The following is a 461373-nucleotide window of genomic DNA, read 5'->3' on the forward strand; positions in this document are numbered from 1 at the left end:
CCCTTGTCTAGTTCCGCGAGAACGCCCTCAATATTTCCACGTTTGGCGTGAAGATGGATGATTTCCGCCAATGCCTTCTCAAACGAAAAGATGAACAGCGACAGAGTAACTATAATCAGTCGAAACATATGCGCCTCCGAATTCAACGGCTTAAGCCAACCATACGCAGATAGCGCCGTTGTACCAAACCCTACGGTAGAAATGAGTTCCTGCGCGACATTCGCGCCAGTTCGTCAGCTTTGTGGTCGCTCGCACAAGAAGCATTTCCGCCATCGCAACGCATGACGGCAAAGAGGGCAGCATCCGCAGCATTTGAGGCAGTTTATGGATGTCGGCTCGGAGCCAAATTCGTGGACCTACTGGTTCGAACTGAACGGCAGCTTTGTCCGCATAGCGGACGTCCCTCCCTATTGTGAACCTTCGAATGTCTGCGGTGAGCCCTTAGTGTCGAATTCTGTGTGGCCTAAGAATGGCTGCTCCTCCACTTCAATCTACAACACGACAATCCTATTCTCGGCTATACTGCAATTTTTCCCGTGACCTTGGCATTCATTGGTCCGACACCAATGGCACTCCAAAACCTAGAAATATTCTCATATGGGTTGAGCCAAATGGGAAACGTTGAAACTGTCAGATCAAGTCGTGTGCTTTAGATATTAATTTACTGGACACATCGAAACCGAACTTCGCGAGATCACCTTTCTTCTTGCAACTCTGAAACAACTGACAAGATTTTCTTCGCCCGCGCATCAAAAGAATGGTTTTCTTTTACTCTCTTAGCCAGTTCGATGCGCTTGTCTTTCATACTGGGGGGTTCGTTCTTTGCTCGACTTATGGCCTCTTCACAACTTTTCTGATCATGAAATACATAGACATAATCAGCGATATCCTCAGGAACCCAACCAACGTCCTCTGACACAGGAATGGCGCCGCAAGCGAGGGTGTCGAAAATTCGATTGGACACAAACCCTCTGTTCTTCATGACAGTCGTGTTGTCGTTCAAAACAATTTTTGCGCTTTGATACACATCCCATAGTTTGCTATTTTCTACGCCCTGCCCATGAACAAACCTATCATAGACCCCACCTTGCCATCCTGGTCCATATATCCGAGGATACTCGCCTGCAGCCACCGCGAATTTTACACTTATTCTTTCGTGATTTGCCTTTCGGCGCCCGACAAAAACAATTCCCTCCTGTTTTCGCTGCGCGTCAGCTCGCATAATATCGGCATCAAAAGCTTGTGGTAGGAGCGTAGAAATTCCTGCGCCTTGACCAACAATAGCTTCATCATACATCTTTTTTGATGCCCAAAATACATGATCCGCTTCACGGTAATTCATGCTGCGTAAGCCCTTGCTGATTGCCCAAATCAGACAGTATCGATCTGGGTGGCGTTTAAAGTTAGCCCGCCCTCGAAGCACTAAATCGATACCACCGGCTTTCGTGTCCCGAGACCATTCTTCCTGAGAACAAACCGTTGTTCTGTGTCCCAACCGAACAAACGCCCGAGCAAGCCCACGGGCGTAAAAGTAGTCTCCCCAACCCAACATTTTTTGGCGGGTTGGCGCGGCGGTCTTTATTGAAATATCCGCCTTCTCAGGCCACGAGTCCGGCAACTCAAACGGGAACTCTGACAACCACCGGCTTTCAGCCGTTTGCTTAATGTTGAGAGAAGAAAAGTACTCTTGGACCCCATACTCCTCAATTTCGACGTCCAAAAACTCTTTTAATATTTCGTCGTAGCTCTCCGACAGAGTGCAATTTTGCGGATCCAAGTTACTAACAATCACCAATCCTGTGGGTGCCGCATCAACTACTTCAATTTCCAGGTCAGGCCGATATTTTCTGAGCGTAGGTACAATTTTCCAAACGTCCCCGACCCAAGCGGTGGTTTCTCGATCCCTTTTGGTCATTTTACTACCCCAGGGAATGCAGTCATGCAAAACCACAACACTTTTGGTAGAGCAGTGTTTCTCCGTATTTATGAAATCTCTAAGCAAATATTCAAACAAGTGCATTCCGTCCAAAAAGGCCAGATCAACTTTAAACTCGTTGTTTTCTAAGAACCTGGAGGAAAAGAAACCATCGCTGGTATCTTGAAAACAAAATAGGCCCTTTTTTTTGCCTATAATATCATGCGCTATTTTGTACTCTGGATCGACGGAGATAGAAGTGCATTTACTCAGCTTCAGGCTCGCCCCCGTTTGTGTGCCGACTTCTAAGTACAGATTTGGCTGAACAGTACTGTGCATGATTTCAAGAAATTGAAGATAATGCAGCCCTTCGACCTTAGGAAACTTCTCCCCTCTTTCCTGGCGGTTCTTATCGATCATGCTTTCGCTTTCAACTTGGAGTTTCTTGAACTGCTTCGCCCAGAAGCATACGTTAGTCAACACGGTTGAAAACTGATTTTGACCCGAGCACCAAATTTCCCAAACGAGCATAAGCCGCAGGGATCAAGTCAAACTACTCCAAGGCAAACCACGAACCTAAAAAAACAGCCCAAATCAAGGGTCTACGCATGTGTCAATTGATCGCGCGTGTTGGTTGAGAAGCAGCAAAATGTAAAGCCACCTCTTGTATCTTGACCCTCCGCCATTCGCCTTTGTCCGGTCAGATCGGAGTGCCAATCATAGGTGCGGCTCGCTTCGTACAATGAGAAACCAAAGGCTTGGCCCCACAAGTTTTGTGGGGCCAGAGACACTCAGGCAAACAGAAAATCTGGTTCGGTGAAATCTGCTACGTTTGCATTCAGGATTGTAACCAAGTCTCCGGTCCCGTACGCAATTTCGACATCTGTCCCGTTTTGGGTCTCGTATCAGGCCGTTCTGTTCAAACCTAATTTGACGGAACCTGACCAACAGAAAGCATGATAGGAGGATGTGTGGTTCCATGCAGTGAAACGTGGATGGAAGCGCTGGCCTTGATTGCCTCGACTTCATCAGGCGTCGGCTGCCAAGCCGTTAGTATCCTTGGGGTGCCGGACCAAAAACAGGGCATTGGATCAACTCGTCGCGAATTGGCAGCCAGAGAAAACCCTGAGACTTCCCAATATAGCGCGTGGCGTTCTCAATGCGACCGATCAACATCGATGCTTTACTCCTTTGCCCCGGTTGATTTGTTTTCCAACTGGGTTTCATCCATCTTCTTTTCGTATGCGGGATTGGCCTTTGCCTTGGCGCCTTTGCTGGGCGCTTTCTGCAGCATTTTTTCCTTTGCCAGGCCCGGGATGAGGGCGGCGGGAATGTCCTCATATTCACCTTCAACGGCCTGTTCCATCGTGAAGCCGTCACGGGAAAACGGGAAGTCTTTCAGGATTTTGCAGCGCATGATTGCCTCCTATCGGGGTGAGAAAAAACGGGCATCCTGCAGACGCCCGCCAGAAGCCATTTCGCGTTAGACCGGAGGGTTCGCGGTTGGCGCGGAATTCGGATGCCCAAGAAGCGCGATCGCCGCCAACAGCGCTGCCGAAGTATTTGCCGATGGCGTAACCGTCAGGCGCACATAGCGCTTTCCACCTGAGTATCCGATCTTGCGGGTTTCATCGTCATCATCGAACTGGAAACCCGCCAGGGCTTCGGTTCCGATCAAATCGACGTCGGCAACAGCGGTCGCGTCACTCAAGGCCGGATCGTTCCCTTCTTCGATCAAGGTCGCGAAGGTTGCGTCCGCGTCGGCGATGGCACCGGTTAGAATGACGAAAGTCAGGGAATCATAGCCCTGAAGATCGATGATTTCGGAAACTTGTGCGGTATCGTCAGACACCGAAACCGGGCTGATGGCGCGGATCGGATGAATGTTGTTCATGAGATCTTGCATGGATCTGTTCCTTTGTGAGAATTTCAGGAAGGAACCGGCCCGAACGCCGGTTCAACGCTCATCAGGCTGCACATTTCAGCTTGCGGAAGGCCTCGGCCAGCGTGACCTTGCCACCAGTCCGCTTGCGGAAGATGAACCGCACCATGCCGCCCGTGGCTTGAGTATACGGATCGCGCAGCAGTTCCATGGTGATGCGATCGAGCATCGTATAGCCTATATCGATGCCCGCGACGTGATGGACCGGCTGGACGAAGTATGCGGGCCTGCAAACTGGCAGGACGAGTACACCGAAACTGCCAGAGGGCGCATTATTTGCCGCATAGGTATTTGCGTTGGCGATCATTGGGTATGGAAGTCTGACGGAGCCGGCGAAACCGCTGTGGAGGGCGAGAAAGGTGGCATCTCGGACGCCTTGAAACGCGCTGCAGTACACTGGGGTATTGGCCGCTATCTATACCGTTTGGATGCGCCGTGGGTGTCCTGTGACGTTAACCAGAAGAACGGAAAAACGTACTGGAAGAAGTGGACGGAAGATCCTTGGTCGAAGGTCAAGGTTGTCGGCTACCAGAAGCCGGAAAGCCCAGACAACAATGAAAACGAAACTACGGTTGAGACCGTAACCCTACGCGATCAACTCAAAAATGCGGTGGAAAGCCGGACAACGGCCCAAGACCTATCAGCAGTCACCAATGATCCGAGATTTCAGCGTGATCTGACAACGCTCAGGGGCATGGATGAAGCCAAGGCCAATGAAGTCTCTGCCCTGATTACACAGCACGAAAGCAACCTGAACAACAGGAGTGCTGCATGACACCTATCGAGCGGATGAAAACCTCGGCCGCAGAAAGCAACGCCGCCGTGCACCGGGCAACCGGTGCGGGCCAAAAGCGGCAGGTCCAGCCGGTCAAAAACGGCAAGACGGCTGCAGTGGCGCGTAGACAGGCTGCGGTGCGCGATCTGATGGGCCGCGGGCTGAGCCACTGGGAAATAGCCAAGCGATTGGACGTCAAGGTTTCGACCATCAAGGCCGACCTGATGACCATCAAAGCGGAGGATGCTCATACCAATTCCCCGCGCACTGTTGCCCCGTTTGAGCGGCAGATGGTGCCGAAGCTACGACGACGCGCCAGGCGAGATGAAACCCACTCTGCTGGCAATCGCCAAACTTGATCACGCGGTGAGAACTTCCGCGAAGGACGATTGAACGCACAGAAAGGGACCTCAAAATGGCTGAGACAACTTTCACTCAGGCACAGATTGTTCGGGCTGTAGCAGGCGCGAAGAAAGCAGGTTTGGAAGTCGCCTCACTCGAAATCACACCGGAGGGCGTGATCCGGATCATCCAGAAATTTGACGAATCTCCCAAACCCAAGAACGATGAAGCCCCGGAGACTTGGGATGATGAGTGAAATGGAAGTCAAACTGCCGTTTGTGTTTGCCGAGAGAATGCCCAGCGGGAACATCCGTTACAGGTTCCAGCGAAACGGGAAGAAGAAGACGATCAAGGGTGAACCAGGGACACCTGAATTTCTGGCCAGTTACGCCGCAATCCGCGATGGCCTGGACACTCCGAAAACACCCAAAACCGTCAAGGGATCGATTTCTTGGCTGGTCGGCCTGTTCCTGAAGGATCTTGAAACGCGAGTCGATGCAGGATTAGCCAGCCCAGCAACACTCAAAGGCCACCGCCACCACCTCGGGCGCTTGGTCGCAGAGTTCGGGCGAAAGGACTGCCGCATGCCACGTGGCAAGCTGGTTCAGTTTCTGGATAAATTTGCAGCCACTCCGGGCGCGCGTGACAATCTGCGAAAGTCCATATCATCGCTTTACGAATGGGCCCTCGATCGGGAGCACGTCGATCCCGACACGTTTCAGAACCCGGCGAAGAAGATCAAGCGAATCAACAAAGGATCGAAGGGGTTCTACACCTGCACGATCGATGATGTGCGCGCCTATATGAAGTATCACCCGCCTGGTTCACTGGCGCGTCGCGTGATGATCGTCGAACTATGCACTGCCGCCAGGCGCGAAGACCTGAGGCTATTGGGCAGGTTCAACGAGTTCAATCGAGACGGCGCGAAGTGGCTGCGCTGGACGCAATCCAAGAAACCTCACCGCACAGTGGAAATCCCGATGCTGCCCATGCTGCAGGAGGAGGTCGCGAATGTGAAGGATGGCGTCTATTGCAAGACCAGCAGAGGTAAGCCGCTAACCCACGGCACATTAGGCAACTATGTTCGCAAGTGGTTCGACGACGCCGGCGCAAAAGGATCCTTGCACGGGGTCCGGAAAGGCCTGTCGTCAATCCTCCCCCACCTGGGCGCCACAAGCTATGAAATTGACGTTCTGTTGGGCCATGAACTGGGCAGTGAAGAAAGCAAGGTTTACGTCGAAGAAGCCGAGCGCACGGCGATAGCAACCAACCTGGGAGAGAAGCTTTCGAAGGTCAAATGGTGAACAGAAATTACCCCACGCCGCGAAAATTATTACCCCACGTTGTGATTTTCTGTTCAATTACAATATCTTGCAAAATCGCTTGCAGTCCCTCCGGGCCTACCAAAATCCGCATTTTTTCCAGGTAACGATACCAGATCACCCGACTCGCCGGGTAGGTCAGCCTCCGAGCGCCGGTGACATCCTTGAATATTTAACACAATTTCAATGCGTTATGGTTCGACCAAATAAAAATCATAAACTTGTTTCGGACAGCATAAAAATCAAACCATCCGATCAGACCCTGTCCACGGCTGTAAGCTGGCTCGGGCGGTCGGGTTGAATCACGGCAACGCGCCTACCCTCCAACATAAACCCCATCTTTGGGTCGGTAAAAAATCTTCTGGTCATGCAGGCGCCCCAACAGATCGTGTATTCGTCTAATGGTATCCTGACGATCAGCATTCGCTTCGTCCGATTCACCCATCTGTTCCTGCGAGAAAGAGGCCGATGCCTGCCTCAGCGCCAGTTCGATCAAATCCATGTCTTCAACCGACAACTCGAACACGTCATTATACTGGGGCATCCTGGATCCTCTGCTCAGATGGGTTACACGAATGTTCATGCAGGCTCTCGGACTGCCTATGCATAATACAAAATTCTCAGGATAATCGAATAGTGCATTGGTAGAGGGTCCAATCGGTTGTTCCCAACCATTCCGAGGGTTACCCGGAAACATGTGCCTGCATAGTCACAGTCCAAAAATTCACACACCGGATTCTACCCTAACGCGCAGGATCGCGATACTGACAATCAACGCATCGCTCCTTGGAATGGGCGGTCGTAAAAAAGAAGACGGAGCAGGACATTGAAAAATCTTTTTGTATTCGGCGCATTGACCGCCGGAATTTACGCTGGTGCGGCACAGGCGGTAGAAGTTACCGGAGGTTACGTCGATCTTGGTTACTCGGGCCTGACCGACCAGACCGACTTTCAGCGATACAACCTGAACGGAGCGGGTGAAATTGCCTTTTCGCGCAGCGTCGGGCTGCAGCTGGACCTTGGCGCCTACCGTTTCAACTCCCTTGATGAAACCGTAACGAACGCCACCTTGCACGGTGTTTTTCACGTTAGCCCGAACGGCTCTTTGGGGGTTTTCTATGGTCAGGAAAATCTGCCAGCAACCAACGGTTTCATTTCCGAAGATTTCCGGTTCTTTGGTATCGAAGGCGGGTATGATGCCGGTCAGGTAGATATCGAAGGGTATCTTGGCCGACAGGATGTGGATGTCGTCAACAACGCCAATGGGACCATTTTCGGGATTTCTGTTAACAGCTACGTAACCGATAGCTGGGAACTTTCACTGAACTACGACTTGGTGGACAATATTGAGGGCGCGCTTGACATCAGCACGCTGTCGATTGGCGCCGACTACGATCTGAGCCCCAATGCCAAGGTCTATGGCGAAGTTGGCAATGCCCGCTACGCCATTGGAAACGGCAGCACCAACGAGACATATGTCGGTGTGGGCGTCCGTATCAATCTGGGCGCATCGCGCGGCACTACATTCGGAACCCGCGGCGTTGCCGCGAAAATTCCAGGTCTTTAAGTTCGGATTGCCCCGGCCCAAACAGGCCGGGGCATCTCAATCTCCTGCACTTTCTTTAGATAATGTTCAGATATAACCCATTGTTATCGCCCGATAACAATGTCTACGCACAGCCCTCCAAGCTCTTCGCTTACGCCAAGACGCAAGGCCCCTCCATGTGCGCGGGCGATATCTGCCACGATGGCAAGCCCCAGCCCCACTCCACTCCCTTGATTCTGGTTGCGTGCGGGATCAAGCCGAGAGAACGGTTTGACGGCTTCGGTTCTTTGCTCCGGTGGAATACCCGGCCCGTCATCCTCGACACGGATGCGCATTGATTTTGGTGTCATCACAAGACTGACCCGGGCCCGTGTCCCGTATCTCACGGCGTTTCCGATCAGGTTTTCGACTGCGCGCCGAATCGCCACAGGGCGTAGCATGACCTCCCCCTGTTCCTCGGTTGGCACCAGTTCTACAACCCGCCCTGCCCGCTTAGCATCCTCTGCGATCTGGCGCAGCAAAACGGCTGGTTTCACCGCTTCAGGCGCCCCTTCTGCGGCACCCCGCGAGAAATCGAGGAACGCATCCAGCAAAGACTGCATTTCATCCACGTCCTGCAGCAACGGCTTGGCGTCTTCCGCTGGCAGCATGGAAAGACCCAATTTTAACCGGGTGAGTGGCGTTCGCAGGTCATGACTGACACCGGACAGCATCAGCGTCCGCTGTTCGATTTGCCGCTCTATGCGCGCGCGCATGTTGAGAAAGGCGCTACCTGCGGCACGAACCTCAATCGCTCCGCCGGGAGAGTAAGGAACCACCCGGCCACGCCCAAAGGCCTGCGCCACTTCGGCCAGCTTTGTGATCGGTCGCAGCTGATTGCGCATATACAGGAAGGATATCGACGTCATGAGCACGGCAAAGAACACCATCGTGACGATCAATTGATGCGGAGCGGCAGGTGACAAACGCCTGCGATCAAACGTCAACTCAAGAACGCCAAGATCAGTGTTCAGATAAACTCGCGCCTCACGGCTGCTTGGCAACGATACCGCAGCAACATCAGGCAGCCACCCTTGCAATTGCGTAACAATCAGTGGCGCAATGAAGTCGTACCACCGGCGCGACGCAACGGTTGGCTTTTCATTTTGGTTGAGAAAAACCGCCCTCATTTCAAGCGCCGCCAGAATCGGCCGAGCTGCGGCCAACGCTTGCTGCTGAGTTTCGGCCGACTGCATGACTTGTGTCACAAATCCAATTTCACGCGATGCAGTCCGCGTCATCTGAGTGGTTACGTCTTCCAGATGACGTTGTAGAAACGCGACCGCAACGACCAGCAGAACAACAATCATAGGCAGTGCCAGAATGATCGCTGCGCGGGCATAAAGGCTGCGGGGCATATAAGGTTTGAGCCAACGGAAGGACATGCGCTAAGCCTAACCCTGCACCCCGGCAAGAGAAAGAGGCCAAGATGCTACCGCCCGATGAATTCGATCCGCCCGTTGGCATCCCGTTCCAGCTTGACGATGATCTGCTGAGGGTTGTTGCGCCAAACCCCTCACCCATGACCTATCGTGGTACAAACACGTACATTCTGGGTCGCCGCGATGTAGCGGTTATCGATCCCGGCCCGGCGGATGATCGTCATCTACAGGCGATTCTGGATGCGTTGAAGCCGGGGCAGAGAATCAGCCACATCATCGTTTCCCACAGCCATCTGGACCACTCACCGCTGGCTGCTCCTTTGTCGGCAAAAACCGGTGCCCCGGTCCTTGCCTTCGGAGGGCCGGAAGCGGGGCGTAGTGCGGTCATGACACGCTTGGCATCGCGAGGCCTCACCGGGGGTGGTGAAGGGATTGACCGGGCCTTTAACCCCGATATCGAAGTTGAGGATGGCCAGATGATCGACGGCGACGGCTGGAGCCTGGAAGTGATTCATACACCCGGGCATCTGGGGAACCATATCGCACTTGCGTGGAATGACATCTGTTTCACCGCAGACCATGTAATGGGCTGGGCCAGTTCGCTTGTATCGCCTCCTGACGGCGACCTGACCGACTTTATGTCGGCATGCCGTAAGCTGCGCGCTCGAAACTGGTCCGTGTTCCATCCCGGTCATGGAGCACCTGTCACAGATCCCGCTGGGCGTCTGGACTGGCTGATCCAACACCGCCAGAGCCGCGAGGCACAGATTCTGACCGCGTTAACCGATCAACCCGGCACCGCACGGAACCTGGCCGAGCGAATCTATACGGACACTCCGCCCCGCTTGCTGCCTGCCGCAGAGCGCAACGTGTTTGCGCATCTGGTTGATCTTGCCGAAAAATCCCACGTATCACCGGCCGGCGAGATTTCGATATCGGCTGAATTCAGCGTAGCTGACTGATGCTAAAAAAATTATTGTTTTCACGTCATTCCCCTCTGGACGGGAAAATGTCGGATTGTTATACGGCCCGCAGTTCCGGCGTAGCTCAGCGGTAGAGCAGTTGACTGTTAATCAATTGGTCGTAGGTTCGATCCCTACCGCCGGAGCCAATTTTCACTAACAAAATGACACAATGTAAGCGCCATTCTATGCCGCTACAGACGGGTGAGTTTTTTCGTCGAAAAAACTTTATCACCCCTCTGGACGACCGATATTCTGGTTGCTATACGGCGCGAACCGTTCCGGCGTAGCTCAGCGGTAGAGCAGTTGACTGTTAATCAATTGGTCGTAGGTTCGATCCCTACCGCCGGAGCCATATCTCCTTTTCCTCAAATCGGACCATTTGTGACGTCTGTTGCCGTTTTCTCAGTCGGAAAGCACGTCTGAGAACTCAGCCCGCAAATTGCGTTTCAGGACCTTGCCCGTGGCGTTCAGGGGCAGTGCATCCACAAACACGACCTTGTCAGGCACCTGCCAACTCGCGATTTTTCCATCGAAAAATGTTAAAAGCTCTTCTTGGGTCGGGTCCTCGCCTTCGGCTTTGACGGCGACAAGCAACGGCCGTTCATCCCATTTCGGATGAGGCACCCCAACGACGGCTGCAGTTGCCAGTTTGGGATGCGCCACGGCAATATTTTCCAGCTCAACCGAACTGATCCATTCACCCCCGGATTTGATGATGTCTTTGGAACGATCGCGGATGGTCATGTACCCATCCGGATCAAGGGTTGCGACATCGCCCGTGGCGAACCAGCCATCCTGCAACAAGGGCTGGTCCTCCATATGGAAATAGCTGTCCAGAACCCAATGCCCGCGCACCATCAGATCGCCTTGGGTCACACCGTCATTGGGCAAGTCCTTCCCATCGTCATCAACGATTTTCAGCTCGACACCATAAGGCGGTCTGCCCTGGTTTTCGCGCAACCTGTGCTGATCCTCGGTGGTCAGATTCCGATGCTTGGCCAAGGGAATGTTGGCTGTGCCAAGGGGGCTCATCTCGCTCATTCCCCAGGCGTGGACTGTATCGACACCATAGGTTTCACGGAAGGTTTCGATCATCGATGGCGGACATGCCGATCCGCCAATTACTGTGCGCTCAAGGCTTTCCAACTTACTGCCCGATTTTTCCGCATGGGCCAAAAGTCCCTGCCAGATCGTCGGAACACCCATCGCCAGCGTCACATGGTAGGTATCGATTAAATTGACCAGAGCTTCGCCATGCAGGTCCGGCCCGGGCAACACCATCCGGGCGCCTGACATGGCGCACCCATAGGGTGAACCCCATGCGTTGACGTGAAACATCGGAACAACCGGCAGCACGACATCCATCGCCGAGTAGCCGATCACGTCGCGCGTATTCGAAGCAAAACTGTGCAAAACCGTTGACCGGTGGGAATACAACACGCCTTTGGGATTGCCGGTCGTACCGGATGTGTAACACAAGCTGGACGCCGTGTTTTCATCCAAGACCGGCCATTCGAAACCGGGATCTCCTGTTTCGATCAGTTCATCATAGAACAACAGGCCAGGCACCTGAGACAACGCGGCCTCATCTCGCGGCCCCATCAGCACAAAATGGCGGACCGCGGTCAGCTTGTCTTTGAGCGCGGCGATCAGCGGAACAAAGGTCGCGTCAAAGAACAGCACCCTGTCTTCGGCATGATTGATGATGTAGGTGAGTTGTTCGGGGAAAAGACGCGGGTTGATCGTGTGGCAAACAAAGCCCGCACTGGAGGCCGCGTAATATATTTCAAGGTGGCGGCGATTATTCCATGCGATCGTTCCAATACGGTCCTGCGGTTCCAATCCAAGATTGGCCAGCGCAGACCCCATTCGCCGAGCATTCCGCGAGATTTCCGCCCAGTTGGTCTGGGTTATCGTGTTGTCGGTTTCAACCGACCATACCTCGGTCTGACCATGGTATTTTTCGGCATGTTCTATCAGTGACGAAATCAGCAAGGGCTGCGTCATCATCTGTCCCAGCATGGGTGTCCTCCCCTGTCGGCGCCGCGTTCGTTGAACAGCGCCGGTTGTTTCTGCATGAATGAACGTCGGCAAGGCTGTGCTTGTCGGATCACTCATGGCTCTTCCATGAGGAAGAACCTGCCAAGCAATTCACCCGCTGACAACAACGCGAATACGATATGCCGTAACGGCAGGCCTGATTTCAGAAGCCAAAGTCAGCTTCGGTAGCGCAACGCATAGGCAACAAGGGCGGCTGTTGAGCTGTCTTTTCCTTCGGTCCCGCGATCGCCATCCACAATGGGCCCCAGCGAGGTCGCAAGCTCCTTGCCTAGCTCCACACCCCATTGATCGAATGAATTGATCCCGAGGATCACGCCCTCGACAAAAACCCGGTGTTCGTACAAGGCGATGATCTGCCCCAGAACATAGGGCGTCAGTTTGGGATACATCAGCGTGGTCGATGGACGGTTGCCGGGGAAAACTCGATGCCGGGCCTGACGGTCCAGTTCCTCATCACCGAGCCCACGGTCCACCAAAAGCGCGCGCGCCTCGTCCAATGAGCGGCCTTGCATCAGTGCCTCGGACTGGGCCAGACAATTTGCCAGCAAAAGCCGGTGGTGATGTTCCAACTCGGGCTCATGACCCTCGGCTGCAACCATGAATTCGCAGGGGACAACATCCGTTCCCTGATGAATCAACTGATAGAATGCGTGCTGTCCATTGGTACCCGGTTCACCCCAGACAATCGGGCCAGACGGGCCGATCAAAGCAGAGCCGTCCATGGCAACGGATTTTCCGTTCGACTCCATCTCAAGCTGCTGCAGGTACGCCGGAAGGCGGTTCAATCGCTGGTCGTATGGCAAAACGGCGCGGCTGGAATAAGACAGAATCTGGCGGTGCCATATCCCGACCAAGGCCAGCATCACCGGCATGTTTTCAACCAAGTCGGCCGAGCGGAAATGCATGTCCATCGCCTGCCCGCCGCGCAGAAAGGCATCGAACGCATTTGAGCCTACGGCAATCATGACCGGCAAGCCAACTGGCCCCCAGATCGAATAACGCCCGCCAACCCAATTCGCAAAACCGAACACTCTCTCTTGCGGAATGCCGAATGCTTTGGTCTTGTCCAGATTGCTGGAAACTGCGGCGAACTGTTTGGCCGGATCACCGCCGCCATCCTGCATCCACGCACGAGCTGTGCGGGCGTTGGTCATTGTTTCGATGGTCGTAAACGTCTTGGAGGCAACAATGACCAGCGTGCGCGATGGATCCAGCGGACGCAGCGTATCCGCGATATACGCACCATCGACATTCGACACATAGTGCAGCCGGGGCCCGTCATGATATGGCGATAAAGCGCGTGTAGCCATGACCGGCCCAAGATCGGACCCGCCGATGCCGATGTTCACCACATCAGTGAACGGCCCACCTGCCCCCTCAATAGCCCCACCTCGGACCTCTTCCGCAAAAACCCTCATCCGCTGAAGGGTCTCCAGCACTCCGGGCATGACGTCTGCCCCATCAACCTCAACCGGATCACCGTCAAGATTGCGCAGAGCAGTGTGCAGAACAGCCCTATTTTCGGTTTCGTTGATCTTGCTCCCGGAAAACATGGCATCGCGCCTTGCGGCCAAATTAGCCGTTTCGCAAAGCTGCAGCAGCGACGCGCGAATTTGATCGTCAATCTGGGTCTTTGAATAATCGAATAACAAATCACCGGACGAAGCGGAAAAACCCTGTGCCCGGTCTGGATCGGATTCGAACAAGTCAGTTATCCTGCGGTCCCGCACGTGATCAGCTTGTTCCGCAAGTCTGCCGATATCCATCTTTTCTACTCCGCCCAATGGACTGTAATCCCACTCAGAACCGCAGCGATTGGCGCCTCTTCGGGTGGCAATGACATGGCACGCTCCAGTGCGTCGCGCTTGGCCGCGCCATAGATAATCAGGTGCTTGGACAAGGCACCGTCCAGAATAGGTGCGGTCAGCGTGATGCGGGGTTCGGGCTGCACCGCGGTTCGTGCGACGGCAAGTGTCGGCGCGTCGCCGTCAAGGGCCTGTGCCAACCCGTCCATCCCGGGATACAGCGAGGCAGTATGCATGTCTTCGCCCATTCCCAGTACCAGCACAGACAACGGCAACACCGGTGCGATCAGGGCCTCAATGTGTGCCAGCGCATCCTCGGGATGTTCCGAAGGAATATAAAGCGGAACGAATTCTGCCGCCGAAGCTCGACTGTCCAACAAGTGCTCGCGGATCAGCCGCTCGTTTGAACGCTCATGATCTGACGGTACACAACGTTCATCCGTTGGCAGAACACGCACACGATCCCATTCCAGATCAGCCGCGCACAGGCTATCAAACACCGGACCAGGCGTGGTTCCCCCCGGGACGGCAAACGCAATGGTATCATTGTGCAACAGAGAGGCTTCAAGTTCTCCAGCCAGTTTGTTGGCCACATCTATGGCCAGCAAATCCCTGTCAGCGTATTCTTGAATGTTCATGGCTTGATCCCTTGCCAGCGGCGACCATCGCGTTTCATCAGCAGCTCGGCGTCGCCCGGCCCGGTGCTGCCGCTGTCATATGGTTTTGGTACATCGCCGCGTGCCTGCCATCCAGCGATGATCGGATCGGTCCAGGCCCAGGCGGCTTCGACTTCGTCGTCGCGCATGAACAGGGTCTGGTTACCCCGGATCACATCCATCACAAGGCGCTCATAGGCGTCCGGCGGGTCTTGGTTTTCCGCCCCCAATGCCTCGGCAAAGCTCATGTCCAGTGGGACGTCGACCAGACGCATCCCCCCTGGGCCCGGCTCTTTGATCGTCACTTTCAGCGTAATTCCCTCGTTCGGTTGCAAGCGGATCGACAACACGTTTGCGTGTCGCCCTGCCCCCTCACCGAAAATCGAATGTGGCGCGTCCTTGAACATCACGTTGATCACGGATGAACGAGCAACCAGCCGCTTACCCGTACGCAGATAAAACGGTGTTCCGGCCCACCGCCAGTTGCTGATATGCGCGCGCAAAGCAATATAGCTTTCGGTTGAGGACCTCTCTTTGCCAACCACATCCCGATAGCCCGGCCCGTCAGCCCCGGCCACAAACTGACCGCGTACGATATGGTGCGGTTCAACGGGGTCCAGTGCGCGGATCACCTTGAGTTTTTCATCACGTACCGCATCGGGGTCGAACTTCGCCGGTGGCTCCATGGCGATCAAACACAAAAGCTGCATCAAATGGTTTTGTATCATATCACGCATGGCGCCGGCGCGATCATAGTAGTTCTCGCGCCCGTCCACACCTACGGTTTCGGCCACCGTTATCTGGATATGGTCGACATACTGGCTGTTCCACAACGGCTCGAACAGCATGTTTCCAAAGCGGACCGCCATGAGGTTCTGGACCGTCTCTTTGCCCAGATAGTGATCAATGCGGTAAATCTGCTTTTCATCGAAATACGCAGCCAGTGTCGCGTTCAGCCCACGGGCACTGGCGAGATCATGACCAAAGGGCTTTTCAACCACGACCCTCGTCTGATCCGTGACCATACCGAATGCTTCGATCCTCTCTGCAAGCGGTTCGAACAGACGGGGGCCCACGGAAAAGTAAAACGCCCTGACCCGCTGCGGATCAAGCCGTTTAGCAAGACTTTCCCACCCGTCGTTGGACAGCGCATCAACCCGGGAATAGACAATCCGCTGCAGGAACTCATTCAGGACGGCGTGCCGGGCTGACAACACCGGAACAAGCTGTCGCAGGGATTCGGCGACGAGAGCACGAAACGACTCGTCATCATGATCGCTTCGCGCCGCACCGACGATCAAAACGTCCTTGGGCCATTGTCCCGCGCAATATCTGCGAAACAGCGCCGGCAGAATCTTACGCTGGGCAAGATCGCCTGTTCCGCCGAATATGACCAGATCAAAAGGATCTACCGGTATGATACGAGAAACCATGGGTTTTCCTTAACTCCCAATCCGCCGCGTGTCCAATGTTAGCGCAATCATTTCGTTTTCGTTACCCACCATCAAAACTCTGTCAGATACGTCGCGTCCGTCTTTAATTCACCTGTGGCAATAAGCTAGATCAGTTGGACAGTTGCAAGGAACCGGATGCCGGAATGAAAGACAACGCGCCTCAGTTAGCCAATATCGGAAAGTTTCAGAACAAATTCGTGACAGCCGATGGCCAGCAGCGTGCAGCAGTACCGCTGAGCAATCCCGAGACGTTGTGGTTCAATACCGGTACGCTGTGCAACATCGAATGCCTGAACTGTTATATCAAAAGCAGCCCCACGAATGATGCGCTGGTGTACATTTCGGAATCCGAGGTCATCGAATTTCTGGATCAGATTAAAACGCGGAACTGGCCAGTGCGCGAGATCGGTTTTACCGGCGGTGAGCCTTTCATGAACCCCGAGATGATCGGAATCACAAAATCCGCCCTTGAACGCGGATATGAGGTTTTGATTCTGACCAACGCGATGCGCCCGATGATGCGCCGAAAGGTGCGCGAAGGACTACTAAAACTTCATCGCGACCACGGGGAAAAGCTTACACTTCGGATTTCGGTCGATCACTATCGCTCTGAACTGCACGACGCGGAAAGGGGCGCAGGCAGTTTTGAAAAAACCCTCGAAGGAATGAAATGGCTTCGGGACAACGGATTTCGGATGACTGTGGCAGGACGCACTGTCTGGGGAGAGTCCGATGCGGAAAGCCGCGCGGGCTATGCCGCGTTCTACGCCGAACATGGCTTTGACATTGATGCCAATAATCCCGGCCAAACGGTACTGTTCCCCGAAATGGACGAAACTTCGGAAGTACCTGAAATAACCACAGCCTGCTGGGGGATTCTTGACAAAGCGCCGAGTGCCGTGATGTGCGCCAGTTCCCGCATGGTGGTCAAACGCAAGGGCGCATCCAAGCCAGCCGTTCTGGCCTGTACCCTGCTGCCCTATTCACCGGAATTCGAAATGGGAACAACATTGGCCGAAGCCGAAGCGGATGTTCACCTGAACCACCCTCATTGCGCGAAATTCTGCGTTCTGGGCGGAGCAAGTTGTTCGGCTTGACGTCAGTTCAGTTCGGGTGATTTCCAATACTTGGTTCCGGACGCGTTCGCTGAAACGCGCCAACCCTTTTTGTCGAGCACGAATATGGACCGCCCATTGACGAACCTGGCGGTCTGGTCCGTCTTCTCATCGCCATACATGGCGCCTGTTTCTGCCGTCGCATCATAGCCTTCGGTGATGAACTTCTGGAAATCTGCCTGCGTTTCGAACATGATCACCAGCTGGGTTTCGAACCCGCCGATACCTATGGCCGCCCCAACGCCGCCTGTCCCCATATTCATGTAAGTACGGCTGCCGTCTTCCTTTGAAACAGCAACACCACGACCGTATCCGGCGGATACGGGAAACACTGTTATCTTGCGGGTATCAAAGGCGGCATAGCCAGCGCTATCCGGATAGAGCGCATCAGCATCCGAATTCTCTGTCAGAAGGCGCGTCAGAATTTCATCTGACATCGTGTCCAGCTTGGCGCGTGTTTCTTCGGGCGTCGCCTCATTGGTCACCAAATCAGCAGTGGATTCAAACGTATCACTGACGATGTCAGCGCCCTTGCCAACAGTCTTACCAGCGCTTTCAGCGCCGCGGCCAATAGCGTCTGCCGTACTTTCAGCGCCCTTTTTGACCTTATCGAGCAAATTTTCGGCTGAGACAGTTCCGCAAAGCAGAAGCCCCGCAACGATGGAAATTGGTAACTTCATCATGGAATGATCCAATGTCAGAACCTGCGTTCGACACTGACAATACCCATTGTTGTCAAAAATAAAATCCGGTTCGTCGCGAACATCGCGACCTAATACGAAATACAATCGTCAAACTAGCCCGGGAAACGCCAAATTCGCCGCTTAGGCCATCGGTCAATTCAGTCTGAATTCGCCCACTACATTACGCCACTCACCCGGCGCGATCATTTTGCGATGTGTGAAACGGACGGAATGAAGTGGCCCTTCGATTTCGCGCTGCCAGAACTCAATGAAATCAAACAGCCTCGGATGATCAGGCGCCAGATCATATTCCTGCCATGTGAAGGTATTCAAAACGTGAATGTAGTCGGGCATGTGATAATAGAACTCAGCCGTTGTCAGCCCGTACCCCTTAAGCATTAATTCTGTTTCGCTTTGCTCCATGCAGACCTCCAAATTATTGCAAGGTCTCTTCAGCATAGCACGAATTCAACCGAACTCTCATTAAAACAATGCGTTAACCTTGCGTGAGCAGTGAAATTCGCCCCAATTCCGTTGCTTGCTTGCACCTTATGTGCCGGGTCTGATAAGATGCATCCACAAGATATAGACCCTGCACAAAGAACGGGCCGTTACGTGAGCGATACGCCAGAAACTCCTGAAAACATGGACGAAACCCCACCGGAACGCCCCGTTTATGACGGCCCGACGGTGTCTATCGAATCCGAGATGCGAACGTCGTACCTCGATTATGCGATGTCGGTCATCGTCAGCCGCGCGATCCCCGATCTGCGCGACGGGTTGAAACCGGTGCACAGGCGCATCCTTTATGCGATGCACGAGACCGGGAATACCCATGACAAGGCTTATCGCAAATCGGCCCGTCCGGTTGGTGATGTGATGGGTAAATACCACCCGCACGGTGACAGCGCGATCTATGACGCGCTGGTGCGGATGGCTCAGGATTTCTCGATGTCGCTGCCGCTGTTGGATGGTCAGGGCAACTTTGGTTCGATGGACGGTGATAACCCGGCGGCCATGCGTTACACCGAGGTTCGCATGGACAAACCTGCCGCAGCCCTGCTGGCAGACATCGAGAAAGAAACTGTTGATTTTCAGGACAACTACGACGGCAAGGACAAAGAGCCGACCGTCCTGCCCGCCCGCTTCCCGAATATGCTGGTTAATGGTGCCGGCGGTATCGCCGTGGGTATGGCGACCAACATTCCGCCTCACAATCTGGGCGAAGTGGTAGACGCCACTCTGGCACTGATCGACGATCCGGATCTGACATCCGAGCAACTGATCGAATACGTCCCCGGTCCCGACTTCCCGACCGGAGGTGTGATGCTGGGCCGATCCGGTGCGCGCAAAGCCTATCTGGAAGGGCGCGGCAGCGTCATCATCCGCGCCAAGACCCGCGTCGAAGAGTTGCGCAAGGACCGCTACGCGATTGTGGTGGACGAGATCCCCTATCAGGTGAACAAGGCCGCGATGATCGAAAAGATCGCCGAGGCCGTGCGCGAGAAGCGGATCGAGGGCGTCGCCCACGTTCAGGATGAATCCGACCGCAACGGCGTGCGTGTCGTGGTCGAACTGAAACGGGATGCAACGCCCGAAGTGGTACTGAACCAACTCTACCGGTTTTCACCAATGCAGACCTATTTCGGCTGCAACATGCTGGCGTTGAACGGTGGCCGCCCCGAGCAGCTTACACTGCGCCGGTTCCTGACGTCGTTCATTGATTTCCGTGAAGACGTCGTTGCACGTCGTACAGCGCACCTGCTGCGCAAGGCGCGGGAACGCAGTCACATTTTGTGTGGCCTGGCCGTTGCCGTCACTAATATCGACGAAATCGTTACGACAATTCGGCAATCAGCGGACGCAGCGGAAGCTCGCGAAAAGCTGATGACCCGGCGCTGGCCTGCTCAGCCGATACTGGAATACATCGCGCTGATCGACGATCCGACCCATACGGCGAACGATGATGGCACTTACAATCTGTCTGAAACCCAAGCTCGGGCCATTCTTGAACTACGGCTACAGCGTCTGACCCAAATCGGCGTCAAAGAAGTCACCGACGAATTGGAAGAGCTGGCAGGCAAGATCAAGGAATACCTCGAAATTCTGTCCAGCCGAGAGCGCATTATGGGCATCATCGCCGATGAATTGCGCGAGGTGCGCGAACAGTTCGCCGTGCCACGTCGCACCGAGATCGTCGATTGGTCCGGCGATATGGATGATGAGGACCTGATCGAGCGCGAAGATATGGTCGTGACCGTAACTTCGGGCGGCTATATCAAGCGCACCCCTCTGGCTGACTTCCGCGCCCAAAAACGCGGAGGCAAAGGGTTGAGCGGCATGCAAACCAAAGAAGAGGACGTGGTTACCAACCTCTTCGTGGCGAATACGCATACGCAGTTGCTGTTCTTCACCACCGACGGGATGGTCTACAAGCTCAAGACCTGGCGTCTGCCGCAATCGGGGCGCACCGGTAAGGGCAAGGCTATCGTAAACATCCTGCCAATTCCGACTGGTGTTTCCATCGCGGCGATCATGCCTGTGGATGTCCCGGACGATGAATGGGAAAACCTGCAGATCGTCTTTGCAACCAGCGCCGGAGACGTCCGCCGTAACCGGCTGTCGGATTTCACCAACGTCCGCCGTAACGGCAAGATCGCCATGAAACTGCCCGAAGGGGTGGAGCTGGTGAATGCACGCATCTGTTCCGAGGATGAGGACGTGATGCTGGTGACCAATTCGGGTCGTGCCATCCGGTTCCGTACTACGGACGTTCGTGTCTTCAACTCACGCGAATCCACAGGCGTACGCGGTATCAAGCTGACCAATGGCGATCGGGTGGTCTCGATGTCCGTCATTCGTCACTTCGAAGCCGGACCGGACGAGCGCGCGGCCTACCTCAAGATGCGCCGCTTGATGGCTGGCGTTACGGATGAGACCGAAAGCGATGAAGACGAAGGTAACGCGGACAGTGTATTGCCGCAGGAACGCTATGCCGAAATGTCGGCGGCCGAAAACCTGATCCTGACTATCACCGCCGGGGGCGCCGGCAAGCTGAGCTCAAGCCACGACTACCCCGTGCGCGGACGTGGTGGCATGGGTGTTGCAGCGATGGACAAGGCGATGCGCGGCGGGGAATTGGTTGCGTCCTTCCCGGTCGAAATCGACGATCAGATTATGCTGGCGACATCCAAGGGCCAGTCGATCCGGGTTCCCGTCGATGGCATCTCGTTCCGTTCCCGTTCAGCTGGTGGTGTCAAAGTCTTTAACACCGGCAAGGGCGAAGAGGTGGTCAGCGTTGCCTGGATTGCCGATCAGGGCGACGACGACGCTCAGGACTAAAATACCCAATATCCAAAGCCCCGCCGCAATATTCGGCGGGGCTTTTTTTGTTAAAGCCCGTAAATCTGTCCGAACTTTTGTTCCAGATATTGCAGTAGCGGCTCGGGTCCCGGTTTCTGGCCGCTGGCGCGTTCGATCACGTCACGCGGCGCATAGAGCCCACCGTAGCGTTGCAAATTCTCGCGCAGCCAACTGGTCGCGCCAAACGTTTCGCCCCGGCCCAGCTGCTCGTTCAGATCGGGAACTGCGGCTTGTAGCGCCTCATACAGACATCCTGCATAGACATTGCCCAGAGAGTACGTTGGAAAGTATCCGAATAGGCCCACAGACCAGTGTACATCCTGCAAACATCCGTTCGAAGGCTTGTCCACGGCATACCCGAAATCGGACTTGAAGCGATCGTTCCACGCCGCCTCCAAATCATTGACTTCCAGATCACCAGCCATCAGTGCCCGCTCGAGATCAAAGCGCAGCATGATGTGCAGGTTGTATTGCACCTCATCAGCTTCAGTTCGGATATAGCCGTTCTGCACCCTGTTGACGGCGGCATAGAACTCATCGGCATCAGCGATACCAAAGTCACCAAAAACATCGGTCATCTGTCCATACAGCCACCCTGTGAACTCGCGAGAGCGCCCCAGCTGGTTCTCGTAAATTCGGCTTTGGCTTTCATGAACGCCCATCGAAACGCCCCTTCCCAGCGGAGTCAGGGCGTAGGCGGCGTCGATACCCTGTTCATATGCCGCGTGGCCGACCTCGTGAATCGTGGAATAAAAGCAGTTGAACGGGTCGGTTTCGCTGGTGCGCGTGGTAATTCGCACGTCTGATCCGCTGCCCGAACTGAACGGATGTACGGCCTTGTCTACGCGCCCCCGATTCAGATCATATCCGAACACGGTTGCCAGTTTCTGCGACAGACGCATCTGATCGCCTTCGGCGAATGATCCGACCACGCCCTTGGGCATCGGCCTCTCCAGAATCGCAGCCCGCAATGCGACCAGCCGCGGGCGCATTTCATCAAAAATCGCGGCAATCTGGCTGCCTGTTGTGTAGGGTTCGTAATCTTCGACCATGGCATCGTAGATATTACCGCCCTGAGCCAACGCAGCGCCTTCCTCGCGTTTAAGGGCGACCACTTCTTCCAGAACCGGCAGGAAGGCGGCCACATCCTCGTCCGCACGGGCTTGCGCCCACTTTCCCTGCGCTTGTGAGGTTACGCGCGCGATCGCCTTTGCTAGGTCCGCAGGTACTTTGGCCGTACGCTCGAACGCACGACGGATTTCACGAAGCTGAGCTTCACTCACTTCGCATGTCCCTTCGGCTTCTTCCAACCAATCTGCCACACGCGGGTCGGAACGACGGGCATGCAGAACAGCCTCGATCGCGGCCATCTCCTCGCCCCGTTGGGCAGCGGCACCGCGCGGCATCACCGTTTCCTGATCCCAGCCCAGACGGCCCGCGATCTGGCCCAGTGCAGATGTTTCGCGCTGAAAGGCCATCAATTCGTCAAATGCGGTCATAGGTTCAAGCTCCACGTAAAGAGGTTGGGATCGGATAGGCGGTCAGGAAGCGCGCACGCAATATCAGCGTCCAGACCACAACGGCCATTAATTGGTGCAATATGGCGATTTGCCAAGGTGCGGCGTAGACAACTGTTACGATACCAAGCACCACTTGCAGCGACAGCGCGGCAAATACCGCATTGAACGCAAACTGCGTTTGTGGATGCGCACTTGTCCGTCCGCGCAACCAGACGACAACTCCAAACGCAAACAGAAGATATCCTGCGCAGCGGTGTATGAATTGCACCAGCCCCGGGCTTTCAAAGAAATTCCGCCACATTGGTTCCAGCATTGTTGCATCGGGCGGCAGCAACTGCCCCCCGATCAATGGCCAATCGGTAAAGGAACGCCCGGCATCGATACCCGCTACCAGCGCACCGATCAGAATTTGTAGAAAGGTAAAATGCATGAGGCCGGTCGACAACGAAAACAACCGATCCTCCTTCGCGCGGCGCGCCTGCATAAGGTCCCGCTCCTCCCGGCCGAGCATAAAGATATACCACGCCAGAAAGCCGAGGATCACAAAGGCCAGTCCGAGGTGAACCGCCAGACGGTAGCTGGCGACGGCAATCATCCCCTCGCCCTGCGTCACGCCCGAGGCGACCATCCACCATCCAATTCCGCCCTGAATGCCTCCCAGGATTCCGGGCAGCAGCAGACGCCCTGTCCAGCCCGCCGGAATTTTCCGCGCGGCCAGAAATCCAAAAAAGCCTAGCGCCCAAACCAAACCGGTTACCCGGCCAAGCTGGCGGTGCCCCCATTCCCACCAGTAGATCGACTTGAAATCATCAAGCTCCATCCACTGGTTCTGAATGCGCCACTGATCAATTTGCTTGTACTTGTCGAACTCGGCCTGCCAGTCCGCCTCACTCATCGGGGGAATGGCTCCAGTGATCGGGCGCCATTCGGTGATGGACAGGCCGCTGTCGGTCAAACGAGTCAAACCGCCGACAACGATCATGGCCACGACCAAAGCGAACAGGATCATCAGCCAGGCCCGGATTGCGCGCCTTGCCCCACCCCTGCCACGATCAATCAAGCCGGGCTGAACCGCCTGTTGTTGTTGATTGTCCGAGACTTCCTCAAAGATGCTGCGCTTGCCGCTCATGCCATCCTCATGTCCTTGAATTTCACGCAGGCTAGGGCCATGGCCGACCGAGGTCCAGCCTCAGCCCTTGTCCTTCCACCGGACCATCTGACGCATGATCCCGTGCAACATTTGAACGTCTGCGCGCGTCATGCGCATCCGCGACCACAGATTGCGCAGGTTTACCTTCATCCCTTCGGCCTTTTCCGGCGGATAAAAGAACCCGGCCTCCTCCAACCGGTCCTCATAGTGCTCGACCAGCTTTTCGACCTCGATTCCCGTGGCCCAATCCCCCTTGCCCAGATCAGTCGTCTCGTGCACGACATCGGCAGATTGGCGCATCCACTCATATGCGGTCAGCAACACGCATTGTCCCAGATTCAGCGAGGCGTATTCGGGGTTCACCGGGACTGAGATAATGGCGTTGGCTTTAGCAATGTCTTCATTCTCAAGCCCCGCTCGTTCCGGACCAAACAGAACCGCCACCTGCTCGCCAGCCGCTACCTTTTCCGCAGCGATCTGCATCGCGCGCTCGGGGCTGTAAACCGGCTTGGTCAACCCCCGCTGGCGGGCCGTGGTAGCGAACACAAACGTCCGATCCGACAGACCCTCCGCCAGATCGTCAAACAACTGCGCCTCGTCCAGCAATCGGCCTGCCCCGCTGGACATGGCAACGGCTTTGGGGTTCGGCCAGCCATCGCGCGGCGCCACGATACGCATCCGGTCCAAACCGAAGTTCCACATCGCCCGTGCTGCGGCCCCGATATTTTCACCCATCTGGGGGCGCACAAGCACAAATGAAGGCTGGGATTTGTCGCTGGGCATGTCAAACTCCGAATGGCTGCGCCTGCTCTAGTCGCGCGGCCCCGGCAGAGCAACCCTCACCACTCTTCCTCTTGCCCCAAATATCCCCGCCGGAGGCATAAAAGTTTGCTTCCCGCCCACAATCCGCTAAACCGCGCGAAAGACAACGCGAAGGACCGCAACGATGGACGCCCCCGAGCAGCCGCAAATCTATCTGATCACTCCGCCGTCCATCCAACTGGACACCTATCCCGATCAACTCGCCCGCGTTCTGGACGGGGCCGAGATTGCCTGCATAAGGCTCGCGCTCGCAGGCAATGACGAGGACTCAATTGCCCGCATTGCGGATGCCTGCCGCGAAGTGGCCCACGCGCGCGACGTAGCACTTGTAATTTCGAACCACGTTCTTCTCGCTCAGCGTTTGGGCCTTGATGGTGTGCATCTGGACGACGCGGCACGTTCGGTACGTGCCGCCAGAAAAGAACTGGGACCTGATGCCATCGTCGGCAGTTTTTGCGGGGCATCACGTCACGACGGGATGAACGCAGGTGAGGCCGGTGCGGACTATGTCGCTTTCGGGCCGGTGGGCAATGCTTCGCTTGGTGATGGTACAGTGGCAGAGCCTGAGCTGTTTCAGTGGTGGTCTGATATGATCGAGGTTCCGGTCGTCGCCGAAGGCGGTCTGACCGAAGACAGCATTCGCGCCCTTACCCCCTGCACGGATTTCTTCGGATTGGGGGATGAAATCTGGTCGAACGATGATCCGCTGGCCACCCTCAAAAAGCTGACCGCGGCGATGGCCTAGAGGGCAAGGAATGGCGTGATACACCAGTACACGCCAACCAACGCTATCACCATCGAGGCCGGTATTCTGATCCGACTGCGAAATCGCTGTGAACCAAAAGAAAAAAGTGTAATGACGGCAAATCCGGCAATGCCAATGGCCAGAATTGCCAAACCGGCACCCACGCCATAGCCAATGATTGCGGACATGGCGTGATTTGGTGGAATTGCGCCTTTGATCAGATCCGATGCCGCGTCCGATCCATGCAGCACTCCAAATCCAAAAACAGCAATCATTCGCCACAGGTGCAACCGGCGGGCAAATATGTTCTCGACGGACAGCAAAACGATACCCGTTGGAACCAATAATGCGACCACAGCCTGCGGCACGGCGACAATCGCCAAAGTACCCAAGGCCAGCATCGTGGAAAACCCCAATGAAAAAGGGATGAGTTGCAAGATCAGCGGTCGGACCTTGACGGATAGAAACAACATAGCCAGAACAAACGCGATCTGCTCAGGGCCGTTGGGCAGAATACGACTGAACCCCAATGCAAAAAAGGTTTCCATCGTTTCGGTCGATCCCAGTGCTGATCCCCCGACCAACGGAATGGCGGGGCTGGTCTCACCACCCTGCAGAAAGCCAGTGTACGGGGCCTCAACGCCTTGTTGCCGCAGAACCAGAGAGCCGGCACCAACCGGCCAACTCACCTGCAGGTTATGGGCGTTTTCAGGGATATTTCCGGTTAACAGCAAAGTTGACGTGCGCGCGGCCTCCCGATTGCCGACAACAGGAATATTAACACCTTCATAGGACAGCTTGACCTGACCCTGAGCCTGAACATCCAGCTTGTCCATCCAGGGAATTGCGAACTCTCGCACCAATGGTTCCAGTTCGGAGGAAACCAAAGAACGAAGCTTCGAATAGTTTGCAGACTCGTCCGCTTCGGCTGTGTCTGAGAGATTATCCAGATTCATACCGGCAACAAACGCTTCGGCATTGAAGTGAAGCTCGATAAACAAATCGCCGTTTTTGACCTGAAAGTCTGCGACTGTCGGCGTGATCTCATGTGACGCGGATTGGTTCGGGGCAAAAAGCAAAACCGCAAGCAAACAAAGCGGCCCAAGCAGACCAGAGCGCAAAGCCCCTGAAACAGTCTTCATTTGCGTATCACCATAAAACTATTTGCAAATCACAAGTATCTGTCCACCAATAGTCCGACTGAATTCAGACGAGATCAAGCGCAAATCCAGCCCGTCGGTTGCTGAACGCCCGGACCTAATGTCCACCTTCCGACTTGCGCCTGCACCAGCGCTGCGGCATGACAGCGCCATGACTCAGAACACTGAAATCCTGTGCATCGGCTCGGTCCTTTGGGACATCATCGGCCGATCCGCCAGCCATATGCGTCAGGGATCGGACGTGCCGGGCCGAATTACGCGCCTGCCCGGCGGCGTCGCGATGAATATCGCCATGACCCTGGTCAGGTTCGGTATGACCCCGACCCTGCTGACGGCGATTGGCCGCGATCCCGAAGGTGATGAACTGGTCCATTCCTGCGCGCGTCTGGGTATGGTCACCGATCACGTCTATCGCTCGCAGGACCTGCCGACCGACCGATATATGGCGGTCGAGGGCGCGAACGGATTGATTGCAGCCATCGCCGATGCCCACTCGCTGGAGGCCGCAGGCGCCAAAATCCTGCGCCCCCTGCTTCACGGTCCGCTTGGGTATGAAAACACGCCGTTCGAAGGGCTGATCGCTCTGGACGGGAACCTGACGCTGGATCTGCTGGAAGATATCGCCCAAAGCCCGGCTTTCGCCCGAGCAGACCTGCGCGTTGCGCCAGCCTCGCCCGGCAAGGCCGAGCGGCTTCTGCCGTTTCTCAAACACGCGCGGGCAACCCTGTACGTAAACCTTGAAGAAGCTGGATTGCTTTGCCAGCGTGAGTTTTCCGATTCAGAAAGTGCCGCCAAGGGCTTGCTTGATCGCGGCGCCCTACGTGTTCTTGTGACAGATGGCGGCAACTCTGCCACCGAGGGCAGTACCCTGGGTGTGGTGACACAAACCCCTCCATCGGTTCTGGTAACCCGCGTTACCGGGGCTGGTGACACATTCATGGCGGCCCATATTGCCGCTGAAGCAAATGGCGCGAACAGGGACGAGGCACTGGCCCGCGCCCTACATGCCGCCGCAACTTACGTTTCCGGAGAAACCCCGCTGTGATCGACATCCAATACTCAACCGAAGTCCGCGCCGCCAAGGATGCAGGTCAACCCGTTGTCGCGCTGGAAAGCACGATCATTACACATGGCATGCCGCACCCGCAGAACGTCGAGGTCGCAGCCCGGGTTGAACAGGACATTCGCGATGCCGGTGCCGTTCCGGCAACCATTGCCGTGATCAAAGGCGTGCTGCACGTGGGGCTTGAACCAGAACAGCTGGCTGCACTGGGGCAGGCCCAGGGCGTTGCAAAACTGTCCCGCGCCGACATGGCCGCCTGTATCGCCACAGGTGGCACAGGGGCTACAACGGTTGCCGCCACCATGATCGCCGCGCATCTCGCCGGGATCGAAGTGTTTGCAACCGGCGGTATCGGTGGCGTGCATCAGGGGGCGGAGACTTCATTCGACATCTCCGCCGACCTGCAGGAACTAGCCCAAACCCCGGTTACAGTTGTTGCAGCTGGCGCAAAGGCGATCCTCGACCTCGCCAAAACTCTGGAAGTGCTGGAAACGCTGGGTGTGCCAGTTATTGCCCATGGTCAGGACGAGTTTCCGGCCTTCTGGTCCGCCAAATCGCAATTTGCTGCCCCCCTACGAATGGATAGCGCCAAAGAAATCGCCAAAGCGCATACAATTCGCCGGGCACTGGGCGTTCCGGGCGGCCAACTGGTCGCCAATCCCATTCCGAATGACGCACAGATTCCAGCCGAGGAACTGGCCCCCATCATCGCATCCGCACAGTCGGATGCCGTGGCGCACCGGATTACCGGAAAAGGCGTTACGCCCTATCTCCTCCAACGTATTTTCGAACAAACCGAGGGCCGGTCGTTGACCGCCAACATCGCGCTTGTGCGAAACAACGCTCGCCTTGCCGCCAAAATCGCCAAATCCCTGACGGACGGCACGTAATGAAAGCAACGCATTAAAGACTATTGTACCGGCGTTCCAAACTTCCTAACTAGTCTGGTAAACCACTCGGAAACGTAATGAATACACCGTTCGACGAAGAACCTCATCGCCGCCCAGGTCTGCTGGCCGGACTTCGCGCCTCTTTTTTGACGGGTATCGTGGTCATTGCGCCAGTCTGGCTGACCGGGTGGCTGATCTGGTCAGTCGTCGGCTGGATCGACAGTGCGGTCCTACCGTTGGTGCCACAGCGTTTCCAGCCCGAGGAATACGTGGGCATCAATGTTCACGGCGTCGGTGTCATCTTTTTTCTGTTCTTCACGATTATCGTCGGCTGGATTGCCAAAGGTATTCTGGGCCGTTCGCTGATACATTTCGCAGAAAGTCTGGTGAACCGGATGCCGGTTGTCCGGTCGATCTATTCCGGCATCAAACAGATATCTGAGACGGTTTTCGCACAGACCGAGCGGTCCTTTGAAAAAGCCTGTCTGATCCAGTATCCGCGCCGTGGAATTTGGGCCATCGGGTTCGTTTCGACAACAGCCAGAGGTGAAATCAGCCAAAGGGCGGAGACCGCTGGCGAGTTGTATAGCGTATTCGTTCCGACCACGCCCAACCCTACCTCGGGATTTCTGCTGTTCTTCCCTGCCGAAGATGTCATTCTTCTGGACATGACGATCGAGGATGCGGCGAAACTCGTGATCTCGGCCGGTCTTGTCTATCCAAACGAAAAAGACCCGACGCAGCCGCCGGAATGATCAACTGAACATCATCGGCAGGTCTACTGTACTGCGTTCACCGATATCCGATTTGTGATCCTGAAGGAATCGTTCAGCCGCTGCGCGCCCTGCATGTTTCAACTTGTGCAGAATGACAGGGGTCGGAACCGTTTTGGTCGCAACCGACAGGCTGTTCATTAATTCGTCATCCGCGATCATGTGAACCAGAACGCGGTTCATCTCGCCGGCCTTCAGCTTACCGTCTGCCAGCAGCCGTTGTACGAAATTGATCGCCCTCAGCTCGCGCAAGAGCGAAGAGTTAAAGCTGATCTCGTTGATCCGGTTCTGAATCTGCTGCGGTGTCTTGGGAACCTCGTCCCGCTCCAGCGGGTTGATGTTAACGATCACGACGTCGTCTGGCAGCACATCATTGAACAATGGGTAAAGGGCGGGGTTGCCGGTATACCCCCCGTCCCAATAGGCTTCGGTTCGATCCGATTTCGGGTCATAAATCTCGACCGCCTGAAACAGGTTTGGCAAACAAGCCGAGGCCAGAATGGCATCCGTCGATATTTCACCACCTGTGAAAACCCTGATCTTGCCGCTACGCACGCAGGTTGCGCAGACAAACAGGTCAGGACCTTCATCAGCGCAGATTTCATGGAAATCAAACCTGTCCACGACAGATGCAAGCGGATTGCGGTAAAACGGACCATACGCATAGGGCGACACCATACGTGACCAGGCATCTGCCACCGAAAAGGGAACCGAATATTCTATGGCCTGTGCGATCTGCGAAGGTTCCAGCCCGCGCATCCAATGCGCAATCCGCATATCGCCGACAGCACCCATACGCTTCCACAAATCATCCAGACATTCCCGTGCCCCGGCCCGGCCCGCCTTGACCATTCCGGACTTGAAGGCGGCGCCGTTCAACGCCCCGGCAGACGTGCCGGTGATTGCCGCCACCTCAATATCTTCTTCGTCCAGAAGCCTGTCCAACACGCCCCAAGTAAAGGCGCCGTGCGCCCCGCCACCCTGCAAAGCCAGATTGATCCGTTTCAAACCTCGCCCCTTCTTCTGCTTGGAAACACCTCGGGGATATGGGGGCACAGCCCCCACAAGAGATCAAAGAGCCGTCCAGCCCCCATCGACCGAGATCGTCGTACCAGTAATCTGCGCCGCCGCATCGGAACACAGAAACACTGCAGTGCCGCCCAACTGTTCCACCGTCGCGAACTCTTTCGATGGCTGCCGTTCAAGCATGACGTTCTTTATCACGTCCTCACGACTCATGTTGTATTCTTTCATGGTGTCGGGGATCTGCGCCTCGACCAGCGGGGTCAGAACGTAACCCGGACAGATCGCGTTACAGGTAATCGGCTCTTGTGCAGTCTCCAACGCGATGGTCTTTGACATACCTACAACGCCGTGTTTGGCGGCGACATACGCGGCTTTATAAGGCGACGCAGTAAGACCGTGTGCTGACGCGATATTGATGACACGACCCCAACCCGCCTTGCGCATCATCGGCAAAGCAACTGCGGTGGTGTGAAAAACCGAGTTCAGGTTGATCGCGATTATCGCATCCCATTTTTCTACCGGAAAAATATCTATGGGCGATACGTGCTGAATACCGGCGTTGTTGACCAGAATATCACAAGCACCCGCCTGCTCGATCAATGCACGGCATTCGTCGCCGCTGGACATGTCAGCCTTAATGTACCGGGCGTTTGTACCCGTTTCCTGAGAGATCTGCGCGGCAAGCGCATGGTCCTCGTCACGGTCCGTGAATGAATTCAGCACCACATCGGCCCCGGCCCTAGCCAGTTCCCACGCGACGCCCAAGCCAATCCCCGAATTAGATCCCGTGATGATCGCTGTTTTACCCGACAAGCTCATGGCGGCTCTCCCAATGAATGATTTAATTTGGGTCACACTGCCATGCTGCACTTGCAAATAAAACGGGGAAACGTCGTTTGCCTCACCTCATACTTTGTAACTGATATGATCACTTCCCCGTGATTACAGGGCCAAAAAAAACGCCCGCACGAAGCGGGCGTTAAGTTATTGAGGCAGGTTTCATACAGGCAAGAAACCTATCGAGCAGTGGAACCTTTATAAGCAATTCCGTGCCATCATCCAAGCTAAAAGTTTGAAAATATGAAAAATCATCGCTACGGTGAATCCCAAGAAAATAAGGCCAGAGCAGGATTGTTGCCAAAGTGCGACCAGTTTATCCACTCCCGATCCGTCATTTGATCGCGGGATTCACCACCCTTTTGTCTGTGTCAATCGCTCAGGCAGAATCGGTTCATGGCATAGCTATGTATGGAGACCCCGCACTGCCACCGGATTTTGTGTCCTTGCCCTACGCAAACCCGGATGCACCAAAAGGTGGCCGAGTCGTTTTTGGCAATACCGGCGGGTTCGACAGCCTCAACCCGTTCACGCAAAAAGGCACGTCGCCCTGGCAGTTGCGATTTTGGACTCACGAAAGCCTGATGGGCCGTTCCTGGGATGAACCTTTCACTCTTTACGGTCTCTTAGCCGAATCGGTTGAAACCGCACCGGACCGTTCCTGGGTCGAATTCACCCTGCGGGAAGATGCCCGGTTCTCGGATAACAGCCCCGTCACAGTCGATGATGTGATCTGGTCGTATGAGACCCTGGGAACCGAAGGCCATCTGCGGTACCGAGGGCTTTGGTCCAAGATCGACAGTATCGAACAAACAGGTCCCCGCTCTGTTCGCATCACGTTTTCCGAGGCCGATCGGGAACTGGCACTGATCGCCGGATTGCGCCCCATCCTGCAGAAGGCCCAGTGGGAAGGTAAGAATTTCGCCGATGCACAGCTTCACGATGTACCGGTCGGCTCTGGCCCGTATGTCGTCGAGGACTACGAAGCGGGGCGCGATGTGACCCTTCGAAGGAACCCTGAATATTGGGGAGCGGACATTCCCTTTCGCCGGGGCACAATGAATTTCGATGAAATGCGGATCGAATTCTACGGCGATCAGACTGTCCTGTTCGAAGCGTTCAAGGCCGGGGAATTGACGGCTGTGCGAGAGTTCAATGCCGAGAAGTGGGATAATCAGTACAACTTTCCCGCAGTCCAACGCGGTGACGTCCTAAAGACCGAGATACCGCACGCTAAACCCTCGGGCATGACGGGCATCGTCATGAATACACGAAAGCCCCCGCTTGATGATTGGCGCGTTCGTGAGGCGCTGATGCTTGCCTTCAACTTTGAGTACATCAACGACACCGTCACCGGCGGCGCGCAACCCCGGATCACCTCCTATTTCTCAGGCTCTGATCTGGCCATGCAACCCGGCCCTGCAACCGGGCGCGTCGAAGAACTGCTGAGGCCTTACACCCGGGATTTGCCTCCCGGTACACTGGAAGGTTACGGTCTGCCCGAAGGTGATGGCTCTGCCCGCAATCGCAGAAATCTGCGCAAGGCCGCCGGGCTGTTGTCTGACGCGGGGTGGTCAGTACAGGACGGGCAACTGAGAAATTCGCAGGGAAAAACGTTCAATTTGACCATCCTGTTGCAACAGGGCGATTCCGGAATGGAAACTGTTGTCGAAATCTATGCCCGTGCGCTGGAACGTCTTGGCATCGGATTAACCGCTGAAAAGGTCGACAGCGCACAATATGCGGGTCGGATTGCAGAGCTTGATTTTGACATGACGCCTTTCCGTCGGGCACTTTCCCTGTCTCCGGGCAACGAACAAAGGCTTTATTGGGGAAGCGACGGTGCGAATACTCCGGGCACCCGAAATCTGATGGGTGTCGCCTCTCCGGCTGTTGATGGCATGATCGACGCTATGCTGGCGTCGGAATCACACGAGGATTTCGTCGCCGCCACCCGCGCGCTGGACCGTGTTCTGACGGCTGGACGCTATGTCATTCCCATCTGGAGCTTCGATGTGGGCCGTATCGCCCATGCTGCCGAACTGAAGTATCCTGACACTCTGCCGATTTACGGCGACGGGCCGCAATATATGCCCGATGTCTGGTGGTATGAGGAGTGACCACTTCCATATTTCATTAGATATGGAAAAAATGTTGATGAGACACCCGGAACTCTGGCGCACTCCAAGCGGCTTGTTTTTTAGCTGTTGATGCGGCGATATCCGGATTTCGTTCCCGCAGGTCAGCTTACCGAAGTGTAGAAACTGCTGCCGCAAATGGGCTACGACGTCTTGATGCCGCGCTCGAAATCCGTCGATGAATTTGCAGCTGCGGAACGCGATCGCGACGGGATGCATCGTCTATGCGATTGTCACGACGCTCGGTCCGGTATCGGGTGTACATTTCGATCCAGTGATTACACTGGCTTTTGCCATGCGTTGAGAACACCCCTGAGACGGTGACGCCCCCTATGTGGCCTGCCAGATCGCAGGCTGCATTATCGGTTTATGGGCCACACATTACAAGTTTGATCTGTCGATTCTCCAAACCTCGACAACGATGCATCGTGCAGAGTCGCATCAGTGGTTTTCGGAAATCATTGCAACCTTGAGCCTGCTGTTCGTGATCTTCGGCGGAATTCGGCACAAGTCGTACGCGGTACCACCCCTTGTGGGCCTCTATATCACCGGCACCTATTAGTACACGCCCTCCACAAGTTTTGCGAACCCAACCGAGACAATCGCAAGAAGGCCCACCGATACCTTTGCGGGCATATACTCTGGCACATACCCATGTTCATCCTAATGCAGATTCTTGCAGTGTTCATCGGCCACATAGTGCTGAACTGGCTGTTCACAGACGGGGAACAACTGGACCGGGCGCCGCGCACTCAAATGCTGGTCAGATCACCCTGTTGCGGTCTTCCGCAGCGGGTTTTTTTCGACTTTCAGCGCTCAAGAGGGGTGCGACACTTTGCCCTGTCTATCAAACCGCCTGAAGGTCCGTAACCTATTCGGGGGAGAGCGATCCTGAAACCACAAAGAATGGAAAGCTCACATATGTTAAACTGGGCCGATCTCACGCAAGACTGGAGCGCTTCGTTTGCGCGTGCAAAAAAGCGATTTCCGAACCTGCGCGACAAAGACATGGCTTTTGTGAAACAAGATCGCAAACAGTTCGAGGCTTATCTGGCCGAACGCCATCATCTAACGGTTAACGAAGCTCACGAAGAACTTGAGGACTTTCTGTTTACCGAAGGTTTGAACAGGGAATTCGACCACTCGCTACGCGAGTGATGTTACCCAAAGGATCAATGCATCTTCATCACTGACGGAAATTACGTTGTGGCCCATGCTGCCATCGTAATAGGCGCTGTCACCACGTCGCATCTCAACCGGCTCGTAAAATTCGGTGTACAGCCGCACCACACCCGTCAGAACATACAGAAATTCTTCGCCATCGTGGCGCACCCATCCATCGAATTCGTCCATGGAACGCGCCCGGACCCGCGCACGATAAGGCAGCATCTGCTTTTTGGTCAAAGCTTCGGCCAATAACTCATGCTCGTATGTCACAGTGGCATGAGCGGTTCCGGCCCCGGATTTGGTAATCGCCATCCGCCCGATCACCTGTTCGCGCTGCGGTGCGGTAAACAACTGCGGTACAGAAATCTGCAACCCGGTCGCCAGCTTCTTGAGGGCATCATATGTCGGTGACATCTGACCGTTTTCAATCTTGCTCAACGTCGAACGGGCAAGACCTGCCTGTGTGGCAGCCTGTTCGAGGGTCCAGTTCCGGGCCTTGCGCAACTCGCGCACCCGGGCGCCCAGGTCAAGCGGTTCGACTTCGGTCTCGGCGCCATTGTCGCGGGCGATGCGGATGATGGACTTGGGGTCGCGATTGGTCATGGGCCTTTCTATAGGGCCAGCGCCCGGCGCTTGCAACGCGACAGACGGCGCGGTAGCCATCGATCATGTTGTCGATATTCGATCAAGGCCCACCGCCACCCTGCCCGGCCCCCTTCAACCTTGCAGCACATGTCATGCGCCGTACCGGGGATCTGGCAGACAAGACGGCGCTTTCCGTCCTATATGAAAACGGGTCCGAGGACTGGACCTATGGTCATCTTGAGGCCGCCATTCTGGGCACCGGTGCCGGATTATTGAAAGTGGGCTTAAAAGCCGGTGATATCGTCTTGATGCGGTTGGGTAATACGGTTGATTTTCCCATCGCCTATCTGGGTGCAATTTCTGCAGGAATTGTTCCGGTGCCGACGTCATCACAGCTGACCGAGCCGGAAACGGCCAAAATGATTGACGAACTGTCACCAGCAGCAGTTTTGCGGGACCCGCAAGTTACATGCGCGGCGCATCCTCTCCAGATCGAACTGAACGACCTTGCGTCCATGCGGAACCTGCCGCCAGCTGATTACGCTATGGGGGATCCGGATCGTCTGGCCTATGTCGTTTATACCTCCGGCACCTCGGGAAAACCGCGCGCCGTTGCACATGCACATCGGGCTATCTGGGCGCGTCAAATGATGGTGGATGGGTGGTACGGTCTGACCGAAGCTGACCGGCTGTGCCACGCCGGGGCGTTCAACTGGACCTACACACTGGGCACTGGGCTGATGGACCCGTGGACGGCAGGCGCAACCGCTCTGATCCCCGAAGCCGGAACGGACCCGTCATCCTTACCCGAGCTGTTGAAGACCCACGAGGCAACGATCTTCGCCGCCGCGCCCGGCGTGTACCGCAAGATGCTGCAAAGCATCGATGAGTTTGACCTGCCCCATCTTCGCCACGGCCTTTGTGCGGGCGAAAAACTGTCGCGTCACTTGCACGAACATTGGTCCAACGTCACCAAAACCGAACTGTACGAGGCCTACGGAATGTCCGAATGTTCGACCTTCATCTCGTCCAGCCCGAAACATCCCGCGCAGGGTGAGACATTGGGGCGACCGCAATCAGGCCGCCGTGTGGCCATCCTTGGCCCGGACGGCCCGGTTGCGGCAGGACAAGAGGGTACCATAGCCGTTCACCGCTCGGACCCCGGTCTGATGCTTACCTACCTGAATGCCCCGGACGAGGCAGAGGCGCGTATGCAGGATGAGTGGTTTCTGACCGGCGACCAGGGAGCAATGGCCGAGGACGGCCAGATCACTTATCTCGGCCGTGACGATGACATGATGAATGCGGGCGGATATCGCGTTTCACCCGTCGAAGTCGAATCCGTCCTGAGCAGATACCCCGGAATTACCCAAGTTGGCGCGGCCTCGGTCGGGGTGAAACAGGATACCTTTGTCATCGCAGCTTTCTATACCGGACCGGCAAGACTGGACGAGGCCGCGTTACAGTCCTATGTGGAGGCCAACCTGGCGCGCTACAAGCAACCGCGCGCCTTCGTCCACCTTCCCGCCCTGCCCGTCGGAGGCAACGGCAAACTTCTGCGCCGCGCTTTGCCGGCCTATTTCAAGGCTCAGTCCAAATGACACAAACCGTCAAGCTCGATATTCTGTCCGATCCGATTTGCCCGTGGTGCTATATCGGCAAGACACATCTGGACAAGGCATTGGCGGCGATACCCGATCATCCGTTCGTCATTGAGTGGCATCCCTTTCAACTCAACCCGGAAATGCCCGAGGGTGGGATGGATCGCCGCGAATATCTTGAGCGGAAATTCGGCGGCCAGAAAGGCGCCGTGCGCGCCTATACTCCGGTTGTCGAACATGCTGAAAAGGCTGGTCTGAACATCAATTTTGAAAGCATGCGGCGAACGCCCAACACGCTGGATGCACACCGTCTGATCCACTGGGCTGGGATCGAAGGTAAACAGAACGAGGTCGTCGATGCCCTGTTCACTGCGTATTTCGTGGAAGGTCGGGACATTGGTGAGCACGATGTTCTTGCCGACATAGCCGACGCCGCAGGCATGGACGCCTCAGTGGTGCGAAAGCTGCTGAAATCGGATGCCGACCGCGAGGATATTCGCAATCGTGACACCCACTCTCGGAAAATGGGCGTGAACTCGGTTCCGACCTATATCATCGCCAATCAACATGCCGTTCCTGGAGCTCAGGCGCCTGATCTTTGGGAAAAGGTGATTGGTGAAATTATGTCTCAATCCGAGCCTTCATCTGCATAATAGCACAGAGGTCTGTGCATTTTTCATCCCTAGCGCCGCCTGATCCCGCGTGATAGCGCGAACGGGTAAGGAGTCCCACATGGCTGATCGTATGTCCAAGGGCGAGTTCATCGCGCTTATCGCGATGATGTTCGCCACTATTGCGTTTTCGATAGACTCGATGCTGCCCGCCCTACCCGAAATCGGCATGCAGCTTAGCCCAGATGACGTGAACAAGGCACAATTGATCCTGACATCGTTTGTCCTGGGTATGGGGATTGGCACCTTTTTCACGGGTCCACTGTCTGACGCATTCGGGCGGAAACCAGTGATTTATGGCGGCGCCTGCCTTTATATCATTGCCTCTGCCGTCGCCTGGGCCAGTTCCTCGCTTGAACTTGTGCTGGCAGCGCGCGTGGCGCAGGGTCTGGGCGCGGCCGGGCCGCGTGTCGTTGCTATGGCGATTGTACGTGATCTTTACTCGGGCCGGGAAATGGCGCGGATTATTTCGATCGCCATGATGATATTCACCCTTGTACCCGCCATCGCGCCGATGCTGGGCGCAGGTGTCATCGCCATCACGGGCTGGCGCGGTATATTCATATCCTTCATCCTATTCTCGCTGATTACAATCATCTGGATGGGCCTGCGCCTGCCCGAGTCGCTCGCACGCGAAAATCGCCGCCCATTCCGGCTGCCACTGATGATCGCCGCGGCGCAGGAGATGTTCGCCCACCCTTCAGTGCGTCTGTCGATTTTGGTTCAGACACTGTGCATGGGTACGCTCTTTACCATGCTTACCATGGTGCAGCCGGTTTATGACATCATCCATGACCGGGGAGACAGCTTCCCATTCTGGTTCGGATTTGTCGCACTCATCTCAGGTTCGGCCAGCCTGCTGAACGCAGCCGTCGTAGTCCGTGTAGGAATGCGCAAGATGGTGACATGGACGTTGGGGGCGCAGATATTTCTGACATCGGGGGTCATCCTTCTGAGCAATCTTGACCTGTCACCCAATGCGTCATTTGCGCTGTTTGTCGCATGGCAAACATCCATCTTCTTTATGGCGGGAACCACCCTTGGCAACCTGAACGCCATCGCGATGGAGCCGATGGGCCATATCGCCGGGATGGCAGCGTCCGTTATCGGCGCAATCTCAACGGTTCTGGCCGCAGCAATCGCCGCGCCGATCGGGTTGCTTTTCAACGGCTCAATCACTCCGTTGACAACGGGTATCCTGACGATGTGCGTAGTCGCTTTCGGGTTGATGGTCCACATGGGCAGGATTGAGGAAAGACTGCCTGCCTGACCTGTGCAGAGCAAATGAAACGCGCTAACCTTTCCGCAAAGCGTGGGGAGGTTTTGATGAGCGACTACTATGATTTAGGCAGTTATTCCTGCCCTGTATCCACTTCGTCGGCTGAAGCACAGCTGTGGTTCGACCGGGGCTTGAACTGGACCTATGGATACAATCACGAAGAGGCCATCGTCTGCTTCGAACGTGCACTTGAACATGATCCCCACTGCGCAATGGCCCATTGGGGGGTCGCCTATGCTGCTGGCCCGAACTACAACCTGCCCTGGGCTTTACGCGACGACGCCGGACGCGCCAAGGCACTGGCCTGTGCCTATGATGCCACGCAAAAGGCACTGGAACTGTCCGAATACTGCACGCCTGTCGAGCAGGCGCTAATTGGCGCCCTGCCCGCCCGCTATCCGCAGCGTGATCCGATAGATGACATGCATATCTGGGACCATGATTTTGCCGATGCGATGCGCGCGGGTTTTGCAACCGCACCCGATAATCTGGAAGTGCGCACGATCTATGTCGAGGCGCTGCTAAACCTAACGCCTTGGAAAATGTGGGATCTTAACACGGGCCAACCAGCAAAAGGCGCAAAGACAGTCGAAGCTCAGGATGCCTTGGAAAGGGCCATGGCCGATAACCCTGCGGCCATGACGCATCCCGGCATTCTGCATCTTTATGTGCACCTGATGGAAATGTCTCCGACACCCGAAAAGGCGCTCAAAGCCGGTGACGAGTTGCGCTCACTGGTCCCCGATGCGGGCCATCTGGTGCATATGCCAACCCATATCGACGTTCTATGCGGTCACTATCAAAACGTTGTCCACTGGAACGAGCAAGCCAGTATCGCCGACCTCAAATATTACGAACGCGAAGGGGCGTTTAATATCTATACAGGCTATCGCCAACACAATTATCACTTTGCAATCTACGGCGCGTTGTTTCTGGGTCAGATGGAACCCGCCCTGCGCGCCAATCAGGGCCTTTGGGACACAACACCCGAGGACATGCTGCGCATAGAGAGCCCGCCCATGGCTGATTACTTTGAAAGTTATATGGCGATGGGGCCGCATATTCTGATCCGCTTTGGTCAGTGGGAAAAAGCAAAGGCATTAGAGCTGCCTTCTGACCCCGAACTCTATCGAACCCTGACAGCAACCACGCATTATGCACGCGCGATAGCATTCGCCGCGACGGATCAGGTCCCCGAAGCAGAAGCAGAAGAACAGGCGTTTCTTGAGGCCAAAGAGCGGGTTCCCGAGACGCGTCTTCTGCACAATAACCGCGTTGTTGACCTGCTTGAGATTGCTGGTGAAATGTTGCGTGGTGAGATTGAGTACCGAAAGGGAAACCACGAACTCGCCTATGCACATTTGCGCAGGTCTGTCGAACTGGACGACACTCTGCCCTATGATGAGCCGTGGGGTTGGATGCAGCCCACGCGACATGCTTTGGGGGCATTGCTGTTCGAACAGGGTCATGCGGCCGAAGCAGAAGCGGTCTATCGCGAGGATCTGGGTTTGGGGGGCAGTCTTAGCCGTGCATCGATACACCCGGACAATGTCTGGAGCCTCAAGGGACTGCACGATTGTCTGAAGGCACGCGGGGAAACTGTTGAAATCCTTCAGATCAAACAACGTCTGGACCTTGCTCTTGCCCGTGCCGACCGTGCGGTCGGCGCGTCCTGTTTCTGTGCGCAAGCTGCGATGAGGGCCGCTGAATGAAGTACTTTTCCATGCTGCTGTCCATTGCTTTCATTGGCAGCCCGGTACCTGCTGAACGCCTTTCCTTTCCTCCTGTCGATCAGGCCGCCGATGATAACACGCTGGTCGTGTTCCGGAACGAGCTGCTGGAAAAGATCGCGTCTCGTGACATTGAAGCGGTCGTTGATCTGGCCTGCCCGGATATTTACCTCAGTCACGGCGGAACCGGCGGACCGCTGGAGTTGCGCGCGAACCTGACCGAAACTTCGGATTCTTCGTCGGACGGCGCAGTTGGGCAAACCGACCTTTATTGGGACGCGTTACAGGAAACGCTTTCGCAACCGGGTTACTTCGACGATCTGGGCGAATTCTGGATGCCGCATCAATGGCAGATCACACTGCCCGCCGCACTTGATCCTTTCACCGCCTATTTCGTGACGGGCAACCGCGTGTCACTGCGCAAAGAGCCATCCCGAGACGCGCCGATCCTCGACGCAATCAGCCACGAGGTCGTAATCGTTCCTGATTTTCAGCCGGCCGCCGAATACCAACGGGTCCGCCTGACCGACGGCACCACCGGGTTTATGCACAGCGACTTCCTTTGGTCCATGGTTGGATATCGCGCAGCGCTGGTGAAATCCGACGCGGGCCAGTGGCAGTTGTGCACGTTTGTTGCCGGTGATTGACTCAGGCCCGGGCCTTTTTCTTTTCGGCGATCAGCTTCTCGGCCAGATCGCGCGCTATCGCAAAAGCACCCTTGATCTTGTCGCTGTCCTTCTTCCAATCGCGGCGCACAACGATCTTGTTGTCCTTGACCTTGGCCAGCCCACGCTGGTTCTGGATGAACTCGACCAACCCCTGAGGCGAGGCAAATTTGTCGTTGTGGAACTGAATCGTCGCGCCCTTGGGGCCACCGTCGAGCTTGGCAATGCCCGCCCGCTTGCACATCGCCTTGATGCGGACGACCAGCATCAGGGTATTCACCTCTTTCGGCAACGCCCCAAAACGGTCAATCAATTCGGCTGCAAATCCTTCCAGTTCAACCTTGGTCGACAGGGATGACAGGCGACGATACAGGCCCAGACGCACGTCCAGATCGGGTACGTAATCTTCGGGGATCAGGACCGGGACACCCAGATTGATCTGCGGCGCCCATTGGTCGTCGGCATCCGACAGCCCCTCCATCTCGCCTGCCTTGATCTTGGCAATCGCCTCTTCCAGCATCGACTGGTAGAGCTCGTAGCCCACGTCACGCATCTGACCCGACTGTTCCTCGCCCAGCAGGTTGCCCGCGCCGCGAATGTCGAGGTCTTGCGATGCCAGCGTGAACCCGGCCCCCAGCGTGTCGAGCGACCCCAGAACACGCAGCCTTTTCTCGGCAGTTGCGGTCAGTTTTTGGCGTGGTTTTGTCGTTAGATAGGCATAGGCGCGCGTTTTCGACCGCCCCACCCGGCCCCGGATCTGATAGAGCTGCGACAGGCCGAACATATCCGCCCGATGCACGACCATCGTGTTCGCGGTGGGAATGTCCAGTCCACTTTCCACAATCGTCGTGGCCAGCAGCACATCATACTTACCGTCGTAGAACGCGTTCATCCGATCGTCCAGTTCACCTGCCGCCATTTGCCCGTGGGCCACGACGTAGGTGAGTTCCGGCAGTTGATCCTTTAGGAATTGCTCGATGTCCGGCAGGTCCGATATGCGCGGCACCACGTAAAAGCTCTGCCCGCCGCGATAATGTTCGCGCAACAGCGCCTCGCGGATCGTGACCGCGTCGAACTCGCTGACATAGGTGCGAATGGCCAGACGGTCGATGGGCGGCGTGCCAATAATCGACAGGTCACGTACGCCTGTCAGAGACAGTTGCAGCGTTCGCGGAATAGGAGTCGCTGTCAGGGTCAGAACGTGGATGTCACTGCGCAGCTGTTTCAGGCGCTCTTTATGACCAACACCGAAATGCTGTTCTTCGTCGATTATCAACAGGCCCAGATTGTTGAACCGTATTCCCTTGGCCAAAAGGGCATGGGTACCGATCACAATATCAACAGTACCGCGCGCTAGCCCATCACGGGTCTGCTGTGCCTCTTTGGCCGAGACGAAGCGTGAAAGTTGCCGGACCTCCAGAGGGAACCCCCGGAAGCGTTCCTTGAAAGAGGCCGCGTGCTGCCGCGCCAACAAAGTGGTCGGGGCAACGACAGCCACCTGAACCCCTGACATCGCAGCCACAAAAGCTGCGCGCATGGCGACCTCGGTCTTGCCGAACCCGACATCACCGCAGATCAGACGATCCATCGGCGCGCCCGAGTGCATGTCCTCCATCACTTCCGATATGGCGCGCAGTTGGTCGTCGGTTTCCTGATACGGGAAGCGGGCGCTGAATTCCTCCCACGCGTGGGGTGGCGGATCCATTACCGGAGCTTTGCGTAAGGCGCGCTCGGCAGCTATGCGGATCAGCTTGTCCGCCATCTCGCGAATGCGCTCTTTCAGCTTGGCTTTCTTGGCCTGCCATGCGCCACCGCCAAGTCTGTCCAACAACCCCTCGTCATGGCCGTATTTCGACAACAATTCGATGTTTTCAACCGGCAGGTACAGCTTGGACTGTTCAGCATACTCCAGCAGCAGGCATTCATGCGCCGCGCCGGCTGCCGCCACGACCTCCATCCCCCTATAACGCCCAATCCCGTGATCCACATGCACCACCAGATCACCGGGGCTGAGTGACTGGGTTTCGGTCAGGAAATTCTCGGCCTTGCGGCGCTTTTTTGGCTGGCGGATCAGGCGATCACCCAACACGTCCTGTTCCGCGATAACCGTCAGACCAGGGGTTTCGAACCCATGCTCCAACGCCCAGACGGACAGATGCAAACCACGTTTGCCAATGCGGCTGCCGTCGGTCACCGGAATGGCTTCGGCCAGCCCCTCATCCTCGATCAACCCCGACAGACGCTCGCGCGCGCCTTCGGAATACGAAGCGATAAGAACCGGACCCTTGTCCAGTTTGTCTTTGATATGGCTTGCCAACGCGCCAAACAGACTAATGCTTTCCTGCTGGCGTTCAGGGGCAAAATTGCGCCCGATCCGCCCCCCGGCATCAATCACACCCGGTCCGCTGGCCTGCGGCAGCGGATTGAACTGCAACACGCGGCGATCGCCGATAGTCTGGTCCCATGCAGCGTCATCCAGATAAAGCAGGCCGGGTGGAGTGGGTTTGTACACCGTGTCCATGCGCGACCGGTTTTCCAGCGCCAGACGCCTTGTTTCATACTGGTCCTCGATACTCTCCCAACGCGCCAGCCGCGCAGGGGTGACCTGATCATCCAGTGTAACGGTTGCTTCGGGAAGGTAATCGAAAAGAGTCTCGAGCTTGTCGTGAAAAAACGGCAGCCAGTGTTCCATCCCCTGATGCTTGCGCCCTGCGCTAACCGCTTCGTATAGCGGGTCATCAGTTCCGGCGGCACCGAACTCGATCCGGTAATTCTGGCGGAACCGGGTTATTGCGGCATCGTCCAGTATGACTTCGGACACCGGAGAAAGTTCCACCACGTCCAGTTTTTCGGTCGTACGCTGCGACACCGGGTCGAACCGGCGGGCGCCATCCAGAACATCACCGAACAGATCCAGCCGCACCGGGCCGGTTTCTCCGGGTGGGAATATGTCGATAATGCCACCCCGAATGGCATAGTCACCGGGCTCCATTACCGTTGGGCTTTGCGTGAACCCCATACGAACCAGAAAGTTCCGCAACGCATTTTCGTCAATGCGGTTTCCGACCCGCGCTGTAAAGGCAGCCTCGCGTAACACCTCTCGTGCCGGAACCCGTTGGGTTGCGGCGTTCAGGGTCGTCAGCAGCACAAATTCCCGGGGCATCTGATGCACCAGCGCGGCCAGCGTCGCCACCCGAGCAGCGGCGATATCCGGGTTAGGTGATACCCGATCATATGGCAGGCAATCCCAGCCCGGAAAAAAGAAGACCGGCATGTTGGGGGCAAAAAAGGCCAGCGCCGCGCGCATAGCCTCCATCCGCTTGTCGTCACGGGCAACGTGACAGACCGGTCCACCCGAACGCGCGACCTCGTTCAGAACAAGTTGCGCGTCAAAGCCTTCGGGCGCGCCGCCAACTGTTACACAGTTCAGAGCCTTCATCGGTTGCCCTTGCATTGTTGTTAGTACAGAACACTGATCCCGATGTTCTGATACATCCCCCAAAGCGAAGTCACCAGTATCGCAACCATGCCAATTAGCTGAGAATACAACCGGCACCGCAGCAAACCTTTTGATACCAGTTCCAGAGTCATCTCCTGGCTGCCCAGTTTGCGGGCCAACCGAAAATTGAGCATTGCGACGAAGCTCATCGGGAAGATCAGCAGGAATACAGCCTGTGCAAATTCGACGCCATAATAAAATCCGAGCATTGCCAGTCCGGTAAACAGAAAACTTCCCATCAGGAAAATCATGAAACCGGACACTTCGACAATGTACAGGATCCTGTTCCTGTTGATCCTCACGATGTCCAGAAGGTCCGTTTCGGCCTGACCGCCGACGCGCCGGGCGCGCATGATCATGTCATACGGAACGCCCATGATCCAATGACTTGCAGAGGACCAGACCACGGCCAAAGCGATCCAGAACCACAGATTCGAGAAACTCCGCATGTCTATGAGTTCGAGAATCGTGGAATACCAGTCCAAGCCCCTGCCCTTTTCTTAAACGTCTTTAGGGGGTTCTATCGCGCAAACGCGGCCAATGGTACCCTTGAGAACTGGATGAATTCATGCCACCCAATGCGCGATAGTGCAAGGAGAGCGTGCCATGAAACCCACCGTCGCCCCGTATCCTCTCGCCCGGTTCCGCCGCGCGCGCCAATCCGAGGCGGTTCGGGGGCTGGTTCGCGAGACCCAATTGTCAGTGAACGATCTGATCTGGCCTGTTTTCGTGCGCGACGGCGAAGGGATCGAAGAACCCGTGCCTTCGATGCCGGGCGTTATGCGCCGCTCTGTTGATCTGATCGCGAAAGCCGCGATCGAGGCGCAGGCCCTTGGGATTCCTGCAATATGCCTGTTTCCCTACACCGATCCGTCCCTGAAAACCGAGGACTGTGCCGAGGCGTGGAGCCCCGACAACCTGTCAAATCGTGCCATTCGGGCGATCAAGGCTGTGGCACCCGATATTGCAATCATGACCGATGTCGCGCTGGACCCGTACAATATCAATGGTCACGACGGCTATGTTGTTGACGGGGAAATCGTGAACGATGCCACGATCGAGGCCTTGGTCAAAATGACATTGGCACAGGCCGAGGCAGGTGCGGACATCATTGGTCCCTCAGACATGATGGACGGGCGGATTGGTGAAATGCGCAAGGCGCTGGAAGGTGCGGGGCACCACAATGTCATGATCCTCAGCTATGCCGCGAAATACGCCAGTGCTTTTTACGGACCGTTTCGCGATGCCGTGGGCGCATCCGGCGCGCTGACGGGCGACAAGAAGACCTATCAGATGGACCCGGCCAATTCGAACGAAGCCCTGCGCCTTATTGAACGTGACCTGACCGAAGGCGCCGATATGGTGATGATCAAACCGGGGATGCCCTATCTCGATATCTGTCGCCGGGTTAAGGACACGTTCGGAGCCCCGACATACGCCTATCAGGTCTCGGGTGAATACGCGATGATCAAAGCTGCGGCGCAGAATGGCTGGATCGATGGTGAAAAGGCGATGTTCGAAAGCCTGCTTGCTTTCAAACGGGCTGGCTGTGACGGAGTTCTGACGTATTTCGCCCCCGCAGTTGCTCGTATGCTGAACGGCTAAAACTCCAATTTCACGCAATTTTTCGCCTATTTAGGAAAGATCACAGGCAGCTTTCCCGTGACAGCGCCACCTAATCGGCGTATTCTTGCGCCCAAGACCGGGCCAACCCGGCTTAATCAGGCGTATCGACAGAGAAAGAAAAATGAGCAGTTCCCAATCTCCACGACTGACCCGTCGCGGCTTTGCTTTTGGCATGGCCGGACTGACGCTGACGGCCGCCTGCGGCAACGGCGTTGGCAACTCGAACGCAGCCACGATCGACGCGCGCGTGGATGCGACACTGAACGAAATGTACAGCCGTTACCCGAACACGATCGAAATCTCTGAAAAGGCAACCGGCCTGCTGGTGATGCCGTTGGTCACCGAGGCGGGATTTGTGTTTGGCGCGGGCTACGGGCGCGGCGCACTACGCATTCAGGGTGTTACGGTAGACTACTACTCTGCCCTGAAAGGCAGCGCCGGATTGCAGATCGGTGCCCAGCAATATGCGCACGTCCTGTTCTTTATGACCCAGGATGCGCTGAACGATTTCCGCCGGTCCAGCGGTTGGACCGCCGGTGCGGATATCGGCTATGTCGTCAGCGATCAGGGCGATTCCCTGTCCACCGACACCACGACCCTGCGCTCGCCCGTTCTGGCGGCCATATTCGGTCAGGCCGGACTGCAGATCGGTGCGACATTGGACGGCACGAAATATACTCGCATCATCCCCTAAACCGTTATTCACCACCCCCCTCTCGGCAACCCCGCCAACGGTATCTCACCTTGGCGGGGTTTATGTTTTAAGGCAGTTTTCCCAAGGTTCCCGGCCTGTTTCCCTTTCGGTTTCCTGCGCCTTCAACTAATCTTTACAAAACAAATATCCTGATGACACCGGAGAGCAGATGGGTCTTATCTTTCGCTGGCTTGTGCGGTTAGCTGCAGGTCTGGTCGCACTGGTTGTCGCCGCTATTGTGCTGATCTATTTCCTCGCCGGCCAATCCCTGCCCGAGTACAACCAGACCCTCCAGGTCGAGGGGATATCCGCACCGGTCGAAGTCGTTCGGGACAACGCCAATGTGCCTCATATTTTTGGTGAAACCGATCCGGATGTCTTTTTCGGGTTGGGTTATGCCCACGCGCAGGACCGTCTTTGGCAAATGACGGTAATGCGGCGCACCGTACAGGGGCGTCTGTCCGAAGTGTTCGGAACCCGCACCGTTTCTGTCGACAAGCTGTTGCGCCGTCTGGATCTTTACGGCCTGGCCCGGCAATCAACAGAGGTTCAGGATGATTACACCCTTGCTGCGCTCGAAGGGTACGCGGCAGGCGTCAATGCACGGCTGACTGAAATCAATGAAAAAGCACTGGGACGCGGTGCCCCTGAAATGTTTCTGTTCAATGCACCGGTCGCCCCTTGGCAGCCTGCAGACAGCATCGCGATAATCAAACTGATGGGGCTACAGCTATCCGGACATCTTCAGGAAGAGGTGCTGCGCGCGCGTACATCGCTGATGCTTGACAACCCTGCCCGTCTGGCCGACGTTCTGCCCGATGTCCCCGGAGCCGGTATTGCCGCCCTTCCGGAATACTCGGCACTGTTTCCCAATTTGCCCCGCTATGCCCAAGGCACACATGCCGCAGACAGCCCAATTGCGCCCTTCCCCCAACGCGGTCTGGCCGGTGCTTCTAACGCATGGTCTGCTGCGCCGTCACGCTCCGCAAGCGGCGGCACACTTTTGGCAAATGACCCACACCTGGGTTTCACCGCCCCCGGCACCTGGTATCTGGCGCGGCTTGAATTGGACAAGGGTGGCGTGATCGGCGCGTCAATTCCTGGTATTCCGGTGATCCTGACAGGGCGCAGTGATCGGTTGGGCTGGGGCGTGACCTCATCTTATCTGGACGATCAGGACGTTCACATCGAACAGCTGAACCCGGATAACCCTGAAGAATATCTGTCTCCGGATGGTTTCAAAAAATTCAGGTCCCGCCCGTCGATTATCGAGATCAAGGATGCGCCGCCAATCACATTGACCCTGCGCTGGACCGAAAACGGGCCGGTTCTGCCCGGCAGCCACTACGATCTTGAAACCATAACGCCACCCGGCCACGTCGCTTCACTGTCATGGACTGCACTCAGCCCAAAGGACACATCCATGACTGCGGCTATGGCCCTGATGAATGCGGACAATGTTCGTCAGGCCATTCGCGGAGCCGAAGGTTTTCTGGCACCTTCCCAAAATCTGTCCCTCGTGGACAAGACAACCATCGGGATGAAGCTGATCGGCGCGATGCCCAGCCGAAACCCTCGCCATCAAAGCAAAGGCCGCATCCCCAGCCCCGGCTGGCTGCAGGAGAATCTGTGGCAGGGTCGCCTGCCTTATTCCAAAAACCCCGAGTTCGTGGCGCCAGTCGGAGGGCTGTTGGGCAATACCAACAACAAGATCGTCGATCGCCCATTCCCAGATCATGTCTCGTTTCATTGGGGCGATACTCAGCGCGTTGAGCGGTGGGAAAAACTGATGCAATCGCGCGAAGTTCACACCCGTGACAGCTTTATCGAAGCTCAATTGGATACGGTCAGCTTCACCGCCCGCTCCCTGCTGCCATTGGTGGGGGCAGACTTGTGGTTTACCGGCGAATCCGCACCAGAAGGTACCCCCGAACGTCAACGGCAGATTGCATTGGCGCTTTTGGCCGAGTGGAACGGCGAAATGAACGAGCATTTACCGGAACCACTGATCTACGCAGCGTGGCTTCGGGCATTGCAAAACCGACTGATTGTGGACGAACTGGGGCCGCTTGCCAGTGAATATAAGCATGTCGAACCGCTGTTCATCGAACGGGTCTACCGGGATATCGATGGTGCTTCGGTCTGGTGCGATGTCATTCAAAGCGCCCCGCAGGAAACCTGTACGGACATGGCCCGACTTGCACTGGACGATGCACTGATCTGGATCACCGAAAGATACGGAAGTGCACTGGAGTCGCTTCGCTGGGGCGATGCACATCAGGCCACGCATGACCATCCGGTTTTGGGTTCAGTGCCGCTGCTGCGGTACTTTGTGAATATCCGGCAATCGACCAGCGGCGGCGACAATACCCTGCTTCGCGGGCGCACATCGGGTGAAGGTCCGGATCCGTTCCAGAATGTGCATGGTGCAGGTTACCGCGGCGTTTATGACTTTGCCGATCCCGACAGTTCGGTGTTCATCACCGCTACCGGCCAATCCGGGCATTTCCTGTCCCGTTATTATGACGATCAGGCGCAACTTTGGCGGCGCGGCGAGTATCTGCCCATGTCGCTGGATGCAAATCTCGCAAGGGCGGCTGCCGTAGGAACGACCCATCTGGTTCCCCGCTGATACAGGTCTGCCGCTTTCGCCCGTTTAGGCAAATCCCCGCCCCTTTTGCGGCACGGCGTGGACCTTCCGCCCGATTTTCGCGTACCTTTCCGGGAACGGCGCACCAAGTTGGGGGAATAGATGGGGAGCGTTCGAGATACTCTTAACAATCTGGCGCGCGACTACGCAATCGCGTGGAGTACCGGGAACGGAGAGACCGTCTCTGAGTTTTTTGAGTTGAACGGAAGCGTTTCCGTCAACCGTGGTGCCTCGCTAGAAGGGCGTGCCGCCATAGCACAAATGGTGCGGGACGTTCATGCCGAAATTCCTGATCTTGAGCTTCGGTGTGATATGCTGCGATGGGCCGGCAACCATGCAATCTTTGTGTGGACCCTAGAGGGCCATCATTTCGAAACGAACAATCACATCGTGACCCGCGGCTGGGAGGATTGGGAGTTTGGCGCAGACAACAAAATTCTGTCCGCGCAAAATTGGTACGATGCTGAGGAATACCAACGCCAGATCGAAGGTCGCTGAGGCTAAAGCGCGTAATATTGCGCTTCCTGCTTGTTGGTCCAACGAACAGTGATTTCGAAACCGTCTTCTGTCTGGGCTTCGGATCGCACGACATCCTGACGATACAGCCAGGCCCGCTTGTTCCCTTCGGCGAACCCCAGATTCAAGGTGGCTTCGTGACGGGCACCCTGCAGTTGGGCCGCAATTTCCACCAACAAGGGGTCAACGCCGTCACCGGTGATCGCCGAAATCGCAAAGATCGACGGATCGCGATCAGCACGGGCCAGCGCGGCCTCGCGCTCTTCCGGGGCCAGCAGATCAGTCTTGTTCCATACCTCAAGGCGGGCGCGATCTTCTCCGACCCCCAATGACGTAAGGATTGCCTCGACATCCTGAGCTTGCGCTTCGGTTTCCTCGTGACTGATGTCTCTGACGTGAACGATGAGGTCGGCCCCCAGAACCTCTTCCAGTGTCGCGCGAAACGCTGCCACCAGTTCCGTCGGAAGGTTCGAGATAAACCCCACCGTGTCGGACAGGATCACTTCGGGTCCATCCGGCAGCTCAACGCGCCGCATTGTCGGGTCCAGCGTGGCAAAAAGCATGTCTTTTGCCATGACCTCTGCCCCGGTCAGGCGATTGAACAGCGTGGATTTACCGGCATTGGTGTAACCGACCAGCGCAACAATCGGATATGGGATTTTGGCCCGCGCCGCGCGATGCAGCGTCCGCGTCTTGACGACCTTTTGCAGTTGTCGCCTAAGGCGCACAAGCTGCTCGTCGATTGCGCGGCGGTCCGCCTCGATCTGGGTTTCACCGGGACCGCCGACAAACCCCAACCCGCCCCTTTGACGTTCCAGGTGCGTCCAAGCCCGAACCAGCCGCGTACGCTGATAGCTGAGCGCGGCCATCTCAACCTGCAACACACCCTCGCGTGTGCGGGCGCGATCCGAAAAAATCTCGAGGATCAATCCCGTGCGGTCAAGAATTTTGACCTGCCATGCCTTTTCCAGATTGCGCTGCTGGACCGGAGAAACCGGTCCGTCAATCAGAACCAATTCAACCTTGTGGTCATGGAACTTCTGTCGCAGTTCCTCGATTTTTCCGGTGCCGAACAAATGTCCCGGCTGCGCGCGTTGCAACCGCACAATCTCTGAACCGATCACATCCAGATCGGGCAGCGCCGCCGCAAGTGCGACGGCCTCCTCCAGCGCTGGTTCGGGAACACGGCGCGTATCGTCTGACTTGATTTCGGGATGCAGCACCCAGGCGCGGGTGCGCACCCTGTCATGTTCCATCAAGAGGCGTCTTCGCCCTCATACAGGTTGATCGGCTGTGACGGCATGATGGTTGAAATCGCGTGCTTATAGACCAGCTGCGACTGTCCGTCGCGGCGCAACAATACACAGAAATTGTCGAACCAGGTGATTACACCCTGCAATTTCACGCCGTTGATCAGGAATATCGTGACCGGGACTTTTGCTTTCCGTACATTGTTCAGGAATGCGTCCTGAAGATTCTGTCTGTCCGAAGCCATATTTTTATAATCTCGCCGTTGTTCTTGCTACGCGCTGCGGACCAACGCGCTCCCTCCTGACAAGTATGGAGTGGCGCGCCAAGATATTCCAGATGAAAAAACAGATGGATGAAAGCTGTTGTTTCCGGTGTCCTAGCCCCGCCACAACGCGGGCGTTGCCAAAGCGATGATTGCAAGGGTTTCAAGACGCCCGATTACCATCGCTGCGCACAGTGTCAGTTTTGTGCTGGCGCCAAGGTCGGCCAGCCGGATTGGAACGTCTGTTGCAAGTTCGATCAGCGGTCCTGTGGTGCTTAGGCTTGCAACGCTCAGCACCATCGCCTGTTCGAATCCGACACCCTGAGCAGACAAAACAATGTTGAACAGCGCTAGTGACAGGGCAAACAGCATGAAAAAAATCCACGCTATAAACGCACCGTTTTTCTGAATGCGTCGGTGCCCGCCAGAGCCACCAACTGATGACGGATGGATCAGGCGTCCGATCTCACGTGCGCCATTCAGGTATAGCGCAAAGACCCGCAAAAGCTTGACCCCGCCCGCAGTGGTGGCAACGCCACCGCCTATCAGCGCCAAACCCATCAGGATCAGGCCGGGCGTACCAAGGCCTGACAATTGCTGTGCATCATTCCAGTGCGCGCTTTCGAAACCTGTTGTCGTCAGAAAGGACATTGCGGTCAACAACATGCCCCAGAAAACGGAAAGCGCCTGTTCCGGCTCGGGGTCGACACCAATTTCGCTGGCTGCAAACAAAATCCTGAACGACAGAATTATCGCAACGACCAGAACGATCATCAGGCCAATGCGAAATTCGGGGTCTTTGTCCAACCGCGAATACCCTCTTGTTGCGGTGTCCGCCGAAAAGGTCAAACGGGACAAAGCAAAGAACAAAAACAGGAACAGAATTGCCTCACCCGTGAAACCGGCGGACGACCCCTCCAACCCGCCAACTGGCGAGATTCCCGAAGTGGCCATGACCGACATCGCGTGGCAAATGGCGGTCAACCCTTCTTCTCCGGCGATCAAAAGCAAGATCCAAATGACAACCGTCAGCCCGATATAAACCGGCGCCAGAGTTCGCGTTACCCGCAGCAAACGCCCCCTCGGATCTACCCTCTCGCTCTGGGCAACGCCCGAAACTGGGCGACCGGGTACGCCCTGAGCAGTTACCTCGAAACCACCCAGTGACAGAGGGGCAAGAATAGCCGAGGCCGCAACCCACATCAAAAGACCGCCCATCCAACCGACCTGGGCACGCCACAAATGCAAAGGCGAAGACAGTCGCGCGGGATCGTTGAACAAGTCGGCGCCTGTGGTGGTCAGGGCACTGACCATTTCGAAATATGCATTGATGAATGTCGTGGTTCCAAGCGCGTCATGCAACGGGATAGCCAGAAACAAGGGCAAGGCCAAAAACACGCCCAGCAATACCGCCAATTGGCCAAGTGTGCCCCGCTTTGGTTGCCGGTTCATGGACGCCAAAGCGATCATCGTCATGATAATCAGACCCAAAAGTCCGGAATAGAAAAACGAGCGTGATGTCGGATGATCGTCCAATGCCAGCGCGTAGATGGCGGGAATCCACATCGATACGGAAACGATCCCCCAAATCAACAGAAACAGCGGCAACCGCCGGAATACACTCAGGTCCTGTTGCCGCGTGTGTTTCATCAGAAAAAGTCGATCGAAACCTGCATCAAGCGCTCGACCTCGGGAACATCATCGGCCATCGCAAAGATCGCTACCACGTCCTTTTCGTCAATGCGCAGGCTACCGGTGGGGCGAACCACCTCGTCACCCTTGCGGACCGCGCCGACCAATACGCCCTCGGGAAAGTCGATGTCCCGCAGTTTCTGACCGGCCATGGGAGAGGTGGAAAGAACCTCGGCCTCGATAACCTCGGCCTCGGCGTCACCAATGGAATAGACCTGACGCACGCGACCGTGACGAATGTGCCGCAAAATCGAACTCACAGTCGTGGCGCGTGGATTGATATAGGCGTCAATGCCCAGCGGCCCCATCAGAGCAACCATGCTGGGATCATTTATCAGCGCAATCGCCAGCGCACAGCCGTCCGCCTTGGCCCGTACAGCCGCCAGCATGTTGGTGCGATCATCGTCCGTGACCGCCAGCATTGCATCCGCCCGCTCAATCCCCGCTTCGCTCAGCAACGCGGAATCCAGACCGTCACCGTTCAGCACAATTGTGCGTTCCAACGCTTCGGCGGCCACTTCCGCGCATCCGCGGTCGCGCTCGATGACCTTGGCGCGCACGCGGCTTTCGCGTTCCTCCAGCGTCTTTGCCACTTCAAGACCGACATTGCCGCCACCAACGACGACTACCCGATCCTGCTTTTTTTGCGCCTTTCCGAATACTTCCATGGTTCGGTCGACATCTTTGACGTTGGTGAACACGTAGCATTCGTCGCCGACAAACAACTGATCATCCGGTTCCGGGGCAAACAGAGACCCCTCGCGGCGCACACCCACAACGATGGAACTGAGGGTCGAAAACAGGTCCGTTAACTGCCTGAGGGGCGTGTTGACGATAGGGCATTCCTCATCAACGCGAATGCCAAGCAATTGCGCCTTCCCGTCCATGAAAATCTCGGTGTCAAAGGCAGACGGAGCGGAGAGGCGACGCATCGCAGCGGCGGCCACCTCGCGCTCGGGGCTGATCACTACATCAATCGGAAGATGGTCGCGGCGATACAGGTCCGAGTGAATGGCTTCGAGGTATGACTTTGAACGCAGACGCGCAATCTTGCGCTGAATCGAAAAGACCGAATGCGCCATCTGGCAGGTAACCATGTTCACTTCGTCAGAATGGGTCGCGGCAATGATCATATCCGCGTCTCGCGCCCCTGCCCGATCCAGAACATCCGGGTAACTGGCAAAACCTGCAATCCCCTGAACGTCCAGAGTCTCGGTCGCCCGGCGCACCAGGTCCGGATTGTTGTCGACCACAGTGACGTCGTTCAGCTCACCCGACAGGTGCCGCGCGATCTGCCAGCCAACCTGACCGGCGCCGCAAATGATGACCTTCATGCTTCTGGCCCTTCTGCCTGAGAGTTTTGAATGACAGATGCCCTAAGGACGGTCAATTGATTTGTCATGGCCAACCGCCTGAGGCAAGATAACTGTATGAAAACAATACTTCGTCTTATTCTGCCCGTTGTTTTGCTGTCATCCTGCGGCTCGCTTTCCCTCTATTACCGCGAGGGGCAAACAGTTTCGCGCATGCAAACCGAAACGACTGCCTGTCAGGTAAAGGCCTTGAAAGAGGCCCCGGTGGCGAACCAGATCCGCCAATCCGCACCGGTCTATTGGCCGGGGACGAGGCGTTGCGACAGTCAGGGGCGCTGCTATACGACACCCGGCTGGTGGCAACCCGGGCGAATTTATTCAGTCGATGTAAATCAGAGCCTTCGCAACCAGATCGAGGCACAATGTATGGTCGGCAAAGGCTATCGCTCGGTAACACTGCCACCGTGCAAACAAAGCGTGAAGGCACAGGTGGCACCAGCCCGAACCACCACCCTGCCGCCACTGAGTGGTGCGTCCTGTTTCAGGAAGTTCGACGATGGCTCATTCCAGATCGTCACCCCCGGACAGGCGGGGTGATGTCCGGCGGATTATTCCGCCGGCTCATGCTCGTCGACATGCGCAACACGTGCGCCAGATTTGTTTGATGTCACAACACCCAGCGACTTAAGCTTGCGATGCAGCGCGCTGCGCTCCATGCCGACAAAACTGGCGGTTCGACTGATGTTGCCCCCAAAGCGATTGATCTGAGTCAGCAGGTACTCGCGCTCAAAGGCTTCCCGCGCTTCGCGCAACGGCAGGGTCGCCAGCGCACCGGACAGGACAACGCGGCCATCCTCTTCGGCTTTGTCCTCTTCGTTCGGCAATTCGCGGGCCTCAATGGGACCCGTACTTTCACCAAGGATCAGAACGCGTTCGACCAGGTTCTTCAACTGACGCACGTTGCCGGGCCAGGCCATGGTCTGAAGGAGGGCCACCGCCTCCTCCGACAGTTCCCGCACTGGTAGCCCCTGAGCTTCGTTGTGCATTTCAATGAAGTGCTGAGCCAGAACCGGAATATCTTCGCGCCGCTCCTCCAGAGAGGGGATCGGGATCGGAACAACGTTCAAACGATGATACAGTTCCTCGCGGAACCGCTCGGCTGCAATTTCAGCATCAAGATCCTTGTTGGTCGAAGAAATGACGCGCAGGTCCACTCTGACCTTGTCAGTACCGCCAACCCTTTGGAACTGCTGGTCGACCAGCACCCGAAGGATTTTGGATTGCGTTCCAAGCGGCATGTCTGCAACTTCGTCAAAAAAGACAATGCCGCCGTGGGCCTCTTCCAAAAGGCCGGGTTCGACACCCCGTTCTGTTGTTTCCCTGCCGAACAGAACCTCTTCCATTCGCTCTGGCTCGACACCCGCACAGTTGACAGTAACAAAGGGCGCATTGGCCCTGTTGGAATGGGCGTGGATGTAACGCGCCGCAATTTCCTTGCCCGATCCGGCGGGACCGCGCAGCATGACGCGGCCATTGGATTTGGTAACCTTGTCCAACTGGCCCTGCATCGCACGGAAGGATGCAGATTTTCCGATCATGTCCGAGCTGCTGACCTCTTTGCGCTTGAGTGCAGCGTTCTCGCGGCGCAGGCGCGAGGTTTCCATCGCGCGCCTGATAACAACCATCAACTGGTCAATGTTGAACGGCTTTTCGATAAAGTCGTAGGCGCCCTGCTTGATGGCTGCCACGGCGATCTCGATATTGCCGTGACCAGAAATGATAACGACCGGAACGTCCGGATTGTCGCGTTTGACAGCCTTTAGAATATCGATGCCATCCATCCGGCTGTCCTTCAGCCAGATGTCCAGAATCAACAATCCCGGCGGCTCGGCGTTGATTGCGGCCATGCAATCGTCGGAATTTCCGGCCAGCCGGGTGGAAAAGCCTTCGTCCTTAAGAATGTCGGACACCAGTTCACGAATATCGCGCTCGTCATCTACGATCAGAATGTCGCTCATGTTGGGCCTGCTTTCATTTTGGTTTTAATTGCCTGCTTTGCTGGCGCTTCAGCGGCGGTCGAATTAACCCCCGGCAAACGGATCACGGCCATTGCGCCAAAATGGTTCTGTCCGTCAAATACCGGTGCGTCCTCCAACGTCAACGCACCGCCATGTTCTTCGATAATCTTCTTCACAATCGGCAACCCAAGTCCGGTGCCTTCGTCGCGTGTGGTGACATAAGGTTCAAACAGCCGGGCACGATCTTCCGGCAATCCGATCCCGTTATCTGCAATGGTGATCAGCGTATCACCGGATTCTTCCATTACCCGCACTTCGATCCGGGGCTTCAGATTTTCCGGCGCCCCTTTTTTCTTCAGTGTTTCAATTGCTTCACCAGCGTTCTTGATAAGGTTGGTCAGCGCTTGATTCAGCATCGTGGCATCCAGATCGCCCAGCATCGGCTGATCGGGCAGATATGCGTCAATCTGAACATCAGGCTGACCGGCCTGCTGCAATAGCACGGCCTCGCGTACCAACTCGACAACATCTTCTTCATGACGGTCGGGTTCGGGCATCCGTGCGAACTTGGAAAACTCGTCAACGATGCGGCGCAAATCATTCGTCTGGCGCACGATGACATCCGTCATCGATTCAAGGCTATCGCAATCCGCCTCATCCAGTTTCTTCGCAAACTTGCGCTTGATCCTCTCTGCGCTCAACTGGATAGGCGTAAGCGGGTTCTTGATCTCATGCGCAATACGCCGCGCTACATCCCCCCATGCCGCCATGCGCTGTGCACTGACAAGGTCGGTCACATCGTCGAAGGCCACCACGTACCCTTCAAGGCCGCCATCCTCACCGCGACGTGTGGCCATACGCACCAACAGATTTTCCAGCTGCCCCTTGCGCGTTACTTTAACCTCGCCCTGCACGGCCTCCTGATTGCTTCCCATCAGGCTGTCGAACAGGGGCAGGAATTCGGGTACGGCAATCCCAAGCGCCAGACTTTGCTCTCCTCCCGACCAGTCCAACAGGCGCTCGGCCGAGCGGTTCACAAACGTGACGCACCCATCGGGATCAACGCCGACGACGCCCGAAGTTACCGAGCTCAACACTGAATCAAAAAGACGGCGGCGGCGCTCGATCTGGCGTGTATTTTCCAGCAAAGTGTCCCTTTGACCTTTGAGTTGCCGGGTCATCTGGTTGAAATACCGGCCCAGCATCGCGATCTCGTCGTCACTGGCTTCTTCGATGACCTGAACATCCAGATCACCCGCGCCGACACGCTGCGCCGCGGTCGTTAGACGCCCGACTGGACGGGACAGACGCTCGGCAAACCACATTGCCAGCGACACGGCAGCCAGGATCAGAATGACCGCAAAACCCAGATATAGCAGGCCGAACTCGAACAGCACCCTGCCCCGTTCACTTTCCAGCTGCTGATAGAACTGAGCGGTTTCCTTGGTATCATCCAGCAGCGTCAGAAGCTCTCCGTCGACTTCACGGCTGACATACAGATAGCGGTCCAAATACGCCCTAAGCGGTACCAGCGCGCGAAATTCACTGTTCGCCCAGTCGTCAATGATCAGAATACCGGCGTCTTCGGCGTCCACGATCTGTTGTGGCGTGGGACGCTCAAAGTTGAACAAGTAGGACCGGTCGCCACGAGACTGAATCTCACCGCTGCCATCAATGACATATGCCTCTCTCAGACCGCGCTGAATCTGACCCTGTCCCTGCGCCAAAACCTCGCGCAGTTCCGCATCCGTGATGTAAAAATTCAACGACCGCGCATTGTCCAAAAAGCGCGCCAAAACCGTTGCATCCTGCATCAGCCCTTGGCGGTGCTCATGTTCATAAGCTTCAGCCGCGGTCAGTGAAGAGCCGACGACCTGCCTTACACGATCCGAAAACCACCCTTCGAGGCCAATATTCACCGTCAGCCCAGCGAAGATCGCGACCGTCACCGTCGGAACCAGCGCCAACAGCGTAAATGCGCCAATCAGGCGCAAATGCAGTCTTGAACCAGCCGATTTTGCCCGTCGCGCGGCAACCAGACTTGCCAACTGGCTGAGTACAAGCGCCGCAACAACCAGCACATAAACCAGATCTGCGAGAAGAATCAGCCTGAGTGTCGGAGCCGTAGCACCCAGATCGAAAGGCCCAATGATCAGATAGGTTGCCAGAGTTAAAATCGGCCCAAGAACAACAAGCCCTAAGGTGCCGAAATTCCTCAGCCTTCGGGACTTGCGCCACCGATTGATCGATAGGATCGGCCCGTTCTGTGCCCGGGTTGCCACCGTCTGCCCTCATCCTGATGTGTCGCCGCAACGACGTACCGCCATATATCGTGGTCCTTGCCGGGTGCGAACCCGGATGCCACGGTTTGTGTGGCGATATTACATCAGTTTGCGTCGGCGTGTCACCTGAATATCGAGATCGGTCACTTTTTTGCGCAACGTATTTCTGTTGATCCCGAGCAACTCGGCACATTTCGCCTGATTTCCGGCAGTTGCCTCAAGTGCAATCTCAATCAGGGGCGCCTCAACTTCGCGCAAAATCCTCTGATATAGCCCTGGCGGCGGTAGAATATTGCCATGCAGATCGAAATACCGCCTCAGATGGCGCGCAACAGACGCAGATAATTTCTCGCGTTCGCCACCGCCCAGAATCGGTTCGGCTTCGGGTTGGCTGCCCAACACAGCCTCAACCTCGGCCCGGCTGATTTCGTCTGCGCGGCTGGTAAGGCTCAGGCGGCGAATGGCATTTTCCAGTTGCCGTACATTTCCGGGCCACGAATATCGGCGCATCAATTCGACCGCTTCGGTGCTGAGCCGCCGTATGGTGCCAGTGTCGCGTTCTTCACGAACCAAAAAGTGCTCTGCCAGCAAGGGGATATCGTCCACTCTTTCACGTAGGGCCGGCACGTGAATCGTGGCGCCGCACAAACGGTAATACAGGTCCTGCCTAACCCGGCCGTCCTCCATTGCTTCGGTCAGATCCGACTGGCTTGTCGCCATGAAACGGGGGACATGATCGCCGGGCGCATCCATCATGCGCACAATCCGCGCCTGCATTTCCTCATCGATATCGCCGATCTCATCAATCAATAGAGTCCCGCCTCGTACCCGCGCCATGATCCGCGCGGGGCCCTCCAATTCCCTCAGGTCAGTGGCCGTGGCTGTCACGAAAGGCAAGGTGCGTCGGTCGGAGAAGTCATGGATTGCCCGTGCAATCAGGGACTTACCGGTGCCGCTTTCGCCAGAAATCATGACGGACAGATCGGTATTCATGACCCGCGCCACCAACCGATAAAGCGCCTGCATAACCGGGGTGCGACCGACCAGAGGCAGTTCTTCGGGGCGCTCGCTGCGTTCTTCTGCTGGCTCGGGTTGCGCGCGCAGTTTTTGCTCCAGCGCCCGCGCTGTGCGTTTCATCAGATCCGGCAGGTCGAACGGTTTGGGCAGATAATCATAGGCCTCGGCCTCGGCCGCCTGAATCGCCGTCATGATGGTGTTCTGGGCAGATATGACGATAACCGGTAGCCCGGGGCGATCCTCCGCAATCTTGGGTAGCATCTCCAAGCCGTTGCCGTCTGGCATGACCACATCCGAGATCACCACATCCCCCTTTCCCTCACCCACCCAGCGCATCAGCGTGGTAAGTGAGGATGTGGCGTGTACCTTGCACCCTGCGCGGGTCAACGCCTGTGTCAGTACGGTACGGATCGTACGATCATCGTCTGCAACCAGAACTGTGCCATCCATCAGGTGTTCTCCTTATCCAGTCTTTCCAGCGGCGCGCGACGTAGCGACAGGCGGAACACGGTGCGCCCGGGCACCGAATCCACCGAAATCCAGCCGTTGTGGTCCGAAACGATCTTGCTGACCAAGGCCAGACCCAGCCCTGTGCCATTCTCCCGTCCGGATACGAACGGATCGAAAATGTCACCGCGGATATCCTCCGGCAGTCCCGGCCCGTCATCTATGATCTCGATCTGCAAAGGCAGCGAATGCCCGGTTCCGTCACTGCGACGCAGGCGGAATGAATGTTCAAAGTAGGTGCGCAACCTGATCGTGCCGCCATCGGTTCCGGCGGCTTCGGATGCGTTTCTGAGCAGATTCAGCACCACCTGCAACAACTGATCCGGATCGCCGAAGGCCAACGGCAGCGACGGATCGTAATCCTCGACAATTGTCATATGCGCACCAAACCCCAGCAAAGCCGAGCGCCGCGCACGGTCCAGAACATCGTGAATATTGACGGGTTTGAAATCCGGCTCGCTCAGGTTTCCAAATTGTTCGACCTGCTCCAGCAGCTTAACGATACGGCGGCTTTCTTCGACAATAAGGTCTGTTAGTTCTAGGTCTTGCGGCGGTATATTCATGCTAAGCAACTGCGCCGCCCCGGTGATCCCCGCCAAGGGATTCTTGATCTCATGCGCCAGCATTTCGGCCATGCCGATAGCCGATTGCGCTGCGGATTTGACCGTGTGGCTTTGCGTCATGCGCCCTGCCAGTTCGCGCGGGGAAATGATCATGATCATTACACCGGGATGCCCGGCCAGCGGCGCGATCTGCAGCGCACATTGTAGCGGCGCACGGTTGCCTGAACCAACGTCCACATCATTGACGAACAATGGGGTCCCATGTTCTCTGGCGCGAAGAAAGGCCTCCTCCAGCGGCGCATCCACAGCAATCTGATCCCAGACCGGATGCCCAACAACGGACTTGCGTGAGGCATTCAAAAACCCTTCGCCCGCAGAGTTAACATCCGCAATGCGATCTTCGGCATCAATGATGAACGCCGGAACCGGTAGCGAGGCCCAGATATCCTGATCCGAAGTCATGCGGCCTGCCCTACATCCGGAACCAGCGCATCGCCCAGCAAGCGCATCACTTCGCCGGTATCACGCGAGGTCAGAACCGCGCGGCGCAAAGGCGCTGGCGTTTGCGCGCCATCCATGTACCAACCCAAATGCTTGCGGGCGACGCGCAAGCCAAGGTCCGGGCCGTAAAACTCAAGCATGGCCTGATAGTGAGCACGCACCATCTCAATGAAATCCGGGCCTTGCGGAATTTGTGGTGCACCGGCACCGTACAAATCATGGCATATCTGCGCCAACAGCCAGGGTTTGCCTTGTGCGCCGCGCCCCACCATGACCCCATCCGAACCAGAGTGATCCAGCGCCGTTCGCGCACTTTGGGTGTCAGTAATGTCACCGTTCGCGATGACCGGTATTGAAACCGCTTTTTTAACTGCCCTGATTGCCTGCCAGTCGGCGCGCCCTTTGTAAAACTGGCATCGCGTTCGGCCGTGGATCGTTACCATGCGAATACCCGCGTCCTGCGCACGGCGCGCAACCTCCGGCGCATTCAGCAGACTATCGTCCCATCCCAGCCGCGTTTTCAGCGTTACCGGAATGTCCACAGCGCTTACGACAGCCTCAATCAGGGTCAACGCATGATCAGGCGTTTTCAGCAGGGCCGAGCCCGAGTACCCATTCGTGACCTTTTTGGCCGGGCACCCCATGTTGATATCGATGACCCGGGCACCACGATCCGCCACCTGACGAGCGGCTTCCGCCATCCAATGCGCTTCACGCCCTGCCAGTTGCACTGCCGTGTTTTCAACATCAGCCGACAACTCTGCCCGCTCACGCACCCCGGGTTTGGCCTGAACCATCTCCTGACTGGCCACCATTTCACTGACAACCATGCCAGCTCCAAAGCGCATCACCAGATCGCGGAAGGGACGGTCGGTGATTCCAGCCATGGGCGCCAGCAAAACGGGCGGGTTCAGATCCTTGTCGGCGAGACGCAGTTTCAAAGTGCCTAATCCTTGAGCAGTTGCGGGTTTGATATCGAATTTGCCGCATATGAACAACAAAACGGCGGGTCACAAGCCCGCAAAATTGGCGAACGCCTATTTTTTAGGCAAGTTTACGCGGGTGATTGCCTCTGCTTTCACCGCCCCCTAAACAAGGACCATCAGCAGGAGAGCTTGGCCTATGACAACCGCCGCCATTATTGTCGCCGCCGGACGGGGGCAGCGCGCCGGAGGCGGCGTACCCAAACAATGGCGCCCTCTTGCGGGCAGACGTGTCGCGGACTGGACGCTAGACAAGTTCCGGGACATGGTCGATCTCATCGTGCTGGTTCTCTCGCCCCACGACGAATCTGCTTGGGCGGAGTTTCGCGATACAGACGTGATTCTTGCATCAGGCGGCGACGATCGCGCCGGATCCGTTTTCAATGGGCTACAGGCGCTAAAGGATCGGAAAGTAACAAAGGTGCTCATACACGATGTTGCGCGCCCCTGTGTCTCCGGCCGGATTATCCGGGACGTTCTGGCGGCGCTCGACACCAACTCTTGCGCCGCGCCGGGGATACCCGTCACCGATGCATTGTGGACGGGAGAAGGGTCGCAGGTCACCGGCACACAGGACCGAAGCGGGCTTTATGCTGCACAAACGCCCCAGGGGTTCCATTACGATATCATTACAAAGGCCCATGCCGCACATCCGGGCGGCGCGGCGGATGATGTCGAAATCGCCCGCGCTGCGGGGCTCGATGTCGCAATTGTGCCCGGCGATGCAGACAACTTGAAAATAACTCGACCCGAAGATTTTACCCGGGCGGAACGGATATTGGGAACGGACATGGATGTAAGGCTGGGTAACGGCTATGACGTACACCGGTTTGGCGACGGTGATCATGTGATCCTGTGCGGCGTAAAAGTACCGCACGACCGGGGCCTTCAGGGTCATTCGGACGCTGATGTCGGAATGCACGCTGTAACAGATGCGATCTATGGCGCATTGGCGCAGGGGGATATCGGACAGCACTTCCCCCCATCAGACCCGCAATGGAAAGGCGCGGCCAGCGAGATATTTTTACGCCACGCGGTCGAACTGGCGGGGCAGATGGGATATCGGATCTCGAACATCGACTGCACGCTGGTTTGCGAGTATCCAAAGATCGGCCCTCACTCCCAAAAAATGCGTGAGGAAATGGCCAAAATCCTGCGATTGCAAGCTGATCAGGTCTCTGTAAAAGCAACCACTTCCGAGCGTCTCGGCTTTACTGGCCGCAGCGAGGGCATTGCTTCGCTGGCCACGGCTTGTCTGGTGAAAGCATGAACGCTGCACGGCTGATTGGAACGGTTTGCGGCGTCGGCTATTTGCGTCCGGCACCGGGGACATGGGGATCGCTGGCGGCCTTGCCGATGGTCTGGGTGCTGCATGAACTTGGCGGCTTTCCCTTGCTTGTACTGGCGACATGCGTCGTTTTCATCGGAGGCATTTGGGCCACCCGGATCATGACAGCCGGACAAACGGATCACGACCCGTCCGAAATTGTGATCGATGAGGTTGCGGGCCAGTTCATCGCCCTTTGGGCCATTTCCTATCCCGCCTGGGCCCATGGTATCGAAATTACCGCTCTTTGGCCGGGTTGGTTGTCAGGTTTCATCCTGTTTCGGCTGTTCGACATCACCAAACCGGGTCCTGTAGGCTGGGCCGACCGGCGCGGTGATCCGCTGGGCGTCATGCTGGACGATGTGATCGCTGGTGTTTTCGCCGCCATCGGTGTGGTAATTCTGGCGGGTATATCACACGGGGTGCTGGGCCTGTGACTGTTGTCGAACTGCTTGAACACGCCAAATCTCAGAACGTTATGATCGCGACCGCAGAAAGCTGCACCGGTGGCATGGTTGTCGCCGCGCTGACGGACATTCCCGGAAGCTCTGCCGTGGTCGACCGGGGTTTCGTGACCTACACGAACAGCGCCAAACAGGACATGCTGGGTGTGCGTCGGAAGACATTGGAAACCTATGGCGCGGTGTCCGAACAGGTGGCCCTTGAAATGGCCGAAGGCGCGCTGAAACACTCACATGCGCAACTGGCTGTTTCGATCACTGGCATCGCCGGTCCCGGCGGATCAGAGTTCAAACCCGAGGGGCGCGTCTGTTTCGGCCTCGCAGCAAGCGATCAACCGACACGTTCTGAAACAGTCGAGTTCGGCGCGCTAGGTCGGGACGCGGTGCGCCTTGCCGCGCGGGATCACGCGCTTGGTTTGCTGGCTCAGGCGCTTTCACGCACCGCACAAAAATAAGGCACACCGCCCTTTAAGCTGCGAAATTAAGCGCCACTTGCAAAAAGGGCGCGTAAATTGGCGAAAAAATAGCGGGTTGCCTCTTTTTCCCGCACCCATCGTTCGCTTCAACACTCTCCACCACCACTCACTCAGCATCGATCCGCAATGAAATTAGGCGGATCGGCTCATCTGAAGCGGAAAAAGGAGAGCGGCCCATGAACGGAGCCGATACAGCCTGGATCATAGTCGCAACGGCACTGGTCCTGTTCATGACCCTTCCCGGCCTTGCCCTTTTTTATGGCGGCCTTGTGCGTGCGCGAAATGTGCTGAGCGTCTTCATGCACTGTTTCACCATCGCCTGTCTGATGAGCATTCTGTGGTTGATTGCTGGATACTCCATCGCATTTGGCGAAGGTACATCGGGGCTGTGGGGCGGAATGGGCAAGGCATTCCTGAACGGAGTAGACGCCGACAGCCTGTCGGGCACCCTGCCCGAGGTATTGTTCTTTGCCTTTCAGATGACATTCGCCATCATCACTCCGGCACTCATCGTCGGAGCCTATGTCGAGCGTGTCGGTTTCGGCTTTGTCGTGATCTTTTCCGGCCTGTGGATGCTGTTGTGTTATGCACCTGTAGTCCACTGGATCTGGGGTGGCGGCATCCTGACAGATGGCGGGATTCTGGGCGAAATCGGTGTTCGGGATTTTGCCGGTGGAATCGTGGTGCACGAAACCGCCGGACTGGCCGCACTGATCATTGCCGTATTTCTGGGACCGCGGCGCAATCGTACAACGCCGCCGCACAACCCCGGTTTTGTCATGATCGGCGCCGCGATGCTGTGGGTCGGTTGGTTCGGTTTCAACGGCGGTTCACAGCTGGCTGCCGATGGTGGTGCCGCAATGGCGATGACCGTCACACATATATCCGCTGCTACCGCCTCTCTGACCTGGGCGCTTTGGGAGCGGATTAAATACGGCAAAGCCTCGCTGGTCGGTCTGGTGACCGGTACAATCGCCGGATTGGCCTCGATCACTCCGGCCTCGGGTTACGTCGATCCTGTACAGGCACTGATCATCGGAGCCGTAGCCGGTGTCTTGTGTCAGGAAGCGGTCAACGTTGTTCGCAACATTCTCAAGATCGACGATACGTTGGACGTCTTTGCGGTTCACGGTGTTGGCGGTATTTTCGGCACCATCATGATTGCGGCATTTGGCCTGGGGAGCTGGACCGCGCAGTTGGGTGGGCTGGTGATCGTGGGTGTCTTTACGTCAGTTATTACAATTGCACTGGTCAAGGCGGTTGCACTGATCACTCCGCTTCGCGTAGATGCCGAGACGGAAACAAATGGGCTCGACCTTTCGGTACACGGAGAACGCGCCTATGACATGAGCAGCTGAGCCCACCTCAGCCAGCTCAGTGCCCGAAAGGGCCAAAGCGGGTCTCTTGGGGACCCGCTTTTTTCTTCAATCTTAAATTGGGCTCTCCCCCGGCGCCACAGGCGACCCGCACGGAGTATTTTCAGCCAGATGAAAAAAGGACCCGTTCTTCATCTGGCCCCAAATCCGCCTGCCGGAGGCATCGCGCGCGGCGCGATCACACTGTTTCAACCGGTACTAAGGTATTCGGCCAGATCAGAGGCCCGGCCACCCGTACGCAACATTGACCAGATTTCGTCCGCATTGCTGGCACCGATAAGCTTTTCGGCCTTGTCCCGAACCCGGCGCTCGCGTTCAGCAAGGGATTGAGGCTGCAACAAGTCATGAAAAGCTTCGCGCCGAATCCCGTCGCGGCGCAGAAGAGATAAGTGCGCCTGAGTTTCCGACAGGTCCGGATCTGCTTCGACAGAAATTCGATTGCGCAGCGAAATCAAACGAGGATCGGCGCACACAATATCCGAATAACTGTCCAGCCGCGCCGTATCATGCCCCAAAGCCTGCATGGCGATAACAGTACGGTATGAGAACTTGGCACCCAACCCGGTGGATGGCGCCGGTTCGTTGCATACGCTCATCCAGCGCGGATGTGTTCGGATCTTAATTTCCTGTACTTCGGGCTCGGCGATGTCCAGATCAAGTGCCGCTTCCAATGCCGCATGCAATCCGTGGCAGCAGGCGTGAAATTTATGACTGACCGTTTCAAACAGCCATTCAGCCCCCAGCCCTTCCAAAGCGGCACTGTCATCCATGGCGCCATGATGTGTGGCACCAAAGCCGAATTCACCTTCGAGCGCATACTCGTTCGGCTCAAAGCCGCGCTGAACCAGAAGCACGGCCTCAATACCCGATGCGGCGGCGATACCGGCATTGTAGGGTTTGCCCATCGTGCCGAACTGCGCCTTGAGCCCCGATGCCCGTGTAGCGGTCAGCCCCAGAACCTTCCGCATCTGGGTGGCATTCAGACCGGCCAGCCGCCCAGCAGCAGCTGCCGCACCGAATGCACCCGCCGTTGCTGTCTGGTGCAAGCCTGCCTGATAATGGCTGCGTCCCAGCCATAGACCAATTCGGATTGAAAGCTCCATACCCACAAGTGCAGCTTCGAGAAGGTCCACAAGCATGTGATCGCGCCAGACAGCCATTGCCAAGGCAGCCGGAAGCACCGCAACCGACGGATGCCCGATATGGGCGAAATGGGTGTCGTCATAGTCAAGCGCATGTGAAATCGTACCGTTGACCAGAGCCGCTCCGCGAAGTGGGGCGGCACCTCCACCAAAGAGCTTCGCTTGTTCGGCCCCTTTTTCGTCCAGAACCATGTCGCGAACGATTCTCGAAACAGGCTCGTCCGCCCCTGCCCGGCCCACGGCCAGCCAGTCCAGCGCCGAAAGGGATGTGACGATACGTGCCTGTGAACTGGTTGAGATGGGGCCAGTCGCAAACTCGGAAAGGGCAGTGGTCAGATTGGTCATGGGCGCAGTTTAGCGCGCCGCCCCGGCGGGTAAAGGCTCAGCCGTAGAGTTCCAAAGCCCGCTGTTCAAAAGCGCGTACGATCCTGTGCATGGCCTCGTTGAAGACAACCCCGATAATTCCCTGAAGGACGGCGTTTTTGAACTCAAAATCCACATGAAACGAGATGTTGCAGCCGCCATCAGGCGCTTCTTCAAAATGCCAGTCGGATTTCATGTATTTGAATGGTCCGTCCAGGTATTCCGTATCGATCTTTTTGTCTTTGGCAAACAACGTCACGCGGCTGCCGAACCGTTCCCTGAAAACTTTGAACGAGATCACAAGGTCGGCTTCCATAACCTCTGCCTCGCCAACCTCGAAAGTCCTGCGAATGCGCGCCGCAGCACACCACGGCAGAAACTGAGGGTACTTGGCCACGTCCGCGACCAGATCGTACATCTGTTGCGCGGTAAAAGGCAGGTGGCGTGTTTCCGAGTGGATAGGCATGGGGTCTGGTATTTGCTAGATGACAATGGCGCGTCATGTCGTATGTTGCGCGCCAAAGATCAAGGGGGCAGCGATGAGCGACCGCGCATATGTGATTGATGAGATGATCTCGGCCAAGGCGATTGCTGCCCGAATTGAGGAATTGTGCCGCAAAATCACCGAGGAATTCGGCGATACAGACAAGCTGGTTGTGGTCGGCTTGCTGCGCGGCAGTTTTGTTTTCATCGCCGATCTGGTGCGCGAACTGGACCTGCCGATCGAGGTGGACTTTCTGGAAGCCTCATCTTACGGGGACTCGATGGAAAGCAGCCGAGAAGTGCGTATTCTCAAAGACTTGCGGGGCGCAATTGAAGGACGCGACGTTCTGGTTGTCGAGGATATCGTGGATACTGGCCATACGCTGAACCACGTCACGCATCTGCTGCAAAGCCGTATGCCGAAGCGGTTGAAATCCATCGCACTACTGGACAAACCAAGCCGCCGCGAAGTGGATTTCCGGTCAGATTGGATTGGGTTCGAGATTCCCGACGAGTTTGTGGTCGGATATGGAATCGACTACGCACAGCGAAACAGGAACCTGCCGTTTATCGGAAAAGTCAGGTTTACCGGGGACTGATCGGATCGTCAGCGAAAACGCCTGATCACCCGCAGACGTCACGAATTGCAGCCAAAAATATGCCGGTGCCAGTTGGAACCAACTGATCGGGAAAGTCGTAGTCAGGGTTGTGCAACTGAGGATGATCCGTACCGGCACCCAACCAGAACATGGCTGATTTCGCGCCTTTACCGAATTGTCCGAAATCCTCGGAGAATTTTTGCGGCGCATCGCTCAGACGTGTCGGAACGCCCACCGACTGGCAGGCGCGTGTCAGACAATCGACCGCTTCGCTGTGATTGGTACAGGCTTCGAACACATCATCGTATGAAACCTCCGCTGACAAACCTTCGGCCGCGGCCTCTTGCCGGACCAAGGCTTCGGCGTCCCGGATGAGTTTCGCCATGCGCGCGTCCGAAACCGTGCGCAGCGTGACCCAAAGCTCTCCGTGCCCTGGTGCGACGCCGAATGTCGGCTCACCCAGATTCGCATGCGTCAACGTCGTCAGTGCAAACTCGGCATCCAAAGCTCCGCCCTGCCCCAGACCTGCAAGCGCAGGCATCAGGCGCGCCATGGCCGCGCCCGGGGAAAGACCGTCCTGCGGCGCGGCGGCATGCGATGTCTTTCCCATCAGAACGACGCGCATTCCGCGCGACGCGCAGTTTGCGGGGCCACGACACAACTCAACCGTTCCCAACGGAAGCCCCGGCAGATTGTGCAAAGAAAAGACAATATCCGGCGCGATCTGACCAAATGCCGGATCGGCCCGAAATGACTGCGCCCCTTTGCCGGTTTCTTCGGCGGGCTGGAAAATCAGAATGACCCGGCCACGCTTTGGGCGGTTTTTGGACATCTCCTCGGCCACACCCAGAACCATTGCCATGTGCCCGTCATGCCCGCAAAGATGCCCTTTGCCGGAAATCAACGAAGCATATGGAGCATCCGATATTTCCTGAATCGGCAACCCATCCAGCTCACATCGGACAGCAACATCGGGTCCTTTTATCTCGCTGTCAAAAATCGCAGCGACACCGTGCCCGCCGATCCCGGTCAACAGGTCATCCGGAGAGAACTTCTGGAGAACCTCGGCAATTCGCGCCGCGGTGTTTTGCTCTTCTCCAGAAATCTCCGGATGTTGGTGCAACTCATGCCTCAGCGCAGTCAGCTGCGCCTGCACCTCTGGCGTCATGCCTGACCCAGTTTTTTCTGACGCGCATCACGAAGGCGGGCAAAGTCGTCGCCAGCATGATACGAGGATCGCGTTAGTGGTGTCGCGGATACCATCAGGAATCCCTTGCCGTAGGCCGCCTTTTCGTAAGCCGCGAATTCTTCGGGAGTTACGAAACGATCCACGCCGTGGTGCTTGGGTGTCGGCTGCAGATACTGACCGATGGTCAGGAAATCGATATCTGCCGCTCGCATGTCGTCCATGACCTGTCTGACCTGCTGCTCATTCTCGCCCAGTCCAACCATGATGCCGGATTTGGTAAAGATCGACGGATCCAGTTCTTTGACCCGCTGCAACAGGCGCAGGGAATGGAAGTATCGCGCGCCCGGGCGAACCTCGAGATACAGGCCGGGAACCGTTTCCAGATTGTGGTTGAAAACGTCCGGCTTGGCCTCGACAACCGTTTCAAGTACTTCAGGGTCGCATTTCAGAAAGTCGGGCGTCAGAATTTCAATGGTCGTTTTTGGAGACCGGTGCCGGACCGCGCGAATGGTTTGGGCAAAATGCTCGGCCCCGCCATCCTGCAGGTCATCCCGGTCAACCGACGTAATAACGACGTGGTTCAGACCCAGTTTTTCCACCGCATGCGCAACACGCCCCGGTTCGAAAGCGTCCAGCGCATCGGGGCGACCTGTGGCGATATTGCAGAAGGTGCATCCGCGCGTGCAAATCTCGCCCATGATCATCATTGTTGCATGACCCTGACTCCAGCACTCGCCAACATTGGGACAACCTGCCTCTTCGCAGACAGTCACTAGGTTGTTGTCACGCATGATTTTGTGCGTGTCGGCATAGCCCTTGCCGCCGGGCGCTTTTACGCGAATCCAGCTGGGTTTTTTCGGCTGGGCATTGTCCTGACGATGGGCTTTTTCAGGATGTCTTTGCTCGGGGATTTTAAGATCACGCACCGGTGGTATTCCCTGACTTTGGGTCAATATGGCTACCCGTTAACATAAACTCACACGATCCGTTACACCAGCGACGCATGGCCGCTATGCAACGACACTCTGTCACAGCCGATATCGTGCGCGCGGGAGGGCAGATTTTCCGTTAAAGAGCAGACATTTCCACAACAATCACATCATTCACACATCACTGAATTTCAGTCGTTGAAGCGCGCTTAGAATCATTTTAAGGCAGGTGCCAAACACAGGTGAATCACAGGAGTTTGAATATGAAGTCTGGCGCAAATTTGCCAAACGTGACGTTCCACACACGGGTACGTGACGAGTCGATCGAAGGCCCGAACCCGTTCCGTTGGGAAGACAAGACCACTGCAGACTACTTTGCAGGCAAGCGCGTGATCCTGTTCTCGCTGCCCGGTGCATTCACCCCGACCTGCTCGACCTACCAATTGCCGGGTTTTGAGAAGGGATATGAGGACTTCAAGGCCAAAGGCGTCGACGAAATCTACTGCATGTCCGTAAATGACAGCTTTGTCATGAACAAGTGGGCACAGGATCAGAACTTGTCGAACGTAAAAGTCATTCCCGACGGTTCGGGCGAGTTCACCCGCAAAATGGGTATGCTGGTCGACAAGGACAATCTGGGCTTTGGCATGCGCTCGTGGCGCTATGCAGCCATCGTGAACAACGGTGTTGTTGAGGCATGGTTCGAAGAGCCCGGCCTGATGGATAACTGCCCCGAAGATCCATATGGCGTCTCTTCGCCGGAAAACCTGATGAAGCACCTTGATGAGGCGCTCGAGCCTGCACTGGCCTGAAGCGACCAGTCAGACTGATTCAAAGGCTCGCCAGTGGCGGGCCTTTTTCGTTTCGTGTCCCGTCCACGATCTGTCGACCGACTCGGCGGATAACCTCGGCAAGTTCATCAAACCATTCCTCGCCACTGGTCGAAGTTCGTCGCACCAGACCAACCGTACGCGCGGGTTGCGGTGTAGCAAAACGAAGCAATCGAAGGCCGGGGACCGCGCTGGTTTCGGCCTGCGCCGCCAGTTCGGGAATCAGAGTCATGCCAAACCCCTCGGCAACCAGTCTGGACAAGGTGGCAAGCGACGAGGCTCCCATATTTATCCGTGCACTAGTTCGATCCTGCCCGCACACCTCAAGGGCCTGATCGGTCAGACAATGACCATCCTCCAGCAACATCAAATGGGCCGATTTCAGATCGGTCGGTCGTAACGCTTCCGGTCCGGCAGTCAAAAGCCTGAGCCGTGCCTCGCACCCGGCCAACAGAAAACGATCTTCGAACAGCGGCTCGTCATGCATCCCGGCTACTGCTGACGGCAGCGCAAGAACTGCAGCGTCAATTTCCCCATCACGTAGCATGCCCAGCAGCCGTTCGGTTCTGGCCTCGCGAATCTGGACGCGCAATGAAACATCCCCTGCCCGAAGAGCTGCCAACACGCCGGGCAGCAAATAGGGCGCCATGGTTGGGATCAGCCCCAGCGACAGCGACCTGTGACCACCTGAATGATCCCGGGCAAATCGGTCCAGACGGTCCGCCTCGGCAAGCACGCGTCGGGCATAGTCCAGCACGTCGCGCCCCAGCGGCGTCAACAGGATGTCCCGGGCGCGCCGTTCGAAAAGCGGCCCGCCCATCAAATCCTCAAGTCCCTTGATCTGAACCGACAGAGCGGGCTGCGAAACGTGGCACACCTGCGCAGCCCTGCCAAAGTTGCGCTGTTCGGCAACAGCCCTGAAGTATTGCAGTTGTCTGAGCGTGAAATTCATAACCGCTGATTATCAAAAAACCGCACAACCACAACCTATTTCTATCCCCAGTATTGCGCTTCAGTCTATCCGATCATTCGATCCTGCATCGAGTTCGATTCATAATGGCGCTTGAGCCGCTGCAGCGCGATGCGCAGCACGATTTTACCCGACCGGGCCGACCAACCCATATGGCGTTCCGCCAGTTCCAAGCCCTCCAGATAACAACAACACCGCAGCGCAACATCGCTGAGGCCCGGGCCGAGGTCGGACAATACACGGGCCACCCGGTCGCGGGCCTCTGAGGAACCGCCGACACTGTGTGCACCCGCGCCAAAACTCTCACGGTTGCAACCGGTCAGGAACCTGTCCCAATTCTGGGTGACCTGCGGCCCGACCTGGGACAATTCGAAATCTTCGCGCAAACGCTCACCTGCGCGGACCAGGGTTTCATCAAGAAATGGGTTACCGTCCCTGTCCCTGCGCCTTGCCAGCGCAACAAGCGGACTTTCAGCAACGCTGTAACGAATGCGCCGCGGACGTTCAGACTGTTCCTCGCGGTCATGCGCAAAAGTCCCTTGAGTGTCCGAAAACCCCATTTCGTTCTTCGCGCGGGCCTTATTCTCAGCTTCGGCCAGCAAACTGCCCAGAGCACCCCGACCAGCGGCCGTAATACGATAGCGCGATATCCGGCCCGGATTCTCGCACGAAATCCAGTCCTTAAGCGCCAGACCCTGCGCAATCCTACAGTCAACGACAGCTGTTTTGGTCGTGCAATCCTGCCCAACGTTTCTAACGACCACCGCCTTGTCCATATCTTCCGCAACCGCAAGAACCGATCCCGTTTCACACAGACGGCGCAAAACGCGCAATGCCTCGCGATTGAACTCTTCTTCCTTGGCGGAAAGCGGGTTTTGATCGTTGGCAGCATCCGGAGCTTTTTCCGGAGCGATCAGGCCTCCGATCGAAGGAAAATGGATTTCTGCCAGAGATTGCAAAGCGGCATCAACCAACGGATCGTCGCGGCGCGTTTCGATACGTCTGATCTGACGAAGGATGGTCGAAGCGTGGCATCCGGCCGATCTTGCCAAATCCCGGATCGACCGCCCGGCCTCTGTATGAGCAAGGTAACGTTGCGCGCCTTCGGGGACCCATGCCGGAACGGTGATTGCCATGCTGTTGTTCATATTTGTGAGCCCTCGTCGACAAAGAGTAAATCCCAATCGCCATTGGCATCAGAGTTAACAAAATCTACCTAGAGTTGCTTTTCTTACTTACTCGTTAATGCCTGATGGCGCGAACTAGAATTGATTCAAAAAGATAAACAGACGTGAAACCATCGTTCGCAAGTTCTTAATCTCAGGCAACACCCGCTTGAGTTGTGTCAATCATGACGCAAAGCAACTCTCTCAGACAGGAATGAACATGCAGGACATCATGTCAAAACTCTCGACACTCCGCCGCCCCCGCCTGTTGATCAGGGCCGCAAAAATAGGCGCGCAAGACTATTGCCGGGAACAGCATCTGCAAAGAATTCTGGGATATGGCGCGATACCTGGTCCGGGTTCGGCGCTGATGCGTCTGATGGATCTGGAGCGTGAGGTCGACATGAATCGTCGTGACAACGATGCTGCCTACTCGCTGGTTCAGCATCTTGATCTATTGATCGCCCTGATGGGTGAGGCGCAGCTGTTTCAGGCCAGCCGCGCCTCACAATATCGATAATTTCGCCGATTACATGAAGGCGTCGGGCATCGACGCTTTCTTTTCCGCCACATATTCATTCAGTGCGGCGGTGGTATCGGGGTTCATCTGCGGCTGCTGATAGTTGGCCAGCAAGTGTTCCACCCGTGACGAAGCAAGCGTCCGCGTATCCCGCGCACCTTCCTCTTCCCAGGTTTCAAACGGCTTGTAGTCCAGCAAATCGGTTTTCCAGAACGCATCCTTGAAGTTCGCCTGCGTGTGGGCACAGCCAAGATAGTGGCCACCCGGTCCCACTTCGCGAATTGCATCCATCGCCTGCGCGTTGTCATCATAGGCAACGCCCTTGGCCAGACCGTGCAGTACACCCAGTTGGTCGGCATCCATGACGAATTTCTCGAAATCGGCGACCAGCCCGCCTTCGAGCCATCCACACGAATGCAGCATGAAGTTCACGCCGGCCATCAGACCCATGTTGAGCGAATTCGCAGTCTCATAGGCCGCCTGAGCATCGGGCAATTTCGACCCGCAGAACGATCCGGCTGAGCGATACGGAACGCCCAGACGACGGGCCAACTGACCCGCACCATATGTGATGTGCGCGGCCTCAGGGGTGCCGAATGTTGGCGCGCCCGAGTTCATGTCGATGGAAGTCACAAACGCACCAAAGATTACAGGCGCACCTGCGCGAACAAGCTGGCTGTAGGCGATACCGGCCAGAACCTCGGCCAGAACCTGTGTCAACGTTCCTGCGACCGAAACCGGCGCCATGGCACCGCCAACGATGAACGGCGAAACGATGCACGCCTGATTGTTCCGGGCATAGACTTCCAGCGAGCCCATCATCACGTCGTCGAAAGTCATCGGCGAGTTGATGTTGGTCAGCGATGTCATCACGGTATTCTGCTGGACAAACTCCTTGCCAAACAGAATCTCGCACATCTCAACCGAATCCTGCGCGCGACTGGGGTCGGTAACGGAACCCATGAACGGCTTGTCGGACAGGGTCATGTGCGCCATCAGCATGTCGAGGTGACGCTTGTTCACCGGAATATCGGTGGGTTCGCACACAGTCCCGCCCGAATGGTGCAACCACTTGGACATATAGGCGAGCTTCACGAACTTGTTGAAGTCGTCCATCGTGGCATAGCGGCGTCCGCCATTCAGATCACGAACGAACGGAGGACCATAGACCGGGGCCAGCACCAGATTGCGCCCACCGATGACAACGGATTTCTCCGGATTGCGGGCGTGCTGGGTAAAGCTGCTGGGCGCAGTCTCGCACAGTTTGCGAGCAAGTCCGCGAGGGATACGAACACGCTCGCCGTCGACATCCGCCCCAGCAGCGCGCCAGCGCTCCAATGCGGCAGGATTGTCAACAAAATTGACGCCAACTTCTTCCAGAATTGTTTCCGCGTTGGCCTCGATGATTTCGAGCGCCTCGTCGTTGAGAATTTCGAAATTGGGAATGTTGCGTTCGATGTATTTTGCAGTCTCGATCCGGACTGCGGTGCGCTCGGCCCGTCTGGCGGCACCGCCGCCGCCGCGACCTTTGCGCCGGGTGTTTGCCTCTGCCATGCGTTAATCCCGTGTTGTGGTTTGACTTGCAGAATTTGATACAGGATGGCCAAAGTCCTCAGACCATGGATTGCGGCGCTATAGGGGGAAAAGCGACATGACCGCCGCTTTCGGAAGTCTTTGACACGCCTCCCGCATTTGAATGTTAATGAAATAGGACAAAAATCCCGAATATCTCAGCCCCAACCGAAATCGGCACGGTGTCTGAATACCCAACACTGTTCTCTTCAGATGTTTGGCGGCGATCTACGCTTGGACGGGCACTTTTAACAGCACATTGTGGCAGGCCATCTGGGAAACTGACCTTGCGGACGCCAGCCAGATACCGGTCGCAGCGTTGGTCCGAGGTCAAAGATCTTTGGACATCGTGACCTTGTTCTCGTTGATATCGATTTCGACCCAGCCCAGATGCCGATACATTGATCTTGTTTCCTGCATCAATCTGTGGGTCTTCAGCTCCATTCGGCTGGCCCCGTTGGCCCTGGCCTTTTGTGCGATCAGCTCCAGAAGCTTGCGCGCCACGCCCTGTCCCTGCTTGTCTGGCCAGACCGCAAGGTTGAAAATCATGGCAGTTTCACCCTTCTGCAGCCAAACAACGACACCCAAAAGCGCGTTGTTTGCTTCGGCAAGAATGACCCGGTTTGCCTCTACATCTTCGGCGATTCCATCCGTCACGTCTGGAATATCAGAAATCTTGCTAACAGCGTCGGCGTAGGCTGCTTTTATGCATGCGATGATCGCTTCAACGTCTTCCTGCACTGCTTTTCGAAATTCCATCGCGGGCATGATGTGCGGAATCCTTGTTGCTTTCAGGTACGTGGCCACAAACGACCTTATTCTGCTTGCACATGCAAGACTTGCGACCTAAGAGCCAGTCATGAGCCAGACATCCCATGACCGCCTTCTGATCATCGACTTCGGCAGCCAGGTGACGCAGCTGATCGCCCGCCGCCTGCGCGAACTGAACGTCTATTGCGAAATTCACCCCTACCAGAACGTCACAATGGACGTTGTTCGAGAAATGGCACCAAGGGCCGTGATTTTCTCGGGCGGGCCCGACAGCGTTACACGCGAAGGTTCACCGCGCGCCCCGCAGGAAATCTTTGACTACGGCGTTCCGATTTTGGGTATCTGCTACGGACAGCAGGTGATGATGCACCAGTTGGGCGGCAAAGTTGAAAGTGGACATGGTACGGCGGAATTCGGTCGCGCCTATGTCACACCCAAAGGTGATCTGGATTTGCTGGGCGGCTGGTTCGCCGATGGAGACGAACAGGTCTGGATGAGCCACGGCGATCACGTAAGCAAAATCGCCCCGGGTTTTGAGGTTTACGGCACCTCCCCCAACGCACCTTACGCCATAACCGCTGACACAAACCGCCACTTCTACGCGGTACAATTCCACCCTGAGGTTCACCACACGCCCAAGGGCGCAAAGCTGTACGAAAACTTCGTCAGGCTGGCGGGCTTTACAGGTGACTGGACCATGGGCGCCTATCGCGACGAGATGATCCGCAAAATCCGCGAACAGGTTGGCGATAAGAAAGTCATCTGCGGTCTGTCCGGCGGCGTGGACAGCTCGGTGGCTGCAATCCTGATTCACGAGGCCATCGGTGACCAACTGACCTGCGTATTCGTCGACCACGGTCTGCTGCGCAAAAATGAGGCGCAGGAAGTCGTCTCGATGTTCCGGGACAACTACAATATCCAGCTCATTCACGCGGATGAAAGTGAGCTGTTTCTGGGAGAGCTTGACGGACAAAGCGATCCGGAAACCAAGCGCAAGATTATCGGCAAGCTTTTCATCGATGTGTTCCAGAAACACGCCGACACGATTGACGGCGCAGAATTCCTTGCTCAGGGCACACTCTATCCTGATGTGATCGAATCCGTGTCTTTCAGTGGCGGCCCGTCGGTCACTATCAAGTCGCACCACAACGTAGGAGGCCTGCCGGAAAAGATGGGCCTGAAGCTTGTCGAACCGCTCCGGGAACTTTTCAAGGACGAGGTCCGTGCCCTTGGACGCGAACTTGGCCTGCCGCAAAGTTTTATTGGTCGCCACCCCTTCCCTGGCCCGGGTCTGGCCATCCGCTGCCCCGGAGAGATCACACGCGAAAAGCTGGAAATCCTGCGTGAAGCCGATGCAATCTATATCGACCAGATTCGCAAACATGGCCTCTACGATGAAATTTGGCAGGCTTTCGTCGCCATTCTACCCGTCCGCACCGTGGGCGTCATGGGCGACGGGCGCACCTACGACTACGCCTGTGCCATGCGAGCAGTAACATCCGTCGATGGGATGACGGCTGATTACTATCCATTCAGCCACGATTTCCTCGGCGAGACCGCAACGCGCATCATCAACGAGGTCAAGGGCATCAATCGCTGCACCTATGACATCACATCGAAACCACCCGGAACGATCGAGTGGGAATGAGTTGAAAGAAGGCCGGGCAATTGCCCGGCCTTTCCATTTCCAGTCGCAGAATTCCCATCTTTTTGTGATTACACTTGACCACCCTGCCCTTTCCGGTTCCTCGTGTCCGCAGGAGGGAAAGGATGGATCAGGGCAAGGCTCAAATCGGCAAGGCCGCACTGTGGATGACCGGAGCCATCGCTTCGTTCTCGGCCATGGCCATCGCCGGGCGGGAACTGAGCGTCACGCACGATACCTTCGAAATCATGATGTATCGCAGTGTCATCGGTGCGGTCATCGTATGGATCGTCCTGTCGTTCAGCGGTCAATGGCATCAGGTCTCTACCCGCCATCTGGGTTTGCACGCGATCCGGAACAGCCTGCACTTCGTTGGTCAGAACCTTTGGTTCTTTGCCGTCGTAGCCGTCCCTCTGGCTCAGGTCTTTGCCTTGGAATTCACCCAACCGCTCTGGGTGATCGTTCTGTCGCCGCTTTTGCTGGGAGAGCGTCTGACGACCGTGCGCATCACTGCCGCCGTTATCGGATTCATCGGAATTCTGATCGTTGCCCGCCCCGGTGCAACAACATTGAATCCGGGCGTCATCGCTGCCGGGCTGTCCGCAGTTTTCTTCGCCCTGACGACAATTTCTACAAAAAAGCTGACGCGGTTCGCTTCGATCGGGTGCATCATGTTCTGGCTGACCGGAATGCAGGCCATACTTGGGCTTGCGGCGTCGGGACTGGACGGTGAAATCACCTTGCCCACAATGACAACCCTGCCTTTCCTCACTCTTGTCGGATGCGCAGGATTGCTGGCCCATTATTGTATAACCAACGCCCTTGCGATTGCCCCGGCCACGGTTGTCATACCTTTTGACTTTGCCCGCCTGCCGACCATCGCGATCATCGGAATGCTGCTTTATGGCGAATCCCTAGACTATTGGACCATATTCGGAGCAGCCGTTATTTTTGCAGGTATCACCTTGAACTTGAGATCCGAAAGCCGTGTTCAGGCTCAAAAGGACGCCTGAAGCGAATTTCCATCTCTGCCACAGATTTGCGCATGTTTCGGGTCGATGCCTGAAACGAAAAATGCACAAAAGCAATCATGACTACTCAAAAAACACTTTCATCGCAGGCATGGCTTGAACTGATCCTGTTAGGCGTGATCTGGGGCGCATCTTTCGTCGCAATCCGGATTGCACTCGATACCGTTCCCGTCATGACCTCGGTTTTGCACCGAACGTTCTGGGCCATTCTGGCGCTTTGGCTGATAGTCTGGGTAATGCGGTTGAAGGTCCCCCTGTCGCCCCGCATCTGGGGCGCGTTTCTGGTGATGGGACTGTTGAACAACGTCATTCCGTTTTCGTTAATGGCATGGGGCCAATTGTATATCGAAAGCGGCCTTACCTCGATCCTGAATGCCATGACGGCAATCTTCGGAATCGTCGTCGCTGCCATCTGGTTTCCCGATGAAAAACTGACCAAAGGGCGGGTTCTGGGTGTCGGGCTGGGTTTTCTCGGTGTTGCCACCGCCATCGGCCTTGGGAATTTGATTCAATTTGATCTGCGCAGCGCGGCCCAAATGGCGGTGATCGCGGGCACCGTGTCCTACGCGCTTGCAGCGGCCTGGGCACGCGAAACCCTGTCTTCCCTCTCTCCGCAAGTTGCTGCTGCCGGGATGCTGACGACGTCAACGCTATGTCTGTTGCCAATCACGATATATCTGGACGGAGTGCCCACACTGACCCTGCCCCTCGAAACATGGGGGGCGATTGCCTATTATTCGCTGTTCGCAACCGCAGGTGCCTATCTGCTGTACTATCGGGTTCTGGCGATGGCGGGCAGCGGTAATCTGATGCTGGTAACGCTCATTATCCCGCCGGTCGCAATTCTGCTTGGTTCCGTAATGCTGAACGAAGCGTTGCAGCCGCAGGCCTATGCAGGATTTGCGCTGCTTGCGGTTGGCCTTGTAATCCTGAACAGATCGGGCCAGCGCAATTGACGCCGCCTTGTCCCCGTTCTAGCAAGGGCGAAAAAGGGACATCGGGACATGATCTACGGCTCGGCTGGTGAATGGCGCAATGCGGCGCGGAAGAAAGTGCTTTTCTTCGGAATGTCCGGGCTTGGAAAAACCTATGTCTCGAACATCCTGCGCGACTCTGGCCAGTGGTTCCACTACTCGATCGATTACCGGATCGGCACGCGCTATATGGGTGAATACATCACCGACAACGCCAAAGCCGAAGCCATGAAAGTGCCGTTTCTGCGCGATCTGCTTTTGTCGGACTCGATCTATATCGGCTCGAACATATCGTTTGAGAACCTGACACCGGTTTCCACATATCTCGGCAAGCCGGGAAACCCGGCCCTTGGTGGACTTGAAATGACCGAGTACAGCCGCAGGCAGGAACAGTTCCGACTGGCCGAAATTCATGCGCTGCTGGACACCGAGTACTTCGTCGATCGCGCGGAACGCCTGTACGGCTATCCTCATTTCATCTGTGACACCGGAGGTTCGATCTGCGAATGGGTCAACCCCGATGACCCCAACGACAAGGTTCTTTCCGAACTTTCACGGCAGACTCTGATGATCTGGATCAAGGGCGACGACGCCCATACCGAAGAACTTGTCCGCCGGTTCGACAAGGCCCCCAAACCTATGTCCTACCAATCCGAATTTCTGGGCCGGGTCTGGAACGACTATCTGGATCAGCAGGGCTGTGCCGAGGCAGACGTCGACCCTGACGCCTTTATCCGCTGGACTTATGCACGTGCCTTGGCCCACCGTCAGCCACGATACGAGGCGATGGCACAAAACTGGGGCGTGACGGTGACTGCCGATGACATCTCCAACGTGCGCGATGCCGGTGATTTCGATGAGTTGATCGAACACACACTTGAGACCCAGGCCGACCGCCCCTAAGTTCCCGATTTCATTCGTTACATCAAAAGCCCGAGCCAATGCCGATCAAAATCCCATCCGACCTGCCCGCTTATGACGTCCTGACAAAGGAAGGCGTCATGGTCATGTCCGACGATCAGGCCGCCCGGCAGGATATCCGGCCGCTGCGAATTGGCCTTTTGAATCTGATGCCCAAGAAAATTCAGACGGAGAACCAATTCGCCCGTCTGATCGGTGCGACACCTCTGCAGATCGAATTATCGCTGATCCGGATGACTGAGCATCAAACCAGAAATACCGCCGCCGAACACATGGAAGAGTTCTATCGCCCGTTTCAGGAGGTGAAGGAAGAAAAGTTCGACGGTCTCATTATTACCGGCGCCCCGATCGAGCACCTTGAATTTGGTGATGTCACCTATTGGGATGAAATCAGCCAGGTGTTTGACTGGACGCAAACCAACGTCCATTCCACATTCGGTGTGTGCTGGGGTGGAATGGCGATGATCAATCACTTCCACGGCGTGCGTAAACACATGTTGGATGCAAAGGCCTTTGGCTGCTTCCGGCACCTGAACCTTGCACCCTCTTCCCCATTCTTGCGCGGATTTTCCGACGACTGTGTTATTCCCGTCAGCCGCTGGACCGAGATGAAGCAGGCCGAGATTGACGTCGCGCCGGGTCTCAAAACACTCCTTGGCAGTGAAGAAGTTGGCCCGTGTCTTGTTCAGGACAAGACCCATCGCGCGCTCTATATATTCAACCACTTCGAATACGACAGTGATACGCTGAAGCAGGAATATGACCGCGACGTGGCCAATGGGACGCCAATCAACGTGCCAATCAACTATTATCCGGATGACAACCCCGGCAACACGCCGCAAAATCGCTGGCGCAGCCACGCGCACCTTCTATATGGAAACTGGATCAACGAAATCTATCAGACCACCCCATTCGATATGAGCAAAATTGGCCACTAAAGTTCTCATAACTCTGGGTCTGCTGATCGTAGGCCTGGCAATGCTCACCGCCTGGAAGGCGGCGCGGCATGAGGCATCGGCAGAGTCACAGTTTCCTCCGGAAGGGCAAATTCTGGACGTAGATGGCGTACCGGTCCATGCGGTTGTGATGGGCGAAGGTCCGGATGTTGTTCTGATCCACGGGTCCAGCGGAAACACGCGCGATATGACCTTTGCCCTGGCGCCGATTCTGGCCGAGAACTTCCGCGTCATCGTTTTCGACCGCCCCGGGCTTGGCTATTCCGGAAGTTTCGACCCGAACGGCGAATCCATATTGGAACAGGCCGCCATCCTGCAACGCGCAGCGGCGCAACTCGGTGCCGACAAACCGATCGTTGCGGGGCAAAGCTATGGTGGTTCGGTCGCGCTTGCTTGGGCTGTCGGCCAGCCAGATCACATTTCGGCGCTGGTCCCTATCGCTCCAGCCTCGCACCCTTGGGATGAACCGCTGGATTACTTCAATCGCATGGCGTCAAATCCGGTCGGCAGCGCTGTCGCGCTTCCCCTGATTACTGCCTTCGTCCCCGACTGGTTTGTCGAAAGCGCACTGGACGAAGTTTTCGCCCCACAGAAGACGCCCGAAGGATATATCGATCACTTCGGGCCAGGTCTGACGCTTCGCCGGGGCTCGATGCATTCCAACGCGCTGCAACGGGCGAATCTGGCACAGGAAATTGAAGAGTTGCAACCACTCTATGGCCAGATCAATGTGCCAACCGAAATCGTTCACGGCACGGCTGACGAAACCGTCGGCGTTGCAAGACATTCAGAACGGCTTGCCCAGGAAATCCCCGGCGCGGAGCTGATCCAGTTGGACGGAATCGGCCACATGCCTCAGGTCGTCGCGGCGGACGAAGTTGCCGCAGCAATCGAACGCGCTGCAGAACGTGCGGGTTTGCGTTAACGGGATTCACATTCCATAGTAACGTACCGGATTCATTACGAGGCATCATATGGCGCGATCAAAAAAAGGTTCGATTCAGGAGTACTTCTCCAAAGACGCACCGAAAGAGATTCGCACGGCCATTGAAGGTTCGGACAAGGGCGACATCCTCAACCCCACCTATCCGTATGACGAACGGATGAAAGGCAAAGAGTATGACGACCAGATGGAATCGCTGCAGATTGAACTGGTCAAACTGCAATCATGGGTGAAGGAGACCGGCCAGCGTATCGCAATCGTCTTTGAAGGCCGGGACGCCGCCGGAAAAGGCGGTACAATCAAAAGGTTCCGCGAAAACCTGAATCCACGTGGCGCACGTGTGGTTGCACTGGCCAAGCCCTCGGATGCCGAGCGGAGCCAATGGTATTTTCAGCGCTATGTCTCTCACCTGCCCTCGGGTGGTGAGATCGTGTTCTTTGACCGCAGTTGGTACAATCGCGGCGTCGTTGAAAACGTTTTTGGCTTTTGCGAAGCCGAGGAACGTGAACGCTTTTTCCGACAGGTCATGCCGCTGGAGACGGGATTGGTAAACGATGGCGTCCAGCTATTCAAATTCTGGCTGAACGTGGGTCGCGCCGAACAGCTGAATCGCTTTCTCAAACGGGAAACCGACCCGTTGAAACAATGGAAACTCAGCCCCATCGACATTGCCGGGTTGGGCAAGTGGGACGAATACACTCAGTCGATTTCCGAAACGCTGACCAGAACCCATTCCGATATATGCCCGTGGACGGTCATTCGGTCAGATGACAAGAAACGCGCCAGACTGGCCGCGATCCGTACCGTTCTGAATGCGTTGGACTACGACGAAAAAGACGAAAACGCCGTGGGCAAGACAGATACCAAAATCTGCGGAGGCCCTGATATCTGGGATGCCTAAACGCGGCTATCATCACGGAAACCTCAAACAGGCCCTGATCGACGCCGCGTTAAGGCTGATCGAGGAAAAGGGCCCAACCGGTTTCACCCTGTCCGAAGCGGCCAAAACCGCCGGCGTTACACCGGCAGCCGTCTATCGGCATTTTCACGGGCGCGAAGATCTGATTGCAGAAGCGGCGCGTCAGGGGTTCGAAATGTTCGCTGATCTGATGCAGTTCGCCTATGACAAGGGCCAGCCCTCAGCCCTGGCCGCGTTCGAGGCGACGGGCCGCGCCTACCTGGCTTTTGCGCGCAAGCATCCAGGCCACTATATCGCGATGTTCGAAAGCGGCATATCTGTCAACCGAACGCCCGAACTGGCCGCCGCGGCCAACAGGGCAAAGAGTGTTTTGGAGAAAGCGGCAGCTGATCTTTCTGAACATATCCCACCGGAACAACGCCCGCCGGCCTCGATGTTCAGCGCACATATCTGGGCGATGAGCCACGGTGTTGTGGAACTTTACGCCCGCAATACCGGTGCCAGCTCCCCGTTTCCTCCGGAAGACCTGCTGGAGACCGGCATCGGCATATACCTTCGCGGACTGGGGCTGATACCCCACGACGAATGAAACAGTAGATTTGAGCGATCAGATCCATCCGCTGGGCTGCGGAGATCGCAGACTGGACGTGACACTGATCAGGTCCATCTCACCCATACCCTTGATATCCACCGCCCCCAGATCAGCCACCTGAAATTCATCGATCAGGGCGAATTTCATTTCTTCCGGAGCGACGATTTTCATCGGATTTGCAAAGACCTGTAAACGCGAGGCCATGTTCACCGCAGGTCCGAAAACGTCATAGACGTATTTCTGAATACCAACGACCGACCCGACCGCCGCACCCGTCCCCAATCCGATCCGGGCCTGCCATTTGTTCGGATGGCTTTCGTTGCGCCTTTCAAGGTATCGCAGGAAACGTACAGCACAGTGCGCCACAGCCGTTGCGTGATCAGGCGTGGCATCGGGCATCCCCGATACCGCCAGATAGGCGTCACCGATCGTTTTGATCCGTTCACAACCGAATTGCTCGACGATGCGGTCGAAGGCCGTGAATATGTCGTTCAACTCGCTCAGCGTGATGGTTGGGTCCGTCCGGGCGGCGAAGTCGGTGAAGTTCACGAAATCCAGCATGACCACCGAAACCTGCTCATACAACTGGGGGGTAACGACACCGAATGTCTTGAATTCCTCGTATACCGACCGCGGCATCAGGTTCAGTAACAGCCGCTCCACCCTCTCCTTTTCACGCTCCAGCTCCCGCGTGTTGCGTTCGACCATGGTCGAATAGCTGTCAATCATGCTTTCCAGTTCACGGATGCGCGTGATGTTCTGGCATTCAACCACCAGAATTTTCTCATCCAGTGAGTTCGCCATTGAAATTGTCGTGGCAAAGATCAGCGTTCGCCGCTTTGGCTTGATATGCAGCTCAGCCGAGTATCGCAGACCCGCATCGCGAACCTTGTCCAACTCTACCGGGTCCAGATCAGGCAATATGTCTTTCAGCGTCTGACCACTTTCAGGCACGCCAAACCACTCTCCAAATGGCTCGTTGTGAAAGACAAAGCTGAAATCCGACGCCCGTACCACCGCAACGCCTACGCCAATGGCCCGCAAAAGGTGCTCGTTGATTGCAGAAATGCTCATGCCGCATCTCTGGCGACGATGATCGAGCGTTTTTCTTCGATCGCTGCCATCGCCACCTTCACATCTGCATCTGACATACCGTGACCTGACAGAACCTCTGCGAACAGTTCCGCCATTTCGTCAAAATCGGCATGCGAGATATTCAGATGACGGTGGACGGCTTCGATCCTCTCGTCACTGAACGAGGCCGGTCCGCCAACCAATGATGACACAAATTTTGTCTGGTGGTCGATCAGGCGCGGCAGGTCGATGTCCGTAAAATACTCGCCGATCTGATCAGAATCCAATGCCATTTCGTAGAATGCCATGACGATCCGACTTATCGTTTTAAACCCGCCATACTTTTCATAAATCGTCTGGCTCATAACCCACAAACTACCTTTGCATTAGCCAATCATAGTCAAAGGTTAGATCATAATGCCCGGTTTGTTAACTTTTTTGAACAAATCAATGGCAGTGGCTCTGGGGCCGTAAGAACTCTTCGGTATTTTTCGACGTGCTTTCTAGCGCAATTCTCAGACTTTCAGGTCCGCAGCGACCGGAATAAACCCACTGAATCCGCCCTGTCTGAGCAAGCCAGCCTCACCACCAGATCGCCAACGCAATTTCCGACCGGCTGCAATCAATTCGCGGCGTGCGCGAAACCAAAGCGGACCTTTATCAAGGCCGCTATTGATCGTTTTGTCCTGCGTCCGTTCGCTTGTTTTTACAGACGCCCCGGAATTCTCTTGCGACTTGGACCAGATCACCTGAACCCCGACAGCTGGAAAACACTGATACATTTTCCATCCGGATCGCGGCATGAGTACAAAATCATCAAGATGATCTGAATACCTGTCTGACCACGCAAGCAACTTTCTGCACCCTTCCAGAGACAATGCATAGGCCGCCGCGCTAGGTGCCATTTCAAGCAAAGGCCGAACATTGACACCGTTGATATCGCGCTCAGGACCGAACCGAAGCGCGCGCGGCGAATAGTCAAATTTCACCAGATCATAGTGTTGAGGCGTGGCCAGAATATTCCCGATACACTCGGCAGAACGTTGCGAAAACTCTACGTCGTCCTCGAACACCGCGATGGAGGGCAAACCCTGCTCAACTGCCTGCTGCCAGACCTTCTTGTGGCTCTCGAAACACGCGATTTCGCTGGGTGTCAGGCCCCAACGGCTACCAGTTCCCGGTACATAGCCGTTGCCCTCCAACGCGCCGGGAAGGCTAGCATCAGTAGCGCTGACCCTTGTGGCGCCTGAAATTCCGACTCTGGCAAACTGCCCCTCCATAAACGATCTGCGGGCAGGTACGCGATCCAGATTGATATAGAAAACGTCGGTCATCGGCGTTCTTTCTTCTGGGTGCTAGAAACCCGCGCCTGCCAGATTACAGACATATTCCTTTGATGTCCGGCCAACATAACAGGCACGCAGCATCCTAACTTTCTCCGGAGACCAGCGCATGTTTGTACTGTTGCTCATACAGGTTCCGGAACTGCCCGGGTCGGTCCAGCAGTTCCTTGGCGGTACCGATCTCGGCAACCGAACCGCTGTCAATCACAACGATCTGGTCCGCATCCAGAACAGTGGACAAACGGTGCGCGATGATGATCGTCGTCCGGTCTTTGGTCAACCTTCTGAGAGCCTCCTGAACAAGGTGTTCGGATCGGGAATCCAATGCGCTGGTCGGTTCGTCCAGCAGCAAGATCGGGCTGTCCCGCAGAAGGGCCCTTGAAATGGACAGTCGCTGTTTTTGTCCACCGGACAAAAAGGACCCATCCTCGCCCACAAGCGTGTCAAAGCCTTCGGGCAACGCCATAATAAAATCATAGGCATTGGCGGCTTTTGCCGCTTCAATTACCTCGTCATCGGTCGCGTCGGCCCGCCCAAGACGAATATTGTCCGCAATCGAAGCCGAAAACAAAAACGTGTCCTGTCCGACAAATGACATCTTCTTGCGCAAAGACTCGAACGTTGCGCCCTTGATGCTGCTGCCATCAATGAGTACTTCACCCGAATTCGGATCATACAGGCGCAGTGCAAGGTTCAGGATTGTCGATTTGCCCCCGCCCGACGGACCAACCAGCGCCGTGGTCTTACCGGCAGGGAAATCGAGGTCCAAATTCTTCAGGATCAACTCATCGTCCCTGTAGCCAAAAGTCACATCCCTGAAGCTGATCACACCCGGGCCTTCGGCCAGAACCTTGGGGTGTTTGTCTTCGGCAAGTGTTTCCGGCTGATCCAGCAGGGTGAACATCATCTGGACACGGCGCAAACCGACTTCCAGCGAAACGCGAACGCGCGACAGGCGTTTTGCAGGCTCATAGGCCATCATCAATGCGGTCACGAACGACATCAGTTCACCTGGCGTCGATGCATCCGAGCCGAACAGTTTTGCAGCACTCAGCGCGATGACGGCAGCAACCGCAAACCCGGCCAAAACATCCATCAGTGGGCTGGTCACGGCTTCAAGGCGCGATATCGTGTTCTGACGCTTTTCAACCTGCTTCACCGCACTGAACATTCGGTTCGCCATGCGTGCTTCCAACGCAAACGCTTTGATCACCCGGATACCTCTGGATGTCTCCTGAATGACCTTCATGATTTCGGCCAGCGACTGCGTTTCTTGATGAACGAGTTCCCTGACCTTTCGCAACAGGACCCGCACCCCCCATATCGCCAGAGGACCGATGACCAAACAAAACAGCGAAAGGACAGGCTGCTGATAGAACATAACAGCCAACAAGCCGATCAATGTCAGAAAATCCCTGACGACGGTCGTGACCATCAGGTTAACGACCTGTCTTGCGGCCTGTGCCGACATTGTGACTTTCATCAACAGGTCCGAGCTTTCCGTCAGGTTAAAAAAGGATACCCCCTGACGAAGAAGCTTGTCATACAACTTGATCTGCTGCTGCGCCACAATGCGGTTGCCTGCGCGGCTCAGCGCGACCACCTGCACATAGGTGGACAGGCCCTTGACCAGAAAAATCAGGAATACGGCCGAGGCAACACCGAAAACCTTGGCCTGGTTGTCCGATTCAAACAACGAGTCGACGACATCCCGCATAATATAGGCGACTGCGGCTGTCGTTGCGGCGACAAAAACCATTGCTATTACGGCAATGGTGTAAAGCACTTTCTGCGACGGCAGGCTTTCGCGCATCAGGCGCCACAGAATTGAGCTTTCAATTTGGTCGAGAAATTTTGTTTTCGCGTTAAGCAAAGCCTGTTTCCATACACATCAAGAGTTTCTGGACGCCCTGTCTGACCTAAGGCCCACCCGGAACCCATTCAAGTTAGATACTTTTCAGTTCGGAGCCGGGCAAGGATCGTATCGCCTGGCCGCCGTATGGTACGGGGGTTTCAACACAGATCTTCTGTTTTGTACATCTACAAAAGCACCACGTTCCGAATTGTACCAACCCGCAAGCGCCCGAACCGGTGCCAAGGCTGTCCCTCTGTCATTTCACTGGACGCGTAGATAGTTGCTGAAGGGTAAAATTTCCACTGCTGTCAGCAACGCTGACCTGCAATAGGTGACATTTGGCCGCTTCAAGTCGCTGTGTCACGTTAGGGGGAATGGCGGAGAGACAGGGATTCGAACCCTGGAGACGGTTTCCCGCCTACACACTTTCCAGGCGTGCGCCTTCGACCACTCGGCCACCTCTCCGTGCCGGGGTATTTGAACCATCGCAACAGGATTTGCAAGGCCCGTTTGCGCCGAATTCAGTCATCCAGATGCAAATAAACCCGACGGTTCTGTTTGCCTTTTTTCTCGATCTTTCCCAGACGGATGCGCCCGATTTCTGCCGTGCTGGCAACATGCGTCCCACCACATGGTTGCAGATCGACCTGCGCATCGCCCTGCCCGATTCTGACCAGACGCACCCGACCGCTGCCGCGCGGGGGTGACACGGACATGGTCTTGACCAATCCCGGATTGGCATCCAGTTCCGCATCGGTGATCCATTCTTCGCTCACGCCAAGATCGCGGTCGATCAGATCCTGCAATCGGGCCTGTAGCGCATCCTTGTCCTGCGGCGCTTCGGGCATGTTGAAATCCAGCCTGCCCTTGACCGGGCTGATGGACCCTCCTGACACCTCCAGCGGGATAACCACCGATAGAAGATGCAGCGCCGTGTGAACGCGCATGTTTCCGAACCGCTGGTCCCAATCGAGACTTTGGCGGACACTCATACCAACGGGCGGCAATTCGCTGCCTTCTTCCGGGACGAGTACTACAGTGCCCTCGTCCCCTTTGATCGTGGTTTTGACCTCAAGCGATCCGCCATCCCAATCCAGACGACCCTGATCACCGGGCTGGCCGCCACCCGTGGGGTAGAACAGGCACTGATCCAGAATGATACCGCCGTCCGCAGTCAGGGCCAGAACAACGCCATCGGCCTGACGCAGATAGGCGTCATCACGAAATAGCATCTTAGTACTCATCACCGCCTCCGGTATCCATGTCACCCTCTGTCATTTCGATAGGGGACCTGCTTGCACGGGTTGGTTCGCTTTGCTTTGGTTCAGAATCGTCAACAGGCTTGACCGGTCCCTGCGCCTGAGGGTGCGGGTGCAGCGTTTCAGGGTTGCGCAGCCAGATATCGCGCTGAGCGAATGGAATTTCGATGCCCTCTTCGACAAAGCGGCGATTTATCTCGTGGTTCATGTCGGATTTGACCGAAAGCACCCAGTTCACATCCCGCAGGATCGCCCGGATTTCAAAATCCAGTGAATCCGCTCCAAACCCCTGAAACACAACGCTGGGCGCCGGGTTGGCCAGAACCATAGGATGCGCGTTCGCGATCTCGCCAAGGATGGTTTCGACCTTGCGCGTATCAGTCCCGTAGGCGACACCAACCGGCACGATCACCCGCCCCACGGTATTGCCGCGGGTATAGTTCGTAACCACACCGCTGATCAGGTCCGAGTTGGGCACGATGACATCGGAACGGTCGAATGTCTCGATGCGCGTGGAACGGACCGAGATGTCACGGACATAGCCCATCATTCCGTTCACATCGATCCAGTCCCCTTTGGAGATCGGGCGCTCCACCAGCAGGATGATACCCGACACAAAGTTGGACACGATGGTCTGAAGCCCAAAGCCGATCCCGACTGACAGCGCACCAGCGACAATGGCAAGCGAGGACAGATCAAACCCGGCGATAGTGATCGCCACAAGGGCGGCCAGAAAAATCCCGACATATCCCGTGCCCGATACGATGGCGTTCTGTCCACCCGGATCGATGCTGGTCTTTGGCAACAAAGAGTTGCGCAACCCACCCTGCAACAGACGGGTCAGCGAATATCCGATCAGGAATACCGCGATGAACGTCAGGAAATTGGTGGGCGAAATGGTTACGCCGCCAATGTCGAACCCCTGTAGAAGGCGTTTCCATGCCTCGATCAGATCGGTTTCCCGTGCGCCCCAATAAATGGCGAGGACCGGTAAGGACAGGAATGCAAGAGCAAAGCCAACAAGCACGGAAAACAGCGAATCCCGCGCGGCCTCGCCCTGCCCTGTTATCCAGCCGTAAACCGAGCTGATGAAACGCTGCAGGATGAAAAACGCGGCAATCAGCGCCAGAGTTTTGACCGCCGGATAAACGATAGCTTCGGCAGCGTTGGAATACCCGATCATGGCCAGAATTGGCGACGCAATTCCGAGCAACAGCATCAACCGGCGGAAAACCTCGATCATCTGGCTGAAACCGGCAGTGCGCGAAGGTGCCTCCTGGTCTGTCTCGGTTGCCGTTTTATCGACCTGACGCACCCGGCGCACGCGCAGCAGCAGCAGAGCCGTTATCACTATGATTGGAAACCCGACCACTGCGCGGGTTGCGTCAGAAATATTCTCGATCTGCTCGAACTGTATGACCATATCATGCAGAACCAGCATGACCGCGAGCAGATCCATATAAACCCGCAACTCCGAGATCTGACGAGCGCTGAGCCTTTTGAAGTTATAGGCCGCGCCCATCACGAAAATCTGTCGGCCGATCCAATCAAAGTACAGGATAATTGCCGCCCAGTACGGAACCTGCTGCAACAGCAACGTGCCGCGCAAACCCAGCACACCGGTCAGCGACACCGCCGCCGTCAAGGCGACCACGCCCAGCCACGGCAGGATGATGCGAAACAGCGAGATGACAAAGGCCCAGACACCGGTGCCCCGTCCGCCCAGCCGGCGCAGGAAATCGCCGCCCCGTTCGGACCATCTTTTCCCGAACACCAACAAAACCGTGGCCACCAGAATCAATGCAATAATTGCGGGCGCGCGCTCTTGCATCCGCTCGGCGGCCACGTCGGTTTTCAGATTCTTGACTGTTTCGTTGACAAGGGCACGAACGGCTTCCTGAACATCTGTCCACGCACCCCGCCAATAAAGCGGGTTTACCGGAGACGGGCCGCGTTCAAGCAAGGTCTTCGTTTGCCGGTCCCGGATAATGCGATCGATCTCATTGATCAGGCCGTTGGCGCGATTATAAGCCTCCTCCGAGATTATGCGGGGCACCCGCAACTGGTTCAGCTGCTCGTCCAGATGTTCGCGCAATCGAGCGATGTCAGGCGGGTCTTCCGAGCCGTCCTCGGGCTTGGGTCCCAGCGCCTTGAGCTGACTTTCAAGGGTTTGTATGCGCTCGGTATTTGCTGTACGCGCCTTGTTGAAGATATCGCGGTAATTACTTATTTCAGAACGCAATTTCTCCATCGCGGCATTGGATGCGCGATCAGCATTCACCACCGCTTCGGCCCGGTCCGCGGTTTTGACCCAGTTCTGATAATATTCAGTTTGCTGTTCTGACAGCTGGGCCGACGCAAGGCCGCCCAGCCCCATCAGAAAGAGCGTCAAGATGGTCAGATACAGGCGGATGGGCCTGAACATCACACGTCCTCGAACACACCCGGAATGCTGCGCGGTGCTTCGGTCATCCAGTCGGGAACGGGAAGATCTTTTTCACGCAGGAAGTTCGGGTTGAACAGCTTGGACTGATAGCGGGTGCCAAAATCACAAAGGATGGTAACGATGGTATGGCCCGGCCCCAGGTCCTTGGCCAGGCGCACTGCCCCAGCGATATTGATCGCGGTCGAACCGCCCATGACCAGCCCTTCGTCACGCAGCAGGTCAAAGATGTACGGCAGCGCCTCGTTATCTGTGACCTGATAGGAAAAGTCCGGTGTGAACCCCTCGAGGTTCTTGGTGATGCGTACCTGACCGATGCCTTCGGCGATCGAGCCCCCCTCCATCGCCAGTTCACCGGTTGTGTAGTAGGAATAGAGCGCCGCGCCCATCGGGTCGGCCAGGGCGATCTTGACGCCCTTGGGCTGCAATGCCTCGGCAACGCCCGCCAGAGTGCCCCCGGACCCCACGGCGCTGACAAAGCCATCCACTTTGCCATCTGTCTGTTCCCAGATTTCTGGGCCGGTGGTTTCGACATGGGCCTGACGGTTGGCCACATTGTCGAACTGGTTGGCCCAGATCGCACCGTTCGGTTCAGTCTGCGCAAGTTCTTCGGCCAGACGGCGGGAATAGTGAACGAAGTTATTGGGGTTGCGGTAGGGTGCCGCCGGCACCTGCACCAGCTGCGCGCCAGCCAGCCGCAACATGTCCTTTTTCTCTTCCGACTGGGTTTCCGGAATCACGATCACGGTTTTGAACCCCATCGACGCCCCGACCAGCGCAAGACCGATGCCGGTGTTGCCTGCGGTGCCTTCGACAATGGTTCCGCCGGGCTTCAGGTCGCCGCGCGCCACGGCGTCACGGATGATGTAAAGCGCGGCGCGGTCTTTGACAGACTGGCCCGGGTTCATGAACTCGGCCTTGCCCAGAATTTCACAACCGGTTTCTTCACTGACACGGCGCAGCCGGATCAGAGGTGTTTTGCCAACGGCGTCCGCCAGATCTCGTGCAATGCGCATGGTGCCCTCATGAATTCAATATGCTGGTCAGATGTACAGGCGCCCCGCGGCAAGCTCAAGCGGGGATACGGTCAATTCAGCCGAAGCCTGTCACGGTGTCGTGCAAGCCAGTTCGCCAGTGTAAGAAGCGGCAGGTCCTTGAAGCGGTCCGCATCCACAAGCGCCATGAATTCGTGATATGGCAAGATGCGGCTGCGAATATCCTCTCCTTCAGTGGCAAGCCCGCCATTGTCGATGGTTTTATCCAGATCTCCCAGCCCGACAAAGAGATAGACGTATTCGGTGGACGAGCCGCTGGAGGAATAGGCCCTGCCCGCGGGTTTCAGCGCATCCAGTTGCACATGTGCCTCTTCCAGCGTTTCGCGGCGGGCGGCGGCTTCGGGCGATTCTCCAGGGTCAATCATGCCCGCCACGGGTTCCCACATCCAAGGCTCGGGGTCGCCGATCATATAGACCGGAGGCCGAAACTGTTCGACCAACAGCACGGAATCCCGCACCGGATCATAGGGCAGAACGACAACGGCGCTGCCCTGCATCAGACCATTTCGGCTCAGGACCTCGCTCATGCTGCCGTCCAGCTTGCGGTGCTGCAGCTCCATCTCTTCCATACCGAAATAATCGATATAGGCGCGCGTGTGACGGTGCACGACCACATCCTTGCTGACATCGCGCTGACCCGCCTGCCCCCGCTGCCGGGCGGCGACACGTGCCCAGGCCCGGTTACGGATCGCCGGGAAACTGCGTGCGATCCGTTTTGCATCCACATGCCCGAAATAGGCCATGACTTCCTCGGCCGCATTCAGGGTGATCTCACCCCACTCTTCCACCCATCTGTTCAACGACCAAAGCGATCCCGGCCGCCATAGACCGGGTTCAGGGAAAAACACCTGCGCCATTGCGGAACTTCCATCGGGCAATTCCACAGGTTTTGGTTCCAGATCGTAATCGAAGCCGCCTTCGTAAAAGACAAGCCGCTGAATATCATCCTCGCTCAGACCCCGGACAAGCACGCCCTCGGCCTGTTCGCCGGGCTGTTTCATGATCATGGGAAACATCTGACCCTGCACCGCGTGGGCTGCATGATCGAGCAGCACAGCGGGCGACAGGTCGATTTCGGACGCGAGGCGTCCCAGCACAAGCTCAAGCAGCGGCACGTAGCGCAACGTTCCGTAGAAAAACAGATCGGACAAATGTTCAGACTTTCTTTGATCGGGTTCCGCTTATCGCCAGCGGCGCGATGCCATTTCGGTCAGCAGGCCGGACAATACGGCACCGATCAGCAGGGTCCAGATGATTTGCGGATGAAGCAGAAATTCGTAGGCATAGTTTATGCCGATCTTGAAGATGGCCAGTACTGCCTCGAACGGACCGTCATAACGATGGCGCATGGCAAGGCGGAACATCTCGTAAGTGCCCTGCGAAAACAGGCCCCAGAACACCATGGAGGCCGCACCCGTCAGTCCGTTGTTGATGGCTGGTGTTATCCCGCGACCTGCGCGTTTGCCCATTACCACCCATCCGCAGATGAACCCGATTGCAATATTGGCCGGGGTGAAATAGCCGAAATCCCTTTCATCGGGCGTGTGGTCGATGATCTGCCCTGACACGAAAAAGGCCAATACCGCCAGACAAACGGCAGCAACGAGGCGGGAAGCTGTAGGCATATTGGGCGTCCGGTTCCTATCTGGGTCTTGCAATAGTGATCTGTGTCACATCGCAATTGCCGGTGTCAAAGGCTGCGCCGCACGCCGTCAAATAAAAATTCCACATGCGGCGAAAACGCTCATCAAAGCCCATGTCCGAGATCTGGTCCCACTTCTCGTTGAATGTGTCGTACCAGCGGCGCAGGGTCAGATCATAGCTTTTGCCGAACTCCTTGGACCGGACGAGGTGCAGACCGGCCTGACTGATTTGTTGCCGCAGGACCCGGGGCGCCGGAAGCATACCACCAGGAAAGATATATTTCTGAATGAAATCAACGCCGTTCCGGTACACCTCCCACCGTTTGTCGGCGACGGTGATTATCTGAAGGGTCGCCTTTGCATCAGGCTTGAGCCGGTCGCGCACCGTTTCGAAATAGACGGGCCAGTATTTTTGCCCAACCGCCTCGAACATCTCGATCGAGGCGATCCCGTCATATTGCCCCCGCTCGTCGCGATAATCCTGAAGCTTGAACTGTACACGATCAGATAAACCTGCTTTTTCAATCCTTTGGGAAGCGTAGTTAAACTGTTCCTGACTGATGGTCAGCCCTGTCACCCGTAAACCACGTTCCTTTGCGGCATATTCCGCGAACCCGCCCCAGCCGCAGCCGATTTCCAGAATGTGGTCACCGGGCTTGGCCTCCATCTCATCAACCAGACTGGCGTATTTGGCCGTTTGCGCCTTTTCCAGACTTTCCTGTCCGGTTTCGAAAATTGCGCTGGAGTAAGTCATCGTGTCATCCAGCCAGAGTGAGTAGAAATCATTCCCCAGATCGTAATGGTAGGAAATATTCCTTTTGGCCTGCGCCCTGTGGTTACTGTGGAGCCAGAACCTGAGACGTTCGTAGGCGCGGATCAGAAAGCTCCCTGTGAAGTCATCGTAAACCGCGTCTCCGCTTCGTTGTATCAGATCCATGAAGGCGCGCAGATCCGGGGTGCTCCATTCGCCCTCGAGGTAGGCGTCCGAAAACCCAAGATCGCCCTCGCGGATCAGGCGCGCGAATACATCCGGATCGTGCACGTCAATTCGCGCTACGGGACCGGGTTGCGCGCCCTCGGACCGGAACACCCGACCATCGGGCAACGCGATATCCAACCGGCCGGCCTCCATCTGGCGCAGCATAGTCATAACCTGGGCAAAGTATCTTGGAAGATTTTCCTGCCCTTCTGTCGATGTATGAACCATCCGCTCTCCCCTTTGCGGCGTCTCAGTCAGGCTAGGCCGAGATTCCGTTTCTGGCAAGTTTTCAGTTCGTTACCGGAGTTTTTGGGGCCAAAAGCGCCGATTGTGAGCGGTGCAAGCCCGGAGTTTGTCACCGGGCAGGACACAAGAGTTATTCGGCCCCGGACCATCCGGGACTGTCCTATTTTATCTAATCCCGTTTGGGCATTCGTCGACCGGAAACCGGAACGCCAGGCTCGTTCCCGGATGGCCCGGGATTTGGAGAGCGGCCTACAAAACGCGATCCAGCGCGTCGAGCAGCTGATCGATTTCCGTCCGTGAGGTGTAGTGCGTGAAGCTGAGGCGCAGAACACCCTTGTCAGGTTCGATCCCCATCGCCTGAAGCGGGCGGATGGCATAGAAATCTCCACCGCCGGCCATGATGCCGTATTTTGCCAGTTCGGCGGCAACCGGTTCAGCCGCACCATTCAGCGACAGGGCAACAGTCGGGGCACGTTTCGATGCATCGGACGGCCCGATCAAGCGTACGGCGTTCCTGTCTTTCACGGCATCCAGAAGGGGCTGCAGCAATTCAACTTCGTGGGCACGCATCAGGTCATGAACGAATTCGCCCTGAGCAGCCTCATCCGAGGACGGCCCGCCGTGGTGGTCGCAGAGCAGTTCTACGTAATCCGCCATTCCGGCGCTTGCGGCAATTTGGGCGTGGTCCGGCCCGGCAGGCGTAAAGCGTTTGTAGAGCACATCAGCGTTGAAGAAATGTGCCTGGTTCGGAAGCATCTCACCCAGCGTTCGCCGAATGACCATGCAGCCCTGATGGGGGCCATAGGTCTTGTATGACGAAAACAGATAGATATCCGGCCCAAGGTCACCGACATTCGGAAACCCGTGAGGAGCATAAGAGACACCATCGACACAAACAAACGCCCCTGCGGCGTGGGCGATGGCGGTGATTTCCGTGACCGGATTGATCTCACCCACCACATTCGAACAGTGCGGGAAACAGACCAGCCGAACCTTTTGGTCCAGCAGGTTTTCCAAATCCTGCGGGTTCAGCGATCCGGTATCCGGGTCGATATGCCATTCCCGAATCTCGATGCCGGCATCGGCCAGCCGCCGCCAGGGGCCCGAGTTTGCCTCGTGGTCCTGATTGGTCACTACGATGGCTTCGCCGGGCTTCATCCACTGACGAAAGGCCTGCGCAAGAACATAGGCGTTCTGCGTTGTTGAGGGACCAAAGCTCAGCTCGTCACTCTCGACCCCCAGAATTGCGGCCATGCGATGCCGCGCCTCGTCCATTTCCTGCCCGCCTAGCTGACTTGCGGTATACGGGGCATAGGGTTGGACCTTGCGCTGAGTGTAGAACCGGTTCAGCCGGTCGATCACTGGCTTGCAGGTGTAGGAGCCGCCGGCATTTTCAAAAAACGCCTGCCCTTGCAAATCCGGTTCGGAAAACGCCGGAAACTGAGCTCTTACAAAATCGATGTCCAGTGCAGTCATCACTCGATTCTCCTCAACTTATGCCGCAGCGCGGGGGCCGCCTGCCCTTGGTCCGGTCGTATTCGGAACTGCGGCAGAGCTTTCAGCAGAAGTGATGGATCACCGCCGTCTCTTCAAGCCAAATTTTCGCGGCTCAAAGACGCGCCCTGTTTCAGCGGCGCCAACATTGCCACCGCAGCGCGGACCAGAATTGAGGCATTGATCTGCAAAGAAAAAGCCCCGGCAAAGTACCGGGGCTTTAGTTGTCAGATTATCCGGCGATCAACGGCGGCGACGCTCGTTCGCAAGGCCGATGAAAATGGATACGCACATCAGAACCAGAACGATCGCAAAGGGAAAGCCCGTGGCGATGGCCGCAGCCTGAAGCGCACCCAGACCGCCGCCAAGCAACAGAACGATGGCGATGGCACCTTCCAGAATGCACCAGAACACGCGCTGCGCGGTGGGTGCATCGGTCTTGCCGCCTGCGGTGATGGTATCGATCACCAGCGAGCCGGAGTCGGAACTGGTCACGAAGAAGACGACGACCAGAATGATACCGACAAAGGACAGCAGGCCCGTCATCGGGAACGCTTCGAACATCTTGAACATTTTCAGTTCAAGTGCGGCATCCGAAAGCGCCTGACCCGAACCGGACATGACCTGATCCAGCGCCGCGCCGCCAAAGACGCTCATCCACAGTGCGCCGACAACGGTCGGGATCAGGATGACGCAGGTGACGAATTCGCGCACGGTACGACCGCGAGAAATGCGGGCGATGAACATGCCGACGAACGGTGACCAGGAAATCCACCACGCCCAGTAGAACGTGGTCCAACCCTGTAGAAAGTTGGTGTCCTCACGCCCGACCCAGTTGGCCAAAGTCGGCAGTGCGATGACATATTCGATCATGCTGTCGAAAAAGCCAGTCAGGATGGCCAGTGTCGGACCAACGATCAGAACCAGAAGCAACAGGGCTGCGGCCAGGATCATGTTGGCCTCGGACAGACGTTTGACGCCCTTGTCCAGACCGGCGATTACCGAAACAAGCGCAAAGGCCGTGATCAGCACGATCAGCAACACTTTCATCCCGTCAGTGATCGGCACGTCGAACAGATAGTTCAGACCGGCCAGCGCCTGTGTCGCACCCAGACCCAGAGAGGTTGCGAGACCAAAGATGGTGGCAAACACCGCCAGCACGTCAATGATGTGCCCCAGAGGGCCCCATGTCGCCTCGCCGAACAGCGGATAAAAGACCGAGCGCATGGTCAGCGGCAATCCACGGTTAAAGCTGAAGAACGCCAGCGCAAGTGCGACCACGGCATAAACCGCCCAAGGGTGCATACCCCAGTGGAAAATGGTGGCTGCCATGGCCAGTTTCTTTGAGGCTTCGGGATCTTCCAGCCCTGCACCCAGCGGCGCCCAGTCAGTGCGCACGCCATCCTCGCCCGTTGCGACGCCGCCCAGGGACGCGCCGTAATGTGAAATAGGTTCGGCGACCCCCCAGAACACTAAACCAATTCCCATCCCGGCAGCAAACAGCATCGAGAACCAGCCCGCATAGCTGTAATCGGGTTTTGCGTCGTCACCACCAAGACGGATTGAACCGTATGGAGTAACGATCAGCAGCAGCGAAAACACGACAAAGATGTTCGCGGCAATCATGAAAACCCAGTCGAAGTTGCTGGTCAAAGCGGGCCGCAGCCAACCGAAAAATTCGCTCGCCTGCTCGCGGAACACGAGCGAGAAGAACACGAAGGCTACGATTGTCAGTCCCGATACTGCGAAAACCGGATTGTGGACATCCAGACCTAATATCTGGACATTGTCCTGCCCGACTTCATAGTCGGTTTCTGTACTTTCAGACATTGTCTCTTCCTCTCCAATGAACATTCATCTTCTCAAGGAATGCAATTTTTCGGGGCTCTCCCGGCAAGACAGGATGATAGCGGAAAACGACATTTTGCACAAAAACGTCATCAGGTTCCGACCCGGAGCCACATGGAAAGTTCGAGAAAGACACTGCGAACTGAAGCCTCTGACGATTCAGGTGAATCAAACCAAAAAGGCCGGGCTAATTGCCCGGCCTTTTCCCGAATTACGGATTTTCGAGATTACCCCTGAACCTTGGTATAGGTGCCTTCACCGGCCAGAATGCCCCGGAACCCGCCGGGTTCGTCCAGCCCGAAAACGATCAACGGCAGGTTGTTGTCACGCGCCAGCGCAATGGCCGAGGCGTCCATGACCTTGAGCCTTTTGGCAAGAACATCGTCATAAGACACCGTATCATAGCGCACTGCGTCATCGTTGGTTTTGGGATCTTTGTCGTAAATGCCGTCAACGCCGTTTTTGCCCATAAAGATCGCCTCGCACGCCATTTCGTTGGCGCGCAGGGTCGCGGCGGTGTCGGTGGTGAAATACGGGTTTCCGGTTCCGGCTGCAAAGATGCAGACCCGTTTCTTTTCAAGGTGACGAACGGCGCGGCGGCGGATGTAGGGCTCGCAGACCTCATCCATACGAATGGCCGAGATGACGCGGGTGAATACGCCGACCTCTTCCAGCGCCGATTGCATCCCCAGCGCATTCATGACCGTTGCCAGCATGCCCATATAGTCCGCGGTTGTCCTCTCCATCCCCTGCGCCGAACCGCTGAGGCCGCGAAAGATGTTGCCGCCGCCGATCACCATGCAAATCTCGACGCCCAGATCGTGCACCGACTTCACCTCTTTCGCGATCCGCTGGACGGTTGGGGGGTGTAGCCCGAATCCCTGATCCCCCATCAGCGCTTCGCCCGAAATCTTGAGCATGACGCGGCTGTACTTGGGTTTGGGGATTTCCGTGTTTTCGATGGTCGAGGAAAGGCTCATGTTGCGCTCCGGGCTGGCACGGGGTTAATTTCCGGCGCAAAATGAAGCAAAAGCCCCGTGGGTTCAATGCGGATGGTTGGGAATAAGGCAATCACATATGGCTGAGAACTCTGCGACGCGGCTTTTGGAACGGCTTCCAGAGATTGCGGATGGAAAACCGGTGCTGATTGCCGGTCCGACCGCATCCGGGAAATCCGCGCTGGCGCTGGAAATAGCCGAGCGGTTTGGCGGGGTTATCGTGAATGCTGATGCAAGTCAGGTCTATGATTGCTGGCGGGTCATCACCGCCCGACCCCCGGTGGATGAGGAAGCGCGGGCGCCACATCTGTTATATGGACACGTTCCGTTCGATCAGACCTATTCCACTGGCCACTGGCTGCGCGAGGTGGTGCCGCTGCTATCCGGCGACCGGAGGCCGATCATCGTTGGTGGGACGGGGCTGTATTTCACGGCGCTGACCGAAGGGATGGCCGACATTCCGGCAACCCCGCCCGAGGTTCGGGCCGAAGCCGATTCGATGACACATGCCGATTTGCTTGCCGGAATTGACCCGATTACCGCGAAGGGCATCGACACGCTAAATCGTGTTCGCGTTCAGCGCGCTTGGGAAGTTCAGCGCGCAACGGGGCGGTCGATTGCCGAATGGCAGGCCGATACTCCTCCGCCCACATTGCGGCTGGCGGATGCTGTGCCACTGGTATTCGACGTGCAAAAGGACTGGCTGCTGGATCGCATAACGCGCCGCTTCGATCATATGCTTGAACAAGGCGCACTGGACGAAGTCGCGGCAATGCGGGACCGGTACGATCCGTCATTGCCATCCTGCAGGGCAATTGGCGTACCCGAGCTGGTGGCTCATCTGGACGGCACTCTGACGTTGGATGAGGCCCGGGAAAAGGCAACGATTGCGACACGACAGTTCGCAAAACGACAACGCACGTGGTTTCGCGCGCGCATGAAATCTTGGTACCCGGTTGATTCCGTGGCGTAATTTTTCCTGCCTTGTCGGCCGAAAAAGCCGCTAGAACCTGAAAAATGAAAAAGAATTCATCCTGTTAGCGGGTGTTCGGATCAGATTCGCCGGGATGGTGCAAATCTTTATATTAATCAGAGACTTTCCCAGTTTGAGATGATTGAAAATCAGGATCACATTCGTCGCTAATGTCGTTTTTGTGCAATCTATGCCGATTCCGAACATTGACGTTGTCCGATTTCTGTTGCCGAATACCGTTCATGGGGATGCCAACGTTCCAAAAACGGAATCTCACAACTGGGCGGGAAATGTCTGCCCGGTTTGTGCTTTGAAACCCTCCTCCAAACAAAAAGCGTGTCACAGGGAGACATACATGACAGATCAAACAACCACCGGAGCACCGATTCACTGGGCCGCCGAGATGCACGCCCAGGAATATCGGGACGGTAAGCTAAGCCGCCGCGAGTTTCTGGCCCGCACCACCGGCCTTGGCGTAACCGCAGCCGCAGCCTATGGCCTGATCGGTCTGCCGACACCGGCGATGGCTGCTGGCGAGGACGCCAAGAAAGAAGGCGGAACCCTGCGTGTGCAGGCCGCTGTTCGCGCGCTGAAAGACCCGCGCACATATGACTGGTCGGAAATGGGCAACCAGAGCCGCGGCACACTGGAATATCTGGTCGAGTACAACTCGGACGGTACATTCCGCGGAATGCTGCTGGAAGGCTGGGAAATCAACGAAGACGCGACCCAGTACACCCTGAAACTGCGTCAGGGCGTCAAGTGGAACAACGGCGACGATTTCACAGCCGATGACGTGGCCCGCAATATCACACGCTGGTGTGACAAGAGCTCGGAAACCAACTCGATGGCAGGCCGTTTCGCCACATTGGTGGATGACGGCACCGGTCAGGCCATTGAAGGCGGCATTGTTGTGGTAGATCCGCACACAGTGCAGCTGAACCTGCCGAAATCCGATATTTCGCTGATTGCAGGCATGTCCGACTATCCTTCGGCTATCGTTCACAGCTCGTTCAGCGAGACCGATCTGACGAACAACGTCGGCACCGGCCCCTACCTGATCGAAGAGTTGGAAGTTGGTGTGAAATGCACCTTGGTTCGCAACGAGAACCACGCCTGGTGGGGCGAGGCCGTATTCGGTCGTCCGGCGCTGGATCGTGTCGAGTATATCGACTATGGCACCGATCCGTCGGCCTGGCTGGCTGCGCTGGAATCGGACGAAGTCGACATGCTGCACGAGTCAGTCGGTGAATTCATCGATGTGATGGACGGGCTTGGCTACGTGAAGTCCGAAGTTATCACCATGGCGACCATAGTGATCCGCCCGAACCAGTTGGCCGAAATTGATGGCAAGAAACCCTATGCGGACAAGCGCGTGCGCAAAGCGCTGCAGATGGCTGTAAACAACGAAGTCTGCTTGGAACTGGGCTATGGTAACCGTGGATCGGCTGCTGAAAACCACCACGTTGGTCCTGTGCATCCCGAGTATCCGGAACTGCCCAAACAGGAATCCGATCCGGCAGGCGCAATGAAATTGCTGGAAGAGGCCGGCATGGCCGATTTCGAGCATGAGCTGCTTTCGATTGACGACGACTGGCGCCGCAACACCACCGATGCGGTTGCAGCACAGCTGCGCGACGCGGGTATAAAGGTCAAGCGGACGGTTCTGCCCGGCAGCACCTTCTGGAACGACTGGGTCAAGTACCCCTACAGCTCGACCAACTGGAACCACCGGCCGCTGGGCGTTCAGATCTGGGCGCTGGCATATAAGTCGGGTGAGGCCTGGAACGAATTCGGCTGGGCAAACGCCGATTTCGACGCAATCCTCGACGAAGCACTTGCGATTGCGGACGCCGACAAACGTCGTGCCGTGGCCGCCAAGGGCGCCGCGCTTATCCAGGAAGAAGGTGTCACGATCCAGCCGTACTGGCGCGCCCTGTACCGTCACATGAAAGACGGACTTGTAGGTACGGATCAGCACATCTCGTTCGAACACCACCAGTACAAGTGGGGTTGGGCGGCCTAAGTTAACCGCCGGAAAAAATCAGGGGGCGCCTGACCGGGGCGCCCCTTTCCAGCCGCAGACACACCGACACGGGGTCGGAAGTCCGAGGCCAGATAATGGTCCTATGATCTGCGGAACACCTGAACAACGGGGCCTTCATGGGACTTTTTATCCTCCGTCGGTCAGGCGTGATGCTGCTAACAGCTTTATGTCTGACATTCGTGGTCTTCTTTTTGACCAACCTCTATCCAAACCTTGAAAAGCTTGCAAAAACGCAAGGCAACCAGCGGATGTCGGATGAGCAGGTGCAAACCTGGCTTGAAAATCGCGGCTATCAACAATCGACGCTGGTGAAATACGGGCAATGGCTTGGTGTCATGCCTGGATTTACCAACACGCTGTCTGACGGCCAATTCGTGGGCACCTGTGTCCGCCCCGGCTCAACCGCTGAGACGACCCCAAGATTCTGCGGTGTTCTGCAGGGTGAATGGGGATACTCGACCGTGTTCAAGGATGACGTGGGAACGATCGTCTCGAAACGGCTTGGAAACACCGGCTATCTGATGTTCTGGGTACTGGTTCTGATGATCCCTTCGGCGCTGATCGTCGGGGTACTGGCCGGGATGCGCGAAGGTTCGGCGCTGGATCGGTCCTTGTCGACATTCTCGATCATCACAACAGCGACGCCGGAATACGTGTCGGGCGTTATCTTTATCGCCATTTTCACGTCGTCGACGGTGGGCCTGAAATGGTTCAAGGGAACGGCGACACAGGCAATGGATAACCCGACGTTCGAGAACTTCTTCCTGCCGGTGCTGACCATTGCCCTTTACGGTATGGGGTACATTGCCCGAATGACTCGCGCCTCGATGACCGAGGTTATGACCGCGCAGTACATCCGAACCGCGCGCCTCAAGGGCGTCTCGTTCTCGAACATCGTCATGAAGCACGCGCTGCGCAATGCGCTGATCGCGCCCTTCACCGTCATCATGCTGCAGTTCCCATGGCTGCTGAACGGCGTGGTGATCGTCGAGACCCTGTTTAACTACAAGGGCTTTGGCTGGGCGCTGGTACAGGCGGCAGGCAACAACGACATCCAGCTGTTGTTGGCGATTTCGGTCGTGTCTGTCTTTGTTGTTCTGGTGACGCAGCTGATATCGGATATCGGCTATGTCTACCTCAACCCGCGCATTCGCATTTCGTAAGGGAGATAGAACATGGAACCTCTAAGCTGGACCGGCTCTATCGCCTTTCTGAATCCTATCCTAGTGATCGCGCTGGTGCTTTTGGCAATTTCCATCGTGATCTGGATCTTGGCCAGTATCTTTCAGGCCGAAGCGCCCGTGTCGGTGAATGCGGACGGAACCCTGAGCTCGGGCGGCGGTCTGCGCGGCCTGTCGCAGATGGCGCTGCGCTATTCGTTCATGGCAAGCGTGGGTGCCGCGCTTGCCTATCTGGTGCTGGGTATCTTCCTGGGAACCAATGCCGGTATCGTCGGCGCAATCTCGCAGCAGTTCCTGCCCGTCTGGGTGTCGATGATCATCCTGTTTGCGATGTCCATCGCCTTCAAGCGTCGGCTTGGCCTATATGGCAAGCTGTTCGACAGCCCGATCGGAATGATCGGTTTCGGATTGGTCATGTTCTGGGTTTTCACCGGCATCTTCGGTGCACTGGACCTGATCGTCACGCATGATCCGCTGGATCAGGTTTCGGGTATGAAGAACAAGGTGCCGGGCACTCCGCTACCCAATCTGGAGGAAGGCGAGTTCGCCTGGTACCTTCTGGGTGGAGACAATCTGGCCCGTGATGTGTTCAGCCGCATGGTCAAGGGCGCATGGATTGTGGTGCAGATCGCACCGCTGGCTACGCTGTTTGCATTCATGGTCGGGATCACGCTGGGACTGCCGGCAGGTTACTATGGCGGACGGCTGGACACGTTCCTGTCCTTCCTCGCCAACCTGATCCTTGCCTTCCCGGTTATCCTGCTGTTCTACTTGCTGGTTACGCCGGAAATCGTGGCGACGGGTGTGCCGAACTATATGGCGGCGGTGTTGTTCGTGTTCCCGATCCTGTTCATCGGTGTTCTGCTGAATTCGCGCTACTACACGCGACCAAAGTTCCGCACACCTTTGCTGATCGGAGTTCTGGGTATTGCGATCTGGCTTTATCTGTCGCTGATCTCGACCGGTGGATACATCATCAACACAGATGCCTACCGGATCTGGGGTCTGCCGACATACCTTGACCTCTTCGACGTTCCGGGTGGCATTCTGGTCGTGTTCGTTTCGGTGGTCTTTGTGAACTCACCCACGGTGTTCCGTATCGTCCGTGGTCTGGCGCTGGACATTAAGACACGCGACTATGTAGCAGCCGCACAGACGCGGGGTGAAGGGCCATGGTACATCATGCTGTGGGAAATCCTGCCCAACGCGCGTGGCCCGCTGATCGTCGATTTCTGTCTGCGCATCGGTTATACCACCATCCTTTTGGGGACATTGGGTTTCTTCGGACTGGGATTGCCGCCGGAAAGCCCGGACTGGGGTTCGACGATTAACGAGGGCCGCAAGCTCTTGTCGATCTATCTGCACCCTGCCCTGCCCCCTGCGTTGGCCCTGCTGTCGCTGGTTCTTGGTCTGAACCTGCTGGCGGATGGTCTGCGCGAGGAAAGCCTGAAGGACTGATGTGATCGAGGCCGGGGGCGCTGTCCCCCGGACCCCCGAAGTATTTTAGGCCAGATGAAGATGGATCTTTTTTCTGAGCCGACAGGGAGAACAACATGAACAAACTGGCGGATTATGACGGCCCGATCCTTGAGATCGACAAGCTGTCAATTTCATTCTTTACCCGCCTGCGGGAAATCCCGGCTGTGATGGATTTCTCGGTCAGCGTCCAGCCCGGCGAGGCGGTTGGTCTTGTGGGCGAGTCCGGTTGCGGCAAGTCGACCGTGGCGCTGGGTGTGATGCAGGATCTTGGCAAGAACGGGCGGATCGTTGGCGGTTCGATCAAGTTCAAGGGTCGCGATCTGAGCGAAATGAGCGCCGAAGAGTTGCGTGACGTTCGCGGCAACGAGATCGCCATGATCTATCAGGAGCCGATGGCATCGCTGAATCCGGCGATGAAGATCGGCAAGCAGCTGATGGAAGTGCCGATGATCCACGAGGGTGTGGGCAAGGAAGAAGCCTATGCCCGCGCTTTGGAGGTGGTGACAGACGTGCGCCTGCCCGATCCCGAGCGGATGCTGAACAGCTTTCCGCACCAGTTGTCGGGGGGGCAGCAGCAACGGATCGTGATCGCCATGGCGTTGATGTCCAAGCCTGCGCTGCTGATCCTTGATGAACCAACGACGGCGCTGGACGTGACCGTCGAGGCCGCTGTTGTGGAACTTGTCAGGGACCTGGGCAAGAAATACGGCACTTCGATGCTGTTCATCAGCCACAACCTTGGTCTGGTTCTTGAGACCTGCGACCGGCTGTGCGTGATGTATTCCGGTGAGGCGGTTGAACGTGGTTCGATCCACGATGTTTTCGACGAAATGCAGCACCCCTATACGCAGGCGCTGTTCCGGTCGATCCCGCTGCCGGGGGCCGACAAGAACTCGCGCCCGCTTGTGGCAATTCCGGGTAACTTCCCCCTGCCCCATGAACGCCCGCCGGGGTGCAACTTTGGCCCGCGCTGCGATTACTTTGAAGAAGGTCGCTGCGACGCGCAGGACATCCTGATGAGTGCCGTGCCCGGCAATGACCGCCATCACACGCGTTGCCTGAAGTTTCAGGAGATCGACTGGAACGCGCCGATTACTGTTGGTGAGCAGAAAGAAAAAGCCGCGATTGGCCGGACCGTCCTCAAGATGGACAACCTCAAGAAATACTATGAGGTGGCCGCAAACGCGCTGTTCGGAGGTGGCGCGACCAAGGTGGTCAAGGCAAACGAGACCCTGAGTTTCGAAGCCCACGAATCTGAAACGCTAGCCATTGTGGGCGAATCCGGTTGCGGCAAGTCCACCTTCGCCAAGGTTCTGATGGGGCTTGAGACGGCGACTGACGGGCAGATTCTGCTGGATAATCGCAACATCGAACAGGTGCCCATCGAAGAACGTGACGCCAAGACTGTTGGCGAAGTGCAGATGGTGTTCCAGAACCCGTTCGACACGCTGAACCCGTCCATGACCGTGGGGCGGCAAATCATCAGGGCGCTGGAAATCTTTGGCGTCGGCAATTCCGAGGCAGATCGCAAGAAGCGGATGCTGGAACTGCTGGATTTGGTGAAACTGCCCCGCGCGTTTGCAGACCGGATGCCGCGCCAGTTGTCAGGCGGCCAGAAACAGCGTGTCGGTATCGCCCGCGCCTTTGCGGGGGATGCCCGGATCGTGGTCGCTGACGAGCCCGTCTCGGCGCTGGATGTGTCGGTGCAGGCAGCTGTGACCGATCTACTGATGGAAATTCAGCGCGAGCAGAAAACCACGCTGCTGTTCATCAGCCATGACCTGTCGATTGTGCGGTACCTGAGTGACCGGGTCATGGTGATGTATCTGGGACATGTGGTGGAACTGGGATCGACCGATCAGGTATTCTCGCCGCCATATCACCCGTATACCGAGGCGCTGTTGTCCGCTGTTCCCATCGCGGACACATCGGTCGAAAAGCAGCATATCGTTCTGGAAGGCGATATTCCGTCGGCCATGAATCCGCCGCCGGGTTGTCCGTTCCAGACGCGGTGCCGCTGGAAATCCGAAGTGCCGGGAGGCTTGTGTGAAAAGGATGTGCCGCCGGTACAGACACTTGCGGATGGTCATCAGGTCAAGTGCCATCTGGCCGAAGATATCCTTGCCCGCATGGAGCCGGTCATCAAAATCGCGGCCGAATAGGTACAATCAATATCTGAAAGGGCCGGCCATGCGCCGGCCTTTTTCGTTTAAGACAATCTCAGCAGAACGACGGTGCGCGTGTGATCGTCCGAAATGGCAAGCAGATAGCAGGGATCAACTGCCCCAGATTTTTTTGACGTAATTCTGTGTCTCTGCATAAGGCGGTATGCCGCCGTGCTTTTCCACCGCTTTCGGACCGGCGTTATAGGCGGCCAGCGCCAGACGCCAGGATTTGAACTTGCGATATTGCCAGGACAGATAGCGCGCGCCGCCTTCCAGATTCTGGCGCGGATCATGCGGGTCCACCCCCAGCAGATTGGCTGTCTGTGGCATGAGCTGCGCCAGACCCAATGCTCCCTTGTGCGATTTTGCATGTGGGTTCCAGCCGGATTCCTGATGCACCAGTCGCAGGAAAAGTTCCTCGGGGACGCTGTGTTTGCGCGCGGCCTCGCGGGCCATCTGCAGATATTGCCCCCGGTACTTTCCGGAATATCGTTTGCTGAACCCGGTTTGCGCCGTCTTTGGTTTCAGACGGTCGGAATCCCGGTACTGTGTTGCACCGCGGGAATCTAGGAATTTCGCCTGTTTCTGAAAGATGTCCTTGCGGTTCTTCGTCGAGAACATGTCAGCCTGTGCTGGAAGTGACGCCAGCACCAAGCACACAACAGAAAAACCGCCAACCAGAAAGCGCATCAATAGACCCTGCTCGTTCAGTCCTCGCGCGATTATATGAATTACGAACCGAAAGGAAAGTCCGGTTGCGCGGGGGTCGGAATTTCGGGCGAGACTGTGCCTCTATCAACTCTGTTTTAACCATGACGCAGGCCGTATAGGGTCACGGAGAACGGATCGTGAGATTCGCAACAGATCGAGATGAATAAGAACGGGGAATCATATGGCGGGTTCAGTCAACAAGGTCATTCTGGTCGGAAATCTGGGCCGGGATCCCGAGGTCAGGAACTTTCAAAACGGGGGCAAGGTCTGCAATCTTCGCATTGCGACGTCTGAAACCTGGAAGGATCGCAACACCGGCGAACGCCGTGAACGGACCGAATGGCACTCTGTTGCCATCTTCAATGAAGGTCTTGTCCGTGTCGCGGAACAGTATCTGCGCAAAGGCTCGAAAATCTATGTCGAAGGGCAGTTGCAGACCCGGAAGTGGCAGGACCAGTCCGGTCAGGACCGCTATTCAACCGAGGTTGTCCTGCAGGGCTTTGGATCGACCCTCGTGATGCTTGACGCACGCGGCGAAGGCGGCGGCGGTGGTGGCGGCGGATATGGCGGCGGCCAGTCCGGTGGCGGATATGGCGACCCTTATGGCGCTCCGCAAGGATCACCGGCACCAGCATCGGGCGGAATCGACGACGACGAGATCCCGTTCTAAGACAACCGGAGAACATATATGACATGGTCCTTCTCACTCGGTCGATTGCTCGGCTCGGAACTGAGGGTCCATGTCACCTTTTTCCTGCTGCTCGCATGGGTCGGATTTGCCGCCTATTCGGACGGCGGAATACAGGCCGCCATCGAAAACATCGCTTTTGTTTTGGCTCTGTTTGCCTGTGTGGTCGCGCATGAGTTCGGCCACGCATTGATGGCCCGGCGCTATGGTATCAAGACGCCTGACATCACACTTCTGCCGATCGGGGGGCTGGCGCGACTGGAGCGGATGCCCGAAAAGCCGATGCAAGAGGTGATGGTGGCCCTTGCTGGACCAGCGGTGAATGTCGTCATCTGGGGCGTTCTGGTGATCTTCGGCGCGAGAATGAATTTGGAGACACTGGCCCAGATCGACTCGGCCCGGACCGACCTGTTGAGCCGTCTGGCCTATGTGAATCTGTTCCTCGCCGTCTTCAACATGATCCCAGCCTTCCCAATGGATGGCGGGCGGGTATTCCGGGCACTTTTGTGCATGAACATGGATCGCGTCAAAGCCACGCGTGTTGCGGCCATCGGTGGACAAATGGTGGCCGTATTGCTGGGGTTTCTTGGCCTGACGTCAGGTAACCCGATCCTCGTTCTGATAGCTGTATTTGTGTTCATTGCGGCCAATGCGGAAAGTCAGGATGTCGCCATGCGCTCAGTCGCACGCCGCGTTCTGGCGCGGGACGCGATGATCACATCGTTCGAGGCGCTGTCGCCTCGGGACACGTTGAACACCGCAGCACAGGCTGTCATTCACACCACGCAGCACGAGTTCCCGGTCCTGGATGACAGCGGGGTGCTTTTGGGGTTTGTCACCCGCTCAAAACTGTTTGCAGCCCTTGCCGGTGATCACCCAAGGTCAGACCCGGCGACGACAGTCATGGACGAGAACATTCCGACCGTCGCACTGACAGCTGGTCTTGAGAAGGTTCTGGAAGAGCTTCACCAAGGTGCCCCCGCCATCGCAGTCTGTACCGAAACCGGGCGTATGGTCGGCTATATCACCCGCGAAAACATCGGTGAGCTTATGGTGATCAAGGGGCGCTAAACCCCTTTCCCGTCAGCAGGTTGCCAGAGCGTCCTCAAGCACCGTCATAACCGCCTCGCGTGGCACGTCGGAGGTAACGAACGCCTGCCCGATCCCGCGCGCCAGAATGAACCGCAACTGCCCGTCCACAACCTTTTTGTCCTGCGCCATCAGATCGACCAACGCCTCGGCCCCGGGCAGATCACCCGGAATATCTGCCAGATCGGTTTTCATGCCCATCGCCTTGAGATGCGCGCGGACGCGGCTTGGGTCCTCTTGCGAACACAGGCCCAGCCGGGCGGACAATTCAAAGGCCAATGCACAACCGATGGCAACGCCTTCGCCGTGCAGCAGACGGTTGGAATAACCTGTCGCAGCCTCAAGCGCGTGACAGAAGGTGTGGCCAAGGTTCAGCAACGCGCGGTCGCCCTGCTCGGTCTCGTCGCGGGCGACGATGTCGGCCTTCATCTGGACCGAACGCGTCACGGCCTGCACTCGTGCAGCCATATCCCCGGCAGACAAAGTTGGGCCATTGACCTCGAGCCAGTCAAAGAAAGCTGCATCGCCCAACAGGCCGTATTTCACCACTTCACCATACCCGGCCAGAAAATCCCGGGGTGTCAGCGTGCCAAGAACCGCGGTATCGGCCAACACCAACGAAGGCTGATGAAAGGCGCCGATCAGGTTCTTGCCCTGCGGTGCGTTGATACCGGTTTTACCACCGACAGAGCTGTCAACCTGCGCCAGCAACGAGGTCGGAATCTGCACGAACCGAACTCCGCGCCGCAGAACGGCAGCGGCAAATCCCGCCAGATCGCCGATCACGCCGCCACCCAATGCAACAACCACATCCCTGCGTTCGACCTTTTCCGACAGCAGCCACTCGACGGCGCGCTCGAAATGGGGCCAGCTTTTCGTGGCCTCGCCGGCGGGCAGCGCCAGTGCACTCATTTCAATACCGGCCGTGGCCAAACCTGAACGGAGCGCTTCCAGATGCAGGCCAGCAACGGTTTCGTCTGTCAGAACAGCAACCCGGGGACGATGCAGCAGAGGCGCGATCCGCGCGCCGGACTGAGCCAGAAGATCGGGACCGATTTCGACATTGTAGGCGCGATCGCCCAACGGGACATGAACTGTTTGATGCATCTATTTCCGTTCCAAAACATCCGGGCGGGTTTCCAGTACTGACAACACCCGGTCAACCATCCTGTCGATCGAGGTTTCAGCGTCCGATTCCACCGCCAGATCGGCCTTGGAATACAGGGGCACCCTTTTATTATACAGCGCCCGCAACGTCGCATGCGGGTTCTCGGTGCGCAGCAGCGGTCGCGTATCCTTGTGCCGGACTCGGTTCCAAAGCACGCCCAGATCGGCCCGCAGCCACACCGACACGCCGCGCTCGGATATCATCTGACGGTTTTCCGGCGACAGGAACGCGCCGCCACCGGTGGACAGGATACCTTTTTCCTCGTCCAGAAGCCTGCCGATCACCTGACTTTCCTTCTGACGAAAGAACGGCTCGCCATCGCGGGCAAAAATCTCGGGGATGGTCATGTTGGCGGCCGATTCGATCTCGGCATCGCTGTCGAGGAACGGAACTCCCAGCCGCGCGGCAAGAGCCCGCCCCACAGCGGTTTTTCCGGCCCCCATCATGCCAACCATAACCACGGTTTTGTGCAGTTCATATGCCTGCGCCGTGTCGGATCGTTGGGCGTTATGCTTAATTTCGCTCATTTCCCTGTGAATGACGTGATCTTGCGGAAAATGCCAGTTATAACTTGGCCAAAAGAGAAAATTGGGGCAGCGTTAAAACATGGGCCGTCTGATCAAGTTCCTGATATACCTTATTTGCCTCGGCTTCATCGGGCTGGTGGCGTACGCTTATGTCGGGCCGTTTTTCGGCGCCGACTTTTCCGCGCCGCAAAGTGAAATCCGCGAACCGGTGACATTGGATGTTGACTAGGGCAACGCTGATTGCGTTTTGCCTGACCGGACCGGCCTTTGCGCAACAGCCTCTTTCAGCAATCGAGTGGTTGAACGATCCACCCGTAAACCTGCCGGGAACGGTGCTGCTTGAACCGCCTGTGACCCAGACGGGCCTGTCGCCCAATGTCGAGGTCACCCCGTTGGAATCGCTGTCGCGCCCGCTGGGGCTGGTATCGGCTTCGGTCACGGGGCTGCCGCTTGACCTGTGGCGCGGAAGTGACCCGGATCGCCTTGCGGAAATGATATCGCAGGTTCCAGTACGCCGGAATCCGGCCATGCAGCGGTTGTTGTTCACTCTGTTGCTGACCGAGGCGCGCGCGCCCGCAGGCCCCGGCGCGGACGAGGTAATGTTGTTCGCCCGGCTGGACCGGTTGATGCAACTGGGTGCCAGCGACCCTGCACAATCCCTGATTCAATTGGCCGGCCCGACGGATTCTCAGGAAAGGTTTCAACACTGGTTCGATGCCACCCTGCTGACCGGGGACGAAGAGCGTAGTTGCACCGCCCTGATCGCTCAGCCCCATCTGTCGCGGGATTATGCAGCGCAGATATTTTGCAAGGCACGCCGGGGGGACTGGACATCCGCCGCTCTGACTCTGGAGGCCGCTCATGCGTTGCAGGTTCTGCCGCCGGAAGAGTTGGACCTGCTAGACCGGTTTCTTAGCCCGGAGTTGTACGAAGGCGCAGAATACCTACCGCAACCTGAGCGCCCTGATCCTCTGACGTTCAGGATGTTCGAAGCGATTGGTGAGCGGTTGCCGACGGCCTCGCTGCCGCGCGCATTTGCCAATGCTGACCTGCGGGACGTCGCGGGATGGAAAGCGCAAATCGAAGCCGCCGAGCGTCTGACCCGTATTGGCGCACTGACACCCAACCAGCTGCTGGGCCTTTATACCGAACGCGACCCCGCGGCGTCCGGCGGGGTTTGGGATCGGGTGGCAGCCGTTCAACGGTTTGAGGCCGCGCTGAACGCCGGTGATCCGCAGGTAATTTCAAAAACCCTGCCCCCTGTCTGGGAAATGATGCAAAGCGTCGGATTGGAAGTGCCTTTTGCAGAATTGTTTTCCGAGGATTTGTCGAAGGTTGAATTGTCGTCGCCTAACGCGGAAAACCTGCGCTGGCGCATTCTGCTGCTTTCCGAAACCTATGAAACCGCTGCTCTGACCCTGCCCGAAGAGTCCGAACAGAACCTGTTTCTTGCCGCTCTGGCGCAGGGCGATCCGGGGCGCGCGATTTCGCCCTCGCCGCTGGCCGATGCGATATCCGAAGGGTTTGCATGGTCTGCCCCCGTCCCGAGGGACATCGATGCGATGCTGTCCAACGGTCAGTTGGGCGAGGCGATTCTGAAATCAATGCAACTGTTCACCCACGGCGCGCGTGGCAATCTGGTTGACCTGACCGCCGCACTGGCCACATTCCGCCGCGTGGGTCTGGAGGACACGGCGCGCCGGGCAGCGCTGCAATTGATGATCCTGAACGGAAGCTGACCATGAGGGCGCCCGATACGCAGGATCTTTGGATTTCCACGTTTCTCGAGGCGCAGGCCGCTGAACTGGGTGCCGCGACCAATACGCTGCTGGCCTATGGGCGCGACCTCAAGGACTTTGCCGACTGGCTGGACCGGCACAAATCCGATTTTGCGGCTGCCGACAGGGATCGGGTCGAGGGGTATTTGATTGACTGCGATGCGCAGGGGCTTTCGCGTTCGACCCGCGCGCGGCGGTTGTCTGCGATCAAACAGCTGTACCGGTTTGCATTCGAGGAAGGCTGGCGCGAGACGAACCCGGCCATCCAGATCAAGGGGCCCGGACGGCAGAAGCGGTTGCCGAAAACGCTTGAGGTGATCGAAGTCGATCGCCTGCTGGAAGCGGCCCGAATGACGGGCCGCAATGCGGCGGACCGTGTGCGGAATACCTGCCTGATGGAGTTGCTGTACGCGACAGGTATGCGGGTAACCGAGCTGGTGTCCCTGCCCGTTTCCTCGGCGCGCGGCGATCCGCGAATGCTGCTGATCCTTGGCAAAGGCGGCAAGGAACGGATGGTGCCGCTGTCACCACCAGCGCGCGATGCTTTGGCCGCGTGGTTGACCGTTCGGGACGAGGTCGAAGAAAAAACCGTTGAAAAAGGTGGGCAGCCTTCGCGCTTTCTTTTCCCGTCACGTGGAAAATCCGGCCATCTGACACGCCATCGGTTCTTTTTGCTGATCAAGGAATTTGCGATTCAGGGGGGCGTTTCGCCTGAAAAGGTCACTCCGCACACGCTGCGCCACGCTTTTGCTACGCATCTGCTGGCAAACGGGGCTGATCTTCGTGCGATTCAAACGCTTCTGGGCCATGCGGATGTGGCGACGACGGAAATTTATACACATGTTCTGGACGAACGCCTGTCCGAACTTGTGCTGGAGCATCACCCGCTGGCCAAAAACAAGGATAAGGGCTAACCCCTTGATCGGGCGAGGCACCGGCCCCATAACGGATGCAGAACACAGAACAACCAAGGACCGATGGAACCCAACCCTTCCCTGATCGACGGCGCATTCTGGACAATCTCCGGCGCCATCCTGTTTTTGCTCGTCCTGTCGGGCTTTTTCTCAGGCTCTGAAACCGCCCTGACGGCTTCTTCACGCGGCAAGCTGCGGGCGCAGGCCGACAAAGGATCGCGTGGGGCGCAAAAGGCACTGGATATCACCGAAGACAACGAACGCCTGATCGGGTCGGTTCTGCTGGGCAATAACCTTGTGAACATTCTGGCGGCCTCGCTTGCGACGGCCCTGTTCACGCGGCTTTTTGGTGAAAGCGGCGTCGCACTTGCGACTCTGGTGATGACCCTGCTGGTACTGGTCTTTGCCGAAGTTCTGCCCAAGACCTACGCGATCACAAATGCCGAAAAAGCGGCGGCGGCGGTTGCCCCGGCGATCGGCATCATCGTGACGCTTTTTTCGCCGGTGGTCGCTGCTGTGCGTCTGCTGGTGCGCGGTGTGCTTCGGCTGTTCGGCGTACAGATCGACCCCGACAGTCACGTTCTGGCCGTCCGCGAAGAGATTGCGGGCGCGCTGCAACTGGGGCATTCCGAAGGCGTCGTCGAAAAGGAAGACCGTGACCGCATTCTGGGCGCGCTGGATCTAGGCGACCGCACGGTGGAAGAGATCATGTTGCACCGCTCGAACATCGAAATGATCGATGCGGATGCCGAACCCGAAACCATCCTGCAGCAATGTCTGCAAAGCCGCCATACCCGACTGCCGGTGTTTCGGGACGAGCCGGAGAATGTCATCGGCGTTGTCCACGCAAAAGACCTGTTTCGCGCGATGTATGCGCAGGTCGGGGGTGCCGAAGGTGATGCGGACCGACTGAAAAGCTTTGATGTCTCGAAGGTCGCGAATGCCCCCTATTTCGTGCCCGAAACGACCACTCTGGATGATCAGATGCGAGAGTTTCTGCGGATACGCAGCCACTTTGCGCTTGTCGTGGATGAATATGGTTCACTGCGCGGATTGATCACGCTGGAAGACATTCTTGAGGAAATCGTGGGTGAAATCGCCGACGAGTTCGATATCGAAGAGGACGTTCCGGTGACGCGGACCGAGGATGGTCAGTACCTTGTCGAAGGCGCAATGACCATTCGCGACGTCAACCGCGCGATGGACTGGTCGCTGCCTGACGAAGAGGCCAACACCGTGGCGGGGCTGGTCATTCACGAGGCGCAGATGATCCCCGAAGTGGGACAGGTATTCTCGTTCCACGGATTCCGGTTCGAGGTGACCGATCGCGAGGGCAACCGGATCACCGGTCTGAAAATCCGCCCGCTGTAACGCGGCAAGCCCTGACCCGGCCAGCCTTACAACTTTAGAACCGGCGCCCGAAGAACGGGCGCCGATCTGTATTGTGGTTTATGCGAACCAGGTGCGGCTGGCCACATAGCCGTCCATCAGGTCACCATTTGCATGAGCGGCCCAGCCTGTCACGGTCTCGGAATAGCCGTCGATGAACTGGTTGAACATCGGGTTGATCAGCCCGCCCTCTTCCCAGACGATACGCGCCATCTGGGCATAGATATCCTGACGTTTCGAGGTGTCCAGTTCGGCGCGCGCCTTAAGAAGCAAAGCGTCGAATTCCTCGTTCTTGAATCGGGTATCGTTCCAATCCGCGGTCGAGAGGTAACCCACCGACCACATCTGGTCCTGTACCGGACGTCCACCCCAGTAAGAAGCGCAGAAAGGTTTCTTGTTCCAAACCTCGGACCAGTAACCATCTGCCGGTTCACGCTTGATCTCCAGCGGGATACCCGCCTCTTTCGCTGACAGCTGGAACAGCTGGGCTGCATCCAGCGCACCGGCGAAGGCCGCATCGGAAACGTGCAGCACGATGGGAGATCCGTCGTGGCCCGATGCCTTGTAGTGCTCGGCCGCCTTGGCCAGATCAAAGCTGCGCTGTTCAAGCGAGCCGTCAAACAGCGGATAGGCTTCGTTGATCGGGATGTCATTGCCGACCGTTCCATAGCCGCGCAACACCTTGTCCACCAGCTCATCCCGGTTGATGGCGTATTTCAGCGCCAGACGCAGGTCTTTGTTGTCGAACGGCGCGGTGTCCGTGTGCATGACAAAGATGTAGTGCCCGCGCCCCGATGTGGCGTTGATGGTGACGCCCGGCGCACGACCGAACAGCTTGGCGGTACGTGGGGACACGATGTTGATGGCGTGGACCTGCCCGGCCTGCAAAGCCGCCGCACGGGCTGTATCATCGTTCAGAACCAGAATTTCGTGGCTGTCATAGTGGCCGACGGTGTCATCCCAGTGGTTGGCGAACTTTTCAAAGCCATAGCGAACACCCGGTTCGTCGGCCACGACCTTGAACGCGCCGGTCGAGATGCCAGCCGCCGGGTTGTCCATGCCGCCACCGGGCTGGATCACAAGGTGATAGTCCGACACCAGATAGGGAAGATCGGCGTTGGGCGTGGTCAAGGTGATGGCCACTTTGTCGCCGTCCACGCGAACGTCTTCGATCCCGCGCATGATGCCCAACGCACCAGACTGAGAATCCTCGTTCGAATGGCGCGCCAGCGTTAGTTGAACGTCCTCGGGGGTCAGGGTTTTGCCGTTATGGAATTCAACGCCCTTGCGAATGGTGAAATACCACGTCTTGGCATCTTCCGATGCCTCCCAGCTTTCTGCGAGGCTTGGGGCAATGCCACCGTCCGGGGTGACAACAGTCAGGGTGTTGCCAAAGGCACGCAGCGCCTTGGCCGTCACATGCGACGCCGACAGGGCAGGATCAAGGGTGTTGGTGCTTTCGCCGCCCTTCAGCCCCAGAACAAAGTGGCCGCCCTTTTTGGGCGTTTCAGCCAATCCCGCTTCGGCCCAAATCAGGTTGGCTACCGCAGCGCTCAGACCAAGAGCGCCGGCCTTGGCCATGAATTCACGGCGGCTAAGGGATTTGGGTTTGGGGTCGAATTTACTCATTTCGTTGTCCTTGTGGAGTAATTGACGTCACGTCGAAGTGGGGCGCCGATAGTTTGATTCTGTAACAGCCTCATGACCGTTCGCCCCGCCGCGTCCTATGAACCCAAAAATTGAGAAGCGTCAAACGACATGTTTTGTCGCGATTGGCATTGCATACCGGTTCAACACCTTCAGACTGGCGGCAAATTCCGAGGAGAGACAGTCATGAAACTAACCACTCGTGTGGCCGTCATTGGTGGCGGCGTTGTTGGATGTTCGGTGTTGTATCATCTGACCAAGCTCGGCTGGTCCGATGTCATGCTGCTGGAACGGTCCGAGCTGACTTCGGGATCGACGTGGCATGCTGCTGGCGGGTTTCACACGCTGAATGGCGACACCAACATGGCCGCGCTGCAAGGGTATACAATTCGCCTGTACAAAGAGCTTGAAGAGATCACCGGCATGTCCTGTGGGCTGCACCATGTGGGCGGGGTGACACTGGCGGACAATCAGGACCGGTTCGACATGCTGCTGGCGGAACGCGCCAAACACCGGTTCATGGGGCTGGAGACCGAGATTGTCGGGCCGGACGAGATCAAAAAGATCGCGCCGATCACCAATACTGACGGTATTATCGGCGCGCTTTACGATCCGTTGGATGGCCACCTCGACCCGTCCGGCACAACCCATGCCTATGCCAAGGCTGCGCGCATGGGTGGCGCAACGATCGAAACGCACTGCATGGTGCGCGAAACCAATCAGCGCGCTGACGGGACGTGGGATATCGTCACCAACAAGGGCACCATCCATGCGGAACATGTCGTCAATGCGGGCGGCCTGTGGGCACGGGAAGTCGGCGCGATGGCTGGCGTGTATTTCCCGCTGCACCCGATGGAGCACCAGTATCTGGTCACCGACAACATCCCGGAAATCGAGGCCATCATCGATGCGGGCGGCGAGCATCCGCATGTGATGGATCCGGCGGGCGAAAGCTATCTCCGGCAGGAAGGGCGTGGCCTTTGCATCGGTTTCTATGAACAGCCCTGCAAGCCCTGGGCAGTGGACGGCACGCCCTGGGAATTCGGGCATGAACTACTGCCGGACGACTATGACAAGATCACCGACAGTATCGAATTTGCCTACAACCGCTTTCCTGTTCTGGCCGAAGCCGGAGTGAAATCGGTGATCCACGGGCCGTTCACCTTTGCGCCTGATGGCAACCCTCTGGTCGGTCCAGTGCCGGGGATGCGCAACTATTGGTCGGCCTGCGGTGTGATGGCCGGGTTCAGCCAGGGCGGCGGCGTAGGCCTGATGCTGGCGCAGTGGATGATCGAGGGCGAGCCCGAACGCGATGTGATGGCCATGGACGTGGCCCGGTTCGGAGACTGGATCAGCCCCGGATATACCCGCCCTAAAGTTATCGAAAACTATCAGAAACGCTTTTCGGTGGCCTACCCCAACGAGGAACTGCCCGCCGCGCGGCCAAACCGCACAACACCGATGTATGACGTCTTCAGCGAAATGGGCGCTGTCTGGGGTCAGCAATATGGTCTGGAGGTTGTGAACTATTTCGCGCAAGGCGACGAACCTGCCTATGAAACACCGTCATTCCGGCGTTCGGATGCCTTTGATGCCACAGGCCGCGAAGTGCGTGGTGTTCGCGAAGGTGTCGGCATCAACGAGGTGCACAACTTTGGAAAATACCTGATCAGCGGCAAAGGCGCCCGCGCTTGGCTGGACCGGATCATGGCAGGCCGGATACCTGCCCCCGGACGGTTGAGCCTGACGCCGATGCTGTCGCACAAGGGCAAGCTGATCGGAGATTTCACCATCTCTTGTCTGGGTGAAGAAGAGTTCCAGCTTACAGCCTCTTACGGATCGCAGGCGTTCCACATGCGCTGGTTCCTGCAAAATGCCGAAGATGGTGTAAGCATCGAGAATGTCAGTGACAAACGGAACGGCTTTCAGATCGCGGGCCCAAAGGCTGCACAGGTTCTGGCAGCCTGTACCCGAGACAACGTTTCCGATCTGAAGTTTCTGGATGTACGCCGCATGACCATCGGAATGAATGAGTGCATCGTGCAGCGGGTCAGCTATACCGGAGATCTGGGATACGAGATTTATTGTGATCCCATGGCCCAGCGTCAGCTTTGGCAGACACTGTGGGAGGCGGGTCAGCCACATGGAATGGTACCGTTCGGAATGCGCGCGATGATGAGCCTGCGGCTGGACAAGTTCTTTGGATCGTGGATGGCAGAATTCTCGCCTGACTACACCGCAGCAGAAACCGGGCTGGACCGGTTCATTTCGTTCAGAAAGAATGTGGATTTCATCGGCCGCAGCCCCGCCGAGGCCGAGCGTGAATCCGGTGCCACACGCAAACTGGTAGCGTTCGAAGTCGATGCGCTGGACGCCGATGTAAACGCGTATGAGCCGATCTGGCTGGACGGCAAGGTGGTAGGGTTCTGTACGTCGGGCGGATATTCACACTTTGCCGAAAAGTCCATTGCGCAAGGGTTTCTGCCAACCGAACGGATTGCTGACGGATTGGAAGTCAAAATCGAAATCCTTGGTCAGATGCGAAAGGCCCGGGTCATCTCGGAACCGCTTTTCGATGCGGATGGCGCGCGTATGCGTGGGTGACAGGTCGCCGAACAATCGCCATGGTGGCGGGATGACGAATATCCCCATCATCCTGCTGGCCGCCGGTCAGTCGAGCCGCATGAAAGGCGCAGACAAGCTGTTGAAAGAAATCGACGGCGTACCTCTGTTGAGGCGCAGCGCCAAAACGGCGCTGTTGGCCGGCCCTGTCATCGTCGCCCTGCCCCGGGAACCCCACGCGCGATACGACGTGCTGCAGGGGCTGGACGTGCGGCCGGTTGCTGTACCAGATGCGGCAGAAGGTATGAATGCCAGCCTTAGACAGGCAATGCGTGCGGTACCTTCCGAGGCACGGGCCGTGATGGTTTTGCTGGCAGATTTGCCGGACCTGACCGTGCAGGATTTGCGCGCGGTCGTTCACTCGGTTTCAAAATGTCCTGACAACAAGGTCTGGCGCGGCGCTACAGAGGACGGCAAGCCCGGTCATCCGGTGATCTTTGATCGCTCACTTTTCGGGGATCTGACCGCACTGACCGGCGACAGCGGTGCACAACAGGTGGTTCAGGCTCATTCCAGCAAAGTGCACTTGGTCAAACTGCCAGGCATTCATGCAAGACTGGATCTGGATACCCCCAAGGCATGGTCGGATTGGGAAAGGGCACGGTCACGGCAGAAAATCTAAAATGCCAAAAGTAACGCGGCCCGGTCTTTGCAGACCGGGCCGGTGCCCAAGATAAGATATCCACCATTCACCAACCCTGAAAGCAGCGATCAGAACGCTGTACAGCTGTTCCGAACGATATGTCGCCGAACCTGAAACAAGACCCCCTCGTTAACTTAGCGACACCCACTCCCAGTGACTGAGTTACAACCGTCGACACCCCCTAGTGCCAGCAGTTCCCCCTCATTTGGGCACTTTCATCGTCACTCATTAGGCGCTTTCAAACAACGTAAAATTTGTATCGAGTAAGTGCTTTTCAAAATTCGCGTTGGCTTTTTCGCAACATCACTTTGGACGCCGATCAACTTGAAAGTGTGGCGCAATGCGCACTTAAGTGATCAACAGCAGGTTTTTAGAGGAGATACACTGTCTTTTAGCATGATATGCAAAGACATAGGAGCATTCTTATAAATTTAGTAAGAAATTCAAAAACAACCTCTAGGAGATCGCGCCAATCGACCCGAAATTCAGAAAAATTTTGTTTACGTTTTTAATTCAATACAACCCTTTTCGAAAATATCGGCCGATTCCGGCAACAATCCACCGATTCGCTTGGCACGCAAGACCGCGCCTTGAAAGAGCTTCCGTCGGGTAACTTACTGCCATCAGATGACGATCCAGGATAACCCGGAAAAGCAGGGAAAGATGAAGAACTCTTAATCTTCGCAAAAGAAGACGCAAATGTTGCGGCCGTATCTCCTGCATCAATGCCCGGAAAGGTACCGGGGCTGATCGCAGGAGAATATAATGAGCATTCGAAAAACCACACGCCTTCTGCCGGGCACGGCGAGTCTGGCAGGCGCCAGTGCGCTGGGGGCAGCACTGATGGCAAGCACCGCCCTGCCCGCTTTGGCCGATGCGGCCCTTGCCGATCTGGTGCAGGAAGTCTCGCCGTCGGTCGTGACCATCACCGCCGAACAAAGCGCCAAACCAGCCCCGGCGAACATGAAAGAGTTCGAGAACCATCCCTTTGGTGAGTTCTTCAAACGCTTTGGCATGCCCGAAGGCTTTGACGCGCCACAGCGCGGGCCCAGCCATGGTCTGGGGTCTGGATTTGTTCTGGACGAGGACGGCTATATCATCACCAACAACCACGTGGTTGAAGGGGCGTCCGCCGTCACCGTGCGCCTGAGCGACGACCGGTCGTTCGAAGCCGAAGTGATCGGGACCGATCCGTTGACCGACATTGCGCTGCTCAGGATTGATGCGGGCGAAGCGTTGCAACCTGTCAAACTGGGTGACAGCGACGACATCCGCGTGGGCGAAGACGTTGTCGCCATCGGCAACCCCTTTGGGCTGAGCTCGACCGTCACCACCGGCATCGTATCGGCCAAGGGCCGCAACATCTCGGAAGGACCCTACGCCGAGTTCATCCAGACCGATGCCGCGATCAACAAGGGCAACTCGGGTGGTCCGCTGTTCAATATGGAAGGTGAAGTTGTTGGCGTGAATTCGGTCATCTATTCGCCCAGTGGCGGTTCTGTCGGCCTGGGATTTGCCGTGACATCCAATATCGTAGAGCACATTGCGGCGGATCTGCGTGACGACGGACAGGTGAGCCGCGGTTGGCTGGGTGTTTCCATCCAGACTGTCAGCCCTGAACTGGCCGCGGCCATGGGAATCGATCAGGCCAAGGGTGCACTGGTGTCCGAGGTCATGGGCGACAGCCCGGCCGAGGGTGTACTGCAACAGGGTGACGTTATCCTGTCCTTCAACGGCGAAACCGTGAAATCCAGCAGCGACCTGCCGATCATTGTCGGTGCAACCAAAGCCGGGACCGACAGCACGATCACCGTCCTGCGCAACGGTAAGGAGCAGCAACTGGACGTCACGGTTGGTCAGCACCAGACGGCTGCTGCCGATACCGGCGCTGTTCAGGGTGAAGATGCATCCGATGCGACTTTGGGCGTAACAGTCGCACCGCTGAACGAAGCCGCTCGTGCCGAGATGGGCGTTGCCGAGGGTGTGAATGGCGTGGTCGTAACGTCGCTCAAGCCTGATAGCCCTGCCGCAAAAGCGGGTCTGCAACGCGGCGACGTGATCGTCCAGCTGGGCGAACAGGCCACCGACACACCCAAGGCCCTGAAAGCGGCACTGGAAAGCGAAAAGACGGATCCGGCGCTGGTGCTGATCAATCGCGGTGGAAACCAGATTTTCGTTGCGGTCGAAATCGCCTGACCCGAGGCCCTGCGCGCGCCGAAATTGGGGAGTTTCACGCGCGCACCTCCCGGCACACAAGGATTGTCCCCCTTATGCCGGGCAGCCGGGTGCGGACCCCGCACCCGGCATGTGCATTTTCCGTAGTCTGTGATTATATCCGTGTTGAAAGGAACTCTGACTATGAGCCGACGCCTCCTGATCGTTGAAGACGACACCGAAACGCGGGACTTCATCGCAAAGGGTTTTGCCGAAGAAGGCTATGCCGTGGAAAGCGCCCCGGACGGGCGCGAAGGACTGTATCACGCCACCGATGGCGGTTTCGATGCAATCATTCTGGACCGCATGCTGCCTGGACTGGACGGGCTGTCCCTAATCAAGTCGGTGCGGGCTGCGGGCCTTAACACACCTGTTCTGATGCTGACCGCAATGAGCGCCGTGGACGAACGGGTCAAAGGGTTGCGGGCCGGTGCAGATGACTATCTGGTCAAGCCATTTTCATTTCACGAGCTTCACGCCCGGATCGAGGCGTTGCTGCGCAGGCCGCAAGAGGCGGAAGAGGCTTCGACGCTGACCTGCCGGGATCTGGAAATGGACCTGCTGACGCGTAAGGTTTCCCGGGATGGGCACGAAATCACCCTGACTCCTCGGGAATTCCAGATTCTCGAATACTTCCTGCGCCGTAAGAACCGGGTCGTATCCCGCACGATGTTGCTTGAAGGCGTGTGGGATTATCATTTCGACCCTCACACCAACGTTGTCGATGTTCATATTTCCAAGCTTCGGCGCCAGTTGGACGAAGGCGGGTCTGAACCGCTGATTGAAACGGTAAGGGGTGCAGGTTACATGATGTCTGATGCGTAACCCTTCACTTTCCCTGAATAATTCCCGCACGCGGCTGGTTCTGGCCAGCATGGTGCTGAGTACACTTTTGACCGCCACCGTTCTGGCGCTGGTCTACGTCACCGCGAACCGAACAATTGCCGGTGAAACCCGGTCAGTCGTGACGGCTGAGTTGACCGGGCTGGCGGATGAGTATGAGCGCCGCGGGCTGATCGGTCTGATGACGGCGATCGAGCGCCGTTTGACCAATGCTGCAGAACGCGATGCCCTGTATTTGCTAACGGACCGGTTTGGCGAAATCCTTGCAGGAAACATGGATCAATGGCCTGAAGGCGTGGCGCCCGGCAGCGGCTGGGTCGAGCTTGAGTTGCTGAAAGCCGATACAAATCAATATGTCCCGATCTCTGCCGCCTCGATCCGGCTGCGCGGAGGTGAGCGTTTGCTGGTCGGGCGCGACGCCTCGGCCCGGCAGCAATTCGACAGGGTTCTGTTTCATTCGGTTGCGCTAGCACTTGCCGCAGCTCTGGCGCTGAGCATCCTGACCGGCGGTTTGCTGACCCGCCTTGTCTTCTCGCGCCTCAAGGAGTTTGCCGATACCGCCGATGACATCGTATCCGGCGACCTTACCCGCCGCATCCCTCTGCGTGGAACCGGTGATGAGTTCGATCAGGTGGCCAGAACCCTGAACCACATGCTGGATCGTATCGAAGAACTGGTCGGCAATCTGCGGACCACCTCGAATTCCATCGCGCACGATCTGCGCTCTCCCCTGTCCCGATTGCGGCAAAGGGTCGAGACGCTGTCGGACCCGTGTCAAAGTGAAGACGAGCGCGAGGCGGATACTGCGCGCGCCGTAGGTGAAATTGATCATCTGCTGCGTGTGCTCGGCCAGTTAACCGAAATTTCGCGGGCAGAGGCAGGTCTTGGGCGGGAACAGTTCGAAGAAGTTAACCTGCAACAACTGGTTCAGGATGTAGTCGAGCTTTATGAACCCCTCGCCGCTGATAACATGGTCAGGCTGGAAATGCAGGGCGAGGCCAAACCGATCCAGGGGCACAGGCCCCTGTTGTCGCAAGCGCTTTCCAACCTGCTGGAGAACGCCTTGCGCTACGCCCCCAGCGGCTCGACGATAACTGTTGACCTCAGCGAGGATAAGCGATTTGCGCTGCTGAGCGTGCACGATCAGGGACCGGGAGTTCCCGAAGCCGACCTGCCACGCCTGCAAGAACCTTTTGTTACACTCGACCCCGCAAGAACAGGGCGCAATTCCGGATTGGGTCTTGCGCTGGTCGCTGCCATTTCCCGCATGCATGGTGGTGATTTTCTGGCGCGAAATATCAATCCGGGGTTGGAGGCGACGCTGAAACTGGCGCGCCGTGCAAACGCGGGCTAGGTCGGGATGCCAGTGATCGCCAGCATCTTGTTCTTGTAACGTTTATCCACGGTGACCTCAGCGCCAAACCATACCGGAGGTTCAAAATTGTTGGCTTCGGTTTCAGACGCGAATTCCACTTCGACCAGACGCAGCGGGTTCAGGTCGCCTAGAAAAAGGTCCAGCTCAAAGCTCAGCCCACCTTGCAAAGCAGCGGTATAGCGTTCCTTTTCGACACGGCGGCCTTTGGTTTCCGGCCAAAAAGTTTCGAATTGTTCCTTCGATATCTCGGCCTCTCGCTCGGTCCGCACCAGCCCGCCGCCCCCTTTCAGGGTCAGGAAGAACTGATCGTTTTTCTGGCGCAGCCGCAGTTCGGTGGAATCGTCAGGTCCGGTCAGATACCCCTGTCGCACCACTGCTTTGCGCGCGTGGCTCAGATCAGGCAGTTCGGCCACCAGAAATTTCCGCTCGATTTCCTTGCTCATGTGTCAGATACCCATCCCGGTTTCCAGTTCCTGATACAACGCACGATAGGCCTTACCAGCCGGACCACGCGCCGCAAATGTGCTGACCGGCGCGCGATGCAACCCCATGCGTTCCACGTCAGTCGAAAAGGGAATCCACGCCTTCAGGAACCGTTTCTTGTGCGTTTTGCTCATCAAACGCATCGTATCTGTGTGCAGCGTTTTGCGAAGCTGCACCATCGAAAAAAAGGCACGGAGTTTCTTTTTGGGCAGTTTGTGTTCGTCGAAAAAACTCACCAACTGCTCAAACGTACGCTCGGACAGGGTTGTCGGAATGACCGGCACGACGATCTGATCGGCGGCCCGGAATATGTTCTCGGACAGCATCGAAAAGTTGGGCGGACAATCCAGAACAATGACGTCATAGTCCCCGCCAACCGACTTAAGTGCTTTCTTCAGGCGCGAGCGTTTATTGCGCATCCGAGATAGAAAAACGTCGAAATCGCGATAGGACATGTTCGCGGGCAACACATCCAGCCCATCAAAGTCGCTGGCCCGAATAGCGCGGGTAAACCGTTTTACATCTTCGAAAAACCGCGCCTCGGTCAGTTTTTTCGAAGGTTTTACGCGCAGGTAGTAACCGGATGCCCCCTGAGGATCGAGATCGCACAGCAATACCCGTCTTCCTGACCGGGAAAACGCATAGGCCAGATTGACCGACGTCGCCGTTTTGCCGACGCCGCCCTTGTTGCTGTAGCAGGCGATGACCTTCATCCCTCAATCCTCCGGCTTGTGAAACAGGGTGCGGAACAGGCGCTGGATTCCGGGACTGTCAAAGTGTTCAAAACACGAGACAACGCGCGCGCGCTCGGTCCTTTGCTGCTGATGCAGGACAGCGATCAGCCCACCAACAGCCATGATCAGTTCAGAATCCGCGCGACCCGAGCGGTCATCGCGGGCCTTGATGAACTCTGACAGCGCATCTTGCTGAACCGAATAGTCGTTGAACAGTCCAAGATTATCCTGAAGCTTTTTCAAAGGCTTGAAGATTGTTTTGAATTCTTTCTTTCCGAACAAAGGCCCAAAGAATTCCATGAGATAGCGCAGTTTCTTGCACTCGATGCGCAAGTCATGAACATCATCATCCGGAGTCGTATCGGTGATGGAACGGGCAAGCTTGCAGACCTTCCGGTACCTTTTCCAGATCAGCCTGCAGGCATAGTCATACGCGCCCAACTCAGCGTTTTTGCCCGCAGATAACACATTCTCCTCATCGAACAAGGCAGCGAGATCGGATATGGAATCCCTGTAGGCAGAAGAGTTAAAGCGCCGTTTAAGCTTGGAATATTCCCTTGCGCGTTCTTTACCGAACTCGGCAAACATTCTTTCAAGTCCGGGATGAAGGTTCTCGGGTAACAGGCTGAAATATCTTTCTTTCTCCAAAAGATACACATCCAGATCACGCATTCGACCGGTCGGCTCCATCTGAGCAGAAAATGCCTGTTTCAACTGACTTGTCTGGTCGTCGGAATACACACCTTTGAACAGGCTCAGCACTGATCGGATTTTACGCAGGGACACACGGTAGTCATGCAGGAATTCCGTGTCGATATCGGCAATCACTCCGGTCTCGTTCCGGCGTGCAACGGTCAGATAGGTGCGAATGATATCGTTGGCGGCCTGAATGGCAGGCTCGCTATTACCCAGCGGGATAACCGGTTTTGCTTCATATGGCTCCACATCGGGAAAAAGCGCCGAAACCACGGTCGAAATGTCATCAGTCACTCCGGCAAGTTCTGCTATCCCGTCGCGCGTCTTTTCAAAGGCCCGGTCGTAGCCACGCATCCTTTGCAGCAGAACTAGATTGGCCGCCCCCTTGTCCGAGCTGAGTTCAATGATCCGCCCACGGACAAGGGTTTTGCGCCATTTGTCCAGTACCGATATCTCCCGTGTCACAAACCTGCCGGCGCCGATTTCCATCAAGGCCCGCAGGGCGGGAAAGTCGGACAGCGCCTCACGAACCGGCCCTGCGCAGAGGTCTGAAACAAAATTGCCGGACCGCTTTGCCGTCTGAACGTAGTGTTGGCCCGAGTTGCCCCAGAGATGCAGCTCCCCTCCTACCTCCAACAAAAGGCGGCCTGATCGAAGCAAAGATTGATCAAAGCAGTCCAAAACGGAGAACTTCAGGGCGTCGGAAGGCATGCCGATCTCAAGCGTCAGCTTCCCGAGCGATCGGGCCACTTCCTGCACATCAATTGCACCGGGAACGACAAAAAGTTCACCCGACGTATCGATCATTCCTGTCCCCTCTTGGGTGTCTCCGTCAGCCGCTAGAAAAGTCTCAACTTGTTTTCGGAAATCCGTTCCCTTTGTCGTTGCTCTACAATTCAGGTGAAATATTGCTACCTGATGACAAATCTCCCTGGGTCGACGAGAACCGGTGGGCCACCCTTTCGGCGTAATCAGTGTTATAAAATCGGCGTTTCCCCCACCATTCAAGCTTGAATTTGAATGTAATGATCCGGACTTTGCCAGCCAGACAGCACGCGAAACCGTTAAATCGTGGCTGGGAGTGACGCATATCCTCTAAACCGGATGCGTCCGCCCGGTACTCGCCCGTCCAGCAAACGAAAATCCGGGTATCGGCTGAGGAATCGATCCAACGCGATGCGCCCTTCCATGCGGGCCAGTGTCAGACCAACACAGACATGCGGTCCACCTGCAAATGCCAGATGCCTGTTCGGCTTGCGCGAGATGTCAAATCGCCCGGGGTCTTCAAAGACGTCAGGGTCGCGATTTGCGGCACCGATGCACAGGTGCAGATTTGTTCCTTTGGAAATCCACCGCCCGTCCAGTTCAATGTCCTCAGTGGTTTCACGATTTCCGAACTGGTTGGGTGAGCGAAAGCGCAAAATTTCTTCGACTGCGGGAGTGATCAGATTGGGATCGTCCATCAGACGTTGGCGTTGCTCGGGATGGTCATTCAACAGGGCCAACCCGTTGCCGATCAGATTGGTGGTGGTCTCGTGCCCTGCATTCAGAATGAAGATACAGTTCTGTAGAAGCTCGATCTCGCTCAACTGTTCATCCGGACCTTCCCCCCGAATCAGCCGCGTCAGAACATCCGTTTCCGGATCACCCGGCACAGCGCGTCGGCACCCTACAAGATCGGTCAGATACGCCTTGAACTCTTCGACGGCCCTGTGCCCTCGCGCCAGCTGTTCATCCGTCAATGCAGGTTCCAGCGCCCCCAGAATGGCCAGTGACCAGTCACGCAACGGACCGCGTTCATCCATGGGAACATCCAGCAGGTTGCCGATGATCTGAATGGGAATGGTTGATGCGAAATCTTCGATCAGATCAACCTGCGACTTGTCATTCATCACCTCCAGCAGATGATCCACCGTTTCAATCAGGCCGGGCTCCATCTTTGCAATCGCCCGTGGGGTAAGTGCGGATGTCATGATCCTGCGGACACGCGTATGCAGCGGCGGATCCGAGAATACCAGCGAGGTCGTATGATGTTCGAACAACGGCGAACCGACGCCGAATTTCGGCCCGAACGCGGCTTTCTTGTCCGAAGAAAACAGCCGGGTATCTCGATAAATCCGATCCAGATCGGAGTGGCGGCTCAGCAGAACCGATCCGTCCGGTTGCGGCAGAACCGGGGCATGGGTCAGCAGCGCATCATAAAATGGAAACGGATCCTCAACAAACCCCGGTGGCGGGTCTGTCAGGTCAAGCCCTTGTGCGGCCATCGCAATGTCCGGTGCGTCCATCTCTCTCTCCCTCACTCAACTGGGTATCGCACGGGGCCTTCCATAACAAGCGGCCAAGGGTGACAGCTTGGAAGAGCCGCGTTAAACCTGCGGCATGTCAGACCCGGTATCTTCAATCCGCAACCTCGGCCCGGCCTTTGAACAGGCCTGCACACGCGCGGGCATCCATTCGGCCCAGGAATTGCGTGATCTTGGGGCCGACGCGGCTTACGCCCGGCTGCTCCGTGCGGGAACAAGGGCCCACTTCATCGGTTACTACGTGCTGGTCATGGGGCTGCAGGGCCGCCCCTGGAATGATTGCAAAGGGGAAGAGAAAAAAGCCCTTCGCGTGCGGTTCGACGCGATCAAAGCCAAAAACACCCAATCGGTCCCCGGGCGCATCGCCGCCGAACTGGACGCGCTCGGTGTTCGTGTCAGTCCAACAGACCTTAATCCGGACGCATAACGGGCTTCACCCACCGCTCTGTCACAACCAAGGAAGGACGAATAAGCGATCCTTCATTCATCTGGCTGAAAATACTTCGGACCGCGAGACAGAGCCTCGCAACATAAAAAAGGCCGCCCTCAAACAGAGAGCGGCCTCAAAATCTGTTTCAAACCGGATTAGCCGACCAGTTCGATACCCGAGAAGAAGTATGCGATCTCGACAGCGGCGGTTTCGGGTGCGTCCGAACCGTGGACCGAGTTTTCGCCAACCGATTCAGCAAACTCGGCGCGGATGGTGCCGGGGGCTGCGTCTGCGGGGTTGGTTGCGCCCATGACTTCACGGTTCTTGGCAATGGCGCCTTCGCCTTCCAGAACCTGTACGACAACCGGAGCCGACGACATGAATTCGCACAGTTCGTCATAGAACGGACGCTCGGCATGCACTTCGTAGAACTTGCCTGCCTGTTCCTTGGTCATGTGAATGCGCTTCTGCGCAACGATGCGCAGGCCTGCTTCTTCGAACTTGGCGTTGATCTTGCCGGTCAGGTTGCGGCGGGTTGCGTCGGGTTTGATGATCGAAAACGTGCGTTCCAGTGCCATTTCGGGCCTCTCCTTAAACTGGCGGCGCGGACCGCTCCGCGCCGAGACATATCGCGCGCCGCCTAACACGGTATGACAGACATGAAAAGTGTTATGATGGTCACATAGAGGAATGCGGTTCAGATCGCATCGGGCAGCGGGTCTTTTACGTCGATCCAGCGCACATAGAGTACCGCCAGCAGCCCGACAAAGCTTGAGGCGGACATCATCCCCAGCACGAGATACGGCGCGTTTTCCGTGCTGACCAGCGCCCCCGTGACCGAGGTCAGAACCGCACCCAACGCCACGGTCATCGCCCCCGACAAACCCGACGCACTACCTGCCAACTGCGGACGGACGGACATCAGCCCGGCCATGGCGTTGGCATTTGTCAGACCGTTGCCAAAACCCACGAAAACCGCTGATCCGAAAAAGACCCAGACCGATCCTGCGCCGCTCAGAAACACGATCAGCCCGACCAACGGACCTGTTGATGCAATCACCCGTCCCACTAGGATCATCGTGCTCAACCGCGTCCGCGCAGCGATACGGCCAGTGACAAAGTTTCCGGCCATGAAACCCGTGGTTATGATGCCGATGCCCAATCCCAGCAACGCAGGGCTAAGATCAAACCATGCGGCAGCGACAAGGGGTGCGCCTGTGATGAATGTGTAGAATGCGCCGATCGAGAACGCAGCGCACAGCGCATATCCCCAAAACCGGCGCGCACGAAAAAGATGGGGATACTGCCGTAGCTGAGCCGAAAATGTCGATGAACGACTGGTATTGGTTTCCCCCATATCGACCCACAGCAACGCCAGCATCCCGGCCCCGAAAACGGAATACAGCACAAACCCCGCGCGCCAGCCAAACAACATGTCCAGCGCACCGCCCAGCATCGGCCCAAGCATCGGCGCCAGCGCCATCGCCATCGCGACATAGCCCAGCTTGCTTGCCGCTTCGTTAGGCGGGTACATGTCGCGGATCGATGCGCTGGACAGTACCGGCCCGGCGACGACAACTGCCTGCAGCAGACGAAAGCCCAGAAACACCCAGATCGAGTCGGCCAGCGTGCATCCCACCGAGGCCAGCGCGAATATCCCCATGCAAATCAGCAGGATGGGCCTGCGCCCAAACCGATCCGACAGCGGCCCAATAATCAACTGAAGCACCGCGGAAATGGCCAGATACCCCGCGAGGGACAGATTCACCAAAGCGTAATCGACCCGGAAATCCACACCCATCTGTGCCAGTGACGGCAGGAACATGTTCAGTGACAACACCGACAGCGCGGTGGCCAGAATCAATGTTCCCAGTGACGGGGGCGATTGAGCGGGACGCATTCGGAAATCCGATCAAATTCAAATTCGAAACAGGGCTATCACATAGCCCGCGCATTGAACATGCCAAGCCGCTGGCGGCCCAATCGCGGCTCTGCTAAGAGCGGTCGCATGTTACGGATCGAAAACATCGTTTACGCAGTCGAAGGCCGCCCCCTGTTTGACGGGGCCAGCGCCACCATTCCCACTGGTCACAAGGTCGGTCTGGTCGGGCGCAACGGGACTGGCAAGACAACTCTGTTCCGCTTGATCCGGGTGGAATTGGCCTTGGAATCGGGTCAGATCGCCCTGCCCCGCCAGGCACGGATTGGCGGTGTGGCGCAAGAGGTTCCATCCTCGGATGTTTCCTTGCTCAACACCGTACTGGCGGCCGACACCGAACGCAGCGCGTTGATGGCCGAGGCCGATACTGCAACGGACCCTGCCCGCATTGCCGATATTCAGACCCGTCTAGCCGATATCGACGCGTGGTCGGCCGAGGCCCGCGCGGCCTCGATCCTCAAGGGGCTTGGGTTCGATGATGACGAACAGCAAAAGCCCTGCTCGGACTTTTCGGGCGGTTGGCGGATGCGCGTCGCGCTGGCGGCAGTGCTGTTTTCGCAGCCCGACCTGCTGCTATTGGACGAACCGACCAACTATCTGGATCTGGAAGGGGCGCTGTGGCTGGAAAGCTATCTGACCAGATACCCGCATACGGTGATCATCATCTCGCACGACCGCGGTCTGCTTAACCGGGCGGTGGGTTCGATCCTCCACCTCGAAGATCGCAAGCTGACGCTGTATCAGGGGCCTTATGATCAGTTCGCACGCCAACGCGCCGAAAAGCTGGCGCTGGCCGAGGCGATGGCAAAAAAGCAGGAAGCCCGCCGCGCGCATTTGCAATCTTACGTGGACCGGTTCCGCTACAAGGCCGACAAAGCCAAACAGGCGCAATCGCGTCTCAAGGCTCTGGCCCGGATGCAACCGATTTCATCCCCACAAGAAGCAGCAATGCGCGCCTTCAGCTTTCCCGAACCCGAAGAGATGTCGCCCCCGATCATCCATCTGGAAGGCGGTGTGACAGGTTATGGTGAAACCGAGGTGCTGCGCCGCCTGAACCTGCGCATCGATCAGGACGACCGCATCGCGCTGCTGGGCAAAAACGGACAAGGCAAATCCACTCTGTCCAAACTGTTGTCGGACCGACTGCCGCTGATGGCGGGCAAGATGACCCGCAGTTCAAAGCTGCGCATTGGGTATTTCGCGCAGCATCAGGTGGATGAACTGCGCGTAGAGGAAACTCCGCTGGACCATCTGCGTCGCCTCCGCCCAACCGAAGCGCCTGCGAAATGGCGCGCGCGGCTGGCCGGGTTCGGCCTTGGCGCGGATCAGGCGGAAACGGCGGTGGGCCGTCTGTCGGGTGGGCAAAAGGCGCGGCTTTCGCTGTTGATCGCCACGATCGACGCGCCGCACATGCTGATCTTGGACGAACCCACCAACCATCTGGACATCGAAAGCCGCGAGGCGCTGGTCGAGGCGCTGACCGCTTATTCCGGTGCGGTAATTTTGGTCAGCCACGACATGCACTTGCTGAGCCTTGTAGCCGACCGTTTGTGGCTGGTCTCGGATGGAACGGTAAAGCCGTTCGAAGGCGACCTTGAGGCATACCGGGATCTTCTGTTGGCACGCGACAAGCCTGTGTCCAAGGAAAAGCCGCAGACAGCCAAACCCAAGCGCCCCTCTCGGGACGCGGTGCTGGCGTTGCGCGCCGACCTGCGCAAATGCGAAGAGCGGATAGAGAAGCTGACCGAAATGCACGAGAAACTTTCGACCAAACTGGCCGATCCGGCGCTGTACGAAGACAGCCGGATCGGGGAGCTGGAAAACTGGAACCGCAAGTTCGCCGAAGTTGTCGAGGCCATGCAGCGGGCCGAAGCCCTTTGGGTTGCAGCGGCCGAGCGGCTTGAAACGGCAGAGGCTGCGGCATGATCGACGCAGCATTTCTGATAACGGCGTTCACAACGCTTTTTGTCGTCATCGACCCCCCCGCACAAACGCCGATTTTCGTGGCCCTGACACAAGGAATGGACAAGCAGACACGGCGCGGCATTGCCATCAGAGCCTGTCTGACCGCTGCCGGCATTCTGGCCATGTTCGCAGCCTTTGGCGAGGCGGTGCTGGGCTTTGTCGGCATCTCCATGCCTGCCTTTCGGGTCGCAGGCGGGGTTCTGTTGTTCCTGACCGCGCTGGACATGTTGTTCGAGCGGCGCACCAAGCGGCGGGAAAGCAGCGCGGAGGAAGAAGAGCATTCCGACCCATCTGTGTTCCCGCTGGGTATCCCCCTGATCGCGGGTCCGGGCTCGATCGCGACGATGATCCTGCTGGCCGGTCAGCAACCGGGCATCGAAGGGCTGGCAGTGGTGATCGGCGTCATGCTGTCGGTCATGGCCATGGTCTTTTTGATGTATCTGTCCTCGGGCGCGGTGGCGCGACTACTTGGCAAGACCGGCCTTAACGTGCTGACCCGGCTTTTGGGTATGCTTTTGGCCGCATTATCAGTTCAGTTCATCCTCGATGGCCTCAAGGCCTTTGGTTTTGCTTCCTGAATCCCCATGTATTCATGGAATAGCTTTTAGTGAGTGACGCCATGGATACCGACAACATTGCCCGTCTGACCTATCTTGTCCTGCTCGGCGCCGCCGTGCTGATGTGGTTCGTCACGCAGAACCGGCAGTCGCTGGGCAAGACCATGCAACAGGCGCTGGCATGGGTATTCATCTTCATTGGTGTGATCGCCGCCGTTGGTCTGTGGGAGGACGTTCGCACAACAGTCAGCCCGGCACCGCAGATGGTTGTGACGGGTGACACCATCGAAGTTCCCCGCTCGGTCGATGGCCATTATTACCTGCCGCTGCTTGTGAACGGCAAACCAGTCAACTTTCTGGTCGACACCGGAGCCAGCCAGATCGTGCTGAGCGATCATGACGCCGAGCGGGTTGGTATCGACACCAACAACCTGAACTATTTTGGTCGCGCTGCGACGGCGAACGGCACGGTTCGAACCGCGCCCGTTCGTCTGGACAGTATCGCTGTGGGGCCGATTACGGACAGCAATGTTTCAGCCTGGATCAACGAGGGGAAACTGGATCAATCGCTTTTGGGTATGGACTACCTGCATCGGTTCTCGAGCATGAAGTTTGCCGACGGAAAGCTGATCCTGTCACGGTAAGGTCCGGTAGATCTGGTCCGACCGCTCCCTTGCAAATTGGCGCGCGCTGACGAAATACTGCAGAATATTCAGGAGGATTTGATGAGGTCATTCGGCTTTTTTGCGTTCTGTACAGCTGTTTCATTCGGGCTAACCAGCGGTCACACTCTGGCGGATTCGGCTTCTGCACCCGCGGCCAGCTCAACCGACCTGTCGGCCTTTGTCGGCGCACGTTCGGTTCAGGCGGAACCTAATCTGGAGGAACTGGGTTTCGAGAGAGTCAGAAGCAGCGATGTGACCGAATACTGGCTGAACCGCGCTTCCGGAGCCTGTGCAAAGATCGAAACCAATGAGGGCCGGTATACCTCGATCAAGATGCTCCCCGCGCAGGAGTGCTGATTTCCCGGGCTGCAAAGATCGCTTGGCCGCCACAATACCATTGAGAACAAAATGGGAACATGCTAACTTCTTTGCATGTCTGCCCACCTTCTCAGCCGCAAACCCGCACGTGCCACGCCGGGGGTGGTTCTGCACCCCCAGATCACCCTGACCCTGTCTCGTGTGCACGAGGCCTGCGGGCCTTCCCGATACAGCTTTGCCATGTGGCTGGCAGGCCAGACGCAGGGGCCGGTCCTGTGGATTTCCCCCGCGTGGGAGGCCAATCAGTTGAACCCGGACGGGATGATGCCTTTCGCCGATCCGGGCCGGTTTCTCTTTGTCCATCCCAGACGGGCCGAAGATCTGTTGTGGTGCGTCGAGGAATCCCTGCGCAGCGGGGCCATACCGCTGATCGTGGCCGACCTGCCGGGCGCACCCGGGCTGACGCCGGTACGGCGGATGCATCTGGCCGCTGAACAAGGCGGCGCGATGAAGCAGGCACCACTGGGCCTGTTACTGACCCCGGGCGATGGCGGTGCGCAGGGGGTCGAAACGCGCTGGCATATGGCCCCGGCCCATCAGAACGAAGCCCGGCGCTGGGTTCTGACCCGCCGCCGCGCCCGCGCCCTGCCCCCGGCCAGATGGCAGGCCACCCAGACCGCCGCCCGCGCCGGGCTGGAACTGAAGCGGATCGGAACTGACGACGAAACCACCTGACTACGCGCGCGACCCAAGATCACGAAACTTGTGACTGGCCAAAGCGTTCTTGCGCCCCTAGCGTGCCCGCATGACCCACCCGATCCATGACAGCCGCTATTCCTGGATCAGACTGCTGATCACGCTTGCCATCGCCACAGTAGTCAATGTGGGTATGTGGGCCGTAATCATCGTCATGCCGGATATTGAGGCCCAGTTCGGAGCCACCCGTGCGCAGGCGTCACTGCCCTATACCCTGACCATGATCGGATTTGCGCTTGGCAACATGTGGCTGGGGCAGATGGTGGATCGACTGGGGGTCACCAAAGCCCTGATCGGTGCGGCAGTTCTGAGTGCGATAAGTTATGTTCTGGCAACTCTAGCCCCCAACATTCTGCTTTTGTCCGTGGCGCACCTGCTTTTGGGCCTTGGGACATCAATCGGGTTCGGACCTTTGATTGCGGACATATCTCACTGGTTCATGCGCCGCCGGGGGATCGCCGTGGCCCTTGTGGCCAGCGGTAACTATCTATCGGGGGCAATCTGGCCAACTATGCTGTCCGGCATTCTGGCTGAAAACGGATGGCAACAGGTCTATCTTACATTGGCCGTTATCACTTTGGCGGCCGTGATCCCCCTGTCGCTTCTTCTGCGGCGACAGGTTCCGGCCGAAGCTCACGGAACCGCCGAGGCGGCAGCGCAGCTGAATGCCCGCAGCGCCGGGTTTTCCCCACGGACATTGCAATATCTTCTGGGGCTGGCCGGCATCGGCTGTTGCGTGGCAATGTCCATGCCACAAGTTCACATCGTCGCCTATTGCGTCGGTTTGGGGTATGGCCCGGCTGTGGGCGCGGAAATGCTGTCACTAATGCTATTGGGTGGCGTTGTGAGCCGGGTGATCTCTGGCATCGTCGCAGACAGGCTTGGTGGAGTAATGACCTTGTTGATCGGGTCGGTCCTGCAATGCATAGCGTTGTTCCTGTTCCTGCCCTATGACGGGATGGTCTCGCTTTACGTCATCAGTACGCTTTTCGGACTGGCGCAGGGGGGCATCGTGCCCAGCTATGCGTTAGTCGTGCGCGAATACATGCCCCCGCGCGAGGCCGGAGCACGTGTTGGTTTTGTCCTGATGATGACCATTCTGGGCATGGCGCTGGGCGGCTGGATGTCGGGCTGGATTTATGACGTGACCGGCAACTACCAACTGGCGTTTGTCAATGGCATCCTCTGGAACGGGCTGAATATCGCGATCATGCTGATGCTGCTGAAACGCTCACGCCCTGGGCGGCAACAGGTTCCGGCATGACCGGCCTGTCCAGACGCCGGGCTCTGGCGATTCTGGCCTCGTTACCGCTGGCCCGCCCCGCCCACGCAGAACTGACACCTTATCGGCTGGACCCGGGCAACACCTCGGTCCGTTTTACGTTCGACCTGTCCGGCGTTGCGCAAAGCGGCACGATGCCGATTGCATCGGCCGACATACGGATTGACATGGCCCGGCTGCAAAACAGCCGCGTGAACGTAACGCTGGATGTCAGCAAAGCCCGAACGAGGTTGCCCTTTGCCCGGATTGCGATGCTGGGGCCCGAAGTTCTGGATGCCGCCCAGTTCCCGACTATAAACTTTCGCTCAACCCGCATCCGTCTGGGCGCGGGTGGACGCTTGTCCGACGGGGCTATGGTCTCGGGCGATCTGACTATTCGGGATGTCACCCGCCCCCTCATCTTGCAGGCCAGTCTGTATCGAAAAAGGGGCAGCGCGCCGGATGATCTGGACAACCTTTCCATTCGACTGACGGGTGCGTTGAACCGGAACGCATTTGGCGCATCAGGTTACAGCGACCTGGTCGGAGAAACTGTCGGACTGGACATCCATGCCGAAATTGACAGAGTGGCCTAAAGCAAGGGAATGGCCAGAATCCGACGCCGAAAAGTCGGATTACCGCGCGCATCCTTCTGGCCCGAGGTCATGTTAGAACCGTTATGCGCACAATCATTTCATTTACCGCCCTGTTCCTTTCCGTTGTTCTGCTGCAGCTATCTACGGGCGGTGTCGGTCCATTGGATGCAATTTCCGGCCTGACGCTGGATTTCACCACTGAACAAATCGGCTTGCTGGGTTCGGCGCACTTTCTGGGTTTTTTCATCGGCTGCTGGTGGGCGCCGCGCCTGATGGGCACCGTTGGCCATTCGCGGGCCTTTGCCGTTTGCACCGCACTGGGGGCGATGGGGCTGATCGGGCACACGCTGACCGACAATCCATACATCTGGGCAGCACTCAGGATCGCCTCGGGTACCTGCGTTGCGGGCAGCTATACGGTGATCGAGGCGTGGCTGAACGCAAAGGTGACGAATGAAAACCGTGGCCGCGCAATGGGGACCTATCGCATCGTCGACATGGGGGCTTCGCTTGGCGCCCAGTTGATCATTGCCGTTCTGCCACCCGCATCCTACGTCTCGTATAATCTGCTGGCGATCCTGTGCTGCGCTTCGCTGTTGCCCCTGACCCTGACCCGCGCCAGCCAGCCCCAGACACCGGACGCCCCGCGGTTGCGGCCTAAACTGGCTTGGCGCAGCTCGCCGCTGGCCGTTGCAGGCGTGATTGTAGCGGCCCTAAGCTCAGCCTCATTCCGTATGGTCGGGCCTGTCTATGGACAGGAGGTTGGCCTGGGCGTGGACCAGATCGCGTTCTTCCTTGCGTCCTTTGTTCTGGGCGGGGCGCTGGCGCAATATCCGATGGGGTGGCTGGCGGACAAGTATGACCGGCGCTGGGTTCTGATCTGGCTGTCGGCCGTAGCAGTGCTGAGCTGCGGGATCACGATGATAGCCAGCGGCACAGGCACGCTGGGGGTCATGCTGGCCGCCGGGTTCTTTGGGTTCACGACCTTCCCCATCTTCTCGGTTTCATCTGCGCACGCGAACGACTTTGCAACAACGGAACAGAGGGTCGAACTGTCTGCCGCACTCATGTTCTGGTACGCTCTGGGCGCGATTGCCTCGCCCTACATCTCATCGACATTGATTCAGGAATTCGGCCCCGGCGCCCTGTTCGCGTTCGTCGCATTGGGCCATGTCTTCCTGATAATCTTTGGTCTGGCCCGGATGCGGTCACGCCCAACCCCGGAAGAGCGCACAAACTACGTCTACGCCCCGCGTACCTCGTTTACCATCGGACGGTTGCTGAAACGGTCCCGCGAAGGGCGACAATAAAAAAGGGCCGGGAAATTCCCGGCCCTCTTCTTTTAGTGGTCCGTGCGCGGCGTTTCTTCTGCCGCTTCTGTTTCTTCTGAGACTTCCATTGTCGGCTCCAGCGCGCCGTTCACAACGCCGCCGACGCCGTTTTCCATGGACAGACCCAGCTCTTCACCCAGTTTCTTGAGCGCGGGCATCTGCACGGCCATACCCATGATCGAGTCCAGCGCCTGATTGACCACCGGCTTGTCGCCATTGGCAGCACCGCCAACATGCGCACCACCGATGCCGCCTACCTGATGGATCTTGATCGAGTCGATCTTCTCCGCAGGCTTGACCATTTCCGAGATGATCGACGGCATGGTCTCGATCCGTGCCATATCGACCTTCATGCGGATCTGCTCGGCGGACAGAGCGTTGTCGGCCTCGACAATCGCGCGCTTACCTTCCGCTTCGGCCAGCATGTCGTTCTTCTTGGCCTCGGCGCGGATGTTCAGCGCGTCCGCTTCGGCCTGAGCTTCCTCGCGGCGGGCTTCGGCGCGGTCGGCGGCGGCTTCTTTCTCGGCCTGCGCGGCCAGACGGATGGCGGTTGCCTGACGCTCGGCCTCACGCGTGGCTTCGATCAGGACGATCTGCTTCTGACGCTCGGCCTCGGCCACTTCACGGGCAGTTGCCACGGCTTCGGTCGCCTTGGTGGCCTCGGCCCTTGCCAGATCGGCGGACGCACGCGCGCGGCTTTCCTCTTCGGATTTCTGCGCGATGATGATCTGGCGTTCCTGCTCAGCCACTTCCAGCTCACGCTCTTTCGAAATCTCGGCCTCGCGGATTTTGCGCTCACGCTCAATGTCGGCGGCACGAATGGCTTCCTCACGCGCGATGCGGGCACGTTCGGTTTCACGCACCGAGTCCTCAGTCCGTGCGGCAATCTCGGCCTCTTGTGCCACGCGCAGGGTTTCGACTTGCTGTGCCTGTTCGATACGGGCCTGTTCTTCGTCCTTTTCGATCAACAGCTTCTGACGTTGCGCTTCCATCGCCGCGCGGCGTACTTCAACCTCGGCATCCGCATCGATCTGCGCACGCTCTTTTTTTGAGGTCGCAATCACCTCGGCCAGCTTACGCATACCTACGGCGTTAAAGGCGTTGTTCTCGTCCAAAGCCTCAAACGGCGTCTGGTCCAGCGCGGTCAACGAGACGGATTCCAGAGACAGACCGTTTTTCAGCAGGTCCTCGGACACGGCATTCTGCACCTCTTGCACAAAGTCGGCGCGGTTCTCGTGCAGACCGTCCATAGTCATCTGAGCGGCCACGGCGCGCAGACCGTCGATCAGCTTGCCTTCGATCATCTCGCGCAGCTGCTCGACGTCAAAGGTACGGCCACCCAAGGTCTGGGCTGCGCGCGAGATCCCCTCCTCGGTCGCCATGACCGAGACGTAGAACTCGACGCCAACATCTACACGCATCCGGTCCTTGGTGATCAGCGCGGCCTCGCCACTGCGCTGCACCTCCAGGCGCAGGGTCTTCATGTTGACCGGGCTGACCTCATGCAGCAGCGGTACGATGATGACACCGCCATCCATGATGACTTTCTTGCCGCCGGCGCCGGTTTTCACAAGGCTGACCTCGCGGGTTGCGCGTCGGTAAAGTCGTCCAAGCACAAGACCGATGAACAAAACGACTGCTAAAATGGTCACAACTGTGACGGCCAGGAATGTAAGTTCCATGCATAATCCTCCGTGATGGGGTTTGAAATTTGATTAGTTTGACAAGCCGACCAGAACGAACCGGTCACGCCGTCGGTCGCGCAGCACCAGAACGTCGGTGCCCTGTTTCAGCGCATCCTTGTCCTGCAGCGGTTCAGCGCGCAGGTAGTGAGCGTTGCCATAGCGATCCATGACCCGAACCTCGGCCGGACGCCCACGCGTTGCGGTGCCTTGGGTGACCACGCCGCGGCGGCGGGCCAGCATCCGTTCGGACATTGCCTCGGTTTCAGTCTTGGGCAGCAGGCGGGCAAACACGCCGCCAAAGCCACGCGCGAACCACAGGGCAAATGCACCTGCCGGGATTGCGGCGATCCAGCTTGGCAGGTCAAAGCCCAGCAAATCGCGCATCGCCAGTTGCAGACCCATACCGCTAAGGCCGAACCCGGCCAGCAGAACGGCCAGCCAGATCATAAAGGGCATCTTGCCGATCCCAAGCCAGCCCAACGGACCCGCCGGGGCAGCACCGGGTGCGTCTGCTTCGACTTCGGCCAATTCAAAGTCGCCAAGATCGACATCGGCGTCGATATCCAGATCGAAGTCAGCAACCTCAAGATCGGGGGCATCGACCATGTCCAGATCGACCTCGCCCTCACCCGCCATCAAGCTTCCGCCCAACACCAGTGCGACCAGTTCCAGCGCCAGAAGGCCGAACAGCAACGCAAGCGCCAGTGTAAAGGGCGCAAATGCGCCCTCGAGCAGAAAGTTGAACATTAGCAGGTTGTCCCCGTTTTTGTATACTTTGGTATACACTCAAGATGGGTAGCCATAACAAGCTTTTCAAGAGGTTGTGATTCTGAATTTCAACCTATGGGTATTGTGGCGACCAGCAGAGATACAACATCCAATCCCCCGCACCGCACTTTTTCTGTGTATTTGTTGCTTTAAACAGCATCCGCGCCAAACCCGGCCTTTTGCTGGCCGGTCACATAATGTAGACGGGCGCGCAGACAGTTACGCGGATACGGAACATGGCTCGAATTCTCATTACCTCGGCGATCCCTTACATCAACGGGATCAAGCACCTCGGCAACCTGATCGGCTCGCAATTGCCTGCCGACCTGTACGCACGTTTTCAACGTGGCCGGGGGAACGAGGTCATGTTCCTTTGCGCCACTGACGAACACGGCACTCCGGCGGAACTGGCGGCAGCCAAAGCGGGAAAACCCGTGGCCGAGTATTGCGCCGAAATGTATGGTGTCCAGGCCGATATCGCCAAACGATTTGGCCTGAGTTTCGACCACTTTGGGCGCTCGTCCAGCGAGCAGAACAAAAAACTGACCCAGCATTTCGCAGGCAAGTTGGACGACGCTGGATTGATCCGTGAAGTCACCGAAAAGCAGGTCTATTCCAACGCTGATGGCCGCTTCCTGCCCGACCGTTATATCGAAGGCACCTGCCCCAATTGCGGGTATGATCGTGCGCGGGGTGACCAGTGTGAAAACTGTACCAAGCAACTGGACCCGACCGACCTGATTGAGCCGCGCAGCGCGATCAGTGGTTCAACCGACCTTGAAGTGCGTGAAACCAAGCACCTGTATCTGCGCCAGTCAGCAATGAAGGATCAGTTAGATGCATGGATCGACAGTAAGAAAGACTGGCCGATCCTGACCACCTCGATTGCCAAGAAGTGGCTGCACGACGGCGACGGCCTGCAGGATCGTGGCATCACCCGTGATCTGGACTGGGGTGTGCCGGTCAAGAAAGGCGATCAGGACTGGCCGGGGATGGAAGGTAAGGTCTTTTATGTCTGGTTCGATGCACCCATCGAATACATCGCCTGTGCCAAGGAATGGGCCGATGCTAACGGCAAGACTGACGCCGATTGGGAACGCTGGTGGCGGACCGACAAGGGCGCCGATGACGTGCGCTATGTGCAGTTCATGGGCAAGGATAACGTCCCCTTCCACACGCTTAGCTTCCCGGCCACCATTCTGGGCTCGGGCGAGCCGTGGAAGATGGTCGATCACCTCAAGTCTTTCAACTACCTGAACTATGACGGCGGCCAGTTCTCGACCAGCCAAGGCCGTGGTGTGTTCATGGACCAGGCGCTGGAGATTCTGCCCGCCGACTACTGGCGCTGGTGGCTGCTGAGTCACGCGCCCGAAAGCAGCGATAGTGAGTTCACGTGGGAAAACTTCCAGCAGTCGGTGAACAAAGATCTGGCGGATGTTCTGGGCAATTTCGTAAGCCGCATCACCAAGTTCTGCCGCTCGAAATTCGGCGAAGCCGTACCCGAAGGTGGCAGCTACGGTGACCGCGAACAGGCGCTGATCGAAGAACTGACCAATCGCGTCCGCGCCTATGAAGGGCATATGGAGGCGATGGAGGTTCGCAAGTCCGCGCAGGAGTTGCGGGCAATCTGGGTCGCAGGCAACGAATACCTGCAGGCTGCTGCACCGTGGTCGACCTTCAAGGAAGACCCCGAGCAGGCTGCCGCGCAGGTGCGTCTGGGCCTGAACCTGATCCGCCTCTATGCCGTGCTCAGCGCGCCGTTCATCCCGGAATCTTCGGCCCGGATGCTGAGCGCCATGAACACGCTCGACACAAGCTGGCCGGATGACGTCGCGGGCGCACTGAGCGCCCTGCCCGCCGAGCATGAGTTCACGGTTCCCGAGGTTCTGTTCGCCAAGATCGCCGATGAACAGCGCGAAGACTGGCAAGGACGATTTGCCGGAACGCGGGACTAGGTTCCGGTTTATCCAGAATGATCTGAAAAGGGAGCCATGACGGCTCCCTTTTTATTTCAGGGGTACGTCCTTTTGCGTCAGGTAGTCATGCGATACGCCACGTGCCGTGCGGATGTAGGCATAAGTACGCCAACTTTCAGTGAAAATCTCTGATCCACAACACCTGGATCCGCACCAACACGCTTGAGATATTGCCGCAAAACAGCCATCCTGCATCGGAGTTCCGTCGACTCGGCTAGTCCCAACGGCCCTGTCAGACCAAAAAAACGTGCATATTGAACGAGGCTTTTGCCATGTCCCTTGCTTTGAAGATTTCAGATTCCCGTCGCAGCGGTGGGATTGCATCAGTCTGCCGTCATGCAGCTGTTCTGGCCTGCCTGGGAATTGCGCTTCCCGCGTTGGCTCAGGAACAGGGCGACGCGCCCGCTCCGAAAGTTTCAATAGCAGCTGCCTATTCCGAGGAAATCGTGGACGAGGCGGTGTTTATCGGGCGTGCCGAAGCCATCGACAAGGTGGACATTGTGGCGCGGGTCAGCGGTTTTCTGGAAAGCCAGAATGTCGAAGATGGCTCGCCCGTTCAGGAAGGTGATCTGCTGTTTACAATCGAACCAGATCTTTACGAAGCAACGCTTGAAGCGCGCAAAGCGGATCTGGACCGTGCCGAAGCCAATCTGGAACTGGCTAAAGTCGATCTGGCCCGAAAGGAAGAACTGTTCCGGCGCGACGCCACCCCGGAATCCGAACGCGATATCGCTAGGGCCAACGAACTTGTCGCCGAGGCCGAGGTCAAAGCCGCCCATGCGGCAATTCAGCAGGCTGAACTGGACCTGAGCTATACCCAGATCATGGCCCCCTTCTCGGGCCGCATCGGGCGGGTCGCCACAAGTGTCGGCGACGTCGTCGGCCCTAACAACCCACCATTGGTCACGCTGGTGCGCGAAGCGCCGATCTATGTGAACTTCTCACTCAACGAAAAGCAGTTCATCTCGGTGCTGGAAACTGTTGGCGAAAATCCCACCACCCTGGTCGAAAGCGACAAAAGCCCTGTCGTCAAGGTCATCTTGCCAAACGGGTCTGAATTACCGGAAACCGGCGAGATCATCTTTGTGGACAACCGCATCGACCCGCTGACCGGCGCGATTACTGTTCGGGCCGAGTTCGAAAACCAGGGCCGCCTGATCGTGGATGGCGCCTTTCTGAGTGTTCATATCGAAGCATTGGAGCCGACCCTGCAGGTTCTGGTCCCACAGGCGGCCCTGCAGCGCGACCAGCGAGGAGAATTTGTTCTGGTCGTCAATGACAAGCAGATGGTTGAACAACGCTACATCACGACCGGCGACGTTGTCGGTACGGCGATCATCGTTCTGGACGGGTTGCGCGAAGGGGAAAGCGTGATTGTCGAGGGCCTGCAACGTGTTCGCCCTGGCGTCGCCGTTGACGCCGTTGTGGCCGCCGAGCAGCCGGGAGAATAACTGATGTTCTCAGCCCTGTTCATCAGCCGGCCCAAGCTGGCTCTGGTAATTTCACTGGTTCTTACGATCATGGGGGCCATCGGATATCTGGTTTTGCCGGTCGCGCAATTCCCGGACATCACCCCGCCCGTTGTCAGCGTGACGACCACTTATACCGGCGCGAACGCCGAAACCGTGGAAAACACCGTTGCCGCCCCGATCGAGGCTCAGGTCAACGGCGTCGACGACATGATCTATATGACGTCGACCTCGGCCGATAACGGCTCTTACTCGCTGAACGTCACGTTCGAGGTCGGCACGGACCCCGACATTGCGTCCGTGAACGTGCAGAACAGGGTGGCGCAGGCTATGTCGTCGCTGCCAACCGAGGTGACATCTTCGGGCGTAGTGACCCAGAAGGCGTCGACGAACATGCTGCTTCTGGTGACCTTGACGTCACCGAACAACACCTATGACAGCGTGTTCCTGTCGAATTATGCGTCCATCAACCTCAAGGACGCGCTGGCGCGGGTTCAGGGCGTCGGCAAGGCGGATGTTCTGACCAATCTGGAATATGCCATGCGTATCTGGATGGACCCGGACAAGATGGCTGCGCTGTCAATTTCGCCCGGCGATGTGATCAATGCGATCCGGGAACAGAATATCGAAGTTTCCGCCGGTTCGATCGGCTCACCACCCGTCCCCGAAGGGCAGACCTTTCAATACACGATCAAGACCAAAGGTCGCCTGACCTCGGCTGATGAATTCGGCGATATTGTCATCCGGACCGGTGATGCTGGCGCGATCGTACGGGTCAAGGATATCGCGCGCGTGGAACTTGGCGCCCAGTTCTATTCCGCCTCAGGCTATTTCCAAAGTGTCCCGGCGACGGTTCTTGGCATCTATCAGGCCCCCGGCGCAAACGCTCTGGCGGTGTCCGAACGTGTTCAGGCAGAGCTGGAGCGTCTGTCCCGATCCTTCCCGACGGATGTCGAATATGCCGTGCCCTTCAACACCACGGATTTTGTCGAGCAATCGCTGAACGATGTGGTCTCGACACTTATCCTGACGTTTATTCTGGTTATCTCGGTCGTATTCGTTTTCCTTGGCAGTTGGCGTGCGACCATCATCCCGGCGGTTGCAATCCCGGTATCGCTAATCGGTACTTTCGCGTTCCTTCTGCTGTTTGGTATGTCACTGAACACGATCTCGCTGTTTGCGCTGGTGCTAGCCATTGGGATCGTGGTGGACGACGCCATCGTTGTGGTGGAAAACGTCGAACGGATCATCGCGGATGAGGGGTTGTCCCCCGCCGAGGCCACCCGCAAAGCGATGGGTCAGATCACCGGGCCGGTTATCGCAACAACGCTGGTTCTGCTGGCCGTGTTTGTCCCCGTGACGTTCATGCCCGGTATCTCGGGGCGTCTGTATTCGCAATTTGCCGTCACGATCTCGACCGCTGTCGTGATTTCCTCGGTCAACGCCCTGACACTTTCTCCGGCATTGTGTGGCCTGGTTCTGAAGGCACGCTCTGGCCCGCCCAAGGGCGTACTGGCGCTGTTTGAAAGGTTCATCGGCGGCGTACGAAACGGCTATGTCGCAATCGTTCGCAAGTTGCTGATCATTCCGGTCGTTTCGCTGGGGATCATTGCGGCCATCGCCATGGGCGCAGGTACCATCATGTCCAACACGTCCAGCGGTTTCCTTCCGCTTGAGGATAACGGCTACCTGTTCGTCGACGTCCAGCTGCCGGATGCCGCGACGCTGGAGCGGACCGAGACGGTGACAAAGCGTGTGGACGACCAGATCCGCGAGATTCCGGGGGTCGCGAACACGGTTCTGGTCAACGGCTTTTCCCTGCTCAACGGTACAACAACGAACGGCGCGGCCATTTTCGTCAATCTCGATAACTGGGACGAGCGGCGCGAGGACGACCTGAGCGCGGATGCCATCCTGCAAAAGGTACTGGCCATCGCATTCGGAGAGTCGGCGGCTTCAATCGTTGCCTTCAACCCACCGCCCATCCAGGGTCTGGGTATGTCGGCCGGTGTCGAAATGGAGGTTCAGCAAACCGGTGGCGGATCGCCTCAGGATCTGGCCTCGGCGGTTGGGTCCTTTGTCTATGCAGCCAACCAGCGGCCTGAAATCGGTCAGGCGTATACGACGTTCCGCGCAAACGTGCCGCAATTGTTCGTCGATCTGGACCGGGAAAAAGCCAAGACCCTGCAAGTATCGGTGGCCGAGGTCTTTCAAACCATGCAGGCGCAGCTGGGATCGTATTATGTCAACGATTTCAACCTGTTTGGCCGCGTCTACCGGGTGATGATCCAGGCCGAGGGATCGTACCGTGACAAGGTCGAGGATATCTCGAACCTGTATGTCCGCTCGACCAAGGGCGAAATGGTTCCGCTGGGTACGTTGATCGATATCGAAAACGTGCTGGGGCCGGTTCTACTGAAACGGCACAACCTGTTCCGGTCGGCTACGGTGACGGCCGTGCCCGCCGAAGGGATGTCGACGGGTGACGCGATCAACGTCATGACCGAGGAATCATCTACCGCCCTGCCCCCGGGCTATGCGTTCGAATGGACGGGTACGGCGCAGCAGCAGCTGGCCTCGGGCGGTCTGGTGATCGTGATCCTCGGGTTGGCCATCCTGTTCGGCTATCTGTTCCTTGTGGGGCAATATGAAAGCTGGACCCTGCCGGTTTCGATCCTGCTATCGGTGATCGTTGCCCTGTTCGGGGCCGTGGCTGCCGTGGCTATCGTTGGAAGCGATATCAACCTGTATACGCAGATCGGGATGATCATGCTGGTGGGGCTTGCCTCGAAGAACGGCATTCTGATCGTCGAATTCGCAATGGAGCAGCGCGCCAATGGACTGTCGGTTCGCGACGCCGCTGCCGAGGCTGCGTATCAGCGTTTCCGGGCCGTGATGATGACCGCGCTGTCGTTCCTTTTGGGGGTTGTCCCACTGCTGGCCGCCAGCGGTGCGGGGGCTGCCAGTCAAAAGGCCATTGGTGTCGCGGTCTTTGGCGGGATGCTTGCCGCTACGGTGGTCGGTGTGGTTCTGGTTCCAGTTCTCTATGCGGTCATGCAGGGGCTGCGGGAATGGATCAAGGGGACCAACCGAAAGGGCCCGGAACCCACCGAAGACGCTGCCTAATTTCGCCGGAAAAACTAAACGCCCCGCAAACACTGCGGGGCGTTTTTTTGTGTCGCCTTGATGGTGCTCCGGTCAGAAACGCATTTGGTGGCGCGTATTCAAGAATACCGAGACCTGTCGGCCAATTTGCCAAACCTTCCGGTTTGTACGCATTCAAACCGCCCTTTTGTCCGATTTGTACATCTCTGATCGCGGGCGCACGGCCCCGAAACCTCAGACGCGGGTGGTGGCGTCCACGGCACTTTTCCAGCGGTCATACTTTTCAATGCGTGTCGCCTCATCCATGGCCGGATCGAACCGGCGGTCGAGAGACCACTGAGCCTGAAACTCTTGCATATCCGGATAGACCCCTGCCTTCATTCCCGCCAGCCAGGCTGCGCCGAGTGCTGTCGTCTCGAGAACATTGGGGCGATCAACCGGGGCGCCCAGAATGTCCGACAGGAATTGCATCGCCCAGTCTGACGCGCTCATGCCGCCGTCGACGCGCAGGACCGGTCCAGCGTCACCGGCATCCCAATCCGCGCGCATTGCTTCCAACAGATCGCGGGTCTGATAACCGACGCTTTCCAGTGCCGCGCGGGCAAATTCAGCAGGGCCCGAGTTGCGGGTCAGGCCATAGACCGCGCCCCGGCATTCCGCGTTCCAATACGGTGCGCCCAATCCGACAAACGCCGGAACAAGAACCACGTCCTGCGTTGGATCAGCTTGTTCAGCGAGCACCTGAGTCTGAGATGCGGACTGGATGATTTTAAGCCCGTCGCGCAGCCATTGAACAACGGCACCGGCGACAAAGATCGACCCTTCCAGCGCATAGGTCGGCTTGCCATCCAGCTGATAGGCAATGGTGGTCAGCAGCTTGTTCTGCGACTGCACCGGGGCATCACCCGTATTGAGCAAGGCGAAGCAGCCCGTGCCGTAGGTTGATTTCATCATCCCTGGCGCAAAACACGCCTGCCCGACTGTGGCGGCCTGCTGATCGCCTGCAACGCCGAGGATGGGGATTTCACCGCCGAACAATTCCGGAATGCTTGCGCCAAAATCTGCGGCGCAGTCCCGAACCTCTGGCAGCATGGCCAGAGGAATGTCGAGCATGTCGCAGATCGTGCTGCTCCACCTGCCTTTGCGGATGTCATAGAGGAGTGTTCTGGCCGCATTGGTTGCATCGGTGGCGTGAACCTTGCCGCCCGTCAGTTTCCAGATCAGGAAACTGTCGACGGTACCGAACAGCAAATCCCCGGCGTTGGCCTGTTCCCTTGCACCTTCCACGTTGTTCAGTACCCACGCCAATTTGGTGCCGGAGAAATAGGGATCGAGCAGCAGGCCGGTCCGGTTCTTCACCATCTCTTCATGCCCTGCATCACGCAGCGCGCGACACATGTCGGCTGTTCTGCGGTCTTGCCAAACGATCGCGCTGTGAATGGGCTGACCGGTATGTCGGTTCCATACCAGCGTTGTTTCGCGCTGGTTCGTGATGCCGATGGCGGCAATCTGTGCCGCGGACAACCCGGCCTGTTCGATGGCCGAACGGCAGGTCGCAACGGTCGTGGACCAAAGATCGGCCGGATCATGTTCGACCCAGCCGGAGGCCGGGAAATGCTGCGCAAATTCTTCCTGCGCGACAGCGGCGATGTTCATGGCGGCATCAAAAACGATTGCGCGCGTTGAAGTGGTTCCCTGATCAATCGCTAGAACGTGCGTCATCCCTGCCCCTCATTTCCAGATAAACCCCGTGTATCATAAAGAAAATCCCGGGGCCGCCTAGCCCCCGGAATAGTGTTTCACCCCGGTCCGACAGAGACGGTTCGCGCAATTTGGCGCATCACGGCCATGCCTGTCCGCCCGGACTATTCCGCCGCGGCCGAAGCGCCATTGTTACGGTACCCGGCCATCCAATCGTCAAGCGCCCCAATCTGGTGCTGATCCATGCGCAGGCCCAGCTTGTTGCGCCGCCAGACCACATCCGCAGCAGTCTGCGCGTATTCGTGGTTCATCAGCCAGATGACCTCTTGTTCGGTCAGGGTTGCGCCAAAATCGGCACCCAGATCTGTCTGATTTTTGGCACTGCCCAGAACTTCCCATGCCTCGGTCCCATAGGCTCGTACCAGCCTGAGCGCCCATGGTCGGGTCAGAAAGGGGAAATCCGTCTGCAGACACTCGACCACGTCGGCAACACCATTCACTGGAAAATCACCGCCGGGCAGCGGCACGCCTGCTGTCCATGGTCCGGGCAGATCGGGGAAGTGCTCTGCGATCTTTTCAAGCGCGCTTTCGGCAAGGCGGCGATAGGTTGTGATCTTGCCGCCAAAGACGTTCAGAACCGGCGCCCCGCCTGCTGCATCGACCTTGAGCGTATAGTCGCGGGTCGCCGCCGTCGCGCTGCTGGCGCCATCGTCATAAAGCGGGCGGACACCGGAATAAGTCCAAACCACATCGTCGCGCGAAATCGTGCGTTCGAAATACTTCGACGCGAAGGCGCAGAGGTAATCCTGCTCGGCCTCAGTACAAACCGGTGGTTCGGACAAGTCGGTGTGATCGTGATCGGTGGTTCCGATCAGGGTAAATTCATGTTCGTAAGGGATGGCAAATATGATGCGCCCATCCTCACCCTGAAAGAAGTAGCATTTGTCGTGATCATAGAGCTTTCGGGTCACGATGTGGCTGCCGCGAACCAAACGCACACCGTCGGTCGAGTCAATGCGGATTTTCGACTGGATGATGTCACCAACCCACGGACCGCCTGCGTTGATCAGCATCCGGGCCTGCACCACGCGGGTCGTACCGCTGGCGAGATCGCGGATCGTGATGTTCCACAGATCACCTGCCCTTTCGGCCGATTCAACTTTGGTGCGTACCAGTATCTGCGCGCCTCGGGTTTCGGCATCGCGGGCATTGAGGACGACCAGCCGCGAATCCTCGATCCAGCAATCTGAATATTCATAGGCCGTGCTGAACTTCTGTTGCAATGGCCGCCCTTCGGGGACTGTAGCCAGATCGACAGAGCGTGTGCCCGGCAGGATCTCGCGCCCGCCAAGATGGTCGTAAAGGAACAGCCCAAGGCGGATCAGCCATGCTGGACGGCGACCATGCATCCAAGGCATCACGCGCCGCAATAAGCGCGAGGTCGGCGTTTCGGCGTCAAAGCGCATATCGGTGTGGTATGGCAGCACAAAACGCATGGGCCAGCTGATATGAGGCATGGCGCGCAACAGGGTTTCCCGTTCGATCAGCGCCTCGCGCACCAGCCGGAATTCGAAATACTCCAGATACCTCAGACCACCGTGAAACAGCTTGGTCGAGGCCGAGGACGTGGCCGAGGCAAGATCGTTCATCTCGGCCAGCATGACCGACAGGCCACGCCCGGCGGCATCACGGGCAATGCCGCATCCGTTTATCCCGCCACCAATGACAAAAAGATCGAAAATCTGGCTGTCGTTTTTACTCACGGCCAACCGACTCCTCTCGTTGAACGCCACGCGCATGTTTATGCGAGCAGCATTCGGATGATCAATCTATTTTTTCGTTTATGTTCGTTTGAGCAAGAAGTAGCTTTGATAGTGACCCGTACAGCCCAAAAAAGTTGCAGATACAACGAAAAAGAACGAAAACGATCAGAACCGCGAATCGCAGGAGCCTGAAATGTCCCTTTCCTTTCGGCAATCCGACATACTTGAGATCGCCAAACAGGAAGGCCGCGTTACCGTGGACGGCCTGGCGGACCGGTTCGGAGTCACGGTTCAGACCATTCGGCGGGACCTGACCGAGCTTTCGGATGCGGGCAAGCTGGACCGGGTTCATGGCGGCGCGGTTCTGCGGTCGGGCGTTTCGAACATCGGATACGAGGACCGACGCGACCTGAACGAAGAGGCCAAGGCCCGTATCGCCGCCAAATGCGCGGCCGACATTCCCGATGGCGCGTCGCTGTTCCTCAATATCGGCACATCGACCGAAGCCGTCGCCCGCGAGCTGTTGGGCCACAAAAACCTGATGGTCGTGACCAACAACATGAACGTTGCCAATATTCTGGTAGCCAATCCCGATTGTGAAATCGTCGTGGCGGGCGGAGTTCTGCGCCGCTCGGATGGTGGTCTGATCGGGAATCTGACGGAAACAACCATCAAACAGTTCAAGTTCGACTATGCGGTTATCGGGTGTTCAGCACTGGATCAGGATGGCGACCTGCTGGATTTCGACTTTCAGGAAGTACATGTGAGCCAGACGATCATCGGACAGGCACGGCAGACCTGTCTGGTCGCCGATCAGTCCAAATATCAACGCACGGCCCCGGCGCGTATTGCGTCGCTTTCCCGGATCGACAGGTTCTATACCGATCTCCCGCTTTCACCCGATCTGGCTCGGCAGTGTCAGGACTGGGACACGCAGGTTGTTGTGTGCCGGTAATCTGGCATGACCCCCACCAAGACCACGGAAATTTCTCATAAAACGAGAGCGGAAAATCCTGCCGCTTGCCAGATGCGGGTTGGGGTGACACTATCCGGTTAATTTGAAAGTCGTCGCACGGGAGGGGAGGACCGGGCAATGATTGCGCTTTTGTTTGCGATGTTTACGGCCACGATGGGCTTGAATTACTTTGGAAAAAGAACCGCCGGGGACGTGCTGTTCTTTGTGACGCTGTTGCTCAGCGCCTATTGGCTGAAGTTCCACGCAACGACCCAATTGTCGATACAACTTTAGGATGCGGAGCCCATGCGCATGACCATTACGCCTGAATTGTCCCGCACCCTGAACGCGCTTGCCACCTTTGCCGTGGGCGTCGTGTTGCTGCTTGCGTTCTTCTATCAGCTGAAGCTCTATGAGCTGCCCTGCCCCTTGTGCCTGTTGCAGCGGGTTGGCTTTGTCGCGGTGGGTGTTGGGCTGGGTCTGAACCTGCTCTATGGCCCGCACCCGCGCCACTATGCGATGATGCTGATCGCCGCGCTGTTCGGCGGCGGCGTCGCGGTGCGGCAGATACTGCTGCACATCGTGCCCGGAACCGGACACTATGGTTCGCCCGTACTTGGGCTGCACTATTACACCTGGGCCGCGATCTGCTTTTTCCTGATCATTCTCGGAACGGCGGTCATGCTGATGTTCGACAGCCAGTTCAGAACATCCGAGGAAACCAAGGCCCAGCCACGGTTTGGCGGCAGCAAGCTGGCAATGGCGGCCTTTTTCTTCATGCTGGGGTTGGCGGTGCTGAATGCGGTGGCCACGCTGGTCGAATGCGGTCCGGGGATTTGTGATGACCCACCAACAAGCTACAAACTGATTGACGAGGCCGAAGGTTAAGCCCGATGATGTAAGGGATACAGGCAAGGAGGCACGGAATGGGGCTGCTGGGGCAACCGCTGGGCTATTACGACTACCTGACATTTGTGGCGCTGATATTGCTGCTGGCTGCGGTGATGGCCCTGTTTTTGTTCATCATGGGACTGCCGGGCAGGATCGCCCTAAAGCGCAACCATCCACATGCCGAAGCGGTCAAGATCATGGGCTGGGCCGGATTTCTGGCCGTAATCCCGTGGATTCACGCCTTTATCTGGGCGTTCCACGAAGGGATAACCGTCGATCTGCGTAGATTTCCAAAGGAAGAGCGTGATGCGATCCGCAAGGAAATCGAACGCATGGGCGGCAAGGTGAAGCCCGAATATCAGGACCATGCCGATCAAGGTTCTGACCCCGACACCACGCAAAAAAGCTGATCCCGGAAGGCCAGAAATAATATGTTCGTCGCCCTGAGTATCACGCTTTTCTACATCATTTTCGTCTGGTTCATTTTCTTCAAGGCGAAATGGCTGAAGTTCAACATCGTCTGGGGGGTCGTTTCCTTTTGGGTCGGCGCGCATCTGCTGCTGATATTCCTTGTGGCGCTGCGGTTCTTTCAGCCCTACTCGATCGACAGTCACGTTGTGCGCTCGACCATTCAGATCGTGCCCAAGCTGACCCAGCCAACCATTCTGACCGAAGTTCTGGTCGAACCGAATACGATAGTGACGAAAGGCGATCCGCTCTATCGGTTCGACGACACGGTGTTTTCGCTGGCCGTGGACAACGCCAAGGCACAGCTGGTTGCCGCCGAGCAGAACGCCAAGATCCTTGAACAGGATGTCATAGCCGCCACCGAGGGGCTGGAACGCGCAAATGCGCAACTGGCCTACGCCCAGACCCAAAAAGCCCGGTACGAAAATCTGGTTCCTGCAGGAGGCGCACGGCAGGATGAACTGGACCGTTGGAACGAACAAGTTCACGAAGATCTGGCGCAGGTCAAACAGGCCGAGGCCAATCTGCAAAAGGCGCAACTGGCGCTGGAATCCGAAATCGACGGGGTGAATACAGGTATCCTGCAGGCGCAGTCGCAACTGGCAGAGGCCGAGTATTTCCTTGAGAACACAACGATCTACGCGCCGGAAAACGGCATGATCGTATCACAGCAGGCCCGTCCGGGGCTGGTGGTCGGTGACATCCGACTGGGCGCCATTGCCAGCTTTGTCACCGAAGACGCTCCGTATATTCTGGCCACGTTCCGGCAGCAGAACCTGAAATTCGTTGAACCCGGCCAGCCGGTCGAGGTGGCGCTGGACCTGTATCCGGGCGAAATCCTCAATGGCAAGGTCGAGGCGGTCTGGTGGGCCACGCGGCAGGGGCAGTACCTGCCTTCGGGCCGCCTGCCCGGCTTTGAACTGCCGAAACTGCCCGGCCGGATCGCTGTTCAGATTACGGTGGACGTCCCCGAAGGGCATCAGTTTCCGGCAGGCGGCCATGCGGCGGTCGCCATCTATACCGGTCAGGGCAAGAGTTTTGAGTTCCTGAGGCGCATCAATATCCGCCTCTACTCGTTCGCCAACTTCATCAGACCGCTGGACATCTGAGGATGCCCCAAAACAAAAACGGTGAGCACATGATACGGGCAAAGGCAGGACGGTTTGGAATATTAGGCAGATCGGTCGCCCCGGCCATCTGTGTAGTGGGATTGCTGGCAGCCTGCGCTCCGGTCGGGCCGGATTTCGTCCGCCCCAGTTCGCCGGTCGTCAAGCAATGGATCGAGGTGAACAGCCCCAACGCCAGTCAGGGCAGCGGGCTGACCTCGCGCAGCGCGCCGGTGGTCAAGTGGTGGGAAACGTTCAATGACCCCACGCTGAACCGGCTGATCGCGGACGCATACGCGCAGAACCTGTCGTTACAAGTGGCGGGGGCCCGCGTTCTGCAGGCCCGTGCGCAGCTTGGGATCGCGTTTGGCGAGCTTTACCCGCAATCGCAGGCGGTCGGCGGGTCCATCTCGCAACGCAGGATCAGCGAGAACCTGAATCCCATTGCGGACATCAACCGGGTCATTCCGCTGGATACCGAATTCGCGACCTCGCAGGTTGGCTTTGATGCCCAGTGGGAACTGGATGTCTGGGGCGCGCAGCGGCGGGGCGTTCAGGGGGCCCGGTCCAATCTGGCCTTGCAGGTGGCGAATTATGACGACGCGCTGGTCACGCTGACCGGAGATGTGGCCGCGATCTATATCAATATCCGGGCGTTGCAGGAAACGCTGGGGGTCGCGCGTGAAAACATCCGATTGCAGCAGGAATCGGCGGATCTGACCGAGTTGCGGTTCAACAACGGCGTCACGACCGAACTGGACGTGCAGGAATCGACGGCGTTGCTGAACAACACCAAGGCGTTGGTGCCCACACTGGAAAGCGATCTGCAACAGGCCAAGAATGCGCTGGCGGTGCTGCTGGGCACGACGCCTTCGCGCATGACCGGATTGCTAGGCAGTTCGCGCCCCATTCCGACGGCGCGGGCCAATGTTGCCGTGGGCGTTCCGGCAGAATTGTTGCGCCGGCGTCCCGATATCCGGGCGGCTGAGCTGGCGGCGGCGACGCAATCGGCGCAAGTGGGAATTGCGATGGCGGATCTGTACCCGCAGTTCATCCTGTCGGGTTCGATCGGGTTACAGGCCTCCAGCGGGCGCGACCTGTTCAGCTCGAACAGCGGCACCGGTCTGGCGAGTGCCGGTGTTGTCTGGAACGTGCTGAACTATGGCCGGATCAAAAACAACGTGCGGGCACAGGACGCGGCCTATCAGGGGTTGATCGCGAATTACCAGAACACGGTCCTGTCGGCCTATTCCGAGGTTGAAAGCGCGATGGTGGCCTATGCCGAGGCGCGCAAGCAGGTGGTGTTTTATCAGCGCAGCGTCGAAGCCTCGCAACGCGCGGCGGGCATTGCGGTCAGCCAGTATACCGACGGCATCGCGGATTATTCGCGTATTCTGAACACGCAGACCGCCCTGCTGCGGTCACAGGCCAATCTGATCGAGGCGCGTCAGCAGGTGTCGTCGAATCTGGTGGCGATCTACAAGGGTCTGGGTGGCGGATGGCAGATCCGGCAAAATCAGGAGTTCCTGCCCGAAACCGTACTTGCGGAAATGGCTTATCGCACAGACTGGGGTGATCTGCTGGAGAAGGACCCGACTGGCGTCAGTCTGGAATAAGCCTATTTCGTCAGCCCACGGATACCGCCCGAGATCAGGATGTTGACCTCGTACAATACACGCGGCGCGGCCAGACCGCCGGGGCTGGCGAGGTAGTTCGGGCTCCATTCCGGATCGAATTTCTGTTTGAACGACCGCAGCCCCTCAAAGTGATAGAACTGTTCGCCGTGTTGATAGACAAAGCCGCCGATCCGGTTCCAGATCGAGGCAAGCTGTCGGTTTTCAATGCCTGAAAACGGCGCGGCACCCAGTGAGAACCAGTGAAACCCCTGTGCCGATCCCCATAGCATCATCTCGGCGAACAGGGCGTCCATGACAAAGCTTGGGCTGTCTGGTTCGTATCGCATCAGGTCCAGCGACAGCTCGCTTTTGTTGCCACCCTGAAACAGGTTGGCGAAGGCGACGATCCTGCCGGTTTCACCATCGCGCAGAACGGCGTGGTCGAAATAGGACAGGTAATGTTCGCTGAACCCGCCAAGGGCAAAGCCCTTCTCCTCCCCCGCCTTGTTAGTAAGCCAGTGGTCCGAGATTGCGCGCAATTCAGGCAGGATCGGGCCAAGTTCCTCTTTCGGGATGATCTCGAACACGTATCCTTCGCGCTCGGCCCGGTTACGTGCCTGACGGAAACCTTTCTTGGGCTTGCCGTCGAGCGAGAAATCCTTGAGCGGCACGCGCGCGACCTCACCGATTTTCAGGATCGACAGGCCCAGATCAAGGAAGGTGGGCAGGTATTTGGTAGAGACACTGTAAAAGGCACACAGCTTGCCTTCGCGATCTGCCATCTCGCGCAGTTGCCAGACCAGCTGCTGGCCCGCCTTTTCGTCGCCCACCGGTTCACCCTTGGAGATCAGCGCGTTGCCGGTATCGGCATAGGCAATAAAGGCGGTTTCATCCGGCGAGATCAGGAATTGCTTGTCTCCGGTCAGGGATATCTGCGCCTCGGTATCCTCACTCTCCATCGCCAGACGGCGCACGACCTCGGGGATTTCGGTCTGTTTTATTTCGGGAATTTCATGGCCGAACAACGAATTGACGGCGACCACACCGATGATCACGGCCACCACAAGGCTGGAGCGCAAAAAGCGTGAAGCGTCGCCGTTCCAGGCAAAATCCCACCACAGCGCGTTCTGATAATCCACGTGGGAATAGGCAAAGAGGCCCACCCAGAAGATCACGGCCATCAGTGCCACGATGCTGACCAGCCACGGGATGTTCAGCCGAAAGATCGACGCGCCGCTGACGCGGTAGAAGGCGCCACGAGACAGGGCCAGCATGGCGATGGTCGCCAGCATGCACAGCGCCTCATGCGTATCCAGCCCCTTGGCCAGTGAGGCGAAGAACCCCACAACCATCAGCCCCATCGCCAGTATCCACGCGCGGTAAAGCTTGCGGAACAACCCGCGCGAAATCAGGATCAGCAGCACGCCGACAATGCTGCCCAGCAGGTGCGATGCCTCGACAAAAGACAGCGGCAGGAATTCACGCAGAAGGCCCAGATTTGCAGAACTGGCGGGCAATGCGCCTGATACCAGCAGGATTACTCCAGCGACCGCCGAAACACCCGCCGCAACCATCGGAATGATCGGTCTGGTCACCCGATAGGCCCAGCTTGCCGCCCCGCCGATTGCACGTCGTTGGGATACGGCCCAGGCGATCCCGATGGACAGGCAGGCAATGGCGAACGGCAGAAACGTATAGACGACCCGATAGAGCAACAACGCCGCGATGATATCCGACCTGCCCGACGCCCCGAGCCCGGCGATCAGGGTGGCCTCGAACACGCCAATCCCGCCGGGTGCGTGGCTGAGGATTCCGACGGCAATGGCGGCGATATAGACGGTGAAAAAGTAGGGAAATCCAACGCCAAGATCATCCGGCATCAGCACGTACAGGGTCATCGACGCGCCGAACAGATCGCCGATCGCGGCCAGTGTCAGCAGACCGGCCAGACGACCGCCCGGCAGGTTGAAGGCAAACCCGGCCAACGAGAATTTGCGCCCGCCACGGGCCAGCCAGATGAACAGGGATGCCAGGCCAAACAGCATAAGAACGCCAATGCCGGTTTCGGTAATCTCGCTGATGGGCAGGACCTGAGAAATGCCGTCCGGATGAAAGGTCAGCAACAGGCCAAGGATCAGCACAAGCCCCATCCAGAACGCCACCCATGAGGTTGCGATCACCCCGGCCACACGCCCTAGATCAAGCCCGAGCGAGGCGTAAATGCGGTATCTGATAGCGGTTCCGGTGATGTACGAAAAGCCGAGGCAGTTCGACACCGCATAACCGCTTGCACCAGCCATGCCCGCGACCGGCAGTGGCACCTTGCCTTCGGCAACGCTTTGAACCGCGAAAACGTCGTACAACGACAGTGACAGAAAGCTGAAAGCCGTCCAGCACACCGCGATGAACATCAGCCACCAGGACTTGGCCGCGATATCCGTTTGCACGTCGGTCCATTTCACGTGTGACGAAAGCTCGTGCAGAACCATCAGGGCGATCAGCGTGATCAGAATCGGGACCGAAATCCTGACCAGCGGCTTTTCCAGCAGCGCCGCAATGCGTTCGACCCACTGTTCGACGCGGGGCTCTTCACTTTGTTCCTGCGCGGTCATGATGGAATTCCCTGCCCGTATGCCATGAAACGACCTTTGGTTCTGTGCAACCGCGCAATCGGGCATCCCCATTTGCTGTGGCCGCTGGACCGAATAAAGACTTCACCGCAATCTGGCACATTTTCCTTGATGTTCAAAGCACTGCGCCAGCTTGCGAGGCTTTTTCCGGGCCGGACCTACAGACGCCCCTTGCGCGTCGACAGCAAAAGGTTGGTTTCCGACCGTGTAACCCCGTCCATGCGCCGGATGATGAAAATCACCTCGTCGAGTTCTTCGAGCGTCCCGGTGCCGATCTCGGCGATCAAATCCCAATGGCCGTTGGTCGAATGCACCGCACGTACCTGCCGCATGGCGGAAATCCGGGACATGATCCGTTCGGTACCGCGCCCCTCGATCCCCAACATCATAAGGCCGCGCACCGGGCTTTGCGCCACATCCTGTCGGGTGGTTACGGTAAAGCCGATGATCTCTCCGGACTGTTTGAGCCGCTGCAACCGGCTGCGCACGGTGGTGCGGGTCACCCCCAGTTGTTCCGAGAGTTCCGACAGCGAGGCACGCGCGTCCCGATGCAGGGCGTTCAGCAGCCGATTGTCCAGATCGTCCATCATCCGATTCCACTTTGGTCAAATCGGTTTCATTTTGAGCAATTTGCTCTCTTCCGGCAACCCGCTAGGTATCGCTAAATGGCATCATGGATACGCAAAACATTCTTCTGGTCGGAGCCCCCCTGGATGCGGGCAAACGACGTCAGGGGTGCCGGATGGGCCCGGACGCCTATCGTGTCGCCGGTCTGGAACGCGCATTGGCCGATCTGGGGCATCAGGTCACCGATCTGGGCGACGTTGCGCCAGATGCCGTCGACATCCCCGAGCACAACCATCTGTTTTCCCTGCCGGAATGCGTGGGCTGGACCCAAGCCCTAAGCCGGTCGGCACAGGAATGCGCCGCAAAGGGCGTGCCGATCTTCATGGGCGGTGATCATGCCCTGTCCATGGGAACCGTCACCGGTATGGCCGCGCACGCGCAGGCACAGGGCCGGCCGCTGTTCGTGCTCTGGCTGGATGCGCATAGCGATTTTCACACACCGGACAGCACCGGCAGCGGCAATCTGCATGGTACGCCGGTGGCTTACTTTACCGGGCAGCCCGGGTTTGAAGCCTTCCCTGCCCTGCCCGCACCGGTTCCGACCGACCGCGTTGGCATGATCGGCCTGCGCTCGGTCGATCCCGCTGAACGCGCGGCGTTGGAAAAGGATCGCGCCATGCTGGCCGACATGCGCAGCATCGACGAACATGGCATCAAGGCGCCCCTGATGGCGTTTCTGGACAGGGTGCGGGCAGCGGATGGTATTCTGCACGTGTCGCTGGATGTGGACTTTCTGGAACCAGCCATCGCTCCCGCCGTCGGCACAACCGTCCCCGGTGGCGCGACCGAGCGTGAGGCGCATCTGGTGATGGAGTTGTTGCATGAAAGCGGGCTGGTCCGCTCACTGGATCTGGTCGAACTGAACCCATTTCTGGACGAACGCGGCCGCACCGCAAAACTGATGGTAGATCTGGCCGCCTCACTCATGGGGCGCCGTATCTTTGACCGCCCAACCCGGAGTTTCTAAATGACCCAGCCATCAGATAAGGCGCTTGTGCCGTTCGTTTCGGTCGACAACATGATGCGGCTGATCCACCACGTCGGTGTGGAGCAGATGATCACCGAAATTGCGGCGCAAATCGAAGCGGATTTCAAACGCTGGGAGAGCTTTGACAAGACCCCCCGCATTCCGGCCCATTCCCCGCATGGCGTGATCGAGTTGATGCCGACATCGGATGGTGAGGCATATGGCTTTAAATACGTGAACGGCCATCCCAAGAACACGTCCGAAGGCCTGCAGACCGTGACGGCCTTTGGCCTGTTGGCAGATGTCTATACCGGATACCCGACCCTTCTGACCGAGATGACGATGCTGACAGCGCTGCGGACGGCGGCGACTTCTGCGCTGGTCGGCAGCTATCTTGCTCCGAAGAACGCAAAAACGATGGCGATGATCGGCAATGGCGCGCAGTCCGAGTTTCAGTGTCTGGCGTTCCGGGCAATGTGCGGCATCGATACGGTTCGTCTGTACGACACAGACGCAAATGCAACCGCGAAATGTGCCGCAAACCTTCAACGCACCGGGTTGACCGTGGTCCTGTGCAAAACCGCCGAAGATGCGATCGAGGGCGCGCAGATCATCACCACCTGCACCGCAGACAAGAAATATGCAACAATCCTGACCGACAACATGATCGGCCCCGGCGTGCATATCAACGCTATCGGTGGAGACTGCCCCGGCAAAACAGAGCTGCACCGGGACATCCTGCTGCGCTCGGACATCTTCGTGGAATATCCTGAACAGACCCGCATCGAAGGGGAAATTCAGGCCCTCGAAGCCGATCACCCCGTCACCGAAATCTGGCAGGTCATGGCTGGCCAAGCCGAAGGGCGTAAAGATGACCGGCAGATCACCCTGTTTGACAGTGTTGGTTTTGCGATCGAGGATTTTTCGGCGCTCCGCTACATCAAACGGGCGATTGAAGGCACCAGCTTTTTTGAACCTCTGGACATGCTGGCCGATCCTGACGATCCGCGCGACCTGTTCGGGATGCTGATGCGCGCCGGATGAACACCAGCGCGGCGGACCAGTGAATCGATAGAATGGAAAGGGGGCGCTGCCCCCGGAGTATTTTCAGCCAGATGAACAGGGGATCCGCTCTCCGACCGTAGCCAGAGAGCTTCACCTGGCGCGGTCATCGGCGCTCCCGCCTGTACCGCAGGTTCTTGATCGCACCAATGGGTTAAGGATCCGTTACTTCATCTGGCCCAAAATACTCCGGAGCGCGAGGCAGAGCCTCGCAATAAACCTGATTGGCCAAAAACGGTTGGCTGTGGCATCTAACCGGCAAGTGATGGCAGATAGAGGACGATGGCCGGAAAGGCCACCAACAACGCGATTGTCGCGGCATCCGCAATAAAGAACGGCATTACGCCGCGAAAGACGTCCTGTACGCTCAGGTCCGGGCGCACCCCCGCCACCACGAAGCAGTTCAAACCGATTGGCGGGGTGATCAGACAGAATTCGGCCATCTTCACCACAAGAATTCCGAACCAGATGGCGCACATCGGGCCGGACATGCCAAAGGCGCTATCTGCCGCACTCACGGTTTCCCCGCCGTTCAGCGCCATAACCGCCGGATAGACGACAGGCAGGGTCAGAAGCAGCATTCCGATGGCATCCATGAACATTCCCAGCACGGCATAGGCCAGCAAAATGCAGATCAAGATCAGCATGGGGGACATCTGCAGCGACGTGATCCAGTCAGAGAACGCGCCCGGCAAGTCAGCGAAGCCCAGAAAGCGGACGTATATCAGTACCCCCCAGATGATCGAAAAGATCATGGCCGTCAGTTTGGCCGTTTCCAGCAATGCGGACTTGAACTCAGCCCACCGCATTCCGTGGAACAGCGCAAAGCAGAACACGATGAAGGCTCCAATGGCGCCACCCTCGGTCGGGGTTCCCCAGGCCTGATCTCCGAACGGGTTGTAGACAAAGCAGATGATGATCAGGATGACGGCAACGATCGGCAAGGCTCCGGGCAGCACGACGAAGCGTTCGCGCCAGCTGAAACCGGTCACCGGCGGGCCGACGGTTTTAAAGATCACCGCGATGCCGACGATCAGCAACCCGTAGATCACTGCGGAAAAGGCGCCGGGGATGAACCCTGCCAGCAGCAGCTTACCCACGTCCTGTTCCACGATGATGGCGTAGATCACCAGAATTGCGGATGGTGGGATCAGCGAGGCGAGTGTTCCACCCGCCGCGACGACCCCTGCGGCGAAGCGCTTGTTGTAACCCACGGCCAACATTTCAGGGATGGCGATGCGGGCAAAAACCGCCGATGTGGCAACCGAAGCGCCGGACACGGCGGCAAATCCTGCGGTTGCAAAGACGGTCGAGACCGCGAGCCCTCCGGGAACCCAGGCCACCCAGCGTTTCGCTGCCTCGAACAACGCGCGGGTCAGACCCGCGTAGTAGGCCAGGTATCCAATCAGGATAAACGTCGGGATCAGGCTGAGCGTGTGCGAGGCGACCTTGGAATGGGGCACCTGCCCTGCGGTTTTGACTGCAACGGTCAGCGCCTTGCCAAAACGGTCCGGGTCATAGCCGAACTTGGCCCAGAATATCCAGACAAGCCCTACCAGACCCGCAAGGCCCGCGGCAAACGCGACCCGCATGCCAGTAACGACAAGGACCAGCAGCCCGCCTGTGACCCAAAGGCCGATGTCAATCGTGTCCATGCGCTATTCCTGCCCCTCAAGCTGCTCGGCTTCGGCAGCGGCCTGTGCTGCGGTGTCCTGTATCAGCGGCACTCCAGCGGGCTCTTCCAGACCCATTATGAATGCGCGCCCGTATCCCCAGATTTGCAGGATCAGCCGAAGGCACAAAACCGAGAAGGCAATCGGCGCCAGCAGTTTGGCGGGCCAGAGGGGGATGCCGATATCGATCGAGCTGTCGCGGCTCCATAGCGGCGCGCCAAAATCGAAGGACCGGTCAAAATGCGCCCAGCTGCCCCAGACCAGCGCCAGCATGAGGACGAGGATCAGGATCACCGAGATCAGCTCGAACAGCCACAATGCCCGCCCGCGCAAGCGCGAGATGACGATATCCATACGGATATGCCCGCCATCGCGCTGAACAAAGGAGACGCCAAGGAAGGCGATCAGGGGCATGGCCTGCTCGATCCAGTCCACATAGCCGGGCAGCGGTGCATTGAAGGCGTTTCGTCCGCCGACGGATACAACAGCAAGCACCATCAGCGAAAACACCGCAAATCCACTGAGCAGGGCCAGCACCCTTTCAAGCTTGAGTAAACGCTGATCCAAACGGCTCAGGAGGCTGCCATCCTCCAGCACCGTGGCATGTCCTGCCATCCCGGAATTCCCTTGTGTCGCGAAATCAGTCGTGATCCGGGCACCCGAGGGTGCCCGGTTTCAGGTCTCAGTTACCGCCGCGCTGCTGCTTCAGCGTGGCCTGAACGAGATCGTACAGGTCCTGTGCAGGCAGCCCTTGTTCCGACATATCGGCGATCCACTGTTCCCGGATCGGGTCAGCAGCCTTGGCACGGAATTCGTCAAGAACGGCATCGTCGATCGTGACTTTCTGCACGCCCTTCTCTTCCAGAACACCATCCCATTTCTTGAGCAGCTCGCCATAGTTGGCGAGGTAGTGCGCGATGGCTTCGTCGATAGAACTGTCCAGCGCCTCGCGATGTTCGGCCGGCAGGGCCTCATACGCCTCGATATTGACCACAACGGGGCAGTTCACGGTGCCGGGGTTCAGGTTGGCGGTCCACCAGTCGGCCTCGTTGATGGTGCCAAAGGACAGGTGGGCGTGCTGGGCAAAGGCCACAGTATCAACAACACCGGATTCCATCGCATTGAACGCCTCGGTCGCGGGTACTGATGTCGGAACGCCGCCGACCGCTTCGAACGCCTGACCCAGACCGCCGGTCGCGCGCACGCGCATGCCGTCGAATTCTGCAAGTTGGTCACGCGGGTCACCGGTACCCACCAGATTGTATTGCGGCATCGGTGAGGTCATCAGGATACGCGCGTTCCACTGCGCCATTTCATCCTTGACTGCCGGATGGGCATAGACTGCGTGGCTGACGGCCACCTCTTCATCCAGCGAATTCACGCCGAGGAAAGGCAGCTCAAGAACCGTGATCGCGCGGTTCTTGTCGCGGTGATAGCCCGCGCAGAACTGGGCCATCTCAAACGCGCCGATTTCGATGCCGTCCAGATTTTCCTTGGGTTTGGACAGGCCGCCATAGCTGACGTTGATGGTAAAGTCGCCGCCGGTCTTTTCGTTGACAAGCTCGGCCAGTTTTTCGACATGTTCGGTAAATGCGCGCCGTTTGCCCCAGACCGAGGCATTCCATTCGGTGGCCGACGCCTCGGCGACAAAGGCAAGGCTAATGGCGGCTACTGCCGCGCCGCTCAACATCTTGTGCATTTTATTCTCTCCCTGTGCGACGCCCCTTTGTCAGGGCGCTTGACGGTCAAGCTAGCGCCAACACTTGTGCCTGCCAACCCCTGCCGCCGGTGCCAGATCTAGCCACCCGGCAAACGGGAGCACGGCAATCGCTCGTGATCCGTCAGGTTGCGACCGGGAGCGCCGATAATTTGCAGGGTAAAGAGGGGATCGAAAATCCACACTTAGATCATTGTTATAGTTAAATTAATTTCTCCTATTTCGAAAAAGTTTACAAATTGACCGCAGAAGTAAAAATTTCTTTACAAACAAATTCAGGAAATACGGCAATTTATTTCTTTCTTTTCCGAACCCCGTATTATTCGACTTGGGGAGGAACCGGATCGACATTACCCAAACTGCGGGCAATATCGGTTCATGTAATCCAGTCCAGAGGGAGGAGCCTCAGAAATGACGACCGCTGCCCAGGCAGATGCCAAGGTGTACCCGCCATCCGCCGAAACCGTCGCACGTGCCCACGTTGATGCCGCGAAATATGCCGACATGTATGCGGCCTCGATTAACGACCCCGAGAAATTCTGGGATGAGCAAGGCAAGCGGGTCGACTGGATCAAGCCCTATACGCAGGTCAAGGACGTCAACTACAACTTCGGGAATGTCGGCATCAACTGGTATGCCGATGGTACACTGAACGTTTCTGCCAACTGTCTGGACCGCCACCTGAAAACCCGCGGCGACCAGACCGCGATCATCTGGGAGCCGGATGATCCAAACGATGCAGCACAACACATCTCTTATGCAGAGTTGCATCGTCGTACCTGCCGGATGGCCAACATTCTGGAATCGATGGGTGTTCGCAAGGGCGACCGGGTTGTGATTTACCTGCCGATGATCCCCGAAGCGGCCTATGCCATGCTGGCCTGCGCGCGGATCGGCGCCATTCATTCGATCGTCTTTGCCGGGTTCTCGCCGGATGCATTGGCCGCCCGTATCAACGGCTGTGAGGCCAAGGTTGTCATCACCGCCGACGAAGCCCCCCGCGGGGGCCGCAAGACGCCGCTGAAATCCAACGCGGACGCCGCCCTGCTGCATTGCAAGGACACGGTGAAGTGTTTGGTGGTCAAGCGCACCGGCGGTCAGACCACATGGGTCGACGGGCGCGACTATGACTATAACGAAATGGCGCTGGAAGCAGATGATTACTGCGCCCCCGCCGAGATGAATGCCGAAGACCCGCTGTTCATCCTTTATACCTCGGGTTCGACCGGCCAGCCCAAGGGCGTGGTGCACACGACCGGCGGTTATCTGGTCTATGCCTCGCTGACACATGAGGTCACGTTCGACTACCACGAAGGCGACATCTACTGGTGTACGGCAGATGTGGGCTGGGTCACCGGGCACAGCTATATCGTCTATGGTCCGCTTGCGAACGGGGCGACGACGCTGATGTTCGAGGGCGTGCCGACCTATCCGGATGCCAGCCGGTTCTGGCAGGTGTGTGAAAAGCACAAGGTGAACCAGTTCTATACCGCTCCCACCGCTCTGCGCGCGCTGATGGGTCAGGGCAACGAGTGGGTCGAGAAATGCGACCTGAGCGATCTGAAGGTTCTTGGCACCGTGGGCGAGCCGATCAACCCCGAGGCCTGGAACTGGTACAACGAGGTTGTTGGCGGTGGTCGCTGTCCCATCGTGGACACCTGGTGGCAGACCGAGACTGGCGGTCACCTGATGACCCCCCTGCCCGGCGCGCATGCTATGAAGCCCGGTTCGGCGATGAAGCCGTTCTTTGGCATCCTTCCGGTTGTTCTGGACCCGCAGTCGGGTGTCGAAATTCAGGGCAACGGGGTCGAGGGCGTTCTTTGCATCAAGGACAGCTGGCCCGGTCAGATGCGCACCGTCTGGGGCGATCATGAGCGGTTCGAGAAGACCTATTTCTCGGATTACAAAGGCTATTACTTCACCGGCGACGGATGCCGTCGCGACGAAGACGGTGATTACTGGATCACCGGCCGCGTCGATGACGTGATCAACGTCTCGGGTCACCGCATGGGTACGGCCGAGGTAGAAAGCGCGCTGGTGGCACACGCCGCTGTCGCCGAGGCTGCCGTGGTTGGTTATCCGCATGAAATCAAGGGGCAAGGCATCTATTGCTATGTTACCCTGATGAATGACCGCGAACCCAGCGATGAGTTGCTGAAAGAGCTGCGGACATGGGTGCGGACCGAAATCGGCCCGATTGCCAGCCCGGATGTGATCCAGTGGGCCCCCGGCCTGCCCAAGACCCGTTCGGGCAAGATCATGCGCCGTATCCTGCGCAAGATCGCCGAAAACGACTTTGGCTCGTTGGGTGACACTTCGACACTAGCCGATCCGTCGGTTGTCGAAGACCTGATCGAAAACCGCGCGAACAAGTGAGGGTGTGATGGACGCTGCCACAACCACCACCCCCGCCGTACTGATCCTTCTCGGCCCTCCCGGCGCCGGGAAGGGCACACAGGCACGGATGCTGGAAGACAAGTTCGGGCTGGTGCAACTCAGCACCGGTGATTTGCTGCGTGCGGCGGTTGCCGCAGGCACCGAGGCGGGCAAGGCTGCCAAGGCTGTCATGGAAGCCGGCGATCTAGTCAGTGACGAGATCGTCATTGCCATCCTGCGCGACCGTCTGGTCGAACCTGATTGCGCGCGCGGTGTCATTCTGGACGGCTTTCCGCGCACCACGATTCAGGCAGAGGCACTGGACGGTCTGCTGTCGGAAACCGATCAGAAGATCAACGCAGCCATCAGCCTTGAGGTCGAGGATGCCGAAATGGTGATCCGTATCTCGGGCCGCTACACCTGCGCCGGATGCGGCGAAGGGTTTCACGACCAGTTCAAGAAACCGGCGGTCGAAGGCGTTTGCGACAAATGCGGCAAGACCGAGTTCAGCCGCCGCGCCGACGACAACGCGGAAACCGTGGCTTCGCGCCTTACGGCGTACCACGCGCAGACCGCACCGCTGATCGGATATTACGATGGCAATGGCGTTCTGGTGCGCACCGACGCCATGGGCAAGATCGACGACATCGCCCGCGATCTGGAGAGGATCGTCGGCGACGCGATGAATTAAGGGGAGGAGAAGAGCCCGGCCAAGGGCTTTGATCCTGCAAAAGAATACTTCAATGGACCCGCCCTGGCGGACCGGAGAAGTTATGCCTGACGTCGACCTGGCGTTCGGCGCATCAAAGGGTGGCCCAACGTACTGGAGGAGTTGGGCATGGGGCCGCCCGAGGAGGAAGCAAGGAGGTACCGCAATGGCGGATCATTCAACAAACTCCGCGCAGACTGCCGAAGCCGACAAGGGCTATTGGCAGGCAAACCTGCGCCTCATCGTCATCAGCCTTATCATATGGGCGCTGGTGTCTTTCGGATTCGGCATTCTGCTGCGTCCGTTGCTGTCCGGCATCGCCGTTGGCGGCACCGATCTGGGCTTTTGGTTCGCTCAGCAGGGATCGATCCTGGTCTTTCTGGTGCTGATCTTCAACTACGCCTGGCGGATGAACAAGCTGGACGCCGAACACGGCGTGGGCGAAGATTAAGGGGCTGGGGACAATGGATCAGTTTACCATCAACCTGCTGTTTGTGGGCGCGTCCTTTGCGCTTTACATCGGCATCGCGATCTGGGCCCGCGCGGGGTCCACATCAGAATTCTATGCCGCCGGTCGCGGCATTCATCCGGTCACCAACGGTATGGCGACTGCGGCTGACTGGATGTCGGCGGCTTCGTTCATCTCGATGGCGGGCCTTATCGCCTTTACCGGCTACGACAACAGCTCGTTCCTGATGGGCTGGACCGGCGGCTACGTGCTGCTGGCGTTGCTGCTTGCGCCCTACCTGCGCAAGTTCGGCAAGTACACGGTATCGGAGTTCATCGGCGATCGCTTCTACAGCCAGACCGCGCGTATCGTTGCGGTGATCTGTCTGATCGTTGCGTCGGTGACCTACGTGATCGGTCAGATGACCGGCGTGGGCGTGGCCTTTGGCCGCTTTCTCGAGGTGTCGAATACCGCTGGTCTGCTGATCGGCGCGGGCGTCGTATTCGCCTATGCAGTGTTTGGCGGGATGAAGGGCGTGACCTACACTCAGGTCGCTCAGTACTGCGTGCTGATCACCGCCTATACCATCCCGGCAATCTTTATCTCGCTGCAGCTGACCGGCAATCCGATCCCGGCGCTGGGTCTGTTCGGTGACACCGCAGGCGGTGAGCCGCTGCTGACCAAGCTGGACGCCATCGTGGCCGAGCTGGGCTTTGCCGAATACACGGCGCACCATTCGAACACGCTGAACATGGTGCTGTTCACGCTGTCGCTGATGATCGGTACCGCCGGTCTGCCGCACGTGATCATGCGCTTCTTCACCGTGCCGAAAGTGTCCGACGCTCGTTGGTCCGCTGGCTGGGCGCTGGTGTTCATCGCGCTGCTGTACTTGACCGCCCCCGCGGTTGGCGCAATGGCCCGTCTGAACATCACCGACATGATGTGGCCCAATGGTGGCATCGAAGGTGGCGCTGTCTCGGTCGAGGAAATCGACAACGATCCGCGTTATGACTGGATGGCCACTTGGCAGAAAACCGGTCTGCTGGATTGGGAAGACAAAAACGGCGACGGCAAGATCCAGTACTACAACGACAAGAACGCCGACATGCAGGCGCTTGCCGAGGAAAAAGGCTGGGTTGGTAACGAGCTGACCAAGTTCAACCGTGACATCCTGGTTCTGGCGAACCCTGAAATCGCCAACCTGCCGGGTTGGGTTGTGGGTCTGGTTGCTGCCGGTGGTCTGGCTGCTGCTCTGTCCACGGCTGCGGGTCTGCTGCTGGCGATCTCGTCGGCTGTGTCCCACGACCTTGTCAAAGGTGCGATCAACCCGAATATCTCGGAAAAGGGTGAACTGCTGGCCGCGCGTATCGCTATGGCCGTGGCCATCGTTGTCGCAACCTATCTGGGTCTGAACCCACCGGGCTTTGCGGCGCAAACGGTTGCGCTTGCATTCGGTCTGGCGGCTGCCTCGATCTTCCCGGCGCTGATGATGGGGATCTTCTCGACCCGCATCAACAACACCGGTGCGGTTGCAGGTATGCTGGCAGGTCTGACGGTCACGTTGGTCTACATCTTCCTGCACAAGGGCTGGTTGTTCATTCCGGGCACCAACTCGTTCACCGATGCTGACCCGCTGCTGGGTCCGATCAAGTCGACCTCGTTCGGCGCCATCGGTGCAATGGTCAACTTTGGCGTCGCCTATGTGGTCGCCGGCATGACCAAGGAGACTCCGCAGGAGATCAAGGATCTGGTCGAAAGCGTGCGCATTCCCCGTGGCGCGGGCGCGGCTCAGGATCACTGAGTCGGATGCGGCTGGCGGTGTCTGACACTCTGGCCGCAACCTTCGACCCACTGTTCCCGCCCGGCACACCACCGGGCGGGGCTTTTCGTTAAGACATCAAGAGACCACACATGGCCCTGTCGTCCGATCACATCACGCGGTTTCTGAAATCCGTACACCCGTATGACGCCCTGCCGATGGACGAACTGAACGCCATGGCGCCGCAGATTGAGGTGCGGGACGTCGAACAGGGCATGGGCGTGTACGCGCTGGGTGACGCACTGCCCGGATTGTTCATCATTTACGAAGGCCAGATCGAGATCACCGACGCAAACGGCGTGGTTGTTTCCCATCTGGGCCTGCGCAATTCGTTTGGCGAGCGGGGCCTGCTGCGGGACGGCAAGGCCGCCACCCATGCAAGGGCAGATGCGCCGACGACATTACTGGTGCTGCCCCCTGCCCTGTTCCGCAGACTTATTTCCGAGCATCAGATCGTGGCCCGGTTTTTCAACCGCTCCCGCGCGCCGCGGCCCGAGCAGCAGACACTTGCCACCAGCCGTATCGACACACTGATGACGCGTGACCCGGCGATTTGCCCTCTGGCCACCTCGGTGCAGGAAGCTGCGCAGCTGATGCGGGATCGCGGCATCTCGTCCCTGTGCATCACCGATGGCAATGCGCTGCAGGGCATTGTCACTGTGCGCGATCTGTCCGGAAAGGTCGTTGCCGAGGCGCTGCCCGCATCGACCCCTATTTCTCAGGTCATGACCGCCGATCCGATCACTCTATCGCCGGGCGATATCGGGTCGGATGTGCTGCATGCCATGATGGAGCGCAATATCGGCCACATACCGATTACCGAGGGCAATCGGCTTGTCGGCATGGTCACGCAAACGGATCTGACACATTATCAGGCCGTCAGTTCAGCCGAGCTGGTGCGCCGCATCGCCCATGCGCCATCGGCAAAGGACATGGCGCATGTCACCGCCGAAATCCCGCAACTGCTTGTGCAATTGGTGGCCGGTGGCAATCGGCACGAGATCGTCACGCGCCTGATCACCGACATCGCAGATACGGCCACGCGCCGCCTGCTGACACTGGCCGAGGACAAGCTGGGGCCGCCGCCGGTCCCCTACCTGTGGCTGGCCTGCGGATCGCAGGGGCGGCAGGAACAGACCGGCGTTTCGGATCAGGACAATTGCCTGATGCTGGATGACAGCGTGACGGATGCCGACATGCCGTATTTCCACGCTCTGGCCAAATTCGTCTCGGACGGGCTGGATACTTGCGGGTATTTCTACTGCCCCGGCGACATGATGGCGACCAATCCGCGCTGGTGCCAGCCGGTTCGGGTCTGGCGCGAGTATTTTTCGGGCTGGATTGCCAAGCCAAACCCAGAGGCGCAAATGCTGGCCTCGGTCATGTTCGATCTGCGCCCGATTGGCGGCGCGTTCGGGCTGTTTCAGGACTTGCAGGCCGACACGCTGAAGGCCGCCAGCAACAATTCGATCTTTGTGGCCCATATGATTTCGAACTCGCTGAAACACACACCACCGCTGGGACTGCTGCGGGGTTTTGCAACCATCCGGTCGGGCGAGCATCGCAACACGCTGGATCTGAAACACAACGGTGTGGTTCCGATTGTCGATCTGGCGCGCATTTATGCGCTAAAGGGGCAATTGACCGAGGCAAATACGCGGGCAAGGCTGGAGGCGGCCGAAGCCGCCGGCGTCATCAGCCCTTCGGGTGCGCGCGATCTGCTGGATGCTTATGATCTGATCGCAGAAACCCGGTTGGAGCATCAGGTGGCGCTGGTCAGGTCGGGCGGAAAACCGGACAACTACATGCCACCGACCGAGCTTTCGGATTTCGAACGCAGCCATCTGAGGGACGCTTTTGTGGTGGTCAAAACGATGCAGTCGGCGGTTGGACACGGAAAAGGGATGCTGAGTTAGCATCAGGGTAATAACATTTGCGTGTATCGCCCCGGGCGGCACCAATATCGGCGCAGAGCGCCGCAGGACGGAGAGACACCATGTTTCTGGAATTGATCGGCACAGTTTTCGCGGGTTTCGCCGTGGCCGGTATCGTAATGCTGCTGAACATGGTGACAGGCGGCCGCCTGCCCCGCTGGGCCGCGCCCGTGGGGGCCGGGCTTGGGATGATCGCCGTCACCATCGGCAGTGAATATTCGTGGTACGACCGCACGCGCGACGCCCTGCCCGACGGTCTGGCCGTCGTGCAGGAGGTTGAAAGCCGCGCCATCTATCGCCCTTGGACCTATGCGGTTCCCTTCGTGGACAGGTTTGCCGCCATCGACACCACGTCGGTTCGTACCAATGAACAGGTTCCGGATCAGCGATTGGTCGATCTGTATTTCTTTGGTCGCTGGGCTCCGGTTTCGAAACTGCCCGTCGCCGTTGACTGCGCCGGAAACCGGCGGGCCAACCTGATCGACGGGGCCGAGTTCGGCGATGACGGCGCCCTGCTGAATGCGTCCTGGGTGAAGGCCGGCACCAACGATCCGATCATCGAGGCAACCTGCGAGGTCTGATCATGCTGACCCGGCTGAGCCTGCGTCTGAGAATCTTTCTGTTCTTCTGCCTGCTGGCCGTTGGCGGCCTTGTTGTCAGCGCGCTGGCGCTGTGGATCAGCTATGCGCGGCTGGGCGATCCGGATGTCTCAGATGCGTTTGTCTTTGCCGGGATTGTGATCTCGTTCGGTCTGCTTGCGCTGGTGGCCGGTGTCTGGCTGCTGTTCGACGACAACGTTGCCAAACCGATCGAACGTCTTTCGGCCGAGCTGCGCGCCCGGGCCCATGCCGGGGTCAGTTCCGATATGGACGTGCAGGCCGCCCGCTATCTTGGCGACCTTGCGCCCGCCGCCGCAGGTCTGGCGGAGCAACTGGCCGACAAGGCCATGAACACCGCCGAAGCGGTTGCTGCCGAGACCGCGCATCTGTCGGCGGAGAAACAGCGCCTGACTGCCCTGTTGACCGAAATTCCGGTTGCGATGCTGCTGGCCGGGCCGACGCACAAGATCGTTCTGTATGACGCTCAGGCCGCTGAGGTTCTGGCGCAGATCGCGCATCCACGGCTGAACGCGTCGCTGTTCGACTATCTGGATCGGGAGCCGCTTGAAAAAGCCTATGCCCAGTTGGTCAAAAGCGGGATGGATGCTTATTGCACACTCAGCAGCGTTGACGGCGCGCAGACCTATACAGCCCGAATGAAGCCGCTGGGGGATGCCCCGGGTTACATGCTGATTTTCGAGGACAGCGTCGCCCGCATTCCACCCGAAGCAGCCCGGCCGCTGGTCTACGATTTCGAGCTGCTGGACACGCCGGGCGATGATCTGTTCGAGAACCGCAAACTGTCCGATTTGTGTTTTGTCGTCTTCGACACCGAAACCACCGGCCTGCTGCCCCATAAGGATGAGATCGTTCAGATCGGCGCGGTTCGCGTTCTCAGGGGCAGGATCATAGAAGGCGAACAGATGGACACGCTGGTTGATCCGGGCATGCCGATCCCGCCTGCATCGACCAGAGTGCACAAGGTCAGCGACAGAATGGTTCAGGGCGCGCCGGATATTGCCGAGGCCGGCCGCAGGTTCCACCATTTTGCACGGGACGCGGTGATAGTTGCGCATAACGCACCCTTCGACATGGCGTTTCTGCGCCGTCATGCCACGAAGATGGATGTCAGCTGGGATCATCCGATCCTTGATACGGTTCTGTTGTCCGCCGTTCTGTTCGGGGCAAGCGAGGTTCATACGCTGGACGCGGTCTGTGATCGTCTGGGCGTCACGATACCGGAAACCCTGCGCCATACGGCGTTGGGGGATGCCGTCGCCACGGCTGAGGTTCTGGTGAAGATGCTGCCGATGCTGAAATCGCGCGGCATGAGGACATTTGGCGATGTGATCGCCGAGACGCGCAAGCACGGACGGTTGCTGGAAGATCTGAACTGAATGTGAAAGGCGCAGGTCAGAGTCAGCTTTCCATGGACAATCCCCTCGCGGCGTGGCACGTGATGCGCGGCCACCCAATGAGCACGCGATGACCGAAAACGTCTTTACCCCAAGCCCGGATCGAACCCTTGCATTTCGCGAGGCTCTGGGATGTTTCGGTACCGGTGTGACTGTCGTTACGACAACGATGGGTGACGCCCCTGTCGCCATAACCGTAAACTCTTTTTCCTCGGTGTCTTTGGACCCGCCGCTGGTTCTTTGGTGTCTGGGCAAGGATTCCAATCGCTTTGATGCGTTCCACTCGGCCGATCACTATTCCATCCATGTCATGGCCGAGGAACAGCAAAATCAAGCGCTTCGCTTTGCGCGGAACGGTTTGGATTTTTCACATGCAGACTGGGCGCATGACCATAAACGCAGGCCGGTGCTGTCCGGATGTCTGGCGCGGTTCGACTGCAAACTGTTCAACCGTCACGACGCGGGGGATCATCTGATCCTTGTGGGGGAAGTTGAGAACGTGATGCATCGCACCGGCAAGGGGCTGATATTCAAGCGCGGACAGTTCGGGTCGTTCATCGACCTGCTGTAAGGCTATTCATCCAGCGATCCATGGACGGCAAGCGCTTCCAGCTCGGCATCCTGTGGGGTGATGGCCCGGTACGCCTCGTGAACGCCAGCCTCGGTCAACTCGCGCGCGACCGTCAGCAGGGTGTTGGGGTCGTGATCATCGCAGAGTTCGGACATATGCGCGATTTCTTCGCGGGCGACGCCCAGTGCCGCCTCGATCGAGGGTGCGCCGTACAGCTGCACGAAATGCGCAGCCAATGCGTCGGCCAGCCGTTCACGCTCGGCCTGTTCGATCTGCGTCACGGCCACAAACGTCACCCGACCAAAGGTTTCCAGACCCAGCCAGCCATTGGCAAAGGCCTGCCGCGCCTTGCCTTCCAGATCGCCCTCGCCCCAGTTGGAGAACTCGAACCCGCCCGAGATGCACCATTCGCCGGTCCGGGCCGGGGAATGAAAGACATGTGTATCGCTTTCATCGAAATGAATGGCACGGGCCAGTTTCATGACGGTTTCTCCAACAGGGTTGTCAGGGGGTGAAGGTGCGTGTCCGCGCCATCGCGGATCAGCATTCCGAACCTTTCATCAGTTCCGAGGAATATCCCCGAATGCCCTTGCCGCTCAATCGGTTCGCCGACGCCACGCAGCAGGCCCATCCATTCGCCGTGCAAAGGGGCGTTGCCATCCTCTTCCCACCGGTTGAGCCAGGTCAGCGTGTGGCGCGACCAGCTTTCGATCAGCTGAACCGGCGAAACATCGGCGCAGCCTTCATCATAAAGTGCGGTAATGTCCGGTGTCTCGCCCGGAGCGTGGCCGGTCTGCAGCAATGTCAGATCCCAGCCGACCACGAGCCAGTCTGGAACCTGAGTCGGATCAAAGGTCGAGGCGGCAACGTGAAATTGCCCGCATCTGGCCCCGTTGACGCAAATCAGCCCGCCCCAGCCCAGATGAACGGCAACCTCGGGCGGGGCCAGTGCGCCCAGCGCGTTCTGGAACCCGACCGCACATAGGGGCAACATCGCCATTGCGTCCTGCAAAGGTATTTCCGGGGCAAAAACGATGGCCACCCGCAGGTGATCGGCCTGAATGTTGTAGGTGATGGTACCCGCGTCACAGCCCAGCGCGGCAAGCGCCTGCGCGCGGTCAAAGGGGTCTTCCCCGCCCTGCACGGGATAACCCTGAAGCAAAGGGGGAAAGACCGGCTGGTTCATGCGTTGCCTTTGGCGATCAGGTCACGGGCAATCCTGCGGAAGGCCTCGGCCTGTTGGCTTTCGGGCTTGCTGACGACAATCGGCGCGCCGCCATCCGCAGCAACGCGGATATCCAGATGCAGCGGGATTTCACCCAACAGCGGAACGTCCAATTCTTTGGCCTCGGCCGCAACGCCGCCATGGCCGAACACATGTTCCTCGTGCCCGCAATTCGAGCATATATGGGTGGACATGTTTTCGATCATGCCGTGGATCGGTGTCTTGAGCTGACGGAACATGTCGATCCCCTTGCGCGCGTCGATCAGCGCGACGTCCTGCGGGGTCGAGACGACGATGGCGCCGTCCACCTTGAACTTCTGGCTCAGCGTAAGCTGCACGTCACCGGTGCCGGGCGGCAGGTCGACGATCAGTACGTCCAGTGCGCCCCATTGCACCTGACCCATCATCTGTTGCAATGCGCCCATCAGCATCGGGCCACGCCAGACAACTGCCTGTCCTTCGTTTACCATCAGGCCCATCGACATCATGGTCACGCCGTGATTGCGCAGCGGCAGGATGGTTTTGCCATCCGGGCTGGCCGGGCGGCCGGACACGCCAAGCATGCGCGGCTGCGACGGGCCATAGACGTCAGCATCCAGCAGGCCCACCCTGCGACCTTCGGCGGCCAGTGCGCAGGCAAGGTTAGCCGAAACGGTGGATTTACCGACACCGCCCTTACCCGATGCAACGGCGATGATCCTGTCCACGCCCGGCACTGCCTGCGGACCGGTTTGCGAGGGTTTGGGTTTGGGTTTCAGATCGGGCGGCGCCTTTTCCGAATGCGCGGTCATCATGGCCGAAACATTCGCGACCCCTTCGACCATCTGCGCCGCCTGTTCGGCCGTTGCACGAACAGGCTCCATCCGCTCGGCCTGTTTCGGGTCGATCTCAAGCACAAAGCGAACCGTGTCGCCTTCGACATTCAGGGCGCGGACAATACCCGCGCTGACAATATCCTGCCCCGAGACAGGATCGGTAATCTTTTTTAGGTTCGCCAGAACCGCGTCACGGACGCTCATGCCTCGTCATCCTTGATCTGACCTGTCACCACATGCTCGACCTCCAGCCCATCGATGGTCAGAACCACGCGGGCCTCAAAGCTTTTTCCGGCAGGCGAGCCTGCTTTGCGCAGACCTTCCTCGATCGCCTGCTGACTGGTTACGCCAACCTGCTTGAGGAATTTGCGCATCGACATGTTGTAGTCGCCGCTCATTGCATGTTTCTCCGTCTCATTCTGTTCATTTGACGCATTTGCCCCGCCGCCGTTAGGCTGAGCCATGCGCTTTGTCCTTTTGTGCCTGAGCCTGATGCTCTCCGCCAGCCCTTCCTCGTCGCAGGAAGCTCTTGGACTGGCAGCTCCGGACGAAGTAGCACGATCCGGTATCCTGAAACATATCCTTCCCCGCTTCTCTCTCAAGACCGGGATTCGCGTTGTCGCAGAAAAAGACGGCGTGATGAAGCTAAGTGTCGAGCCGTCGGGCGATCCGGTTTTTGCACGGGATGATGTTATCTATCATCTGAGCATCGAGGATACCCCACCCCAGCAAAAGTTCCGCGACTGGTTGTTATCGGATATCGGCAAGCGCACGGTCGAAAGTTTCACTCCTGACACAGGCGGGCCATTTACCGCGCATTTCGAGGTCGCGGACATTCAGGAAGTGGCGCAACCCGATGCCGACACGGCCCTTGGCGAGAAACTTGCCCTGACCCATTGCGGGCGCTGCCATGTGATTGGCCCGCAGAACCGGATGAACGGATTGGGGTCTACCCCGTCCTTTTCAGTGTTGCGTTCCTTTCCTGACTGGTCCGAGCGGTTTCAGCAGTTCTATGTTCTCAATCCGCACCCCTCATTCACACAAATCGACGGCGTTACCCCGCCATTCGACCCCGAGCGCCCGTCGCCGATCCATCCCGTGACGATCACGCTGGATGAACTGGAGGCGATTCTGGGGTTTGTGTCCATCGTTGCCGCCGCCGATCTGGGCGCGCCGCTGAAGCATCAGTGATCCTTGCGCTTGCTGAAATAGTCATCCGTCGTCACCACGCGCGGTTTGGGATTTGACGTGAACGGATTGTCCTGACTGTGAAACTGTGCCTGCACCCGGCAATCGTCACACATCTGGATCATTTTGGCTTGCTCGGACGAGGCGAACATCGGGTGCGAGCCCGCCAGTTTCTGCATGATCCGCTCAACCGTCGATTTCACCCCGAAAGGCGCCCCGCATTCGATGCAGGCAAACGGCTCTTCCTCGTTCAGGACCTGCTGCGAAAGGGCGGCGTCACTGAGATTCAGTTGCGGAACTAGTGCAATTGCGCTTTCCGGGCAGATCGTGCGGCACAGCCCGCATTGCAGGCAGGCGTCCTCCTGAAAGTTGAGCTGGGGTTTGTCGGGGTTGTCGATCAATGCGCCGGACGGGCAGAGAGACACGCAGCTCAGACATAGGGTACAGGCATCTGTATTCACCGCAATCGCCCCATAGGGCGCGTGATCTGGCAGTGGCAGCGGTTGTTCGGCACTGGGGTTCAAAGCCTGCGCTGCAAGACGAGCGATCTGTCGTCTGTTGCCCATGGGAAGCACCGGATCGGACAATGGAACCGGGACGTCGTGACCATAAAGCAGATCAGCCAGAAGTTCCGGGTCGCTTTCGTCTATCATACCCAGCCGTCCTTTGCCCGCGATGGCTTCGGCCAGTGCAATTTCGCGCGTGAGTGCATCCCTCTCGGTCGTTGGGGCAAGCAAAACGTCTACGCGGGCGAAGCCGTGGGCCAGCCCGGCCAGCATCTCGGCATGGCCAAAGCCGGAAACGACGCCCAGCTCCAGCGGGATCACGTCAGCGGGCAAGCCCCGACCAAAACGGGCCATCAGGCGGATCATATCTGCCCCATGGGCGTCATGCACCAGCAGCCGGGGCGCGGTTCCGCCAGCCCGCCGATAGGTGCGGGCAAGGATGTGGATACGCGCCAGAAGGGAGGACACGGTAGGATCCTCATACGTGATGGCAGTCGAGGGGCAAAGCGCCGCGCACTCACCACATCCGGCGCAAACCATCGGGTCAATCGTCACATGGTCCCCGGCGGGCGTGATGGCCCCTGTGGGGCAAATGTCCAGACAGTTGGAACACCCGGTCTGGCCGGCGCGGGAATGGGCGCAAAGTGTTTCTTCAACCCGTACGTAAAGAGGTTTTTCAAATGTCCCGATCAGTTGCGCGGCATCAAACGCCAGCCGTGCAACCGCGACGGGATCACGGGGATCGGCACGCAGATACCCTTCGCGCTTGTCCGGTGCCTGAACAAAAGGCGTGCCGCCGGTCAGGTCGATGATGATATCGCAGCGAGAGGTGGCGCCATCGCGCGGATCGGTCCAGCGGTAATCGCCCCGCCCGCCCGGTTCCGTCTGCTGAAGCGCGCCCAGCTTGAGGTCGAACCCACCCAGCGCGCCGGCTACAGTCTGCAGCCTGCCCCGGACGGTATCAAATTTACGAGAGAGCGGGGTGGCGTCATCCGTCGCAAGTACGGTCACGGCAAGCACATCCGACAATCGTTCGGCCAGATCGAATGCCACGTCGCCCGGCCCGACAATGAAACAGACGCCTTCGCTGATCACATCGACACTGGGCGTAATCGGTTGCGGCAATAGTGCTTCGGCCGCCAGCGCTGCCATTTTGGGCCCTGCCGAGTCGCCCTGCCCGGACCAGCCGGCACGGTCGCGCAGATCAACAAAGCCGGGTTCGTCCACGCCCAGTTCTTCGGCCAGTTCCTGAAACACTTGCTGCTCCTGTCCGCAGGCGATTACAACCTGATCATCCTGCGTAATCAGCTCGGCAGCCATGCCCAATTCCCGGGTGCAAAGAGCGGAATGAACCCGCGTGCATTCGACGCCGCACGAGGTGCTGAGCGAGGCGGCGTCCAGCGACTGAGATCCCTCGCAGTCGCATAGCAAAAGTTTTTTACCCATATCCTCCCCTCGGGCTTTGGTTCGGCCTTGTGTCAACCATAGCGCAAAGCCGGGCTTTGGTAAGGCAACGCGGTGGCTCGCGAATATTTGTGCACTATAGTTCACACCTCACGCATTACCAGAGGTGTCGGATATCCGCACGGCAATGGACAAAAAATGGTGATTCCTGCCTGCACCAATCGATCTGGACTTGGCACGAGGCCAATTTATGTACCATAGTACACATCAGAGAAGGCAGGGGAGAGCCTTCTGGGGAGGACCGCGTGGCCAAGGCCGCAATCCACATTGAAATGCCGTTGGGAGTCGTCGTGCGCAAAACGCCCGGCGTGACCCGCTGGGCAAAATGGAACTGGCGCGCGGTGGCGGTGCTGCCCGGTGCCGGACCTGCGGACTGGGTCGAGTTGCGGCGCGAGGGTGACGCGATCGAATACCATGCGGCCACCCTGCCCCTGACCTTGTGGGCCGCCGAGACCGAAGCCTACATGGCGAACCTCGCCGATGGGCAACCTTCGATATATCTGGTGCTGCGCAATGAACCTGACGGGGACCGTCCGCTGACGGCAGCGCTGGTCACGGCCTCTCCGTTCGAGGGTCAGGACTATGCGGATACGGGCGAAGAGATAGTCGAGAAGGTTCCGATGACCGAGGGGCTTATTGCCTGGATTCGGGATTTCACGCTGCAGCACCACCGCGAGGATGTGTTCGTCAAACGCCGCCGTGACAAGAAGCGGGTGGATCTGGTCGAGGACGGCCGGGGCGATGCGCGCATCCGGCAGGACTCGGACGTTTACCGCTCGCCGCGGAGGGTCGTCCAATGACTCAGGCCCGCGATTTCTGGTCCCGCCGCAAAGCTGCCGTTCAGGCGGAAACCGAGGCTGAGGGCGCCGCGGCAGAAGCGCAGGCCATCGCTGAAAAACACGCTGAGTTGGAAGAAAAGCCGGACGCCGAAATTCTGGCCGAGTTCAACCTGCCCGATCCGGATCACCTGCAACCCGGAGATGATGTATCCGGGTTCATGGCCAAAGCGGTGCCGGATCGTCTGCGTCGCCGTGCACTGCGCCGGTTGTGGCGCCTGAACCCGGTATTGGCCAATGTGGACGGGCTGGTCGATTACGGCGAGGATTATACCGATGCGGCCTGCGTGATCGAGAACATCCCGACCGCCTATCAGGTCGGCAAGGGAATGCTGGCGCATGTCCAGGCGCTTGCGGCAGCTGACGAGGAAAGCCCGGAAGTCGAGGATGTGCCCGAAGCGGTTGAAGCCGACGATCAGCCAGAGCTGGTTGAAGAAACGGTGCAGGCCGAGGTGCAAATCTTCGAAACGGCAGAGGTGGAGGAGACGCAAGTGTCCCCACCCGCCCCGCGCCGCATGAAGTTCGAGTTTGAAGGATGACCCAATGACCACAAACAACGCGCAAAATCTGGATATCTCGGCTGAGGATCGCCTGCGCGCTGATTTCTACAACTTTCTGGGCCTCTTGCTGTCCGGCCCACCCGATCAGATGCTTCTGGACCAGATGGCCGGGCTGAGTGGAGACGAGACCGAGTTGGGACAGGCCATTCAGGCCATGTCACGGGTTGCCAGAGTGACCAAGCCCGCAGCCGCCGAACGAGAGTTCAACGCCCTGTTCATCGGTTTGGGACGCGGTGAGTTGCTGCCTTATGCCAGTTTCTATCTGACCGGCTTTCTGAATGAGAAACCGCTGGCGCAACTGCGCAACGATATGGCCGCGCGCGGCATTACGCGGGCACCCAACGTATTCGAACCCGAAGACAATATCGCCTCGCTGATGGAGGTCATGGCGGGGATGATCATCGGCCGGTTTGGGCCGCCTGCCCCGCTGGACGATCAAAAGACGTTCTGGAACAGGCATATCAGCCCTTGGGCCGGGCATTTCTATTCGGATTTGGAAGCTGCCGAAAACTCGGTTCTCTATGCATCCGTCGGCACTGCCGGTCGGACTTTTATGGAGATCGAGCGGGAGGCCTTCCGGATGACGGCAGCGTGATCCGCTGCCACTCGCCAGCGTCCGACCGGGCGCTAAATCGCAAATGGGAAAGGAGGAGTCCCATGAGCAAGACCAAGGAAACCGGCGCAACCCGCCGTGACTTCCTGAAACTGGCCGGAACCGCAGCACCCGCTGCCGTCGCCGCAGCCAGCCTGAGCGGTGAAGCGGAGGCGGCTGAACTGCCCGTCGACGAGACCCGCATTCAGGACACCGCGCATACCCGCGCCTATGTCGAAAGCACCCGGTTCTAGGATCGGACGCCTTCACCCCGACTGACGGTTGCGATTGGCCCTGATGTCGGCACGAGAAGTACCAAGCCAGCCATGGCTCACATGGCGCGCAAGGGAGGAAACCAATGCTTAGGAAAAAGACCAACGGGGTTGCGAGACGCCCCCAGCGGACAAGTATCCTGTCCCAGATCGGCGAGAAAACCGTCGATCGCCGCGCATTTCTGCGTGGCTCGGGCCTGACGATCGGCGGCCTTGCCGCGATCAGCGCCACGGGTGGAACCGTGACGCCAGCCAGCGCCCAGACAGCGGCCAATCGGGCCGTTGAGAACGTGAAATCCGTCTGCACCCATTGTTCTGTCGGCTGTACAGTGATTGCCGAAGTGCAAAATGGCGTCTGGATCGGGCAGGAACCCGGTTGGGACAGCCCGTTCAATTTAGGTGCACATTGCGCCAAGGGGGCCTCGGTTCGCGAGCACGCCCATGGCGAACGCCGCCTGAAATATCCGATGAAAAAGGAAGGCGGCGAGTGGAAGCGCATCAGCTGGGAAGAGGCGATCAACGAGATCGGCGACGGCATGATGCAGATCCGCGAGGAAAGCGGGCCGGACAGCGTCTACTGGCTGGGCTCGGCCAAGCATAACAACGAACAGGCCTATCTGTTCCGCAAGTTCGCCGCCTACTGGGGCACGAACAACGTGGATCATCAGGCCCGTATCTGCCACTCGACCACCGTTGCGGGCGTTGCGAATACATGGGGCTACGGCGCCATGACCAATTCCTACAATGACATCCATAATTCCAAGGCGATATTCATCATCGGCGGCAACCCGGCCGAGGCGCACCCCGTCTCGCTGCTGCATGTTCTGCGCGCGAAAGAGCAGAACAATGCGCCGCTGATCGTCTGCGACCCGCGCTTTACACGCACCGCGGCACATGCGGATGAATATGTCCGGTTCCGTCCGGGCACTGATGTCGGTCTGATCTGGGGTATCCTGTGGCACATCTTCGACAACGGCTGGGAGGACAAAGAGTTCATCCGCACCCGTGTCTGGGGCATGGATCAGATCCGCGAAGAGGTCGCCAACTGGACGCCCGAAGAAACCGAGCGTGTCACCGGCGTGCCCGGGTCGCAGCTACGCCGCGTTGCGCGAACCATGGCCAATAACCGTCCCGGTACGGTGATCTGGTGCATGGGTGGAACCCAGCACACCAACGGCAACAACAACACCCGCGCCTATTGCGTGCTGCAGCTTGCGCTTGGCAACATGGGCACATCGGGTGGCGGTACCAACATCTTCCGCGGCCATGACAACGTTCAGGGCGCGACGGACCTTGGTGTTCTGTCCCACACCTTGCCCGGGTATTACGGCCTGAGCGCCGCCGCCTGGGGCCATTGGTCCCGCGTCTGGGGCGAAGATGTCGAATGGCTGAAGGGTCAGTTCGCCTCGATCAAGGACAAGGAGGGCAAGGACAAACCGCTGATGAACGAACGCGGTATCCCGGTCTCGCGCTGGATCGACGGTGTTCTGGAAGACCCGGCCAACATGGATCAGGACAACAACGTCCGCGCCATGGTTCTGTGGGGCCACGCGCCCAATTCACAGACACGCGGGCCGGAAATGAAGACGGCGATGGAAAAGCTGGACATGCTGGTCGTAATCGACCCGTATCCCACTGTTTCCGCCGTGCTACATGACCGAACCGATGGCGTCTATCTGCTGCCTGCCTGTACGCAGTTCGAAACCCGTGGTTCGGTCACGGCCTCGAACCGCTCGTTGCAGTGGCGGGATCGCATTGTCGAGCCGCTGTTCGAAAGCCTGCCGGATGAGGTCATCATGGCCAAGTTCGCCAACAAGTTCGGCTGGGCTGACCGGTTCTTCCGCAATATCGAGATGGAGGACGCCGAGACCCCGAATGTTGAAAGCATCACGCGTGAGTTCAACTCGGGCCTCTGGACCATCGGTTACACCGGGCAATCGCCAGAGCGGATCAAAAGCCACATGGCCAACCAGCATACGTTCGACAGAACCACGCTGCAGGCCATCGGCGGTCCGAATGACGGCGAATACTACGGTTTGCCATGGCCCTGCTGGGGTACGGCAGAGATGGGTCATCCCGGTACGCCGAACCTCTATGACATGTCCAAGCCGGTGGCCGAAGGCGGCCTGACCTTCCGCGCCCGCTTTGGCGTGGAACGGGACGGTCAGAACCTGCTGGCCGAAGGTGTCTATAGCGCCGGATCGGAGATTCAGGATGGATATCCCGAATTCACGATGCAGATGCTGATGGACCTTGGCTGGGACGGCGACCTGACGGCTGAAGAGCGAGCCGCAATCGACGCCGTGGCCGCTGAGAAGACCAACTGGAAAACCGACCTGTCAGGCGGAATCCAGCGTGTTGCGATTGCCCATGGCTGTGCGCCGTTTGGCAATGCCAAGGCCCGGACGGTCGTCTGGACCTTCCCGGACCCGATCCCGATCCATCGCGAGCCGCTCTATACCAATCGGCGCGATCTGGTCGAGGATTATCCCACGTACGAGGACCGTCAGGCCTATCGCCTGCCTACCCTGTATGCTTCGATCCAAAAGAACGACTTTTCAAAGGATTATCCTATAATCCTCACGTCAGGTCGTCTGGTCGAGTATGAGGGCGGCGGCGAGGAAACCCGGTCGAACCCGTGGCTGGCCGAGTTGCAGCAGGACATGTTCGTCGAGATCAATCCACGCGACGCCAACAACCTTGGCATTCGCGACGGAAGCCAGGTCTGGGTCGAAGGTCCCGAAGGCGGCAAGGTCAAGGTGATGGCGATGCTGACCGAAAGGGTCGGTGCCGGGGTGGCCTTTATGCCGTTCCATTTCGGCGGCCACTTCCAGGGTGAGGATCTGCGGCACAAATACCCGAAAGGGGCCGATCCTTATGTGTTGGGCGAAAGCTCGAACACCGCCCAGACCTATGGCTATGATTCAGTGACCCAGATGCAGGAGAGCAAGTGTACTCTCTGCAAGATCTGGGCAGCGTAAGGAGGACGACAATGGCTAGAGCGAAGTTTCTCTGCGACGCTGAACGCTGCATCGAATGCAATGCCTGCGTGACCGCGTGCAAGAACGAGCACGAGGTGCCCTGGGGTATCAATCGCCGCAGGGTGGTGACGATCAATGACGGCAAACCGGGTGAACGATCGATCTCGGTGGCCTGCATGCATTGCTCGGACGCGCCCTGTATGGCGGTATGCCCAGTGGATTGCTTTTATCAGACCGAGGATGGTGTGGTTTTGCACTCCAAGGACCTGTGCATCGGATGCGGTTATTGCTTTTACGCGTGCCCGTTCGGTGCGCCGCAATATCCGCAGGCGGGCAATTTCGGATCGCGTGGCAAGATGGACAAGTGTACCTTCTGCGCCGGCGGCCCCGAAGAAACCCATTCAACCGCCGAGTTCGCCAAATACGGTCGCAACCGGATTGCCGAAGGCAAGCTGCCGCTATGTGCCGAGATGTGCTCGACCAAGGCGCTGCTGGCCGGTGACGGCGATGTGGTGTCCGCCGTTTACCGCGAACGCGTCGTGGCGCGCGGATTTGGCTCGGGCGCCTGGGGTTGGGGCACCGCCTACGACCAAAAAGGCGGCTGATCCTCTTTGATCGCTGGCAGGGGCGCGGTGTTGCGTGCCCCTGCCGCAGGAGAGTTTTCGACGAAAATTCTTGGTCCCGCTTGATCGCGGGATGAATTCCCACAATCCGTCGAAGAGGGTGCCATGCCGTTTCTGCGACTTTTGATCTGTCTTTTTTGCCTGTCCCTGCCCGCCTTTGCACAGGAGGCGCCCCAGCGCCCGGAAACCGGAGGCGCGACAACGCTGGAGGATATTCTGGCCCGCCAGCGCGGCGAAAAAGTCGACAACACTTATCGTTCAGACAATACCGGACAGGGCAATGCCGAGGGTCTGATCGGACAGCTTGGAACCCGCGGCGTAGCCTCGGACAGCGATGTCTACCGAGCGCTGCGATATGGGTCGGCTGATGTCACGGTTTCTTCCCGCGGGCCTGCTTCGGGCGTCGTCATTCAGGACGGCGGCATGTGGTGGCTGACCTTTCGCACCGGGCCATTGCGGGAGTACGGGACATACATTCTGGGCGGGATGCTGGTTGTATTACTGCTGTTCTTCCTGATCCGGGGCCGTATTCGCATCGAGGGCGACAGAACCGGGCGCACCGTCACCCGGTTCTCAGGGTTCGAGCGGTTTGGCCACTGGCTGTTTGCCGGGTCGTTTCTGGTTCTGGGTGTCACAGGCCTGCTAACGCTGTATGGCCGCGACTTCCTGATTCCGGTCTTTGGCAAAGAAGGTTTTGCGGTTGTGGCGCAGGCCTGCAAATGGCTGCACAACAACATCGCCTGGGCCTTCATGCTGGGGCTGGTGATCGTCACATTGAACTGGATCGCGCATAACCTGCCCGACCGCACCGATCTGAAATGGCTGGCCGCTGGTGGCGGATTGTTCACCAAGGGCAGCCACCCGCCCGCAAAGAAATTCAACGCAGGGCAAAAGGTCATCTTTTGGCTGTGCATCCTGCTGGGCGTGTCGATCAGCCTGTCAGGGCTGTCGCTGCTGTTCCCGTTCGAAATGCCGCTGTTTGCCAAAACCTTCTCGATCGCCAACGCGACCGGGTTGCCGCAGGCAGTCGGCCTGAGCCTGCCCGAACAGATGTCGCCGCAGGAAGAGATGCATTATGCCCAGATCTGGCACGTCATGGTGGCCTATGCCTTCATCGCGATCATTCTGGCGCATATCTATCTGGGCTCGATCGGAATGGAGGGCGCGTTCGACGCCATGGGCACCGGTGAAGTCGAAGAGCAATGGGCGCGGGAACATCATTCGCTGTGGCTTGAAGATGTACAGGCGGAAGAGGCCAAGGACGGCGCGGCCTCGCCAGCGGAATAGATGCGCGCGCTGATTCTGGCCTTTGCCTTGCTGCCGCTTCCGGGCGCGGCAGAGTTCTTTACGCTGAAAGGCCATGGCGGCCCGATCATGGGAATTGCGACCGCACCGGACGGTCGGATTGCGACGGCCAGTTTCGACAATTCTATCGGCGTTTGGTCGGGGCGCAGGCCGGAATGGTTGGAGGGGCACGAGGCCGCGGTGACCAGCGTCGCCTTTAACGGCACTGCAATTTATTCGGCGGGTGACGACTTTACCCTTCGGCGCTGGCCCGGCGGGCATATCGTTGGTCGGCACAAAGGCAAGATCGTGGGCATCGCCGCCTCAAAAACCCATGTCGCGACGGCCAGTTGGGATGGCACAATCGGTATATGGCCGGTAGATGGTTCGGAACCGCAAATGCTGGGCCCGACCGGCAGCGGGGTGAACGCGGTGGAGTTTTCACCCGATGGGTCCGTTCTGTATTCTGCGGGCATGGACGGGGCGCTGCGCGTCTGGGACCTGACCAGCGGTCAGGAAACCGAGCGACTGGTCGAGCATGGATTTGGCATCAACGAACTGGCCCTGAACGCCCAGGACGGCTGGATCGCCTATGGCGCGGTGGACGGGGTAACGCGCGTATTCGATCTGGAAACCGGCGAGGAACGCGATTTCACGCTGGAGCGCCGCCCCATTCTGGCCCTCGCCCTCAGCCCAGACCGGCGATTACTGGCGGTTGGGGACGGCGAAGGGTTCATCATGGTGATCGACACGATGGACTGGCGCATCGCACATGATTTCCGTGCCACCTTGCGCGGCCCGGTCTGGGCCTTGGCATTTTCGGCGGATGGGCTGAACATTCACGCGGGCGGAATTGATGAGGCGATGTATAGCTGGCCGGTTGCCTCGCTGGGTGAACACGACCAGATGGCGGGTTCCGAGCCCGAATTTCTGAAAAACCCCGGTGAAATGGACAATGGCGAGCGGCAATTCGCGCGGAAATGTTCAATCTGTCACAGCCTGACACCGGACGGGCAACGCCGCGCCGGTCCGACCCTGTACGGAGTTTTCGGACGCCGGGCTGGTACGCTTGATGAATATTTATACTCGGACACGCTGCAAGACTCTGATATCGTTTGGAATGACGAAACGATTAATGCTCTGTTCGATCAGGGGCCGGATCACTACATTCCGGGGTCCAAGATGCCAATGCAACGGATCACGGGCCCACAGGACCGCGCCGATCTGATCGCCTTTCTGCGCCGCGCCACGGCAACAAAGGACTGAGCCGGAGGAACAGATGAAAGCCTTTCTTGCAGCCGTCGCAGCGATGATCGTCATCACTGCTGCTGCGCCGTTCACGCTGGACCGGCTGGGGCCAACCTCGGCTGATGCAAGCGCGGGTTCTGCGGTGCGTCTCGACTGAATGTCCGAGTATCTGACCACCCGTGAACTGGCCGACCTGCTGCGCATCGGCGAGCGCAAAGCCTACGATCTGGCCTCGTCGGGCGAGGTTCCCTGTGTTCGCGCCATGGGTAAACTGCTGTTCCCGCGCGCCGAGGTAATCGCATGGCTGAATGCATCCCGATCCGGCCCCGAGGTGGCGGAACCGCCCCTGCCCCCGATTGTTGCAGGCAGCCATGATCCCTTGCTGGACTGGGCCCTGCGGGAAAGCGGATCGGGACTGGCCACCTATTACGACGGATCGTTTGACGGGCTGACCCGCCTTGCGGATCGGGCCGCACAGGCCGCCGCCCTGCATATCCACGAGGAAAACGGGTTCAACACGCAATCCCTGCGGGACACGCTGGGCGAAGCGCCGGTTGTTCTGTACGAAATCGCCTGCCGCCAGCGTGGGCTGTTGCTGGCCCCCGGGGTCACAGGCATTTCCGGTTTTGAGGATCTCAAGGGGCGGCGCGTGATGCTTCGTCAGGACAGCGCGGCCAGTCAGCGCCTGTTTGACGAGCAACTTGTAGCGCACGGTTTGACACGAGACGATCTGGAACCGTTGCCTGCGTGTGCGCGAACCGAAGAGGAACTGGCCATCGCCCTGCATGATGGCAAGGCCGAAGCCGGCTTTGGTCTGGGCGCCCTTGCCGGTCTGTACGGGCTGGGCTTTGCCGCAACGCATGAGGAACGGTTTGATCTGGCCATCTGGCGCAGGGCCTTTTTTGACGAGCCGATGCAAAAGCTGATCCGGTTCCTGCAAAGCAGTCGGTTTGCGGACCGCGCTGCCGAACTGGGCGGTTATGACATTTCGTCATTGGGCCGCATCCACCACAACGGGGCCAGCGGCTAGAAACACCGCTGGGGCGAATTCAGTTGGCGTTCGGAAAGAACAACTGCTCGCCTTCAAGCGTGTAGGATGCAATCGCGGCCTGCCCATGCTCACCCGTCAGCCAGTCGATGAACCGCTGGCCCGCCGCCGCACGAACACCGGGGTGTTTTTCGGGGTTCACCAGAATGACGCCATACTGGTTGAACAGCCTCGGGTCGCCTTCGACCAGCACCTCAAGGTCGCCCCGATTGCCGAAGGACAGCCATGTCGCGCGGTCCGTCAGTGCATACGCACCCATTCCGCTGGCGATGTTCAGCGTGGCCCCCATGCCCGATCCGGTTTCACGGTACCAATCGCCTGATGCATCTGCGACATCAACCCCTGCCGCGTCCCAATGGCTTAGCTCGGCCTTATGCGTACCGCTGTCGTCCCCACGCGAAGCAAACGGTGCTTGGGCACGCGAAATCGCGGTCAGCGCCGCGACGATATCCGCGCTGTCTTTTACCTGCGCCGGATCGGATTTCGGGCCAACAAGCACGAAATCATTGTACATGACATCGAGCCGTTCCACGCCCCAGCCATCGGCCACGAATTTCTCTTCGTCTGGTTTGGCATGTACCAGCAGAACGTCTCCGTCACCGTTTACCGCGTTCCTAATGGCCTGACCTGTGCCAACCGCGACCACGCGCACGTCGATGCCCGTCTCGGCCTCGAACCCCGGAAGGATATGGTCAAACAATCCGGAATTCTGGGTCGAGGTGGTGGATTGCACGATGATGAACGGCTCTTCTGCGCTGACGGACCCTGCGGTCAGGCCAAGCGCAATCAATCCTACGCGGATCAGATTTCCGATCATTCCGGATTCTCCTGCTCACTTACAGCTCAGTCACCAGCCCACCGGCCAGATAGCGGCGCGCGGCAGTGCTTTCGGGGGCGTCCAGCACCTGCTTTGTTGCGCCATGTTCAACGACATGCCCGCCATGCATCATTACAACATCCGCCGCAAGTCTGCGTGCCTGTCCGATGTCATGGGTGACCATCACGATCCGCACACCGCGCGTCGAAGCGCGCATGATCATGCGCTCGATTTGCTGGGTGGCCGTCGGATCAAGGGCGCTGGTGGGTTCGTCCAGAAACAGAATTTCGGGATCGGATGCCAGCGCACGCAGAATCGCAAGCCTCTGCGCCTCGCCGCCCGAAAGCGAGCGCGCGGCCTGCCGGGCCTTGCCACTCAGCCCGCCCTCTTGCAGCAGATCGGCGATACGCTGTTTTCGGACAGCACGCGTCAGTTGCTGTCGCTTGAGAACAAAGTCCAGATTGGCCGCAACGGAACGGCGCAAAAGAACGGGTTGCTGAAACACCATCGCCTGTCGCGCCTTTTGCTCGGCCCGCAGCGGCTTTTCATCCTGCAGCACCCGCCCCTGATCCGGCAGGATCAACCCATGCAGGCAACGAAGCAACAGGCTTTTGCCCGCTCCGTTGGGGCCAAGGATCAGGGTGGGTCCGGGCCCGTCCAGCACAAGCCCCGGCACGTCCAGCAACGTGTTGCCGTTTCGGCCAATACGCAGGTTCTGGACCTTCAGACCACTCAGCATATCAGGGGCCAGATCACGCATGCCGCAGCCCTTCCTGTTCCGCCCGCAGGCCGAGGAAACTGACCAGCGCGTTCACTGCAACCGCGATGCCGATCAGAATGGCACCCAGCGCAAGCGCAAGCGCCAGATTGCCCTTGGACGTCTCAAGCGCGATGGATGTGGTCATGACGCGCGTCACGTGGTTGATATTGCCGCCGACGATGATCACCGCGCCGACCTCGGCGATGGCGCGGCCAAATCCGGCCAGCAAAGCCGTGATCAGCGCCAGCCGTGCATCCCACAGCAACACCGGCACGGATGCCAGCCGGGATACGCCCATCGAGCGAAGCTGCTCCGAATATTCCTCGGCCAGCATTTCGATCACCTGACGCGTCAGGGCGGCCACGATCGGCGTGACCAGAACCACCTGAGCGATGATCATGGCGGTAGGCGTGTACAGCAATTGCAGCACACCCAGCGGCCCGGAACGCGAGAGCATCAGATAGACCGTGAGGCCCACAACGACGGGCGGCAGCCCCATCAGAGCATTCATCAACACGATAAGGGCGCGCCGCCCGGGGAAACGCGAAACCGCCAGCGCGGCCCCGACAGGCATCCCGATCAGCGCCGAAATCAGCACCGCAAAGACGGAAACGCGCAGAGAAAGCAGAACGATAGCCCACAGTTCGGCATCCCCTTCCAGGATCAGAGAGGCCGCTTGACTGAATTCTGATGCAAAATTCTGCATTACTTACCACATCTGGTTGGCAACGGGATTAAATGCGCGTTATTTCACAGTAATACTAGGTCATTCCTTGCCGCGATCAAACGCCAAAACCGGCAAGTGCTACGAAAAACGCGGCCCCGTTGGGACCGCGTTGCCGACATCCGTCGTTTCGCTTTGGTGACTTAGTTCAGAGCCGCATCCGTGATCTGATGTGTCCAGGCACCTTCAGGCTGACTGGTGATGACTGGATCGGAACCGCCGGCCAGCAGAGTGTTCACCGTACGCTCGAAATCCGCCGGGTCCAGCGCACCGTTCGACCCTGCGGTCAGCTTGGCGATCTCACCCATCATGCGCTTTTGATGTGTCTCGGTCTGGGCACCGGTCTCGTCATTGTCGAGAACGATCAGCGCGGCCTCATCCGGGTTTTCTTCGGCGTATTTCCAGCCCTTCATCGAGGCGCGAACGAAACGCTCCATCTTGTCCGCAAATGCCGGATCGCTCAGGTTCTCTTCAAGCACATAGAGGCCGTCCTCAAGTGTCGCGACGCCCTGATCTTCGTATTTGAAGGTCACGAGGTCATCTGGATTCACGCCTGCGTCGATGACCTGCCAATATTCGTTGTAGGTCATGGTGCTGATGCAATCGGCCTGACGCTGCAGCAGCGGATCGACGTTAAAGCCCTGCTTGAGAACTTCGACACCACTCTCGCCCTTGCCGTCGGTTGAAATGCCCAGCTGGCTCATCCAGCTCATGAACGGAAATTCATTGCCGAAGAACCAGACACCCAAAGTGCGGTTTTTGAGATCCTCGGGCGAGGCGATGCCCGCGTCTTTCCAGCAGGTCAGCATCATGCCCGAGCTTTTGAATGGTTGGGCGATATTGACCAGCGGCAGCCCCTTTTCGCGCGCAGCCAGCGCGGCGGGCATCCATTCGACCGTGACATCCGCACCGCCCCCGGCGATCACCTGCGTCGGTGCGATATCGGGGCCACCCGGCAGGATCGTGACGTCCAGCCCCTCTTCCTCATAGAACCCTTTGTCCTTGGCAACGTAATATCCGGCGAACTGGGCCTGCGTGACCCATTTCAGCTGCAGATTGACCTCGTCAGCGGCCAATGCGGCACCGGCTGCCAGTGTGAAGGCCGCAGTCACCCCACTAAGTAGCTTTTTCATCTGTCTTTTCTCCTTGTTGAAACTTCGCCCCCTTTTTGATGCGGGGGTCTTGTCGGTTAATGTCTTGGCTCGGTTCCTCTTATCTTCGTTGTGACGGGTGCCAGAATGTCACCGCCTTTTCGATCCAGGCAACACCGCTATAGAACACCGTTCCTGCCATTGCCGCCACTACGATTTCGGCCCAGACCAGATCGATATCCAGACTGCCGACACCGGTTGAAATGCGGAAACCCATGCCACGCGTGGGTGATCCGAAATATTCGGCAACAATCGCGCCGATCAGCGCCAGCGTGGTTGCGATCTTGAGACCATTGAATACGAATGGCATCGCAGCGGGCAGGCGCAGTTTGAGCAACGTCTGCCAGTATCCGGCCGCATAGGTTCGCATCAGATCGCGCTGCATAGCGTCGGTTTCACGCAGGCCCTGCACCGTGTTCACGAGTATCGGGAAAAACACCATTACCACGACCACGGCCGCTTTTGAGTGCCAGTCAAACCCGAACCAGCTGACCAGGATCGGCGCGATGCCGACAATGGGCAGGGCCGCCACGAAATTGCCGATCGGCAGCAGCCCGCGTGTCAGGAAGGACGAGCGGTCGATGGCGATCGAACAGGCAAAGGCCGCGGCGCTGCCGATGACAAAACCGGTAAGTGCACCTTTGAACACGGTCTGGCGGAAGTCCTCCCAAAGCGTGGCGGTCGAATTGAAGAACTCTTCGGCCACGTCAGAAGGCGGTGGCAGGATGACCGGCGAGACATCAAGCCCCCGCACCAGACCTTCCCACAACACCAAAAGGGTGACGCCGAACAGAACCGGGACCAGAACGCGCACGCCCCGCGTCTTGTTCCACTTGGAAATCGCCAGACGATAGTTGGCCCACCAGGCCAGCCCCCAAAAGAGCAATGCAAGGGATAACCAGGTCATGTGTTCATCCCCATTCGCTTAAGGGCCACGCGCTGCAGGATATCCAGCAGCGTCACCAACAGACCGGCCAGTATTGCGGCTGCCAACAAGGCGGCCCAGATGGCCAGTGGCGTACCGAACTGATCCCCGATCAGAATGCGCGCGCCCAACCCCGAGATGGCCCCAGTCGGAAGCTCACCCACAATCGTCCCCACCAGCGCCGCCGCGATACCGATCTTGAGCGACGTGAACAGGTAGGGCATCGACGAAGGTAAACGCAGCTTGAAGAACCCCTGCGCCCCTGACGCGTTATAGGTTTTAAGCAGGTCCAGCTGAGATGCGGATGGTGAGCGCAGGCCTTTGACCATGCCCACCAGCACCGGGAAATAGCACAGATAGGCCGAGATGATTGCCTTGGGCACGCCCCGCCCTTCGATCCCGACCTGTGAGCTGACCACGATGATCATTGGCGCCAGCGCCACGATGGGCACGGTCTGACTTATGATCGCCCACGGCATCAGGCTCATGTCGACAACACGCGAATAGACGATTGCCACCGCCGCCGCGATGCCCAGCGTGGTGCCCAGCAGGAACCCCCAAAGCGTCGACTGCAAGGTGATGCCGGCGTGATAGATCAATGAGCGTTTCGACAGCGCGCGTCCACGCAGCGCCATCTCACCGGTGGTTTTCCACAACTCCTGACCGACCTGCCCCGGCGTCGGCAGCCGCGGACGATCCAGCGCATAGCCTTTGGAGATGTGTGACGGATTGACCGCCATCAGGTACCAGACCGAGGTGTTTTGCCGGACGCGCGAGGTTTCGGGTGTCACGACTTCACCGGATCGCTGGGCCTGATCCAGTGCCACGCGGATATTCATGGGCGCAACGGCGGCATACCAGATGGCGACAATGGCGGCGAGAACCGCCAGTATAGGCAACAGGTTCTTCATGCGGCGCCCTCTTTCACGGCGATATCAATCGTCATAGGCATGCCCCGCTCTTAGTCCTTCGCGCACGCGGTGGGCGATTTCCAAAAATTCGGGCGTGTCGCGAATGTCCAGCGGGCGTTCCTTTGGCAAGGGGCTTTCGATCACGTCGGTGATCCGCCCAGGGCGCGGGCTCATCACCACGATCTTTGTGCTGAGATACACCGCCTCGGGGATCGAGTGCGTGACAAAGCCGATGGTCTTGTCCGTGCGCGACCAAAGCTGCAACAACTGTTCGTTCAGGTGATCGCGCACGATCTCGTCCAGTGCGCCGAAGGGTTCGTCCATCAGCAGGATGTCGGCATCAAAGGCCAAGGCGCGCGCGATCGACGCACGCTGCTGCATTCCCCCCGAAAGCTGCCATGGAAACTTTCCGCCAAACCCTTCAAGATCAACAAGTTCTAGAACCTTATTAACGCGATCTTCCTGCTGATCGCGAGAGTAACCCATGATCTCAAGCGGCAGTTTTATGTTCTTGGCGATTGTCCGCCAAGGGTAAAGTCCCGCCGCCTGAAACACATAGCCATAAGCCCTGTTCCGCCGCGCCTCGTCCGGGGTCATGCCATTGACACTCAGCGTGCCGCCGGTTGGATTTTCCAATGCCGCGATGCATCGCAGAAAGGTGGTTTTGCCACAGCCCGACGGGCCGATGAAACTGACGAAGTCGCCCTTGTCGATCGTCAGGTTCACATCGTTGAGTGCGTGGACCGGCCCGTCATTGGTCTGAAACACCAGATCCAACTGCCTTGCCTCGATAACGGGCTGGGTATTGCTTTCAGTGTCCATTCTATTGCCTTGAAAAGAGATCGTTGAGAGCTGCCGAACCGGCAGCTCCAGAGGTTTACACGCCGGTTGCCGGAATACCGCTCCGCTCGACCGGTCTGGGCGCCGTCAGCTCTTTCCAGGTGCTCAGCGCCTTGTTCACGGTCGTGTTCGCCTCACGCGCGACAAAGTTTCCGTGGCCTTCCTGTGTACGGATCTCACCATCGTGCACGGCCACCTGTCCACGGGTCAGAGTAAAGCGCGGAAGGCCCTTGACCTCTTTGCCTTCAAACACGTTGTAATCGATTGAAGATTGCTGCGTAGACGCCTGAATAGTCTTGGATTTCTCCGGATCCCAGACAACCAGGTCCGCATCCGCCCCAACCAGAACCGCGCCCTTCTTGGGATAACAGTTCAGAACCTTGGCGATATTGGTCGAAGTCACGGCCACGAACTCATTCGGCGTCAGGCGCCCCGTGCTGACGCCATGCGTCCACAGCATCGGCATCCGGTCTTCCAGCCCACCGGTCCCGTTCGGGATCTTGGTGAAGTCGCCGACGCCATAGCGCTTTTGCTCGGTCGTAAAGGCGCAGTGATCGGTTGCCACAACCGACAGCGATCCGGATTGCAGCCCGGCCCACAGGCTGTCCTGATGCTTTTTGTCCCGGAACGGCGGAGACATCACGCGCCGCGCGGCATGGTCCCAATCGGCGTTGAAATACTCGCTTTCATCCAGTGTCAGGTGCTGAATCAGCGGCTCGCCCCAGACCCGTTTTCCCTGCATCCGTGCCCGGCGAATGGCTTCGTGGCTTTCTTCGCAGGACGTATGCACCACATAGAGCGGCACACCCGCCATGTCAGCGATCATGATGGCCCGGTTTGTGGCCTCGCCCTCAACCTGTGGCGGTCGGGAATAGGCATGCGCCTCGGGGCCGGTATTTCCCTCGGCCAGCAGTTTGGCGGAAAGTTCGGCAACCACATCGCCGTTCTCGGCATGGACCATGGCGATCCCGCCAAGCTCGGCCAGACGCTGGAACGAGGCATACATCTCGTCATCATTCACCATCAGCGCGCCCTTATAGGCCATGAAGTGCTTGAAGGTGTTGATGCCACGCTGTTCGATCACGGTTTTCATGTCATCGAACACCTGCTCGCCCCACCAGGTCACCGCCATGTGGAACGAGTAGTCGCAATTGGCACGCGTAGATTTGTTGTCCCAGCGTTTCAGCGCATCCAGTAGGCTTTCGCCCGGATTGGGCAGCGCAAAGTCGACCACCATTGTGGTTCCGCCGGACAGAGCAGCCCGCGTTCCGCTTTCGAAGTCATCACTGGAATATGTCCCCATAAACGGCATCTCCAGATGCGTATGCGGGTCGATGCCACCGGGCATGACGTAGCACCCGGTTGCATCGAGCTCCTTGTCGCCTTTCAAATCAGGACCGATTTCCGTGATTACGCCCGCTTCGATCTTTACGTCGGCCTTGTACGTCAGATCGGCAGTAACGATGGTTCCATTTTTGATCACTGTGGTCATGAGCTGGCTCCGTTCGGATTTGTTTTATTTATATGTTCTGTACCTTTAGCGGGCGTAGTTCTCGCTAAATCAAGTTTCAGTTGGGCGATTTCGACTGCAAGTTTTTCATTCTCCAGCTGGGACCTCTTGGAGTCCCGGAGAAAGAGCATAATCGCAATCACTGTCGAACTGAGTGAACCAACCACGGCCGCAATGGCGCTAAACAGTTTGACCCATTCAGAGGCGTCCCCGATCGAGCCGGTTGGGAGGTCTGTGACCAGCGCGAGCGCCTCCTGAATGAACACGTCCAGTTCCTGAACGGCGATCAAACGTTCACCCGGTGTTTCGGCATTTTTCGCCCTGTCGAGCATATCGAAGACGTCATTCTCAACAAGGAACAGCTCGATTAGCTGCGCATCACGTTCCTGATAGAATTCGACACTGAGATTAGCGTCTTTGAGCTCTTGCTGCATTGATCGATACCGATCAACGAGAAAGTAAACAGCAAGCAGGCCCAGCAATATTGCAAAGCTGGCAAACAGGATTGACCCTTTTGAGAGGCGATCCGGTTTCACCCCACTATCTCCGCGGTTTCGACGACCGCGTGAAACAGAACATCAGCCCCGGCGGCCGCCCATTCCTTGCTTATTTCCTCGGCCTCGTTGTGGCTCAGGCCATCCACGCAGGGACACATCACCATCGCCGTCGGGGCAACACGGTTGATCCAGCAGGCATCGTGGCCCGCGCCCGAAATGATGTCCGTATGCGAATAACCCAGCCTTTCCGCCGCATTACGCACCGCCGTTACGCAGTTTTCATCGAAGTCGACCGGATCGAAACCGCCGACCTTTTCGAATTCAACGGACAGCCCCATTTCGTCGACGATGTCTTGGGCCGCAACGCGCAGGCGGGCCTCCATATCCTTGATCACCTCCAGATCGGGTGAGCGGAAATCGACGGTGAAAACCACCTTGCCCGGGATCACGTTACGTGAATTGGGAAAGACATCGATATGCCCTGCGGCTCCGACGGCGTGGGGAGCGTGGGACCAGGCGATCTCATCCACTTTTTCCAGCACCCGTGCCATCGCCAGACCCGCGTTCTTGCGCATCGGCATCGGAGTCGATCCGGTATGGGCGTCCTTGCCGGTAATCGTCACCTGCGTCCAGCTCAGCCCCTGACCATGCGTGACGACGCCGATGTCCTTTTCCTCGGCCTCGAGAATGGGTCCCTGTTCGATGTGCAGCTCGAAAAACGCGTGCATCTTTCGGGCACCGACCTCTTCTTCGCCACGCCAGCCGATCCGTTGCAATTCGTCACCGAATTTCTTTCCCTCGGCATCTTCACGATCATAGGCCCAGTCCTGCGTATGCATTCCCGCAAACACACCCGAGGCCAACATCGCCGGGGCAAAGCGCGTCCCCTCTTCGTTGGTCCAGTTTGTCGCAACGATGGGATGTTTAGTCTTGATACCCAGATCGTTCAGGGTGCGAATGATCTCGAGCCCGCCCAGAACCCCCAGAACCCCATCATACTTTCCGCCCGTAGGCTGCGTATCCAAATGCGAGCCGACATAGACAGGCAGCGCATCGGGGTCGGTTCCTTCGCGCCGGGCAAACATGTTGCCCATCTGATCCAGACCCATGGTGCAGCCTGCATCCTCGCACCATTTCTGAAACAGGGCGCGTCCTTCGGCATCTTCGTCGGTCACGGTCTGGCGGTTGTTACCACCCGCGATACCCGGCCCGATCGTGGCCATCTCCATCAGACTGTCCCACAACCGGTCACCATTGATTCTGAGATTCTGCGCCGGAGCTGCCATGTGTTTTCCCCTGTTGCTTGCGAATTGGCTCGCTTTTGGTGTCGTGATTTGACCATCTGGTCAAACTCACGCTATCACGGGTTCAACATCAGTCAAGAAATTGCATGGCACAGCCGGAAATTTCGGCATAATTGCCCCCTGATTGGCAGAAAAAGAGACAACCGAAGAACATGCCCAAGGATCGCGCACCGACCCGCATTCAGAAAAAGAACCGCGCCGCCATTCTGGAGGCAGCATTGAATGTCTTTTCGGCGCATGGATTTCGCGGGGCAACGGTAGATCAGATTGCAGCCGAATCCGGTCTGAGCAAACCCAACCTGCTGTACTACTTCCCGTCGAAAGAGGCGATTCACACCGCGCTGCTTTCCGGCTTGCTGGATACATGGCTGGCACCGCTGCACGATCTGAACGAAAACGGCGATCCGCTTGAAGAGATCCTATCCTACACGCGCCGCAAACTTGAGATGAGCCGTGAACTGCCGCGCGAAAGCCGGTTGTTTGCCAACGAACTTGTTCAGGGCGCACCGCGTATTCATCAGGCCCTTTCAGAGGATCTGAAAAGGCTTGTCGACGACAAGACCAAAATTCTGACCCGTTGGATGGATCAGGGTAAAATCGCGCGGGTTCACCCCTATCATCTGGTGTTTTCCATCTGGGCGCTGACCCAGCACTATGCCGATTTCGACGTTCAGGTGCGTGCAATTCTGGGCGAAGAAGACCCGTTTGAGGGGGCCGAACCCTTTATCGATACGGTGTATCGCAAACTTCTGGCGCCTTAAGCATCGCTTAACCACAATCAGGCAGCTTTTGCCTATGATTGTAACCAGACCCGAACCTGAGCCATGGATTGCCCAACTCTTTTCAACCAAATCCGCGCAACGGGGTGCCGTCGTGCGCCGATCGGTGGCGTGGGTTGAACGTGAAGTCGGACATGACCGCTTCAAATCAGAAGTAAAGCGGCGCGGATTTCATTTGATCCGCACCGCCTACCAATACATCGTCACTTGCCACAACGGGCCGGTGGATTTTCTGTTCTGAGAAAATTCGTCGAATTTCCCGATTTAGATTTTTCGACGAAAATTCTCTGCCTATTCTGCCGCCTTCGCCATCGGGTTGTTGGGATGGGTCGTCCAGTTGGCGTATTCTTCCTGAACAACTTTTCCGGTGCGCGGATCAACTTCGCCCGCTGCCATCGGCACCATCGAGATGCAGTTTTCGACAGGACAGACATCGACGCAAAGGTTACAGGCCACGCATTCTTCGTCTATCACCTCGAACACACGGTCGGGTGACATCGAAATGGCCTGATGGCTGGTATCTTCGCACGCCGCATAGCAACGGCCACATTTGATGCACTGATCCTGATCGATCTTGGCTTTGGCGACGTAATTCAGGTTCAGGTACTGCCAGTCGGTTACGTTGGGAACAGCGCGGCCGACGATCTCGGAGACGTTCGTGTAGCCCTTTTCGTCCATCCATCTGGACAATCCGGCCGTCAGTTCATCGATGATCTTGAACCCATAGGTCATCGCGGCGGTACACACCTGAACTGTCCCGCAGCCCAGCGACATGAATTCTGCCGCGTCGCGCCATGTTGTAACCCCGCCGATCCCCGAAATCGGAAGCCCGTGCGTTTCGGAGTTGCGCGCAATTTCCGAGACCATCGACAAAGCAATCGGTTTGACCGCCGGTCCGCAATAGCCACCGTGACTGCCCTTGCCATCAATCGACGGTTCGGGGCTGAAGGTATCCAGATTAACACTGGTGATCGAGTTGATCGTGTTGATCAGCGAGACCGCATCAGCGCCACCGTTTCTGGCCGCCGTTGCCGGTTTGCGAATATCGGTGATGTTCGGCGTCAGCTTCACGATCACCGGCTTGTCGTAATACTGCTTGCACCAGCGGGTGACCATTTCGATATATTCCGGCACCTGCCCCACGGCACTGCCCATTCCACGCTCGCTCATCCCGTGGGGACAGCCGAAGTTCAGCTCGATCCCGTCGGCTCCGGTTTCGGCCACACGCGGCAAGATTGCTTTCCATGCCCCTTCTTCGCAAGGCACCATGATCGACGCGATCAGCGCCCGATCGGGATAATCCGCCTTGACCCGGGCCATTTCTTCAAGATTGACCTCAAGGGGGCGATCCGTGATCAATTCGATGTTATTGAGGCCAAGCAGGCGGCGGTCTGCACCATAAATCGCGCCATAGCGCGGCCCGTTCACGTTGACGACCGGCGGGCCTTCCTCACCCAGAGTTTTCCAGACCACCCCGCCCCATCCGGCCTCGAACGCGCGGCGCACATTGTATTCCTTGTCCGTTGGCGGTGCCGATGCCAGCCAGAATGGGTTTGGACTGGAAATTCCAAGAAAGTCTGTCGTCAGATTGGCCATGGGTCCTCCTTACCGGCTCAGCCGGATTTCCTGAATATCATCTCTGTCGGGCGAATGCGCCCGGCGTGTATGTTCTCGACGTAGTTGCCGAACTTTTCCGGTGCGGTTTCACCCATCATCAGGTGAATCCCCAAAGGCGGGGGGCCGCTTTCGGCAATGCGGGCAAAGGCCTCTTCGAAGAACGCGGTTGCGAATTCGGTCCGGTCGGTTTCCGCGATCAGATCCAGCCCTGCTGCAGCTGCCGCGTTCTTGTAGGTGTCAGGCGCGTCAACAAAGGACGTTTCCGGGGCAGTTGACCAAGGCAACGGAAACTTCAGCGCCTCGTCAACGCTGCCGCCCATCACATCGAAAACCGCAAAGGTCCCCCCAGTGGCAAGAACCCTTGCAACCTCGGCAAACAGCCCTGCCTTGTCTTGGATGTTCATGCCGACATGCAGCATGACCGCCAGATCGAAACCGAAATCCGGCACCGGCATATCCAATGCGCTGCCGACCAGAAACGTCGTCTTGTGACCCAGCCCGACCAGATCACTCAACTCCGTAGCGGTTTCCACAAATTCCGGCGTCAGATCGATGCCGGTTACCGTGGAATCGTAGTGGTCCGCGACATAACGCGATGTACCGCCGATCCCGCACCCCACGTCCAGCACACGAGTGGCGTGATTTGGCGACAGTTGCGCGAACAGGTGGTCCGTCGCCGCAACGCCACCGGTGTGGAATTCATCCCCGGCCTTCAGATCAGCCGCCGTGGCAGCATCGGGATCGACGCCGCTGGCTTGCAGCGCCTCTCTTACTCTTTGGGTCAGGGCACCGGTCGTGTAGTGGCGCGCAACTGCGTTTTCGATCGTGGACATTTGCAATACCTCAGCGACAAAAATGGGGTGGAATACCCCAATCTATCACGAAATCAGCGTCGCATGGATGTCCATTGCAGCATCCCGCCCTTCAGCGACGGCTGTCACGGTCAGGTCGTCGCCGCCTGCCGCGCAATCGCCACCAGCCCAGACGCCATCCATCGAGGTTCGCCCCGGCCCGGTTACAGCGATCTTGTTGCCGTCCAACGTCAGACCGTCCGGCGCGCCCTCCAGGGTCTGACCGATAGCCTTGAGAACCTGATCGGCGCGCACCCGCGTGGTTTCACCGGTTCCCGACAGCTTGCCGTCGACGGTTGCAGTATACTCCAGCTCGATCTCAGCCGCAGTGCCATTGCCGTGAACTGCAACGGGTTGCACGTTGCACATGATCTTGACGCCATTGGCTGCCGCAAGATCCTGTTCATATCGGCTGGCACCCATTGCGTCGCGGTCGCGGCGGTAGGCGATGGTCACGTTTTCCGCGCCCAAAAGCTTCGATTTCACTGCTGCGTCCACCGCAGTCATGCCACCGCCGATGATCACGACATTGCGCCCTACCGGCAGGTTTGCCAGATCGTCCGCTTGCCGCACTTCGGCAATGAAATCGACCGCGTGATGCACGCCGTCCTTGTCCGCTCCTTCGGCGCGCAGAGCATTTACGCCTGCCAGACCGATGGACAAAAACACCGCGTCATACGCATCCTGCAGCCCGTCCAAAGAAATCGTATCGCCAAGCGATGACCCGGTTTCGATCGCGATGCCGCCGATCTGCAGCAGCCAGTCGACCTCGGCCTGGGCAAAGTTGTTCGTCGCCTTGTAAGCAGCAATGCCGTATTCGTTCAGACCGCCAGGTTTCGGCCGGGATTCGTGGATAACCACATCATGGCCAAACATCGCCAAACGGTGCGCACAAGCCAGACCGGCCGGCCCTGCCCCGACAACCGCAACGGTTTTGCCGGTGGGGGCTGCGCGGTCAAACGGATGTTCGCCCGCTGTCATCACGCTATCAGTTGCAAACCGCTGAAGCCGGCCAATCTCGACCGGTTTGCCTTCGGCGGTTTCGCGAACGCAGGCTTCCTCGCAGAGCGTTTCCGTGGGACAAACCCGGGCGCACATGCCGCCCAAGATGTTCTGATCCAGAATGGTCTTGCCCGCCGCTTCGGGCTGTCCCGCCTGAATCTGTCGGATGAACACCGGAATATCGATGTCCGTCGGACACGCCGTGACACATGGCGCGTCATAGCAGAAATAACACCGATCAGCAGCCACTGCCGCCTCGTGCGGCGCAAATGGCGGATGCAGATCCGCGAAATTCGAGGTCAGCTCATCGCTGGAAAGCCGCCCGGCCACGACGCCGGGAGCCATCTGGCCCTGTGCCATCACTCTACTCCCTGTAGATATGTTTGTTATGGCCCCAGCTTGCCACAAACAAAAATTTTATCAATTGGTAAAATTTGCCAAATGGTCAAAAAATGCAAAATCCGGGCCGCGAGACCCGGATTTGGCGGATTATTGCTAGAAATTTATGCAGGTCTGAGGAAATCAGACCAATTCTTTCAGATGATCCAGTTTCATCCAGACTCTGGCGCCCTCAGGTCCGGCAGTGGCATTCAGCGATGATCCCGGCGGCAGGCGCAGCCAGTCCCATCCCCCGAACTCTTCACCCGACTCGACAAAACTACCGTCAACGACAAAGATCTCGGCTCCGCCCGGCAGGTCGTGGGAAACCTGTTCACCCGCGGCCCAGGTGCGAACCTGCACATCCTCGCGCTGATCCTTGAACAACTGGGTCTCCTGACCCTGACCGATTGACTTGCGAACCTCGGTCCGGTCCTCAGGGTCAAACTGATGAAGCTTCACCAGAATGGTCGCTCCTTCCTGCGCGGAAGGCGTGTGCGAGGTTGTCGGAGGGTTGCGGACATAACTGCCAACAGGGAAATCCCCGGTTTCGTCCTGAAACACACCGTCGAGAACCAGAAATTCCTCACCACCGTCATGGGTGTGGGCCGCAAAGGCGCTTCCGGGCGCAAAGCGCACAATCGTCGTGGCGCGCGCCACTTCGTCGCCGATCCGGTCCAGCATCTTGCGTTCGACCCCTGCTGCGGGGGACTGAACCCAATCGGCATCGTTGAAATGCACCGCTACTCGTTTCGTGAAGTCAGCATTGATAAGCATCCGCGTTCTCCTGATCAGAGTGTTTCCGTAGAATTGGCCCCTGCCCCGCAAATTGCAAACAGGTTCACGAAAACGTGGGGTTCCTGACTGAACGCTGGCTGCCGGGCAGCGCAGAGATTTTGACTGCATTCACCGCTTGATGTAGGCCGGTCTTTACAAAGAAACGTCGAACCCCGGTTTGGTCGAGAAAGAGAAAAATGCAGCAGGCGGACCACCCCAAATTCAATATCGTCATTATTGGTCAGAACAATCGCCTGCAATACGAGGCCATATTGTTCGCAGCTTCGCTGCGGCACAATTCGACCGGCTTTGACGGAAAGCTGTTTGTTGCAGTTCCGCAGCCTGGACCGAAATGGAAACAGGACCCACGCATTCAGAACGAAGACGTCCTCACGGCACTGAAACAGCTTGGCGCGGAAATTCTGCCATTCGAGAGCAATGTTTTTGGCGAAAGCTATCCATACGGCAACAAGATCGAGGCGCTGCTGGCCCTGCCCGAAGGGGAACCCTTTGTATTTTTTGACACCGATACGCTGATCACCGGCGACCTGACCAGTGTTCCGTTTGATTTCGATCGCCCCGGCGCGTCGCTGAAGGTCGAGGGGACGTGGCCCAAACCCACACTTTACGGCCCCGGTTATGACGGCATCTGGCGCGCTTTGTACCAGCGGTTCGATCTGGATTTCGAAAGCTCTCTGGATACCAGCCAGCCACATGATTACTGGCGGAGATATCTGTATTTCAACGCGGGTTTTTTCTTTTATTCCTGCCCGCGCAGGTTCGGAGAGCGTTTCCTGCAATTCGCCAAGACCATCCGCGACGAGAACCTGCCGGAACTTACCGCGCAAAGTCTTGATCCATGGCTGGACCAGGTCGCCCTCCCCCTGGTCATCCACTCATTCGGTGGCGGGCGCGATGCCCTGCCCCGTGGGTTGCTTGATGGTTCTGTTAGCTGCCACTACCGGCTGTTCCCATTGCTTTATGCGCGGGAAAGCGACCGGGTTGTCGAAGTGCTGGAAACGGTTGCAGCCCCCAACAAATTCAAGAAAGTGCTGAAAAACTATGAGCCCCTGAAAAAACTGGTGTTTCAGGGCAAGGGGGCCCGGGTTCGGGCCTTGTTCGACCGCGAGAACCTGCCTCAGCGCGAGCAGGTCATCCGAAACAAGATCAAATCCAACGGGCTTTGGCTGCGGTGATCCGGCCTTGGCGAAGTGCGGCGACCATGTCGTTGTGTGTAAGCGGTTGATGCCCTACAGATTTTGACAAGCATATTCCAAAGGGAGACTTTCGAAATGTCCAATGGCCCTACTTATGGCTTTGACACGCTGCAAATTCATGCGGGCGCGCGCCCTGATCCCGCGACCGGCGCGCGGCAGACACCGATTTACCAGACCACCGCATATGTGTTCCGCGATGCCGATCACGCAGCGGCGCTGTTTAACCTGCAGGAAGTGGGCTATATCTATTCCCGCCTGACGAACCCGACAGTGGCGGTGTTGCAGGAACGTGTCGCGACGCTGGAAGGCGGCGTTGGGGCTGTTTGCTGTTCATCAGGCCATGCGGCACAGATCATGGCGCTGTTCCCGCTGATGGGGCCGGGTTGCAACGTGATCGCCTCGACCCGTCTGTATGGCGGCACGGTCACGCAGTTCAGCCAGACCATCAAACGCTTTGGCTGGTCGGCCAAGTTTGTGGACACCGACGATCTTGAGGCCGTCAAGGCCGCCATAGACGAAAACACCCGCGCCGTTTTCTGCGAATCCATCGCCAATCCCGGCGGTTATGTCACAGACATCCGCGCATTGGCCGATGTCGCGGACGAGGCAGACGTGCCACTGATCGTGGACAACACATCGGCCACGCCATACCTTTGCCGCCCCATCGATCAGGGCGCGTCATTGGTCGTGCATTCGACGACAAAATACCTGACTGGCAACGGTACCGTGACCGGCGGCTGCATTGTGGATTCGGGTAAATTCGACTGGTCTGCCAGCGACAAATTCCCCTCGCTCAGCGCGGCGGAACCTGCCTATCACGGCCTGAAGTTCCACGAAACCTTCGGGCCACTGGCCTTTACTTTCCACAGCATCGCGGTTGGTCTGCGCGACCTTGGCATGACGATGAACCCACAGGCGGCACATTACACCCTGATGGGCATCGAAACGCTGAGCCTTCGAATGCAGCGCCATGTGGAAAACGCCGAAAAGATCGCAGCGTGGCTGGAGGCCGATGATCGTGTGGAATACGTAACCTATGCCGGTCTGCCTTCATCGCCTTATCATGAGCGGGTGCAACAGCATTATCCCAAGGGCGCGGGCGCGCTGTTCACCTTTGCCGTGAAAGGCGGGTACGAGGCCTGCGTGAAGCTTGTGAACGCGCTGGAGATTTTCAGCCATGTGGCGAACCTGGGTGATGCGCGATCGCTGATCATCCATTCGGCTTCGACCACGCATCGGCAACTAACAGCGGAACAGCAGGAGGCGGCAGGCGCCAGCCCGAATGTGGTTCGGGTCTCTATCGGGATCGAGGATGCGGATGATCTGATCGCCGATCTGGATCAGGCCCTGGCCAAAGCCTGCACCTGACAAAAAGCTAGCGGCATCATGTCTGAACATAAGATCAACGATCTGGGCCAACCTATCGGAGCGCCTGTAAGGGGGGACTTTCCGCGCCCCCTGCCCCCGCGCAGTGCGATGCAGGGGCGGTATTGTTCGGTGGTGCCGCTTGACGAAACCCTGCACGCGCCCGGCCTGTTCCGGGCGTTTGCGCAGGATACGGACGGACGGAACTGGACCTACCTGCCGTACGGCCCATTTGACTCGGAAACCGGGTTTGCCGAGTGGCTGAAAGCGAGTTGCACAGGCCTGGACCCGTTGTTTCATACCGTTCTTGATGCAGACGGAACCCCAGTGGGCATGGCCTCGTATCTGCGGATTGAGCCATCAGCAGGCTCGATTGAAGTCGGCCATATTCACTTTTCGCCGCTATTGCAGCGAAAGCCATCTTCGACAGAGACCATGTATCTGATGATGCGGCGTGTGTTCGATGAACTGGGCTATCGTCGATACGAATGGAAATGCGACGCGCTGAATGCCCCGTCGCGTCGGGCAGCCGAACGGCTTGGGTTTACATTCGAAGGCGTTTTCCGGCAGGCGACACATTACAAAGGACGCAACCGGGATACGGCGTGGTTCGCCATCATCGACAAGGATTGGCCGCGCATACGCGACGCATTCGAAGCCTGGCTTTCACCGGACAATTTTGATGCGACGGGCCAGCAACGTGAATCCCTGATGGCCCGCCAGACGGATTGAGGTTTACTCGGCGATTTCGAATACCATCGATACGGTTGCCTGAACCGAAATCTCTCCCCCAGCGACGGGAATGCCGCCCGCATCCGCGGCCGCAAACTCGGCCACGCGCATCAACGGCCGCGGGCCGCCACCACCCACGGTGATCGAGACGACCTTGCCCAGCTCAACCCCTGCAGCCTCCGCCAGTTGACCAGCCTTTTCCCTCGCATCCGCGACAGCGTCTGCACGCGCCTTGGCCGCAAGCGGCTTGGGATCCTGAACGCTAAAGCTCAGCCCGCCAAAGTCATTTGCGCCCCCTTCGATCACAGCATCGAGGATTGGCCCCAGATTGGACAGGTCCCGCACCCGGACAAATACGCGGTTTGAGGCAACGAATCCCGTAATCTTTTGACGGTCGCCGTTCTGGATGTCGCGCCCGCCCCAAAGTGGCGACAATGACAAATCGCGGGTCTGGATGTCGCGCGCCTCAAGCCCCGCCTGTTCCAGCCGGGACAGAATCTGAGCAACCGCCTCAGAGGTTGCCTGCATGGCTGCGGCGGCCTCGGCGTTTTCGTTTGTGACGCCAAGCGTGATGGTCGCCATGTCCGGCGCGGCCTCGGCCGTGCCTGTGCCGTCGACAATGATGCGACGTTCTTGCGCATTGGCCATTCCAGCTGCCGTAACGGCAAGCATCATCACGAGAAAAGCAATGTTCTTCAATGTGATCTCTCCTGTTGTTGTACCTAATAGATGGGTTGGCAAGCCTTCGCCGCACAAGGGGAGAATTCGGCTTTTTCTTTCCCTCGGCGATATCCTGCTTTAATCTCGCCGCGTGAACGCCGGGGCGTTTGCGCAAGACTGACAATTACGGTTCCGCCAGATTATGAAGCCTGCCTTTACGCTGTCTTTTTCCGTTGAAGGAATTTCGCTGCTGCACCATGCGGACGGCGAATGGTACAGTGTAGGTTCCGTTTCGCTGGACACGCCTGATCTGAAGGCGGCGTTCGAAGATCTGCGCGCAAAGGCCTTTGCCCTTGAAAACGATCTGAGTTGCAGAGTTGTGTTGCCTGATCAGCAAATCCGGTATCTGACAGTTGAGACAGAGGATCTTGACGACGCAGAGCGGACGGCGCGGATTGAGGAAGTCCTTGGCGAGGCAACACCCTATGCATTGTCGGACCTTGCGTATGACACTGAAGCCTCAGGGACCACGACCTATGTAGCCGCTGTCGCCAAGGAGACGCTGGCCGAAGCCGGAACTTTTACAACCGAGCACGGTTTCAGGCCGGTATTGTTTTCGGCTGAACCTGCGGACGGTGAGTTTCCCCGGATACCGGATTTTCAGGAAGCACCTGAGATCAACGTCGCAGTTGCACCCGAACCGGAAAGCCCAGCACCTAAGGTAAGCGTCGCAATTGAGCCCGAACCGGAAAGCCCTGCACCAGAGGAGAGCGAGGTCGAAGAACCTGCTGCTGAGGCTGCTTTGGTGGACCAACCGAATGCGGAGCCCGCGGACCCGCCGTCTGTTTCTGAAGAGGCCAGCTTTTCCTCTTGCCGCCGTCCTACTTTGGACGACACCGAGGAAGAAACAGATGCACAGCCCGAACCCGAAACTGCCAAACCGGACAGTGAAGAAAAGCAGTCAGTCGCAGAAAGCGATGCGGACTTGCCGCCTGCAACCCTCGTTCATCCGATTGCCGAACCGGCTGTACCGGCAAATTTCAATGCCCTGCCGAATGTTGGTAAGGGGGCAATGGATGAAACGGATCGCCTGACAATCTTTGGCGCGCGGGGCCGCAAAAAATCCCGTATCGGGATGACGGCTCCTGTGGCTGCATCAATCGTTTTGGCCTGCATTGCAATTGGCGGGTGGGCCCTGTGGCCGCAGGGGGATGAAACGGCAGAGTTTCCGCAGCCAGAAACGCGGACAGCGTTTGTCGATTATGCCCAGCCTGAGAACGATGTTGGCAACGCGTCAGACGACGTTCCGCAGGACCCACCTGAAACGGCTGAGGACCCAGACCAACCTGTCGACCCGAATACGACGGATACGGCTATTCTGGACGCACTTGAGGTCGAACCGACACCTGTTGAAACGGTGCAACGTGATCCTGTGGCGGAACAGGCGCAACTGGAGGCTACCGGCGCGTCGCCCGAACCTCCGCAAGCTCTGCTGGAAAGGGCGTTGGAACCTGCGGACGATCTATATCTCGCGTCAATCGATCGATCTGATTTGTCACAAGATGCGCTTGCCCTGCCCGGCGCGCAAAGTTTTGACACCGATTGGCCAGTTGAGCAGGCCGGACTGCCGACTGCGGCCGGAACCCAGTTCAAACTGGATGATCGTGGGCTGGTTACCGCAACCGAGGATGGCACTCTCAATCCTGATGGGGTGATCGTGTATCTGGGAAGACCTGCCCGTGTCCCGCCGGACGTGCCAGTTCGGTTTGAAGAAGAGCCGGTGGTGGATGAAGCGCAGGAACGTCTTGCCGGTCTTCGCCCGGCACCGCGCCCCGATGATCTGGTCGAAAGCTTTGAACGGCAGCAACTTGGCGGGCGCTCGCTTGAAGAACTTGCTGGCGTTCGCCCAAAGTTGCGCCCGGAATCGCTGCAGGTAGAACCACAGGTCGACGAAACGCCAACGGCTTTGGCCGTTGTGCTGGTGCCCCGCCCGAAATTGCGGCCTGTCACCGCCGCGCCTGCGGTTGAACGGCCAAAAGCGAACAGCGATGGGTCGCTTGGCTCAACAGCGGCAGTAAGCGGCGGAACTGAGGCCGGTACCTTCACGCCCAAATCGGTTTCGCCCAAAATACCAAGCTCGGCTTCGGTCGCGCGTCAGGCCACATTGGACAACGCCATCAACCTGCGCCGCGTCAATCTGATCGGGGTCTACGGAACCCCTTCCAATCGGCGGGCGCTGATCCGTCTTCCCAGCGGCCGCTACAAAAAGGTCAAAATCGGCGACCGTCTTGACGGTGGCCGGGTGCTTGCAATCGGCGACAGCCAGTTGGTCTATCAGAAAAGCAGCCGGAACGTGACCCTGACCATGCCGAACAGCTGATCCGGGGAACGGCTGACAAAAGGCGCGCGGACGTAAGCCTGAGACAGCCTATCATCCGCACGCCCCCTGAATAATCGGGCCAATCAGGCGGCTGGTATTTCCCCCGACTCGATCTGCTCGCGCTCGATGGATTCGAACAGAGCCTTGAAGTTTCCTTCGCCGAAACCGTCATCGCCCTTGCGCTGGATGAATTCGAAGAAGATCGGGCCAATTACTGTTTTCGAGAAGATCTGCAGCAGAATCTTCGTCTCGCCACCATCGACCACGCCTTCGCCATCGATCAGGATGCCGTGTTTCATCATGCGATCTTTCGGTTCGTCATGCCCCTGCACGCGGTCATAGGACATGTCGTAGTAGGTTTCGTTCGGACCGGGCATGAATTTCAGCCCCTTCGCGGCGATGGCATCAGTAGAGCCATAAATGTCATCCGACCCCACCGCGATATGCTGAATGCCTTCGCCCTTGTATTTCTTGAGGTAGGAAACGATCTGCCCGGTTTCACCGCGGTCTTCGTTGATCGGAATGCGGATGCGGCCACAAGGCGATGTCAATGCACGGCTGAATAGGCCGGTGAATTTACCCTGAATGTCAAAGAAGCGGATTTCCTTGAAGTTGAACAGGTCGCCGTAGAATTTGAACCACTTGTCCATGTTGCCTTTGTAGACATTGTGGGTCAGGTGATCGAGGTAGTAGAACCCGTCGCCGCGCGGCTTGGATTGCTTCAGCCACTCGAACTCTTCGTTGTATGGCGACGTGTCGTGATACTGGTCCACAAAATAGAGCAGAGAGCCGCCGATGCCTTTGATCGCCGGGACATCCATGGTCTTGTCGGCGGCATCATAAGGTTCCGCGCCTTTCGCGATCGCATGCTCGTAGGCCTGCTGCGCGTCAACGACACGCCAGCCCATCGCCGGTGCACAGGGGCCATGAGCATCAACGAATTTTGCCGCAAAACTGTCCGGATCGGCGTTCAGAATATAGGTGACATCGCCTTGCTGCCAAAGCTCGACCAAGGGCTTGTTCTTGTGCCTGGCGGTAAGTTCGAATCCCATTTTCGCGAACAGGTCGCGCAGTTCCTGTGGTTCAGGATGCGCGAATTCGACAAATTCGAACCCGTCAGTACCGGCCGGGTTTTCGTCAGTGATAGTGGATTTAGGGGCGTTGTGCGGGAAAGGACCCATGGCGCATCTCCGTGAAACAGGAATTTCTTTGCTGATTCCAAAATACGCTTTATCTGATGCTGTTTCTGCGCGTTCTTTTCCTGTAACCTAACAGTGTATGCGGAAAGTACGCACGAAGTTCAGGATTTTTGGAGAATCGCCGCACATGCTGGATGCAACTGACGCACGCCTGCTGGCCGCGCTGCAAGAGAACGCCCATTTGACCTCGCACCAGTTGGGAGAGATGCTGCACCTGTCCCCCAGTCAGGCGGGTCGGAGACGTCAAAGACTGGAAGCTGACGGACTTATCACCGGATATGCCGCCAAGTTGGACCCGCAAAAGCTGGGGCTTCGGGTACAGGGCTTTGTTCAGGTTCACCTTGGTACGCACGGGCCCGATCAATCGGCCAGTTTCGCGCGCATGGTGGACCTGCGTCCCGAGATCACAAGCGCCTGGACCATGACCGGTGAGGCGGATTATCTGCTGCATGTCTATTGCGACGACCTTCCGGCGCTCAACCGCTTGCTTCACGAAGTGATCCTGCCGCATCCTGCGGTAGCGCGCGTGCAAAGCCAGATCGTCATGGACCAACTCAAACGCGATGCTCCACTGCCCACCTGACGGGTACGAGAAAGGACAGACATGGAAGAATTCCTATACCAGGCCTCAATATATCTGGCTGCCGCTGTCATCGCGGTACCATTGTCAGCGCGTCTGGGATTGGGGTCGGTTCTGGGATATCTGGCAGCAGGTATCGCCATCGGGCCGGTGTTTGGACTAGTCGGTGCTGAAACCGAAAGCCTTCAGCACGTTGCGGAATTCGGCGTCGTCATGATGTTGTTCCTTATCGGGCTGGAACTGGAGCCGCGCGCCTTATGGGACATGAGGGACAAGCTGCTGGGGCTTGGCGGATTGCAGGTCGCGATGTCGACAATCGCCATTGCCGCCGTTGCTTTCTATGCCAATCACCCATGGTCAGTCTCGCTGGCGGTTGGCCTGACTTTATCGTTGTCTTCGACCGCAATCGTTCTTCAGACGCTATCCGAAAAGGGGTTGATGCAGACAAACGGCGGGCGGGCCACCTTTTCGGTTCTGCTGACGCAGGATATCGCGGTTATTCCCATTCTGGCCTTTTTGCCATTGCTTGCCATTTCCCCCGGGCTTCACATTGAAAGCGATGGTTCGATCGACCGAGGTTCGGGGGCGGCACATGGTGTTGACGCCCACCATTCCCTGTCGCTGGTCGAGGGCCTGCCCGGATGGGCGGTTACACTGGTTACGATTGGCGCAGTGGTGTTTGTGGTGCTTGCGGGCGTGTACCTGACGCGGCCTCTGTTCCGTTTCATCCACGCCACACGCCTGCGGGAAATGTACACCGCGCTGGCCCTGATGATCGTCGTGGGAATTTCGTTCCTGATGATGCTAGTTGGCCTTTCACCCGCGCTCGGGGCCTTTCTGGCCGGCGTCGTTCTGGCCAGTTCCGAGTTCCGCCACGAAATGGAAAGCGACCTTGAACCGTTCAAGGGGCTATTGCTGGGGCTGTTCTTCATCACTGTCGGCGCCGGAATAAATGTCGGCTATTTCTTCAGTGAACCTCTGGACCTGCTTGGGCTGGCGCTGCTGGTCATTCTGGCCAAAGGGATCATCCTGTTCCTCGTGGGCCTTGCCTTCAAACTGCGGGGGCGAGATCACTGGCTGTTCACGCTGGGGCTGGCGCAGGCAGGCGAGTTTGGATTTGTCCTGCTGGCATTTTCCACGCAACAGAATGTCATACCGCCCGATCTGTCGCAGAAACTGCTGATGATCATCGCGTTGACGATGCTGATCACGCCGCTGCTGTTCATCATCTTTGACATGGTGTCCCGGCGAATCGGTGATGCCAGCCCAGAACCCGAACCGGATCAGATCGACGAGAAAGGGCCGGTGATCATCGCGGGTATCGGGCGCTTTGGTCAGATCGTGAACCGGCTGGTGCAGGCCAGTGGATTCAAAACCGTGGTTCTGGATCACGATATCGAGACGATCCAGCTTATGCGCCGTTTCGGGGTAAAGGGATTTCTGGGCGATCCGACCCGGCCCGAGCTGCTGCGTGCGGCGGGGCTGGAAAAGGCCGAGGTGCTGGTGGCCGCCATGGACGACTACAAACAGGTCACGCGGCTGGTGGGCTATGCCCGTCGTCAACGCCCTGATCTGCACATCATCGCGCGGGCGCGGGATCGCAACCATGTCTATGAACTGTATCAGGCCGGTGCAAACGACATCGTGCGCGAGATGTTTGACAGTTCACTGCGCGCCGGTCGCTATGTCCTTGAGAACATTGGCCTGAGCGAGTACGAGGCCGCGCAGGCCGAGCAGACGTTTTATCATCATGACCGAAATACGGTCCGCGATCTGGCCGAGTTGTGGATACCGGGCATGCCTACCGCCGAGAACAAGAAGTATATTGATCGGGCGCAGCAGTTGCAGAAGGAACTGGAAACCGCACTTTTGGAACTGGCTGAAGAGCACGCCAAAAAGTCGGCGTGACCCGGGCGCCTGCCCGGGTCTGCGTTGTGATCAGTTGTCTGAAACGCCAGCCTCGGCAAATGTCGCCATACCAGAGTGGCAGGCGACGGCCGATTTCACGATATTGATGGCAAGCGCCGCGCCCGAGCCTTCGCCCAGACGGAGACCCAGACTGAGCAAAGGTGCCTTGCCCAGTTTCTCAAGCATTGCGCCATGTGCGCCCTCAGCGCTTTGGTGGCCTGCAACGGTGTGATCCAGTGATCCGCTGGCGGATTGGGCCAGACAGGCGGCTGCGGCTGAGCAGATAAAGCCATCCAGCACCACCGGAATACGCAACACGCGTGCCGCAGCAATTGCGCCGGCCATGGCTGCAATTTCGCGACCGCCCAGACAGCGCAGAATTTCAAGACCGTCGTTCGATCCACCGTGAAGCGCAACGCCTTCGGCAACAACGCGGGTCTTGTTTGTCAGACCTGCGTCATCAACGCCGGTTCCCCGCCCGGTCCAGTCCGCCGCGTCCCCGCCAAAAAGCGCGCAGGCAATTGCGGCGGCAGGTGTGGTGTTGCCAATGCCCATCTCTCCGACGACCAACAGGTCGGACCCCGCATCGACCGCATTCCAACCCGCCCGAAGCGCTTCCAGCAACTCGTCCTCACTCATCGCGGGGGCTTGCGTGAAATCTGCGGTGGGGCGGTCCAGCTCAAGCGCGTGCACGTCCAGTTTGGCACCCGCTGATTTGGCAAGCTGATTGATCGCGGCCCCGCCGTGCTGAAAGTTCAGAACCATCTGTTCCGTCACTTCTGCGGGAAAGGCGGAAACGCCTTGCGCAGTGACGCCGTGGTTTCCGGCGAACACGATGACCTGCGGCGCCGAGACCTGCGGGCGCGCATCCCCGCGCCAACCCGCATACCAGATCGCCAGATTCTCCAACCGGCCCAACGCGCCGGGTGGTTTGGTCAGTTGCCCGTTACGCTCTTCGGCGCCTTGTGTCGCGGCACTGTCCGGCCCCGGCGCATTGGAGAGCAGATCACGGAAGGAATTCAGGTCTTTGAGATCGGGCAGCATGTAAAGCCTCGTTGCATCAGAGTGGTCCTGCGTGTTTAACCAATGCACTCGATGCCACAAGACCCTGAAAGGCCTGGGAGTGATCAAAAACGACACACACCTGATTTCTGCGTGGGACATCCCTGTGGCGCTTGTGCTGCTGACACGCCTGCCCCTGCCCGCATTGCCCGAGCAGAAATTCGCACGGCAACAACAGGCAGTCTGGGCCTTCCCTATTGCCGGGCTTCTGGTTGGGCTTTTGGCTGGCGCTGTTGGCTGGATCGGCCTTGCCGCACAGATACCGGCGTCCATTTGTGCCGTGCTGGCTGTGGCGACACTGATCCTCTCGACCGGGGCAATGCACGAAGACGGCTTTGCCGACACTGCTGACGGGTTCTGGGGCGGGTTTACCAAAGAGCGCCGACTGGAGATCATGAAGGACAGCCATATCGGGACCTACGGCGTTCTGGCACTGATCCTGTCTCAGCTGCTGCGCGTTCTCGCGGTTGGCGCCCTGCTTGGATCGGGTGCGATTTGGGGCCTGGTGGCCGCCGCCACATGGTCGCGTGCACTGATGCCAACGCTTATGTGCGCGTTACCAAATGCGCGGGGATCGGGCTTGAGCCACCGGGTCGGCACCCCGCCGACACGGGCGGCAGCACTGGGGCTTTTTCTGGCCTTATTGATCTGCCTAATGACGATCGGCACGCAGGCGTTGGTGCCTATGATGGTCGCGGGTCTGGCCGCGTTCATTCTGGCCGCGATTGCCAAAAGGAAAATCGGTGGTCAGACCGGTGACATTCTGGGTGCGACACAGCAGATGAGTGAAATCGCCTTTTTGGTCGCGTTGATCGCCCAGCTTAACTGACGCCTCCAGTCTCGATCCTCAATAACCCACCACAATGCTTGCAGTGGACCGCGTCCGGATCGTGCCGATACAGCCCGCATCCCCCGCACTTGTGCCGCACCTTCTGAGGCATGAAAATGGCCTGCGCCAGCCGTACGAACAGGGCCACGCCAACGACCATGATAAAGACCGAGAACAGCTTGCCGAACGGCGTTTGCAGGGTAATGTCGCCAAAACCGGTCGTGGTGAGCGTCGCCATCGTAAAATAAAGCGCATCGATGTAAGGCGTTTCGCTGGTTTCCGGGATGAAATAAACCAGTACCGCCGTTGCTGTTGCAAACACAAAAACCAGCAGGTTGATGGCCGCGATAACCGCATCTTCGTGAGTGCGGAAAAACACGCTGTCGCGGCGAAGATCCCTAAGCAGGTGATATGAGTGAATGAGGCGCAGGGCGCGGAGGATACGAAGAAAAGCCAGATTGCCCGTCAGAAACGGATCGAGCAGAAGAGAAATGATAACGACGATGTCGGCAATTGTGTAAATTTTCCGCAGTAACTGCCACTTGTTCCTTGCGATCCACAGGCGTGCCGAAAAATCCAACAGGATAAGGAAGCCAACCGCCCAACTGGCCGCAACAATGACTGGCCCGTGATCTATGTGTGCGGTTGCCACAAAGAACACGATTGTAACCGCGTCAAACAGGATCAGGAAATATCGGAACCAGACTGGTATCGTTCCGGTTCCGATATATAGAAATCTTACCAGTTGCTTTAGCCGCACCATTTATCTCTCCGCCCTCTTCACCATTTTAAGTGGGAAAACAGGAACAGATGCAACTTTTTGAAACAAAAAGGCCGCCCACAAGGGGCGGCCCTAATGCAACGTTGGTTTAGTGTCAGGCTGCGCGCGACATCAGAACTTCGTCCACCTGCTTGGCGGCCAAAATCTCATCCCCACCGGAAACTGCCGCCACTTCGCGGGTCAGGCGTTCCAGGGCTGCTTCGTACAGCTGACGCTCAGAGTAGCTTTGTTCGCGCTGATCGTCGGTACGGTGCAGATCACGAACAACTTCGGCGATTGAGATCAGGTCGCCGGAATTGATCTTTTGTTCATATTCCTGCGCCCGGCGGGACCACATGGCCCGCTTGACCTTTGCCTTGCCCTTGAGCGTTTTCATCGCCTGGCTGATTACGTCCGGCGAACTGAGGGACCGCAAGCCGGATTCAGTGACCTTGTTGGTCGGAACCCGAAGCGTCATCTTGTCCTTCTCAAAAGAGATCACGAACAGCTCGAGCGAGAACCCTGCGACTTCCTGTTCCTCGATCGAAACGATCTGTCCCACGCCATGCGCAGGGTAGACAACATAGTCGTTGGGGCGGAATTCGAGCTTTTTCGACTTGGTCATTCACGTGTATCCTTGGCTGTAGACCGGATTGCGAGCAACAAAAAGCCACAAGCGGAGCGTTCACAGCCCCGGCTGGCGGCGGAATTGTCACAAATTTAAAACCCCAAAGCGAGCATACTTTCGGAGCGCATCCCAGTTTCTGTCATCATATTGAGAACCAGTATACCACAAAAATGCGGCACCTGAAAGCTAACCCCGCATAAATCGGGCACTAAGTCCTGTTTTCAAGGGGCTGCGCGCGATGTTTCGCTGGCAGGCAAGAAGCCCTGCGGCACGAATCGCTTAGCCGCCTTCGCCAGGTGCTTCCGAGAAGTACTTGTCCAGTTTGCCTTCTTCACCGTCACGTTCTTCGGCCTCGGGCAAGGGATCTTTCTTGGTCACGATCACCGGCCATTGTTCGGCGAATTTGCGGTTGAATTCGACCCACTGCTCCATACCAGGCTCAGTATCGGGGCGGATCGCATCGGCTGGGCATTCCGGTTCGCACACGCCACAGTCAATGCACTCGTCCGGGTGAATGACCAACGCATTCTCGCCCTCATAGAAACAGTCGACCGGACAAACTTCGACACAGTCGGTGTATTTGCAGGCGATGCAGTTATCGGTGACAACGTAGGTCATGGTCGGAATCCACTTGAGGTTTGGGCGACTAGCTAAATCAGAGTGGCCCCCGCTTCAAGGGTGGATCACTCGTTGGAACGGCGAGAAAGATCAATTGCGCGCCGATCCTTCTTGGAAGGGCGACCTTTTCCCTCGAATTTGGGATTGTCCAAAGGTTTGTCCCGCTTTTCCGACAAATCGACGTAAAGCGTTTGCGCCTCGGTTGCCGGGCCGCGGCGTTCGCCCAACGCCTCGATCCGAACGACACGAATGGCACGCCCCTGAGAAAACGTCAGTACGTCCCCGGGCCCGACAGCTTGCGCCGGTTTGAGGGCCCGGTTTCCGTTCACCCGCACATGACCGCCGCTGACCTGTTTGGCGGCAAGGCTGCGGGTCTTAAAGAACCGCGCCTGCCACAGCCATTTGTCGATCCGCAGTTTGGCCTGTGCTTCGGCCATCGTCGGTCAGTTACCTTCCTTCAACCCCATCAGCGCCGCAGCGAACGGGTTGTCCGGGTCAATCGCCTTTTCCTTTTTCGGCGGCCGTGCAGTAAAGGTCTTGCCGCCTTGTTGCGGCTTGCCACCTTTCTTGCCGTGCGGCTTGCCACGACCGTCCTGCGGTTTTCCACGCGGTTTGCCCTTGGGCTGACCCTGACGCTGTTCGCGGCGCGGTCCCCGGTCGGCCTGACGCTGGCGACCCCAGGTAAAGGTATAGAACACTTCGACCTCGGGCTCGTCCGCTGTCGGCTCCGCAACGGGGGCCTCGGCTGCCGCCTCGGGGCTTTCGGTGGCCTCGGCTGGCGCCTCGGTGGGTGCCGAAGTTTCTTCTGCAGTGCCTTCGGTCGCTGGCGCCTCTTCGACGGCAGGTTGTTCGGGCGCTTCTGCGGCAGGTTGATCGTCTTTGACTACGTTTTCCGCCGGTGCGACCTTGGCTTTCTCGCGCTCGCCCTTCTCGGCCTTATAGCCCAGCCCCTGCATCAGATCAGCGAACTGTTCGAGTGTCATGCCGGTGATCGAAAGCATGTCGGGCTTGGCCTCAAACCCGCCACGGCTGTCTTCCGAGCGCAACATGTCGGCCAGACGCTCAAGCATGTCGATGCGGATCGATCGCTCACCTGCCGCGCGATAGCCGCATTTGGTGTCATATCCGTTGGGCGCATCCTTGGCGGTCGGAACAGTCACAAGGCCCGGCGGTGGCGCTTCGGGAAATTCCTGCAGGCCTTCGGCCAGGGACCACAGCACCAGACGCAGGCGCGTCGGCGCAGGCTTCAGCAGCAAGGGCATGAATATGGTGAACTGACCAAAGCGGATCCCATGTTTGCGCAGGGCACCGCGGGCATCCTGATCAAGGTCCTTGACCTCTTGCGCGACATCCGCGCGTGGCAGAACGCCCAGTGCTTCGACCATGCGGAAGGCAAAGCCTTTGGCAAGACCGGACAGTTCCTCGTCACGGGACAGGTTCAGCAGTGGCTCGAACAATGCCGCCACCTTGCGGTCGATGAAGTGCTGCAGACGACGTTGCACCTTCTGTTCGACGTCAGGGCCAGCGGCCTCATCCACAAATACTTCGACCTGCGGCTTCAGCGGCTCAGCCCCGGCAACAAGCTTGCCAACGGCATACTCGCCCCACATCAGGCCACCCTGATCGGTAAAATCTATTTCGGTATCGGGCGCATTGTAGAAGCGGTCGGCACGCAGATGGAATTGCGGTGCCAGCGCCTGCATCGATGCCGATTTCAGGGCTTTCGCCTCGGCTCCTTGCGCGCTTTTGTCCGGAATGAACCGGAACCCTTCCAGACGACCGACGAATTCGCCTTCGACGGTCACTTCACCCTTGTCATTTACTTCGGCCAAAAGGGCCTCCTTCTGTTTGAGCCGGCGCAACAAAACGGACGTGCGCCGGTCCACAAATCTTTGAGTCAGACGGTCATGCAACGCGTCCGACACCCTGTCTTCTACAGCGCGGGTTTCTGCGCGCCAATGTGATTCGTCACGCACCCAGCCGTTTCGTTGCGCAACATATGTCCAGGTGCGAATATATGCCAACCTTTTGGACAATGCATCGATATCACCATCCGTTCGGTCAATGCGGCGAATCTGCCGCGCCATGAAATCGGCGGGAATGGCGCCGCGTTCGTGCAGGTGGCCAAAGATCACCTCAAGCAGGCTGGCATGTTCGGCGTGGCTGATACCGCGAAAATCGGGGATTCGGCAAACATCCCACAGCATGCGGATAGATGGACCATCGCTTGCGCGCGCTGCAATCTCGGCCACTTGCGACAGGGATTTCAGGACGTTCAGGTCGTCGGCAGGGCGCGCCTTAGTCAGGTGTTCGCCGCTTGGGCTGACCTCAAGCGAGTCGATCAGAGCATCGACCGAGCCAAACCGAAGGGCGGCATTCCGCCAATTCAGCTTTTTCAGTGGCGTAAATCGGCTGTCCATAATGGCCTGCGCGACACCCTCGTCCAAAGGCGGGGCTTCACCCGTCACGCCAAAGGTGCCGTCCGACATCCCCCGCCCTGCCCGGCCGGCGATCTGGGCCAGCTCATTCGGGGCCAACGGCCGCATCCGCCGCCCGTCGAATTTGGACAGCGCCGAAAACGCCACGTGATTCACATCGAGGTTAAGGCCCATCCCGATGGCGTCGGTGGCCACGAGGTAATCGACCTCGCCATTCTGATAAAGCGCCACCTGCGCGTTGCGGGTCCGCGGACTGAGCGCCCCCATGACAACTGCCGCACCGCCCATTTGGCGGCGGATCAGTTCGGCGATTGCATAGACGTTTTCCACGGAAAACCCGACGATCGCACTGCGGGGCGGCATCCTGCTGATCTTTTTCGAACCGGAATAGACCAGTTGAGACATCCGCTCGCGGCGAACGAACTGCGCTTCGGGGACAAGCGCGGCAATTGGACCGCGCATGGTATCCGCGCCCAGAAACAGCGTTTCGTGCGTTCCGCGAGCGCGCAGCAGGCGATCCGTGAAAACATGGCCGCGTTCGGGATCGGCGCAGAGCTGGATTTCGTCAATCGCCACAAAATCCGCACCCATGCCTTCGGGCATAGCTTCGACGGTACAGACCCAGTATTGGGTGCGGGGTGGCACGATACGCTCTTCGCCGGTGACCAGCGCGACAACCGACGGGCCGCGAATGGCGACGATCTTGTCGTAGACCTCGCGCGCCAGCAGGCGCAACGGCAGGCCGATAACGCCGGACCGGTAGCCCAGCATGCGCTCAACTGCATAATGAGTCTTGCCTGTGTTCGTCGGGCCGAGAACGGCCACTATTCGGGATGACCCGCTCACCTTTGCCCCCTGCCCCGGCATCGGAGCGCTAGAGTGCCTTGCCCTCGATCCGGGGCTTCAGCCGATTCAGGGCATTGGTTACTTCCTCGTGATGGGGATGTATAGCCAGAGCACGTGAATAGGCCTCATACGCCTGTTCGGGCTTGTCGATCACTTCGAAAATCAGACCAAGCCCATAGATCGCGTCATACTGATTGGGATTCAGGGTCAGTGCGTGTTCCAGATCGGCTACGGCCATCCCGAACCTCTCCATCCCGAACAGGGCCGAGGCCCGTGCGTGCCATCCTTCGGCAAAGTCCGGAGCGTGATCGGTAAGAGCTGTCAGATGATCAAGCGCCGCGTAAACATCGCCTTTTTCCAGCGCTTCGCGCCCCCTCTCAAGCAGCAGATCACCCGAAGCGGAACCGGACTGTTCCCAGATCGCCTTGAGCTGCCTGTCGATTCCAATGGCCTGAACCGGGTCGGCTTGCGAAAGTTGTTCGAGCAGGTCTGTTTCGTTTCCGGAATCAGCCACCTGCGCGGTACCACTTCCGGAAAACATGACTATGAACGCGATTGCCGCGACGATACCTTTGAGATTGGTGTTTTCAATGCTCATAACAGAGTTCACTGTAGCGTAGCGCCTGAGGATGTCCAATCACGGCGCTGAAACAACACGAGGAATACCATGAGTGACATTCTTGAAAAAGCGGCAGCTGCACTGAACGAGAAACTGGCAGGCGGCGGCTTTGATGCATCCGCCAAGTTCGCAATTGCCGATCTGGGCGCTATTGTTCTGGATGGTGACGGCGCGCGCGTCAGCGACGACGAAGCCGATGTGACCCTCAGCGCCGATGCGGACACGTTCGAACAGATCCTCAGCGGCGAGATGAACCCGACCGGCGCATTCATGTCCGGTAAACTCAGCGTGGATGGCGATATGGGAATTGCCATGAAATTAGCCTCGGTGCTGGCCTGATGAGTTTGACGCCGGCCCCTTTTTTCGAAGACGTGGCCGGCGGACCCGCCGGTGGAACAGCGCACTGGGTTCAGACCTCGGACGGCAAACGCATTCGCGTCGGCCACTGGCGACCTGAAAACAAACCGACCGGAACTGTGATGATGTTTCCGGGTCGGACGGAATACATTGAAAAGTACGGCAATGCGGCGGGCGAATTCGTTGGGCGCGGCTTTGCCTTTCTGGCGATTGACTGGCGGGGTCAGGGGCTGGCGGACAAGCTGTTGTCCGACCCGCGCGTGGGACATGTCGATAAATTCACGGACTATCAGCGCGACGTTTCTGCAACTCTGAAACTGGCCGAAGAACTCAATCTGCCCAAACCGTGGTATGTGATCGGGCATTCCATGGGCGGCGCGATCGGTCTGCGCGCAGTGATGGAGAACAGTTGCTTTGCAGCCTGTGCCTTTACCGGGCCGATGTGGGGCATTTATTTTACCCCCATCATGAAACCACTGAGTTGGGTCACGGCCTATTGGGGGCCCAAATTCGGCCTTGGCACCAAAACGCCGCCAACGACATCTCTGGAAAGCTATGTGGCCACGCAACCGTTTGACGGGAATGTCCTGACACGCGATCCGGCAATGTATCAGATGATGAAAGATCAATTGGCGGTCCACCCAGAACTTGCACTTGGCGCACCCTCAACCCTTTGGCTGCGCGAAGCGCTGAACGAATGCGCATATCTGATGGAGCAGCCCGCCCCAGACGTGGATTGTCTGACTTATTTGGGCAGTCATGAGCAAATCGTGGATCGCCATGCGATTCGGGCCCGTATGGCCAACTGGCCCAGAGGGCGGCTAATCGAAATTCCTGATGGCGAACATGAGGTCCTGATGGAAGCCCCGGAGGTTCGCGGCCCGGTTTTTGATGCGCTCTCGAATCTGTTTTCGCAAGAACAGAAAAACTGCGCGCCCGAGCCGGCCTGCACTCGCTGATCAGGGCCGCGGTTTCGTTGGATTTGAACCCAGTTAGCCTGCGTCGCTGCTTGTGATCCCCTTGGCCTGCACCTAGATGTTGGCAAACGCAGTTTCTTGAGGTGTTCCATGCTCGACCTTCCATTTCCCGTTCGTGATGCAAACGCAGCGGGCGGTTCCGACAATCTGGGCAATCTGCCGGAATGGGACCTGACGGACCTCTATACTTCCGAAGAGGCACCGGAACTGACGCGCGATCTGGAATGGCTGGAAACCGAATGCGCGGCCTTCGCCGCCGACTACGAAGGTAAGCTGGCTGATCTGAGCGCGACCGAGCTGTTGGACTGCGTCCAGCGAAACGAAAAGATCAACACGATCGCGGGCCGCATCATGTCCTTTGCGGGCTTGCGGTATTATCAACTGACCACAGATGCCGACCGCGCCAAATTCCTGTCGGACATGCAGGAACAAATCACCGTTTTCACGACGCCTCTGGTGTTTTTCACGCTGGAAATCAACCGCATCGAAGATGACACTTTGAAAGCGCGCTTCGCTGAAAACGCTGATCTTGCACGGTATGAACCCGTGTTTCGCCGCATTCGGGCGATGAAACCATATCAGTTGTCAGATGAACTGGAAAAATTCCTGCACGATCTGGGTGTCGTTGGCGATGCGTGGGAAAGGCTGTTTGATGAAACCATCGCCGGGCTGACCTTTACCGTCGATGGCGAAGAGTTGAACATCGAAGGCACGCTGAACTTTCTGACCGAAAAGAACCGGGACAAACGCGAAGCTGCAGCGCGTGAACTGGCGCAGGTTTTCCAAAGCAATATCAAGACCTTTGCGCGCGTTCATAATACGCAGGCGAAAGAGAAAGAGATCGTTGATCGCTGGCGCAAGATGCCAACGGCACAAACCGGCCGCCACCTGTCCAATGATGTGGAACCGGAAGTGGTCGAAGCGCTGCGCGAGGCGGTGGTTGCCGCTTATCCCAAGCTGAGCCATCGGTATTATGAGCTAAAGCGCAAATGGCTTGGCCTTGATAAAATGCAGGTCTGGGACCGCAACGCCCCCCTTCCGATGGAGGACACGCGCATCGTGAACTGGGCCGAGGCAGAACAGACGGTCATGGATGCCTACAACGCCTTCGACCCCCGCATGGGCGAAATCGCGGCGCCGTTTTTCTCGAAAGGCTGGATTGATGCGGCAGTGAAACCCGGTAAAGCGCCCGGCGCGTTTGCGCATCCGACCGTTACCGAAGTGCACCCGTATGTGATGCTCAACTATCTAGGCAAACCGCGTGACGTGATGACGCTGGCGCATGAGCTGGGACACGGGGTGCATCAGGTTCTGGCTGCCGATCAGGGTGAGATGTTGTCCTCTACCCCGTTGACGCTGGCCGAAACGGCGTCGGTCTTCGGTGAGATGCTGACCTTCCGCAAGATGCTGGATCAGGCCGAGACACCGGAACAGCGCAAGGTTCTGCTGGCTGGTAAGGTCGAGGACATGATCAATACGGTCGTCCGCCAGATCGCGTTTTACGACTTTGAATGCAAGCTGCATGCCGCACGACGCGAAGGCGAATTGACCCCAGATGACATCAACGCGCTGTGGATGAGCGTTCAGGCAGAAAGCCTTGGCCCGGCGTTCGAATTCATGGATGGGTACGAAACATTCTGGGCTTATATCCCCCACTTCGTGCATTCGCCCTTCTACGTCTACGCCTACGCCTTTGGCGATGGTTTGGTGAATGCGCTGTATTCGGTCTATGCCAGCGGCGCGGAAGGTTTCGAGGACAAGTACTTCGACATGCTGAAAGCGGGCGGTTCCAAACACCACAAGGAACTTCTGGCGCCATTCGGGCTTGATGCAAGCGATCCCAAATTCTGGGACAAGGGCCTGAGCATGATTTCCGGCTTCATCGACGAACTGGAGGTGATGGAGGATTGAGCAGCCTCAAAGGGCGCTGGGACGCGTTAAAGACGCACCTGCGCCCTGCCCTTGCCCGTATTCGCCGCAATGTTCCCCGAGGGCTGCGCATCGTCGTCGGAATGCTGCTGATTGTCGGCGGGATTTTTGGATTTCTGCCCGTTCTGGGCTTTTGGATGATCCCGCTGGGCATCATGGTTGCGGCGATGGATGTCAATTTGTACCGGCGGTGGCGGCGTCGTAGGCCCCGTCACTGACCAGGCTATTCCGCTTCCTTGGTGTCCGATTTCGTCGCCAGTATTACCGCGCCGACGATCAGCACTGCACCAACGATGGCCAGTAACGTAATGGGTGTACCCAGAAAAATGGCGGAATTCACAAACGTGAACACAACCGACATCGCAAACATCAACGACGCGGAAACGGTCGAGACTTTGGCCGCGGCTTCGTACCAAAGGTAATATGCAATCGCTGTCGGAAACACGCCAAGTAGGACCAGAAACAACAGATCTTTGGCAGTGGGAACAACCGCTCCGAACAGGGATAGCGGTGCGAGAATTACCCCTGCACACAGGAAAATCCCAAACAGGAAGTTGAGCCGTTCAGCCGTATTGGTCGACGATTGCATCGCGCGGCTGCTGGAAACCAGAAACACTGCCCAGCTGAGCCCGGCCCCAATTTCCATCAAATCTCCGATCACAGGATCACCACCACCCTCAAAGTCGCGATAGACGGTCAGAAAAACTCCGATGATCGCCAAAAGGGTCGCAATCACCTCTTTACGGCCAACGGTGCCGTCCGCGAAGAAATAGAGGAAGGCCAGAACAAAAAACGGAGCGGTGTTTTCAAGGACCATCGCGCTGGCTGCACCCGTGTGTTCCAAGCCAATGTGAAACAGGATGTAGTTCACGACGGTCGAGATGACCGCCAGCCGAAAGTTCCAGTTTCTGAAATCAATCCGGACCTTCGCGTCGAGAACACGCAATAACCCGTAAATAGCTGCCGCGGCGATGAAAAGTCTTGTCGAAGCGATTTGCAGACCGCTCAGATCACCCGTTAGATACCGAACGATGACGCTGTGCGTTCCCCAAAAAAAAGCCGCAAGAAACCCCAACGCCAATCCGTTGTTCAGAAACGAAATTGAAGGGGCAGTCTTTGTCTTCACAAACAACTCCAATCAATTTGGCAACTTACGTCGCTGCGACCAAAAAATCGGTTGTCGCGCGTCGCTGTTATTTCAGTTGGCTGTCCTTCGATCCGCGCCGATTGAATCCGGCACGGGGTTTGAATGCGCTGTCCATTTCCTGCTGGCATTCGATGCACAATTTGACCCCCGGAATGGCGACACGCCGCGCCTCGGGAATGGGTTCGTCGCAATCCGCGCAATGCGTCAGGCTTTCACCCACAGGTCGCTTTTTTGCCTGCATCCGGGCAAGCTCATCATTGATCGATGCCTCGATCTGTTCGCTGACCGCGCCGTCACGTGCCCAACCACCTGCCATGACAAACCCTCTGCAATTCAGTGTCCGGACAGATTAGACGACGCCGTTTCCAGTTGGCAAGTTGGCGGGCGGGATGCTTATAACGCCACTGCGCTATCAAAAACCCGGTCGATCATGTCCTGTGTGCCGCGCGAAAACTCCAGCGGACAGGAATAGGCAACACCTTCGCGTATGGATCGACAGAATGCCTCGACCTGAAGCTTATAGTGATCGTCGCCCGGGAACCGCGTAACCAGAACCTCCAACCCGGGGCGGTGCAGCTCAACCCTTGCTTCACCGAATACCCGTGCATTGAACGGCACGGTCAGCCGGATCACGCCACCCTCACCGTGAAAGACCATCTCTTGATGCGGGTGCATCCTCATCGACACGTAGCTGGAATAGGTAAATCCCGGAAAGGCGGCTCGTATTTCGGTAAATGCATCGATACCGTTTTCCCACCGGATTGCGGCAGAGACGGTATCAGGTTCCTGCCCCGTGGCGAAACGGGTCGCCCCGATGACATAGACACCGATATCCCGCAGTCCGCCGCCGCCGGTTTCCGCCTTGTTGCGTATGTTCGTTGTGTCGGTGCGGTTGTCAAAGCTGAACGCACCGGTGACGTGAATCAGTTTGCCAATAGCCCCATCCGCAATCAGCTTGCGGACCAGTTGCCACTGCGGATGATGCACGATCATATAGGCCTCGGCGGCCAGCAACCCGGTTTCATCCCGTTTTGCGATAAGCTGATCGAACTCCTTGGCCTTCAGGGTCATCGGTTTTTCGCACAGGACATGTTTGCCTGCATCCATGGCTTTCAGGCTCCATTCAACATGGAGGTGGTTCGGCAAAGGAATATAAACCGCATCGATATTTGGCGCGGCCAGCATCCGGTCGTAGCTTTCAAAGACCTGCAGGTCCGGGCAAAATTCCTGAAACTGTAGTGCCTTTGAGGCATCTGATGTTGCAAGACCCGCCAGTTTTGCCCCGTTGGCACCATGAATGGCCGGTCCCATGAATTGCCGTGCGAACTTTGCAGCACCCAGAATGCCCCAACGAACCGGTTCCTGCATAATCTTCTCCAGACAAAGGTGATGAATGCGAACTGCGCCAAGCGTTTTTCGCCCGGAAATGCGCGCGTTTTCAGAAGTGATTCAACCTGTACCAACTAAACGACGCCAAGTCAGGCTTTTCTCTGACGTGAGCCCGCGTAGTCTGAACCCAATATTTGGAGAGGTTCAATATGCGCAGGATTTTGAAGTGGATTTTGGGCTTGGCGGTCTTTGCCCTGATCATTGGGGCTGTCGTCTTTTTCGTCTTTCTACCGCCTTACATCGAAGACACCCGCAACAACGTTATCGACCATGACCCCTACCCGGTTTCAGAAGAGGCAGCGGCGCTGCACGAAACCCTGATCGTTGGCGATCTGCACGCCGATCCACTGCTATGGAGCCGCGATCTGACGCAACACGGTGACCGGGGCCAGGTGGATATTCCGCGTCTGCTTGAGGGCAACGTCGCTTTGCAGGTCTTTACGGCTGTTACAAAATCGCCTGCTGGCCAGAACTATGACAACAACTCGGCCGAGGCCTTCGACAATATCACCCTGTTGGCGATCGGACAGTTATGGCCATTGCGCACCTGGGACAGTTTGCGCGAACGTGCGATCTATCAGGCGCAGAAACTGCACAAGTTCGAGGCGGCTTCGGACGGGCAATTGAAAATCATTAAATCCAAGGCTGATCTGGACGCGGTGCTTGAGGCGCGCGCCCGTGGCGAAAACGTCGTTGGCGGTATTTTGGGAATCGAAGGCGCGCATCCGCTGGAGGGCAATCTGGCCAATCTGGACCCGATATTTGAGTCAGGGCACAGGGTTTTTGGCCTGCATCATTTCTTTGACAACGAATTGGGTGGGTCGCTGCATGGCTTGGCCAATTCCGGGCTGACGGATTTCGGCCGTCAGGTCGTTGCTGAACTGGAGCAGCGCCCTGTCGTCGTAGATCTGGCCCATTCCAGTCCGCAGGTTGCCCGCGAAGTGCTGGAAATGACGGATATGCCTCTGATTGTCAGCCATGGTGGTCTGCACGGGCACTGCCCGGTCAAACGGAACTATCCGGATGATCTGATGAAGGATATCGCCGCAACCGGTGGGGTGATCGGAATGGGGTACTGGGCCGATGTCACATGTGGGGATATCACGCCTGCAGGGATCGCGAAAATGATCAAGACCGCCGTAGCCACGGTTGGGGAAGATCACGTTTCACTGGGATCGGATTACGATGGTTCGGTCGAAACCGCCTTTGACACGTCGGAACTTGCTGCATTGACGTCTGCGTTGATGGATGAAGGTCTGACAGAGGCCCAAATTCGCAAGGTCATGGGGGAAAACATGGTCCGGGTGCTGAGTGAGCGGCTGAACTAGGCCGCGGCAGCCCTGAGATAAAAGAAAACCCCACGAGGACGTTCCTCGTGGGGTTTTATTAGGCTCTTGCAGCAGTGTTATGCCGATGCAAGCATTCCCTTTTCACGTGCCAGTTCACGCATTTTCTTTTGCAGCTTTTCAAAGGCGCGCACTTCGATCTGACGAATACGCTCGCGGCTGACATTATATTGCGTGCTCAATTCCTCGAGCGTGACGGGCTGATCCATCAGGCGGCGCTGGGTCAGAATGTCCTTTTCACGGTCATTCAGGACGTCCAGTGCTGCTGTCAGCAACTCGCGCCGCGCTTCAAGCTCGTCGCGCGCCTCATAGTCGCCTGCCTGATCGGCGTCCTCGTCCTCTAGCCAATCCTGCCACTGCATGGTTCCTTCGCCTTCGGACCCGACGGTCGCGTTCAGCGACGCATCGCCGCCGGACATGCGGCGGTTCATGCTGATCACGTCATCTTCGGACACGCCGAGATCATTGGCGATCTGGGCAACGTTTTCTGGGCGAAGGTCACCCTCCTCCAGCGCGCCGATGCGGGCTTTGGCCTTGCGCAGGTTAAAGAACAGCTTCTTCTGCGCCGAGGTCGTCCCCAGCTTGACCATCGACCACGATCTCAGGACGTATTCCTGAATCGAGGCGCGGATCCACCACATTGCATAGGTCGCCAGACGAAACCCTTTTTCCGGGTCAAACTTTTTGACGGCCTGCATCAGGCCCACATTGGCTTCGGAAATCACCTCGGCCTGCGGCAGGCCATAGCCGCGGTACCCCATCGCGATCTTGGCCGCGAGGCGCAAATGCGACGTCACCATTTTGTGCGCAGCTTCGGTGTCTTGCTCTTCAACCCAACGCTTGGCCAGCATGTATTCTTCTTCCGGCTCAAGCAGGGGAAATTTGCGAATCTCCTGCATGTAACGGTTCAATCCACCTTCGGGCGTTGGCGCGGGGAGATTTGCATAATTTGCCATGTATCATGTCCCTTCAGTAAATGTTTACTTCTTTAACATAGGATATGGGTCACCAATCCTGTCTTTCAAGAGGGAGCGGTAACAGTTTGGGATTAAGCTTTGATTAAGGAAAGGTAAGAATGCGTTAATCACGCCATTTTGCGGTTCATTTCACTTCCCGCGCAATCGCGAGATAAGGCCTTGCATGTCATCCGGCAAGGGCGCCTCGAACCGCAGATTTTCTCCTGTAACAGGATGCTCAAAGCCCAACACTGTTGCGTGAAGGGCCTGCCGTTCAAATCCACGGGCTGCTTGCGCCGCGCCCTCATCGATCGCTTTGGCAGGTAGCTTGCGTTTGTTTCCATAAACAGGGTCGCCAACCAGACCGTGACCCGCATGGGCCATATGAACGCGGATTTGATGCGTTCGCCCGGTTTCGAGCCAGCATTCGATCATCGCCAGAACACCTGGGGATCCAAAAGTTTCGATAACACGAGCACGCGTCACTGCATGGCGGCCGCCATGAAACAGCACGGCCTGCCTTTGTCGGTCCGTCTTGTGCCGCGCCAGCTGGGTTGTCAGGCGCAGGATATTGCCGGGCTCGAAACTGACACCCTTGATGCCGCGCAGGCGTGGATCGTTTGCATCCGGCACGCCATAACAGATGGCGCGGTAGTAACGTTCAACGCTATGAGCTTCGAACTGAGCTGCCAGTCCCTGATGCGCCGCATCCGACTTGGCGACAACCAAAAGACCGCTGGTATCCTTGTCGATCCTGTGCACGATGCCGGGGCGCTTTACCCCTCCGACGCCCGACAGGTCCTTCCCGCAATGGTGCAACAAAGCGTTCACCAGAGTGCCACTGGGGGAGCCCGGCGCAGGATGTACAACCATCCCCGCCGGTTTGTTGACCACAATCAGGTCGGTGTCTTCGAACACGACGTCCAGCGGAATATCTTCGGGGCCGATGTGGCTGTCTTCGGCGTCTTCCACATCAATGGTGACCAACGCCCCTTCCGGCACCTTAGCCTTTGGGTCAGTGGTCAGGACGCCGTTCACCGAAACCGTGCCGTTTTCGATCAGCCGGGCCAAACGTGTCCGCGACAGGTTCGCCTCGTCTGGCACATCCCGCGAAAGCGCCTTATCAAGGCGTGGCGGCGGCGCAGCCGCAATAACAAACTCTATCCGGCGAGTGCTCATGACTGTCCCTTCCGAACCGCAAGAACCGCAGGAAACGCCACAGCTCAGGCTGCTCAGGCGCATGGTCATGCTGTTGACCGCGGTGATGATTGGCGGCGTTCTAGTCACATTCGCGCTGATTGTCATCCGGCTATCGGACCGAACACCGACGCTGCCGGATCAGGTCGAATTGCCCGATGGCGCAAAGGCACAGGCCGTGACCATCGGAAACAACTGGTACGCGGTCGTGACCGACGATCAACGTATCCTGATTTTCGACAAGACAACCGGGAAACTCAGGCAGGAAGTTGCAGTCGAATAACGGTTTGCAAGCAATTTCCGCTGTAAGAGGAAATTAAGATACAAAGACCGGTGCGCGTCTGGCAATGAACACCCAGCTGGGCAGAATCTGCAAAACGCGGACTTGAAACAAGTGCCCGAAGCAAGGAAAGTTGTCCGAAAATCGCGGATGGGCTTTGCTTCGGCGGAAAACCATCAATCCCGGCGGCAACGTCACGAGGCGGAACAAGATGAGCGGACACAAGGTTGTAATCACGACATTCAAGAACGAAGCCCCCTACATTCTTGAATGGGTCGCGTTCTACAAGGTCCTTGGATTTGACGACATCGTTGTCTTCACAAATGACTGCACTGACGGCACCAATCGAATCCTGACCCGCCTTCAGGAGTTGGGGCAAGTCACGTTTCAGATCAACAAAGTCGGCCCTGGTGGTGTTCACAGGTCAGCTTTGCGTCAGGCGCGCAGGCTGGATACGGTCAAAAAGGCCGACTGGGTTTTTGTCTGCGATATTGACGAGTTTCTGAACATCCACGTCGGAAATCACAAAATCGACGACCTGATACAGGCAACGGGCAGCGAGGTTGACGCAATCAGCGTCCCCTGGAAGCTTTTTTCGAACAACGGCAAAAGCATTTTGCGCAACACCTTGGTCATGAAACAGTTCACAGATGCTGAGTTGCCGCCTGTCTCGGGCGGCGCAACGCGCAGGTTCGTCAAGACGCTGTTCAAACCCAACGAGAAGTTTCAACGGATCGGTCTGCATGGCCCGGTTCTGCGGCCTGAATTCCAGAATGACCTTGTCTGGTCGGTTCCCGGCGGTGCCCGCAAAAGTCACAACCCTATGGGCGGCCACGTCCAGCCACCCTTTGGGTACGACGTCGCCCAGCTCAATCACTATGCGGTCCGGTCGATCGAAGCCTATTTGCTGAAACGGCACCGTGGTCGGGCAAATCACATGTCGCATGTGTTGGGCACCGATTACTGGGATCGTTGGAACCGTGGCGGTGAACAGGACGAAACCATTCACCGATATCTGCCCGAGGTTGAGGAAAAGCTGGAGGAGTACTACGCGGACGCGATGCTGGCCAGGTTGCACAAGAAAGGGTTCAACTGGCACAAATCGATGGTGTCCGAACTTATCCAGCAACCCGAATACGTTGAATTAAAAGGAAAATGTGCAACCCGTAAAACGGAAGAGGCCCCACCAAAGGAACGGCCCGGCATTGCCCCACGTGCGGCAATGCCTTTGGAACAGATTCTGCGCCCTCAGGACGGCGATACCCTTCCCGACATCGGATCGCTGTGGATCGGTGAAAGGCTAAGCTTCGTCGAACAGATGTGCCTGCTGTCGTTTGTCAGGCAAGGCCATTCTGTAACACTGTTCACCTATGGCGATGTCGCTAATGTCCCCGAAGACGTCAATGTCGTAGACGCCCGCGAAGTTCACGATCCCAATGAGATTCTGTTGAGCCGGTTCGGCACCCCGGTTGTGCAATCGGACATTTTCCGGCTGAAGCTAATTGAACAGACCGGGATGGTTTGGGCCGATGCCGATGTGTACTGCCTGAACCCGGTCCAGAGAAACTCGGGACATGTACACGGGTTCGATTCAAAAACCTCTGTCTGCAATGCGCTGTTGGGATTGCCCGCGGACAGTCAGGCGCTGCGGCGTTACCTGAACTATGTCTCGGACCCCTATCCGATTGCTCCGTGGGAGAGCGCCGAGAAACAGGCCGAAGCCCGAACATTGAAGGCTGCCGGCCAGTGGAAACATGCAAGCGATCAGCGGCATGATATCTTCGGCCCGCCCGCGCTGACGCATTTCCTGACCTCGACCGGGGAAATCCAGTATTCCGAAGCAGCCGAAGTGTACTATCCGGTAAGCTTTAAACGGCTGGATGATCTGCTCAGATCGTCGAACCCTCAACCTGATTTCCTGACCGAAGATACACGAACGGTCCACCTGTGGGGTCGGAGGTTGCGCTGGCGCCTGCCCCAGTTGGGCATACAGGAAGGGGGCTTCATCCATTCGGCCCTGAGAGATCTGGAGATCAACCCCCAATCCGCCCCATTGGAAAAAGAGCTGCAGACCGCAGAGTGACCACAGTGTTCAAACAGCACTCGGGATTGTGGAAAAATCCCAGCCAATAAAGCGGGTCACCCCCCCTGACTGTCCTGCTGGGCCAGTTGCTCCCGGTAACGCTGGACCAGCTCTTTTTTCCATGTGCTCGATTGTTTCTTCACCATCGACCAGTCTCTGGTCGGGGCTTCGGAGATTCCAAAGTGGTCGAGCATCGGAAAGGGATCTTTGACAACGTCCTCGTAAAAGAACTTCTCGCAGCTAATTGACGCAACACGTAAAAAACGGTTCAACCGTTGCTCCATCTGATCAAGCCTCACGTGTGCTTTGCGAATTTCGTCAAAGTCATACGAGACTTCCTCCCCTTCGCCGAAGGCAGAACTCCAGACCCCGTTCATTTTTGCGACATAATATGACACCGCCTGCGAAACTCTGTCCTTTCTGCCGATGCGCGCATACCTGAACTCGGTGACAGTGGCGGGCCAGTAAGGTTTGGCGCCGCGCCAATCCGGCAGATGACCGGCATGAACGTTCACCCCCAGCATCCCCGTGGGGCCGGTCCTGTGCTTGATGAGTGCCTGAACGTATGCGGCATTGTCTTCCTTATCTACGCCCCAGCGTGCCGCCAGCGCAGGGCGGTATTGATGAGACTGGAAATACTCGTGAGGAACACAAACACCGGTTCTGCGGATCAGATCGCTGGCAAAGGTGCTTCCACTTCTTGGCGTACTGAGAATTACAATTAGAGTGGTAGGCTGCGTGACCTCGCGCGAGTCGAACGCTGCATCGCAAAAATCACCTTTGGGAATCTCCATTTTCAGCACCTCCCTCGTAGATTTCTACCGGGTATGAGCCCGAAATACACCCGCGCGACATCAAAAATCGACGCCTCAGCACCCATGATTTCCACCATTATCCGCCGACACCCTGCAGCAGTGCTGCGCTTTGAACCTCTGGGCGGATATCCCACGCAAAATCCTGCCCCTGTTGTCTGAGGCTCAACAATTCGGAATCGCTCAAATCCAGCATGTCTCTCATCCGAAACATCAGTGATCGCTTGTTCTTGGGCGTGTGAAGATAGGCATGAAGCGGTTCGGGAAGATGTTGGCGCAGCGCTATTACGTCCGGTCCAATAACTGGCAATCCCATCGTCAGCGCCATTTTGACCGAACCGGACGTCAGCAACCGATCAAAGGGCGCAACGCAAACGTGGCACGAACCGACAACACGGACAAATTCATCATTGGGTAGATACTGGTCGTGAAACGTCACGTTCTCCATCTCGCGAATGCGGTGTGAACCTCGCTTTTCGCTGCGGGTAATCTTACCTGCAATTTCCAGTTCCCAATCGTTTCTGCGCTTGCCAAGCGCCGCCAACCCGGCCCACAGCAATTGCCCTCCTCTGTTTTCCTGAACCCTGCCAATGTGGACAAAAGCCCTGTTCTTGCGATCCGGCAAGATATCCCTGCGCCTGCGCGTCACCTCTTCGACTTCATAGAAGCCAAAGTAACTGGGGTGAGCTACAACAAGAAACTTCTCAGCTGGTATATCGTAGTTCTCGGCCAGCAGTTGTTTGGCATATGGCGTGTGGACATGCACGACATCCGAAACCGTCATCAACATCCGACGCACCTGATCAATCAAATCCATGTTGCGTGCGGAATTGTGCGGGTAATAATTATGAGCCGTCCAAACGATGCGAACGCCCTTTTCCTTCAGCTTCAAAAGACCGGATTCCACCGATTTCAATCTGTCTACATGTTGCGGCTCATCTCTGCGGTCACCGAACTGACGATCCTCCCAGTGAATCCAGAAAATATCACCTTTTTCAGCCGACGGACTTTCGCCCCCATGGAATTTACTCAATGGAAATACACGTTGTTCATAGCCATGGAAGGCACTGTAGATCATCCCCAAATAGGGATTCTGACGAGACCCCGTAGTTATGAAGAGCTTGGGCATATGTGAAATATCAATCCTTAGGTACCTGTGCCCGCACCCGCGATGTCGGGGCGTCGTATCGCACAACCGGCGTTTCAATCACTCTTTCTGAAGCAAATGGTGCCATCGATCAAGCAACGGAAAACACAACGTAACGCACCAAATTCCCGGGTGCCAATCGGAGAAGCACATGGCTTCTATTTTGACAAGCAGAGCGGAATGCCGCTAGATCGGCTGGACATGAAAGAGCAGAGACAGGCAATGACAGCAGAAACGGCCAAAGAAAACCGCAAGCAACCAAAAGCATCCGGAAAAACAGCGTCAGCCCAGAAATCGACCAAAAAGCGGCGCCTGTCCAAAGATCAGGTGCGCGAGGTCTTTCTTTCGCGTCTGCCAAAGGGAGGGGTCGCCATTGAAATCGGTGTCTGGCACGGCGACTTTTCTGTTCAAATTCTGAAAGCTCTGGAACCCGAGAAACTGTTTCTCATAGACCCATGGGCAAATGTTACCGACTCCAGCCATTCCGAGGCGTTCGCGGGACGGACTGAAGACACAAAAATGGAGCGGATTTTCAACAAGGTGAAAAAGCGCTTTGGCAAGGAGATTTCGGCTGGCCGGGTCGAACTCATCCGGGAATTCTCGGGAACTGCACTTGAAGGGTTCGAAGCGGAAAGCATCGATTTCGCGTATGTGGACGGCGACCATTCCTATGAAGGTGTTTGTGCAGACCTGAAGGCCCTTTTCCCCAAGATGAAAACCGGTGGCATCATGGCATTCGACGACTACCATCGCCGCGGCTGGTGGGGAGATGGTGTCATTCGGGCGATCAACGAGTTTTTGGGGCAATATCCTGACCGGATGCGGATCAGAACCGTTGCAGGTGCACAGATCGCAATTGAAAAAATCGAACCGCTGGATGAAGTGACAGGCTAGGCACTCCGCACAGGCGACCGGGTGCACTGACCACATCAATCGGCAGATAATCAACGGACTTTCCTTGCGACTTATCGTGACAACCATGAAAGACGAAGGCCCGTTCCTTCTGGAATGGGTGGCCTATCATCTTTCAATCGGTTTTGACCACTTCATCATTTGTACCAACGATTGTTCCGACGGCACCGATCAGATCGCTGAACGGTTGCAGGAACTGGGACTGGTTTCACATATCAAAAACCCGGGACCGTGGGAAAAAGGCCCTCAGAGTGGGGCCTATGACAAAGCGATGGCCCATCCAAAACTGGCTGATGCCGAATGGATATTCGTCTGTGATGCTGACGAGTTTCTGAATATCAAAGTTGGCGACGGAACTCTGGATGCTTTGTTTCAGGCGGTACCCGAAGCCAATATGTTCTCATTCAACTGGCAACTGTTTGGGCACGGCGGAGTGGTGGATTTCAATGATCAATTCGTCACCGAGCAATTCACCCGTTCGGCGCACCCCTATCAACAATGGCCCGCAACGTGCCGGGCCTTCAAAACCCTGTACCGCGGAGACGTTCCTTTTTCTCAGTTGTCTACTCACCGACCCAAGAAGCTCGACAAAGGGCAGTTCAAGAAACTGAAATGGGTTGATGGCGATGGCGACGACATGACCAAACCGTTTGCCTACCTCGGCTGGAATGGTGACAACGTCGGGGTTGGATTTGGAAATGATCTTGCAAGGATCAACCATTATGCAGTGCGGTCCTTACAGTCTTTCCTGATGAAACGCATACGCGGAGACGTGAATACAACCACGTTTCACAAAAAGATGGAGGCGTCCGGTGCCGAGTATTGGCGGCTTCACTGCTGGAACAATGTCGAAGACCTGTCAATTCAGCGTTTTTCAGGACGTGTCAGAATCAAATTTAATGAACTGATAAGCGATCCTGAACTGAAAGAGCTGCACGCCACGGCCTATCAGTATCATAAGACAAAAATCGACGAAGTCATTCAGACCGATGCGGCGCGGGCCTTCATGGACAGGTATTCCGACTATGAAACCCCCGAAACCTGGCTGATTGGAGAAGATGGCGTCATATGCCCAACGCTGAAGTTTGTACGCCAGAATAACAGTCGTAAGGAATTTAATCTGGAGTCGTATAGCCGCCAGCTTTTGGCCATGCGACAGGCACATGTTCATCATTATCGGAAACACAATCGCCTGCCGTGGTTTGCAAATCTTGACTCGTTGGGGGTGAGTTTCTCGGCACAAGGCCAGTCGCCCGAAGAAGCCCCAGAGAATTTGCGGCCGATCAGTGAAAGTAATCTGAAAGACATTCCTTCCACGGGGTTTCAAGACCGCCCAAAGCGCCAGCAAATGCGCAAACGTGCAATACAATCAATTGGAAAGCGGAATAAAACCTGGGCACTTCTGAACGCGGAGAACCCTCAGGTCGCCAAAGAGATACTTGAACTGAAAAAACCTGAAAAGCTGTATGTAATCTCGCCGTGGGGTTACAAATCCACGCATCACTCCATTGCCGTCAATCGCCGCAATCCCGATGCGAGCCTGATCGCCGAGGATGTTGCTTTTCTGGAATACGTGGCGCTTTTTTCCAACGAAATTGAAAGCGGGCAGCTGTCGCTTATTCGGGGGATACCACGGAATGTAATGAAGGTGTTTCCAGCGCACAGTCTGGATGTCGCTTTCCTTTCAGGAGCCATGGCCGATCCGGCAACTGAGGCGGCGTTCAGAAAGGTTTTGACGCGGGTGTCACCGGGTGGAAACCTGATATTGGACAGTTACCATCGCCGGGGTTCGCATGGTGACGCAAACCTTCGCAATCTGCATAGAATTCTGGGGAAACACCCTTCGACCCTTCGGTTTCAATCGATTGAAGGCGCTCATTGCGTATTGAACGTCCTGTCAGAGGAACCATAGAATCGGCGCCATTCGAGTGCGGCGACTGGCAACCAAGGTGGTCGCTATCAATTTCTGGTGGATGAAGGCTTTATGGTACCGCCTCCCTGGCTTGAACAGGGGACCTCTGGATCCACAATCCAGCGCTCTAACCAACTGAGCTAAGGCGGCACTCGTGAGGGGCGATTTACCGAACACATACGCGGAATGCAAGAGGATTAAAGCTGAATTCTCCAGCTTTGTTCGACCAGATCGACACCAAAGGAATGCACAGGTTTGCTGCCGACTAATTCCCATCCGGTGGACCGATACAGACCACAGGCAACCCTGTGACTTTCATGTGTCCACAGAACCATTTCGCGATATCCCGTTTGCCGCGCAAAGCTCATGCAGGTTGCCAACAGGCGTTTGCCAAGCCCCTGCCCCCGAGCTTCGGGAACAAGAAGAAAAAGCCGCAATTTGGCAGTCTGCTCATCTTGGGACACACAAAAAATGCTGCCCAGTCTCTGACCTGAACTTTCGGCGATCCATCCCCTTTCCCGCTGAGGATCGTGGTTGGAATTGAAATCATTCAGGATTTCGGCAACCAACGTTGCGAACGTGCCATCAAAGCCTTCGTCACGGGCATAAAGCTGATCATGACGTTCAACCAGCCAGGGCGCGTCAGCCGAGCAGAATTCTCTGATTACGATGTCATCCATGGCCGCCGCAAAGTCCGCTTGATTCTCAATCCGTTGCAGGCTAGCACAAATGCTCATTCCCGGAGGCCGACATGAGCATCAATACCGAGCGCGACATCGAAGCGAATCTTCAGATCGGTCCGACCGATCGGGGCATGGTGCGCTTGTTCATCGAGGCGGACGGCCTTGAGATTCCTATGGATTTCACCCCCGAAGAAGCCGAGGAAATCGCAGAGGAAATTCGCGCTGCTGCTCAGGCGGCCCGAAGCGTCAAGGGCTGACGCTCACAGCCTGGGATCGCGAAGCGTGTTCAATCGCCTGGCGGCATCCATTGCAAATTTCTGAATCATCTTTTTTCTGCGCGCTGGCGCTACCTTGGCTTCCGGCGCCATCCGAATGATTTCGGCATCATAGGCATCGGCAATGATCAGTCCGGTTTCCGCTGGCAGGATGTCTGTGGGGAAGTCAGTGCCAACCGCCCAGAAGAATCGGTCACACCACTCCAGATAGCCTTGCCATTTTGCGTCGGATTGAAAATCGGCCAGACTGGATTTGCACTCGACAACCCAAAGCTCACCCTTTGGCCCAAGGCCCATAACATCCACGCGCAAGCCGCGCATCGGAACAAATTCCTCAATCGAAACAAAGCCATGGCCGATCAAGTGACGCGATACACCACGCGCAAGCTTTTGTCCGGGTTGCAAGTCCAACATCATACTCCAAGGGTGAACAATTCATGAACAAAATGCAAGCAAATACAATCTTGACATGATACCATATGGTATCCAATTAATATGATACTGTTTGGTATCGTATGTGAGGTGACAATGAACACTCAGAATGCGTTTCGTGCACTGGCTGATCCAACCCGGCGAGAAATCGTTCAGTTGCTGGCATCAGAAGACATGACCATTTCACAGCTGACCGACCGCTTCGACATGACACGGGCGGCCGTCAAAAAGCACCTGACAGTTTTGTCTGACGGCGGCCTGATCACAGTTGAGCCACGCGGGCGCGAACGTATCAACCGCCTGAATCCCGTCGGAATGAAACCCGTGATCGACTGGTTCAACTATTTCGACGAGTTCTGGGATGATCGACTTGCCAGACTAAAGGAAGCCATTGAAAGGATTGAGGAATGACCCCCACCGTTTTGCAAAAGACCATTTTCCTGCGCGCAACGCCTGAAACTGTCTGGGCCTATCTGACAGACCCCGACCGGCTGGCCGAGTGGTTCCACAAGCCCGAGCGCCCATTGACCGAAGGCAACAAGCTGGAGATGTTCGGGACAACCAGCGGTGATCTGTTGATCTGGGGCGAAGTCCGCGTCGCCAACCCGCCGAATTACCTGGAATACACGTTCACGGTTAAGCCGATGGGTGATGTGGTCAGCGTCGTCAAATGGATGCTTGAACCTGTTTCCGGTGGCACCAGACTTGCCCTGCAACACGAAGGTCTACCGCAATCAGCGGACGCTTTTGGTTTGATCCTGTCGCTGGACAAGGGCTGGGACGAGCATTTTGGCAAGTTGCGCACGGCTTTGCACGAAACTGTGGCTGCATGACCCCTTGTGCAATGCGCATTCGCGCCCTACTTAGGCGCGTGGCGGGTTCTGCCCTTCTTGTGACTGGTAGCATTCTGGTGGCCTTAAGCAATTCCGAGGGGGCTGGCTCTGTTCAGATCCTGGTCTGATTACCTGGCGCCCACCTGTACATACAGGTCCTCGGGAATCACACCGCACGGTTGACTGGTGGTCCCGCCACATTTTTCCTTGAATTATAATTACTTCGCCGATGGTGCGTCCTGACGGATCACGGCAGGTTCAAAGCTGTGCACTACGGGCGAACCACGACGCGGGCCGCCCGGCTTTTCGGCCATGCTCATGATCGCATAGGCAAATTGGACCCCGGCGAAAACGATGCCGTTCATGAACCAGATCATAAGCAGCGCAATCAGACCAATGTCCGATCCGGTGATCAAACTGCGCAAGTTGGCCACGTTCAGCGCCAGCAGCACCCCGACAAAGATTGCAGAGATCACAAATCCCCAAACAACTTGCGTGATGTAAAGGCGGATCAGTTTGGGCATGACAAAGCTCCTTGTCTGATACAGGGATGATAGCGCATGGTCGGGCGGAGTAAATCGCTACCCACCGGGTGCGACACTATTTTCGGAGTTTCAATGAATGCCCTCAGCCTGTTCACGCTCGATCTTCTCGAAGAGCTTTCCCTGCGTCACGACGACCAAGAGCGTTGGGAGTTCACATTAGACCGGCTGGCCGAGATCGGTTTCAATGCCCTGAACATGCTTTGTTTCACGCCCGAGACCGGAGCGATCCATTGGGTGCGCAGCTCAATGTCCAAAGGCTGGCTGAATCGTTATGACAGCGAAGGTTATGCAGAAGCGGACCCCATGCTGGCGCAGGTTCAGAACGGGAAAGAAAGCCTTTATGTACAGGCCGCAAGCCTGAGATCGGCGGATGGCCATTCCGACAAGGCACTGGCCTTGAATCACGACCTTGAAAAGGCCGGGTATATTCACCTCTATTCTCTGGTGGTGCCGTGCCCTGACAATGAGGCCAAACTGGTGGTGCTGTCTTCGGATCAACAGGACGCCCAGCTTATGATGACAGAGCGGCAACGAGAAATGCGCGTTCTGGCCACTGTGCTGGCCACCAATCTGGGCTCAGATATCCCCAGCAATCATGGCCGCGTCTACGATATTATCAGCATCGCTCCGACCATACCGGACATGACGCCACGTGAATTGCAGGTCATGAACCTGCTGGCGCTTGGTCACCGGAATGACAGGATTGCAGAATTATTGGGTTTGTCCGAGGTCACGGTACGCACGCATCTGAAAAACGCGCGCGATAAACTTCGCGCCCCGACCCGTGAATCCGCACTGGTCCGTGCGATGCAACTGGGGCTGATCGATCCTCAGAACTATCGGAATCGATAGCTGGCAGCCAAGCGGCATTCCGGTAGAATCTTGGTGTCTTTGGATAAAACTGTGAGTGGTGAACGCCGAAGGCTTGTTTAAACAAACACATTAAAAAAGTTCAGGCGCAGCTTGCTTCCGTGGCTGCGCCTTATTCTTTTGGTCTGATGTATTAGATCAGAACGCTTCGGGCTTGGCCTCACGCGCCATGTGATCCAGCACGGCGTTCACGAATTTCGGCTCTTTGCCTTCAGGGAAAAAGGCACGCGCCACGTCGACGAATTCGGTGATGACCACCTTGGGTGGCGTGTCGTCTTGTGTCAGTTCAGCCCCGGCTGCCCGGAAGGTCGCGCGCAAGGTCGGGTCGATGCGGGCAATCGGCCATTTCGCGACCAGAGCGCGGTCGGTCATCTGGTCAATCGGCGCCTGATAATTCACAGCATCCTCGACCAGCTTGCGGAACACGCGGATATCGCCGTCCAGCATTTCCTCACCTTCGTAGACAGCGCCGAAACGGTGGTCCAGAAACTCATTCACAACCTGTTCGGTCGTCTGGCCCGACTGCTCCATCTGGAACAGCGCCTGCACGGCATAAAGCCGGGCGGCGGACTTCATCAAGCGTTTCTGGTTGGCCGGCTTCGGCGCGTCTGTCTGGGTCATGCGGTCGTGGATCCGTTGCTGTCGCCCGCCACAAGGATGGACTCGGACGGCGGCTTGAAACCAACGCCCTTTTTGGAAGAGCCCCACTTACGGCTGAGCGCGATCAGATGCAAGGCCGCAGCGGCCGCCCCGCCGCCTTTATTCATCTTTTCAGGATTTGCGCGAACTTCGGCCTGATCGTCATTTTCCACGGTCAGGATACCATTGCCGATGCACAGCCCCTGCAGACCCATCAACTGAATGGCGCGGCTGGAGTCATTGCAGACGGTTTCATAATGCGTGGTCTCGCCGCGAATGACACATCCCAGCGCGACATAGCCATCGAAATTGCACTGGCGATCAGCCATCGCGATGGCAGTGGGGATTTCCAGCGCACCGGGCACTTCGACGACCTCACAGGTGCCGCCTGCCCCTTCGATTTCGGCCTTGGCACCGGCGACCAGATTGTCGGCGATGGCCCGATAGAACGGGGCCACTACAATCAGCAGCTTGACCGGTTCGTCGAATGTCGGCGTCGGCAGCACGCCGTGTTTGTCTTGTTCAGCCACGATCAGTCATCCTTGAGAATGGAGCGGGTTCCGACGATGGACAGGCCAAACGCGTCGAGCCCAAGATATACAGTTTCCGGCGAGTCGGTCAGCAACACCAGTTCCTGAATGCCCATCTTGGACAGGATCTGCGCGCCCAGACCGGTTTGTTTGATGGTGCGCGGACCTTCGTCCTCGGCCGCGTAGAGAGAGTTGTGGGGCTGGCGGAACAGGCAGACCACACCGCGCCCCTCCTCGGCAATCTTCTCCATCGCGCGCGGCAGTTCCTTAGGGGATTTCGGACCCAACCCCAGAATGTCCGGCGCCTCGTGCAGCGCATGGGTGCGGGTCAGAACCGGCTCAGCAGTGGTAATGTCACCCTTGATCATGACCACATGCTCAATGCCGTGCGTCTGGTCGGTGAACAGGCGCATCTCCCACTCGCCACCATGTTCCGAAGTGACGGTTTCGCGAGAGGTCTCGACAACCAGATTGTCGTTGCGCGATCGGTACGTGATCAGATCGCTGATGGTGCCGATCTTCATGTCGTGCTCTTGCGCAAAGGCCACCAGATCGGGAAGGCGCGCCATTGTTCCATCGGGCTTCATGATCTCGCAGATCACGCCAGAAGGGTTCAAACCCGCCAAACGTGAGATATCGACTGCAGCCTCGGTATGGCCAGCCCGCACAAGCACCCCGCCCCGCTTGGCGCGCAGAGGGAAGATATGGCCGGGGGTGGCGATATGCGCCATCGTGTTCTGCTCATTGATCGCTGTCGCCACGGTCAGCGCGCGGTCGGCAGCCGAGATGCCGGTTGAAACACCTTCACGCGCCTCGATGGACACAGTGAATGCAGTTTCATGGCGTGAAGAGTTGTTGACGGCCATCATCGGCAGGCCCAGTGCGTCTACCCGTTCGGCTGTCATCGGCAAGCAGATCAGCCCGCGCCCGTGGGTGGCCATAAAATTGATCGCATCGGCATCCGCGAATTCGGCCGCAATGACCAGATCGCCTTCGTTCTCGCGATCCTCATGATCGACAAGAATGTACATCCGGCCTTTGCGCGCCTCTTCGATGATCTCTTCGATCGGGCTTATCGCGTCACGCAGTTGGGCCTCGACGGGTCCTGGGGTTTCAAAGCTCATGGGGCAGCCTTTCGCAGAGCATCTCCTGCATGGCGGGATAGACCACCCGGGGCGCAAAGGCCAGAGCGCAAACGGCACAGTCGGGGCTGGACGCGGCGTTGCCGGGGCGGATAGCGTGCGCGGAGAAACGAAGGAGAACGCCAATGCGCCTGTCCCGCATGATCACTGCCGTCGAAGCGCATGCAGAAGGAGAGCCGGGGCGCGTCATCACCGGCGGCCTGCCACATATCCCCGGACATTCGGTCTTTGAAAAGATGCAGTGGATGCAGTCAAATCTGGACGACGTCCGGCTGATGATGCTGCGTGAACCGCGCGGCAATCCGGGGCTGTGTTGCAACGCGCTGGTTCCGCCAAGCCATCCAGATGCGGATGCTGGGTTTATCATCATGGAGCAGACGGAATATCCGCCCATGTCGGGTTCGAACACGATTTGCGTTGTCACCGTGCTGCTGGAAACCGGTATCCTGCCAATGGTCGAGCCGGTCACGGAACTGACACTCGAAGCGCCTGCCGGGCTGATCAACGTGCGCGCCGAGTGCCGCGATGGCAAGGTCACCCGCGTTGAATTCCGCAATGTACCGGCTTTTGCGATGCATCTGGACGCACATATCGAAGTTGCCGGCCTTGGAACCGTTACCGTCGATGTTGCGTGGGGCGGGATGTTCTTCGTTCTGGCCGAAGCCGAACCCCTTGGAATTTCTCTGGATGCAGAGAACGGGTCAGAGATCGTCCGTATCTCGGAAGCGATCCGTCACGCCACGGTCGAGCAATTGCCCGTGCAGCACCCGGAAAACCCTGACATTTCAGGGCCGACGATCACGAACCTGTGGGGACCTCCGATAGACGCAGGTACGCATGGCCGGGGCGCAATCACCATTTCCACCGGTAACTTCGACCCCGAAAAGCCCCACGACGCATCCGGAATCCTAGACCGTTCGCCTTGCGGCACGGGCACTTGCGCCAAAATGGCGGTTCTTCATGCACGCGGGCTACTGCAAGCTGGGCAGGATTACGTGAATGCGGGCCCCCTAGGGACGACCTTTACGGGCCGCATCGTCGAAACCACGACTGTTGGCCCCTACTCCGCCATTGTTCCGACATTGTCCGGACAAGGCTGGATACACGGAACCGCAAATTGGTCACTTGATCCGAGCGATCCGTTCCCATCCGGATATACGGTTGGCGATATGTGGTGATGAGAGCGGCCTGACGAGATAAACGTCAGGACATCTCGGCCAAGCGTGCGACGTAGCGAGCCAGCGTATCGATTTCCAGATTGATCCGATCCCCCACGGCAACGTCCCCCCAAGTGGTCACCTCTTTGGTGTGGGGGATGAAGTTGATGCCGAACTTACATCCTTCGACGTCGTTTACCGTCAACGAAGTGCCATTCAGGGCAACCGACCCCTTCGGCGCTATGAACCGGGCCAGATGCTGTGGTGCGCTGAGGGTTACGCGGGTGCTGTCGCCTTCATCGGTCACGTCCACAACTTCGGCCACACCATCAACATGCCCCGACACGATATGGCCGCCGAGTTCATCACCAACCTTGAGCGCCCTTTCAAGATTGACTCGTTTGCCGACATTCCAGCTGCCCAGATTGGTTTTCGAAACCGTCTCGGCGCTGATCTCCACGTCATACCAATCGTCGCCAAGCGCGATGACAGTCAGGCACACACCATCGCTGGCGATGGATGCCCCCAGATCAATGCCCGCAGTGTCATAGCTGGTTTTGATACGCGCGCGTAAATCTCCACGCTGCTCCAGTTCAGTGACGGTGCCGATGTCGGTGACGATCCCAGTAAACATTCCGTAACCCTCTGAAGTCTAGCATTGAAGCCGACGTAATGCCCCAAGACGGATCGGGCAAGCCCTGGCTTGCCCGCAGGCGCGTTAAGAGGCATAATTTTTGCCAGAACAAAAGACATGAGGACGCGCAGTGACGACAAGCAAGCCCCCCAAAGGCCATGCAAAGCGCGTCTTTCTCTTTTTGCAGGGGCCACATGGCCCGTTCTTTTCCGCGCTGGCCCGTGTTCTGCGCGCCTCAGGCGCGGATATCTGGCGGATTGGGTTTAATGCCGGGGATCAGGCGTTCTGGTTTCACCGCCACGGTTTCATTCCCTATCGCGGAACACCCGATGAATGGCCCGAAACGTTTGAGCAAAAGATCGACGAGCTTGGTGTGACCGACATCGTTCTTTACGGCGATACACGCCCTGTGCACTCTCAGGCCGTGAAGGTCGCCAAGGCGCGAGGCGTGACTGTCCACGTTTTTGAAGAAGGGTATCTTCGCCCGTGGTGGGTTACTTACGAGCGCGGGGGATCTAACGGGAATTCGCTGGTCATGAACATGAGCGTATCCGGAATGCAGGATGCGCTGGAATATTCTGACACCGAGTCGCCACCGCCACCCTCGCATTGGGGAGATATGCGGCAGCACGTCTTTTATGGCGCGGCCTATCATTGGTTCGTCCTTTTCCTGAATCAACGGTATCGTAATTTCCGGCCCCATCGCGAACTGCCGGTTTCTCAGGAATTTCGATTATACTTCAAACGATTGCTTCGCATGCCCATCCACCGGCTTGAGCGGTTCTGGGCAACAGCGAGGGCGCGCAAGGGAGGGTTTCCCTATCACCTTGTGCTTCTGCAACTAGGGCATGACAGCTCGGTTCAGAATCATTCAGGCTATTCCTGCATGACCGAGTTTCTGGAAGAGGTCATCGAAGGGTTCGCCAAAGGCGCGCCGAAACACCACCGACTGGTGGTCAAGGAACACCCACTGGAAAACCATAGGGTTCCTTTGCAGCGGCGAGTTCGGCAACTGGCCCGCAGTTTCGGTGTTCAGGATCGGGTCCATTACATACCCGGTGGGAAACTGGCCAAACTGCTGGACGATGCGAGAACGGCCGTGACCATCAACTCGACCGCTGGTCAACAGGTTCTATGGCGGGGCATTCCACTGAAGGTTTTCGGGCGATCGGTTTATGCCAAGCCCGAATTTGTGTCTGAGCAACCGGTCGAGACCTTTTTTTCCACCCCCACGCCGCCGGACCGGACAGCATATCGAGCGTACAGGCAGTTCCTGTTGGAAACCAGTCAGATACCCGGTGGTTTTTATTCCCGCAGGGGTCGGCGGCAACTGTTGCGTCGGGTATCGGACATGATGTTGCGCCGGGACGACCCATATCACGTGCTACTGGCGGATTACGAGGCCGCAACGCCACAGTTGAGATTGGTTAAGTAAAACAACCCGTCTCTTGCTGGATGTTCAAACCGGAAACAGATAGATTGCGCGCAAATCTGACAGAAACAAAAAGACGACCGAGGTAATCCAGCAGTGCAGCGCCCTTCAATGCGATGGATAAGATTGTTCGCCGTTTTGGCAACATGTAGCCTTGCAGCAGCATGTCAGCTGCCCAAAGCTGGCCCCAGCAAGAATCAGATACTTGCAGGCTCGGTCGAGAAAGGCGGAAACGCCTTTGTTATCGAAGTCGACGACCGCGTCGCACGCGCAACCTCTGCCGTTCCGCAACTTGGCTTTTCATCTTCATTTCGCAGCTTGTCCAACCTGACAGCCGATACCATTCGCCCGGGCGATGTTCTGGGCCTGACGATCTGGGAAAACGTCGATGACGGGCTTTTGTCAGGGGATACAGGCCTTGCCACCAATCTGGACGAAGTACAGGTCGACAGCGAAGGCTTTATCTTTGTGCCATATGCAGGACGGTTGCGTGCCTCGGGCAATACACCGGAGGAACTGCGCAATCTGATCTCTGCGAAACTGCAGGACCAAACCCCCGATCCGCAAGTACAGGTTCGCCGCGTTGCGGGGGATGGCTCTACCGTCTCACTGACCGGCGCGGTTGGCGCGCCCGGGGTCTATCCAATCGAAAGGCCGACGCGCTCTCTTGCAACGATGCTGGCGCAGGCTGGCGGTGTATCCGTCGCGCCCGAAATTGCGTTGGTGACGGTTCTGCGGGGCGATCAAAAGGGCACGGTCTGGTATCAGGACCTGTTTCGCAAGCCCGGTCTTGATATCGCCCTTCGTGGTGGTGACCGAATTCTGGTCGAACAGGATACACGGTCCTATATCGCGTTGGGCGCAACAGGCGGGCAGTCGCGCGTAGCGTTCGAAAGCCAGGATCTGTCAGCTCTTGAAGCGTTGGCTCAGGTCGGCGGCCTGCAATCCCTGTCGTCCGATCCCACAGGCATCTTTGTGTTGCGCAAGGAACGTCAGGACATAGCACGTTCGGTCATGGGCCGCAGTGATCTGCAAGGGTCTCAAAGGATGATCTATGTGATGAACCTCACCGCTCCAAACGGGCTGTTCGTCGCGCGGGATTTTGTCATTCGTGACGACGACACGATTTACGTGACCGAAGCGCCCTATGCGCAATGGTCCAAGTCAATCTCACTCATCGCTGGTGGCCTGACGCCGATTGCAAACGTCGCAACACTTACTGGTAGCTGAGGAATGTTCCCGGACCGGGAACCAGAGACCGGGGGCGAACGCCTCCGGCTTTATGTTTTCAACGGTGGTTTTCTGACCCAGAAACGTCTTCGGCGAATCCTTGATCTTGCTGGATACGATATTCGGCTTGGACTGCCGCAGCAGGAAGATTTTGTTGGTGTCTGGGGCAACAGCCCGACGGCACACCGCGGATTGAAGATCGCCGCAAAACGGCAAACGCACGTGCTTCGGGTCGAAGACGCCTTTCTCAGATCGCTTCATCCCGGTCGCAGCGGCGATCCCCCACTTGGATTGCTTTTGGATAAATCCGGGCTTCATTTCGATGCATCCACCCAGTCCGATCTGGAAACCTTGCTGGCGACGCATCCTCTGGATGACACGGCATTGCTTGATCGGGCACGTTTTGCGATGGACAGGGTGCGCGAATTGCAGTTGAGCAAGTATTCTGCATTCGATCCCGATCTTTCCCCGCCTCAGCCGGGGTACGTGCTTGTGGTCGATCAGACCCGCGGGGATGCTGCCGTGACTGCAAGCGGAGGCGATGATGCCCGGTTCCGCGAAATGCTGGCGATAGCTCAGGAGGAAAACCCGGGCGCACGGGTGATCATCAAAACACATCCCGAAACCATGGCTGGTCACAGGGCCGGGCATTTTACCTCTCAGGACACTTCGGACCGGGTAGAGATTCTGAATCGCCCCGTCAGCCCATGGTCGCTGCTGGAAGGTGCCATTGCCGTTTACACCCTGTCGTCCCAACTTGGGTTCGAAGCAATTCTGGCCGGGCACAAGCCCCGCATCTTTGGGCAGCCGTTTTATTCTGGCTGGGGGCTGACCCAGGATGAAATTCCGGTGCCCCGCAGGCAACGCAATCTGACACGCGCGCAACTGTTTGCCGCCACAATGCTGCTTTATCCAACCTGGTATGACCCCTACCGCGACAGGCTGTGTCAATTGGAGACCGTTCTGGACACGCTGGAAGCCCAAACCCGGGCGTGGCGACAAGACCGACATGGATGGACGGCTTCCGGGATGCGCTTGTGGAAACGCAGGCATTTGCAGGATATGTTCGGTCGCTACAAGAAAATCCGCTTTTCAGAAAATCCCGACGCGGCGCAACCGCGTATGATCTGGGCTCGATATGCCAAGGACGAAGACGACGCAGTGCGGGTTGAAGATGGGTTTTTGCGCTCTCGCGGTCTGGGCGCGCGTCTGGTTCCGCCGCTTTCTCTGGTGACGGACGATCAGGGGATTTACTATGATCCGACCCGTCCCAGCGAAATAGAAACCTTAATCTCATCGCGCGAAACTTTGCGACGGGATCAGTTTCTGCGCAGTGAACGATTGGTTGGGCAAATTCTGAAATCCGGGCTCAGCAAATACAACGAAGGTGGCCAGCCCCCTGTTTTGCCCGAAGGGCACCGCATACTGGTGCCCGGACAGGTCGAGGATGATGCATCGATCCTCAAGGGCACAAGTACGGTGCGCACAAATCTTGACCTGTTGCGCGCGACCCGAGATGCGAACCCGTCTGCAATCATTATCTACAAACCGCACCCCGACGTCGAAGCTGGATTACGAGACGGGGGGATTGAGGCTGATGGGTTGGCCGATGTGATCGTGACCGACACCGATCCCGCAGTCCTGCTGTCGCAGGTTCATGAGGTCTGGACCATGACGTCCCTTATGGGTTTCGAGGCTTTGCTAAGAGGCATAAAAGTGACTACTTTGGGGGCCCCGTTCTATGCCGGGTGGGGTTTGACAACCGATTTGGGCTCAGTCCCTGCGCGCCGGGGGGCAAAGCCTTCTTTGATGGGGCTCGTTCACGCGGCATTGATCGACTACCCGCGCTATCTGGACCCTTTGACCGGCTTGCCCTGCCCTGTTGAGGTCGCTGTCGAGCGTTTGGCCCAGCAAGGCACAGCGCGCCACGGCATCTTGTTACGGCTTCTGTCCAAAGCACAAGGGGCGCTTGCGACCCACGCCCACCTCTGGCGCGGGCACCGGCCCTGAGCCGTTCACCCCAGGGCCCGCGCCCAGCGATGCATGACATCAGGCCCAATCGGTTCTACTTCGATCAGATCGAATCTGGGCGCGGCCTCCAGCCGCTCCAACCCAAGGGCACCGATTGCGGGCAATCCTTCGGCGCCGATTGCCAAACCGGCAGAAAAACCGACAAGTTCATCAACCAGATCCTCGGCCAATAGCGACGCCGCCAACGCCGACCCGCCTTCGCAGAACACGCGGGTCAACCCCGCCTGACCCAGTTGCTGCAAAAGATCGGCTGGATCGATGTGATGGCCCTGAAGGGCACATGGAATGAGTTGTGCACCCAGACCTTCCCACGCCCGCACACGCTCGATATCCGGTGACGGACCATGGCACAGCCATACCGGCACGTCATTTGCCGTTCGGGCGAGCTGCCCCATCAGCGGCAAATCCAGATGTCTGGAAACAACGACTCTGACTGGCTGATGGTCAATCCCAAGATCGCGCACGGTCAGGGATGGATCGTCGGCCCTTGCCGTGCCCGCGCCAACCATGACAGCGTCGTGGCAGGAACGCAGCGCATGCACGGCCCGGCGCGCCTCAGGCCCCGTGATCCACTTGCTTTGTCCGGTTGCGGTTGCAATCCGACCATCGAAGCTGCTTGCAAGCTTCAATGTCACAAAGGGGCGTCCCTGTTCGGTCTTAAGAAAGAAACCGGCGTGGTCCCGCGATGCCTGATCGCTCAGCACGCCTGTTGTTACTTCAATCCCCGCCTCGCGGAGCATGGCAAAGCCCTGCCCCGCAACACGCGGATCACTGTCTTCGACAGCGCAGACAACGCGACTGATGCCTGCTGCGATCAAGGCATCGGCGCATGGCGGCGTTTGACCGTGATGTGAACACGGCTCCAGCGAGACATAGGCTGTTGCCCCTCGCGCGGCCTCTCCTGCGCGCGCCAGCGCCTCAGTTTCTGCGTGGGGCCTGCCCCCGGGTTGGGTCCACCCCCGCCCGACAATTCTGCCATTGCTCACAACAACGCAACCGACCGCCGGATTGGGCCAGCACGATCCTTGTCCGCGTCGGCCCAATGAAAGTGCCAACGCCATATATCGCTTATCGATGTCGTTCACTCTTCAGTCGACGGTTGCGGCGGGCGCAATTCGTGAACAAACTCCTCGAAATCATCGGCCGCCTGAAAGTTCTTGTAGACGCTTGCAAAGCGAACATAGGCCACCGTGTCGATCCGCGCCAGCGCTTCCATCACGATCTCACCGATCCTGTTCGAAGGAATATCGGTTTCACCCATACTTTCCAGACGGCGCACAATGCCGGATATCATCTGATCAATGCGTTCGGGATCAACCGGGCGCTTCTGCATCGAGATACGGATGGACCGCTCCAACTTGTCGCGATCAAAATCTTCTCGCTTGCCGTTTGTCTTTATGACGACCAGATCACGCAATTGCACCCTTTCGTAGGTGGTGAAACGTCCGCCACAAGCCGGGCAAAACCGTCGCCTGCGGATCGCCACATGGTCTTCCGCTGGCCGTGAATCCTTGACCTGAGTATCGATATTTCCGCAAAACGGGCAGCGCATCCGCCGTCTCCTCGTCCCTTGTCCGCCTCTTTTTTGTGAGTGCTCTGGCTCACTTATCCACAACTATAGGACAGACGCTAGAGTTTGGGTAGACAGAATTTCACACCGCTAAATAAAGGGTTTTACCCGAAGTGCCCAGCAATCCGCCGCGTATGGGCGGCGCGACGGTGCTCGAACAGATAAATCCCCTGCCATGTGCCCAGTACAGGTACTCCACCCGTGACAGGGATCGACAAGGATACTGGCATCATCGCCGCCTTGATATGGGCCGGCATGTCGTCCGGCCCTTCATATGTGTGGCGCAGATAGGACATCGACGGATCATCCGATGGCGGAACCAACCTTTCAAAATAGGCGTGAAGGTCGGTTTGCACCTCCGGGTCTGCGTTCTCCTGAATTAGTAGGGAACAGGATGTGTGACGAACGAACAGCGTCAGCAATCCATCCCGGCCCTCGGGCCGAAGCCAGTCGCGCACAAGCGACGTAAACTCATAGAGGCCGGGGCCGCTTGTGTGCACGTGAAATTCAGTCAGCATTTTTGCCTACTCTGGCGACATAGTCCAACTTGCGCAACGTAGCCCTTAAGACCTGAACGGTCCGGGTTCACAAAACCCGTTGGCCTGCTGAATACTCATGCTGTCACCGGGCTGAAACCCTGTGCGAATGCCACCACCTTCCAGCGGTGTCACGCCCGCTGCTTGAGGATCAAGCGTGAACTGAACAGCCGTTTTACGCCCCGTCGCCTCACTGGGTCCGTATCCGCGAACGATGTAGATTTGCTGACGCCAACCCGCACCCAGACCGCGCCGCGCGAAATCCGCCGCGGCACACCAATAGTCATTGGTGCGGCTGCGCCCTCGCGGAACCACTTCGAAAACCGCGTTATTCACCTGATACGCGCGATAGCCGTTTTGCGTACTGAATGCCTGAGCCTGAGCCGGAGTACTCAGCGCCACGACCGCAGTCGCTGCAAGAATCCAAATTTTTCTCATAGGTCTATGACTTTCATAATGCGATGTTCTTATGAGCGTAGTTTGATCGATCCGTATCGCACAGGAAAAATCTAAAAAATATTTGTTACTTTGTGTCAGCAACGCTCATTGAACGCCGATCAGGCAAGATACACCTGCGCTGTCTTGCGGGAGGCTAGGCGAGACCAAAAAAAAACCGAACGCCCATTCACTGCCTGTTTTCGCGAAATTTCCAAGCCATACGCATTAATCCGGGACGTGCCGGGGAGCCCACTGTCGGTTCTATGTACCGGTTTTACGGGCTCAGGCCCTCTCCACTAACAAGAGCGCGACCCGGCAACACAGGCCAGATAGACAATTGAATCGCAAAGAGCTTGTGATCGATGGTCAAGGATTTTCGATCTCCTGCCAAAACAGCCAATCCATTGCTTTTGGGAAGCGTTGCAACAGAAGCAAATATTGCCCGTTCGGAAACCACTGAGCGGGCACTCAAGATTCGTCAAATCACCCAAACAAAAGGTCCCGAGTTTCAAAAAAAGCCGTACAGCGCTAAACTGGGAGCCTTAGACTTGATTTATTTCCGGGTATTTCAATGGATGTTGATATTGCAAGGCTTCACCTTTTGGTACGGTCGTTTGAAAAATTTTCCGATGATCCGAATGCCGTTGAAATGGCCTTGGAGAAATGTGGACTGAGCGAAGCCGACCTTCTCCCCTCGGTTCAGACTTATCCCGCCAATAAGGAGGCCTGTTTCGTACGGGCGGCTTGCGACGCTCTGGGTGACATCACATTTGCTGCCAAAACCGGGATCGGGTTTACGTCCTCCTCCAGCATTACCGCCTATATCGGAAAGTACTCCCGGGATTTGCGGCAAGCGCTGGAAAATACGTCGCGGTTTCACGACATTATTGATCCCGCGATTATGTTCAGCCTGCGAATTGCAGGTAACTTCGCGGCGTTCGAGGCCGAGTGGAAAGACCCAAGCTTTGCCCGCTACCACCGTCGAACAGAATTTCTGATCTTTGCAGCCGTCGCGCGAATGAGGTCGATTACGCAATCAACCTTTTTTCCAATCGAAATTCGCCTGCAGCACGAAGCTGGCCCAAGTGCAAAGGACATTCAGAAGATGGCAGGCTTTCCGGTTATCTTCGGCGCGGAAAAACTTGAGATCATTCTGTCCTTGTCCTCACTGGATCTGCCGATCCCCACCTACGATCCGCGCCTTCGCGAGCATCTGATCCAATACGGAGCGCGGCTGCTGGACGAATACGCCACCCCGCAGAACAAACTGCGGCCGAAGGTTGAGGGGCTGATCACCAGATCTCTGCCCGGCAACATCGTTCAGGCCGATGAAGTGGCAGGCAATCTGGGAATGAGCCCCCGCACCTTTGCCCGCAGGCTAAAGGACGAAGGAGCGAGCTACCGCGAGATATTGGATGATCTGCGGTGCGATCTGGCGCAGACGTTTATCAAGAACGGAATGAACCTGTCGGAAATTTCCTTTTCCCTCGGATATGCGGATCAGGCGGCCTTTTCGACAGCGTTCAAAAGATGGACTGGTCAGGCCCCCAGTGCATTCCGCAACAGGGTCGAGCATCCCATCGTCTCGTGACGTAGGGTGGCCAGGGGTCAACGGCACGGTACCTCGCCCTGGCCGGTCCCATGAGTGGACAAATCGGATGTAGGATTTGACCACGACGGTTTCTTTTGAATTTCTGCCAATTCGTTTCCGAAATCTGCCATTCGATCCGGCGTCAACCGCAACCGGAACGAAAAAAGGCGCCTTATCCAAGGCGCCTTTTTTACTTACTGATCCAGGAAAGACCGGAGTTTACGGCTGCGGCTGGGATGTTTCAGCTTGCGCAGCGCCTTGGCTTCGATCTGCCTGATCCTTTCGCGCGTCACGCTGAACTGCTGGCCCACCTCTTCCAGGGTGTGGTCGGTATTCATGCCGATACCAAAACGCATCCGCAGAACACGTTCCTCACGCGGCGTGAGCGATGCGAGAACGCGTGTGGTCGTTTCCTTGAGGTTTTCCTGAATGGCACTGTCCAACGGCAGAACGGCATTCTTGTCCTCGATGAAATCGCCCAGCTGGCTGTCTTCCTCGTCGCCTATTGGCGTTTCCAGAGAAATCGGTTCCTTGGCGATCTTCATCACCTTGCGAACCTTTTCCAGCGGCATCTGCAGCTTTTCGGCCAATTCTTCCGGCGTCGGCTCGCGACCGATTTCGTGCAGCATCTGACGACCGGTGCGGACCAGCTTGTTGATCGTTTCGATCATGTGGACCGGAATACGGATCGTACGGGCCTGATCAGCAATCGATCGCGTGATCGCCTGACGAATCCACCAGGTTGCATAGGTCGAGAATTTGTAGCCGCGGCGGTATTCGAACTTGTCCACCGCCTTCATCAGGCCGATGTTACCTTCCTGAATAAGATCAAGGAATTGCAGACCACGGTTCGTGTACTTTTTGGCAATCGAGATCACCAGACGCAAGTTCGCCTCGACCATTTCCTTCTTGGCCTGACGCGCCTCTTTCTCACCCTTCTGAACCTGCTGCACGATGCGGCGGAATTCAGGGATATCAAGACCGACATACTGGCCTACCTGCGCCATGTCATTACGCAGTTCCTCGACTTTGTCGGAGGAGCGTTCGATGAACATCTGCCAACCGCGACCCGGTTTTTCCGCCATTTCTGACAGCCAGTTCGGATCAAGTTCGCGCCCACGATAGGCATCGATGAACTCACGCCGGTTGATCCGGGCCTGATCCGCCAGTTTCACCATCGCGCTGTCCAGTGACATGATCCGCTTGTTGATACCGTAAAGCTGGTCGATCAGCGCCTCGATCCGGTTGTTGTGCAGGTGAAGACCGTTCACCAGTTCCACGATCTCGGCGCGCAGTTTCTGATACGTGGCTTCATCCTTTTCACTGAACGAGCCATCTTCGTTCAGCGTGGCCGAAATCCGGCTATCCTGCATCTCGGACAACATGGCGAAGTCGGTCGAGATACGCTCCAGCGTGGTCAGAACCTGATCCTTGAGCGCGGCTTCCATCGCGGCAAGCGACATGTTGGCCTGATCGTCTTCGTCGTCATCGTCATCGCTGGCGATGGGGTTGCCGTCAGCATCCAGTTCGGGACCGGTATCCTTGACCGGCTTGGCGGCTTGTACAGCCGAGGTATCCACGACGGGTTCCTCGACATCGCCGTCCTCATCCATCTGATTGCCAAAGGTGGCTTCCAGATCGATGACATCCCGCAATAGAATGTCCTCACTCAGCAATTCGTCATGCCAGATGGTGATCGCCTGGAAGGTCAGCGGGCTTTCGCACAAACCAAGGATCATGGTGTTCCGGCCTGCTTCGATCCGCTTGGCGATGGCGATCTCGCCTTCACGGCTCAGCAGTTCAACCGATCCCATCTCGCGCAGGTACATGCGCACGGGGTCATCGGTGCGATCCAGTTTTTCGGTCTGGGCACCGGCCAGCGTAACCTCACGGTTGCTGTCTGTCGCCACAAGTTCGGTCGAGCCCTTTTGCTCTTCCTCTTCGGCCTCTTCATCCTCGATGATATTGATGCCCATCTCGGACAGCATCGACATAACGTCTTCGATCTGTTCCGAACTGACCTGATCAGGCGGCAGCACCTGATTGAGTTGGTCATAGGTGATGTAGCCTCTCTCGCGGGCCTCGGCGATCATCTTTTTGACCTGGGCCTGGCTCATGTCCAGCGAGATTTCCTGTTCCTGCTCTTCGGATTTGCGATCCTCGGTCGTGTCCTTGGCGGCCATTCAGTGCTCCTGCAGGGATGGGTGATTCGTTTGATCCGAATCATTAGCGCGTAGAAGTGATTCGGCCACCCATTTACCCGTTTTTCTTTTCCAGTGCCTTACGAAAACACCAGTTTACCGGCGTTTCCGTTCGAAATTGATACCAGACATGATTGCCTCAAAGGCGTCTTTCTCGTCGCGGTTGATTCGCGCACCGTTGTCGGCGATGTCGAATATGGCCCTGTCTTCGTTCTGACTGCGACTCGTGCGGTTGCGTTCCTCGGCGGCCTGGGCCAGCCGGTACGTCAGCGCCTCATCCGCCAGATCGGTCAGTTCCTCCGCAGCTTCGGCAATCTCGGCATCCAACCCCCGGAGCGCTTTGATTTTCGCGAGTTCTTCGGCCAGCGTCATCTCGGCCTTTTCAACATCGCCCGGTTTGAACACACAGGGGATAACTGCGACATGGCGAAGGCCCAGCAGGTTTTCAAGGGCATCGGGACCCATTGCTGCAATTATGTGGTCTTGCAGGTTGTCCGGATCGTCTATCGCGTGCCTTAAAATGGCCTCTCGCAAGGCTGCGTGATCGGGATCATGACAATCAATCTCTTCTAGCTGATGCTCGAACTGAACGACAACCTGCGGATTGAGGATGGCGATCGCAAGAATTGCCGCTTCGCGCATCCGAATGTCCGCATTGTCGGAAGAGGCCAGAAAAGACGCCCGCGCTCCGGCTGATGCCGGTTGTTTCTGAGGCTGCCACTTGCCGCGCGGCTGCCACTCGCGGTTCTGCGACTGCCGTTGCGGGCGGAACAACTGCCAGCGCAGGTCCTTTATCTCTTGCCCGTAGTGCGATCGGATGGATTGATCACGGATCAGTTTGATCTTTTCCCGCAAAGCCTTGTCCAACGCCGCCTTACGCTCGGGGCTGTCAAAGACCTTGCCTTCGGTTTCCCGCTGCCACAGAAGCTTGACCATCGGAATGGCATTATCCAGAACCGCCTGCACAGCCCCTGCCCCTTCAGCACGCAACAGATCGTCGGGGTCTTGCCCCTCGGGCATCAGGGCAAAGCGCAGGGATTTTCCTGCCTCTAGCAAAGGCAGCGCCAGATCGACAGCCCGCATTGCCGCACGCAGGCCAGCCGTATCCCCATCCAGTGCGATGATCGGCTCATCAGAGATACGCCAAAGCAATTGCAACTGATGTTCGGTAATCGCGGTGCCCAGCGGTGCAACCGACGCCCCAAACCCAGCCTCAGACAGCGCAATCACATCCATATACCCTTCGGCAACGATCAGCGGCTGACCCTTGCCTGCAGCCTGACGTGCAGGGCCCTGATTGTACAGGCTGCGGCCCTTGTCGAACAACTCTGTCTCGGGCGAGTTCAGGTATTTAGCGTTATCGTTCGGGTCCATCGCCCGACCGCCAAAAGCGATGCAGCGCCCACGCGGGTCGCGGATCGGGTACATGATGCGGTTGCGGAACGTATCATAGGGCTTTTTGCCCTTGTTCGAAGGCTTGGCCAGCCCCGCCCCCAATATCAGATCCTCAGCGACGTTCTTACCGCGCAAATGATCCCACAGAGCCTGCCAGCCGTCAGGGGCGAAACCAATTTCCCACCGCTCCAGCGCTTGCGGGTCCAAACCGCGCCGGTCCAGATAATCGCGCGCCGCGCCCCCTGCCCCGGTCTTGAGCTGCAGGCGAAAGAACTGCACTGCCTGTTCCATCACCTCGGCCAGTTGGGTGCGGCGGCCCTGCTTTTCCTGTGCTCTGGGATCGCGCGCGGGCATCGGCATTCCGGCCTCGCGCGCCAAAATCTCGACCGCCTCGATGAACGAAACATTTTCGGTCTCTTGCACGAAATTGATCGCGTCACCTTTGGCGTGGCAACCAAAGCAGTAATAAAACCCCTTTTGGTCATCCACATGGAACGAGGCCGTCTTTTCATGGTGAAACGGGCACGGCGCCCACATGTCGCCTTTACCCTGATTGGATTTGCGTGCGTCCCACATAACCTTGCGCCCGACGACCTGAGACAAGCTCAGCCGGGTGCGCAATTCATCCAGAAATCCAGGGGGCAGTGACATGCATTAAACCTGACAGAAACGGAAACGCTCGCCAAGGGAGTGACGAGCGTTTGTCCACAGCGAATTGGCGGTCCTGTGGATTATTGCTGCAGGCACAGCTCCAACCAGGCCGCGCCCAGATCCTTTTTGCGCACATCGCGCATCTTTTGCTCGTAGACCCACGGCGTAATCAGTGGGATCGCTGCATTGTAGTTTTCGGGCCATGTAGGGCTAGTTGCGGCAACGGCCCCGGCCACATCGCGCTCTTTCACCTTATCGAGCCTGGCCTTCTGAACCGCGGCAACAACATCTGCCTGATACCGGCAGCTTTGTTCCTTGGTTTCAGCTGCAGCCAGAGGTGTAGCCAGAAAGGCAGCGGCGACGGCAATACGCAACATGGGGTTCTCCCGGAATCGTTTCTTTGGGGCAGCTTATCCTCGCTCGGCCACGCCTTCCATTGCCCTTTTCATATCGTGAACCAAAGTCTCGGCCATGGAACGGAACGCCATGATCTGATAAGCACTGTCCCCTACCCGCGTGATCGATGCCGTCATGTGAAACAACAAGCTGCGTACGGTATGGCCACGCTTGAAATGCGTGGCGCGCAGATCGACGGGAACCAGACGGGCGAGCACATCTTCGGCCCGGTCCCCTTCCAACCTGACAACTGCCCACGCATCTGACTGATCCACGACAGCTGCATGATCTGCCAGAGACTCATCCGGGGCTGGTCCTATCAACATTGCCTGCGAATGCCCAAACCAGATGGACCGCGCACCAGCCTTTCCTGTTGCGCGATTCGCGGCCGGGTATGCCATCCCGTGCGCTGTCTTCATGGCATCCGACAAGGATTTCTCCTTACCTTTGAACGGCGCGACAGACGTAATGAATCCGGCATCGACCTCACTCAAGGTGACGTTGCCAATGGTCAGTGGCAGCAACCCTTCGCAGGGAGATGTCGCAATTAGTTTATCCACGAACACGCCCTCCTTCGGGATCAAAGAACACAGGGTTCACCACTTCGCACAGAGTGGTCACACCGCGCAGGTGGTCCACCATCTTGATCACTTCGCCGTATCGGTCCGGGCCATCTGCCAGAAACGCCAGACCCAGCATGCTGCCCAGTGTCGGTGAATAGCAGACCGAGGTCACATAACCCTGATCACTGGTTCGAACCGGCTCTGCCTCTTCCTTGTAAAGATGCGCACCTGCCAGCAACTGCTTGCTCTCGCCAATAGGTTTCAGGCCGACCAGACGTTCACGACCAGCTTCCTCCAGACCGGGGCGTTCCGACATTGTCTTGCCGATACAGTCTTTTTTCTGCGACACCATCCGGCCCATGCCAATATCATAGGCCGTCGTGCGGCCATGGATTTCGGAATGGGTAATAAAGCCCTTTTCGATCCGCAGAACGTTCAAAGCCTCCATTCCATAGAGACCGCCACCCAACGCTTCGGCTCGTTCCGTCAGAATATTGAACAAGCTCGCGCCATAGCGGGCAGGTACGGCAATTTCATAGGCATGTTCACCGGAAAACGAGATACGGAACAACCGCCCCTGAACACCCAGAACATTGACCGGACCGCATGCCATGAATGGCCAGCTTTCTTCATCTATCGGCTGTTCCAGCAGCCCATTCAGAAGCTCGCGCGATTTTGGTCCGGCCACAGCGAACTGGGCCCACTGTTCGGTGACCGATGTGAAGGCCACGTCCAGATCGGGGCGCAGACCCTGATGCACGAGCTCGAGATGCTTCATCACATCGCCCGCCGCAGCAGTGGTTGTGGTCATCAGGTAATGGTTTTCATCAAGACGTGCGGTCGTGCCATCATCCATCACATAGCCGTCTTCGCGCAACATCAGACCATAGCGCACACGCCCGACCTTCAGCGTCGAAAACATGTTGGTATAGACAAAATCCAGAAACGCCCCCGCATCCGGCCCCTGTATGTCGATCTTGCCCAGGGTCGAGACATCACAAATGCCAACGGCCTCACGAACCAGTTTCACCTCACGGTCACAGGACTCGCGCCAGGTTGTTTCACCTGAATTCGGAAAATAGCTAGGTCGATACCACAATCCCGCTTCGATCAACGGGGCGCTCCGCGCCACGGTTGCCTTGTGTGATGTCGTAAAGCGCTGAGGTTTGAAACCTTTACCCTCAGCCCCCGCCCCATAAGCGGCAATCGCAATCGGCGAATAAGGTGGCCGGAAGGTCGTGGTTCCAGTCTCGGAAATCCCGCGCCCCGTCGCATCGGCTAGGACCGCCAGCGCCGCAACATTCGAATTCTTGCCCTGATCGGTCGCCATACCTTGCGTGGTATAGCGCTTCATGTGTTCGACCGAGCGGAAGTTTTCCGTCGCAGCCTGTTTGACGTCCTTGACCGTCACATCGTTCTGAAAATCCAGCCACGCGCGTCCCTTACCGGGAACAGACCAAAGCGGCGAAATTTCATAAGGCGTGTCTTCTGCCTCAGGCGTTGCCAGATCGGGCGCCGTCATCCCAATCCCTTCCAGCGCCTCCCGCGCGGCGGTAACTCCTTCGTGCAGGCAAGCCGCGGTCGAGAACGATCCGTTACACGAACCAGCGGTCCCCATCCCTGGAATCGCACCCGGAGTTGGCACGAACGCGGCGATATCGCGCCGCCAGGTCGGGCGCCCGTTCATATGGCACGTCAGATGGATCGATGGATTCCACCCACCAGTCATCGCCAGACAATCGGTGTGAATGCTCTCCTCACCACTGGGGCGACGCACGGTGATGGCCTCCAACCCCTTGCGGCCCGCACTGCCACAGACCTGCGCACCACGCAGCACGTGATAGTCATCGGACAAAGGCGCGTCGTGACGGCTGTCGATCACTGCGGCAACGTGAACACCTGCCTCCAGCAAATCGCGGGCGGTGCGGTGAATCTCATCGGTGTTACCGAAAATTGTCACGTTCTTACCAGCGGCAACGCCCCAACGATTGAGATATGACCGCACTGCCCCGGCAGTCATAATTCCGGGACGATCATTGTCGCGAAACGCGACAGGTCGTTCTATTGCGCCTGCCGCCAGAACCGACCGTTTCGCCGCGATCCGCCAATATGTTTCCAGTGGTGCACCGTTCGGACGGCGCTCACGATGATGCAACACCCGCTCCAACGCGGCAAACGTACCCTGATCATATGCCCCCGCGACGGTCGTGCGCGTCATCAGCCGCACATTGTTCATCGAGCGCAGTTCAGCCAGAACTTCATCGACCCAGACGGAACCGGGCTTACCATCAACCTCGATCGTCTCCGCCAGCAGGCGACCACCCATGCGGCTGCTTTCGTCCGCAAGAATGACATCCGCCCCGGCCCTGCCTGCCGTCAGTGCGGCCATCAGACCCGCAGGACCGGCCCCGATTACAAGCAGATCACAGAATGCGTAGGCGCTTTCGTATTTGTCCGCATTATCCTCGCCAGACAGTGCCCCCAGACCGGCGGAGCGACGGATAATCGGCTCATAGACTTTTTCCCAGAAGCTCCGTGGCCACATGAACGTTTTATAGTAGAAGCCTGCGCCCAAAAACGGGGCCCCGAGGTCGTTCACGGCCTGCAGATCGAAATTCAGACTGGGCCAGCGGTTCTGGCTGCGCGCTTCGAGGCCCGGAAAAATCTCCTGCATCGTCGCGCGCACATTCGGCTCTTGCGAGGCCCCCCGCCCGACAGTGACCAGTGCGTTCGGTTCTTCGCTACCCGCAGTCAACACACCACGCGGACGGTGATACTTGAACGAACGCCCCATCAGACGAATGCCATTGGCCAACAGGGCCGAAGCAAGCGTATCTCCTTCAAAACCGGTATAGCTTACGCCATCGAAAACGAATGAAACCGGTTTGGTTCGGTCCAGCAATCCCTTGCCATTAATTCTCATGACCTAACCTCCGACGCCAGTTCGGTAGCGACAACCTCATGCGTGACGGTATTTCGGGTCACAACGATCCAGGCGCCGCATCCCCCTTCGTGGTACCAAAGGTCACGGGTCTCGCCCGCCGGGTTTTCGCGCAGGTAAACGAAGTTGTCCCACGCCTCCTGACCTGCGTCAGGCGCAGGGCGGTCCAGGTCAACGGCCGCTCCGCGGTAATAAAACTCCCGGCGATCCCGCTCGCCGCAATGCGGACAGGTAATCCTCATGACCGCACCCCCTGCTTTTTCTCGTCAAAAATACGGAAATCCGACATAGCCACCCTCAGTGCAGGTTGTGTTGAGAGCCTTTGCCCTCTTCATCGATAATGCCGCGTCCGGTGCGGAACCGGTCCAGATGGAAACCCGTGGCATTGTCGTGGTACCGATCCGTGGCGATCAGATGAGCGAACACGTTGCCCGAACCCGGAACCGCCTTGAACCCTCCGTAGTTCCAGCCGCAATTCAGATATAGTCCGTCGATATCCGTCTTGTCGATGATCGGTGATCCATCGGGCGACATATCCATGATCCCGCCCCAACTGCGTAAAACCTTGGCCTTGCCGATCATCGGCATCAAGGCCATCCCTGCCTCCATCACGCTTTCCACTGTCGGAAGATTGCCCCGCGCAGCGTATGAGGCATAAAAATCCAGATCCCCGCCAAAAACCAACCCGCCCTTGTCGGACTGGCTTATATAGAAATGCCCCATCCCGAAGGTGACCACGTGATCGATACAGGGTTTCAGACCCTCGGTCACAAACGCCTGCAGGACGTGGCTTTCGATTGGCAGGCGCATACCGGCCATTTCCGCCACCTGCCCGGAACGACCCGCCACGACCATCGCCACCTTTTTAGCGCGGATCGGGCCACGTGATGTCTGAACACCCTTAACAACGCCGTTTTCAATATCGATGCCGGTAACTTCACAATTCTGGATCAGATCCACGCCGCGCTGATCTGCACCACGTGCATATCCCCAGGCCACCGCATCATGACGTGCTGTGCCGCCGCGTGGGTGATAAAGCCCGCCATAAAGCGGAAACCGCAGATCGTCGAAATTCAGATAGGGCACCATTGTCCGCAACTCATCCCGGTTCAACAGGATTGCGTCATCGCCCTGGCTGATCATCATGTTGCCACGTCTGGCAGCGGCATCACGCTGACCATCCGAATGAAAAAGGTTGATGATCCCACGCTGCGAGTGCATGACGTTGTAGTTCAGATCCTCTTCCAGCCCTTCCCAAAGCTTCAGGGAATGAGAATAGAACTCCGAATTTCCCTGCAAAAAGTAGTTGGCGCGCACAATTGTCGTATTCCGTCCGACGTTACCGCCGCCAATGTACCCTTTCTCGAGCACAGCGACATTTGTCAGCCCATGCTCTTTCGCCAGATAGTAGGCTGTGCTCAGGCCGTGCCCGCCGCCACCAATAATGATGATGTCATATTCCGATTTGGGTTCGGGGTCGCGCCAATGTGGCGCCCAGCCTTTATTGCCGGTCAAACCTTCCATCACCACACGGAGGCCGGAAAATCGCATGATCCACTCCCTAAAGATCGAGCCTTTTTGGCACCGTCTGCACACACCTAACAACGCGGCGCGCTCTGGGCCATATCGCTTTTCGACAAATTCTGGTCCGATGGCGACCATTTGCAAGGCGTGCACGACTGCAGCACACACACTTATCCGAATTAATAGGGCCAAAAAAAACGCGCCTCGCAAGGCGCGTTTTTCGTGATGTTCGGATTAGGTTACAGACCTTTCGCCCGGTAACTCTTGGACACCCTATCGATGGCAACGATATACGCGGCAGTCCGCAAATCGTCGACATCTGCGCGATCATGCCAGACCTCACTCATGGACTGGTACGCAATACGCATCGTGTCATCGAGACCGGATCGCACGAGCTCCAGCTCGTCGGCTCCTTTCAGGTACTTGGACTTGAAACCCGGCGTCATCGACCAGGCATCAGCCAGATAACGATCGAGACGCTCCAGTTCGCTGACGATCAGTTCGTGCCTAGCCTCTTCCTGTCGCCGCTGCATTCTGCCGAACCGGATATGGCTCAGGTTTTTCACCCATTCGAAATAGGAAACCGTCACACCACCAGCGTTGGCATACATGTCCGGAATGATCACCACGCCTTTTTTGCGCAGAATTTCATCGGCGCCAGCGGTTACCGGACCATTTGCAGCCTCGATGATAAGCGGCGCCTTGATCCGGTCGGCATTGGTCAGGTTGATCACCCCTTCCAGCGCAGCCGGGATCAGAATATCGCATTCCTCTTCCATCACGGCTCCGCCTTCAGCAGTGTGTGTCGCATCCGGATATCCGGCGACACCACCGTGTTTCACGATCCACTGCCGCACCGCTTCGACATCGATTCCATCGGGGTCATAAAGGGCACCGTCCCGTTCGATGATCCCGATAACTCGCGATCCATCTTCCTCGCTCAGGAATTTGGCAGCGTGGTATCCCACATTGCCCAGACCCTGAACTATCACCCGCTTTCCATCGAGTTTGCCTGACATGCCTGCCTTTTTGACATCCTCGGGATGTCGGAAAAACTCGCGCAGGGCGTACTGAATACCGCGCCCCGTCGCCTCAACACGTCCGGCGATCCCCCCGGCATTCAGCGGTTTGCCCGTGACACAGGCGCGCGCGTTTATGTCGGTCGTATTCATTCGCGCATATTGATCCGCCATCCACGCCATCTCACGCTCACCCGTTCCCATATCCGGCGCCGGAACGTTCTGAGACGGGTTGATCAGGTCGCGTTTTGCCAACTCATACGCAAAACGGCGTGTGATCTGCTCCAGCTCGTGCTCTTCGTACTGGCGGGGGTCGATACACAGCCCCCCCTTGGAACCTCCGAACGGCGCTTCGACCAGCGCACATTTGTAGGTCATCAGCGCGGCCAAAGCCTCAACCTCATCCTGGTTCACGGCCAGAGCATAGCGGATACCGCCCTTGACCGGCTCCATATGTTCGGAGTGAACCGACCTGTATCCGGTAAATGTGTGTATCTGGCCCCGCAGGCGTACACCGAAACGAACTGTATAGGTCGCGTTGCAAACCCGGATCTTTTCTTCCAGCCCCGGCGGCAGATCCATAAGGGCAGCCGCCCTGTTGAACATCAGATCCACACTCTCTCGGAAACTGGGTTCGGTAACTCGGGTCATAAATTCCTCCGTGCCCTGCAACGACTCTCGTCCCGACGATTTGTCGCACCCATATCGTTACCGTTCAATGGAAATTCGCCACTTTTTTCATCACTTCGTGAAAGCTGTATAATTTGTGATGATGAGTCGTTGGCGCCTTAACGATTTCAAATTGATTGTTCGCGTCAGGGAAACAGACCCCCTCGGAAGCTCCAAACTGCACCTATTTTTGGCCGGATATTAGCAACATAGTGACCATCCCGCCCAAATCTCGCCACGTTGTGCGACTACTTTCTTAAAGTTGCAAAGCTCTGGTGCCGCCGTTTGGAACCTGCAGAGGGATTTCGTTATGCAAAAGCAATTTCGGATACAGAAACTAGCCGAGAAGATTTCGGCCAACAAGCCGTCGCGGCACCCGATCAGGTTTTTGCGTTCTGAAAACGGAGCCATGACAATTCTTGCTCTGGTCCTGATTATGGGCATTTTCGCCGCTGCAGGCATTGCCGTTGACGTTATGCGTTTCGATCGCGAACGAGCCCGACTGCAATACGCTCTGGACCGTGCCGTGCTGGCTGCCGCCGATTTGGATCAGGAACTGTGCCCCAGAGACGTAATTGTCGATTTCTTCGAAAAAGACGGGCTTTTGCGGTATCTGGATGTAAGTTCCATTGATGTTCAGCCTGACACTTGTGGGTCGACAGCCGCGACACTGGAAGGATATCGCCGTGTCCAGGCGACAGCCCGCATGGACGTGGAAACACATTTCCTGAACTTCAGAGGCTTTACCGGCATTGACTACATCCCAACGGTTGCCACGAGTGTCGCCGAAGAAAGCATCGGGGATGTCGAAATTTCCATGGTGCTGGACGTTTCGGGCTCGATGGGCCGGTATAGCCGTTTGACCAACCTGAAAGTTGCTGCTCAGCGTTTTGTGGACGAAATGGTTGAGAAAACCGAAGACGGTAAGCTCTCCATTTCGATCATTCCGTACTCGAATCAGGTAAGATTGCCTGATTATCTGATGAATGAGCTTAATACTCAGGGTGAAAACCCCCACGCAAATTGCATCGATTTCCCGGAAAGTGACTTCAGCATTGCCGCGTTTGATGAGACGGTGGCATTGCCGAGAACGCTCCACTATCCGATCCCGTGGAACATAAACTACATAGACGACGACGTTCGGAATTCAGGAGACATTCTGGACAATGAAGCCTGCATCAGAAAGACTGCGACCAACTCAAACGTGATCACAGTTGCACAAAAGGATGCAACCGCTCTGAAGGCCCATATCCAGGGGCTACAAGCAGGCGGCAATACCTCTATGGATATCGGAATGAAGTGGGGATTGACCCTGTTGGACCCAGGCTTCAATCCTGTCATACAGGAACTGACCGAAGACAACTTCGTACCGACCGAATTCGATGATCGGCCCAAGAACTACACGGGCTCTGACGTCATGAAAGTCATCATTCTGATGACCGATGGATACAACACAACGAACTACCGCGTGAATGATCCTTATCGTTTTGGTTTCTCCAATATCCATTGGTTTGAAACAGAAAATAAATATTCGACTCAAAACGATGATCCAGACAGCGCCTACTATGAGCAATATTACTGGCACGACGTACAGTTGCTGGAAGATCCTGACAGCAGAGGTCGCCGCTGGGTGAGAGATGAGTGGCAAGACCACCCTTTCGGTAGCGGGCAATACACCGTCTACAGATGCACAAGCTGGACCACTAGTGGTTCTACTGAGATTTGTACCAGCAGGAACGAAGACAGGACACGAATTCGCTCTGAAAAAGTATCCAGTTCCGACCCTGATCCGCGGCATCTAGAGTGGCATGACGTTTGGGAAAGCACGGGTTCGGAGGTCGTCCGGGAGCTGTACGCCGAATGGATGGGAGACGCTCAGGCAGACGTCTGGCATGCCGGTGTAACTGAACCTTATGCCCGCGCTGAAAAAGACCCACGCGTAAGATCTTTGTGTGCTGCTGCGAAAGAAGAGAACATTATCATTTTCTCCGTCGCCTTCGAGGCACCTTCAGCCGGCAAGAGTATTCTCTGGGACTGCAAGACAAGTGTCGGCACATACTACGAGGCGAATGGGACCGAGATCATCAGTGTGTTCGACTCGATCGGTTCCACGATCCGTAATCTGAGGCTGACACAATGACCAACAGACTGCTTGGCCTACTTCGCCGATTTGCCCGGCGCGAGAACGGCTCGTTATCAATTGAATTTGTGATCGTTGTACCAATCTTCCTGTACCTGATGATGGCAGGGGTCGAGATCGGTGTGATCGCCTTTCACCACGCCAATCTAGAAAGGGCGCTGGACGAGACGGTTCGGGATGTCAGGCTGAATCATATCGAAAAATACGACCCTACCCCGGGTGCCGAATGGGATCACGACCTGCTCAAAAGAATCATCTGCGATAACGCGGATTTCATCAAAGATTGTGACGCCAATCTGGCGCTTGAAATGAAAAGTGTCGACCTGCGCAACGGCATCGAACTGCATGAAACCCCGTTTTGCGTCGATACCCCAGAAGATATCCGGAACACCGAAAGCGGCACCGGACAAGAATATAATCAGGGTGCGGCGAACGAGCTGATGGTTCTGCGTGCCTGCGTTGAGATTTTCCCGATTTTCCACGGTTCGAACATCGGCCAGATGGCACAGCGTGACTCAGATGGCCAATTCGAACTGCATGCAACGACGGTGTTTGTCCATGAACCAAACTAAACGCCCAAACCTTTTGTCGTCGTTCCTGAAACGTTTTGCAAAAAACGAAGAAGGTTCGCTGGCCATTGAAACGATTATCATCGTTCCCTGGCTGTTCTGGTCCATCATCGCGTCTTACACATTCTTCGACGGCTATCGGCAGAGCGCCGCCAATATCAAGGCGGCCTATGCGGTCGCAGATATCGTGTCACGGGAAGATGGCGTCGTGAACGACGCGTATATTGATACGCTGATGGAAGTGATGGAGTTCATGGTCGCTGAAGGTACCGAGATGAACCTGCGCGTCACCTATTTTGAATACCTTGACGATGAAAAACGGCACGAGGTGCATTGGTCCAGAAGTCGCGGTCCGCTTTTTAATGATATGACAAACAGCGATATCGCCGAAATAAAAGACAAGCTGCCAGTTATGCCGAACTATGGCCGAATGATACTGGTCGAAACCAACAACCTTTATCAAAGGCCGTATAAAATCGGCTTTGAAAGAGAAGTGCGGTTGGAGAACTTTGTGTTCACGCATCCACGCGTCTTTGATCAGATCGTCGACAATTTCTGAACTTAATCCCGCTCGGCCAGCAGCGCGGCGATCATTTCCGACATGAATTTGGTTTGTGCGGCGGCGGTGACGCCGCCGATGCCAATTCTATGACCCAGCCGCCACCACAAGCCCGGCGCCCAACTGTTTCCCGAAGCTTCCCGAGCGCGGATCAGAAAACCGTTTGAAGGCTTAAACGCAAAAACACCCCGGTCGATTGTTTGAACATCGTCGATGCGAATAATCACATCCCCTGCCCCCGTTCGCAGCTCTTCACGCGTCAGTTCGATCCGATCCGCAGTCGACACCCAAAGCCGTCGCGCCAGCCAAAGAGCAGCGGCCCCGGCGGCCAACAAGAACACCTGCCATCCAAACGCGGGCGGAGTTGATAGCGCGACATAGATAACCAACGCACCAAGCGCGACAAGCATCCCTACCCCGGTCCAGCGCCTTGGCTCAGATGCTTCTACAACAGCCAGAACTTCGTCCTGCATACCGGTCTCCATATTCGATCCCTGCACCCAATAACGGGATTTCACAGTGAACAACAGGGTAAGCGTGTGTTCGGCCGTGCCTTTGCAAAATCGCACAATGCCGGTGATCTGCTGCAAATTGAATACGTTCCTGCACTGGTTAAATTGACGTGCACAGTCAGGAGGATCGGATGTCTCTCAGGCCAACAATCGAAACACGCAAAGCAAAGCCAACCGTTGAAGGAGCCGGTGTAAAACTGCACCGCGCATTCGGATTTCAGGACCCAAGCGAACTCGACCCGTTCCTGTTGTTCGACGACTTCAGGAATGAAAACCTCGCCGACTTTCAGGCCGGGTTCCCTTGGCATCCCCACAGAGGGATCGAGACGATCACTTATGTGCTTTCCGGAACGGTCGAGCACGGGGACTCTCTTGGGAATACCGGAGCTCTCGGCGCGGGCGACGTACAATGGATGACCGCGGGATCGGGCATTCTCCATCAGGAAATGCCCAAGGGGAATTCTCATGGCCAGATGCACGGATTTCAGTTGTGGGGCAACCTGCCATCAAGCCAGAAAATGACCGCCCCGCGATATCAGGACGTGCGTGGCACAGATATTCCGGAAATCACCGACGACGACGGCACCAAAGTGAAGGTGATCGTTGGTGAGTTTTGGGGAAAGAAAGGACCTGTGGATGGTATTGCCGCCGACCCACAATATCTGGACATTTCGATCCCCCCGGGTGTGAAAAAGACGTTCTCGATAGACACGTATCGACGGGCGTTCGCCTATATCTTCGAAGGAGAGGCGGCGTTTGCTGATGCTTCACAGCCAAGTGGCGTCCTGCTTGAAAAGGAAGTGGCGGGACAGGAGGTCAATATTCGCGATTTGTCCGGTGACCGAACGCTTGTCCGTTTCGGGACCGGAGAGGAAGTAACCGTTCAGGCCGGACCGAATGGCGTCAGGTTCCTGTTGGTATCCGGCGCACCGATAAATGAACCTGTCGCCTGGCACGGACCGATAGTCATGAATACACGGGACGAGCTGCACAAGGCGTTTCGCGAACTGCGGAACGGAACCTTTATCCAGCCGGTTCACTGATTCATGCTAAGATGGCCTTCTATCCGATCAGGAGGCCATCATGATCGTACGTTTATTTCGCGCGCGAATTTTCGACGATAAGGTCGATAAGTTCCGCGAATTTTTTCTGAATACCGCCTTGCCGTTCATGAAAAAGCAGAGCGGGCTGGTTTCAATCACAGCCGGGCTGCCACGGGAGGAAGCGCAAAACGAATTCTGCTTTGTAATGGTGTGGGAGTCGGTGGAAGCATTGGCCGAATTTGCTGGCCCCGACTGGCAACAGCCACATGTTCTGCCCGAAGAAGAAGGGATCGTGAAAGAACGGTTTCTACACCATTATGATCTTGCTGAGGAAGGTGGATGTTTATGAAGATACGGCCTTGCGCACCATGTCCCAGTAAATCGTTTCAACCTCATCCAAGGACAATCTGCCACCGCTTCGGTACCAGGTGTTGACACCATTGAGCATCGCAATCACCGCCAAGGTTGCAATCTTGGTATCCGGAACCGTGAAAACACCGACGGACTGCCCATTGCGCAGTATTCCTTCCAGGTCGTCCTCATACTGGCGGCGCAGCGCTTCGATATCTGCGAAATTCTCGGCCGTCAGGTTCCTGAGTTCCATATAGGCGATAAACACTTCGTCGGACCGCTCCAGATGGAACCGGATATGAAATCCGACAAACTGTCTGAGTGCCTGGACTGGATCGTCAGGAACCTCGGATGCTCCGCGAGCGGACAGAAGTTCTTCCATGTGGTTGCGCATAAGCCTGAACAGTAGGCTTTGTTTGTCCGGCGTGTAGTTGTACAGCGCCCCGGCCTGTACACCGACCTCTCCGGCGATCTGGCGCATGGACACCGCCGCATACCCATGCCGGGCAAACAGTTGCAGCGCAGCCTTTCGGATGCGGGGTCCGGTAATATCAGAATGAGAACCTTGAGTACGTGCCATACCGCCACGATATATGAACGAATGTTCAGATAGAAGCCCGCTTGCGCGCATAACCCAAAAAGTGCATCACACATCAAGATGCTTCTGAAAGGCCCACTATGAAGCCCGCGCCACTGCTGATCCTGTTGCTAGCCTGTACCGGCTGCGTCAACATCCCGGAACTCGAAGACAGTGAGGCTCCCGGGGTGCGCAAGGCCGCCTATCCGCGCCTGATCCCGTTGCAGGAAACACTTGGTCCCCCGGTCAAGCCCGAAGATGAGGCCGCCGAAGTTGAAGAAGAACTCACCCAACGCAAAGAAGCGTTGGATGAGCGCGCCAAGGCGCTTCAGGAAGTGTCGATCGACTGAGTTTTCGAACAATGAATAGGACAACCGGGCTGTGACGGATTGCGCCCCAAACGCGAACCGGCTAAGGCACCCGGCAAAGGGCGAATTGTCCGGGACCAAAGGTCCGAGCATAGAGGATTCTACTATATGACACAGGCGCTGAGGTTGGGAATTGCTGGTTTGGGCACCGTCGGCGTTGGCGTGGTCAAAATTATCCGTCGCCATTCTGATTTGCTGCAGGCCCGCACGGGCCGCCCTGTCGAGATTGTGGCGGTATCGGCGCGCGACGCAGACAAGGATCGCGGCGTCAACCTTTCCGGATATGCCTGGGAAACCGATCCGGTCGCACTGGCCAACCGCGACGATATCGACGTTTTTGTCGAACTGATGGGCGGTGAAAATGGTCCAGCAAAGGCATCGGTCGAAGCGGCATTGAAAACCGGCAAGGATGTGGTCACCGCAAACAAGGCCCTGTTGGCAATCCACGGTCAGGAATTGGCGGAACTGGCCGAAAGCAAAGGCCGCATCATCCGGTTCGAGGCCGCTGTGGCGGGTGGCATTCCCGTCATCAAGGCCCTGACCGAAGGGCTTGCGGGTAACGATGTTACCCGCGTCATGGGTGTGATGAACGGTACCTGCAATTACATTCTGACCCGGATGGAATCTCAGGGGCTGGGTTATAACGCTCTGTTCGAGGAATGCGCCAAGCTGGGCTACCTTGAGGCCGATCCAAACCTTGACGTCGGTGGTATTGATGCAGCGCACAAGCTGGCGTTGCTGGCATCGATCGCGTTTGGCACCAAGCCGAACTTTGACGGCATCGAAATTGAGGGCATTCAGCACATCAGTCTGGACGATATCCATCAGGCCGCCGACATGGGCTATCGCATCAAGCTTCTGGGTGTCGCACAGCGCAGTGCGCGGGGGCTGGAGCAGCGTATGCAACCGTGCCTCGTGCCCAGCGACTCTCCTATCGGGCAGCTTGAAGGTGGAACCAATATGGTTGTGATCGAAGGCGACGCCGTGGAACAGATCGTGATGCGCGGCCCTGGTGCCGGCGAAGGTCCTACCGCAAGTGCGGTTCTGGGGGACATCTGCGATCTTTCGCGTGGCCTGCAAATTTCGACCTTTGGACGCCGGGCAAACACGTTGGAAGAGTCCACCCCTGCCCGCACCGGACTGCCCGCCCCCTATTATCTGCGCCTTGGACTGCTGGACAAGCCCGGCGCGCTGGCCAAGGTTGCGGCCATTCTGGGCGACGCCGGTGTGTCCATCGACCGGATGCGCCAATATGCGCACACCGAAAACACCGCGCCGGTTCTGATCGTGACGCATAAAACGACGCGAACCTCTTTGGATGTAGCTCTCGAAGGGCTCAGAACTACCAACGTTGTGGCCGGTGAGCCGGTTGCTTTGCGTATCGAACAGGTCTGACCCCTTGCGGCCTGCGCAATCGGCAGGTTATGCCGGACAAAAGGCCCCCTCTGATCAAAGGATTACGAAACATGAATGCTGCCAAGATCGATTTCAATGACCGCATGCTGTCTCTGGGCCTTGCGCGGGTTGCGGAACAGGCCGCGCTTGCCTCTGCCTCGCTTGTGGGTCGCGGTGATGAGAAAGCAGCCGACCAGGCAGCCGTGAATGCCATGCGCGAGCAGTTGAACCTGCTCGACATCGCCGGTGTCGTGGTCATTGGGGAAGGTGAGCGGGACGAAGCGCCGATGCTTTATATCGGCGAAGAGGTCGGCACCGGTGACGGACCGGGTGTGGACATCGCGCTGGATCCTCTGGAAGGCACTACGCTGACGGCCAAGGATATGCCCAACGCGCTGACCGTGATTGCCATGGGACCGCGTGGTTCCATGCTGCACGCGCCGGATGTCTACATGGATAAGCTTGCTGTAGGTCCCGGTTATGCAGAAGGTGTCGTTTCGCTGGATATGACCCCGCGGGAACGTGTTGAAGCGCTGGCCAAGGCCAAGAATTGCGATCCGGCCGACATCACTGTCTGCATTCTGGAGCGCCCCCGCCACGAAGCAATGGTCGCCGAGGTGCGGGAAACCGGTGCGTCGATCCGTCTGATCACCGACGGCGATGTTGCCGGTGTCATGCACTGTGCCGAAAGCGAAGTGACCGGCATCGACATGTACATGGGGCAAGGCGGCGCGCCTGAGGGCGTTCTGGCTGCAGCCGCACTGAAATGCATGGGCGGTCAGATTTTTGGCCGCTTGCTGTTCCGTAACGACGATGAGCGTGGGCGCGCAGCCAAGGCAGGTATCACCGATCTGGACCGCATCTATTCGCGGGACGAGATGGTGACGGCGGATGTGATCTTTGCCGCAACCGGCGTGACCGGAGGTTCGTTGCTGCCGCGCATCAAGCGAGAGCCGGGCTGGGTTGAGACGACGACGCTGCTGATGCGCTCGAAAACGGGATCGGTTCGTCGGATGAACTATCGCACACCGATGTGGCCTCACGACAAGGATTGAAGGGTTGCATCGCGACCTTGATCAACAAAACTGATAGGCCGGGCCCCGATTGGGTCCGGCCTTGGTCTGTTAGGAATGTGCCATGAGCTTTCTTGGGGTTGAACAATCATTGACCAATCGGCGTTGGGTCGGACCATCGCCAGAGGTTGAGCGCGCCGTGGAAATGCTTGTGCAGCAGGCTGATCTGCCACGTGCCGTATGTCAGGTTCTGGCAAGGCGTGGCGTCCCCCCCGAAGAGGCCAAGGGTTTTCTGGAACCCCGGTTGAAAGAACTGCTGCCCGACCCGCTTACCCTGAAAGATATGAAAAAGGCTGCGGGACGTTTCCTTGAGGCGGTGGCAAAGAAGCAGCGGATTGCAGTCTTTGCCGATTATGATGTGGATGGCGGAAGTTCTGCGGCTTTGCTTTTGGTGTGGCTTCGGCAGATGGGTCTGCAGGCAACGCTTTATGTGCCTGACCGCATCGACGAAGGGTACGGCCCCAATATACCTGCCATGCGGGAACTGGCAGCCAGTCACGACCTGATAATCTGCGTGGACTGCGGAACACTAAGCCACGATCCCATTGCAGCCGCCGACGGCGCGGATGTCATTGTTCTGGACCACCACCTAGGCGCAGAAACTTTGCCGGATTGTGTTGCGGTCGTGAACCCGAACAGACAGGACGAAAGCGGCGATCTGGGCTATCTATGCGCGGCTGGCGTTGTGTTCCTGATGCTGGTCGAAGCCGGAAGGCAATTGCGAGAGGCCGGAACCAGAGGTCCGGACCTTATGTCGATGCTTGATCTGGTGGCCCTTGCGACCGTCGCGGATGTCGCGCCTCTGATCGATGCCAACCGGGCCCTGGTTCGGCAAGGCCTTAAGGTCATGGCACAACGTCAAAGGCCGGGGCTTGTTGCGCTGGCCGACGTATCGCGCATGGACGCGGCACCCAATTCCTACCATCTGGGTTTTTTGCTTGGGCCACGGGTCAACGCCGGTGGCAGGATCGGTCAGGCAGATTTGGGGGCCCGGCTTCTCAGCACTGCGTCGCCAACCGAAGCAGAGGCCCTGTCACAACGTCTTGACGAGTTGAATACAGAACGACGGGAAATTGAAAACGCCGTGCGTGCAGCTGCGCTTGAGCAAGCCGAGGAGCGGGGTCTTGATGCACCGCTGGTCTGGGCCGCTGCAGACGGCTGGCACCCCGGTGTGGTCGGAATCGTGGCCTCTCGCCTTAAAGAGACGGCAAACAGGCCTGCGATTGTCATCGGTTTCGACGGGGACGAGGGCAAGGGATCCGGTCGCTCGGTTTCGGGCGTCGATCTGGGCGCTTCAATTCAGCGGCTGGCCGCCGAGGGATTGCTGGTCAAGGGCGGTGGGCACAAAATGGCGGCGGGCCTTACGGTGATGCGGGATCAGTTGGAACCTGCGATGGCCCGCCTGTCGGAACTGCTTGCCAAGCAGGGGGCGGGAAAAGGCGGGCCAGCTGACATGAAACTGGATGGCGCATTGATGCCGGGGGCTGCGACAGTGGATCTGATCGAACAGATTGAACAGGCGGGCCCGTTTGGTGCCGGCGCCCCTGCCCCGCGATATGCCCTGCCCGATCTGCAAATCCGTTTTGCCAAACGTGTCGGCGAATCCCATCTGAAACTGTCGCTGTCGGACGGCATGAACGGTGGCATCGACGCCATCGCATTTGGTGCTTTCGACAGTCCCATGGGCGATCGGCTTGTAAATCATGGCGGAGCAAGGTTCCATTTTGCAGGCCGTCTTGAGGTCAATACCTGGGGTGGCCGCCAAACCGCACAGCTGCGCATCGAAGACGCAGCCGAGGCTGTTTGAGGGTCATTCCGCACCTCATTGCGTGGCGCCAAAAAAGTTACGCGCCACCGCACTTTTCGGCTTGCGGGGGAACGGTGTAATCCGTAAAAGGCCCTCCACAAGCAAGCGTGGCCCGTTCGTCTATCGGTTAGGACGCCAGGTTTTCAACCTGGAAAGAGGGGTTCGATTCCCCTACGGGCTGCCACCTTGTATTTGCGTCGTTCAGATGCATGGCCCGTTCGTCTATCGGTTAGGACGCCAGGTTTTCAACCTGGAAAGAGGGGTTCGATTCCCCTACGGGCTGCCATTTTGCAGAACGCCATCCCAAGCACCGATCACTACGCTTTCAGTACCCTGCCGACTGGAACCTGCGTAATTCCCTCGAATTGGTGTACTATAGTGCCATCCTCTCTGAGGTGGCCCATGCCGGAGAAACCTGTTCAAAGACGGCTTGCCGCAATACTGGCTGCGGATGTCGCTGGATTTGCCCGTCTCGTCGAGCGCGACGAGGAAGGTACCATTCAGCGCCTAGCTGAGTGTTACGACCGCGAAATAACCCCACAGATCACCCAGCATGGTGGACGGGTGGTTAAATTCATGGGTGACGGAATTCTGGCCGAATTCACAAGCGTGGTCGAGGCCGTGCGCTGCGCAATCGAAATTCAATTGGCTTTCGCGCATGACGCCAATGACCAAGCGGTTGCCCAGCGAATTGAGTTTCGCATTGGAGTAAACCTTGGGGACGTCCTGATCGATAATGACGACATACACGGAGATGGCGTCAACGTAGCGGCCCGGCTTGAACAGCTTTCACCAAACGGAGGGATTTGTATTTCAGACGGCGTGCATGAACAGGTTCGGAACCGCGTGAACGTCGAGTTCGATGATCTGGGTTTTCAGCAACTGAAGAACATCGATCGGCCTGTAAGGGTTTGGCAATGGGCGAATTCAAAAGCACCCGCAACTCAAGAAGCTCAAACTTCTGAAAACCTGGATCCCAAGCCTTCGATCGCTGTCCTGCCTTTCGACAACATGTCAGGCGATCCGAAGCAGGAGTATTTTTCAGACGGGATCACCGAAGATCTGATCACTGCTCTGTCGCATGTGCGGGGGTTTAATACGATCGCGCGCAATTCTTCTTTTACCTACAAGGGGCAATCAATTTCCGTCAGGGATATCGGCAAGCAGCTTGGTATTCGGTATCTGATTGAAGGCAGTGTTCGGCGGTCCGGCAATCGTGTCCGAATTTCAGTACAGTTGATCGATGCGGAAACCGATCAACATCTTTGGGCTGAATCCTACGACCGCGACTTGGATGACGTGTTTCTTGTACAGGATGAGATTGTCCTGAATGTCGTTGGGGCAATCGAACCCGAACTGGCCGAGGCAGAAAGTGCACGCGCCCGCTCAAAACCGCCTGACAGTCTGGATGCCTGGGAATGCTACAACCGCGCGCTCTGGCACTTGTTCAAGATCACCAAAGAGGATTTCGCGACAGGGATGGGCCTTTTGCAAAAAGCGATCGAGATTGACCCTGAGTTTGCACGCGCCTATGGCACCATCGCCTCGGCGCTGCATGCGCTAGTATTGCTTGGACATGTTGAAGACCCAGAGAACATCATCGCCAAGGCCGTTGCCGCCGGTCGACACGGTGTTGCGTTGGACAACAAGGATACCAGCACACATTTCGGGCTCGGGCGTGCCTACACCCTAAGCGGCGATCTTGAGGGAGCGATCTTGCACTTCGAAGCAGCTCTGGAGATTAACCCCAGTTCAGCTCAGGCGCATCATGGCATCGTCACTCCGCTTACCCTGCTCGGGCGTCATGAAGAGGCCATCCAGCATGCCGATCAGGCCCTTCGCTTTTCCCCGCGCGACCCGATGATTTGGACGTTTCTGCAGGTAAAGGCGCACGCCCTGTACCATTCGCGTCGCTATGAGGATGCGATTGAGGTTGCTAAGAAATCGACGCACCAACCGGGGGCGGGATTCTGGTGCTGGACATGTCTGGCGGCCGCGCAAGCTCAACAGGAAAGAGTTGAACCGGCAGAAACTGCCATGGCGTCAGCAATGAAAAGAAACCCGCAGTTGTCGGTCACCTTCATCAGCAAAGCTCTGCCCTGGCGGGTCACAGAAGACTTGGAGCACTATTTGGAAGGTTTGCGCAAAGCCGGCCTGCCGGAATAAGGTTGCTGAAGCACGAACAAAAAAGCCCCGAACCAATCGGCCCGGGGCTTTTTCTGTTTTTTTAAAAAGACTGCCTATTCGTCGTCTTTTTGCAGGCTATTCGGCGCGAATACGTTACCAAAACCGCTGTTGTTTGACGGTTGCTCGTTGGCACCGGATTCGTCTTCTTCCTCGTCTCCGCTCAGCGTGTTCGGAGCAAAGACATTACCAAAGCCTGAATTGTTGGTACCCGCATCGGATGGGGTATCCTTTTCTTCGGTTCCAGGCGTCAGGTCGTCAGGTTCAAACACACCTTCAAAACGACGCTGCCTGCGCTCCTCGCGCTCACGGCGTAGTTCCTGAATGCGTTCGGCGGCTTCCAGACGCTTCTCCTCTTTCACATTGGCAATACACTGCCCCGGATTATAGGCGGTCGCCGTACCAACGACCGTCACCGTGGCGATTGCAAAGACCACCAACAGAACAGCAGCAACATTCCCGGCAAAGAAACTGGGCAGTTTGATCTTGCCCGCCAGTTCTTCGACCGTGGCTTTACGCCTTGCTGCCGCCACCAGTTCCTGACGCTTGATCTTTGCCTCGTTCAAAAGTGCAAAGAACACCGTCAACACCACAATGATGAAGGCCAGCGCCGAAATCGCCGGGGTGATCCCATAGCGCACTTTCTGCGCCAGTTCGATCGTCAGCGTCGGGTATTCACCAAAGGTGAAAGTGGTGGTGTTGTAGTTTTCAAAGGACGCAAGGAACGCCAGCACCGCTGCCGAAGCAATCGCAGGACGCATGAACGGCAGCAGGATCTTGCGGAACGCCTGTGCGTGGGTCGCGCCAAGGTCCAGCGCAGCTTCGGTCAGAGCGACGTCATAACGCTGCAGACGGGCCACCAGCACCAGCATGCAATAGCTGGCGATAAAGGTGGACTGACCAATCACCGTCAGGAATATCCCGTTCGACAGAAAGCTGTCCGCCCCCAGCCCCAGCATCCGGTTGATCCGGTCCCAGAACACCAGTGTCGAGATACCCAGAACCACGCCAGGGATCAGGATCGGGGCGATGATGATCGTATAGTAGGTCGCCCTTAGCTTGGGCCAGATCTGCGTCAGCATCAGCGCCCCGGCCAGCCCCATCGCGACCGACAAGACCACTGTACCGATCCCGATGATCAGCGAGTTCTTGATGCCGTTCAGGATACGCTGATCCTGAAACAACTCACCGAACCACTGGAACGTCAGACATTCCCATGGCGTCATCCGTGGGAACTCGGACGAGTTGAATGCCGTGACCGACATGATCACCAGCGGACCCAACAGGTACAGGAAGAAAATCGTCAGATAGACCCAGATACTTACACGGAGGAAGGAATTGTTCATTTCCCGATATCCCCCATGTTGACCTTAAACAGACGCATCGCGGCCAGAACGAACAGGATACAGGTCACAAGCAACACGATCGCGTAGGCGGCGCCCTGCGGCCAGTCGTTATTGTCGTTGAATTGCTGATAGATCAACTGAGTGAACCACAACGATGACGGCCCGCCCAAAATCTGTGGCGCAGCCAGCGCACCGGCGCTGAGCATAAAGACCATCGTGCACCCTGAGCTGATACCCGGCTTGGCATATGGAATGACCACGCGCCAGTGAATCCGCCACCAAGGCGCGCCCAGATCGCGCGCTGCCTCGATCTGATTGCCATCAAGGCTTTCGATCACATTATACATCGGAAAGATCATCAGCAGGATATACGCGTAGCCCAGACCGGCATAGAGCGCGATATCGTTGCGGATAAAGTCGAACGGCGTATCGAAGATGCCCGAACCCACCAATAAGGTGTTCAGCACGCCCGTTTCCCCAAAGATGATCCGCAACGCAAAGGCCCGCAGAATCTCATTGATCCAGTAAGGGATGATCAGCATGATCGCAAAAATGCGGATATGATTGCCTTTGCTTTGCCCAAGGTAATAGGCAATCGGATAGCAGAGGATCAGGTTGAAGATCGTGACGCAAACCGCAGCGACAAGCGTGCGGAAAAAGATCCTGAGATCAACGGTGTTGTAGTCCTGACTGCCGCCTTCGGGGCCAAAGACCAGGTACTTGTAGTTCTCCAGTGTATAGACGTCCTTTGGCCCACCAATTTCCGGCGGCGGCAGGTTCGGACGGAATGAGAAGTCGAGCATCGACAGCTGAGGCAGGATGATCAGGCCAATGGTCCAGAACAGGACCAGACCCAGGATCGCAATTCCCATGCCTGTGCCGTTGCGGTTAAAGAATTCCTTGAGGAAGCCCGGCATTGTCTGGCCCCCTTATTCAGCGGCCAGCTCACCAGCCGGAACCAAAACCGCATTGCGGGTCTCGTATTCCAGGGTGATGTTCCGGCCTGTGTGATCTTCGAAGGACTGACCGAGGTTCGGGATCGAAACCTTGATCTCTTTTCCCCCTTCGCCTTCGGTGAAGATGTTAAAGACGTTGCCTTCGAACTCTTCGTGGTTCACGCGAGCGGTCACAAAGTGATCTCCGCTGGCTCCGTCCGGAGCAAGGGCAAACGCCTCGGGGCGGATGAACATCATGGCGTCATCGCCTTCCTTCATCTTGCCCTGATTGGCCGTTGAGATGCGCGCGACCAGATCGCCGGAACGATTGGTTGAAATCAACGCCTCCTCGCCCATTACTCGTTTAATTTTTCCGCGGAACACGTTGTTTTCGCCAACAAATGAGGCTGCAAAGGCGGTCGTGGGGTCATTATAGATCGTCTTGCCATCCGCAATCTGGTCAATAACCCCGGCCTTCATGACCGCGATGTTATCGGACATTGTCAGTGCCTCACCCTGATCGTGGGTGATGTAGATGAACGTGATCCCTACCCGTTGCTGGATTTCGCGTAGTTCGGTCCGCATATGCTGGCGCAGCTTGAGGTCCAGCGCAGACAGCGGTTCATCCAACAACAACACATCCGGCTCGGCGCACAAGGCGCGGGCGATGGCGACACGCTGACGCTGACCGCCTGACAACTCGCTGGGCAGCTTGTCACCCTGCCCCGGCAACGCGATCATCTCCAGCAGCTCATCGCCGCGCTTTCGGCGCTCGGCACTGCTGGCCCCTTTGATCTCCATTGAGAAAGTGATGTTTTCCCAGACCTTCATCAGTGGGAACAATGCCAGGTTCTGAAAGATCAGCGCGGTCGGGCGTTTGTTGGGCCCGATCCCCTTCATATTGTTGCCGCCAATCAGAACGTTGCCTTCGCTCGGCTCAAGGAACCCGGAAACTGCGCGCAGAATAGTGGTCTTGCCGCAGCCCGAGGGCCCGAGAAACGAAAAGAAATCGCCCCCATTGATATTCACATTCGCGTCGCGCACCGCGACGAAATCTCCGAACCGGATCCAAAGGTTTTCCAGATCAACGCCGACCCCAGCACTCATCTTTGGCTTCTCCCTGTGACGCAGGTCATTGCCGCGCCTTGTTGTTAGTTGCGTATGCGTTTTCCGCATACAAAGAGGGCCCCCTGCGCGTGCGCAGGGAACCCATGTTCAAAGCAATCAAGCGCTCTTGAACTTGTTGACGAACTCGGTCCGGGTTTCGGCGTACCACGGCGCTTCGGCCGGCCACGGGTTCAAGTTGGCAAGCGAGTCGCCCGGATAGGCTTCGGCAAAGTTCTTTTTGTAAACATCGCCGGAATAGCCATCCGCACCAAGAACTGGTGAGTTGTAGCCATGGCTGTCGATGGCTACGCCAGCCGGTTTCGCCTGATAGGCGAACTCGATAAAGGCATAGACCTGTTCGACATTGGTCGCGCCGACAGGCATCGACATACCGTCGACCCATGCCATCGCACCTTCGATCGGTGCCTGATAGTGAACCGGCTCACCTGCCGTTTTCAGGGCCAGTGGCGGGCCATCCCAGGTCTGGCCAACAACGACGCCTTCGTTCAGCAGACCGTTCTTTTGGGTATCGGCGTCGTTCCAGATCAGCTTGATGCGATCCTTGCGTGCGATGCACCAATCAGCGATCTGTCCCCAGACTTTGCGCATGGTGTCTTCGTCATTGTACGCAGCCCAGACAGAGCCCGGCTCCATCTCGCCCGAGCGCTCCATGAACAGACCCGCACCAAGCATCATCGAATGCGCGCGACCCATTGTTTTACCGGCGTTTTCCTCTGACCAGACGTCGCCGTAGGACGGCGCGTCGCCTTCGGGCAGCCACAGGTCGGTGCGATATGCGATACCTTCAGTTCCCCAGATATGGGGCAGCCAATGTGCGCCGCTGTCGCCAAAGTTCCAGGCGTCCGTGCCGATCTTGGCCATCGCCGGGTTCACGGCGTCGATGTTCACCTTGCTCAGGTCGAACGGTTGCAGCAGTTCCAGCGGCTCCCATTGAAGCGAGCGGTTGTTGGTCGGTGAAACGATGTCAAAGCCCTGACCCTTGGTGGCCTTCATCTTGTTGATGATTTCTTCGTTCGAACCGATGCCGGTATAGTTGACCTTGATACCGGTCAGGGTCTCGAACTCCTGAATGAACGAAGGCGGCAGATAGTCGGACCACATCAGGATGTTCACTTCACCCGATGATGCTAGCGCGCTTTTCGAGTAGAGCGGTGCCGCCAGTGCCGCAGCACTGGCCCCTTTCAGCACCGAACGGCGCGATACTGTTGATCTCTTAGTCATTGATTTGATCTCCCAAGTTGGTTGTTTGATTTTTTGTATTGTATAACTACACAAACACGACTTTTGCGACTTCCCCTCCTCCACCAAAGTGACAGTTTCGACATTCAGTAGGTCCAGTTTCGACAGCTAACTCTGGAAGCAGCTTCAAACTGGCATCGGGCAAACGTCGCGCGTGCTCATATACTTAGCTTTGCATATTGCCTCCTTGATTTGAAACTTTTCGAGCGCCTCTCGCAAGAAAATTAATAAAACGCGTCAAAACGCTGGATTCATTTGCTTCTTTTTGTCGTTGACGAGATGTCAGTTCGCGCAACAACCAAGCGATGAATACGCCGAGCGCATGAAACTTTTTTGACTCATTCAACACTGTAGACCGGATCGGAATGTGCCCGGGCGTTACAAACCAACGTGACCCGTGCTGCCGGGTACTCCCTGAGTATTTGCGGCCTATACAGCCAATCCGATCAGGGCCACACCACCGGCCATCAGAAGCGCCGCGCCAAGCCTGCGTAACCAGTTGCCTTCGTGCAAAAAGACAAACCCGATCAGCGCAGCAAATATTACCGACGTTTCACGCAGCGCAGATACTGCACCAAGCGGTGCAAAATTCTTGGCATACAGAACAAGACCATACGCCGTCATTGAAACAAGGCCACCCAGAAAGCCGACAAGCCAGGTCCTGACCGGGAGTTCCTTTAGCGTTGTGCGTTTGCGGATAGCTACGAACCCCGCAATGAAAATGTGTAAAAAAGCGCCCCAGGCCCAATAGCTTAGGGTGTTGCCGGACAAACGCACGCCGATACCGTCCACAACCGAATAAACCGATATGCAAAACCCGGTACCCAGCGCAAACCCCAGCGCTGCCCGCCCGATCCCATGCCGCAGGGCGCGCCAGCTGCTTAACTGAATGCCCACTGCGATCAGCGCGATACCAGCCCATGCCTGCAGAGGAAGAACCTCTCCGACGAGAAGCATCGCCCACAAAGACACCAGAGCAGGCACGATGCCGCGGGCAATAGGATAGACAACGCTCAGATCACCGTGCTGGTACGCCTTGCCCAGCATGAAATAATAGCCGAAATGCACCACCGTCGAGATGAGGATGTATGGAAAGCTCTCAGCGCTCGGCAAAGGCAACAGCGCCACCATGACACCTGCGGGAATGACGTGGCCGAAAGCCACCAGACCCAATGTCGTTGTGCGATCGCCCGCAGTTTTCACGATTGCATTCCAGACGGCATGCAACAGCGCCGCAGACAGGATTATGACGACGACAAACAGTGTCACGGAACCACCTTATCCGGTAGCAAGATCCGGCCCGTCTGTTGGGCCGGCCTTACAGATTTCGGTTTTTGGTCAAACCATTACAGCGCTGCTTTGAACAGGCTAGTCAGATTGTCTTTGGTCAGTTCGATCGGGTTGCCGCCACAGGACGGATCAATGATCGCACCTTCGACCAGTTCGGGAATTGACGCCTCTGTCACGCCCAACTCGGACAGGCGGCGCGGAATTCCGAGCGAGTCGTTAAGCTCTTGCACAAAGGTTCGAAACCCGTCGAAGCCGCCGGTTATCCCCAGATATGCCGCAGCCGTGTCAAACCGGTCCGCGATAACCGGCGAATTGAACTCAAGTACTGCGGGCATGCATACCGCGTTAGTGGTTCCGTGATGTGTGTTAAAGACGGCCCCGATCGGGTGGCTCATGGCGTGAATCGCGCCCAGCCCCTTTTGGAACGCGGTGGCGCCCATGGCCGCAGCGCTCATCATCTGGGCGCGGGCTTCGATATCAGTGCCATCGGCATAGGCGCGCGGCAGGTATTCCTTGACCAGTCGCATGCCTTCCAAGGCAATGCCTTGGCTCATCGGGTGATAATGCGGGCTTGAGAACGCTTCGACACAATGCGCGAAGGCATCCAGACCCGTCCCCGCAGTAATGAATTGGGGCATACCGACCGTCAGTTCCGGATCGCAGATCACCACCGTCGGCAGGACTTTGGGGTGAAAGATGATCTTTTTCACATGGGTCTCTGAATTGGTGATGACGCTGGCCCGCCCCACTTCCGAGCCCGTCCCCGCAGTGGTCGGCACCGCGATGATCGGCGCGATGGCATCGGCATCGGCACGGGTCCACCAGTCGCCAATGTCTTCAAAATCCCAGACGGGGCGCGTCTGCCCCGCCATGAAGGCGACCATCTTGCCCAGATCCAGCCCCGAGCCGCCGCCGAACGCTATCACCCCATCATGGCCGCCCGCATTGTATGCAGCGACACCGGCATCGAGGTTCTTTTCATTGGGGTTCGGGTCCACATCTGCAAACAGGCCCCGGCCCAAACCGGCGGCCTCCATGATATCCAGCGTCGCCGTGGTTATCGGCAGATCGGCCAGCCCCTTGTCGGTGACCAGCAGAGGGCGCTTCATCCCGGCCGCCGCGCAGGCCTCGGGCAGTTCCTTGATGCGGCCTGCGCCGAATTTGATTGCGGTCGGATAGGACCAGTTTCCAACAAGGCTCATGATGTCACCTTCTTCAGATGGTAGGATTTGGGGCGGGTCAGGTTGTGATAGCCGATCACGGACAGGCCCCCGCCGCGCCCGGTGTTCTTGCAGCCGGTCCAGCACAGACCGGGATCCAGATAGTCGGCCCGGTTCATGAACACCGTGCCGGTCTCGATCTGATCACCCACCCGGGCCGCACGATCTACGTCGCGGGTCCACAGTGACGCGGTCAGACCAAACTCGCTGTCATTCATCAGTTGGATGGCCTCATCATCAGAGGACACTTTCATGATGCCCACCACAGGCCCAAAGCTCTCATCGCGCATCACCCGCATATCGTGGGTCACGTTGGTCAGTATCTGCGGCGTCAGATAGGCGCCGCCATCATCCTCGGGGAAAGTGTCGATATGCGCCACGGCGCCTGCCGCGACCGCCTCGGCAATCTGCGACCGCACCTCTTCGGCAAAGCGTACATTGGCCATCGGGCCAATCGTCGTCTCCGCCTCCAGCGGATTGCCCAGCTTATACCCTTTCACGATCTCTACCGCTTTGGCGACGAAGTCATCGTAGAGGCTTTCATGCACATAGATCCGTTCAATCCCGCAACAGCACTGGCCCGAGTTGAACATCGCCCCGTCGATCAGCGTATCGACGGCGGCCTCCAGATCGGCATCTTCCATGACATAGCCGGGATCTTTGCCACCCAGTTCGGTGCCGACACCGGTGAATGTGCCCGCCGCCGCGCGCTCCATCGCCTGACCGCCCCCGACCGATCCGGTGAAGTTCACGAAGTCGAACGCTTTGCCCGCGATCAGATCATTGGTCACGTCATGGCTAAGGAACACGTTCTGGAACACATCCTCGGGCACACCTGCCCCGTGGAAAGCCTGCGCCATGCGCTCACCCACCAGCAGGGTCTGCGTGGCGTGTTTCAGGATCACCGCATTGCCCGCAATCAATGCCGGTGCGACGGTGTTGATCGCCGTCATATAGGGGTAGTTCCACGGCGCCACCACAAAGACCACCCCATGCGGAATACGTTTGATGTAGCGCTTGAACGTCTCGTCCTCGCCCACCGCGATATCGGCGAGAGAGGCTTCAGCAATCTCGGCCATATGGCTGGCACGCTCATTAAAGCCGCCGAACTCGCCGCCATAACGCACTGGGCGCCCCATCATATGCGCCAATTCGGGCACGATCTCGTCATTCATCGCGCCAACAGCGGCGACGCCCGCCATCACCAGATCAATACGCTCCTGCAGCGGCCGCGCCGCCCAAGCTACCTGAGCCGTTTTTGCCCGCCCTGCAGCCTCGAACGCTGCCTCTTTCGACAGAGTTTCGCGCGTTGCAAAAACCGACCCGTCAATCGGTGAGATGCATTTCAATGTCTGGCCCATAATCTCTCCATCGTCATCCGAAACAGGATCCCCTGTTCATCTGGCCACAAATACTCCGGGAAGCGCGAAGGGCGTCGCCATTGTTGCTCGAACCAATGGCGCAACAATAGCGACCCTCGCTTTCGCCGGATCACGCCCGCTCGAACCCGCGGGCAATTTCCCAGTCAGTCACCACACGATCGAACTCTTCGATCTCGACCTCGGCCGCACGAGCATAGTGTTCGACCACCTCATCCCCCATGGCCGCCCTCAGCATCTCTGACCCGTGCAAGGCATCCCGCGCTGCGCGCAGATTGCCCGGGATCATGCCGGTGTCGCCCTGATAGACGTCTCCTTTGGTGGGCGGTTGCAACTCCAGCCCCTCTTCGATGCCCGCGATCCCGGCGGCCAGCATCCCCGCCATCGCCAGATAGGGGTTCATGTCCGAGCCCGGAATTCGGCATTCGACCCGCACCGCTTTGGTGCCGTCGCCGCACAGGCGGAACCCGGCGGTACGATTATCGACCGACCAGATGATCCGCGTCGGCGCAAAGGTGCCCTTCATGAAGCGCTTGTAGCTGTTGATGTAGGGCGCCATGAAATAGGTGTAATCGGCGGCGTATTTCAACAGCCCGGCCATGTAGCTTTTCATAAGCGCCGACATGCCCAGTTCATCTTCCGCGTTATAAAACGCAGGCTTGCCATCGGACCACAGTGACTGGTGCACATGGGAAGAACTGCCCACCTTGTCATGATGCCATTTTGGCAGGAAGGTCGCCGCATGGCCGTGCTGCCAGGCAATCTCTTTCACTGCGTTCTTGGCAATCGAATGAAATTCGGCTGTGTCCATCGCAGGCGCGTATTTGATGTTCAGCTCTTCCTGCCCGGTCTCGGCCTCGCCCTTGCTGTTCTCGACCGGAATACCCGCATCCCACAGATGATTGCGGATCGGCCGCATCACATGCTCTTCCTTGGTGGTCTGCAGGATATGGTAATCCTCGTTATAGCCCGAGATCGGCTCCAGATCGCGGAACCCCTCCTTGCGGAGCGCATCAAAGCTCTTTTCAAAAAGGAAAAACTCCAGCTCGGTCGCGCACATCGCCTCATAGCCCATGGCCTTCAGGCGGTTGACCTGCTTTTTAAGGATCGAGCGCGGCGCATGCGGTACTTCCTCATGCGTGTGGTGATCCAGCACATCGCACATCACCATCGCCGTGCCTTCCAGCCACGGCACAGGGCGCAAGGTGCTCAGATCGGGCTTCATGACGTAGTCGCCATAGCCCCGCTCCCAACTGGTTGAGGCATAGCCATCCGGCGTCCCCATCTCAAGATCCGTCGCCAGCAGATAGTTGCAGCAATGCGTCTCTTCCCACGCACTGGCCACAAAGTGACCCGCATGAAAGCGCTTGCCCATCAGGCGCCCCTGCATGTCCACCATACAGACCAGTACGGTATCCACCTCTCCGGCAGCGACCTGCGCCTTGAGATCATCAAAGTTGAGAGTTCCGCTCACGAGTCATCCTCCCTGATCGCGATGTCGTTCAGCGCCGGTTGCAGCAGCGCCAGTATCTCGTCCGCCATGGCGGAAATCTGTTCCTCGGAGCGCAACAGATCGTTGCGCACCTCAATCATTACGTTCGGCAAACCCCGGCTTTGCGCATGCAGACGAAGGGAATGCGTAACACCATCGGCGGGCCCGTAAGGTTCATTGCGCTCAGTCCTGCGATGCGGAATGCGGTCCACATGGTCCAGCATTGCATCCACAAGTCGGGTGTCTTCATCGTGAAGCAGGCCCAGTTCCACCGCGCGCGGCCGCCCGTAATAAACCGGCGTAAAGGAATGAACAGTCACGACAATCGTTTCCGGACCGCGCGCGTCAAGCACGTCGGATACCGCACGGCAAAACGGCTCATAAACCGATCTTGTGCGCTCTGACCGATCCTGCGGCGACAAGTCTTTGTTTCCAGGAACCTCGATCAGTTCCGACTTTTCAGGCATGGCACTTGCCGCTTCGGGCGGGCGGTTGCAGTCGTAAACCAGCCGCGAAACAGTCGACGCGACAACCGGGGCATCCAGCGCCTTTGACAGCAACAGGGTCAAAGGCCGCGCCCCCGGGTCCCATGCAGCGTGGCTTTGCCGATCTGCTTCAGCCAACCCCAAACCACCGTATTCAGGCGGAATGTGACAGCTTGCATGTTCGCATAGCAGAACGACCCTGCCCTTGCCGCATTCGTTCAGAAGCTCGACCGGGTTGCTCATTGCTCCACCTCATCCGAGGCCCGGTCGGCCATGTTGGGCATCTCTTCGATCAGTCGTGTTTCCAGCAACTGGCCGTGACGATAGAGGATCGGATATGCCACCGCGGAAATATGGCTGTTGAACTCGCGAAACGCGCGCAAGGTTTCCAGATGTATATCGCTGGTCTCAAAGCTCTCGGTGCTGCCATGCTGCAATCGTCTGAGGTGACGCTTGCGACTGTCGCGCTCGGCGCGCTTGATCTCGCTCTTTTCCAGACTCAGCAAACGGGCGCTTTCCAGATCGTCGGAGATAAGGACATTGGTCGCCAGCTTCAGGTTGGCCAGGATATCTTCGTGCATCCGCTCAAGCTCGGCCCAACCCTCTTTCGAAAATGCGGCCCCCTTCTTTCGCATGTCATCCGCCAGCGTCGCGAGGCGTTTGGCCACGACATCGCCCGCGGTTTCCAGACGGATTGCATACTCCATCAGGTCGCGGGCGGATTTGGCGTTCTGTTTGCCGAATTCGTCAGTCGGAATGGCGGCAACAAAGGCCCGGATGCCCGAAAGGCAGGCGTTTACATCTTCGTCAACAGCCTGCACCGCGCGAATCTGGTCCTTGCTTGCCCCGCGATAAAGCTCAAGAGATGGCCGAAACATCGTTTCGACAAGGTCGCACATGCGCAGCAATTCACGTTTAAGGCTGGACAAGGCCTGACTGGGGCTGCCGATGTTGCTCAGGTCCAATGCACTCGCCGGGCGCCCGGGCTCAGCAGGTGCTGACTCGGATTTTGGTTCGGGCATAAGGCGCTCGATCAAGGGTTGCACCCGGCCACAAAACGGTAATGCCAGAAGCAACAGAGAGGCATTGAACGCCAGATGCGCATTCACAAGCATCTGACCGCCCTCTGGCGCACCCAACTGACCGCTTCGCAAAGCCAGATTGACCGCAAACAAACAGAACACCGCCCAACTGCCACGCATTGCCAGATTGGTTATCGGGATACGTCGCGCGCGCACGTCCATGCCCCGGCTCAGCCACACCGGGATGAAGGCCGAACCAAAATTCGCGCCCAGCACAAGGGAAAGACCAGCAGCAAACGGGATCGCGCCGATCTGGACCAGCGTTACGCACATCAGAATGGCCGCGACCGAGGAATGCATGACAAAGGCAAGCACAGCTCCGACGATAAAGGCGGTCACGTAGTCGCGCGCAAGATAGTCTGCCATGGCTGGTAGAAAGGCGCTGTCGCGGATTGGGTCCATTGCCTCGCGCAAAAAGCGCAGCGAGATCAGGATAAAGGCGATGCCCATCAGGATGCGCCCGGTTTGCCGCGCCCGCTTTGCGTCAGTCTTTACAAACAAGTAACCGCCAACCGCCAGCAGCAAAGGAACCAGCCAATCCAGCCTGAACGACAGCACCTGAATGATCAAAGCAGAGCCAAGATCACCACCAAGAACAATGGCCAGACCAGCGGGGAACGCCAACAGACCGCTTGCGGCAAATCCAGACGTTAGCAACGCAACAGCGGCCGAGCTTTGCAGGACAACTGCCATGATCAGGCCTGCCAGCGATGCCTGCACATAATTGCGCTGTCTTGTCATCAATCGCTGGAATGAGGCCCCATAGCTGCGCTCAATCCCGGTGCGCACCATACGCACGGCAAACAGAAGCAACATCGTTGCGCCTGCAAGCTGTATGAGAAAGCTGACAACCGCCATTCGTCTAACCGTTCACAAGTTCAAGCATTTCAGCATGAAGCTGAGGTGTCGCGGCCGAGATCACCCGGCCGTCGGATTTCAGCCCCAGTGAGTTTCCATCCCAGTCCGTCATGACACCGCCCGCTGCTTCGACCACCGCCGCAACCGGCAGATAGTCGTAAGGCTGCAGGTCGTAATCGATCACAGCATCCACGTAACCAGCAGCCAGCAAAGCATGCGGGTAGCAGTCATAGGCAAACCGGCGCGTCTGGCCGGTCTGCATCAGCTTTCCGAACAAATCCGGGTAATCCCGGTGAATCTTGTCCCCTTCGTTAACGAAAAGAATAGACTGGTCTAGACGCGTTTGGCGCGAGGTCGAAATGGCCTCACCATTCAGAGTGGCGTACTGGCCCGGAACACCCACAAACACTTCGTTCAGCGCCGGCATCCCTATGACACCCAGCTGTGGGGACCCGTCGACAAGATGTCCAAGCAGAAATCCGAATAGCGGATGTCCCGACAGGAAAGAGCGGGTGCCGTCGATCGGATCTATGATCCAGACCTCGCGGCAATCTCGCCCGTCAAACCCCTGTTCTTCCCCGAAAATACCATGATCCGGAAAATGGTGCTGCAGATAGGCGCGCACTTCGGCTTCGACACCCTTGTCGGCCTGCGTGACCGGGCTTTCATCCGATTTGAACTCGACCCCGAGCCGACCGCGAAAGTACCCCCGGGCCGCTTGAGATGCTATTTCGGCGATCTTGACCGCGTGCTTTGCGTAATCGTTCTTATTCAGCATTCCGCTCAGCTCCACTCGCGACAATAACCTTTACGCCCCATTCCTTGAATGCGGTTGCCATGGCCCCCCTGGGCAGTTCATCCGTCACCAGAACATGCACGTTACGCGGATCAGGCCCACGATAAGGCGCTGTTTCACCGAACTTAAAATGAGCGGATGCCATCATGACCTGATCAGCATTATCGACGACAACTGCACTCAGATCCGCCTCGGCCGAACTCAGGTATAGAAAGCCTTTTTTGGGTGAAATCGCATCGGCGCTCAGAATTGCCAGATCGAAGGCGTATCGCTGCATCTGCCGTTGCGTGACAAATCCGAACGAGCCGCGTTCGTCGCTTTGCATTTCACCGCCCAAAAGATGAACACGGTTGCCATTTACCCCAACAAGGGTCTGCACAACTCCGATAGAATTGCTAACAACCGTCAGGTTGCTTTTTGCCCGCAATTCTTCAGCCACAAATGCAGTTGTCGAGCCAACATCAAGAAACACGGTCATTCCATCCCTGACCTCCTGTGCGACTTGAATCGCGATCAGGCGCTTTTCGTCGGAATGTTGTGAAATTCGCTTGAAAAAACTGGGGTCGCCCTGAGTTCCAGCCAGATACGCACCGCCATGGACCCGCTCAATCGCCCCAGATTTCGACAGAGACTTGATCGTGCGGCGCACGGTCTCCTCAGAAACGTCGAGCGCCTTGGCCAGATCGGTATTTCGCGCAGTACCACCAAGCCGCCTGAGAACATCCAGCAACTCAAGCTCTCGATGCGTATGGGGCGCCCGTTTTTTCAAGATTACCTCCGAAATCCCAAATTCCCCCACATAAGGGCACAAAATTCGGTCACCATTCAAGCAAATTTAGCGATATCGGTGGATTTTTCCGCATAATCTAAGCGATTACCCAAATCAAAGCCCGGAATTCACACACAAATCGCATAAAACCAAGAAAATTGGTAGATGTTGATCGCCTGATGTCCGGAAACTTTTTCACCGGTCCAATGGGCATTTCAGAAAGCTTTGACCACTATGCCCCAAGCGCCCCGTCAGCGAACACCGTCGTGGCCTAGACAGTTATGTATTGCGCTGCGGCGAGGCACATCCAGCTTGGACAGGATCGAGCTGACGTGGTTTTTGATTGTTCCGACCGAACGGCCAATTTCGCGCGCAATTTCCTTGTTGGTAAGCCCTTCGCAGATCAGCGAACAGATCTCTTTTTCCCGGCGCGTCAGGCATTCCGGCAAACCGTTTGGATCAGCGACGTCCTTTTCCGCGATAGCCTGCATCAAACAGGCCGCAACTGAAGGGCGCATCGTCACTTCTCCGCGTTCGGCGGCGTGTATTATACGGACCACATCGGAAATGGATGCCTTGCGGGGCACAAAGCTGCGACAGCCGAGACGGGCACAATCCATGATCTCTGCCGCGACGCTGTCATCGACGGAAAGCGCGAGTATCGGCGTATCGGGAATGGCGGCAGCAATTGTCCGGGCGGCCTGTTCACCCTCGGGGTCACCAAGATCTATCAGAACGGCACTTGCATCGTTGCTCAGAGCCATGGCGGGAATATCAGAAGCGGAATCACATGCGTGGGCATGTTCGACGTCGGGCTGTTCAGAAAGTCCGCGGCAAAGACATTGACCAAACAGGCGATTGCCTGAGAATACGAGAATTCTCATGTGGCTCTCACTCAATCAACAAATCCATTAATGAGTTCAGTTATACCACAGGTTGCGTCAAATCGGAACAATCACAAGCGATAGCGGAAAAATTGACCCTAGGTAAAGTACGCCAGCTTTCCTCCTGCTCCTCCCTGACCAGACCGCTGACCGAATTCTCTAAATGAAATCACGCCAGTTCAGGAACCAACCGGAGTCCTGCAGCTCGGATACCGTGTCATTCAAAGGTTGCAAATCTTTGCTGAAATCGACGTTATTCACAGCCACTCGAACCAAAGGAACCCGGCTTTGGTCCAGCTTTTTCATCGTAAATGGCTGACTTTCGATTCGCGTCAGGCCATTGGCCTCCAATGCATCAACAAGCGCGTCGGCTGAAGGCTGAACCGAAGGATCGCGGCGTCCGGCGACAAAAAGTGCAGTCGCATGTGTTTCGTCAATCTGAGTCTCCCCACCCCACTTTCCGCCAGATGGCTCTAGCCACTCATAGGGCATGAGAAAGCGGTTTTCCGAAACCTCACCGGAGGCAAGCCTGACGTCTAATGTCCAGCCAAGCGTCCAGACATCACGCCAGTCAGCGGAGTCGAGATAGTCTGTATAAAACAGGGATCGGGTTGTCGAAACCGTCCAGCTTTCCGGCGTCAGATCCTTGTCGAACAAGGAAAGCGCGGCTGACACGAATTGACCGTCCACGTGGCGCAACCCGGTTGCCTGACCACAAGCCAAGTCTATGGCAGCCCCGGCTTCACCTGCGCTTCGAATGCCCCAAACCGCATAGTCCTCCATCAAAGGTCCTCCTCACCCGGTCCGCGGAAGTGGGGGCCAACGGTTTTGACATAACTTGCCCCCATCGCTCTGGCCAGCGCACCGTCGCTGCTGTTGTTGGCATGGGTGCTTAGGCTGAGGTTGGCCAGATCATTGTAATAAACCGCCCGCTGAGACTGCTTCATGTCATTCCCTCCCTTCTTGGACCAATGCTCCCAAACCATCGGCTTGTGATCCACGGTCGCTTTTGATTTGGGCTCCATCTTCCCGGTCAATGCATCTTTGAATTTGTTGCCGGGGTATTTGGCCAGTTCATCCCGTTTCCACTGCTCAACATCCGCCCAATATCGACTTGGATAGAACAATTTGCGTTCCTGACCGTGGTATTCGTCCTTCAGCCGGTCGCCTTCGACAAACTTGGAAGGATGCCCGAGGTTCTTCAGGTCGGGAATGTCGTAGTCGTCTCCGAACCCCTGCAGGAATGCCCCGATACCGTTGAGCCAGCTCAGCACCTTCTCCTTGGCCTTCGCTTCACCTTCCTCGCTGTACGCGGCGGCGGCCCAATCCTCTCGAAGATCTTTAATCTTGTCGAGCACTTCATCCAGCTTAGCGACGACCTCTCCCCTGTTCTGGCCCTGCTGTTCCTGTCGACGCGCGCCATAGATCAGAGTTTCCAGCGAGTCGAAACGCGCGCTCGCCATGCCAATGAACATCTGGCCGCCACGGACTTCTGCAATCAGTGTATGACCATGACCATCCATGGTTATCGAGTCGGTCACGCTGACTTCGGCGTCCGTCGACGTGTCGCGCTCTTCTTCCGTCACGCGGTCGTTTTCGTTCTTTCCGCCAAAGAATCCGGCAATCTTCTGCGCGATCCCCAAACCCATGTTGATGACCCAGTCGATCACCTTGTTCACCGGCTCCTGTATCTTTTCGATAATGCCCCTGATGGTGTCCGAGATACCGCCAAGGCCAAGAAGCGCGGCAAGGAAGGAAATGACGACAGGCAGGATACGGTTCAGTGCCTCTTCAACGGCCTTCGCCATCGCGCCGATGTTGCCTGCGATAATGATGGCAAGTGAATCGATTATCGCGTTGACGACTGAAATGATTTGCCGTCCACGCTCGATAAAGAAAACGACAATGTCGTAGATCATGAGACAGGCTTTCACGAAGGCCGACGCGGGGTTCAGAAGGCTCACGATCCATTTGATACCCGCCGTGATGACCTGCGTGATGACCCAGCTTTTGATTTCGTCGAGTATCGCATCCTTCAGCATGCCAAGCTTTTCCAATAGCATCTGCCAGATACCGGCAGGCCCCTCGGTAAAGAGAATGCGGAGGAAATCGACCGCCGCCTCGATCTTGAGAACGGTTTCCTCCCCAAGAATTCTTACGGCCCTTGCCCGGATGTTTTCCTTGGTAAGCCCCAGAACCTGAAGGATAATACTGAGGACCCCCTTGAAATCGAACGTATCCGGAAGCTGTATCCCCGCCCCTTCCAGCGCGCCGAACAGCCAGCCCATCAGCGCCTTTTTCAGGTTTTCGCCGATATTTGAAACAAAACGTTCCAGCCCCGCGCCAATACCTGCGATGAGGTTTTTTAGGAATCCGATCGGGTCCTGAATAATCGCTTCAACCACGCCTGCGGCACGGGCAAGGATTCCAAGAAGCATATTCTTGAATTCCAACACCTTCTTAATAACGCCAACGGTCGCGTCGTAGACGCGTTGCCAGAAGGATTTGTTTTCCTCGCGAAGCTGCTCTTCGCGCGCATTTCGTCGCTCGATCCCTTCGCGATACATTCCAACCATACGGTTAACCAGCGCATCGCGGCGCCCGTCGATCTCACTTTCCAGCGAGTCGAAGTCGGCGGTGATGGTTGCGGTCGCCTGTTCTGCATAATCCGCTTCGGCTTCCGAAACTTCTTCGGACATGTAGCGGTCGATTTCCGCCCTGCCCTCGGCGACACGATCGCGGGCACGCTGAAGGTGATCCTCGACGATACCAGCAACCTCTGTGATCGCCCCGCTGATGTGCTCGTCATAAACCGAGCGGCCCGCGCGGAACGCCATTTCCAGCCGTTCTTCGCTGGAGGTTCCCGAGAAGACATCGCTGACCCATGTGCCAAAGCCGCCCTTTACGTCCTCAAACTCGGCATCGTAGAGCTTCATCGCCTGATCGAGCGCATCGCCAAAGGTCTTGTTCACCTTGGCATCCATGTCGTTGAGGATTTGCGTCACGCCGTCACGGGTGGCTTTGCCGATGGCCTCGATATCGGCGGTGATCTGACGCTTGCGCTCTTCGGTCAGCCCTTTGGTCGCGCTTTGCTGACCGGCGACATTGGCAAGTCGGCCAACGCGTTCACCGTGGAAATCGTTCAGACCACCAGCAAGGGCGCCAGCGGCACGGTCCCGGGTGCCCGCGCGATCCACGGCCTCGGCTTCGCGCAGCCGCTGCGGCGCTTCGCGGTCATTTGTTTCAGCTTCTTCGCGCGCACCAAGCGCGGTTTCGAATTGCGGGTCCTGACCCTTTGTAAGCTGATCGCGGGTTACGTTATTTTCAGCCTCCAGTGCATCGACACGCTCGCGGTTTTCCGACGTGTCGATGGCTGCTTCTGTGGATGGCGGGGCAACAACGGGCGCGGCGGAAACGGCAGCCGGCGGTTGGCCGGGTTCGTCAGAAGAGATTTCAACCACGTCGCCACCGGGCATATCGCCGGGATTGGGCTGTTGGGTTTCATCCACCGCTTCCGGCAGGTTGCCAACTGCCTGTGTCTGTTGCTGGCCCATGGTTTCGCCTAGCGCACGGTTTGCGCGCTCAGCACCATGGTTCATTACATCTTTGGCCTCGCTTTCATTTCTGGGCTTGGGCATCGCGTTTTCAATCGCGGTACGCAGAGCCTTTTCAAAGCTGTCCTGATCGACCTCGCTTGTGGTCGCACCGTCTGCGCCTGCAACGCCCTGCTGTTGGGCTGCCCGGCGCTGTGTGACATCCGGCTGGTTACCGGACGCAACCGCATTGGAGGCCGCAGCTGGCGCAGGTTGGTGTGCCGAAGACGCCCTTGCGCGGCGCGAGACTGCCGCCGTGACAGGGGCCGTGGCCTCAGCCGGGCTTGGTTCAGGCTCAGGCTCGGGTGCTTCAGCTTCCGCATCCGATGCGGCCTGATCACCCGTCGTGGCATCTGTGGGTGCAGGTGTGTCCGGAACGGGCGCTTCAACCAACTCTCCGCTGGACGGAATGGCACCGCCCATCGCACCAGAGGCGCCGCCTGCTTCGCCCCCCGCATCTCTAGCGGTGGTTTCCGCAACGGTTTCAGATCCCGCCTCGGGTTCGTCGGCTTGGGCCGGAACTCCAGCTGGCGCAGCGGCGGTAGATGTGCCGGATGGTTCGGCAGTATCCGGCGCAACGGGTTCTGGCGCGACAATCGGCGAAACTGCGGCAGGTTCGACAGGTTCGGGTGTAACAGGTTCAGGGGTTGCCGCCTCGGACGTAACGGCTTCGGGTACGACAGCGGGCGTGGTTGGTGCCGTAGGTTTCAGCTTTGCTGCGGCGGGTTCCGGTCTTGTCGAGACAGTTTCACCGTTCAGCGAAGGCACCGCAGTCAGCGCCCGTTCCGCCAGACCAATACTATCACGACCCACCTGACCGGCGCTTAGCCCGCCGGGACCCGACCCGGGCAACCTTTGCATTGGTGGCCTGGTCGCCGCGGGCGGGCGGGGTCGGATGCGGCCGGAGGACCGCCTTGAGGTCGTCGCACGGGCCATCAGCTATGCCTTTCAGGCGCACAGCGGAACAGGCAGCGCCAAGGGCGTTGCACTATTTCTTACGCTCCTTTGACAGGTCTTCATCAATACGCCGCAGATAATTGCGCAACACGTCCGGGCTCTTGAGGCCGAAAGCGCCTTGAAGATATGCCTGACGAACCTCAAGCAAATGGCGAAGCCGCTCGAGATTCGTTGCCCCTGCCGCCACAAAGGTCGCTTCGCGTTTGTAATCGCCTATCAGGTCGTGAAGCTTCTCTTCAAATCCCGGCTCAGGTTCTTCGGCCCACAAAACCGCATAATCCGGCGATCTGCCGCTGGAGAATTCAACCTCGGCATCGGATTGGGCTTGCTGGACGTAATACTCGGGCTCCACTTGTTCTTCGACTTTGCGCTTGCGGCAGAAGCACTCGATCGTTTTGATCCACTTCCGGTGACTGTACGGGTTTTCAAAGCTGTCCGAGACGATGCCTCCTTTGCAGAGGGTTAAGCAGCCAAGCAGAACCCACCCTTCACCACAGCAATCGCAGTCACCGCATTGCAGCAGGCATTTGCAGATTTCGTCGTGTTCGGGATAACGGTACTCTGGGTCTCTCGCAGCCTCCCGCAGTGAGCCAGAGTTCTGTTCGGATCGACCGCTGCCACCGTTGTCGTTGCCGTCGCCGTTACATCCGCAGTCACCGTTATCTTCGGCCATTGGATGCATACAGGCATGATCGGGCGGCTCGTCCCATGGGAAAGCCCTGATTTCGACGTGGTCCTGCATGCGAGAGCATTGCGCAACCCCCGTTTGACCACCACAACAGTCACCGCGTGCAGCCTGCGGCGCGCTGACCCGCCGGATGTAGATGCAGACTTTCCCTTCTTTCACTTCACAACCGCAGGACCGGTCACCAAGGTCGATCTTGGCGGGCTTGCACAGTTCCACAGGCATTCCCGAACAGTCGATTGCAGTGCCGCGCCCCACCTGAACCGTGAAACTGGGATACGCCATCTCTGAGTTTTCATCGCATGGATCGCATGGTTCCTCGCGCCCACAAAGGTCAGGGTCCGGTTCAAGAGGAAAGCCGCAAGCGACACCACAACCATAAACAGCGCGATTCACGCTTTGCATTAGCATCACCGGGTAAGTCATTGCGGCACTTAAATCTTCCGCAGTGACAATCATACCGTTGGTGAAATTGACCGAGGTCGCCGGCATCGGAAAGGTCCGGCCCGTATCGGAAAATGGCTTGTTCATCTTACACTCCTTTCACTCTGGGGCCTAGCTGGCCTGCTCCGAGGCGCCTCTTTGCTCGTAGTTGCCTTGCTTTTCGGACCTGTCGTCCGGAATCTTGTCGCTATGAACGTATTCTTCGGAATCGGGATATTCGTCGTCGTCGCAGTCTTCGGCCTTGTCGCGGCCAATTCTGAACAGGCTGAGGAAATCCCCGCCGGTGCGATCCTGACCAGCCCTGTGGCCACAATGGATTTTGCAGCGGCCATCCGGATCTTCTAGGTCGATGTCCACGGGTCGCGCATCCAGCATCAACCCGCAGCAGTCACGGATGATCTGGCAGCGCAGCTTGATTTCAACCCGCGCCAGACGGTCTCGGTTGGCGCAATCGAGGATTGTCGATTTCTTGTCGTCGATCTCGTATTCAATCCACGCGTCCTCGGGCTTGATGAGCACGCCCCAGACACATTCATCTTCCCAATCGTCACCGACGATACGGCCGTGTTTGTCCAGATGCAGAATCTCCAGCGGAATACGCCATGGCTCCCAATAGTCGGCGCGGGTTTCCAGAATATAGATGTCCAGAATGACACTCATCGGGTGCAGGGTATCCCGCTGGACAGGACGGTCGAACATCAGGGAAAGTCCCCCGGCAACATTGAGTTGCTGGCTGTTCTTCACAAGCCTGCGGAAGGCCGAAAACGGCATCCGATCACTGTCGGACCAGCGCTTGAGCTCCCATCTGGACCAGCTGTAGCTTTCGACCTTGGCAAGCGGAACATCGTCCAGATTGATAAGTTCATAGAGCAACTGATTGCGGTATGCGACGGGCCTGACGCAGCAGCTTTCGACACATCCGCAGTGGCAGAATTCATATCGCGGATGGCAATCCTCCCTTTCGCGATCAACATCGCAAATCTCCAGGCAACTCAGCGGTATGCCTGAATACGGGTCATAGGCCACCCGGCCGCAGTCCGTCTCCTTCAGGGGCTCGGGGTCAGCACAGGCGTATTTCAACACCTCATCCATCGGCACCGCACCTCGCTGGAACCCATTCCGGATGCAGATCCAGTCATGCCGGGTCATACATTCGTCTTCGGGGATGTCCGGAGCGCAAAACTCCGCCTGTTCGCAGTCGCGTTTCAACGTAAAGGCAACGCACCGGCGGACCCACCCTGAACTCTCGCTACAGGGATCGAAACAGTCGTCGCGATCAGCCTGTTCGGCATAGTGAACGACCAGCGTGTATTTACCTTCGCACTGCGGAGATGGGCCGACAATATCGCGAACGTGCAGATAACCGCCGCGCCAGAACAGCATCCGGCCATAACGGTCAAAAGCAAGACCGCAGCTGACGTAGATACACCCGTCTTCGACGATCATTCTTCCGTCATCATTGGTCCTGACTTCGAACCCGTATGCCACGCCGACACCGTGCATTGCCACGTTGACCAGCCGATCGCGACGCACCGCATCCTCTTGCGCAGCATTCAGTTGTTCAGCGGTCAGCCGCGTGCCCGGACGATAATACGGGGTGCTGGACCAGCAGTCCTTTGGGGCATGTTCGTCTTTCATATCGTTCCTCCTTACCGGGGCGTTAAGCCAGGACCAGGGTTCCATCGAGGTGCGCTTCGTCCAGAACTGGCGGGCCGCTATGGGCCGCGGATCCGACCGTTGGCAGCCGCCACGCGCTCAATGCGCGACTACCTTCGTCGTCGAGAGTAAACAGTGCCTCGGGATCCGTTCCTGCCGTCACGGGATGCGCGCGTTCCAGCAACCGATGTGGTCGGTGATCACCAAAGACAAAATTCAGACGGGTGTTGGCCGGTGCAAAATGACGAGCAATGTGTGCGGTGAACGGATCAAGACGCTCTTGCACGGCGTCGCCACCTGACACCCGAACTGTGACTATTGCACTGCACGAATTTTGTGCTGTCAGGCTGAGGCACGCCTCTTTCAGGACCGCATCGCCAAGCAGCGTGCCACAATTGCCCAGCGCAAGGGCCACTGGCCGGTGATACGCGGCGGCGGTTTCCCTTCCCAGACGCGCACCTGCAGGATCACGTGCGTCGGGGAGCACCCAAACGTCCGGCGAAAGGCCACCATCCTCAATAATGAACCCTTCCGGAACAAGGCATTGCATCACACGCGCAAGTCCGGCGAGCGTGCCACGCAAACGCAGGATTTCCGGTAGTGCCCGCAGGAATGTCTGCCGGAGCCCGCTGGGAAGCCGTGAAAAGTCTGCATGACCCAGCCACCCAAGCAGAAAACCGGTCCACAAATCATCAGAATGGGCCGGATCGACACGACGGATGCCGTCATCAATACGATCATCAATCTCGTCTGCCAGCCCCTGAAATGGGGCAAGCATTCGCCGGAATTGCGCCTCGGAACTTGTGCCGTTGCGATAGATCGCGGGCAAATTGTCGATCAGAGACCGGTTTGGGTAATAAACCTGCATACCGGTAATCCCGGCTGCGGCCGCGCAGGCCGGAGTAGACAGCTCAATGCGCAGCGCGATGTGTTCGGCGGCTTCGTGGCCAAGGTAATGGCGAAGAACGCTGGCCTTACCGTCACCGAAATGCGTGCTGGCGGTTTCTTCCGACCAGCCAGTGGTCACGTGATCGCTTGAGGGGTCGGATTCGAGCGCGGCGGTATAGACTGCGACAGCCGTTTGGTCAGCCAACACCTTGCTGGAAATACGAACGCGCGCGCCCTGTGGAAGCCATGCCTCGACATCTGCACGCAACCAGCCCGATCGATCCCCAAGAGGCGAGCGCAAAACCGGCGAATAATATGTGGAAGATTCAGCCTCAGCCGCACCGTGGACTTCATGCAACGCCAGAATGCGGCGCCCCGCAGACGCGTACAATGTTCCATTCGCAAACAAAAGCGCAGCAAACGCGGACATCGGGTCGGCAGAAGTGATCCGGCGCAATGGTTCTGCCAGGCCGCTTGCAATGGTGAATACGCCACCACCGCGATGGGCGAGAACAAGCCTTTCCGGCCCTTCCAACGTCGCAGGCCCGGCCGGGAAAAAACCCGGATATTGCAGGTCCGTCAGAATGTCCCCATCAAGCGCCAGACTGACAATCCGCACGCCGTTCTCAGAGGTGACTACCAGATTGACATACTCGCTGGTTTGCCATCGCAAGGCAGCAAGCAGTTCGAAATCCCCCTCGACCTGCGTCAGGACCCGGCTGCGCCCTTCGGGTCGAATCTGGCGAAGACGCAAGGTTTCGCCACGCGTCTCAACGACGATTGCGCCGTCGCAGATGTCCTGAACCGCATCGGCCACATACCAGTCTTGCGCCGTGAAATTCCCGGTGCGATCTCCAGTCCGGATGTCGATACGCAAAATCGCACCGTTTGAGACAATCCAACCGACTTGCTGACCCCAGATCAGCCGAGTGGATTTTATCGCGTCTGAGGCTGGCAATGTAGCTATCTGGAAGGCCTGTTCGTTATACAGCGTGAACACGGCCCCGTCTGACTGCAGCCACAGCAGGCTGCCACAGGGATCGGCGGCTAAAGCCCGGATGGTTGTCGGGTCGTTTTTCGGGCCTTTGTCACCCTTCGCGATTATTGACGCTTCCAGCTTGCCCGGGGCCACCAACCCGCCGTCGGAGCCAGCGCCGAACAAAAAGTTCTCGGCATGCCCCAGCCCCCAATGCTGATGGGTAGAGAAGCGATACACCTTGTCGAGCGGATGGGTCATGTCGCCCCCCAATCACTCGGATAGCGTGCACGCACCGATACGGATCCGGCACGGGCGATTTCGGATGGACGGAGTTGGGTGGGGTGGTTGCCCTCGCGTGAAAACTGAATTGCGCGAACATTCGTAACGCCGGAAATACGGGACAGAATGGTTGCCAGTGGCTCGGTCAACAAGGTACCGCCGGTCTGACTCCAGCCCCGCACCGCATCTTCGGCAGCTGCCTTGATCACGCTACGGTCAGTTCCGGGGTGGACGGTGAGGTCGACAGAAATGTCAATCCAAACAGGGATGTCTTCGGCACCATCGGCTCCGTCACGGACAACGTGAATGTCGACAGCACCGGCCAAAGCAATTCCGCGGTCACCTATCTGAATGTCATCGCGGCCGGGTGTCCGGCCAGTGGGACCGATACGGCAATCAGCAATGCGTGAGGCTTGGGGCAATTTGGACAGAAGGCTTTCAATCTCACCCACTGTCACGACGCGACCGGGTTGCCACGGTGCAATTTCGGCGTGACGACGACAATCCCACAAGCGGGCGCGAAGCATCTTCTCGGCCTCAGCACGAAAGGCCTCAACGTCCGTATCGGGATCAACGATCACGGTCACGGAAACATCGACTGTGGTATAGATCGGAAACGAAACATATAGCCTTTCACCCAGCAACCGCAAAGGCGCGAGAGCCCGTTCCGCCCGGCGCCGCAGCCGGGGCGATGGGTGCCTCGGAACGGTATCGGGTGTGCGCAACGGGACGAGCAGTACTGTCCGCGCCCCGGGTGTTTCCCTGCCATCAAACCCCGGGCGGCGGCGCGCGGTCACCTGAACGTCGGCCAGCCCAAGTCCGGCGGCGAGCAGTGTTTTGCGAATTTCGTCAGCAGACAATAATCCGTTACGGGCTCGGCTGACGGAACGCGCCCGGGCGATAAGCGCGCGCAGATCATCACGGTTGTGACCACGGGTGGAGGTCGTGATATTGGTGCCAAATACAGTTCCCGCAATCGACCAGCGCAGGCCAGCGGCAACGGCCCCTTCAGCGCCGCATGTTCGGCGGACGGGCCTGAGTTGTATCGGGGAACCGGGTGGTATTGTTCGACCATTCAGCCCGTTCCCAAAAAGCAGACCATCAGGTGTAAGACGGAAATGTGCATCCGCCGGACCGGATAGGGATAAATCTTCGGTGCCGGTCCAGTTGGTTTCTGTCCCGTTTGAACTCGTTACGACTGTCAGCTGCGTTTCGCGATCGACGATGTCATCCGTTTCCAGTTTCACCAACTGATCGGGAAGCCCGGTGCCCTCTCCGATTACGCCCCCGGGATCATCCACGCCTTCCTGGGCGGGCAGAACGTTAAGCGCCAGCCGGGAAAGTCGCGCCAGACCGGGGCGGAACCCCTTATCAAGACGAATGCGCAATCTTTGCGCCCGGATCGCAGTGTTCGGATAAAACAGTATGGCGCCACTTTTGCGCAAACCGTTGGTCAGATCGTCTGTCTCCAGAACGTGCCAGAAATCGCCCGTATCATCTTGTTGTTCGACGGTTGTGGCACCCCACTCAGTGTTTCCGTCTTCGGTTTCCATCTGCAAACCCAGTGAGACCGGACCAGCATCGGAAAGCGGTGTGATTTCGTGCTCCAATTCGACTTCCAGCATTGCAGGCCCGCCGCCTGAAAAGGGATACAGGTCCAGCGGGTCGCGGCCTTCGGTCAGCCCCGTCCCAAGTTTACGCCGGACACCGTCCTGCCAGAGGTAGATCTCGATGATCCTTGGCGCGACGGTCCGAATATCGTGGGTCAGGGTAAAGCGGGCATCGTTTGCATCCGGGGAACGCAGCTGGGTTCCGACACGCAGGCTGGTCACCGGCACCCCTCCTTCCGGCCAGACAAGCATTTCCGCTGCCGCCGGTCCTTGCGGGACAATACCCATGACGCGAGTAAAGGCAGCGCGCAGGCTGTCTCCGACAAATCCGATGCGATAGATATGCTGGTCGGTCAGCCATGCCAGCAAGTCAATCAGAGTGATGCCGGGATCAGACAGGTTGTGGTCGGTCCAGTCGGGCGCATAGCGCGGAATTTGGCTGCGGCCATCCACGACCAGTTGATCGAATTCAATGTCGTCCAGAACAGGGACAAAGGAAGTCATGTTTCTGCCTCCCCCAGTACCAGCACGCGGATATCCGCAGAGCTTGCAGTGGTGATGACCTCATTTGCGGCAATCTCGCCCAGCGCGAGGTCTCCGGGCATTTCAATTTCAACGGATTCGATCCGGTCTAGTGAATCGATGGCGGACAAGGCCCGGCGAATGTCGGTGGGCCAAAGCGCGCGCCCCGGGGGCCAGCCGCTTAGGCCCGGGCCGCCCCATACAGCGTGTAGGAAGGTTCGCAACTGCGCAGACGCAACCGTTTCCAGCGCCGCAAGCCCACCCGGTCGTGCATGGAGACGCACCGTAACTTTGACCCGCACAAAAACAGCCGACTGCACATCCAGACAGACCGCGCCCCAGGCATCGCTCATTTTTGCAGCAAGCACGCGTTTCAGATTTTCCCGCTGTGCCAGCGAATAAACCGGCATCCTGCTTTCTGACCGGGCAAGGACCGCAAGACGCACACTGCCACTATCCGTATCGAGAGCAAAAGCGCGAACCTGAACGATTTCACTGTCGGCATCACGGGCCTGCGCCTCAAGATCAGCAAGTGACAGGGCGGATCCAGCGTGACGCAGAGCTTCCGGCATACGGGCGACCAGTTCCGGCTCGGTCGGCGGATGTGTGCCTCCGGCGATGGGCGAAGGCGTAAGCGTCTCTTCCAGCCCTTCAACGGAACCGGTCAGCCGGGTATCTGCAAATGCTTGGGTTTCTACCCGCTGCCCGCCACTTTGATAGACGAAGGCGCGAATATTGTCGCGGCCCGCAGGAGCGATGCGACCATTGCGGCCATTGCCAAAACGCAGGCGCCCATCCGGATTCAGCAAATAGACCCGCGCGTCTGCGGGCTGGTTCTGTAGACTGTCGACCTGCCGCCACAACACCCATTTCCCCGGCAGGTTCGGGGGATCGATGAGGACCTGGACCGGGCCACTCTGATCGCCTTCGGCGTTCAGTATTTCTATTTCTTCGGCACCGATGCGTTCACGAATGCGCAGTTCAAGCGAGTTGGCCAACACCGGCGGCTTCAACAGCGTCAGTTGCAGGTCTGGCTCACCCGCTGATGAGGCAAGCAGTTCCTGCCGGACAGTTTCCGCCTGCACCACCCGTACACCGTTCAGCCAAATACCGGTAATTTGCGGCTGCCAATCGGTAAGTTCCCGAACCCTCAGCCGCAACCAATGCAAGACCTTGCCAAACAGAAACACCTGCGCCGGGCGCTCAGTCACTGTGAAACGTATCAAACCGGTGCGATGCAACCCAAAGGTCGGGTCCTCTTCGGCCAGCGGCGCCGGTGCCCACGTGTTGTCAGGCCCAAGAGTTTCCAGAACAAGCTCTCCCCTGTCCGGATTGTCCAATGCGGTCACGAATAGGCTTGCCGAACCGGGTTCGAGAGGACGGGTGAGGCCGAGAAAAATAGCGCGACTTCCATCTGCGCCCAGCGGTTCGGCAAAGGCACCCTCGAACATCGCATATTCAGCTCCCTTCAGGCTGTTTGCAGAACTCTGGTCCAGATCGCGCAGATTGTTCCGGGCAACGACAGACTGGGGTAATGCGCCAACCGGCAGATCGAATGCAGCCGTGACGCTGGCAACCTGGGGCGGATGCAGCTTGGACGTGTCGATCTCAACCGTCTGGATATTGCCACCGTTGCTGATCTGAACCTTGTATTCCGGCTGACCATAGTCTCCGGCGACAAGACGAGCGCGGACCCAATAGTCTTCTTGCCCACCGATCTCGGTTAGCGATAGATCACGCGGTACGGTGAACTGTACCTTGCCGCTGCGCTGGAAATCCGAAGTGGTGTCCAGAAAGCCCTGATCCAGCAACTTCCAGCCATCACCGTTGTAGTATTCCCACGACAGTTCCGGTTCCGCGAATTCGGAAGAGAAGGAGTGGATGGTCAGAATCTCAGGGCCGCCATTTTGCGGAACGAGCTTCAGGAACACCTCGTTTGGCAGTGGTACGTTACCGCCCCAGTCCGGCAAGATCACATGCTCGGAACCTGTGGTGTCGGTCAACAGCGGGCTGTCAGCAAGTCCCGGTTCGGAGAAATGTCCTGCCGCTATTGCGTCGGGGAAAGTCGCATTGCCAAGCTCGGCCAGCGTATTGTCGTTTTCGCCGCTCTGGGCCCCGGCGACAGTGCCAACCTGTTCCACCACGGCCCAGACGGCGGTTTCCGTGTCACCGTCGGCGGGGTTCCCAAGCAGGTCATCGAGTCTGTCGGCGTCATTGACGGTCAGCACGTCATCGTCGTTGGTGGCAGCCACGGTAAACAGCTCGAAATTCTGATCGGCCTGACTGGTGCGCACAAGTATCGTCCGCCCGGTCAGAGCGGCCGGCGCAGTTCCGGTATCGCCGGTCAACTCACCGGAATTGGGCGAAGCGCCCTCGTATTCCACGTCGATTGTTGGCCCAGCGCGATACAGATCCAGTGGCGGATCCCAATCCGCATTTCCGCCAAAGGCATAAACCTCTTCCCCGGCTTCGTTTATGTCGCGTTCTAGTCCGGGTACGACAATTTCCTCACTGGAGCTGGCATCCGAAAAACCAATCAAAACGTCGGTCAGACTAGCATCCGAAGCGGCCGGAACAGCAACCCAATGCTCCAAGTCTGTAACACTAACGGACGGGTTTACATGAAGGCCTGCGAACCGCTGGTCCTGCGCCGGAAAGACGACACGCGCACGCGGATCATCGGAGGTTGGCGGAAAAATCGCGCATACCGAATGCAATGGCGGATCATCGAGTGCCATGTCGGGGGTTGGCACGTGACGGGCAAACACATCCCTTGTTGGTGCCCATTCAAAGACTTCACCGGGTCCGGGACCATTGCGGTACCCGATGACATGAGGTGCTGCCGTGTCCGCTTCAAGATCCGGCACGATGCTGAGGTGGTTTGTAGCGGCCATGCCTGCTGCATTGAGCGACACGAAATCGTTCTCATAACCAAAACCAGTAGGACGATCAAATTCCCAGATTTCAATCCTGTTGGTTTCTGAAAAAGCTACGAATAAATGCCCCGTGCCGCCGCCGGTAAAGTAGGCTGCGGGTCGGGCGTTGACAGGCAGGGTGACGTTGTTGCCGTTGTCGTCTTTCAATTGGTTCCAAATTGGATTGGTTCCATCAAGTTTGATCGTCAGAACCCAAACATTTCTTGCCGCGTCAACCGTCAGAAATAGTGCCTCGTCATCGGTCACCGAACCATCAATCAACTGCAGGACTGGCCGGTCCGGCACAGTCAGATCCACAGGTAGCGGCACCGCCTGCCAGTTTGAATTGGTAAACGCATACCCTGCATAACGGTTGCGGACGAAGGCAACACCACCCTGCCCTGCCGCGAGAATGAAGCCGCGATAACCTTCGGAATTTTCCAGTTTCTGAGGCGCCACCGCCAGTGCCAGAGTGCCCTCCTCGGCTCGGAAACCGTCCGGCAATCCGGGCATCTCGTACCATTGTTCCAGTGCCGCAGAATCCTCGGCGCTTGCCTGCGCGTCGCGCTGGATACGAATACGGCCGGTGAACACACGGCCTGACGTACTTGCAGTAACGACAATATCGCTGGCCTCGTCATCGCCCGCACCGGCGATGGATCGGCCATATGCAACCGCGCCTGCATTCGGCTCCAACGGCAGCATATCGCTGGAACCGTCTTCGGTCGGTGGACCGCCGAGGTCGCGCCAGACCGTCCGTTCACCGGTCAGGATCAGCGCCTGAAGGCGACCGTTGAACCCGACACCATAGGCGTGGCGCTCACCATCAAACCGGAAGGCTGCAGAGACCGCCGCGAGCGTCGCATCCGTCAGGTGGAACCACAGAGTCGCCGTTGCGTCTGGTTTGGTGAATGCCTCGGGCGCCGCCAGAGCAAACGTATCAAAGCGGCGCGGTTCCGCGCCAAACGGAAGAAAGGCCGTTGTCAGTGGCAAGGGTGTTCCGTTGTAGGCAATTTGTGAAACGGTGTCCCCTGACGCATCCGCTGGCTGCTCGGTCTTGATGCCCAGCTGCACGGTCTCCAACATCGCATCCCGGCCAGTCAAAGGGTGCTCATCATCGGTTGGAACAATCGGGTCCTTGGGGCGGACACGAATGAAACGGGCTTTCTTTTCGCCAAGATCCAGTTCATCGGCGGGGCCAACCCAGGATTTATACAGGCGAATGTCCTGTCCGGCGCCACCTGCAAGCGGAACCAGACGGTGCCAACGCGGCGCGTCCTCGGCCTCACCGGGGGCTTCGCGCGTCCCCCACAGCTCGAATTCCACCGAATTCGGGCCAAGAAGCGCAGCAATCGGCGCCGGATCAAAACGGAGCGTGATCGTTGCCGGTTCATTGACGTTCAACAGATCTGCATCGCCGATATAAAGGCCATGCTCCTGCTGGTCAGGCATGCTGAACGCGTCAAGACGGGTCATGCGTTCGATACCGGCAACCATAGCCACCGGCAGACCGGTTTCCCCAACCGGCGTCACAAGCGTGGCAAGACCATCCTCGGAAAATGTCTCAACTTCGAGAAAGACCGGTTCAGCGCCGATCCTTTCGATGCGCAGCAAATCGCCGGGCAGGATGCCTATGGGCGGCTCGATGGAGATAACCGTGGCACCGGGCCCGGCAGAGGTCGCAAGACCGTAAGCTGGCCGCGGCGTGAGATCGGGATCGAAGGACGAAACCTGGGCAGGTGAAACCTCTAACCGATCCGTTGAAGGATCCGAGGTCGCAATCAGGCCGATCCGCGTGGGCTGTATCAGAATGTCTTCGGCTGTTTCGAACTTTGCGGCCTCACCTGAGATGGTAGCGATCTCCAGCCCGGTTCGGGCGGCAGCGGTGACCGGACCGGGATTATCCTCTTTCAATGCAAAAACGGAAACACCGCGTGCCGCAGAGGGGCGCGGTGGCGCGACATCGAAAAGCTCGAGGAACGCAAGGGCATCTCGTTGGGGCGTCTGGTCGAGCCTGCGGGTCGCCTCTTCGGCCAGTCTCGCGGCGATTTCCACGATCGCGCGGTCGGCGCCTGTCTCTGCCGAGACCGCCCGCCAATCAGGCGCAAGGGCCGCAATGTCGCGCAACAGATCAGAGCGCAAATCACTGACGCGGCGGCCATCGACCTTGGGATATGCGGGCGAACGGGTCACGAAACCTCTTTGAAGTAGAAGGGATAGACATAGTTCCCGGTCTGGTTCGTCGTGCGGACGCGGTAGTCGAGTTCGATTTCAAGCTTGCCCTTGATGGATTTACCTGTGTGAACCTCGACGCGCAGCACTTCGATACGCGCCTCGAACCGGACCAGCGCCTCACGCACGACGCGGCGAACTTCGGCAACGAGCGGAGACGAGATTGTCTCGAACGGAAGCTCATGGATTCCGCATCCGAAATCCGGTCGCATCACACGCTCGCCACGGGCCGTACCGAGGATGATGGCGATGGATTGCTCAACATCTTCCTCGCCCTCAACCATCTCCACGCGACCCCAACGACGGTCGAGCGTGACGCCCAGACGACCCTCGGGCAGTGTTCCAAAGCGCCAGCCGCGCCCGAGGAAAGGCGGATAGTCGGTTTCTGTCATCGATCGCGGCATATTTCTATCCAATCAATACGTTAGAGGCACCTTTGACGATGGTGTTCGGCGGGCCAGCCTCGACAACCTGATCCCCCAGGCGGGCAGCAAAGGAACCTTGAATTTTCACGGTCAGGGAACCGATGGCGACCGTTCCACCAACATGCGGAACTACGCCGGTGACCAGTGGGCAGACATGGGTATCGACCCCTACGCGCCAAGCGGGTTGTTTTCCGATCAGGACGGTCGTCGCACCTATTCCCGGTGCAAGCGGTGTACCGTGGCTGGTCTGATCTCCGAGGCGGGCGGCAGGTTGTCCCATCAGTTTATCTCCACCAGTCCGGCTTCGATCTTGCAGCTTCCGCCACCGCTCAGCTTCAGCTGTGTCTGCGCCTTGATTTCAATCGTCGGGGCCGACAGTTCGATTTTGGTCTGTGCTTGCAAAGTCAGCGTGCCGTCCTTCATCGACACTTTGGTCCCCTGGCGGTCTTCAAGCGTCGCTTCACCGTCCTTCAGGAACAGGCGACTGCCATCGCTCATCTGAAGTTCGATTTCGGCGTCGGAGCCATCATTGAACCGCAATTCATGCCGGTCCGGCGTTCGGATGACCCGAACCTCGTTGCTCTCATCCGACTGGAATTCCGGCGGGGGGGCGTTGCTGTTCCAAACTCCGCCCAGAATGACGGGGTGCGAGGCATCTTCTCCGATGAACCCGACAAGCACCTCATCACCTTCATGCGGCCGGAACCATGTTCCCGTTTCATTGCCGACCATCGGCACCGCGAGACGTGCCCAAAAGCTTGTCTCGCCATCCTGGTGCAGTTCAAGCCTGACACGGATACGACCAAGCCCACTGGGGTCATGATCTCCCTGAACTGTCCCAAAGGCGAGGCCCTTGGGATAGCCGCTGCCACGATCTTCCTCGCTGCCGCCACCGGCCATTATGTTGTACATATCGTTCATAGGGATGGCTCCTGTACGCTGAGGGTCGTGGTGAAGCCGCCGCCCGAAATGTCGTGAACAACGCCACTGATCCAGTAGGTTTTTGAAAACCCCCGCCCCAACCCGTCGAACGCGACGTTCATGTCGGGGCGCAGTTCCGGCAGCCCGATGCACTCGGCGCTGCCGGTCACAAAGTCCTGCGCACGCTCCTGCAATATCGCAAGCGCGCGGGCGTCAGCCTCTTCCTGTGCGTGCACACCCGACCGGACGCGCAGGACCGGCTGAGCGGCCAAAGCCCCGGCAAGGCGTTCGGGGCCGCTTTCATCACCCGGATCGCGGCCTTCTTCCTGTCCGCGCTCGGCGCGGCCAACAATCTGTTCCCCGGTGGTGGCGGATGTGCCGACAACTTCGACGGCTGCAATCTGCTTGGCCAGATTGGCTTCGGGTGAAAAGGTCGTAAGGCCCCCGCCCCACGGCAGGCTGATCTCGGCCGCGTGGTCGCGCCGACGCGGGCCGAAGTAAAGCTTGCGATCCGTAATGTAGAAGGTGGCCGAATTGCGCTCGGCCAGTTTTTCGAGGAAAGCCATGTCGGTTTCCTCGTTTTGGTCAATCCGGGGCTTGGAAGGTGTCGTAGCGACGATTTCAGTGTCCAGCCCTTGCAAAGACGCAATGTCGGCCACGGCATCACTATCGGGAACGTCTTCCCAATTCCGGGTCTGTTTACCGATAGTGAGAGGGTATAGCTTGTCGTAACCCGCGATTTCCAACGAGGGCGTGCCACCGGCCCCAAAGGTGGTCTTCAATTCGGTGACGGTTCCGACAATCACAGTTTCCAGCCGTACCGGTTCGCCATATCCAAGCTTCACTTCGACCTCGGCTCCAAAGGCGAAAAGTGCAAGGAGATCAACACGCTCTTCGGTTTCGCCCGCGACGAATTCGCGATGTTCCCAGTTGAATGCATTGGTGACCGTGATCGAAAACCGGCCAGCAGTCTTTTCCTTCAGATCAACGTTTATCGAAGCAACCGTCAGGAACAGATCCCGCACCAGATCATTGCCGCCAACAGTGATCACAAAGGCCGGTGCGAAGTAGTCAGAATGCTTTTGTTCAAGCGTTTCGACGTCCACTGAGACTCTCCCTTGTTGCGAAACCTTCCAGCGGTGGGACGCGCATCACGTCTCCGGGTCGCAATGCCCGCAAATCCTCTACGCCGTTCTCTGCCGCGATTTGCCGCCAGAACCGGGCCTCGCCATATTCCTCGGCCGCGAGTTGCCACAGCGTGGCAGCAGTCGGTCGGAAACCTTCCACCTTGCCCAGCACCCGGCGTTTAGTTTTGTCGGCAGAGTTCCGGCGCGGATTTTCAAGCTGTTCCGAGATGGTTCGATATTGCTTGAAGCTGACCGACAGCGTCGCGCGAACCGGTGTTCCGTCGCCCTGAAACATCGTGAACCGCTGGCTGATCTTTTCCACGATGGCCCGGAATGCGAATACGCCCCATTTGAATTCCACCCTCGGCGGCGCATGTGTGTCGGCATCGATAGACAGAAGATCGGTAAAACGGCGGGTGTCTTCCGATACATCACGACCGCCACCATCGGTGTAGGTGTCGAACAAAAGGTCCATCGACAGCAGTTCCGAGTTGCCGTTGACGAATTGCAGGATCGGGTTCGACAAGCCGGGAACCGGGGTTTCCTGATAGCTTGCACCATATTCCACCGCGTATTCGGTGGGGTTGAAGTGAACGGAAAGTTCCTGATCCTTGTTGCGGCCTTCGAGAATTTTGATCGTGGCCTTAACGAGTTGAGTTGCCATGACTCACCCCCTTCCCCGCCGTTCGCGTTCGATGCGAAGGCGTTTCTGGAAACGTTGCCAAAGCTGGGCGTCCAATCGGGCAATGTCGATTTTCGGTTCCTGAGGTTTGTGGACGCGCCTTGGAACTTCGGGCTGACGTTCGGGTTGTGTTTGCCGATCCGGTGACCGGAACGTTCGTTCGACAGCACTTCGCGACATGCGCGTTGTTGGCGGTTCGTCGGCCATCGCAGCGGAAGGTTGCTTGGCAAAGAACCGTTGGGCAGGTGCAGAAACACTGATTGGCGCGTCTGTTTGCTGAAGCGACCGGGTTCTTGGCGCGACCGTTTCCCCGGTCGAAGGTCGACTGCGCCAGTCTTTTCGATTGCGCTCAGTAATCTGCGCCTCACCGATCTCGACCGGCTCGACGCCAAGATTGCGGCGCGTGACTGTGCTGATAATGTGGCGCAACGCACGGTGTTCAGTGGTACCGTAGCGGCCTGTCCGTTGCTCGACTGCGTCGCCATGGACACGTGCCGCTTTTCTGGTTCGGGACGGTCCCGCGTCTTCATCTTGCATCACCGCGCGGAAGCGGAGCTTTGACAGAGCTGCCGTCAATCGACCATGGCGGGGTTTCGAAACCTCAGCAGATCGTGAAAAGGACAGTGGCCCGGGCAAGGCGCGGTGAACGCGTCGTTCCAGCAACGCTTGCGTATGGAAATAGGACGCCCTGACGCGGTCCCGGATGTTGTGCTTGTCCCAGGTTTCCGTGCGGCTTGTTGCAATGTCCGACTTCAAGGGCTGTCGCAGTCGCTCTGCCGCGGCGTTCCATTCGTTCCAGATAACCGAGAACCGAGGCGACAGATGGAAATTCGCGACCGACAGATTTATCGGCGCTTCGGAATGTTTCGCAGGCTGCGTCGGTTTTTCGACCCGGAAATGGCGATCAACCTCATGGATGTGTTCACCGGAACGCTGCCCGGCAAGACCTTGCCGATGCATCGGCCAACCCGTCACCAACACCCCGAAATCAGGTGGAACGACCAGAGGCCGCCGAGGTGATATCCGAGGTGCACGTCTCATTGACGGGTTAGTCCGTGATGGGCCAGTTCTACGGTCTCCACCGCGACGGCACTGCCAACAGCGTCAAGTTCCGGACCGGTCCATTTTGTCGGGAAGGCATCCGCACACACCCAACGCCACGCTTCTTCACCCGCCTCATCCAGCAGGATCACCGACACCGTGCGCCGTTCGATCTCGCCGCGCACGACGTCCTCGTGCCAATCCCAGAACCAGGTATCCAGAAGCCCTCTTTTCAGGGTCAGAGCCGTCTGCGTCGTCTTGATAGCCAGTTGAATTTCGTGATCGTTCACGCCGCCTTCCCGATAGGGTTCCAACTCGGTCGTCCGTTCCAGCCCGCCCACGGTCTGCACACCGCCACGATCAAGGCCCTGAGCCTCAATCCGGAAGCGGAAACTGCGATGCGGGTCAGCCATTGCGGTAACTCCTGTCTAAAGCGCAGCCAGCAGATTTTGGTTCTGCGGGCCATCGAGGCGGCGGTTGATGTTTGAAATCTCGGAACACCAGCGCCGCCTTTCGGCGTGGTCGAGGTCTAGAAGCTCTGCACTCGACCAGTGAAAGTGGAACGCGATAAAGGCCATCTCCTCGTAGAGCTCACCGAGGGGATAAAGCCTCAGACCTCCCCCACCAGACCGAACCCTTCCGGCCGTCCGACCGCTTGCTGGCCATGGTCCGGCAGATCGGCTTCGCCGTCGTCATTGAAGGTCTCGTAAAGCGCCTGAAGGTAATTCAGATCAGACGCAAAGAACCCTTCGACGACCTTAGTGTTGATGTCGGGTACAGACCCAAGCCGGGTCACGACACGCGACAGAACGATGATTGCCAGATAGGCAGGGTTCTGCTTCACCCGTGGGTCTTTCAGGGGAAGGATCTCATCCGCTGCCGTGGCCAGCCGCATGGTGCCGTCACGGTGCAGATTTCCGTCGCCGTCAAGATAACCTTTGGGCAGTGAAAACTCGATTTCGGTCTGAAACGCCATTTAGTTGCCCTCCTATTGAATGCGGCGGATGCCTTCGTTGGTCAGCTCCAGCGTGTCGATCGCAACCTCGTTTCCAGTTGCGTTGAGGTCGAAAAAGTCCAGCTTGGTCGGCCAGCAGTTCACGACCTCGACAGCTACGACATCTTCGCCCGCCTCGTTCTGGACACGGATCACGACATTGCGCCGCGCATCGTCCAGAGGCGTCGCATCATCGACGACCAACTGATGCCAGTCGGTAAGTTCCGTACTGTCGGTGATGCCCCACTTGAGCGTGATGTTGGCGTATTTGTTCAAACCGTTGAGCTTGCGAACCGTCGTGATGTCCGTGCCTTCGCGGTATTCGATGGGTTCGTTCGAAGCGTCGCCGACAGCGACCTCGGAAAACCCGGCCTGGTCGATGCCCTCGATCTCCAACCGATAGCGGAAATTTCTGAGCGGGTCTTTACGTGCCATGTCTTAACCTCCTGACAAAGCGTCAGCTTTTGGCTTCGATGGTTTTCTGGAAAACGCGGAAGATAACAAACTCCGCGGGCCGTACCGGCGCGATGCCGATCTCGACGATGAGCTGCCCGTTGTCGATTTGCGACTGGCTCATCGTGTCGAACCCGACCGCGACCGAAAACGCCTCTTCTTCCTTGGCGCCGAACAGCGCGCCCTCGCGCCACTGAGCCCGAAGGAACAGCGTGATGGTCTGCTTGACGCGAGCCCAGAGTTGCTGGTCGTTCGGCTCGAACACCACCCACTGGGTCGAGTTGTAGATCGACGCTTCAAGAAAGATGAAAAGCCGCCGGACCGAGACGTAACGCCAGAGCGGGTCGGACGATAGCGTACGTGCACCCCACATCCGGATACCCCGACCGGGGAAACGGCGAATACAGTTCACACCCCGCGGGTTCAGCACCTCCTGCCGACCGGTATTGATGTCATACTCCAGGTCGATCGCACCAGCGACAGGCACGTTGGCGGGGGCTTTCCAAACTCCGCGCGTGTTATCAGTCAGCGCGTACATGCCGCAAGCTGCCGCGCCGGGCGGGATTTTGGTTTTCACACCGGTTTTCGGATGTGGCGTAAAATACCAAGGGTAGTAAAAGGCGCCGTATTGCGTATCGATCCGGTTACGTGGGTTTAGCCGGTCATCTGAAACAGCGTTCAGATTTGCTGCGGAATCCAACACCGCAAAGCGGAAACGATTTCGTTCGCAATGGGTTACGATGGCTTGCTGAATCGCCGCACTTGCATCGTCGGTATTGCCGATGCCGGGGGCATGGATGATGGCCACGTCCCGGTAGGCGTCCAGGTTCAGCGCGGCGAGGCCGCGAAATTCCAGCGGATCGTCAAAGACATTGCCAGCATCGTCCTTGTCCCCGTCGAACTGAACCGATGTCACCGGATCGCCGTCCTCGCCGTTTACCATGAAGCCTGATATGACGTCCCCATCACCCGGCTGCGTGGCGTTGTCATCGTCCACTTCCAGCGTGATGAGCGCCGAGGTGGTATCCGAAATCATCTTCTTCCAGTAAGCCGGACTATCCGGATCAAGCGACAGATCGTCATATTCTTCGACTGCAGCAGGCGGCGGCAGGCGTTCGTCACCACCCGGCTCAAACGGATCAAACAGATCTGCCGGATCGCCACGGGTCCAATAGGCGACCTGCAACCGGAAGCCTACCGGCTCCAGCGCGTCGCCCGCGTCATTCAGCTTCTGCGTGGTCGAGCGGGTGATACGCACAAAAATGCGGTTTCCAAAGCCGCCTGGGCCGCTTGCTTGTACTGTGTAGCCGTCGCTGTCGAATTCCGCGCGCACGGCGTTCGGGCCGCAAATACGGGCGATGTAGACCCGACGGCCGCCATTGTCGAAGAACGCCTTGATGCCAAAGGGCAAATATTTGTCGGGGGCAAATACGTCTCCGAAAAGTCTCAGGTATTCACCATAACCGGTAACAAGCCGCGGGCGGGTTGGCCCACGTTCGGTTTCACCGATAAAGGCTGCGGTCGAGGTCGCGACACCTTCGATAGGCTTGGGACCACGTTCGATTTCCTCTACAAAAACCCCGGGGGCAAGATATTCGGGCATTTCAGATCTCCTTTATGCCGCGTTGGGGGCGGCCTCGCGCTCGGCCAGAGCGTCGGCGATCGCCTTAACGAGATTCTTGGACAGTGCAGCGTGATCGGCCTCGGCCGACTTCAGTGCCGCCTTTGCATTCTCAAGCTCCACACCCGCGCGGACGGCGGCAGTGCGCTTTGTTTTGAAGTTCTTCCAGGCCGCGACGATTACGGGCTCCAGTTCGTCTGGCGAAACGATGGGTGGCGGGAACTCCAAAACCTTGTGCAGAAATTCCTGATCCGCCAACTCCGGGAACTCGCCAAGCGCCAGCCGCCAATAGGCTTCACCGCGATTTGGACCGTTGCGCAGTTCCTTGATGGTAGCCATCAAACCCTGCGCCTGCTTCAGCCGCGCGCCCACGCTTTGGGCAGGTTTACGCCAGACGTCCAGTTTGGTTTTGGCTGCGGCAAGTTCTTTCTCGGCATCTTCGACAGCCTCTTCCGTGATGTCGACAATCACCTTGGCTGCGTCCAATACGTTCTTGGCGCTGCGGACTGCTTTTACAGCGTCCTCTTCGATTTTTTCGATTTCATCCAGCGCATCCTGACCCAGTGCCGCCTTCAGGGAATTGCGCAGCTTCTCGGTTTCGGAGTTCAGATATTCTTCGTCCGCCTTCAGCTTTTCATAGACCTCTTCCGTGTACCCAGCCTTGGCAGCATCAACTTCGGCAATCAGCTTGGTCAGGTCGGCAATGTCGTCCTCCACCTGAGCTGCGGCCGCCTCGGGGCGCTTTTCCAAAAGCGCTTTGAGGATATCGGACAACCCAAGGGGCGCATCGGTGCCTGTCTCTGACCCAGTGTTACTCTCGGTGGTTTCACCACTCGTTTCCTCGGCCGGAGTTGCAGCTTCGGTTTCGGTTGCCGCGTCTGTCTTGGTCTTGTCATTGTCACTCATGGCATCCTCCTGGGGATCTGGGTTCACGGGATCACCACGTTCACGGGCGGTGCCCATGTCTGCAGGTCTTTCACTTCATCAAGCAGTATGGCCGGCACCCCAGCCACACCGGGCAGACGCAGAACCACGTCGGCTGTCAACGGCACCGGGCGCGGGTCGGCGTTCAGGTCCGGCGAAGGTGGGCGCAGGCGCAGTGCAAAATTCCCACGTTCATCGGTTTGAGTGCGGAAGGGATCGGCGATGTCGGCAATACGGCCTTCGACCAACTGGCCCTGAACCGGTTCGCCTGCATGAGACACCGATCCCCTCACCAACATGGCTTCTCCATCTCGGATCGCGTCAGGTCTGCGGATCAGGCGGACAATGCGGGCATCTCGATCCTGCGGAATATCCACTGGGATATCCGGCGGCGCGAAGTAACCCGCGCGCGAAGGATCAAGTTTGACAATGTACTGCGGCTTTGCGACCAAACGCTCAAAGATCAGGTTTCCAGAAAGCCCGCGTTGCGCTTTTGCCGCCTGCGCCGGGATCGTTGCAGTCACGCCGCGCAGGATTGGCAAGCCGGTGAAATCATCAACCGGCGTCACCACCACGTCCAGCGGATAGACGCCCTGATCAAAAGGATGGATGGCAAAGTTGTGGGTCATGGCGACCCCTCCAGCCCTGCGCTTGTGCGGTAGTTGTGTGGCGCTGCGGATTGCCCGAACCCAAGCATGCGTTCTTCAATCGGCACACCGCGCATCACATCACCGGCTTCGATGAACACCGGCGAGGCGAGGTAGACGACAGAGGTCACATAGCTGGAACTGACAAACAGGCCCCAAATGCGGCTAAGTTCCTCCATTGGATAAGGCTCGGCCGTCAGCCTTACGTCCTGATCCGGAAGAAGCGCCCCACCAAGTGTCGGGTTCGCATGGATTCCGGCGATAATTTCGCCCAGACGCTCCAACTCACTTGGTTCGGTCGCACCTTCGGGACGAAAAACGCTGATGAGATAACGGATATCCATCGGCAGCGCATTGCGCGGTCGCGGGTCCGGGTCGTCATTCCTGCTGTAACGCTCGGAATTGCGCATCTCGGGATTGGGAACCAGATGAAACGGGAACAGCGATACGATGCGATCACCAACCTGTCCCTTTGCAGGCGGCCCGATAAAGATCAGGTCATCTGGTGCGCCCGGAACTGTCAGCGACTGATGCACCAGCTTCTGAAACGCACGCGTGGTCTGACTGATCGCATTGGTGCTCATGCATGCGCCTCCCGTTCAGTGGCACAATCGTTCCAGGCAATCGATTTCTCGGTACTGAACATGCCGTTCTTGATCAGTTCGGCGCGTGTGGCCGTCATAACGTGGCGCATGTGGATTTCTTCACAACCGGCTGCTGCGGCATGGAATGCGGCATTGACCGCGATGGACTGAATAGAACCGCCGGACAAAGGCAGACGACGGGCAAGAAAGGCCGTGTCCACATCTTCTGCGCATTTCGCAGTGTCGGGAATTGCGACTTGCCAGATGCGCTCACGCTCTGCTTCGGCAGGCATGGTGAAATCGATGCAGAACCGCAGTCTGCGCAGGAACGCCGTGTCGATGTTGTTCTTGAGGTTCGTGGTCAGGATCACCAAACCTTCGTAGGCTTCGATCCGCTGCAGCAGGTATGCGACCTCGACATTCGCATGGCGGTCGTGCGCATCCTTGATCTCGGTTCGTTTGCCAAACAGCGCGTCGGCCTCATCGAACAGCAGCACGGCCGAGGCGGCCTCGGCCGCCGCAAAGCAAGCGTCGATGTTCTTTTCAGTCTCACCAATGTATTTTGATACACAGCGGGACAGTTCGACCTGCATGAGTTCGACACCAAGCGCCCGGGCAATAACCTGTGCGCACATGGTCTTGCCTGTCCCGGACGGGCCCGAGAACAACGCACCGACCCCTCGCCCATATGGCAAACGCGAGGCAAATCCCCAATCATCCAACACCTGAGCTGAGTGGCGCACATGATCGGGGATGCTGGCCACCTGCTGCCGAACCGTCTCGGACAAAACAATATCGTTCCAGCCAAAAATTGCAGGCGGACGGCGAACGGTCTCGGGTGCGTGTCGCGCCGCAACTGCGCGCGCGGCATTCAGGATGAGCTCTTCGTCAGTGGCGTCGGAACCAAGTCGGCGACGACCGGCGGCCATGCGTGTGACAGCATCAATGTCAGCTATCGGCAAGCGTAGCGTTCCACCCAGCCTGCTCGCCTGATCCGAGGTCAATGACAGACCGTGATCTGTTGCGGCAGATTGCCAACGGCGTACTGTGACGCCAATTCCGGCACGGCGCACTCGCAAGGCGACCGCGTCTCCGCCAACCGGGGCTGCGTGCGATCCAACAACGATCACCCCCGGCAGCAGATCGGAGATATCGGACTCGAAAAAGGCTGCGCGCTGATTTTCCGCGAGAGCCTCAAAGTTTTCGAACACAACCACGGCGTTGTTCAGGCATGCAGTCAGGCCGCAATCGGCGATCCGATCGCCAAAGCCGTCACCAGCCAGTGCCTTGCAATCAATGCGTAAAACAGCAAGTCCCGCTGCACGAACAGCTACCGCGATTTCGTCTGCCGTTGCCGGGCCATCGCCAACAGCCAGGATCGTAGGTTGGTTCGCCACGCCGAGCATACTGGCGATGGCATCGGCCAGTTCCTGCTGCGGTGGCAGCCGCTCGTCCTGTAGACGCCAGCCCGTTCCCTGCCGTCGCCGCGCGCCGATTAGCTGCGTCAACAGAACATTCGAAGCCCGGTAACCTGGCTGGGGCGCGTCCCCATCATCATGACGGATCGCGCGCAGGCGCGCGAAAAGGCGGCAACCTGCCATCAAAGCGGCCACATCGGCGCCGATATAGTCGGGCCCAAGCAGCCGCGCCAATGTTGTGGCGTTGGGACGGGGCGAGGCGTAATCGTTTTGAAGAACACCCACCGCTTGCGCATATCGGTAATCAAGATCAGGCGCGGCAACCAGGCACAAAAGACGAATTTCCTGCGGATCCTGCGCCACGACGCCCAGCGGGCTGGATTGCCAGGTTTTGGCGGATTGCAACGCGTCGAACCGCCTGGCCACCTCGTCCCGGGTCATGGGCGCGTCGGCGGAAAAGGTTTGGGCAAGATGGGTTACGTCGCCGATCCAGGCCGTTGACATTTCCGAACCACGCGCCTCGGCCAGTTCTGCCAATGCACTTGCAAAAATGGCGTCGAGCCATGCAACGACCGGTGCCAGTACCGAGGTTTCTGAACTCCGGAAATGCGGCAACGAACAGGGTGCATGGTTGGGCGTATCCAGCCCAAGCGAAAGAACGCGCGGCGGCGGAATATCGGTGCAGAGACGTATTGCCGCCCGCAGACGCGACCGGTCAACCTGACGAAGCGCGATCTGGATGTCCGGCTCCTCCGAAGACATGAAAATCACTGCAACACTGTCGGATTTAGGCTGCAGATCGGGACGCTCAACACCGTCGCGCGCCTCAAGTATCACAACGACGTTTTCGTCACTTTCCATCAGGTTTACAGCCTGAGAGTCGTCGGTCATCAGGCTGACATCAAAATCCGGATCATCGCGCAACAAGCTTGAAAGTCCCTCGGCGAATACCCGACGTTCGAATTGACCTATCAGGACACGGATGTGTGGCATCGTTTCCCCCGAAGCGCAGTACTTTCAGGATCGCCGCGGGGCGGATTCAGCGTGAGTCCCCAAGGTCACGGAAACGACCTATGCCAATGGGAGGAAGTTTTTTGGGCGCGTATAGGTCGTTTGTCACAGGCCTTGCCATTGTTTCTGAACGGCGCTGCGTTCGCACCATTCGCGCCAACGATGTATGATGACTTGGCGAACCTGATTCAGGGGATGTGCGACATGCAGAATTCATTGATACGACGACTTGTAAACACCGCCACCGGTTTGAGCGTGGCCATAGTTTTGTCTTCGACTAACGCATCTGCCGACCAAAGTGATGCCGAGAAGGCTTTGGAAACATTTAATAGCGCAATGCTTTCGATATTTCATCGCGGTCAGGATGAACTGACTGCTGATACGCGGCCCATCATGGTGATTGCGCGCGACGTTACCGTAATCTCGAAAGATGGCGAGGCAAGCTATCCAAGGGATGCTCCGCGCTATCAGCACCTCAAATCGGTAACGCATGTCCTTTTGGGCATCATCGGCGCTGTTACGCCATGGCCGGAAGGTACTGCCGACGAAGAACGCTGGAAACGCGAATTTTCAAATATTTCGACGGAAATCGATACGCTTCTAGCTGCAATCGGTGATCTCGGCCTACCGGAAGCTTCATTGGTCAGCCAGCAGGAGATGCTTGAGAAGGCGCGCACTTTCACAAAAAATGCAGTTAGCCGGAGTGAACTTACCCGCGAAGCCGTCTTCAAGGTTATCAACGACATCCGCCCGATATGGGCAAAAAACATGCGAGAAGCTGCGCGCGCTGAATTGATCGCTCTCCACGCCGCTGTATCCGACGCGCGTGCCGCGATGAGTGATGATGATTGGGCTGCGATGTACGTGGTACACCACGGGGGCTCCAGTGTGGAAAACGTCAACGTTGTACTTTTGTACCTGCAGCGTGTGATGCCGAATAAGGTAGCGGCCGGTCAGGTGATGTTTGCGGAAAACGCACGTGGAAAAGACGCTTTGGCAAAGCATGTCGGCTATGTGAGGATGCAACGGAACGTCGGCGCATGGGCATTCGGAGACCCGGGGCGAATGGAAGTCGATCTTTTGGGGTATGAGGCTGGTTCCATTCTGGACGAGATGATCCAGGCCTCTCCGCAACTGGATGCTGTCTCCAGATGAATGCATCAACGTTAACGCCGTCCCCGAAGCGTCTGATCTGCTTGGGAAATTAGCCATTTTTTCATGGCCGGACCGTGAAACGTTGGATTTCAGATGGCGGTCAGGTGACCGAACCGAGCCCGTCGGCTCATTGAGCGTTCCATTTGGAATGATCGCGCAATTTCATTGGAAGAACGGCGTGGCGCCATATGGTCATGAGAAATCCGATCCGACCATAGAAAAACTGACATTTCGCTTCGATTTGGCTAGGTTACACGCGGGGATGCTGCCAGAATGATCTGGCATCGATGCCAACGAACCCTATGGTTTCGCGCCGTCTGGCAAATTCATGTTTCCGGGGATCAACAGCAATCCTCTGGGCGACTGAAACACACGGCGAACCGGGCGCGTGGGCTCGACCAAGTATAGGTTTTGCGTTATGTAAATAGTTATCCAGGGTTGTTATGTATCTCGATTGTTTCGATCTTGCGCACAGGCCGTTTGCGATCACACCAGACTTGGACTTCACGTACTGGTCGGAAAATTACAAGCGTGCCTTTGACACGATAAAGGTCGAGCTACTCCGGAATGCGCCCGTTACGGTGCTGATCGGGAAAACCGGCGCAGGCAAGACGCTTTTGACAAACGCGTTGGGCAACGATCCTGATATCCTTCGAAACCACCAGATTCTGCTGATGACCAATATGCTTGGCAATGCCGCCGACATCCGGCAGCGGCTGATGGTTGCCATAGGTAAATCTGCGACCAGTGTACCCGCCGAGATCGAAATTGCACGGGGTCTGGACGAAATCAGAATGGCGGGGAAGACCCCGCTCATCATCGCGGACGAGGCGCAAAACCTGTCCTCCGAAGGTTCCGAGGTACTTGGCACTATTTCAGACAGTAGCAATTCCGGTCCGGTGCCCATTCTGCTTGCCGGTCAGGCCGAGCTTGGCGGCCTTCTGAGGCAACTGGGCTACCAGACGCTACGGAAACAGATCGGCGAAACAGTCCAGTTGCGGGATTTGCCCGTTGGTGAAATCGAGGCGTACATCCGCACTCGCCTGACCCGGGCAGGTGCAAAAACCGATCTGTTCACAGCGGATGCGGCGCAATATGTCCACAAGAAAGCGGGCGGAATTCCACGCCTGATCAACAAGCTATGCGAAGCGCTGCTGTTTCTTGCCGCGCAGGAAGACCTGAGGGTTATTGACCATCCTGCCGCTCAGCGGCTTTTCCACCAATGTATTGACCCGATAACCCTGGCGCTCCGGCTGGGAACCGTTGAAAGGGTGATTTTGCCGGAACCCGGCGAGGTAGTCAGCGCGCCGGTGTCGCCTTTCAAGGAAAAGGTGGAGGTGCCGAGGGTTCTGAGGCAGGCTCGCGCCCATCCCGTTGAGGCGTCACCACTGGCCCTGAATGACCCGGTCGTTCCGGCGCGTGCTGCGCGCGGAAGGCTGGTCGTGGCGGGATTTTTTGGTTGTCTGACTGCCGTGATCGTTTTCTTGAACCCATGGGTGCAGACTCTGCTGACCAGCGACCTTCCAATCAGACCCACGCCAGAGAATGTCGCGACCGTCCCGGAACTTGCGCCGGATCAGGACGTAGTTGCTGTGACTGAAGCGCAGCCAGTCGGGGAACTTGCAGCAGAAGCCCTTGAACCCAACCCGGAGCCTGACACACAGCCGGTACAAGGCCTGTCAGAGACCGCACCCCTACCCGCCGAAGGCACCACGCCTGCGACTCCATCCAATGCCCGGACCGAACCCTTACCCAAGACACCGCCGGATGCGGCCAAACTGACCGTAGGCACGAGTTCAGAGCCGGACACCTCCACTGCTGAGCCTCAGCCAACCACCAATAGCGAAGCAAAGGATCTGTCCGATCTGGTCAAACCGGTTGCCGCTAACCCTGCGCCCGAGGCTGAAGATTATTTTCAGGATGCGCTGAACAGCGTGGATACCCGAGACATGGCAGTTTTGTACACTCGGGCTGCGTTACGGGGGCATGAACGCGCAGCGAGGTATCTTGCACAGATGTTCGAAACCGGTGATGGGGTCGTCTATGCACCGTCGGTAGCGGCGCGTTGGCACAGTCTGGCCGACGGTGAAGGAATATTGGATGGCACAAGTACGCCCCAGCCGGAAACTGCACCCAATCCATTATTTTCACATATGAATTCAGAAGAAATTGAACTGATCTGGGAAGGAGAAGGACCTGAATTTATGGTCGAAATCGCAAGCGATACGGGTCAGATTCTGGGGCGGTTTGATACCTCACTGACTGCCGCCCGGTTGCGCCCCCCAGATTCCGCAGCGGTCTGGAGAGTCACAAGTTTAGGTGCCGCACCAAGCGACTGGCAGATCATCGAAGTTGGCACCCAGCGCTAAAGCGGCAGCGTAGCAACTGTCAGCAGCCGATCGTCGCACAAATTCTGTCACGATAAACAGCGTTTGCCGGGCTATCGGTGTCTACCTGTACGGACACTGGAACACAGTTCAGAACATAATCCGCAGCCAGCCCCTGATTTACACAGCCGCCGATTTCCCATCCGGGCGGGATATCGTTCAGATCAACTTGTTTCCACTTGGGATGACCGTTCTGCTGCAACGCCGAAAATTGTGTCAGGATCAGATTTGAGACATCCGCAACCGCGTCACAGCTGAGCCTGTGATACGCATTTCGGCGGGGTTCGTATTCATAGGTCATCAAGACTGCTTTCACAGCGACAACATCGATCGGTTCCGAAACGAATGAATACGTGCCCTCCGGAATTTGGGCCGGAGTGTAAACTGCCTGCAGAACCGGGTCCACGATCGGCAGCAGATGAAATGCAGCCGGATCCACATCAGCTTCAGCAAACAGCCGTGTCGGCGCTCCGGCAACGTAGAAGAAGGCGTCGATGTCTCCGCTTTTCAGCCGCGCCATGGAATCGTCAGGTCCAATCGTCAGAGTTTCTGCAGGCCTGACACCGATCAGATCCAACAACAGCGAAGCCGTCAGAAAAGTACCGCTGTCAGCCACACCCACAGCCACCCGCTTGCCGTTCAATTCATCCGCGGATTTTATGTCTTTGGAGGCGAGGATGTGAACCTCTTCATTGTACAGAGGAAACGCGATGCGAACGCCGGCGACGGCCCGTGCGATGTTGGGATCATTGGCGGAATAGGTCTTGAGGTATTCAAGAACATCGCTTTGTACAATTCCGAATTGCGTAGCCCTGCGTTTGCGTACGCCCAGAAAATTCTCAAGCGAACCCGCGCTTTCGTTGACGATCAGGGTCTGGCCGCAACCTGCCATCAAATTCGAAATGTCGCGACCGAACTGGATATACGTGCCTGTCGGACCACCGGTCAGAATGTTCTTTTCGAATTCCTGTGCAGCTGCGCGATTTGCACCCAGGCACAAAGCCCCTACCACCATCAGCGCCTGAAAAAAGTACTTGTTAATACTGGTCATCTGTTTCCCCGTCCCGATAATGCGGTTCATCTCAGCAACGGCCAAGATCGCGAATAAGAGATACAAGCGTTTGTCGATTGATCGTTATAAATACGGCTTCCAGTGCATCATGCGTGCAAACTCCGTTCGCTAATAATCTCTGTAATTCGTTTCGCTCCTGCGGCGTGGCCTGTTCCAATCCCGGAGCAGCGGCGATAGCGCGTGTGATGCGTGCGGGTTGCAACGCGATCTTACGACGATCTGCGGTCCCCTGATCCGCATCCTCTGGCGCAGGCTCCGCAACAACTGGGGCTGTCGCTTCCTCCAACTCGGCCTTCAACAGGTCGAGAGCGGCCAGAGTCTCGTCCTTTTCGGTTCGGAACGCTTCCAATTGGGTTCTCAGCACTTCTGCACTGGCGGCAATTGCATCCCGTTCCGCCTGTGCGGCACGTATTTCAGATTTTATCGCATCATGTTCGGCAATCGCCTCATCTCGTGCCTTTTGTGCCCCTTGCATGAGTTTCTCGGCTGTCTGCCGCGCCTCATCGCTTTCGGCAATCTGGTTGTTCAAGTCGTCATGTGTTTTCTGCAACTGCGCAAGCCCGGCCTGCAATGTATCCCGTTCCGCCTTGGCGGCCTTTGTCTGCTCCAGTACCAACTCACGGGCAGCGGTCAGATCGGCCAGTTCCGCAGTGGCGGCCTTGGTCTGATCCACAACTGCATCACGGGCACTGTTCAGATCGGCCTGCTTCGCCTCGGCAGCCTCATTTGATGCGGTTAGTTCTGACCGGGACTTGTCTATTTCTGCCAACAGATCATTAAGTTCCGCACGAGATTCTTCGGTCTTGGAAATAACATCCGCTTCATCTCGACGAAGGTTTTCGAGCTCTTTCAAAAGCTGGCTGTGCTCACCCTGAACTTTCTGAAGTTGCGTATAGGTGTCCTGCAGGCGCTTTTCGGCCTCCTGGACATCAGCCTCAAGCGTGGCGATGACCCTCCGGAAAGAGGCCGCCTTTCGGGACAGAAGTTCAACCGCATTTTCGTCTATTGATGGGTTGTCCGCAGGCTCGGACGTCTGGGCCTGCGCGTCCCGCGCAAAGCACGTTACGCACAATAATGCTGTCAAAACCGTAACTCGTAAAATCAGCAACATTACGCCAAACCTAGGAAATAGTGAGAAATTTTACCACATTCCGGCGAAAATCAAAAGAAATGTTATTTTGCAGACCTTTCAAAGGTGCTGTCAGACAAAGTCGAACCAGTCTTGGTTTAGCAAATAGGGCTGACCTTTATGGCACGAAAAGCGCGCCACTTGGCGAGAGCGGCGGACCGTGTCAGCTAGAAAATGTCTCGACTCGTGATAGATCGCTCCTGCTTGACGTGGTTGTAGACGGAGGAATGAACGGCGGCGAACATCTGCAAACTTCGCATGCGCCTGAAAAGCTGCATCGCGCGTTCTCGTCGTCGAAACGGGAGGTGCGAATTCTCAACCCGGTTGTTGAGCCACCTACCCGCCTCAACCCAAGTTCTTCTGACAAGACCCCCTAACCTGTCTGTCTCACGCCGGTTTCATCTGGCGTCACAGTCGTAGTCGATGACGTCCTGTCGCTGAACGCCCAATCCATCAATCCCAAGTTCAATTTGGTCCCCGTGCCTGAGGTACACTTGGGGTTTCAAACCCATACCTACACCAGGGGGAGTGCCCGTCGAGATTATGTCGCCCGGATGCAAGGTCATGAACTGGCTCAGATGTGACAGGCAATGGGCGACCCCATAGACCATGGTTCTTGTTGACCCGTTCTGGCGCATAACACTATTGACCTTGAGCCACATCCCAAGGTTCTGGGGATCGCCCGCCTCATCCTTTGTCACAAGCCACGGACCAATTGGGCCAAAGTGGTCTGCCGACTTGCCTTTGCTCCATTGACCAGCCCGTTCCAGTTGAAACGCGCGTTCCGAAACATCGTTGATGACGCAGTACCCCGCTACGTAATCAAGCGCGTCGGCTTCGGATACGTATTGCGCCCGCTTGCCAATCACGACGCCCAGCTCAACCTCCCAATCTGTCTTTGTTGACCCTCTCGGAATAATCACTGGGTCGTTTGGCCCGCAAATGGCCGAGGTAGCCTTCATGAACAAAACCGGCTCGGGAGGAACTTCCATACCCGACTCCGCAGCATGGTCCGAATAGTTCAATCCAATGCACATGAATTTGCCGGTTCCAGCAACGCAAGGGCCAAGACGCGGGTCACCATCGACAACGGGCAAAGTTGTCAAATCCAGTTTTCCAAGGTCAGCCAAATACGATGGGTCAAGTGCTTCGCCAGCGACATCATCGATAACACCTGAGAGATCACGGATGTTGCCGTCTCCGTCCAAAGCACCGGGTTTCTCCTGCCCTTCCGGGCCATAACGCAAGAGTTTCATGCCTGTTCCTTTGCTCGCATCAGGTAGCCGTCCAGCCACCGTCAATGAGATGTGTCGTGCCAGTGGTAAACCCTGAGCCGTCTGAGGCCAGGTAAACAACCAGTTCAGCAATTTCTTCGGCAGTGGCCAGACGCCCCATCGGCTGTCGCGCAATAAAGGCCGTGCGCGCAGTATCGTAATCTCCCATGGCCCGCATACGACCTTCTAGTGAAGGGGATTGCACAGTGCCCGGACAGATCGCATTGCAGCGGATACCTTGCGAAATGAAATCGGCAGCAACTGACTTTGTCATGCCGATCACAGCGGCCTTGGTCGCCCCATAGGAAAACCGGTTGGGAGCCGCGATGATCGAGGAAACCGCAGACGACATGTTAATGATCGAGCCACCGCCGCCATAGATCATTCCCGGCAAAAAGGCGCGCATCATTCGGAACATGGCTGTCACGTTCAGATCGACGGAAAATGCCCAGGCATCATCGTCGCAATCCAAGACGGTGTCATGTCCCACGAAACCGGCACAGTTGAACAGCACGTTCACAGGACCGATTTCATCTCTAGCCGTCGTGATGGCCTGAGGGTCGCATACGTCGAGAAGCCGCGTCGTGATACCCGCATCTGCCAACTCAACCAGTGTTTCAGCATTGATATCAGTGGCGATAACATCACCGCCCTCCGCTTGCATGGCCAGCGCCGAGGCGCGGCCAATCCCTTGCCCAGCGGCGGTTACGAGGCATTTTTTTCCTGCCAATCGGCCCAAAATCCAATCTCCCTTGGTTTCCTGGAAATTCACTCAATAGGTGGCGCGACCACCCGACAGATCGAACACAGCCCCGGTGGTAAAACTGTTTTCTCGATCACAAAGCCAAGCGATCATGTCTCCGGCTTCTTCTACCTTCAGGAAGCGATTGCGAGGGATCTTTGACAGCATGTAGTCGATGTGCTCCTCGCTCATCTGATCGAAAATCCGCGTGCGTGCCGCAGCAGGTGTAACGCAATTAATCGAGATGTCTTGCAAAGCATTTTCCTTGCCGGCGCTCTTAGTAATTGCCATGACCGCCGCCTTTGACGCCGAATAGGCTGAGGCGTTGGGATTACCTTCTTTACCGGCGACCGACGCAATGAGAACGATACGCCCATAGTTCCGTGCCTTCATGCCTGGCAGAAGTGCTCGAAGCACGTGAAAGCTCCCGTCAACATTGATGGCCTGAATCTGCTTCCAGTCTTCCAGAGGGTAAGAGTCGATCTCGACATTTGGCCCGGCAATTCCAGCGCTGTTTACCGCCATGTCCACGGGGCCCAGCTGTTCTTCGGTGGTCGCCAGTGCTTCAGAGACCTTCTCCCATCGCGAGATGTCCACGCGAACCGCCAGGGACTTGATCCCATGTTCCTCCTCAAGAGCCTTGGCCGAGGTGATTGCAAGGTCCAGATCTGTGTCCCAAAGTGCAACTGCAGCGCCTTGAGAGGCGAGCTTTCTCGCACATGCAAAACCGATACCTTGCGCGCCCCCAGTGACGATGGCGATCTGTCCTGATTTCTGCCCTGTCATTTCAACTCTCCTAAATTCCTGTGACACCAAGCTTGCGCAGTACCGATTGCGTATCCGTCACCTGGGCAACGTTCTGCGTTGCATATTCCATAGACGCGCGGTGCCACTCCGCATTCATCGTTGAACAGGCATCTTCCGGGCTGATGACGATGTACCCCTTGTCAGCCCCCGTTCGGGCAGTGTGCTCAACCGACATATTGGTCCATGCGCCGGTATTGATGAGGGTCGTGACACCACGCGCGTGCAATATCGTTTCCAACCGACTGGTATCCCAAGGCGACATGCGCGATTTCTCGACAATGAAATCTCCGGCCTCCGGCTCAAGACCCTGAACCGGTGCTGCGCCCCACGAACCTCGCAACAGTGCGTTCTCGTCAAGCACCCCCCGAAACAACGGCGCGTTCATTGTCAGGCCTGGACAACCGGGATCGACGACAAACCAGACATGAATGACCGGAATTCCCCTTGAGCGGCACGCACTTGCAAGCGAAGCGATGTTGGCGATTGTATTCTGTTCCGCGCAATGCGCAGGTGCCCCGCTTTCGGCAAAAGCCCCACCTTCGATCACGACATCGTTCTGCATGTCCTGAATGATCAATGCTGCTTTGCCCGGATCGAATTCCAGAGTTGCCGTTTTGGTAATTGCGGGCGTCACCTGCGAACTTGCATTGCGCATGAATGGTTCGACATGCGGGCCGACCTTCACCGGAATTTCATAAACTGAAGACGTGGCGCAGACGTAAAGTGTCCGCCAATCGCTACCGCCCCAATGGAAGTTGGCCGTGTTCTCCGGCACCTTTACTTTGCCCAACAGAAAGCCAGAAGGCGCATAGATCCAGATGCCACCCGGCGCAGTGACCCAAATGTTGCCCTTGGCATCACACTTCATGCCGTCAGGCACACCTTCAAGTTCCGCATCGAATATCCCCGAAGCCAGTACGCGTTCGTTGGTCAGGGAACCGTCTGCAGCCACATCGTAAACACGGATGTTCGTCTGCATCGTATCATTGACGTAGAGCTTGCTTTCATCAGGGCTGAAGCACAGCCCGTTAGGCTGATCGTACGAATAGCGATTGACCATCAGTTGTGGGGCTCCGCCGCCAGGGGGGATGCGGTACACACCCTGAAATCCCAACTCTACCTCGCGCTCGACGCCGAAACCCGGCATGCGACCATAGGTAGGATCGGTGAACCAGATCGCGCCATCTGACTGCACGACGATGTCGTTAGGGCTGTTCAACTCTTTGCCCTCGAAATGCGAAGCCAGCACTTCACGCTGGCCTTTTGGCGTGAACCGCACAACAGAGGATGTCGCGTGTTCACAGACCAACAGATTCAGGTCGGCATCATAGGTCATGCCGTTGCCCTTGTTCGAAGGCCGCATGATTTCGCTCACACCGGTCGCAGGGTCATAGCCACGGCGCACATCCCCGGGCATGTCCGAAAAGAAAAGGAACTGCTCAATCGGGTGCCAAATCGGCCCCTCCGTGAACTCGTACCCAGTCCCGATGGCTTTCGCGGGTGCGTTAACGTCGATCAACTCGGTAAACGAGCTGTCCAGCGCTTCATGTGTCATCAGGTATGCCTCCGGTGAAATGAATTGGATTTGTCCTGAGCAGCCCAGTCCAGCAGCTGCTCGCAGATGGCTTCGGTAGATGCGCCACCACCAAGTCCATCAAGGTCATCGCGAATGCGTATCAGGGCTTCGGTCTGAGGAACAAAATCTGAATTTTCTCCCAAAGGAGTCAGCCAAAGATGCTGCCAGCAAAGGCGGGACAATCTGCGAACCGCCAATTCCAGAGCCGTGGAATCGTCGCGTTCCAACCCGTCAGACAGCGTTACGACAAAGGCCCCACGTGCCATGCCAGCATAGCGCGGCACCGCAAGAAAAGCGTTCATAGTATCGCCTAGTCGAGTACCGCCATCCCAATCTGGAATGAGGGCACTGGCCCGGGCAAGCGCCTGTTCTCGATTGCGCAGCGCTAAAGCCCGAGTGACACGAGTCGTTTGCGTGCCCAGCGTAAAGACCTCGACCCTGGCATTCAGCGACTTCAGCGAATGTGCTAAGCGAAAGTAGGCATCAGTCTGGTCCTTCATTGAACCGGAAACGTCGATCAACAAGAGCACGGGGCGAATGGTCCGGATACGCGACCTTCCCGGTAACGTCAGAAGCTCTCCATCGTGGCGCACCGCCCTGCGCATGGCGCGACGCATGTCCAGAACCTCTATCTTGCGCGACTTTCGCCGGCGTCGGCTCATCCGTTGAGGAAGCATCCTGGACGCTCGGGCTCGAAACCAGTTCAGAACCTGTTCTTCGCCACCCAACAATTGCCGCTGGCTGGCCATTTCCAAACGGGTTGCCTGCTGGCCAGCCTCATTAACTTCTTCCGGTGATAGAGGATCTTCTTCCCCGCCGCGATCTTCGTTGATGTCCGTTTCATCCGCATCAACCGCCTGAGCGAGCTCGGGCAATACCCGTCCAAGAAAATGCGCGTCGAACAAGTCCTGAAACAAATCTCTGCGTTCCGGTGGTGGGCCAAACACCGCATAGGCGGCGTTTTGAATATCCCTCATCGACCTCGGCCCAAGAATTTCTACAGACTGTAGTAGAGCGATCCCCTGGTCCGGCGTAGCCAGAAACCCGTTGGCCCGAAGCAGCTGAGCAAACCCAAGAAGATGTGCCGAGGCGGCGGGGAGAGTCATCCGATCATCTCCGCCATACGAGGTTCAAGAAAACTGAGATCATCCTGATCCTTGAGCGCAACGCCGATCGAGTGGCGAAATGCCTCGGGCCAACCGTGCCCCAAGGCGTTCAGAACGGTCGCAGCCTCGGCCCATTCGATCGTCTCGGCAATTCCGGGGGGCTTGGCCAGCGGCTCTTGCCGCAGGCGGTTCACGGCAGCCACGATGGCCCGCGCGGTATCTCGTGCCACGCTTCCAGCCCGCGCCATGACGATATCGGCCTCTAGTTCGGGTTCCGGGAAATCAATCCAATGGTAGACACACCGACGGCGCAGCGCCTCGTGAAGGTCTCGGGTTCGGTTTGATGTCAGAACAATGATTGGACGGTGCAGTGCTGAAACCGTTCCGGTTTCGGGGATCGAAATCTGAAAGTCCGAAAGATACTCTAACAAAAAGGCTTCGAACTCATGGTCTGAACGGTCGATCTCGTCCACCAGAAGCAAGCTATGCCGCCCATTTCTAAGTGCCTTGAGCATGGGTCGTTCAATTAGGAAACGATCCGCGTAGATGTCAGGTTCTTCGCCTTCTCCGGCTTGACGGATCGCCAACATCTGACGCGCATAGTTCCATTCGTACATGGCACTGGCGGCATCAATCCCCTCAAAACACTGAAGGCGGATCATCTCGCGCATCAGCGCCGAAGCGAGTGCCTTGGCAGCTTCGGTTTTGCCCACGCCAGGTGCTCCCTCTAGCAACAAGGGCTTGCCGAGAGCCAGCGCGAGGTAGGCCGAAGTTGCCAGACCATCGCCCGCCAAATATTGCGCTGCCGACAGCGCCGCCTTTAAAGCTTCTGGGCTATCAATCCCGTCTATCGTGCGCTGCACAGTCACGAATTACGCCCCCTGCTGCCGCTTTTCATTAATGGCCCGCAGGATTTTCTCAGGCGTAATGGGCAATTCGTCCATCTCGACCCCCACCGCGTCGAAGATCGCATTGGCGACCGCAGGCAGAACCGGGTTCGCACACATCTCACCGGTGCCTTTCCCGCCGTATGGGCCGTCAGGTGCTGGGCGTTCGAGAATAGAAATGTCGTGTTGCGCCAGATCCCCGGGACCCGGCATCGGGTAGCTGGAAAAGCTATAGGGTCGGTGCTCACGCGATGGATAATAGGGTTCGGTGGTTTCATAGAGGGCATGGCTCAACCCCATCCATGCCCCGCCAATCAACTGCTGCTCCACCAACTTTGGGTTCAACGCCCTGCCGACTTCATAGGCCGAATTGATCCGGACATTGGACACTTCTCCTGTTTCGTCATCGACCTCGAGATCGACGATCATGGCAGTGTGCGCAAAGCAAGAAACCGTGCTCATCTCGCCGGTATCCGGGTCAACATCGGACATGGGGATCAGGAAAATCCCGCGTCCCGAAACTGATTGGCCATACTTGAACTGTGCGGCATTACAGGCATCCTGTGTCGAGATCGAATTCCCCGGCGCGCCTTTCACGTGGATGTTGCCCTGTCCATCCGTCACAAGGTCGGCGGCATTGACCTCCAACTCTTCTGCAGCGGCCTCCAGCATGATGGCGCGAGCCTCTTTGGCCGCAGCGATGACCGCGTTGCCCACCCGATGTGTACCGCGTGACGCGAAACTCCCCATGCAATGGGGGCCGGTGTCACTATCGGCGGTATCGACATACACATCTTCAACCGGCACACCCAAAGTCTCGGCCGCCACTTGGCGAGACACCGATTTCATCCCCTGCCCCAGATCGATGGAGGACAAAGCAACGGTGAACTTGCCTTCTGGATTTGAATGAACCAGCGCCTGGCTTGGATCGCCGCCAAGGTTCATGCCGATAGGATAGTTCATGGCGCAAGTGCCGCGCCCTTTGTGAATAGCCATCTCAACGTCTCCGGTTGCCGATTTTGGAATAGCGGGAGTACCGAGGACTTGGCGCTCTATCCGGTTTTTCCGTCGGGGTTGGCGATGCTTCAACTGCAGGTGCAGTTGGTGGCGGAGGCGCAGGTTGCGGCGCCGAGTGGCCAAGGGCGCTGGCCCCATAACCGCGCATTGCGGGGCTTGCCGCAACTTGTTGCTGGGCTGGCGCAGGCGTGGGCACGGGCGGTGCTACCGGTGCACTTAGCTTGCCGGAGACCGGTACATCAACGCCAACCTGAGGGATCAGGCCCGGCGCATGGTCTGCCGCCGCAATCCGCCGGGTTCCAGCCGGCAGCTTTGAGCCATCCTGCAATCGTGTTTCGGGGATCAACGCCCGCTCGCCTCCACCACCCTGCATCGAACTCATTTGCCTGTGTTCTGGCGACAAAGGGTAGTTGGCCCGCTCGGCGGCGGCGTGAATGCTCTCGATCAACGCGCAATTCCCGGCCAACCGTCGATGCGCCTTCATGTCCCCGTCGCGATAGGCGTTGATCAGGCGGAACTCGAGCGGATCCATACCAACAGCCCTGGCACATTTGTCCATATGCCGTTCAATCGCAAAATCCGCCCCGGTCACACCGAACCCCCGCATCGCGGTCGCCGGAGTGCGGTTGGTGTAAACACAGTAGAGATCTGAATGCACATTCGGGATCGTGTAAGGCCCTGGCAAGTGCCCGGTACATTTCACGACGCCATAAGAGGTCAAGCGAGTGTAGGCCCCGGAATCAAAGTATCCGGTGAACTGTCGTCCAATGATCCGGCCGTCAGCAGCAAGCCCGTCCTTGATGTACCAAACCTCGGCGCTGCGTGGTGCGCTGACCTGCATTTCCTCGGCACGGTCCAGAACGTATCGCACAGGTCGCCCCGTCAACATGGCCCCGAGAATGGCCAAGGGTTCGCACAAACCATCGACTTTGCCACCGAAACCGCCCCCCACGGTTCCGCCGATAAAGTGCAGCCTGCTGGACGAAACATCCAGCAGCTTGGCCGCCGTTCCGAGGGTGAAAAACAAGCCTTGCGTCGAGGTGTAGCAGGCCCAACGATCGTTGGTCTCTGGCAGGGCGATGGCCCCGTTTGGTTCGATAGGTGCCTGCTCGATAGGCGCCATCTGATATCGGCCTTCAACGATGTGATCCGCACGCGCAAACGCGGTTTCCACATCGCCGAAGCGCAGCTTTTGCTTGTCTGCCCCGCCGTAGAACTCGAACTTGTTGTCTGGATAGGTGACGTTGACCGATGGCGCGCCTGGCTTGACCGCCTCTTCGACATCCAGCACATGCGGCAGCTCTTCGTAGTCCACTCGCACCGCGTTTACAGCGTCATGAGCCTGCGCCTCGGTCTCGGCTATGATGGCGAGAACGGGCTCTCCCATGTATGCGACCTTGTCCACGGCCAGAACGGGCTCGTCATCCTTGCCGAAATCCAACAGGCTAAGCAGGGTATTGAGGTTCACAGGAACATCCGCCCCCCGCATGATCCGGACGACACCGGGCATGGTTTCTGCGCGACTGCTATCGATGTTGCGAATGCGAGCGTGGTGGTGGGGGCTGCGAACACATCTGATGTGCAGCATTCCGTCAAAACGGTGATCATCAAAGAACGGCGACCGTCCGGTGACATGACCAAGGATATCCTGCCGGCGTGTTGGCTTGCCGACTTCGTTCAGATCATCGTCGCGCTCATCCGCAAAAAGGTCCTTTCGAAACTCTACACTCATGCGCGTGCCCCCCGCTCTTGCGCAGCAACTAACTGGATTGCATCGATAATCGGTTCGTATCCGGTGCAACGGCACAGGTTGTCCGAGATCGCTTCGATGATGTCGTCCCGATCCGGGTTCGGGTTGCGGCGTAAGAGCGACCTCGCGGCTACGATCATGCCCGGCGTGCAGTAACCGCACTGCGCGGCAAAGCCATCCATGAAGGCGGTTTGCAACGGGTCCAGCTGTTCTCCGGATAGCCCGGCCAGGGTTTCGACTTCGCGCCCCTGAACATTCTGAGCCAAGGTCACACAGGACAGGACAGTCTCGCCGTCCACGCTGACCATGCAGGCCCCACAACCGCCCTGACCACAGCCGAATTTCGGTGTCAGGTCGCCTATCTTGCCTCGCAAGACGCCGAGCAGGTTATCAGCCTCATCGGCAAACACAGCTACATCCGAGCCATTCAACCGGAATTGAAGTGGAAGTTGAGCCATGCCTTATCCCCCTCCCATCTGAGTGAGTGCGCGCCGCAAATGAACTTGCACCATCTGTTCCCGATACCAGCCACTTGCGATCGCATCGGTACGTGCCTCGATCCCTCGAAGTGAGTCCGAGACAACGCGTTCGATTGTGGAATCGTCCAGCCGCGAGTTGCTCAGTGCGCGCGCCGCGCTTGTCGAAAGACAAGGTCGGTCCGCCACACCACCAAGCGCGACGCGTGCTTCGCGGAGACGTCCGGCCGAGTGGTCCAGATGAACGGCCAGTGTCACGATGGCTGGTCCGCGCGGGTTCATGCGGGACATCTTGTGAAACATCACCTGCCCTTGTGGACGACGAATGTGTATTGAGCGGACAAGCGGCGGCGGCGTGCCAAGTTTGTCAAACAATGCCTCAATTGCCACGGGGCGGGATCCGGATTGACCACCCAAAGTTACCTCTGCGCCGAGTGACAAAAGAAGAACGCCCAGATCGCCGTATGGCGCGCGTGCAAACAGATTGCCGCCCACAGTTGCCATGTTTCGAATGGCTGGACCGCCCACACACCGGGCTGCCGCGTGTAAGAACTTCAATTCAGGTCTCGCGAGAATTTCGGCCATGGTGACGCCAGCCCCGATGGAGATGCTGGCACCACTTGACGAGATTTCCGTCAGAGCCGGATCACCCACCCGCACGAGCTTGCGAACCTTGGGATCCCCTGCATTGACCCTCTGCATGAGGATCGTACCGCCTCCGAGCATCCACGCGGTCTTGTCCGACGATAGGAGGCGTGCGGCGCTTTCGGTCGTTGAAAGGCTACTCACTTGAACTGTCATGTTACTCCACCTCGTCCCGAATGGCCTGAAAGCCGGCCAGTTGAATGTCGTTTCCAACAAGTTCTGCCAGTTGGGCGCCCTGCCCCTTTGGAGCCGTGAACTGCGCCTTCCACTCCCAAAAGCACCTGTCACCGTCCGTCACCGGTACCAGTCGGACATGAGCGACATAGTTCAGCAGCGGGATGGGGGTGTCTTGAAGGCAATAGGAAAAGGCTGTTTCGACATCGCTAAGGCTGAGAAGCCTTTCCCGCAAGAAAGATCCATCCCCCAGATGGAAGGCACGCACACATCCAACCTTGTCTGGCGGCACTCCCCGCTCGATCTCGCTGTCAGCGACAGCGGGATGCCAACGGTCGTGGCCGTTGAAGTCGCGCAAGAGATCCCACACCTGATCGATCGGCGCACGCAGCACAGTACTGTTGGCAACCCGGATCATGACCCCTGTCCGAAATGCCGTTTGAGAGCATCAAAGCCAACCTGGAAAACGTCGTTGCCAATCCCGTCGACAAGATCCTGCTCGTCTTCTTCCGCGCAGTCGAACTCGGCCGACCACTCGGCGAAGGTGCGATTGCCGTCGGTAATGGGCGTCAGACGCAAAGTTGCGACATAGCCGGTCAATGGCATGGGAGATTCAAGTATCGTATAGGTCGTCGTCATGTCGTAGTCGGACAAACCCACCAGTTGCTCCGTGATCCTGTCTCCGTTTTGCAGGCGAAAGTCGCGTATACACCCTACCTGGTCCGGATGAAGTCCGTCTTGGATACGGCTGTCCCGGACGACGGGATGCCACCGAGGCAGTCCGTTGAAATCGCGTATCTTTTCCCACACATCACCCGCTGAAGCGGGGATAATGCTGCTGACAAAAACACTGGCCATGGTTGCGGTTCCTTACGATTTCTTGTCCGACGAGTCCGAAGACTTAGGCGCCTCGGGAGCCGAAGATTTCGACAGGGTGTTGAGGTCGCGCGCCTCGCGGATCAGCCCGCCCATCTTGGCCAAGCTGCCGCCCTCGATGCCGATCTCGGACAACAAGCTGTCGATCATCGGAGCCTGAACCCGATAGCGAAGCGCAGAGTCGATCACCTCGTCGGTGGTGTTTTTGGCTCCACCGCCTGTGCCGCCTTCTCCTATGCCGCCAAGGTGCATGATCTTGATGTCGTTGATCTTCTCCATCGGTTTGACCGAGGCAGAGACGATACCCTCGACATGCTCCAGCATCTTGCGGCGGAAGATCGACTGGCGTGCCTCATCCGTCAGGATGTTCTCGGCTTCATTGATCAGGCGTTGAGCCTCGGCATTCACGGCAGCCGTGATCTTATCGCTTTCTGCTATGATCTTGCGGGCCTTGGCGTCCTTCTCAGCCAAGGTCAACTCGACCTTGCTTCGGCGATCAGCCTCTTCAGTTGCACGGGTGGTCCGGACGGCCTCTTCGGCTTCTGCCACTTTGGCACGGGCCTCTTCCGATGCAATCTGGGCAGCAGCCTCTTCCAGCGACTTTTTATAAACCGCGATAGCCTTGTCCAGTTCGGCCGTTTCCACACTCTGGTCACGTTCGATTTCTTGCGAAAGCCGGTCACGCTCTTGCAGGATACGCGCCTCGTCAAGCACTCGCTCGCTGGCGATGCGGGCACGCTCGACTTCTTCACGGGCGGAAATCTCTGCCTCTCGCAACAAGCGCTGGCGGTCGACTTCAAGCTGTTCCAATGTCTTGCGACGTTCTAGCTTGGCCGCTTCAACAGCCTGGTCACGATTGACATCAAGAACTTCGCGCGAGCGATCGGCCTCAATTCGCTCCTTCTCCTGCGCCAAGTCTGTATCGACTTGCAGCTTCTCAAGCTCTCGACGCGTGTTCAGTTCTGCGACCTGCACCTTTTCGTCGCTTTCAATCCGGGCCTCACGCGTCACGCGCTCGGCCTCGATCCGCTGCTCCTCCAAGGCCTTCTGCTGAGCAATCCGGGCTGCTTCAACAGCTTCTGCTGCTGCAATCTCAGCTTCTTCGTCGGCGCGGTTCTTGGCAATCTCGGCGGCACGAGTCTTGCGTTCTGAGCTGATCCTTTCGTCGGCGATCTGAGCGTCTCTTGCGATCTCCGCTCCCGCAACTTTGCCTTCCTGTTGTATCCGCTCCAGATCCACGGCCTCGCGGGTCGCGATTTCCGCTTCCTCCACTTCCTTGCGCTGTTTCAGTTCCAGTTTGCGAACTTCCAGCTCCGAGAGAATGCGGGTCTCGGAAATCGACTTTTCCTGCGCGATGCGATTGCGTTCGATGGCCTCATTCGACGCAATTTCAGCGGCCTGACTTTCTGCAATCTTCTCTGCCTTTTCGCGCGCAATTTGGGCCTGTTGGTCTGCGCGATGGGTTTCGATATCGCGTTCCTGTTTCAAGCGCGCCAATTCCGCCTCAAGCTCAATCTCCAGCGCCCGCTTTTCGCTTTCAAGGTTGCGATTACGGATCAGGATTGCCGTTTCTTGCTCGATATCGTTTCGTGTCTTGCGACGTGTCTCGATCTCATCAATCAGCTTGGTCAAACCCTCGGCATCGAACCGGTTGGACGGGTTGAAGTATTCAAGCCCTGTCTGGTCAATGTCGGTGATTGCAACGGATTCCAACTCGAGCCCGTTTTCCGCCAACGCGAGATGCGCACTTTCCTTGACGCGGGACACATAGGTTGAGCGTTGTTCATGGATCTCTTCCAGATCCATGGATGCCGCAACTTCGCGCAGCGCCGATACGAACTTGCCCGACAACAGGCCGTGCAATTGTTCCTGGTTCATTGTCCGCTGACCCAAAGTCGTTGCGGCAATCGAGACAGCTGCATCGGTCTTTTGCACTCTTACATAAAAGTCCGCCATCACATCGACCCGCATGCGGTCCTTTGTAATCAGAGCGTTCTCGCCACCGCGCTGCACTTCCAACTGCAAGGTGTTCATGTTCACTGGTGTAACGTTGTGAATGATCGGCCAGACGAAGGCACCGGCGTCGATAACGACTTTCTCACCCAAAAAGCCGGTCCGAACAAAAGCGGTCTCTTTTGTGGTCCGTCGATACAGCCAATTCAAAACCCAATAGATTATGGCGACAGCGATTACGGCCACGATGAGCCAGGATACAAGCTGTCCAATCAATTGCCCTGTCATGTCCTTTACTCCCTCAGTCTTGCGCTACCGCCATGGCGATATTCTTGAATTCCTGTGTGGTCTTGGTCAGAGCGACTTCGGATGGAAGCCTTTCCATCGAACTCGCTCCGTAGAACCCGTGACAATGTTCCGTGTGTTGAAGCACGTATTCCGCATCAGTCGGCATCGAGATCGGTCCGCCATGGCAGAGCACGATGGCGTCTGGGTTGACCTCAAGGGCGGCGGCAGCCCAGTCGTCAATCAGCCTCGGAGCGTCCTCTATTCTGGACGCAGTTCCTGCTCCGATTGCCCCACCAGTTGTCAGCCCGAGATGACAAACGATGATGTCCGCGCCGGCCTCGGCCATTGCCCGAGCATCGTCGGCGGAGAACACGTATGGCGTGGTCAGCAAGCCACGCTCAGCGGCCATTCGGATCACGTCGACTTCCTTGGAGTACGACATGCCGGTTTCTTCGAGATTTACGCGAAACTGTCCGTCAATAAGGCCAACTGTCGGAAAGTTCTGAACGCCTGACAGGCCAAGCCTCTCAATTTCATCAAGCAAAAGCTCCATGTCGCGGAACGGATCGGTGCCGCAAACTCCTGCCAAGACGGGCGTATGCGTCACCGCGCGCAGCACCTCTTTTGCCATCTCCAGCATGATTGCATTGGCATCCCCATAAGGCATCATCCCAGCAAGAGACCCCTGCCCCGCCATGCGAAAGCGGCCAGAGTTGTAGATCACGATCAGGTCAATCCCACCGCGCTCTTCGCATTTCGCCGACAAACCGGTCCCTGCACCGCCACCGATGATTGGTGTTTTGCTGTCCCGCATGGAACGGAACTTTTCCATGAGTTTCGAACTCTCAAACCGTGGCATGGGCAAGTCTCCTTTCTTGGCGGTCCGGCTTTGCAATCGTCGCGAGTTGCCGGGTTACCTCTTTGGCGAAGGCCGGCGAATTGATGTGATGTGGCACCCGCACCAATTTCCGTTCCGAAGTTTCGTGAACCACCTCTTCCAGTGCCTGGAACAAGGCATCATTTGCTGCGGGGTCGTGGAAGGGCTGCCCAGGGGCATCGAGAGCGGACAGGCCTCCTTCTGGCAGAAAGAAGCGAACCGGGCCCTGCATTTGGTTCAGCTTGTTGCCGATCCATAGCCCCATTTCCCGACATTCTTCTGCCGTGCTGCGCATCAAAGTGACCTGCGGATTGTGCTGGTAGAACACCCGGTCTCTGAAGCGTTCCGGTATGGTTTCCGGCGCACCGAAATTCACAGTATCAAGCGCGCCACAGGCACCTAGGTAGGGAATGCGCCGATGTGTCAGTACATCCAGTCGACTTTCATCAGCCGCCAACACGCCTCCGGCGATCATGTCCGCAATCTCGGTCGTCGTGATATCCAGAACTGTTCCGATAATGCCCTGTTCGGCCAGCGCTTCCATGCTGCGTCCACCCGAGCCGGTGGCGTGGAATACGAGGCACTCGTACTGCGCCTCAAGCGCTTCGGTCAGATGGGTGACGCAGGGCGTCGTTATCCCAAACATTGTCAACCCAAGCACTGGTTTGTCACTGAACCCGGCGTTCTCAGCCTCTCGTTCGCGGTCGCGCACCATTCCGCCCAGCGCATTGGCACCGTTGGCGAGCACCTGCCGCGTAATCCTGTTCAAACCCTGGATATCCGCCACCGCGTTGATCATGGTGATATCTGAGCCGGCCACATAAGGGGCAACATCCCCAGCTGCGACGGTCGAGATCATGACTTTCGGCACGCCCACCGGCAGCTCTCTCATGGCAGGGGTTGCCAGCGCGGTACCTCCGCTGCCTCCCGCAGAGATAATGCCTGCAATGTCATTGCGCCTTGAGACCCAGTTGCGGAAGGCTTCGGACATCGCCGCAACACTTTGACCGCGATCCGTCCCCATACCTCTGCCGCGTCGTCCCGAAGCCGCGATTTCATGGGCAGGAAAGTCAGCCGCAGAAAAGCCCTCACGCGTGGACAAGTCCACCGTGCGCACATTCAAACCCTGCTTACGTAGGATGTCGCGGATAAAGGTGAGTTCGCGGGCCTTGGTGTCCATTGTGCCGGCCACCAGAACAAGCCCGCCTCGCGACGGAAGAGCATGCGGTCGGATCAGGGAAGCGTCCGGCGTCTGCGGCATCGGCTCTGCAGTCACAGGCCGTGATTTGCGCATGATCTCCGACACGCTTGCCGGGCGCGACCAACGCGTTGGCACACTTGGGTTCGACATATAGACGAACCGGCTCGAACGAGGTGCCGCAGCCCCCTCTTCCACATCAGAAGAAAGCGCTTCTTCGTCGTCATCGTGGGCGTGACGCCCTACCCCCAGCAAGCTCTGCTGAAGGTCAATATCCGTTGAAAGCCGGGTGGCATCGATCAACCGGTTGATCCGGCCGTTGAGCATAATCGCCACCGTATCCGATACCGAGGTCGCAACCCCAATGTTCTGCTCGATGACCAATATATCCATCTCGCCCTGCGCGGCGAGAGAGATCAGCATTTCGGTCACCTGATCGACGATTACCGGAGCCAGCCCTTCGGTCGGCTCATCCATGATCAACAGGCTGGGGTTGGAAAGCAAAGCGCGGGCAATCGCCAGCATCTGCTGCTCTCCGCCCGAGAGCTGTCCGCCACCATTTTGCTTGCGTTCGGCCAGACGAGGAAACACGTCATAAATGCGTTCAGGTGTCCACGAACCCTTCCCACTTCCCAGCATCTTGAGGTGTTCGTCCACCGTCAGCGAAGGCCACAGCCGACGCCCCTGGGGAACATAGGCGATCCCCATGCGCGCGATGGAGCCGGGATCGCGGCCCAGCAACGGCGTGCCTCCAAAATTTATGGAGCCTGATCGGGCCGGAATGAGCCCCATAATTGTCTTGCACAACGTGGTCTTACCCATCCCGTTGCGCCCGACCACGGACAAAACCCCACCGGGCAACGTCAGATCAACGCCCTGCAACGCATGGGACGCACCATAAAAGACGTTGAGACCGCGAACGTCCAGCGCCGGGGCAGAGTTCCGATCAGTCATGGCCCCCTCCCAAGTAAAGCGCTTGCACCTCAGGATCGTTTTCGATTTCGTCTGGCGCGCCGTCCTTAAAGATCTTCCCGTTGTGCATCATCGTCACACGGTCAGCGACGCGCAGAGCAACATCCATGTCATGCTCGATAATCACGTAGCCCATATGTGCCGGGAGTCGCCCGAGAATGGACACCAGATCTTTGCGTTCCGACGGGGATAGACCAGCCGCCGGTTCGTCCAAAAGCACCAGTCGCGGCGCTCCTGCCAGAGCAAGCGCAATCTCAAGCTGGCGTTGCTGGCCATAAGACAAGTCAGAAACGGTCGCCTCGCGAACGTCATCCAGATGGACAATGTCGATCAGGTTCTCTGCGGCGTGCATAAGTGCGTCATCGTCATTGGCCCGACGCATCGAGAACCGACCGCGCGAAACCCCACGACAGGCGAGATAAACGTTGTCACGCACGGACAAACCATCGAACAAAAGGGAAATCTGGTAAGTCCGGCGCAACCCCCGGCGAATGCGTTCATGGGCTGGAAAAGCCGTGACGTCTTCACCAAAGAACATCACGCTACCACTCGTTGGGGGGAAATCGCCCGTGATACAGTTGAAGAGTGTGGTTTTTCCGGCTCCATTCGAACCCAGCACCGCGCGGCGTTCTCCTGGCCGAATGGACATAGTGATGTCCGTCAAAGCACTAAGAGCTCCGAATTTTTTCGTCACACCGCGCAACTCCAACGCGTATTCGGTTCCGATGTCTTGTTTAAGGCTTTGCTCAGACATCGACCTTGCCTTCCGTCGCGCCCAATTCTTTCCGCTGGAGACGGAGCTTTGGAGCAAACTTGTTCCACAGCCCGCAAACACCATCGGGGGACCAATAGACGATGATGAGGAAACCCAACCCAACCAGCAGTTTGAAGCGTTCGCCACTCAGGTTTACGGCGACCAAAAAGTCCAAAGCATAGGTGCGCAACACAACGTAGATCAAAGCGCCGATAAATGGGCCGATGGGAGTGTTGATGCCCCCGATCACGGCAATGACCAGAATGTCGATAACAGGGCCGATCGCAGCGGTACCGGGGGAAATCTGCCCATTCGACCAAGTCAGAAGGATGCCTCCAACGGCAGCCAGGACACCGGAGAAAGCATAAGCCGCAATCCTGTGTGCATTGACCGAATATCCAAGGGCGGCCATCCGGCGAGGGTTATCCCGAACCCCTTGCAGAGCCAGTCCAAAAGGCGTGCGCGACACATAGACAACGGCAAAATATCCGGCGGCAGCCCAGAAAAGCGAGAGGTAGTAGAACGCAGTTGGTGAACGCCAGTCGATCCCAAAGAGATGCGGTGGAAGTACGCCGTTGAAGCCAGTGAACCCATTGAAAATGGTGTAGTTCTGGCGTGTGAAGTAGAAGAACGCGGACGCGATCGCCAGCGTGATCATGATGGTATAAATACCCTCGGTTCGCACCGCCAGCGCCCCTGTCAGAACGCAAAACAAGGTGGCAATCAGGATTGCGGCGATGACCGACAGGTACCACGGCCAGCCCATGCTGATTTCGGCCACACCGCTGGTTCCAAAGATCGCCACACAATAACCCGCGACCGCCGCAACAGTCATCTGCACCAAACTGACCATGCCGCCGTATCCGGCAAGGAACATCAGGCTCAGTGAGATCAGACCCAGCACAAAGGACCAGCCGAACACCTGATACTGGATAAAATCTCCGGTGAATGTGGGGACTAGCAACAAAAGTATGGCGACAGCCCAGACCCGCGGAGGCACGGCACTAAGCCTGCGACCAAGCTCACTCTTGTGGGCGTTCGTGGTGTCAGTTGCAGAGATCGTTTCAGATTGGGCCATGGCTCAGCCCTTCCCCATGAGGCCTTGGGGCCTGAAAGCCAGCACCAGAACCATGATCAGGAAAGTCAGAACGACCGCATAGGTCGGCATGTAAACCGAGCCGAATTGTTCGGCCAATCCCACAAGCAAAGCGCCAAGCGCAGCGCCAGGAATTGAGCCCATGCCCCCAACGATCACCACCACCAGCGAAGAAAGCAGGAAACGGGTGTCTTCTCCCGGGGCCATTGACTGAAATGTCCCGCCCACGACACCAGCCATCCCCGCGAGGCCTGCGCCAAATGCAAAGACACAGATGAAAACCAACTGTACACGGACACCTGACGCCGACAGCATCTCGCGATCGTCAACACCTGCGCGCACATACATTCCGATGCGGGTGCGGTTCAGGATGAGCCACATCCCAAGCCCGATCACGACCGCAGCAAGAAGTATGGCCAGACGCACGGCCGGATATTTTAGGAAGATCGGAGCACCTGTCGAGCGTTTCACCCCAGTTTGGATGAAAGTCTCAATCGGACCAGACAGCATATCTGGCGCAAGGATTTGGTAAAAATCACCGCCCCAAACCCACAGCATCAAGTCCGCCAGAACGATCGAAATGCCGATGGTGATCAGGGTCTGTTGCAAGTCCTGCCCATCAAGGTGCCGGAACACGAGGACCTGAAGGACCAGGCCAAGACATGCGATGGCCAAAAAGGCAGCCGGGAAAGCCAGTAACCAAGAACCGGTCAGGGTTGCCACTTCGTAACCAATGTACCCCCCCAGAAGGTACAAAGACCCATGTGCAAGGTTCACATTGCGCATCAAACCAAAAATCAACGTGAATCCTGATGCGACGAGGAAATAAAGTGCGCCCAGGGTAATGCCGTTCAATAGAGCATTCACAAAGACTTTCTTCTTGCCGATTACCGCTATGAGTTCAGGTGGCCAGATGGCAAAGATCAGCCACAAAAGAACGAAGGCCGCGATCGCTAAAATCGCCGACCAGATCGGGTGCCTATTCCAGAACGCGCTCATCCCGCGCTCCGGCCCTGCGCTATCCACCCCTCACCTTTCATCCTGCGTTCCTCCCAAGTCTAAGCTTTGACTTAGGATCGCAGATTCAGGTCGATTTGGATTTACCGCACAGTCTCATGGGATAACCGCCACTCCGAAATTCCGGTCCGGAATTCTAGGTTGGCGCCCCGAATCAGATGAAGGACGCCACGCGCCGATAGTGCGAGGGAGCCAGCCCCACGTTCGACGAAAAGAACCGGGAAAAACTGGCCTGCGAGGAAAACCCCAGGTGCTCAGCGATCGAATTTATCGTCTTGCTCTGATCGGACAGATCATTCAACGCAGTCTCGACTCGCAGCGTGTTGAGATACAGGTTCGGCGTCAGACCCGTCTGCTGCTTGAATAGCTTGTAGAAATGCGGTCTCGACAATCCGGATTCATGCGCAATGCCATCCAGGATCATGGTTTCCCCAATGCCTTCTCGCATGAGCTGAATGGCCCGCCGGACCCGAAAATCCGAAACTGCTATCAGTTCGATCCCTCGATCCAGTGCTTCAGCTTGTTTCCAGGACTCATCGTAACACTCTTGAGTAAGCTCATAGAGATAACCGTCAATCAAATCAGTCTCTTCGTTCAGAAACAGAAGATTGATCAGCTTGTTTACATAGCCAGCAATCTTTGCGGTCCTATAAAAGAAGTTGCTGCCGAACTGTAGGCCCGGACGCGGATTCCGGGCAATCTCAGAATACCAGATGGGCTTGATGTAGAGCACAAGGAACATCGACGGTGTTCCCAATTCACTAGGTGAAAAAGAGTGTGGCTGCCATGGTGAACACGCGACAACGGTTTCAGGGTTCAACTCGTATGGCGTCTCCATGACCGGCATTTGCGAAAAGGGGCCGTCCACGTAGAAAGTCAGGTGCCCCTCGCGGTGCGCGTGAGTCACCATCGGATCTCTGAGATTGTAGATTGCAACACGACCAAACGGGCCGTGATAAACAGCAACTGCGTCTCCCATAAATCAGCCCTCCCCTGGCTGCTTTATCAGATTTTGAGACCAATTCGGGCCTAAAAATCCACATTTTGCAAGTTTCCCGTTTTCTCACGATTTCCGAACTTGCCAAAATGCAAGCCGTCACCCCCGAATTTTTCGGGGGTGACGGATACGGAATCTAGGTAGATCCCTTGCGATTTTGTTGGCTCGGATCAGAACCACTTCTTGCAGACTGGTGTTTCCCTGCTGGGTGTGCCGATCTCGGCCGAGAAGACTTCCGGATCCAATCCCAAGGTCTGGGATACACCGTCAATCTTGGCCACCAGCTGGGTTGCCAGCTCGCCATTACCAACCTCGACAACCTCGGTCACAAAGTTCGAACCTATGGCCTGACGATTTTGGTCAAGGGTGATCTTGCCGTTCGGCGCGTCTAACTCCAGATCCATCAGAGCCTGACGGAACGCTGCGTGGCCATCCGACAGATCACCATTCACGGCCTCAAGTGCCTGGATCATGGCATTGGTCGAGTTGTAGTAACCTGTTGCCAGCAACGAGGGCGACGGGAAGCGTTTTTCCGGCGGCCAAGCGTCTTGATAATCCTTCACAAATGCCTGCCATTTGGGATCATCCCAAGTGTCGGCCTGCGGACCAGAAGATGGGGTGCCAATAAGAACTTCCTTGGCGCGCCCCTTCGAGCTCAGAACCGTGCCATCAACCATGATGGTACCGCCAATCAGATTGGCATCGCCACCTGCCTGAAGGTACTGGTTCAGGAAGTTGACTGCGTCACCGCCGCCAAGACCTAGGTAGATCGCATCCACATCGTCCGGCAGCGCCGCAATGATCGATGCAAAGTCTTTGGTTCCAAGTGGCACCCACAGGCGTTCCGTGATCTCACCACCAGCAGAACAGAAGTCCATCGCGAAACCGAGAAGGTTCGTGTAGCCAAAGGAATAGTCTTCGGCCACGGTCGCGACCACTTCCCATCCCTTTTCATTAAAAACGTAGCTTCCCAGACCCATGCCCCACTGAGCACCATCCATGTTGAACCGGAAGAAGTTCTCCGAAGGCTCAACCATCGTGGTTTCTTGAGCCCCGGAAATCCCGTTGATGAACGTCACCTGAGGCTGGGTTTTGGAATAGTCCCTTAGGGCGATCCCTTCCGAACCTGAAAGCGGTCCGACAACGATGTCCACGCCATCTTGCTCAACAACCTTGCGCGCAGCGCGAAGTGCGCTCTCCGGGCTGGCATCCGTCGCTCCGATGAATATCTCAAGGTCGCGTCCAGCAATCTTGTGCCCCGCTTGTTCCAAGGCCAGCTCAAAGCCGCGTTTACTGTCCTCACCCAGTATTGTGTAAGTACCTTCAAGGGTCGCCAGAAAACCAATTTTTAAGGTTTCCGCCACCGCCGACCCCGCGACCATCTGCACTGCAAATGCGGTCGTTGCTGCGAGCATGCTTACTCTTAACTTCATTGTCTCCTCCCATATGCGTCTCCACAGAATCCAAGCCGCTATGAGCGCTCAGAAATGCCGGGTTAGGATGACAGTTCATGGGTATTTGGCCATTTTCCGATTTAAGCCCATTTAACTCAGGGTCTCATTTTTGTCTGGAAATGCATGTCAGCTTTGGACACTTGGATCTGCGCCCGGCAAGTGCACATAGACGCTCCAGGGGCTCGTCGCTGACCTGCTAGCCCGCATCTCTCAGCAATGTAGAGAAAGGCACCCGAATACCGATCATAGCCTCAACGACCGCTGTGCGGGCAAAGCTGCCGTCCAATTCCATCCGTCAAATGCCCGTCCTCTAACTGCCCAAAAACCTTACTTAATAGAACCACTGATCGAGCAAATGAGTTTTGCGAACTGTTGAAGTTGTTTGAGTAACGCCGTCCAAAAATTTGTCCAGCACGGCAGCTTCGATGATGTTCCAAGCAAAAAAACTCGTCAATGCAGAGCGTTAAGAGGCTTATTCGGTGCGATCTCTCTCGCATGGAAGTGTCCGGAGTCACATCCGTTAGCGGACGTGCCGTCTGATTGAATGATCCAGTTCACTAAAGCTTCCGTAAACATCATCAGTTCCGAGCAATCGGAAGCAGATTGCCGCTGCCAAAGGAAGCAACGTTCACCTTTGGTGCAAAAACAAAACTGCTGGGGAGTATCATCATGTTCTTAAAAAACCTTCTATCAAACGTCTTCGACAGGCTGTTCGGAAAGCCACCCGAGCCGCCGATGCCTGAACCCCCGGTGGAAGAAACGCCCATGGACACCATCGCGTCTATCGCTTCCGGCAACGACAATTTCGAAACCCTCGTTGCCGCGCTTCAAGCAACAAACGGGATTGACGGCCTGCTGGACGTGGCATTGGATCCGAATGCGGATATAACTGTCTTTGCCCCGACTGACGCTGCCTTTGCTGAGCTTGCCAAGAGCCTTGGCATCGATGTCGCGGCCGTTCTTGAAAAAGACCCGGCTGACGTCGTTGATGCGGACGTCGCTACTGCACTTGCTACTGTATTGGGCGCCGACGTGGTAAGCCAGGTACTCAAATATCATGTCAAAGTCGGTGGTGCTTCTCTGGCAGAGCTCGAAGAGGCTGGTTCTGTCAACACACTGGTCGATCTTGACGGGCTGGCCACCAGCTTTGACGTCAAAGATGGTGAATTGATCGACGCGGACCCTGAGCTCGAAAACCCTGAAGTGATTGAAGGTCTGACCGACATTGCGGCCAGTAACGGCACAATTCAGGCCATTGATCGGGTTCTATTGCCGTTGGATGTCGCCGAGGTGATTGCACAACCGACCATTGCCGACATTGCAACCGGAAATGACAACTTTGAAATCCTGACGGCCGCATTGGTCGCTACAAACGACATTAACGGCTTGTTGGACGCTGCGGCGTCCCGGAATGCCGATGTTACGGTCTTTGCGCCGACAGACGACGCATTCATTGCGTTGTCCGATAGCCTCGGAATTAATGTTGCCGAAGTGGTTGAAAAGGCACCAGAGGACGTGGTGGATGCCGATTACGCAACTGCTCTGGCGACCGTTCTCGGCGCTGAAACTGTGTCAGACGTTCTGAAGTACCATGTGTTGGGTGGTGGCCAGCGTGTTGATGGCCTACAAGAGGAAAAGGTCCTTGGAACACTTCTGGACGGTGCGACGCTTGTCATTGACGGCAACAAAGTGGTTGACGCAGACCCGCAGATATCAAATCCAGAATTGATAGACGGGCTGACGGATATCGAAGCCGCCAATGGTCAAATACAGGCGATAGATGCCGTACTTCTTCCATTCGATCTTGATCCGGAGCCGTTAAAGCTCAAAGGATCGCGGAGTGATGACGTTCTTGAAGGCGGCGGTGCCAATGATAAGCTTTGGGGTCGCTGGGGCGATGATGTCCTGAGTGCCGGTGACGGACACGACAGACTTGCAGGTGGCGCTGGTAACGACACTCTGATCGACGGTGGCGGCAACGATAAATCGTATGGCGGTCGTGGCGACGACACTTTCATTGATGGCGCCGGCAATGACAGATCGTTTGGCGGCCGCGGAAATGACACCTTTATTGATGGCGAAGGGAATGACTTCTACAGCGGAGGATTTGGGGCAGACAGCTTCGATTTCACGAACATCGAAGGAGACAACAAAGTAGCCCGTTTCGACTCCCACGACGAGCTAATCTTTTCGTCGGATGATTTTGGATCGGCGCAGGACATTGCCAACGCAGTTGAGTTGGTAAGAGGAGGTTCCTTGATCGAGATCGAAGACAAGGGATCAGTGCTCATTTCTAATGTTTGGCATCTTGACGTCGACGACTTTCAAATCGTGTAATTTACGGGTCGACGCCGACACATTGGGGGGCTGAAAACAGTAGCCCCCCTCTTCTACGGCCAAGCGTTCTTGATTTAACGTTCAGTAAGCTTCCTTTCGCACGCACTAGAAACTTTTTGTCTTGGCAAAGTGCGCGAGGAAGGACTTCGGCTCGGCACTCTACACCTGAGCTATGCCCACGTTCAAATCGGCGAACACTTTGCGCTGGTAAATCCTTGCAGCTATTACCTCTTTGCTGTTGCAAAAAGCAGACGTGCGCTAATCCATTCTGCATCGTCCGAACTGGGTTCTCAGCAGACATTCGAAAGTTCACAATAAGGAGGAACGTCCCTTATACGGACAAATCTGCCGTTCGAAAGAAGATCCGAATGCCCTATGTGCTTCCGTTTGCTGCTATTCAAGTTCTGCTAGTTTCGTGCCACAACTAGGCATCAAAAAGAACACACCCTCGGGAGATGTTCAAATGCCAATAGTAAAAAGCGGCCATTCGCCTTCAACCCCCTTGAGGCTATAGCTGCCTTTTTCGTTGAACTGGAATTTTGATCCAACCACTAAGTCCCTGACGGTACGTGAGGCCCAGATTTCATTTGATTTCGCCTGCTCCAACACCCTTGCTGCAATGTGGACAGCAACACCTCGAACATCACCGTCTTTCAGCTCGACTTCTCCAGTATGAATACCTGACCGGAGTTCAATTCCCAATCGTTCCATGTGTGAATTCACCGCAAATGCGCAATCGATGGCGCGCGCGGGGCCGTCAAATGATGCCAGAAATCCATCACCCGTGTTTTTTGCGATCTGTCCTTGAAACCGGTTGATCTCGGTCCGCATCACCGTGTTGTGACGATCCAGGAGATCTGTCCAGCGGCGATCTCCCATTTCTGTTGCATGCCTGGTTGAGTCCACAATATCGGTGAATAGGACCGTTGCCAGCACGCGGTCAGGTTCCGTAACAGGTCGCTTTCCGGTTAGAAATTCCTGAACTTCATCCACAATCGAATCTGAGTCGCCAACCCACCACAAATGGTCGTCCCCATCCAGTTCGACGAACTTTGCCGAGGGAATGTGTTGCGCAAGATACCGCCCCTCCTCTGGGTGAACTGCCTGATCTCCCGAGCGGTGCAGAACCAGTGTCGGCAAATGCACCGTTGGCAAGATATCCCGAACATCGATCTGTAAATTCATGCGGAACACATTGATGGCAGCACTCGGGCTCGCGCCCAATCGCAAGTATTTGGCCCACCACTGCTGAAAGATCGGATCATCGGCTACCGTAGGTGCCCAAAATTCGATGCCAATCGGGCCACCCCATTCGTTTCGCAAACCTTCTAACCAGTCATCCGTTTCCTTGCCCAATTTCTCGGCCCAAGGATAATCAGGAGCCCAGGAACCTTTTGCGATACTACCATACAGGATCAATGCAGACGTGCGCTCGGGGTACGTTGCAGAGAACAGAATACTCATTGGGCCGCCCTCAGAGATACCCCAAAGCGCCGCTCTTTTAGAGCCGGCCGCATCCATCACTGCCCGAACGTCATCCATCCGTTGTTCTAAAGTAGGAATTCCTGAAATTCGGTCGGAAAGCCCTGTGCCCCGCTTATCGAACAAAATTAGCCGAGAAAAAGACGCCAGACGTTGGAGAAACCGACTAAAGGCCGGATCTTCCCAAGTCTGCTCAAGATGAGAGATGAACCCCGGCACGATCAGCAGATCAAGCGGCCCGGACCCTACCACTTGATAAGCAATGCTTACTTCGCCACTTTGCGTAAATTTTGTTTCAGGTTGCATTCGCCTGGTCGCCCTTCCGTCCCTAACGTGCCGCGTCCTGCAAAGCTTCTCTGTAGGGAATGCTATCGCGATGAGGGCCTCAAATCCAGCTAGCTAAGGACTAACTAGGCATCCGGATGGGCTGCCCGTCCTTTGTTTTTTAGTGCACCCAATTGTCTGAACGTAGCGTTAGTAGATGCAAAACGGTCGGTCACGATCTCATCAGCACAAATATGGTACTTCATTAACTTCTTGAGAAATTCCAGTGCTGCAGCTTTGTTTCGGCGTTTGGTGACAACGGCTTCCAGCACCTCGCCTTCCTGATCAACATCCCGCCAAAGATAATGCTGCCCGCCAGCACCTGAAACCATCATCCCGATGGATTGCAGATCGATGATGCACTAACAATAAATTTGGGCCAGTCAGATGAGGCTGCTCACGGTCATTCATCTTTTTCATAAACAATAAATGGCGTTCTTTTAGCCACTTTGTCGTACAGAACTCGACCTGGGTAGTTGAATTCTTGAGTTGTCCAATAGGTGGTTGGAACACCGTGCTGCTTGGCGATCTGAAAAACAGACTCGATTAGAGCTCGACCAACACCTTTCCCCCTAACCTGCGGGTCAGCGAAAAGATCCATAAGATAACATGTATCCTCCACCGACCACATGAACCTATGATAAAGGTAGTGCGCTAATCCAACCGGTTTTCTTTCTAACTCGGCGATGAGACAATTGTATTCACCTGCATCCGTCGACAACAATCTGTTGAATGAAACCTCATAGACTTCCTCTGAGACAGAAGTCTCGTAGAAATCCAAATATGCCGTCCATAAGCGGCGCCACTCTTCGTTGTCTTTCAATTCGAGGGGGCGGATAACTAGACCTTCCGGCATGGATGATTTCTCCTGCGTTTTTTTGAGAGAGTACCGCAGATATCGCAGAGCGTAGTCAAATGGGTCGCTGGCCGACGTCTACACGATCATGTTTAAGTGGAATGTCCTCATCCACTGCTTCGTCCAATTCCTGGGCGTATCGATGGCCTGCATAAACCGCTGCTGCAACAATCGCAGGAGCATCGCAATCTCCAATGCGACGAAGACTGAACTGCAAGTCCTCAGGACTCTTTTCGCCCAGTAATCCCCTGTAAAGACTATCATTTGGCTTCCGGGCAGTAACCATGACAATGTTGGCAACTGGAACGGTCGCACTTGGCCCGCCATAGGCGCACTCTAGCTCCGCGATTTCGCCATCAAATTGGTTAATCGACTTTGACGGCAGGATTTCGACCCCTAAGCGAAGCAAATGCGTTCGGATGCGCCAACGTTCGGACGTTTTTCCCGCCCACTCAGAAACACTGTCAGACGGCGTGGCCAGCGTGACGGCATGTCCCTGCGCTCTGATTTTTTCAGCAATAACGCTGGCCATATAGTAGCCATCGCCATCAAAAACGAGCGTTGGTCCATCGGGAAGCTTTCCATCCATGATGTCATCGGGGGTGAAAACGCGAGTTAGAGCGGCACCTTTTGCAACAGGGACGAAACGTTCTTCGTCAAAATACTCCTTTCGCCAAGTCGCGCCGGTCGCAATTGCAACGTGGTCAGCCTCAACGGCCAAGACATCGTCTACTGCCAGAGGACTTTCACGGTAGATTTCAACGTTGGGCATCTCAATCAATTGCTGTTCACGGTAGTCTTTGACGCGAATGTATTCGCTCATGCCGGGCAAAGCCGCTTCGCGCGAGACCCTGCCGCCCAACTCGCGAGAGGCTTCTGCCAACAGGACATCATATCCGCGCACACCAAGTGCCCGCGCTGCCTCCAGTCCGGCAGCCCCGGCCCCGACGATTAGAACGCGCGCGTCTGAAGATTTCGTTCGGATGATTTCAGGATGCCATCCTTTGCGCCACTCCTCCCCCATTGTTGGGTTTTGAGTGCATCGGATAGGTACACCAATCGAGTCGCTGGCATAACAGACATTGCATCCAATACATTCGCGGATCGCAGACAAGCGTCCTTCTTCGATCTTCTTTGGAAGATAAGGATCAGCAATCGACGGGCGCGCTGCTCCAATGAAATCAGTAATCCCCCGCCTGACTTGCGAGACCATGGTATCAGGTGACGTGAAGCGACCAACAGTCACGACAGGCTTATCTGTCACGGACTTGACCCAATGCATGTAGGGTTCAAGAGCTGCCTCTTTGGTAAAACGGGAAACACCCATCTCGACCGAGTAATCTGCGATGTTGATATCCCATAAATCCGGAAGATCAGAGAGCATCTCAAACATTTCTCGTCGTTCACCATAGATGGGCTGGCCATCCTCGCCGATCTCTTCGTCTGCTGAAAAGCGGACAGCCACGGCGCACCGATCCCCAACGGCGTCTTTGGTTTCCTGAATCAGTTCTCGGGTCAGACGCACCCTGTTTTCCAACGTGCCGCCATATTCATCAGTACGTGTGTTCACGCGCGGATGCAGAAAGTTTGATATTAGGTATCCGTGCGTTGCATAAACATAGACAACGTCAAATCCGGCGTCTCGCGCCCTCAAAGCCGCCTTTCGATGCCAGCGGCGTAGATCCCGGATGTCCTGCTTGCCCATTGCGCGGGTCTGAAAGGGGTGTCCTTTCGTGTTTGGTCGGCTGTCGACATCCATGCTCGGCAACCGGGAAAACAAGTTGTTCGAGTTAGCGCCTCCGTACCATAGTTCAGCGCCTGCAAGGCTTCCGTGTTCGTGCACCGCGTCCGTCATCAACGCGTGTGCCCGAACGTCGCTGTCATCCCAAAGCGACGCGTAGGGATGCGGCAGGTCGTCAGAAGACGGATGGATTGAGTTATACTCCGTGCATATGACACCCCATCCACCTTGCGCTTTCACTTTGCGCATCGCGGCAAGTGTACGGGGGTATTGCCAACCCATACCGGTACAGTGCGGAACCTGATAGAACCGGTTTGGTGCGGTGACTGGTCCGATTTGCACTGGCTCGAAAAGGATGTCGTAGCGAGGATCCGTGCTCATTTTTCTGCCCTTAGTTAGCTGCGCTGTGCACAGGCTCGTCCTGTCTGGATAACCGGAAATTATACCCGCTCTGTTTCAACCACCGTGTTTGAACTCAGGCATTCGAAAGTGATCCGGATAGACCTTGGATAGGAAGGCGACGATGCGATCTCGGGCTTCGGGACGTCGAAAATTTTCCGGATAGGTCAAAAGCTCCAACCAGATTCCGTCGTAAAGAGCTTCCAGGACATTGGCGACTTGCCTTGGCGGCATGTCGTCGTATCCACCGTCCTCAGCAATTTCGGAACACAGGCGTAGCGCAATGTCGTAGCGCTCCTGATCGATATCATTGATCAGGCTGCGGTAAATCTTGCGCCGCCCTGCCTCTCCAAAAAACGCAAACCAAACCGCTAGCTTCTTTGGAGTGCAAATCTGCGGGTGAAAGTGTGCATCGACAATAGCCAACAGCTTTTCAGGCGCCGACAAACCTGCATTGTCAAAGGCTTCCAACCACTGCTCATGATGTTCCTTTGCTAGAAACAGCAGCGTTTCTTCCAGCAAGTTCTGTTTGCTTTTGAAGTGGAAGTTGACGATGCCCAGCGACAAGCCGGCTATCTCGGTCACAGTGGACATGGTCGTTCCACCAATTCCGTTTTGGGCGATCGAGTCGATCGTTGCGTCGATGAGTTGTTGACGCCTCACCTCTTTGGACTCGGTGCGCCGCCGCCCCTCAGGGTTTGTTTTTTTGATTGGCGATTGTCCCACCTGAATGAGTCCCATCTACTAAAGCGCTTCATCGGTCGTGCCTGCCCGCACAGCCAAACTTCTCCAGCCAGTGCGCATTTGACATCTAAAGGATATATGTCATTGATTGAACAATCATTCAATGATGAAGAGAAAATAGTGTGAAGGCAACCCGGATGTTCGCAATCATCGATCTAGAGTTCCGACCAAAAAGTGAAAACTGGGTCATGCACCAAAGAAATAACACTGCGATGCAAAGCTCCCAGAGGCTCAATGCGATCTTCAATGGCGGCCCAAGCCGTGTCGGCCTGCAATTGATCCCTGAATTCGATAACTGCCATAAGCGTATGGTTGCGCTGCTCGTCGGTATCGTAACCACTTTCGGTGATACGTTTGCACAAAGGCGTCCCTTTCGTGGCCAGACCTGTCTTGACCAAATGTTCGACAAACGCGCTCCAAGCCTGTTCGAACGCGTCAAGCTCGACGGTTGGTTTCAATTCGAATTGGTTCAAAAGTCTTGGCATTCTTCACACACTGTCCGGCAAAGCATCACCAGCCAAACCTATGCAATTACCCACGCAAGGCAAGCGCGAGGCCGTTAGATGATCCGTAACGAAAACCCAGTCATCGCAAATAGCCTGTGGTCTGCAACCGCAAGCTATTCTGCAGAATACCCGCAGCTCGTTGGCGAACAGCAATCTGACGTGACCGTGATTGGCGCCGGGTTCACCGGACTTTCAGCAGCAATTCATCTGGCCGAGCAAGGCGTCAAAGTTGTTCTTATCGATGCCCAGCATCCGGGCTGGGGAGCTTCTGGACGCAATGGCGGTCAGATCAATGTGGGCCTCAAGGATGGACCGACAGGCATCAAAACCAAATTTGGTGATCACTGGGGAAACAGAATGATCCGAATGGCCGGTAACGCTGCGGATCTTGTGTTCGATTTAATCGCTCGACACGACATTGAGTGTGACGCAAAACGCCCAGGCTGGCTGCGCGCTGCGCATACTCACAAAACACTGAGTGAGTTACACAAACTAGCCGAGGATTGGGACAAACACGGCGGGGGTATGATCCAGCTTGATCAGGGCGAAATGCAGCGTCTGACCGGGACCAAGGCTTACCTTGGTGGCGTACTGGATCGCCGCAGCGGTGTTTTACACCCACTGAATTATGCGCTTGGGCTGGCCGAAGCAGGTCGCCGCAACGGCGTGAAAATCTTCAGCGAAACGCCCGCCAACCAGATAATATCAGAGGCCGGGCGCCTTCGGGTTGAAACTCCCAATGGAGCTGTCACTTCAGACAAAGTGCTGATTTGCACGAACGCCTATTCTGGAGATCTGCACCCGCGCTTGGCTCAGTCAGTTTTGCCCGTTCGGTCAGTTCAGGTTGCTACCTCGCCTTTGTCCGACAATATACGCCAAACAATTCTGCCAGAAGGCAACGCTTTGTCAGACGCGCGACGCCTACTTCTGTACTTCAGGCAAGACGCGGAAGGTCGCTTTTTGATGGGTGGTCGCGGCACCTACAATGACAATTCCACTCTCAAACAAATTGAGCGTTTGAAACGCATCTCTGTTGAACTTTTTCCCCAATTGTCCGGAGTTCAGTGGGAATACGAATGGGGTGGCTTTGTTGCATTGACAAAAGATCACTATCCACACCTGCACGAGCTCGCTCCGGGGATTATAACAGGTTTGGGATACAATGGGCGAGGCGTTGCCATCGCCACGGCAATGGGGCGCGTCCTCGCCAAATGGGCTACAGGAACCAAGGCGGACGAGCTGGAATTTCCGGCCACCCCCCTTAAGCCACTACCTTTTTCGTTTGCGAAAGAAACTCTTGTCGAAGCAGAAATCCTACGCCTTAAACTCTTAGACAAGTTGGGCCTTTAGTAAGCTAGCAAACAGCGTCGCCTAGCGGTTTTTGGAGAAGAAGCGATAGGTCAACGCGATGGCCGCCAAAGAGAGACCTGAGCCGTACCCAATCCATACTCCATTGGGGCCGAACCCAAGCCAAAAGCCCAGCGCATATCCAAGCGGCAATGCAAAAACCCAATAGGCAATCAGGGTAATGGCAACAGGAACGTGATTGTCCATCATGCCTCGGAAAGCGCCCAGCATTGTCCCTTGCACACCATCTGCAATCTGCATTGCTGCAATCACAAGGAACATCGATATCGCGAGAGAAACGACTTTTGGATCGTCTGAAAGGCTATTGGCCAAAGGCGCGCGGCCTATCAAAATACCAGTAACGACAACGGCCATCCAACCAATAACGACAAACAGCGACGCCAACACAATCGGCTTGAGCCTTTCTTTTTCATCGGCACCAATTGCCTGAGCTACTCGTATCGAAATCGCAATCGAAACGCCCAAGGGCACCATGTAAATGACGTCGCTGACCGCAGAAACGATTTGATGCGCGGCCAGCGCGGCTGCGCTGAACCAACCAAGCATAAGGCCAGCTACTGCGTAAGCGGCCCCCTCCCCTAGGTAACCAACGGAAATAATGAACCCTTCTTTGATCTGCGCCTTAACCTCGGACCAATCAAAACCTGCGGCCTCTAGGAAACCCTTCTTCCTTCTCCACGCGCGCAAAATCACGAATGCCACAATTAACGGCACCATCTGAGACAACAGACTTGCGATCCCCGCGCCGACGAGACCCAGGCCCGGCCAACCAGCAACTCCGTGGATCAAAACATAGTTCGAAGGGATGTTGAAACCCACCGCAATAAACGCAAGGCCAACTCCAATCCACGGGCGATTCATGGCGTCAAAGAGCGCTTTCAAAGCATAGAATACCGTGAAGGGCACCAAAAGAAGGCTCATCGCAACCCAGTAGCCGCCAATCAGACTGACCACTTCGGGCGGCTGTCCAATCCAGGAAAGGGCGGGCTTGAGGCAGATCATTACAGCAGCGCCAACGACACCAACGACCAGCGAAACGATAAGCCCGGCGCTTGTTGCCGAAGCCAACTCTCTTTCACTCGTTTTTCCAAAGGCTTCAGCCATTTGCACACCAATTGCGGACACAAAGCCGTACAGCGCCGAGTAGAAAATGATCAGTACCGAGGCTGTGATCGAGACCGCCGCGAGAGGGAGTGTTCCCAACGGGGCCACCATCACGGTATCAACGACGCCAATCAAAGCAGCTGCAGCAAGAGAGATAACTATCGGCAAAGCAAGACGCGCAAGGTAGCGCGCCTCATTTAAGATGACGCCCCAAGATGGCCGAGGCTGCTGTGATATCCGCACTCGCGTCATATTGTTGGGCCTTTCAGTCGTAATTGACTAAGCCGTATCCCCAAGTAATTCCGGAACCAGGCGAACGAGGCACCCCCAGGCAGCCTGTTCCGCCTGCTTTCGGCTCAGGCCTTGAGGAGCAAGATGCAAGCGCTGCCAATAGCCATCCGTCAATGTCTCCATCCATTCAGCCATTTGATCTGGTGAAGCAACGTCATCGTCGGACAGCAGTTCATTCCAGATTACACGCAAGGTCTCTCTTCGACGTGTTTCGAAATGCTCGGCAACTTCATCGTACTGCAGTTGAAATCGAAGCTCGCCCCAAAATGCATACCAAAGGGGCAAGACACCCGGACCACATGCATCAGGGTGGAAATCAGCTTTTATCAGAGCCCTTATTTTTTCGGCAGGCTTATCCCCTGCTCGCTCTAAAGAAGCTGTCCAGTGGTCTTCGTAGCGTTGGTAAAGATCACGCAAAGCTTCGGTCAGCAGACCGAGCTTTGACTTGAAGTAAAACGCCGCAACACCCTGAGAAAGCTCAGCTTCAGACGCCACCGTTGCGAGCGTCGTTTTTGCCAACCCATGAGCCAATATAGAGCGGCAAGCCGCGTCCAGCAGCTGTCGGCGACGACGATCTGCGTTTTCCTTCCGCTCTTTGCGGGGGCGTTTACGCTCTGCTTCGACCAATTGCCGCTCCTCCTACGAATACAGCCATCTACAGCGCGCAAAAAACATGCGTCAATAGCTTGAAATTTATTTGAGCGCTCAAATAAACTTTACGAACCCGCACCTGATCTGTAAACGAGAGAGAAAGGGATGGATAAATTTGACGGTTGAGAACAGATACGACGTGATTGTGGCTGGTGCTGGTCACAACGGACTGACTGCCGCCGCCTATTTGGCGCGCGCTGGCATGCGTGTTTTGGTGGTCGAAAAGAACGACTGGATTGGAGGCGCAGCAGTCAGCCGGTCGCTGCACGAGGGATGGACGTACTCGAATTGCTCGTACGTCTGCTCCCTTCTCAGGCGCGAGATCGCCCGGGACCTCGAGCTACCGAAATACGGGCTTCAAGTTATTCCCTACGAGGGCGGTGCGAGCTTCACGCGCGACGGAGATTACTTCGCCTACTATTCCGATCACAACGCCCTTAAGCGCGAGATGGCGCGTCATTCTGCGCGAGATGCCGACGCCTATCGCGGTTATTCCCAAGCCATCATGCGGCAATGCCGTTTTATCCGTCCATTTCTGCTTCGAGACGCACCGGACCCGGCTTCGCTCCACCCACGCGATCTCGGCGAACTGGCCTACCTCGTCAAAAAGGCACATGGGCTGGGAAGTCGGGAACTCGGTGAAACGCTGAAATTCTGGACAATGTCCATTGGTGACTTTCTGGATGAGCATTTCGAAAATGACCTGATCAAGGCCCATTTGGCTGGCTCCGGTATTATCGGCACCGGCCTCGGGGTGTATTCCCCCGGTACGGCCTATGTGCTGCTGCACCACTACATGGGTGACATTGATGGCGGCATCGGTGCCTGGGGTTTCGCGCGCGGTGGAATGGGCGCAATTTCGAATGCCATTGCAGCCTCTTTCAAAGATCACGGGGGTACGATCCACACAGGTTCGGGGATCGAGAAAATCCTCAGCAAAGATGGGCGCGTTGAAGGCGTCGCTCTTGAGGACGGCAAGGTTTTCTATGCCCCCGTCGTCGCATCCAATATGGATATCAAACGCACTATTCTGCATCACGTTGACATGGCTGAGTTGCCGGATGACTTCACCAAGGCTGTTCGAAACTTCAAAATTCGTGGCTCTTCGGCGAAACTCAACATAGCCCTTGACCGCTTTCCAAATTTTCCTGCTGCACCGGAGCACACCAGCTTCCTAAGGGGCGATTTGCATGTGTCACAAAGCCTCTTTGAACTTGAAAAGGCTTATGATGATTGGAAAGTCGGGCGCTGGTCTGAAAAGCCCTATATCGACATGCTAATCCCTAGCCAGATTGATCCGACTATGGCGCCGACAGGTGCCCACATGATGACCGTTTTCGTCCAATATGCTCCTTATGATCTGGAAGTCGACGGCGTTAGATCAGCAGAGAATTGGGACGAAAAGCAGCGCAATGCAATGGCAGAAACTGTACTCGACCAGATGTCTGTAGCTTGTCCTGACATTCGCGAGCGCGTTGTTCATATGGAAGTTCGTTCACCGTTGGAGATCGAACGCGAGGTTGGTCTGACGGAGGGCAACATCTTCCAAGGCGAACTGACGTTTGATCAGCTTTTCTTCAATCGGCCGGTCCCGGGTTGGTCGCAGTACAGTCTACCTATCAAAGGACTTTATCTGTGCGGCTCGTCCGCCCATCCAGGCGGAGGGGTTATGGGGGCACCCGGTGCAAACGCTGCCCGCGCTATTCTTAGGAAAGAAACACGGCATGGCCGAATGACGGGGTATGCCGCATGAGTCAATTTGATGCCATTGTCATTGGCGGCGGTGTAAACGGCTTGATTGCCGGAACACTTCTTGGTCAACGCGGCAAGAATGTCTGTGTCATTGAGAAATCCAACAGGTTTGGAGGCATGGCTTCTTATTCCGTGGACGGCGGCCCAACTCTCGCCCACTCACTATACAACCTGAGCCCGCGGGTTTTGAGTGACATCGGCTTAGATCCTCAACACCCTGTATTGTCCGGCCAACCCGTCGCTACGGTCTCTCTGTCTGAGGATGGACGGCACATAGTCTTCAGGAACGAAGGCGTCTACTGGAGCGACGGAACAAAACACCCGGAATCCAACGCATGGTCCGATCTGACACAGCAGTTGATTTCCTATGGAAGCCTTTTGCGTCAACTCGCCGAGGCCCCACCGCCCGGCGGTCAAAAAGCTATCCTTTCGCGGGGTAGGCTAAATGAGTTTTTACGCCTGGCAAAGCTGGGCATCGGCCTGAAAAAGCTTGGCAAATCTGAAATGCGGCGTTTCCTGCAGGTCGTCTTATCAAATGTCCACGACATTATCCTAGATGACTTGCCTGAAGGGCCGGTGGCTGGAATGCTTGCCGCTGATGCAATCTGGGGGTCAGCCACCGGTCCGCGATCTCCGGGCACCGTGTTCAATCTGATCTATCGGCTGGGTCACGGAGGTAACATCACCCAACCGGCAGGTGGGATGTCTACGTTGACCGATTTGATGGTCGAAGCTGCACAAAAGGCGGGGTGCGTGCTGATGCCGGAAACTGAGGTTTCCCGCATTCTGTTGGACGAGGATGCAATCTCTGGCGTTGTAACGACTGATGGGAGAACTTTGACCGCACCCATTGTGCTCAGCAACCTTGCCCCAAGACTAACAAGCCGAATGACCGGACCCTCTGCTTTTGACATCGAAACGATGCGGCGAGTTCGAAATATTCGGGCTCGTGGAACAGCGGCTAAGGTCAACCTACAGCTTAAGGACGGCTCCTCCCTGCCCGGCCTGCCTAACGAACTAGCCCACGAACGTCTGATCTATGCCCCTTCTGTTGAGTACGTCGAAGCTGCGTTTAATCCAGCCAAGTATCGTCAAATGTCTAATGCACCAGTGATTGAAGCCTTCAAAATGCAGACAGCCGATGGGGCAAGCTGGCTGTCTACCATAGTGCAATATGCGCCATCTGACCTTGAAGGCGGCTGGACCGAGACTGCCAAGGAACAGCTTGCCCAAATCACAGTTGAAACTCTTAGCCGTGCCCTGCCCGGCTTGGGTGATCAAATCGCAGGCAAACAGGTCATAACACCGGATCAAATCGAAAGTGCGACCGGAGCGCCAGGGGGCCACTGGCACCATGCGGAAATGTCGTTGGACCAACTGCTGACACTTCGGCCCGCGAACGGGATGGCCAGATACTCCATGGGGCCGAAAGGGCTGTTCCAATGCGGTGCAGCAACGCACCCCGGTGGTGATGTCATGGGCCTCGCTGGTCGCAACGCGGCGCTGGCAGCGCTGGAGGCTCAGCCATGAGCATCTTTACCGATCCGAAACTAGGCTTGATCCCTGGGCCGTTTCACAAAAAACTTGAAGAGCAAAATCGCGCGCAAAATTGGTACGATTGGGCGGGTTATGCCGCCCCGGGTGTGCTGGACAGTGCCGAATTCGAGTACTTCGCGCTTCGCAATCAGGCGTCCTTGTTCGACATCTCACCAATGCACAAGTACCGATTGACCGGGCCGGACACGACCGCGATGCTCAATCGCCTCGTGACACGGGACGTCCGAAAAATCGGCGTGGGTCGCGTGGGATACGCAATCTGGTGCGATGAAGAGGGCATGGTCATAGATGACGGGACTCTTTTCCACCTTGGCGACAACGATTGGCGCCTTTGCTGTCAGGAACAAATGCTGACATGGTTACTAGACGCAGCATGGGGTTTTGACGTTTCAGTAATCGACGAGACTCACAGTGTTTCTGGACTTTCGTTGCAGGGTCCGACGTCCTATGCAGTTTTGGAGGCTGCCGGATTAGATGTCAGCAAGCTGAAGCCATTCGATCTAATCCAGACAGACCATGATCTCATGATTTCGCGGACGGGTTTTACCGGTGATTTAGGTTACGAGCTCTGGTGCGACTGGGACAAGGCAGAAGTGCTTTGGGACAGGATTTGGAAAGGTGGCGCACATCAGGGATTACGCGCCATTGGGTACGAAGCTGTAAATTTGGCCCGCATCGAAGCAGGATTTCTGACTGCAGGCGTGGATTTCCAACCAGTTCATGCGACCGAGCGGTTGCACCGAGGCCAAACACCCTTTGAACTCGGCTTGGGTCGGCTAGTCGACTTCAACAAAGGTCATTTCAATGGCCGGCGAGAGCTGCTGTCCAAGCGAGACACTCCAAGAAGCCTCCTCATGCGTTTCGACGTCGAAGGTTTCAAACCCTCGGAAGGATCATTGATCTACAACCGACGCAAAAAAGAAGTTGGACACATAACGTCCGGAATATGGTCGCCGACCGCCAAACGCAACATCGCGTTGGCGCATGTCCGTATGCCGGATGCAGACCGGTCATCCGGCTTAAAGGCGGAAATTTACACTCTGCAAGAAGGCAAATGGGACACTAGAATGGCGCGCCTTACACCTGTCACCACAGCCTTTTTTGCACCGCCCCGCGCACGTGCTACGCCACCGGCCCGCACCTAAAGGAGAAGCAGACGTGAATACCCTAGGCAATACACCAACCGACGGCGACCTTGTCGCTTGGGATCGCGACCATCACCTACATCCTTGGGCCGGAACCGACGGCTTTGGGTCCGACGAGTATATGCGGGTAAATACAGCGGATGGTATCTACCTTTGGGATGCTGCCGGGAAGCGCTATATCGATGGCCCCGGCGGTATGTGGTGCACACAGATCGGATACGGGCGTCAGGAGATGGCCGATACCATTTCCCAACAGGTTATGAAGATGCCTTACGCATCGCCATGGTCGTTTACGACTGAGCCCGCAGCCGTTTTGGCACGAATGATCGCAGAACGCACACCAGGCGATCTGAACACGGTGCACTTTACAACAGGTGGGTCAACGGCCGTTGATACCGCACTGCGAACCGCGCTTTTCATGAACAAACGGCTCGGCCGACCGGAGAAGAAAATCGTGATCGGCAGGGAAAAAGGCTATCACGGATCCACTTTTCTAGCCGCTACTGTCACTGGGAAAGAGCGTTTCGAAACAAGCTTTGAAAAAGCTCAGGATCTGGTGCGCTTCCTTCCCGACGTGAATCCATACCATCGACCAGAGGGTATGAGTATTGATGCCTGGTGCGACGCCAAAGTTGCTGACCTTGAGAACCTGATTGCCGACATAGGCGCCGACCGTATTGCCGCTTTTATAGCTGAACCGATCCTGTGCTCCGGCGGTGTTATCGTTCCGCCTCCGGGTTACCACAAGCGCACGCTCGAAATTTGCCGGGCAAACGACATCCTGTACATTTCGGATGAAGTCGTAACTGGCTTTGGCAGGCTGGGCCATTGGTTCGCCTCAGAAGACGTATTTGGCATCGTCCCTGACATTATTACATGCGCAAAAGGTTTAACCTCCGGCTATCTGCCGCTAGGCGCCTGCGTAATCTCGGACGCTTTAATGAAACGAATTTCCGAAGCACCGGGCGATGATGTTTTCTATAATGGTTATACCTATTCAGGGCACCCGGTGAGTTGCGCAGCTGCTATCAAAAACATCGAAATCATGGAGCGCGAGGATATTCTGGGACACGTTCAACGCGTCACACCCCAGTTCCAGGAACGCCTACATCAAATCAAGGAAAAATTCCCAATAGTTGGTGATGTGCGCGGTGACGGTCTTCTTGGGTGCATAGAATGTCGCCCCGGACTGAACGCCGAGAGCTACGAAGCGCATGTTAAGTTCGGGCAGAAACTGGACGATGCGTGCGAGGAGATGGGATTGCTATTGCGCCCATTTGGAAACATGGCCGTGTTTTCACCCCCCCTTATTATCACTCCCTCTCAGATAGACGACATGTTCGACATTATGGAAGCCGGGATGGAGCGGGTCAGCAAGGATTACGGCGCATAACAGTCGTCGCGCTAAGACAAGGCACCAGTCAGTTCAGGCTGGTTTCCGACCACGGATGTGATGTGGGCAATGCTCTCCGGTTTTCAGCACCGGCTGCATAGCGTCCCAGATCTCAATTTGGTGTTCGATAAACTCCGCGCCATGCCGGGCTTCCCAGTCACCTCTGTTTGGCCCGGTCAATTCCTCAAGTTCCGCAGCAGATACTTGGGCGTACCATGGGTTACGGTTGACTAACTCCACGTCTTCAAAGCCAGCCAACTCCATAGCAGCTCGGTACTTAGAGGGCGACGCCATCTGAAACTCCAAGGCTTCCATCTTCACGTAGTGCGCCATTTCCGGTGACATTTCTCCATCATGATTGGTCAGCCAGTCAGAAGCAGCGAAATGACCACCTGGTTTGAGCACACGATAGGCTTCCGCAGCCATCGCAACTTTGTCGGGGATGTGGATGATCGAATCCTTTGAAAACACGACGTCAAAAGTACCATCTTCGAATGGCATTGGGCCCGGAGTGACCTCTAGGATTTCGACCTTTCCTTCCAGACCTGCCTGCCTAACCCGCTCTCTCGCAGCGGCACAGACTGGGGCCTCTACATCGATTCCCGTCACTTTAGCGGCACCGAATTTCTTCGCCATCAACACCGCGATAGCCCCAGAACCACAACCGATATCAAGGATATGCTTATCCTTCAGATCAACCCCTTCAACAACTCGAGCAACTTCTTCAGGGCCTCCCGGTGAAAGAAACCCCTCTCCCCAAAGCTCTTCCAGAAAGTTGATTGCTTGCCGGTCATAAAGGATTTCTTCTGACATAGGATTTCCCCGCATCTGATTGTCAGTCAATCACTGTAGTGAAGCCTTTTCTCCCGGTTCAGACAAGCTTTATTGCTAAATCGAAGGTCAGCGACATGATCTTAATTGAATGATCATTCAGTCAATAGACATTAAGCGCGTTGAGTGATATTCGGGGAAACGAACGCCAAGAAAGGATTTTCCCGCTATGGACAACACCCTACCGACGCATGTCCAAACCGTGATTATTGGAGGGGGATCTATTGGCGCGAACACGGCCTACCACCTGACTAAGCTCGGCCATACCGATGTTGCGGTTCTGGAACAGGGACAACTGACATCAGGAACGACTTGGCATGCCGCAGGCCTGATTGTAGCCGGCCTTCTCAAGTCGGAAGCTGAGTGCGCCATCTACACGCACGGTCGAGACCTTTATGCGAACCTAGAGAAGGAAACCGGTATATCCACAGGTTTCCGCGATGTCGGGTATCTGCAAATTGCAACTAACGAAGAACGCCTGCACGAAATGCGCAGGATTGCAGCCTTCATGCGGCGTTTTGGAATAAACAACCACGAGGTCTCAGTAAAAGAAGCGCAGGATATGTTCCCTATTGGGGACCTATCAGACGTCGTTGGAGCATTCCTTATCCCGGAGGACGGGCGGGCCAACCCGGTGGACGTGACAATGTCACTGACCAAGGGAGCCAAAAACAGGGGCGCGCGTTTCTTCGAAGGCGTGCGGGTCGAGGGGATTTTGGCCAGGAACGGCACCGCGACAGGAGTCCGAACCGCAAGTGGTCACACCATAACAGCCGAAAACGTTGTGATATGCGGTGGCATGTGGTCTCGCCAACTGGGCGCCAAACACGGTGTAAATCTCCCCCTTCAGGCGGCTGAACATTACTACCTGATAACGGAAAGTATCCCGGGCCTACCTCGCGATCTGCCGGTTCTGGAAGACCCTTCAACTTACACATATTACCGTGAAGAAGTCGGGGGGATGATGTTGGGGCTTTTTGAACCCGGCGCTGCGGCTTGGAAGCTCGATGGCATCCCGGATGAATGGCAATTTGGAGAGATCGAGCCAGACTGGGAACGTGTTGGGCCCGATCTGGAGAAGGCCTATTCACGCGTGCCAGACACCATGAACTACGGCGTCAAAAAACTATTTTGCGGACCGGAAAGCTTTACGCCTGATCTTGCGCCGCTTGTTGGCCCGACGCCTGAACTGCGCAATCTTTGGGTTGCATGCGGGATGAACTCACTTGGCATCCTGAATGGCGCGGGCACGGGCATGGTCTTGGCCCATTGGATGGTGGATGGCTTACCGCCAATCGATGTCACCGGTATAAACGTCAATCGCTTCTCACGTGAAATGGCGACACCGGCCTTTCGACGCGACAGGACACCTGAATTGCTGGGAAAGCTCTTTGGCCAGCACTACCACAATGAGAACTACAAAACGGCCAGGAACGTTAAGCGTTCAGTGCTCTATGACCGTCTCAAACAGGCCGGAGCCTTTTTCGGCGAAGGAAATGGTTGGGAACAACCTGATTGGTTTGCTCCGACGCCTGAACAGGCCAAGGTCGAGAAATACAGTTGGTATCGCCAGAATTGGTTTGAATGGCACGCCGAAGAACACAGGGCAGCACGCGAGGATGTCATCGTAATGGACATGACATCAATGGCGTGTTTCAGCGTCGAAGGCCCAGATGCATGCGCCCTTCTCTCTCGCCTTTCTTGCAATGACGTTGATGTTGAACCCGGTCGGGTCGTCTATACAGCCTGGGTAAATGAACGAGGCGGGTTTGAGGCTGACCTTACAGTTACCCGACTATCCGACCAGAAATACTGGGTTATCGTGGGCGAAAACTCGGCGGGCCATACTGAAATGCGCATGCGACGGCACATTCTGGAAGATGAGAACGTAGTTATCACAGATATCACCGCAGGACGCTGCCAGATCAACGTTCACGGTCCAAAGTCACGCGAACTATTGAGTAGAATTTCCGGTGCTGATTTGTCGGACGAAGGTTTTCCCTTCATGACTGCGCAAGAAATCGACATCGGGTACGCCGTGGTAATGGCCGATCGCGTGACCTTTATCGGTGAACTCGGCTGGGAACTTCACGTACCTGCCACTCAGGCAGTACAGACATACGATCTGATTATGGATGCAGGTCGTGATTTGGGCGTTCGCAATGCCGGAATGCAAACCCTTAGTTCCCTGCGGCTTGAGAAGGCTTATCGTGATTTCGGAATTGATGTGGACAACACAGACAACCCGATTGAAGCCGGACTTGGGTTTGCCATCAAATTGGACAAACCCGGTGGCTTCATCGGCAGGGAGGCACTAGCCGCGATCAAAGCAAAAGGCACGCCCAACAACCGAATGTTGCAGTTCCTGCTAAAAGACCCAGAGCCTCTCATGTACGGCAACGAGATGATTTATCTAAACGGCAAGGAAGTCGGATATATTCAAGTTGGAGGATATGGGCACACTCTCGGCGCTTCGGTCGGTATTGGTTTTGCAGAGATTGACGAACCGCTGACTGCAGACGTAGTCGCAACGGGGCAATGGCAGATTGAAATCGCAGACGAGAAATACGACGCGACCGCCTCGTTAAAGCCGCTTTATGACCCCGGCATGCAAAAGATAAAGTGCTGAAGCACTACTGTTCGATGCTTTTAGTTCAGACTGGAAAGTGTTTTGGGAAAAACCGCGATAGCGAAAGCATGCAAACATCCCTGAACTCCCGCCGATCAGCCACCTTGGGATACAACACCAAGCTGAGCCAGGCCCCATCAGACATCGCCTCTACAGCCCGGGCTGTTTTATCCGGGTCGAGGTCGTCGTAACCACCATCGGCGATCAATTCACCACACAATTGTAGAATTCGGTCGTATCTCTCGTTGTCATATTTATTATGTATTTTCAAATAATTGGGACGATATTTGGCTTGCCCCCAGAAGGCAAACCAGACAGCCAAACGCTTGTGGGTGCAGATGCTTTTGTCAAAATCCGCTCCAATGATGGCAGCCAGCCTGTGCGCGGCTGTGGGTTCCGCAGCGTCGTAAGATTTTAGCCAATTCTCATAGTGTTCTTGTGCAAGGAAGCCCAGCGCAGCGTCATACAATGCTTCCTTACTGTCGAAGTGATAATTCACAACGCCATGGGACAGATTGGCCGTTTCAGTCACGTGTTTTAGTGTCGTGTCAGAAAACCCACGCTTTGCGATCGAGTCTATGGTCGCCATAATCAACTGCAAGCGACGAACTTCAGGAGGTTCGGTGCGTCGTTTTTTTTGAAGCTCATGCGTCTCCAAATTAACTCTCCTCTCGTTCAGCCATTTGCCTGTCCAGCAAATCCGCCCTTTGTTGCCGGAACATAACGATAGCGGCGATAGCGACACAAATGGCGATCACAAGGATCATGATCGTCGCCAGCGCATTGATATCCGGCCTGAGGCCTAGTCGAATGCGCGAAAAGATCAAAATTGGCAAGGTATTTGCACCTGGTCCAGTAACAAAACTTGCTATGACCAGATCATCGAGAGACAGTGTAAACGCCAATAGCCATCCTGAAATTAGGGCTGGTGTCAGCTGCGGGATTGTGATGGCAGTCAGGACTTTGAAAGGTTTTGCACCAAGATCGGCAGCCGCTTCTTCTAAAGTTTGCCCCACCCCGGTCAATCGCGCCTGAATTGTTACCGCAACATAGGCCATGGAAAAGGTAATATGCGCGATCGTAATCGTCGCAAAACCGCGCTCCGCCGGCCAACCTATCAGCTGGTTCAGGGAAATAAAGAAAACCAACAAGGACAATCCGGTTATCACTTCGGGCATCACCAAAGGCGCGACCAACATGCCACCAAACAAAGTACGCCCCTTGAACCGGCCAAATCGCACCATGGCCAGCCCTGCCAAGGTGCCGAGCGCTGTCGCAAAGGTCGCGTTCACAACCGCAATCTGAAGACTGAGCGAGACAGCACTCCAGACTTCGGCAGATTGAAAAAGCTCCTTGTACCAGCGCAAAGACCATCCGCCCCAAACGGGAACGAGCTTGGAATAGTTGAATGAGTAAATGACCAACAGGATCATCGGGATGTAAAAGAATGCCAATCCCACGGTCAGCATGATGGTCAAAAAGCGGGAGCGTTTGGCGTACATTTATTGCTCCTCAGATGCTTTGCCTTGATAGTGCTGGAACACCATGATGGGCAGCACCAGAATAAACAGCAGAACAATCGCCACCGCCGCGGCAACAGGCCAGTCACTGTTTCTAGAGAATTCGTTGTAGAGAACCCGTCCAATCATCTGCACGTTTCCGCCCCCTAACAGATCGGGGATAACGTATTCCCCGGTTGCAGGGATGAAGACCAACAGTGAACCGGCAACGATACCCGGCATCGTCAGCGGCAACGTGATTTTGAAGAATGTGTTCGTTGGCCGGGATCCAAGGTCTGCAGCAGCTTCGTTCAGGCTGTTGTCCAACTTCTCCATATTCGCGTAGAGCGGCAAGATCATGAACGGCATATAGGTATAGACGATCCCGATATAGACGGCAAATTCCGTGTATAGCATGCGGATCGGCTCGTCGATTATACCCAGCGCTATCAGAAGATTGTTGATCGTGCCCTGATCCGCAAGCAACCCCATCCACGAATAGACCCGCAACAAGAAGGACGTCCAAAACGGAAGAATTATCGCAAACAACAATAGTGGCTTTGCAACTGGGCCAGATCGAACGATTGCATAGGCGATTGGGTAGCCAAACAAGAGACAGAAGAACGTGGAAGTCACTGAAATCTTAAGTGAATTAACGTAGGTATCGAAGTAAAGGCTGTCTTCCCAGATATAGATGAAATTGTCGAACACCAGACGGATCGTTACGATCCCGCTGTCCGTCCACTCAATCAAACTGGTGAACGGGGGACTTGCGATGGCAAGTTCGGCCAAGCTTATTTTGGCGACAATAAAGAACGGTGCCAGAAAGAAAACAAGCAGCCAGAAGAACGGTATGACGGTAACGATCTGGCGCCATCTGTTTTGTATGCGCCGCATTATTAGACGGAGCATGGGCTGCCGTTCAACCGGAAGCGATTCAGGTATATCCTCCGTGAAATCAGTCATGAATGGAGCAACATGGCGCTGGACGGATCCCAGCTGATATTCACCTTGTCTTCCCAGGTAATTCGCTGCGTTTCGTGTGTCGGCCTCGATTGGTTGGGCATGGTGACGTCAAAGATCTCCCCATTGGAAAGCCTAACCTTATAGATCGAGGTCTCACCCAAGTATCCAACGTCGTCGATTACAGCCGAGGTTTGATTGCTGCCCGCAACAGCTTCATCCGATTTCTCAAGGCGAATTTTCTCAGGCCGCAACGCAACCCAAATCTTGCTGCCAACCTTTACCGAATGACCGTGATCAATGAAAACTTCACAGAACTCAGTCTCAACCCGAACATGGTCCGCCCCATCCTCAGTTACCCTGCCCTCAAAAATATTCGCTGATCCGATAAAGTCGGCGACAAAGCGGGACTCAGGGAACTCGTAGATCTCTGTCGGCGTTCCAATCTGTTTGAAACGGCCCGCGTCCATGACTGCCATTCGCGAAGACAAAGTCATCGCCTCCTCTTGATCGTGGGTCACAACAATAAAAGTGACACCGACCTTGTCCTGAATGTTGGCAAGCTCAAACTGTGTTTGCTTACGCAGTTTTTTGTCAAGCGCAGCCAAAGGTTCATCCAAGAGCAGAAGCTTAGGACGTTTGACCAAGGCCCGTGCCAACGCAACGCGCTGACGTTGTCCGCCAGACAACTGCTTGGGTTTTCTCTTTTTGAAATCTTCCAACTCTACGAGCTTTAGGATGTCGTGAACCCTGTCCGCTATGTCGAACTTGGGGACATGGTCCTGTTCCAACCCGAAAGCCACGTTTTTTTCGACGGTCATATGCGGGAACAACGCATAGCTTTGGAACATCATGTTGGTTGGACGTTCGTAGGCGGGCACATCGGCCATATCAACGCCGTCGATCGTAATTGTGCCTGCATTTAAATCCTCAAACCCTGCTAGCATTCTAAGCAGTGTCGACTTTCCGCATCCTGATCCTCCCAGAAGGCAGAATAACTCTCCCTTATAGATATCCAGATCGACGTTATCGACGGCAGTCACTTCACCGTATTTCTTGGTTACACCTTTGATTTGAACCAAAGGTTGCTGCTCTTTTTGTTCGAGCCAAGGTGCTGGACTGACAGTTGTGGAAACAGTCAATTTGGGCCTCGCAGTCTGCCAGTATGGGTTGGAAGATGCAGCAGCGATCCGACGGGATTCGCTGCTGCACCTGCCACAGTGAGTGGATTAATTTCCGGCCTTGAAGTCAGTCCAGGTACGCGTCTGCAAACGCTCGACCTTGGGAGGAAGAACCGCAGTTGTGTACATCTTGGCAACCTGATCTGATGTTGGAAACGCAGCCGGGCTGGAGGTGACAGCCTCATCAATCATTGGCTTGGCCGTCAGGTTGGCAGTCGCGTACCAAGTAAAGTTACTATCATTGGCTCCAACCTCGGGTCGCATCATGTAGTTCAAGAAAAGATGAGCGTCTTCTTTGTTGGCGGCGTCTTCCGGGATCAGCCAACCATCTATCCACAGTTGCGCTGTGCGATCACCTTCGGGCAAGAAGAAGTCTAACACGACACCAGTATCGGCCTCAGCTGCGCCGGACATCGCAAGAAGACCATCCGGCCCCCAAGTGGTTGAGACACAGAACTCTTTCTGAGGCATCCTTTGATATGCATAGTTATCGAAGGTTTTGATGTACGGCCGAATTTCAGCCAGCATCGCTCCGACCTTCTCGTAGTCTTCCACATTCGTGGAATTCGGATCCAACCCCATATGCGCTAAAGCCATCGGTATAATGTCGCCCGGAGAATCCAAGAATGAAACGCCGCACTTGGACAGTTCTTTCATGTGCACAGGATCAAACACCATATCCATCGACCCGATGGGGGCGTCGGGATAAGTCTCTTTCACCAGTTCTTCGTTATATGTGACCCCGTGTGTTCCCCACATATACGGAATGAAGTGCTGGTTACCTGGATCCCACTCACTAGCCAGCTGTTCCATAATGGCCGGATCAATGTGCTTTATGTTATCCAGCTTCGACATATCGAGCGGGGCAACAATACCTGCCTTAATCAGCCGAGCCGTATCACTGCCAGCATGACTAACCACGTCATATCCGCTGTTCCCTGCCAGCAGCTTGGCATCAATTGCTTCGGCAGAGTCGTACGGGTCATAAATAACCTTGATACCGTATTCTTTTTCGAAGTTCTCGATAGTGTCTTCAGCGATGTACTCTCCCCAATTCGTAACCTTCAACACACGCTCTTGCGCGTATACCGATCCCGAAATTGTAGTGGCCGTTACTGCTAAAACTGTAATCCCGGCAACTTTCCTAATTGAGTTCATAATTTCGCTTCCTCTCCCTGAGTGGTGGCAGCAGCAATTTCGCTTGCTTTGTCTGATTAGTCTTTATTTCGAATGATCGCGCCCTGCGGTGCCGGCGCGATCATTTTGCACCCCATCCCTCCCCAATCATCTTGCTTATCTGACTGGCCATTCAGAACGGTAGTCTGATGAAATCTCTACTGTCAAGCTCAGCCGATCTAATTTTGATCAAATTCTCATAAACCATTCAATTTGCGCAAAACTTATACAAAAGCAGTGAAAATTGCTGGTCTAAAAAGACCCAGAAGAACTGTCACACATCCTTTTCTGAATGACCATTCAGTCAGAATCTGTTGACGTGCAACAAAAATTGGGCGACACCTACAATCACTCGGAGGACAGCTGATCCAGTGGAACAACCAAGCTTGCATCCTTGGATTCGCCTACCCAGCTGAAACACTGACTGACCAAGTCAAAATTAAGCGGATTGTTCTGATGCGTGACGAAGCCAGAAACACCGAAATTCCCGCAAATTGGGACCGACGCGGGCTGCCTGGGTGGTGCTATCATAGCGCTGCTCTGCTTGAACTTGAGAAAAGTGAACTCTTCAAAACTCACTGGCAAATAGCCTGCCACATTTCGGATATTCCAGAACCCGGAAGCTTTCTGTGTTTCGACATGTGCGGCGAACGCGCTCTGATCTTGAAAGCTAACAATTCAGACATCCGAGCGTTTCTAAACGTTTGCCGTCATCGCGGCTCTCGGCTCGTCTCCAAAGAGCAAGGAAAATGCACAAACGCTCTGGTCTGCCCATTTCACGGCTGGGTTTACAATCTTGATGGAACGCTGCGTGGCGCCGCTCGCCCAGAGTCCTTCCCCGATCTAGACAAGCACGAGTTTGGCCTGAAAGAAATCGAAATGGAAATCTGGCAAGGTTTCGTCTTTGTCCGTTTCAAACCCGGCCCCCAGCCATCGGTAGCGGAACTACTGGCACCGATTGAACAGGAAATCTCTGCCTACAAAATGGCTGAACATGTTCCGACGGACGGAATCTGGACTGAGGAGACCCCGGTAAACTGGAAATCGATCCGAGATGTCGACAACGAAGGGTATCACGTCCCGCTCGCGCACCCTGCCCTTCAGGATTTATATGGCTCCACCTATTCAGACGAACCTTATGTCGATGGCGTCTCACGTTCTGATGGAAAATTCACTCCGACGAAGGGCCGCAGGTGGGCAGTTCGCAACTACAAGAAATTCACGAAACCACAGCCTCACTTGCCTGAGCACTTGCACAAAACTTGGCTCTACTACGGTATTTTCCCAAATGCAGTAATAGCTGTCACACCTGAGACAACCCTGTTTTATCAAGAATTTCCCGTCACAACAGAAAAGTCCATTCTTCGAAGCGCAACATACCGAAACCCGAGCGAAGACCGCCAACAAAGAGCGGCGCGGTACCTTGCCGCCAGGATTGATCGAGAAACAGTGGAAGAAGATATTCAGCTGACGATCTGGTCCAACGAAGCCATGGCTTCAGAGGCTTTCGAAGGCTTCTATCTTTCTGATCTGGAGTATGGCGTGCGATCTCATCACGACCATTTGAGGAAAATACTGCCCATCTATAACTCTGAAGTAGCGCCCGGAGAAGATGAAGTTGCCACGCTGAATGACGCGATGTCTGCTGAGCCGAAATCGTGACTAAAGGTATTTTCAAAACGTCGGAAGCAGAAACTCAAAAGCAGTTCCTGACAACGACCATCGGAAAGCCTGGCTCTGGCGCTACAAGATATGCTGCAGCGATGTATTTTTTTAAGAACGGCAAGCTTTCTGCTGAGATGTTGGAAATATACAGAAGTTGCAGCAAGTTTGATGCGGAAGACCCACTTGATCTGGCTAGATACGAGGGCATTTCAATTCCAGAATTGGTTTGCGATCTAAGCTTAAGCACCGACGCATGACTGCTTCCGCGCAAATGATGAAATCCTTGGACAATGCAGATCCTTATTGATTCTCACGATGCTGAGAAAGCAAAAGCCTACTCCGAAAATTGCCTCTCAGGCCACTCTAAGTGTTGGAGCGAAAACATTGAAAGTTCATGACTTTGACGTCGTTGTCGTTGGCGCCGGGGCGGCAGGAATTGCAGCTACTCGTGCTCTCAAAACGGCGGGACTCTCGGTTGTCTGCGTCGAGGCATCCAATCGCGTCGGAGGGCGCACACACACGGATACGGAAATCTTTGGTGTCCCGTTCGACATGGGTGCGCATTGGATGCACACCGAACATGTAAACGCTCTTAAAGCCCCGGGTCTCGCACTTGGTCTTGATCTCTATGCGGCCCCAGACAACGCGACGACATATGGCTTGGAGGATGATGCCGCTCTTTGGGACGAGGTCGATGAAATTCATAACGCGATAAATGAGGCGGCACGCATCGATGCAGAAATTGAGTCAAGCACCGGAATTCCAACGGATCGGTCCCTGGCTGATATTTGGGAAAACAAGGGAACTTGGTCTTTTACGGCAGCGATGACATTTGCCTTGTCGATTGCCAGAGACTTGCCGGACACTTCGCTACGAGACATCAGTGCCTGGGAAGGCGGTGACGACTGGTTTTGCCGTGAAGGCTTTGGACATCTCATTGCACTTACTGCGCAGGGTCTGCCAATCAAACTGGGCACCCCAGTCACAGAAATAAAATCTCTCGCGGATGGCGTACAAATTGCTACGGCTACGGGCAACATCAAAGCTCGTACCGTAGTCGTAACAGCTTCCGTCGGGGTCCTGGCCGAAGACATCATTCGCTTTGATCCCCCGCTCGGATCCGAGCGGCGGGCAGCGCTCGAGCTTATCACAATGGGCGACTACAATCACGCGGGTCTCTTTTTCCGACCCAACGCGTTGCCAGTGCAACCCGATACTTGGCTGACATATCACTTAGAACCCGACGCGTCGGGCGTGGCCCGTGGTGGCGGTTTTCTTTGCAACATCTCAAACACCGGTCTGACCAGCTTTGAAAGCTCCGGAAGCTTTTCCAGAAACTTGCAGGACGCAGGGCCTGAAAGCGCCATAGAGCACGCGCTCGATACTCTGGTTGGCTTCTTTGGTACGTCTATCAGAAAGGACTTCATCAAGGGGCACGCGACCGCCTGGCGGGATGAACCTTATGTGCGTGGTTCTTACGCTGGAGCCAAGCCAGGAGGCCACAACCAACGCGCTGTCTTACGCCAGCCTCATGCTGAGTGGGTGCACTTCGCCGGTGAAGCGACACATCCTAACCAACAATGCTCGGTCAGCGGAGCCCACCTAGAAGGACTAAGGGTCGCGGAAGATGTATTGGCTCAGCTACGCTGAACACCTGGCAATCAATTCATTCCAGCAAGTGGAATAATCTTAGATTATCGAACAAACCTTTCGAGAAAAGTCGCAAAGCTAAACCTCGCTTTTGCATACTCGGCGACCAATTCAGATCAAGCTACCAGTCAGCCGCCCGAACTCACACTCAAGCGTCTGGTCAGCGTTACCCACCCACTTGATCGGGTTGAACAGAAGCGTCAGTTCAGCTTCTGACACATTCAGATCGGGCCTCACAGATACACGGTTCGCCCCCCTGATCCGGCGGAATAATTCCCTGCCCGCACGAGATAATCTCCTGTTCCACCTTTTGGGAAATTTGCAACATAAGTCGCTGAAAAACATACCAATATGACAGAAGGAATGGCAAATTTCAGACCCGCACTATGAAAACTCCTCGCAAAATGCCGGTTATCAGGGAAGTCCAACCCAAAGCAACCCCGCCAGAATGCGGCACTAAGTCTGGGACCGGAATTGTGCTGAAAGCGTACAGTTTACTCCGCCTCTGATTGACACCGCACGCGCCAACGCGCGGGAATTACGACACGATCCCGGATCAGAAAACACAAGTGAAGTGAGACAGGTTTGAGTGGCGGTGCTGTCAGACGAATTCGAACCAGTCTCAGTTTGCCGTGGAAACCCTGAACCTACCCGGAACAAAGTTGACGCCACTCTGCTAGAGCGGCGGAACGTGTCAGCTTGAAGGTGTCTCGGCTGGCCAGCGATCTTTCCTAGTTGAAGTGGTTGTAAACGGAGGAATGGACGGCGACGAGTTTCTGTAAACTATGCATGCGCCCGAAACGTTGCATGGCGCGTTCACTTCGTCGGAAAGGAAGGTGTGAATTCTCGACGCGGTTATTGAGCCACCTGCCCATCTGTTGTTTTTTGGTAGCGCCAAGCTCTCTGAGAGCGGCCCAATACGATTCGAAACGATCCGCGACGACGTTTTCCGCTTTACCGTTTCGCTTCATCAATTTCTTGAGGAATTTCATTGCCGCCTGCTTGTTTCGACGTTTTGTGACAATCGCTTCCAGCACCTCGCCCTCGTGATCAACAGCCTGCCAAAGATAATGCCGCTTGCTATTCACCTTCACTAAAACCTCATCCACGTGCCACTTCCATTTCGAGAATGCGCGCAGTTGCTGGACTCGTTATTTGTCTAATTTCGGAGGCAAACATCGGGCCGAACCTGTTCCACCAATAGCAAACAGTCTCGTGGCTCACCTCAATTCCCCTTTCGAGCAACAAGTCTTCCACGTTTCGAAGCGACAATGGGAACCGAACGTACAGCATGACTGCCAGACGAATGACCTCCGGACTGGTCTAGAAGTACTTGAATGGCGATTGCTTGATCATGCGCGAAGGCTACGAGAGCACCCTGCCCGCCTCAACCCAAGTTCTTCTGACAAGACCGATGCGGACGGCCCAGAGCAGACATTCATCGATATGACGAATTGCTGCGTTCGCATTCCGCCTTGCAGGTATTCGCATTCGATTAACACCTCACTGTGTCGCGTTCACAAGCATCCGAATTGCGTCAGACTATCCGAAGCGCTGGTTCCTGAAACACAGCAAAAAAACATAGCATTTTATCAGAATACTTTTACCATGTGGTCAAATTTGGGGGAGGATGAATGCTCGACATTATCATCAGACAAGCCCAACTGCCGGATGGCCGAGGGCCGTTGGATATTGCGATCAAGGGTGACCGCGTCGCAGAAATAGCCCCCAAGATCGAGGCTGAGGCGGGCGTAGACATTGACGCGGCTGGGCGCTTGGTTTCGCCCCCGTTTACCGACCCGCACTTCCATATGGATGCGACCCTGAGCCTTGGAACGCCTCGCATGAATGTCTCGGGTACACTATTGGAAGGCATCGCGCTTTGGGGTGAGCTGAAGCCCCTGCTGACACCCGAAGCTGTAATTGAGCGTGCAATGCGATATTGCGACCTTGCCGTATCGCAGGGATTACTGGCCATCCGTTCGCATGTGGATGTTTCATCCGCACCTTTGGTTGGCGTTGAAGCGCTGTTGGAGGTCCGCAAGCAGGTCGCACCTTATCTTGATCTGCAACTTGTAGCATTCCCGCAAGATGGCCTTTACCGCGCAGAGAATGCAGAAAAAAACTTGATCCAAGCCCTTGATATGGGTGTCGATGTGGTGGGCGGCATCCCGCATTTCGAACGCACGATGTCGGAAGGTGCCCGGTCGGTCAGGAGATTGGCCGAGATAGCGGCGGACCGTAGTTTGATGCTGGATTTGCATTGCGATGAAAGCGACGATCCGATGTCACGCCACGTGGAAACCTTGGCCTATGAAACCACGCGCCTTGGGCTTAGCGGGCGGGTAACTGCCAGCCACGTTACCGCGATGCATTCGTATGACAATTACTATGCATCGAAGCTCATTCCGCTAATCGCAGAAAGCGGCATGAACGTGGTGCCCAACCCGCTCATCAATATAACGCTGCAAGGTCGCTCAGACACCTATCCGCGCCGTCGGGGGCTGACCCGAGTGCCAGAGCTGCGCGCAGCAGGTGTAAATGTCGCCTTCGGACAGGATTGCACGATGGACCCGTGGTATTCGCTTGGCTCCGCCGACATGTTGGAAGTGGCTCACATGGGCGTGCATGCCGTGCCGATGACATCCCGCGAGGCGATGGAGTGGGCGTTTACTTCCGTTACTCAGAATGGCGCCAAAGCAATGGGCTTGCCCGACTCGACGATCCGCGAAGGCGGCCCTGCCAATATGGTTTTGTTGCAAGCGCGTGATCCGATTGAAGCTGTTCGCATGAAAGCCACACGCCTTGCCGTCATCAAGAACGGAAAGGTGCTGGCACGGACAGAACCACGAATGGCCGCGCTTTCTTTGCCCAGCCGTCCCACGACCCTGGATCCCGCAGATTACGCGCCCAGGCCAAATACTAAGGAAGCCCAATAACAAGAAGAATTGCCACCAACAGAAGAGGATTTACCAATGAAACTCACCACAACCCGCCGTCAGCTGATGGTCGGCGCTGCGGCCACTCTGGCCCTGCCGGCTTATGTCCGTCACGTGAATGCACAATCTGCGACCCGCGTCGCCGGAGTGCACATGTCTCCCGTTGAAAATGCATGGAACAGCCGCATTCACTTGGCGATGCAGGAAGCCGCTGACGCCGGCCTGATAGAGTATGAGTTTTCAGAAGGAGTAGCTCCGACCGACTATCCCCGCGCGATGCGCGAATATGCCGAAGGAGGTGCGCAAATCATCTGGGGTGAATCTTACGCTGTGGAACGTGAAGCACGCGAAGTGGCGGGTGACTACCCCGACACCGCGTTTCTGATGGGGTCTTCCGGTGGGCCAGAAGGTGACAATTTCGGTGTCTTTGGCACACGCAACCACGAGGCAGCCTATCTGGCCGGTATGCTCGCGGGTCTAATGTCTGAAAGCAATGTCTATGGCTCGGTCGGTGGTTATCCGATCCCCGAGGTGAACCTGTTGATCAATGCTTTCCGCATGGGTGTAAGCGAAGTGAACCCAGACGCCACCTTCGTCAACGGCTTTATCGGTGCATGGTTCGATCCGGCGCGCGCGCAGGAAGCTGCGATTGCCCAGATCGATGCGGGCGCGGACATACTGTTTGGTGAGCGTATTGGCACTGCGGATGCGGCCCAAGCGCGAGGTGTGAAGGCCATCGGTTCGCTTATCGATTATACGCCGCGATACCCGGGCACGGTCTTTGCCAATGCGATCTGGAATTATGGCCCAACCATCCAGGCCATCGTGGCGGATGTTCAGGAGGGTAATCCAACGGGGCGCAACTACACGGAATATTCCTTTATGGCCCATGGCGGCAATGAACTGATCTATGTCGCCGATGAAGTGCCCGCCGACGCCATCCCGGGAATGGAGGCCAAACAGGCCGCGATTCAATCCGGTGAATGGGACGTTCCGATTGATGAAAGCGAGCCCACCTGAACCCGAGGGCTTTGACGTGACCGATGCCACAGCTCTTGCAGCTGCGATCACTGCAGGGCAGATATCTGCCTGCGAAGCGATGGAATCCAGCCTTGCCGCCTGCCACGCGCGGGCGGATTTGGGGGCCGTGGTATATCTGGACGAAGATATGGCCCGCGCTGGGGCAGAGGCGGCAGACGCTTTGCCACCAGACCAGCGCGGGCCATTTCATGGGGTTCCGTTTTTGCTGAAAGACCTCGGCGGTTTCGCAAAAGGGCTGCCTGCGGCGGCAGGATCCGCGGCAATCCGTGCGCGGTGTCGTAAACCTGAAAGTGACAGCCACCTGCTGCAACGTCTTCGCCGAACCGGCCTGATCCCTTTCGGCTTGACCGCAACACCCCCGTTTGGCCTTTCCCTAACATGCGAACCCGATGGCTTGGCGGCGACCCACAATCCATGGAACCCCGCGCTGACACCCGGTGGTTCATCCGGTGGCGCCGCAACCGCGGTTGCAGCTGGTATTGTTGCAATTGCTCATGCCACGGATGCAGCCGGGTCCATCAGGGTTCCCGCTGCGTGTTGCGGCTTAACCGGGCTCAAGCCTTCTCGTGGCGCGGTACCCGGAGGCCCTGATTTTGTCAATCACCTGATGGGCATAGCGTCTGAGCTGGTCCTTGCGCGGTCGGTCCGCGATGTGAAGACCGCCTTTGACGCGGTCGCCGAGCCCAAGGCCCCGGTACATCTGCCAGAACGCCCCCGCGTCGCATTGGCATTGCCGGAGCGTTGCGGTGCTGACCAGTGCAAGGCCGCGAAAAATGCTGCCGACGCGCTGCGCGATGCAGGCTGTGAGGTGTGCGATATTCGTGCCCCCGACCAATTGGGGGATGAGGCTCACGCAATCGCCCGAACCATACTAGCTGTTTCCTTGGCCGAGTGGCTGACTACGCTCAGGATAACTGATGATAAAATTCCACCACTTGCCGCGACCATGGCTGCCGAGGGCCGAGCGACACCGGCTACCGCGCTTTTTGCGGCCTCACGACAGCTAGCGCGTCTGACAAATCGATCTCGCAAGCTTTTCAAGTCTGCCGATGCTGTCCTGATGCCGATCCTCTCGTCTGCACCGCCCGTTGTAGGCGCTTTGAATCTGTCCGGCCCCTCCCCAGACGATCACATGGCGCGGCTCGAGGCTTTTGCCCCGAACGCTGCACTTGCAAATGTAGCGGGCTTGCCAGCTTTGGCGCTGCCTTTTGGCATGGCAAATGGTCTTCCAATCGGCGTTCAGCTGATTGGTTCCCCCGGCTCGGATTTTGCGCTGCTGAAACTTGGCGCACTTATCGAAGCCCGCGCGCCCGCAATCCCTTTTCCGCACCCAATCGCAGGCCTACCCGCATGACCAACGTTCTGGAACTAAACGGCATTACCAAGCATTTCGGAACGCTAACCGCAAATGACGATGTGACCCTTACACTAGAAGAAGGGGAAATTCTTGCTCTGTTGGGCGAAAATGGTGCGGGTAAGACGACGCTGATGAATATTCTGTTCGGCCACTACGCAGCCGATAAAGGCTCTGTCAGGGTGTTTGGCAAAGAGCTGCCCCCGGGTCTGCCACGCGCGGCGATCGAGGTGGGTGTGGGAATGGTGCACCAGCACTTCACGCTTGCGGGCAACCTCACGGTTCTTGAAAACGTAATGCTTGGTTCCGAACCGTTGACGCGCACGCGTTCTGCTCGTGGCGAGGCGCGCAAGAAATTGTTACAGATCTCAGAGCGGTTCGGCCTGCCTGTAAATCCAGAGGCCAAGGTTCGGTCGCTTTCCGTTGGTGAACGTCAACGGGTCGAGATTCTGAAAGCACTCTATCGCGACGCGCGTATTTTGATTTTGGATGAACCTACTGCCGTTCTGGCCCGGCCCGAGGCGATGCGCCTGTTCGAGACGCTGCGCGATATGACGAAAGAGGGCCTCTCGCTCATCTTCATCAGCCACAAGCTGCATGAGGTCATGGCAGCCTCTGACCGTGTGGCGGTGCTTCGTGGCGGCAAGATGGTTGCAGAACGCAAAACACCTGAAACCACACCTGAAGAGTTGGCGGAACTGATGGTTGGCCGCAAGGTGGAGCGTCCCGTACGTCAAGACCATGAGATTGGAGCGCCAATCCTGATCGCAAACGATGTGAGCGTGGAAGAAGACGGTGAGTTGCGGCTGGATGATGTGTCTTTCGCCGTCCATGCCGGTGAAATCCTTGGCATCGTTGGCGTTTCAGGCAATGGTCAGTCCTCCCTCGGAGAGCTGCTGTCAGGATTGGCACACCCGAGTGCGGGTCAGTTAACACTCTTGAACGAAGATATCGGCCATCTGGGTCCGCGCGGCATGATCCGCGCGGGCGCAGGCAGGGTGCCTGAAGACCGTCATGCAGAAGGCGTTGTGGGCGAATTGAGTTTGTGGGAAAACGCGGTGCTTGAGCGCTTGCGAACACCGGAATTTTCCCACCGCGGCTTTGTTCGACAACGCGTCGCCCGAAAATACACTGCGGGACTGATTGAACGTTTTGATATCCGCGGCGCCAGCCCCGACACGCGAACAAGGCTGCTGTCCGGCGGCAATATGCAAAAGCTGATCCTTGGCCGGGTTCTGACCAATGGGCCGCGTTTTGTGCTCGCAAACCAGCCGACGCGTGGTCTTGATGAAGGGGCAATTGCTTCGGTTCATGCCGAGCTTTTGGCAGCACGGGCCGAAGGTGCCGCGATCCTGCTCATCTCGGAAGAATTGGAAGAAGCTGTGGCCCTGTCAGACCGAATACAGGCCATCGTAAAAGGCCGCTTGTCAGAACCGATAACGGCTGATGAAGCCGACCCACAACGCCTTGGCCTGATGATGGCAGGTGTCTGGAAGGAAAATGATGATGCGGCTTGAACGACGCTCACATGTGCCGCTGCACCTTGCGATCATTGCGCCACTGGCCGCGATCTTTACTGCATTGCTTTTGGCCGCAGGTCTCATCGCTGCTGCTGACGTAAATCCGCTAACGGCCTATGGCGAAATGGTAAATGGCGCATTCGGCTCGCGCCTTTCTATCGCCGAGATGTTGACCCGCGCCACTCCGCTTATCTTTACGGGGCTTGCCGCAGCTGTCGCCTTCCGAGCGCGGCTTTGGAACATCGGGGGCGAGGGACAGTTTTTTGTTGGGGCGCTGATCACCGCTTGGATCGGTCATTCACTCGGGGTTCCAGGGTGGATCGGAGTTCCGATCTTGATGTTGGCAGGCATGGCGGCGGGCGCGGCTCTGTTGGCAGGGCCTGCCTTTTTACGCTTGCGTTTCGGCGTAGATGAGGTGGTGACAACCCTGCTGCTCAACTTCATCGTGATCCTTTTCGTTGGCCTCATGATTGAGGGTCCCATGCGCGATCCGCTGGCCTTTGGGTGGCCCTCTTCGGTGCCAGTAAACGGGGATTACCGCCTTCCGGATCTGATCCCCCGTACACGTCTTCATATCGGGCTGCTTGTTGCTATCGCTGCAGCAGGTGCTGTTTGGCTGATCCTTGCGCGTACTGTATTTGGTGCTGAAACACGCGCCGCAGGCTTAAATGCCAATGCCGCGGCCTTTGCCGGAATTTCTCTGCCCCAAACGATCATGGGTGTGGCCCTGCTTTCGGGCGCGCTGGCAGGGCTTGCCGGGTCTGTCGAAGTCATGGGGGTCACTGCGGGGGTCACCACCACTATGAGCCCCGGATTTGGTTATGCAGGCATTGTCGTCGCTATGCTCGCCGCTTTGCATCCGGCCGGAGTGGTCGCTGCCGCTGTTTTCGTCGCCACCGTCTTTGTCGGGGCCGACGCTATGAGCCGTGCGACAGGTGTTCCCAGTTTCATTGCCGATGTGATTGTGGCGCTGTGCCTGCTCACTATGATCGTGGCCCTTCTTTTCACAACCTACCGGGTGCGCCGATGAGTGATGCAATTGATCTGCTGCTGAATACCAGTCTTTGGGCTTCCGTGCTGCGTATTGCGACACCGCTCATATTTGGTGTTCTTGGTGCGTTGCTTTGCGAACGTTCGGGCGTGCTCAATCTGGGAATCGAGGGGATCATGACCATGGGGGCGATGAGCGGTTGGCTTGTCGTTTACATGGGCGCACCATTGCTTGTAGGCCTCATTTTTGCAGCGCTTTGCGGCGCGGTGATGGGATTGCTTCATGCCATGCTGACAGTTCCACTTGGGCTTTCGCAACACGTCTCAGGGCTGGGCATAACGCTGTTTGCATCCGCTTTGGCCTATTACCTGTACAGGTTGCTTGTTGAGGTGGGAGATCTGCCCCCTACGATCGAGGCTTTTAAGCCACTCGATATTCCGGTCCTATCAGATGTTCCCGTTTTGGGACCGATCCTGTTTTCCCAAGCTTTGCCGACCTATCTGGCGCTAACTGCGGTGGCTGTGATGGCCTATGTTCTTGCCCGCACGCCGTTGGGGTTGGCCATTCGTATGACCGGTGAGAACCCTCATGCGGTTGAGGCGCAAGGGCTGAACCCGATCCGTATCCGTATCGGCGCGGTCGTTGTCGGGTCGGCTTTGATGGCGGTGGGCGGGGCCTTCCTGACCACAACGGCGTTCAACAGCTTTTTCCCGGGCATGGTGCAGGGGCGCGGTTGGATCTGCATTGCATTGGTAGTCTTCGCTGGCTGGCGACCCGGCAAGGCTCTGATTGGCGCGATGTTGTTCGCTTTCTTCGATGCATACCAACTGCGATTGCAGACAACGGTTGAGGGTGTGCCATATCAGTTGTTCCTTATGGCGCCGTATGTACTTTCGATCGCTGCGCTTGTCCTTGTCGCCCGCAGAGCCGAAGTACCCGCAGCGTTGATGGCACCCTACCGACGCGGTGAACGTTAGTGGCATATGTTCAACATACTGGCCTGGAAACGACAAAATCTTAAGAATAAACATCTACTCGACCAGGCAATGAAGTGCTGGGCACGAGGCCTTAATCACAATCCGGAAGACTCTGCACGTTGCTGCTACAATCATATCGCTGGCAGGCTCGGCGTGTTAGTGAAAGTGCGCCTTGTTGCGCTCGATGTGCTGCTCATCCGCGATGAAGCTGTGATAGCAGGTTCGCGCTATCGTGCGTTTCTCGAAGACCTCGGGATCGAGCCACCGTCTGTGTCGCCGGGCAAATCTCCGGCAAAACTCTGCCTCGACTGGACGGAGCAGAGGTAGCACATTTCCGGGCCGTTTGCTACGGCCCTCATGGAAAGGTTACTGAAAGCACACTGGCTTCAGCGTCGGACTGGCAGTCGTGCCCTAACTATCACCGATAACGGGCTTGATGCGCTGGAACGCTGGTTTGGTCAGGGCAAACAAACCATTGATGGAGACACTTAGGTCTGACGGTTCGGTCGATAACGAACCGTCTTTTCACACAATCAGTTTCTGTCTATGCCTGTTGCTACCAATCGTGGAGTTGCTTTAGCTCTGAGATTAATTTTCCTAAACACTCGAGTCCCGCATTCGCCAATTCTGATGGTAATCCCGGCGCGATCTCCATCTCCGACAGGCCAGCCGGTACCGAGAACCGTGTCCCCTTCTCTTCGCTGACTATGTCAGCCAACCGAATTTCAGCCGGCCGCGAGACAAACGTGGCACTCCCAGAATCCGTAATTTGTTCGATTTTTCCGTCGGAAATTGACACATTAATTGTTCCATCAACAACCTTCCCGCCGTTAATAAAATTGTCTTCAAACGTAATGTTGCGGGAGTCGCCATCCATAACAATGTTAATTCCCTCATGCTCCAGAGACACGCTGGCATCACGATAATCAGCAGATGGCACGAGGGAATGTTCCGCTGAGTTCCTTGCTTCTCTAAGATAAACCAAACCTTCATCGTCTTTTGTTGAAAGGTTTTTCACACAGTTGGCCCATCCTTTTGAAGCACTATTTTTCATGCCCAGGTTGATAGCTCGACCGATGGTCTTCCCAAAATTTGATAGACAACTCTCCCAAGCGCGCCTCAATTCTTGACTTGTGGAAGCGTTTTGCATCAGTTCGTTTGCTTGGCGTGTCTCATCAAAATAATGCTCAATTTCAACAATATGCTGTTTACTCAAAACTGACTCCTAACTCTCGCAAAGCCCAGCGAGACTATCAGTTTTTTCGAGGAAATCGCGCGAGTATTTCTTTTATGTCCCGGTCTATGGATGCCAAAACGCTGTTGATTTGAGGGTGCTGTCAGACAAATTCGAACCAGTCTCAGTTAGGCCAGTGAGGCTGTCCTTTAGGCAGCACAAAGATCGCGCCACTCGGCAAGAGCGGCGGAGCGTGTCAGCTTGAAAGTGTTTCGGCTGGTGAGAGATCTTTCCTGGTTGAAGTGGTTGTAGACGGAGGACTTAACGGCGGCGAATTTCTGCAAACTTCGCACGCGCTTGAAACGCTGCATCGCGCGTTCTCTTCGTCGGAACGACAAGTGTGAATTCTCAACCCGATTGTTAAGCCACCTGCCCGTTTTAACTTCTCCGTCGCACCGAGCTCTCGGAGCGTAGCCCGATATGATGCGAAGCGGTCAGTGACGACTTCATCTGCGCTGCCATGCCGCTTCATCAATTTCTTAAGGAATTTCAATGCTGCTTGTTTATTTCGACGCTTGGTGACAACGGCTTCGAGAGCCTCGCCTTCAGGATCAACGGCGCGCCACAGATAATGGCGCTTGCCATTGATCTTCACAAAGACCTCGTCCATATGCCATTTCCACTTTTAGTATGCCCGCAATTGCTGCACTCGTTTTCGTTTAATTTCTGACGCGAACATTGGGCCGAAACGGTTCCACCAGTAGCGGACAGTTTCATGGCTTACTTCGATCCCGCGCTCATGCAGAAGGTCTTCCACATTTCGAAGGGACAATGGAAACCGGACGTACAGCATTACGGCCAGACGAATGATCTCCGGGCTGGTTTTGAAGTACTTGAAGGAGGCAGGTTTGGTAATTCGCAAACGTTACGCAACCGACCTGCCCCACTCAAGCAAAGTTAATCTGACAAGACCATACGGTCTGCTCCGTCTCTGATTGAGAGCTCAAGTGCCAACTCGCGGAAATCGCGGCACGATTCCGGATCAGAAAACACAACTGAAGTGAGATAGGTTTGAGTGGCGGGGAGACAGGGATTCGAACCCTGGGGACGCTCTCACGCCCAACGGTTTTCAAGACCGCCGCATTCGACCACTCTGCCACCTCCCCGACGCAGGCAGGGTCTAAGGCCAACTCTGTCCGGTGGCAAGCCTAAAGAGGGAAATCTTGCCGAGGAAAAAGCAGCGGGCTTTCCATAGCCAAACGCCCACGTTATGATCCGGTCAAAGACCGTAAGAGGCCGGTTGCAGAACCTGCCGATCGGCGGCTGGGCAGGAAAAATGGCCCGTATCAGGCAAGGGATGACAAAATGAAGCGAGCGACAGAGACACGCATGGGGTCGTTCAGGCTGTCAGTAGCGGCAGTGGCAATTCTTGCATTGGCAGGTTGTGAGGAAGGGGCAGGTTCCGCCTTCGGCACGTCCAAGGGAACAGAGACCCCGACATCTCAGCCTAATGCAAAAAAGTCCGCAGATCGCGATGTCGAGGCACCCGAAGTTTTTGAACTGACCGAGGCGGGTCTTTGGGATGGTCGCCCGTCATTGGGCGGCATTTGGGTTGCTCATCCGGATGTAACCGACCCCGAGCGGGTTACCATCCGGAACACATCCAACGGCAAATCCACTGTCGGGGCACTGTTCCGGCGCGAACGCGACCTGCCCGGTCCACGATTGCAGGTGTCTTCGGGGGCCGCAGAAAAGCTGGGAATGCTGGCGGGCGCACCTACCAGCATCCACGTTGTAGCGCTGCGTCGGGAAACTGTAGAAGAAACACCTGAACCGGCCAAGGAAACACCATCCACCGAGGAAGCAGCTGATACAGATACGGTCACTGAAGCTTCGGCCTCCGCTGGGGCGAACGAGCCGAATGCAGAAGAATCTGAAGTAGAAAAACCAGCCAAACGGAAGTGGTGGCAGAAGAAAGAGCCGGACAGTGCCGTTGTGGCGGGTACAGCTGTGGCTGCAACGGCAGCAGCCAACGCGGCAACTGCGGAGGCCGACGAGCCTGCAAAGACGGTCATTGAAGCAGCGGACGCTCCCTTGGAACCGGCATCAGCTACAGAGCAACCGGTGAAAAAGAAAAAGTGGTGGCAAAAAGATACCAAGGGCGAGATAACCGAAACAAAGCTTGACCCCATTGCCGGTGCGGCAGCCGCGATCGAAGCCTCGGACCCATCTGTTCAGCCCACTGAAACAGCGGCTAGTACATCTGCAAGCGCATCAAAAACGTCGTCTTTGTCCAAACCGTATGTTCAGGTCGGCACATTCAACGTCGAGGCCAACGCGAACGCGGCTGCGGACAAGGTACGCAAAGCAGGCCTGCCGGCCGAGGTCCTTCAGCTGTCCAACGACGACAAGACAATCTGGCGCGTGCTTGCTGGCCCGGCTCAGAACCGGGCGGAGCGCAACGAGATTCGTGCCAAAATGGCAGAAATCGGGTTTGCCGACGCCTATGTTGTGAAGAACTAAGAAGGAGGTCTCAAATGCTGTCCTCGCTGCGAAAAACTGCTCTGGCCGCCGGCTTTGCGCTTCTCGCGCTTCCCGTTCAGGCCTTCGATACATCTGCCCGGGCGGCTTATGTTTTGGATCAGACAACCGGCACGGTTTTACTGTCAAAGGATGCGGATCAGCCGCTACCGCCGGCGTCGATGTCCAAGTTGATGACGTTGTACGTGGCGTTCGAAGCGTTGCGCGACGGGCGCCTGACATTGGACGAAAGGCTACCAGTTTCCGAACACGCAATGAGTTATGGCGGCTCAACCATGTTCCTGAACACTCAAGACCGGGTTCGTGTCGAGGATCTGCTACGCGGCATCATTGTTCTGTCAGGCAATGACGCGTGCGTCGTGATCGCCGAAGCGCTGAGCCCCGACGGCACCGAAGCCGGTTTTGCCCGCTACATGACGCAACGTGCACAGCAGATGGGGATGAACAACTCCAACTTCGCGAATTCCAATGGCTGGCCTGCCGCTGGTCACATGATGTCCGTTCACGATCTGGCCATACTGGCGGACCACCTGATTGCCGATTTTCCCGAATACTATCCGCTCTTTGCCGAAGAGGAGTTCGCGTTTGATGGCCGTGCGCCCTCCAATGCCCGCAACCGGAACCCGTTGCTAAAGCTGGATATTGGCGCGGACGGGCTAAAAACCGGCCACACCAACGAAGCCGGATATGGGTTGGTCGGATCGGCCAAGCAAGGCGACCGCAGGGTTATTTTTGTTTTGTCAGGATTGGACAGCACCGCCCGCCGCGCAGAGGAGGCTGAGGCCGTGGTTAACTGGTCGTTTCGAAATTTTGTCGAGAAGACCGTCGCAACCGAAGAAACCCCAATTGCCCAAGCGGAAATCTGGATGGGTGCCCAACAATCGGTAGGCTTGGTGCCGGAACAGGATTTGAACCTTTTGTTTCCGGTCCTTGGCGCCAAAGACATAGAAGCCGAGGTGGTCTATCAGGGGCCGATTAACGCCCCGGTAACCAGAGGCCAGCAGCTGGCGGAACTGGTAATCAAACCCGAAGGATTGCCTGAAATCCGTCGTCCGCTGGTTGCGGCTGAAGATGTCGCACTTGGCGGATTTGTCGTAAGAATGATGACTGTTGCGGGTATTGTGCTGAAAGACGTAATCAACCGCCCGCTGGAGGCCATGTGACAAAGCCCGGACTGTTTCTGACGTTCGAAGGCATCGACGGTTCAGGAAAATCAACGCAGGCGCGGCGTTTGGCCGATCATTTGCGATCCCTCGGTCGAGACGTGATCCTGACCCGAGAGCCCGGAGGCTCTCCGGGCGCCGAGGAGATACGGCGTCTTGTGCTCGAAGGCGATCCTGACCGCTGGTCGGCCGAGACCGAGCTGTTGCTGTTCACCGCGGCCCGCCGCGACCATCTGGAACGGACGATCGAACCTGCATTGGCTGAGGGAAAAGTGGTGATCTGTGATCGGTTTGCCGACAGCACCCGCATGTATCAGGGGCTTTCACGTGGAGATTTGCGGGGTGTGGTCGATCAGTTGCATTCCCTGATGATCGGGCGGGAACCGGATTTGACGCTGCTCATCGACATGGACCCAGATACCGGCCTTTCACGTGCGAAGGGGCGGCAAGGGGCCGAAGAACGGTTCGAGGATTTCGGCCCGGACCTGCAGCGTCAGATGCGCGCCGGTTTCCTGTCGCTGGCCCAGGAGTTTTCTGATCGGTTCAGGGTCGTTGATGGCAACCGTAACATGGACAGCGTTGCCGCTGATGTGACAGATATCGTGATGCAGGAATTGCGATAGACACGGATGAGTGACGAAACCCCAACCCCGGATCAGGCGCCCGGCGCGCCCCACCCACGTGAAACCCCCCGGTTGTTCGGTCAGGACGCCGCAGAACAGGCGTTTCTGACCGCGTACAATTCGAACCGATTGCACCACGGATGGCTTTTGACCGGCCCACGCGGCGTGGGAAAGGCCACACTGGCATGGCGCATTGCCGTTTTTTTGCTGGCGACACCTCCCGCCGAAGAAGATGGGTTGTTCGGCTCGCCCCCATCGCCCACGTCACTCGATGTCGCCTCTGACCATCCTGTCCTGAGCCGGATGTTGGCCGGCGCCGAACCCGGTCTGGCTGCTATTACCCGCTCGCTCAATGATCAGGGAAAGTTGCGGAATGAAATCGTCGTGGACGATATCCGTAAACTCGGGCGGTTTTTCGGCTTATCCTCCGCGGATGGGGGCCGGCGGGTCGTCATAGTCGACGCCGCAGACGAGATGAACGTCAGTGCCGCCAACGCCCTGCTGAAAATGCTTGAGGAACCTCCGGCACGAACAACGCTTTTGCTGGTATCACACCAACCCTCACGGCTTTTGCCAACCATCAGGTCGCGGTGCCGAACCTTGCGGTTGTCGCCTTTGAGTACAGACGACATGCAGGCTGCTCTGGCGCAAACGGGTACGCAAACTCCTGAAAATACAGATTATTTGAATGCGCTCGCTGCGGGGTCGGTCGGCGATGCGATCCGAATGATCAATCTTGGCGGGTTGGAAATTTATGCCGAGCTTATTGCCATTCTGGGCTCCCTGCCCCGTCTTGACCGCCAGCGCGCACTGGCATTGGCCGAGGCATCGGCGCAGCGTGGCGCTGCGGACCGCTTTGAACTGTTGCTCACCCTGATTGATGTGGCCCTGTCGCGACTGGCCGTGACGGGTGCCGTGGGAACCCCACCACAACCCGAGGCCGCCGAAAACGAAGCTGCAACGCTGGCCCGCCTCTCAGCTTCGCCCCAACAAGCCCGCCAATGGGCCGAGGTGGCCGCCCTGATCACAGCACGTGTGCGACATGGGCAGGCGGTGAACCTTGACCCTGCGGCGCTGGTCCTAGATACGATGTTCAAGTTACAGGAAACCGCCGGTCAGAGCAGATGAGCGACAGTAAAACCACTCCGGAAATCACCGATAGCCATTGCCATCTGGATTTTCCGGATTTCGAGGGCCAGTTGGACGATATCGTCACCCGCGCCGCCAATGCAGGCGTGACGCGCATGGTGACGATTTGCACCCGCTTGCGCAACGAACCGACGGTTCGCGCCATCGCCGAAACCCATGAGCCGGTTTTCTACGCCGCCGGAACCCATCCGATGAGCGCGGCTGATGAACCCATGGCAACCGTCGAAGAACTGGTTACACTGGCCCGTCATCCGAAATTCGTGGGGATCGGAGAAACCGGGCTGGATTATCACTACACCAGCGACAGTGCAGAAACGCAAAAGCAGTCGCTGCGTATTCACATAGAAGCGGCGCAGCGCACAGGCCTGCCGTTGATCATCCACTCCAGAGCGGCCGATGACGATATGGCCCGCATTCTGGCAGACGAATATCGCAACGCGCCGTACTCCTGTGTGATGCACTGTTTCTCGTCCTCGGCTGACTTGGCCAAAGCCGCTTTGGATCTTGGTTTCTACTTGTCCATGTCAGGCATCGCGGCCTTCCCCAAAAGCCAGGAACTGCGCGATATCTTTGCAACTGCACCGATTGATCGCATTCTGGTCGAAACCGACGCGCCGTATCTGGCACCACCGCCCTTTCGCGGCAAACGAAACGAACCGGCTTATACGGCGCATACAGCACGCAAAGGGGCCGAGGTGTTTGGTATGGAATATGCTGAGTTTGCGGCCCGCACTCAGGCCAATTTCGACCGGCTTTTCAATAAGGCCGCAACCTACAAGGTCGCCGCATGACCGGAGAGTTGCGTTGCACCATACTCGGCTGCGGATCGTCGGGCGGTGTGCCGCGACTGGGTGGGCATTGGGGGGATTGCGATCCCGAGAATCCCAGAAATACCCGCCGTCGCTGCTCGATGCTGGTCGAACGCGATGGCCCGGATGGGACAACAACAGTTCTGATCGACACCACGCCCGACATGCGTAGTCAGTTGCTTGATGCAGATACTGGGCGTCTGGACGGCGTGGTTTATACCCATTCCCACGCAGACCACGTGCACGGTATCGATGACCTTCGCATGATCGTATTCAACATGCGCGCGCGTATTCCGGTCTGGGCTGATGGGGACACGCAAAACGCACTGCTAAGCCGGTTTGGCTATGCGTTTATCCAACCGGAAGGGTCCCCTTATCCACCGATCCTTGACCTCAAGACGATTGATGGGCCGTTCGAAGTGGATGGCCCCGGCGGCCCCATTCCGTTCCGGCCTTTCAAGGTCAATCACGGGTCGATCGATTCATTGGGCTTCAGGATGAACAACTTGGTTTACCTACCTGATGTTGCAGAACTTTATGATGCTTCCTGGGCGGAGCTAAGGGACCTCGACTGCCTGATAATCGACGCTTTGCGCCGCTCACCACATCCCACACACGCCCATCTCGAAAAAACGCTGGGCTGGATCGAGGAATTGCAGCCGAAACGCGCGGTTCTGACGAACATGCATATCGACCTCGATTATGTCGCAGTCGACGCGGAAACCCCGGATCATATTACGCCTGCCTATGACGGCATGGTGATCCGTCATGGGCTGTAGGACCTGACTCTGCTGCGGCAACTTCAGATACCCCCACCCGCCGAACTTGACCGGGTGGCACCATGATACAAAGCCTTATCGACGTAATTTTACCTGTCTTTCTTGTGATCGGTGCGGGTTATGGCGCAACCCGTACGGGGTATTTCAATGAGGCCCATGTTGATGGGTTGATGAAGTTCACTCAGGGCTTCGCCATTCCTTGCCTTCTGTTCCATGCCATTGCAAATCTCGATCTCAGCACCAGCTTTGATCCACGCCTTCTGGCCAGCTTTTACACCGCGGCCGCCCTGTGTTTCCTTGCGGGGATGACTGGGGCGCGGTTGATCTTTCGGCGGGATTGGGAAGACTGCGTCGCAATCGGGTTCTGTTGCCTGTTTTCAAATTCCGTCCTGTTGGGACTTCCCATTACCGAGCGCGCCTACGGCCCCGATAACCTGACCGGCAATTATGCGATCATCGCCTTTCACTCGCCCTTTTGTTACGGCGTGGGCATCACGGTAATGGAGGTTATTCGGAATCGTGGCCACGGCGGCCGTCGCATGATCCGATCTGTCCTGACCGTGATGTTCAAGAACGCTCTGATCATCGGCATCGGTCTGGGCTTTGTTGTCAATCTGTCAGGCATGTCACTGCCTGTCGTTGTAGATGACGCGCTTGGCCTTATAACGCGGGCGGCGCTACCCGGCGCCCTTTTCGCTCTTGGCGGTGTGCTTGTGCAATACCGGCCCGAAGGTGACCTTCGCACGATCGCATATGTGTGCGGCGTATCACTCTTGTTGCACCCAAGCCTTGTCTGGATCTTTGGAAAAACCGCCGGCCTGCCACAGGATCTTTTCCGCTCGGGGGTACTGAACGCCGCCATGGCACCCGGCTTTAACGCCTACATTTTTGCCAATATCTATGGACGGGCCAAACGGGTGGCCGCGTCGTCGGTTCTTATTGGAACCGGGGTTTCAATCCTGTCAGTTTGGATGTGGCTTGCGGTCCTCGGACCGTAGATAGCCCTGTTCCAATCATTTATTGACATTGCCAACCCTTGCCACATCGTTCGACATACCCAACCCGGAGTCCGAAATGCCCCACGCGGTGATAGTTGCCCATGGTCAACCGTCCGATCCTGAAACGGCGGAAATCGCGCTGTCCGAATTCGCCAGAAAAGTGGGCGCAGCTGCCGGTGATGTGTCTGTTCATTCGGCGACTCTGGCCGCGCCGGGACGGCTGGAAGAGGTGCTGACCACGCTGCCCAATGATACGGTGATATATCCACTTTTCATGGCCAAAGGCTGGTTTGTGACCGGCGCGTTGCCCAAGCGCCTCGGAGAGCGTCCGTTGCGAATTCTTGACCCTCTGGGAATTGACCCCGCGCTGCCTGAACTTGTCGCGCAAACACTTCGCGAGGAATTGGATAGGTTGCGGTGGGACTCAGTTGAAACGGCCCTTGTCATTGCGGCACATGGTTCTGGCCGAAGCAAGAACCCTTCGTCAGTCACCCGTGAGTTTGCAGCGGCGCTAAGCCACTATCTGGAGTTCAAGTCCGCTCGAATAGGGTTCGTAGAAGAGGCACCATCCATTTCTGAAGCCGCCCAAGATACCGGACCCAAAACACTCTGTCTGCCATTCTTTGCCTGCGCTGGTGGCCACGTCTCCGAAGATGTCCCAAATGAGTTGCAACGTGCAGATTTTTCAGGCGTCGTTTTGCCGACGCTCAGCGAGCTACCCCAAATCCCAAAACACATTGCAACACAGCTAAGTCGTCATTTTGGTTGCTCCGACCACTCCTGACCTACCAATCATACAATGTATCAAGGCCGCTTTTCGGCGGCCTTGACAATTAACCCAGCAGTTCGTCTTCGGATGCCGATAAATCAGTCCCCGGTCGAGGTTTGAAATACCGGAATGCTCGACGTTGACGCGCTGCCACCGGGCCCGGATGCAGCCTTGAGAACCGCAATGCGTTCCGGCGTTTGACCCGGAATGGCATTACCGCTTTCCGCTGCGTTCAGCGCCAATTGCATCCATTCCGACGCCTCAGCACCGGTTGCCTTGGTTGCGCCGATACCTTCGCGCAATTGATGGCTGACCAGTTCACCATATCCCTGCTCGCCCGCGGCGGTTAGCAATGCAGCCGAAGCCATCGCCATTTCTCCGTTATCGGTACGATAGCCAACACCCAGGCAAATCTCGCCACCCGATATCAGCTGGTTCATCGGTTGACCGGATTGCTGCAGGAAAGTCGAAGTTGCGGCGATCACGCTATCCGCTGTTTCCGTAGAAATACCCTGAATGTAAGGGGATACCGCCTTTGTCAGCTGCTCGCACTGCTGTTCGATCTGCGGTGCCGTCATGTTGGGCACGCCTTCCTCCAGTCGGTTGGCCTCTGCAATTGACTGGATGCGCGCCTGACAGAACTGCTGATTCAGTGCCAGTTCAGGATTGCTTTTGGCCAGTGCCTCAGGTGTTTCAGTATTCGACGCGGTCAGAATACTCGTATCATTGCACAGTTTCACGGCCGACGTTCCTGTCGGAGCAAACGCGAATGCGGGCAATTGGCCACCAGTATCAGCACGTGCGGCAGTGGTTTGAACGCTGCCCTGATCTCCACCAACTTGCGGAAGGGCCGCAAGCTGACCCTGAGGCTGCGTCGAAGCAGGTGCAGTAGCCAGCGGTGTAGTTCCCCCTAATTGCGGCACTGTAGCCGACTGACCTTGCGGCTGTGCGTAGGCTAGCTGGCCTTGCGAATGCGCCGCCTGCGGTGTCTGAGGCGTCACGATCCCCAGTTGTTCGTTCCTATAAGTCCGCAACAGCCCAGCCTGGCCCTGACTGGCGAGGATTTGATTGTATGGCGGCACATGTGCGCTGGCCAAAGCGCGCTGATAGGAATTCACCAGAAAAGCGCGCTCGTTGTCGTTCAGGTACCCGTCGGCCGGGTATCCCATATCGGCCTGAAAGCGGGAAATGGCTGCGCGGCTGTTTCTGCCAAGCACACCATCGACGCCTCCGACGTTGTAGCTAAAATAGTTCAGTGCCGTCTGTACTTCGCGGTTTTGCTGGCGCTGTGCTGATGAAATGCCGGAAGAATAGCTTTTGGACGTGGATTGCCGCGTAGCTTGTTGCTTTCGCTGCTTGTTCTTGTGGACCTCATTCACGACCAGCCCACCAAGCAATGCGCCCCCGATGAATGCTGCAGCCTCGTCGGCTTGTGTTTCTTCGGCGGGAATGGAGCAAAGACTTGCGGCGATGACGGTAGTACACAGGTATTTTGCGAACATGATGAAACCTCACTTTATCCGGGTCAGGCAATGCCCTGGCCTAAAATATCCGAATGGACTCAATACACATCAATTCTGCCATATTTCGTGGGGCCGTGGCGAATCTATTCTTATGCTTTGGCCCTTCAATCTCGCAATTCACCCAGTTGTGTCTGGTGAATTCCGGCATATATCCGCAGAGTGTTGGCACTCCCCTGAAGTCAGTACGCCCTCGAGGTTCGGAGACGTGTAAACCGTATCAAAGAACCTATGGCAGGCCCTGCCGGTCCTTTTGGCTTCGTACAACGCCAGATCAGCCGCATTCAGTATTTCGTCGGCGTCAGTTCTGGAGAACTGCGTAGAAAGCGCCGTTCCAATGCTGGCAGAAATCCGACAATCATGCCCTTCGAACGGGATCGGCCTTTGCAACCGGTCAATGAGACGCCCGGCAATCCCTTCCAGTATTTGCCTGTCTGTCAGATTTTTGAAGATAAGAACAAACTCGTCCCCGCCGACCCGGGCGGCCGTATCGTCATTCCGAATCTCCTCGACCATTGCGCGTGCTACCTGCCGCAGCACGTGATCGCCTGCCGCATGCCCCAATCGGTCGTTCACCGACTTAAAAAAATCCAGATCAAGGTGCATAAGCGCAAAAGGTGTCTGTGAGGCTGACAGATGATCAAGTATCTGGTCGGCCGCACGACGGTTCTTGAGGCCGGTCAATGTGTCCGTAAAAGCCTGCTCTTCGGCGGCTAGCATGGCCCCCTGCAAGCGCTTGTTCAGAGTACGAGACGCTTCCATCGCTGCGGATTTTGCCTCGACCAGATATAAAAGCTCGATTGCCAGATCAGTGCCTGAAAAATCGGCGCTAGTAAGTTCATAGTCACGAACCGCATCAAGGATCGATATCCCGAACGACAAATTGACGACGGCGCCTGATCCGTTTGGAATGGCCTCTATCACTCCTTTCAACGTTGTTCGCGGCTGATCCCGAAACCGCAGCTTGAGCTTGGTTCCCGAAGAGGTCAAAAGCACCCGAGCCGTCTTTACGTCTCTCGGGCGAAGTATCTCGAATAACTCAAGAAAGTTTCTCCCAGGCATTGGCTGTGCCGGGCGCAGCTTTTGCAACGTTGGGCCTACTTTCTGAATTTCTCCACGTTCATCGAGCACCACGAACATCGGACAAAGTGTCGTCAGTAACCGTCCAAGATCGTCGATCCCAATCATGTAGCCCGAGCCCCCAGATCAAAGTGGCGCCCCTTGGCAAATGTACTTTCCACCAGAATTATCGAGATAACGTCCATCCCATCCTGACTGTTGCCATGAGACAGTATTACCAGAGCACCGTAGTCATCAGCCATTGCACGCAAAACGCCGACCATCACGCTGGAAAATCCGGGTAAACCCGGGTGACACGTCAACTTGAATTCCGCCGAGCCCAATTCCGAAAGCTCCAGTGGTGGCAGCTTCAAGTCCGAAACCGCCAGTTGAGCGCGATCAGCCAGGTCATCCAGAGAATGCAGAAACTCGATGTAGGTGAGACCGCCGAACCTTAGGAGACGACGCAAACCTTCGGTACTTGGGTGAGAAACAAGGAAAGTACCAAGATCTTCAAGAACTTCCTCGCGGCTTCGCCTCAGCTCGGAACACAGTGCGTCCAGCACTCCGAAGGACACCTCATGGTCATAAACCAACATAGCTTCGAACTCTGCAAAGCCGATTTCCGCAGCCTCGGTTACGCGCAGCCATCGAGCCCTGCCGTAAGTCGAGCAGACAAAGGATTGAATTGCCTTGTTGATCAGCCCATGCATGGTTGGTTCCCGATTGCCACCATGCAAATGTTCATCCGTAAAAGCTTAACAAATTCCGAAAATCATCTCTGAGCAGGTCAATTTTCGAATTCCGGACGCCGGAATTTAACCCGACCGCCAAGGTAGCGGTCGGGACAAAGGATCAGAAGTCCGTCGGCGCGCCACCCTCGGATTTTCTGCGAGCAACAAAGTCGGCCAGTTCCTCACGGATCGCGTCGTCGATGGGCGGGGCTTCAAAGTTACCGATGATCTCCTTGAACATGTGATGGGCACGTTCAGCGGTCCAGATTCCTCCCGCAACTTCCCAGCCTTCATAGTTTTTCCAGTCACTCAGGAAAGGCTGATAGAAGGCCGTCGTATAACGGTCCTGAGTATGCTGAATGCCAAAGAAATGCCCGTCGTTGCCGACAGCCTTGATCGCATCGAGCGCGATTTCATCGGGTCCGGTGGCCGTGATTTCAGGCTGCATATACCTTTGAATCTGCTGAAGGATTTCGCAATCCATAATGAATTTCTCAGGGCTGGCGATCAGCCCGCCTTCAAGCCAGCCGGCGGCGTGATAGACCATGTTTGTACCGGATTGCACAGCGGCCCACAGAGAGTTCGATGTCTCCCACATTGCCTGCCCGTCTGGTACGTTCGCGGCGCAAACTCCTGAGGAACGCATTGGCAGACCGTAAAACCGGGCCATCTGACCGGTCATCTGCGTTGAGCGCATATATTCCGGAGTACCGAAGGCTGGTGCGCCAGATTTCATGTCAACATTGGACGTGAATGTCCCGATGACACAGGGAATTCCGGGCCGGACGTACTGAAAGAGTGCAATTGCGCACAAAGCTTCAGCCAGCGATTGCGCCACCGCACCCGCCATTGTCACAGGGGCCATGGCACCAGCCAAGGTGAACGGCGTCACCACAATGGCCTGACCGCGCCGCGCAAGCCGCAAACACCCGTCAATCATCGGGTGATCGTGCTTCAGCGGGGATGTCGAGTTGATGTTGGAATACATCCTTGGCGAAGCCTCGAACTCTTCATGGGTCAGGCCGCCAGCAATGCGAACCATCTCCATCACATCCTCGACCCGCTCTTTGCCAAGGCAATAGGCGTGCATCGCTTTGTCGGTCAGGGTCAGTTTGTCATACAGCACATCCAGATGGCGGATGCTGGCATGGATATCCACCGGCTCAACCGGATAGCCGCCGGCGAAATGAATACAGTTGAAGTATTGTGTCAGCTTCAAAAGGTTGGCGCATTGCTCGCGAGTGCCGGGAACCTTTTTCCCAATCTCCATGTCCCAGTAGTTCGGCGGAGAGGAGACATTGCCAAAAAGCATCGTCTTACCGCCGATTTCGATTGTACGCTCGAGATTGCGGGGGGTGATCGTAAAGCTGCTGGGGGCCTTTCCAATCATTTCCATTACAAAGTCACGGCCCATACGCACGTTGTCGCCGTTGATGGTGCACCCCGCCTCGCGCAGAATACCGATCGCTTCCTCATTGTAGAATTCGATACCGATCTCTTCGAGGATGTGCATCGCTCCTTCGTGGATCGCTTCGATGCCCTCCGGACCCAGCGGCTCAACCGGCCTGTCAATGTTGACCGGCGGGTTCCAGGGCATCTGATCGATAACGGCCGCTCCCCTGCGGGAAGCGGCGCCAGCCCGACCACCGCTGCGGCGCTTGCGTGTCATATTGTCGGCCATGAGGTCCTCTTGTGTTTGCTTAACACAAGGAAGGACCAAAGCAGGTGCTTGTGGCCGCTCTGTCTGCGACAGCTTTTGTCGCTTTCCGCAGATGAAGTGCCGAAATTCCTGTTTAGCTCAGGCTGCCGTCAACCAGTCAGGAATGTGTCCAATATCCGGCAAGACGACATCAGCCAGAGGCGCAAGATCGTTTTCAACGGCAAGTCCCGTCAGTACGCCAACCGTTGTCATCCCGGCAGCTCGCCCGGCCTGCAGATCATGGCGGCTATCCCCGACCATCGCGATGCGCCCGGGCTCAACACCTACATGTGCAGCAAATGCCAGTAACTGACCCGGTCCGGGCTTTGCGCCGTGGCCGCTGTCATATCCGGCAATAAAGTCGAAATACTCGTGTATTCCAACCGAACTCAGATGCGCCATGGCAGGCGCTTGCGCATCATTTGTTGCCACCCCTAATTTTCTGCCTGAGTCTCTGAGGGCGGTCAGCAGGGGTGCCAGCGGAACGGCTGGTACCTGTGGGGCCAATGCCGCTTCGTCGTTGATCATGTTGACCAGACCGGCATGTGTCATGCCGGGGACGTGGGGCAGCAAAACGTGGGCTATCTCATCGACCGGCGCAGCAATCACCACGCTGTCACTTGCGTATTCTCCGCGCGCCAGATCAAAACCGATTCTGGTTCCCAGCCATGCCGCATGCGCTTCATCCCCGCTGGCTGCTCGCAGCAGAAAGGAACGTCCAAATGCGCTCCAAGTAGCTGAAAAGTCAAACAAAGTGCCATCTTTGTCGAATAAAATGGCTTCGATAGGCATCCCGTATCTCCGGTTTTCGTGTCAGGTCCAGTGCATATCCGACGCGCCGGACATGACTGCATGTGCCTGTGCCGGAAGTTCATAGGGCACAGAATTGGCGTCACAAAAGGCCACAACCCAGGAATCGTCAAGCATCAAGAATCCCAATACCGACGCGAGAAATTCAGATTCGTTGACACGTGCCCGCAATTCCGCTTCGGAAACGCCGGTTGAACCCAGAAATACGGGCAGCAACTCATCATTGCTCACCAACCAACCGAGGATTCTCAGCGCCAGAGTTTCGGCGGCATCAGCGGAAATCGACATAGGCGGGCCCTGTAGCGTTTTTTGGAAAGGGTTTGTTAACCAGAGTCATAAACACTTCGGCAATGCTTGCAAACCACGTCGCAAATTCAATGTCCGAACAGCAAACGATCCTTATCCTGGACGGGACCACGACTAACCGTATCATGCTGAAGGTGCAGCTAACTGCAGCTTGGTATAGGGTCGTTCAAGGCGAACGGATCGAAGGGTTGGGAGCGTTGCTACGGCGGGCACCGCCAGATTTGATCCTGTCGGCGCTGAATCTGCCCGACGGGACGGCCGCAGATATCAAAAACCTGATCCGCTCAAACGAAATGCTGGCCGACGTTCCTATCGTTGCCCTTTCACCTCACGGCGACAAGGACACGCGGTTACGGGCCTTGTCAGCCGGACTGGACGACATTCTCGTTCAGCCCTGCAGTGATAAACTCTTGCTGGCGCGTGTCCGCAGCCTTCTGCGTTCCCGTGTGGATACCAAGGACTTGCGCAAAACAGGGCGTCCGCGATCAATCGGATTTGCCGAACCTGCTGGCGGCCTGATTTCTCCCGAACCCATTTCCCAAATTGTCGTTCTTACACAAAGGGTTGAAACCGGACATAAATGGGTGAGCAAGCTGAAGCATGGCACCCGGCATACTCTAGTTCATCACCCCGTACAGGATTTTCTTGCCGACCTGCCCTCTCCCACACCTGGCGCAGCTGTTATCGAATTGGGAACGGACCGTGCAGGGTTGAAAGTGTTGGCTGACCTTCGGTCCCACAGCGCAACTCGTCACTCTGTGTTAATTGCAGTATCAACCGAGGCAAACATTGAATTGGGCGCCGCAGCGTTGGATCGCGGCGCGGATGCAATCATGCAGGGACCGTTCTGCGAACACGAGCTTTCCTTGAGACTGAATGCGCAACTCAGGAAGAAGTCAAAGAACGACAATTTGCGTGCATCATTGCGCCGGGGGATTGTCAACCTCCCCGGACCTGCCTGCACAACCGACACTATTGGTTGAGGTCATGGGGAGGCTTCTGCGATCCGCTGCATGGGCACTTTAATCCCGTTTTTTCCAATGGCGGTGACCCTTGGCCATGATTTCTTCCAAACGATCCGCGTAAGCTGACCTTTCCTCGTCTGACATTTCGGTCACACGCACCAGCCAAATTTGGTTCAGCGCCTTATGAACGTCTGCCCGCTCTTGTGCCTTGCTTTCAATGAGAATCTGTACTTCTTCGGCGTCGAATGGCACGGAACGTAATGCCTGACTCAAAGCCTTTAAATCCTGAGACCGCCCGCGCGCGCCATGCTTGTGACGATCTGCCAGTTCCGATCTGAACGCTTTGCGGTCCTGGTCCGGCAGTGCGCGGTACAATGCAGGTCCAAACCCTTGCGAGAACCGGACACCTCCACCATCCCGGAACCGAAGCGCAGTTCCGGCGATGACCCCCACCACCAGCAAATTGCAAGCCAGCGAAACCGCCAGCATCACTGGCATCCACCTGAATTTCTTTTTTCTTTCTTCACTCATTGCCCATCCTCCGAATAAACCTCATCCAGAGTGATATCTGCGATCACAAAGACGGTGTTCTGTGGCATCCACAGATTTGCGGGATCGGGCAAGAAACCCGGCGCCGCAAAACCGATCCAGACACCGGCCGCACTGGCCGCTACCAACCCGCCAAGCCCCTGCCAGCCACCGATGGCGTCAAGGATGCGCCGCCTTAGCCGCTGCGCTGGTGCTGATTTGGGCTTCAAACGCTCCAGCCGAACAGCTTCGGCATCGGTCATCATGCGAATGGCCAGATCGTCCGGCAGATGGTTCCGGTTTTGCCGTGCAGCTGCAAACAGGCGATCCAGTTCGGTGTCGTTCTCAGCCATTGTCATACCCCAGTTCTTCTCGGCGATCTGCAAGAATGCCGGTCAGAGCACGCTTGCCACGTGCCGTTAGACTTTCCACTGCCTCCACGGAAACATCCATAATTCCGGCGATTTCCGGATTTGGCAGTTCTTCGATGTGGCGCAGAATCACCGCCTGTCTTTGTCGATCCGGCAGTTGGGCCAACGCCTCCTCCAGCGCACCCAATCGCGCCGCTTCCTGCATTCGTTCGGCGGCACTTGCGGTGGCGTCTTGCGGCTCTGGAACATTTTCCAATGCCTCGGGGCGCTTCCTTCGCCGGATATCGACGCACAAATTCAATGTAACGCGGTATAGCCAGGTGGAAATCCTGGCCTGTCCCGGCCGCCAGTCCGGTGCCATCCGCCAAAGGCGCATCATCGCCTCTTGCGACACATCCTCGGCTTCGGCACGGTTTCCCAGCATCCGCAATGCCACAGAATAAGTGCGTGGCCCCAGACGATCCGTTAGCAAACGCGCAGCAGTACCGTCTCCATTCGCGAATTGCTCCAGCAACTCGTCATCACCGGGTTCACTCGCGGCGGCGCTGCCGCCACGAGTTGTATCCGCTATGGAGATCAGATCCTCCATCCCGCATCAGTTCTTGTCAGCACCACCCTGGCCATGCTTCTTGCGATGTTTGCCCATTCTTTCGCGCGCGTCTGCATATTCCTGTTCCGATATGGTACCATTTCCGTCTGCATCAACACGATCAAACATCTTGTCAGCGCGGCGCGGTTTCGGCATTTCATCTTCGCTCAAAAACCCGTCATTGTTGGCGTCCCGACGTTCGAACATCTTTGCGACGCGGTCATTTACCTTTTTCTGCGCGGCCGCCTGCATTTCCTCGACACTCAGTTTACCGTCACCATCGGTATCCGCATCAGAAAACCGGCTGGCGCGATGCGCCTCCAGCTCTGCCTTTGTCACTTCGCCATTCCCGTCGGCGTCCAGTTCTTCAAAGGATGCCGGTGCCCCGCCCCGCGGTCCCATTGCCAATGCACTGGTGCCGGTGAAGGCAACTGCAGAAAGAACGATTGCCGAAATAAAGCTCGAATGTTTCATGGCGATTTCCCCAAAATTGCGGCGACCCTGTGCCGCCGTTTCTACCTATTCAAACGCAGCGCAGTCAGAATTCCGTCGCCATTTAGAAATACTTTTTGCCCAAACCGGATCTATTGAAACTGACTCTGAATCCTCTTTTTTCGCGGCATCACGACGCAACACCCCTGCAGGCTCATTCCCATCGCCAGCAAACATGTGCAATATCGCTCCATTCCAACGCGCGAGTATCACTATGACAGATAACTCAATCGACGTATCGGCAACGGACGAGCGCCCCACATGGCCGGCTATAGTCAAAGGATTTCGTTGCAAGTGCCCAAACTGTGGCAAGGGAAAACTGCTGCACAGCTACCTGAAGGTAAACGACGGGTGCGCACATTGTGGGCAGGAACTGTTCCACCATCGCGCGGATGATGGACCAGCATATCTAACAATCCTGATCGTTGGCCACCTTATGGCCCCCGCTCTGCACGTATCATACGTTCACTGGCGACCCGAGCCGCTGACGTTGTTTTTGATCTTTGCTCTTGGTTGCCTGGCGCTCTCCCTCTACCTTCTACCGAGGCTGAAGGGGGTGGTCGTCGCTTATCAATGGGCGCGCCGCATGCACGGGTTCGGAAAATCCGACTAACCCCTTTCAACAGGCAGGAGGGGAAATGAGCACAGACAAAACCGCAATTCGAAACGCCGCAACGGTGATCGTTCTACGTGACCGCATGACTGAACCGGCAATTCTGATGGGGCAACGCGGGGCGAAGGCTGCGTTCATGCCCAACAAATTTGTCTTTCCCGGTGGTGCCGTCGATGCGGCGGATGCAGATATCCCTTTGGCCACACCGCTTCCATCGGTTTGCTTCGATCGGCTTGCTGAAAAAGCCGAGGATGGGTTGCAAGACGCTTTGGCCGTAGCAGCAATCCGCGAGCTTTGGGAGGAAACGGGGCTGATTTTAGGACGCCGTGGTTCATGGACCGGGGACATCCCCGAGGATTGGACCGGTTTTGCGGACATGGGTTATCAACCAGCCGCAAACGCCCTTCAGTTTGTGTTCCGGGCCCTGACGCCCCCCGGACGCCCACGGCGATTTGACGCCCGGTTTTTTCTGGTGGATGCGGATGAAATTCAGGGCGATCTTGACGATTTCGCCCGTGCCTCGGACGAGTTATCGCATCTGCAATGGATCAAACTCAGTGAAGCCCGAGAATTCGATCTTCCATTCATTACCGAAGTCGTTCTGGCTGAGATTGGCGAGCGCGTGAAAGACCGCGCGCCGCCCTTGTCGGTCCCATTCTTCCTCAACAATGAAGAGGCCAGCCTGTTCCTGCGTCTCAGAGGTTATCCAATGCCAGAACTGGACTGACCGGGCTGCCTGCGAGAATGTGGCGCACCAGTTGGTGCGCCGCCTCATCGCATGCGGCTGACAACCACCGTGACTTCGGGTTTCTTACCTATCTCGGCTTGCGAAGTCTGACGCGCGATCCGGCGCAGTTCACCCTCAAGCTTGTCATCGTCACGCATTGTCTTGGCCCCGGCTCGCATAAGGAACTGGTTCAGATCCTCTTCCAGCACCTCGACCAATGCCGCGCGCGAAGAACCGGTTTCCGGCAGGCCGATCGTATCGCACCACGGCTCGCCAAGCGGCTCGTCCTCTTCATCCAGTATAACCGTTATGGTCACATGACCGTTCAAAGCCACTCGAATGCGATCCCGAACCACGCCGTCCATCGCACCGATTTTGACCGACCCGTCCAGATAGGTGCGTCCGGTTTCAACATATTCGGCAACGGTGGGCGAATTGCCGGACAGGTCCAGCATCATGCCGTTTACCGCCAGAATTCCGGCACGCCCGCCGCTTTCGGCAAGCTTCACGTGCTCTCGCAGATGGCGATGCTCGCCGTGCATCGGGATCACCATTTGCGGATTAATCAGTGCATGAACTTTTTCCAGATCAGGACGGTTCGCGTGACCTGAAACGTGATAGCGGCCGGAACTGTCGTCTACCACGTCCACGCCCTTTTCACTGAACTGGTTCATGATACGGATCACGCCGCGCTCGTTGCCCGGAATGGTCTTGGACGAAAACAGGAACAGATCGCCTTCTTTGACCTCCAGACCGCGATATTTTCCCCGGGCTAGTTGCGCGCTGGCGGCGCGTCGCTCGCCTTGACTGCCGGTTACGATCAACATGAGGTTCTGTCGCGGAAGGTCCACGGCCTCTTCCGCGCTGATGACGCGCGGAAAGTCGGACAGTATTCCCGTCTCAGTCGCCGCCTCGATCATCCGGCGCATGGCGCGACCCAACAAAACAACAGACCGCCCTGCCCGTTCCCCAGCCTCGGCCAAAGTTTTCACGCGTGCGACATTGGAGGCAAAGGTCGTGGCAATAACCATTCCCGCTGCGCTTTCAACCAGTTTGACGATCTCTGGCCCAACTTCGGATTCAGAGCGTCCGGGATGGGTCGAGAACACATTCGTACTGTCGCAAACAAGTGCTTTGACACCCGGTTTCGCAACCTCGGCCCATAGCTCCGCGTCGAATGCTTCGCCCACAACTGGATTCGTATCCAGCTTGAAATCACCGGTATGCACGATGCGCCCGGCCGGGGTATCGATGACCAGACCAGCGCTTTCAGGGATTGAATGCGACACCGGCAAAAACCCAACAGTGAACGGCCCTGCGGAAACCTGTTCGGGCCAGCTGGAAACCGTGTGAACGGCCTCGGGTGGCTGGCCATGCTCTTCCATCTTACGCCGCGCGATATTAGCGGTGAAGGTGCGTGCATAGACCGGCACATTGAGTGCGTCATAGCAATGCGCCACCGCGCCTATGTGATCCTCGTGCGCGTGGGTGATGAAAATCGCCTCCAACCGATCAGCGTTTTCTTTCAACCATGTGACATCCGCGAATATCAGATCAACACCGGGCGAGGTGTCCATATCCGAGAATGCAACACCCAGATCCACTAGGATCAGCCTTTCTTTCCCGGGTTTGCCATAGCCGTATACATAGGCGTTCATGCCAATTTCGCCCGCGCCGCCAAGGGGCAGGTAAATCAATCTGTCACTGCTCATTCCGAGCCATTATCCTTGTTATAGCGATGAATCACGGTCAGCCCGTGCATCGTCAGATCGTCTTCGATTGCGTCGAAACCTACATCTGCCTGATCGAACAAGGGCGCAAGCCCCCCGGTTCCGACCACCTTCATTGGCATTCCATATTCGGCCTTGATACGGGAGATCAGCCCCTCGATCAGGCCCGAGTGCCCCCAGTAGACGCCGGACTGAATACAGCCGACGGTGTTTGTTCCGATCACTTTTTCCGGGCGGGTGACGTCGATATGGGGCAAGGCCGCAGCCCCCTGATGCAACGCCTCAAGGCTGAGGTTCACGCCAGGGGCAATAATCCCACCGACATAAGCCCCGTCAGCGGCAACTACATCAAAGTTTGTCGCCGTACCGAAATCCACGACGACGATGTTTCCGCCGTGCCGATCGAATGCCCCCGCTGCATTGGCAAGCCGGTCCGGCCCGGGATGGGTGCCTTCATCGACGCGCGGATTGACCGGCAACAGGCAGTCGGGCTTACCTACCACTAGCGGGCGGCAGCCAAAGAACCGATCCGCAAATACGCGCAGGTTGAACACGACGCGCGGAACAGTTGATGCGATGATGACATCCGTGATCTGCGCCTCTATTCCATAGTGCCGCACCAATGTCGAATACCAAGTAAAATAGGCATCAGCGGTGCGCGCATGGTGGGTCGAAGTGCGCAGAGTGCACAGAAATTCCTCGCCGTCCCAAATCGAGAACACCGTATTGGTATTGCCGCAGTCAATGGCCAGAAGCATTTGCGCCCCCTTAGAAATATATGTCCGCGGCGGGAATTCCGACGCGACCCTTGGCGGTGTTTAAGACAAGGTTGCCCTGCGCGTCCACCGTTTCGAACGTACCCACTGTTTCCGACGCCGCGGTGCGGGCGGTAATGACCTCTCCCAGACGGGCCGCGCGGGCCAGCCACGCGGTTCGGATGGGCTCGAACCCATAAGTGTTGAACTGAACCTCGTAGCGGTCGTATGCGGCGGCCAGTTCGGTCAGAAAGTCCTCTGGCTCGACCTGCGCTCCGGTTTCGGACAACAATGAGACGGGGCGAACCGCGCCCGGTTCAACCGCGTCCACACTCGGGGCCTCGGTCAGGTTAACACCGATACCGATGGCCAGGTGGGTGACGCCGTTGCCCTGCCCGGTGCTTTCCAACAGAATTCCCGCCAGTTTCCCACCATTCAGCAAAACATCGTTGGGCCATTTCAGAGACAGCCCCGCAGCGCGCCCGGTCACCGCGACACAGGCATCGAACAACGCAAGTGCGGCCACAAAACTGCGCAGCGCCGCACGCTCGGGCGGGCCGTCAGGGCGCAAAAGCAATGTGGCAGCCAGATTGCCTTTGGGGTTCGCCCATGCGCGCCCTCGCCGCCCACGGGCGGCCGTTTGGTGGTACGCCATGATCCACACCGGACCTTGTGCAGAGGGCGCGATCCGGGCGGCTTCACTCAGGGTGCTGTCTACTTCCTGCAGGACATGCAGCCCATACCCCTGTGGCCAGTCATTCATGTCAAAAAGGCCCGGTCATGTGACCGAGCCCCCCAATGTTGTTTCGGTTTCTCTTAGTTGACAAGCGTTGCTGCCGCGGCCGCTGCCGCGCCTTCAACACCAAACTGATAGAACACACCAAACAGCATCAATGCCGCCGACCCCATCAGCGCACCCCATAGGACGGGAGATGAGTTGGTCTCGATCGGATCCTCGTTTTCTTCTCCGAAGTACATGTAGAACACGATCCGCAGGTAATAGAACGCACCGATGGCTGAGGCGATGGCCGAGGCAATGACCAGACCGGTCAGACCCGCATCGACACCAGCCTGCCAGACGCCAAATTTGGCAAAAAAGCCCAACATCGGTGGAACACCGGCAAGGCTGAACATCAGGATCAGTACCGCCAGTGCCTTACCCGGATCGCGGCGCGAATACTGACGCAACGCATCGATATCGGTAACTGGCTGCCCATCGCGCTCCATCATCAGGATAAAGGCGAAGGTGCCAACATTCATTGTGATGTAGATTGCCAGATACAGCAGCATCGCCTTGACGCCCATTTCCGTACCCGCGGCCAATCCGATCAGGGCATAGCCCATATGCGCAATCGAAGAATACGCCATAAGCCGTTTGATATCCCGTTGCCCGATGGCAGCGATACCGCCAAGGAACATGGAAAGAACCGACAACAGCACGATGACCTGCTGCCAATCCGAGACAACAGAGCCAAAGGCGTCGTGAAGAACACGCGCGAACAACGCCATCGCGGCGACCTTCGGCGCGGTTGCAAAGAACGCGGTAATCGGTGTGGGCGACCCTTCGTAAACATCCGGTGTCCACATGTGGAACGGAACCGCGGATACTTTGAAGGCCAGACCTGAAATCAGGAAGATCAGACCAAACAGCAGGCCAACAGAAACCTCTCCCTCATTGACCGTTTGAATGATGCCCGAGAACAGGGTGGTGCCGGTAAAGCCATAGACAAGCGATGCGCCATAGAGCAACAGGCCCGAGCTGAGCGCGCCAAGCACAAAATACTTCAAACCAGCTTCAGTCGATTTGGCACTGTCACGGCGCAGGGCCGCAACCACGTAAAGTGACAGCGATTGCAGTTCCAGCCCCATGTAAAGCGACATCAAATCGCTGGCGCTGACCATCATCATCATGCCGACTGCGGCAAGCGCGATCAGTATGGGGTATTCGAAACGCAACAGCCCCCGGCGCGCCATGTACTCCTGACTCATCACCAGAACCGCTGCTGCGGAAAGCAGGATCGCCACCTTCGCAAAACGGGCGAAACTGTCGTCAGTGAACATTCCGTTGAATGCCACCTTGGTGCCGCCACCTTGCGTTGCGATCCAGAAAGACAGCAAAACCATAAGGCCAGCGGTGGTCCAGACCAACAGCGGACCCAGCGCGTCCTTTGAGGTATAGACAGCCCCGATCAGCGCCGCCATCGCATAGATCGCCAGAACGATTTCCGGCAGAATTACAATCAGATCAGCTTGGATCATGTCTCCAAAGCCCCCTTAATGCGAAGCGGCAACCTGGGTCGCGGCCTCAGCCGCGGCCAGAGCCGTGTCATAGTTCGAAATCAGCGCGGCAGTAGAGTTGCCGATCACATCGGTCACCAGCGACGGGTAAACGCCCAACAAAATGGTCATGACGATCAGCGGAGCAAACACCACACGCTCACGCGTGCTCATGTCGGTGATCGACTTGAGGCTTTCCTTGATCAGGTCGCCAAAGACGACCCGCCGGTAAAGCCACAGCGCATAACCGGCCGAAAAGATCACGCCCGAGGCGGCCACCGCGGTGACCCAGGTATTGACCTGGAACGCACCCATAAGCGTCAGGAATTCACCGACAAATCCAGAGGTGCCGGGCAGCCCCACATTGGCCATGGTAAACAGCATGAAGACCAGCGCATAGGCAGGCATCCTGATCACCAGTCCGCCATAGGCCTCGATATCGCGGGTGTGCATCCGGTCATAGATCACACCGACGATGAGGAAGAGAGCAGCCGAGATGAAGCCGTGGCTGAGCATCTGGAAGATCGCCCCGTCCACGCCCTGCTGGTTCGCCGCGAATATCCCCATCGTGACAAAACCCATATGCGCGACCGAGGAATAGGCGATCAGCTTTTTCATGTCCTCCTGCACCAGCGCAACCAGCGAGGTGTAGACGACGGCAATCGCTGACATCCACAGCACAAGGTCCGTCATCACAGCTGATCCCACCGGGAACATCGGCAACGAGAAACGCAGGAAACCGTATCCACCCATTTTCAATAGGATCGCGGCCAGAACCACGGAACCGGCAGTCGGCGCCTGAACGTGGGCATCGGGCAACCAGGTATGCACCGGCCACATCGGCATTTTCACCGCAAACGAAGCAAAGAAGGCCAGGAACATCAGTGTCTGCATCCCGCCAACGACGTAGATGCCCAGAACACTGAAGCTTTCGGACGAGAACTGATGGCTCATCAACGCTTCAATGTCGGTTGTGCCCGCATCCGCATACATCGCCACCATGGCGACCAGCATCAGCACCGAGCCGAGGAAGGTATATAGGAAGAACTTGAAGCTGGCATAAATGCGTTCCTTGCCGCCCCAGATACCAATGATCAGGAACATCGGAATCAGGCCCGCTTCGAAGAACAGGTAGAACAGCACCAGATCCAGCGCCATGAACACGCCCAGCATCAGCGTTTCCAGCAGCAGGAAGGCGATCATGTATTCCTTGACGCGGTCAGTCACGTTCCAGCTGGCCAGAATGGTCAGTGGCATGATGAAAGTGGTCAGGAGAACGAACAGAACGCTGATACCGTCCACACCCATCTTGTACTTCAGGCCCATCAGCCACTTACCCTCTTCCACCATCTGGAAGCCGGTATTCGACGGGTCAAAGTCGGTATAGATGCCGATCGACACCAGGAACGTTACGGTCGTCGCAACCAGCGCAACCCATTTCGCGTTCCGTTGTGCAGCGGCATCTTCACCCCGCAGAAACAGCGCCAGTATCAGCGCCGCGATGGCGGGAATGAATGTGACAATGGATAGGATATTGTCCATCAGTGAGCGCCTCCGCCAATCGACATCCAGGTGACCAGGGCGGCAATGCCCAGAACCATCCAGAAGGCGTAAGTAAAGATGTAACCCGTCTGCGCCTTGCCTGCGAGGCGGGTAAAGAAGGGTACAACGCCCATTGCTACTCCGTTCAGGAAGCCGTCGATTGTGTTGCCGTCACCGCGCTTCCACAGGAACCGCCCCAAGGCCAGTGTCGGCTTGACGAAAACCGCGTCGTAAATTTCATCGAAATACCACTTGTTCAGCAGGAACTGGTACAGATGGCGCTGGTTTTCTGCCAGACGCCCCGGCAACGAAGGGTTCACGATGTAGAAGAGGTAAGACAACGCAAAGCCCAGGACCATCGCGATGAACGGTGACACTTTCACCCATTTCGGTGCGGAGTGTGCATCGTCAAGCACATGATTGTCTGGCGAAATATAGATCGCGCCTTCACCCGGCTTACCTGCAAAGGATGCATGGTGCCCATCAGCAGTCTTGCCGTGGCCATCATCTGCAACGGCCTCGCCATGTCCTTCATCCGACGTCGCCGCATGCGCGGTTTCTTCGCCATGGCCAGCTTCTTCACCATGCGTGGCTGCAGCTTCGTCACCGTGCTCTTCTTCACCGTGCCCTTTGCTTTCGCCATGATCGCCCGCATCTGCGTGCACCTCAGCGCCGCTCATCGGGATGCCATAGAATTTCCCGACCTGATCTGAATGCCCAAAGAAGTTGCCGTACCAGATCATACCCGCGAACACGGCACCCAATGACAGAACACCCAGCGGAACCAGCATGGTCACCGGGCTTTCATGCGCATGTTCGTGCGTATGTTTGTCGCCGCGCTCCTCACCATAGAAGGTCAGGAAGATCAGACGCCACGAATAGAACGAAGTGAACGCAGCAGCGATTACCAACAGCCAGAAGCCATAGGCCGAACCACCCGCGTAAGCACTCTCGATAATGGCATCCTTGGAAAGGAACCCGGCAAAACCAAAGGTCGTCAGTGGGATACCAACCCCAGTGATGGCCAAAGTGCCGATCATCATCGCCCAGAAGGTATAAGGGATCTTTTTCCGCAGATTGCCATAGTTCATCATGTCCTGCTCATGATGCATCGCGTGGATGACCGAACCGGCACCAAGGAACAGCAGAGCCTTAAAGAAGGCGTGCGTGAACAGGTGGAACATTGCCGCCGAGTACATGCCCACACCAGCAGCCACAAACATGTACCCCAGCTGAGAGCAGGTCGAATAGGCGATGACACGTTTGATGTCCGTCTGAACCAGACCAATGGTCGCGGCAAAGAATGCAGTCGATGCGCCAAGCACCGTCACGAAACCCGCCGCACCCGGCGCGAATTCGAACAGCGGCGACATCCGGCATACCAGGAACACGCCCGCCGTCACCATTGTCGCAGCGTGGATCAGTGCCGACACGGGCGTCGGGCCCTCCATCGCGTCCGGCAACCAGGTGTGCAGGATCAATTGCGCCGACTTGCCCATCGCACCGATGAACAGCAACACGCAGACGACCTCGATCGAAGACCACTCGCCCCACAGGAAGGTCAGCTTGCTTTCCGCCAGTGACGGTGCGGCTGCAAACACGTCGGAAAAATTGATGCTGTCGGTCAGGAAAAACAGCGCAAAAATCCCCAGTGCAAAGCCAAAGTCACCCACCCGGTTGACGACAAAAGCCTTGATGGCAGCGGCGTTGGCTGTCGGTTTGCGATAGTAGAACCCGATCAGCAGGTAAGATGCGACACCCACGCCCTCCCAACCAAAGAACATCTGAACCAGGTTGTCCGACGTCACCAGCATCAGCATCGCGAAGGTAAAGAAGCTGAGATAGGCAAAGAAACGGGGCTTATAGCTTTCGCCTTCGCGCCATTGCGGATCGTGATCCATGTAGCCGAAGGAATAGAGGTGCACCAGCGCCGAAACGGTCGTCACCACGATCAGCATGATCGCGGTCAGACGGTCCAGACGGATCGCCCAGCTTGTCGACAACGAACCGCTTTCGATCCAGCGCATGATCTCGATCTGCTGGGTGTGCCCGTCAAAGGTGAAGAACACGATCCAGCTGAGCAGACAGGCCAAAAACAGCAGGCCAGTCGCGGTCCACATGGCGGCTTTTTCGCCAATGAATTTCCAGCCGAACCCGCACAGGATGGCGCCCACGAGCGGGGCAAAGAGGATGGTGGTTTCCATGTTCCCTTACCCCTTCATCATATTGACGTCTTCAACCGCGATGGTCCCACGGTTGCGGAAGAAACAGACCAGAATGGCCAGCCCGATCGCCGCCTCGGCCGCCGCCACGGTCAGCACGAAAAGCGTAAACACCTGCCCGACCAGATCGCCGAGGAAACTGGAAAACGCCACCAAGTTGATATTCACCGCCAGCAGCATCAATTCGATGCTCATCAGCAGGATGATGACGTTCTTGCGGTTCAGGAAGAGACCGAAGATGCCGATGACGAACAGCGTCGCCGCGACCGTAAGATAGTGTTCAAGTCCGATCATCGTCTCAAAGTCCCTGCCCCGGTTTCACATCCTTCAGCTCCATCGCCTTGGCCGGGTCGCGCATCATCTGGCCGACGATGTCCTGACGCTTGATGTCCTGACGGTGGCGCAGCGTCAGAACGATGGCGCCGATCATGGCCACCAGCAGGATCAGGCCTGCCAGTTGGAACAGAAGGAAGTATTGATCGTAAAGAATGACACCCAGCGCCTCTGTATTGTGGCGGTCCGCCGGAACCGGCTGGGCCAGGTTAGCCGCAGCACCCTGCGCGCTGTCCCAAGCTCCGATGGCCATGACGAACTGCATCAGGATCACCAATCCGATCAACAACGCCAGCGGCATATAGCGCGCCATCTCGGCCTTGAGCTCGGCAAAGTCCACGTCCAGCATCATCACCACGAAGAGGAACAGAACCGCGACCGCGCCCACATAGACGATGATCAGCAGCATCGCCACGAACTCGGCCCCCAGCAGAACAAACAGGCCCGCCGAGGACAGGAAGGACAGGATCAGCCACAGCACCGAATGCACCGGCTGGCGGCTGATCACCGTGAACAGCCCGCCGGTGATGGCGCTGATGGCAAACAGGTAGAAGGCAAAGACGGTCATTGATCCTCATCCTCGTTATCGCCCATGACTTCCTGCGCCAGATCCAACGCGCGGGTCATGGCCGGGATGCCGGCAAAGACCGACATCTGACCGATCGTTTCCACGATCTCTTGTTTCTTGGCACCAGCCTCAAGTGCGTGGCGCACGGTCTGACGCACCGCCGAGTCCGCCTGAGCGCCCTGACAGGTCAGCCCGGCCAGCGTCAGAAGCAGGCGGGTTTTGGCATCCAGACCGTCTTTGTTGACGGTGTTGCCGAACATCATCTCCATGACCTCTTTCGGCATGGTCGGCCACAGTGCCTCGAACCCTTTGGGCGAAAAATTCTCCATCGCCGGGTTCATCGCCTTGGCCATTTCCTGAGCCTGCTTCATCATCAGCTCAAACGGATTTTGGGGCGTGTCACTCATCTGTACGGCGCGTCCATTTCCAGATTGCGAGCGATCTCGGCTTCCCAGCGTTCGCCGTTATCCAGAAGTTTCTGCTTGTCGTAGAACAACTCTTCGCGGGTCTCAGTCGCGAATTCGAAGTTCGGACCTTCGACGATAGCATCGACCGGGCAAGCCTCCTGACAGAAGCCGCAATAGATGCATTTGGTCATGTCGATGTCATAGCGCGTGGTGCGGCGGCTGCCGTCTTCGCGCGGTTCGGCGTCGATGGTGATGGCTTGTGCCGGGCAGACGGCTTCACACAGTTTGCAGGCGATGCAGCGTTCCTCGCCATTGGGATAACGGCGCAAAGCATGCTCACCACGAAAGCGCGGGGACAGCGGCCCCTTTTCGTGCGGATAGTTGATGGTGGCTTTGGGGGCAAAGAAATACTTCAGCCCCAGCTTCATGCCGACCCAGAAATCCTGCAGCAGGAAATATTTGGCAGCGCGGGTGTAGTCGATTTGGGTCATGATCAGCCTCCTACGCTCCAACGGGCGAACGCGCCCCAGAACCAGTCGAATTTCGCCGCAAAGGCCACGAACACCACCCAAACCAGCGAGAACGGCAGGAATACTTTCCAGCCCAACCGCATCAGCTGGTCATAGCGGTAGCGGGGCGTGATCGCCTTGACCATCGCGAAGATGAAGAAGAAGAACGCCATCTTCGCCACCATCCACAGCACGCCATCAGGCAGGCCCGGAATCGGGGACAGCCAGCCGCCGAAGAACAGCAGCGACGTCAGCGCGCACATCAGGAAGATTGCGATGTACTCACCCGCCATGAACAACAGGAAGGGCGTGGCCGAGTATTCGACCTGATAGCCGGCGACCAGTTCTGATTCCGCTTCCGGAAGGTCGAACGGCGGGCGGTTGGTCTCAGCAAGCGCCGAGATGAAGAACAGGAATACCATCGGGAAGTGCGGCAGCCAGTACCAGCTGAAGAAGCCGAACGACCCATCCTGTGCCCGAACGATGTCTCCGAAATTCATTGAACCGGTCGAAATGATGATGCCGATGATGATCAGGCCGATGGAGACCTCATACGAGATCATCTGCGCCGCAGAACGCAGCGAACCCAGGAACGGGTACTTTGAGTTCGACGCCCAACCGCCCATAATCACGCCATAAACTTCCAACGAAGACACGGCGAAAACATAGAGGATGGCAACGTTGATATCCGACAGAACCCAGCCATCGTTGAACGGGATCACCGCCCAGGCGATCATCGCCAGAACGAAAGATGTCAGCGGAGCAAGGATGAAAACCGTGCGGTCAGCACCCGCGGGGATCACGACCTCTTTCACCACATATTTCAGCGCGTCCGCCACCGATTGCAGGATGCCATAGACGCCCACAACGTTGGGGCCTCGACGCATCTGGACTGCGGCCCAGATCTTGCGGTCGCCATACACAAGGAACAACAGCGAGATCATCACAAAGGCAACGACTGCAAGCACTTGCGCCAGAATGATGATGGCTATTCCGCCTGGGGTGTTAAAGAATTCAGCCATTGGTCCTCACACCGTGGGTATTCCGTTTTCCGCGGGCGTTGCAAAGGCCATGTGCCTGCGCAAACTGCGGCTGGGTCGGCGCGTTGGTGTAAACAGCATCTGCAGCCGTTGCGCCACCCTTATTGTTGCGTTTCACGCGCAATTCTCTGTTGCCCGCGCCACTTAGCACGTCACAGGTGTCAGAGAGCGATATGAAACAGGTCTGGTTCATTCCGCCGCGATCTTCTGGTTCTTGCGGGCCAACACCTGCGCGGACAGTTCCGCCATCAGTTGCGAGGCGCGTGCAATCGGGTTGGTCAGATAAAAATCCTTGACCGAATTGCGGAACGTCGCTTTGCCCAATGGCGCGGCATCCAACGGCTGAATTTCGTTCCCGATCACCTCGTCGATACGGGCCAGATGCGGAACCGCCTCGATCAGAGCGGTGCGCAGCTGCGCCAGCGAGTCGAAGGGCAATGTCGCCCCCAGTTCCGCAGACAACGCCCGCAGGATGGCCCAGTTTTCCTTGGCCTCGCCCGGAGCAAATCCGGCGCGCATCGCCAGTTGCGGGCGACCTTCGGTGTTCACGAACAGGCCGTTTTCTTCGGTATAGGCCGCACCCGGCAGGATCACATCGGCGCGGTGCGCGCCCCGATCGCCGTGGCTGCCCTGATAGATGACAAAAGCGCCCTCACCGATTTCGACCTCATCCGCCCCGAGGTTAAAGATCACATCCGCCGCGCTGACGGCGTCCATGCCACCCTCGTTGGTGGCATCCACATCCATGGCACCCACGCGCGCGGCGGCGGTGTGCAGAACGATCAAGCCGCTTTCTGTATTGGCAGCAATGGCCTGCGCGGTGGCCAGAACAGCAGCGCCGTCGGCTTCTTGCAGTGCGCCCTGCCCGACAATAACCAGCGAGCGTTTGCCCTTGATCACATCGTCGCCACCCATGTCCACGACCTGTTGCAGCGCCGCGCGGTCATCTCCGACATGGTGATAGCCATAAGTAAGGTCCACAGCCGGGCCAACCAGAGCGACCTCAGCCCCATGCGCCCAGGCCTTGCGAATGCGCGCGTTCAGGACAGGTGCTTCTTCGCGCGGGTTAGTTCCGATCAGAAGGATACGCTCGGCAGCGTCGATATCCTCGATTGCTGCGGTCCCGGCATAAGCGCCCCGATTGCCCGCAGGCAGCTTGGCCCCGTCAGTGCGGCATTCAACAACACCGCCTTGCCCTTCGATCATCTGTTTCAGGGCAAATACAGCCTCGACCGGGGCCAGATCACCGACGATCCCTGCGGGCTTCTCAGCCCCTTTCAGTGCCTCAGCCGCTTTGGTCAGTGCTTCGGGCCATGTCGCAGGGCGCAGCTTGCCGTTTTCGCGCACGTAAGGCTTGTCCAAACGCTGACGACGCAAACCATCCCACACAAAACGGGTCTTGTCGCTGATCCATTCCTCGTTCACGCCGTCATGGTTACGCGGCAAAAAGCGCATCACTTCGCGCCCCTTGGTATCCACGCGGATGTTCGAGCCAAGCGCATCCATCACGTCGATGCTCTCGGTCTTGGTCAGTTCCCAAGGACGCGCAGTGAAGGCATATGGCTTTGAGGTCAACGCCCCAACCGGGCACAGGTCGATGATATTACCCTGCAGGTTCGAATCCAGCGTCTGGTTCAGATACGAGGTGATCTCGGCATCCTCGCCACGTCCGGTCTGACCCATCTGAGTGATCCCAGCCACTTCGGTCGTGAAGCGCACACAACGGGTACAACTGATGCAGCGGGTCATCGCAGTGCCGACCAACGGCCCCAGATCCAGATCATCGACCGCACGCTTGGCTTCCTTGAAGCGCGAGCCCGACACACCATAGGCCATCGCCTGATCCTGCAGGTCGCACTCGCCACCCTGATCGCAGATCGGGCAATCCAGCGGGTGGTTGATGAGCAGAAACTCCATCACCCCCTCGCGGGCCTTCTTTACCATGGGCGAGTTCGTCTTGACCTCGGGCGCCTGTCCTTCCGGCCCCGGACGCAGATCGCGGACCTGCATCGCGCAAGAGGCCGCAGGTTTGGGCGGGCCGCCAACAACCTCCACCAGACACATCCGGCAGTTCCCGGCAATCGACAGGCGCTCGTGATAGCAGAAGCGCGGCACCTCGACCCCGGCCTCTTCGCAGGCCTGGATCAGGGTCATCGCGCCGTCGACTTCGATTTCCTGCCCGTCGATATTGACTTTGCGGAGGTCAGACATGGTCTAGTTCGCCCTCAAATACACGCCAATGGCGCTGTTTCTTTCAATCTCTGCCCGCCCCAGCGTGCAGAATGTCTGTGGCTGCCCGTAGGAAACGCCGTGCTGGGCCAGATAGGCCTCACCCTTGGTCCGCATCCGCGCCTTTTCGGCATCGGATTCGACATAGGCCCGGATTTCCGCATCCGAATAACCCAGTCTATTGGCCTTTGACTTCAAACCCCACATCACCCCGATCGCCTTGAGCCTGCGTCCACTGATATCGTCGCAGTACTCAGAAATCTCATTTGCAATGGCGATGTAGTAGAGTTCGTTGTCGATCTCTTTGACTTCGCGCAAGGGCGGCTTGGCTAGTGCGAACGTCGGAGCGATCAGCAAAGCGGACAATACGGCAATCTTGAAACCAGACATGGCAATTCCTTTCGTCTTGGGTTTGCCCAAGCGAAAGGATTTGGCCACGCTATTCAATAACATCGGGCCTTGCCTGAGATGATATGCAAAAATACCGCTCATGGTCTTTGGCAGGTTCCCGCAAAAGTCAGCGTGTCATCCACAATGCGCAGGTTCTTAGGATCGGTGTCCGGTCCGACCTTCCAGTCGATCTTGGACGAGCCGAAATTGGCGATGCAGTATTTGGTTCCTTCAAAGCGGCCAGCTTCGCGTGCACCATCCAGCGACACTGAAGCGCCATCCACGGTCACCGTGAAATCCGCAAGCGTCACCTTCTTGTCGACAACTTTGGCCTTGGTTCGAAACGCGTGACCGTCGAAAAGGACCTGATCGTTCGATCCTCGTCCGCAACTTGCGACAATGGCCAGCGCGGCGATCAGTCCAAGGGCTGAGATATGTTTATTCATGGCAGCAGATCTCCGGTTCAGCAGCATGGGCCGGATGGTCCGGCGCAACGGTTTGGTTTTGCGATATGATCTTCATCGCTCTCACTCCGCTGCTACCGGGGCGCAAACGTTGTTGCGCCATTGGGTGGCTTGTTTCAGTTCATTCCAGCCAAAGGCATGGTCGCTGTGACCATTTGAACGCAGATGTTCAAGCCGTTCGACTGCCTCATCAAGCGAGGGTTTGTGACCGGCTGGTACCCACCACATCGCAAAGTGCATTTGCCCCAGAACTTCGAACCACTCCTGACGGCGTTCGTAGAACTGTTTGTGAATTGTCCCCCAGACAAACTTTTCAAGGCTCTGCACATCTTCCCAGACTGTCAGATTGGCGACGAATTGCGGGTCATCGCCGATGGTGTTTTCGGTGTTCCCGGTACCCGGTTCACCCGATCCTTCCATCATCCAGACGAAACCGGGCATACGCTTGCCCAGCCCGTTCACGCGCTCAAGGTTCGCCATGAACTCGGCCACACGCGGGTCGCCCGTGGGTGCCAGCAGGCGGCCCACGTTCAGTTCCGCCAGATGATATCCGTCAGGCTGAATCAAAACGCCGCCACCAGTGCCATCAGTGCCAGAACGACCATGCAGGCCCATCCGATCACGTAGAAAACGGACCGCAACCCGCTGTGGGGTTTCCCGATACCACGCAGATGGATCACCAGCATGACAACCCGCGCAACCAGTACCAGCGATGCCAGCAGATTGACCCAAACCGGACTGGCCCCAAGCAGGATCGCGGCTACCGTGACCGCCAGATAGGCGGGCAGCGTTTCGGTTCCGTTCAGGTAAGCCCTGTTCAAACGGTAGGCTTTATCCGAATAATCTTGCTCCGGTGTCGCGCCTGGTGCCAGCCCTTTGCCTGCCTTGGCCAGAGCCGAAAACGGCGAGAGGGCCAAAACAATCAGAGTAAAGATCACCAGCGAGGCTATCGCGTGGGAATATTCGGCAAAGATATCCATCAGGTTCACTCCGCTGCCATCGCACCCATTCGGCCCGTTTTCTGGGCCTTGATGCGGTCCTCGATTTCATCCCGGAAGTTGCGGATCAGGCCCTGGATCGGCCAGGCAGCCGCGTCGCCCAAGGCGCAAATCGTGTGTCCTTCGACCTGCTTGGTCACGTCGAACAGCATGTCGATCTCTTCCAGCTCGGCCTCACCACGCACCAGCCGGTCCATGACACGCATCATCCAGCCGGTGCCTTCGCGGCAAGGCGTGCACTGGCCGCAACTTTCATGCTTGTAGAACTTCGACAGACGCCAGATTGCCTTGATGATGTCGGTGGACTTGTCCATGACGATCACAGCTGCGGTACCCAGGCCCGAGCCCAATTCGCCGCGCAGATAGTCGAAATCCATAATCGCATCGCGCATGTTCTCACCGCGCACGCAAGGCACCGACGATCCCCCGGGGATCACTGCCAGCAGGTTATCCCATCCGCCGCGAATGCCGCCACAATGGGTTTCGATCAGCTCTTCAAAGGAAATCGACATCGCCTCTTCGACGACACAAGGGTTGTTCACATGGCCCGAGATCGCAAACAGCTTGGTGCCCGCGTTGTTCTGGCGGCCAAAGCCCGCGAACCAGTCGGCACCACGGCGCAGGATCGTCGGCACGACAGCGATGGATTCAACGTTGTTCACAGTGGTAGGGCAGCCATAAAGCCCCGCCCCCGCAGGGAACGGAGGTTTCATCCGCGGCATACCCTTCTTGCCCTCAAGGCTTTCGATCAGTGCGGTTTCCTCGCCGCATATATAGGCCCCTGCCCCGTGGTGCAGGAACAGGTCGAAATCCCAGCCCGACCCGGCGGCGTTCTTGCCCAGCAGACCGGCGTCATAGGCTTCGTCAATTGCGGCCTGCAGCGCTTCGCGCTCGCGGATATATTCGCCGCGCAGGTAGATATAGCAGGTATGCGCGTTCATCGCGAAAGACGCGATCAGGCAACCTTCGATCAGCGTATGCGGATCATGGCGCATGATTTCACGGTCTTTACAGGTGCCGGGCTCAGATTCGTCCGCGTTCACCACCAGATAGGCAGGACGCCCATCGCTTTCCTTAGGCATGAATGACCATTTCAGACCCGTAGGAAAACCAGCGCCCCCACGTCCACGAAGGCCCGAGTCCTTCATGGTCTGGATAATCCAGTCGCGCCCCTTGTCGATCAGGCCAGCGGTGCCGTCCCAATGCCCCCGGGCCTGCGCGCCTTTCAGCGTACGCTCGTGCATCCCGTAGATGTTGGTAAAGATCCGGTCCTGATCCTTCAGCATCGCTACTTACCTTTGGCTATCCTGACGCATGCGCCAGAGTTGAAAAATGTTGACGCCTGCATAGATGAACCCTGCCAGAGCGGCAAAATCAAACAGCAGTGCATGTCGCGTCGTCAGTTCCAGTGCGGGACCGATGAACAGGTTCATGGCAAGCCAAAGCGCCATCGTCACGGCTATGACGATGCCGATATGGCGGCCCTTGCGGGCTATGGCCTGTTCCTTGTCCTTGTCCATCTCACCCTGATGCCCTGGATGGGCACCGTCATTTAGTCTTCGTAAGTGCCGTCTTCCTTGGCACGTTTGGCGAATTCGGTTTCCTCACCCGCCGCAAGTTTTCCAGCCTGTTCGATCCAGCCGTCACGCTCGATCCGGCCCTTGAACTTCAGCCGCGCATCTACCCATGCCACGTTTTCCGCAGTCCAGGCCGCGATCTGGTCGTAGTGGTAGAAGCCCAGCTCATTCAGCGTCTCTTCCAGCTTGGGCCCAACGCCTTTGAGCAGCTTCAGATCGTCGGCTTTCCCGTCACGAGGACCGGTCAGAGTTTCGGGCTGATCTTCCTTTGCCGCCCGAGCCTCTTCCGCCTGTTTCACCGCAGGTTTCGCCGGAGCCGGAGCCTTGGGCGGCTTCGGCGCCGCCTTTGTCGCCGCGGCCTTACCATCCTTGCCCAGCCAAGGGGTCAGGATCGGAACCTCGGTCCCGTCGATCCGCTTGACAGTGTCGCCAATGTCCGCAGCCAGCTGTACGCTGGCATTGTACTGTGTCTTGCCGCTTTCATAGTCCTTGAGGCTGCTCAATCCTTTGAGCGGTTCGGCCCCATACCTGCCATTCTGCGGCCCCGGTGTCGGCACCTTACCCGCCGCCAGATCATCAAGGATTTTGCCAAAGCTATCAGCAGTTAGGTCTTCGTAATAATCTTTGCCGATCTGAGCCATCGGCGCGTTGGTGCAGGACCCGAGGCATTCCACCTCTTCCCAGCTCAGCTTGCCATCTGCGGACAGCTCATGCGGCTTGGCGGCGATCTTTTCCTTGCAGACTGCGATCAGATCCTCGGCCCCGCAGATCATGCACGACGTGGTGCCGCACACCTGAATATGCGCAACGGACCCAACCGGTTGCAGCTGGAACATGAAGTAAAAGGACGCCACCTCAAGCACGCGGATATAGGCCATGCCCAGCATGTCGGCGACAGATTCAATCGCCGGACGGGTCAACCAGCCCTCTTGTTCCTGCGCGCGCCACAGCAGAGGGATGACCGCGCTGGCCTGACGCCCCTCGGGGTACTTGGTGATTTGCGCCTCGGCCCATTGCTGGTTAGCAACGGTGAAGGCAAAGCTTTCGGGTTGTTCGGGATGAAGACGGCGGAGCATTAGCGGTCAATCTCTCCAAATACGACGTCCATGGTGCCGATGATGGCGGCGACGTCAGCCAGCTGGTGCCCTCCGGCGACGTGGTCCATGGCTTGCAGATGCAGGAAACCCGGCGCGCGCAGTTTGGCGCGGTAGGGTTTGTTGGTGCCATCGGCGACCAGATAAACGCCAAACTCGCCCTTGGGGGCCTCGACGGCGGCATACACTTCGCCCGCGGGGACGTGGAAGCCTTCGGTGTAAAGCTTGAAGTGATGGATCAGGCTTTCCATCGAAGTCTTCATGTCCGAGCGTTTCGGCGGGGTGATCTTGCCGCGTGCCAGAACGTCGCCCGGGCAGTCGCGCAGCTTGGCGATGGCCTGACGGATGATATGCAGCGACTGGCGCATTTCTTCCATGCGGACGAGGTAACGGTCATAGCAGTCGCCGTTCTTGCCGACGGGGATCTGAAACTCGAATTCGTCATAGCATTCATAGGGCTGCGCGCGACGCAGGTCCCATGCCAGACCAGACCCACGCACCATAACACCCGAGAAACCATATTTCTGGATATCGTCTTCGGTCACGACACCGATATCAGCGTTGCGCTGCTTGAAGATGCGGTTTTCTGTCAGCAGACCGTCGATATCATCGAGAACTGTCGGGAATTCGTGGCTCCACGCCTCGATATCGTCCAGCAGTTCCGGCGGCAGGTCCTGATGCACACCGCCCGGGCGGAAATAGGCCGCGTGAAGTCTGGCGCCACAGGCCCGCTCATAGAACACCATCAGCTTTTCGCGTTCTTCAAAGCCCCACAGTGGCGGGGTCAGCGCGCCGACGTCCATCGCCTGCGTGGTCACGTTCAGCAGGTGATTCAGGATGCGCCCGATCTCGGAATACAGCACCCGGATCAGTGATCCTCGGCGTGGAACCTCGACCCCGGTCAGCTTTTCGATGGCCAGACACCAGGCGTGTTCCTGGTTCATCGGGGCCACATAGTCCAGACGGTCAAAGTACGGCAGGTTCTGCAGATACGTCCGGCTTTCCATCAGCTTTTCGGTACCGCGGTGCAGCAAGCCGATATGTGGGTCGCAGCGTTCGACGATCTCGCCGTCCAGCTCAAGTACCAGACGCAAAACTCCGTGCGCCGCAGGGTGTTGCGGGCCGAAGTTAATGTTAAAATTGCGGATCTTTTGTTCTCCGCTCAGCGCGTCCGTGCTGCCGTCATCGTATCTTGAGCCGTCCATCAACGCCCCCGTTTGTTCTTTTTCGCTTCGGCCCGAACCCGGACCTTTTCCGCCTCGGCAGCTTTGGCTGCAGCCCCTGCCAGCAGGACCCCCAGCGCACCCAGTGCGAACAGTTCCCCCAGCAGCATCAGCATCTCAACGGCGCTCCAGCTCTTGCAGTTTCAATCCAACCCACCACAGCAACGCAATCGTGCCAAATGGGATCAGACAAAGAAGGCACCAGTATTTGTTGATCCCGAAAAACGGCAATATCTTCACCATCGGAATGATGGTCAGCGCAGACAGGATCAGCCACCAGATGCCACCCATTATTCGGTCTCCTGCTTCTCATCCCCCGGCAGAATGTAATTCGCACCTTCCCACGGTGACATGAAATCAAACTGACGGTATTCCTGCACCAGACTGACAGGTTCGTAGACCACGCGCTTTTGCGCCTCATCGTACCGCACCTCGGTATAGCCGGTGGTCGGGAAATCCTTGCGCAGAGGATGGCCGCGGAAACCATAGTCGGTCAGGATGCGCCGCAAGTCTGGGTGGCCCGAGAACAGGATGCCGAACATATCGAATACTTCACGCTCGAACCAGTTGGCCGAGGGGTGAACATCCACGATCGAGGGCACCATATCCTCTTCCCGGATAGACACCCGCAGGCGGATACGCTGGTTCTGGTACATCGACAGGAAGTGATAGACCACGTCGAACCGTTTGACCCGTTCGGGGTAGTCGACGCCAGTAATATCAACCAGTGATGAGAATTTGCAGTTCTGATCGGATTTCAGAAACTCCACGAACTCCACCAGGTTCGACGGGGCGACATCGACATTCAGTTCGCCATGGGTCACATCCCAGGACAGAACACAATCGGCCCGTTTCAGCTCCAACTGCGCGCCGAGTTCCTTGAGTGCGTCGCTCATCAGCTCTCTCCTCAGCGTACGATGGTGCCGGTGCGGCGGATTTTGCGTTGCAGCTGCATTAGGCCGTACAGCAACGCCTCAGCTGTCGGAGGGCAACCGGGGACGTAGATATCGACCGGCACGACACGGTCACAGCCGCGCACAACCGAATAAGAATAGTGATAGTAACCACCACCGTTGGCACAGGAACCCATTGAGATCACATAGCGCGGCTCGGGCATCTGATCATAGACCTTGCGCAGCGCTGGGGCCATCTTGTTGGTCAGAGTACCGGCCACGATCATCACGTCGGACTGACGCGGCGAGGCGCGCGGGGCGATGCCGAACCGTTCCGCGTCATAACGCGGCATCGAGGTGTGCATCATCTCAACCGCGCAGCAGGCCAGACCAAAGGTCATCCAGTGCAACGAGCCGGTACGGGCCCAGTTAATGATGTCTTCGGTCGAGGTCAGCAGGAACCCTTTGTCCTGCAACTCGGCATTCAGGGCCTGGGTGGCGACTTCCTTGTCGACGCCGGCGGTGTTTGCGCCCGTCATCACTCCCATTCCAGGGCCCCTTTCTTCCACTCATAGGCAAAGCCGATGGTCAGCACCGCCAGGAACACCATCATCGACCAGAACCCGACATCACTGATGTCCTTGAACCCGACGGCCCATGGGAAAAGAAAGGCGATTTCCAGATCGAAGATGATGAAAAGAATCGAGACCAGATAGAATCGGACGTCGAATTTCATCCGCGCATCGTCGAAGGCGTTGAACCCACATTCATATGCGCTGACCTTTTCGGGGTCGGGATTGCGGACGGCCAGAACCACAGCCGCAAGAATCAGGACGATTCCAAGGCCTACGGCAACGGCAAGAAACACCAGGATCGGGAGATACTCCCGCAACAGGTCTTCCACGAATAGCTCCTTTCCTGCGCGTGCCCCAAAAGGGTGCGCCGTCAATTGGCGTGTTGACTGGACATTCTCTATCCGCGCGGGGTCAGAGGGTCAACCGAACACAACCACGCACCGGCGCATTATTCGGAACAAATCGGGACAGATTTCCAACTGGTTTTGCGATTGTCGACTTTCGGGCAACAGATGCTAAACCTAAGTTTTCCATGCAGGTTTTCTTTTCCCGAAAAACGCTTCGATCCCCTCGTGGGCCTCGTCCGTTTCCCAGCGGTCGACCAGCGCCTGAATCGTCTGGTCGATCACGTTGTCATCAATTCCAGGACCAAGTGTCCCGATCAGTTGCTTGGCCGAGGCAACCGCGCCGGGGGCGCAGGACAAATATGGCACCACCTCGGCTTCGACCGCGTCCGCCAGATCATCTGATGGCACCGCCTTTGCAAGAAGCCCAAGCTCCACCGCCTCGGACGCGTCAAACAATCGTGCGGACATGAACACGCGCCTCGCGCGCGCTTCACCCATCCGGGCTATTACATATGGTCCGATCGTGGCCGGGATCAGACCCAGACGAGTCTCGGTCAGTCCCATTTTCAGGCTGTTCACGCCAATTGCCACATCACAGACCGATGCCATCCCTACACCGCCACCAAAAGCATTGCCCTGCAACGCGCCGATCAGCGGTTTGGGCAGTGTATTCAACGCCTGCAACATCTCGGCCAGTTTGCGCGCCTCAGCAAACCGGGTGTCGGGATCAGCCGCCATTTGGGCCTGCATCCATCCCAGGTCGCCCCCCGCGCAAAACGTCTTACCCGCGCCGGTCAAAACCACGACCCGCACCGCATCATCCCCGGCAAGACGTTTGGCAGCCTCAGTCAGTTCAGAAATCATCTGTGCAGACATGGCGTTGTGTTTTTCTGGACGGTTAAGCGTCAGCGTCGCGACACCCCGTTCATCGGTCACCAGTGAGATCGTTTCGAACATGCCTTGCCCTTATTCCTGCCTCATGGCGCGCGCCATTGTCGCCGCCTCCTCAATAACCGCGAGGTCAAGCCCGGTCTCGTATCCCAACCGCTCAAGATGCGCAGCCAGCGCCTCGGTCGCCACGTTTCCGGCAGCCCCCGGCGCATAGGGGCATCCCCCCAGACCGCCAACCGCTGCATCGAACACCCGCACACCCAGCGCCAGCGAGGCGTCGACGTTGTCGATGGCACGCCCTGACGTGTCGTGGAAATGCCCAGCCAATCGGGTTACGGGAACCCGTTCGCGGACGGCCAAAAGCATATGTGCAATCGAGTCCGGCGTCGCCTGACCAATCGTATCGCCCAGCGAAATTTCATAACACCCGTGCGAGAACAGCAGATCCGCGACTTCGGCCACTTTTTCCGGCGGCGTAGGGCCGTCATAGGGGCAGTCGGTCACGCACGAGACATAGCCACGCACCGGCAGATCGATGTGGCGTGCAGCTTCGAGGATTGGCACGAACCGCTCTATCGATTCCTCGATTGTCGCGTTGATATTCGCTTTCGAGAAACCCTCCGACGCCGATGCAAACACTGCAATCTCGTCGGCTTTCGCGGCAAGCGCATCCTCATATCCACGCATGTTGGGGGTCAGCGCCGCATAGCGAATGCCGTCTGCACGGGTGATACCCGCCAGAACTTCGCCGCTGCCCGCCATCTGTGGCACCCATTTGGGTGAGACAAAGCTGGCAACCTCGATCCGGCTGAAGCCAGCACGGCTCAGGCAATCGACCAACGCGACCTTGCTGGCGACAGGAATTTCGCGTGCCTCGTTCTGCAACCCGTCGCGCGGGCCAACTTCAAAAATTTCAACGCGGTCGCCCATTATTCCCTCCGAAGTTCCTTTAATTACGCCGGGATTGCCGGATCACTCGACTTCTTCCAACCTCACCAGTGCCGCGCCGGCTTCGACCTGACTGCCCGCGTCGGTCAGCACTTCCGCCACGACACCATCGCGCGCCGCAAGCAACGAATGCTCCATCTTCATGGCCTCCAGAATGGCCATCCGGTCACCTTCTTTGACCGTTTGACCTGCTTTCGCAAACACGGCCTTGACCAACCCCGGCATCGGCGCCTCGATCACGTTGACATCACCGGTGGCACTGGTGTCGCGGTCAAGCGGATCAACAATTCCAAACACCGTCCCGTTGGCGCCAAAAACCGTAGCGACCGAACCGGAGATTGCAACCCGAGGCAACTTCATACCTTCTAAGCACCAGACACCATCTCTCCGCTCTGCAACGAACCGGGTATCGTCGATTGTCCAGTTTTGCAGATCAGGAGATTGCACCTGAACATCCAGATTCACGACGTCACTGCCCCAAGTTAGTTGAATGGCGCGATGCAACGGTGCCCAGAGGGCGAAGCCACTAACATCCTGAGTATCCGTCAACTGAGACGCAGCCATCGCAGCGGCGATTGTCTGTATCGGTTCAGGCGATGCCTCCTGCACCAGTGAATCAAGATCCCGGGCAATAAGCCCGGTATCCACGTCCCCCGAAGCAAAGCCATTGTGCCGCGCCAGTTCACCCAGGAATGCCAGATTTGTGACGGTGCCTGCGACCTCGGTTCCGGACAAGGCGCGGCTTAACGACGCCAACGCGACCTCACGCGTTGGGCCGTGCACGATTACCTTGGCAATCATGGGATCATACCAGGGGCTGATTGTATCACCTGCCCGAACACCGCTGTCGGCGCGGCACGTTTTCGGAAACTCCAGATGCGTCAGTGTTCCGGTGGCAGGTAAAAAGCCCTTGGGCACGTCTTCTGCATAAAGCCGCGCTTCGAAAGCATGACCTGAAATCGCCAACTCCTCTTGCCGCGCAGGCAAGCGTTCTCCCGAGGCGACCCGCAGTTGCCAGTCAACCAGATCTATGCCGGTGATCGCCTCGGTAACGGGGTGTTCAACCTGCAATCGAGTGTTCATTTCCATGAACCAGAAGCGGTCCGGACGTAATCCGTCCGAGGCATCGACGATGAACTCAACCGTACCTGCACCCTTGTATCCGATCGCCTCGGCCGCACGCACACCCGCCTGCCCCATCGCCTCACGCATCTCGGTCGTCATGCCGGGGGCCGGGGCTTCTTCGATCACTTTCTGATGTCGCCGTTGCAGCGAACAGTCACGTTCAAACAGATGGACCGCGTTTGTGCCGTCGCCGAAAACCTGCACTTCAATGTGACGCGGTTTGGCGACGAATTTCTCGACCAACACGGCGTCGTTTCCAAACGCGGTGCGTGCCTCACCCCGTGCACTGTCCAAAGCCGCTGCGAAATCCTCGGGCCTTTCCACAAGGCGCATGCCTTTGCCGCCACCGCCGGCAACTGCCTTGATCAACACCGGATAGCCGATGGCATCAGCAGCTCCGGCAAGGTGTTCGTCGTCCTGATTGTCACCGTGGTATCCGGGAACCACCGGAACTCCGGCCTGTTCCATCAGCACCTTGGCCGCGTCCTTAAGGCCCATCTTGCGGATCGCTGCCGCCGAGGGGCCGATGAAGGTCAGACCCGCAGCCTCAACAGCATCCACGAAATCGGGGTTTTCAGACAAAAAGCCATAACCGGGGTGAATTGCCTTCGCGCCGGTATCGAGCGCGGCCTGAATGATCACATCCCCCTTCAGATAACTTTCTGCAGGTGCCGCACCACCGATATGCACCGCCTCATCCGCCATTTGAACGTGCTTGGCTGCGGCGTCAGCGTCCGAATAAACGGCCACGCAGGAAACACCCATCTTCTGAGCCGTTTCCATCACCCGGCAGGCAATCTCGCCCCGGTTGGCAATCAGGATTTTATTGAACATGCTTAACTTTTCCTTCCCCGGCGGAATCCTTCAAAGAAGGGTTTTGCCAAAAGAACTTTCTCAGAAAATTCTCCATCGCGGTCACATCCTGAACACGCCGAAACGTGTCTCCTCGATGGGCGCATTCAAGGCTGCGCTCAGCGACAGCGCCAAGACATCACGACTTTTGCGCGGATCGATGATGCCATCATCCCATAGGCGCGCGGACGCGTAGAGGGGATGCGATTGCTCCTCGAACATTTCCAGCGTCGGGCGTTTGAATTCGGCCTCTTCCTCGACCGACCATGTGCCGCCCTGCCGTTCGATGCCGTCTCGTTTGACGGTGGCCAGCACACCTGCCGCCTGTTCTCCACCCATGACCGAGATGCGAGAATTCGGCCATGTCCACAAGAACCGGGGCTGATAGGCGCGGCCCGCCATGCCGTAGTTCCCGGCCCCGAACGAGCCACCCACGAGCATGGTGATCTTGGGCACCGAAGTCGTCGCCACGGCGGTCACCATCTTGGCCCCATGCCGCGCGATGCCCTCGTTCTCGTATTTTCGTCCAACCATAAATCCGGTGATGTTCTGCAGGAACACCAGAGGGATTTTGCGCTGCGAACACAGCTCGACAAAGTGCGCGCCCTTTTGCGCGGCCTCTGAAAACAGCACGCCGTTATTGGCGATGATCCCAACCGGGCAGCCTTTGACATGGGCAAACCCTGTCACGAGTGTGTCGCCAAAGCGCGACTTGAATTCGTCGAAACGCGATCCATCAACCAGCCGGGCGATCACTTCACGAATGTCATAAGGAGTGCGCAGATCAGCCGGGACAACGCCTAGGATTTCCTCGGGGTCATATGCCGGGTCTTCGGGGCTGGCCCAATCCACCGTCTGCGGCCTGCGTCGGTTCAGCGATCCAACCGCGCGGCGCGCCAGTGCAAGCGCGTGGGCGTCATCCTCGGCCAGATAATCGGCCACACCGGACAAACGGGTGTGGACGTCACCGCCACCCAGATCCTCGGAACTGACAACCTCACCTGTTGCGGCCTTGACCAAAGGCGGGCCGGCCAGAAAGATCGTGCCCTGCTCCTTGACGATGATCGTCACGTCCGACATCGCGGGCACGTAAGCGCCGCCCGCCGTACAAGACCCCATGACCACCGCGATCTGAGGGATGCCCTTCGCGCTCATCCGCGCCTGATTGTAGAAGATGCGCCCAAAATGGTCTCGGTCTGGAAAGACCTCATCCTGATTGGGCAAGTTCGCGCCGCCACTATCGACCAGATAGATGCAGGGCAGATTGTTTTCCTCGGCGATCTCCTGCGCGCGCAGGTGTTTCTTGACCGACATCGGATAATAGGTGCCGCCCTTCACGGTGGCGTCGTTGCAGACCACCATGACCTCCTGCCCCTGCACCCGGCCAATACCGGCAACAACCCCGGCGGACGGAGCTGCATCGCCGTACATCCCATGCGCCGCCGTTGCACCAATTTCCAAAAACGGAGACCCCGGGTCCAGCAGGTTCGCAACCCGACGGCGGGGCAGCATCTTGCCGCGCGATTCATGGCGTGCGCGTGATTTCTCGCCGCCACCCATGCGGGCTGCTTCGGCAGCGGCAGATATCTGCGCCAGCGCGTCGAGATGCGCTGCGCGGTTTGCCTTGAAGCCCTCTGAAGTAGGCATAGCTTTGGATGTGAGCTTCATTCAGCCACCTCGATTTTGAATAAACGGTTTGCCAACGGAAGAACGCCCCAGATTGTTACGATAAGAACGCTAACGATTTTTAGCGTACCGAGCAGAAATCCGGGCCAGTTAAACAATTCGCGCAGTTCCTGAACGGTTTTGCCACCTCCTTCGAAATCAAACGAATAGGAAACGGCAAAGGCGCAAGCAAAGCAGACAACCCAATAGACAAACGTTGAAAACGCAGTCACACGGAGTTTCTCGTTGCAATTTATGCAGTGTACGAATTTGACACCAACGTCCGTACCATAAGCGGTCCCCCACATTTTCCAACTCGGCAATAGAGTGGTGCAATTTGGGCATCGTAGGCCGCTTATGCGATCAGAAATGCTCATTAAGACACTTCCCCCGCCGCCCGCGCCTTCAGTTCCTTCCGGATCACCTTCCCGGTCACCGTCATCGGCAGTTCCTCAAGAAATGCGACCTCACGGGGATAGGAATACTGCGCCAGACGGTCCTTGACCCATTCCTGCAACTCAGCGCCCGACGCCTCGCCCCCCGGTTTCAGCACAACATAAGCCTTGACGATCTCGGTCCGCAGCGGGTCGGGCTTGCCGACCACGCCCACCGTCGCCACTGCCGGGTGCGTCAGCAGACAATCTTCGATCTCGGCCGGACCGATGCGGTATCCAGCGGACGTTATCACGTCATCATCCCGACCCACGAAACGCAAATAGTCACCTTCCCACACGCCACGATCGCCGGTAATCAGCCAGTTACCCCGGAATTTCTCGGCCGTTGCCTCAGGTCGGTTCCAGTATTCCAGCAGCATCGAGGCCGAACCGCGCCGGATGGCCACATCGCCCTCTTCCTCTGTCGGATTACCGTCATCGTCGATGACGGCAACCACATGCCCCGGCACCGGCTTACCAATACAGCCGGGCTGCACTGGGAAATCCCGTGCACAGGAGGAGACGACCATATTGCATTCGGTCTGACCGTAGAATTCGTTGATCGTAAGGCCGAAAGCCTTTTCCCCCCAAGCCAGCATTTCGGCGCCCAGCGGCTCACCGCCCGAGGCGACAGAGCGCAGGCCCGGAATGGACTGGTCCGCAGCCTTGAGCATCCTCAATGCGGTGGGCGGGAAGAACACGTTGCGCACACCGCCGCGTTCGATCACTTCGGCGCAGGCCTCGGGCGTGAATTTCTCCAACCTTGCGGCAACAACCGGAATGCCCAGCGCCAATCCCGGCATCAGCACGTCGAACAATCCACCGATCCAGGCCCAGTCGGCAGGTGTCCACAAGCAATCACCGTCCTGCAGGTTATTGTGACTGATCGAAACGCCGGGCAGATGGCCGGTCAACACGCGATGACCGTGCAATGCACCCTTAGGACTGCCCGTTGTCCCGGAGGTATAGATCAGCACCGCAGGGTCTTCGGAGCTAATATCGGCGAATGGCACTGGCTCACCAGCTTCACCGATTTCAGCTGCGATCAACGGGGTGGCCAGATCCGTCAGCATGGCGGCGCCCTCGGCGTCGGTCAGCACAAATTGGGCACCCGCATCGCCAACGCGGGACTTAAGGGCGTCCCGTTTGAACAGTTTGAACAAGGGAACCGAAATCGCCCCGATCTTCCAGATCGCAAGATGGGCAGCCGCGCACCAGGGCGACTGGCTGAGCAATACACCAACCCGATCACCGGGCCGCACCCGCTGCAGAAGCGCGCGAGCGATTCCATCCGTCATGTCTGACAGCTGACCATAGGTGACCTGCCTGAAACTACCTTCCGTCAGATCAATCAGTGCAACTTGCTGTTTCGGCTTGGACAGGCATTGGCTTGCCATATTCAGCCGATCAGGCACATCCCAGCCGCCCGCTGAATGCAATCCGGGTATGCGCTCAGAGCGAGGCATGGCGAATTTCCCTTATTTCATTGGGCGCCTCGGGTCGAGCCGAATGGAACTCACAGCACTCGTTTTGACACAGATCAGAGAGAGCATGTTGCGCATGGCGCAATGCGTGTGTGTTAACGAAACCAAAGGCTTGAAGATGAACAAGAAACTCGCCGCATTGACTCTGTCCACTGCGCTTGTCGCACTTGCAGCGCCCGCGTTTGCGCAATCGAAAGGCGACTGGACGGCCAGTATCGGACTTGGATACCTCAACCCCAAATCCGACAACGGCACGGTCCTTGGCCAAAGCACAGATATCAGCTCTGACACCCGCCCGATCTTCACCGTCGAATACTTTATTCAGGACAATCTGGGGATCGAGTTGCTGGCCGCCACTCCGTTCAAGCATGACATCACGCTCGGCGGCAGCATTGACGCAGGCAGCGTCAAACAACTGCCGCCCACCCTGTCGTTGAACTATCACTTCCCCACCAACAGCGCTTGGAAACCGTACGTCGGCGCCGGCTTGAACTACACCACCTTCTTCGACGAAGAGCTCCCCGGCCTCAAGATCGACGACTCGTTCGGCGTGTCGCTGCAGGTTGGCCTGGACTATATGATCAACGATGACAACGGTGTTCGGCTGAACGTCCGCTGGTTCGATATCGACTCGGATGTCACGCTTAACGGACGCAACATCGGCAAAGCCGAAATCGATCCGTGGCTGATTGGCGTGTCCTACGTCCATCGCTTCTGATCCTTTCACCGAAACGCCCCGCAGTTCCCTCGGCTGCGGGGCGTTTCACGCTCAGAGCATTTCGTTCATCAATTCGCGCCCGATCAACATCCGGCGAATTTCACTGGTACCCGCACCGATCTCCATCAGCTTGGCGTCACGGAATATGCGGCTGACGGCAGCGTCCGACAGGAATCCGGCCCCACCCATCGCCTGCACGGCCTGATGCGCCTGTGTCATCGCCTGCTCCGAAGCGTACAGACAACAGGCCGCTGCATCCTGGCGGGTGACATCGCCCCGGTCACAGGCCTTGGCCACTTCGTAAATATAGGCCCGTGCAGAATTCATGGCCGTGTACATATCCGCGATCTTACCCTGCATCAGCTGGAAGGTTCCGATCGGCTTGCCGAATTGCTTGCGCTCGGCCAGATACGGCATGATCTCGTCCAAACAAGCCGCGATGATGCCGGTTCCGATCCCTGCAAGCACCACCCGCTCGTAATCCAGTCCGGACATCAGAACGGCAACACCCTTGCCCTCTTCGCCCAGCACATTCTCGAACGGCACCTCCACATCCTCAAAGATCAGCTCAGCCGTGTTCGACCCGCGCATACCCAACTTGTCGAAATGGGGAGAGGTCGAGAACCCCTTCATCTCTTTTTCGACCAAAAAGGCCGTGATGCCTTTCGAACCGGCCTCGGGGTCGGTCTTGGCATAGACCACCAGCGTATCGGCATCCGGGCCATTGGTGATCCAGTACTTGTTGCCATTCAGGCGGTAGTGATCATTGCGCTTTTCGGCGCGCAGCTTCATCGAAACCACATCCGACCCGGCCGAAGGTTCGGACATCGCCAACGCGCCCACATGTTCACCAGAAACGAGGCGCGGCAGATATTTCTGCTTCTGCTCTTCGTTGCCGTTCAACTTGATCTGGTTCACGCAGAGGTTGGAATGCGCACCGTATGAAAGCGAAACCGAAGCCGAGGCGCGCGCAATCTCTTCCACCGCAATGGTGTGGGCCAGATAGGACATCCCGGCACCGCCATATTCCTCGGGCACGGTTACGCCCAACAGCCCCAGCTCGCCCATTTCCTTCCAAAGCTCGTTGGGAAATTCGTTGCTGGCATCGATCTCGGCGGCCATCGGCTTGACCCTCTCCTGCGCCCAGCGGTGTACCATTTCACGCAGGGCGTTCACATCTTCACCCAGATCGAATTGCATTGTCGCAGTGAACATCCCCGCTCTCCTCCCGGAATTAATGAACATCTGTTCAAATAAATTGACACGGACAGCGCGGTGGGTCAAGCACAGTAATTGCACCCGGTCGCGACCAAGGAGTGCAAATGCACTGAACGCGCATCAATTCCTAATAATGAATTTGGCTAACCGACCAATGTCGCTCAATTTTAAGCCAGAGCCATCGAGTCACAGGGTTGTCGAAACTTTTGACAGCGAAACCGCTAACCGACCCGGATAGCGCGTTTCTGAAGGCAAGCGGGCAACAACGGCACCCAAGACAATCGCCAATTCAGCTCCGGCAACGGTGCCGTTACAGACACTGACACACGATTATGCGCATTCCGGTCCACTCCCGCCCAACAAGCGGCAATGCTGCTTCCCTTTCACCAACTACCATCCCGGCAGGCAAGCCGCAGAAAAACCTCGAAGAGTGGTGGCAACAAAAAAACACTCTGTGCGACATCACCATAACCTGCGGCAATGGCTCTCAGGATTGATAAACCGCACCCACTTCGGCACGAATGATGCGCGCGATCAGGCTGCAATCCTCCAGCGTAAAGGTCAGCGGAACACGCATGTCCATGATGCCGCCCAGAACGCGGTCACTTTCGGGCATCTGCTCGCTTTCTGCATAGCGCCAGCTGTCATAGCGTGACGTGAAGCCGGTGGGCTCTGCCCCGCCAAACCACTTGAGTTCGACCCCGCGCGCAGCACAACGGCGGATGACCTCTGAAATGCGCTCGGCAGCCCAGTCCAACAAAAGAAACTGAATGGAAGAGCCGACATAGGTTTCAGCCTCGGGCCTTTCCACAACCGTTAACCCGGGCGTACCGCGCAATCCGTTTTCGATCACTTGGTAGCGTTCGTTCCATCGCGCCACCTGCGCATCAAGGTCGCGTAGCTGAGGTCGCAGGATCGCAGCCCGCAAATTGTCCATTCGCCCCGAAATATTCGGAGTGTGGTATTTGATCCGATCAAAGACCTCTGCCGGGGGAGCAGCCAGATGGCGTTCATACAGCATATACGACCCGGACAGCATGATGGCTTTGGCCGCCAACTCTTCGTCATCCGTGACAAGCAGACCACCCTCACCCGAGTTCACGTGCTTGTAGGTCTGGCAAGAGTAACAGCCGATTGCCCCGCTTCGCCCGGACGGCACACCGTTCCAGGCGCCCCCCATGGTGTGGGCGCAATCTTCGATCACAGTGACGCCCGCCGCATCACAAATTTGCATCAGCCGATCCATGTCGCACAGATGTCCGCGCATATGGCTCAGCATCAGGACCTTGGCCTGCGCAAGCTTGGATCGCAGATCGTCAAGGTCAATGGTCAGGTTTTCTGTAACGCCGACAAACACCGGCTTCGCCCCGACCGAGGCGATGGCCCCCGGAACCGGCGCAAGCGTAAATGCGTTGGTCAGGACCGGATCACCCGGCTGCACGCCAACCGCGCGCAAGGCCGTTGCCAGCGCATAACCGCCTGAAGCCACAGCCAGACAGTACTTTGACCCAAGCTGCGCCGCGAATTCCTGCTCCAGCAACGCTGTCTCACCCAATTCGCCCGGCGCCACGTTGTAGCGGTGCAAACGGCCATGGCGAAGCACGGCCATCGCCGCGTCGATCGCGTCATCCGGGATAGGTTCCTGCTGGGTAAAACTGCCGGTGAATTTCTCTGTCATGGCCCTGTTGTGAAGCCGGGCGCAGGCCGGGTCAAGGCAACAATCGCCTGTCAGGCCGCTGCACCGATCAGGTCCGGCACCAATCCCGGCAAATCGTCAAAATGATCCAGCAATGCCTCTGGCTCCAACGCAGCCATATTGTCGCCCGAGGGACCAAATGTCACCAATACCGAGGGCACACCTGCAGCCCGTGCCGTAATCCGGTCGGTATCCGAATCCCCAATCAGCACACATCGCGCCGGATCACCGCCCGCACGCCGCGCCGCTTCGCGCAGCGGTTCGGGGTCAGGCTTGCGCACGGGCAGAGTGTCTGCGCCAACCAGCGATGCGAAACTGTCCCGCACCCCCATCTGTTTCAACAACTGATGCGCCAGTGCTTCGGGTTTGTTCGTACAGATACCCACGCCGTAACCTGCGGACTTCAGTTTTTCGACCGCGTCCATCGCACCCGGATAGAAGCTTGTGTGAATGTCGATGGCTTCGGAATATGCATCCAGCAACACGGGATAATAGGTGTGGACAGTCTCGATGTCATAGGCCCCCACGCGCTCAAGACCGTGGGTCAGCATCATGCGACCGCCGCGCAAAGCGATCCCCGCATCCTGCCCGTGCACAAGAACGTCACCATATCCCATCTGCCGAAAACAGTGGTTTGCTGCAGCCAGCAAATCCCCGGACGTGTCCGCCAATGTCCCATCCAGATCAAAGATGACCGTCCCCATGTTAGCTCCTTGCTCGGCGAGTTTTCGCCATACCGTGTTGCAAACGGCAATCTTGTTTGATCGCCGAACCGCTTGCGACTTTGCCCCCAGCGGATAAAACGGACAGCGACAAAACAAAAGAGAAATCATTTTCATGAGTACTGCCCTTGTCATTCTGGCCGCCGGAAAAGGCACAAGAATGAATTCGGAAATTCCAAAGGTTCTACACCCCATTGCCCATGCCCCCATGCTGGTGCATTCCATGCGGGCTGGTGCCGTTCTGTCGCCGGTGCGCACAGTTGTGGTAACCGGACACGGCGCTGATGCCGTCGGCAAGGCTGCGATGTCCGAGGACGAGACGGCACAGGTCGTTCGGCAAGAGGAACAGTTGGGCACCGCTCATGCGGTCGCACAAGCACGTACAGCGCTGGAAGGGTTTGAAGGCGACGTGGTCGTCCTGTACGGAGATACGCCATTCCTGCAACCCGAAACACTGGAACGCATGATTGCGGCGCGCTCTCGGAACGATCTGGTCATTCTCGGTTTCGAAGCGGCTGATCCCGCCCGATATGGGCGGCTTGTAATGCAGGGTGACACGCTGGAGCGGATCGTTGAATTCAAGGATGCGACGGACGAAGAACGCCGGATAACCTTTTGCAATTCCGGCCTTTTGGCTTGCGACGCAGCAACATTGTTTTCCCTGATCGATGCGGTTGGAAACGACAATGCCTCCGAAGAATACTACCTGACCGATGTTGTTGAGATTGCCCGCAGCCGCGGATTGAACGTCACGGCCGTCGCGTGCGACGAGGCCGAGACACTGGGCGTCAATTCCCGCGCCGATCTGGCGGCTGCTGATGCAGTGTTTCAATCCCGCGCGCGTACCGAACTGCTGGAGCTGGGCGTTACGCTGATGGCCCCAGAAACCGTATATCTGGCTGCAGACACCGTTATCGGAAGAGACACGGTTATCGAACCCAACGTGGTGTTCGGCCCCGGTGTCACTGTCGAAAGCGGTGCAACGATCCGGGCGTTCTCGCACCTTGAAGGATGTCACGTCAGCCGTGAGGCAATTGTCGGACCCTACGCCCGCCTGCGCCCCGGTGCAGAACTGGCCGAAGGTGCGCGTATCGGCAATTTTGTCGAGATCAAGAACGCAGAAATTGGCGAAGGCGCAAAGGTCAATCACCTCAGCTATATAGGTGATGCCTTGGTTGGTGCTGCAACAAATATCGGGGCGGGCACTATTACCTGCAACTATGACGGCGTCATGAAGCACCGCACAGAGATCGGGCAGAACGTGTTTATCGGCTCGAATACCATGCTGGTCGCCCCGGTTTCGCTGGGCGACGGTGCAATGACTGCAACCGGAACTGTGGTGACCAAGGATGTGGGGGCCGACGCTTTGGCTGTCGCGCGTCCACGGCAGGAAAACAAACCGGGCTATGCGCGTAAATTGTTTGATATGTTAAAGGCGAAAAAGGCTCGCCGCGATAAAGGGGCCTGAACGATGTGTGGAATTGTCGGAGTACTGGGGCAGCACGAAGCCGCGCCCATTCTTGTCGAAGCGCTGAAGCGGCTGGAATACCGCGGCTATGACAGCGCAGGTATCGCAACCGTGAATGACGGGGCACTGGGACGACGCAGGGCCGTAGGCAAGCTGGTCAACCTGAGCGACTTGCTTGTTCACGACCCGCTGCCCGGAAAATCCGGGATTGGGCACACCCGCTGGGCTACACACGGGGCGCCATCCGTCACAAACGCGCATCCCCATCGCGCCGGGCCGGTAGCCGTCGTGCATAACGGTATTGTCGAAAACTACCGTGAACTGCGCGCTGAGCTTGCTGAAAACGGGATCGGATTCGAGACCGAGACTGATACCGAAACCGTCGCATTGATGGCCGAGCATTACATGAATTCCGGCATGTCTGCGGTCGAGGCGGCCTTTGCCACAATCGACCGTCTGGAAGGCGCATTTGCACTGGCGTTTCTGTTCGATGCCGAGGACGATCTGATCGTTGCCGCCCGTAAGGGCTCACCGTTGGCAATCGGGCATGGGGATGGTGAAATGTTCGTGGGGTCGGACGCGATCGCGCTGGCACCTCTGACGGACAGGATCACCTATCTTGAGGAAGGCGACCGCGCCGTTCTGACCCGTACTTCGCTGGAAATCCGCAACGAAAAGGGTGAACTGGCCAATCGCGAGATGCGCAAGATCAAGCTGGATCAGTCGCGCACCGACAAAGGTGGCCACAAACACTTCATGGCCAAGGAGATCGCGGAGCAACCTGTTGTGGTCGCCCAGGCGATCCGGTCTTATCTGCCGACGGGAACCGACAGGGTTCAGTTTGCGGATGTGGATCTGGACTTCACCAAGCTGGACCGACTGACAATGGTGGCTTGCGGGACGGCGTTTTATGCCTGCCTCACCGCCAAATACTGGTTCGAACAACTTGCCGGGATGCCGGTCGAAGTCGATATTGCAAGCGAGTTCCGTTACCGCGAACCCCCGATCCCGGGCCGTACGCTTGCGCTGTTCGTCAGTCAATCCGGCGAAACCGCCGATACGCTGGCCGCGCTTCGCTATTGTGAGGGCAAGGCGGACAAGATCGTTTCCGTGGTCAATGTACCCGAAAGCTCTATCGCGCGGGAAAGCGATATCGCTTTGCCCATCCATGCCGGTGTCGAAATTGGTGTTGCCTCGACCAAGGCCTTCACCTGCCAGTTAAGCGTCCTGTTGATGCTGGCGCTCAAGGCCGCCGCAGATCGGGGCACATTGTCTGATGAGGGACTGGCAGATCACGCCGCCGCCCTGCGCGGCCTTCCATCCGCTCTAAATGCGGCGCTGGATCAAAACCGCGCGATCCGAAAGGCTTCACAACGTCTGAGCGAGGCGCGCGATGTGCTGTTCCTTGGGCGCGGGCTGATGTACCCGCTCGCACTGGAAGGGGCGCTGAAACTCAAGGAAATCAGCTATATCCATGCCGAAGGTTATGCCTCGGGCGAGTTGAAACACGGCCCCATCGCTCTGATCGACAAACACATGCCGGTCGTCGTCATGGCACCGCGTGATACAGTCTTTGACAAGACCGTGTCGAACATGCAGGAGGTGATGGCGCGCAAGGGCAAGGTCATCCTGGTTTCCGATGACGAAGGGATTGCGGATGCGGAAGACGGCGTATGGACAACCATCCGAATGCCGCATGTACACCCCAGCCTGACGCCGATCCTGTACGCGGTCCCTGCCCAATTGCTGGCCTATCATACCGCGGTTGCCAAAGGCACCGATGTCGATCAACCTCGTAATCTGGCAAAATCTGTTACGGTGGAATAGGAAATGGCCAAACAATTCCCTGCTCTAGAAGAGGCGCATACAAAGTTCATCTCGGAACAGCACCTCTTTTTTACTGGATCGGCTGGGTCTGACGGTCGGGTGAACATCTCTCCCAAGGGAATGGACAGCCTGCGGGTCATGGGGCCTAACCGAATTTTGTGGATGAACCTGACCGGCAGTGGGAATGAAACTGCCGGGCACTTGCTGGAAAATGACCGAATGACGCTGATGTGGTGTTCGTTCACCACTCGGCCGCTCATCCTGCGCGCATACGGTACAGCCCGGACCATACATGCCGATGGCGCCGACTGGCAGGAACTGTCAGGTCATTTCCCGAACCATCGCAGCGCCAGACAAATCTATGATGTAGCCATCGACGTGGTTCAGACATCTTGCGGCTATGCAGTGCCTTTCATGGACTTCCGGGAGGATCGGGACACGATGCAAAAATGGGTGGACGGCAAGTCCGACGAGGATATTCGCGCCTACTGGGCTGAAAAAAACCAGACGACAATCGATGGCAAGCCCACCGGCGTTCCCGTCTGAGGATTCAGAATGGCAAACGAATATCTCGATCAGATCAAAGCCCATTCCGATCCCGAAAAAGCGGCCCAGATGGAGGCTTATCACAAAGTCAGCCGCCCCTACCTTGGCGTGTCCAACCCGGTTCTCAACGATCTGAGCAAATCGTGGCGGCAATCGCTGGATGTTAGCCAACGGGTTGAGCTGGCAGATGCCCTGTGGAAAACGAATATTCACGAGGCGCGCGTTGCCGCGTCCAAGGTACTGACGCAGGCGCGCATCCGCCCTGATGAGGCTGTCTGGGACCTGCTGCAAAGCTGGCTACCGGATTTCGACGCCTGGGCGATTGCTGATCATGCCTGCATGGCAATGCAGAAACGTCTGACCGCCGATCCATCGCGTCTGGATCAGGTCGCAGACTGGACTGGTTCGGATCACATGTGGACAAGGCGTGCCGTGCTTGTCGCGACGCTGCCCTGGACCAAGCAAAACCATCCAAAACCTGCAGAGTTGAAACAACGCGCCCGCATTCTGGGCTGGGCTGCCACGTACGTTTCAGATCGCGACTGGTTTATCCAAAAGGCGGTGGCATGGTGGCTGCGGGAACTGTCCAAACACGATGCTGACCGGGTCGTGGCTTTTCTGGACCAGCACGGGGAAAGCATGAAACCCTTTGCCCGCAAGGAAGCGGGCAAATACCTCAGGGATCAGTTGGAATAAACTTCCAGTTCGACCAGTTCATCAAACGGTACCAGCAATGCGCGCATCGCCTCAACCGACAAGCGGCTTCCGCCGCCTTCCGGGCCCGGTGCGGGCACAAGCGTAACGTAGGCCTGCGCACCCGTTCTGGGCACGACTATCCTTCCATTGATCTCGTTTTGAACCAGCGGTGTTTCCAGCCAGCGCCCGGGCGTATTGGGATCACCCAATCCTGCAATTGTCTTTTTGGCCCCCTGCCATCCCGGAATGGCGGCCGCGACAGGCTGTTCCTCAACCTGATCCTCGACAACCTGCTCTTCGACAACGGGTTCCGGTTGCTTCTCGCCACCATCGAACAGACGGCTCGATGTTGAACGGATGGCGTCGCAACCGGCAAGGAAAACGCAAAAGATCAAAAGGGTATGTTTCATAACCGAACCCTATCGTTGCCCATGCGGGCTTGCCAGTCAAAATCGGCAGATCACCCTTGCCGCTGGCCCCCTGCCGCTTTACGTATTGGGAATGACTGCTCCGCTCATCGACCCGTTTGCCCGCGCTATCACCTATCTCCGCGTCTCCGTTACGGACCGCTGTGATTTCCGCTGCGTATATTGCATGTCCGAGAACATGACCTTTCTGCCCAAGAAAGAACTGCTGACGCTGGAAGAGCTGGATCGCATGTGCTCGACCTTTGTCCATCTGGGCGTGGAAAAACTGCGGATTACCGGTGGTGAGCCATTGGTGCGTCGTAACATCATGACGTTCTTCAACTCGATGACACGGCATCTGGAAAGCGGCGCGCTGAAGGAGTTGACGCTGACCACCAACGGATCACAACTGTCCCGGTTTTCGGACGATCTGTATGCCGCGGGTGTTCGCCGCGTAAATGTATCCCTCGACACGCTGGACGATGACAAGTTCAGTCAGATCACCAGATGGGGGCGTCTACCGCAGGTCATGCGCGGAATTGACGCTGCGCAGAAAGCCGGGCTGAGAATCAAGATTAATGCCGTGGCCCTCAAAGGTTTCAACGAAGAGGAACTGCCCCGGATCACCGAATGGTGCGCCGAACGCGACATGGACCTGACCTGGATCGAGGTCATGCCGATGGGCGATATCGGCAATGAGGACCGGCTTGATCAGTACTGGTCGCTCAAGGATGTGCGTGCCGAGTACGAAAACCACTATCAGGTAACCGATCTGGCCGAGCGAACCGGCGGTCCAGCACGCTATGTACGGCTGGAAGAAACCGGTCAAAAGATCGGCTTTATCACACCTCTCAGCCACAATTTTTGCGAAAGCTGCAACCGCGTGCGCCTGACCTGCACCGGTGAGTTGTTCATGTGCCTCGGGCAAGAGGATATGGCCGATCTGCGCGGTGCACTGCGCGATCACCCCGACACGGAAGAGCCGCTTGAGAACGCGATCCGCGCTGCCATCTCCCACAAACCCAAGGGCCACGATTTCGACTATTCCCGCCAGCGTATTGACGGTCAGATGACCCGCCACATGAGCCATACAGGCGGCTGATATGTCTGACCCGGGCGGCCACCCGACGCTGCTTTACAAATCGTACTGCGCGATAACCTCGTTGCTGGCCCCGATTGCCTGGAAAACCGTGCGCGGCAAACTGGAAACCGCGGGTGTTTCCAAAAACCGACAGCAGGAGCGTCTTGGCCATGCCAGCCTACCCCGGCCCGAGGGCCGGCTGATCTGGTTTCACGCTGCCAGCGTCGGCGAAAGCCTTTCGGTCCTGAGCCTCATTAAGCGAATGGGCCAGCGCCTGCCGGATGCAGAATTCCTGATCACATCCGGAACGCCTACCTCGGCTGAGCTCATTGCAAAGCGCCTGCCGCCACGAACCCGACATCAGTATCCGCCTTTGGATACCGCTGCCCCGGTTCGCCGGTTTCTCGACCATTGGCGCCCCGATGCCGGGATCTTTGTCGAAAGTGAAATCTGGCCGCGCCTCATTGTTGAAAGCGCTGGAAAAGGTGTCCCGTTGGCACTGCTGAATGCGCGTTTGTCCGAAAAATCAGTCGCCGGCTGGAAAAAGCGCCGCAAGACCGCTGGTTTCATCCTCAGCCGGTTCCATCTGTTCCTCACGCAGAACGACAAAACCGCCTCCAACCTGATCGAGATGGGGGCCGATTCAGCGCACGTTCAGCCCGGCACAAACCTCAAAGCCATGTCGGACCCGCTTCCGATCGACCAGGCAACCCTTGCTGACATCCGCACTCAGATTGGCGAACGACCGATCTGGATTGCCAGTTCGACACACGCGGGCGAAGAAGAAATCATCCTTGCCGCGCATTCCACTTTGCTCAAACGCTGGCCGGATCTGCTCCTTCTTCTCATTCCCCGCCACCCCGAACGGCGCAGCGACGTTGTCAGCCTTATCGAAACTGCCGGTCAATCCTTTGCACTGCGCACCGCCGGGCAACCCATCGAAGCGGGCACACAGGTGTATGTGGCCGATACCCTCGGTGAAACCGGCACATGGTATGCAGTTTGCCCTATCGTCTTCCTCGGCGGGTCCCTGAAGGAAATTGGCGGCCACAACCCCTTCGAACCAGCACAGGCAGGGGCGGCGATCCTAACCGGGCCCGGATATTTCAATTTCAGGGAAACCTTTGCTCCGTTAGTCGATAGCGGCGGCGCCAAAGAGGTGCGGACGTCCGAGGATCTGGCTGATGCAGTTGCCCACTGGCTAACTGATGACACAGCCCTTGCTACAGCACGCGCTGCGGCACAAGGTTGCGTTGCCGATCAAAGCTCAGCCTTGGACGTCGTAGTCGACACCCTCTGCACCCGCCTTGATCTCGCCTGACATTTGCCCCTTACAAAGGGGATCCAGATTCATCTGGCTAAAAATACTCCGGGGGAGTCGCGCAAAGCGCGACGGGGGCAGCGCCCCCGCCCCGTCAATCCTCAGGCCGCTGGCATCCGTTGTTCGACAATTTCTGCCCACCAGCTACACCCGGCCGGAATGGCTTCGTCGTTGAAGTTATACTCGGGATGGTGAACCATCGCAGTATCGCCGTTACCGACCAGAATGTACGCACCCGGCCTTTCCTCGAGCATAAAGGCAAAGTCCTCGCCCCCCATGACCAAAGGTGCGTCTTCGCAATCGCCGGACACCGAACGCGCAACCTGTGCCGCGAAATCGGTCTGCTCGTCGCTGTTCACCATGACCGGGTACCCACGGATGTAATTCACGTCTGCCGTACCGCCGAAAGTGGCCGCGATACCGTTGCAGATTTCATTGATACGCTGTTCGGCAAGATCACGCATGCCCTTGCTCATGGTCCGCACGGTCCCTTTGATCTGCACCTGCTGCGGGATCACGTTAAAGGCCTTGGACGAGGTTTCGAACGACGTCACAGACACAACAACCTGATCGATCGGGTCTGCGTTGCGCGATGCGATCGTCTGCAGGGCCAGTACGGCCTTTGCGGCAATAATGGTGGTATCTACAGTCTCATGCGGTTTGGCGGCATGACCGCCCCGCCCTTCGAACGTAATGTCGAACTGATCTGTCGCGGCAAAGAACGCCCCGGGGCGGATGGAGAAGCTGCCAACCGGTTTACCGGGCCAGTTGTGCATTCCGTAGACCTCCTGAATGTTCCAGCGCCCCATCATGCCGTCATCGCACATCTCTTTGCCGCCACCGCCGCCTTCTTCGGCAGGCTGAAAGATAACCACGACTGTTCCGTCAAAATTGCGGGTCTCGGACAGGTATTTGGCGGCACCAAGCAGCATCGCCGTATGCCCGTCGTGACCACAGGCATGCATCGCACCCGGAGTTTTCGACGCATAATCCAACCCGGTCGCCTCCAGAATCGGCAGCGCATCCATGTCGGCACGCAGCCCGATCACCTTGCCTTTGGTGTCAGATTTGCCCTTGATCACACCGACAACCCCGGTGCGGCCAATCCCCGTCACAACCTCGTCACAACCAAATTCGTTCAGCTTCTCGGCTACCAGAGCACTGGTCCGATGCGTATCAAACAGGATTTCCGGATTTTCGTGAATGTCACGGCGCCACGCGGTGATTTCGTCCTGCAATTCTGCAAATCGGTTCTTAACTGGCATTTCTTCTCTCTCTCCTGTTTCCACTCAAGCAGCCGGCATCCGGCGCTCGACCATTTCGGCAAACCATGAACACCCCATCGGGATGATCTCATCATTGAAATTGTATTCGGGATGGTGCAGCCCTGCGCTGTCGCCGTTGCCCAGAATGATGAAGGCGCCCGGACGCTCCTCCAGCATGAACGAGAAATCCTCGCCCCCCATCACCATCGGCGCCTCACCGCAACTGCCGCCCACGGCAAGCGCGGCTTCGGTAGCATAGCCCGTCTGCTCTTCGGCATTGATCGTGACAGGAACGCCTCGTGTGTAGATAACTTCAGCAGTTCCTCCGAATGTGTCCGCTATGCCTTGCACCACATCCTTCAAACGGTTTTCAATCAGATCGCGCATCTCGTTTGAATGGGTCCTGACCGTTCCGCGCAACCGCGCGGATTGCGGGATCACGTTGAATGCATTGGACGAGGTTTCAACCGACGTCACCGATAAAACACCCTGATGGATAGGATCGGCATTCCGCGAAACGATGGTTTGCAACGCGACAATCAGCTGCGAAAGCAAGACAGTCGTATCCACGGTTTCCTGCGGTTTGGCGGCATGACCGCCGCGACCTTCCAACTGAATGTCAAACTCGTCAGCGGCTGCAAGCAGCGGACCGGACCTGATCGCAAATTGCCCGGTCGGAACGCCGGGCACGTTGTGCATCGCATAGACTTCCTGAATCCCGAACCGGTCCATCAAGCCGTCTTTGACCATGGCTTCGGCACCGTTTCCGCCTTCTTCAGCAGGCTGAAAGATGACAATGGCAGTTCCATCGAAATTACGTGTCTCGGCCAGATATTTTGCGGCCCCCAACACCATCGCGGTATGCCCGTCATGTCCACACGCATGCATCGCATCCGGAGTTTTTGAGGCATAGTCCAGCCCCGTCTGCTCCTGCATCGGCAGCGCATCCATATCGGCGCGCAACCCGATGACGCGTCCTTGCGTATCCGCCTTGCCCTTGATGACCCCGACAACGCCGGTTCTTCCAATTCCGGTCACAACCTCATCGCAACCAAACTCCGCCAGCTTTTCGGCAACAAGGGCGCTGGTCCGGTGTGTGTCGTAGAGAATTTCGGGATGTTGGTGAATGTCACGCCGCCAGCCGGTGATTTCTTGGTGCATCTCTGCAAGACGGTTTTTGATCGGCATGTCATTCTCCCCTTTTTCACGCCACAGGCATTCGTCGTTCCACCAGTTCAGCAAACCAGCTGCAGCCGGCCGGAATGGCGTCATCGTCAAAATTGTACTCGGGGTGATGGCACATCGCCGTGTCCCCGTTCCCGATGAAGATGTATGCTCCGGGCCGTTCTTCAAGCATGTAGGCAAAATCTTCTGACGGCATGATGGGGTCGGTGTTGTCATTCACCTTTCCCGAAATAGCCTCGGCGGCTTCGGCGGCATACCCGGTTTCAACCTCGGAATTCACAGTCGCCGGATAGCCGGGTGTCCAGATCATCTCGGCGCTCGCGCCGAAAGCCGACGCCGTGTCCTCGGCAATGCGCCGCACCCGCTCCTGGGCGATGCTGCGGTATTCGGGGTCCAGCGTCCGGACAGTACCTTGCAACCGGACCGTATGGGCGATGACATTCGACGCGACGCTGTCTGTCACAAATGTTCCCACGGTCAGAACGACGCGTTTGACCGGATCGACCGTACGCGCAACAACCGACTGAAGTGCCACAACAATGTGCGAAGCAACCAACGTTGTATCCACCGCATCATGCGGGGCAGCAGCGTGGCCACCCTTGCCCGTTACCACGATCTCGAACTCATCGGATGAAGCGAGCAATGCACCGGGCCGAATGGCAAATTCTCCAACCGGCAATCCCGGCATGTTGTGCATGCCATAGACTTCCTGAATGCCCCAGCGCTCCATCAGGCCGTCCTGACACATGGCCAGCCCGCCTGCTCCGCCTTCCTCGGCCGGTTGGAAAATCAGAACAACAGTGCCGTCAAAGTTGCGGGTTTCCGAAAGATACTGGGCGGCACCTAGCAACATCGAGGTGTGCCCGTCATGTCCGCAGGCGTGCATCTTGCCAGAAACGGTCGATGCATAATCCAACCCCGTGGCCTCTTCGATTGGCAACGCATCCATATCCGCGCGCAATCCAATCACGCGCCCGGTTGTGTCGGTTTTCCCCCGGATAACCGCAACAACCCCGGTTTTTCCGACGCCGGGAGTAATTTCATCGACGCCAAACTCTTTCAGGCGCTCGACAACGAAGGCTGCTGTTTCGTGCACATCGTACATCAGTTCAGGATGTGCGTGCAGATGCCGACGCCATTTGGTGATCTCACCATGCATTTCGGCCAGTCTGTTCTTGATCGGCATATCCAACTCTCCCCTTTTTGGACCACCTGCGGAATTAGTGTCTTCGTCGCAAAGCCTTACGCGTCATTGCTCAACCAGCCTTTCCAGAAGGCCTTCCATGAATTTTTGTCCGGCGTTGAACTGCGCAACGGTTATGAACTCGTTTGGCTGATGCGCCTGCGCGATATCCCCGGGACCGCAAATCACGGCGGAATATCCCGCTTCCTGAAACTGTCCGGCCTCGGTACCGTAGCTCACGACATGCGAGGCATTGTCTCCGGTCAGGGACCGCACCAGCGCTTCGGCCTCGCCATCCTTTTCGGGAACCAGACCGGGGATCGAGAAGTTTTCAGACAACTCGATGCGGGCATCAGGGTGAGTCGCCTGCATCCTGGCCTCAATGCTTTTCACCTGCTCAAAATACTCATTGCGCCACTGGTCGGCCTCTTCTCCAGGAACGACCCTGAAATCCATCATGAAATGGCAATCTTTGGCAGTAATGTTATGCGCCGTGCCACCCTGAATCATTCCCACATGACAGGTTGTCCAGGGCGGATCGAACATCGCCGCGATTTCCGATGGTGTTGCCGCCATATTCTCGGCATTGCGCCGATTGGCCCATTCGATCAGGGGCGAGGCGGACATGATCGCGTTGACGCCGGTATGCATGATCGAACTGTGAACCTCGAACCCGACAACATGGGTGTCATAGCCAAAGCCACCCTTGTGCCCTGTCACCGCCTGCATCATCGACGGCTCGCCGACAATCACCGCCGATCCTTTGGGCAGAACGTCCTGCATCGCCCGGATCATCGGCGGGGCACCCGTACATCCGATCTCTTCATCAAAGCTCAGCGCCAGCTGAAGTGGACGCTTGACGCCTTTGTACTGCGCCTCGACCAGCGCCCAGATGGCCAGCGCATCAAAGCCTTTCATGTCGCAGGTGCCGCGCCCAAAATACTTGCCATCGCGCTCAGTCACAGTGAAGGGGTCGGTATCCCACGGCTGCCCGTCCACTGGAACAACATCCGTGTGCCCGGACAGGACAACTGCGCCCTCTTCCACAGGGCCGACATGAGCGAACAGCGCCGCCTTGTGCGGCTGCTGCGGGTCCGGCCAACGATGCGGCGTGATCCCGTGGCTTTCAAGATATTCTTCGACCCAGTCAACCAGCGGCAGGTTGGTGTCGCGGCTCACCGTTGGAAAGGAGATCAGCTTGGTCATGATCTCCAAAGGCGTCAGACGCACAGGCATTGGTTCAATATCCGCTATCGGTCGTCAGGATGAAGTGGCCCGGTTCGACTTCACGGTATTCAGACGGCTCCGGCTTGTATCCAATTGGATGAATGGGCGACGGGATGGGCTTGAAGTTCAAGTCTTTTTCGGACTTGCGCTTGTTCGGATCAGCGATCGGAACCGCCTTCATCAGTGCCTGGGTATAGGCGTGCTGAGGGTTCTCAAAAACGCGCGCCCGGGGCCCAAGCTCAACGATTCTGCCCAGATACATGACGCCAACATGGTGGCTGACTCGCTCGACCACAGCCATGTCGTGCGAGATGAACAGATAGCTGAGGCCAAGTTCGGATTGCAGTTCCATCATCAGATTCAGAACCTGCGCCTGCACCGACACGTCCAGCGCCGAGACGGCTTCGTCCGCGATGATCAGTTTCGGGTTCAGCGCAAGAGCCCTTGCAATGGCGATACGCTGCCGTTGTCCACCCGACATTTCGTGCGGGAAGCGGCGCATGAAACTGCGCGGCAGATGCACTCGGTCAAACAGGTTGGCTACCCGATCCTGCAACTCCGACCCCGACGCCACGCCGTAATTGCGCATCGGTTCAGCGACCTGATCCACCAGCTGCATCTGAGGATTGAGCGAGGCAAAGGGATCCTGAAAGATCATCTGCATGTCCAGGCGCGCCTTGCGCAATCCCTTTTGGTCCAGCTTCATGATATCGACGCCGTCCAGATCGACCTCACCCGCCAACGGCTCGACAAGGCGCAGAATCGAACGGCCTGCCGTCGACTTGCCACAACCGGATTCGCCCACAAGGCTCAGCGTCTGGCCCTTGTTCAGGGTGAACGATACATCTTCGGTCGCGTGAACATTTGATATGGTACGGCGCAGCAAACCGCCTTTGACCGGAAAGCGTGTCGTCAGGTTTTTGACGGTCAGCAAGGGGTCTTCGGTTCCGGGAATGGGCGCGATGTTCTGCCCTTCCACACCTAGAAGCTTCATCGGCTCAGGCGCCGATTTTCCACGCATCTCGCCCAGTTTCGGCACAGCAGCTAGCAAAGCCTTGGTATAATCGTGCTTCGGGTTTTCGAAAATTTCGGAAACGGTACCCTCTTCGACCTTGTTGCCCCGGAACATGACGACCACACGGTCCGCCATCTGTGCCACCACAGCCATGTCGTGGGTGATGAACATGACCGCAGTGCCGGTTTCCCGCTTGAGCCGATCCATCAATGCCAGAATCTCTGCCTGAATCGTCACATCCAAGGCCGTCGTTGGTTCATCCGCGATCAGCAGACGTGGCTCACATGCCATGGCCATCGCGATCACGACACGCTGACGCATGCCACCGGACAATTCGTGCGGGTACTGTTTCAACCGCCGCTCCGGCTCGGGGATACGAACCTGCCGCAACAGTTCCAACGCGCGCTCCTCGGCAGCCGCCTTGGACAAATCCTTGTGGATACGCAGCCCTTCGGTCAACTGGCGGCCGACGGTAAAGACCGGGTTCAGAGCCGTCATCGGCTCCTGAAAGATCATTCCGATCTCGTTGCCGCGAATCTGTTTCATCAGATCCTGATCGGCCCCGGAAAGGTCCAGTTCCTCGCCGTCGCGCCGGTCAAACAGCAGTTGGCCACCGGCAATTTCACCGCCGCCAAACTCGACAAGGCGCATCAAAGACAGCGACGACACCGATTTTCCGGACCCGGATTCGCCAACGATACAGACGGTTTCGCCGGGATTTACCTCAAAAGAAACATCCTCGACCCCAACCACGGGTCCGTCCTTGGTTTGGAATTCGACCCGCAGTTTCCTGATCTGTGCAATAGGCTGGTCCAGCACGCGCGCGCTCCCCTTGGCGGCTTGTTGTTCTTGAGGGCCAAACGCTAAGGCGGCAAGGCGGGGAAAGTCAAACGCATTGCTGATTTTCCCCACGGCAAGACTTGCAATTTTCGGAAACTCTGTTTCGATACGCCTCGTAACCGTTCCTGGGGAGAGAACGTATTTCGCGAAACGTAAGATGCGATTTGGTGAAAAATCAGATTCTTACCCCAAAACGGCAACGCCTAATCCGCAGGCAGAGCGGAGAAACGAGAGACACACACGTGTCCAACAAGGAGTGTAGAATGAAAGTCAAAGCTCTTTTGCTTGGCGCCATCGCCAGCACGGCCATGGCCCCGATGGCCTTTGCCGAGCGTGGCTCGGATGGCAATGTCAGCATCATTTATTGGCAAGCGCCATCGATCCTGAACCCGTTCCTTTCGGGCGGCACCAAGGACGTTGAATCGGCCTCGCTGGTGATCGAACCTCTGGCGCGCTACGACCAGGACGGCAACATGGTGCCCTATCTGGCAGCCGAAATCCCGACCGTCGAAAACGGTGGCGTCAGCGAAGATCTGACTTCGATCACGTGGAAGATCGCGCCCGGAATCACCTGGTCTGACGGTTCGCCCTTCACATCCGCGGACGTGAAGTTCACGGCTGACTACTGCATGCACCCCGAAGGTGGCTGTGCGCAGGTCACCAAGTTCGAAGGCGTAACCTCGGTCGAGGCAGTGGATGATCTGACCGTCAAAGTCACGTTCGATGCGCCGACCCCGTTCCCGTACGGTCCGTTTGTCGGTGGCGAAAGCCCGATCATTCAGGCAGCACAGTTCGCCGACTGCATGGGCGCGAAAGCCCCGGAATGCACCGAGCAGAACTTCAATCCGATCGGCACCGGCCCGTTTGTTGTCACCGAGTTCAAGCCGAACGACGTGATCACCATGAAGGCCAACGACAACTATCGCGATCCGGCGAAACCCGCCTTTGCGACGCTGACCTTCAAAGGTGGCGGCGATGCAACCGCAGCTGGTCGTGCTGTCATGGAAACGGGCGAGTTCGACTATGCCTGGAACCTGCAGCTGGCACCCGAAGTGATCCAGCAGATGCAGGAAGGTGGCAAAGGTACTCCGGTCGCAGGCTTTGGCCCGCTGGTCGAGCGTATCATGCTGAACCAGACCAACCCGTCGCCCGACCTGCCGGAAGGCGAGCGTTCGACGGCCAAGCATCCGCACCCGTTCCTGCAGGACCCGGCGGTCTACAAAGCCATGTCGCTGGCCATCGACCGTCCGCTGCTGGTGGAAATCGGCTATGGTCAGGCCGGTCAGGTCACCTGTAACTGGGTTCCGGCCCCTGCTGCAGTGAATTCAGACACGTTCACCTGCGACAAGCAGGACATCGAAGGTGCGAAGAAACTGCTGGATGACGCAGGTATCGTCGACACCAACGGCGACGGCGTGCGCGAAAAAGATGGTGTACCGCTGAAGATCGTCTATCAGACCTCGACCAACGCCGTCCGTCAGGACTTCCAGGCGCTGATCAAGGAATGGTGGAGCCAGATCGGCATTGAAACCGAACTGCGCAACATCAACGCATCGGTCTTCTTCGGCGGTGACCCGGGCTCGCCCGACACCTTCCAGAAGTTCTATGCGGACGTTGAAATGTACGCCAACACCTTCAACGGCACCGACCCGCAGTCCTATCTGGGCAACGGCCTGTGCGACAAGGCACCCAAGCCGGAATCGCAGTGGCAGGGTGAAAACATCAGCCGCTTCTGCAACGAAGAGTTCGACAAGCTGCATGGCCAGCTGGCCGAAACCGCCGGTGCAGAGGAACGCGCGAAAATCGCCCGTCGTCTGAACGACATCATGGTCGAAAACGGCGGCATGATTCCGCTGGTGCACCGTGGCCGTCTGTCGGCACACTCGAACACGCTGGGTGGCGTGGTCCTGAACGTGTGGGACAGCGAGCTGTGGAACGCAGCCGACTGGCACCGCAAAACCGGTTCCTGATCGGTTATACTTGCAAAACCGCGCTCCGATCTTTATCGGGGCGCGGCCTCTGGCATAATGCCCCAAGAAAAAGACTCATAAACTAAGGCGCCCTCTGAATGCTGAACTTTACCATCCGACGATTGGTTCTAGCCGTCCCGACGCTTTTGTTCATCAGTCTCGTGATCTTCCTGCTGCTCGAACTTGCACCCGGCGACCCGATGGCACAGGTGCCGCTAACGGTCCCACCCGAGGTCAAGGAAAAGATGCGCGAAGCGTTGGGTCTCGGCCAGCCGATGCACATCCGATTCTGGAAGTGGATCGTGCAATTCTTCTGGATCGAACCGCAGGTTCTGATCGATTCGATGTTCGGAACGACGTTTTCCGAGGGTGATTTGCGCGTGATCTCGTGGCAGACCCGCTCACCCGTCATGGACATCGTAGTTCAGCGTATTCCGCAGACGCTTTGGGTTGTTGGCACCGCTTATGTCGTTGCGATCATAATCGCCCTGCCCATCGGCATCTATTCGGCATATCGCCAGTATTCATGGTTCGACCAGATGGGGACATTTGTTTCGATGGTCGGCTTTTCGGTCCCGCCGTTCTTTTCGGGGGTGCTGGTGATCGTCATCTTCTCGGTTCAACTGGGCTGGTTCCCGTCGATTTATGATACGACCCATGTGGTCAACGACTGGGATAGCTTCGTTGTGCAACTACAGCAGATGATCATGCCGGTAATGGTGCTGGCCCTTCAGATCACCGCGCAGCTGAGCCGGTTCATGCGGGCTTCGATGCTGGACAACCTCAATCAGGATTATGTTCGCACCGCCCGCGCCAAAGGCCTTAGCGAATATACCGTGGTTATGGTGCACGTCCTGCGCAACTCGATGATCCCCGTTGTCACCGTGATTGCCCTTGGTATTCCGGCCATCTTCGGCGGTGCCATCATCACCGAACAGGTGTTCAAGGTAAACGGAATCGGCCAATTGCTGATCGGCGCCATCCAGGCAAATGACCTGCCGATGGTACAAACCCTGACTTTCATTTTCGCCGTGCTGATCGTTTTGTTCAATCTGATCGCCGACGTTCTCTATGGCATTCTGGACCCGAGGATTCGCTATGACTGATCATGATCGTACCGATACGCTGGTCCCGGACGAAGGTATTGCGCCAGCCTCGACCGCGCTGCCGACCGCGGATGTGATGGAAGAACTGGCAACCCCACCGCGCAGCCAATGGCGCGATGTGTGGGATCAGTTCAAAACCCACAAAGGCGCGATGCTGGGCGCCGTGCTGTTCATCTTCATCGTGGCAGCCGTCTATATCGGTCCGTACCTTTGGACGATTGATCCAACTCAGATCGATATCCGCTCGCGCAATCAGGGCCCAAGCTGGGCGCATCCCTTTGGTACCGATCAGCTGGGTCGCGATATCATGGCCCGCATGATGTCTGGCGGACAAACCTCGGTATCTGTGGGCATCACCGCGATGTTGCTGGCCCTGTTTCTCGGATCGTTCATTGGAGTTGTTGCCGGGTTCTTCAAACGGCTGGACGGACCGCTGATGCGCCTGACCGACCTGTTTCTGGCCCTGCCTCTGCTGCCGCTGCTGCTGGTCATGATGCTGCTGTTTCGTGAGCCTCTGTCGGCTGCATTTGGACTGGAGCGCGGGATTTTCATCCTGATCGTTGCCGCTATTGGAGTTACCTCTTGGATGCCTACTGCGCGCATTGTGCGTGGCGACGTGCTGGCCATCAAAGAGCGTGAGTTTGTTCTGGCCGCCCGTTCTATCGGGACAAGCAATTCGCAGATCATCACTCGCCATATTCTGCCCAACGTTCTGTCGCCGATCATGGTGTCGGCAACATTGGGCATCGCAACCGCAATCATCACGGAAAGCGCCCTGTCCTTCCTTGGCCTTGGATTCCCGCCTGACTTCCCAACTTGGGGGCGGTTGCTGTTCGACGGTGTCGACTATCTTCAGCAATACCCGGAA

General features: G+C 57.2%; 421 protein-coding genes, 7 tRNA genes and 4 pseudogenes (1 of these 432 only partly in view). 178 read left to right on the top strand and 254 right to left on the bottom strand.

Features of this window, described 5'->3' with window-relative positions; all coding sequences use genetic code 11:
• Positions 1-694 precede the first annotated feature (694 nt).
• The 3 genes from ACR0D6_RS00005 to ACR0D6_RS00015 form a co-directional block, all read right to left on the bottom strand.
• Complete coding sequence (locus ACR0D6_RS00005) at positions 695-2335, bottom strand: glycosyltransferase family protein (protein WP_480764016.1); 1641 nt, start codon at positions 2333-2335, stop codon at positions 695-697.
• Between the two features lie 763 nt (positions 2336-3098).
• A complete protein-coding gene (locus ACR0D6_RS00010) occupies positions 3099-3332 on the bottom strand; it encodes a hypothetical protein (protein ID WP_480764017.1) in 234 nt (77 codons plus the stop codon).
• Positions 3333-3398: 66 nt separating this feature from the next.
• Positions 3399-3821 (bottom strand): hypothetical protein, encoded by a 423-nt coding sequence (locus ACR0D6_RS00015; protein WP_480764018.1) that lies wholly within the window; start codon positions 3819-3821, stop codon positions 3399-3401.
• On the opposite strand from ACR0D6_RS00015, the gene ACR0D6_RS00020 reads away from it, so the two are divergent.
• From ACR0D6_RS00020 to ACR0D6_RS00035, 4 genes are read left to right on the top strand one after another with little or no spacing between them, the layout of a single operon-like run.
• Positions 3820-4632, top strand: coding sequence for a Rad52/Rad22 family DNA repair protein (locus tag ACR0D6_RS00020; protein ID WP_480764019.1), 813 nt, complete (start codon positions 3820-3822; stop codon positions 4630-4632). The two genes, ACR0D6_RS00015 and ACR0D6_RS00020, sit on opposite strands and share 2 nt — an antisense overlap.
• Positions 4629-4991, top strand: coding sequence for a hypothetical protein (locus tag ACR0D6_RS00025; protein ID WP_480764020.1), 363 nt, complete (start codon positions 4629-4631; stop codon positions 4989-4991). Before ACR0D6_RS00020 ends, ACR0D6_RS00025 begins: the two co-directional genes overlap by 4 nt.
• A gap of 56 nt (positions 4992-5047) precedes the next feature.
• Positions 5048-5230 carry a hypothetical protein gene (locus ACR0D6_RS00030; RefSeq protein ID WP_480764021.1) on the top strand — a complete coding sequence of 61 codons (183 nt, stop codon included), beginning with the start codon at positions 5048-5050 and terminating at the stop codon, positions 5228-5230.
• A complete protein-coding gene (locus ACR0D6_RS00035) occupies positions 5223-6278 on the top strand; it encodes a hypothetical protein (RefSeq protein ID WP_480764022.1) in 1056 nt (351 codons plus the stop codon). The genes ACR0D6_RS00030 and ACR0D6_RS00035 overlap by 8 nt, the downstream gene beginning before the upstream one ends.
• A gap of 334 nt (positions 6279-6612) precedes the next feature.
• Here ACR0D6_RS00035 and ACR0D6_RS00040 read toward each other — a convergent pair whose 3' ends face one another.
• Positions 6613-6840, bottom strand: a complete 228-nt coding sequence (locus ACR0D6_RS00040; RefSeq protein WP_170650094.1) for a hypothetical protein — start codon at positions 6838-6840, stop codon at positions 6613-6615.
• A 282-nt stretch (positions 6841-7122) separates the two neighbouring features.
• Between ACR0D6_RS00040 and ACR0D6_RS00045 the strand changes: the two genes are divergently transcribed.
• Entirely contained in the window at positions 7123-7863 is a 741-nt protein-coding gene (locus ACR0D6_RS00045; protein WP_170650095.1) for a porin, read from the top strand.
• A gap of 83 nt (positions 7864-7946) precedes the next feature.
• On the opposite strand, the gene ACR0D6_RS00050 is transcribed toward ACR0D6_RS00045, so the two are convergent.
• On the bottom strand, positions 7947-9266 hold the full coding sequence (locus ACR0D6_RS00050; protein WP_170650096.1) for an ATP-binding protein: 1320 nt from the start codon (positions 9264-9266) through the stop codon (positions 7947-7949).
• A gap of 44 nt (positions 9267-9310) precedes the next feature.
• On the opposite strand from ACR0D6_RS00050, the gene ACR0D6_RS00055 reads away from it, so the two are divergent.
• From ACR0D6_RS00055 to ACR0D6_RS00065, 3 genes are all read left to right on the top strand, one after another.
• A complete protein-coding gene (locus ACR0D6_RS00055) occupies positions 9311-10225 on the top strand; it encodes an MBL fold metallo-hydrolase (protein ID WP_480764023.1) in 915 nt (304 codons plus the stop codon).
• A gap of 74 nt (positions 10226-10299) precedes the next feature.
• Positions 10300-10374, top strand: a tRNA-Asn gene (locus tag ACR0D6_RS00060).
• Between the two features lie 131 nt (positions 10375-10505).
• Positions 10506-10580: transfer RNA gene (locus ACR0D6_RS00065), tRNA-Asn, on the top strand.
• A gap of 50 nt (positions 10581-10630) precedes the next feature.
• Here the strand turns inward: ACR0D6_RS00065 and ACR0D6_RS00070 are convergent.
• The 4 genes from ACR0D6_RS00070 to zwf all read right to left on the bottom strand — a co-directional run bounded on the left by ACR0D6_RS00070 (position 10631) and on the right by zwf (position 16183).
• A complete protein-coding gene (locus ACR0D6_RS00070) occupies positions 10631-12250 on the bottom strand; it encodes a long-chain-fatty-acid--CoA ligase (protein ID WP_480764024.1) in 1620 nt (539 codons plus the stop codon).
• 194 nt (positions 12251-12444) lie between these two features.
• Positions 12445-14055, bottom strand: coding sequence for a glucose-6-phosphate isomerase (gene pgi / locus ACR0D6_RS00075; protein WP_480764025.1), 1611 nt, complete (start codon positions 14053-14055; stop codon positions 12445-12447).
• A 5-nt stretch (positions 14056-14060) separates the two neighbouring features.
• Positions 14061-14732, bottom strand: coding sequence for a 6-phosphogluconolactonase (pgl, locus tag ACR0D6_RS00080; RefSeq protein WP_480764026.1), 672 nt, complete (start codon positions 14730-14732; stop codon positions 14061-14063).
• Entirely contained in the window at positions 14729-16183 is a 1455-nt protein-coding gene (gene zwf, locus ACR0D6_RS00085) for a glucose-6-phosphate dehydrogenase (RefSeq protein WP_480764027.1), read from the bottom strand. The genes pgl and zwf overlap by 4 nt, the downstream gene beginning before the upstream one ends.
• Positions 16184-16347: 164 nt before the next feature.
• Here zwf and ACR0D6_RS00090 point away from each other — a divergent pair, with 164 nt between their 5' ends.
• On the top strand, positions 16348-17301 hold the full coding sequence (locus ACR0D6_RS00090) for a radical SAM protein (protein WP_480764028.1): 954 nt from the start codon (positions 16348-16350) through the stop codon (positions 17299-17301).
• Between the two features lie 2 nt (positions 17302-17303).
• Here the strand turns inward: ACR0D6_RS00090 and ACR0D6_RS00095 are convergent, their stop codons facing one another.
• Complete coding sequence (locus ACR0D6_RS00095) at positions 17304-18002, bottom strand: lipid-binding SYLF domain-containing protein (RefSeq protein WP_480764029.1); 699 nt, start codon at positions 18000-18002, stop codon at positions 17304-17306.
• 153 nt (positions 18003-18155) lie between these two features.
• On the bottom strand, positions 18156-18425 hold the full coding sequence (locus ACR0D6_RS00100) for an usg protein (protein WP_170650102.1): 270 nt from the start codon (positions 18423-18425) through the stop codon (positions 18156-18158).
• A gap of 192 nt (positions 18426-18617) precedes the next feature.
• Between ACR0D6_RS00100 and gyrA the strand changes: the two genes are divergently transcribed.
• Complete coding sequence (gene gyrA, locus ACR0D6_RS00105; protein ID WP_480764030.1) at positions 18618-21344, top strand: DNA gyrase subunit A; 2727 nt, start codon at positions 18618-18620, stop codon at positions 21342-21344.
• A gap of 50 nt (positions 21345-21394) precedes the next feature.
• Here the strand turns inward: gyrA and ACR0D6_RS00110 are convergent, their stop codons facing one another.
• From ACR0D6_RS00110 to ACR0D6_RS00120, 3 genes are read right to left on the bottom strand one after another with little or no spacing between them, the layout of a single operon-like run.
• The gene (locus tag ACR0D6_RS00110) at positions 21395-22864 is read right to left on the bottom strand and encodes a carboxypeptidase M32 (RefSeq protein WP_480764031.1); all 1470 of its coding nucleotides are present in this window, start codon (positions 22862-22864) and stop codon (positions 21395-21397) included.
• Between the two features lie 4 nt (positions 22865-22868).
• Complete coding sequence (gene ctaA, locus ACR0D6_RS00115) at positions 22869-24014, bottom strand: heme A synthase (protein ID WP_480764032.1); 1146 nt, start codon at positions 24012-24014, stop codon at positions 22869-22871.
• A gap of 60 nt (positions 24015-24074) precedes the next feature.
• Complete coding sequence (locus ACR0D6_RS00120; protein WP_170650106.1) at positions 24075-24818, bottom strand: RNA methyltransferase; 744 nt, start codon at positions 24816-24818, stop codon at positions 24075-24077.
• A gap of 163 nt (positions 24819-24981) precedes the next feature.
• Between ACR0D6_RS00120 and ACR0D6_RS00125 the strand changes: the two genes are divergently transcribed.
• Entirely contained in the window at positions 24982-25602 is a 621-nt protein-coding gene (locus tag ACR0D6_RS00125; protein ID WP_480764033.1) for a thiamine phosphate synthase, read from the top strand.
• Here the strand turns inward: ACR0D6_RS00125 and ACR0D6_RS00130 are convergent.
• Positions 25599-26744, bottom strand: coding sequence for a HupE/UreJ family protein (locus ACR0D6_RS00130; protein WP_480764034.1), 1146 nt, complete (start codon positions 26742-26744; stop codon positions 25599-25601). The genes ACR0D6_RS00125 and ACR0D6_RS00130 overlap by 4 nt on opposite strands.
• 169 nt (positions 26745-26913) lie before the next feature.
• Between ACR0D6_RS00130 and ACR0D6_RS00135 the strand changes: the two genes are divergently transcribed.
• The 3 genes from ACR0D6_RS00135 to ACR0D6_RS00145 all read left to right on the top strand — a co-directional run bounded on the left by ACR0D6_RS00135 (position 26914) and on the right by ACR0D6_RS00145 (position 29470).
• Positions 26914-27807: a PfkB family carbohydrate kinase gene (locus ACR0D6_RS00135; RefSeq protein ID WP_480726973.1), complete on the top strand. Its 894-nt coding sequence runs from the start codon at positions 26914-26916 to the stop codon at positions 27805-27807.
• On the top strand, positions 27804-28715 hold the full coding sequence (locus tag ACR0D6_RS00140) for a pseudouridine-5'-phosphate glycosidase (RefSeq protein WP_480764035.1): 912 nt from the start codon (positions 27804-27806) through the stop codon (positions 28713-28715). Before ACR0D6_RS00135 ends, ACR0D6_RS00140 begins: the two co-directional genes overlap by 4 nt.
• Before the next feature lie 77 nt (positions 28716-28792).
• Positions 28793-29470, top strand: coding sequence for a DUF502 domain-containing protein (locus ACR0D6_RS00145; RefSeq protein WP_170650111.1), 678 nt, complete (start codon positions 28793-28795; stop codon positions 29468-29470).
• Here ACR0D6_RS00145 and ACR0D6_RS00150 read toward each other — a convergent pair whose 3' ends face one another.
• Positions 29471-30496 (bottom strand): patatin-like phospholipase family protein, encoded by a 1026-nt coding sequence (locus tag ACR0D6_RS00150; RefSeq protein ID WP_480764036.1) that lies wholly within the window; start codon positions 30494-30496, stop codon positions 29471-29473.
• A 63-nt stretch (positions 30497-30559) separates the two neighbouring features.
• The gene (locus tag ACR0D6_RS00155) at positions 30560-31333 is read right to left on the bottom strand and encodes a 3-hydroxybutyrate dehydrogenase (RefSeq protein WP_480764037.1); all 774 of its coding nucleotides are present in this window, start codon (positions 31331-31333) and stop codon (positions 30560-30562) included.
• 425 nt (positions 31334-31758) lie between these two features.
• Here ACR0D6_RS00155 and ACR0D6_RS00160 point away from each other — a divergent pair, with 425 nt between their 5' ends.
• The 4 genes from ACR0D6_RS00160 to ACR0D6_RS00175 all read left to right on the top strand — a co-directional run bounded on the left by ACR0D6_RS00160 (position 31759) and on the right by ACR0D6_RS00175 (position 34647).
• Positions 31759-33471, top strand: coding sequence for an extracellular solute-binding protein (locus tag ACR0D6_RS00160; RefSeq protein WP_480764038.1), 1713 nt, complete (start codon positions 31759-31761; stop codon positions 33469-33471).
• A gap of 196 nt (positions 33472-33667) precedes the next feature.
• The gene (locus ACR0D6_RS00165) at positions 33668-33793 is read left to right on the top strand and encodes a hypothetical protein (RefSeq protein WP_480764039.1); all 126 of its coding nucleotides are present in this window, start codon (positions 33668-33670) and stop codon (positions 33791-33793) included.
• A 117-nt stretch (positions 33794-33910) separates the two neighbouring features.
• On the top strand, positions 33911-34051 hold the full coding sequence (locus ACR0D6_RS00170; protein WP_480764040.1) for a hypothetical protein: 141 nt from the start codon (positions 33911-33913) through the stop codon (positions 34049-34051).
• Positions 34052-34395: 344 nt separating this feature from the next.
• Positions 34396-34647, top strand: a complete 252-nt coding sequence (locus ACR0D6_RS00175; RefSeq protein WP_480726381.1) for a hypothetical protein — start codon at positions 34396-34398, stop codon at positions 34645-34647.
• On the opposite strand, the gene ACR0D6_RS00180 is transcribed toward ACR0D6_RS00175, so the two are convergent.
• Positions 34636-35259 carry an XRE family transcriptional regulator gene (locus ACR0D6_RS00180; protein WP_170650115.1) on the bottom strand — a complete coding sequence of 208 codons (624 nt, stop codon included), beginning with the start codon at positions 35257-35259 and terminating at the stop codon, positions 34636-34638. The two genes, ACR0D6_RS00175 and ACR0D6_RS00180, sit on opposite strands and share 12 nt — an antisense overlap.
• Positions 35260-35324: 65 nt before the next feature.
• Here ACR0D6_RS00180 and ACR0D6_RS00185 point away from each other — a divergent pair, with 65 nt between their 5' ends.
• The 5 genes from ACR0D6_RS00185 to ACR0D6_RS00205 all read left to right on the top strand — a co-directional run bounded on the left by ACR0D6_RS00185 (position 35325) and on the right by ACR0D6_RS00205 (position 41169).
• Positions 35325-36842 (top strand): class I adenylate-forming enzyme family protein, encoded by a 1518-nt coding sequence (locus ACR0D6_RS00185; RefSeq protein ID WP_480764041.1) that lies wholly within the window; start codon positions 35325-35327, stop codon positions 36840-36842.
• Complete coding sequence (locus ACR0D6_RS00190; RefSeq protein ID WP_170650119.1) at positions 36839-37495, top strand: DsbA family oxidoreductase; 657 nt, start codon at positions 36839-36841, stop codon at positions 37493-37495. The genes ACR0D6_RS00185 and ACR0D6_RS00190 overlap by 4 nt, the downstream gene beginning before the upstream one ends.
• Before the next feature lie 79 nt (positions 37496-37574).
• Positions 37575-38783 carry a multidrug effflux MFS transporter gene (locus tag ACR0D6_RS00195; protein WP_480764042.1) on the top strand — a complete coding sequence of 403 codons (1209 nt, stop codon included), beginning with the start codon at positions 37575-37577 and terminating at the stop codon, positions 38781-38783.
• 56 nt (positions 38784-38839) lie between these two features.
• On the top strand, positions 38840-40504 hold the full coding sequence (locus ACR0D6_RS00200; RefSeq protein ID WP_480764043.1) for a tetratricopeptide repeat protein: 1665 nt from the start codon (positions 38840-38842) through the stop codon (positions 40502-40504).
• Complete coding sequence (locus ACR0D6_RS00205; protein WP_480764044.1) at positions 40501-41169, top strand: SH3 domain-containing protein; 669 nt, start codon at positions 40501-40503, stop codon at positions 41167-41169. The genes ACR0D6_RS00200 and ACR0D6_RS00205 overlap by 4 nt, the downstream gene beginning before the upstream one ends.
• A 1-nt stretch (position 41170) precedes the next feature.
• Here ACR0D6_RS00205 and mfd read toward each other — a convergent pair whose 3' ends face one another.
• Positions 41171-44626 (bottom strand): transcription-repair coupling factor, encoded by a 3456-nt coding sequence (gene mfd, locus ACR0D6_RS00210; RefSeq protein WP_480764045.1) that lies wholly within the window; start codon positions 44624-44626, stop codon positions 41171-41173.
• Positions 44627-44646: 20 nt separating this feature from the next.
• Positions 44647-45171 (bottom strand): component of SufBCD complex, encoded by a 525-nt coding sequence (locus tag ACR0D6_RS00215; protein ID WP_480726397.1) that lies wholly within the window; start codon positions 45169-45171, stop codon positions 44647-44649.
• Positions 45172-45292: 121 nt separating this feature from the next.
• Between ACR0D6_RS00215 and hemB the strand changes: the two genes are divergently transcribed.
• The 4 genes from hemB to ACR0D6_RS00235 all read left to right on the top strand — a co-directional run bounded on the left by hemB (position 45293) and on the right by ACR0D6_RS00235 (position 50154).
• Complete coding sequence (hemB, locus tag ACR0D6_RS00220; protein ID WP_480764046.1) at positions 45293-46291, top strand: porphobilinogen synthase; 999 nt, start codon at positions 45293-45295, stop codon at positions 46289-46291.
• Between the two features lie 142 nt (positions 46292-46433).
• On the top strand, positions 46434-47006 hold the full coding sequence (locus ACR0D6_RS00225; RefSeq protein WP_170650133.1) for a YSC84-related protein: 573 nt from the start codon (positions 46434-46436) through the stop codon (positions 47004-47006).
• 169 nt (positions 47007-47175) lie between these two features.
• Positions 47176-49638 carry a penicillin acylase family protein gene (locus tag ACR0D6_RS00230; RefSeq protein ID WP_480764047.1) on the top strand — a complete coding sequence of 821 codons (2463 nt, stop codon included), beginning with the start codon at positions 47176-47178 and terminating at the stop codon, positions 49636-49638.
• Between the two features lie 120 nt (positions 49639-49758).
• Entirely contained in the window at positions 49759-50154 is a 396-nt protein-coding gene (locus ACR0D6_RS00235; RefSeq protein WP_480764048.1) for a DUF1348 family protein, read from the top strand.
• A 2-nt stretch (positions 50155-50156) separates the two neighbouring features.
• Here the strand turns inward: ACR0D6_RS00235 and hflX are convergent, their stop codons facing one another.
• The 4 genes from hflX to trkA all read right to left on the bottom strand — a co-directional run bounded on the left by hflX (position 50157) and on the right by trkA (position 54711).
• Positions 50157-51428 (bottom strand): GTPase HflX, encoded by a 1272-nt coding sequence (gene hflX / locus ACR0D6_RS00240; RefSeq protein ID WP_480764049.1) that lies wholly within the window; start codon positions 51426-51428, stop codon positions 50157-50159.
• Entirely contained in the window at positions 51428-51667 is a 240-nt protein-coding gene (gene hfq / locus ACR0D6_RS00245) for an RNA chaperone Hfq (protein WP_005982826.1), read from the bottom strand. Before hfq ends, hflX begins: the two co-directional genes overlap by 1 nt.
• A 132-nt stretch (positions 51668-51799) precedes the next feature.
• Complete coding sequence (locus ACR0D6_RS00250; protein WP_480764050.1) at positions 51800-53335, bottom strand: TrkH family potassium uptake protein; 1536 nt, start codon at positions 53333-53335, stop codon at positions 51800-51802.
• Positions 53335-54711 (bottom strand): Trk system potassium transporter TrkA, encoded by a 1377-nt coding sequence (gene trkA, locus ACR0D6_RS00255; RefSeq protein ID WP_480764051.1) that lies wholly within the window; start codon positions 54709-54711, stop codon positions 53335-53337. The genes ACR0D6_RS00250 and trkA overlap by 1 nt, the downstream gene beginning before the upstream one ends.
• Before the next feature lie 96 nt (positions 54712-54807).
• On the opposite strand from trkA, the gene ACR0D6_RS00260 reads away from it, so the two are divergent.
• Positions 54808-55287: a hypothetical protein gene (locus ACR0D6_RS00260; RefSeq protein WP_480764052.1), complete on the top strand. Its 480-nt coding sequence runs from the start codon at positions 54808-54810 to the stop codon at positions 55285-55287.
• 11 nt (positions 55288-55298) lie between these two features.
• Here ACR0D6_RS00260 and ntrX read toward each other — a convergent pair whose 3' ends face one another.
• The 5 genes from ntrX to dusB all read right to left on the bottom strand — a co-directional run bounded on the left by ntrX (position 55299) and on the right by dusB (position 62519).
• Complete coding sequence (ntrX, locus tag ACR0D6_RS00265; protein ID WP_170650147.1) at positions 55299-56708, bottom strand: nitrogen assimilation response regulator NtrX; 1410 nt, start codon at positions 56706-56708, stop codon at positions 55299-55301.
• Positions 56705-58990, bottom strand: a complete 2286-nt coding sequence (locus tag ACR0D6_RS00270) for a sensor histidine kinase NtrY-like (protein WP_480764053.1) — start codon at positions 58988-58990, stop codon at positions 56705-56707. Before ACR0D6_RS00270 ends, ntrX begins: the two co-directional genes overlap by 4 nt.
• A 99-nt stretch (positions 58991-59089) precedes the next feature.
• Complete coding sequence (locus ACR0D6_RS00275) at positions 59090-60457, bottom strand: response regulator (protein ID WP_480764054.1); 1368 nt, start codon at positions 60455-60457, stop codon at positions 59090-59092.
• The gene (locus ACR0D6_RS00280) at positions 60457-61539 is read right to left on the bottom strand and encodes a two-component system sensor histidine kinase NtrB (protein ID WP_480764055.1); all 1083 of its coding nucleotides are present in this window, start codon (positions 61537-61539) and stop codon (positions 60457-60459) included. Before ACR0D6_RS00280 ends, ACR0D6_RS00275 begins: the two co-directional genes overlap by 1 nt.
• Positions 61536-62519, bottom strand: coding sequence for a tRNA dihydrouridine synthase DusB (dusB, locus tag ACR0D6_RS00285; RefSeq protein WP_480764056.1), 984 nt, complete (start codon positions 62517-62519; stop codon positions 61536-61538). The genes ACR0D6_RS00280 and dusB overlap by 4 nt, the downstream gene beginning before the upstream one ends.
• Positions 62520-62700: 181 nt before the next feature.
• Here dusB and ACR0D6_RS00290 point away from each other — a divergent pair, with 181 nt between their 5' ends.
• The 4 genes from ACR0D6_RS00290 (at position 62701) to ACR0D6_RS00305 (ending at position 66183) form a co-directional block, all read left to right on the top strand.
• Complete coding sequence (locus tag ACR0D6_RS00290) at positions 62701-63831, top strand: bifunctional 2-C-methyl-D-erythritol 4-phosphate cytidylyltransferase/2-C-methyl-D-erythritol 2,4-cyclodiphosphate synthase (RefSeq protein ID WP_480764057.1); 1131 nt, start codon at positions 62701-62703, stop codon at positions 63829-63831.
• Positions 63828-64325 (top strand): phosphatidylglycerophosphatase A family protein, encoded by a 498-nt coding sequence (locus tag ACR0D6_RS00295; protein ID WP_480764058.1) that lies wholly within the window; start codon positions 63828-63830, stop codon positions 64323-64325. The genes ACR0D6_RS00290 and ACR0D6_RS00295 overlap by 4 nt, the downstream gene beginning before the upstream one ends.
• Positions 64322-64804: a CinA family protein gene (locus ACR0D6_RS00300; RefSeq protein WP_480764059.1), complete on the top strand. Its 483-nt coding sequence runs from the start codon at positions 64322-64324 to the stop codon at positions 64802-64804. Before ACR0D6_RS00295 ends, ACR0D6_RS00300 begins: the two co-directional genes overlap by 4 nt.
• Before the next feature lie 197 nt (positions 64805-65001).
• A complete protein-coding gene (locus ACR0D6_RS00305; protein ID WP_480764060.1) occupies positions 65002-66183 on the top strand; it encodes an ammonium transporter in 1182 nt (393 codons plus the stop codon).
• 206 nt (positions 66184-66389) lie between these two features.
• Here the strand turns inward: ACR0D6_RS00305 and ACR0D6_RS00310 are convergent, their stop codons facing one another.
• Together ACR0D6_RS00310 and ACR0D6_RS00315 are read right to left on the bottom strand one after the other, a co-directional pair.
• On the bottom strand, positions 66390-67688 hold the full coding sequence (locus ACR0D6_RS00310; protein ID WP_170650165.1) for an MmgE/PrpD family protein: 1299 nt from the start codon (positions 67686-67688) through the stop codon (positions 66390-66392).
• 37 nt (positions 67689-67725) lie between these two features.
• Positions 67726-68172: a type II toxin-antitoxin system RatA family toxin gene (locus tag ACR0D6_RS00315; protein ID WP_170650167.1), complete on the bottom strand. Its 447-nt coding sequence runs from the start codon at positions 68170-68172 to the stop codon at positions 67726-67728.
• 73 nt (positions 68173-68245) lie between these two features.
• Between ACR0D6_RS00315 and hpt the strand changes: the two genes are divergently transcribed.
• Positions 68246-68788 carry a hypoxanthine phosphoribosyltransferase gene (gene hpt / locus ACR0D6_RS00320; RefSeq protein WP_480449322.1) on the top strand — a complete coding sequence of 181 codons (543 nt, stop codon included), beginning with the start codon at positions 68246-68248 and terminating at the stop codon, positions 68786-68788.
• 25 nt (positions 68789-68813) lie between these two features.
• Here the strand turns inward: hpt and ACR0D6_RS00325 are convergent, their stop codons facing one another.
• Positions 68814-69956, bottom strand: coding sequence for an amidohydrolase (locus ACR0D6_RS00325; protein WP_480764061.1), 1143 nt, complete (start codon positions 69954-69956; stop codon positions 68814-68816).
• The gene (gene lipA / locus ACR0D6_RS00330; RefSeq protein ID WP_170650175.1) at positions 69953-70903 is read right to left on the bottom strand and encodes a lipoyl synthase; all 951 of its coding nucleotides are present in this window, start codon (positions 70901-70903) and stop codon (positions 69953-69955) included. Before lipA ends, ACR0D6_RS00325 begins: the two co-directional genes overlap by 4 nt.
• A gap of 266 nt (positions 70904-71169) precedes the next feature.
• Here lipA and ACR0D6_RS00335 point away from each other — a divergent pair, with 266 nt between their 5' ends.
• The gene (locus ACR0D6_RS00335; RefSeq protein ID WP_480449318.1) at positions 71170-71718 is read left to right on the top strand and encodes a redoxin family protein; all 549 of its coding nucleotides are present in this window, start codon (positions 71170-71172) and stop codon (positions 71716-71718) included.
• Between the two features lie 19 nt (positions 71719-71737).
• On the opposite strand, the gene ACR0D6_RS00340 is transcribed toward ACR0D6_RS00335, so the two are convergent.
• Both ACR0D6_RS00340 and ACR0D6_RS00345 read right to left on the bottom strand, forming a co-directional pair.
• A complete protein-coding gene (locus ACR0D6_RS00340; protein WP_480764062.1) occupies positions 71738-72688 on the bottom strand; it encodes a hydrogen peroxide-inducible genes activator in 951 nt (316 codons plus the stop codon).
• Between the two features lie 65 nt (positions 72689-72753).
• Positions 72754-73854, bottom strand: coding sequence for a DUF6456 domain-containing protein (locus tag ACR0D6_RS00345; RefSeq protein ID WP_480764063.1), 1101 nt, complete (start codon positions 73852-73854; stop codon positions 72754-72756).
• A 238-nt stretch (positions 73855-74092) separates the two neighbouring features.
• Here ACR0D6_RS00345 and ACR0D6_RS00350 point away from each other — a divergent pair, with 238 nt between their 5' ends.
• Entirely contained in the window at positions 74093-74392 is a 300-nt protein-coding gene (locus ACR0D6_RS00350; RefSeq protein WP_480764064.1) for a DUF6477 family protein, read from the top strand.
• A gap of 9 nt (positions 74393-74401) precedes the next feature.
• Here the strand turns inward: ACR0D6_RS00350 and ACR0D6_RS00355 are convergent, their stop codons facing one another.
• Together ACR0D6_RS00355 and ACR0D6_RS00360 are read right to left on the bottom strand one after the other, a co-directional pair.
• Entirely contained in the window at positions 74402-75946 is a 1545-nt protein-coding gene (locus ACR0D6_RS00355) for a trimethylamine methyltransferase family protein (RefSeq protein ID WP_170650185.1), read from the bottom strand.
• 348 nt (positions 75947-76294) lie between these two features.
• Positions 76295-76723, bottom strand: a complete 429-nt coding sequence (locus ACR0D6_RS00360) for a GNAT family N-acetyltransferase (RefSeq protein ID WP_480764065.1) — start codon at positions 76721-76723, stop codon at positions 76295-76297.
• 100 nt (positions 76724-76823) lie between these two features.
• Here ACR0D6_RS00360 and guaA point away from each other — a divergent pair, with 100 nt between their 5' ends.
• The 8 genes from guaA to ACR0D6_RS00400 all read left to right on the top strand — a co-directional run bounded on the left by guaA (position 76824) and on the right by ACR0D6_RS00400 (position 84713).
• Entirely contained in the window at positions 76824-78383 is a 1560-nt protein-coding gene (gene guaA / locus ACR0D6_RS00365; RefSeq protein WP_480764066.1) for a glutamine-hydrolyzing GMP synthase, read from the top strand.
• A gap of 122 nt (positions 78384-78505) precedes the next feature.
• The gene (locus tag ACR0D6_RS00370) at positions 78506-79393 is read left to right on the top strand and encodes a DMT family transporter (RefSeq protein WP_480764067.1); all 888 of its coding nucleotides are present in this window, start codon (positions 78506-78508) and stop codon (positions 79391-79393) included.
• A gap of 77 nt (positions 79394-79470) precedes the next feature.
• Positions 79471-80367, top strand: coding sequence for a DMT family transporter (locus ACR0D6_RS00375; RefSeq protein WP_480764068.1), 897 nt, complete (start codon positions 79471-79473; stop codon positions 80365-80367).
• 48 nt (positions 80368-80415) lie between these two features.
• On the top strand, positions 80416-81288 hold the full coding sequence (locus ACR0D6_RS00380; RefSeq protein ID WP_480764069.1) for an ATPase: 873 nt from the start codon (positions 80416-80418) through the stop codon (positions 81286-81288).
• A 38-nt stretch (positions 81289-81326) separates the two neighbouring features.
• A complete protein-coding gene (gene metA, locus ACR0D6_RS00385) occupies positions 81327-82244 on the top strand; it encodes a homoserine O-acetyltransferase MetA (protein WP_480726469.1) in 918 nt (305 codons plus the stop codon).
• Positions 82234-83187 (top strand): alpha/beta fold hydrolase, encoded by a 954-nt coding sequence (locus ACR0D6_RS00390; protein ID WP_480764070.1) that lies wholly within the window; start codon positions 82234-82236, stop codon positions 83185-83187. The genes metA and ACR0D6_RS00390 overlap by 11 nt, the downstream gene beginning before the upstream one ends.
• Positions 83188-83236: 49 nt before the next feature.
• Complete coding sequence (gene ppk2 / locus ACR0D6_RS00395) at positions 83237-84106, top strand: polyphosphate kinase 2 (RefSeq protein ID WP_480764071.1); 870 nt, start codon at positions 83237-83239, stop codon at positions 84104-84106.
• Positions 84099-84713: a TetR/AcrR family transcriptional regulator gene (locus ACR0D6_RS00400; protein WP_170650202.1), complete on the top strand. Its 615-nt coding sequence runs from the start codon at positions 84099-84101 to the stop codon at positions 84711-84713. The genes ppk2 and ACR0D6_RS00400 overlap by 8 nt, the downstream gene beginning before the upstream one ends.
• An 18-nt stretch (positions 84714-84731) precedes the next feature.
• On the opposite strand, the gene ACR0D6_RS00405 is transcribed toward ACR0D6_RS00400, so the two are convergent.
• From ACR0D6_RS00405 to pyrH, 14 genes are all read right to left on the bottom strand, one after another.
• Complete coding sequence (locus ACR0D6_RS00405; RefSeq protein WP_480726475.1) at positions 84732-85790, bottom strand: adenylate/guanylate cyclase domain-containing protein; 1059 nt, start codon at positions 85788-85790, stop codon at positions 84732-84734.
• Positions 85787-86155: a group I truncated hemoglobin gene (locus ACR0D6_RS00410; protein WP_170650205.1), complete on the bottom strand. Its 369-nt coding sequence runs from the start codon at positions 86153-86155 to the stop codon at positions 85787-85789. The genes ACR0D6_RS00405 and ACR0D6_RS00410 overlap by 4 nt, the downstream gene beginning before the upstream one ends.
• Before the next feature lie 150 nt (positions 86156-86305).
• Positions 86306-87124: a glycosyltransferase family 25 protein gene (locus ACR0D6_RS00415; RefSeq protein ID WP_480764072.1), complete on the bottom strand. Its 819-nt coding sequence runs from the start codon at positions 87122-87124 to the stop codon at positions 86306-86308.
• A 94-nt stretch (positions 87125-87218) separates the two neighbouring features.
• Positions 87219-88946 carry an ABC transporter ATP-binding protein gene (locus ACR0D6_RS00420; protein ID WP_170650207.1) on the bottom strand — a complete coding sequence of 576 codons (1728 nt, stop codon included), beginning with the start codon at positions 88944-88946 and terminating at the stop codon, positions 87219-87221.
• 417 nt (positions 88947-89363) lie between these two features.
• Positions 89364-89453 (bottom strand) — tRNA-Ser (locus ACR0D6_RS00425).
• 56 nt (positions 89454-89509) lie between these two features.
• Positions 89510-90232, bottom strand: a complete 723-nt coding sequence (locus ACR0D6_RS00430; protein WP_480764073.1) for an alanyl-tRNA editing protein — start codon at positions 90230-90232, stop codon at positions 89510-89512.
• Positions 90222-92672 carry a DUF3772 domain-containing protein gene (locus tag ACR0D6_RS00435; RefSeq protein WP_480764074.1) on the bottom strand — a complete coding sequence of 817 codons (2451 nt, stop codon included), beginning with the start codon at positions 92670-92672 and terminating at the stop codon, positions 90222-90224. The genes ACR0D6_RS00430 and ACR0D6_RS00435 overlap by 11 nt, the downstream gene beginning before the upstream one ends.
• Positions 92672-93706, bottom strand: a complete 1035-nt coding sequence (locus ACR0D6_RS00440; RefSeq protein WP_480726483.1) for a cysteine synthase A — start codon at positions 93704-93706, stop codon at positions 92672-92674. Before ACR0D6_RS00440 ends, ACR0D6_RS00435 begins: the two co-directional genes overlap by 1 nt.
• A gap of 71 nt (positions 93707-93777) precedes the next feature.
• A complete protein-coding gene (locus ACR0D6_RS00445) occupies positions 93778-94896 on the bottom strand; it encodes an NUDIX domain-containing protein (RefSeq protein WP_480764075.1) in 1119 nt (372 codons plus the stop codon).
• Positions 94897-94926: 30 nt separating this feature from the next.
• The gene (locus ACR0D6_RS00450; protein ID WP_480449281.1) at positions 94927-95370 is read right to left on the bottom strand and encodes a TrgA family protein; all 444 of its coding nucleotides are present in this window, start codon (positions 95368-95370) and stop codon (positions 94927-94929) included.
• A gap of 16 nt (positions 95371-95386) precedes the next feature.
• Positions 95387-96595 carry an SAM-dependent methyltransferase gene (locus tag ACR0D6_RS00455; protein WP_170650215.1) on the bottom strand — a complete coding sequence of 403 codons (1209 nt, stop codon included), beginning with the start codon at positions 96593-96595 and terminating at the stop codon, positions 95387-95389.
• Between the two features lie 267 nt (positions 96596-96862).
• Complete coding sequence (locus tag ACR0D6_RS00460; protein WP_480764076.1) at positions 96863-98089, bottom strand: aminotransferase class V-fold PLP-dependent enzyme; 1227 nt, start codon at positions 98087-98089, stop codon at positions 96863-96865.
• Between the two features lie 261 nt (positions 98090-98350).
• Positions 98351-99937, bottom strand: coding sequence for a BCCT family transporter (locus ACR0D6_RS00465; protein WP_480764077.1), 1587 nt, complete (start codon positions 99935-99937; stop codon positions 98351-98353).
• 245 nt (positions 99938-100182) lie between these two features.
• Entirely contained in the window at positions 100183-100935 is a 753-nt protein-coding gene (gene pyrH / locus ACR0D6_RS00470; RefSeq protein ID WP_170650221.1) for a UMP kinase, read from the bottom strand.
• A 97-nt stretch (positions 100936-101032) separates the two neighbouring features.
• Here pyrH and miaA point away from each other — a divergent pair, with 97 nt between their 5' ends.
• The 5 genes from miaA (at position 101033) to ACR0D6_RS00495 (ending at position 108795) form a co-directional block, all read left to right on the top strand.
• Entirely contained in the window at positions 101033-101926 is an 894-nt protein-coding gene (miaA, locus tag ACR0D6_RS00475; protein ID WP_480764078.1) for a tRNA (adenosine(37)-N6)-dimethylallyltransferase MiaA, read from the top strand.
• Between the two features lie 355 nt (positions 101927-102281).
• The gene (locus tag ACR0D6_RS00480; RefSeq protein WP_480764079.1) at positions 102282-103952 is read left to right on the top strand and encodes an ABC transporter substrate-binding protein; all 1671 of its coding nucleotides are present in this window, start codon (positions 102282-102284) and stop codon (positions 103950-103952) included.
• Between the two features lie 137 nt (positions 103953-104089).
• On the top strand, positions 104090-105136 hold the full coding sequence (locus ACR0D6_RS00485) for an ABC transporter permease (RefSeq protein ID WP_170650227.1): 1047 nt from the start codon (positions 104090-104092) through the stop codon (positions 105134-105136).
• 12 nt (positions 105137-105148) lie between these two features.
• Positions 105149-106612, top strand: a complete 1464-nt coding sequence (locus ACR0D6_RS00490) for an ABC transporter permease (protein WP_480726499.1) — start codon at positions 105149-105151, stop codon at positions 106610-106612.
• A gap of 95 nt (positions 106613-106707) precedes the next feature.
• Entirely contained in the window at positions 106708-108795 is a 2088-nt protein-coding gene (locus ACR0D6_RS00495; protein ID WP_170650231.1) for an ABC transporter ATP-binding protein, read from the top strand.
• Between the two features lie 114 nt (positions 108796-108909).
• On the opposite strand, the gene ACR0D6_RS00500 is transcribed toward ACR0D6_RS00495, so the two are convergent.
• Positions 108910-109488 carry a lytic transglycosylase domain-containing protein gene (locus tag ACR0D6_RS00500; RefSeq protein ID WP_170650233.1) on the bottom strand — a complete coding sequence of 193 codons (579 nt, stop codon included), beginning with the start codon at positions 109486-109488 and terminating at the stop codon, positions 108910-108912.
• 202 nt (positions 109489-109690) lie between these two features.
• Here ACR0D6_RS00500 and ssb point away from each other — a divergent pair, with 202 nt between their 5' ends.
• Positions 109691-110179 carry a single-stranded DNA-binding protein gene (gene ssb / locus ACR0D6_RS00505; RefSeq protein ID WP_170650235.1) on the top strand — a complete coding sequence of 163 codons (489 nt, stop codon included), beginning with the start codon at positions 109691-109693 and terminating at the stop codon, positions 110177-110179.
• A gap of 18 nt (positions 110180-110197) precedes the next feature.
• Positions 110198-111268 carry a site-2 protease family protein gene (locus ACR0D6_RS00510; protein ID WP_480764080.1) on the top strand — a complete coding sequence of 357 codons (1071 nt, stop codon included), beginning with the start codon at positions 110198-110200 and terminating at the stop codon, positions 111266-111268.
• 12 nt (positions 111269-111280) lie between these two features.
• Here ACR0D6_RS00510 and aroB read toward each other — a convergent pair whose 3' ends face one another.
• Positions 111281-112393: a 3-dehydroquinate synthase gene (aroB, locus tag ACR0D6_RS00515; protein ID WP_480764081.1), complete on the bottom strand. Its 1113-nt coding sequence runs from the start codon at positions 112391-112393 to the stop codon at positions 111281-111283.
• A complete protein-coding gene (locus ACR0D6_RS00520; protein ID WP_480764082.1) occupies positions 112394-112981 on the bottom strand; it encodes a shikimate kinase in 588 nt (195 codons plus the stop codon).
• A 79-nt stretch (positions 112982-113060) separates the two neighbouring features.
• Here ACR0D6_RS00520 and ACR0D6_RS00525 point away from each other — a divergent pair, with 79 nt between their 5' ends.
• The 4 genes from ACR0D6_RS00525 (at position 113061) to ACR0D6_RS00540 (ending at position 117044) form a co-directional block, all read left to right on the top strand.
• Positions 113061-113210 (top strand): hypothetical protein, encoded by a 150-nt coding sequence (locus ACR0D6_RS00525; protein WP_170650243.1) that lies wholly within the window; start codon positions 113061-113063, stop codon positions 113208-113210.
• Positions 113200-114720 carry a hypothetical protein gene (locus ACR0D6_RS00530; protein WP_480764083.1) on the top strand — a complete coding sequence of 507 codons (1521 nt, stop codon included), beginning with the start codon at positions 113200-113202 and terminating at the stop codon, positions 114718-114720. Before ACR0D6_RS00525 ends, ACR0D6_RS00530 begins: the two co-directional genes overlap by 11 nt.
• A gap of 2 nt (positions 114721-114722) precedes the next feature.
• Positions 114723-115673, top strand: coding sequence for a site-specific tyrosine recombinase XerD (locus ACR0D6_RS00535; RefSeq protein WP_480764084.1), 951 nt, complete (start codon positions 114723-114725; stop codon positions 115671-115673).
• Positions 115674-115736: 63 nt separating this feature from the next.
• Positions 115737-117044 (top strand): HlyC/CorC family transporter, encoded by a 1308-nt coding sequence (locus ACR0D6_RS00540; RefSeq protein ID WP_480449258.1) that lies wholly within the window; start codon positions 115737-115739, stop codon positions 117042-117044.
• Between the two features lie 78 nt (positions 117045-117122).
• Here the strand turns inward: ACR0D6_RS00540 and ACR0D6_RS00545 are convergent, their stop codons facing one another.
• Complete coding sequence (locus tag ACR0D6_RS00545; RefSeq protein WP_480764085.1) at positions 117123-118691, bottom strand: ABC transporter substrate-binding protein; 1569 nt, start codon at positions 118689-118691, stop codon at positions 117123-117125.
• Positions 118692-118895: 204 nt separating this feature from the next.
• Here ACR0D6_RS00545 and ACR0D6_RS00550 point away from each other — a divergent pair, with 204 nt between their 5' ends.
• From ACR0D6_RS00550 to ACR0D6_RS00570, 5 genes are all read left to right on the top strand, one after another.
• On the top strand, positions 118896-121313 hold the full coding sequence (locus tag ACR0D6_RS00550) for a GcvT family protein (RefSeq protein WP_480764086.1): 2418 nt from the start codon (positions 118896-118898) through the stop codon (positions 121311-121313).
• 31 nt (positions 121314-121344) lie between these two features.
• The gene (locus ACR0D6_RS00555) at positions 121345-121953 is read left to right on the top strand and encodes a nucleotidyltransferase family protein (RefSeq protein WP_480764087.1); all 609 of its coding nucleotides are present in this window, start codon (positions 121345-121347) and stop codon (positions 121951-121953) included.
• A gap of 786 nt (positions 121954-122739) precedes the next feature.
• Positions 122740-124170, top strand: coding sequence for a DegQ family serine endoprotease (locus ACR0D6_RS00560; RefSeq protein ID WP_480764088.1), 1431 nt, complete (start codon positions 122740-122742; stop codon positions 124168-124170).
• A 162-nt stretch (positions 124171-124332) separates the two neighbouring features.
• Positions 124333-125013 (top strand): response regulator transcription factor, encoded by a 681-nt coding sequence (locus ACR0D6_RS00565; protein WP_170650261.1) that lies wholly within the window; start codon positions 124333-124335, stop codon positions 125011-125013.
• Complete coding sequence (locus ACR0D6_RS00570; protein WP_480764089.1) at positions 125006-126385, top strand: sensor histidine kinase; 1380 nt, start codon at positions 125006-125008, stop codon at positions 126383-126385. Before ACR0D6_RS00565 ends, ACR0D6_RS00570 begins: the two co-directional genes overlap by 8 nt.
• Here the strand turns inward: ACR0D6_RS00570 and ACR0D6_RS00575 are convergent.
• The 4 genes from ACR0D6_RS00575 to ACR0D6_RS00590 all read right to left on the bottom strand — a co-directional run bounded on the left by ACR0D6_RS00575 (position 126382) and on the right by ACR0D6_RS00590 (position 130607).
• Positions 126382-126849 carry a CYTH domain-containing protein gene (locus ACR0D6_RS00575; RefSeq protein WP_480764090.1) on the bottom strand — a complete coding sequence of 156 codons (468 nt, stop codon included), beginning with the start codon at positions 126847-126849 and terminating at the stop codon, positions 126382-126384. The two genes, ACR0D6_RS00570 and ACR0D6_RS00575, sit on opposite strands and share 4 nt — an antisense overlap.
• A 3-nt stretch (positions 126850-126852) precedes the next feature.
• On the bottom strand, positions 126853-127602 hold the full coding sequence (locus ACR0D6_RS00580; protein ID WP_480764091.1) for a ParA family protein: 750 nt from the start codon (positions 127600-127602) through the stop codon (positions 126853-126855).
• A 3-nt stretch (positions 127603-127605) separates the two neighbouring features.
• Positions 127606-129126: a CHAD domain-containing protein gene (locus tag ACR0D6_RS00585; RefSeq protein ID WP_480764092.1), complete on the bottom strand. Its 1521-nt coding sequence runs from the start codon at positions 129124-129126 to the stop codon at positions 127606-127608.
• Positions 129127-129383: 257 nt separating this feature from the next.
• On the bottom strand, positions 129384-130607 hold the full coding sequence (locus ACR0D6_RS00590) for a cytochrome P450 (RefSeq protein WP_480764093.1): 1224 nt from the start codon (positions 130605-130607) through the stop codon (positions 129384-129386).
• Positions 130608-130701: 94 nt separating this feature from the next.
• Between ACR0D6_RS00590 and ACR0D6_RS00595 the strand changes: the two genes are divergently transcribed.
• The gene (locus tag ACR0D6_RS00595; RefSeq protein WP_480764094.1) at positions 130702-131052 is read left to right on the top strand and encodes a TfoX/Sxy family protein; all 351 of its coding nucleotides are present in this window, start codon (positions 130702-130704) and stop codon (positions 131050-131052) included.
• 158 nt (positions 131053-131210) lie between these two features.
• Here the strand turns inward: ACR0D6_RS00595 and ndk are convergent, their stop codons facing one another.
• A complete protein-coding gene (gene ndk / locus ACR0D6_RS00600; RefSeq protein WP_068334875.1) occupies positions 131211-131633 on the bottom strand; it encodes a nucleoside-diphosphate kinase in 423 nt (140 codons plus the stop codon).
• Between the two features lie 119 nt (positions 131634-131752).
• Positions 131753-132955, bottom strand: coding sequence for a multidrug effflux MFS transporter (locus ACR0D6_RS00605; protein WP_480764095.1), 1203 nt, complete (start codon positions 132953-132955; stop codon positions 131753-131755).
• Between the two features lie 108 nt (positions 132956-133063).
• Between ACR0D6_RS00605 and ACR0D6_RS00610 the strand changes: the two genes are divergently transcribed.
• From ACR0D6_RS00610 to ACR0D6_RS00645, 8 genes are all read left to right on the top strand, one after another.
• Positions 133064-134920 carry an ABC-F family ATP-binding cassette domain-containing protein gene (locus tag ACR0D6_RS00610; RefSeq protein WP_480764096.1) on the top strand — a complete coding sequence of 619 codons (1857 nt, stop codon included), beginning with the start codon at positions 133064-133066 and terminating at the stop codon, positions 134918-134920.
• Positions 134917-135537, top strand: coding sequence for a MarC family protein (locus tag ACR0D6_RS00615; protein ID WP_480764097.1), 621 nt, complete (start codon positions 134917-134919; stop codon positions 135535-135537). The genes ACR0D6_RS00610 and ACR0D6_RS00615 overlap by 4 nt, the downstream gene beginning before the upstream one ends.
• Positions 135538-135578: 41 nt before the next feature.
• Positions 135579-136160 (top strand): retropepsin-like aspartic protease family protein, encoded by a 582-nt coding sequence (locus ACR0D6_RS00620; protein ID WP_480449231.1) that lies wholly within the window; start codon positions 135579-135581, stop codon positions 136158-136160.
• An 81-nt stretch (positions 136161-136241) separates the two neighbouring features.
• Positions 136242-136538, top strand: a complete 297-nt coding sequence (locus tag ACR0D6_RS00625; protein WP_480764098.1) for a hypothetical protein — start codon at positions 136242-136244, stop codon at positions 136536-136538.
• 75 nt (positions 136539-136613) lie between these two features.
• Complete coding sequence (locus ACR0D6_RS00630) at positions 136614-137234, top strand: ImuA family protein (RefSeq protein ID WP_480449227.1); 621 nt, start codon at positions 136614-136616, stop codon at positions 137232-137234.
• A gap of 70 nt (positions 137235-137304) precedes the next feature.
• A complete protein-coding gene (locus ACR0D6_RS00635; protein ID WP_480449225.1) occupies positions 137305-138519 on the top strand; it encodes an MFS transporter in 1215 nt (404 codons plus the stop codon).
• Entirely contained in the window at positions 138516-139112 is a 597-nt protein-coding gene (locus tag ACR0D6_RS00640; protein ID WP_480764099.1) for a YceI family protein, read from the top strand. Before ACR0D6_RS00635 ends, ACR0D6_RS00640 begins: the two co-directional genes overlap by 4 nt.
• Before the next feature lie 83 nt (positions 139113-139195).
• A complete protein-coding gene (locus ACR0D6_RS00645) occupies positions 139196-140422 on the top strand; it encodes an MFS transporter (protein WP_170650293.1) in 1227 nt (408 codons plus the stop codon).
• Between the two features lie 32 nt (positions 140423-140454).
• On the opposite strand, the gene ACR0D6_RS00650 is transcribed toward ACR0D6_RS00645, so the two are convergent.
• Positions 140455-142125, bottom strand: coding sequence for a flotillin family protein (locus tag ACR0D6_RS00650; protein ID WP_480764100.1), 1671 nt, complete (start codon positions 142123-142125; stop codon positions 140455-140457).
• A 33-nt stretch (positions 142126-142158) separates the two neighbouring features.
• Positions 142159-142914, bottom strand: a complete 756-nt coding sequence (locus ACR0D6_RS00655) for an OB-fold-containig protein (RefSeq protein WP_480764101.1) — start codon at positions 142912-142914, stop codon at positions 142159-142161.
• Between the two features lie 218 nt (positions 142915-143132).
• Here ACR0D6_RS00655 and metG point away from each other — a divergent pair, with 218 nt between their 5' ends.
• The 3 genes from metG to ACR0D6_RS00670 all read left to right on the top strand — a co-directional run bounded on the left by metG (position 143133) and on the right by ACR0D6_RS00670 (position 149467).
• Positions 143133-144851, top strand: coding sequence for a methionine--tRNA ligase (metG, locus tag ACR0D6_RS00660; RefSeq protein WP_480764102.1), 1719 nt, complete (start codon positions 143133-143135; stop codon positions 144849-144851).
• Between the two features lie 293 nt (positions 144852-145144).
• Positions 145145-146323, top strand: coding sequence for an efflux RND transporter periplasmic adaptor subunit (locus ACR0D6_RS00665; protein ID WP_480764103.1), 1179 nt, complete (start codon positions 145145-145147; stop codon positions 146321-146323).
• A gap of 3 nt (positions 146324-146326) precedes the next feature.
• On the top strand, positions 146327-149467 hold the full coding sequence (locus ACR0D6_RS00670) for an efflux RND transporter permease subunit (protein WP_480764104.1): 3141 nt from the start codon (positions 146327-146329) through the stop codon (positions 149465-149467).
• 213 nt (positions 149468-149680) lie between these two features.
• Here the strand turns inward: ACR0D6_RS00670 and glpK are convergent, their stop codons facing one another.
• The gene (gene glpK, locus ACR0D6_RS00675) at positions 149681-151168 is read right to left on the bottom strand and encodes a glycerol kinase GlpK (protein WP_480764105.1); all 1488 of its coding nucleotides are present in this window, start codon (positions 151166-151168) and stop codon (positions 149681-149683) included.
• Between the two features lie 143 nt (positions 151169-151311).
• Positions 151312-152910: a glycerol-3-phosphate dehydrogenase gene (gene glpD, locus ACR0D6_RS00680; RefSeq protein ID WP_480764106.1), complete on the bottom strand. Its 1599-nt coding sequence runs from the start codon at positions 152908-152910 to the stop codon at positions 151312-151314.
• A gap of 193 nt (positions 152911-153103) precedes the next feature.
• Here glpD and ACR0D6_RS00685 point away from each other — a divergent pair, with 193 nt between their 5' ends.
• The 6 genes from ACR0D6_RS00685 to ACR0D6_RS00710 all read left to right on the top strand — a co-directional run bounded on the left by ACR0D6_RS00685 (position 153104) and on the right by ACR0D6_RS00710 (position 157946).
• Positions 153104-153865, top strand: a complete 762-nt coding sequence (locus tag ACR0D6_RS00685) for a DeoR/GlpR family DNA-binding transcription regulator (RefSeq protein ID WP_480764107.1) — start codon at positions 153104-153106, stop codon at positions 153863-153865.
• A gap of 138 nt (positions 153866-154003) precedes the next feature.
• Positions 154004-154159, top strand: coding sequence for a DUF5993 family protein (locus ACR0D6_RS00690; protein ID WP_170650315.1), 156 nt, complete (start codon positions 154004-154006; stop codon positions 154157-154159).
• An 18-nt stretch (positions 154160-154177) separates the two neighbouring features.
• Entirely contained in the window at positions 154178-154753 is a 576-nt protein-coding gene (locus tag ACR0D6_RS00695) for a disulfide bond formation protein B (protein ID WP_480764108.1), read from the top strand.
• Positions 154754-154791: 38 nt separating this feature from the next.
• Positions 154792-155166: a DUF3302 domain-containing protein gene (locus ACR0D6_RS00700; protein WP_170650318.1), complete on the top strand. Its 375-nt coding sequence runs from the start codon at positions 154792-154794 to the stop codon at positions 155164-155166.
• A 21-nt stretch (positions 155167-155187) separates the two neighbouring features.
• Positions 155188-156333: an HlyD family secretion protein gene (locus ACR0D6_RS00705; protein ID WP_480449210.1), complete on the top strand. Its 1146-nt coding sequence runs from the start codon at positions 155188-155190 to the stop codon at positions 156331-156333.
• A 2-nt stretch (positions 156334-156335) separates the two neighbouring features.
• A complete protein-coding gene (locus tag ACR0D6_RS00710) occupies positions 156336-157946 on the top strand; it encodes an efflux transporter outer membrane subunit (protein ID WP_480764109.1) in 1611 nt (536 codons plus the stop codon).
• A gap of 2 nt (positions 157947-157948) precedes the next feature.
• On the opposite strand, the gene mprF is transcribed toward ACR0D6_RS00710, so the two are convergent.
• Both mprF and ACR0D6_RS00720 read right to left on the bottom strand, forming a co-directional pair.
• A complete protein-coding gene (mprF, locus tag ACR0D6_RS00715; RefSeq protein WP_480764110.1) occupies positions 157949-160558 on the bottom strand; it encodes a bifunctional lysylphosphatidylglycerol flippase/synthetase MprF in 2610 nt (869 codons plus the stop codon).
• A 176-nt stretch (positions 160559-160734) separates the two neighbouring features.
• Positions 160735-161163 (bottom strand): Lrp/AsnC family transcriptional regulator, encoded by a 429-nt coding sequence (locus ACR0D6_RS00720; protein WP_170650328.1) that lies wholly within the window; start codon positions 161161-161163, stop codon positions 160735-160737.
• An 86-nt stretch (positions 161164-161249) separates the two neighbouring features.
• On the opposite strand from ACR0D6_RS00720, the gene rocF reads away from it, so the two are divergent.
• Complete coding sequence (gene rocF / locus ACR0D6_RS00725) at positions 161250-162170, top strand: arginase (RefSeq protein WP_480764111.1); 921 nt, start codon at positions 161250-161252, stop codon at positions 162168-162170.
• Positions 162171-163214, top strand: coding sequence for an ornithine cyclodeaminase (locus ACR0D6_RS00730; protein ID WP_480764112.1), 1044 nt, complete (start codon positions 162171-162173; stop codon positions 163212-163214).
• 269 nt (positions 163215-163483) lie between these two features.
• Here the strand turns inward: ACR0D6_RS00730 and ACR0D6_RS00735 are convergent, their stop codons facing one another.
• From ACR0D6_RS00735 to ACR0D6_RS00745, 3 genes are all read right to left on the bottom strand, one after another.
• The gene (locus ACR0D6_RS00735) at positions 163484-164887 is read right to left on the bottom strand and encodes a TRAP transporter large permease (protein WP_480449200.1); all 1404 of its coding nucleotides are present in this window, start codon (positions 164885-164887) and stop codon (positions 163484-163486) included.
• Between the two features lie 3 nt (positions 164888-164890).
• Positions 164891-165520, bottom strand: coding sequence for a TRAP transporter small permease subunit (locus ACR0D6_RS00740; RefSeq protein WP_480764113.1), 630 nt, complete (start codon positions 165518-165520; stop codon positions 164891-164893).
• Between the two features lie 67 nt (positions 165521-165587).
• Positions 165588-166604, bottom strand: coding sequence for a C4-dicarboxylate TRAP transporter substrate-binding protein (locus ACR0D6_RS00745; protein WP_480726594.1), 1017 nt, complete (start codon positions 166602-166604; stop codon positions 165588-165590).
• Between the two features lie 429 nt (positions 166605-167033).
• Between ACR0D6_RS00745 and acs the strand changes: the two genes are divergently transcribed.
• The 8 genes from acs to ACR0D6_RS00785 all read left to right on the top strand — a co-directional run bounded on the left by acs (position 167034) and on the right by ACR0D6_RS00785 (position 176493).
• Entirely contained in the window at positions 167034-168998 is a 1965-nt protein-coding gene (acs, locus tag ACR0D6_RS00750) for an acetate--CoA ligase (RefSeq protein ID WP_170650344.1), read from the top strand.
• A gap of 7 nt (positions 168999-169005) precedes the next feature.
• Positions 169006-169689 carry an adenylate kinase gene (locus ACR0D6_RS00755; RefSeq protein WP_480764114.1) on the top strand — a complete coding sequence of 228 codons (684 nt, stop codon included), beginning with the start codon at positions 169006-169008 and terminating at the stop codon, positions 169687-169689.
• Between the two features lie 184 nt (positions 169690-169873).
• The gene (locus ACR0D6_RS00760) at positions 169874-170158 is read left to right on the top strand and encodes a DUF4212 domain-containing protein (protein WP_170650348.1); all 285 of its coding nucleotides are present in this window, start codon (positions 169874-169876) and stop codon (positions 170156-170158) included.
• Positions 170159-170171: 13 nt separating this feature from the next.
• Positions 170172-171956, top strand: coding sequence for a sodium:solute symporter family protein (locus tag ACR0D6_RS00765; protein WP_170650350.1), 1785 nt, complete (start codon positions 170172-170174; stop codon positions 171954-171956).
• Positions 171957-172066: 110 nt separating this feature from the next.
• Positions 172067-173890, top strand: a complete 1824-nt coding sequence (locus tag ACR0D6_RS00770) for a DUF294 nucleotidyltransferase-like domain-containing protein (RefSeq protein WP_480764115.1) — start codon at positions 172067-172069, stop codon at positions 173888-173890.
• Positions 173891-173970: 80 nt separating this feature from the next.
• Positions 173971-174489, top strand: coding sequence for a hypothetical protein (locus ACR0D6_RS00775; RefSeq protein WP_480764116.1), 519 nt, complete (start codon positions 173971-173973; stop codon positions 174487-174489).
• Positions 174490-174491: 2 nt separating this feature from the next.
• On the top strand, positions 174492-175904 hold the full coding sequence (locus ACR0D6_RS00780; protein ID WP_480764117.1) for a 3'-5' exonuclease: 1413 nt from the start codon (positions 174492-174494) through the stop codon (positions 175902-175904).
• Between the two features lie 88 nt (positions 175905-175992).
• Positions 175993-176493 carry a flavin reductase family protein gene (locus ACR0D6_RS00785; protein ID WP_480764118.1) on the top strand — a complete coding sequence of 167 codons (501 nt, stop codon included), beginning with the start codon at positions 175993-175995 and terminating at the stop codon, positions 176491-176493.
• A 2-nt stretch (positions 176494-176495) separates the two neighbouring features.
• Here the strand turns inward: ACR0D6_RS00785 and ACR0D6_RS00790 are convergent, their stop codons facing one another.
• Genes ACR0D6_RS00790 through ACR0D6_RS00805 form a run of 4 tightly spaced genes read right to left on the bottom strand, consistent with a single transcriptional unit; the run spans position 176496 to position 178931 of the window.
• Complete coding sequence (locus ACR0D6_RS00790) at positions 176496-176975, bottom strand: DUF6505 family protein (RefSeq protein ID WP_480764119.1); 480 nt, start codon at positions 176973-176975, stop codon at positions 176496-176498.
• Complete coding sequence (locus ACR0D6_RS00795; protein WP_480764120.1) at positions 176972-177679, bottom strand: biotin/lipoate--protein ligase family protein; 708 nt, start codon at positions 177677-177679, stop codon at positions 176972-176974. Before ACR0D6_RS00795 ends, ACR0D6_RS00790 begins: the two co-directional genes overlap by 4 nt.
• Positions 177676-178737 (bottom strand): Mrp/NBP35 family ATP-binding protein, encoded by a 1062-nt coding sequence (locus ACR0D6_RS00800; protein ID WP_170650362.1) that lies wholly within the window; start codon positions 178735-178737, stop codon positions 177676-177678. Before ACR0D6_RS00800 ends, ACR0D6_RS00795 begins: the two co-directional genes overlap by 4 nt.
• Positions 178734-178931, bottom strand: coding sequence for a DUF6494 family protein (locus ACR0D6_RS00805; protein WP_170651255.1), 198 nt, complete (start codon positions 178929-178931; stop codon positions 178734-178736). Before ACR0D6_RS00805 ends, ACR0D6_RS00800 begins: the two co-directional genes overlap by 4 nt.
• 64 nt (positions 178932-178995) lie before the next feature.
• Here ACR0D6_RS00805 and ACR0D6_RS00810 point away from each other — a divergent pair, with 64 nt between their 5' ends.
• The gene (locus tag ACR0D6_RS00810) at positions 178996-179724 is read left to right on the top strand and encodes a hypothetical protein (RefSeq protein ID WP_480764121.1); all 729 of its coding nucleotides are present in this window, start codon (positions 178996-178998) and stop codon (positions 179722-179724) included.
• Here ACR0D6_RS00810 and ACR0D6_RS00815 read toward each other — a convergent pair.
• A complete protein-coding gene (locus tag ACR0D6_RS00815) occupies positions 179718-181673 on the bottom strand; it encodes a 4Fe-4S binding protein (protein ID WP_480764122.1) in 1956 nt (651 codons plus the stop codon). The two genes, ACR0D6_RS00810 and ACR0D6_RS00815, sit on opposite strands and share 7 nt — an antisense overlap.
• Before the next feature lie 263 nt (positions 181674-181936).
• Between ACR0D6_RS00815 and ACR0D6_RS00820 the strand changes: the two genes are divergently transcribed.
• From ACR0D6_RS00820 to ACR0D6_RS00865, 10 genes are all read left to right on the top strand, one after another.
• Positions 181937-182491 (top strand): DUF3305 domain-containing protein, encoded by a 555-nt coding sequence (locus tag ACR0D6_RS00820; RefSeq protein ID WP_480764123.1) that lies wholly within the window; start codon positions 181937-181939, stop codon positions 182489-182491.
• On the top strand, positions 182488-183066 hold the full coding sequence (locus tag ACR0D6_RS00825) for a DUF3306 domain-containing protein (protein ID WP_480764124.1): 579 nt from the start codon (positions 182488-182490) through the stop codon (positions 183064-183066). The genes ACR0D6_RS00820 and ACR0D6_RS00825 overlap by 4 nt, the downstream gene beginning before the upstream one ends.
• Before the next feature lie 4 nt (positions 183067-183070).
• Complete coding sequence (locus tag ACR0D6_RS00830; protein ID WP_170650370.1) at positions 183071-183682, top strand: molecular chaperone TorD family protein; 612 nt, start codon at positions 183071-183073, stop codon at positions 183680-183682.
• A 62-nt stretch (positions 183683-183744) separates the two neighbouring features.
• Entirely contained in the window at positions 183745-183933 is a 189-nt protein-coding gene (locus tag ACR0D6_RS00835) for a twin-arginine translocation signal domain-containing protein (RefSeq protein ID WP_170650372.1), read from the top strand.
• A gap of 104 nt (positions 183934-184037) precedes the next feature.
• Positions 184038-186932: a formate dehydrogenase subunit alpha gene (locus tag ACR0D6_RS00840; protein WP_480726627.1), complete on the top strand. Its 2895-nt coding sequence runs from the start codon at positions 184038-184040 to the stop codon at positions 186930-186932.
• An 11-nt stretch (positions 186933-186943) separates the two neighbouring features.
• Positions 186944-187537: a formate dehydrogenase FDH3 subunit beta gene (gene fdh3B / locus ACR0D6_RS00845; protein WP_170650376.1), complete on the top strand. Its 594-nt coding sequence runs from the start codon at positions 186944-186946 to the stop codon at positions 187535-187537.
• Positions 187538-187660: 123 nt separating this feature from the next.
• Positions 187661-188842 carry a formate dehydrogenase subunit gamma gene (locus ACR0D6_RS00850; RefSeq protein WP_480764125.1) on the top strand — a complete coding sequence of 394 codons (1182 nt, stop codon included), beginning with the start codon at positions 187661-187663 and terminating at the stop codon, positions 188840-188842.
• On the top strand, positions 188843-190105 hold the full coding sequence (locus tag ACR0D6_RS00855) for a c-type cytochrome (protein WP_480764126.1): 1263 nt from the start codon (positions 188843-188845) through the stop codon (positions 190103-190105). It abuts the gene before it with no gap.
• Positions 190106-190118: 13 nt separating this feature from the next.
• Positions 190119-190244, top strand: a complete 126-nt coding sequence (locus ACR0D6_RS00860) for a hypothetical protein (RefSeq protein WP_480726633.1) — start codon at positions 190119-190121, stop codon at positions 190242-190244.
• Complete coding sequence (locus tag ACR0D6_RS00865; RefSeq protein WP_480764127.1) at positions 190245-191117, top strand: substrate-binding domain-containing protein; 873 nt, start codon at positions 190245-190247, stop codon at positions 191115-191117. It begins immediately after the preceding gene.
• 19 nt (positions 191118-191136) lie between these two features.
• Here the strand turns inward: ACR0D6_RS00865 and ACR0D6_RS00870 are convergent, their stop codons facing one another.
• The 10 genes from ACR0D6_RS00870 to ACR0D6_RS00915 form a co-directional block, all read right to left on the bottom strand.
• Entirely contained in the window at positions 191137-191952 is an 816-nt protein-coding gene (locus ACR0D6_RS00870) for an ABC transporter substrate-binding protein (RefSeq protein ID WP_480764128.1), read from the bottom strand.
• A gap of 19 nt (positions 191953-191971) precedes the next feature.
• Positions 191972-192712 (bottom strand): ATP-binding cassette domain-containing protein, encoded by a 741-nt coding sequence (locus ACR0D6_RS00875; protein ID WP_480764129.1) that lies wholly within the window; start codon positions 192710-192712, stop codon positions 191972-191974.
• Complete coding sequence (locus ACR0D6_RS00880) at positions 192705-193418, bottom strand: ABC transporter permease (protein WP_480726641.1); 714 nt, start codon at positions 193416-193418, stop codon at positions 192705-192707. Before ACR0D6_RS00880 ends, ACR0D6_RS00875 begins: the two co-directional genes overlap by 8 nt.
• A 161-nt stretch (positions 193419-193579) precedes the next feature.
• Entirely contained in the window at positions 193580-194569 is a 990-nt protein-coding gene (locus tag ACR0D6_RS00885) for an ABC transporter substrate-binding protein (protein WP_170650389.1), read from the bottom strand.
• A 79-nt stretch (positions 194570-194648) separates the two neighbouring features.
• Positions 194649-195494 carry an ABC transporter permease gene (locus ACR0D6_RS00890; RefSeq protein ID WP_480764130.1) on the bottom strand — a complete coding sequence of 282 codons (846 nt, stop codon included), beginning with the start codon at positions 195492-195494 and terminating at the stop codon, positions 194649-194651.
• Positions 195491-196423 carry an ABC transporter permease gene (locus ACR0D6_RS00895; protein WP_480449156.1) on the bottom strand — a complete coding sequence of 311 codons (933 nt, stop codon included), beginning with the start codon at positions 196421-196423 and terminating at the stop codon, positions 195491-195493. Before ACR0D6_RS00895 ends, ACR0D6_RS00890 begins: the two co-directional genes overlap by 4 nt.
• Positions 196424-196447: 24 nt before the next feature.
• Entirely contained in the window at positions 196448-197245 is a 798-nt protein-coding gene (locus ACR0D6_RS00900) for an ABC transporter ATP-binding protein (RefSeq protein ID WP_170650396.1), read from the bottom strand.
• 55 nt (positions 197246-197300) lie between these two features.
• Entirely contained in the window at positions 197301-198755 is a 1455-nt protein-coding gene (gene hydA, locus ACR0D6_RS00905) for a dihydropyrimidinase (protein WP_480449153.1), read from the bottom strand.
• Complete coding sequence (locus ACR0D6_RS00910) at positions 198752-199309, bottom strand: hypothetical protein (protein WP_480764131.1); 558 nt, start codon at positions 199307-199309, stop codon at positions 198752-198754. The genes hydA and ACR0D6_RS00910 overlap by 4 nt, the downstream gene beginning before the upstream one ends.
• Positions 199306-200556 carry a Zn-dependent hydrolase gene (locus ACR0D6_RS00915; protein WP_480449149.1) on the bottom strand — a complete coding sequence of 417 codons (1251 nt, stop codon included), beginning with the start codon at positions 200554-200556 and terminating at the stop codon, positions 199306-199308. The genes ACR0D6_RS00910 and ACR0D6_RS00915 overlap by 4 nt, the downstream gene beginning before the upstream one ends.
• A 170-nt stretch (positions 200557-200726) precedes the next feature.
• On the opposite strand from ACR0D6_RS00915, the gene ACR0D6_RS00920 reads away from it, so the two are divergent.
• Positions 200727-201335 (top strand): TetR family transcriptional regulator C-terminal domain-containing protein, encoded by a 609-nt coding sequence (locus tag ACR0D6_RS00920; RefSeq protein WP_480449147.1) that lies wholly within the window; start codon positions 200727-200729, stop codon positions 201333-201335.
• 309 nt (positions 201336-201644) lie between these two features.
• On the opposite strand, the gene preA is transcribed toward ACR0D6_RS00920, so the two are convergent.
• The 4 genes from preA to ACR0D6_RS00940 form a co-directional block, all read right to left on the bottom strand.
• Positions 201645-202949, bottom strand: a complete 1305-nt coding sequence (gene preA, locus ACR0D6_RS00925; RefSeq protein ID WP_480764132.1) for an NAD-dependent dihydropyrimidine dehydrogenase subunit PreA — start codon at positions 202947-202949, stop codon at positions 201645-201647.
• 17 nt (positions 202950-202966) lie between these two features.
• Positions 202967-203803, bottom strand: a complete 837-nt coding sequence (locus tag ACR0D6_RS00930) for a methyltransferase domain-containing protein (protein WP_170650405.1) — start codon at positions 203801-203803, stop codon at positions 202967-202969.
• 45 nt (positions 203804-203848) lie between these two features.
• Complete coding sequence (locus ACR0D6_RS00935; protein ID WP_480764133.1) at positions 203849-205183, bottom strand: NAD(P)-dependent oxidoreductase; 1335 nt, start codon at positions 205181-205183, stop codon at positions 203849-203851.
• 162 nt (positions 205184-205345) lie between these two features.
• The gene (locus ACR0D6_RS00940; protein WP_480764134.1) at positions 205346-205978 is read right to left on the bottom strand and encodes a cupin domain-containing protein; all 633 of its coding nucleotides are present in this window, start codon (positions 205976-205978) and stop codon (positions 205346-205348) included.
• A gap of 197 nt (positions 205979-206175) precedes the next feature.
• On the opposite strand from ACR0D6_RS00940, the gene ACR0D6_RS00945 reads away from it, so the two are divergent.
• From ACR0D6_RS00945 to ACR0D6_RS00955, 3 genes are all read left to right on the top strand, one after another.
• Entirely contained in the window at positions 206176-207174 is a 999-nt protein-coding gene (locus tag ACR0D6_RS00945) for a hypothetical protein (RefSeq protein ID WP_480764135.1), read from the top strand.
• Between the two features lie 96 nt (positions 207175-207270).
• Positions 207271-208563: an O-acetylhomoserine aminocarboxypropyltransferase/cysteine synthase family protein gene (locus ACR0D6_RS00950; RefSeq protein ID WP_480764136.1), complete on the top strand. Its 1293-nt coding sequence runs from the start codon at positions 207271-207273 to the stop codon at positions 208561-208563.
• Positions 208564-208581: 18 nt separating this feature from the next.
• Positions 208582-209292: a GNAT family N-acetyltransferase gene (locus ACR0D6_RS00955; RefSeq protein WP_480764137.1), complete on the top strand. Its 711-nt coding sequence runs from the start codon at positions 208582-208584 to the stop codon at positions 209290-209292.
• A gap of 3 nt (positions 209293-209295) precedes the next feature.
• Here the strand turns inward: ACR0D6_RS00955 and ACR0D6_RS00960 are convergent, their stop codons facing one another.
• Positions 209296-209991 (bottom strand): SIMPL domain-containing protein, encoded by a 696-nt coding sequence (locus ACR0D6_RS00960; RefSeq protein ID WP_480764138.1) that lies wholly within the window; start codon positions 209989-209991, stop codon positions 209296-209298.
• A 163-nt stretch (positions 209992-210154) separates the two neighbouring features.
• Between ACR0D6_RS00960 and ACR0D6_RS00965 the strand changes: the two genes are divergently transcribed.
• Positions 210155-212332 (top strand): hypothetical protein, encoded by a 2178-nt coding sequence (locus ACR0D6_RS00965; protein ID WP_480764139.1) that lies wholly within the window; start codon positions 210155-210157, stop codon positions 212330-212332.
• An 83-nt stretch (positions 212333-212415) separates the two neighbouring features.
• Here the strand turns inward: ACR0D6_RS00965 and hppD are convergent, their stop codons facing one another.
• Entirely contained in the window at positions 212416-213513 is a 1098-nt protein-coding gene (gene hppD, locus ACR0D6_RS00970) for a 4-hydroxyphenylpyruvate dioxygenase (RefSeq protein WP_480449131.1), read from the bottom strand.
• Between the two features lie 145 nt (positions 213514-213658).
• On the opposite strand from hppD, the gene ACR0D6_RS00975 reads away from it, so the two are divergent.
• The gene (locus ACR0D6_RS00975) at positions 213659-214114 is read left to right on the top strand and encodes an Lrp/AsnC family transcriptional regulator (RefSeq protein WP_170650416.1); all 456 of its coding nucleotides are present in this window, start codon (positions 213659-213661) and stop codon (positions 214112-214114) included.
• Between the two features lie 21 nt (positions 214115-214135).
• Positions 214136-216019, top strand: coding sequence for a monovalent cation:proton antiporter-2 (CPA2) family protein (locus tag ACR0D6_RS00980; protein ID WP_480449130.1), 1884 nt, complete (start codon positions 214136-214138; stop codon positions 216017-216019).
• 30 nt (positions 216020-216049) lie between these two features.
• Here the strand turns inward: ACR0D6_RS00980 and cobT are convergent, their stop codons facing one another.
• Positions 216050-217063, bottom strand: a complete 1014-nt coding sequence (gene cobT, locus ACR0D6_RS00985) for a nicotinate-nucleotide--dimethylbenzimidazole phosphoribosyltransferase (RefSeq protein WP_480764140.1) — start codon at positions 217061-217063, stop codon at positions 216050-216052.
• A gap of 79 nt (positions 217064-217142) precedes the next feature.
• Here cobT and cobS point away from each other — a divergent pair, with 79 nt between their 5' ends.
• The gene (cobS, locus tag ACR0D6_RS00990; protein WP_480764141.1) at positions 217143-217910 is read left to right on the top strand and encodes an adenosylcobinamide-GDP ribazoletransferase; all 768 of its coding nucleotides are present in this window, start codon (positions 217143-217145) and stop codon (positions 217908-217910) included.
• On the opposite strand, the gene ACR0D6_RS00995 is transcribed toward cobS, so the two are convergent.
• The 6 genes from ACR0D6_RS00995 to ACR0D6_RS01020 form a co-directional block, all read right to left on the bottom strand.
• The gene (locus tag ACR0D6_RS00995) at positions 217903-218673 is read right to left on the bottom strand and encodes a potassium channel family protein (protein WP_480764142.1); all 771 of its coding nucleotides are present in this window, start codon (positions 218671-218673) and stop codon (positions 217903-217905) included. The two genes, cobS and ACR0D6_RS00995, sit on opposite strands and share 8 nt — an antisense overlap.
• A gap of 112 nt (positions 218674-218785) precedes the next feature.
• Positions 218786-219295, bottom strand: a complete 510-nt coding sequence (locus ACR0D6_RS01000) for a CarD family transcriptional regulator (protein WP_170650436.1) — start codon at positions 219293-219295, stop codon at positions 218786-218788.
• A 282-nt stretch (positions 219296-219577) separates the two neighbouring features.
• Complete coding sequence (gene fdxA, locus ACR0D6_RS01005; protein WP_170650439.1) at positions 219578-219916, bottom strand: ferredoxin FdxA; 339 nt, start codon at positions 219914-219916, stop codon at positions 219578-219580.
• Between the two features lie 65 nt (positions 219917-219981).
• Entirely contained in the window at positions 219982-220353 is a 372-nt protein-coding gene (locus ACR0D6_RS01010; protein WP_480764143.1) for an RNA-binding S4 domain-containing protein, read from the bottom strand.
• Between the two features lie 6 nt (positions 220354-220359).
• On the bottom strand, positions 220360-223200 hold the full coding sequence (locus ACR0D6_RS01015; RefSeq protein ID WP_480764144.1) for a helicase-related protein: 2841 nt from the start codon (positions 223198-223200) through the stop codon (positions 220360-220362).
• A gap of 28 nt (positions 223201-223228) precedes the next feature.
• Positions 223229-223798: a tetratricopeptide repeat protein gene (locus ACR0D6_RS01020; protein ID WP_170650444.1), complete on the bottom strand. Its 570-nt coding sequence runs from the start codon at positions 223796-223798 to the stop codon at positions 223229-223231.
• A 69-nt stretch (positions 223799-223867) separates the two neighbouring features.
• Between ACR0D6_RS01020 and ACR0D6_RS01025 the strand changes: the two genes are divergently transcribed.
• From ACR0D6_RS01025 to ACR0D6_RS01040, 4 genes are all read left to right on the top strand, one after another.
• Positions 223868-224158: an SCP2 sterol-binding domain-containing protein gene (locus ACR0D6_RS01025; protein WP_170650446.1), complete on the top strand. Its 291-nt coding sequence runs from the start codon at positions 223868-223870 to the stop codon at positions 224156-224158.
• The gene (locus ACR0D6_RS01030; RefSeq protein ID WP_480764145.1) at positions 224158-225135 is read left to right on the top strand and encodes an alpha/beta hydrolase; all 978 of its coding nucleotides are present in this window, start codon (positions 224158-224160) and stop codon (positions 225133-225135) included. Before ACR0D6_RS01025 ends, ACR0D6_RS01030 begins: the two co-directional genes overlap by 1 nt.
• Before the next feature lie 108 nt (positions 225136-225243).
• Positions 225244-227064, top strand: coding sequence for a M3 family oligoendopeptidase (locus ACR0D6_RS01035; RefSeq protein WP_480764146.1), 1821 nt, complete (start codon positions 225244-225246; stop codon positions 227062-227064).
• Entirely contained in the window at positions 227061-227300 is a 240-nt protein-coding gene (locus ACR0D6_RS01040) for a hypothetical protein (protein WP_480764147.1), read from the top strand. Before ACR0D6_RS01035 ends, ACR0D6_RS01040 begins: the two co-directional genes overlap by 4 nt.
• A 5-nt stretch (positions 227301-227305) precedes the next feature.
• On the opposite strand, the gene ACR0D6_RS01045 is transcribed toward ACR0D6_RS01040, so the two are convergent.
• From ACR0D6_RS01045 to ACR0D6_RS01055, 3 genes are all read right to left on the bottom strand, one after another.
• Positions 227306-228208, bottom strand: coding sequence for a DMT family transporter (locus tag ACR0D6_RS01045; RefSeq protein ID WP_480764148.1), 903 nt, complete (start codon positions 228206-228208; stop codon positions 227306-227308).
• A 67-nt stretch (positions 228209-228275) separates the two neighbouring features.
• On the bottom strand, positions 228276-228545 hold the full coding sequence (locus ACR0D6_RS01050) for a DksA/TraR family C4-type zinc finger protein (protein WP_170650457.1): 270 nt from the start codon (positions 228543-228545) through the stop codon (positions 228276-228278).
• Positions 228546-228622: 77 nt separating this feature from the next.
• Positions 228623-229597 (bottom strand): Gfo/Idh/MocA family protein, encoded by a 975-nt coding sequence (locus ACR0D6_RS01055; RefSeq protein WP_480764149.1) that lies wholly within the window; start codon positions 229595-229597, stop codon positions 228623-228625.
• A 170-nt stretch (positions 229598-229767) separates the two neighbouring features.
• Here ACR0D6_RS01055 and ACR0D6_RS01060 point away from each other — a divergent pair, with 170 nt between their 5' ends.
• A complete protein-coding gene (locus ACR0D6_RS01060) occupies positions 229768-230946 on the top strand; it encodes a dipeptidase (RefSeq protein WP_480764150.1) in 1179 nt (392 codons plus the stop codon).
• A gap of 77 nt (positions 230947-231023) precedes the next feature.
• Here ACR0D6_RS01060 and rpoH read toward each other — a convergent pair whose 3' ends face one another.
• Positions 231024-231920, bottom strand: a complete 897-nt coding sequence (gene rpoH, locus ACR0D6_RS01065; RefSeq protein WP_170650463.1) for an RNA polymerase sigma factor RpoH — start codon at positions 231918-231920, stop codon at positions 231024-231026.
• 150 nt (positions 231921-232070) lie between these two features.
• Positions 232071-233099 carry an RluA family pseudouridine synthase gene (locus tag ACR0D6_RS01070; RefSeq protein WP_480764151.1) on the bottom strand — a complete coding sequence of 343 codons (1029 nt, stop codon included), beginning with the start codon at positions 233097-233099 and terminating at the stop codon, positions 232071-232073.
• Between ACR0D6_RS01070 and ACR0D6_RS01075 the strand changes: the two genes are divergently transcribed.
• Positions 233098-233400 (top strand): DUF6476 family protein, encoded by a 303-nt coding sequence (locus tag ACR0D6_RS01075; protein WP_480764152.1) that lies wholly within the window; start codon positions 233098-233100, stop codon positions 233398-233400. The genes ACR0D6_RS01070 and ACR0D6_RS01075 overlap by 2 nt on opposite strands.
• A gap of 208 nt (positions 233401-233608) precedes the next feature.
• On the top strand, positions 233609-235480 hold the full coding sequence (locus ACR0D6_RS01080; RefSeq protein WP_480764153.1) for a glycosyltransferase family 2 protein: 1872 nt from the start codon (positions 233609-233611) through the stop codon (positions 235478-235480).
• A 56-nt stretch (positions 235481-235536) separates the two neighbouring features.
• Here ACR0D6_RS01080 and ACR0D6_RS01085 read toward each other — a convergent pair whose 3' ends face one another.
• Positions 235537-236274 carry a Stf0 family sulfotransferase gene (locus ACR0D6_RS01085; protein WP_480764154.1) on the bottom strand — a complete coding sequence of 246 codons (738 nt, stop codon included), beginning with the start codon at positions 236272-236274 and terminating at the stop codon, positions 235537-235539.
• 97 nt (positions 236275-236371) lie between these two features.
• On the bottom strand, positions 236372-237370 hold the full coding sequence (locus ACR0D6_RS01090; protein WP_480764155.1) for a glycosyltransferase: 999 nt from the start codon (positions 237368-237370) through the stop codon (positions 236372-236374).
• 249 nt (positions 237371-237619) lie between these two features.
• On the opposite strand from ACR0D6_RS01090, the gene ACR0D6_RS01095 reads away from it, so the two are divergent.
• Both ACR0D6_RS01095 and ACR0D6_RS01100 read left to right on the top strand, forming a co-directional pair.
• A complete protein-coding gene (locus tag ACR0D6_RS01095) occupies positions 237620-238333 on the top strand; it encodes a class I SAM-dependent methyltransferase (protein ID WP_480764156.1) in 714 nt (237 codons plus the stop codon).
• 85 nt (positions 238334-238418) lie between these two features.
• Positions 238419-240263, top strand: coding sequence for a glycosyltransferase family 2 protein (locus ACR0D6_RS01100; RefSeq protein WP_480764717.1), 1845 nt, complete (start codon positions 238419-238421; stop codon positions 240261-240263).
• A 73-nt stretch (positions 240264-240336) separates the two neighbouring features.
• On the opposite strand, the gene ACR0D6_RS01105 is transcribed toward ACR0D6_RS01100, so the two are convergent.
• Positions 240337-240413 (bottom strand) — tRNA-His (locus ACR0D6_RS01105).
• A 47-nt stretch (positions 240414-240460) separates the two neighbouring features.
• Positions 240461-240943 carry a GNAT family N-acetyltransferase gene (locus ACR0D6_RS01110; protein ID WP_480764157.1) on the bottom strand — a complete coding sequence of 161 codons (483 nt, stop codon included), beginning with the start codon at positions 240941-240943 and terminating at the stop codon, positions 240461-240463.
• Between the two features lie 71 nt (positions 240944-241014).
• Between ACR0D6_RS01110 and ACR0D6_RS01115 the strand changes: the two genes are divergently transcribed.
• Complete coding sequence (locus ACR0D6_RS01115; protein WP_170650479.1) at positions 241015-241203, top strand: DUF6324 family protein; 189 nt, start codon at positions 241015-241017, stop codon at positions 241201-241203.
• A 3-nt stretch (positions 241204-241206) separates the two neighbouring features.
• Here ACR0D6_RS01115 and ACR0D6_RS01120 read toward each other — a convergent pair whose 3' ends face one another.
• Complete coding sequence (locus ACR0D6_RS01120; RefSeq protein ID WP_480449110.1) at positions 241207-241638, bottom strand: MmcB family DNA repair protein; 432 nt, start codon at positions 241636-241638, stop codon at positions 241207-241209.
• 111 nt (positions 241639-241749) lie between these two features.
• On the opposite strand from ACR0D6_RS01120, the gene ACR0D6_RS01125 reads away from it, so the two are divergent.
• Entirely contained in the window at positions 241750-242064 is a 315-nt protein-coding gene (locus ACR0D6_RS01125) for an ArsR/SmtB family transcription factor (RefSeq protein WP_480764158.1), read from the top strand.
• On the top strand, positions 242061-242486 hold the full coding sequence (locus ACR0D6_RS01130) for an SRPBCC family protein (RefSeq protein WP_480764159.1): 426 nt from the start codon (positions 242061-242063) through the stop codon (positions 242484-242486). The genes ACR0D6_RS01125 and ACR0D6_RS01130 overlap by 4 nt, the downstream gene beginning before the upstream one ends.
• Before the next feature lie 218 nt (positions 242487-242704).
• Here ACR0D6_RS01130 and ACR0D6_RS01135 read toward each other — a convergent pair whose 3' ends face one another.
• Positions 242705-243010 (bottom strand): hypothetical protein, encoded by a 306-nt coding sequence (locus ACR0D6_RS01135; RefSeq protein ID WP_170650487.1) that lies wholly within the window; start codon positions 243008-243010, stop codon positions 242705-242707.
• A 93-nt stretch (positions 243011-243103) separates the two neighbouring features.
• Here ACR0D6_RS01135 and ACR0D6_RS01140 point away from each other — a divergent pair, with 93 nt between their 5' ends.
• Complete coding sequence (locus ACR0D6_RS01140; protein WP_480449107.1) at positions 243104-243883, top strand: helix-turn-helix transcriptional regulator; 780 nt, start codon at positions 243104-243106, stop codon at positions 243881-243883.
• A 156-nt stretch (positions 243884-244039) separates the two neighbouring features.
• On the opposite strand, the gene nusB is transcribed toward ACR0D6_RS01140, so the two are convergent.
• The 3 genes from nusB to ribB are packed head-to-tail and all read right to left on the bottom strand — an operon-like array spanning position 244040 to position 246194.
• Positions 244040-244522 carry a transcription antitermination factor NusB gene (gene nusB, locus ACR0D6_RS01145; RefSeq protein ID WP_170650491.1) on the bottom strand — a complete coding sequence of 161 codons (483 nt, stop codon included), beginning with the start codon at positions 244520-244522 and terminating at the stop codon, positions 244040-244042.
• Positions 244519-245070, bottom strand: a complete 552-nt coding sequence (locus ACR0D6_RS01150; RefSeq protein ID WP_170650493.1) for a 6,7-dimethyl-8-ribityllumazine synthase — start codon at positions 245068-245070, stop codon at positions 244519-244521. The genes nusB and ACR0D6_RS01150 overlap by 4 nt, the downstream gene beginning before the upstream one ends.
• A gap of 2 nt (positions 245071-245072) precedes the next feature.
• Entirely contained in the window at positions 245073-246194 is a 1122-nt protein-coding gene (gene ribB / locus ACR0D6_RS01155; protein WP_480764160.1) for a 3,4-dihydroxy-2-butanone-4-phosphate synthase, read from the bottom strand.
• Positions 246195-246337: 143 nt separating this feature from the next.
• Between ribB and ACR0D6_RS01160 the strand changes: the two genes are divergently transcribed.
• Positions 246338-247390 (top strand): proline racemase family protein, encoded by a 1053-nt coding sequence (locus tag ACR0D6_RS01160; protein ID WP_480764161.1) that lies wholly within the window; start codon positions 246338-246340, stop codon positions 247388-247390.
• 25 nt (positions 247391-247415) lie between these two features.
• On the opposite strand, the gene ACR0D6_RS01165 is transcribed toward ACR0D6_RS01160, so the two are convergent.
• A complete protein-coding gene (locus ACR0D6_RS01165; protein WP_480764162.1) occupies positions 247416-248003 on the bottom strand; it encodes a riboflavin synthase in 588 nt (195 codons plus the stop codon).
• A 130-nt stretch (positions 248004-248133) separates the two neighbouring features.
• Here ACR0D6_RS01165 and ACR0D6_RS01170 point away from each other — a divergent pair, with 130 nt between their 5' ends.
• The 3 genes from ACR0D6_RS01170 (at position 248134) to ACR0D6_RS01180 (ending at position 252675) form a co-directional block, all read left to right on the top strand.
• Entirely contained in the window at positions 248134-249438 is a 1305-nt protein-coding gene (locus ACR0D6_RS01170) for a capsule biosynthesis protein (RefSeq protein ID WP_480764163.1), read from the top strand.
• 108 nt (positions 249439-249546) lie between these two features.
• Positions 249547-250665: a polysaccharide biosynthesis/export family protein gene (locus ACR0D6_RS01175; RefSeq protein ID WP_480449102.1), complete on the top strand. Its 1119-nt coding sequence runs from the start codon at positions 249547-249549 to the stop codon at positions 250663-250665.
• A 3-nt stretch (positions 250666-250668) separates the two neighbouring features.
• Positions 250669-252675: a capsular polysaccharide biosynthesis protein gene (locus ACR0D6_RS01180; protein ID WP_480764164.1), complete on the top strand. Its 2007-nt coding sequence runs from the start codon at positions 250669-250671 to the stop codon at positions 252673-252675.
• Between the two features lie 5 nt (positions 252676-252680).
• Here ACR0D6_RS01180 and ribD read toward each other — a convergent pair whose 3' ends face one another.
• The 4 genes from ribD to ACR0D6_RS01200 form a co-directional block, all read right to left on the bottom strand.
• Positions 252681-253757, bottom strand: coding sequence for a bifunctional diaminohydroxyphosphoribosylaminopyrimidine deaminase/5-amino-6-(5-phosphoribosylamino)uracil reductase RibD (gene ribD, locus ACR0D6_RS01185; RefSeq protein ID WP_480764718.1), 1077 nt, complete (start codon positions 253755-253757; stop codon positions 252681-252683).
• 20 nt (positions 253758-253777) lie between these two features.
• Positions 253778-254248, bottom strand: coding sequence for a transcriptional regulator NrdR (gene nrdR, locus ACR0D6_RS01190; protein ID WP_170650506.1), 471 nt, complete (start codon positions 254246-254248; stop codon positions 253778-253780).
• Between the two features lie 122 nt (positions 254249-254370).
• Positions 254371-254784, bottom strand: a complete 414-nt coding sequence (locus tag ACR0D6_RS01195; protein WP_480449099.1) for a secondary thiamine-phosphate synthase enzyme YjbQ — start codon at positions 254782-254784, stop codon at positions 254371-254373.
• Between the two features lie 45 nt (positions 254785-254829).
• Complete coding sequence (locus ACR0D6_RS01200) at positions 254830-255240, bottom strand: hypothetical protein (RefSeq protein WP_480449098.1); 411 nt, start codon at positions 255238-255240, stop codon at positions 254830-254832.
• A 362-nt stretch (positions 255241-255602) separates the two neighbouring features.
• Between ACR0D6_RS01200 and ACR0D6_RS01205 the strand changes: the two genes are divergently transcribed.
• Positions 255603-255914 (top strand): hypothetical protein, encoded by a 312-nt coding sequence (locus ACR0D6_RS01205; protein WP_480764165.1) that lies wholly within the window; start codon positions 255603-255605, stop codon positions 255912-255914.
• A complete protein-coding gene (locus ACR0D6_RS01210) occupies positions 255890-256831 on the top strand; it encodes a helix-turn-helix domain-containing protein (RefSeq protein WP_480764166.1) in 942 nt (313 codons plus the stop codon). Before ACR0D6_RS01205 ends, ACR0D6_RS01210 begins: the two co-directional genes overlap by 25 nt.
• Positions 256832-257025: 194 nt before the next feature.
• Here ACR0D6_RS01210 and rpoD read toward each other — a convergent pair whose 3' ends face one another.
• From rpoD to ACR0D6_RS01250, 8 genes are all read right to left on the bottom strand, one after another.
• Positions 257026-259014 (bottom strand): RNA polymerase sigma factor RpoD, encoded by a 1989-nt coding sequence (gene rpoD / locus ACR0D6_RS01215; protein ID WP_480764167.1) that lies wholly within the window; start codon positions 259012-259014, stop codon positions 257026-257028.
• A 114-nt stretch (positions 259015-259128) separates the two neighbouring features.
• On the bottom strand, positions 259129-261078 hold the full coding sequence (dnaG, locus tag ACR0D6_RS01220) for a DNA primase (protein ID WP_480764168.1): 1950 nt from the start codon (positions 261076-261078) through the stop codon (positions 259129-259131).
• Between the two features lie 80 nt (positions 261079-261158).
• Entirely contained in the window at positions 261159-261455 is a 297-nt protein-coding gene (locus tag ACR0D6_RS01225) for a hypothetical protein (RefSeq protein ID WP_170650520.1), read from the bottom strand.
• Between the two features lie 33 nt (positions 261456-261488).
• Positions 261489-262034: a sarcosine oxidase subunit gamma gene (locus tag ACR0D6_RS01230; protein ID WP_480764169.1), complete on the bottom strand. Its 546-nt coding sequence runs from the start codon at positions 262032-262034 to the stop codon at positions 261489-261491.
• Positions 262027-264960, bottom strand: coding sequence for a sarcosine oxidase subunit alpha family protein (locus tag ACR0D6_RS01235; RefSeq protein ID WP_480764170.1), 2934 nt, complete (start codon positions 264958-264960; stop codon positions 262027-262029). The genes ACR0D6_RS01230 and ACR0D6_RS01235 overlap by 8 nt, the downstream gene beginning before the upstream one ends.
• Positions 264957-265220 carry a sarcosine oxidase subunit delta gene (locus ACR0D6_RS01240; protein WP_480764171.1) on the bottom strand — a complete coding sequence of 88 codons (264 nt, stop codon included), beginning with the start codon at positions 265218-265220 and terminating at the stop codon, positions 264957-264959. The genes ACR0D6_RS01235 and ACR0D6_RS01240 overlap by 4 nt, the downstream gene beginning before the upstream one ends.
• Before the next feature lie 55 nt (positions 265221-265275).
• Positions 265276-266529 (bottom strand): sarcosine oxidase subunit beta family protein, encoded by a 1254-nt coding sequence (locus ACR0D6_RS01245; protein ID WP_480764172.1) that lies wholly within the window; start codon positions 266527-266529, stop codon positions 265276-265278.
• Positions 266530-266741: 212 nt separating this feature from the next.
• Positions 266742-268172, bottom strand: a complete 1431-nt coding sequence (locus tag ACR0D6_RS01250) for a Glu/Leu/Phe/Val family dehydrogenase (RefSeq protein ID WP_170650530.1) — start codon at positions 268170-268172, stop codon at positions 266742-266744.
• 406 nt (positions 268173-268578) lie between these two features.
• Between ACR0D6_RS01250 and ACR0D6_RS01255 the strand changes: the two genes are divergently transcribed.
• The 3 genes from ACR0D6_RS01255 to ACR0D6_RS01265 are packed head-to-tail and all read left to right on the top strand — an operon-like array spanning position 268579 to position 271458.
• A complete protein-coding gene (locus ACR0D6_RS01255; RefSeq protein WP_480764173.1) occupies positions 268579-270330 on the top strand; it encodes a pilus assembly protein TadG-related protein in 1752 nt (583 codons plus the stop codon).
• Complete coding sequence (locus ACR0D6_RS01260) at positions 270327-270902, top strand: TadE/TadG family type IV pilus assembly protein (RefSeq protein ID WP_480449087.1); 576 nt, start codon at positions 270327-270329, stop codon at positions 270900-270902. Before ACR0D6_RS01255 ends, ACR0D6_RS01260 begins: the two co-directional genes overlap by 4 nt.
• Positions 270889-271458 carry a TadE/TadG family type IV pilus assembly protein gene (locus ACR0D6_RS01265; protein WP_480449086.1) on the top strand — a complete coding sequence of 190 codons (570 nt, stop codon included), beginning with the start codon at positions 270889-270891 and terminating at the stop codon, positions 271456-271458. Before ACR0D6_RS01260 ends, ACR0D6_RS01265 begins: the two co-directional genes overlap by 14 nt.
• A 2-nt stretch (positions 271459-271460) precedes the next feature.
• On the opposite strand, the gene ACR0D6_RS01270 is transcribed toward ACR0D6_RS01265, so the two are convergent.
• Positions 271461-271931, bottom strand: coding sequence for a hypothetical protein (locus tag ACR0D6_RS01270; RefSeq protein WP_480764719.1), 471 nt, complete (start codon positions 271929-271931; stop codon positions 271461-271463).
• 170 nt (positions 271932-272101) lie between these two features.
• Between ACR0D6_RS01270 and ACR0D6_RS01275 the strand changes: the two genes are divergently transcribed.
• Entirely contained in the window at positions 272102-273013 is a 912-nt protein-coding gene (locus ACR0D6_RS01275) for a pirin family protein (protein WP_480764174.1), read from the top strand.
• 40 nt (positions 273014-273053) lie between these two features.
• The gene (locus ACR0D6_RS01280; protein WP_480764175.1) at positions 273054-273362 is read left to right on the top strand and encodes an antibiotic biosynthesis monooxygenase; all 309 of its coding nucleotides are present in this window, start codon (positions 273054-273056) and stop codon (positions 273360-273362) included.
• On the opposite strand, the gene ACR0D6_RS01285 is transcribed toward ACR0D6_RS01280, so the two are convergent.
• A complete protein-coding gene (locus tag ACR0D6_RS01285) occupies positions 273357-273944 on the bottom strand; it encodes a TetR/AcrR family transcriptional regulator (protein ID WP_170650542.1) in 588 nt (195 codons plus the stop codon). The two genes, ACR0D6_RS01280 and ACR0D6_RS01285, sit on opposite strands and share 6 nt — an antisense overlap.
• Before the next feature lie 98 nt (positions 273945-274042).
• Between ACR0D6_RS01285 and ACR0D6_RS01290 the strand changes: the two genes are divergently transcribed.
• The 7 genes from ACR0D6_RS01290 (at position 274043) to ACR0D6_RS01320 (ending at position 280750) form a co-directional block, all read left to right on the top strand.
• Positions 274043-274291, top strand: a complete 249-nt coding sequence (locus ACR0D6_RS01290) for a hypothetical protein (RefSeq protein WP_480449082.1) — start codon at positions 274043-274045, stop codon at positions 274289-274291.
• A 126-nt stretch (positions 274292-274417) separates the two neighbouring features.
• On the top strand, positions 274418-275704 hold the full coding sequence (locus ACR0D6_RS01295) for a homoserine dehydrogenase (protein ID WP_480764176.1): 1287 nt from the start codon (positions 274418-274420) through the stop codon (positions 275702-275704).
• Between the two features lie 71 nt (positions 275705-275775).
• Positions 275776-276759, top strand: a complete 984-nt coding sequence (gene glpX / locus ACR0D6_RS01300; protein WP_480726772.1) for a class II fructose-bisphosphatase — start codon at positions 275776-275778, stop codon at positions 276757-276759.
• Between the two features lie 82 nt (positions 276760-276841).
• Entirely contained in the window at positions 276842-278584 is a 1743-nt protein-coding gene (recJ, locus tag ACR0D6_RS01305; RefSeq protein ID WP_480764177.1) for a single-stranded-DNA-specific exonuclease RecJ, read from the top strand.
• Positions 278585-278693: 109 nt separating this feature from the next.
• A tRNA-Glu gene (locus ACR0D6_RS01310) sits at positions 278694-278768 on the top strand.
• 27 nt (positions 278769-278795) lie between these two features.
• Positions 278796-278870: transfer RNA gene (locus ACR0D6_RS01315), tRNA-Glu, on the top strand.
• A gap of 116 nt (positions 278871-278986) precedes the next feature.
• A complete protein-coding gene (locus ACR0D6_RS01320; RefSeq protein ID WP_480764178.1) occupies positions 278987-280750 on the top strand; it encodes an adenylate/guanylate cyclase domain-containing protein in 1764 nt (587 codons plus the stop codon).
• Positions 280751-280824: 74 nt separating this feature from the next.
• On the opposite strand, the gene ACR0D6_RS01325 is transcribed toward ACR0D6_RS01320, so the two are convergent.
• The 35 genes from ACR0D6_RS01325 to ACR0D6_RS01495 form a co-directional block, all read right to left on the bottom strand.
• On the bottom strand, positions 280825-282114 hold the full coding sequence (locus ACR0D6_RS01325) for an ABC transporter permease (protein ID WP_170650557.1): 1290 nt from the start codon (positions 282112-282114) through the stop codon (positions 280825-280827).
• Positions 282111-283031: an ABC transporter permease gene (locus ACR0D6_RS01330; RefSeq protein WP_170650559.1), complete on the bottom strand. Its 921-nt coding sequence runs from the start codon at positions 283029-283031 to the stop codon at positions 282111-282113. Before ACR0D6_RS01330 ends, ACR0D6_RS01325 begins: the two co-directional genes overlap by 4 nt.
• Before the next feature lie 12 nt (positions 283032-283043).
• The gene (locus tag ACR0D6_RS01335; protein WP_170650561.1) at positions 283044-284156 is read right to left on the bottom strand and encodes an ABC transporter ATP-binding protein; all 1113 of its coding nucleotides are present in this window, start codon (positions 284154-284156) and stop codon (positions 283044-283046) included.
• Between the two features lie 117 nt (positions 284157-284273).
• Positions 284274-285398 (bottom strand): extracellular solute-binding protein, encoded by a 1125-nt coding sequence (locus tag ACR0D6_RS01340; RefSeq protein WP_480764179.1) that lies wholly within the window; start codon positions 285396-285398, stop codon positions 284274-284276.
• 447 nt (positions 285399-285845) lie between these two features.
• Positions 285846-286685: an EamA family transporter gene (locus tag ACR0D6_RS01345; RefSeq protein ID WP_480764180.1), complete on the bottom strand. Its 840-nt coding sequence runs from the start codon at positions 286683-286685 to the stop codon at positions 285846-285848.
• 77 nt (positions 286686-286762) lie between these two features.
• Positions 286763-287908, bottom strand: a complete 1146-nt coding sequence (locus tag ACR0D6_RS01350) for an iron-containing alcohol dehydrogenase (protein WP_480764181.1) — start codon at positions 287906-287908, stop codon at positions 286763-286765.
• Entirely contained in the window at positions 287905-289287 is a 1383-nt protein-coding gene (locus ACR0D6_RS01355; RefSeq protein WP_480764182.1) for an aldehyde dehydrogenase family protein, read from the bottom strand. Before ACR0D6_RS01355 ends, ACR0D6_RS01350 begins: the two co-directional genes overlap by 4 nt.
• A 130-nt stretch (positions 289288-289417) precedes the next feature.
• A complete protein-coding gene (locus ACR0D6_RS01360; protein WP_480764183.1) occupies positions 289418-290779 on the bottom strand; it encodes a glutamine synthetase family protein in 1362 nt (453 codons plus the stop codon).
• Positions 290776-291525 (bottom strand): N-formylglutamate amidohydrolase, encoded by a 750-nt coding sequence (locus ACR0D6_RS01365; protein WP_480764184.1) that lies wholly within the window; start codon positions 291523-291525, stop codon positions 290776-290778. The genes ACR0D6_RS01360 and ACR0D6_RS01365 overlap by 4 nt, the downstream gene beginning before the upstream one ends.
• Positions 291522-293222 (bottom strand): Na/Pi cotransporter family protein, encoded by a 1701-nt coding sequence (locus ACR0D6_RS01370; RefSeq protein WP_480764185.1) that lies wholly within the window; start codon positions 293220-293222, stop codon positions 291522-291524. Before ACR0D6_RS01370 ends, ACR0D6_RS01365 begins: the two co-directional genes overlap by 4 nt.
• 4 nt (positions 293223-293226) lie before the next feature.
• Positions 293227-294000: an inositol monophosphatase family protein gene (locus ACR0D6_RS01375; protein WP_480764186.1), complete on the bottom strand. Its 774-nt coding sequence runs from the start codon at positions 293998-294000 to the stop codon at positions 293227-293229.
• Complete coding sequence (locus ACR0D6_RS01380) at positions 293990-294787, bottom strand: DeoR/GlpR family DNA-binding transcription regulator (protein ID WP_480764187.1); 798 nt, start codon at positions 294785-294787, stop codon at positions 293990-293992. The genes ACR0D6_RS01375 and ACR0D6_RS01380 overlap by 11 nt, the downstream gene beginning before the upstream one ends.
• A 251-nt stretch (positions 294788-295038) precedes the next feature.
• Complete coding sequence (locus ACR0D6_RS01385; protein ID WP_480764188.1) at positions 295039-295671, bottom strand: response regulator transcription factor; 633 nt, start codon at positions 295669-295671, stop codon at positions 295039-295041.
• Between the two features lie 159 nt (positions 295672-295830).
• Positions 295831-296454, bottom strand: coding sequence for a hypothetical protein (locus ACR0D6_RS01390; protein WP_480764189.1), 624 nt, complete (start codon positions 296452-296454; stop codon positions 295831-295833).
• Positions 296454-300125, bottom strand: a complete 3672-nt coding sequence (locus ACR0D6_RS01395) for a phage tail protein (protein WP_480764190.1) — start codon at positions 300123-300125, stop codon at positions 296454-296456. The genes ACR0D6_RS01390 and ACR0D6_RS01395 overlap by 1 nt, the downstream gene beginning before the upstream one ends.
• Before the next feature lie 127 nt (positions 300126-300252).
• Positions 300253-301437 (bottom strand): hypothetical protein, encoded by a 1185-nt coding sequence (locus ACR0D6_RS01400; protein ID WP_480764191.1) that lies wholly within the window; start codon positions 301435-301437, stop codon positions 300253-300255.
• Positions 301438-301461: 24 nt separating this feature from the next.
• Positions 301462-302988, bottom strand: a complete 1527-nt coding sequence (locus tag ACR0D6_RS01405) for a hypothetical protein (protein WP_480764192.1) — start codon at positions 302986-302988, stop codon at positions 301462-301464.
• 22 nt (positions 302989-303010) lie between these two features.
• Entirely contained in the window at positions 303011-305131 is a 2121-nt protein-coding gene (locus ACR0D6_RS01410) for a hypothetical protein (RefSeq protein ID WP_480764193.1), read from the bottom strand.
• Positions 305128-307266: a baseplate J/gp47 family protein gene (locus ACR0D6_RS01415; protein WP_480764194.1), complete on the bottom strand. Its 2139-nt coding sequence runs from the start codon at positions 307264-307266 to the stop codon at positions 305128-305130. The genes ACR0D6_RS01410 and ACR0D6_RS01415 overlap by 4 nt, the downstream gene beginning before the upstream one ends.
• Positions 307263-312392 (bottom strand): baseplate J/gp47 family protein, encoded by a 5130-nt coding sequence (locus ACR0D6_RS01420; protein ID WP_480764195.1) that lies wholly within the window; start codon positions 312390-312392, stop codon positions 307263-307265. Before ACR0D6_RS01420 ends, ACR0D6_RS01415 begins: the two co-directional genes overlap by 4 nt.
• Positions 312389-312823, bottom strand: coding sequence for a GPW/gp25 family protein (locus tag ACR0D6_RS01425; RefSeq protein ID WP_480764196.1), 435 nt, complete (start codon positions 312821-312823; stop codon positions 312389-312391). The genes ACR0D6_RS01420 and ACR0D6_RS01425 overlap by 4 nt, the downstream gene beginning before the upstream one ends.
• Positions 312824-312839: 16 nt before the next feature.
• Complete coding sequence (locus ACR0D6_RS01430) at positions 312840-313136, bottom strand: PAAR domain-containing protein (RefSeq protein ID WP_170650590.1); 297 nt, start codon at positions 313134-313136, stop codon at positions 312840-312842.
• Positions 313136-313777 carry a phage baseplate assembly protein V gene (locus ACR0D6_RS01435; RefSeq protein WP_480764197.1) on the bottom strand — a complete coding sequence of 214 codons (642 nt, stop codon included), beginning with the start codon at positions 313775-313777 and terminating at the stop codon, positions 313136-313138. The genes ACR0D6_RS01430 and ACR0D6_RS01435 overlap by 1 nt, the downstream gene beginning before the upstream one ends.
• On the bottom strand, positions 313774-314883 hold the full coding sequence (locus tag ACR0D6_RS01440; protein ID WP_480764198.1) for a phage late control D family protein: 1110 nt from the start codon (positions 314881-314883) through the stop codon (positions 313774-313776). The genes ACR0D6_RS01435 and ACR0D6_RS01440 overlap by 4 nt, the downstream gene beginning before the upstream one ends.
• Complete coding sequence (locus ACR0D6_RS01445; RefSeq protein ID WP_170650593.1) at positions 314864-315568, bottom strand: CIS tube protein; 705 nt, start codon at positions 315566-315568, stop codon at positions 314864-314866. The genes ACR0D6_RS01440 and ACR0D6_RS01445 overlap by 20 nt, the downstream gene beginning before the upstream one ends.
• A gap of 3 nt (positions 315569-315571) precedes the next feature.
• The gene (locus tag ACR0D6_RS01450) at positions 315572-316627 is read right to left on the bottom strand and encodes a hypothetical protein (protein WP_480764199.1); all 1056 of its coding nucleotides are present in this window, start codon (positions 316625-316627) and stop codon (positions 315572-315574) included.
• Positions 316624-317040 (bottom strand): phage tail protein, encoded by a 417-nt coding sequence (locus tag ACR0D6_RS01455; protein ID WP_170650595.1) that lies wholly within the window; start codon positions 317038-317040, stop codon positions 316624-316626. The genes ACR0D6_RS01450 and ACR0D6_RS01455 overlap by 4 nt, the downstream gene beginning before the upstream one ends.
• Positions 317041-317055: 15 nt before the next feature.
• A complete protein-coding gene (locus ACR0D6_RS01460) occupies positions 317056-317241 on the bottom strand; it encodes a DUF6760 family protein (RefSeq protein ID WP_480764720.1) in 186 nt (61 codons plus the stop codon).
• Positions 317238-317603, bottom strand: a complete 366-nt coding sequence (locus ACR0D6_RS01465; protein WP_480726838.1) for a hypothetical protein — start codon at positions 317601-317603, stop codon at positions 317238-317240. Before ACR0D6_RS01465 ends, ACR0D6_RS01460 begins: the two co-directional genes overlap by 4 nt.
• Before the next feature lie 12 nt (positions 317604-317615).
• On the bottom strand, positions 317616-318056 hold the full coding sequence (locus ACR0D6_RS01470) for a phage tail protein (protein WP_170650596.1): 441 nt from the start codon (positions 318054-318056) through the stop codon (positions 317616-317618).
• Between the two features lie 22 nt (positions 318057-318078).
• Positions 318079-319677 (bottom strand): phage tail sheath family protein, encoded by a 1599-nt coding sequence (locus ACR0D6_RS01475; RefSeq protein ID WP_480764200.1) that lies wholly within the window; start codon positions 319675-319677, stop codon positions 318079-318081.
• A 12-nt stretch (positions 319678-319689) separates the two neighbouring features.
• Positions 319690-320601, bottom strand: coding sequence for a hypothetical protein (locus ACR0D6_RS01480; protein ID WP_480764201.1), 912 nt, complete (start codon positions 320599-320601; stop codon positions 319690-319692).
• A gap of 23 nt (positions 320602-320624) precedes the next feature.
• Positions 320625-321248, bottom strand: coding sequence for a hypothetical protein (locus tag ACR0D6_RS01485; RefSeq protein WP_480764202.1), 624 nt, complete (start codon positions 321246-321248; stop codon positions 320625-320627).
• Positions 321245-321850, bottom strand: coding sequence for a Pvc16 family protein (locus tag ACR0D6_RS01490; RefSeq protein WP_480764203.1), 606 nt, complete (start codon positions 321848-321850; stop codon positions 321245-321247). Before ACR0D6_RS01490 ends, ACR0D6_RS01485 begins: the two co-directional genes overlap by 4 nt.
• The gene (locus tag ACR0D6_RS01495; RefSeq protein WP_480764204.1) at positions 321847-324261 is read right to left on the bottom strand and encodes an AAA family ATPase; all 2415 of its coding nucleotides are present in this window, start codon (positions 324259-324261) and stop codon (positions 321847-321849) included. The genes ACR0D6_RS01490 and ACR0D6_RS01495 overlap by 4 nt, the downstream gene beginning before the upstream one ends.
• Positions 324262-324615: 354 nt before the next feature.
• Between ACR0D6_RS01495 and ACR0D6_RS01500 the strand changes: the two genes are divergently transcribed.
• The 3 genes from ACR0D6_RS01500 (at position 324616) to ACR0D6_RS01510 (ending at position 327803) form a co-directional block, all read left to right on the top strand.
• A complete protein-coding gene (locus ACR0D6_RS01500; RefSeq protein WP_480764205.1) occupies positions 324616-325434 on the top strand; it encodes a hypothetical protein in 819 nt (272 codons plus the stop codon).
• The gene (locus ACR0D6_RS01505) at positions 325418-325711 is read left to right on the top strand and encodes a hypothetical protein (RefSeq protein WP_480764206.1); all 294 of its coding nucleotides are present in this window, start codon (positions 325418-325420) and stop codon (positions 325709-325711) included. Before ACR0D6_RS01500 ends, ACR0D6_RS01505 begins: the two co-directional genes overlap by 17 nt.
• A 220-nt stretch (positions 325712-325931) precedes the next feature.
• Positions 325932-327803 (top strand): ExeA family protein, encoded by a 1872-nt coding sequence (locus ACR0D6_RS01510; protein WP_480764207.1) that lies wholly within the window; start codon positions 325932-325934, stop codon positions 327801-327803.
• Positions 327804-327822: 19 nt separating this feature from the next.
• On the opposite strand, the gene ACR0D6_RS01515 is transcribed toward ACR0D6_RS01510, so the two are convergent.
• From ACR0D6_RS01515 to ACR0D6_RS01625, 23 genes and pseudogenes are all read right to left on the bottom strand, one after another.
• A complete protein-coding gene (locus tag ACR0D6_RS01515; RefSeq protein ID WP_480764208.1) occupies positions 327823-328872 on the bottom strand; it encodes a TAXI family TRAP transporter solute-binding subunit in 1050 nt (349 codons plus the stop codon).
• A 31-nt stretch (positions 328873-328903) separates the two neighbouring features.
• Entirely contained in the window at positions 328904-329977 is a 1074-nt protein-coding gene (locus ACR0D6_RS01520; protein ID WP_480764209.1) for a hypothetical protein, read from the bottom strand.
• A 212-nt stretch (positions 329978-330189) separates the two neighbouring features.
• Positions 330190-330369, bottom strand: a pseudogene (locus ACR0D6_RS01525) (DDE-type integrase/transposase/recombinase); the annotation flags it as partial.
• A gap of 51 nt (positions 330370-330420) precedes the next feature.
• Positions 330421-331278: a fumarylacetoacetate hydrolase family protein gene (locus ACR0D6_RS01530; protein WP_480764210.1), complete on the bottom strand. Its 858-nt coding sequence runs from the start codon at positions 331276-331278 to the stop codon at positions 330421-330423.
• A gap of 19 nt (positions 331279-331297) precedes the next feature.
• The gene (locus ACR0D6_RS01535) at positions 331298-332038 is read right to left on the bottom strand and encodes an SDR family oxidoreductase (protein ID WP_480764721.1); all 741 of its coding nucleotides are present in this window, start codon (positions 332036-332038) and stop codon (positions 331298-331300) included.
• Positions 332039-332068: 30 nt separating this feature from the next.
• Positions 332069-332824 (bottom strand): SDR family NAD(P)-dependent oxidoreductase, encoded by a 756-nt coding sequence (locus ACR0D6_RS01540; protein WP_480764211.1) that lies wholly within the window; start codon positions 332822-332824, stop codon positions 332069-332071.
• A gap of 10 nt (positions 332825-332834) precedes the next feature.
• Entirely contained in the window at positions 332835-334400 is a 1566-nt protein-coding gene (locus ACR0D6_RS01545) for an isochorismatase family protein (RefSeq protein ID WP_480764212.1), read from the bottom strand.
• Positions 334400-335527: a VWA domain-containing protein gene (locus ACR0D6_RS01550; protein ID WP_480764213.1), complete on the bottom strand. Its 1128-nt coding sequence runs from the start codon at positions 335525-335527 to the stop codon at positions 334400-334402. Before ACR0D6_RS01550 ends, ACR0D6_RS01545 begins: the two co-directional genes overlap by 1 nt.
• Positions 335524-336396: an AAA family ATPase gene (locus ACR0D6_RS01555; RefSeq protein WP_480764214.1), complete on the bottom strand. Its 873-nt coding sequence runs from the start codon at positions 336394-336396 to the stop codon at positions 335524-335526. The genes ACR0D6_RS01550 and ACR0D6_RS01555 overlap by 4 nt, the downstream gene beginning before the upstream one ends.
• A 3-nt stretch (positions 336397-336399) precedes the next feature.
• Positions 336400-337410: a xanthine dehydrogenase family protein molybdopterin-binding subunit gene (locus ACR0D6_RS01560; RefSeq protein WP_480764215.1), complete on the bottom strand. Its 1011-nt coding sequence runs from the start codon at positions 337408-337410 to the stop codon at positions 336400-336402.
• A 1-nt stretch (position 337411) separates the two neighbouring features.
• Entirely contained in the window at positions 337412-339163 is a 1752-nt protein-coding gene (locus ACR0D6_RS01565) for a xanthine dehydrogenase family protein molybdopterin-binding subunit (RefSeq protein WP_480764216.1), read from the bottom strand.
• Positions 339160-339639, bottom strand: coding sequence for a (2Fe-2S)-binding protein (locus ACR0D6_RS01570; RefSeq protein ID WP_480449028.1), 480 nt, complete (start codon positions 339637-339639; stop codon positions 339160-339162). The genes ACR0D6_RS01565 and ACR0D6_RS01570 overlap by 4 nt, the downstream gene beginning before the upstream one ends.
• A gap of 3 nt (positions 339640-339642) precedes the next feature.
• Positions 339643-340458: an FAD binding domain-containing protein gene (locus tag ACR0D6_RS01575; protein ID WP_480764217.1), complete on the bottom strand. Its 816-nt coding sequence runs from the start codon at positions 340456-340458 to the stop codon at positions 339643-339645.
• Between the two features lies 1 nt (position 340459).
• The gene (locus ACR0D6_RS01580) at positions 340460-340894 is read right to left on the bottom strand and encodes an SRPBCC family protein (protein ID WP_480764218.1); all 435 of its coding nucleotides are present in this window, start codon (positions 340892-340894) and stop codon (positions 340460-340462) included.
• A complete protein-coding gene (locus tag ACR0D6_RS01585) occupies positions 340891-341334 on the bottom strand; it encodes an SRPBCC family protein (protein WP_480449025.1) in 444 nt (147 codons plus the stop codon). The genes ACR0D6_RS01580 and ACR0D6_RS01585 overlap by 4 nt, the downstream gene beginning before the upstream one ends.
• A 12-nt stretch (positions 341335-341346) precedes the next feature.
• Entirely contained in the window at positions 341347-343593 is a 2247-nt protein-coding gene (locus tag ACR0D6_RS01590; protein ID WP_480764219.1) for a flotillin family protein, read from the bottom strand.
• 13 nt (positions 343594-343606) lie between these two features.
• Positions 343607-344452, bottom strand: a complete 846-nt coding sequence (locus tag ACR0D6_RS01595; RefSeq protein ID WP_480764220.1) for a phosphoenolpyruvate hydrolase family protein — start codon at positions 344450-344452, stop codon at positions 343607-343609.
• Entirely contained in the window at positions 344439-346622 is a 2184-nt protein-coding gene (locus tag ACR0D6_RS01600) for a Tm-1-like ATP-binding domain-containing protein (RefSeq protein WP_480764221.1), read from the bottom strand. Before ACR0D6_RS01600 ends, ACR0D6_RS01595 begins: the two co-directional genes overlap by 14 nt.
• Positions 346615-347394 (bottom strand): ABC transporter ATP-binding protein, encoded by a 780-nt coding sequence (locus tag ACR0D6_RS01605; protein WP_480764222.1) that lies wholly within the window; start codon positions 347392-347394, stop codon positions 346615-346617. The genes ACR0D6_RS01600 and ACR0D6_RS01605 overlap by 8 nt, the downstream gene beginning before the upstream one ends.
• Positions 347387-348472: a branched-chain amino acid ABC transporter permease gene (locus ACR0D6_RS01610; RefSeq protein WP_480764223.1), complete on the bottom strand. Its 1086-nt coding sequence runs from the start codon at positions 348470-348472 to the stop codon at positions 347387-347389. The genes ACR0D6_RS01605 and ACR0D6_RS01610 overlap by 8 nt, the downstream gene beginning before the upstream one ends.
• A gap of 3 nt (positions 348473-348475) precedes the next feature.
• Positions 348476-349489, bottom strand: coding sequence for a branched-chain amino acid ABC transporter permease (locus ACR0D6_RS01615; protein ID WP_480764224.1), 1014 nt, complete (start codon positions 349487-349489; stop codon positions 348476-348478).
• 172 nt (positions 349490-349661) lie between these two features.
• Positions 349662-350486: a helix-turn-helix transcriptional regulator gene (locus ACR0D6_RS01620; protein ID WP_480764225.1), complete on the bottom strand. Its 825-nt coding sequence runs from the start codon at positions 350484-350486 to the stop codon at positions 349662-349664.
• A gap of 188 nt (positions 350487-350674) precedes the next feature.
• Positions 350675-351937 carry an ABC transporter substrate-binding protein gene (locus ACR0D6_RS01625; protein WP_480764226.1) on the bottom strand — a complete coding sequence of 421 codons (1263 nt, stop codon included), beginning with the start codon at positions 351935-351937 and terminating at the stop codon, positions 350675-350677.
• A gap of 690 nt (positions 351938-352627) precedes the next feature.
• Here ACR0D6_RS01625 and ACR0D6_RS01630 point away from each other — a divergent pair.
• A complete protein-coding gene (locus tag ACR0D6_RS01630) occupies positions 352628-354295 on the top strand; it encodes a fasciclin domain-containing protein (RefSeq protein WP_480764227.1) in 1668 nt (555 codons plus the stop codon).
• A gap of 459 nt (positions 354296-354754) precedes the next feature.
• Here ACR0D6_RS01630 and ACR0D6_RS01635 read toward each other — a convergent pair whose 3' ends face one another.
• From ACR0D6_RS01635 to ACR0D6_RS01660, 6 genes and pseudogenes are all read right to left on the bottom strand, one after another.
• Positions 354755-356083: an adenylate/guanylate cyclase domain-containing protein gene (locus tag ACR0D6_RS01635; protein ID WP_480764228.1), complete on the bottom strand. Its 1329-nt coding sequence runs from the start codon at positions 356081-356083 to the stop codon at positions 354755-354757.
• Between the two features lie 131 nt (positions 356084-356214).
• Positions 356215-356418, bottom strand: a pseudogene (locus ACR0D6_RS01640) (DDE-type integrase/transposase/recombinase); the annotation flags it as partial.
• Between the two features lie 86 nt (positions 356419-356504).
• Positions 356505-356957, bottom strand: coding sequence for an N-acetyltransferase family protein (locus ACR0D6_RS01645; RefSeq protein ID WP_480764229.1), 453 nt, complete (start codon positions 356955-356957; stop codon positions 356505-356507).
• A 55-nt stretch (positions 356958-357012) separates the two neighbouring features.
• Positions 357013-359079: an oxidoreductase gene (locus ACR0D6_RS01650; protein WP_480764230.1), complete on the bottom strand. Its 2067-nt coding sequence runs from the start codon at positions 359077-359079 to the stop codon at positions 357013-357015.
• A gap of 75 nt (positions 359080-359154) precedes the next feature.
• Positions 359155-359838 (bottom strand): TetR/AcrR family transcriptional regulator, encoded by a 684-nt coding sequence (locus tag ACR0D6_RS01655; RefSeq protein WP_480764231.1) that lies wholly within the window; start codon positions 359836-359838, stop codon positions 359155-359157.
• A gap of 158 nt (positions 359839-359996) precedes the next feature.
• Entirely contained in the window at positions 359997-360299 is a 303-nt protein-coding gene (locus tag ACR0D6_RS01660; protein ID WP_480764232.1) for a hypothetical protein, read from the bottom strand.
• A gap of 105 nt (positions 360300-360404) precedes the next feature.
• On the opposite strand from ACR0D6_RS01660, the gene ACR0D6_RS01665 reads away from it, so the two are divergent.
• Positions 360405-361697 carry an NAD(P)/FAD-dependent oxidoreductase gene (locus ACR0D6_RS01665; RefSeq protein ID WP_480764233.1) on the top strand — a complete coding sequence of 431 codons (1293 nt, stop codon included), beginning with the start codon at positions 360405-360407 and terminating at the stop codon, positions 361695-361697.
• 21 nt (positions 361698-361718) lie between these two features.
• Here ACR0D6_RS01665 and ACR0D6_RS01670 read toward each other — a convergent pair whose 3' ends face one another.
• Together ACR0D6_RS01670 and ACR0D6_RS01675 are read right to left on the bottom strand one after the other, a co-directional pair.
• The gene (locus tag ACR0D6_RS01670; protein WP_480764234.1) at positions 361719-363071 is read right to left on the bottom strand and encodes an MATE family efflux transporter; all 1353 of its coding nucleotides are present in this window, start codon (positions 363069-363071) and stop codon (positions 361719-361721) included.
• A gap of 27 nt (positions 363072-363098) precedes the next feature.
• Complete coding sequence (locus ACR0D6_RS01675) at positions 363099-363737, bottom strand: TetR family transcriptional regulator C-terminal domain-containing protein (protein WP_480449007.1); 639 nt, start codon at positions 363735-363737, stop codon at positions 363099-363101.
• 139 nt (positions 363738-363876) lie between these two features.
• On the opposite strand from ACR0D6_RS01675, the gene ACR0D6_RS01680 reads away from it, so the two are divergent.
• Genes ACR0D6_RS01680 through ACR0D6_RS01695 form a run of 4 tightly spaced genes read left to right on the top strand, consistent with a single transcriptional unit; the run spans position 363877 to position 369608 of the window.
• The gene (locus ACR0D6_RS01680) at positions 363877-365514 is read left to right on the top strand and encodes a phytoene desaturase family protein (protein WP_480764235.1); all 1638 of its coding nucleotides are present in this window, start codon (positions 363877-363879) and stop codon (positions 365512-365514) included.
• Positions 365511-367043 carry a phytoene desaturase family protein gene (locus ACR0D6_RS01685; RefSeq protein WP_480764236.1) on the top strand — a complete coding sequence of 511 codons (1533 nt, stop codon included), beginning with the start codon at positions 365511-365513 and terminating at the stop codon, positions 367041-367043. The genes ACR0D6_RS01680 and ACR0D6_RS01685 overlap by 4 nt, the downstream gene beginning before the upstream one ends.
• A complete protein-coding gene (locus ACR0D6_RS01690; protein WP_480764237.1) occupies positions 367040-368215 on the top strand; it encodes an aminomethyl transferase family protein in 1176 nt (391 codons plus the stop codon). Before ACR0D6_RS01685 ends, ACR0D6_RS01690 begins: the two co-directional genes overlap by 4 nt.
• A gap of 13 nt (positions 368216-368228) precedes the next feature.
• Positions 368229-369608: an aminotransferase gene (locus ACR0D6_RS01695; protein WP_480764238.1), complete on the top strand. Its 1380-nt coding sequence runs from the start codon at positions 368229-368231 to the stop codon at positions 369606-369608.
• A 33-nt stretch (positions 369609-369641) separates the two neighbouring features.
• Here the strand turns inward: ACR0D6_RS01695 and ACR0D6_RS01700 are convergent, their stop codons facing one another.
• The gene (locus tag ACR0D6_RS01700) at positions 369642-370421 is read right to left on the bottom strand and encodes a class I SAM-dependent methyltransferase (protein ID WP_480764239.1); all 780 of its coding nucleotides are present in this window, start codon (positions 370419-370421) and stop codon (positions 369642-369644) included.
• A 187-nt stretch (positions 370422-370608) separates the two neighbouring features.
• Here ACR0D6_RS01700 and ACR0D6_RS01705 point away from each other — a divergent pair, with 187 nt between their 5' ends.
• Positions 370609-373068: a GcvT family protein gene (locus tag ACR0D6_RS01705; protein ID WP_480764240.1), complete on the top strand. Its 2460-nt coding sequence runs from the start codon at positions 370609-370611 to the stop codon at positions 373066-373068.
• A 25-nt stretch (positions 373069-373093) separates the two neighbouring features.
• Here ACR0D6_RS01705 and ACR0D6_RS01710 read toward each other — a convergent pair whose 3' ends face one another.
• The 5 genes from ACR0D6_RS01710 to ACR0D6_RS01730 form a co-directional block, all read right to left on the bottom strand.
• Entirely contained in the window at positions 373094-373726 is a 633-nt protein-coding gene (locus tag ACR0D6_RS01710) for a TetR/AcrR family transcriptional regulator (RefSeq protein WP_480764241.1), read from the bottom strand.
• A 1-nt stretch (position 373727) separates the two neighbouring features.
• A complete protein-coding gene (locus ACR0D6_RS01715) occupies positions 373728-374570 on the bottom strand; it encodes an ABC transporter permease subunit (protein ID WP_170650620.1) in 843 nt (280 codons plus the stop codon).
• Positions 374571-375464, bottom strand: a complete 894-nt coding sequence (locus ACR0D6_RS01720; protein WP_480764242.1) for an ABC transporter permease subunit — start codon at positions 375462-375464, stop codon at positions 374571-374573. It lies immediately after the preceding gene.
• Positions 375465-375529: 65 nt separating this feature from the next.
• Complete coding sequence (locus ACR0D6_RS01725; protein ID WP_170650622.1) at positions 375530-376672, bottom strand: ABC transporter ATP-binding protein; 1143 nt, start codon at positions 376670-376672, stop codon at positions 375530-375532.
• 87 nt (positions 376673-376759) lie between these two features.
• A complete protein-coding gene (locus ACR0D6_RS01730; RefSeq protein WP_480764243.1) occupies positions 376760-377869 on the bottom strand; it encodes an extracellular solute-binding protein in 1110 nt (369 codons plus the stop codon).
• 474 nt (positions 377870-378343) lie between these two features.
• Between ACR0D6_RS01730 and ACR0D6_RS01735 the strand changes: the two genes are divergently transcribed.
• From ACR0D6_RS01735 to ACR0D6_RS01745, 3 genes are read left to right on the top strand one after another with little or no spacing between them, the layout of a single operon-like run.
• A complete protein-coding gene (locus ACR0D6_RS01735) occupies positions 378344-379549 on the top strand; it encodes an aromatic ring-hydroxylating oxygenase subunit alpha (protein ID WP_480764244.1) in 1206 nt (401 codons plus the stop codon).
• A complete protein-coding gene (locus ACR0D6_RS01740) occupies positions 379546-379809 on the top strand; it encodes a hypothetical protein (RefSeq protein ID WP_480764245.1) in 264 nt (87 codons plus the stop codon). Before ACR0D6_RS01735 ends, ACR0D6_RS01740 begins: the two co-directional genes overlap by 4 nt.
• 58 nt (positions 379810-379867) lie before the next feature.
• Positions 379868-381202, top strand: a complete 1335-nt coding sequence (locus ACR0D6_RS01745; protein WP_480764246.1) for a flavin monoamine oxidase family protein — start codon at positions 379868-379870, stop codon at positions 381200-381202.
• Between the two features lie 647 nt (positions 381203-381849).
• On the opposite strand, the pseudogene ACR0D6_RS01750 reads toward ACR0D6_RS01745, so the two are convergent.
• Positions 381850-382510, bottom strand: a pseudogene (locus tag ACR0D6_RS01750) (IS6 family transposase).
• 326 nt (positions 382511-382836) lie between these two features.
• Between ACR0D6_RS01750 and ACR0D6_RS01755 the strand changes: the two are divergent.
• The 7 genes from ACR0D6_RS01755 to ACR0D6_RS01785 are packed head-to-tail and all read left to right on the top strand — an operon-like array spanning position 382837 to position 390351.
• The gene (locus tag ACR0D6_RS01755) at positions 382837-384141 is read left to right on the top strand and encodes an amidohydrolase family protein (RefSeq protein ID WP_480764247.1); all 1305 of its coding nucleotides are present in this window, start codon (positions 382837-382839) and stop codon (positions 384139-384141) included.
• A 36-nt stretch (positions 384142-384177) separates the two neighbouring features.
• The gene (locus ACR0D6_RS01760) at positions 384178-385161 is read left to right on the top strand and encodes a BMP family protein (protein ID WP_480764248.1); all 984 of its coding nucleotides are present in this window, start codon (positions 384178-384180) and stop codon (positions 385159-385161) included.
• Positions 385142-386536 carry an amidase gene (locus ACR0D6_RS01765; protein ID WP_480764249.1) on the top strand — a complete coding sequence of 465 codons (1395 nt, stop codon included), beginning with the start codon at positions 385142-385144 and terminating at the stop codon, positions 386534-386536. Before ACR0D6_RS01760 ends, ACR0D6_RS01765 begins: the two co-directional genes overlap by 20 nt.
• Positions 386533-388053, top strand: a complete 1521-nt coding sequence (locus tag ACR0D6_RS01770) for an ABC transporter ATP-binding protein (RefSeq protein WP_480764250.1) — start codon at positions 386533-386535, stop codon at positions 388051-388053. Before ACR0D6_RS01765 ends, ACR0D6_RS01770 begins: the two co-directional genes overlap by 4 nt.
• On the top strand, positions 388043-389086 hold the full coding sequence (locus ACR0D6_RS01775; protein ID WP_480764251.1) for an ABC transporter permease: 1044 nt from the start codon (positions 388043-388045) through the stop codon (positions 389084-389086). Before ACR0D6_RS01770 ends, ACR0D6_RS01775 begins: the two co-directional genes overlap by 11 nt.
• On the top strand, positions 389083-390024 hold the full coding sequence (locus tag ACR0D6_RS01780) for an ABC transporter permease (RefSeq protein WP_480764252.1): 942 nt from the start codon (positions 389083-389085) through the stop codon (positions 390022-390024). The genes ACR0D6_RS01775 and ACR0D6_RS01780 overlap by 4 nt, the downstream gene beginning before the upstream one ends.
• Before the next feature lie 6 nt (positions 390025-390030).
• Positions 390031-390351 (top strand): hypothetical protein, encoded by a 321-nt coding sequence (locus ACR0D6_RS01785; RefSeq protein ID WP_480764253.1) that lies wholly within the window; start codon positions 390031-390033, stop codon positions 390349-390351.
• Positions 390352-390580: 229 nt separating this feature from the next.
• Here the strand turns inward: ACR0D6_RS01785 and ACR0D6_RS01790 are convergent, their stop codons facing one another.
• From ACR0D6_RS01790 to ACR0D6_RS01800, 3 genes and pseudogenes are all read right to left on the bottom strand, one after another.
• Entirely contained in the window at positions 390581-391240 is a 660-nt protein-coding gene (locus ACR0D6_RS01790; RefSeq protein ID WP_480764254.1) for a hypothetical protein, read from the bottom strand.
• 167 nt (positions 391241-391407) lie between these two features.
• A pseudogene (locus ACR0D6_RS01795) lies at positions 391408-392114 on the bottom strand (IS6 family transposase).
• A gap of 160 nt (positions 392115-392274) precedes the next feature.
• Positions 392275-392364: transfer RNA gene (locus ACR0D6_RS01800), tRNA-Ser, on the bottom strand.
• A gap of 199 nt (positions 392365-392563) precedes the next feature.
• On the opposite strand from ACR0D6_RS01800, the gene ACR0D6_RS01805 reads away from it, so the two are divergent.
• The 8 genes from ACR0D6_RS01805 (at position 392564) to ACR0D6_RS01840 (ending at position 400044) form a co-directional block, all read left to right on the top strand.
• Positions 392564-393721, top strand: a complete 1158-nt coding sequence (locus ACR0D6_RS01805) for an SPOR domain-containing protein (protein ID WP_480764255.1) — start codon at positions 392564-392566, stop codon at positions 393719-393721.
• A 14-nt stretch (positions 393722-393735) separates the two neighbouring features.
• Positions 393736-394902 carry a D-alanyl-D-alanine carboxypeptidase family protein gene (locus tag ACR0D6_RS01810; RefSeq protein WP_480764256.1) on the top strand — a complete coding sequence of 389 codons (1167 nt, stop codon included), beginning with the start codon at positions 393736-393738 and terminating at the stop codon, positions 394900-394902.
• Positions 394899-395525, top strand: coding sequence for a dTMP kinase (gene tmk / locus ACR0D6_RS01815; RefSeq protein ID WP_480764257.1), 627 nt, complete (start codon positions 394899-394901; stop codon positions 395523-395525). Before ACR0D6_RS01810 ends, tmk begins: the two co-directional genes overlap by 4 nt.
• A gap of 6 nt (positions 395526-395531) precedes the next feature.
• Positions 395532-396653, top strand: coding sequence for a DNA polymerase III subunit delta' (locus ACR0D6_RS01820; RefSeq protein WP_480764258.1), 1122 nt, complete (start codon positions 395532-395534; stop codon positions 396651-396653).
• Positions 396650-397465, top strand: a complete 816-nt coding sequence (locus tag ACR0D6_RS01825) for a TatD family hydrolase (RefSeq protein ID WP_480764259.1) — start codon at positions 396650-396652, stop codon at positions 397463-397465. The genes ACR0D6_RS01820 and ACR0D6_RS01825 overlap by 4 nt, the downstream gene beginning before the upstream one ends.
• Positions 397462-398262 carry an MBL fold metallo-hydrolase gene (locus ACR0D6_RS01830; protein WP_480764260.1) on the top strand — a complete coding sequence of 267 codons (801 nt, stop codon included), beginning with the start codon at positions 397462-397464 and terminating at the stop codon, positions 398260-398262. The genes ACR0D6_RS01825 and ACR0D6_RS01830 overlap by 4 nt, the downstream gene beginning before the upstream one ends.
• Before the next feature lie 62 nt (positions 398263-398324).
• A complete protein-coding gene (locus tag ACR0D6_RS01835) occupies positions 398325-399260 on the top strand; it encodes an AEC family transporter (protein WP_170650653.1) in 936 nt (311 codons plus the stop codon).
• A gap of 76 nt (positions 399261-399336) precedes the next feature.
• A complete protein-coding gene (locus ACR0D6_RS01840) occupies positions 399337-400044 on the top strand; it encodes a CbiX/SirB N-terminal domain-containing protein (RefSeq protein WP_170650654.1) in 708 nt (235 codons plus the stop codon).
• A gap of 83 nt (positions 400045-400127) precedes the next feature.
• Here the strand turns inward: ACR0D6_RS01840 and ACR0D6_RS01845 are convergent, their stop codons facing one another.
• From ACR0D6_RS01845 to ACR0D6_RS01870, 6 genes are all read right to left on the bottom strand, one after another.
• A complete protein-coding gene (locus tag ACR0D6_RS01845) occupies positions 400128-401531 on the bottom strand; it encodes a peptidoglycan-binding domain-containing protein (protein WP_480764261.1) in 1404 nt (467 codons plus the stop codon).
• A 138-nt stretch (positions 401532-401669) separates the two neighbouring features.
• Complete coding sequence (locus tag ACR0D6_RS01850) at positions 401670-402737, bottom strand: diguanylate cyclase domain-containing protein (RefSeq protein ID WP_480764262.1); 1068 nt, start codon at positions 402735-402737, stop codon at positions 401670-401672.
• Entirely contained in the window at positions 402734-403321 is a 588-nt protein-coding gene (locus ACR0D6_RS01855; RefSeq protein WP_480764263.1) for a heme NO-binding domain-containing protein, read from the bottom strand. Before ACR0D6_RS01855 ends, ACR0D6_RS01850 begins: the two co-directional genes overlap by 4 nt.
• A gap of 142 nt (positions 403322-403463) precedes the next feature.
• Positions 403464-405023 carry a trimethylamine methyltransferase family protein gene (locus tag ACR0D6_RS01860; RefSeq protein ID WP_480448972.1) on the bottom strand — a complete coding sequence of 520 codons (1560 nt, stop codon included), beginning with the start codon at positions 405021-405023 and terminating at the stop codon, positions 403464-403466.
• A gap of 117 nt (positions 405024-405140) precedes the next feature.
• Entirely contained in the window at positions 405141-405833 is a 693-nt protein-coding gene (locus ACR0D6_RS01865) for an HAD family hydrolase (protein ID WP_480764264.1), read from the bottom strand.
• A 21-nt stretch (positions 405834-405854) separates the two neighbouring features.
• On the bottom strand, positions 405855-406139 hold the full coding sequence (locus ACR0D6_RS01870) for a DUF3572 domain-containing protein (protein ID WP_170650660.1): 285 nt from the start codon (positions 406137-406139) through the stop codon (positions 405855-405857).
• Between the two features lie 89 nt (positions 406140-406228).
• Between ACR0D6_RS01870 and ACR0D6_RS01875 the strand changes: the two genes are divergently transcribed.
• Positions 406229-407140 carry a response regulator gene (locus ACR0D6_RS01875; protein ID WP_480764265.1) on the top strand — a complete coding sequence of 304 codons (912 nt, stop codon included), beginning with the start codon at positions 406229-406231 and terminating at the stop codon, positions 407138-407140.
• A 39-nt stretch (positions 407141-407179) separates the two neighbouring features.
• Here ACR0D6_RS01875 and ACR0D6_RS01880 read toward each other — a convergent pair whose 3' ends face one another.
• Genes ACR0D6_RS01880 through ACR0D6_RS01895 form a run of 4 tightly spaced genes read right to left on the bottom strand, consistent with a single transcriptional unit; the run spans position 407180 to position 409084 of the window.
• Positions 407180-407653, bottom strand: coding sequence for a periplasmic heavy metal sensor (locus ACR0D6_RS01880; RefSeq protein WP_480764266.1), 474 nt, complete (start codon positions 407651-407653; stop codon positions 407180-407182).
• Positions 407650-408003, bottom strand: coding sequence for a hypothetical protein (locus ACR0D6_RS01885; protein WP_480764267.1), 354 nt, complete (start codon positions 408001-408003; stop codon positions 407650-407652). Before ACR0D6_RS01885 ends, ACR0D6_RS01880 begins: the two co-directional genes overlap by 4 nt.
• A complete protein-coding gene (locus tag ACR0D6_RS01890) occupies positions 407996-408610 on the bottom strand; it encodes an RNA polymerase sigma factor (protein WP_480764268.1) in 615 nt (204 codons plus the stop codon). Before ACR0D6_RS01890 ends, ACR0D6_RS01885 begins: the two co-directional genes overlap by 8 nt.
• 6 nt (positions 408611-408616) lie before the next feature.
• Positions 408617-409084 carry an EF-hand domain-containing protein gene (locus ACR0D6_RS01895; RefSeq protein WP_480448960.1) on the bottom strand — a complete coding sequence of 156 codons (468 nt, stop codon included), beginning with the start codon at positions 409082-409084 and terminating at the stop codon, positions 408617-408619.
• Positions 409085-409316: 232 nt separating this feature from the next.
• Here ACR0D6_RS01895 and ACR0D6_RS01900 point away from each other — a divergent pair, with 232 nt between their 5' ends.
• Entirely contained in the window at positions 409317-409715 is a 399-nt protein-coding gene (locus tag ACR0D6_RS01900) for a DUF983 domain-containing protein (RefSeq protein WP_480764269.1), read from the top strand.
• A gap of 25 nt (positions 409716-409740) precedes the next feature.
• Positions 409741-410442 carry an NUDIX hydrolase gene (locus ACR0D6_RS01905; RefSeq protein ID WP_480764270.1) on the top strand — a complete coding sequence of 234 codons (702 nt, stop codon included), beginning with the start codon at positions 409741-409743 and terminating at the stop codon, positions 410440-410442.
• Between the two features lie 44 nt (positions 410443-410486).
• On the opposite strand, the gene ACR0D6_RS01910 is transcribed toward ACR0D6_RS01905, so the two are convergent.
• From ACR0D6_RS01910 to ACR0D6_RS02065, 32 genes are all read right to left on the bottom strand, one after another.
• Positions 410487-412154, bottom strand: a complete 1668-nt coding sequence (locus ACR0D6_RS01910; protein WP_480764271.1) for a ribonuclease J — start codon at positions 412152-412154, stop codon at positions 410487-410489.
• Complete coding sequence (locus tag ACR0D6_RS01915) at positions 412151-412930, bottom strand: type III pantothenate kinase (RefSeq protein WP_480764272.1); 780 nt, start codon at positions 412928-412930, stop codon at positions 412151-412153. Before ACR0D6_RS01915 ends, ACR0D6_RS01910 begins: the two co-directional genes overlap by 4 nt.
• Positions 412931-412940: 10 nt before the next feature.
• Positions 412941-413690, bottom strand: a complete 750-nt coding sequence (locus ACR0D6_RS01920) for a biotin--[acetyl-CoA-carboxylase] ligase (RefSeq protein ID WP_480764273.1) — start codon at positions 413688-413690, stop codon at positions 412941-412943.
• A 53-nt stretch (positions 413691-413743) separates the two neighbouring features.
• The gene (gene nuoN, locus ACR0D6_RS01925; RefSeq protein WP_480448950.1) at positions 413744-415186 is read right to left on the bottom strand and encodes an NADH-quinone oxidoreductase subunit NuoN; all 1443 of its coding nucleotides are present in this window, start codon (positions 415184-415186) and stop codon (positions 413744-413746) included.
• Positions 415187-415201: 15 nt separating this feature from the next.
• Positions 415202-416746, bottom strand: coding sequence for an NADH-quinone oxidoreductase subunit M (locus tag ACR0D6_RS01930; RefSeq protein ID WP_170650672.1), 1545 nt, complete (start codon positions 416744-416746; stop codon positions 415202-415204).
• Complete coding sequence (gene nuoL, locus ACR0D6_RS01935; RefSeq protein ID WP_480764274.1) at positions 416746-418950, bottom strand: NADH-quinone oxidoreductase subunit L; 2205 nt, start codon at positions 418948-418950, stop codon at positions 416746-416748. Before nuoL ends, ACR0D6_RS01930 begins: the two co-directional genes overlap by 1 nt.
• 6 nt (positions 418951-418956) lie before the next feature.
• Complete coding sequence (gene nuoK / locus ACR0D6_RS01940) at positions 418957-419262, bottom strand: NADH-quinone oxidoreductase subunit NuoK (RefSeq protein ID WP_005984024.1); 306 nt, start codon at positions 419260-419262, stop codon at positions 418957-418959.
• A 4-nt stretch (positions 419263-419266) separates the two neighbouring features.
• Positions 419267-419869: an NADH-quinone oxidoreductase subunit J gene (locus ACR0D6_RS01945; protein ID WP_170650674.1), complete on the bottom strand. Its 603-nt coding sequence runs from the start codon at positions 419867-419869 to the stop codon at positions 419267-419269.
• The gene (locus tag ACR0D6_RS01950; RefSeq protein WP_170494155.1) at positions 419866-420276 is read right to left on the bottom strand and encodes a carboxymuconolactone decarboxylase family protein; all 411 of its coding nucleotides are present in this window, start codon (positions 420274-420276) and stop codon (positions 419866-419868) included. Before ACR0D6_RS01950 ends, ACR0D6_RS01945 begins: the two co-directional genes overlap by 4 nt.
• The gene (gene nuoI / locus ACR0D6_RS01955) at positions 420273-420767 is read right to left on the bottom strand and encodes an NADH-quinone oxidoreductase subunit NuoI (protein WP_170348157.1); all 495 of its coding nucleotides are present in this window, start codon (positions 420765-420767) and stop codon (positions 420273-420275) included. Before nuoI ends, ACR0D6_RS01950 begins: the two co-directional genes overlap by 4 nt.
• A gap of 2 nt (positions 420768-420769) precedes the next feature.
• A complete protein-coding gene (gene nuoH, locus ACR0D6_RS01960; RefSeq protein ID WP_170650675.1) occupies positions 420770-421807 on the bottom strand; it encodes an NADH-quinone oxidoreductase subunit NuoH in 1038 nt (345 codons plus the stop codon).
• A complete protein-coding gene (locus tag ACR0D6_RS01965; RefSeq protein ID WP_480764275.1) occupies positions 421800-422018 on the bottom strand; it encodes a hypothetical protein in 219 nt (72 codons plus the stop codon). The genes nuoH and ACR0D6_RS01965 overlap by 8 nt, the downstream gene beginning before the upstream one ends.
• Positions 422015-424036 (bottom strand): NADH-quinone oxidoreductase subunit NuoG, encoded by a 2022-nt coding sequence (gene nuoG / locus ACR0D6_RS01970; RefSeq protein WP_480764276.1) that lies wholly within the window; start codon positions 424034-424036, stop codon positions 422015-422017. The genes ACR0D6_RS01965 and nuoG overlap by 4 nt, the downstream gene beginning before the upstream one ends.
• 3 nt (positions 424037-424039) lie before the next feature.
• A complete protein-coding gene (locus ACR0D6_RS01975) occupies positions 424040-424444 on the bottom strand; it encodes a DUF5333 domain-containing protein (RefSeq protein WP_480764277.1) in 405 nt (134 codons plus the stop codon).
• 98 nt (positions 424445-424542) lie between these two features.
• The gene (locus tag ACR0D6_RS01980) at positions 424543-424890 is read right to left on the bottom strand and encodes a hypothetical protein (RefSeq protein WP_480764278.1); all 348 of its coding nucleotides are present in this window, start codon (positions 424888-424890) and stop codon (positions 424543-424545) included.
• Positions 424891-424971: 81 nt separating this feature from the next.
• Positions 424972-425475, bottom strand: coding sequence for a DUF3291 domain-containing protein (locus ACR0D6_RS01985; RefSeq protein ID WP_480764279.1), 504 nt, complete (start codon positions 425473-425475; stop codon positions 424972-424974).
• On the bottom strand, positions 425472-425888 hold the full coding sequence (locus ACR0D6_RS01990; RefSeq protein WP_170650680.1) for an MAPEG family protein: 417 nt from the start codon (positions 425886-425888) through the stop codon (positions 425472-425474). Before ACR0D6_RS01990 ends, ACR0D6_RS01985 begins: the two co-directional genes overlap by 4 nt.
• Before the next feature lie 5 nt (positions 425889-425893).
• A complete protein-coding gene (gene nuoF / locus ACR0D6_RS01995; RefSeq protein WP_480764280.1) occupies positions 425894-427192 on the bottom strand; it encodes an NADH-quinone oxidoreductase subunit NuoF in 1299 nt (432 codons plus the stop codon).
• A gap of 6 nt (positions 427193-427198) precedes the next feature.
• Positions 427199-427426 carry a DUF5337 domain-containing protein gene (locus tag ACR0D6_RS02000; RefSeq protein WP_480448933.1) on the bottom strand — a complete coding sequence of 76 codons (228 nt, stop codon included), beginning with the start codon at positions 427424-427426 and terminating at the stop codon, positions 427199-427201.
• A 32-nt stretch (positions 427427-427458) separates the two neighbouring features.
• Positions 427459-428559, bottom strand: a complete 1101-nt coding sequence (gene nuoE, locus ACR0D6_RS02005) for an NADH-quinone oxidoreductase subunit NuoE (protein WP_480764281.1) — start codon at positions 428557-428559, stop codon at positions 427459-427461.
• The gene (locus tag ACR0D6_RS02010; RefSeq protein WP_480764282.1) at positions 428559-429782 is read right to left on the bottom strand and encodes an NADH-quinone oxidoreductase subunit D; all 1224 of its coding nucleotides are present in this window, start codon (positions 429780-429782) and stop codon (positions 428559-428561) included. Before ACR0D6_RS02010 ends, nuoE begins: the two co-directional genes overlap by 1 nt.
• The gene (locus ACR0D6_RS02015; protein ID WP_480727077.1) at positions 429782-429916 is read right to left on the bottom strand and encodes a hypothetical protein; all 135 of its coding nucleotides are present in this window, start codon (positions 429914-429916) and stop codon (positions 429782-429784) included. The genes ACR0D6_RS02010 and ACR0D6_RS02015 overlap by 1 nt, the downstream gene beginning before the upstream one ends.
• A 1-nt stretch (position 429917) precedes the next feature.
• Positions 429918-430091: a hypothetical protein gene (locus ACR0D6_RS02020; protein WP_170433422.1), complete on the bottom strand. Its 174-nt coding sequence runs from the start codon at positions 430089-430091 to the stop codon at positions 429918-429920.
• Positions 430091-430696, bottom strand: a complete 606-nt coding sequence (locus ACR0D6_RS02025) for an NADH-quinone oxidoreductase subunit C (RefSeq protein ID WP_170650685.1) — start codon at positions 430694-430696, stop codon at positions 430091-430093. Before ACR0D6_RS02025 ends, ACR0D6_RS02020 begins: the two co-directional genes overlap by 1 nt.
• A gap of 11 nt (positions 430697-430707) precedes the next feature.
• The gene (locus ACR0D6_RS02030; RefSeq protein WP_010442777.1) at positions 430708-431241 is read right to left on the bottom strand and encodes a NuoB/complex I 20 kDa subunit family protein; all 534 of its coding nucleotides are present in this window, start codon (positions 431239-431241) and stop codon (positions 430708-430710) included.
• Entirely contained in the window at positions 431232-431597 is a 366-nt protein-coding gene (locus ACR0D6_RS02035; RefSeq protein ID WP_170325678.1) for an NADH-quinone oxidoreductase subunit A, read from the bottom strand. The genes ACR0D6_RS02030 and ACR0D6_RS02035 overlap by 10 nt, the downstream gene beginning before the upstream one ends.
• 192 nt (positions 431598-431789) lie before the next feature.
• The gene (locus ACR0D6_RS02040) at positions 431790-432572 is read right to left on the bottom strand and encodes a crotonase/enoyl-CoA hydratase family protein (protein WP_480764283.1); all 783 of its coding nucleotides are present in this window, start codon (positions 432570-432572) and stop codon (positions 431790-431792) included.
• 9 nt (positions 432573-432581) lie between these two features.
• Positions 432582-433436 carry a hydroxymethylglutaryl-CoA lyase gene (locus tag ACR0D6_RS02045; RefSeq protein ID WP_480448924.1) on the bottom strand — a complete coding sequence of 285 codons (855 nt, stop codon included), beginning with the start codon at positions 433434-433436 and terminating at the stop codon, positions 432582-432584.
• A gap of 42 nt (positions 433437-433478) precedes the next feature.
• The gene (locus tag ACR0D6_RS02050; protein ID WP_480764284.1) at positions 433479-435413 is read right to left on the bottom strand and encodes an acetyl/propionyl/methylcrotonyl-CoA carboxylase subunit alpha; all 1935 of its coding nucleotides are present in this window, start codon (positions 435411-435413) and stop codon (positions 433479-433481) included.
• 81 nt (positions 435414-435494) lie between these two features.
• Positions 435495-437099 (bottom strand): carboxyl transferase domain-containing protein, encoded by a 1605-nt coding sequence (locus ACR0D6_RS02055; protein ID WP_480764285.1) that lies wholly within the window; start codon positions 437097-437099, stop codon positions 435495-435497.
• The gene (locus tag ACR0D6_RS02060; RefSeq protein ID WP_170650690.1) at positions 437096-437329 is read right to left on the bottom strand and encodes a hypothetical protein; all 234 of its coding nucleotides are present in this window, start codon (positions 437327-437329) and stop codon (positions 437096-437098) included. The genes ACR0D6_RS02055 and ACR0D6_RS02060 overlap by 4 nt, the downstream gene beginning before the upstream one ends.
• A 143-nt stretch (positions 437330-437472) precedes the next feature.
• Positions 437473-438996, bottom strand: coding sequence for an AMP-binding protein (locus ACR0D6_RS02065; RefSeq protein ID WP_480764286.1), 1524 nt, complete (start codon positions 438994-438996; stop codon positions 437473-437475).
• A gap of 136 nt (positions 438997-439132) precedes the next feature.
• On the opposite strand from ACR0D6_RS02065, the gene ACR0D6_RS02070 reads away from it, so the two are divergent.
• Complete coding sequence (locus ACR0D6_RS02070; RefSeq protein WP_480764722.1) at positions 439133-439732, top strand: OmpW/AlkL family protein; 600 nt, start codon at positions 439133-439135, stop codon at positions 439730-439732.
• A gap of 51 nt (positions 439733-439783) precedes the next feature.
• On the opposite strand, the gene ACR0D6_RS02075 is transcribed toward ACR0D6_RS02070, so the two are convergent.
• From ACR0D6_RS02075 to ACR0D6_RS02085, 3 genes are all read right to left on the bottom strand, one after another.
• On the bottom strand, positions 439784-440947 hold the full coding sequence (locus tag ACR0D6_RS02075) for an isovaleryl-CoA dehydrogenase (RefSeq protein WP_170650693.1): 1164 nt from the start codon (positions 440945-440947) through the stop codon (positions 439784-439786).
• 490 nt (positions 440948-441437) lie between these two features.
• Positions 441438-442628 (bottom strand): DegT/DnrJ/EryC1/StrS family aminotransferase, encoded by a 1191-nt coding sequence (locus tag ACR0D6_RS02080; RefSeq protein ID WP_480764287.1) that lies wholly within the window; start codon positions 442626-442628, stop codon positions 441438-441440.
• A 50-nt stretch (positions 442629-442678) separates the two neighbouring features.
• Complete coding sequence (locus tag ACR0D6_RS02085; protein WP_480764288.1) at positions 442679-443350, bottom strand: HAD-IA family hydrolase; 672 nt, start codon at positions 443348-443350, stop codon at positions 442679-442681.
• Positions 443351-443483: 133 nt separating this feature from the next.
• Here ACR0D6_RS02085 and glmU point away from each other — a divergent pair, with 133 nt between their 5' ends.
• The 4 genes from glmU to ACR0D6_RS02105 are packed head-to-tail and all read left to right on the top strand — an operon-like array spanning position 443484 to position 447905.
• Positions 443484-444836 (top strand): bifunctional UDP-N-acetylglucosamine diphosphorylase/glucosamine-1-phosphate N-acetyltransferase GlmU, encoded by a 1353-nt coding sequence (glmU, locus tag ACR0D6_RS02090; RefSeq protein WP_480764289.1) that lies wholly within the window; start codon positions 443484-443486, stop codon positions 444834-444836.
• A gap of 3 nt (positions 444837-444839) precedes the next feature.
• Complete coding sequence (glmS, locus tag ACR0D6_RS02095) at positions 444840-446663, top strand: glutamine--fructose-6-phosphate transaminase (isomerizing) (protein WP_480764290.1); 1824 nt, start codon at positions 444840-444842, stop codon at positions 446661-446663.
• 3 nt (positions 446664-446666) lie between these two features.
• Positions 446667-447209: a pyridoxamine 5'-phosphate oxidase family protein gene (locus tag ACR0D6_RS02100; RefSeq protein ID WP_480764291.1), complete on the top strand. Its 543-nt coding sequence runs from the start codon at positions 446667-446669 to the stop codon at positions 447207-447209.
• Positions 447210-447218: 9 nt separating this feature from the next.
• Positions 447219-447905 carry a DNA alkylation repair protein gene (locus tag ACR0D6_RS02105; protein ID WP_480764292.1) on the top strand — a complete coding sequence of 229 codons (687 nt, stop codon included), beginning with the start codon at positions 447219-447221 and terminating at the stop codon, positions 447903-447905.
• Here ACR0D6_RS02105 and ACR0D6_RS02110 read toward each other — a convergent pair.
• Positions 447893-448315 (bottom strand): hypothetical protein, encoded by a 423-nt coding sequence (locus tag ACR0D6_RS02110; RefSeq protein WP_480764293.1) that lies wholly within the window; start codon positions 448313-448315, stop codon positions 447893-447895. The genes ACR0D6_RS02105 and ACR0D6_RS02110 overlap by 13 nt on opposite strands.
• A 91-nt stretch (positions 448316-448406) precedes the next feature.
• Here ACR0D6_RS02110 and moaA point away from each other — a divergent pair, with 91 nt between their 5' ends.
• Positions 448407-449414, top strand: a complete 1008-nt coding sequence (moaA, locus tag ACR0D6_RS02115) for a GTP 3',8-cyclase MoaA (protein WP_480448911.1) — start codon at positions 448407-448409, stop codon at positions 449412-449414.
• Between the two features lies 1 nt (position 449415).
• Positions 449416-450714, top strand: a complete 1299-nt coding sequence (locus ACR0D6_RS02120; RefSeq protein WP_480764294.1) for a 3-deoxy-D-manno-octulosonic acid transferase — start codon at positions 449416-449418, stop codon at positions 450712-450714.
• Positions 450715-450815: 101 nt separating this feature from the next.
• On the opposite strand, the gene ACR0D6_RS02125 is transcribed toward ACR0D6_RS02120, so the two are convergent.
• The 5 genes from ACR0D6_RS02125 to ACR0D6_RS02145 form a co-directional block, all read right to left on the bottom strand.
• Positions 450816-451979: a M20 aminoacylase family protein gene (locus ACR0D6_RS02125; protein WP_480764295.1), complete on the bottom strand. Its 1164-nt coding sequence runs from the start codon at positions 451977-451979 to the stop codon at positions 450816-450818.
• 24 nt (positions 451980-452003) lie between these two features.
• Positions 452004-453167 (bottom strand): M20 aminoacylase family protein, encoded by a 1164-nt coding sequence (locus ACR0D6_RS02130; RefSeq protein ID WP_480764296.1) that lies wholly within the window; start codon positions 453165-453167, stop codon positions 452004-452006.
• A gap of 16 nt (positions 453168-453183) precedes the next feature.
• The gene (locus tag ACR0D6_RS02135; RefSeq protein ID WP_170650705.1) at positions 453184-454350 is read right to left on the bottom strand and encodes a M20 aminoacylase family protein; all 1167 of its coding nucleotides are present in this window, start codon (positions 454348-454350) and stop codon (positions 453184-453186) included.
• Positions 454351-454413: 63 nt separating this feature from the next.
• The gene (gene argE / locus ACR0D6_RS02140; RefSeq protein ID WP_480764297.1) at positions 454414-455583 is read right to left on the bottom strand and encodes an acetylornithine deacetylase; all 1170 of its coding nucleotides are present in this window, start codon (positions 455581-455583) and stop codon (positions 454414-454416) included.
• A gap of 4 nt (positions 455584-455587) precedes the next feature.
• Entirely contained in the window at positions 455588-457408 is a 1821-nt protein-coding gene (locus ACR0D6_RS02145) for an ABC transporter ATP-binding protein (protein ID WP_170650707.1), read from the bottom strand.
• A gap of 284 nt (positions 457409-457692) precedes the next feature.
• Here ACR0D6_RS02145 and ACR0D6_RS02150 point away from each other — a divergent pair, with 284 nt between their 5' ends.
• The 3 genes from ACR0D6_RS02150 to ACR0D6_RS02160 form a co-directional block, all read left to right on the top strand.
• Positions 457693-459399 carry a peptide ABC transporter substrate-binding protein gene (locus tag ACR0D6_RS02150; protein ID WP_170650708.1) on the top strand — a complete coding sequence of 569 codons (1707 nt, stop codon included), beginning with the start codon at positions 457693-457695 and terminating at the stop codon, positions 459397-459399.
• Between the two features lie 98 nt (positions 459400-459497).
• Positions 459498-460505, top strand: coding sequence for an ABC transporter permease (locus ACR0D6_RS02155; RefSeq protein ID WP_170650709.1), 1008 nt, complete (start codon positions 459498-459500; stop codon positions 460503-460505).
• Positions 460498-461373 carry the 5' portion of an ABC transporter permease gene (locus ACR0D6_RS02160; protein WP_480727127.1) on the top strand. The gene runs 105 nt beyond the window's last position, so only the first 876 of its 981 coding nucleotides appear in the window; the start codon lies at positions 460498-460500; its stop codon lies off the right edge, out of view. The genes ACR0D6_RS02155 and ACR0D6_RS02160 overlap by 8 nt, the downstream gene beginning before the upstream one ends.

This window comes from Ruegeria sp. BJ6 (assembly GCF_056537885.1).

What these genes read in the sequence shown, in the direction of transcription:
- ACR0D6_RS00005 (WP_480764016.1), bottom strand. Translation starts at nt 2,335, where the DNA reads ATGATCGATAAGAACCGCCAGGAAAGAGGGGAGAAGTTTCCTAAGGTC.
- ACR0D6_RS00010 (WP_480764017.1), bottom strand. Translation starts at nt 3,332, where the DNA reads ATGCGCTGCAAAATCCTGAAAGACTTCCCGTTTTCCCGTGACGGCTTC.
- ACR0D6_RS00020 (WP_480764019.1), top strand. Translation starts at nt 3,820, where the DNA reads ATGGATCTGTTCCTTTGTGAGAATTTCAGGAAGGAACCGGCCCGAACG.
- ACR0D6_RS00015 (WP_480764018.1), bottom strand. Translation starts at nt 3,821, where the DNA reads ATGCAAGATCTCATGAACAACATTCATCCGATCCGCGCCATCAGCCCG.
- ACR0D6_RS00025 (WP_480764020.1), top strand. Translation starts at nt 4,629, where the DNA reads ATGACACCTATCGAGCGGATGAAAACCTCGGCCGCAGAAAGCAACGCC.
- ACR0D6_RS00030 (WP_480764021.1), top strand. Translation starts at nt 5,048, where the DNA reads ATGGCTGAGACAACTTTCACTCAGGCACAGATTGTTCGGGCTGTAGCA.
- ACR0D6_RS00035 (WP_480764022.1), top strand. Translation starts at nt 5,223, where the DNA reads ATGAGTGAAATGGAAGTCAAACTGCCGTTTGTGTTTGCCGAGAGAATG.
- ACR0D6_RS00040 (WP_170650094.1), bottom strand. Translation starts at nt 6,840, where the DNA reads ATGCCCCAGTATAATGACGTGTTCGAGTTGTCGGTTGAAGACATGGAT.
- ACR0D6_RS00050 (WP_170650096.1), bottom strand. Translation starts at nt 9,266, where the DNA reads ATGTCCTTCCGTTGGCTCAAACCTTATATGCCCCGCAGCCTTTATGCC.
- ACR0D6_RS00055 (WP_480764023.1), top strand. Translation starts at nt 9,311, where the DNA reads ATGCTACCGCCCGATGAATTCGATCCGCCCGTTGGCATCCCGTTCCAG.
- ACR0D6_RS00070 (WP_480764024.1), bottom strand. Translation starts at nt 12,250, where the DNA reads ATGCTGGGACAGATGATGACGCAGCCCTTGCTGATTTCGTCACTGATA.
- pgi (WP_480764025.1), bottom strand. Translation starts at nt 14,055, where the DNA reads ATGGATATCGGCAGACTTGCGGAACAAGCTGATCACGTGCGGGACCGC.
- pgl (WP_480764026.1), bottom strand. Translation starts at nt 14,732, where the DNA reads ATGAACATTCAAGAATACGCTGACAGGGATTTGCTGGCCATAGATGTG.
- zwf (WP_480764027.1), bottom strand. Translation starts at nt 16,183, where the DNA reads ATGGTTTCTCGTATCATACCGGTAGATCCTTTTGATCTGGTCATATTC.
- ACR0D6_RS00090 (WP_480764028.1), top strand. Translation starts at nt 16,348, where the DNA reads ATGAAAGACAACGCGCCTCAGTTAGCCAATATCGGAAAGTTTCAGAAC.
- ACR0D6_RS00095 (WP_480764029.1), bottom strand. Translation starts at nt 18,002, where the DNA reads ATGATGAAGTTACCAATTTCCATCGTTGCGGGGCTTCTGCTTTGCGGA.
- ACR0D6_RS00100 (WP_170650102.1), bottom strand. Translation starts at nt 18,425, where the DNA reads ATGGAGCAAAGCGAAACAGAATTAATGCTTAAGGGGTACGGGCTGACA.
- ACR0D6_RS00110 (WP_480764031.1), bottom strand. Translation starts at nt 22,864, where the DNA reads ATGACCGCATTTGACGAATTGATGGCCTTTCAGCGCGAAACATCTGCA.
- ctaA (WP_480764032.1), bottom strand. Translation starts at nt 24,014, where the DNA reads ATGAGCGGCAAGCGCAGCATCTTTGAGGAAGTCTCGGACAATCAACAA.
- ACR0D6_RS00120 (WP_170650106.1), bottom strand. Translation starts at nt 24,818, where the DNA reads ATGCCCAGCGACAAATCCCAGCCTTCATTTGTGCTTGTGCGCCCCCAG.
- ACR0D6_RS00125 (WP_480764033.1), top strand. Translation starts at nt 24,982, where the DNA reads ATGGACGCCCCCGAGCAGCCGCAAATCTATCTGATCACTCCGCCGTCC.
- ACR0D6_RS00130 (WP_480764034.1), bottom strand. Translation starts at nt 26,744, where the DNA reads ATGAAGACTGTTTCAGGGGCTTTGCGCTCTGGTCTGCTTGGGCCGCTT.
- ACR0D6_RS00135 (WP_480726973.1), top strand. Translation starts at nt 26,914, where the DNA reads ATGACTCAGAACACTGAAATCCTGTGCATCGGCTCGGTCCTTTGGGAC.
- ACR0D6_RS00145 (WP_170650111.1), top strand. Translation starts at nt 28,793, where the DNA reads ATGAATACACCGTTCGACGAAGAACCTCATCGCCGCCCAGGTCTGCTG.
- ACR0D6_RS00155 (WP_480764037.1), bottom strand. Translation starts at nt 31,333, where the DNA reads ATGAGCTTGTCGGGTAAAACAGCGATCATCACGGGATCTAATTCGGGG.
- ACR0D6_RS00160 (WP_480764038.1), top strand. Translation starts at nt 31,759, where the DNA reads ATGTATGGAGACCCCGCACTGCCACCGGATTTTGTGTCCTTGCCCTAC.
- ACR0D6_RS00165 (WP_480764039.1), top strand. Translation starts at nt 33,668, where the DNA reads ATGAATTTGCAGCTGCGGAACGCGATCGCGACGGGATGCATCGTCTAT.
- ACR0D6_RS00170 (WP_480764040.1), top strand. Translation starts at nt 33,911, where the DNA reads ATGCATCGTGCAGAGTCGCATCAGTGGTTTTCGGAAATCATTGCAACC.
- ACR0D6_RS00175 (WP_480726381.1), top strand. Translation starts at nt 34,396, where the DNA reads ATGGAAAGCTCACATATGTTAAACTGGGCCGATCTCACGCAAGACTGG.
- ACR0D6_RS00180 (WP_170650115.1), bottom strand. Translation starts at nt 35,259, where the DNA reads ATGACCAATCGCGACCCCAAGTCCATCATCCGCATCGCCCGCGACAAT.
- ACR0D6_RS00185 (WP_480764041.1), top strand. Translation starts at nt 35,325, where the DNA reads ATGTTGTCGATATTCGATCAAGGCCCACCGCCACCCTGCCCGGCCCCC.
- ACR0D6_RS00190 (WP_170650119.1), top strand. Translation starts at nt 36,839, where the DNA reads ATGACACAAACCGTCAAGCTCGATATTCTGTCCGATCCGATTTGCCCG.
- ACR0D6_RS00195 (WP_480764042.1), top strand. Translation starts at nt 37,575, where the DNA reads ATGGCTGATCGTATGTCCAAGGGCGAGTTCATCGCGCTTATCGCGATG.
- ACR0D6_RS00200 (WP_480764043.1), top strand. Translation starts at nt 38,840, where the DNA reads ATGAGCGACTACTATGATTTAGGCAGTTATTCCTGCCCTGTATCCACT.
- ACR0D6_RS00205 (WP_480764044.1), top strand. Translation starts at nt 40,501, where the DNA reads ATGAAGTACTTTTCCATGCTGCTGTCCATTGCTTTCATTGGCAGCCCG.
- mfd (WP_480764045.1), bottom strand. Translation starts at nt 44,626, where the DNA reads ATGAAGGCTCTGAACTGTGTAACAGTTGGCGGCGCGCCCGAAGGCTTT.
- hemB (WP_480764046.1), top strand. Translation starts at nt 45,293, where the DNA reads ATGAAACCCACCGTCGCCCCGTATCCTCTCGCCCGGTTCCGCCGCGCG.
- ACR0D6_RS00225 (WP_170650133.1), top strand. Translation starts at nt 46,434, where the DNA reads ATGAGCAGTTCCCAATCTCCACGACTGACCCGTCGCGGCTTTGCTTTT.
- ACR0D6_RS00230 (WP_480764047.1), top strand. Translation starts at nt 47,176, where the DNA reads ATGGGTCTTATCTTTCGCTGGCTTGTGCGGTTAGCTGCAGGTCTGGTC.
- ACR0D6_RS00235 (WP_480764048.1), top strand. Translation starts at nt 49,759, where the DNA reads ATGGGGAGCGTTCGAGATACTCTTAACAATCTGGCGCGCGACTACGCA.
- hflX (WP_480764049.1), bottom strand. Translation starts at nt 51,428, where the DNA reads ATGGAACATGACAGGGTGCGCACCCGCGCCTGGGTGCTGCATCCCGAA.
- hfq (WP_005982826.1), bottom strand. Translation starts at nt 51,667, where the DNA reads ATGGCTTCGGACAGACAGAATCTTCAGGACGCATTCCTGAACAATGTA.
- ACR0D6_RS00250 (WP_480764050.1), bottom strand. Translation starts at nt 53,335, where the DNA reads ATGAAACACACGCGGCAACAGGACCTGAGTGTATTCCGGCGGTTGCCG.
- trkA (WP_480764051.1), bottom strand. Translation starts at nt 54,711, where the DNA reads ATGAAGGTCATCATTTGCGGCGCCGGTCAGGTTGGCTGGCAGATCGCG.
- ACR0D6_RS00260 (WP_480764052.1), top strand. Translation starts at nt 54,808, where the DNA reads ATGAAAACAATACTTCGTCTTATTCTGCCCGTTGTTTTGCTGTCATCC.
- ntrX (WP_170650147.1), bottom strand. Translation starts at nt 56,708, where the DNA reads ATGAGCGACATTCTGATCGTAGATGACGAGCGCGATATTCGTGAACTG.
- ACR0D6_RS00275 (WP_480764054.1), bottom strand. Translation starts at nt 60,457, where the DNA reads ATGGATGGCACAGTTCTGGTTGCAGACGATGATCGTACGATCCGTACC.
- ACR0D6_RS00280 (WP_480764055.1), bottom strand. Translation starts at nt 61,539, where the DNA reads ATGACTTCGGATCAGGATATCTGGGCCTCGCTACCGGTTCCGGCGTTC.
- ACR0D6_RS00290 (WP_480764057.1), top strand. Translation starts at nt 62,701, where the DNA reads ATGACAACCGCCGCCATTATTGTCGCCGCCGGACGGGGGCAGCGCGCC.
- ACR0D6_RS00295 (WP_480764058.1), top strand. Translation starts at nt 63,828, where the DNA reads ATGAACGCTGCACGGCTGATTGGAACGGTTTGCGGCGTCGGCTATTTG.
- ACR0D6_RS00305 (WP_480764060.1), top strand. Translation starts at nt 65,002, where the DNA reads ATGAACGGAGCCGATACAGCCTGGATCATAGTCGCAACGGCACTGGTC.
- ACR0D6_RS00310 (WP_170650165.1), bottom strand. Translation starts at nt 67,688, where the DNA reads ATGACCAATCTGACCACTGCCCTTTCCGAGTTTGCGACTGGCCCCATC.
- ACR0D6_RS00315 (WP_170650167.1), bottom strand. Translation starts at nt 68,172, where the DNA reads ATGCCTATCCACTCGGAAACACGCCACCTGCCTTTTACCGCGCAACAG.
- hpt (WP_480449322.1), top strand. Translation starts at nt 68,246, where the DNA reads ATGAGCGACCGCGCATATGTGATTGATGAGATGATCTCGGCCAAGGCG.
- ACR0D6_RS00325 (WP_480764061.1), bottom strand. Translation starts at nt 69,956, where the DNA reads ATGACGCCAGAGGTGCAGGCGCAGCTGACTGCGCTGAGGCATGAGTTG.
- ACR0D6_RS00335 (WP_480449318.1), top strand. Translation starts at nt 71,170, where the DNA reads ATGAAGTCTGGCGCAAATTTGCCAAACGTGACGTTCCACACACGGGTA.
- ACR0D6_RS00340 (WP_480764062.1), bottom strand. Translation starts at nt 72,688, where the DNA reads ATGAATTTCACGCTCAGACAACTGCAATACTTCAGGGCTGTTGCCGAA.
- ACR0D6_RS00345 (WP_480764063.1), bottom strand. Translation starts at nt 73,854, where the DNA reads ATGAACAACAGCATGGCAATCACCGTTCCGGCATGGGTCCCCGAAGGC.
- ACR0D6_RS00350 (WP_480764064.1), top strand. Translation starts at nt 74,093, where the DNA reads ATGCAGGACATCATGTCAAAACTCTCGACACTCCGCCGCCCCCGCCTG.
- ACR0D6_RS00355 (WP_170650185.1), bottom strand. Translation starts at nt 75,946, where the DNA reads ATGGCAGAGGCAAACACCCGGCGCAAAGGTCGCGGCGGCGGCGGTGCC.
- ACR0D6_RS00360 (WP_480764065.1), bottom strand. Translation starts at nt 76,723, where the DNA reads ATGGAATTTCGAAAAGCAGTGCAGGAAGACGTTGAAGCGATCATCGCA.
- guaA (WP_480764066.1), top strand. Translation starts at nt 76,824, where the DNA reads ATGAGCCAGACATCCCATGACCGCCTTCTGATCATCGACTTCGGCAGC.
- ACR0D6_RS00370 (WP_480764067.1), top strand. Translation starts at nt 78,506, where the DNA reads ATGGATCAGGGCAAGGCTCAAATCGGCAAGGCCGCACTGTGGATGACC.
- ACR0D6_RS00375 (WP_480764068.1), top strand. Translation starts at nt 79,471, where the DNA reads ATGACTACTCAAAAAACACTTTCATCGCAGGCATGGCTTGAACTGATC.
- ACR0D6_RS00380 (WP_480764069.1), top strand. Translation starts at nt 80,416, where the DNA reads ATGATCTACGGCTCGGCTGGTGAATGGCGCAATGCGGCGCGGAAGAAA.
- metA (WP_480726469.1), top strand. Translation starts at nt 81,327, where the DNA reads ATGCCGATCAAAATCCCATCCGACCTGCCCGCTTATGACGTCCTGACA.
- ppk2 (WP_480764071.1), top strand. Translation starts at nt 83,237, where the DNA reads ATGGCGCGATCAAAAAAAGGTTCGATTCAGGAGTACTTCTCCAAAGAC.
- ACR0D6_RS00400 (WP_170650202.1), top strand. Translation starts at nt 84,099, where the DNA reads ATGCCTAAACGCGGCTATCATCACGGAAACCTCAAACAGGCCCTGATC.
- ACR0D6_RS00405 (WP_480726475.1), bottom strand. Translation starts at nt 85,790, where the DNA reads ATGAGCATTTCTGCAATCAACGAGCACCTTTTGCGGGCCATTGGCGTA.
- ACR0D6_RS00410 (WP_170650205.1), bottom strand. Translation starts at nt 86,155, where the DNA reads ATGAGCCAGACGATTTATGAAAAGTATGGCGGGTTTAAAACGATAAGT.
- ACR0D6_RS00415 (WP_480764072.1), bottom strand. Translation starts at nt 87,124, where the DNA reads ATGACCGACGTTTTCTATATCAATCTGGATCGCGTACCTGCCCGCAGA.
- ACR0D6_RS00420 (WP_170650207.1), bottom strand. Translation starts at nt 88,946, where the DNA reads ATGCGCGAAAGCCTGCCGTCGCAGAAAGTGCTTTACACCATTGCCGTA.
- ACR0D6_RS00430 (WP_480764073.1), bottom strand. Translation starts at nt 90,232, where the DNA reads ATGAGTACTAAGATGCTATTTCGTGATGACGCCTATCTGCGTCAGGCC.
- ACR0D6_RS00435 (WP_480764074.1), bottom strand. Translation starts at nt 92,672, where the DNA reads ATGTTCAGGCCCATCCGCCTGTATCTGACCATCTTGACGCTCTTTCTG.
- ACR0D6_RS00440 (WP_480726483.1), bottom strand. Translation starts at nt 93,706, where the DNA reads ATGCGCATTGCACGAGATCTGGCGGACGCCGTTGGCAAAACACCTCTG.
- ACR0D6_RS00450 (WP_480449281.1), bottom strand. Translation starts at nt 95,370, where the DNA reads ATGCCTACAGCTTCCCGCCTCGTTGCTGCCGTTTGTCTGGCGGTATTG.
- ACR0D6_RS00455 (WP_170650215.1), bottom strand. Translation starts at nt 96,595, where the DNA reads ATGGTTCATACATCGACAGAAGGGCAGGAAAATCTTCCAAGATACTTT.
- ACR0D6_RS00460 (WP_480764076.1), bottom strand. Translation starts at nt 98,089, where the DNA reads ATGACTGCACTGGACATCGATTTTGTAAGAGCTCAGTTTCCGGCGTTT.
- ACR0D6_RS00465 (WP_480764077.1), bottom strand. Translation starts at nt 99,937, where the DNA reads ATGTCTGAAAGTACAGAAACCGACTATGAAGTCGGGCAGGACAATGTC.
- pyrH (WP_170650221.1), bottom strand. Translation starts at nt 100,935, where the DNA reads ATGAGCCTTTCCTCGACCATCGAAAACACGGAAATCCCCAAACCCAAG.
- miaA (WP_480764078.1), top strand. Translation starts at nt 101,033, where the DNA reads ATGGCTGAGAACTCTGCGACGCGGCTTTTGGAACGGCTTCCAGAGATT.
- ACR0D6_RS00480 (WP_480764079.1), top strand. Translation starts at nt 102,282, where the DNA reads ATGACAGATCAAACAACCACCGGAGCACCGATTCACTGGGCCGCCGAG.
- ACR0D6_RS00485 (WP_170650227.1), top strand. Translation starts at nt 104,090, where the DNA reads ATGGGACTTTTTATCCTCCGTCGGTCAGGCGTGATGCTGCTAACAGCT.
- ACR0D6_RS00490 (WP_480726499.1), top strand. Translation starts at nt 105,149, where the DNA reads ATGGAACCTCTAAGCTGGACCGGCTCTATCGCCTTTCTGAATCCTATC.
- ACR0D6_RS00495 (WP_170650231.1), top strand. Translation starts at nt 106,708, where the DNA reads ATGAACAAACTGGCGGATTATGACGGCCCGATCCTTGAGATCGACAAG.
- ACR0D6_RS00500 (WP_170650233.1), bottom strand. Translation starts at nt 109,488, where the DNA reads ATGCGCTTTCTGGTTGGCGGTTTTTCTGTTGTGTGCTTGGTGCTGGCG.
- ssb (WP_170650235.1), top strand. Translation starts at nt 109,691, where the DNA reads ATGGCGGGTTCAGTCAACAAGGTCATTCTGGTCGGAAATCTGGGCCGG.
- ACR0D6_RS00510 (WP_480764080.1), top strand. Translation starts at nt 110,198, where the DNA reads ATGACATGGTCCTTCTCACTCGGTCGATTGCTCGGCTCGGAACTGAGG.
- aroB (WP_480764081.1), bottom strand. Translation starts at nt 112,393, where the DNA reads ATGCATCAAACAGTTCATGTCCCGTTGGGCGATCGCGCCTACAATGTC.
- ACR0D6_RS00520 (WP_480764082.1), bottom strand. Translation starts at nt 112,981, where the DNA reads ATGAGCGAAATTAAGCATAACGCCCAACGATCCGACACGGCGCAGGCA.
- ACR0D6_RS00525 (WP_170650243.1), top strand. Translation starts at nt 113,061, where the DNA reads ATGGGCCGTCTGATCAAGTTCCTGATATACCTTATTTGCCTCGGCTTC.
- ACR0D6_RS00530 (WP_480764083.1), top strand. Translation starts at nt 113,200, where the DNA reads ATGTTGACTAGGGCAACGCTGATTGCGTTTTGCCTGACCGGACCGGCC.
- ACR0D6_RS00535 (WP_480764084.1), top strand. Translation starts at nt 114,723, where the DNA reads ATGAGGGCGCCCGATACGCAGGATCTTTGGATTTCCACGTTTCTCGAG.
- ACR0D6_RS00540 (WP_480449258.1), top strand. Translation starts at nt 115,737, where the DNA reads ATGGAACCCAACCCTTCCCTGATCGACGGCGCATTCTGGACAATCTCC.
- ACR0D6_RS00545 (WP_480764085.1), bottom strand. Translation starts at nt 118,691, where the DNA reads ATGAGTAAATTCGACCCCAAACCCAAATCCCTTAGCCGCCGTGAATTC.
- ACR0D6_RS00550 (WP_480764086.1), top strand. Translation starts at nt 118,896, where the DNA reads ATGAAACTAACCACTCGTGTGGCCGTCATTGGTGGCGGCGTTGTTGGA.
- ACR0D6_RS00555 (WP_480764087.1), top strand. Translation starts at nt 121,345, where the DNA reads ATGACGAATATCCCCATCATCCTGCTGGCCGCCGGTCAGTCGAGCCGC.
- ACR0D6_RS00560 (WP_480764088.1), top strand. Translation starts at nt 122,740, where the DNA reads ATGAGCATTCGAAAAACCACACGCCTTCTGCCGGGCACGGCGAGTCTG.
- ACR0D6_RS00565 (WP_170650261.1), top strand. Translation starts at nt 124,333, where the DNA reads ATGAGCCGACGCCTCCTGATCGTTGAAGACGACACCGAAACGCGGGAC.
- ACR0D6_RS00570 (WP_480764089.1), top strand. Translation starts at nt 125,006, where the DNA reads ATGCGTAACCCTTCACTTTCCCTGAATAATTCCCGCACGCGGCTGGTT.
- ACR0D6_RS00575 (WP_480764090.1), bottom strand. Translation starts at nt 126,849, where the DNA reads ATGAGCAAGGAAATCGAGCGGAAATTTCTGGTGGCCGAACTGCCTGAT.
- ACR0D6_RS00580 (WP_480764091.1), bottom strand. Translation starts at nt 127,602, where the DNA reads ATGAAGGTCATCGCCTGCTACAGCAACAAGGGCGGCGTCGGCAAAACG.
- ACR0D6_RS00585 (WP_480764092.1), bottom strand. Translation starts at nt 129,126, where the DNA reads ATGATCGATACGTCGGGTGAACTTTTTGTCGTTCCCGGTGCAATTGAT.
- ACR0D6_RS00590 (WP_480764093.1), bottom strand. Translation starts at nt 130,607, where the DNA reads ATGGACGCACCGGACATTGCGATGGCCGCACAAGGGCTTGACCTGACA.
- ACR0D6_RS00595 (WP_480764094.1), top strand. Translation starts at nt 130,702, where the DNA reads ATGTCAGACCCGGTATCTTCAATCCGCAACCTCGGCCCGGCCTTTGAA.
- ndk (WP_068334875.1), bottom strand. Translation starts at nt 131,633, where the DNA reads ATGGCACTGGAACGCACGTTTTCGATCATCAAACCCGACGCAACCCGC.
- ACR0D6_RS00605 (WP_480764095.1), bottom strand. Translation starts at nt 132,955, where the DNA reads ATGCGTCCCGCTCAATCGCCCCCGTCACTGGGAACATTGATTCTGGCC.
- ACR0D6_RS00610 (WP_480764096.1), top strand. Translation starts at nt 133,064, where the DNA reads ATGTTACGGATCGAAAACATCGTTTACGCAGTCGAAGGCCGCCCCCTG.
- ACR0D6_RS00615 (WP_480764097.1), top strand. Translation starts at nt 134,917, where the DNA reads ATGATCGACGCAGCATTTCTGATAACGGCGTTCACAACGCTTTTTGTC.
- ACR0D6_RS00620 (WP_480449231.1), top strand. Translation starts at nt 135,579, where the DNA reads ATGGATACCGACAACATTGCCCGTCTGACCTATCTTGTCCTGCTCGGC.
- ACR0D6_RS00625 (WP_480764098.1), top strand. Translation starts at nt 136,242, where the DNA reads ATGAGGTCATTCGGCTTTTTTGCGTTCTGTACAGCTGTTTCATTCGGG.
- ACR0D6_RS00630 (WP_480449227.1), top strand. Translation starts at nt 136,614, where the DNA reads ATGTCTGCCCACCTTCTCAGCCGCAAACCCGCACGTGCCACGCCGGGG.
- ACR0D6_RS00635 (WP_480449225.1), top strand. Translation starts at nt 137,305, where the DNA reads ATGACCCACCCGATCCATGACAGCCGCTATTCCTGGATCAGACTGCTG.
- ACR0D6_RS00640 (WP_480764099.1), top strand. Translation starts at nt 138,516, where the DNA reads ATGACCGGCCTGTCCAGACGCCGGGCTCTGGCGATTCTGGCCTCGTTA.
- ACR0D6_RS00645 (WP_170650293.1), top strand. Translation starts at nt 139,196, where the DNA reads ATGCGCACAATCATTTCATTTACCGCCCTGTTCCTTTCCGTTGTTCTG.
- ACR0D6_RS00650 (WP_480764100.1), bottom strand. Translation starts at nt 142,125, where the DNA reads ATGGAACTTACATTCCTGGCCGTCACAGTTGTGACCATTTTAGCAGTC.
- metG (WP_480764102.1), top strand. Translation starts at nt 143,133, where the DNA reads ATGGCTCGAATTCTCATTACCTCGGCGATCCCTTACATCAACGGGATC.
- ACR0D6_RS00665 (WP_480764103.1), top strand. Translation starts at nt 145,145, where the DNA reads ATGTCCCTTGCTTTGAAGATTTCAGATTCCCGTCGCAGCGGTGGGATT.
- ACR0D6_RS00670 (WP_480764104.1), top strand. Translation starts at nt 146,327, where the DNA reads ATGTTCTCAGCCCTGTTCATCAGCCGGCCCAAGCTGGCTCTGGTAATT.
- glpK (WP_480764105.1), bottom strand. Translation starts at nt 151,168, where the DNA reads ATGACGCACGTTCTAGCGATTGATCAGGGAACCACTTCAACGCGCGCA.
- ACR0D6_RS00685 (WP_480764107.1), top strand. Translation starts at nt 153,104, where the DNA reads ATGTCCCTTTCCTTTCGGCAATCCGACATACTTGAGATCGCCAAACAG.
- ACR0D6_RS00690 (WP_170650315.1), top strand. Translation starts at nt 154,004, where the DNA reads ATGATTGCGCTTTTGTTTGCGATGTTTACGGCCACGATGGGCTTGAAT.
- ACR0D6_RS00695 (WP_480764108.1), top strand. Translation starts at nt 154,178, where the DNA reads ATGACCATTACGCCTGAATTGTCCCGCACCCTGAACGCGCTTGCCACC.
- ACR0D6_RS00700 (WP_170650318.1), top strand. Translation starts at nt 154,792, where the DNA reads ATGGGGCTGCTGGGGCAACCGCTGGGCTATTACGACTACCTGACATTT.
- ACR0D6_RS00705 (WP_480449210.1), top strand. Translation starts at nt 155,188, where the DNA reads ATGTTCGTCGCCCTGAGTATCACGCTTTTCTACATCATTTTCGTCTGG.
- ACR0D6_RS00710 (WP_480764109.1), top strand. Translation starts at nt 156,336, where the DNA reads ATGCCCCAAAACAAAAACGGTGAGCACATGATACGGGCAAAGGCAGGA.
- mprF (WP_480764110.1), bottom strand. Translation starts at nt 160,558, where the DNA reads ATGACCGCGCAGGAACAAAGTGAAGAGCCCCGCGTCGAACAGTGGGTC.
- ACR0D6_RS00720 (WP_170650328.1), bottom strand. Translation starts at nt 161,163, where the DNA reads ATGGACGATCTGGACAATCGGCTGCTGAACGCCCTGCATCGGGACGCG.
- rocF (WP_480764111.1), top strand. Translation starts at nt 161,250, where the DNA reads ATGGATACGCAAAACATTCTTCTGGTCGGAGCCCCCCTGGATGCGGGC.
- ACR0D6_RS00730 (WP_480764112.1), top strand. Translation starts at nt 162,171, where the DNA reads ATGACCCAGCCATCAGATAAGGCGCTTGTGCCGTTCGTTTCGGTCGAC.
- ACR0D6_RS00735 (WP_480449200.1), bottom strand. Translation starts at nt 164,887, where the DNA reads ATGGACACGATTGACATCGGCCTTTGGGTCACAGGCGGGCTGCTGGTC.
- ACR0D6_RS00740 (WP_480764113.1), bottom strand. Translation starts at nt 165,520, where the DNA reads ATGGCAGGACATGCCACGGTGCTGGAGGATGGCAGCCTCCTGAGCCGT.
- ACR0D6_RS00745 (WP_480726594.1), bottom strand. Translation starts at nt 166,604, where the DNA reads ATGCACAAGATGTTGAGCGGCGCGGCAGTAGCCGCCATTAGCCTTGCC.
- acs (WP_170650344.1), top strand. Translation starts at nt 167,034, where the DNA reads ATGACGACCGCTGCCCAGGCAGATGCCAAGGTGTACCCGCCATCCGCC.
- ACR0D6_RS00755 (WP_480764114.1), top strand. Translation starts at nt 169,006, where the DNA reads ATGGACGCTGCCACAACCACCACCCCCGCCGTACTGATCCTTCTCGGC.
- ACR0D6_RS00760 (WP_170650348.1), top strand. Translation starts at nt 169,874, where the DNA reads ATGGCGGATCATTCAACAAACTCCGCGCAGACTGCCGAAGCCGACAAG.
- ACR0D6_RS00765 (WP_170650350.1), top strand. Translation starts at nt 170,172, where the DNA reads ATGGATCAGTTTACCATCAACCTGCTGTTTGTGGGCGCGTCCTTTGCG.
- ACR0D6_RS00770 (WP_480764115.1), top strand. Translation starts at nt 172,067, where the DNA reads ATGGCCCTGTCGTCCGATCACATCACGCGGTTTCTGAAATCCGTACAC.
- ACR0D6_RS00775 (WP_480764116.1), top strand. Translation starts at nt 173,971, where the DNA reads ATGTTTCTGGAATTGATCGGCACAGTTTTCGCGGGTTTCGCCGTGGCC.
- ACR0D6_RS00780 (WP_480764117.1), top strand. Translation starts at nt 174,492, where the DNA reads ATGCTGACCCGGCTGAGCCTGCGTCTGAGAATCTTTCTGTTCTTCTGC.
- ACR0D6_RS00785 (WP_480764118.1), top strand. Translation starts at nt 175,993, where the DNA reads ATGACCGAAAACGTCTTTACCCCAAGCCCGGATCGAACCCTTGCATTT.
- ACR0D6_RS00790 (WP_480764119.1), bottom strand. Translation starts at nt 176,975, where the DNA reads ATGAAACTGGCCCGTGCCATTCATTTCGATGAAAGCGATACACATGTC.
- ACR0D6_RS00795 (WP_480764120.1), bottom strand. Translation starts at nt 177,679, where the DNA reads ATGAACCAGCCGGTCTTTCCCCCTTTGCTTCAGGGTTATCCCGTGCAG.
- ACR0D6_RS00800 (WP_170650362.1), bottom strand. Translation starts at nt 178,737, where the DNA reads ATGAGCGTCCGTGACGCGGTTCTGGCGAACCTAAAAAAGATTACCGAT.
- ACR0D6_RS00805 (WP_170651255.1), bottom strand. Translation starts at nt 178,931, where the DNA reads ATGAGCGGCGACTACAACATGTCGATGCGCAAATTCCTCAAGCAGGTT.
- ACR0D6_RS00810 (WP_480764121.1), top strand. Translation starts at nt 178,996, where the DNA reads ATGCGCTTTGTCCTTTTGTGCCTGAGCCTGATGCTCTCCGCCAGCCCT.
- ACR0D6_RS00815 (WP_480764122.1), bottom strand. Translation starts at nt 181,673, where the DNA reads ATGGGTAAAAAACTTTTGCTATGCGACTGCGAGGGATCTCAGTCGCTG.
- ACR0D6_RS00825 (WP_480764124.1), top strand. Translation starts at nt 182,488, where the DNA reads ATGACTCAGGCCCGCGATTTCTGGTCCCGCCGCAAAGCTGCCGTTCAG.
- ACR0D6_RS00830 (WP_170650370.1), top strand. Translation starts at nt 183,071, where the DNA reads ATGACCACAAACAACGCGCAAAATCTGGATATCTCGGCTGAGGATCGC.
- ACR0D6_RS00835 (WP_170650372.1), top strand. Translation starts at nt 183,745, where the DNA reads ATGAGCAAGACCAAGGAAACCGGCGCAACCCGCCGTGACTTCCTGAAA.
- ACR0D6_RS00840 (WP_480726627.1), top strand. Translation starts at nt 184,038, where the DNA reads ATGCTTAGGAAAAAGACCAACGGGGTTGCGAGACGCCCCCAGCGGACA.
- fdh3B (WP_170650376.1), top strand. Translation starts at nt 186,944, where the DNA reads ATGGCTAGAGCGAAGTTTCTCTGCGACGCTGAACGCTGCATCGAATGC.
- ACR0D6_RS00850 (WP_480764125.1), top strand. Translation starts at nt 187,661, where the DNA reads ATGCCGTTTCTGCGACTTTTGATCTGTCTTTTTTGCCTGTCCCTGCCC.
- ACR0D6_RS00855 (WP_480764126.1), top strand. Translation starts at nt 188,843, where the DNA reads ATGCGCGCGCTGATTCTGGCCTTTGCCTTGCTGCCGCTTCCGGGCGCG.
- ACR0D6_RS00860 (WP_480726633.1), top strand. Translation starts at nt 190,119, where the DNA reads ATGAAAGCCTTTCTTGCAGCCGTCGCAGCGATGATCGTCATCACTGCT.
- ACR0D6_RS00865 (WP_480764127.1), top strand. Translation starts at nt 190,245, where the DNA reads ATGTCCGAGTATCTGACCACCCGTGAACTGGCCGACCTGCTGCGCATC.
- ACR0D6_RS00870 (WP_480764128.1), bottom strand. Translation starts at nt 191,952, where the DNA reads ATGATCGGAAATCTGATCCGCGTAGGATTGATTGCGCTTGGCCTGACC.
- ACR0D6_RS00875 (WP_480764129.1), bottom strand. Translation starts at nt 192,712, where the DNA reads ATGCGTGATCTGGCCCCTGATATGCTGAGTGGTCTGAAGGTCCAGAAC.
- ACR0D6_RS00880 (WP_480726641.1), bottom strand. Translation starts at nt 193,418, where the DNA reads ATGCAGAATTTTGCATCAGAATTCAGTCAAGCGGCCTCTCTGATCCTG.
- ACR0D6_RS00885 (WP_170650389.1), bottom strand. Translation starts at nt 194,569, where the DNA reads ATGAAAAAGCTACTTAGTGGGGTGACTGCGGCCTTCACACTGGCAGCC.
- ACR0D6_RS00890 (WP_480764130.1), bottom strand. Translation starts at nt 195,494, where the DNA reads ATGACCTGGTTATCCCTTGCATTGCTCTTTTGGGGGCTGGCCTGGTGG.
- ACR0D6_RS00895 (WP_480449156.1), bottom strand. Translation starts at nt 196,423, where the DNA reads ATGAAGAACCTGTTGCCTATACTGGCGGTTCTCGCCGCCATTGTCGCC.
- ACR0D6_RS00900 (WP_170650396.1), bottom strand. Translation starts at nt 197,245, where the DNA reads ATGGACACTGAAAGCAATACCCAGCCCGTTATCGAGGCAAGGCAGTTG.
- hydA (WP_480449153.1), bottom strand. Translation starts at nt 198,755, where the DNA reads ATGACCACAGTGATCAAAAATGGAACCATCGTTACTGCCGATCTGACG.
- ACR0D6_RS00915 (WP_480449149.1), bottom strand. Translation starts at nt 200,556, where the DNA reads ATGGCAGCTCCGGCGCAGAATCTCAGAATCAATGGTGACCGGTTGTGG.
- ACR0D6_RS00920 (WP_480449147.1), top strand. Translation starts at nt 200,727, where the DNA reads ATGCCCAAGGATCGCGCACCGACCCGCATTCAGAAAAAGAACCGCGCC.
- preA (WP_480764132.1), bottom strand. Translation starts at nt 202,949, where the DNA reads ATGGCCAATCTGACGACAGACTTTCTTGGAATTTCCAGTCCAAACCCA.
- ACR0D6_RS00930 (WP_170650405.1), bottom strand. Translation starts at nt 203,803, where the DNA reads ATGTCCACGATCGAAAACGCAGTTGCGCGCCACTACACGACCGGTGCC.
- ACR0D6_RS00935 (WP_480764133.1), bottom strand. Translation starts at nt 205,183, where the DNA reads ATGGCACAGGGCCAGATGGCTCCCGGCGTCGTGGCCGGGCGGCTTTCC.
- ACR0D6_RS00940 (WP_480764134.1), bottom strand. Translation starts at nt 205,978, where the DNA reads ATGCTTATCAATGCTGACTTCACGAAACGAGTAGCGGTGCATTTCAAC.
- ACR0D6_RS00945 (WP_480764135.1), top strand. Translation starts at nt 206,176, where the DNA reads ATGCAGCAGGCGGACCACCCCAAATTCAATATCGTCATTATTGGTCAG.
- ACR0D6_RS00950 (WP_480764136.1), top strand. Translation starts at nt 207,271, where the DNA reads ATGTCCAATGGCCCTACTTATGGCTTTGACACGCTGCAAATTCATGCG.
- ACR0D6_RS00955 (WP_480764137.1), top strand. Translation starts at nt 208,582, where the DNA reads ATGTCTGAACATAAGATCAACGATCTGGGCCAACCTATCGGAGCGCCT.
- ACR0D6_RS00965 (WP_480764139.1), top strand. Translation starts at nt 210,155, where the DNA reads ATGAAGCCTGCCTTTACGCTGTCTTTTTCCGTTGAAGGAATTTCGCTG.
- hppD (WP_480449131.1), bottom strand. Translation starts at nt 213,513, where the DNA reads ATGGGTCCTTTCCCGCACAACGCCCCTAAATCCACTATCACTGACGAA.
- ACR0D6_RS00975 (WP_170650416.1), top strand. Translation starts at nt 213,659, where the DNA reads ATGCTGGATGCAACTGACGCACGCCTGCTGGCCGCGCTGCAAGAGAAC.
- ACR0D6_RS00980 (WP_480449130.1), top strand. Translation starts at nt 214,136, where the DNA reads ATGGAAGAATTCCTATACCAGGCCTCAATATATCTGGCTGCCGCTGTC.
- cobT (WP_480764140.1), bottom strand. Translation starts at nt 217,063, where the DNA reads ATGCTGCCCGATCTCAAAGACCTGAATTCCTTCCGTGATCTGCTCTCC.
- ACR0D6_RS00995 (WP_480764142.1), bottom strand. Translation starts at nt 218,673, where the DNA reads ATGGTGCGGCTAAAGCAACTGGTAAGATTTCTATATATCGGAACCGGA.
- ACR0D6_RS01000 (WP_170650436.1), bottom strand. Translation starts at nt 219,295, where the DNA reads ATGACCAAGTCGAAAAAGCTCGAATTCCGCCCCAACGACTATGTTGTC.
- fdxA (WP_170650439.1), bottom strand. Translation starts at nt 219,916, where the DNA reads ATGACCTACGTTGTCACCGATAACTGCATCGCCTGCAAATACACCGAC.
- ACR0D6_RS01010 (WP_480764143.1), bottom strand. Translation starts at nt 220,353, where the DNA reads ATGGCCGAAGCACAGGCCAAACTGCGGATCGACAAATGGCTGTGGCAG.
- ACR0D6_RS01020 (WP_170650444.1), bottom strand. Translation starts at nt 223,798, where the DNA reads ATGAGCATTGAAAACACCAATCTCAAAGGTATCGTCGCGGCAATCGCG.
- ACR0D6_RS01025 (WP_170650446.1), top strand. Translation starts at nt 223,868, where the DNA reads ATGAGTGACATTCTTGAAAAAGCGGCAGCTGCACTGAACGAGAAACTG.
- ACR0D6_RS01030 (WP_480764145.1), top strand. Translation starts at nt 224,158, where the DNA reads ATGAGTTTGACGCCGGCCCCTTTTTTCGAAGACGTGGCCGGCGGACCC.
- ACR0D6_RS01035 (WP_480764146.1), top strand. Translation starts at nt 225,244, where the DNA reads ATGCTCGACCTTCCATTTCCCGTTCGTGATGCAAACGCAGCGGGCGGT.
- ACR0D6_RS01050 (WP_170650457.1), bottom strand. Translation starts at nt 228,545, where the DNA reads ATGGCAGGTGGTTGGGCACGTGACGGCGCGGTCAGCGAACAGATCGAG.
- ACR0D6_RS01055 (WP_480764149.1), bottom strand. Translation starts at nt 229,597, where the DNA reads ATGCAGGAACCGGTTCGTTGGGGCATTCTGGGTGCTGCAAAGTTCGCA.
- ACR0D6_RS01060 (WP_480764150.1), top strand. Translation starts at nt 229,768, where the DNA reads ATGCGCAGGATTTTGAAGTGGATTTTGGGCTTGGCGGTCTTTGCCCTG.
- rpoH (WP_170650463.1), bottom strand. Translation starts at nt 231,920, where the DNA reads ATGGCAAATTATGCAAATCTCCCCGCGCCAACGCCCGAAGGTGGATTG.
- ACR0D6_RS01075 (WP_480764152.1), top strand. Translation starts at nt 233,098, where the DNA reads ATGACTGTCCCTTCCGAACCGCAAGAACCGCAGGAAACGCCACAGCTC.
- ACR0D6_RS01070 (WP_480764151.1), bottom strand. Translation starts at nt 233,099, where the DNA reads ATGAGCACTCGCCGGATAGAGTTTGTTATTGCGGCTGCGCCGCCGCCA.
- ACR0D6_RS01080 (WP_480764153.1), top strand. Translation starts at nt 233,609, where the DNA reads ATGAGCGGACACAAGGTTGTAATCACGACATTCAAGAACGAAGCCCCC.
- ACR0D6_RS01085 (WP_480764154.1), bottom strand. Translation starts at nt 236,274, where the DNA reads ATGGAGATTCCCAAAGGTGATTTTTGCGATGCAGCGTTCGACTCGCGC.
- ACR0D6_RS01090 (WP_480764155.1), bottom strand. Translation starts at nt 237,370, where the DNA reads ATGATCTACAGTGCCTTCCATGGCTATGAACAACGTGTATTTCCATTG.
- ACR0D6_RS01095 (WP_480764156.1), top strand. Translation starts at nt 237,620, where the DNA reads ATGCCGCTAGATCGGCTGGACATGAAAGAGCAGAGACAGGCAATGACA.
- ACR0D6_RS01100 (WP_480764717.1), top strand. Translation starts at nt 238,419, where the DNA reads ATGAAAGACGAAGGCCCGTTCCTTCTGGAATGGGTGGCCTATCATCTT.
- ACR0D6_RS01110 (WP_480764157.1), bottom strand. Translation starts at nt 240,943, where the DNA reads ATGGATGACATCGTAATCAGAGAATTCTGCTCGGCTGACGCGCCCTGG.
- ACR0D6_RS01115 (WP_170650479.1), top strand. Translation starts at nt 241,015, where the DNA reads ATGAGCATCAATACCGAGCGCGACATCGAAGCGAATCTTCAGATCGGT.
- ACR0D6_RS01120 (WP_480449110.1), bottom strand. Translation starts at nt 241,638, where the DNA reads ATGATGTTGGACTTGCAACCCGGACAAAAGCTTGCGCGTGGTGTATCG.
- ACR0D6_RS01125 (WP_480764158.1), top strand. Translation starts at nt 241,750, where the DNA reads ATGAACACTCAGAATGCGTTTCGTGCACTGGCTGATCCAACCCGGCGA.
- ACR0D6_RS01130 (WP_480764159.1), top strand. Translation starts at nt 242,061, where the DNA reads ATGACCCCCACCGTTTTGCAAAAGACCATTTTCCTGCGCGCAACGCCT.
- ACR0D6_RS01135 (WP_170650487.1), bottom strand. Translation starts at nt 243,010, where the DNA reads ATGCCCAAACTGATCCGCCTTTACATCACGCAAGTTGTTTGGGGATTT.
- ACR0D6_RS01140 (WP_480449107.1), top strand. Translation starts at nt 243,104, where the DNA reads ATGAATGCCCTCAGCCTGTTCACGCTCGATCTTCTCGAAGAGCTTTCC.
- nusB (WP_170650491.1), bottom strand. Translation starts at nt 244,522, where the DNA reads ATGACCCAGACAGACGCGCCGAAGCCGGCCAACCAGAAACGCTTGATG.
- ribB (WP_480764160.1), bottom strand. Translation starts at nt 246,194, where the DNA reads ATGAGCTTTGAAACCCCAGGACCCGTCGAGGCCCAACTGCGTGACGCG.
- ACR0D6_RS01160 (WP_480764161.1), top strand. Translation starts at nt 246,338, where the DNA reads ATGCGCCTGTCCCGCATGATCACTGCCGTCGAAGCGCATGCAGAAGGA.
- ACR0D6_RS01165 (WP_480764162.1), bottom strand. Translation starts at nt 248,003, where the DNA reads ATGTTTACTGGGATCGTCACCGACATCGGCACCGTCACTGAACTGGAG.
- ACR0D6_RS01175 (WP_480449102.1), top strand. Translation starts at nt 249,547, where the DNA reads ATGCGATGGATAAGATTGTTCGCCGTTTTGGCAACATGTAGCCTTGCA.
- ACR0D6_RS01180 (WP_480764164.1), top strand. Translation starts at nt 250,669, where the DNA reads ATGTTCCCGGACCGGGAACCAGAGACCGGGGGCGAACGCCTCCGGCTT.
- ribD (WP_480764718.1), bottom strand. Translation starts at nt 253,757, where the DNA reads ATGGCGTTGGCACTTTCATTGGGCCGACGCGGACAAGGATCGTGCTGG.
- nrdR (WP_170650506.1), bottom strand. Translation starts at nt 254,248, where the DNA reads ATGCGCTGCCCGTTTTGCGGAAATATCGATACTCAGGTCAAGGATTCA.
- ACR0D6_RS01195 (WP_480449099.1), bottom strand. Translation starts at nt 254,784, where the DNA reads ATGCTGACTGAATTTCACGTGCACACAAGCGGCCCCGGCCTCTATGAG.
- ACR0D6_RS01200 (WP_480449098.1), bottom strand. Translation starts at nt 255,240, where the DNA reads ATGAGAAAAATTTGGATTCTTGCAGCGACTGCGGTCGTGGCGCTGAGT.
- ACR0D6_RS01205 (WP_480764165.1), top strand. Translation starts at nt 255,603, where the DNA reads ATGGTCAAGGATTTTCGATCTCCTGCCAAAACAGCCAATCCATTGCTT.
- ACR0D6_RS01210 (WP_480764166.1), top strand. Translation starts at nt 255,890, where the DNA reads ATGGCCTTGGAGAAATGTGGACTGAGCGAAGCCGACCTTCTCCCCTCG.
- rpoD (WP_480764167.1), bottom strand. Translation starts at nt 259,014, where the DNA reads ATGGCCGCCAAGGACACGACCGAGGATCGCAAATCCGAAGAGCAGGAA.
- dnaG (WP_480764168.1), bottom strand. Translation starts at nt 261,078, where the DNA reads ATGTCACTGCCCCCTGGATTTCTGGATGAATTGCGCACCCGGCTGAGC.
- ACR0D6_RS01225 (WP_170650520.1), bottom strand. Translation starts at nt 261,455, where the DNA reads ATGTTGCGTATTGCCGTCGCCGCTGCCTTTCTGGCTACACCTCTGGCT.
- ACR0D6_RS01235 (WP_480764170.1), bottom strand. Translation starts at nt 264,960, where the DNA reads ATGAGAATTAATGGCAAGGGATTGCTGGACCGAACCAAACCGGTTTCA.
- ACR0D6_RS01240 (WP_480764171.1), bottom strand. Translation starts at nt 265,220, where the DNA reads ATGAGGATTACCTGTCCGCATTGCGGCGAGCGGGATCGCCGGGAGTTT.
- ACR0D6_RS01245 (WP_480764172.1), bottom strand. Translation starts at nt 266,529, where the DNA reads ATGCGATTTTCCGGCCTCCGTGTGGTGATGGAAGGTTTGACCGGCAAT.
- ACR0D6_RS01250 (WP_170650530.1), bottom strand. Translation starts at nt 268,172, where the DNA reads ATGACCCGAGTTACCGAACCCAGTTTCCGAGAGAGTGTGGATCTGATG.
- ACR0D6_RS01260 (WP_480449087.1), top strand. Translation starts at nt 270,327, where the DNA reads ATGACCAACAGACTGCTTGGCCTACTTCGCCGATTTGCCCGGCGCGAG.
- ACR0D6_RS01265 (WP_480449086.1), top strand. Translation starts at nt 270,889, where the DNA reads ATGAACCAAACTAAACGCCCAAACCTTTTGTCGTCGTTCCTGAAACGT.
- ACR0D6_RS01270 (WP_480764719.1), bottom strand. Translation starts at nt 271,931, where the DNA reads ATGCAGGACGAAGTTCTGGCTGTTGTAGAAGCATCTGAGCCAAGGCGC.
- ACR0D6_RS01275 (WP_480764174.1), top strand. Translation starts at nt 272,102, where the DNA reads ATGTCTCTCAGGCCAACAATCGAAACACGCAAAGCAAAGCCAACCGTT.
- ACR0D6_RS01280 (WP_480764175.1), top strand. Translation starts at nt 273,054, where the DNA reads ATGATCGTACGTTTATTTCGCGCGCGAATTTTCGACGATAAGGTCGAT.
- ACR0D6_RS01285 (WP_170650542.1), bottom strand. Translation starts at nt 273,944, where the DNA reads ATGGCACGTACTCAAGGTTCTCATTCTGATATTACCGGACCCCGCATC.
- ACR0D6_RS01290 (WP_480449082.1), top strand. Translation starts at nt 274,043, where the DNA reads ATGAAGCCCGCGCCACTGCTGATCCTGTTGCTAGCCTGTACCGGCTGC.
- ACR0D6_RS01295 (WP_480764176.1), top strand. Translation starts at nt 274,418, where the DNA reads ATGACACAGGCGCTGAGGTTGGGAATTGCTGGTTTGGGCACCGTCGGC.
- glpX (WP_480726772.1), top strand. Translation starts at nt 275,776, where the DNA reads ATGAATGCTGCCAAGATCGATTTCAATGACCGCATGCTGTCTCTGGGC.
- recJ (WP_480764177.1), top strand. Translation starts at nt 276,842, where the DNA reads ATGAGCTTTCTTGGGGTTGAACAATCATTGACCAATCGGCGTTGGGTC.
- ACR0D6_RS01320 (WP_480764178.1), top strand. Translation starts at nt 278,987, where the DNA reads ATGCCGGAGAAACCTGTTCAAAGACGGCTTGCCGCAATACTGGCTGCG.
- ACR0D6_RS01325 (WP_170650557.1), bottom strand. Translation starts at nt 282,114, where the DNA reads ATGAACAATTCCTTCCTCCGTGTAAGTATCTGGGTCTATCTGACGATT.
- ACR0D6_RS01330 (WP_170650559.1), bottom strand. Translation starts at nt 283,031, where the DNA reads ATGCCGGGCTTCCTCAAGGAATTCTTTAACCGCAACGGCACAGGCATG.
- ACR0D6_RS01335 (WP_170650561.1), bottom strand. Translation starts at nt 284,156, where the DNA reads ATGAGTGCTGGGGTCGGCGTTGATCTGGAAAACCTTTGGATCCGGTTC.
- ACR0D6_RS01340 (WP_480764179.1), bottom strand. Translation starts at nt 285,398, where the DNA reads ATGACTAAGAGATCAACAGTATCGCGCCGTTCGGTGCTGAAAGGGGCC.
- ACR0D6_RS01350 (WP_480764181.1), bottom strand. Translation starts at nt 287,908, where the DNA reads ATGAGCCTTGTTGGAAACTGGTCCTATCCGACCGCAATCAAATTCGGC.
- ACR0D6_RS01355 (WP_480764182.1), bottom strand. Translation starts at nt 289,287, where the DNA reads ATGGGCCAGACATTGAAATGCATCTCACCGATTGACGGGTCGGTTTTT.
- ACR0D6_RS01365 (WP_480764184.1), bottom strand. Translation starts at nt 291,525, where the DNA reads ATGAGCAACCCGGTCGAGCTTCTGAACGAATGCGGCAAGGGCAGGGTC.
- ACR0D6_RS01370 (WP_480764185.1), bottom strand. Translation starts at nt 293,222, where the DNA reads ATGGCGGTTGTCAGCTTTCTCATACAGCTTGCAGGCGCAACGATGTTG.
- ACR0D6_RS01375 (WP_480764186.1), bottom strand. Translation starts at nt 294,000, where the DNA reads ATGCTGAATAAGAACGATTACGCAAAGCACGCGGTCAAGATCGCCGAA.
- ACR0D6_RS01385 (WP_480764188.1), bottom strand. Translation starts at nt 295,671, where the DNA reads ATGAGAATTCTCGTATTCTCAGGCAATCGCCTGTTTGGTCAATGTCTT.
- ACR0D6_RS01390 (WP_480764189.1), bottom strand. Translation starts at nt 296,454, where the DNA reads ATGGAGGACTATGCGGTTTGGGGCATTCGAAGCGCAGGTGAAGCCGGG.
- ACR0D6_RS01395 (WP_480764190.1), bottom strand. Translation starts at nt 300,125, where the DNA reads ATGCAAAGGTTGCCCGGGTCGGGTCCCGGCGGGCTAAGCGCCGGTCAG.
- ACR0D6_RS01400 (WP_480764191.1), bottom strand. Translation starts at nt 301,437, where the DNA reads ATGAACAAGCCATTTTCCGATACGGGCCGGACCTTTCCGATGCCGGCG.
- ACR0D6_RS01405 (WP_480764192.1), bottom strand. Translation starts at nt 302,988, where the DNA reads ATGAAAGACGAACATGCCCCAAAGGACTGCTGGTCCAGCACCCCGTAT.
- ACR0D6_RS01410 (WP_480764193.1), bottom strand. Translation starts at nt 305,131, where the DNA reads ATGACCCATCCGCTCGACAAGGTGTATCGCTTCTCTACCCATCAGCAT.
- ACR0D6_RS01415 (WP_480764194.1), bottom strand. Translation starts at nt 307,266, where the DNA reads ATGACTTCCTTTGTCCCTGTTCTGGACGACATTGAATTCGATCAACTG.
- ACR0D6_RS01425 (WP_480764196.1), bottom strand. Translation starts at nt 312,823, where the DNA reads ATGACAGAAACCGACTATCCGCCTTTCCTCGGGCGCGGCTGGCGCTTT.
- ACR0D6_RS01430 (WP_170650590.1), bottom strand. Translation starts at nt 313,136, where the DNA reads ATGGGACAACCTGCCGCCCGCCTCGGAGATCAGACCAGCCACGGTACA.
- ACR0D6_RS01435 (WP_480764197.1), bottom strand. Translation starts at nt 313,777, where the DNA reads ATGAACGATATGTACAACATAATGGCCGGTGGCGGCAGCGAGGAAGAT.
- ACR0D6_RS01445 (WP_170650593.1), bottom strand. Translation starts at nt 315,568, where the DNA reads ATGGCAACTCAACTCGTTAAGGCCACGATCAAAATTCTCGAAGGCCGC.
- ACR0D6_RS01450 (WP_480764199.1), bottom strand. Translation starts at nt 316,627, where the DNA reads ATGAGACGTGCACCTCGGATATCACCTCGGCGGCCTCTGGTCGTTCCA.
- ACR0D6_RS01455 (WP_170650595.1), bottom strand. Translation starts at nt 317,040, where the DNA reads ATGGCTGACCCGCATCGCAGTTTCCGCTTCCGGATTGAGGCTCAGGGC.
- ACR0D6_RS01465 (WP_480726838.1), bottom strand. Translation starts at nt 317,603, where the DNA reads ATGGCGTTTCAGACCGAAATCGAGTTTTCACTGCCCAAAGGTTATCTT.
- ACR0D6_RS01470 (WP_170650596.1), bottom strand. Translation starts at nt 318,056, where the DNA reads ATGGCACGTAAAGACCCGCTCAGAAATTTCCGCTATCGGTTGGAGATC.
- ACR0D6_RS01475 (WP_480764200.1), bottom strand. Translation starts at nt 319,677, where the DNA reads ATGCCCGAATATCTTGCCCCCGGGGTTTTTGTAGAGGAAATCGAACGT.
- ACR0D6_RS01480 (WP_480764201.1), bottom strand. Translation starts at nt 320,601, where the DNA reads ATGAGTGACAATGACAAGACCAAGACAGACGCGGCAACCGAAACCGAA.
- ACR0D6_RS01485 (WP_480764202.1), bottom strand. Translation starts at nt 321,248, where the DNA reads ATGACCCACAACTTTGCCATCCATCCTTTTGATCAGGGCGTCTATCCG.
- ACR0D6_RS01490 (WP_480764203.1), bottom strand. Translation starts at nt 321,850, where the DNA reads ATGAGCACCAATGCGATCAGTCAGACCACGCGTGCGTTTCAGAAGCTG.
- ACR0D6_RS01495 (WP_480764204.1), bottom strand. Translation starts at nt 324,261, where the DNA reads ATGCCACACATCCGTGTCCTGATAGGTCAATTCGAACGTCGGGTATTC.
- ACR0D6_RS01500 (WP_480764205.1), top strand. Translation starts at nt 324,616, where the DNA reads ATGCTTTCGATATTTCATCGCGGTCAGGATGAACTGACTGCTGATACG.
- ACR0D6_RS01505 (WP_480764206.1), top strand. Translation starts at nt 325,418, where the DNA reads ATGCTGTCTCCAGATGAATGCATCAACGTTAACGCCGTCCCCGAAGCG.
- ACR0D6_RS01515 (WP_480764208.1), bottom strand. Translation starts at nt 328,872, where the DNA reads ATGACCAGTATTAACAAGTACTTTTTTCAGGCGCTGATGGTGGTAGGG.
- ACR0D6_RS01530 (WP_480764210.1), bottom strand. Translation starts at nt 331,278, where the DNA reads ATGAAACTCTTGCGTTATGGCCCGGAAGGGCAGGAGAAACCCGGTGCT.
- ACR0D6_RS01540 (WP_480764211.1), bottom strand. Translation starts at nt 332,824, where the DNA reads ATGACAGGGCAGAAATCAGGACAGATCGCCATCGTCACTGGGGGCGCG.
- ACR0D6_RS01545 (WP_480764212.1), bottom strand. Translation starts at nt 334,400, where the DNA reads ATGACACATGAAGCGCTGGACAGCTCGTTTACCGAGTTGATCGACGTT.
- ACR0D6_RS01550 (WP_480764213.1), bottom strand. Translation starts at nt 335,527, where the DNA reads ATGACTCTCCCCGCCGCCTCGGCACATCTTCTTGGGTTTGCTCAGCTG.
- ACR0D6_RS01560 (WP_480764215.1), bottom strand. Translation starts at nt 337,410, where the DNA reads ATGGCTATTCACAAAGGGCGCGGCACTTGCGCCATGAACTATCCTATC.
- ACR0D6_RS01565 (WP_480764216.1), bottom strand. Translation starts at nt 339,163, where the DNA reads ATGAGTGTAGAGTTTCGAAAGGACCTTTTTGCGGATGAGCGCGACGAT.
- ACR0D6_RS01570 (WP_480449028.1), bottom strand. Translation starts at nt 339,639, where the DNA reads ATGGCTCAACTTCCACTTCAATTCCGGTTGAATGGCTCGGATGTAGCT.
- ACR0D6_RS01575 (WP_480764217.1), bottom strand. Translation starts at nt 340,458, where the DNA reads ATGACAGTTCAAGTGAGTAGCCTTTCAACGACCGAAAGCGCCGCACGC.
- ACR0D6_RS01580 (WP_480764218.1), bottom strand. Translation starts at nt 340,894, where the DNA reads ATGATCCGGGTTGCCAACAGTACTGTGCTGCGTGCGCCGATCGATCAG.
- ACR0D6_RS01585 (WP_480449025.1), bottom strand. Translation starts at nt 341,334, where the DNA reads ATGGCCAGTGTTTTTGTCAGCAGCATTATCCCCGCTTCAGCGGGTGAT.
- ACR0D6_RS01590 (WP_480764219.1), bottom strand. Translation starts at nt 343,593, where the DNA reads ATGACAGGGCAATTGATTGGACAGCTTGTATCCTGGCTCATCGTGGCC.
- ACR0D6_RS01595 (WP_480764220.1), bottom strand. Translation starts at nt 344,452, where the DNA reads ATGCCACGGTTTGAGAGTTCGAAACTCATGGAAAAGTTCCGTTCCATG.
- ACR0D6_RS01600 (WP_480764221.1), bottom strand. Translation starts at nt 346,622, where the DNA reads ATGACTGATCGGAACTCTGCCCCGGCGCTGGACGTTCGCGGTCTCAAC.
- ACR0D6_RS01605 (WP_480764222.1), bottom strand. Translation starts at nt 347,394, where the DNA reads ATGTCTGAGCAAAGCCTTAAACAAGACATCGGAACCGAATACGCGTTG.
- ACR0D6_RS01610 (WP_480764223.1), bottom strand. Translation starts at nt 348,472, where the DNA reads ATGGCCCAATCTGAAACGATCTCTGCAACTGACACCACGAACGCCCAC.
- ACR0D6_RS01615 (WP_480764224.1), bottom strand. Translation starts at nt 349,489, where the DNA reads ATGAGCGCGTTCTGGAATAGGCACCCGATCTGGTCGGCGATTTTAGCG.
- ACR0D6_RS01620 (WP_480764225.1), bottom strand. Translation starts at nt 350,486, where the DNA reads ATGGGAGACGCAGTTGCTGTTTATCACGGCCCGTTTGGTCGTGTTGCA.
- ACR0D6_RS01625 (WP_480764226.1), bottom strand. Translation starts at nt 351,937, where the DNA reads ATGAAGTTAAGAGTAAGCATGCTCGCAGCAACGACCGCATTTGCAGTG.
- ACR0D6_RS01630 (WP_480764227.1), top strand. Translation starts at nt 352,628, where the DNA reads ATGTTCTTAAAAAACCTTCTATCAAACGTCTTCGACAGGCTGTTCGGA.
- ACR0D6_RS01635 (WP_480764228.1), bottom strand. Translation starts at nt 356,083, where the DNA reads ATGCAACCTGAAACAAAATTTACGCAAAGTGGCGAAGTAAGCATTGCT.
- ACR0D6_RS01645 (WP_480764229.1), bottom strand. Translation starts at nt 356,957, where the DNA reads ATGCCGGAAGGTCTAGTTATCCGCCCCCTCGAATTGAAAGACAACGAA.
- ACR0D6_RS01650 (WP_480764230.1), bottom strand. Translation starts at nt 359,079, where the DNA reads ATGAGCACGGATCCTCGCTACGACATCCTTTTCGAGCCAGTGCAAATC.
- ACR0D6_RS01655 (WP_480764231.1), bottom strand. Translation starts at nt 359,838, where the DNA reads ATGGGACTCATTCAGGTGGGACAATCGCCAATCAAAAAAACAAACCCT.
- ACR0D6_RS01665 (WP_480764233.1), top strand. Translation starts at nt 360,405, where the DNA reads ATGATCCGTAACGAAAACCCAGTCATCGCAAATAGCCTGTGGTCTGCA.
- ACR0D6_RS01670 (WP_480764234.1), bottom strand. Translation starts at nt 363,071, where the DNA reads ATGACGCGAGTGCGGATATCACAGCAGCCTCGGCCATCTTGGGGCGTC.
- ACR0D6_RS01685 (WP_480764236.1), top strand. Translation starts at nt 365,511, where the DNA reads ATGAGTCAATTTGATGCCATTGTCATTGGCGGCGGTGTAAACGGCTTG.
- ACR0D6_RS01690 (WP_480764237.1), top strand. Translation starts at nt 367,040, where the DNA reads ATGAGCATCTTTACCGATCCGAAACTAGGCTTGATCCCTGGGCCGTTT.
- ACR0D6_RS01700 (WP_480764239.1), bottom strand. Translation starts at nt 370,421, where the DNA reads ATGTCAGAAGAAATCCTTTATGACCGGCAAGCAATCAACTTTCTGGAA.
- ACR0D6_RS01705 (WP_480764240.1), top strand. Translation starts at nt 370,609, where the DNA reads ATGGACAACACCCTACCGACGCATGTCCAAACCGTGATTATTGGAGGG.
- ACR0D6_RS01715 (WP_170650620.1), bottom strand. Translation starts at nt 374,570, where the DNA reads ATGTACGCCAAACGCTCCCGCTTTTTGACCATCATGCTGACCGTGGGA.
- ACR0D6_RS01720 (WP_480764242.1), bottom strand. Translation starts at nt 375,464, where the DNA reads ATGCGGCGCATACAAAACAGATGGCGCCAGATCGTTACCGTCATACCG.
- ACR0D6_RS01730 (WP_480764243.1), bottom strand. Translation starts at nt 377,869, where the DNA reads ATGAACTCAATTAGGAAAGTTGCCGGGATTACAGTTTTAGCAGTAACG.
- ACR0D6_RS01735 (WP_480764244.1), top strand. Translation starts at nt 378,344, where the DNA reads ATGCGTGACGAAGCCAGAAACACCGAAATTCCCGCAAATTGGGACCGA.
- ACR0D6_RS01745 (WP_480764246.1), top strand. Translation starts at nt 379,868, where the DNA reads ATGCTGAGAAAGCAAAAGCCTACTCCGAAAATTGCCTCTCAGGCCACT.
- ACR0D6_RS01755 (WP_480764247.1), top strand. Translation starts at nt 382,837, where the DNA reads ATGCTCGACATTATCATCAGACAAGCCCAACTGCCGGATGGCCGAGGG.
- ACR0D6_RS01760 (WP_480764248.1), top strand. Translation starts at nt 384,178, where the DNA reads ATGAAACTCACCACAACCCGCCGTCAGCTGATGGTCGGCGCTGCGGCC.
- ACR0D6_RS01765 (WP_480764249.1), top strand. Translation starts at nt 385,142, where the DNA reads ATGAAAGCGAGCCCACCTGAACCCGAGGGCTTTGACGTGACCGATGCC.
- ACR0D6_RS01770 (WP_480764250.1), top strand. Translation starts at nt 386,533, where the DNA reads ATGACCAACGTTCTGGAACTAAACGGCATTACCAAGCATTTCGGAACG.
- ACR0D6_RS01775 (WP_480764251.1), top strand. Translation starts at nt 388,043, where the DNA reads ATGCGGCTTGAACGACGCTCACATGTGCCGCTGCACCTTGCGATCATT.
- ACR0D6_RS01780 (WP_480764252.1), top strand. Translation starts at nt 389,083, where the DNA reads ATGAGTGATGCAATTGATCTGCTGCTGAATACCAGTCTTTGGGCTTCC.
- ACR0D6_RS01785 (WP_480764253.1), top strand. Translation starts at nt 390,031, where the DNA reads ATGTTCAACATACTGGCCTGGAAACGACAAAATCTTAAGAATAAACAT.
- ACR0D6_RS01805 (WP_480764255.1), top strand. Translation starts at nt 392,564, where the DNA reads ATGAAGCGAGCGACAGAGACACGCATGGGGTCGTTCAGGCTGTCAGTA.
- ACR0D6_RS01810 (WP_480764256.1), top strand. Translation starts at nt 393,736, where the DNA reads ATGCTGTCCTCGCTGCGAAAAACTGCTCTGGCCGCCGGCTTTGCGCTT.
- ACR0D6_RS01820 (WP_480764258.1), top strand. Translation starts at nt 395,532, where the DNA reads ATGAGTGACGAAACCCCAACCCCGGATCAGGCGCCCGGCGCGCCCCAC.
- ACR0D6_RS01825 (WP_480764259.1), top strand. Translation starts at nt 396,650, where the DNA reads ATGAGCGACAGTAAAACCACTCCGGAAATCACCGATAGCCATTGCCAT.
- ACR0D6_RS01830 (WP_480764260.1), top strand. Translation starts at nt 397,462, where the DNA reads ATGACCGGAGAGTTGCGTTGCACCATACTCGGCTGCGGATCGTCGGGC.
- ACR0D6_RS01835 (WP_170650653.1), top strand. Translation starts at nt 398,325, where the DNA reads ATGATACAAAGCCTTATCGACGTAATTTTACCTGTCTTTCTTGTGATC.
- ACR0D6_RS01840 (WP_170650654.1), top strand. Translation starts at nt 399,337, where the DNA reads ATGCCCCACGCGGTGATAGTTGCCCATGGTCAACCGTCCGATCCTGAA.
- ACR0D6_RS01845 (WP_480764261.1), bottom strand. Translation starts at nt 401,531, where the DNA reads ATGTTCGCAAAATACCTGTGTACTACCGTCATCGCCGCAAGTCTTTGC.
- ACR0D6_RS01850 (WP_480764262.1), bottom strand. Translation starts at nt 402,737, where the DNA reads ATGATTGGGATCGACGATCTTGGACGGTTACTGACGACACTTTGTCCG.
- ACR0D6_RS01855 (WP_480764263.1), bottom strand. Translation starts at nt 403,321, where the DNA reads ATGCATGGGCTGATCAACAAGGCAATTCAATCCTTTGTCTGCTCGACT.
- ACR0D6_RS01860 (WP_480448972.1), bottom strand. Translation starts at nt 405,023, where the DNA reads ATGGCCGACAATATGACACGCAAGCGCCGCAGCGGTGGTCGGGCTGGC.
- ACR0D6_RS01865 (WP_480764264.1), bottom strand. Translation starts at nt 405,833, where the DNA reads ATGCCTATCGAAGCCATTTTATTCGACAAAGATGGCACTTTGTTTGAC.
- ACR0D6_RS01870 (WP_170650660.1), bottom strand. Translation starts at nt 406,139, where the DNA reads ATGTCGATTTCCGCTGATGCCGCCGAAACTCTGGCGCTGAGAATCCTC.
- ACR0D6_RS01875 (WP_480764265.1), top strand. Translation starts at nt 406,229, where the DNA reads ATGTCCGAACAGCAAACGATCCTTATCCTGGACGGGACCACGACTAAC.
- ACR0D6_RS01880 (WP_480764266.1), bottom strand. Translation starts at nt 407,653, where the DNA reads ATGAGTGAAGAAAGAAAAAAGAAATTCAGGTGGATGCCAGTGATGCTG.
- ACR0D6_RS01885 (WP_480764267.1), bottom strand. Translation starts at nt 408,003, where the DNA reads ATGGCTGAGAACGACACCGAACTGGATCGCCTGTTTGCAGCTGCACGG.
- ACR0D6_RS01890 (WP_480764268.1), bottom strand. Translation starts at nt 408,610, where the DNA reads ATGGAGGATCTGATCTCCATAGCGGATACAACTCGTGGCGGCAGCGCC.
- ACR0D6_RS01895 (WP_480448960.1), bottom strand. Translation starts at nt 409,084, where the DNA reads ATGAAACATTCGAGCTTTATTTCGGCAATCGTTCTTTCTGCAGTTGCC.
- ACR0D6_RS01900 (WP_480764269.1), top strand. Translation starts at nt 409,317, where the DNA reads ATGACAGATAACTCAATCGACGTATCGGCAACGGACGAGCGCCCCACA.
- ACR0D6_RS01905 (WP_480764270.1), top strand. Translation starts at nt 409,741, where the DNA reads ATGAGCACAGACAAAACCGCAATTCGAAACGCCGCAACGGTGATCGTT.
- ACR0D6_RS01910 (WP_480764271.1), bottom strand. Translation starts at nt 412,154, where the DNA reads ATGAGCAGTGACAGATTGATTTACCTGCCCCTTGGCGGCGCGGGCGAA.
- ACR0D6_RS01915 (WP_480764272.1), bottom strand. Translation starts at nt 412,930, where the DNA reads ATGCTTCTGGCCATTGACTGCGGCAATACCAATACGGTGTTCTCGATT.
- ACR0D6_RS01920 (WP_480764273.1), bottom strand. Translation starts at nt 413,690, where the DNA reads ATGAATGACTGGCCACAGGGGTATGGGCTGCATGTCCTGCAGGAAGTA.
- nuoN (WP_480448950.1), bottom strand. Translation starts at nt 415,186, where the DNA reads ATGATCCAAGCTGATCTGATTGTAATTCTGCCGGAAATCGTTCTGGCG.
- ACR0D6_RS01930 (WP_170650672.1), bottom strand. Translation starts at nt 416,746, where the DNA reads ATGGACAATATCCTATCCATTGTCACATTCATTCCCGCCATCGCGGCG.
- nuoL (WP_480764274.1), bottom strand. Translation starts at nt 418,950, where the DNA reads ATGGAAACCACCATCCTCTTTGCCCCGCTCGTGGGCGCCATCCTGTGC.
- nuoK (WP_005984024.1), bottom strand. Translation starts at nt 419,262, where the DNA reads ATGATCGGACTTGAACACTATCTTACGGTCGCGGCGACGCTGTTCGTC.
- ACR0D6_RS01945 (WP_170650674.1), bottom strand. Translation starts at nt 419,869, where the DNA reads ATGACCGTCTTTGCCTTCTACCTGTTTGCCATCAGCGCCATCACCGGC.
- ACR0D6_RS01950 (WP_170494155.1), bottom strand. Translation starts at nt 420,276, where the DNA reads ATGAGTGACACGCCCCAAAATCCGTTTGAGCTGATGATGAAGCAGGCT.
- nuoI (WP_170348157.1), bottom strand. Translation starts at nt 420,767, where the DNA reads ATGACCCAAATCGACTACACCCGCGCTGCCAAATATTTCCTGCTGCAG.
- nuoH (WP_170650675.1), bottom strand. Translation starts at nt 421,807, where the DNA reads ATGGCTGAATTCTTTAACACCCCAGGCGGAATAGCCATCATCATTCTG.
- ACR0D6_RS01965 (WP_480764275.1), bottom strand. Translation starts at nt 422,018, where the DNA reads ATGAACCAGACCTGTTTCATATCGCTCTCTGACACCTGTGACGTGCTA.
- nuoG (WP_480764276.1), bottom strand. Translation starts at nt 424,036, where the DNA reads ATGTCTGACCTCCGCAAAGTCAATATCGACGGGCAGGAAATCGAAGTC.
- ACR0D6_RS01975 (WP_480764277.1), bottom strand. Translation starts at nt 424,444, where the DNA reads ATGTCTGGTTTCAAGATTGCCGTATTGTCCGCTTTGCTGATCGCTCCG.
- ACR0D6_RS01980 (WP_480764278.1), bottom strand. Translation starts at nt 424,890, where the DNA reads ATGAATAAACATATCTCAGCCCTTGGACTGATCGCCGCGCTGGCCATT.
- ACR0D6_RS01990 (WP_170650680.1), bottom strand. Translation starts at nt 425,888, where the DNA reads ATGGATATCTTTGCCGAATATTCCCACGCGATAGCCTCGCTGGTGATC.
- nuoF (WP_480764280.1), bottom strand. Translation starts at nt 427,192, where the DNA reads ATGCTGAAGGATCAGGACCGGATCTTTACCAACATCTACGGGATGCAC.
- ACR0D6_RS02000 (WP_480448933.1), bottom strand. Translation starts at nt 427,426, where the DNA reads ATGGACAAGGACAAGGAACAGGCCATAGCCCGCAAGGGCCGCCATATC.
- nuoE (WP_480764281.1), bottom strand. Translation starts at nt 428,559, where the DNA reads ATGCTCCGCCGTCTTCATCCCGAACAACCCGAAAGCTTTGCCTTCACC.
- ACR0D6_RS02010 (WP_480764282.1), bottom strand. Translation starts at nt 429,782, where the DNA reads ATGGACGGCTCAAGATACGATGACGGCAGCACGGACGCGCTGAGCGGA.
- ACR0D6_RS02015 (WP_480727077.1), bottom strand. Translation starts at nt 429,916, where the DNA reads ATGCTGATGCTGCTGGGGGAACTGTTCGCACTGGGTGCGCTGGGGGTC.
- ACR0D6_RS02020 (WP_170433422.1), bottom strand. Translation starts at nt 430,091, where the DNA reads ATGGGTGGCATCTGGTGGCTGATCCTGTCTGCGCTGACCATCATTCCG.
- ACR0D6_RS02025 (WP_170650685.1), bottom strand. Translation starts at nt 430,696, where the DNA reads ATGAGCGACGCACTCAAGGAACTCGGCGCGCAGTTGGAGCTGAAACGG.
- ACR0D6_RS02030 (WP_010442777.1), bottom strand. Translation starts at nt 431,241, where the DNA reads ATGGGAGTGATGACGGGCGCAAACACCGCCGGCGTCGACAAGGAAGTC.
- ACR0D6_RS02040 (WP_480764283.1), bottom strand. Translation starts at nt 432,572, where the DNA reads ATGTTCGAAACGATCTCACTGGTGACCGATGAACGGGGTGTCGCGACG.
- ACR0D6_RS02045 (WP_480448924.1), bottom strand. Translation starts at nt 433,436, where the DNA reads ATGGGCGACCGCGTTGAAATTTTTGAAGTTGGCCCGCGCGACGGGTTG.
- ACR0D6_RS02050 (WP_480764284.1), bottom strand. Translation starts at nt 435,413, where the DNA reads ATGTTCAATAAAATCCTGATTGCCAACCGGGGCGAGATTGCCTGCCGG.
- ACR0D6_RS02055 (WP_480764285.1), bottom strand. Translation starts at nt 437,099, where the DNA reads ATGAAGCTCACATCCAAAGCTATGCCTACTTCAGAGGGCTTCAAGGCA.
- ACR0D6_RS02065 (WP_480764286.1), bottom strand. Translation starts at nt 438,996, where the DNA reads ATGCCTCGCTCTGAGCGCATACCCGGATTGCATTCAGCGGGCGGCTGG.
- ACR0D6_RS02070 (WP_480764722.1), top strand. Translation starts at nt 439,133, where the DNA reads ATGAACAAGAAACTCGCCGCATTGACTCTGTCCACTGCGCTTGTCGCA.
- ACR0D6_RS02075 (WP_170650693.1), bottom strand. Translation starts at nt 440,947, where the DNA reads ATGTTCACTGCGACAATGCAATTCGATCTGGGTGAAGATGTGAACGCC.
- ACR0D6_RS02080 (WP_480764287.1), bottom strand. Translation starts at nt 442,628, where the DNA reads ATGACAGAGAAATTCACCGGCAGTTTTACCCAGCAGGAACCTATCCCG.
- ACR0D6_RS02085 (WP_480764288.1), bottom strand. Translation starts at nt 443,350, where the DNA reads ATGGGGACGGTCATCTTTGATCTGGATGGGACATTGGCGGACACGTCC.
- glmU (WP_480764289.1), top strand. Translation starts at nt 443,484, where the DNA reads ATGAGTACTGCCCTTGTCATTCTGGCCGCCGGAAAAGGCACAAGAATG.
- glmS (WP_480764290.1), top strand. Translation starts at nt 444,840, where the DNA reads ATGTGTGGAATTGTCGGAGTACTGGGGCAGCACGAAGCCGCGCCCATT.
- ACR0D6_RS02100 (WP_480764291.1), top strand. Translation starts at nt 446,667, where the DNA reads ATGGCCAAACAATTCCCTGCTCTAGAAGAGGCGCATACAAAGTTCATC.
- ACR0D6_RS02105 (WP_480764292.1), top strand. Translation starts at nt 447,219, where the DNA reads ATGGCAAACGAATATCTCGATCAGATCAAAGCCCATTCCGATCCCGAA.
- ACR0D6_RS02110 (WP_480764293.1), bottom strand. Translation starts at nt 448,315, where the DNA reads ATGAAACATACCCTTTTGATCTTTTGCGTTTTCCTTGCCGGTTGCGAC.
- moaA (WP_480448911.1), top strand. Translation starts at nt 448,407, where the DNA reads ATGACTGCTCCGCTCATCGACCCGTTTGCCCGCGCTATCACCTATCTC.
- ACR0D6_RS02120 (WP_480764294.1), top strand. Translation starts at nt 449,416, where the DNA reads ATGTCTGACCCGGGCGGCCACCCGACGCTGCTTTACAAATCGTACTGC.
- ACR0D6_RS02125 (WP_480764295.1), bottom strand. Translation starts at nt 451,979, where the DNA reads ATGCCAGTTAAGAACCGATTTGCAGAATTGCAGGACGAAATCACCGCG.
- ACR0D6_RS02130 (WP_480764296.1), bottom strand. Translation starts at nt 453,167, where the DNA reads ATGCCGATCAAAAACCGTCTTGCAGAGATGCACCAAGAAATCACCGGC.
- ACR0D6_RS02135 (WP_170650705.1), bottom strand. Translation starts at nt 454,350, where the DNA reads ATGCCGATCAAGAACAGACTGGCCGAAATGCATGGTGAGATCACCAAA.
- argE (WP_480764297.1), bottom strand. Translation starts at nt 455,583, where the DNA reads ATGCCTGTGCGTCTGACGCCTTTGGAGATCATGACCAAGCTGATCTCC.
- ACR0D6_RS02150 (WP_170650708.1), top strand. Translation starts at nt 457,693, where the DNA reads ATGAAAGTCAAAGCTCTTTTGCTTGGCGCCATCGCCAGCACGGCCATG.
- ACR0D6_RS02155 (WP_170650709.1), top strand. Translation starts at nt 459,498, where the DNA reads ATGCTGAACTTTACCATCCGACGATTGGTTCTAGCCGTCCCGACGCTT.